Annotated in this window: 463 protein-coding genes, 6 tRNA genes, 3 rRNA genes, 1 other RNA gene and 2 pseudogenes; 261 read left to right on the forward strand and 214 right to left on the reverse strand. The window is 69.3% G+C overall.

Annotated features, from left to right (window positions below; genetic code table 11):
• Positions 1-231: 231 nt before the first annotated feature.
• Positions 232-465: a HalOD1 output domain-containing protein gene (locus G9C83_RS00005; protein ID WP_347877763.1), complete on the reverse strand. Its 234-nt coding sequence runs from the start codon at positions 463-465 to the stop codon at positions 232-234.
• Positions 466-584: 119 nt separating this feature from the next.
• On the opposite strand from G9C83_RS00005, the gene G9C83_RS00010 reads away from it, so the two are divergent.
• Positions 585-896: a hypothetical protein gene (locus G9C83_RS00010; protein WP_208288380.1), complete on the forward strand. Its 312-nt coding sequence runs from the start codon at positions 585-587 to the stop codon at positions 894-896.
• Positions 897-955: 59 nt separating this feature from the next.
• The gene (locus tag G9C83_RS00015) at positions 956-1228 is read left to right on the forward strand and encodes a hypothetical protein (protein ID WP_167244084.1); all 273 of its coding nucleotides are present in this window, start codon (positions 956-958) and stop codon (positions 1226-1228) included.
• Here the strand turns inward: G9C83_RS00015 and G9C83_RS00020 are convergent, their stop codons facing one another.
• A complete protein-coding gene (locus G9C83_RS00020; protein WP_167244085.1) occupies positions 1229-1519 on the reverse strand; it encodes a hypothetical protein in 291 nt (96 codons plus the stop codon). It lies immediately after the preceding gene.
• A gap of 77 nt (positions 1520-1596) precedes the next feature.
• Between G9C83_RS00020 and G9C83_RS00025 the strand changes: the two genes are divergently transcribed.
• The 5 genes from G9C83_RS00025 (at position 1597) to G9C83_RS00045 (ending at position 6198) form a co-directional block, all read left to right on the forward strand.
• The gene (locus G9C83_RS00025) at positions 1597-2010 is read left to right on the forward strand and encodes an EamA family transporter (RefSeq protein WP_167244086.1); all 414 of its coding nucleotides are present in this window, start codon (positions 1597-1599) and stop codon (positions 2008-2010) included.
• Between the two features lie 181 nt (positions 2011-2191).
• Positions 2192-3409: a 4Fe-4S ferredoxin N-terminal domain-containing protein gene (locus G9C83_RS00030; protein WP_167244087.1), complete on the forward strand. Its 1218-nt coding sequence runs from the start codon at positions 2192-2194 to the stop codon at positions 3407-3409.
• Between the two features lie 82 nt (positions 3410-3491).
• Positions 3492-4817 carry an NrfD/PsrC family molybdoenzyme membrane anchor subunit gene (gene nrfD / locus G9C83_RS00035; RefSeq protein ID WP_167244088.1) on the forward strand — a complete coding sequence of 442 codons (1326 nt, stop codon included), beginning with the start codon at positions 3492-3494 and terminating at the stop codon, positions 4815-4817.
• On the forward strand, positions 4817-5050 hold the full coding sequence (locus G9C83_RS00040) for a hypothetical protein (RefSeq protein ID WP_167244089.1): 234 nt from the start codon (positions 4817-4819) through the stop codon (positions 5048-5050). Before nrfD ends, G9C83_RS00040 begins: the two co-directional genes overlap by 1 nt.
• Before the next feature lie 53 nt (positions 5051-5103).
• On the forward strand, positions 5104-6198 hold the full coding sequence (locus tag G9C83_RS00045; RefSeq protein WP_167244090.1) for an Mrp/NBP35 family ATP-binding protein: 1095 nt from the start codon (positions 5104-5106) through the stop codon (positions 6196-6198).
• A gap of 5 nt (positions 6199-6203) precedes the next feature.
• Here the strand turns inward: G9C83_RS00045 and G9C83_RS00050 are convergent, their stop codons facing one another.
• Positions 6204-7832: an ATP-binding protein gene (locus G9C83_RS00050; RefSeq protein WP_167244091.1), complete on the reverse strand. Its 1629-nt coding sequence runs from the start codon at positions 7830-7832 to the stop codon at positions 6204-6206.
• A gap of 116 nt (positions 7833-7948) precedes the next feature.
• Between G9C83_RS00050 and G9C83_RS00055 the strand changes: the two genes are divergently transcribed.
• Genes G9C83_RS00055 through G9C83_RS00080 form a run of 6 tightly spaced genes read left to right on the forward strand, consistent with a single transcriptional unit; the run spans position 7949 to position 12700 of the window.
• Positions 7949-10042 (forward strand): minichromosome maintenance protein MCM, encoded by a 2094-nt coding sequence (locus tag G9C83_RS00055; protein WP_167244092.1) that lies wholly within the window; start codon positions 7949-7951, stop codon positions 10040-10042.
• Complete coding sequence (locus tag G9C83_RS00060; RefSeq protein WP_167244093.1) at positions 10043-10318, forward strand: hypothetical protein; 276 nt, start codon at positions 10043-10045, stop codon at positions 10316-10318.
• A gap of 48 nt (positions 10319-10366) precedes the next feature.
• A complete protein-coding gene (locus G9C83_RS00065) occupies positions 10367-10705 on the forward strand; it encodes a hypothetical protein (protein WP_167244094.1) in 339 nt (112 codons plus the stop codon).
• Positions 10702-11526 carry a hypothetical protein gene (locus tag G9C83_RS00070; RefSeq protein ID WP_167244095.1) on the forward strand — a complete coding sequence of 275 codons (825 nt, stop codon included), beginning with the start codon at positions 10702-10704 and terminating at the stop codon, positions 11524-11526. The genes G9C83_RS00065 and G9C83_RS00070 overlap by 4 nt, the downstream gene beginning before the upstream one ends.
• A gap of 26 nt (positions 11527-11552) precedes the next feature.
• On the forward strand, positions 11553-12050 hold the full coding sequence (locus G9C83_RS00075) for a hypothetical protein (protein WP_167244096.1): 498 nt from the start codon (positions 11553-11555) through the stop codon (positions 12048-12050).
• Complete coding sequence (locus G9C83_RS00080) at positions 12047-12700, forward strand: AAA family ATPase (protein ID WP_167244097.1); 654 nt, start codon at positions 12047-12049, stop codon at positions 12698-12700. The genes G9C83_RS00075 and G9C83_RS00080 overlap by 4 nt, the downstream gene beginning before the upstream one ends.
• 3 nt (positions 12701-12703) lie before the next feature.
• Here G9C83_RS00080 and G9C83_RS00085 read toward each other — a convergent pair whose 3' ends face one another.
• Positions 12704-13561 carry a transcription initiation factor IIB family protein gene (locus tag G9C83_RS00085; RefSeq protein ID WP_167244098.1) on the reverse strand — a complete coding sequence of 286 codons (858 nt, stop codon included), beginning with the start codon at positions 13559-13561 and terminating at the stop codon, positions 12704-12706.
• Positions 13562-13734: 173 nt separating this feature from the next.
• Here G9C83_RS00085 and G9C83_RS00090 point away from each other — a divergent pair, with 173 nt between their 5' ends.
• The gene (locus tag G9C83_RS00090) at positions 13735-14244 is read left to right on the forward strand and encodes a hypothetical protein (RefSeq protein ID WP_167244099.1); all 510 of its coding nucleotides are present in this window, start codon (positions 13735-13737) and stop codon (positions 14242-14244) included.
• Here G9C83_RS00090 and G9C83_RS00095 read toward each other — a convergent pair whose 3' ends face one another.
• From G9C83_RS00095 to G9C83_RS00105, 3 genes are read right to left on the reverse strand one after another with little or no spacing between them, the layout of a single operon-like run.
• The gene (locus tag G9C83_RS00095) at positions 14245-14988 is read right to left on the reverse strand and encodes a ParA family protein (RefSeq protein ID WP_167244100.1); all 744 of its coding nucleotides are present in this window, start codon (positions 14986-14988) and stop codon (positions 14245-14247) included.
• 52 nt (positions 14989-15040) lie between these two features.
• A complete protein-coding gene (locus tag G9C83_RS00100) occupies positions 15041-15472 on the reverse strand; it encodes an HIT family protein (RefSeq protein ID WP_167244101.1) in 432 nt (143 codons plus the stop codon).
• Positions 15473-15503: 31 nt separating this feature from the next.
• Positions 15504-15962 carry a hypothetical protein gene (locus G9C83_RS00105; RefSeq protein ID WP_167244102.1) on the reverse strand — a complete coding sequence of 153 codons (459 nt, stop codon included), beginning with the start codon at positions 15960-15962 and terminating at the stop codon, positions 15504-15506.
• A gap of 131 nt (positions 15963-16093) precedes the next feature.
• On the opposite strand from G9C83_RS00105, the gene G9C83_RS00110 reads away from it, so the two are divergent.
• Together G9C83_RS00110 and ileS are read left to right on the forward strand one after the other, a co-directional pair.
• On the forward strand, positions 16094-16324 hold the full coding sequence (locus G9C83_RS00110; protein WP_167244103.1) for a hypothetical protein: 231 nt from the start codon (positions 16094-16096) through the stop codon (positions 16322-16324).
• Positions 16325-16393: 69 nt separating this feature from the next.
• Entirely contained in the window at positions 16394-19630 is a 3237-nt protein-coding gene (ileS, locus tag G9C83_RS00115; protein WP_167244104.1) for an isoleucine--tRNA ligase, read from the forward strand.
• Positions 19631-19646: 16 nt separating this feature from the next.
• Here the strand turns inward: ileS and G9C83_RS00120 are convergent, their stop codons facing one another.
• From G9C83_RS00120 to G9C83_RS00135, 4 genes are all read right to left on the reverse strand, one after another.
• Entirely contained in the window at positions 19647-20219 is a 573-nt protein-coding gene (locus G9C83_RS00120; protein WP_167244105.1) for a hypothetical protein, read from the reverse strand.
• 71 nt (positions 20220-20290) lie between these two features.
• Entirely contained in the window at positions 20291-21985 is a 1695-nt protein-coding gene (locus G9C83_RS00125) for a b(o/a)3-type cytochrome-c oxidase subunit 1 (RefSeq protein WP_167244106.1), read from the reverse strand.
• Entirely contained in the window at positions 21982-22500 is a 519-nt protein-coding gene (locus G9C83_RS00130; RefSeq protein WP_167244107.1) for a cytochrome c oxidase subunit II, read from the reverse strand. Before G9C83_RS00130 ends, G9C83_RS00125 begins: the two co-directional genes overlap by 4 nt.
• Positions 22501-22504: 4 nt before the next feature.
• Positions 22505-23761 (reverse strand): halocyanin domain-containing protein, encoded by a 1257-nt coding sequence (locus tag G9C83_RS00135; protein ID WP_167244108.1) that lies wholly within the window; start codon positions 23759-23761, stop codon positions 22505-22507.
• A 216-nt stretch (positions 23762-23977) separates the two neighbouring features.
• Between G9C83_RS00135 and G9C83_RS00140 the strand changes: the two genes are divergently transcribed.
• The 4 genes from G9C83_RS00140 to G9C83_RS00155 are packed head-to-tail and all read left to right on the forward strand — an operon-like array spanning position 23978 to position 28066.
• Positions 23978-24163, forward strand: a complete 186-nt coding sequence (locus G9C83_RS00140; protein WP_167244109.1) for a hypothetical protein — start codon at positions 23978-23980, stop codon at positions 24161-24163.
• Between the two features lie 10 nt (positions 24164-24173).
• The gene (locus tag G9C83_RS00145) at positions 24174-24968 is read left to right on the forward strand and encodes a sulfite exporter TauE/SafE family protein (RefSeq protein ID WP_167244110.1); all 795 of its coding nucleotides are present in this window, start codon (positions 24174-24176) and stop codon (positions 24966-24968) included.
• Between the two features lie 3 nt (positions 24969-24971).
• The gene (locus G9C83_RS00150; protein ID WP_167244111.1) at positions 24972-27386 is read left to right on the forward strand and encodes a cation-translocating P-type ATPase; all 2415 of its coding nucleotides are present in this window, start codon (positions 24972-24974) and stop codon (positions 27384-27386) included.
• Positions 27383-28066, forward strand: a complete 684-nt coding sequence (locus G9C83_RS00155; protein ID WP_208288382.1) for a hypothetical protein — start codon at positions 27383-27385, stop codon at positions 28064-28066. The genes G9C83_RS00150 and G9C83_RS00155 overlap by 4 nt, the downstream gene beginning before the upstream one ends.
• 7 nt (positions 28067-28073) lie before the next feature.
• Here the strand turns inward: G9C83_RS00155 and G9C83_RS00160 are convergent, their stop codons facing one another.
• Complete coding sequence (locus G9C83_RS00160) at positions 28074-28916, reverse strand: ribose-phosphate diphosphokinase (protein WP_167244112.1); 843 nt, start codon at positions 28914-28916, stop codon at positions 28074-28076.
• A 25-nt stretch (positions 28917-28941) separates the two neighbouring features.
• Positions 28942-29775 (reverse strand): hypothetical protein, encoded by an 834-nt coding sequence (locus tag G9C83_RS00165; protein WP_167244113.1) that lies wholly within the window; start codon positions 29773-29775, stop codon positions 28942-28944.
• A 101-nt stretch (positions 29776-29876) separates the two neighbouring features.
• Between G9C83_RS00165 and glmM the strand changes: the two genes are divergently transcribed.
• Positions 29877-31241 (forward strand): phosphoglucosamine mutase, encoded by a 1365-nt coding sequence (glmM, locus tag G9C83_RS00170; RefSeq protein ID WP_167244114.1) that lies wholly within the window; start codon positions 29877-29879, stop codon positions 31239-31241.
• On the opposite strand, the gene G9C83_RS00175 is transcribed toward glmM, so the two are convergent.
• The 3 genes from G9C83_RS00175 to G9C83_RS00185 all read right to left on the reverse strand — a co-directional run bounded on the left by G9C83_RS00175 (position 31238) and on the right by G9C83_RS00185 (position 34209).
• Positions 31238-32371: a hypothetical protein gene (locus G9C83_RS00175; protein WP_167244115.1), complete on the reverse strand. Its 1134-nt coding sequence runs from the start codon at positions 32369-32371 to the stop codon at positions 31238-31240. The two genes, glmM and G9C83_RS00175, sit on opposite strands and share 4 nt — an antisense overlap.
• A gap of 499 nt (positions 32372-32870) precedes the next feature.
• Entirely contained in the window at positions 32871-33236 is a 366-nt protein-coding gene (gene hisI, locus G9C83_RS00180) for a phosphoribosyl-AMP cyclohydrolase (RefSeq protein ID WP_167244116.1), read from the reverse strand.
• A 31-nt stretch (positions 33237-33267) separates the two neighbouring features.
• Complete coding sequence (locus tag G9C83_RS00185; protein ID WP_167244117.1) at positions 33268-34209, reverse strand: A24 family peptidase C-terminal domain-containing protein; 942 nt, start codon at positions 34207-34209, stop codon at positions 33268-33270.
• Positions 34210-34434: 225 nt separating this feature from the next.
• Here G9C83_RS00185 and G9C83_RS00190 point away from each other — a divergent pair, with 225 nt between their 5' ends.
• The 3 genes from G9C83_RS00190 to G9C83_RS00200 all read left to right on the forward strand — a co-directional run bounded on the left by G9C83_RS00190 (position 34435) and on the right by G9C83_RS00200 (position 36738).
• Positions 34435-35052: a hypothetical protein gene (locus G9C83_RS00190; protein ID WP_167244118.1), complete on the forward strand. Its 618-nt coding sequence runs from the start codon at positions 34435-34437 to the stop codon at positions 35050-35052.
• Positions 35052-36200, forward strand: coding sequence for a tyrosine-type recombinase/integrase (locus G9C83_RS00195; protein WP_208288389.1), 1149 nt, complete (start codon positions 35052-35054; stop codon positions 36198-36200). The genes G9C83_RS00190 and G9C83_RS00195 overlap by 1 nt, the downstream gene beginning before the upstream one ends.
• A gap of 151 nt (positions 36201-36351) precedes the next feature.
• A complete protein-coding gene (locus G9C83_RS00200) occupies positions 36352-36738 on the forward strand; it encodes a hypothetical protein (protein WP_167244119.1) in 387 nt (128 codons plus the stop codon).
• A 185-nt stretch (positions 36739-36923) separates the two neighbouring features.
• Here the strand turns inward: G9C83_RS00200 and G9C83_RS00205 are convergent, their stop codons facing one another.
• A complete protein-coding gene (locus G9C83_RS00205) occupies positions 36924-37226 on the reverse strand; it encodes a winged helix-turn-helix domain-containing protein (protein WP_167244120.1) in 303 nt (100 codons plus the stop codon).
• A gap of 123 nt (positions 37227-37349) precedes the next feature.
• On the opposite strand from G9C83_RS00205, the gene G9C83_RS00210 reads away from it, so the two are divergent.
• Complete coding sequence (locus G9C83_RS00210; RefSeq protein ID WP_167244121.1) at positions 37350-38309, forward strand: site-specific DNA-methyltransferase; 960 nt, start codon at positions 37350-37352, stop codon at positions 38307-38309.
• A gap of 368 nt (positions 38310-38677) precedes the next feature.
• Here the strand turns inward: G9C83_RS00210 and G9C83_RS00215 are convergent, their stop codons facing one another.
• From G9C83_RS00215 to G9C83_RS00225, 3 genes are all read right to left on the reverse strand, one after another.
• A complete protein-coding gene (locus tag G9C83_RS00215) occupies positions 38678-39268 on the reverse strand; it encodes a hypothetical protein (RefSeq protein ID WP_167244122.1) in 591 nt (196 codons plus the stop codon).
• A 109-nt stretch (positions 39269-39377) separates the two neighbouring features.
• Positions 39378-40100: a hypothetical protein gene (locus G9C83_RS00220; RefSeq protein WP_167244123.1), complete on the reverse strand. Its 723-nt coding sequence runs from the start codon at positions 40098-40100 to the stop codon at positions 39378-39380.
• On the reverse strand, positions 40100-40840 hold the full coding sequence (locus tag G9C83_RS00225) for a hypothetical protein (protein ID WP_167244124.1): 741 nt from the start codon (positions 40838-40840) through the stop codon (positions 40100-40102). Before G9C83_RS00225 ends, G9C83_RS00220 begins: the two co-directional genes overlap by 1 nt.
• A 159-nt stretch (positions 40841-40999) precedes the next feature.
• Between G9C83_RS00225 and G9C83_RS00230 the strand changes: the two genes are divergently transcribed.
• The gene (locus G9C83_RS00230; protein WP_167244125.1) at positions 41000-42331 is read left to right on the forward strand and encodes a hypothetical protein; all 1332 of its coding nucleotides are present in this window, start codon (positions 41000-41002) and stop codon (positions 42329-42331) included.
• A 365-nt stretch (positions 42332-42696) separates the two neighbouring features.
• Here the strand turns inward: G9C83_RS00230 and G9C83_RS00235 are convergent, their stop codons facing one another.
• The 5 genes from G9C83_RS00235 to fer2 all read right to left on the reverse strand — a co-directional run bounded on the left by G9C83_RS00235 (position 42697) and on the right by fer2 (position 45539).
• Positions 42697-42897: a hypothetical protein gene (locus G9C83_RS00235; RefSeq protein WP_167244126.1), complete on the reverse strand. Its 201-nt coding sequence runs from the start codon at positions 42895-42897 to the stop codon at positions 42697-42699.
• Positions 42898-42918: 21 nt separating this feature from the next.
• On the reverse strand, positions 42919-43329 hold the full coding sequence (locus G9C83_RS00240) for a hypothetical protein (RefSeq protein ID WP_167244127.1): 411 nt from the start codon (positions 43327-43329) through the stop codon (positions 42919-42921).
• A gap of 432 nt (positions 43330-43761) precedes the next feature.
• Positions 43762-44109 (reverse strand): hypothetical protein, encoded by a 348-nt coding sequence (locus G9C83_RS00245; protein ID WP_167244128.1) that lies wholly within the window; start codon positions 44107-44109, stop codon positions 43762-43764.
• Positions 44110-44175: 66 nt separating this feature from the next.
• A complete protein-coding gene (locus G9C83_RS00250; protein ID WP_167244129.1) occupies positions 44176-44838 on the reverse strand; it encodes a bacterio-opsin activator domain-containing protein in 663 nt (220 codons plus the stop codon).
• Between the two features lie 311 nt (positions 44839-45149).
• The gene (gene fer2, locus G9C83_RS00255; protein ID WP_167244130.1) at positions 45150-45539 is read right to left on the reverse strand and encodes a ferredoxin Fer2; all 390 of its coding nucleotides are present in this window, start codon (positions 45537-45539) and stop codon (positions 45150-45152) included.
• A gap of 145 nt (positions 45540-45684) precedes the next feature.
• Between fer2 and hisA the strand changes: the two genes are divergently transcribed.
• The 3 genes from hisA (at position 45685) to G9C83_RS00270 (ending at position 48270) form a co-directional block, all read left to right on the forward strand.
• Positions 45685-46407, forward strand: a complete 723-nt coding sequence (gene hisA, locus G9C83_RS00260) for a 1-(5-phosphoribosyl)-5-[(5-phosphoribosylamino)methylideneamino]imidazole-4-carboxamide isomerase (RefSeq protein ID WP_167244131.1) — start codon at positions 45685-45687, stop codon at positions 46405-46407.
• A gap of 253 nt (positions 46408-46660) precedes the next feature.
• A complete protein-coding gene (gene hisB, locus G9C83_RS00265) occupies positions 46661-47248 on the forward strand; it encodes an imidazoleglycerol-phosphate dehydratase HisB (RefSeq protein ID WP_167244132.1) in 588 nt (195 codons plus the stop codon).
• Between the two features lie 119 nt (positions 47249-47367).
• Positions 47368-48270 (forward strand): DMT family transporter, encoded by a 903-nt coding sequence (locus G9C83_RS00270; RefSeq protein ID WP_167245655.1) that lies wholly within the window; start codon positions 47368-47370, stop codon positions 48268-48270.
• A gap of 3 nt (positions 48271-48273) precedes the next feature.
• Here G9C83_RS00270 and G9C83_RS00275 read toward each other — a convergent pair whose 3' ends face one another.
• Positions 48274-48825, reverse strand: coding sequence for a hypothetical protein (locus G9C83_RS00275; RefSeq protein ID WP_167244133.1), 552 nt, complete (start codon positions 48823-48825; stop codon positions 48274-48276).
• Positions 48826-48912: 87 nt separating this feature from the next.
• Between G9C83_RS00275 and G9C83_RS00280 the strand changes: the two genes are divergently transcribed.
• Positions 48913-49416, forward strand: coding sequence for an ACT domain-containing protein (locus G9C83_RS00280; RefSeq protein ID WP_167244134.1), 504 nt, complete (start codon positions 48913-48915; stop codon positions 49414-49416).
• Here G9C83_RS00280 and G9C83_RS00285 read toward each other — a convergent pair.
• Positions 49413-49703 (reverse strand): hypothetical protein, encoded by a 291-nt coding sequence (locus tag G9C83_RS00285; RefSeq protein WP_208288391.1) that lies wholly within the window; start codon positions 49701-49703, stop codon positions 49413-49415. The genes G9C83_RS00280 and G9C83_RS00285 overlap by 4 nt on opposite strands.
• A gap of 141 nt (positions 49704-49844) precedes the next feature.
• Between G9C83_RS00285 and G9C83_RS00290 the strand changes: the two genes are divergently transcribed.
• Both G9C83_RS00290 and G9C83_RS00295 read left to right on the forward strand, forming a co-directional pair.
• Positions 49845-50465 carry a YigZ family protein gene (locus G9C83_RS00290; protein ID WP_167244135.1) on the forward strand — a complete coding sequence of 207 codons (621 nt, stop codon included), beginning with the start codon at positions 49845-49847 and terminating at the stop codon, positions 50463-50465.
• A 48-nt stretch (positions 50466-50513) separates the two neighbouring features.
• Positions 50514-50723: a hypothetical protein gene (locus tag G9C83_RS00295; RefSeq protein ID WP_167244078.1), complete on the forward strand. Its 210-nt coding sequence runs from the start codon at positions 50514-50516 to the stop codon at positions 50721-50723.
• A 123-nt stretch (positions 50724-50846) separates the two neighbouring features.
• Here G9C83_RS00295 and G9C83_RS00300 read toward each other — a convergent pair whose 3' ends face one another.
• Both G9C83_RS00300 and upp read right to left on the reverse strand, forming a co-directional pair.
• Positions 50847-51080, reverse strand: a complete 234-nt coding sequence (locus G9C83_RS00300) for a hypothetical protein (RefSeq protein ID WP_167244136.1) — start codon at positions 51078-51080, stop codon at positions 50847-50849.
• A gap of 67 nt (positions 51081-51147) precedes the next feature.
• On the reverse strand, positions 51148-51828 hold the full coding sequence (gene upp, locus G9C83_RS00305) for a uracil phosphoribosyltransferase (RefSeq protein WP_167244137.1): 681 nt from the start codon (positions 51826-51828) through the stop codon (positions 51148-51150).
• A 109-nt stretch (positions 51829-51937) separates the two neighbouring features.
• Here upp and G9C83_RS00310 point away from each other — a divergent pair, with 109 nt between their 5' ends.
• From G9C83_RS00310 to G9C83_RS00320, 3 genes are all read left to right on the forward strand, one after another.
• A complete protein-coding gene (locus G9C83_RS00310; RefSeq protein ID WP_167244138.1) occupies positions 51938-52630 on the forward strand; it encodes a DUF5828 family protein in 693 nt (230 codons plus the stop codon).
• A gap of 50 nt (positions 52631-52680) precedes the next feature.
• Positions 52681-53862, forward strand: a complete 1182-nt coding sequence (locus G9C83_RS00315) for an inorganic phosphate transporter (protein WP_167244139.1) — start codon at positions 52681-52683, stop codon at positions 53860-53862.
• A 71-nt stretch (positions 53863-53933) separates the two neighbouring features.
• Positions 53934-54272: a DsrE family protein gene (locus G9C83_RS00320; protein WP_167244140.1), complete on the forward strand. Its 339-nt coding sequence runs from the start codon at positions 53934-53936 to the stop codon at positions 54270-54272.
• Between the two features lie 218 nt (positions 54273-54490).
• Here G9C83_RS00320 and G9C83_RS00325 read toward each other — a convergent pair whose 3' ends face one another.
• The gene (locus G9C83_RS00325; protein WP_167244141.1) at positions 54491-54994 is read right to left on the reverse strand and encodes a hypothetical protein; all 504 of its coding nucleotides are present in this window, start codon (positions 54992-54994) and stop codon (positions 54491-54493) included.
• 158 nt (positions 54995-55152) lie between these two features.
• Between G9C83_RS00325 and G9C83_RS00330 the strand changes: the two genes are divergently transcribed.
• On the forward strand, positions 55153-55422 hold the full coding sequence (locus G9C83_RS00330) for a hypothetical protein (protein WP_167244142.1): 270 nt from the start codon (positions 55153-55155) through the stop codon (positions 55420-55422).
• 99 nt (positions 55423-55521) lie between these two features.
• On the opposite strand, the gene G9C83_RS00335 is transcribed toward G9C83_RS00330, so the two are convergent.
• Positions 55522-56892, reverse strand: a complete 1371-nt coding sequence (locus tag G9C83_RS00335; protein ID WP_167244143.1) for a hemolysin family protein — start codon at positions 56890-56892, stop codon at positions 55522-55524.
• Positions 56893-56998: 106 nt separating this feature from the next.
• On the opposite strand from G9C83_RS00335, the gene G9C83_RS00340 reads away from it, so the two are divergent.
• From G9C83_RS00340 to G9C83_RS00350, 3 genes are read left to right on the forward strand one after another with little or no spacing between them, the layout of a single operon-like run.
• The gene (locus G9C83_RS00340; protein WP_167244144.1) at positions 56999-57289 is read left to right on the forward strand and encodes a glutathione S-transferase N-terminal domain-containing protein; all 291 of its coding nucleotides are present in this window, start codon (positions 56999-57001) and stop codon (positions 57287-57289) included.
• Positions 57289-57807, forward strand: a complete 519-nt coding sequence (locus G9C83_RS00345) for a redoxin domain-containing protein (protein ID WP_167244145.1) — start codon at positions 57289-57291, stop codon at positions 57805-57807. The genes G9C83_RS00340 and G9C83_RS00345 overlap by 1 nt, the downstream gene beginning before the upstream one ends.
• 32 nt (positions 57808-57839) lie before the next feature.
• Entirely contained in the window at positions 57840-58436 is a 597-nt protein-coding gene (locus G9C83_RS00350) for an L-threonylcarbamoyladenylate synthase (protein WP_167244146.1), read from the forward strand.
• A 4-nt stretch (positions 58437-58440) separates the two neighbouring features.
• Here G9C83_RS00350 and G9C83_RS00355 read toward each other — a convergent pair whose 3' ends face one another.
• From G9C83_RS00355 to G9C83_RS00370, 4 genes are read right to left on the reverse strand one after another with little or no spacing between them, the layout of a single operon-like run.
• Positions 58441-59115: a hypothetical protein gene (locus G9C83_RS00355; protein WP_167244147.1), complete on the reverse strand. Its 675-nt coding sequence runs from the start codon at positions 59113-59115 to the stop codon at positions 58441-58443.
• A 39-nt stretch (positions 59116-59154) separates the two neighbouring features.
• Complete coding sequence (locus G9C83_RS00360) at positions 59155-59787, reverse strand: hypothetical protein (protein ID WP_167244148.1); 633 nt, start codon at positions 59785-59787, stop codon at positions 59155-59157.
• Positions 59784-60425, reverse strand: coding sequence for a hypothetical protein (locus G9C83_RS00365; RefSeq protein ID WP_167244149.1), 642 nt, complete (start codon positions 60423-60425; stop codon positions 59784-59786). The genes G9C83_RS00360 and G9C83_RS00365 overlap by 4 nt, the downstream gene beginning before the upstream one ends.
• Before the next feature lie 48 nt (positions 60426-60473).
• On the reverse strand, positions 60474-61061 hold the full coding sequence (locus G9C83_RS00370; RefSeq protein WP_167244150.1) for a conditioned medium-induced protein 4: 588 nt from the start codon (positions 61059-61061) through the stop codon (positions 60474-60476).
• Positions 61062-61169: 108 nt separating this feature from the next.
• Here G9C83_RS00370 and G9C83_RS00375 point away from each other — a divergent pair, with 108 nt between their 5' ends.
• The 12 genes from G9C83_RS00375 to G9C83_RS00430 all read left to right on the forward strand — a co-directional run bounded on the left by G9C83_RS00375 (position 61170) and on the right by G9C83_RS00430 (position 73748).
• Entirely contained in the window at positions 61170-61751 is a 582-nt protein-coding gene (locus tag G9C83_RS00375; RefSeq protein ID WP_167244151.1) for a biotin transporter BioY, read from the forward strand.
• A complete protein-coding gene (locus G9C83_RS00380; RefSeq protein WP_167244152.1) occupies positions 61751-62449 on the forward strand; it encodes an ABC transporter ATP-binding protein in 699 nt (232 codons plus the stop codon). The genes G9C83_RS00375 and G9C83_RS00380 overlap by 1 nt, the downstream gene beginning before the upstream one ends.
• Entirely contained in the window at positions 62446-63153 is a 708-nt protein-coding gene (locus G9C83_RS00385) for a CbiQ family ECF transporter T component (RefSeq protein ID WP_167244153.1), read from the forward strand. Before G9C83_RS00380 ends, G9C83_RS00385 begins: the two co-directional genes overlap by 4 nt.
• A 66-nt stretch (positions 63154-63219) precedes the next feature.
• Positions 63220-65355, forward strand: coding sequence for a (Fe-S)-binding protein (locus tag G9C83_RS00390; protein ID WP_167244154.1), 2136 nt, complete (start codon positions 63220-63222; stop codon positions 65353-65355).
• 138 nt (positions 65356-65493) lie between these two features.
• Complete coding sequence (gene hemB, locus G9C83_RS00395; protein WP_167244155.1) at positions 65494-66474, forward strand: porphobilinogen synthase; 981 nt, start codon at positions 65494-65496, stop codon at positions 66472-66474.
• A 706-nt stretch (positions 66475-67180) separates the two neighbouring features.
• Positions 67181-68518, forward strand: a complete 1338-nt coding sequence (locus G9C83_RS00400) for a glutamate-1-semialdehyde 2,1-aminomutase (protein WP_167244156.1) — start codon at positions 67181-67183, stop codon at positions 68516-68518.
• A 31-nt stretch (positions 68519-68549) separates the two neighbouring features.
• Entirely contained in the window at positions 68550-69020 is a 471-nt protein-coding gene (locus tag G9C83_RS00405) for a hypothetical protein (RefSeq protein WP_167244157.1), read from the forward strand.
• A gap of 32 nt (positions 69021-69052) precedes the next feature.
• A complete protein-coding gene (locus G9C83_RS00410; RefSeq protein ID WP_167244158.1) occupies positions 69053-69547 on the forward strand; it encodes a hypothetical protein in 495 nt (164 codons plus the stop codon).
• A 133-nt stretch (positions 69548-69680) separates the two neighbouring features.
• A complete protein-coding gene (hemC, locus tag G9C83_RS00415) occupies positions 69681-70853 on the forward strand; it encodes a hydroxymethylbilane synthase (RefSeq protein WP_167244159.1) in 1173 nt (390 codons plus the stop codon).
• Positions 70850-71581, forward strand: coding sequence for a uroporphyrinogen-III C-methyltransferase (cobA, locus tag G9C83_RS00420; protein WP_167244160.1), 732 nt, complete (start codon positions 70850-70852; stop codon positions 71579-71581). The genes hemC and cobA overlap by 4 nt, the downstream gene beginning before the upstream one ends.
• A complete protein-coding gene (locus G9C83_RS00425) occupies positions 71578-72303 on the forward strand; it encodes a uroporphyrinogen-III synthase (RefSeq protein ID WP_167244161.1) in 726 nt (241 codons plus the stop codon). Before cobA ends, G9C83_RS00425 begins: the two co-directional genes overlap by 4 nt.
• Before the next feature lie 41 nt (positions 72304-72344).
• Positions 72345-73748, forward strand: a complete 1404-nt coding sequence (locus G9C83_RS00430) for a DHH family phosphoesterase (protein WP_167244162.1) — start codon at positions 72345-72347, stop codon at positions 73746-73748.
• On the opposite strand, the gene G9C83_RS00435 is transcribed toward G9C83_RS00430, so the two are convergent.
• Entirely contained in the window at positions 73743-74951 is a 1209-nt protein-coding gene (locus G9C83_RS00435) for a cation:proton antiporter (protein ID WP_167244163.1), read from the reverse strand. The two genes, G9C83_RS00430 and G9C83_RS00435, sit on opposite strands and share 6 nt — an antisense overlap.
• A 4-nt stretch (positions 74952-74955) precedes the next feature.
• The gene (locus G9C83_RS00440; RefSeq protein ID WP_167244164.1) at positions 74956-75456 is read right to left on the reverse strand and encodes a cation:proton antiporter regulatory subunit; all 501 of its coding nucleotides are present in this window, start codon (positions 75454-75456) and stop codon (positions 74956-74958) included.
• Positions 75457-76233: 777 nt separating this feature from the next.
• Between G9C83_RS00440 and G9C83_RS00445 the strand changes: the two genes are divergently transcribed.
• Both G9C83_RS00445 and G9C83_RS00450 read left to right on the forward strand, forming a co-directional pair.
• Positions 76234-76560: a DUF5783 family protein gene (locus G9C83_RS00445; protein ID WP_167244165.1), complete on the forward strand. Its 327-nt coding sequence runs from the start codon at positions 76234-76236 to the stop codon at positions 76558-76560.
• A 74-nt stretch (positions 76561-76634) separates the two neighbouring features.
• Positions 76635-76985, forward strand: a complete 351-nt coding sequence (locus G9C83_RS00450; protein WP_167244166.1) for a NifU family protein — start codon at positions 76635-76637, stop codon at positions 76983-76985.
• 58 nt (positions 76986-77043) lie between these two features.
• Here the strand turns inward: G9C83_RS00450 and G9C83_RS00455 are convergent, their stop codons facing one another.
• From G9C83_RS00455 to G9C83_RS00465, 3 genes are all read right to left on the reverse strand, one after another.
• Positions 77044-77337 (reverse strand): rubredoxin-like domain-containing protein, encoded by a 294-nt coding sequence (locus tag G9C83_RS00455; RefSeq protein ID WP_167244167.1) that lies wholly within the window; start codon positions 77335-77337, stop codon positions 77044-77046.
• Positions 77338-77445: 108 nt separating this feature from the next.
• Positions 77446-77892 (reverse strand): hypothetical protein, encoded by a 447-nt coding sequence (locus G9C83_RS00460; RefSeq protein WP_167244168.1) that lies wholly within the window; start codon positions 77890-77892, stop codon positions 77446-77448.
• Complete coding sequence (locus G9C83_RS00465; protein WP_243837898.1) at positions 77892-78539, reverse strand: hypothetical protein; 648 nt, start codon at positions 78537-78539, stop codon at positions 77892-77894. Before G9C83_RS00465 ends, G9C83_RS00460 begins: the two co-directional genes overlap by 1 nt.
• A gap of 380 nt (positions 78540-78919) precedes the next feature.
• On the opposite strand from G9C83_RS00465, the gene G9C83_RS00470 reads away from it, so the two are divergent.
• From G9C83_RS00470 to G9C83_RS00505, 8 genes are all read left to right on the forward strand, one after another.
• Positions 78920-79519 carry a hypothetical protein gene (locus G9C83_RS00470; protein ID WP_167244169.1) on the forward strand — a complete coding sequence of 200 codons (600 nt, stop codon included), beginning with the start codon at positions 78920-78922 and terminating at the stop codon, positions 79517-79519.
• A 79-nt stretch (positions 79520-79598) separates the two neighbouring features.
• Positions 79599-80132, forward strand: coding sequence for a hypothetical protein (locus G9C83_RS00475; RefSeq protein ID WP_167244170.1), 534 nt, complete (start codon positions 79599-79601; stop codon positions 80130-80132).
• A gap of 289 nt (positions 80133-80421) precedes the next feature.
• Positions 80422-80967: a hypothetical protein gene (locus G9C83_RS00480; protein WP_167244171.1), complete on the forward strand. Its 546-nt coding sequence runs from the start codon at positions 80422-80424 to the stop codon at positions 80965-80967.
• 3 nt (positions 80968-80970) lie between these two features.
• Positions 80971-81651 (forward strand): DUF1102 domain-containing protein, encoded by a 681-nt coding sequence (locus G9C83_RS00485; protein ID WP_167244172.1) that lies wholly within the window; start codon positions 80971-80973, stop codon positions 81649-81651.
• Between the two features lie 192 nt (positions 81652-81843).
• Entirely contained in the window at positions 81844-83286 is a 1443-nt protein-coding gene (locus tag G9C83_RS00490; RefSeq protein ID WP_167244173.1) for a DUF1102 domain-containing protein, read from the forward strand.
• A 61-nt stretch (positions 83287-83347) separates the two neighbouring features.
• A complete protein-coding gene (locus G9C83_RS00495; protein ID WP_167244174.1) occupies positions 83348-84196 on the forward strand; it encodes a hypothetical protein in 849 nt (282 codons plus the stop codon).
• Between the two features lie 51 nt (positions 84197-84247).
• Entirely contained in the window at positions 84248-85411 is a 1164-nt protein-coding gene (locus tag G9C83_RS00500) for a signal peptidase I (RefSeq protein WP_167244175.1), read from the forward strand.
• Between the two features lie 57 nt (positions 85412-85468).
• The gene (locus G9C83_RS00505; protein WP_167244176.1) at positions 85469-86707 is read left to right on the forward strand and encodes a DUF5305 domain-containing protein; all 1239 of its coding nucleotides are present in this window, start codon (positions 85469-85471) and stop codon (positions 86705-86707) included.
• 63 nt (positions 86708-86770) lie between these two features.
• On the opposite strand, the gene G9C83_RS00510 is transcribed toward G9C83_RS00505, so the two are convergent.
• From G9C83_RS00510 to G9C83_RS00520, 3 genes are all read right to left on the reverse strand, one after another.
• Positions 86771-90292, reverse strand: a complete 3522-nt coding sequence (locus G9C83_RS00510) for a DNA polymerase II large subunit (RefSeq protein ID WP_167244177.1) — start codon at positions 90290-90292, stop codon at positions 86771-86773.
• Positions 90292-90711, reverse strand: a complete 420-nt coding sequence (locus tag G9C83_RS00515) for a PPC domain-containing DNA-binding protein (protein WP_167244178.1) — start codon at positions 90709-90711, stop codon at positions 90292-90294. The genes G9C83_RS00510 and G9C83_RS00515 overlap by 1 nt, the downstream gene beginning before the upstream one ends.
• Before the next feature lie 85 nt (positions 90712-90796).
• Entirely contained in the window at positions 90797-90964 is a 168-nt protein-coding gene (locus G9C83_RS00520; protein ID WP_167244179.1) for a hypothetical protein, read from the reverse strand.
• Between the two features lie 180 nt (positions 90965-91144).
• Here G9C83_RS00520 and G9C83_RS00525 point away from each other — a divergent pair, with 180 nt between their 5' ends.
• The 11 genes from G9C83_RS00525 (at position 91145) to G9C83_RS00575 (ending at position 105222) form a co-directional block, all read left to right on the forward strand.
• Positions 91145-92989, forward strand: a complete 1845-nt coding sequence (locus tag G9C83_RS00525) for an ABC transporter substrate-binding protein (protein WP_167244180.1) — start codon at positions 91145-91147, stop codon at positions 92987-92989.
• A 157-nt stretch (positions 92990-93146) separates the two neighbouring features.
• Entirely contained in the window at positions 93147-94163 is a 1017-nt protein-coding gene (locus tag G9C83_RS00530) for an ABC transporter permease (protein ID WP_167244181.1), read from the forward strand.
• Between the two features lie 3 nt (positions 94164-94166).
• Positions 94167-95660 carry an ABC transporter permease subunit gene (locus G9C83_RS00535; RefSeq protein ID WP_167244182.1) on the forward strand — a complete coding sequence of 498 codons (1494 nt, stop codon included), beginning with the start codon at positions 94167-94169 and terminating at the stop codon, positions 95658-95660.
• Entirely contained in the window at positions 95660-96745 is a 1086-nt protein-coding gene (locus tag G9C83_RS00540; RefSeq protein WP_167244183.1) for an ABC transporter ATP-binding protein, read from the forward strand. The genes G9C83_RS00535 and G9C83_RS00540 overlap by 1 nt, the downstream gene beginning before the upstream one ends.
• On the forward strand, positions 96742-98088 hold the full coding sequence (locus G9C83_RS00545) for an oligopeptide/dipeptide ABC transporter ATP-binding protein (protein WP_167244184.1): 1347 nt from the start codon (positions 96742-96744) through the stop codon (positions 98086-98088). The genes G9C83_RS00540 and G9C83_RS00545 overlap by 4 nt, the downstream gene beginning before the upstream one ends.
• A 6-nt stretch (positions 98089-98094) precedes the next feature.
• Positions 98095-98532: a hypothetical protein gene (locus G9C83_RS00550; RefSeq protein ID WP_167244185.1), complete on the forward strand. Its 438-nt coding sequence runs from the start codon at positions 98095-98097 to the stop codon at positions 98530-98532.
• A 61-nt stretch (positions 98533-98593) separates the two neighbouring features.
• Positions 98594-99193: a hypothetical protein gene (locus G9C83_RS00555; RefSeq protein WP_208288395.1), complete on the forward strand. Its 600-nt coding sequence runs from the start codon at positions 98594-98596 to the stop codon at positions 99191-99193.
• An 85-nt stretch (positions 99194-99278) separates the two neighbouring features.
• Positions 99279-100136 (forward strand): CBS domain-containing protein, encoded by an 858-nt coding sequence (locus G9C83_RS00560; RefSeq protein ID WP_167244186.1) that lies wholly within the window; start codon positions 99279-99281, stop codon positions 100134-100136.
• A complete protein-coding gene (glyS, locus tag G9C83_RS00565) occupies positions 100129-101856 on the forward strand; it encodes a glycine--tRNA ligase (protein WP_167244187.1) in 1728 nt (575 codons plus the stop codon). The genes G9C83_RS00560 and glyS overlap by 8 nt, the downstream gene beginning before the upstream one ends.
• Positions 101857-101858: 2 nt before the next feature.
• Positions 101859-102422, forward strand: a complete 564-nt coding sequence (locus tag G9C83_RS00570; RefSeq protein WP_167244188.1) for a dolichol kinase — start codon at positions 101859-101861, stop codon at positions 102420-102422.
• Between the two features lie 373 nt (positions 102423-102795).
• Entirely contained in the window at positions 102796-105222 is a 2427-nt protein-coding gene (locus G9C83_RS00575; RefSeq protein ID WP_167244189.1) for a DEAD/DEAH box helicase, read from the forward strand.
• Positions 105223-105225: 3 nt separating this feature from the next.
• Here the strand turns inward: G9C83_RS00575 and G9C83_RS00580 are convergent, their stop codons facing one another.
• The 3 genes from G9C83_RS00580 to G9C83_RS00590 all read right to left on the reverse strand — a co-directional run bounded on the left by G9C83_RS00580 (position 105226) and on the right by G9C83_RS00590 (position 108322).
• The gene (locus G9C83_RS00580) at positions 105226-107193 is read right to left on the reverse strand and encodes a DUF460 domain-containing protein (RefSeq protein WP_167244190.1); all 1968 of its coding nucleotides are present in this window, start codon (positions 107191-107193) and stop codon (positions 105226-105228) included.
• Between the two features lie 70 nt (positions 107194-107263).
• Positions 107264-107977, reverse strand: coding sequence for a DUF2270 domain-containing protein (locus tag G9C83_RS00585; protein ID WP_167244191.1), 714 nt, complete (start codon positions 107975-107977; stop codon positions 107264-107266).
• A gap of 12 nt (positions 107978-107989) precedes the next feature.
• A complete protein-coding gene (locus G9C83_RS00590) occupies positions 107990-108322 on the reverse strand; it encodes a hypothetical protein (protein WP_167244192.1) in 333 nt (110 codons plus the stop codon).
• 151 nt (positions 108323-108473) lie between these two features.
• Here G9C83_RS00590 and G9C83_RS00595 point away from each other — a divergent pair, with 151 nt between their 5' ends.
• Complete coding sequence (locus tag G9C83_RS00595; RefSeq protein ID WP_167244193.1) at positions 108474-109193, forward strand: DICT sensory domain-containing protein; 720 nt, start codon at positions 108474-108476, stop codon at positions 109191-109193.
• On the opposite strand, the gene rnz is transcribed toward G9C83_RS00595, so the two are convergent.
• Complete coding sequence (rnz, locus tag G9C83_RS00600) at positions 109175-110107, reverse strand: ribonuclease Z (RefSeq protein ID WP_167244194.1); 933 nt, start codon at positions 110105-110107, stop codon at positions 109175-109177. The genes G9C83_RS00595 and rnz overlap by 19 nt on opposite strands.
• A gap of 258 nt (positions 110108-110365) precedes the next feature.
• Between rnz and G9C83_RS00605 the strand changes: the two genes are divergently transcribed.
• From G9C83_RS00605 to G9C83_RS00615, 3 genes are read left to right on the forward strand one after another with little or no spacing between them, the layout of a single operon-like run.
• Positions 110366-112369, forward strand: a complete 2004-nt coding sequence (locus G9C83_RS00605; RefSeq protein WP_167244195.1) for a hypothetical protein — start codon at positions 110366-110368, stop codon at positions 112367-112369.
• A gap of 56 nt (positions 112370-112425) precedes the next feature.
• A complete protein-coding gene (locus tag G9C83_RS00610) occupies positions 112426-113439 on the forward strand; it encodes an AAA family ATPase (protein ID WP_167244196.1) in 1014 nt (337 codons plus the stop codon).
• 37 nt (positions 113440-113476) lie between these two features.
• The gene (locus tag G9C83_RS00615) at positions 113477-113824 is read left to right on the forward strand and encodes a hypothetical protein (protein ID WP_167244197.1); all 348 of its coding nucleotides are present in this window, start codon (positions 113477-113479) and stop codon (positions 113822-113824) included.
• On the opposite strand, the gene G9C83_RS00620 is transcribed toward G9C83_RS00615, so the two are convergent.
• From G9C83_RS00620 to G9C83_RS00630, 3 genes are all read right to left on the reverse strand, one after another.
• Positions 113815-114426: a hypothetical protein gene (locus tag G9C83_RS00620; protein ID WP_167244198.1), complete on the reverse strand. Its 612-nt coding sequence runs from the start codon at positions 114424-114426 to the stop codon at positions 113815-113817. The two genes, G9C83_RS00615 and G9C83_RS00620, sit on opposite strands and share 10 nt — an antisense overlap.
• 117 nt (positions 114427-114543) lie before the next feature.
• On the reverse strand, positions 114544-114819 hold the full coding sequence (locus G9C83_RS00625; RefSeq protein WP_167244199.1) for a hypothetical protein: 276 nt from the start codon (positions 114817-114819) through the stop codon (positions 114544-114546).
• A 122-nt stretch (positions 114820-114941) separates the two neighbouring features.
• Positions 114942-115904: a TIGR01177 family methyltransferase gene (locus G9C83_RS00630; RefSeq protein ID WP_167244200.1), complete on the reverse strand. Its 963-nt coding sequence runs from the start codon at positions 115902-115904 to the stop codon at positions 114942-114944.
• A gap of 115 nt (positions 115905-116019) precedes the next feature.
• Between G9C83_RS00630 and G9C83_RS00635 the strand changes: the two genes are divergently transcribed.
• The 3 genes from G9C83_RS00635 to G9C83_RS00645 all read left to right on the forward strand — a co-directional run bounded on the left by G9C83_RS00635 (position 116020) and on the right by G9C83_RS00645 (position 117369).
• Positions 116020-116580 carry a TATA-box-binding protein gene (locus tag G9C83_RS00635; RefSeq protein WP_059057913.1) on the forward strand — a complete coding sequence of 187 codons (561 nt, stop codon included), beginning with the start codon at positions 116020-116022 and terminating at the stop codon, positions 116578-116580.
• Positions 116581-116583: 3 nt separating this feature from the next.
• Positions 116584-116952 (forward strand): hypothetical protein, encoded by a 369-nt coding sequence (locus G9C83_RS00640; protein ID WP_167244201.1) that lies wholly within the window; start codon positions 116584-116586, stop codon positions 116950-116952.
• Between the two features lie 63 nt (positions 116953-117015).
• Positions 117016-117369, forward strand: a complete 354-nt coding sequence (locus G9C83_RS00645) for a hypothetical protein (protein ID WP_167244202.1) — start codon at positions 117016-117018, stop codon at positions 117367-117369.
• On the opposite strand, the gene hisG is transcribed toward G9C83_RS00645, so the two are convergent.
• Positions 117370-118218 (reverse strand): ATP phosphoribosyltransferase, encoded by an 849-nt coding sequence (gene hisG, locus G9C83_RS00650; protein ID WP_167244203.1) that lies wholly within the window; start codon positions 118216-118218, stop codon positions 117370-117372.
• A gap of 423 nt (positions 118219-118641) precedes the next feature.
• Here hisG and G9C83_RS00655 point away from each other — a divergent pair, with 423 nt between their 5' ends.
• The 4 genes from G9C83_RS00655 to hjc all read left to right on the forward strand — a co-directional run bounded on the left by G9C83_RS00655 (position 118642) and on the right by hjc (position 123431).
• Entirely contained in the window at positions 118642-119931 is a 1290-nt protein-coding gene (locus G9C83_RS00655) for an amidohydrolase (RefSeq protein WP_167244204.1), read from the forward strand.
• Positions 119932-120056: 125 nt separating this feature from the next.
• On the forward strand, positions 120057-121085 hold the full coding sequence (locus G9C83_RS00660; protein ID WP_167244205.1) for a hypothetical protein: 1029 nt from the start codon (positions 120057-120059) through the stop codon (positions 121083-121085).
• Positions 121086-121376: 291 nt separating this feature from the next.
• On the forward strand, positions 121377-122660 hold the full coding sequence (locus G9C83_RS00665; RefSeq protein ID WP_167244206.1) for an adenosylhomocysteinase: 1284 nt from the start codon (positions 121377-121379) through the stop codon (positions 122658-122660).
• A 276-nt stretch (positions 122661-122936) separates the two neighbouring features.
• Positions 122937-123431: a Holliday junction resolvase Hjc gene (hjc, locus tag G9C83_RS00670; RefSeq protein WP_167244207.1), complete on the forward strand. Its 495-nt coding sequence runs from the start codon at positions 122937-122939 to the stop codon at positions 123429-123431.
• Here the strand turns inward: hjc and G9C83_RS00675 are convergent.
• On the reverse strand, positions 123428-124075 hold the full coding sequence (locus G9C83_RS00675; protein WP_167244208.1) for an SWIM zinc finger family protein: 648 nt from the start codon (positions 124073-124075) through the stop codon (positions 123428-123430). The two genes, hjc and G9C83_RS00675, sit on opposite strands and share 4 nt — an antisense overlap.
• Positions 124076-124252: 177 nt before the next feature.
• Between G9C83_RS00675 and G9C83_RS00680 the strand changes: the two genes are divergently transcribed.
• Complete coding sequence (locus G9C83_RS00680) at positions 124253-124456, forward strand: hypothetical protein (protein WP_167244209.1); 204 nt, start codon at positions 124253-124255, stop codon at positions 124454-124456.
• A gap of 46 nt (positions 124457-124502) precedes the next feature.
• Here the strand turns inward: G9C83_RS00680 and G9C83_RS00685 are convergent, their stop codons facing one another.
• Together G9C83_RS00685 and priL are read right to left on the reverse strand one after the other, a co-directional pair.
• Positions 124503-124661, reverse strand: a complete 159-nt coding sequence (locus G9C83_RS00685) for a hypothetical protein (RefSeq protein ID WP_167244210.1) — start codon at positions 124659-124661, stop codon at positions 124503-124505.
• 78 nt (positions 124662-124739) lie between these two features.
• Positions 124740-125828: a DNA primase regulatory subunit PriL gene (gene priL / locus G9C83_RS00690; RefSeq protein WP_167245658.1), complete on the reverse strand. Its 1089-nt coding sequence runs from the start codon at positions 125826-125828 to the stop codon at positions 124740-124742.
• Positions 125829-125920: 92 nt separating this feature from the next.
• Between priL and G9C83_RS00695 the strand changes: the two genes are divergently transcribed.
• Both G9C83_RS00695 and G9C83_RS00700 read left to right on the forward strand, forming a co-directional pair.
• Positions 125921-126571: a protein sorting system archaetidylserine decarboxylase gene (locus G9C83_RS00695; protein ID WP_167244211.1), complete on the forward strand. Its 651-nt coding sequence runs from the start codon at positions 125921-125923 to the stop codon at positions 126569-126571.
• Between the two features lie 27 nt (positions 126572-126598).
• Positions 126599-127273, forward strand: a complete 675-nt coding sequence (locus G9C83_RS00700; protein ID WP_167244212.1) for a metal-dependent phosphohydrolase — start codon at positions 126599-126601, stop codon at positions 127271-127273.
• A 440-nt stretch (positions 127274-127713) separates the two neighbouring features.
• Here the strand turns inward: G9C83_RS00700 and G9C83_RS00705 are convergent, their stop codons facing one another.
• Positions 127714-128457, reverse strand: a complete 744-nt coding sequence (locus G9C83_RS00705; RefSeq protein ID WP_167244213.1) for a DNA polymerase sliding clamp — start codon at positions 128455-128457, stop codon at positions 127714-127716.
• A gap of 277 nt (positions 128458-128734) precedes the next feature.
• On the opposite strand from G9C83_RS00705, the gene G9C83_RS00710 reads away from it, so the two are divergent.
• Positions 128735-130192, forward strand: coding sequence for a DUF4382 domain-containing protein (locus G9C83_RS00710; RefSeq protein ID WP_167244214.1), 1458 nt, complete (start codon positions 128735-128737; stop codon positions 130190-130192).
• A gap of 116 nt (positions 130193-130308) precedes the next feature.
• Positions 130309-131088, forward strand: a complete 780-nt coding sequence (locus G9C83_RS00715; protein WP_167244215.1) for a 23S rRNA (uridine(2552)-2'-O)-methyltransferase — start codon at positions 130309-130311, stop codon at positions 131086-131088.
• On the opposite strand, the gene G9C83_RS00720 is transcribed toward G9C83_RS00715, so the two are convergent.
• From G9C83_RS00720 to tatC, 3 genes are read right to left on the reverse strand one after another with little or no spacing between them, the layout of a single operon-like run.
• A complete protein-coding gene (locus G9C83_RS00720; RefSeq protein WP_167244216.1) occupies positions 131085-131774 on the reverse strand; it encodes a queuosine precursor transporter in 690 nt (229 codons plus the stop codon). The two genes, G9C83_RS00715 and G9C83_RS00720, sit on opposite strands and share 4 nt — an antisense overlap.
• The gene (locus G9C83_RS00725; RefSeq protein ID WP_167244217.1) at positions 131764-131943 is read right to left on the reverse strand and encodes a ribbon-helix-helix domain-containing protein; all 180 of its coding nucleotides are present in this window, start codon (positions 131941-131943) and stop codon (positions 131764-131766) included. The genes G9C83_RS00720 and G9C83_RS00725 overlap by 11 nt, the downstream gene beginning before the upstream one ends.
• A 25-nt stretch (positions 131944-131968) precedes the next feature.
• Positions 131969-134164 carry a Sec-independent protein translocase TatC gene (tatC, locus tag G9C83_RS00730; RefSeq protein WP_167244218.1) on the reverse strand — a complete coding sequence of 732 codons (2196 nt, stop codon included), beginning with the start codon at positions 134162-134164 and terminating at the stop codon, positions 131969-131971.
• Between the two features lie 92 nt (positions 134165-134256).
• On the opposite strand from tatC, the gene G9C83_RS15950 reads away from it, so the two are divergent.
• From G9C83_RS15950 to G9C83_RS00745, 3 genes are all read left to right on the forward strand, one after another.
• Positions 134257-135438 (forward strand): twin-arginine translocase subunit TatC, encoded by a 1182-nt coding sequence (locus tag G9C83_RS15950; RefSeq protein ID WP_167244219.1) that lies wholly within the window; start codon positions 134257-134259, stop codon positions 135436-135438.
• 295 nt (positions 135439-135733) lie between these two features.
• Positions 135734-137734 (forward strand): endonuclease MutS2, encoded by a 2001-nt coding sequence (locus G9C83_RS00740; RefSeq protein ID WP_167244220.1) that lies wholly within the window; start codon positions 135734-135736, stop codon positions 137732-137734.
• 85 nt (positions 137735-137819) lie between these two features.
• Positions 137820-138944, forward strand: a complete 1125-nt coding sequence (locus tag G9C83_RS00745) for an ORC1-type DNA replication protein (RefSeq protein ID WP_167244221.1) — start codon at positions 137820-137822, stop codon at positions 138942-138944.
• On the opposite strand, the gene G9C83_RS00750 is transcribed toward G9C83_RS00745, so the two are convergent.
• Entirely contained in the window at positions 138945-139469 is a 525-nt protein-coding gene (locus tag G9C83_RS00750) for a hypothetical protein (protein WP_167244222.1), read from the reverse strand. It abuts the gene before it with no gap.
• A 101-nt stretch (positions 139470-139570) separates the two neighbouring features.
• On the opposite strand from G9C83_RS00750, the gene rpiA reads away from it, so the two are divergent.
• Positions 139571-140245, forward strand: coding sequence for a ribose-5-phosphate isomerase RpiA (rpiA, locus tag G9C83_RS00755; protein ID WP_167244223.1), 675 nt, complete (start codon positions 139571-139573; stop codon positions 140243-140245).
• A 44-nt stretch (positions 140246-140289) separates the two neighbouring features.
• On the opposite strand, the gene G9C83_RS00760 is transcribed toward rpiA, so the two are convergent.
• On the reverse strand, positions 140290-140457 hold the full coding sequence (locus G9C83_RS00760) for a DUF1931 family protein (protein ID WP_058984427.1): 168 nt from the start codon (positions 140455-140457) through the stop codon (positions 140290-140292).
• Positions 140458-140704: 247 nt separating this feature from the next.
• On the opposite strand from G9C83_RS00760, the gene G9C83_RS00765 reads away from it, so the two are divergent.
• Complete coding sequence (locus tag G9C83_RS00765; RefSeq protein ID WP_167244224.1) at positions 140705-140854, forward strand: hypothetical protein; 150 nt, start codon at positions 140705-140707, stop codon at positions 140852-140854.
• A gap of 38 nt (positions 140855-140892) precedes the next feature.
• Complete coding sequence (locus G9C83_RS00770; RefSeq protein WP_167244225.1) at positions 140893-141153, forward strand: GIY-YIG nuclease family protein; 261 nt, start codon at positions 140893-140895, stop codon at positions 141151-141153.
• Here G9C83_RS00770 and G9C83_RS00775 read toward each other — a convergent pair whose 3' ends face one another.
• Positions 141154-141732, reverse strand: a complete 579-nt coding sequence (locus G9C83_RS00775) for an NAD(P)H-dependent oxidoreductase (RefSeq protein ID WP_167244226.1) — start codon at positions 141730-141732, stop codon at positions 141154-141156.
• Positions 141733-141863: 131 nt separating this feature from the next.
• Here G9C83_RS00775 and G9C83_RS00780 point away from each other — a divergent pair, with 131 nt between their 5' ends.
• Entirely contained in the window at positions 141864-143234 is a 1371-nt protein-coding gene (locus tag G9C83_RS00780) for a phosphoglucomutase/phosphomannomutase family protein (RefSeq protein ID WP_167244227.1), read from the forward strand.
• Here the strand turns inward: G9C83_RS00780 and G9C83_RS00785 are convergent.
• From G9C83_RS00785 to G9C83_RS00795, 3 genes are all read right to left on the reverse strand, one after another.
• Entirely contained in the window at positions 143226-143621 is a 396-nt protein-coding gene (locus G9C83_RS00785) for a GNAT family N-acetyltransferase (protein ID WP_347877764.1), read from the reverse strand. The two genes, G9C83_RS00780 and G9C83_RS00785, sit on opposite strands and share 9 nt — an antisense overlap.
• 1 nt (position 143622) lies before the next feature.
• Positions 143623-143820 carry a ubiquitin-like small modifier protein 2 gene (locus G9C83_RS00790; RefSeq protein WP_167244228.1) on the reverse strand — a complete coding sequence of 66 codons (198 nt, stop codon included), beginning with the start codon at positions 143818-143820 and terminating at the stop codon, positions 143623-143625.
• 68 nt (positions 143821-143888) lie between these two features.
• Positions 143889-144950 carry a polymer-forming cytoskeletal protein gene (locus G9C83_RS00795; protein WP_167244229.1) on the reverse strand — a complete coding sequence of 354 codons (1062 nt, stop codon included), beginning with the start codon at positions 144948-144950 and terminating at the stop codon, positions 143889-143891.
• 151 nt (positions 144951-145101) lie between these two features.
• Between G9C83_RS00795 and G9C83_RS00800 the strand changes: the two genes are divergently transcribed.
• Positions 145102-146073, forward strand: a complete 972-nt coding sequence (locus G9C83_RS00800; RefSeq protein ID WP_167244230.1) for a replication factor C small subunit — start codon at positions 145102-145104, stop codon at positions 146071-146073.
• A gap of 46 nt (positions 146074-146119) precedes the next feature.
• Positions 146120-146434 (forward strand): hypothetical protein, encoded by a 315-nt coding sequence (locus G9C83_RS00805; protein ID WP_167244231.1) that lies wholly within the window; start codon positions 146120-146122, stop codon positions 146432-146434.
• Here the strand turns inward: G9C83_RS00805 and G9C83_RS00810 are convergent.
• Together G9C83_RS00810 and G9C83_RS00815 are read right to left on the reverse strand one after the other, a co-directional pair.
• Positions 146431-146910 carry a TspO/MBR family protein gene (locus G9C83_RS00810; RefSeq protein ID WP_167244232.1) on the reverse strand — a complete coding sequence of 160 codons (480 nt, stop codon included), beginning with the start codon at positions 146908-146910 and terminating at the stop codon, positions 146431-146433. The two genes, G9C83_RS00805 and G9C83_RS00810, sit on opposite strands and share 4 nt — an antisense overlap.
• 54 nt (positions 146911-146964) lie before the next feature.
• On the reverse strand, positions 146965-148014 hold the full coding sequence (locus G9C83_RS00815; RefSeq protein ID WP_167244233.1) for a glutathione S-transferase family protein: 1050 nt from the start codon (positions 148012-148014) through the stop codon (positions 146965-146967).
• Between the two features lie 142 nt (positions 148015-148156).
• Between G9C83_RS00815 and alaS the strand changes: the two genes are divergently transcribed.
• A complete protein-coding gene (gene alaS / locus G9C83_RS00820) occupies positions 148157-150940 on the forward strand; it encodes an alanine--tRNA ligase (protein ID WP_167244234.1) in 2784 nt (927 codons plus the stop codon).
• Here the strand turns inward: alaS and G9C83_RS00825 are convergent, their stop codons facing one another.
• Complete coding sequence (locus G9C83_RS00825) at positions 150941-152122, reverse strand: HD domain-containing protein (RefSeq protein ID WP_167244235.1); 1182 nt, start codon at positions 152120-152122, stop codon at positions 150941-150943. It lies immediately after the preceding gene.
• 230 nt (positions 152123-152352) lie between these two features.
• On the opposite strand from G9C83_RS00825, the gene G9C83_RS00830 reads away from it, so the two are divergent.
• The gene (locus G9C83_RS00830) at positions 152353-153042 is read left to right on the forward strand and encodes a type 1 glutamine amidotransferase (RefSeq protein ID WP_167244236.1); all 690 of its coding nucleotides are present in this window, start codon (positions 152353-152355) and stop codon (positions 153040-153042) included.
• A 5-nt stretch (positions 153043-153047) separates the two neighbouring features.
• On the opposite strand, the gene G9C83_RS00835 is transcribed toward G9C83_RS00830, so the two are convergent.
• Both G9C83_RS00835 and G9C83_RS00840 read right to left on the reverse strand, forming a co-directional pair.
• Entirely contained in the window at positions 153048-153419 is a 372-nt protein-coding gene (locus G9C83_RS00835; protein WP_167244237.1) for a DUF393 domain-containing protein, read from the reverse strand.
• A gap of 43 nt (positions 153420-153462) precedes the next feature.
• Entirely contained in the window at positions 153463-153972 is a 510-nt protein-coding gene (locus G9C83_RS00840; RefSeq protein WP_167244238.1) for a cupin domain-containing protein, read from the reverse strand.
• 95 nt (positions 153973-154067) lie between these two features.
• Between G9C83_RS00840 and G9C83_RS00845 the strand changes: the two genes are divergently transcribed.
• Complete coding sequence (locus tag G9C83_RS00845; protein WP_167244239.1) at positions 154068-154385, forward strand: ferredoxin family protein; 318 nt, start codon at positions 154068-154070, stop codon at positions 154383-154385.
• A gap of 28 nt (positions 154386-154413) precedes the next feature.
• On the opposite strand, the gene G9C83_RS00850 is transcribed toward G9C83_RS00845, so the two are convergent.
• Both G9C83_RS00850 and G9C83_RS00855 read right to left on the reverse strand, forming a co-directional pair.
• On the reverse strand, positions 154414-154575 hold the full coding sequence (locus tag G9C83_RS00850; protein ID WP_167244240.1) for a DUF6757 family protein: 162 nt from the start codon (positions 154573-154575) through the stop codon (positions 154414-154416).
• Positions 154576-154636: 61 nt separating this feature from the next.
• Positions 154637-155437 carry a PHP domain-containing protein gene (locus tag G9C83_RS00855; RefSeq protein ID WP_167244241.1) on the reverse strand — a complete coding sequence of 267 codons (801 nt, stop codon included), beginning with the start codon at positions 155435-155437 and terminating at the stop codon, positions 154637-154639.
• A 136-nt stretch (positions 155438-155573) separates the two neighbouring features.
• Here G9C83_RS00855 and G9C83_RS00860 point away from each other — a divergent pair, with 136 nt between their 5' ends.
• Both G9C83_RS00860 and G9C83_RS00865 read left to right on the forward strand, forming a co-directional pair.
• Positions 155574-155858 carry a hypothetical protein gene (locus tag G9C83_RS00860; protein ID WP_167244242.1) on the forward strand — a complete coding sequence of 95 codons (285 nt, stop codon included), beginning with the start codon at positions 155574-155576 and terminating at the stop codon, positions 155856-155858.
• Positions 155859-155923: 65 nt separating this feature from the next.
• A complete protein-coding gene (locus G9C83_RS00865) occupies positions 155924-156097 on the forward strand; it encodes a DUF5786 family protein (RefSeq protein WP_243837899.1) in 174 nt (57 codons plus the stop codon).
• Here G9C83_RS00865 and G9C83_RS00870 read toward each other — a convergent pair.
• From G9C83_RS00870 to G9C83_RS00880, 3 genes are read right to left on the reverse strand one after another with little or no spacing between them, the layout of a single operon-like run.
• Entirely contained in the window at positions 156094-156804 is a 711-nt protein-coding gene (locus G9C83_RS00870) for a hypothetical protein (protein ID WP_167244243.1), read from the reverse strand. The genes G9C83_RS00865 and G9C83_RS00870 overlap by 4 nt on opposite strands.
• Positions 156797-157696: an NAD(P)H-binding protein gene (locus tag G9C83_RS00875; protein ID WP_167244244.1), complete on the reverse strand. Its 900-nt coding sequence runs from the start codon at positions 157694-157696 to the stop codon at positions 156797-156799. The genes G9C83_RS00870 and G9C83_RS00875 overlap by 8 nt, the downstream gene beginning before the upstream one ends.
• 25 nt (positions 157697-157721) lie before the next feature.
• Positions 157722-158645 (reverse strand): YkgJ family cysteine cluster protein, encoded by a 924-nt coding sequence (locus G9C83_RS00880; RefSeq protein WP_167244245.1) that lies wholly within the window; start codon positions 158643-158645, stop codon positions 157722-157724.
• A gap of 58 nt (positions 158646-158703) precedes the next feature.
• On the opposite strand from G9C83_RS00880, the gene G9C83_RS00885 reads away from it, so the two are divergent.
• Complete coding sequence (locus tag G9C83_RS00885) at positions 158704-158904, forward strand: hypothetical protein (RefSeq protein ID WP_167244246.1); 201 nt, start codon at positions 158704-158706, stop codon at positions 158902-158904.
• Here G9C83_RS00885 and G9C83_RS00890 read toward each other — a convergent pair.
• Both G9C83_RS00890 and G9C83_RS00895 read right to left on the reverse strand, forming a co-directional pair.
• Positions 158901-159125 (reverse strand): helix-turn-helix transcriptional regulator, encoded by a 225-nt coding sequence (locus tag G9C83_RS00890; RefSeq protein ID WP_167244247.1) that lies wholly within the window; start codon positions 159123-159125, stop codon positions 158901-158903. The two genes, G9C83_RS00885 and G9C83_RS00890, sit on opposite strands and share 4 nt — an antisense overlap.
• A gap of 5 nt (positions 159126-159130) precedes the next feature.
• A complete protein-coding gene (locus G9C83_RS00895) occupies positions 159131-159523 on the reverse strand; it encodes a DUF2178 domain-containing protein (protein WP_167244248.1) in 393 nt (130 codons plus the stop codon).
• Between the two features lie 214 nt (positions 159524-159737).
• Between G9C83_RS00895 and G9C83_RS00900 the strand changes: the two genes are divergently transcribed.
• On the forward strand, positions 159738-161564 hold the full coding sequence (locus G9C83_RS00900; protein WP_167244249.1) for an ATP-dependent DNA helicase: 1827 nt from the start codon (positions 159738-159740) through the stop codon (positions 161562-161564).
• 122 nt (positions 161565-161686) lie between these two features.
• On the opposite strand, the gene G9C83_RS00905 is transcribed toward G9C83_RS00900, so the two are convergent.
• Together G9C83_RS00905 and G9C83_RS00910 are read right to left on the reverse strand one after the other, a co-directional pair.
• The gene (locus G9C83_RS00905) at positions 161687-162730 is read right to left on the reverse strand and encodes a class I SAM-dependent methyltransferase family protein (protein WP_167244250.1); all 1044 of its coding nucleotides are present in this window, start codon (positions 162728-162730) and stop codon (positions 161687-161689) included.
• On the reverse strand, positions 162727-163824 hold the full coding sequence (locus G9C83_RS00910) for a 60S ribosomal export protein NMD3 (RefSeq protein ID WP_167244251.1): 1098 nt from the start codon (positions 163822-163824) through the stop codon (positions 162727-162729). Before G9C83_RS00910 ends, G9C83_RS00905 begins: the two co-directional genes overlap by 4 nt.
• A gap of 142 nt (positions 163825-163966) precedes the next feature.
• On the opposite strand from G9C83_RS00910, the gene radA reads away from it, so the two are divergent.
• Together radA and G9C83_RS00920 are read left to right on the forward strand one after the other, a co-directional pair.
• Positions 163967-164998 (forward strand): DNA repair and recombination protein RadA, encoded by a 1032-nt coding sequence (gene radA / locus G9C83_RS00915; RefSeq protein WP_167244252.1) that lies wholly within the window; start codon positions 163967-163969, stop codon positions 164996-164998.
• A 262-nt stretch (positions 164999-165260) separates the two neighbouring features.
• Positions 165261-165659 carry an Hsp20/alpha crystallin family protein gene (locus tag G9C83_RS00920; RefSeq protein WP_167244253.1) on the forward strand — a complete coding sequence of 133 codons (399 nt, stop codon included), beginning with the start codon at positions 165261-165263 and terminating at the stop codon, positions 165657-165659.
• A gap of 20 nt (positions 165660-165679) precedes the next feature.
• On the opposite strand, the gene G9C83_RS00925 is transcribed toward G9C83_RS00920, so the two are convergent.
• Both G9C83_RS00925 and leuS read right to left on the reverse strand, forming a co-directional pair.
• The gene (locus G9C83_RS00925; RefSeq protein ID WP_167244254.1) at positions 165680-166147 is read right to left on the reverse strand and encodes a hypothetical protein; all 468 of its coding nucleotides are present in this window, start codon (positions 166145-166147) and stop codon (positions 165680-165682) included.
• A 26-nt stretch (positions 166148-166173) separates the two neighbouring features.
• Positions 166174-168822: a leucine--tRNA ligase gene (gene leuS, locus G9C83_RS00930; protein WP_167244255.1), complete on the reverse strand. Its 2649-nt coding sequence runs from the start codon at positions 168820-168822 to the stop codon at positions 166174-166176.
• 179 nt (positions 168823-169001) lie between these two features.
• Between leuS and G9C83_RS00935 the strand changes: the two genes are divergently transcribed.
• Entirely contained in the window at positions 169002-169190 is a 189-nt protein-coding gene (locus G9C83_RS00935; RefSeq protein WP_167244256.1) for a hypothetical protein, read from the forward strand.
• An 81-nt stretch (positions 169191-169271) separates the two neighbouring features.
• Here the strand turns inward: G9C83_RS00935 and G9C83_RS00940 are convergent, their stop codons facing one another.
• The 6 genes from G9C83_RS00940 to eif1A all read right to left on the reverse strand — a co-directional run bounded on the left by G9C83_RS00940 (position 169272) and on the right by eif1A (position 175106).
• Complete coding sequence (locus G9C83_RS00940; RefSeq protein WP_167244257.1) at positions 169272-170258, reverse strand: ornithine cyclodeaminase family protein; 987 nt, start codon at positions 170256-170258, stop codon at positions 169272-169274.
• 276 nt (positions 170259-170534) lie between these two features.
• Positions 170535-172220 (reverse strand): thermosome subunit alpha, encoded by a 1686-nt coding sequence (thsA, locus tag G9C83_RS00945; protein ID WP_347877765.1) that lies wholly within the window; start codon positions 172218-172220, stop codon positions 170535-170537.
• A 201-nt stretch (positions 172221-172421) separates the two neighbouring features.
• The gene (locus tag G9C83_RS00950; protein ID WP_167244258.1) at positions 172422-172973 is read right to left on the reverse strand and encodes a KH domain-containing protein; all 552 of its coding nucleotides are present in this window, start codon (positions 172971-172973) and stop codon (positions 172422-172424) included.
• Positions 172974-173031: 58 nt separating this feature from the next.
• Positions 173032-173838, reverse strand: coding sequence for a winged helix-turn-helix domain-containing protein (locus G9C83_RS00955; RefSeq protein ID WP_167244259.1), 807 nt, complete (start codon positions 173836-173838; stop codon positions 173032-173034).
• A gap of 79 nt (positions 173839-173917) precedes the next feature.
• Positions 173918-174805, reverse strand: coding sequence for a serine/threonine-protein kinase Rio1 (rio1, locus tag G9C83_RS00960; protein ID WP_167244260.1), 888 nt, complete (start codon positions 174803-174805; stop codon positions 173918-173920).
• 13 nt (positions 174806-174818) lie between these two features.
• Complete coding sequence (gene eif1A / locus G9C83_RS00965) at positions 174819-175106, reverse strand: translation initiation factor eIF-1A (RefSeq protein WP_167244261.1); 288 nt, start codon at positions 175104-175106, stop codon at positions 174819-174821.
• Positions 175107-175219: 113 nt separating this feature from the next.
• On the opposite strand from eif1A, the gene G9C83_RS00970 reads away from it, so the two are divergent.
• Positions 175220-175396 carry a hypothetical protein gene (locus G9C83_RS00970; RefSeq protein ID WP_167244262.1) on the forward strand — a complete coding sequence of 59 codons (177 nt, stop codon included), beginning with the start codon at positions 175220-175222 and terminating at the stop codon, positions 175394-175396.
• Between the two features lie 348 nt (positions 175397-175744).
• Here G9C83_RS00970 and G9C83_RS00975 read toward each other — a convergent pair whose 3' ends face one another.
• The 3 genes from G9C83_RS00975 to G9C83_RS00985 form a co-directional block, all read right to left on the reverse strand.
• Positions 175745-176728, reverse strand: coding sequence for a tyrosine--tRNA ligase (locus tag G9C83_RS00975; RefSeq protein ID WP_167244263.1), 984 nt, complete (start codon positions 176726-176728; stop codon positions 175745-175747).
• A gap of 66 nt (positions 176729-176794) precedes the next feature.
• Positions 176795-177187 carry a universal stress protein gene (locus G9C83_RS00980; protein ID WP_167244264.1) on the reverse strand — a complete coding sequence of 131 codons (393 nt, stop codon included), beginning with the start codon at positions 177185-177187 and terminating at the stop codon, positions 176795-176797.
• A gap of 25 nt (positions 177188-177212) precedes the next feature.
• On the reverse strand, positions 177213-177866 hold the full coding sequence (locus G9C83_RS00985) for an Sjogren's syndrome/scleroderma autoantigen 1 family protein (RefSeq protein ID WP_167244265.1): 654 nt from the start codon (positions 177864-177866) through the stop codon (positions 177213-177215).
• Between the two features lie 160 nt (positions 177867-178026).
• Here G9C83_RS00985 and mdh point away from each other — a divergent pair, with 160 nt between their 5' ends.
• Complete coding sequence (mdh, locus tag G9C83_RS00990) at positions 178027-178941, forward strand: malate dehydrogenase (RefSeq protein ID WP_167244266.1); 915 nt, start codon at positions 178027-178029, stop codon at positions 178939-178941.
• A gap of 183 nt (positions 178942-179124) precedes the next feature.
• On the opposite strand, the gene G9C83_RS00995 is transcribed toward mdh, so the two are convergent.
• Positions 179125-179367: a ferredoxin gene (locus G9C83_RS00995; RefSeq protein ID WP_167244267.1), complete on the reverse strand. Its 243-nt coding sequence runs from the start codon at positions 179365-179367 to the stop codon at positions 179125-179127.
• 442 nt (positions 179368-179809) lie between these two features.
• On the opposite strand from G9C83_RS00995, the gene G9C83_RS01000 reads away from it, so the two are divergent.
• Both G9C83_RS01000 and cgi121 read left to right on the forward strand, forming a co-directional pair.
• Complete coding sequence (locus G9C83_RS01000) at positions 179810-182164, forward strand: ATP-dependent DNA helicase (protein ID WP_167244268.1); 2355 nt, start codon at positions 179810-179812, stop codon at positions 182162-182164.
• Positions 182161-182664, forward strand: coding sequence for a KEOPS complex subunit Cgi121 (gene cgi121, locus G9C83_RS01005; protein ID WP_167244269.1), 504 nt, complete (start codon positions 182161-182163; stop codon positions 182662-182664). The genes G9C83_RS01000 and cgi121 overlap by 4 nt, the downstream gene beginning before the upstream one ends.
• 221 nt (positions 182665-182885) lie before the next feature.
• Here cgi121 and G9C83_RS01010 read toward each other — a convergent pair whose 3' ends face one another.
• The gene (locus G9C83_RS01010; protein WP_167244270.1) at positions 182886-183023 is read right to left on the reverse strand and encodes a hypothetical protein; all 138 of its coding nucleotides are present in this window, start codon (positions 183021-183023) and stop codon (positions 182886-182888) included.
• Between the two features lie 69 nt (positions 183024-183092).
• A complete protein-coding gene (locus tag G9C83_RS01015; RefSeq protein WP_167244271.1) occupies positions 183093-183839 on the reverse strand; it encodes a Yip1 family protein in 747 nt (248 codons plus the stop codon).
• A 241-nt stretch (positions 183840-184080) separates the two neighbouring features.
• On the opposite strand from G9C83_RS01015, the gene G9C83_RS01020 reads away from it, so the two are divergent.
• Both G9C83_RS01020 and G9C83_RS01025 read left to right on the forward strand, forming a co-directional pair.
• Positions 184081-184506: a helix-turn-helix domain-containing protein gene (locus G9C83_RS01020; RefSeq protein WP_167244272.1), complete on the forward strand. Its 426-nt coding sequence runs from the start codon at positions 184081-184083 to the stop codon at positions 184504-184506.
• A 64-nt stretch (positions 184507-184570) separates the two neighbouring features.
• Complete coding sequence (locus G9C83_RS01025; RefSeq protein ID WP_167244273.1) at positions 184571-185371, forward strand: formate/nitrite transporter family protein; 801 nt, start codon at positions 184571-184573, stop codon at positions 185369-185371.
• A gap of 45 nt (positions 185372-185416) precedes the next feature.
• On the opposite strand, the gene G9C83_RS01030 is transcribed toward G9C83_RS01025, so the two are convergent.
• Positions 185417-185489: transfer RNA gene (locus G9C83_RS01030), tRNA-Gln, on the reverse strand.
• A gap of 142 nt (positions 185490-185631) precedes the next feature.
• Here G9C83_RS01030 and G9C83_RS01035 point away from each other — a divergent pair.
• Both G9C83_RS01035 and G9C83_RS01040 read left to right on the forward strand, forming a co-directional pair.
• Positions 185632-186216, forward strand: a complete 585-nt coding sequence (locus G9C83_RS01035) for an IMP cyclohydrolase (RefSeq protein WP_167244274.1) — start codon at positions 185632-185634, stop codon at positions 186214-186216.
• A gap of 25 nt (positions 186217-186241) precedes the next feature.
• Entirely contained in the window at positions 186242-186901 is a 660-nt protein-coding gene (locus G9C83_RS01040; RefSeq protein ID WP_167244275.1) for a YfcE family phosphodiesterase, read from the forward strand.
• A gap of 251 nt (positions 186902-187152) precedes the next feature.
• Here G9C83_RS01040 and G9C83_RS01045 read toward each other — a convergent pair whose 3' ends face one another.
• Positions 187153-188526, reverse strand: a complete 1374-nt coding sequence (locus tag G9C83_RS01045; protein ID WP_167244276.1) for a tryptophanase — start codon at positions 188524-188526, stop codon at positions 187153-187155.
• Between the two features lie 94 nt (positions 188527-188620).
• Positions 188621-189805, reverse strand: coding sequence for an aspartate kinase (locus G9C83_RS01050; protein ID WP_167244277.1), 1185 nt, complete (start codon positions 189803-189805; stop codon positions 188621-188623).
• A 168-nt stretch (positions 189806-189973) separates the two neighbouring features.
• Between G9C83_RS01050 and G9C83_RS01055 the strand changes: the two genes are divergently transcribed.
• Complete coding sequence (locus tag G9C83_RS01055) at positions 189974-190354, forward strand: hypothetical protein (protein WP_167244278.1); 381 nt, start codon at positions 189974-189976, stop codon at positions 190352-190354.
• Here G9C83_RS01055 and G9C83_RS01060 read toward each other — a convergent pair.
• The 5 genes from G9C83_RS01060 to G9C83_RS01080 form a co-directional block, all read right to left on the reverse strand.
• A complete protein-coding gene (locus G9C83_RS01060; RefSeq protein WP_167244279.1) occupies positions 190351-191196 on the reverse strand; it encodes an ABC transporter permease in 846 nt (281 codons plus the stop codon). The two genes, G9C83_RS01055 and G9C83_RS01060, sit on opposite strands and share 4 nt — an antisense overlap.
• Entirely contained in the window at positions 191193-192116 is a 924-nt protein-coding gene (locus G9C83_RS01065) for an ABC transporter ATP-binding protein (RefSeq protein ID WP_167244280.1), read from the reverse strand. The genes G9C83_RS01060 and G9C83_RS01065 overlap by 4 nt, the downstream gene beginning before the upstream one ends.
• A gap of 74 nt (positions 192117-192190) precedes the next feature.
• On the reverse strand, positions 192191-192973 hold the full coding sequence (locus G9C83_RS01070; protein WP_167244281.1) for an ABC transporter permease subunit: 783 nt from the start codon (positions 192971-192973) through the stop codon (positions 192191-192193).
• Positions 192974-193068: 95 nt separating this feature from the next.
• Complete coding sequence (locus tag G9C83_RS01075) at positions 193069-193323, reverse strand: hypothetical protein (RefSeq protein ID WP_167244282.1); 255 nt, start codon at positions 193321-193323, stop codon at positions 193069-193071.
• Positions 193324-193385: 62 nt separating this feature from the next.
• Positions 193386-194072, reverse strand: coding sequence for a hypothetical protein (locus tag G9C83_RS01080; RefSeq protein ID WP_167244283.1), 687 nt, complete (start codon positions 194070-194072; stop codon positions 193386-193388).
• Between the two features lie 108 nt (positions 194073-194180).
• Between G9C83_RS01080 and G9C83_RS01085 the strand changes: the two genes are divergently transcribed.
• The gene (locus G9C83_RS01085) at positions 194181-195923 is read left to right on the forward strand and encodes an excinuclease ABC subunit C (protein WP_167244284.1); all 1743 of its coding nucleotides are present in this window, start codon (positions 194181-194183) and stop codon (positions 195921-195923) included.
• Between the two features lie 57 nt (positions 195924-195980).
• Entirely contained in the window at positions 195981-196151 is a 171-nt protein-coding gene (locus G9C83_RS01090; protein ID WP_167244285.1) for a hypothetical protein, read from the forward strand.
• Here G9C83_RS01090 and G9C83_RS15955 read toward each other — a convergent pair.
• Positions 196152-196402: pseudogene (locus G9C83_RS15955) on the reverse strand (universal stress protein); the annotation flags it as partial.
• A 201-nt stretch (positions 196403-196603) separates the two neighbouring features.
• Between G9C83_RS15955 and G9C83_RS01100 the strand changes: the two are divergent.
• Positions 196604-198241, forward strand: a complete 1638-nt coding sequence (locus G9C83_RS01100; RefSeq protein ID WP_167244286.1) for a Na+/H+ antiporter NhaC family protein — start codon at positions 196604-196606, stop codon at positions 198239-198241.
• Between the two features lie 12 nt (positions 198242-198253).
• On the opposite strand, the gene uvrB is transcribed toward G9C83_RS01100, so the two are convergent.
• Positions 198254-200317, reverse strand: coding sequence for an excinuclease ABC subunit UvrB (gene uvrB / locus G9C83_RS01105; protein ID WP_167244287.1), 2064 nt, complete (start codon positions 200315-200317; stop codon positions 198254-198256).
• A gap of 225 nt (positions 200318-200542) precedes the next feature.
• On the opposite strand from uvrB, the gene G9C83_RS01110 reads away from it, so the two are divergent.
• On the forward strand, positions 200543-200815 hold the full coding sequence (locus G9C83_RS01110; RefSeq protein WP_167244288.1) for a hypothetical protein: 273 nt from the start codon (positions 200543-200545) through the stop codon (positions 200813-200815).
• A gap of 429 nt (positions 200816-201244) precedes the next feature.
• Here G9C83_RS01110 and sufU read toward each other — a convergent pair whose 3' ends face one another.
• The 4 genes from sufU to G9C83_RS01130 all read right to left on the reverse strand — a co-directional run bounded on the left by sufU (position 201245) and on the right by G9C83_RS01130 (position 204263).
• Entirely contained in the window at positions 201245-201670 is a 426-nt protein-coding gene (sufU, locus tag G9C83_RS01115; RefSeq protein WP_167244289.1) for a Fe-S cluster assembly sulfur transfer protein SufU, read from the reverse strand.
• 223 nt (positions 201671-201893) lie between these two features.
• Positions 201894-203138, reverse strand: coding sequence for a cysteine desulfurase (locus tag G9C83_RS01120; RefSeq protein WP_167244290.1), 1245 nt, complete (start codon positions 203136-203138; stop codon positions 201894-201896).
• A gap of 70 nt (positions 203139-203208) precedes the next feature.
• Positions 203209-203499, reverse strand: a complete 291-nt coding sequence (locus G9C83_RS01125; protein WP_167244291.1) for a DUF424 family protein — start codon at positions 203497-203499, stop codon at positions 203209-203211.
• Entirely contained in the window at positions 203499-204263 is a 765-nt protein-coding gene (locus G9C83_RS01130; RefSeq protein WP_167244292.1) for a tetratricopeptide repeat protein, read from the reverse strand. The genes G9C83_RS01125 and G9C83_RS01130 overlap by 1 nt, the downstream gene beginning before the upstream one ends.
• Positions 204264-204317: 54 nt before the next feature.
• On the opposite strand from G9C83_RS01130, the gene thpR reads away from it, so the two are divergent.
• From thpR to ftsY, 6 genes are all read left to right on the forward strand, one after another.
• Positions 204318-204887 carry an RNA 2',3'-cyclic phosphodiesterase gene (gene thpR, locus G9C83_RS01135; RefSeq protein ID WP_167244293.1) on the forward strand — a complete coding sequence of 190 codons (570 nt, stop codon included), beginning with the start codon at positions 204318-204320 and terminating at the stop codon, positions 204885-204887.
• 53 nt (positions 204888-204940) lie between these two features.
• Positions 204941-205093: a 50S ribosomal protein L39e gene (locus tag G9C83_RS01140; RefSeq protein WP_059057931.1), complete on the forward strand. Its 153-nt coding sequence runs from the start codon at positions 204941-204943 to the stop codon at positions 205091-205093.
• A complete protein-coding gene (locus G9C83_RS01145; RefSeq protein WP_167244294.1) occupies positions 205093-205371 on the forward strand; it encodes a 50S ribosomal protein L31e in 279 nt (92 codons plus the stop codon). The genes G9C83_RS01140 and G9C83_RS01145 overlap by 1 nt, the downstream gene beginning before the upstream one ends.
• Positions 205372-205375: 4 nt before the next feature.
• Positions 205376-206041 (forward strand): translation initiation factor IF-6, encoded by a 666-nt coding sequence (locus tag G9C83_RS01150; protein ID WP_167244295.1) that lies wholly within the window; start codon positions 205376-205378, stop codon positions 206039-206041.
• 129 nt (positions 206042-206170) lie between these two features.
• The gene (gene pfdA / locus G9C83_RS01155) at positions 206171-206638 is read left to right on the forward strand and encodes a prefoldin subunit alpha (protein WP_167244296.1); all 468 of its coding nucleotides are present in this window, start codon (positions 206171-206173) and stop codon (positions 206636-206638) included.
• A 4-nt stretch (positions 206639-206642) separates the two neighbouring features.
• Positions 206643-207884: a signal recognition particle-docking protein FtsY gene (gene ftsY / locus G9C83_RS01160; RefSeq protein ID WP_167244297.1), complete on the forward strand. Its 1242-nt coding sequence runs from the start codon at positions 206643-206645 to the stop codon at positions 207882-207884.
• A 36-nt stretch (positions 207885-207920) separates the two neighbouring features.
• Here the strand turns inward: ftsY and G9C83_RS01165 are convergent, their stop codons facing one another.
• Positions 207921-208352 (reverse strand): hypothetical protein, encoded by a 432-nt coding sequence (locus tag G9C83_RS01165; protein WP_167244298.1) that lies wholly within the window; start codon positions 208350-208352, stop codon positions 207921-207923.
• Between the two features lie 220 nt (positions 208353-208572).
• On the opposite strand from G9C83_RS01165, the gene G9C83_RS01170 reads away from it, so the two are divergent.
• Complete coding sequence (locus G9C83_RS01170) at positions 208573-209964, forward strand: signal recognition particle protein Srp54 (protein ID WP_167244299.1); 1392 nt, start codon at positions 208573-208575, stop codon at positions 209962-209964.
• A gap of 48 nt (positions 209965-210012) precedes the next feature.
• Entirely contained in the window at positions 210013-210951 is a 939-nt protein-coding gene (locus G9C83_RS01175; RefSeq protein WP_167244300.1) for a hypothetical protein, read from the forward strand.
• On the opposite strand, the gene G9C83_RS01180 is transcribed toward G9C83_RS01175, so the two are convergent.
• Positions 210943-211521 carry an NUDIX domain-containing protein gene (locus G9C83_RS01180; RefSeq protein ID WP_167244301.1) on the reverse strand — a complete coding sequence of 193 codons (579 nt, stop codon included), beginning with the start codon at positions 211519-211521 and terminating at the stop codon, positions 210943-210945. The genes G9C83_RS01175 and G9C83_RS01180 overlap by 9 nt on opposite strands.
• A 79-nt stretch (positions 211522-211600) precedes the next feature.
• Here G9C83_RS01180 and G9C83_RS01185 point away from each other — a divergent pair, with 79 nt between their 5' ends.
• Genes G9C83_RS01185 through G9C83_RS01195 form a run of 3 tightly spaced genes read left to right on the forward strand, consistent with a single transcriptional unit; the run spans position 211601 to position 213735 of the window.
• Positions 211601-212179, forward strand: a complete 579-nt coding sequence (locus G9C83_RS01185) for a magnesium transporter (RefSeq protein ID WP_167244302.1) — start codon at positions 211601-211603, stop codon at positions 212177-212179.
• Positions 212180-212737: a magnesium transporter gene (locus G9C83_RS01190; protein WP_167244303.1), complete on the forward strand. Its 558-nt coding sequence runs from the start codon at positions 212180-212182 to the stop codon at positions 212735-212737.
• Positions 212738-212781: 44 nt separating this feature from the next.
• Positions 212782-213735: a hypothetical protein gene (locus G9C83_RS01195; RefSeq protein ID WP_167244304.1), complete on the forward strand. Its 954-nt coding sequence runs from the start codon at positions 212782-212784 to the stop codon at positions 213733-213735.
• Here the strand turns inward: G9C83_RS01195 and G9C83_RS01200 are convergent, their stop codons facing one another.
• Both G9C83_RS01200 and G9C83_RS01205 read right to left on the reverse strand, forming a co-directional pair.
• Positions 213736-214167, reverse strand: coding sequence for an RNA-binding domain-containing protein (locus tag G9C83_RS01200; RefSeq protein ID WP_167244305.1), 432 nt, complete (start codon positions 214165-214167; stop codon positions 213736-213738). It lies immediately after the preceding gene.
• The gene (locus G9C83_RS01205) at positions 214164-214739 is read right to left on the reverse strand and encodes an AAA family ATPase (RefSeq protein WP_167244306.1); all 576 of its coding nucleotides are present in this window, start codon (positions 214737-214739) and stop codon (positions 214164-214166) included. Before G9C83_RS01205 ends, G9C83_RS01200 begins: the two co-directional genes overlap by 4 nt.
• Positions 214740-214837: 98 nt before the next feature.
• Here G9C83_RS01205 and G9C83_RS01210 point away from each other — a divergent pair.
• Positions 214838-214912 (forward strand) — tRNA-Arg (locus G9C83_RS01210).
• Between the two features lie 330 nt (positions 214913-215242).
• Here the strand turns inward: G9C83_RS01210 and G9C83_RS01215 are convergent.
• Entirely contained in the window at positions 215243-215392 is a 150-nt protein-coding gene (locus G9C83_RS01215; protein WP_157500748.1) for a hypothetical protein, read from the reverse strand.
• A 280-nt stretch (positions 215393-215672) separates the two neighbouring features.
• Positions 215673-216782, reverse strand: coding sequence for an aminopeptidase (locus G9C83_RS01220; protein WP_167244307.1), 1110 nt, complete (start codon positions 216780-216782; stop codon positions 215673-215675).
• A gap of 98 nt (positions 216783-216880) precedes the next feature.
• Between G9C83_RS01220 and G9C83_RS01225 the strand changes: the two genes are divergently transcribed.
• Positions 216881-217897 carry a low specificity L-threonine aldolase gene (locus tag G9C83_RS01225; RefSeq protein ID WP_167244308.1) on the forward strand — a complete coding sequence of 339 codons (1017 nt, stop codon included), beginning with the start codon at positions 216881-216883 and terminating at the stop codon, positions 217895-217897.
• Here G9C83_RS01225 and G9C83_RS01230 read toward each other — a convergent pair.
• Entirely contained in the window at positions 217894-218031 is a 138-nt protein-coding gene (locus tag G9C83_RS01230; RefSeq protein ID WP_167244309.1) for a hypothetical protein, read from the reverse strand. The two genes, G9C83_RS01225 and G9C83_RS01230, sit on opposite strands and share 4 nt — an antisense overlap.
• 143 nt (positions 218032-218174) lie before the next feature.
• Between G9C83_RS01230 and G9C83_RS01235 the strand changes: the two genes are divergently transcribed.
• Positions 218175-218807 carry a helix-turn-helix domain-containing protein gene (locus G9C83_RS01235; protein ID WP_167244310.1) on the forward strand — a complete coding sequence of 211 codons (633 nt, stop codon included), beginning with the start codon at positions 218175-218177 and terminating at the stop codon, positions 218805-218807.
• Between the two features lie 120 nt (positions 218808-218927).
• On the opposite strand, the gene G9C83_RS01240 is transcribed toward G9C83_RS01235, so the two are convergent.
• Positions 218928-219440 carry a metallophosphoesterase gene (locus G9C83_RS01240; protein WP_167244311.1) on the reverse strand — a complete coding sequence of 171 codons (513 nt, stop codon included), beginning with the start codon at positions 219438-219440 and terminating at the stop codon, positions 218928-218930.
• Positions 219441-219472: 32 nt separating this feature from the next.
• Positions 219473-219859, reverse strand: coding sequence for a hypothetical protein (locus tag G9C83_RS01245; RefSeq protein WP_167244312.1), 387 nt, complete (start codon positions 219857-219859; stop codon positions 219473-219475).
• Between the two features lie 57 nt (positions 219860-219916).
• Here G9C83_RS01245 and G9C83_RS01250 point away from each other — a divergent pair, with 57 nt between their 5' ends.
• Entirely contained in the window at positions 219917-220864 is a 948-nt protein-coding gene (locus G9C83_RS01250; RefSeq protein ID WP_167244313.1) for a cation diffusion facilitator family transporter, read from the forward strand.
• Positions 220865-220959: 95 nt separating this feature from the next.
• Positions 220960-221511: a DNA starvation/stationary phase protection protein DpsA gene (dpsA, locus tag G9C83_RS01255; RefSeq protein WP_167244314.1), complete on the forward strand. Its 552-nt coding sequence runs from the start codon at positions 220960-220962 to the stop codon at positions 221509-221511.
• Positions 221512-221547: 36 nt separating this feature from the next.
• Here the strand turns inward: dpsA and G9C83_RS01260 are convergent, their stop codons facing one another.
• Complete coding sequence (locus G9C83_RS01260; RefSeq protein WP_167244315.1) at positions 221548-221700, reverse strand: hypothetical protein; 153 nt, start codon at positions 221698-221700, stop codon at positions 221548-221550.
• A gap of 173 nt (positions 221701-221873) precedes the next feature.
• Between G9C83_RS01260 and G9C83_RS01265 the strand changes: the two genes are divergently transcribed.
• Complete coding sequence (locus tag G9C83_RS01265; RefSeq protein WP_167245661.1) at positions 221874-224054, forward strand: ATP-dependent DNA helicase; 2181 nt, start codon at positions 221874-221876, stop codon at positions 224052-224054.
• Between the two features lie 313 nt (positions 224055-224367).
• Here the strand turns inward: G9C83_RS01265 and G9C83_RS01270 are convergent, their stop codons facing one another.
• Both G9C83_RS01270 and G9C83_RS01275 read right to left on the reverse strand, forming a co-directional pair.
• Entirely contained in the window at positions 224368-224895 is a 528-nt protein-coding gene (locus G9C83_RS01270) for a 2'-5' RNA ligase family protein (protein ID WP_167244316.1), read from the reverse strand.
• 37 nt (positions 224896-224932) lie between these two features.
• Positions 224933-225127 carry a hypothetical protein gene (locus G9C83_RS01275; RefSeq protein WP_167244317.1) on the reverse strand — a complete coding sequence of 65 codons (195 nt, stop codon included), beginning with the start codon at positions 225125-225127 and terminating at the stop codon, positions 224933-224935.
• 293 nt (positions 225128-225420) lie between these two features.
• Here G9C83_RS01275 and G9C83_RS01280 point away from each other — a divergent pair, with 293 nt between their 5' ends.
• The 11 genes from G9C83_RS01280 to thrC all read left to right on the forward strand — a co-directional run bounded on the left by G9C83_RS01280 (position 225421) and on the right by thrC (position 236146).
• Entirely contained in the window at positions 225421-226653 is a 1233-nt protein-coding gene (locus G9C83_RS01280; protein ID WP_167244318.1) for an argininosuccinate synthase, read from the forward strand.
• Positions 226650-228152 (forward strand): argininosuccinate lyase, encoded by a 1503-nt coding sequence (gene argH / locus G9C83_RS01285; RefSeq protein WP_167244319.1) that lies wholly within the window; start codon positions 226650-226652, stop codon positions 228150-228152. The genes G9C83_RS01280 and argH overlap by 4 nt, the downstream gene beginning before the upstream one ends.
• A 227-nt stretch (positions 228153-228379) precedes the next feature.
• Positions 228380-228544 (forward strand): lysine biosynthesis protein LysW, encoded by a 165-nt coding sequence (gene lysW, locus G9C83_RS01290; protein WP_167244320.1) that lies wholly within the window; start codon positions 228380-228382, stop codon positions 228542-228544.
• A gap of 1 nt (position 228545) precedes the next feature.
• On the forward strand, positions 228546-229412 hold the full coding sequence (lysX, locus tag G9C83_RS01295; RefSeq protein ID WP_167244321.1) for a lysine biosynthesis protein LysX: 867 nt from the start codon (positions 228546-228548) through the stop codon (positions 229410-229412).
• Positions 229412-230479: an N-acetyl-gamma-glutamyl-phosphate reductase gene (argC, locus tag G9C83_RS01300; protein WP_167244322.1), complete on the forward strand. Its 1068-nt coding sequence runs from the start codon at positions 229412-229414 to the stop codon at positions 230477-230479. The genes lysX and argC overlap by 1 nt, the downstream gene beginning before the upstream one ends.
• Positions 230476-231312 (forward strand): acetylglutamate/acetylaminoadipate kinase, encoded by an 837-nt coding sequence (locus tag G9C83_RS01305; protein WP_167244323.1) that lies wholly within the window; start codon positions 230476-230478, stop codon positions 231310-231312. The genes argC and G9C83_RS01305 overlap by 4 nt, the downstream gene beginning before the upstream one ends.
• Positions 231309-232421 (forward strand): aspartate aminotransferase family protein, encoded by a 1113-nt coding sequence (locus G9C83_RS01310; RefSeq protein WP_167244324.1) that lies wholly within the window; start codon positions 231309-231311, stop codon positions 232419-232421. Before G9C83_RS01305 ends, G9C83_RS01310 begins: the two co-directional genes overlap by 4 nt.
• Entirely contained in the window at positions 232418-233428 is a 1011-nt protein-coding gene (locus G9C83_RS01315; RefSeq protein WP_167244325.1) for a [LysW]-lysine hydrolase, read from the forward strand. Before G9C83_RS01310 ends, G9C83_RS01315 begins: the two co-directional genes overlap by 4 nt.
• Positions 233416-234297, forward strand: coding sequence for an ornithine carbamoyltransferase (gene argF / locus G9C83_RS01320; protein WP_167244326.1), 882 nt, complete (start codon positions 233416-233418; stop codon positions 234295-234297). Before G9C83_RS01315 ends, argF begins: the two co-directional genes overlap by 13 nt.
• 46 nt (positions 234298-234343) lie before the next feature.
• Entirely contained in the window at positions 234344-234814 is a 471-nt protein-coding gene (locus G9C83_RS01325) for a hypothetical protein (RefSeq protein ID WP_167244327.1), read from the forward strand.
• An 84-nt stretch (positions 234815-234898) separates the two neighbouring features.
• Complete coding sequence (gene thrC, locus G9C83_RS01330; protein WP_167244328.1) at positions 234899-236146, forward strand: threonine synthase; 1248 nt, start codon at positions 234899-234901, stop codon at positions 236144-236146.
• A gap of 5 nt (positions 236147-236151) precedes the next feature.
• Here the strand turns inward: thrC and G9C83_RS01335 are convergent, their stop codons facing one another.
• Together G9C83_RS01335 and serA are read right to left on the reverse strand one after the other, a co-directional pair.
• Positions 236152-236595 carry an acyl-CoA thioesterase gene (locus G9C83_RS01335; protein WP_167244329.1) on the reverse strand — a complete coding sequence of 148 codons (444 nt, stop codon included), beginning with the start codon at positions 236593-236595 and terminating at the stop codon, positions 236152-236154.
• Positions 236596-236626: 31 nt separating this feature from the next.
• The gene (serA, locus tag G9C83_RS01340) at positions 236627-238210 is read right to left on the reverse strand and encodes a phosphoglycerate dehydrogenase (protein WP_167244330.1); all 1584 of its coding nucleotides are present in this window, start codon (positions 238208-238210) and stop codon (positions 236627-236629) included.
• 240 nt (positions 238211-238450) lie between these two features.
• Here serA and serB point away from each other — a divergent pair, with 240 nt between their 5' ends.
• Together serB and G9C83_RS01350 are read left to right on the forward strand one after the other, a co-directional pair.
• On the forward strand, positions 238451-239089 hold the full coding sequence (gene serB / locus G9C83_RS01345; RefSeq protein ID WP_167244331.1) for a phosphoserine phosphatase SerB: 639 nt from the start codon (positions 238451-238453) through the stop codon (positions 239087-239089).
• Positions 239090-239336: 247 nt separating this feature from the next.
• Positions 239337-239861, forward strand: coding sequence for a hypothetical protein (locus tag G9C83_RS01350; RefSeq protein WP_167244332.1), 525 nt, complete (start codon positions 239337-239339; stop codon positions 239859-239861).
• Here G9C83_RS01350 and G9C83_RS01355 read toward each other — a convergent pair.
• From G9C83_RS01355 to G9C83_RS01365, 3 genes are all read right to left on the reverse strand, one after another.
• A complete protein-coding gene (locus G9C83_RS01355) occupies positions 239858-241150 on the reverse strand; it encodes an O-acetylhomoserine aminocarboxypropyltransferase/cysteine synthase family protein (RefSeq protein ID WP_167244333.1) in 1293 nt (430 codons plus the stop codon). The two genes, G9C83_RS01350 and G9C83_RS01355, sit on opposite strands and share 4 nt — an antisense overlap.
• A gap of 103 nt (positions 241151-241253) precedes the next feature.
• Entirely contained in the window at positions 241254-242435 is a 1182-nt protein-coding gene (metX, locus tag G9C83_RS01360; protein ID WP_167244334.1) for a homoserine O-acetyltransferase, read from the reverse strand.
• Entirely contained in the window at positions 242435-243718 is a 1284-nt protein-coding gene (locus tag G9C83_RS01365) for an O-acetylhomoserine aminocarboxypropyltransferase/cysteine synthase family protein (RefSeq protein ID WP_167244335.1), read from the reverse strand. The genes metX and G9C83_RS01365 overlap by 1 nt, the downstream gene beginning before the upstream one ends.
• A gap of 144 nt (positions 243719-243862) precedes the next feature.
• Here G9C83_RS01365 and G9C83_RS01370 point away from each other — a divergent pair, with 144 nt between their 5' ends.
• A complete protein-coding gene (locus tag G9C83_RS01370) occupies positions 243863-245011 on the forward strand; it encodes an MFS transporter (RefSeq protein WP_167244336.1) in 1149 nt (382 codons plus the stop codon).
• Positions 245012-245057: 46 nt separating this feature from the next.
• Positions 245058-247193 carry an NAD-dependent DNA ligase LigA gene (ligA, locus tag G9C83_RS01375; protein WP_167244337.1) on the forward strand — a complete coding sequence of 712 codons (2136 nt, stop codon included), beginning with the start codon at positions 245058-245060 and terminating at the stop codon, positions 247191-247193.
• Between the two features lie 96 nt (positions 247194-247289).
• Here the strand turns inward: ligA and G9C83_RS01380 are convergent, their stop codons facing one another.
• Together G9C83_RS01380 and G9C83_RS01385 are read right to left on the reverse strand one after the other, a co-directional pair.
• Positions 247290-247484, reverse strand: coding sequence for a cold shock domain-containing protein (locus G9C83_RS01380; RefSeq protein ID WP_167244338.1), 195 nt, complete (start codon positions 247482-247484; stop codon positions 247290-247292).
• A gap of 279 nt (positions 247485-247763) precedes the next feature.
• Entirely contained in the window at positions 247764-249464 is a 1701-nt protein-coding gene (locus G9C83_RS01385; protein WP_167244339.1) for a DNA-directed DNA polymerase II small subunit, read from the reverse strand.
• A gap of 84 nt (positions 249465-249548) precedes the next feature.
• Here G9C83_RS01385 and G9C83_RS01390 point away from each other — a divergent pair, with 84 nt between their 5' ends.
• On the forward strand, positions 249549-250286 hold the full coding sequence (locus G9C83_RS01390) for a S26 family signal peptidase (protein WP_243837900.1): 738 nt from the start codon (positions 249549-249551) through the stop codon (positions 250284-250286).
• Between the two features lie 44 nt (positions 250287-250330).
• Here G9C83_RS01390 and G9C83_RS01395 read toward each other — a convergent pair whose 3' ends face one another.
• Both G9C83_RS01395 and G9C83_RS01400 read right to left on the reverse strand, forming a co-directional pair.
• Positions 250331-250606: a hypothetical protein gene (locus G9C83_RS01395; RefSeq protein ID WP_167244340.1), complete on the reverse strand. Its 276-nt coding sequence runs from the start codon at positions 250604-250606 to the stop codon at positions 250331-250333.
• Positions 250603-250977 (reverse strand): helix-turn-helix domain-containing protein, encoded by a 375-nt coding sequence (locus G9C83_RS01400; protein WP_167244341.1) that lies wholly within the window; start codon positions 250975-250977, stop codon positions 250603-250605. The genes G9C83_RS01395 and G9C83_RS01400 overlap by 4 nt, the downstream gene beginning before the upstream one ends.
• A 156-nt stretch (positions 250978-251133) precedes the next feature.
• Between G9C83_RS01400 and G9C83_RS01405 the strand changes: the two genes are divergently transcribed.
• Together G9C83_RS01405 and G9C83_RS01410 are read left to right on the forward strand one after the other, a co-directional pair.
• On the forward strand, positions 251134-251658 hold the full coding sequence (locus G9C83_RS01405; RefSeq protein WP_167244342.1) for a DoxX family protein: 525 nt from the start codon (positions 251134-251136) through the stop codon (positions 251656-251658).
• Positions 251659-251671: 13 nt separating this feature from the next.
• Positions 251672-251974, forward strand: a complete 303-nt coding sequence (locus tag G9C83_RS01410; protein ID WP_167244343.1) for a hypothetical protein — start codon at positions 251672-251674, stop codon at positions 251972-251974.
• 193 nt (positions 251975-252167) lie between these two features.
• Here G9C83_RS01410 and G9C83_RS01415 read toward each other — a convergent pair whose 3' ends face one another.
• Entirely contained in the window at positions 252168-253661 is a 1494-nt protein-coding gene (locus G9C83_RS01415) for an ORC1-type DNA replication protein (RefSeq protein ID WP_167244344.1), read from the reverse strand.
• A 1108-nt stretch (positions 253662-254769) separates the two neighbouring features.
• Here G9C83_RS01415 and G9C83_RS01420 point away from each other — a divergent pair.
• The 5 genes from G9C83_RS01420 (at position 254770) to G9C83_RS01440 (ending at position 259247) form a co-directional block, all read left to right on the forward strand.
• Positions 254770-255414: an Era-like GTP-binding protein gene (locus tag G9C83_RS01420; RefSeq protein WP_167244345.1), complete on the forward strand. Its 645-nt coding sequence runs from the start codon at positions 254770-254772 to the stop codon at positions 255412-255414.
• A 5-nt stretch (positions 255415-255419) separates the two neighbouring features.
• Entirely contained in the window at positions 255420-255812 is a 393-nt protein-coding gene (locus G9C83_RS01425) for a DUF2073 domain-containing protein (protein ID WP_167244346.1), read from the forward strand.
• Entirely contained in the window at positions 255812-256720 is a 909-nt protein-coding gene (locus G9C83_RS01430) for a Zn-ribbon containing protein (RefSeq protein ID WP_167244347.1), read from the forward strand. Before G9C83_RS01425 ends, G9C83_RS01430 begins: the two co-directional genes overlap by 1 nt.
• Before the next feature lie 112 nt (positions 256721-256832).
• Positions 256833-258302, forward strand: a complete 1470-nt coding sequence (locus G9C83_RS01435; protein WP_167244348.1) for an MATE family efflux transporter — start codon at positions 256833-256835, stop codon at positions 258300-258302.
• 150 nt (positions 258303-258452) lie between these two features.
• Positions 258453-259247 carry a hypothetical protein gene (locus tag G9C83_RS01440; protein ID WP_167244349.1) on the forward strand — a complete coding sequence of 265 codons (795 nt, stop codon included), beginning with the start codon at positions 258453-258455 and terminating at the stop codon, positions 259245-259247.
• A 6-nt stretch (positions 259248-259253) separates the two neighbouring features.
• Here the strand turns inward: G9C83_RS01440 and G9C83_RS01445 are convergent, their stop codons facing one another.
• Positions 259254-259832 (reverse strand): hypothetical protein, encoded by a 579-nt coding sequence (locus G9C83_RS01445; protein ID WP_167244350.1) that lies wholly within the window; start codon positions 259830-259832, stop codon positions 259254-259256.
• 68 nt (positions 259833-259900) lie between these two features.
• Positions 259901-260338: a DUF2391 family protein gene (locus tag G9C83_RS01450; protein WP_167244351.1), complete on the reverse strand. Its 438-nt coding sequence runs from the start codon at positions 260336-260338 to the stop codon at positions 259901-259903.
• A gap of 114 nt (positions 260339-260452) precedes the next feature.
• Between G9C83_RS01450 and G9C83_RS01455 the strand changes: the two genes are divergently transcribed.
• Positions 260453-261130 (forward strand): class I SAM-dependent methyltransferase, encoded by a 678-nt coding sequence (locus G9C83_RS01455; protein ID WP_167244352.1) that lies wholly within the window; start codon positions 260453-260455, stop codon positions 261128-261130.
• A 16-nt stretch (positions 261131-261146) separates the two neighbouring features.
• Here the strand turns inward: G9C83_RS01455 and G9C83_RS01460 are convergent, their stop codons facing one another.
• From G9C83_RS01460 to G9C83_RS01470, 3 genes are read right to left on the reverse strand one after another with little or no spacing between them, the layout of a single operon-like run.
• Positions 261147-262166: an ABC transporter ATP-binding protein gene (locus G9C83_RS01460; RefSeq protein ID WP_167244353.1), complete on the reverse strand. Its 1020-nt coding sequence runs from the start codon at positions 262164-262166 to the stop codon at positions 261147-261149.
• A complete protein-coding gene (locus G9C83_RS01465; protein WP_243837939.1) occupies positions 262163-263950 on the reverse strand; it encodes an iron ABC transporter permease in 1788 nt (595 codons plus the stop codon). Before G9C83_RS01465 ends, G9C83_RS01460 begins: the two co-directional genes overlap by 4 nt.
• Positions 263951-264009: 59 nt before the next feature.
• Positions 264010-265137: a thiamine ABC transporter substrate-binding protein gene (locus tag G9C83_RS01470; protein WP_167244354.1), complete on the reverse strand. Its 1128-nt coding sequence runs from the start codon at positions 265135-265137 to the stop codon at positions 264010-264012.
• Between the two features lie 98 nt (positions 265138-265235).
• Between G9C83_RS01470 and G9C83_RS01475 the strand changes: the two genes are divergently transcribed.
• Positions 265236-266252 (forward strand): AI-2E family transporter, encoded by a 1017-nt coding sequence (locus tag G9C83_RS01475; protein WP_167244355.1) that lies wholly within the window; start codon positions 265236-265238, stop codon positions 266250-266252.
• Here the strand turns inward: G9C83_RS01475 and G9C83_RS01480 are convergent, their stop codons facing one another.
• Positions 266253-267023 carry a sulfurtransferase gene (locus tag G9C83_RS01480; RefSeq protein WP_167244356.1) on the reverse strand — a complete coding sequence of 257 codons (771 nt, stop codon included), beginning with the start codon at positions 267021-267023 and terminating at the stop codon, positions 266253-266255.
• Positions 267024-267221: 198 nt separating this feature from the next.
• Between G9C83_RS01480 and G9C83_RS01485 the strand changes: the two genes are divergently transcribed.
• The gene (locus G9C83_RS01485) at positions 267222-268082 is read left to right on the forward strand and encodes a sulfurtransferase (protein ID WP_167244357.1); all 861 of its coding nucleotides are present in this window, start codon (positions 267222-267224) and stop codon (positions 268080-268082) included.
• A 209-nt stretch (positions 268083-268291) separates the two neighbouring features.
• The gene (locus tag G9C83_RS01490; RefSeq protein WP_167244358.1) at positions 268292-268921 is read left to right on the forward strand and encodes a rubrerythrin family protein; all 630 of its coding nucleotides are present in this window, start codon (positions 268292-268294) and stop codon (positions 268919-268921) included.
• A 51-nt stretch (positions 268922-268972) separates the two neighbouring features.
• On the opposite strand, the gene pheA is transcribed toward G9C83_RS01490, so the two are convergent.
• The 6 genes from pheA to lipA form a co-directional block, all read right to left on the reverse strand.
• A complete protein-coding gene (pheA, locus tag G9C83_RS01495; RefSeq protein WP_167244359.1) occupies positions 268973-269779 on the reverse strand; it encodes a prephenate dehydratase in 807 nt (268 codons plus the stop codon).
• 58 nt (positions 269780-269837) lie between these two features.
• On the reverse strand, positions 269838-271262 hold the full coding sequence (gene lpdA / locus G9C83_RS01500) for a dihydrolipoyl dehydrogenase (RefSeq protein WP_167244360.1): 1425 nt from the start codon (positions 271260-271262) through the stop codon (positions 269838-269840).
• Positions 271262-272743 carry a dihydrolipoamide acetyltransferase family protein gene (locus tag G9C83_RS01505; protein ID WP_167244361.1) on the reverse strand — a complete coding sequence of 494 codons (1482 nt, stop codon included), beginning with the start codon at positions 272741-272743 and terminating at the stop codon, positions 271262-271264. Before G9C83_RS01505 ends, lpdA begins: the two co-directional genes overlap by 1 nt.
• Before the next feature lies 1 nt (position 272744).
• A complete protein-coding gene (locus G9C83_RS01510) occupies positions 272745-273722 on the reverse strand; it encodes an alpha-ketoacid dehydrogenase subunit beta (RefSeq protein WP_167244362.1) in 978 nt (325 codons plus the stop codon).
• Position 273723: 1 nt separating this feature from the next.
• Positions 273724-274806 carry a pyruvate dehydrogenase (acetyl-transferring) E1 component subunit alpha gene (gene pdhA / locus G9C83_RS01515; protein ID WP_167245663.1) on the reverse strand — a complete coding sequence of 361 codons (1083 nt, stop codon included), beginning with the start codon at positions 274804-274806 and terminating at the stop codon, positions 273724-273726.
• A gap of 280 nt (positions 274807-275086) precedes the next feature.
• Positions 275087-276022, reverse strand: coding sequence for a lipoyl synthase (gene lipA, locus G9C83_RS01520; RefSeq protein ID WP_167244363.1), 936 nt, complete (start codon positions 276020-276022; stop codon positions 275087-275089).
• 125 nt (positions 276023-276147) lie between these two features.
• Between lipA and G9C83_RS01525 the strand changes: the two genes are divergently transcribed.
• Together G9C83_RS01525 and G9C83_RS01530 are read left to right on the forward strand one after the other, a co-directional pair.
• Positions 276148-277578 (forward strand): MATE family efflux transporter, encoded by a 1431-nt coding sequence (locus G9C83_RS01525; protein ID WP_167244364.1) that lies wholly within the window; start codon positions 276148-276150, stop codon positions 277576-277578.
• Positions 277579-277728: 150 nt separating this feature from the next.
• Positions 277729-280110: a DEAD/DEAH box helicase gene (locus tag G9C83_RS01530; RefSeq protein ID WP_167244365.1), complete on the forward strand. Its 2382-nt coding sequence runs from the start codon at positions 277729-277731 to the stop codon at positions 280108-280110.
• A 20-nt stretch (positions 280111-280130) separates the two neighbouring features.
• Here the strand turns inward: G9C83_RS01530 and G9C83_RS01535 are convergent, their stop codons facing one another.
• Positions 280131-281219 carry an AI-2E family transporter gene (locus G9C83_RS01535; RefSeq protein ID WP_167244366.1) on the reverse strand — a complete coding sequence of 363 codons (1089 nt, stop codon included), beginning with the start codon at positions 281217-281219 and terminating at the stop codon, positions 280131-280133.
• Positions 281220-281303: 84 nt separating this feature from the next.
• On the opposite strand from G9C83_RS01535, the gene G9C83_RS01540 reads away from it, so the two are divergent.
• The 5 genes and pseudogenes from G9C83_RS01540 to pheT all read left to right on the forward strand — a co-directional run bounded on the left by G9C83_RS01540 (position 281304) and on the right by pheT (position 288177).
• A complete protein-coding gene (locus G9C83_RS01540; protein ID WP_167244367.1) occupies positions 281304-282026 on the forward strand; it encodes an endonuclease NucS domain-containing protein in 723 nt (240 codons plus the stop codon).
• Positions 282027-282083: 57 nt separating this feature from the next.
• A complete protein-coding gene (gene endA, locus G9C83_RS01545; protein ID WP_167244368.1) occupies positions 282084-283115 on the forward strand; it encodes a tRNA-intron lyase in 1032 nt (343 codons plus the stop codon).
• Between the two features lie 44 nt (positions 283116-283159).
• Positions 283160-284671: pseudogene (locus G9C83_RS01550) on the forward strand (tryptophan--tRNA ligase); the annotation flags it as partial.
• A 234-nt stretch (positions 284672-284905) separates the two neighbouring features.
• Entirely contained in the window at positions 284906-286414 is a 1509-nt protein-coding gene (locus tag G9C83_RS01555; protein ID WP_167244370.1) for a phenylalanine--tRNA ligase subunit alpha, read from the forward strand.
• On the forward strand, positions 286414-288177 hold the full coding sequence (pheT, locus tag G9C83_RS01560; RefSeq protein WP_167244371.1) for a phenylalanine--tRNA ligase subunit beta: 1764 nt from the start codon (positions 286414-286416) through the stop codon (positions 288175-288177). Before G9C83_RS01555 ends, pheT begins: the two co-directional genes overlap by 1 nt.
• 18 nt (positions 288178-288195) lie before the next feature.
• Here pheT and G9C83_RS01565 read toward each other — a convergent pair whose 3' ends face one another.
• Both G9C83_RS01565 and G9C83_RS01570 read right to left on the reverse strand, forming a co-directional pair.
• On the reverse strand, positions 288196-289245 hold the full coding sequence (locus G9C83_RS01565; protein WP_167244372.1) for a quinone-dependent dihydroorotate dehydrogenase: 1050 nt from the start codon (positions 289243-289245) through the stop codon (positions 288196-288198).
• Between the two features lie 6 nt (positions 289246-289251).
• Positions 289252-289449, reverse strand: coding sequence for an AbrB/MazE/SpoVT family DNA-binding domain-containing protein (locus G9C83_RS01570; protein ID WP_058984575.1), 198 nt, complete (start codon positions 289447-289449; stop codon positions 289252-289254).
• A gap of 222 nt (positions 289450-289671) precedes the next feature.
• On the opposite strand from G9C83_RS01570, the gene G9C83_RS01575 reads away from it, so the two are divergent.
• The 8 genes from G9C83_RS01575 (at position 289672) to G9C83_RS01610 (ending at position 297469) form a co-directional block, all read left to right on the forward strand.
• Positions 289672-289983 carry a non-histone chromosomal MC1 family protein gene (locus G9C83_RS01575; protein WP_167244373.1) on the forward strand — a complete coding sequence of 104 codons (312 nt, stop codon included), beginning with the start codon at positions 289672-289674 and terminating at the stop codon, positions 289981-289983.
• 895 nt (positions 289984-290878) lie between these two features.
• A 16S ribosomal RNA gene (locus G9C83_RS01580) occupies positions 290879-292351 on the forward strand.
• Between the two features lie 108 nt (positions 292352-292459).
• Positions 292460-292531 (forward strand) — tRNA-Ala (locus G9C83_RS01585).
• Between the two features lie 369 nt (positions 292532-292900).
• Positions 292901-295821 (forward strand): 23S ribosomal RNA (locus G9C83_RS01590).
• A 128-nt stretch (positions 295822-295949) separates the two neighbouring features.
• Positions 295950-296071 (forward strand): 5S ribosomal RNA (gene rrf / locus G9C83_RS01595).
• The 16S, 23S and 5S rRNA genes sit together here with 2 tRNA genes alongside, the layout of an rRNA operon.
• Before the next feature lie 124 nt (positions 296072-296195).
• A tRNA-Cys gene (locus tag G9C83_RS01600) sits at positions 296196-296271 on the forward strand.
• Positions 296272-296402: 131 nt separating this feature from the next.
• A complete protein-coding gene (locus G9C83_RS01605; RefSeq protein ID WP_167244374.1) occupies positions 296403-297209 on the forward strand; it encodes a hypothetical protein in 807 nt (268 codons plus the stop codon).
• Between the two features lie 53 nt (positions 297210-297262).
• On the forward strand, positions 297263-297469 hold the full coding sequence (locus G9C83_RS01610; protein ID WP_167244375.1) for a hypothetical protein: 207 nt from the start codon (positions 297263-297265) through the stop codon (positions 297467-297469).
• Positions 297470-297534: 65 nt separating this feature from the next.
• On the opposite strand, the gene G9C83_RS01615 is transcribed toward G9C83_RS01610, so the two are convergent.
• A tRNA-Lys gene (locus G9C83_RS01615) sits at positions 297535-297608 on the reverse strand.
• A gap of 81 nt (positions 297609-297689) precedes the next feature.
• Here G9C83_RS01615 and G9C83_RS01620 point away from each other — a divergent pair.
• The gene (locus tag G9C83_RS01620; RefSeq protein WP_167244376.1) at positions 297690-298925 is read left to right on the forward strand and encodes a M20/M25/M40 family metallo-hydrolase; all 1236 of its coding nucleotides are present in this window, start codon (positions 297690-297692) and stop codon (positions 298923-298925) included.
• On the opposite strand, the gene G9C83_RS01625 is transcribed toward G9C83_RS01620, so the two are convergent.
• Together G9C83_RS01625 and G9C83_RS01630 are read right to left on the reverse strand one after the other, a co-directional pair.
• A complete protein-coding gene (locus G9C83_RS01625) occupies positions 298922-299578 on the reverse strand; it encodes a hypothetical protein (protein ID WP_167244377.1) in 657 nt (218 codons plus the stop codon). The two genes, G9C83_RS01620 and G9C83_RS01625, sit on opposite strands and share 4 nt — an antisense overlap.
• Positions 299579-299609: 31 nt before the next feature.
• Complete coding sequence (locus tag G9C83_RS01630) at positions 299610-299759, reverse strand: hypothetical protein (protein ID WP_167244378.1); 150 nt, start codon at positions 299757-299759, stop codon at positions 299610-299612.
• A gap of 237 nt (positions 299760-299996) precedes the next feature.
• On the opposite strand from G9C83_RS01630, the gene G9C83_RS01635 reads away from it, so the two are divergent.
• The 3 genes from G9C83_RS01635 (at position 299997) to G9C83_RS01645 (ending at position 302496) form a co-directional block, all read left to right on the forward strand.
• Positions 299997-300284, forward strand: coding sequence for a hypothetical protein (locus tag G9C83_RS01635; RefSeq protein WP_167244379.1), 288 nt, complete (start codon positions 299997-299999; stop codon positions 300282-300284).
• Positions 300285-300371: 87 nt separating this feature from the next.
• Positions 300372-302132, forward strand: a complete 1761-nt coding sequence (locus G9C83_RS01640; protein ID WP_167244380.1) for a ferredoxin--nitrite reductase — start codon at positions 300372-300374, stop codon at positions 302130-302132.
• 94 nt (positions 302133-302226) lie between these two features.
• Complete coding sequence (locus tag G9C83_RS01645) at positions 302227-302496, forward strand: DUF6360 family protein (protein WP_167244381.1); 270 nt, start codon at positions 302227-302229, stop codon at positions 302494-302496.
• On the opposite strand, the gene G9C83_RS01650 is transcribed toward G9C83_RS01645, so the two are convergent.
• Positions 302497-303792, reverse strand: coding sequence for an MBL fold metallo-hydrolase (locus G9C83_RS01650; RefSeq protein WP_167244382.1), 1296 nt, complete (start codon positions 303790-303792; stop codon positions 302497-302499).
• 216 nt (positions 303793-304008) lie between these two features.
• On the opposite strand from G9C83_RS01650, the gene G9C83_RS01655 reads away from it, so the two are divergent.
• From G9C83_RS01655 to G9C83_RS01680, 6 genes are all read left to right on the forward strand, one after another.
• Positions 304009-304506 (forward strand): plastocyanin/azurin family copper-binding protein, encoded by a 498-nt coding sequence (locus G9C83_RS01655; RefSeq protein WP_167244383.1) that lies wholly within the window; start codon positions 304009-304011, stop codon positions 304504-304506.
• Positions 304507-306498 carry a TAT-dependent nitrous-oxide reductase gene (nosZ, locus tag G9C83_RS01660; RefSeq protein WP_167244384.1) on the forward strand — a complete coding sequence of 664 codons (1992 nt, stop codon included), beginning with the start codon at positions 304507-304509 and terminating at the stop codon, positions 306496-306498. It abuts the gene before it with no gap.
• A 132-nt stretch (positions 306499-306630) separates the two neighbouring features.
• Complete coding sequence (locus G9C83_RS01665) at positions 306631-307341, forward strand: hypothetical protein (RefSeq protein ID WP_167244385.1); 711 nt, start codon at positions 306631-306633, stop codon at positions 307339-307341.
• A gap of 6 nt (positions 307342-307347) precedes the next feature.
• A complete protein-coding gene (gene nosD, locus G9C83_RS01670) occupies positions 307348-308739 on the forward strand; it encodes a nitrous oxide reductase family maturation protein NosD (RefSeq protein WP_167244386.1) in 1392 nt (463 codons plus the stop codon).
• Positions 308732-309694 carry an ABC transporter ATP-binding protein gene (locus tag G9C83_RS01675; RefSeq protein ID WP_167244387.1) on the forward strand — a complete coding sequence of 321 codons (963 nt, stop codon included), beginning with the start codon at positions 308732-308734 and terminating at the stop codon, positions 309692-309694. The genes nosD and G9C83_RS01675 overlap by 8 nt, the downstream gene beginning before the upstream one ends.
• A complete protein-coding gene (locus tag G9C83_RS01680; RefSeq protein ID WP_347877766.1) occupies positions 309691-310629 on the forward strand; it encodes an ABC transporter permease in 939 nt (312 codons plus the stop codon). Before G9C83_RS01675 ends, G9C83_RS01680 begins: the two co-directional genes overlap by 4 nt.
• Here the strand turns inward: G9C83_RS01680 and G9C83_RS01685 are convergent.
• Positions 310626-310907, reverse strand: coding sequence for a hypothetical protein (locus tag G9C83_RS01685; protein ID WP_167244388.1), 282 nt, complete (start codon positions 310905-310907; stop codon positions 310626-310628). The two genes, G9C83_RS01680 and G9C83_RS01685, sit on opposite strands and share 4 nt — an antisense overlap.
• Before the next feature lie 145 nt (positions 310908-311052).
• Here G9C83_RS01685 and G9C83_RS01690 point away from each other — a divergent pair, with 145 nt between their 5' ends.
• From G9C83_RS01690 to G9C83_RS01700, 3 genes are read left to right on the forward strand one after another with little or no spacing between them, the layout of a single operon-like run.
• A complete protein-coding gene (locus tag G9C83_RS01690) occupies positions 311053-311466 on the forward strand; it encodes a 30S ribosomal protein S6e (RefSeq protein WP_167244389.1) in 414 nt (137 codons plus the stop codon).
• 39 nt (positions 311467-311505) lie between these two features.
• Entirely contained in the window at positions 311506-311943 is a 438-nt protein-coding gene (locus tag G9C83_RS01695) for a DUF5807 family protein (protein ID WP_167244390.1), read from the forward strand.
• Between the two features lies 1 nt (position 311944).
• Entirely contained in the window at positions 311945-312853 is a 909-nt protein-coding gene (locus G9C83_RS01700; protein ID WP_167244391.1) for a carbohydrate kinase family protein, read from the forward strand.
• On the opposite strand, the gene G9C83_RS01705 is transcribed toward G9C83_RS01700, so the two are convergent.
• The 3 genes from G9C83_RS01705 to G9C83_RS01715 are packed head-to-tail and all read right to left on the reverse strand — an operon-like array spanning position 312854 to position 315222.
• Complete coding sequence (locus G9C83_RS01705) at positions 312854-313651, reverse strand: BtpA/SgcQ family protein (protein WP_167244392.1); 798 nt, start codon at positions 313649-313651, stop codon at positions 312854-312856. It abuts the gene before it with no gap.
• Positions 313648-314742: a recombinase RecJ gene (locus G9C83_RS01710; RefSeq protein ID WP_167244393.1), complete on the reverse strand. Its 1095-nt coding sequence runs from the start codon at positions 314740-314742 to the stop codon at positions 313648-313650. Before G9C83_RS01710 ends, G9C83_RS01705 begins: the two co-directional genes overlap by 4 nt.
• A 48-nt stretch (positions 314743-314790) precedes the next feature.
• On the reverse strand, positions 314791-315222 hold the full coding sequence (locus tag G9C83_RS01715) for a universal stress protein (RefSeq protein WP_167244394.1): 432 nt from the start codon (positions 315220-315222) through the stop codon (positions 314791-314793).
• 94 nt (positions 315223-315316) lie between these two features.
• Between G9C83_RS01715 and G9C83_RS01720 the strand changes: the two genes are divergently transcribed.
• Complete coding sequence (locus G9C83_RS01720) at positions 315317-315760, forward strand: universal stress protein (protein ID WP_167244395.1); 444 nt, start codon at positions 315317-315319, stop codon at positions 315758-315760.
• Here the strand turns inward: G9C83_RS01720 and G9C83_RS01725 are convergent.
• From G9C83_RS01725 to G9C83_RS01735, 3 genes are read right to left on the reverse strand one after another with little or no spacing between them, the layout of a single operon-like run.
• The gene (locus G9C83_RS01725) at positions 315757-316002 is read right to left on the reverse strand and encodes a hypothetical protein (protein WP_167244396.1); all 246 of its coding nucleotides are present in this window, start codon (positions 316000-316002) and stop codon (positions 315757-315759) included. The two genes, G9C83_RS01720 and G9C83_RS01725, sit on opposite strands and share 4 nt — an antisense overlap.
• A gap of 31 nt (positions 316003-316033) precedes the next feature.
• Complete coding sequence (locus G9C83_RS01730; RefSeq protein WP_167244397.1) at positions 316034-316582, reverse strand: GNAT family N-acetyltransferase; 549 nt, start codon at positions 316580-316582, stop codon at positions 316034-316036.
• A 1-nt stretch (position 316583) separates the two neighbouring features.
• Positions 316584-316952, reverse strand: a complete 369-nt coding sequence (locus tag G9C83_RS01735; protein WP_167244398.1) for a universal stress protein — start codon at positions 316950-316952, stop codon at positions 316584-316586.
• 207 nt (positions 316953-317159) lie between these two features.
• Here G9C83_RS01735 and G9C83_RS01740 point away from each other — a divergent pair, with 207 nt between their 5' ends.
• A complete protein-coding gene (locus G9C83_RS01740; RefSeq protein ID WP_167244399.1) occupies positions 317160-317783 on the forward strand; it encodes a DUF5806 family protein in 624 nt (207 codons plus the stop codon).
• Here the strand turns inward: G9C83_RS01740 and G9C83_RS01745 are convergent.
• A complete protein-coding gene (locus tag G9C83_RS01745) occupies positions 317780-318262 on the reverse strand; it encodes a hypothetical protein (protein WP_167244400.1) in 483 nt (160 codons plus the stop codon). The two genes, G9C83_RS01740 and G9C83_RS01745, sit on opposite strands and share 4 nt — an antisense overlap.
• A 131-nt stretch (positions 318263-318393) precedes the next feature.
• Here G9C83_RS01745 and G9C83_RS16110 point away from each other — a divergent pair, with 131 nt between their 5' ends.
• The 5 genes from G9C83_RS16110 (at position 318394) to G9C83_RS01770 (ending at position 325246) form a co-directional block, all read left to right on the forward strand.
• Positions 318394-321123 (forward strand): ABC transporter ATP-binding protein, encoded by a 2730-nt coding sequence (locus tag G9C83_RS16110; RefSeq protein WP_167244401.1) that lies wholly within the window; start codon positions 318394-318396, stop codon positions 321121-321123.
• A 139-nt stretch (positions 321124-321262) separates the two neighbouring features.
• The gene (locus G9C83_RS01755) at positions 321263-322903 is read left to right on the forward strand and encodes an ABC transporter substrate-binding protein (RefSeq protein ID WP_167244402.1); all 1641 of its coding nucleotides are present in this window, start codon (positions 321263-321265) and stop codon (positions 322901-322903) included.
• 60 nt (positions 322904-322963) lie between these two features.
• A complete protein-coding gene (locus G9C83_RS01760; protein WP_167244403.1) occupies positions 322964-323977 on the forward strand; it encodes an ABC transporter permease in 1014 nt (337 codons plus the stop codon).
• Positions 323974-324891: an ABC transporter permease gene (locus G9C83_RS01765; protein ID WP_167244404.1), complete on the forward strand. Its 918-nt coding sequence runs from the start codon at positions 323974-323976 to the stop codon at positions 324889-324891. The genes G9C83_RS01760 and G9C83_RS01765 overlap by 4 nt, the downstream gene beginning before the upstream one ends.
• Positions 324884-325246 carry a hypothetical protein gene (locus G9C83_RS01770; protein WP_208288397.1) on the forward strand — a complete coding sequence of 121 codons (363 nt, stop codon included), beginning with the start codon at positions 324884-324886 and terminating at the stop codon, positions 325244-325246. The genes G9C83_RS01765 and G9C83_RS01770 overlap by 8 nt, the downstream gene beginning before the upstream one ends.
• A gap of 15 nt (positions 325247-325261) precedes the next feature.
• Here G9C83_RS01770 and G9C83_RS01775 read toward each other — a convergent pair whose 3' ends face one another.
• Positions 325262-326524: a dihydroorotase gene (locus G9C83_RS01775; RefSeq protein ID WP_167244405.1), complete on the reverse strand. Its 1263-nt coding sequence runs from the start codon at positions 326522-326524 to the stop codon at positions 325262-325264.
• A 238-nt stretch (positions 326525-326762) separates the two neighbouring features.
• Positions 326763-327434, reverse strand: coding sequence for a lipoate--protein ligase family protein (locus G9C83_RS01780; protein WP_167244406.1), 672 nt, complete (start codon positions 327432-327434; stop codon positions 326763-326765).
• Positions 327435-327484: 50 nt separating this feature from the next.
• Between G9C83_RS01780 and G9C83_RS01785 the strand changes: the two genes are divergently transcribed.
• Positions 327485-328384: a hypothetical protein gene (locus tag G9C83_RS01785; protein WP_167244407.1), complete on the forward strand. Its 900-nt coding sequence runs from the start codon at positions 327485-327487 to the stop codon at positions 328382-328384.
• Positions 328385-328402: 18 nt separating this feature from the next.
• Here the strand turns inward: G9C83_RS01785 and G9C83_RS01790 are convergent, their stop codons facing one another.
• On the reverse strand, positions 328403-328975 hold the full coding sequence (locus tag G9C83_RS01790; RefSeq protein WP_167244408.1) for an isochorismatase family cysteine hydrolase: 573 nt from the start codon (positions 328973-328975) through the stop codon (positions 328403-328405).
• Positions 328976-329074: 99 nt separating this feature from the next.
• Between G9C83_RS01790 and G9C83_RS01795 the strand changes: the two genes are divergently transcribed.
• Positions 329075-330511: an Hvo_1808 family surface protein gene (locus G9C83_RS01795; RefSeq protein WP_167244409.1), complete on the forward strand. Its 1437-nt coding sequence runs from the start codon at positions 329075-329077 to the stop codon at positions 330509-330511.
• Positions 330512-330578: 67 nt separating this feature from the next.
• A complete protein-coding gene (locus G9C83_RS01800; protein ID WP_167244410.1) occupies positions 330579-331733 on the forward strand; it encodes a nicotinate phosphoribosyltransferase in 1155 nt (384 codons plus the stop codon).
• Positions 331734-331743: 10 nt separating this feature from the next.
• Here G9C83_RS01800 and G9C83_RS01805 read toward each other — a convergent pair whose 3' ends face one another.
• The gene (locus G9C83_RS01805) at positions 331744-332379 is read right to left on the reverse strand and encodes a TIGR00296 family protein (RefSeq protein WP_167244411.1); all 636 of its coding nucleotides are present in this window, start codon (positions 332377-332379) and stop codon (positions 331744-331746) included.
• A gap of 261 nt (positions 332380-332640) precedes the next feature.
• Between G9C83_RS01805 and rnpB the strand changes: the two genes are divergently transcribed.
• Positions 332641-333048, forward strand: an RNA gene (gene rnpB / locus G9C83_RS01810) — RNase P RNA component.
• A 219-nt stretch (positions 333049-333267) separates the two neighbouring features.
• On the opposite strand, the gene G9C83_RS01815 is transcribed toward rnpB, so the two are convergent.
• Positions 333268-334371, reverse strand: coding sequence for an aminopeptidase (locus G9C83_RS01815; protein WP_167244412.1), 1104 nt, complete (start codon positions 334369-334371; stop codon positions 333268-333270).
• 60 nt (positions 334372-334431) lie between these two features.
• Positions 334432-337071, reverse strand: coding sequence for a valine--tRNA ligase (locus tag G9C83_RS01820; RefSeq protein ID WP_167244413.1), 2640 nt, complete (start codon positions 337069-337071; stop codon positions 334432-334434).
• A gap of 262 nt (positions 337072-337333) precedes the next feature.
• Between G9C83_RS01820 and G9C83_RS01825 the strand changes: the two genes are divergently transcribed.
• The 3 genes from G9C83_RS01825 to G9C83_RS01835 all read left to right on the forward strand — a co-directional run bounded on the left by G9C83_RS01825 (position 337334) and on the right by G9C83_RS01835 (position 340576).
• Positions 337334-338488: an ABC transporter substrate-binding protein gene (locus G9C83_RS01825; protein WP_167244414.1), complete on the forward strand. Its 1155-nt coding sequence runs from the start codon at positions 337334-337336 to the stop codon at positions 338486-338488.
• A 110-nt stretch (positions 338489-338598) separates the two neighbouring features.
• Entirely contained in the window at positions 338599-339720 is a 1122-nt protein-coding gene (locus G9C83_RS01830; RefSeq protein WP_167244415.1) for an iron ABC transporter permease, read from the forward strand.
• A 1-nt stretch (position 339721) separates the two neighbouring features.
• Positions 339722-340576: an ABC transporter ATP-binding protein gene (locus G9C83_RS01835; protein ID WP_167244416.1), complete on the forward strand. Its 855-nt coding sequence runs from the start codon at positions 339722-339724 to the stop codon at positions 340574-340576.
• Here G9C83_RS01835 and G9C83_RS01840 read toward each other — a convergent pair.
• Positions 340567-340791, reverse strand: coding sequence for a hypothetical protein (locus tag G9C83_RS01840; protein ID WP_167244417.1), 225 nt, complete (start codon positions 340789-340791; stop codon positions 340567-340569). The genes G9C83_RS01835 and G9C83_RS01840 overlap by 10 nt on opposite strands.
• Before the next feature lie 92 nt (positions 340792-340883).
• Between G9C83_RS01840 and gnd the strand changes: the two genes are divergently transcribed.
• Positions 340884-341792: a phosphogluconate dehydrogenase (NAD(+)-dependent, decarboxylating) gene (gnd, locus tag G9C83_RS01845; RefSeq protein WP_167244418.1), complete on the forward strand. Its 909-nt coding sequence runs from the start codon at positions 340884-340886 to the stop codon at positions 341790-341792.
• A 156-nt stretch (positions 341793-341948) separates the two neighbouring features.
• On the opposite strand, the gene G9C83_RS01850 is transcribed toward gnd, so the two are convergent.
• The gene (locus G9C83_RS01850; protein WP_167244419.1) at positions 341949-342530 is read right to left on the reverse strand and encodes a DJ-1/PfpI family protein; all 582 of its coding nucleotides are present in this window, start codon (positions 342528-342530) and stop codon (positions 341949-341951) included.
• Positions 342531-342623: 93 nt separating this feature from the next.
• Between G9C83_RS01850 and G9C83_RS01855 the strand changes: the two genes are divergently transcribed.
• The 3 genes from G9C83_RS01855 to G9C83_RS01865 all read left to right on the forward strand — a co-directional run bounded on the left by G9C83_RS01855 (position 342624) and on the right by G9C83_RS01865 (position 344844).
• Complete coding sequence (locus G9C83_RS01855; protein WP_167244420.1) at positions 342624-343205, forward strand: 2Fe-2S iron-sulfur cluster-binding protein; 582 nt, start codon at positions 342624-342626, stop codon at positions 343203-343205.
• A gap of 163 nt (positions 343206-343368) precedes the next feature.
• The gene (locus G9C83_RS01860; protein ID WP_167245666.1) at positions 343369-344721 is read left to right on the forward strand and encodes an MATE family efflux transporter; all 1353 of its coding nucleotides are present in this window, start codon (positions 343369-343371) and stop codon (positions 344719-344721) included.
• A 50-nt stretch (positions 344722-344771) separates the two neighbouring features.
• A tRNA-Arg gene (locus tag G9C83_RS01865) sits at positions 344772-344844 on the forward strand.
• Between the two features lie 533 nt (positions 344845-345377).
• Here G9C83_RS01865 and G9C83_RS01870 read toward each other — a convergent pair.
• Positions 345378-346406 carry a sodium:calcium antiporter gene (locus G9C83_RS01870; RefSeq protein WP_167244421.1) on the reverse strand — a complete coding sequence of 343 codons (1029 nt, stop codon included), beginning with the start codon at positions 346404-346406 and terminating at the stop codon, positions 345378-345380.
• Positions 346407-346697: 291 nt separating this feature from the next.
• On the opposite strand from G9C83_RS01870, the gene G9C83_RS01875 reads away from it, so the two are divergent.
• Positions 346698-347402: an SDR family oxidoreductase gene (locus G9C83_RS01875; RefSeq protein WP_167244422.1), complete on the forward strand. Its 705-nt coding sequence runs from the start codon at positions 346698-346700 to the stop codon at positions 347400-347402.
• A gap of 6 nt (positions 347403-347408) precedes the next feature.
• Here G9C83_RS01875 and G9C83_RS01880 read toward each other — a convergent pair whose 3' ends face one another.
• Positions 347409-347711 carry a HalOD1 output domain-containing protein gene (locus G9C83_RS01880; protein WP_167244423.1) on the reverse strand — a complete coding sequence of 101 codons (303 nt, stop codon included), beginning with the start codon at positions 347709-347711 and terminating at the stop codon, positions 347409-347411.
• Positions 347712-347928: 217 nt separating this feature from the next.
• Here G9C83_RS01880 and G9C83_RS01885 point away from each other — a divergent pair, with 217 nt between their 5' ends.
• The 3 genes from G9C83_RS01885 (at position 347929) to G9C83_RS01895 (ending at position 349483) form a co-directional block, all read left to right on the forward strand.
• A complete protein-coding gene (locus G9C83_RS01885) occupies positions 347929-348282 on the forward strand; it encodes a helix-turn-helix transcriptional regulator (protein WP_167244424.1) in 354 nt (117 codons plus the stop codon).
• A 105-nt stretch (positions 348283-348387) separates the two neighbouring features.
• A complete protein-coding gene (locus G9C83_RS01890) occupies positions 348388-349053 on the forward strand; it encodes a helix-turn-helix domain-containing protein (protein WP_167244425.1) in 666 nt (221 codons plus the stop codon).
• Positions 349054-349123: 70 nt separating this feature from the next.
• Positions 349124-349483, forward strand: coding sequence for a hypothetical protein (locus tag G9C83_RS01895; RefSeq protein WP_167244426.1), 360 nt, complete (start codon positions 349124-349126; stop codon positions 349481-349483).
• A gap of 186 nt (positions 349484-349669) precedes the next feature.
• Here the strand turns inward: G9C83_RS01895 and G9C83_RS01900 are convergent, their stop codons facing one another.
• On the reverse strand, positions 349670-353479 hold the full coding sequence (locus G9C83_RS01900; RefSeq protein ID WP_167244427.1) for a PAS domain S-box protein: 3810 nt from the start codon (positions 353477-353479) through the stop codon (positions 349670-349672).
• A 229-nt stretch (positions 353480-353708) separates the two neighbouring features.
• On the opposite strand from G9C83_RS01900, the gene G9C83_RS01905 reads away from it, so the two are divergent.
• Both G9C83_RS01905 and G9C83_RS01910 read left to right on the forward strand, forming a co-directional pair.
• Positions 353709-354020: a hypothetical protein gene (locus G9C83_RS01905; RefSeq protein WP_167244428.1), complete on the forward strand. Its 312-nt coding sequence runs from the start codon at positions 353709-353711 to the stop codon at positions 354018-354020.
• Between the two features lie 149 nt (positions 354021-354169).
• Complete coding sequence (locus G9C83_RS01910) at positions 354170-354877, forward strand: bacterio-opsin activator domain-containing protein (RefSeq protein WP_167244429.1); 708 nt, start codon at positions 354170-354172, stop codon at positions 354875-354877.
• Between the two features lie 19 nt (positions 354878-354896).
• Here the strand turns inward: G9C83_RS01910 and G9C83_RS01915 are convergent, their stop codons facing one another.
• The 3 genes from G9C83_RS01915 to G9C83_RS01925 all read right to left on the reverse strand — a co-directional run bounded on the left by G9C83_RS01915 (position 354897) and on the right by G9C83_RS01925 (position 356442).
• A complete protein-coding gene (locus G9C83_RS01915; protein ID WP_208288399.1) occupies positions 354897-355205 on the reverse strand; it encodes a HalOD1 output domain-containing protein in 309 nt (102 codons plus the stop codon).
• An 84-nt stretch (positions 355206-355289) separates the two neighbouring features.
• Entirely contained in the window at positions 355290-355703 is a 414-nt protein-coding gene (locus tag G9C83_RS01920; protein WP_167244430.1) for a hypothetical protein, read from the reverse strand.
• 46 nt (positions 355704-355749) lie between these two features.
• Positions 355750-356442 carry a DUF502 domain-containing protein gene (locus G9C83_RS01925; RefSeq protein ID WP_167244431.1) on the reverse strand — a complete coding sequence of 231 codons (693 nt, stop codon included), beginning with the start codon at positions 356440-356442 and terminating at the stop codon, positions 355750-355752.
• A gap of 126 nt (positions 356443-356568) precedes the next feature.
• On the opposite strand from G9C83_RS01925, the gene G9C83_RS01930 reads away from it, so the two are divergent.
• Positions 356569-357108 carry a hypothetical protein gene (locus tag G9C83_RS01930; RefSeq protein WP_167244432.1) on the forward strand — a complete coding sequence of 180 codons (540 nt, stop codon included), beginning with the start codon at positions 356569-356571 and terminating at the stop codon, positions 357106-357108.
• Here G9C83_RS01930 and corA read toward each other — a convergent pair.
• Genes corA through G9C83_RS01945 form a run of 3 tightly spaced genes read right to left on the reverse strand, consistent with a single transcriptional unit; the run spans position 357105 to position 358754 of the window.
• Positions 357105-358073, reverse strand: coding sequence for a magnesium/cobalt transporter CorA (gene corA, locus G9C83_RS01935; protein ID WP_167244433.1), 969 nt, complete (start codon positions 358071-358073; stop codon positions 357105-357107). The genes G9C83_RS01930 and corA overlap by 4 nt on opposite strands.
• On the reverse strand, positions 358070-358231 hold the full coding sequence (locus G9C83_RS01940; protein WP_167244434.1) for a hypothetical protein: 162 nt from the start codon (positions 358229-358231) through the stop codon (positions 358070-358072). The genes corA and G9C83_RS01940 overlap by 4 nt, the downstream gene beginning before the upstream one ends.
• Positions 358232-358277: 46 nt before the next feature.
• The gene (locus G9C83_RS01945; protein WP_167244435.1) at positions 358278-358754 is read right to left on the reverse strand and encodes a deoxyuridine 5'-triphosphate nucleotidohydrolase; all 477 of its coding nucleotides are present in this window, start codon (positions 358752-358754) and stop codon (positions 358278-358280) included.
• A gap of 299 nt (positions 358755-359053) precedes the next feature.
• Here G9C83_RS01945 and G9C83_RS01950 point away from each other — a divergent pair, with 299 nt between their 5' ends.
• The 4 genes from G9C83_RS01950 (at position 359054) to G9C83_RS01965 (ending at position 362471) form a co-directional block, all read left to right on the forward strand.
• On the forward strand, positions 359054-361039 hold the full coding sequence (locus tag G9C83_RS01950; protein WP_167244436.1) for an aconitate hydratase: 1986 nt from the start codon (positions 359054-359056) through the stop codon (positions 361037-361039).
• Positions 361040-361136: 97 nt separating this feature from the next.
• Positions 361137-361640 (forward strand): ribosomal protein S18-alanine N-acetyltransferase, encoded by a 504-nt coding sequence (gene rimI / locus G9C83_RS01955; protein ID WP_167244437.1) that lies wholly within the window; start codon positions 361137-361139, stop codon positions 361638-361640.
• A 22-nt stretch (positions 361641-361662) separates the two neighbouring features.
• Positions 361663-362028: a DUF5810 domain-containing protein gene (locus G9C83_RS01960; protein ID WP_167244438.1), complete on the forward strand. Its 366-nt coding sequence runs from the start codon at positions 361663-361665 to the stop codon at positions 362026-362028.
• A 23-nt stretch (positions 362029-362051) separates the two neighbouring features.
• A complete protein-coding gene (locus tag G9C83_RS01965; protein WP_167244439.1) occupies positions 362052-362471 on the forward strand; it encodes a DUF5809 family protein in 420 nt (139 codons plus the stop codon).
• On the opposite strand, the gene G9C83_RS01970 is transcribed toward G9C83_RS01965, so the two are convergent.
• Positions 362472-362909: a metal-dependent transcriptional regulator gene (locus G9C83_RS01970; protein ID WP_167244440.1), complete on the reverse strand. Its 438-nt coding sequence runs from the start codon at positions 362907-362909 to the stop codon at positions 362472-362474.
• A 92-nt stretch (positions 362910-363001) separates the two neighbouring features.
• Between G9C83_RS01970 and G9C83_RS01975 the strand changes: the two genes are divergently transcribed.
• Both G9C83_RS01975 and G9C83_RS01980 read left to right on the forward strand, forming a co-directional pair.
• Positions 363002-363691, forward strand: coding sequence for an NUDIX hydrolase (locus G9C83_RS01975; RefSeq protein ID WP_167244441.1), 690 nt, complete (start codon positions 363002-363004; stop codon positions 363689-363691).
• Between the two features lie 61 nt (positions 363692-363752).
• Complete coding sequence (locus G9C83_RS01980; RefSeq protein ID WP_167244442.1) at positions 363753-364124, forward strand: rhodanese-like domain-containing protein; 372 nt, start codon at positions 363753-363755, stop codon at positions 364122-364124.
• A gap of 102 nt (positions 364125-364226) precedes the next feature.
• On the opposite strand, the gene yciH is transcribed toward G9C83_RS01980, so the two are convergent.
• The 5 genes from yciH to G9C83_RS02005 all read right to left on the reverse strand — a co-directional run bounded on the left by yciH (position 364227) and on the right by G9C83_RS02005 (position 369087).
• Positions 364227-364520: a stress response translation initiation inhibitor YciH gene (yciH, locus tag G9C83_RS01985; RefSeq protein ID WP_058980746.1), complete on the reverse strand. Its 294-nt coding sequence runs from the start codon at positions 364518-364520 to the stop codon at positions 364227-364229.
• Between the two features lie 34 nt (positions 364521-364554).
• Positions 364555-366765, reverse strand: coding sequence for a transglutaminase domain-containing protein (locus G9C83_RS01990; protein ID WP_167244443.1), 2211 nt, complete (start codon positions 366763-366765; stop codon positions 364555-364557).
• Positions 366762-367796 carry a DUF58 domain-containing protein gene (locus tag G9C83_RS01995; RefSeq protein WP_167244444.1) on the reverse strand — a complete coding sequence of 345 codons (1035 nt, stop codon included), beginning with the start codon at positions 367794-367796 and terminating at the stop codon, positions 366762-366764. The genes G9C83_RS01990 and G9C83_RS01995 overlap by 4 nt, the downstream gene beginning before the upstream one ends.
• Complete coding sequence (locus G9C83_RS02000; RefSeq protein ID WP_167244445.1) at positions 367796-368788, reverse strand: MoxR family ATPase; 993 nt, start codon at positions 368786-368788, stop codon at positions 367796-367798. The genes G9C83_RS01995 and G9C83_RS02000 overlap by 1 nt, the downstream gene beginning before the upstream one ends.
• 89 nt (positions 368789-368877) lie before the next feature.
• A complete protein-coding gene (locus tag G9C83_RS02005) occupies positions 368878-369087 on the reverse strand; it encodes a hypothetical protein (protein ID WP_243837902.1) in 210 nt (69 codons plus the stop codon).
• A gap of 72 nt (positions 369088-369159) precedes the next feature.
• On the opposite strand from G9C83_RS02005, the gene G9C83_RS02010 reads away from it, so the two are divergent.
• Positions 369160-369366, forward strand: a complete 207-nt coding sequence (locus tag G9C83_RS02010) for a hypothetical protein (RefSeq protein WP_167244447.1) — start codon at positions 369160-369162, stop codon at positions 369364-369366.
• Here G9C83_RS02010 and G9C83_RS02015 read toward each other — a convergent pair.
• The 3 genes from G9C83_RS02015 to G9C83_RS02025 are packed head-to-tail and all read right to left on the reverse strand — an operon-like array spanning position 369363 to position 371634.
• Positions 369363-370337, reverse strand: coding sequence for a 5,10-methylenetetrahydromethanopterin reductase (locus G9C83_RS02015; protein ID WP_167244448.1), 975 nt, complete (start codon positions 370335-370337; stop codon positions 369363-369365). The genes G9C83_RS02010 and G9C83_RS02015 overlap by 4 nt on opposite strands.
• Positions 370324-371085, reverse strand: coding sequence for a coenzyme F420-0:L-glutamate ligase (locus tag G9C83_RS02020; RefSeq protein WP_167244449.1), 762 nt, complete (start codon positions 371083-371085; stop codon positions 370324-370326). The genes G9C83_RS02015 and G9C83_RS02020 overlap by 14 nt, the downstream gene beginning before the upstream one ends.
• 48 nt (positions 371086-371133) lie before the next feature.
• Entirely contained in the window at positions 371134-371634 is a 501-nt protein-coding gene (locus tag G9C83_RS02025; RefSeq protein WP_167244450.1) for a YfcE family phosphodiesterase, read from the reverse strand.
• 61 nt (positions 371635-371695) lie between these two features.
• On the opposite strand from G9C83_RS02025, the gene G9C83_RS02030 reads away from it, so the two are divergent.
• The gene (locus G9C83_RS02030) at positions 371696-372925 is read left to right on the forward strand and encodes an initiation factor 2B (RefSeq protein ID WP_347877767.1); all 1230 of its coding nucleotides are present in this window, start codon (positions 371696-371698) and stop codon (positions 372923-372925) included.
• 430 nt (positions 372926-373355) lie between these two features.
• Here G9C83_RS02030 and engB read toward each other — a convergent pair whose 3' ends face one another.
• On the reverse strand, positions 373356-373973 hold the full coding sequence (gene engB, locus G9C83_RS02035) for a GTP-binding protein EngB (RefSeq protein ID WP_167244452.1): 618 nt from the start codon (positions 373971-373973) through the stop codon (positions 373356-373358).
• Between the two features lie 108 nt (positions 373974-374081).
• Here engB and G9C83_RS02040 point away from each other — a divergent pair, with 108 nt between their 5' ends.
• Positions 374082-374843: an SIMPL domain-containing protein gene (locus G9C83_RS02040; RefSeq protein ID WP_167244453.1), complete on the forward strand. Its 762-nt coding sequence runs from the start codon at positions 374082-374084 to the stop codon at positions 374841-374843.
• Positions 374844-374892: 49 nt separating this feature from the next.
• Positions 374893-376188, forward strand: a complete 1296-nt coding sequence (locus G9C83_RS02045; protein ID WP_167244454.1) for a TIGR00341 family protein — start codon at positions 374893-374895, stop codon at positions 376186-376188.
• Here the strand turns inward: G9C83_RS02045 and G9C83_RS02050 are convergent, their stop codons facing one another.
• Complete coding sequence (locus tag G9C83_RS02050) at positions 376189-377175, reverse strand: NOG1 family protein (protein WP_167244455.1); 987 nt, start codon at positions 377173-377175, stop codon at positions 376189-376191.
• A 138-nt stretch (positions 377176-377313) separates the two neighbouring features.
• Here G9C83_RS02050 and G9C83_RS02055 point away from each other — a divergent pair, with 138 nt between their 5' ends.
• Positions 377314-377670: a DUF5518 domain-containing protein gene (locus G9C83_RS02055; protein WP_167244456.1), complete on the forward strand. Its 357-nt coding sequence runs from the start codon at positions 377314-377316 to the stop codon at positions 377668-377670.
• Here the strand turns inward: G9C83_RS02055 and G9C83_RS02060 are convergent.
• The 5 genes from G9C83_RS02060 to G9C83_RS02080 all read right to left on the reverse strand — a co-directional run bounded on the left by G9C83_RS02060 (position 377667) and on the right by G9C83_RS02080 (position 380040).
• Positions 377667-378416 carry an alpha/beta hydrolase gene (locus G9C83_RS02060; protein WP_167244457.1) on the reverse strand — a complete coding sequence of 250 codons (750 nt, stop codon included), beginning with the start codon at positions 378414-378416 and terminating at the stop codon, positions 377667-377669. The genes G9C83_RS02055 and G9C83_RS02060 overlap by 4 nt on opposite strands.
• 67 nt (positions 378417-378483) lie before the next feature.
• Positions 378484-378768 (reverse strand): phosphoribosyl-ATP diphosphatase, encoded by a 285-nt coding sequence (gene hisE, locus G9C83_RS02065; RefSeq protein WP_167244458.1) that lies wholly within the window; start codon positions 378766-378768, stop codon positions 378484-378486.
• Positions 378765-379211: a bifunctional nuclease family protein gene (locus G9C83_RS02070; RefSeq protein ID WP_167244459.1), complete on the reverse strand. Its 447-nt coding sequence runs from the start codon at positions 379209-379211 to the stop codon at positions 378765-378767. Before G9C83_RS02070 ends, hisE begins: the two co-directional genes overlap by 4 nt.
• A gap of 22 nt (positions 379212-379233) precedes the next feature.
• A complete protein-coding gene (gene pdxT, locus G9C83_RS02075; protein ID WP_167244460.1) occupies positions 379234-379833 on the reverse strand; it encodes a pyridoxal 5'-phosphate synthase glutaminase subunit PdxT in 600 nt (199 codons plus the stop codon).
• Between the two features lie 45 nt (positions 379834-379878).
• Positions 379879-380040, reverse strand: coding sequence for a preprotein translocase subunit Sec61beta (locus G9C83_RS02080; RefSeq protein WP_167244461.1), 162 nt, complete (start codon positions 380038-380040; stop codon positions 379879-379881).
• Positions 380041-380217: 177 nt separating this feature from the next.
• Here G9C83_RS02080 and trxA point away from each other — a divergent pair, with 177 nt between their 5' ends.
• Both trxA and G9C83_RS02090 read left to right on the forward strand, forming a co-directional pair.
• The gene (gene trxA / locus G9C83_RS02085) at positions 380218-380487 is read left to right on the forward strand and encodes a thioredoxin (protein WP_167244462.1); all 270 of its coding nucleotides are present in this window, start codon (positions 380218-380220) and stop codon (positions 380485-380487) included.
• 95 nt (positions 380488-380582) lie between these two features.
• Positions 380583-382445: an SLC13 family permease gene (locus G9C83_RS02090; RefSeq protein ID WP_167244463.1), complete on the forward strand. Its 1863-nt coding sequence runs from the start codon at positions 380583-380585 to the stop codon at positions 382443-382445.
• Here the strand turns inward: G9C83_RS02090 and G9C83_RS02095 are convergent.
• Together G9C83_RS02095 and G9C83_RS02100 are read right to left on the reverse strand one after the other, a co-directional pair.
• A complete protein-coding gene (locus G9C83_RS02095; protein ID WP_167244464.1) occupies positions 382442-383623 on the reverse strand; it encodes an inorganic phosphate transporter in 1182 nt (393 codons plus the stop codon). The genes G9C83_RS02090 and G9C83_RS02095 overlap by 4 nt on opposite strands.
• A 33-nt stretch (positions 383624-383656) precedes the next feature.
• Positions 383657-384409, reverse strand: coding sequence for a hypothetical protein (locus G9C83_RS02100; RefSeq protein WP_167244465.1), 753 nt, complete (start codon positions 384407-384409; stop codon positions 383657-383659).
• 288 nt (positions 384410-384697) lie between these two features.
• Between G9C83_RS02100 and G9C83_RS02105 the strand changes: the two genes are divergently transcribed.
• Both G9C83_RS02105 and thiD read left to right on the forward strand, forming a co-directional pair.
• Entirely contained in the window at positions 384698-385627 is a 930-nt protein-coding gene (locus G9C83_RS02105) for a sulfide-dependent adenosine diphosphate thiazole synthase (protein ID WP_167244466.1), read from the forward strand.
• Positions 385627-387015, forward strand: a complete 1389-nt coding sequence (thiD, locus tag G9C83_RS02110; RefSeq protein WP_167244467.1) for a bifunctional hydroxymethylpyrimidine kinase/phosphomethylpyrimidine kinase — start codon at positions 385627-385629, stop codon at positions 387013-387015. The genes G9C83_RS02105 and thiD overlap by 1 nt, the downstream gene beginning before the upstream one ends.
• On the opposite strand, the gene npdG is transcribed toward thiD, so the two are convergent.
• The 3 genes from npdG to G9C83_RS02125 are packed head-to-tail and all read right to left on the reverse strand — an operon-like array spanning position 386986 to position 389007.
• Entirely contained in the window at positions 386986-387654 is a 669-nt protein-coding gene (npdG, locus tag G9C83_RS02115; protein WP_167244468.1) for an NADPH-dependent F420 reductase, read from the reverse strand. The two genes, thiD and npdG, sit on opposite strands and share 30 nt — an antisense overlap.
• Positions 387655-387694: 40 nt before the next feature.
• Positions 387695-388573, reverse strand: a complete 879-nt coding sequence (locus tag G9C83_RS02120; RefSeq protein ID WP_167244469.1) for a TIGR01548 family HAD-type hydrolase — start codon at positions 388571-388573, stop codon at positions 387695-387697.
• Between the two features lie 32 nt (positions 388574-388605).
• Positions 388606-389007 carry a UPF0146 family protein gene (locus G9C83_RS02125; protein WP_347877768.1) on the reverse strand — a complete coding sequence of 134 codons (402 nt, stop codon included), beginning with the start codon at positions 389005-389007 and terminating at the stop codon, positions 388606-388608.
• A gap of 40 nt (positions 389008-389047) precedes the next feature.
• Here G9C83_RS02125 and G9C83_RS02130 point away from each other — a divergent pair, with 40 nt between their 5' ends.
• Positions 389048-389569, forward strand: coding sequence for an archaemetzincin family Zn-dependent metalloprotease (locus G9C83_RS02130; RefSeq protein ID WP_167244470.1), 522 nt, complete (start codon positions 389048-389050; stop codon positions 389567-389569).
• Between the two features lie 250 nt (positions 389570-389819).
• Here the strand turns inward: G9C83_RS02130 and G9C83_RS02135 are convergent, their stop codons facing one another.
• From G9C83_RS02135 to G9C83_RS02145, 3 genes are all read right to left on the reverse strand, one after another.
• Entirely contained in the window at positions 389820-390749 is a 930-nt protein-coding gene (locus G9C83_RS02135; RefSeq protein WP_167244471.1) for a hypothetical protein, read from the reverse strand.
• Between the two features lie 191 nt (positions 390750-390940).
• Positions 390941-392776: a ribosome biogenesis/translation initiation ATPase RLI gene (locus G9C83_RS02140; protein ID WP_167244472.1), complete on the reverse strand. Its 1836-nt coding sequence runs from the start codon at positions 392774-392776 to the stop codon at positions 390941-390943.
• Between the two features lie 2 nt (positions 392777-392778).
• On the reverse strand, positions 392779-393078 hold the full coding sequence (locus G9C83_RS02145; protein ID WP_167244473.1) for a hypothetical protein: 300 nt from the start codon (positions 393076-393078) through the stop codon (positions 392779-392781).
• Between the two features lie 153 nt (positions 393079-393231).
• On the opposite strand from G9C83_RS02145, the gene G9C83_RS02150 reads away from it, so the two are divergent.
• The 6 genes from G9C83_RS02150 to G9C83_RS02175 all read left to right on the forward strand — a co-directional run bounded on the left by G9C83_RS02150 (position 393232) and on the right by G9C83_RS02175 (position 397985).
• Positions 393232-393423 (forward strand): hypothetical protein, encoded by a 192-nt coding sequence (locus G9C83_RS02150; protein ID WP_167244474.1) that lies wholly within the window; start codon positions 393232-393234, stop codon positions 393421-393423.
• 195 nt (positions 393424-393618) lie between these two features.
• On the forward strand, positions 393619-394644 hold the full coding sequence (locus G9C83_RS02155; protein ID WP_167244475.1) for a hypothetical protein: 1026 nt from the start codon (positions 393619-393621) through the stop codon (positions 394642-394644).
• Positions 394641-395732: a UDP-N-acetylglucosamine 2-epimerase (non-hydrolyzing) gene (gene wecB, locus G9C83_RS02160; protein WP_167244476.1), complete on the forward strand. Its 1092-nt coding sequence runs from the start codon at positions 394641-394643 to the stop codon at positions 395730-395732. The genes G9C83_RS02155 and wecB overlap by 4 nt, the downstream gene beginning before the upstream one ends.
• Complete coding sequence (locus G9C83_RS02165) at positions 395732-396658, forward strand: glycosyltransferase family 4 protein (RefSeq protein ID WP_167244477.1); 927 nt, start codon at positions 395732-395734, stop codon at positions 396656-396658. The genes wecB and G9C83_RS02165 overlap by 1 nt, the downstream gene beginning before the upstream one ends.
• Before the next feature lie 96 nt (positions 396659-396754).
• Complete coding sequence (locus G9C83_RS02170) at positions 396755-397603, forward strand: DUF4397 domain-containing protein (RefSeq protein WP_167244478.1); 849 nt, start codon at positions 396755-396757, stop codon at positions 397601-397603.
• 106 nt (positions 397604-397709) lie between these two features.
• Positions 397710-397985, forward strand: a complete 276-nt coding sequence (locus G9C83_RS02175; RefSeq protein WP_167244479.1) for a winged helix-turn-helix domain-containing protein — start codon at positions 397710-397712, stop codon at positions 397983-397985.
• Positions 397986-398018: 33 nt separating this feature from the next.
• On the opposite strand, the gene G9C83_RS02180 is transcribed toward G9C83_RS02175, so the two are convergent.
• Entirely contained in the window at positions 398019-399884 is a 1866-nt protein-coding gene (locus G9C83_RS02180; protein WP_167244480.1) for a PINc/VapC family ATPase, read from the reverse strand.
• A gap of 97 nt (positions 399885-399981) precedes the next feature.
• Here G9C83_RS02180 and G9C83_RS02185 point away from each other — a divergent pair, with 97 nt between their 5' ends.
• From G9C83_RS02185 to G9C83_RS02210, 6 genes are all read left to right on the forward strand, one after another.
• Positions 399982-401100: a M20/M25/M40 family metallo-hydrolase gene (locus G9C83_RS02185; protein WP_167244481.1), complete on the forward strand. Its 1119-nt coding sequence runs from the start codon at positions 399982-399984 to the stop codon at positions 401098-401100.
• A 105-nt stretch (positions 401101-401205) separates the two neighbouring features.
• Entirely contained in the window at positions 401206-402717 is a 1512-nt protein-coding gene (locus tag G9C83_RS02190; RefSeq protein ID WP_167244482.1) for a carboxypeptidase M32, read from the forward strand.
• Positions 402718-402792: 75 nt separating this feature from the next.
• Entirely contained in the window at positions 402793-403833 is a 1041-nt protein-coding gene (locus tag G9C83_RS02195) for a zinc-dependent alcohol dehydrogenase family protein (RefSeq protein ID WP_167244483.1), read from the forward strand.
• Positions 403834-403906: 73 nt separating this feature from the next.
• Positions 403907-404080, forward strand: a complete 174-nt coding sequence (locus G9C83_RS02200) for an HVO_0416 family zinc finger protein (RefSeq protein ID WP_167244484.1) — start codon at positions 403907-403909, stop codon at positions 404078-404080.
• Between the two features lie 398 nt (positions 404081-404478).
• Positions 404479-406308, forward strand: coding sequence for an ATP-dependent helicase (locus G9C83_RS02205; RefSeq protein WP_167244485.1), 1830 nt, complete (start codon positions 404479-404481; stop codon positions 406306-406308).
• Complete coding sequence (locus G9C83_RS02210; protein ID WP_167244486.1) at positions 406309-407334, forward strand: M24 family metallopeptidase; 1026 nt, start codon at positions 406309-406311, stop codon at positions 407332-407334.
• On the opposite strand, the gene G9C83_RS02215 is transcribed toward G9C83_RS02210, so the two are convergent.
• The gene (locus tag G9C83_RS02215) at positions 407328-407564 is read right to left on the reverse strand and encodes a hypothetical protein (RefSeq protein WP_167244487.1); all 237 of its coding nucleotides are present in this window, start codon (positions 407562-407564) and stop codon (positions 407328-407330) included. The two genes, G9C83_RS02210 and G9C83_RS02215, sit on opposite strands and share 7 nt — an antisense overlap.
• Positions 407565-407642: 78 nt before the next feature.
• Here G9C83_RS02215 and G9C83_RS02220 point away from each other — a divergent pair, with 78 nt between their 5' ends.
• On the forward strand, positions 407643-408233 hold the full coding sequence (locus G9C83_RS02220; protein WP_167244488.1) for a riboflavin synthase: 591 nt from the start codon (positions 407643-407645) through the stop codon (positions 408231-408233).
• Here G9C83_RS02220 and G9C83_RS02225 read toward each other — a convergent pair.
• A complete protein-coding gene (locus tag G9C83_RS02225; protein ID WP_167244489.1) occupies positions 408227-409315 on the reverse strand; it encodes a PrsW family intramembrane metalloprotease in 1089 nt (362 codons plus the stop codon). The two genes, G9C83_RS02220 and G9C83_RS02225, sit on opposite strands and share 7 nt — an antisense overlap.
• A gap of 115 nt (positions 409316-409430) precedes the next feature.
• On the opposite strand from G9C83_RS02225, the gene G9C83_RS02230 reads away from it, so the two are divergent.
• From G9C83_RS02230 to G9C83_RS02240, 3 genes are read left to right on the forward strand one after another with little or no spacing between them, the layout of a single operon-like run.
• Complete coding sequence (locus G9C83_RS02230) at positions 409431-409580, forward strand: hypothetical protein (protein WP_167244490.1); 150 nt, start codon at positions 409431-409433, stop codon at positions 409578-409580.
• 43 nt (positions 409581-409623) lie between these two features.
• The gene (locus tag G9C83_RS02235; RefSeq protein ID WP_167244491.1) at positions 409624-410016 is read left to right on the forward strand and encodes a hypothetical protein; all 393 of its coding nucleotides are present in this window, start codon (positions 409624-409626) and stop codon (positions 410014-410016) included.
• Entirely contained in the window at positions 410013-411437 is a 1425-nt protein-coding gene (locus G9C83_RS02240) for a DUF402 domain-containing protein (protein WP_167244492.1), read from the forward strand. The genes G9C83_RS02235 and G9C83_RS02240 overlap by 4 nt, the downstream gene beginning before the upstream one ends.
• Here the strand turns inward: G9C83_RS02240 and G9C83_RS02245 are convergent.
• From G9C83_RS02245 to G9C83_RS02265, 5 genes are all read right to left on the reverse strand, one after another.
• A complete protein-coding gene (locus tag G9C83_RS02245) occupies positions 411434-411805 on the reverse strand; it encodes a NifU family protein (RefSeq protein ID WP_167244493.1) in 372 nt (123 codons plus the stop codon). The two genes, G9C83_RS02240 and G9C83_RS02245, sit on opposite strands and share 4 nt — an antisense overlap.
• Before the next feature lie 91 nt (positions 411806-411896).
• Entirely contained in the window at positions 411897-413345 is a 1449-nt protein-coding gene (locus tag G9C83_RS02250) for a PGF-CTERM sorting domain-containing protein (RefSeq protein WP_167244494.1), read from the reverse strand.
• 269 nt (positions 413346-413614) lie between these two features.
• Positions 413615-414586: an ROK family protein gene (locus G9C83_RS02255; protein ID WP_167244495.1), complete on the reverse strand. Its 972-nt coding sequence runs from the start codon at positions 414584-414586 to the stop codon at positions 413615-413617.
• Positions 414587-414644: 58 nt separating this feature from the next.
• Complete coding sequence (locus G9C83_RS02260) at positions 414645-415259, reverse strand: AIM24 family protein (RefSeq protein ID WP_167244496.1); 615 nt, start codon at positions 415257-415259, stop codon at positions 414645-414647.
• A 2-nt stretch (positions 415260-415261) separates the two neighbouring features.
• Positions 415262-415714 (reverse strand): universal stress protein, encoded by a 453-nt coding sequence (locus G9C83_RS02265; protein ID WP_167244497.1) that lies wholly within the window; start codon positions 415712-415714, stop codon positions 415262-415264.
• A gap of 60 nt (positions 415715-415774) precedes the next feature.
• Between G9C83_RS02265 and G9C83_RS02270 the strand changes: the two genes are divergently transcribed.
• On the forward strand, positions 415775-416515 hold the full coding sequence (locus tag G9C83_RS02270; protein WP_167244498.1) for an SDR family NAD(P)-dependent oxidoreductase: 741 nt from the start codon (positions 415775-415777) through the stop codon (positions 416513-416515).
• Between the two features lie 347 nt (positions 416516-416862).
• On the opposite strand, the gene G9C83_RS02275 is transcribed toward G9C83_RS02270, so the two are convergent.
• Complete coding sequence (locus G9C83_RS02275; protein WP_167244499.1) at positions 416863-417048, reverse strand: hypothetical protein; 186 nt, start codon at positions 417046-417048, stop codon at positions 416863-416865.
• Positions 417049-417144: 96 nt separating this feature from the next.
• On the opposite strand from G9C83_RS02275, the gene G9C83_RS02280 reads away from it, so the two are divergent.
• On the forward strand, positions 417145-417615 hold the full coding sequence (locus G9C83_RS02280; protein ID WP_167244500.1) for a YbaK/EbsC family protein: 471 nt from the start codon (positions 417145-417147) through the stop codon (positions 417613-417615).
• Between the two features lie 49 nt (positions 417616-417664).
• Positions 417665-418609, forward strand: coding sequence for an alpha/beta hydrolase fold domain-containing protein (locus G9C83_RS02285; protein WP_167244501.1), 945 nt, complete (start codon positions 417665-417667; stop codon positions 418607-418609).
• Here the strand turns inward: G9C83_RS02285 and G9C83_RS02290 are convergent, their stop codons facing one another.
• Entirely contained in the window at positions 418610-419182 is a 573-nt protein-coding gene (locus G9C83_RS02290; protein ID WP_167244502.1) for a hypothetical protein, read from the reverse strand.
• A gap of 96 nt (positions 419183-419278) precedes the next feature.
• Here G9C83_RS02290 and uvrA point away from each other — a divergent pair, with 96 nt between their 5' ends.
• The 4 genes from uvrA (at position 419279) to G9C83_RS02310 (ending at position 425134) form a co-directional block, all read left to right on the forward strand.
• Positions 419279-422251: an excinuclease ABC subunit UvrA gene (uvrA, locus tag G9C83_RS02295; protein ID WP_167244503.1), complete on the forward strand. Its 2973-nt coding sequence runs from the start codon at positions 419279-419281 to the stop codon at positions 422249-422251.
• A gap of 315 nt (positions 422252-422566) precedes the next feature.
• Complete coding sequence (locus G9C83_RS02300; RefSeq protein WP_167244504.1) at positions 422567-423259, forward strand: HNH endonuclease; 693 nt, start codon at positions 422567-422569, stop codon at positions 423257-423259.
• Positions 423260-423352: 93 nt separating this feature from the next.
• Positions 423353-424015, forward strand: coding sequence for a lactate utilization protein (locus G9C83_RS02305; RefSeq protein ID WP_167244505.1), 663 nt, complete (start codon positions 423353-423355; stop codon positions 424013-424015).
• A gap of 39 nt (positions 424016-424054) precedes the next feature.
• Positions 424055-425134 carry a geranylgeranyl reductase family protein gene (locus G9C83_RS02310; RefSeq protein WP_167244506.1) on the forward strand — a complete coding sequence of 360 codons (1080 nt, stop codon included), beginning with the start codon at positions 424055-424057 and terminating at the stop codon, positions 425132-425134.
• Here the strand turns inward: G9C83_RS02310 and G9C83_RS02315 are convergent.
• Positions 425123-426217, reverse strand: a complete 1095-nt coding sequence (locus tag G9C83_RS02315; RefSeq protein WP_167244507.1) for an aminomethyltransferase family protein — start codon at positions 426215-426217, stop codon at positions 425123-425125. The genes G9C83_RS02310 and G9C83_RS02315 overlap by 12 nt on opposite strands.
• 40 nt (positions 426218-426257) lie before the next feature.
• Positions 426258-426551, reverse strand: coding sequence for a DUF6432 family protein (locus tag G9C83_RS02320; protein WP_167244508.1), 294 nt, complete (start codon positions 426549-426551; stop codon positions 426258-426260).
• 81 nt (positions 426552-426632) lie between these two features.
• Here G9C83_RS02320 and G9C83_RS02325 point away from each other — a divergent pair, with 81 nt between their 5' ends.
• Together G9C83_RS02325 and G9C83_RS02330 are read left to right on the forward strand one after the other, a co-directional pair.
• The gene (locus G9C83_RS02325; protein WP_167244509.1) at positions 426633-427547 is read left to right on the forward strand and encodes a hypothetical protein; all 915 of its coding nucleotides are present in this window, start codon (positions 426633-426635) and stop codon (positions 427545-427547) included.
• A gap of 37 nt (positions 427548-427584) precedes the next feature.
• Positions 427585-427980 carry a DUF5611 family protein gene (locus G9C83_RS02330; protein ID WP_167244510.1) on the forward strand — a complete coding sequence of 132 codons (396 nt, stop codon included), beginning with the start codon at positions 427585-427587 and terminating at the stop codon, positions 427978-427980.
• A gap of 34 nt (positions 427981-428014) precedes the next feature.
• Here the strand turns inward: G9C83_RS02330 and sepF are convergent, their stop codons facing one another.
• The 4 genes from sepF to G9C83_RS02350 are packed head-to-tail and all read right to left on the reverse strand — an operon-like array spanning position 428015 to position 430245.
• On the reverse strand, positions 428015-428371 hold the full coding sequence (sepF, locus tag G9C83_RS02335; RefSeq protein ID WP_167244511.1) for a cell division protein SepF: 357 nt from the start codon (positions 428369-428371) through the stop codon (positions 428015-428017).
• 50 nt (positions 428372-428421) lie between these two features.
• Positions 428422-428757, reverse strand: a complete 336-nt coding sequence (locus G9C83_RS02340; RefSeq protein WP_167244512.1) for a rhodanese-like domain-containing protein — start codon at positions 428755-428757, stop codon at positions 428422-428424.
• The gene (locus G9C83_RS02345) at positions 428754-429047 is read right to left on the reverse strand and encodes a sulfurtransferase TusA family protein (RefSeq protein WP_167244513.1); all 294 of its coding nucleotides are present in this window, start codon (positions 429045-429047) and stop codon (positions 428754-428756) included. The genes G9C83_RS02340 and G9C83_RS02345 overlap by 4 nt, the downstream gene beginning before the upstream one ends.
• A 34-nt stretch (positions 429048-429081) precedes the next feature.
• Positions 429082-430245 (reverse strand): YeeE/YedE family protein, encoded by a 1164-nt coding sequence (locus G9C83_RS02350; protein ID WP_243837952.1) that lies wholly within the window; start codon positions 430243-430245, stop codon positions 429082-429084.
• A gap of 245 nt (positions 430246-430490) precedes the next feature.
• Here G9C83_RS02350 and G9C83_RS02355 point away from each other — a divergent pair, with 245 nt between their 5' ends.
• On the forward strand, positions 430491-431180 hold the full coding sequence (locus G9C83_RS02355; RefSeq protein ID WP_167244515.1) for a DUF1028 domain-containing protein: 690 nt from the start codon (positions 430491-430493) through the stop codon (positions 431178-431180).
• Position 431181: 1 nt separating this feature from the next.
• Here G9C83_RS02355 and G9C83_RS02360 read toward each other — a convergent pair whose 3' ends face one another.
• A complete protein-coding gene (locus tag G9C83_RS02360; RefSeq protein ID WP_167244516.1) occupies positions 431182-431661 on the reverse strand; it encodes an RNA-binding protein in 480 nt (159 codons plus the stop codon).
• 98 nt (positions 431662-431759) lie between these two features.
• On the opposite strand from G9C83_RS02360, the gene G9C83_RS02365 reads away from it, so the two are divergent.
• Together G9C83_RS02365 and G9C83_RS02370 are read left to right on the forward strand one after the other, a co-directional pair.
• Positions 431760-432038 carry a hypothetical protein gene (locus G9C83_RS02365; protein ID WP_167244517.1) on the forward strand — a complete coding sequence of 93 codons (279 nt, stop codon included), beginning with the start codon at positions 431760-431762 and terminating at the stop codon, positions 432036-432038.
• A 45-nt stretch (positions 432039-432083) separates the two neighbouring features.
• Positions 432084-433367: a ribonuclease R family protein gene (locus tag G9C83_RS02370; protein WP_167244518.1), complete on the forward strand. Its 1284-nt coding sequence runs from the start codon at positions 432084-432086 to the stop codon at positions 433365-433367.
• A gap of 81 nt (positions 433368-433448) precedes the next feature.
• Here the strand turns inward: G9C83_RS02370 and G9C83_RS02375 are convergent, their stop codons facing one another.
• A complete protein-coding gene (locus G9C83_RS02375) occupies positions 433449-434477 on the reverse strand; it encodes a hypothetical protein (RefSeq protein WP_167244519.1) in 1029 nt (342 codons plus the stop codon).
• Positions 434478-434789: the final 312 nt, after the last annotated feature.

Here is a 434789-nt window from a genome sequence, read left to right on the forward strand (position 1 = left end):
CGCCAGCGCCGCCAGCACGTCGATTCTCTCGACCCATTCACCAATGATTCAGCGTAACTCAGAATCCGACAGTACAGCCGTCGAAACGCGCGCGAGCACCAGAGGATGCTATTCGGGCGGTCCCACTCCATTCAAGTCAGCAGCGTCGCGTGTCGCCGTTTGTCGGCGGTTTCGTAAAGACAAACAGCGCCGGGTCTCGCTGGATACGTTGGCGACGGCGTGGTCGAAGCGTCAGTCGGAGAACGCGAGTTCGCCGTCGTGAGCGACAGTGATCTCGTGGCCGGCGTACGTGAACGAGATCGCGCCGTTGTCCATCGTTTCGACGAGCGAATCGAGCACTTCGGGGTCGATTGTATCGTAGAGCGGTGGCAGGTCCACCGGGTCGCTGTCGGTCTGCGCTGCTACCGCGTCGAGAATCCGGTTCGAGGGCGTCCCGGCCGCACCGGACGAGAGTGAGACGTTCACACGCAACGGAAATCGCCCCGTTACTTAACGACTAGCCTATTTTTCTCACCCGGTTAATCAAAAACACGCGGTTCGTCAAAGTGTGCAGTGGTTAACCGTAGTGGCGGCGTAGAGACGGTGTGAACACTTCTGGCACGCAGTTGTCCGTAGACGACGTCCTCGCTGCTCTGAGCAACGTCCAGCGCCGCGAACTGCTGGACTCGCTGCTGGCCGATTCGCCGCCCGACGGCGCGACGAACGGTGTCGCCGTCGACGTCGACGTGTCGATGCACCACGTCCACCTGCCGAAGCTCGTCGACTACGGGCTCGTCGAGTGGGACGAGGAGACGGACCGGGTCACGCGAGGCGCGAACTTCGAGGACGCGGCGGAGATTCTGGAACTGCTCGACGAGAACGCCGACGTACCTCCGACGGTCGAAGCGACCCTCTGAGCGAGCGCGGCGGCCGCCCGGGGAGAACGACTTTACTCCCGTGCCGCCAACGCGTAGACATGAGCGACCTGTCCCCGACTGACGTGGCGCCCGCGTGGGTCTGGCTGGCGACGGCCGTCTGCGGCGTGCTCGCGGTGGCGGTGCACGTCGCGGGCGGCGCGGCCTACGAGACGCCCGTGGGCGTGCTGACCGGCGCGACGGTCGCGGGCGTTCTGTACCTGCTCTACCGCTGGGGCCAGCTTCGGGAGACGCCGACCAGCGAGAAGAGCGAGAAGGACAAGGAGATGGAAGCGGAGGCGGGCGGCTACGGCGGCAACGGCGGCGGGATGTAGCTACTCGACGCGGACGACGTCGTAGACGCCGACCATCTCCGTCTCCTCGACGCGCGCCGTGAGCTCGTCGCCCTCCTCTGGGGCGTCGTCGGCGACGAGCGTGACCGCCTCGATGGGCTTGCGCAGCAGGAACGACTTGATGCGCTCGGGCCACGACGGCGCGCCGCCCCTCCGGCAGACGAGCACGTACCGGGAGGCCGCGAGCTCGCGCAGCCCCGGCTGGAGTTCGTGGTCGTCTACTTCCTCCGGCGGGACGACGGCGAGCACCTGCGTGTGGAGCGTCTCGGGCACACCCGACGGGAGGTCCTCGACGGGAATGAGTCTTGCTCGAACGCGGCGCTTTTCCGGGCGACGCGAGACGCCCCGGTATGGTCGGTTCGTCGATCCTCGTCGCGGTCGCGGCGCTCGTGCTGTACGGCGCGTGGGCGGTCACGGCAGGGGTGGCGACGCGGAGCGTGACGCCGCTGAACGCCGTGTTCGTGTCGTACGTCGCGGGCATCGCGGTCGTCGGCGCGTACGTCCTGTTCACGCGCCGCCCGGTCACCGGCTCGCGCGTCGACCTCGCGTTCGCGGCCGTGTCCGGCGTCTGTCTGGCCGCGGGCACCGTCGGCTTCTACGCGGCGCTCGCACGCGGCAGCATGCCCGTCGTCTCCGCCATCGTGGCGCTGTACTTCGTGATCCCCGCGGTCGTCGGCGTGCTCTACTTCGACGCCGCGCTCTCGGCGACGAACGTCGCGGGGCTCGCGCTCGCCGTCGCGGCGGTCGTGCTCGTCGCGTCCTGACCGGGAGCCCTCTTATACGCGGGTGCGAACATCATCCGGGTAGCTCCCAGTTCCTGGAAACGTGTGAGACGGTTCTTGGAGAGGGCGTGTAGAGCCTCCGCTGACGGTCGAATCACGCGAGAGACGACGGCGGGCGGCGACGGCGGTGTGGGTCGCCGCCCGCACGGACGGAGGCTCACACATGCCAGACCCAGACGACAACCCCGTATCGTTCGACGACGACGAGCGAGAGCGCATGGAACGCCTGCTCGACGACACCGAGTACGACACGGAACTCGGCGTCGAGATGGCGAAAGACGCCCAGCGCGTCGCCGCGGGCGAACTGAGCGAGGCGGAGTTCTACCGCCAGTACCACGACGACGTTCTCGAGGAGTTCGGCGAGGACGACCGCGAGCTCACGGGCCTGCTCGACGACGCCGGCGGCGACGGCTTCGGCGACCGGCTCTCCGGGCTCGCCGACGACGAGGGACTCTCCCGGCGCGAGGTGCTGAAGAAGGGCGGCGCCGCGGCGGTCGCGCTCGGGCTGTTCGCGAGCGCGGACGCCGAGAACGCGGCCGCCGCCCAGGACGACGAGGGCGAGGGCACCCGCTACGGGATGACTATCAACCTCAACAACTGTGACGGCTGTCTCGCCTGCGTCGTCGCGTGCAACGAGGAGCACAACACCTCCGCGGGCGCGAACTGGATGTACGTGTTCACGTACGAGGACGAGGACCAGGACGACGAGAACTTCCTCGTGCGGCCGTGCCAACACTGCACGGACTCGCCGTGTACGAAGGTGTGTCCGGTCGGCGCGCGGCACACCCGCGAGCAGGACGGCCTCGTGCTCACGGACTACGACATCTGCATCGGCTGCCGGTACTGCGAGGTGTCGTGTCCGTACGGCGTGAACTACTTCCAGTGGGGCGAGCCCGACGTCCCGGAGAGCGAGATCGACGACGACCACCAGATAGACGAGCGCGGCCGCTGGGTCGGCTCCCGGCCGCCGCAGGGCGTGATGGGCAAGTGCACGTTCTGCGTCGACCGCCAGGACGGCCAGATGGGCGAGGAGAAGGTCGGCACCACCGCCTGCGAGGAGGCGTGCGCGATGGACGCCATCCACTTCGGGGACATGAACGACCCGGAGAGCGCGCCCAACCAACACCTCCGGGAGTACCGCGAGAGCCAGGAGAACGACCAGTCGTTCCCCAACCGCAAGGACCACACCGTCTCCACGTTCAAACTCATGGAGGAGCGCGGCACGGACCCGAACGTCCACTACATCGGGAACGAGCCGTCGCCGCACGCCGAACAGGTCGACGGCCCCGTGACGTACGAGGACGCCGGCATCGTCGACAACCGCAAGGAGGAGGTGCTCGACAACGGCGCGATGGCCAACACGGAGGGCGAAGAGGCATGACGAGCGCCGACCGCAGACGCCCCGACCGCGTCGAGCGCGACGACGAGCCGAGACGCGTCGCCGCGAACGGAGGTGAACGGCCGTGAGCGTCGACGTCACCGGCGTCGGTCGCGACACGCTCGTGCGGCCGATACAGACGTTCTCGAAGCAGTACGTCGCCGCCTTCCTGCTGGCGGTCGCGGGCGTCGGCGTCTGGCTGTTCTTCTACGTCCAGCAGCTCGAACACGGCCTCGTCGTCACTCACCTCGGCGACTGGGGGTCCGGCGGCGGCGTCCCGTGGGGGCTGTACATCGGCGCGTTCATCTGGTGGGTCGGCATCGCCCACGGCGGCATCATCCTCTCCGCCGCCGTCCGACTGCTCGGCATGGACGACTACCAGCCCGTCGCGCGGATGGCCGAACTGCTCACCATCGCCGCGCTCACCTGCGCCGGCCTCTACATCCTCATCCACGTCGGCCGGCCGGACCGCCTCGTCACGAGCGTGCTGCCCGCGTGGCCGACCCGCGTCCAGTGGTCGCCGCTCGTCTGGGACGTCACCGTCATCACCGCGTACTTCGTGCTGACGGCGACGTACCTGCTGTTGACGATTCGGTACGACGTCCACCGGCTGCGCGACCGCCTCCCCGACCGCTTCGAGCCGCTGTACAGGGCGCTGCTGGTCGGGTACAGCGGGAAGGAGGACGCGGTCGTCGAGCGCATGGTGTGGTGGCTCGCGTTCGCCATCATCATCATGGCGCCGCTGCTGCTCCACGGCGGCGTCATCCCGTGGCTGTTCGCCCTGCTGCCGTCGATGGCCGGCTGGGCGGGCGGCGTCCAGGGGCCGTCGTTCCTCTCCATCGCGCTGACCTCGGCGGTCAGCGGCATCATCATCATCGCCGCGGCGTTCCGGTACGCCTACGACTGGCAGGAGCTCATCCCGGAGCAGGTGTTCTACGGCCTCTCGAAGTGGCTGGGGTTCTTCGGACTGCTCTTCCTCTGGCTGCAGCTCCAGCAGGTCATCACGGGCATCTTCGCCGCGCCGACCACGCTCCAGCACGCCACCGAAGTCAAGATCGCGACGCCCGTCTACTGGGTCGCCATCGGGCTCGTCGTCGCCGCGGAGCTGTACATCTTCGCGTCCGCGCTGAAAGCGTCGCTGTTCTCGATTCCGCGCATCGTCACGGTCTCCGTGCTGGTGCTCGTCGGCACCCTCATCGAGAAGACGCTGTTCGTCGTCGAGGGGCTCCAGCACGCGCACTTCCAGCTGTACGACGCCGTCCCCGGCGTCTACGTCCCGTCGCCCGTGGAGCTGTCCTCGCTCGTGGGCGCGGTGAGTATCGTCGTGCTGTTCTTCCTCGCCGTCTCGAAGGTGATTCCGGTGGTGGAACTGCACGCCATCGAGGACGACCACGAGGAGGTGACCGAGTGATGCTGCCGCTGTCGTCGGCGCCGTACACGCTGCCGTTCGTCGGCCCGGGCACGTACCTCATCTTCGGCATCGTGCTCGCGCCCGTCTACGTGATGCTCGCCGCGTGGTACCTCGGCGAACCCAGCGACCGCCGCACCGCGCTGCTCGGCGTCACGTACCTCGCCGGCCTGACGACCGCGCTGTGGGGCGGCCTGTTCGTCGCCACGATGGTCATCAAGGTCGCGTTCTTCTAGGACCGCCAGCCACCCGCGCCGGGGGGTGCGGACCCCGGCACCACCCAACCACCATGACCACTGCACCCGAACTCCGAGCACGACTCGCCGACGTGGAGGACCCGCTGAACGACGACGACATCGTCTCGATGGGGCTCGTCAACGACGTCACCGTCAACGAGGACACCGCCCGCGTCTCGCTGGCGTTCAACGCGCCGTACTCGCCCGCCGAAATCGACATCGGCAACGACATCCGCGAGGTCGTCGAGGACGCCGACCTCGAACCCGACCTGCGCGCGAACGTCGGCGACGAGCACGGCTTCGACGACGAGGTTCTGCCCGGCGTGAAGAACGTCGTCGCGGTCGCGTCCGGGAAGGGCGGCGTCGGGAAGACGACGGTCGCCGCGAACCTCGCGGCCGGCCTGAACGACCGCGGCGCGCGCGTCGGCATCCTCGACGCGGACGTCCACGGGCCGAACGTCCCCCGCATCCTCCCGACCGAGAACGAGCCCGGCGTCACGCCGAACGAAGACATCGTGCCGCCGCGCTCCGACGGCGTGATGGTGATGAGCACCGACCACCTGATGCCCGACGGCGACGAACCCGCAGTGATGCGCGGGCCGATGGTGAACAACGTGATGATGAAGTTCATCAACGAGGTCCAGTGGGGACGGCTGGACTACCTCGTCGTCGACCTCCCGCCGGGGACGGGCGACGCGTCGCTGAACCTCCTGCAGACGCTGCCCGTCGCGGGCGTCGTGGTCGTCACGACCCCGCAGGAGATGGCGGTCGCGGACGCCCGGAAGGGCCTGAAGCTGTTCGCCGAGCACGACGCGCCCGTCCTCGGCGTCGTCGAGAACATGTCCGCGTACCACTGCCCGAACTGCGACGACGTCCACGACGTGTTCGGTAGCGGCGGGGCACAGGAGATTCACGAGGACTACGACGTGCCCGTGCTCGCCGAGCTCCCCGTCCACCCGGACTTCGGGGAGACCGGCGGCCCGACGATTCGCGAGGTGGACAGCGCCGTCCGGGACGACCTCTTCGAGTTCGTGGACGCGACCGCCGACCGCGTCGGCGAAATCAACCGCCGGAAGGTCGCCGAGCACGTCGAAGAACGCGGCGACGACGTGCCCGAGGAAGCAGACGCGCCCGCCGGCTCGCCGTAGACCGGTCAGTCCGCGGACTCGACGCCCCGGACTTCGAAGCGCGCGCCGGAACCGCTGTTCGCCGCGGCGGTGACCGAGACGTCCCAGCCGTGCGCGGACGCGATGGTGTCGACGATGGAGAGCCCGAGTCCGGTGCCGTCGCTGGTCGTGTACCCCATCTCGAAGACGCCGTCGCGGTGCTCGGCGGGGATGCCGGGGCCGTCGTCCTCCACGTAGAACCCCGACCCGTCGTCGAGGACGCCGACCTGCACGGTGACCGTCGGGCCGCCGTGCTCGACGCTGTTGCGGTAGAGGTTCTCCAGCAACTGGACGACCCGGTCGGCGTCCGCGTCGAACGCGAGGTCGGCGTCGACGACGAGCGTCGCGCGCTCGGCGGCGACGGACGCCCACGCCGTCTCGGCTAGCGACGCCAGCGACGCCCGCGAGCGCTCGCCGATGTCCTCGCCCTCGCGAGCGAGCATCAGCACGCCCTCGATGATCTGCTCCATGCGGTCGAGCGCGCGCGCCGCCGCGTCGAGGTGTTCGCTGGCGTGGCGCTCGCGCTCCAGGTCCACGCGGCCCGCGGCGACGTTCAGGGGATTACGGAGGTCGTGACTGACGACGCTCGCGAACTGCCCGAGGCGCTCGTTCTGCCGTTGAATCTGGCGGCGCGCGTCCTCCTCGCTGGTGACGTCGTTCACCACGACCATCTCCCCGACGCGCGTCCCGCCGAACGTGAACGGCGTCGCGGACACCTGGTAGTACCGCGTCTCGCCGCCGCGGGCGAGTTCGAGGACGTCCTGCTCGCCGCCGAGCCGCGCGGCGACCGCGGGCACCACCGCCGAGAGCGGCTGGCCGGTCGCACCGTCGAGGTCGGGGAACAGCGCTACCGCGCGCTCGTTGGCGTCCCTGACGTCGCCCTCGTCGGTGAGGAAGACCACCGCGTCCTCGACGTCGCCGGCGAGCTGGACGGCCTGGAAGCGGTCGAGGAAGACGAACAGCACGCCCAGCGCGAACGCCGCGACGCCCAGCGACTCGTAGCTGAGTTCGGGGAGCACCGACGTCGACGCGCCGATTACGTCGGCGGCGACCGGGAGACCCGTGACGGCGACGAGCGCGAGCAGCGGGCGCGTGTCGTAGCCCGTCTGCCCGAGCAGCTCGAACAGCATGAAGTAGCCGACGGCGGCGAGCGCGTACGCGGTCCCCATCACCACCCAGTGGACGGCGTAGTGGTCCACGGCGAGGTGCGGGAACGGCGCCGACACCCGCTCGACGCCGAAGTAGAAGCCGTGGACGGGGTTCGTGAGCTTCACGGCGACGACCGCGAGGAAGACGCCGAGCGCGACCCGTCTAACCGTCGGGTCGCGGTGGACCGCCCGCCCCGTGTACGCCGAACAGAAGTACAGCCACGCGCCCACGGTCGCGATGCCGCAGACGAGTCCCACAGTGTACACCGCGACCTTGAGGTCGGTCCCGGGCGCGACGAGGAAGCCCGCCTGCGCGGCCGCCCAGCCGCCGCTGGTCACGAGTAGTGCGGCGAGCCCGCGGCGCGTGTCCGGGTCGTCGACGCGACCGACGTGCGCGAGGCCAGCGAGGCACGCCAGCGACGACGCGGCGAACACCGCGACGTAGCCGGCGAAGAGCAGTCCGGTCATGACGCAGTCTCTGCCTCGACCCGGGTGCCGACGCCGGATAGCCCTTCGGGGTGGACTACTTCCACCCCGGTTTGCGAACCTTCTTAGGCGAGCGCGCGCTACCTACCGTGGACAGAATGGCCCAGGCCGCAAACCAGGAGCTCGTCGACAGGTTCGAGGAGTTCTACCGCCGGTACTACAGCGACGACGTCGCGGAACTCGCGCGCAAGTACCCGCGCGAGACGAAGTCCCTCCACCTCGACTGGCGGGACCTCTACCAGATGGACCCCGACCTGGCCGACGACTTCATCAACCACCCCGACGACCTCCGGGAGGCCGCCGAGGAAGCGCTGCGGCTCTACGACCTCCCCGTCGACGTGAGCCTCGGGCAGGCCCACGTGCGCGTCCACGGCCTCGACGAGCACACCGAGATTCGCGACATCCGCGCCGAACACCTCAACACGCTCGTCAGCGTGCAGGGGATGGTGCGGAAGGCGACCGACGTCCGCCCGAAGATCGAGCGCGCCGTCTTCGTCTGCCAGCGCTGCGGCGCCGAGACCGAAGTCCCGCAGGGCGACGCGGGCTTCCAGGAGCCCTACCAGTGCGAGAGCTGCGAGCGACAGGGGCCGTTCAAGCTCGACCCCGAGCGCTCGGAGTTCGTCGACTCCCAGAAGCTCCGCATCCAGGAGTCCCCCGAGGGGCTCGCGGGCGGCGAGACCCCGCAGAGCATCGACGTCCACGTCTCCGACGACATCACGGGCGAGGTCACGCCCGGCGACCACGTCACCGTCTCCGGCGTGCTGCGCCTCGACCAGAGCGAGGGCAGCAACGAGTCCCCGGTCTTCGACCTCTACATGGAGGGTTCGGCGGTCGTCATCGAGGACGAGGAGTTCGAGGAGATGAACATCACCGAGGAGGACAAACAGCAGATCGTCGAAATCTCGAACCGCGAGAACATCTACGAGCAGATGGTCGACTCGATGGCGCCCTCTATCTACGGCCACCGGCAGGCCAAGCTCGCGATGATTCTCCAGCTGTTCTCCGGCGTCACAAAACACCTCCCGGACGAGTCCCGTATTCGGGGCGACCTCCACATGCTACTCATCGGGGACCCCGGGACGGGGAAGTCGGCCCTCATATCATATGTTCAAAATATCGCGCCGCGCTCCGTCTACACCTCCGGCAAAGGCTCCAGCTCGGCAGGTCTGACGGCGGCCGCGGTCCGGGACGACTTCGGGGACGGCCAGCAGTGGACGCTGGAAGCCGGCGCGCTCGTGCTCGCCGACCAGGGCGTCGCGGCGGTCGACGAGCTCGACAAGATGGCGGCCGACGACCGCTCCGCGATGCACGAAGCACTAGAGCAGCAGAAGATATCCATTTCGAAGGCGGGAATCAACGCCACGCTGAAAGCGCGGTGTTCGCTTCTGGGCGCGGCGAACCCGAAGTACGGCCGCTTCGACCAGTACGAGCCCATCGGCGAGCAGATCGACCTCGAACCCGCGCTCATCTCGCGATTCGACCTCATCTTCACGGTGACCGACGAGCCCGACCCCGAGGAGGACGCCCAGCTCGCCCAGCACATCCTCCAGACGAACTACGCGGGCGAGCTCAACACCCAGCAGGAGCAGCTCGCGAACTCGAATCACACCGAGGAAGAGGTCGACGCCGAGACGGGGACGGTCGCGCCCGCCATCGAGGCGTCGCTGCTGCGGAAGTACATCGCGTACTCGCGGCGGAACTGCTACCCGACGATGACCGACGAGGCCCGGGACGCCATCGAGGAGTTCTACGTCGACCTGCGCGCGGAGGGGCAGGGCGAGGACTCCCCCGTTCCCGTGACCGCGCGCCAGCTCGAAGCGCTCGTGCGGCTCGCGGAGGCGTCCGCGCGCGTCCGACTCTCGGACACCGTCGAGCAGGAGGACGCCGAGCGCGTCATCGAGATCGTGCGCTCGTGTCTGCAGGACATCGGCGTCGACCCCGAGACCGGCGAGTACGACGCGGACGTCGTCGAGACCGGGCGCTCGAAGACCCAGCGCGACCGCGTGAAGAACGTGAAGGCCATCATCAAGGAGATCGAGGACGAGTTCGACGAGGGCGCGCCCGTCGACGAGGTGCTCGACCGCGCCGAGGAGGTCGGAATGGACGCCTCGAAGGCCGAGCACGAGATCGAGAAGCTCAAAGAGAAGGGCGAGCTCTACCAGCCGAACAAGGACCACCTGCGGGCGATATAGATGGACCGGATTTCGGCGCTGCGGAACGTCGAGGACGCGCTCGCGGACTTCGAGGCTGGCGACGCCTCCCTGGGTGACGTCGAGGACCGCGTGCTCGGCGTGCTGCGGACGTACGCGACGGAGTTCGACGAGGGCGACGTCTCGGCGTACCGGGCGACCGGCGACCCCCGCGTGGAGGGGACCGTCGTCGTCGCGGAATCCGAAGAAGAAGCGCGCGAGCGTGTCGCTGCACGGGTCGACGAAGTCCCCGAATTCCGCGTCGAGCCCGTGGGTTGATTCCACGTATTCGAAAGTAATTTTAACTCCCGCTGGGAGTGTCGGGTCGTGCTGCTGGTGGCGACGTACTCGCGGGCTGCCCGGCAGAGCCTCCGGAACGTCTGCTCGACGCACGAGGACTGCGTCGTGCGGCGGTTCGGCCGCGCGGCGCTGCTCGCGGAGACCGAGCTCGCGGCGTTCCACGCGCTCCGCCTGCGCGAGAAACACGGCGGCGACGTGCAGGTCGAGCGCACCGAGGCCCTGAACGAGTTCAGCGACGTCCCCGAGTCGGTCCGGGGCGCCGCTGCCGCCTACGAGTCCCGGGACGCCGCGAGTACGCCGTACGCGAAGTTCGCGGCGGGGACCGACCACCCGGACCCCGAGTCGATGGCCGACGAGGAGCTATGAGAATCCGGCTCGCGGGCGTCGAACGCCGCGGTCGCGCCGTCGACCTGCGCGACGTGGACGTGAGCGCCCAGACCGTTCTCGAGGCCGTTCGCGACCCGGAGGACGACAGAATCGCGTGCGCGAGTCCGCAGCCAGTCCACGAACGCGTCGGCTTCCTGCACCGAAGAACGTCGATTTCGACGGCGGCCGCGGTCGCGGCCGCCGCGCGCTCCCGCGGCGCGACGACCGAGTACGACGGCGAACTCCGCGCCATCGAAGGAGAACTCGCGAGCGTCGAGGCGCCGAGCGTGGAGCTCGCGGCGGCCCGCGAGCGCGTCGCGGAGACGGCTGGAGACGTGGACCGCCTCCGGGAGCGCGTCGCGCGGGCGAGCGGCCGCGTCGAGGCCAGACGCGAAGCGGGCGAGGACGCGAGCGGCGCGGAAGCCGAACTGCAGGAGGCGACCCGGGAGCTCGCCGAGCGCGAGACCGACCACCACGCCGCGAAGGAGGACCTAGCGGCGGCCCGGGAGCAGGCGCGAGAGGCTCGCGACGCACGCGAGCGCCGCCTAGAGCTGACGGACCGCCGCGACAACCTCCGGCGGGCTGCGCGGCGGGCGCTCGCGAGTGGGTACTCCGAATCGTTCCGGCGGGCACTCGAAGCGCTCCCCGTGCCGGGCGAGCCGGCCCCGCCAAGAGAGTTCGCGGGACCGGACTGGGCGGCCGGGATGGGGGCCGCGCGGCTCGCTCGACCGGGCGCACCACTCGTCGTCGGCTGCGGGTTCGGGAACGCCTCGCGGGCCGCGGCGGCGCTCGACGCGCCCGTCGCGCTGGTGGAAGTTTAAGCCGGAGAGCGCGGCCACTCCGGGCCATGGAGTTGGAGACAGCGACCCACCGGCGGCGCGGCGTGACGCTCGTCGCCGCCCGCGCGACCAACGACGACGACCACGCGCAGCGCGTCCGCGTCGCGAGCCGCTGCGACGGCCCCGTGTGGCCGCCCCGCGACGAGGGGATACCCGTGCCGGGCTGGGACGACGGCGGCTGGGAGGGCGTCGTCGAGGCGGGTGCAACGCGGCCGCTGGGGTTCGCGACACCCGCCGAACCCGCGAGTCCGCCCGTCGAGTTCGCGTGGAGCGAACGCGCCGCCGAGACGGAGCCGACGGCGGCAGAGACGCTCTCAGACCTCGGCGACCCGCGGCCGCCCGCGGACGCAATCGAGCCGCCCGAGACGGCGCTCCCGGCCGGCGTCCGCGAGTGGCTGGACGGCGTCGCCGAGCGCTCGAATCAGGGAGCGGCGACGGACGCCGACCGCGACCGGGTGGCGGCGCTGGCGGCGCGCGCGAGCCGGCTCCGGGAGGCGTTCCGGTGATTCTCGCGGTCTGCGGCGGGAAGGGCGGCGTCGGAAAGACGACGACCGCGCTCAATCTCGCCGCCGAGCTCGACGCGGTGCTCGTGGACGCGGACCTCGGGATGGCGGACGTGCCGGCGGGCCGCGGCCCCGACCTCCACGACGTGCTCGCGGGGCGCGCGGACGCCGTCGAGGCGGTCCGCGAGACCGGTGCGATCGCGGTGCTGCCCTGTGGTCGGACGCTCGCCGGCGCCCGGGAGAGCGACCCGATGCGGCTCCTGGACGCGCTGCATGCCGTCGCGGACGCGTACGGCGACGTGGTCGTGGACTGTCCCGCGGGTCTGCGCGCGGACGTCGGTCTGCCGCTGCTGGTCGCGGACGCGAGCGTGCTGGTGACGACGCCGGACCGCGCGGCGCTGGCGGACGCGCTTCGCGCGCGGTCGCTGGCCGTCGAACTGGACGCCGGGCTGGCAGCCGCCGCGTACAATCGCGCGGACAGCGCGGGCGACGAGGTGGCGAACGCGCTCGGCGCGCCGGTGGTCGCGATTCCGGCGGCGGACGCCGTGACGGCGGCGGTGGAAGCCGGGCAGCCGGTCGCGGCTGTCGCTGGAGAGTCGGCGGCTGCGGCGCGGTTCGAGAATCTCGCACAACGAGTTCGTGAGACGCGGTAACGGTCAGTCCTGGAGGTCGACGTACGTCGAGCGCAGCGTCACCGGCGTCACGTCCGCGACGTCGGCGGCGTCGGCCTGCGTGAGCGGGACGTTCCGGTCGCAGGCCGCGGTGTAGAGGCAGGCGGCGGCGACCCCGCTGGGGTTGCGTCCGGAGACGAGGTTCCGGGACTCGGCCTCTTCGACGTACTCGCGGGCGGCGCGCTCGACGCCCTGGGGGAGGTCGAGTTCAGTGGCGTACCGCGGGAGGTAGTCGCGGGGATCGATTGGACCCGTGGGCAGGCCGAGTTCGCGGTTCATGGCGTCGTACGCGGCGGAGAGCTCGCCCTCGTCCGCGCGGGCGACGTCCTCGACCTCGCCGAGCGTCCGCGAGAGCGCGTTCGTCCGACAGACCGCGTAGACGGCGGCGGCCGCGAACCCTTCGATGGAGCGACCGCGGAGCAGGCCCTCGTTCTGTGCGGAGTCGAACAGCGCACACGCCTGGTCGCGGACGCTGCGCGGCAGGTCGAGCTTGCCGACGAGCCGGCGGATCTCCGTGAAGCCGTACACCTGGTTGCGGTCGGCCTTCGACGGGATGGACGCGCGCTTGTGCTGGCGGCGCATCCGCTTGAGACGGCGGCGCTTGCGCCCCTTCACGCGCGTCGAGCGGCCGATCTCCGTGGAGAGTCCGCGGTCGTGTCTGGCGCGCGTGAGCGGCGCGCCCGTCCGCTCGGGGTTGCTGTCGTCCTCGGAGAAGCTGCGCCACTCGGGGCCGCGGTCGATGCGGTCCTCGTCGACGACGAGCCCGCACTCCACGCAGACGCGTTCGGTCGCACGCTGCCGGACGGCACCCGAGCACTCGGGACAGGTCACTGACTGACTCATCACACCTGAACGTAGGTCCGGAAGCAGTATTTAAACGCAGGTCGAGACCGCCGATTCCGGGCGTTCCAGGCGCCGAGAGCGTATCGGTAACCGGTACGCTCCTGTAGCGGGCGGTGTATATCTCGCTTGTCGACACTCGAAATTTTAAGTGGTGTCGCGCGGAACTGGCTCGCATGGGACTGGCGGACATCGCGGAAGGGGTCGAGGTGACGACGCGCCAGCGCGAGCGCGGCGTCGCGAGCGTCGACCGGACCGCGGCGTCGCTGGCGGCGGGGCTCGCCGGCGTGGAGGACGACCTCCCGGTGTCCGCGGACGCGGCCGCGACGATGGCCGAGGCGTACGCGGGCGGCGCGAGCGTCGGCGACGCCGCCGACGAGGCCGGCGTGGCGCCGACCACCGCGGCGAAGACGCTCCACCGGCTCGGCTTCGAGGGGCTGTCGCCGTTCTCGCCGCTCCAGCGCGAGATACTCGACGACTGGCTGGCCGCAGAGTGCTCTCGCGCGGACGCCCTCGAACTCACGGGCGCCGGCGAGCGGGCGTTCGCGCTCGCGGCGTACGTCGCGACCCACGAGCCGGTCGAGGCGGCCGAAGCGGCCGTCGAGAGCGCGCTGTCGAACGCCGGGGACGCGATGGTCGAGAAGCGCGACGCGCTCGAAGCGACGCTCCCGGACCTCGACGCGTAGTCAGGAGAGCTTCTGGCGGGCGGCGTCGAGCAGCGATTCTTCGTCGGCGTCGACGCTCAGGGACGTCTCGAACAGCGACGCCGCGAGCGCCGCGATTCGCGCGGTGAACGCGCCGTCGCCGGCGAGCGCGGCCGGCTCCTCGGGGATACCGCGCTCGGCGTGTTCGGGGACGGCGTGGTCGGCGTCCGGCGGTGCGTCCTCGGCCCGGTTCGCGATAGCGAGGTCGAAGTCCGCCCCGAGATCTGCGAGGCGCCCGCGGGCGCGCTGGAGGCTGTCGATGCCTCGACTCCCGGGCGGGAGGACGGCGGCGACCCGGTCAGCGCTCGTGACCGCGGCGACGGCCTGGTTCGCGGCGACCGGCGGCGTATCTACCAGCACGTAGTCGTGGACGTCCGAGAGGTCCGCGAGCCGGTCGTCGAGACGCTCAGCGGCGGTCCGGGTCTTCGCTTCGGCGATGCGAGCGAACGGCGCGAACGCGGGGTACGCGGCGACGTCGCCCGGCGCGTCGGGAGCGAGGACGTGGCGTGCCGCCGCCGGGTCGGCGTCCGGGTCCGCGAGCAGCGAGGTGGCGTCGGCGTCGATGCGGCCGTCGACGTACTGTGCGAGGCCCTGCGTGGCGAACGCGGCGTCGAGGACGCCGACGCTGGCGCCGTCGCGAGCGAGCACGGCGGCGGTCTCGACGGCGATTCGGGTGGTGCCGGCGCCGCCGGCGACGCCGACGAGCGCGGCAGTTCGTGGCTGCATGCCAGTAGTTTTCCCTCCTACTGGTACTAAAATTCGTGTATTCTCCGGCGATTTATTCTCCGGCAGCCGCGGAGATGTCGTCGGCGATGTCGTCGAGTTCGTCGTCCGCGAGGTCCGGGCGCTCGCCGGCGATGGCGTGAATCGGGCGGCCGCCGTCGCCGTCGAAGCGCGGGATGATGTGTCCGTGGACGTGCGGCACCTCCTGTCCGGCCGCCTCGCCGTTGTTGAACGCGACGTTGCTGGCGTCCGCGTCCACGACGTCCTCCACGATGGGCGTGAGGGAGTGCAGCGCCGCGAACACCATCTCGCCGCTCTCCGGGGGCACGTCGTCGAGGGTCTCGTGGTGGTCCTTCGGGATGACGAGCGTGTGCCCGGGCGCGAGCGGGTTCGCGTCGAGGAACGCGAGCACGTCGGCGTCCTCGTAGACGACGCGGGCGGGAATCTCTCCGTCGACGATCTGGCAGAAGATGCAGTCTTCGGACATGTGCGGCCAAACGACCGCCTCGATTAAAAGCCTAGCCGCGTCGGCCGCCGACGCTGTCGCGGAACTGCCCGCGGTCGACGACGCGGAGCGTGAGGTCGGCGGTGGCGACGGCGGCGCCGTCTTCGCGCTCGGCCCGGCAGGCGAACGAGAGGTCGGGGCGGTCGACGCCCACGAGCGTCGCGGACACGTCGACGGACGCGCCGACGCCGACGGGCGCGAGGTGGGAGACCGAGGCGCCGCGGTCGACGACGCCCGTGCCGTCGGGGAGGCGACCGCGCAGCGTCTCCCGGACGAGCGTCTCGAACTGCGCGAGCAGGTGCGGCGTGCCGAGGACGCGGACCGCCTCCTCGGGGCTGGCGTCGATGGCAGCGGGGTCGCCGGGCGGGTCGTCGTGCGCGCCGAACGCGACGGTGGCGTGGTCGTCGTCGAGCGTGAACGCGGCCTCGCCGCGGACGTCGGCGTCCGCGAGCTCGTCGAAGGCGTCGGACATGCGTGACGCCACGACGCAGTTCGTGTTAGTCTTGGCGGCGTGCGGCGTCGAGAGAGCTGTCGATTGCTCCGCTCGACAGTCGTTCCGTGGAGAACAGAAAGGCTATGAGCGGGGGCTGGCTACGCTGGAGCATGCTCAGCAACTTCGCGGAACTGTTCGACGTCGCCGTGACCCTCGCGTACGCCGTGCTCGGCGCGGGGCTGGTGGGGACCGGCGTGCTCGTCGAACTGCGCAGCGTCGCCAGCCTCGGCGGCGGCGACCTCGTGCTCGGCGTGTGGCTCGCGGCCATGGGCGTGGTCGCCATCGCCGCCGGCACGATGCTGTTCACGGACAAGGTCCGGGCGCGCATCGGCGACGCCTAAACCGGCAGACGCGGCGACGGCGACTGTACAACCGATTACCCTTTTAGGTGCGAGCGAGACGGGTACGCCATGAGCCGATTCGCCGACGTCCCCGACCAGTACGACCCCGACGACGTGGAGGACCGGGTGTTCGACTACTGGGAGGCCGTCGACGCCTACGAGCAGACCAAACAGCACCGGGCCGACGGCGAGGACTTCTTCTTCGTGGACGGGCCGCCGTACACGTCCGGGGCCGCGCACATGGGGACGACGTGGAACAAGACCCTCAAAGACGCCTACATCCGCTACCACCGGATGCAGGGCTACGACGTCACGGACCGCCCGGGCTACGACATGCACGGGCTCCCCATCGAGACGAAAGTCGAGGAGGAGCTCGGCTTCGAGTCGAAGAAGGACATCGAGGAGTACGGCGAGCAGAACTTCATCGACGCCTGCAAGGAGTTCGCCGACCGCAACCTCGAGGGTCTGCAGTCGGACTTCCAGAGCTTCGGCGTCTGGATGGACTGGGAGAACCCGTACAAGACCGTCGACCCGTCGTACATGGAGTCGGCGTGGTGGGCGTTCGACCGCGTCCACGAGCGCGGACTCGTCGAGCGCGGGAAGCGCTCCATCAGCCAGTGCCCCCGTTGTGAGACCGCGATCGCGAACAACGAAGTCGAGTACGAGGACGTCACCGACCCCTCCATCTACGTGGCGTTCGACCTCGACGACCGCGAGGGGTCGCTGGTCGTGTGGACGACGACGCCGTGGACGATTCCCGCCAACGAGTACGTCGCCGTCGACGAAGAGATGACCTACCAGAAGGTGCGCGCGACCAGAGACGGCGAGGAGGACGTCCTCTACGTCGCCGAGGAGTGCGTCGAGGGCGTGCTGACGGCGGGCCGCTACGAGGACTACGAAATCGAGGAGACGCTCCCCGGCAGCCGGATGCTCGGCTGGTCGTACACGCCGCCGCTCGCCGACGAGGTGCCCGCGAACCCCGTGGACGCCGACGGCACCCACGAGGTCTACCACGGCGACTGGGTGGAGGGCGACCGCACGGGCCTCGTCCACTCCGCGCCCGGGCACGGCGAGGAGGACTTCGAGCGCGGCGAGGAACTCGGCCTGCCGGTGTTCTGTCCGGTCGGCGAGGACGGCGTCTACACCGAGGAAGGCGGCAAGTACGAGGGCGAGTTCGTCCGCGACGCCAACGAGGCCATCATCGACGACCTCTCCGGGAAGGGTGCGCTGCTCGCCGAGGAGGAGGTCACGCACTCCTACGGACACTGCTGGCGCTGCGACACGGGCATCATCCAGATCGTCACCGACCAGTGGTTCATCACCATCACCGACGTCAAAGACGAGCTCCTGGAGAACATGGAGGATTCGGAGTGGTACCCGCAGTGGGCCCGCGACAACCGCTTCCGGGACTTCGTGGAGGACGCGCCGGACTGGAACGTCAGCCGGCAGCGCTACTGGGGCATTCCGGTGCCCATCTGGACGCCCGATAGCGAGGCCACTGCCTCGAACGGGAGCGGCGAAGCCGCGGACGGCTGGAGCGGGGACATGGACGACGTGCTCGTCGTCGGCACCCGCGAGGAGCTCGCGGAGCTCGCCGACCAGGACGTCGACCCCGAGACCGTCGACCTCCACAAGGACACCGTCGACGACCTCACCATCACGCGGGACGGCACGACGTACACGCGCGTCCCGGACGTCTTCGACGTCTGGCTGGACTCCTCGGTGGCGTCGTGGGGCACCCTCGACTACCCCGAGAAGCAGGACGACTTCGAGGAGCTGTGGCCCGCCGACCTCATCATGGAGGCCCACGACCAGACTCGCGGCTGGTTCTGGTCCCAGCTCGGGATGGCGACCGCGGCGATGGGCGAGGTGCCCTACGAGCAGGTGCTCATGCACGGGTACGCGAACATGCCCGACGGCCGCGGGATGTCGAAGTCGAAGGGCATCACCATCGAGCCGAACGAGGTCATCGAGGAGTACGGCGCGGACCCGATGCGGCTGTTCCTGCTGTCGGTGAGCCCGCAGGGCCAGGACATGCGCTTCTCGTGGGACGAGACCGAGAACATGCAGCGGGACCTCAACATCCTCTGGAACGTGTTCCGCTTCCCGCGGCCGTACATGGAGATGGACGGCTTCGACGCCAACGTCCCCGAGGCGTTCGGCGGCGACGGGTCGGGCGTCGCCGTCGAGGACGTCTCGCTCGAAACGGTCGACCAGTGGCTGCTGTCGACGCTCCAGCGCGTCAAGGCCGACGCCACGAGCCACTGGGAGGAGTTCGAGCAGCACAAGGCACTCGAGGAGATCCTGGAGTTCGTCACGGGCGACCTCTCGCGGTACTACGTGCAGGTCGTCCGCGAGCGCATGTGGGAGGAGGGCGACTCCGAGTCGAAGACCGCAGCGTACGCCACGCTCCAGAAGGCGCTGCTGGAGGTGACCGCGATGCTGGCGCCGTACGCGCCGCTCGTCACCGACGAGCTCTACCAGCACCTCACTGACGGCGGCGCCTACGACACCGTCCACATGTGCGACTGGCCGGAGGTCGAGGAGCGCTACCGCCAGCCCGCGCTCGAAGACGACGTCGCGACGCTCCGCGACATCGAGGAGGCCGGCAGCCACGCCCGCCAGCAGGCCGGCCGGAAGCTCCGCTGGCCCGTGACGCGTGTCGTCGTGGACGCCGACGACGACCGCGTCGCGAGCGCGGTCCGCGAGCACGCCGAACTGCTGTGCGACCGCCTGAACGCGCGCCGCGTCGAGGTCGTCGACGAGGGCGAGGACTGGGACGAGCTCGCGTTCAGCGCGCGCGCCGACATGAGCGTCCTCGGCCCCGCGTTCGGCGACGACGCCGGCGAGGTCATGCAGGCGCTCAACGACGCCCACGTCGAGGTCCGCGGACCCGACGCGCTCGCCGAGCAGGCCAGTGAGGCGCTCGGCCGCGACGTCGAACTCACGCCGGAGATGGTGGAGTTCGTCGAGGAGGCTCCCGAACACGTCGCCGGCGCGGACTTCGAGGACGGTACTGTGTACGTCGACACCGAACTCGACGAGGATGTCGAGAGCGAGGGGTACGCCCGCGAGGTCATCCGCCGCGTCCAGGAGATGCGCAAGGACCTCGACCTCGCGATGGACGCCGAGATCCGGCTCGACGTCGCCGTCTTCGACGACCGCGTCGGCCGCCTCGTCGCCGAGCACGAGGACCTCATCGCCGAGGAGACCCGCGCCCGCGAGCTCGGCGAAGTCGAGGACGGCTACCGCGAGGAGTGGGACGTCGAAGGCACGAAGCTCGCGCTCGAAATCGAGGAGCTGTAGGCACGAACGGTCCCGCTCAGCCGCGGACCGGGACGTGTCCGAGCCGGACGTCGCGTTCCGTTCGCTCGTCGCCGCCCTCGGCGTGTGTGATGCCGACGACTGTGACGCTCTGGGGGTTCTCCGCTGCCGGGAGCGACCATGCGCTCGTGAACGTCCGGGTGTCGCCGGGCTCGACCCGGCCGGAGGACGCGCCGCCGCCGACGCGCGTCCCGTCGCTCGTCGTGACCGTCCCGAGTTCGAGCGTGTACGGCGCGTCCCCCGTGTTCTCGACGCGGACGGTCGCCTCGAAGTGCCACGCGTCGTCGCCGACCCGCACCTGAGCGTCTTCGAGCGTGTCCGCGGGCTCGGTCTCGGGCAGCAGCTCGTCGCCGATGCCCGTCCCCTGCTGGGTCGTCCGGCGTTCGGTCGTCGGCGCACCGCCGTCACCGCCAAGCCGGGACGCGACCATCCGGAGCAGCGTCGACGCTTCGACGGCGACCGGCACGCCGATGCCGAGCCCGACCAGGACGCGAATCAGCCACCGGCGGCTCACGAGTCCCGCCTCCTCGGGCTCGTCGCCTCCCGGCTCCGGGGCGCTCTCGTCGCTCATCGTCGGTGGCGCCGCGTCACGGGTGTTCTCGTCGAATCATGGGTTGTCAGTGGGGAGTGTCGGTGGAGCGGCTACACGGGGAACGGCGGCGTGCCGGGCTGGAGCACGCCGTCCGCGACCATGCTCCACAGCGGCAGCCCGTACGCGAGCACGACGAGGACGACGGCGATGCCGGTCCACAGCCAGAGGTTGTCGAGCACGCGCGGGCTGTTCGACGCGCCGGACAGCGGCTCGGGGATGTGGCCGTTCACGGAGAGGCGAGCGACCCCCGGCCGCGACAGCCACGTCCCGAGCATCACCACGAGGAACATCGCGAGCGCGGCGACCAGCAGCGTCGCGCCGACCGCGATCTGGACCCGGATCTCGCCGATGCTGCCGAACACGGGGTCGAACGCGGCGGCGCCCGCGTCACCGACCGGTTCGGCGGTCCGCCGCGGGAGCCCCGCGAGCCCGCCGCGGTGCATCGCGTTCGACATCAGCGTCATGCCGACGAACCAGACGTACGGCTGGACGCTCGCGAGCGTGCGGTGCCGGAGGCGCTTGCCCGTGAGCTGGGGGACCAGCCAGTAGCTGACCGCCATCGCGGTGAGCGCGAACGCGGTGCCGACGGTGAGGTGGAAGTGCCCGGGCACCCAGATGGTGTTGTGGATGAGGTAGTTGATGTTCATCCCGGCGTTGATCATCCCGGAGAACCCGCCGGCGGCGAACATCAGGCCGGCGAGCGCCGTCCCCGAGAACGCGGGGTTGTCCCAGGGGAGCGCGCGCAGCCACCCGAGGTAGCCGTCGCCGCCGCGCTGGCGAGCGCCGTGTTCGAGCGACGCGACGACGGTGAACGCCGTCAGTAGCGACGGCAACAGCAGCATCATCGTGTTCGTCATCGCGATGAACTTGAAGCCGTCCGCGATGCCGGGGTCGACGTACTGGTGGTGGAAGCCGACCGGCGTGGACAGCAACACGAACAGCACGAAGACGACGCGCGCGAGCGGGTCGCTGAACAGCCGGCCGCCCGCGAACTTCGGGAGCAGCGTGTACCACGCGAGGTAGCCCGGCAGCAGCCAGAAGTAGACGACCGGGTGGCCGAAGTACCAGAACAGCGACCGCGTCAGCAGCGGGTCGACCTGCCCGATCCAGCCCAGCGACCACGGGATCAGGAACACCACGACCTCGACGGCGACGCCGACCGAGGAGAGGTACCACATGATGAACGTGGTCAACACCATGAACGTCTGGAGCGGGATGCGCGCGTCGGGGTTGTCAGCGCGCCAGTCGCGGTACGTCAGGAAGTACACCGCGCCGACGACCCACGACCCGACGACGAGCAGCGCGGCGCCGACGTAGAACGCGGGGTGGGCTTTCAGCGGCGCGTAGAACGTGTACAGGACGTCCGCGGACTCGAAGGGGAGGCCGGGCGCGAACCCGTTGAGGATGGCGACGGTCGCCAGCGCGGTGCCGACGAACATCGACAGGAAGCCGGCCCAGGCGAGGCGGTCGCTGTACAGCGAGCGTTCGAGGCTGTTCGTGGTCGCCCAGAGGAACAGCCCGCAGATGAAGAACGTCGTGAACACGAGCGCGAGCAGGACGCCGTGGCCGGTGAGGACGGTGTAGTACTCGGTCGCCTGGATGGGGAGCAGCGAGCGCAGGGTGTCGGTGCGGTACAGCGCCTGCACCAGCCCCAGGAGGCCGCCGAGCGCGAGCGCGACGAACGCGACGCCGAAGTGCCAGCGGACGAGCTTCGCGGCGTTCGGGTACTCGTCGACGTACGTCACGCCTCACTCACCTCCTCGGCGTCGAAGTCCTCCTGTGGGACGACTTCGATGGTGCCGGTCATGTCGTGGTGGGCGGCGCCGCAGTACTCGTGGCACGCGACGTGGTACGTCCGCGCGTCGCCGAACTCGACGGTCAGTTGCGCGACCTGCCCGGGGATGACCATCGTGTTGAGGTTCGTCCCGACGACGTTGAAGCCGTGAGTCACGTCGCCGCTCGCCACGTGGAAGGTGACTTCCGCGCCCTCGGGCACCCGGATGGGGGTGCCGCTGCCGGGCGAGAACTGGAACTGCCGCGCGACGACGTAGACGTCGTACTCGCCGTCGCCCGTCCGGTAGACGCCGGGGTCGCGGAAGTCCGGGGAGTCCGTGGGGCTCGACGCGTCGACCGTGCCGCCGCCGTCGTCGACCATCGCGACGCCAGCGCCGACGGCGCCGTAGACGATGGTTCCGACGAACGCGACGATTAGTGCGAGCGACGCGACCAGCCAGGCTCTCTCGAATCTGTGTATCTCCATGCTATCACCCGATCACCGTCAGTTCGTTCCCGAGGAACTCGACGAAGTACATGAACACCCACATGGCGACGAGTATCAGGAAGTAGACGGCGACGAGCGCCGCCGTCCCCCGTGGGTCGTACTCGTCGTGGCCGATCTCCTCGACCGGCTCCTCGATCGCCGCTTCCGGCGTTCCCGTGGGTTCTCCGTCCCCGTCGTCGTAGGCCGGGGTCGTGGGCTGGTCGCGCCGGTAGACGCCGGCGAGCACCGGCAGGAGCATCGCCAGCGTCACCGTCCCCGCGAACGCCAGCCCGAACAGCGGGTTGAACGGCGCCGTGGTCCCGCCGGCCGGCGCTTCGTCGCCGCCGGCTCCCGACGGCGCGGGGCCGACGACGATGGCGCCCTTCATCCCCACGCTCAGGTGGGGCTCACAGTAGTACAGGTAGACGCCCGGGGTCTCGAACGTGTGCGTGAACGAGAACCCCTCGTCCTCGATGGGCTCGTGACCGCCCCAGGACGCATCCTCGGGCTGGGACTCGACGAGCACGTTGTGCGTGTTCGACGTCCACTCGAAGACCACCGTCGTTCCCGGGGAAACGCGGAGTGCGGGCGGCTCGAACGCGAACGTCCCGCCGTTCCCGTTCGCCCCGACCGTCACCGTCACTTCCTCCTCGCCGGTGCGGTCTGCGGTCTCGCCGTCGTAGTTGTCGACCGCCCCGCCGGACGCCGCGTCCGTGAACCAGTCGCCGTACTCCGCGGGCACAGCGTCCGCCTGCTGGCCGCCGCCGTCCTCGGAGACGACGATAGCGCCCTTCATCCCCACGCTCAGGTGGGGTTCACAGTAGTACAGGTACGTGCCGTTGGTCTCGAACGTGTGCGTGAACGAGAACCCCTCGTCCTCGATGGGCTCATGACCGCCCCACGACGCGTCCTCGGGCTGGGACTCGACGAGCACGTTGTGCGTGTTCGACGTCCACTCGAAGACCACCGTCGTCCCGGGAGAAATCCGGAGTGCGGGCGGCTCGAACGCGAACGTCCCGCCGTTCCCGTTCGCCCCGACCGTCACCGTCACTTCCTCCTCGCCCGTCCGGTCGACGACCGTGCCGTCGTAGTTGTCGACCGCCCCGCCGGCCGCCTCGTCCGTGAACCAGCCGTCGAAGTCGGGCTGTGCCGCGGCCGACCCCGTGGCCGCGCTCCCGACCGCCGCGGCGGCCGCGGTGCCGGCGACCGTTCGGAGCACGCCACGCCGCGAGTACGACTGTTCGGCCACGTCCCCGGTCATCCGTTATCCCTCTCCGAGCGAAGCGCGGCGAACCGCCGGCCGACGCCGTCCCGCGGGGCGAGACGACGGCCGCGGTCGCCGGTCGGTGTCCGGTCTGTCCTGACCATACGCTGTCACAAACGGTCGTTGCTGTGAATCGTCTTAAAAAAGCCCGGTCGTTCCCGGGTCCTTGGAACGGGTACAAGTACTTAGGCTCGGTCTGCAAAACACGTGCGCATGAGCGTCCAACTACGGCGCCTCGCAGCAGGGATCCTGCTGCTCGCACTCGTTCCGGTCGCGCTGTACGCCGTCGGGCAGTCCACGCTCGCGGTCATCTCGCTCGTGAACGTCGTGCTCGTCGCCGGATGCCTCTACTACATGTTCGGCCCCAGCGAGAGCGAGCGAACGCACGTCGCGGGGTAGCGCCGGCTCGATGACGGGGACACCGACAGCCGCGGCCGCCGCAGGGGGCGTGACGCCCGACGCCGGCCTCGTCGCCTTCTTCGTCGTCGGGCTGTTCGGCGGCGCGCACTGCCTCGGGATGTGCGGCCCGCTCGTGACGATGTACGGCGATCGGGTCGGCGGCGACGCCCGCGGCCCGACGACGCACGAGCTCCGCCAGCACGCGCTGTTCAACGCCGGCCGCACCGCGAGCTACGCGACAGTCGGCGCCGCGATTGGCGCCGCCGGGAGCCTCCTCGTCGACGCCGGCGGCCTGCTGGCAGCCGGCGGCGTCGTCCGCGGCGTCGTCGGCGTCGGCGCCGGCGTCGTCATCCTCGCCGCGGGCGCCCGCTACGCGACCGGGGGCGGAGTGCGCGCCTCCGGCGCGTCGATTCCCCTGGTCGGCCGCGCGTTCGCGGCGGTGACCGACCGGCTGCACGCCCGCGTCGACGACTGGGCGACCGGCCCCGGCATCGCGGCGCTCGGCGCGATACACGGTCTCCTGCCGTGTCCGCTGCTCTACCCTGCGTTCCTGTACGCGTTCGCGACCGGGTCGCCGGTCCGGGGCGGCCTCGCGCTCGCCGCGCTCGGCCTCGGGACGTTCCCGTCGCTGCTCGCGTACGGCACCGCCCTCGGGGCCGTCGACGCCGGCCTGCGCCGGCGGCTCCACCGCGGCCTCGGCGTCGCGTTCCTCGTCGCCGGTACCGTCCCGCTCGCGCAGGGGCTCCGGGCGCTCGGCTACGACGTCCCGCACGTCCCCCTCCCCATGCCGCCGCTTCCCGCCTGAACCATGTCGTGTACGCTCTGCGGGCTACCGACGCCCGACCGACCCGTGACCGCGGCCGACGTCGACGGCGAGTACTGCTGTCGCGGCTGTCTGGAGGTCGCGCGCAGCACCGACGCGCCGGCGGACGCTGACGCCGAGGCCGCCGCGGACGCCCTCGACCGCGGCGCCGATCCCGACGACGCGGACGGCGAGACGGCGTTCCTCTCCGTGTCGGGGATGCACTGCGCGACCTGCGAGGCGTTCGTGGAGTCGCGAGCGACGAGCCACGACGGCGTGCTCGCGGCGTCCGCGAGCTACCCGACGGAGTCGGTCAAGCTCACCTACGACCCGTCGGTCGTCGACCGCGACGGCCTCACGGACACCGTCGACGGCCTCGGCTACAGCGCGGGCGAGCGCGAGGTCGGCGAGCGCGACGACGACGTCGCCGTCGGCCGGCTGCTCGTCGGCGGGTTCTTCGGGATGATGACGATGCTGTGGTACGTGCTCTTCCTCTACCCGGTCTACCTCGGCGTCTCCCCCGAGAACCTCCTCGTCGACCTCTCCGGGAGCGCGGGCGCGTACCTGTTCGGGAACGTCTGGCTGATGGCGACCGTCGTCCTCGGGTACACCGGCTACCCGCTGTTCCGCGGCGCGTTCGTGAGCGTGCGCGCCGGCCGCCCGAACATGGACCTGCTCGTCGGCGTCGCCGCGGCGGCCGCGTACGCGTACAGCACGGTCGTGGTCCTCGGCGGCGGCACGGACGTCTACTACGACGTCGCGGTCGTCATCGTGCTCGCGGTCACCGTCGGCGACTACTACGAGGACCGCGTGAAGCGCGGCGCGACCACGCGGCTCGCCGACCTCACCGCCGACCGCGTCGACGACGCCGTCCGCCGCACCGCGGACGGCACCGAGACGGTCTCCGTGGACGACCTCGACGCCGGCGACGAGGTCGTCGTCGCGTCCGGGGACCGCGTGCCCGTCGACGGCGTCGTCGCCGAGGGGACGGCGGTCGTCGACGAGTCCCTCGTCACGGGCGAGTCCCGGCCGGTGCGGCGCTCGGCGGGCGACGACGCGGTCGGCGGTTCCGTGCTCCGAGAGGGGCGGCTGGTCGTGCGCGTCGGCGAGGACGCCGCGAGCACGCTCGACCGCGTCGTGCGAGCGCTCTGGGACGTGCAGAGCACGCGCCCGGGCGCCCAGCGGCTGGCCGACCGGGTCGCCGCGGTGTTCGTCCCGCTCGTGGTCGTGCTCGCGTCCGCCGCGACGGCCTGGCACCTGTTCGCGGGCGCGGCCCCGGACGCCGCGCTGCTGGTCGGGCTGTCCGTGCTGGTGGTGTCGTGTCCGTGCGCGCTCGGGCTCGCGACCCCGCTCGCGGTCGCCCGCGGCGTCCGAGAGGCCCTCGACGACGGCGTGGTCGTGACCGACGCGTCGGCGTTCGAAGCCGCGCCGGACGCCGACGTCGTCGCGTTCGACAAGACCGGGACGCTCACCACCGGCGAGATGCGCGTCCGCGACTGGCGCGGCGACGACCGCGTCCCGCCGCTGGCGGCGGCCGTCGAGCAGTACGCCGACCACCCCGTCGCCGCCGCGATCGCCGACGACGCGGACGCGGCCGACGTCGACGTCGTCGAGTTCGAGCGCGTCCCCGGGGACGGCGTGACCGCGCGCGTCGCCGACGGCGACCGCGAGCGGACAGTCCTCGCGGGCCGCGCGGCGCTGTTCGACGCGCGCGACTGGACGGTCCCCGAAGAGTTCGCGGCGCGCGCCGAAGCCGCCCGGGAAGCCGGCGACGTGCCCGTTCTCGTCGGCTGGGACGGCCGCGCGGAGGGCGTCGTCGTCGCGGGCGACGAACCCAGGGCGGAGTGGCGCGACGTCGTGACCGCGCTGTCGGAAGACCGGCGCGTCGTCGTCCTCACGGGCGACGACCGCGCCGCGGCCGCGACGTTCCGCGACCATCCCGGCGTCGACGAGGTGTTCGCGGGCGTCCCGCCGGAGGGGAAGACGGAGGTGGTGCGCCGGCTCGCGCGCGACGAGACGGTGGCGATGGTCGGCGACGGCGTCAACGACGCGCCCGCGCTCGCCGCCGCCGACCTCGGCGTCGCGCTCGACCACACCGCGCTCGCCGCCGACGCCGCCGACGCCGTCGTGACGACCGACGACCTCGGCGCGGTGCCGCGCGCGTTCGACCTCCTGCGGGCGACAAACGGCCGCATCACGCAGAACCTCGGGTGGGCGTTCCTCTACAACGCGGTCGCCGTCCCGCTGGCGGTCGCGGGCGTGCTCAACCCCCTGTTCGCGGCGGCCGCGATGGCGACCAGCAGCCTGCTCGTCGTCGGGAACTCCACTCGCTCGCTGCTCGGCGACGACCGCGACGGGGACGCGGACGCACGCGACGCCGGGCGCGTCGAGGTCCACTCCGGGGAGGTGGTCGACGCGTGACCGCGTCCACCGCACTCGCCGGCGCGTGGCGGCGCGTCCGGCCGCGTCCGGAGACGGCGGCCGTCTTCGTCGGCCTCTGCGTCCTGGAGGGCGCCGCGCTGGCCGCGTACCTCGCGACGACGCCCGTCGGCGTGACCGCGCCGCGGTACCTCCTCTACCCGTTCGCGTGGGTGAACGTCGCGGTGCTGGCGGTCTGGCGGACCGAGCTCGCACCGGGTGAGCGGCGTCGGCGCCTGCTCGCGGCGGCCGCGGGCGTCGCGTACTTCCTCGTACTCGCGTGGGTCGGCGGCGTCGTCGCGCCGTCCCACTCCGCCGGCGGCGTCACCGTCTACTGGCAGCTGCCGCCGGGGTGGGGACCGCTGGTCGTCGCCGACCTCGGTCCGCTGCGGGTCGCGCCGACGCCGTACCTAGTCGGTGGGTACGTCGCGCTCGCGTACCTCGTCGCCGCCACGGTCGTGGACGCCACCGCGAGCCCGGCGGGCGCGCTCGCCGGCGCGCTCTCCTGCGTGAGCTGTGCGCTCCCCGTCGTCGCCGCGGTCGCCTCCAGCGTCACCGGCGGCGCCGTCGCAGTGGGCGGGGCGTCGGCGTGGTCGTACGACCTCTCGACGGCCGCGTTCCTGCTCGCCGTCGGGCTGCTCGTCTGGCGGCCGGACGCCGCGGCGCTCGCGCGGCTGCGGTGAGGAACTCTCAGTCCAGCGCGTCCGCGATCGCGGGCGCGGCGCTCACCGTCGAGACCGCTCGCTCGATGGTGTCGGTGCCGTAGACCGCTTCGACGCCGGCGTTCGCGAGCTTGAGGCGGGCGTTCCCGGCGAGCAGCGGGTGGACGCACGCGACGTAGACGCGGGCGGGGTCGTCGAGCTCGCCGACCGCCTGGCTCATCGTTGAGCCGGTGGCGATGATGTCGTCGACGACGACGACGTCGCGGCCGGCGACGTCGACGTCGCTGGGCGTGACGGTGACCTCGCTGCCGGAGTGGCGGTATTTCTCGAAGTGGTCGGTCTCGCCGGCGCCGTAGCCGTCGCGGACGGACTCTGCGAGTGCGGTGGCGCCGGCGTCGGGCGCGAGGAAGACCGGGTCGGTGAGGTCCGCGGGCAGCGGGTCAGCGAGCCGCGGCGCGGCGTCGACGCCGACGGCGGGCACGTCGAAGAAGTCGAGAACCTTCTGCTCGTGCGGGCAGACCGTGACGACGCGGTCGGCGCCCGTGGAGACGGCGCGGGCGACGGCGCGCGCGGAGACGGGTTCGCCGGGCTCGAACGCCTCGTCCTGCCGGGCGTACCCCATGTAGGGAATCACGGTGACGACCTCACTGGCGCCGGCCTCGCGGGCGGCGTCCTGTAGCTGCAGGAGCTCCACGTGGGCGTCGCTGGAGACGGTGGAGGCGACGACGATTGCGCGGCCGTCGACCGGCGGCACGCGCGCGAGCTGCTCGCCGTCGGGGAACGACTCGTACTCGACGCGACCGAGGTCGTCGCCGAGCGCCGCCGCGAGCTCGGCGGCGAGCTGCTGGGTCGCGGACCCGCTCAGTATCATACCAGACGCGTGGTCAGCCGGCGGCTTACGCGTTTCCTTCGGCGACGACGGCGAGCGCGGCGGCGTCCCGCAGCCCGAGGCTGCGGTGTCGGAACCCGTCGCCGACGTCGGCGGCGAGCGCGCCGCCCGCGGTGAGCACGACGACGCCGTCCGTGGTGTACGCGACGTCCGTGACCGAGTCGTCGACCGGGAGGTCGCGGGGCCGCCACGCGTCGGCGTCCTCGCGCGCCGCGTGCTCGAAGAGGTCGTCCGCGGTCGCGGCGTGCGCACGCCCGAGGCCGTCCGCGCTCGCCGTCACGGGGTCGCTGACGGCCACCTCGAAGGCGCCGTCCGCGGTGTGCATCCAGCCCGCGCCGAGCTGGTAGAGGCCGTCGGGCGTTGCGGCGAGCGGGACGCCGGCGGCTGCGACGTCCCGGGCGTCGTCCAATCCGACTGCGGAGAGGTCGTCGTCGGTGACGCGGTGGACGCCGTCGTCGGCGGCGACGAGGTCCGCGTCGAGCGCGCGCACCTCGCCGTCGAGACTACCGATGTCCGCCCACTCCCCGTTGTAGCGCGCGAGGTGGCCGTCCTCGCTCGCCGCGAGCACGTCGCCCGCGTAGTCCGTGACCGCGACCGCCGGCCCGAACCCGGTCTCCTCGAAGCCGTCGCCGCTCTCGACGAGCACGTCCTCGGTGGTCGCGGCCGCGACGCCGCGCTCGGTCGCGGCGACGTCCCGCGCGGTGCAGCGCTCGACGAGACTGAACTCGCCGATCTTGTCCTGCGAGACGCGGGCGACCGCGACGCCGAGGTCGGCGGCGACGTACGCGTCGACGGTCTCGGACTGGTCGGTGTAGACGCGCTTCTCGCGGATGGTCGGCATACCTGAACGCGTCTCGCGGGGCAGCGTTAGCGTTGCGGTTGCGCCGCACACTGCTCGCCCGGTTCGGAAGCGATTAGGCGCGCGCGTCCCGAGGAACGCGCATGAAAGTGTTCGGGTCGAGCGGCACCCGGGGCGTGGCGAACGAGGAGCTCACCCCGGAGTTCGTGCAGGGCGTCGCGAAGGCCGCGGGGTCGGTGTGGCGGGCCGACCGTGTGGCCGTCGCTCGCGACACGCGGACGACCGGACGGATGCTCGTGAACGCCGCCACTAGTGGCCTCCAGAGCGTCGGCACGGACGTCGACCGGCTCGGCGTGGTGCCGACACCGGGGGTGCAGGCGTACGCCGAGCGCGAGGGCGTGCCCGCCGTGATGATCACGGCGAGCCACAACCCCGCGGAGTACAACGGCGTGAAGCTCGTCGGTCCGGACGGCGTCGAACTCCCGGTCGACGAACTGGAGCACGTCGAGCGGAAGTTCCTCACCGAGCAGTACGAGGCCGTCGACTGGGGCGCGGTCGGCGCGGACGTCGACGTCGAGCGCGCGCGCCGCGAGTACGTCGAAGAGCTCCTCGACGCGGTCGACCGCGACGCCATCGCGGACGCGGACCTCACGGTCGCGCTCGACCCCGGCCACGGCGCGGGCGCGCTCACCAGCCCCGAGTTCTACCGCCGGCTCGGCTGCGAGGTCGTCACCGTGAACAGCCAGCCCGACGGCTCGTTCCCCGGCCGCGACCCCGAGCCCGTCGAGGAGAACCTCGCCGACCTCGGGCGGCTCGTGCGCGCCGCGGACGCGGACGTCGGCATCGCCCACGACGGCGACGCCGACCGCGCCATCTTCTTCGACGAACGCGGCGAGTACGTCGAAGGCGACGCCACGCTCGCGGCGCTCGCGGAGGCCGAACTCGACGAGGACGACACCACGGTCTCCGCGGTGAACGTCAGCCAGCGCCTCGTGGACGTCTGCGAGCGCACGGGCGCGACGCTCGAACTGACGCCCATCGGGAGCACGCACATCATGACCCGCATCCGCCAGCTCGAATCCGAGGGCGAGACGGTCCCGGTCGCCGGCGAGGGCAACGGCGGCGTCATCTTCCCGGGCTACCGGACGACCCGCGACGGCGCGTACACTGGCGCGCGCTTCCTCGAACTCGCCGCCGAGCAGCCCGTCAGCGAGGTCGTCGAGCCGTACGGCGACTACCACAACGTCCGCGTGAACGTCCGCTACGAGAACGACGCCGAGCGCGAGGCGCTGCTCGGCGCTGCCGAGGAGCGCGCGCTCGACGCGGACGCCAACCGCACCACCATCGACGGCTATCGCCTGGACTTCGGCGACGCGTGGGTGCTCGCGCGGCCCTCCGGCACGGAGCCGGTCGTCCGCATCTACGCCGAGTCCACCGACGCCGAGCGCGCGGAGTCCCTCGCCGACGAGTTCGCCGCCGCGCTCCGCGCCGCCAAGGCCGGCGTCTAGAGGTCCCGGAGCGCGTCTCTGAGCTCCCGTTCTGCGTCCCGCGCGGCTGCGAGGTCTTCCTCGACGCCGGACTCGATTCGCTCGCGCTCCTCGTCCGTGAGCTCGTGCTCGGCGACGCCGGCGGTCCGCAGCCGCTCGTAGTCGTCGTCCCGCACGCGCCCCCGGACGGTGTGCAGCGCCGCGAGCACGTCCTCGTCCGCGAATCTGTCGACTACGGAGACGAGTTCGTCAAGCCGGTAGCGGAGTTCCTCGGCGGGCGCGGGCGGCCACCCGACCGTCAGCGGCTCGGCGTCGAGGCGTTCGAGGTACGTGCGGTTGCCGCCGACCGCGCGCTTCAGCGCGCGCGGCGCCGCGACGTAGTGGTCGAGCTTCGACGGCGAGTACTCCGCGTACTCCAGGAGCTGGGCGAGGGATTCGGTGCCGGCCTCGCGGTCCTCGACGAACGCCGCGAGGTCCGCCGGCACCGGGTCGAATCCCACCAGCGGGTACGACTGCGCGGTCTCCACGAACCCGAGAAGTTCGCGGGCGGGCGCGGCCTCCCGGAACTCCCGGAACGCCGCCCGAACGCCCTCGTCGTAGCGCTCGATCGGGTCCCGGAGCGTCCCCACGGGCGCGTCGAGGTCCGCGTCCCCCAGCCGCTGGAGGCGTTCGAGGGCCTCGACCTCCGCGGCGTACTCGTCGGCGCGCTCCTCCGCTCGCGCGCGCGCCTTCCGGTACTCGTCTTCGGCGTCCGCGAGCGCGTCCAGCCGACCGACGAGGTCGCGGGCGTCCGAGAGCCGATCGCGGGCCTCCGCGAAGTCGCTCTCCGAGAGCCGCTTCTTCTTGAACAGGTCCAGCAGCGACTCGAACGTCTCCCGCTCCGGGAGGTCGTCGTCCAAATCCTCCACGAACGCCACGAGGTCGTCCTGGAAGTCGATGTACGACTTGAAGTCTCCCGTACCGGTCGCGTCCGCCTCGTACTGGTCGAACAGCCGTTCGAGGCCGCCCAGCGCCTCCCGGAGGTCGCGGAGCCGGGACTCGCCGATTTCGTCGACGGCCTCGCGGGCGTCGTCGCGAGCGTCGCGGGCTGTCTCGAGCTCGGCGACGAGGCCGGAGGGGTCCGAGCCGCGGGCGGCCTGCGCGTCGGGCATTACGTCGAACGTGGACGCTCGCGCTGATAGGCTTTCTGTGCGAGTGAGCGAAATCCGAGAGTGACTGACGTAACGATGCTTCCTCGAAAGCCCCGAGGCTGTAGACTCGGTGCGCTCGCTGTCGCCGAAAGAGCGCACAGCGCTCTTTCGGGAGCAGGCGAACGCTTTGCGTTCGCCGCCCTCGCGAATCTTCGATTCGCTCAGTGACGAGAGAGCTTAGCTCTCTCGAACCACGCGCTTCCCTCGCTACGCTCGGTCCAGTGCTTGCGTCGCACGCCTTCGTCTACAGCCTCGCCCCTTTCAGTCCTCCCCGCTACCGGTTGACCAGCCGACAGTGGGTGGGGCTGAAAGGGGCGGCAGGCTACGGGAAGCACGACGAAGCAAGCACCGCAGGCCGAAGGCCGAGGAGCACAGCGAGTCGCGCGACCGTAGCCTGCCGGGGCTTTTCGAGGTCGAGAAAACTATCTCCGTGAGAACAAGCCCACCCGAAAAACCAGAATCAGTACACGTCGTCGGGGTCGAAGGCCTTCTCGCCGTGGACCTCGCCGTCGAGGGTGCGGTGGAAGCAGGAGTGGTAGCCGGTGTGGCAGGCACCGCCCGATTGGCGGACGCGGTACAGCAGCGCGTCGCCGTCGCAGTCGACGCGCACGTCCTCGATCTCCTGGGTGTGGCCGCTGGTGGCGCCCTTCTCCCAGAGTTCGTCGCGGGACCGGGAGTAGTAGTGCGCGCGCCCCGTCTCGGCGGTCTGCTCGACGGCCTCGCGGTTCGCGTACGCGAGCATCACGACCTCCTCGGTCTCGACGTCCTGCGCGACGACGGGGACGAGGCCGTCGTCGCCGAAGTCGAGGTCGACTGCGATGTCCATACCGGGGCGAGGGCGGCCGGCCGGTTAGCGGTTACGTCCCCGCCACGAGGCCGAGGGCGTCCATCGTCCAGAAGAGCACGTCGCCGGCGGTGAGCGCGAGCAGCAGACCGACGAACAGCGGGACGATGAACGGCACGCCGGGAGTGACCCAGACGTCTTCGCTGTCGACGACGACGTCGAGGCCCTCGCGGAGGTCCGCGGGCGTGGTGCCGTACGCGGAGCCCTCGATGTCGTCGAGGAACGCCGCGGCGCCCCACGGGTCGCCGCTGCCGTCCGTGACCACCGCGCCGTCGGTCGGGTCCGCGGGGTCGTCCGGGAGCGTGGCGGGGTCGCGGAGCCCGGGGTTCTCGCGGAGGTCGTCGAGCGTGAGGCCGCGCCACCGGAGGTACATCCGGAGCGCGTCCAGGTCGAGGCCGTCGCGGGTGAACCCGGACTCGGTCTCGAGGAGGCTGCCGTGGGTGTCCGTGAGTTCGAGGACGGGGACGCGGCGACCGACGAACATCACGACCGAGAACTCTCCGCCGAGGGCGTTCCGGACGCCGAGCGCGAGCGGGTACGCCAGCCCGAGCAGGACGGTGTTCGTGAGAATCGTCAGCGAGAACACGCCGAGGTACGTCTCCACCGCGGGCAGCGAGTACCCGAGCAGCTCGTACGTCGGGTACGTCGGGTAGACCACCGCGAGCGTCATGAACGCGCGGGCGTCCGCACCGCCGAACCCGCCGACGTACCAGAACGCGTACGCCAGCGGCACGACGAACAGCAGGCTGAACGCGACGCGAATCGCGAACGGCCGGAACGCGTTCGGCGTGCCGAGCGCCAGCAGCCCCTCCCAGAGGACGAGTACGCCGCCGAGCAGGACGAGCGGCCCCCAGAGGTCGTTCGGGACGCGGCGCGTCCGCACGTCCCGGAGCGCCGCCCACCCGAGCGCCGGCACGACCAGCAACCGCAGGAGGTCGGGTATCGAGGCGTCCACTACCCGGTGTCGGGCACGCCGCCGGCTTAGGTGTTGTCCTTGGCGTCAGCACGGCGGCAGGGCTACGCCAGCGGCGAGAGAGATACCGCCGTCCTCGGTGGACGGCTGCTCGCAAAAAATCGGGGTCGCCAGCGGCCGCGTCCGGTTTAGATGACGCGGTTCTCCCTGTTGTTGTGAAGCGAGGGTTTAACACAAAACGCCGCGTGTGGTGGAGTATCGCTCAAAATGGCTAACCGAACAGAAACAATTGGGGTCCGCGTAACAGAGGCGGAGAAGCAGAAATTTGAGCAGTATGCCGAAGAGCACAACGAGTTTGATAGTGCCTCGCGGATGCTTCGCGTCCTCGCGCACCGGCACATCAATGGCGAGGGAGACGGCGTGGAGGCTAGTATAGAGACGGATGAGTTGGTAGACGCGATGGACGTTGCACTCAGCGGTGTTCACGAGCGGCTCGACCGGATGGAAAATCACGTGGTCGCGATTGACTCCGCGACAGATACCGATGACGACGTAGACAAGCTGGCAAGAGAGATTTACGCAGCGCTTCCCGTTTACAATGACACTGACGACCTTCCCGGGATGGAAGAGGTAGCCCGCGCACTCACGAGTGAACAGCAAAGCGACCACAGCCAGACCCAACTCATTTCCTCGCCGTCCGTGTGGGCGAACTACTTCGGGGCGGACGAAGCACAAGTGCGGAAGGCGTGTATGCGGATGCTAGACTACTTCCCCGACGTAGAGTACGTCACATCGTCAATGGGTGGCTACGACATTGAGGTAGCCGGCGAACCTGTGGACATCCGCGTCAGCGAGCGCCGGTACTTCAAGACGGAGGACGACTGATGGCGCGACGGTATCGTGCCCTAGAGGACTGCCGCACCGAGATACGCGACTACGCCGACGACCTAGACGCCGGCACGGATGACGACTCCGACCATAAGCGCGACACGTCATCTACTGGGAGATACGAACAGGACATCAGGTGGTTTGACGAGTGGTTAGATAACCCCGTCTCGAAGCCGAATCTCGGCAAGCATACCCCTGGGGATGAGGCTGGAGAGGAAGAGCAGACGCGACCCGCCATCGAGTCTCCGCTTGACCTCACGATTGCTGATGCGAATCGGCTCGGACGCGCAATTTCCCACGAGTTCAACGGAACTACACCCAGATACCGCTGGGACCGGATTCACGCGATGTATGAGTACTTCGTCACGATGACGCTCATCGACTCGAATCCAATGGAGAAGTGGGACGGCAAGAAGGAGGAGAAGTGGGGGATGACGAAGGGTACGGCCCAGTCCGACAAGCTCGGTGAGGACGAATCCTACGCTGTTTCCCAGGACGACGTACGCCTGATGGAGGAAAACGTCGGCCGGCATCGGGTTCGTGACCAGTGCATCATCCGGATGATGTGGCAAACAGGAATTCGTCGAGGCGAGCAATCGGGGCTGCTCACCACGGACATTGACCGAGACGGTCGCGTCATCCACATCCGGGCGGAGAACGCTAAAAATGGGGAGGAGCGGTACGTAGGCTACCAGAAGTCGCTCGATGGACTCCTCGATTTATGGCTTGATGGTGGACACCGAGACGAGATGCTAGGTATCGTTGACGACGAGGCTGCTCCACACGATTACGTGTTCGTTGGCGAGCGTGGTGCGCAGCTATCAGGGTCGCGAATTAACGACATTGTCATCGAAGCTGCCGACCGCGCGGGCATTAACCGGAAGATGTACGGAGACGCCAACGCCCCGATTGACCCCGAGACTAAGAAGCCGAAGCCGAATCGGTGGAAGATTACGGCACACAACGTGCGTCACGGCTACGGTTCGTATATGATAAACGAGGCACCAGGGGCAGATGGTCAAGCACGGCTTTGGGAGGTCTCCCAACAAATGGGCCACTCCTCTGTTCAAATCACAGAGGACATCTACGTTGAGAACGACCCGAAGGCAGGCCTAGATTACGCCCTCGAAGCCGGTCCTGAATAGGGTCAACACAGGGGGCGATTGCTCCAGTTGTGATACCCCCTGCGGCGGCCATCTATGTCGAGATTTTGAAGATGTCGAGTCAGACAGAATACATTTACTTGGTGATATAGCGCCTTCGTTAGCGTGAATGATAGGGTGGATTCTCAGCGGTGTGACCGAGGCAGCAGTCATCGCAGGATGGGCGGTCGCGGGGGCAATCGGTGTTGCGTTTTTGGGGTATATGACGCCCAAAATCGTGCTTTACGGTGGCATTGCCGCTACGCTAGTATACGTGATGTCGCCATTCGTTCCGGGTGCTGACCAAGCGCTTGTAAACACCCATTTTCTGCCGGCCATCGAACGGATTCTCGTCGGCTATCCCTGGATGATGATGCAAGCGTTCGTCGATTCTACAACGTACGCGCATTTGTGGCAGAACATTGTCGGAGGCCTCACTGTTGCCGTACTGAGCATCGTCTATTTGCCCGGATACCTGTACGGCCTGTATTACGGGTCGGTCACGTATCCTGAATTGATTCTGTTCGCAGCCATCATCTGAGCGGCGGATAACCAAATTTGAGCGACTGAAGGTAGGGTAAATCCAGTAACGAGAAGCTGCAATGCTGACTTGACCACCAGATATGACCACGCCGGTAGTTAGTTCTCCCTATGGGTGCGGGAAAACGGTCATAGCACATGCTCGCGGGCTGTAATCCTGTTACTGCCTTGCCTTGGTGAATCGCTTCATCGCCGTCCATACTGATTTGAGTCGTCCAACATCCCATTCTCGTCCATGAATTGGAGAACTTCCTTGCCGTGGTCGCTCACAGCGTACAACCGCCCACGTTTCGTGTCCTCATCTACAACTAACTCAACGAGGTCTCGCTCGCGAAGTGCGTTCAGCGCCTCCGAAATACGCGAGTATTCTTGGCCGGTATCCTCACGAATTTGTGAGGGGATAGCCGCTCCTTCTGCGAGTCGTTGAAGCACCATTGTCCGGTTCGGCGAGCGCACGACGAACGATGCGCTCTCCTCGACTTGGCCCATTCTACCACCGGCTTACCAACGGCACTGCATGTCGTTACCTACATTCTACCTCAAACTACTTACACCCCCGTTTCGTAGCGTGGGAGCAGAGAGATTAAGCCAATGAGTACGAACAACCGTGCAATGGGTTACGACCTCTATCAGGGGAACTCCTTTCAGGTCCTAGAGGAGGAGTTTGAGGAGAACTCAATTCACGCAGTGGTTACCGACCCTCCGTATGGCGTCGTTGAATTCCAAACTGCGAACGTGGAAAAGATGCGAGAGGGGTCGGGCGGTGTCTGGAGAATCCCGCCAGAACTCGACGGCAATAAACGGAAGCCTCTGCCTCGTTTCACCACCCTCTCCGAAAGCGACAAAGAGGACCTCCGAAACTTCTTCCGCCAGTTCGGGGAGTCGGTTGAACGCGTGCTTCGTCCTGGAGGGCACGTGTTCGTTGCGTGCACTCAGTTGCTGATGCACGAGGTTTCCCAACAACTGGATGAAGCCGGTCTTGAGCGACGGGATGTTCTTGTTCGCGAAACGAAGACGCTCCGGGGAGGCGACCGGCCTAAGGGCGCACACGAACGATACGACATGGTATCATCGATGCCGCGCGTGTACTGGGAGCCGTGGCTGCTGTATCGGAAACCACTGGAAGGGCGTTTACAGGACAACCTAGATAATTGGCAGACAGGGGGCCTCCGCCGAGAGTCGGACGAACGGCCGTTCACCGACTTGCTCGGGAACGGGAAGACTCCGAAGGAGGAGACTCAAATCGTCAAGAACTCCCACCCCGGCGGCGAAGAGGAGGCAGAAGCTCATCCGAACCTGAAGCCTCAGAAGTTGATGCGTGAACTCTGCCACGCCGCACTCCCACTTCGCGAAGGGACCATCCTCGACCCCTTCATGGGCTCCGGTTCGACCATCGCGGCTGCCCACGCCCTCGGCTACGATGCGGTAGGCATCGAACTCGACGAGACATTCTTTGAGATGGCGCAGAATGCCATCCCAAAACTTGCAGAAGTCCCGACAGAAATCGAGAAGCGAGACGATGTGGAGGAACATCGCACACAGTCGCGGTCTCTCAGCGACTTCGGAAAATAATAGCCTGGTTAGGTATCTGGAATTCCCCTTTCGAAGGAGAGGAAGGGCAGGTGGCGATATGTTTATTGGCCCGTCCTAATGAGTCCAAACAACGAGTTGAGACACTGGAATGGGCATCCGACAATGGACAGCTGACGCCATTGAGGAGGGTGGGAGTGGAAGGTGGTTTCTTGGACTATTAACGAAGGGGGTCGCAGAACTCAGTGCTGCGCTCGTTCTGAGTTGGCTTCTTGTGCAGGTAGTGATGTGGCTATTTCCGATTAGTGCTGTTCGCGATTTGCTTGGTCCAAATACTCATAACGGGCTTTGGTTGTTCTTCTTCATAGGTATCGCAAAAATCTTCACCGTATGCACTTTCACGGCACCAGTCAATGGCTCAGAATAAATGACCGTGCGTCCCTTGCCGCGTTTTGAGGGATAGATGTATTTGTTCGATAGATAGGCGCGACGAGATAGAGAACTGCCATTGCGAGGATTGCTCCCGTTGAAGCGATGTTCCAACCAAAGCGGTCTCCAACCCAGATGTCAATAGACGGGTAAAAAATGGCCGTGCCAACCCCGATTAGGCCCACACTCGTCCAACTTACGAGAAGGGAGGCGATGGTCCCAGTGACGAGAACCAGGACACTGAGCGCCGAAACAAGAACGAGCAAGTAGCTCATAAAGTAGAGGAGCATCTCACGACGGGTAGCGCTCTCAATGCTCTCCATCAAGGAAACGAGGAGTTCAGTATCATCTTCGTCTAAATCGAGGTTGAGGAAAGGGAGGAAAACACCGACAATGGCGAGCCAGCCAAAGCTGACTGCAAGGTCACCGAGCCGGGGAAGGACGATAAGAGCGGGGGAGCTCGCAACAGCGACAAGGGAACCGATGACAAGGCTACTGGCGATAAAGCGCCCCAGTAGCGTTTTTGCCCACTCGGCAACACTACCCAGTGGTTCCTGGTTCACCGTGCTCATTGGATAGTTGGTGGTTCCGTCTCCGAATAGTTAATTCGTTGGGTGGCCGACTTTCCGCCTACAAATTGATTAGCAGACCATAGCTACTGTAAAGCAACCTGAGGCCCCATCAGATTGCCATCTCAGGCTCTTCCGAGACGTACTCAGGGTTAGACTCCGCGAACACCGGGTCAAAAGAGGCCTGTATCCGTCGATACCGCTCAACATGTTCGTTCTGGCAGATGGATTCCGGGTTCTGGTACAAGGGGTTTGAACGGAGAGCATCCTTCAAGTCGTCCGCCGCCCGCCACGTAGTGTTCGACCCTTGTCCTCGGTCCTCAAACTCCCAGTTGTACTTCCCGCCATCAGCCACCAGAATTTGCGTGAACTCAAACGGTTCCTCATCCTCCGGTATCTCGCCCTGTGCGTTCACGCGATACTGAAGGAACAGGATATTCGTGGGGGACTCGTTATGGCTAGTGAAGAAGCTCCGGTAGTGCGCTGCCTTCTGTTCAATGCCGTCTACGATGGATTTGTCCCGGTTCTCCGCAGCTGCCCGGAATCCACTGTGGATGATGTCAGGGCGACGGTCGTCATGCGGATTGTGTTCGAGTGTTTCCATCTGCTCGATAAGTGCGTTGTTGAATTGGTGGCCGACGTAATCCCCCACGGCGTTCATCGCACGGAACTCGTCATAGAACCGCGTGCCGAACTCCTCAATATGGAACTCATTTACCTGATGGTAGCGGTCGTAGACCGCCTTAATCGCTTGCCGAATGTGGTCTATCTCCAGCCCCAGCGGAAGCCACGCATTCTCGTTTAGGTACCGCTCGCGGAACTGCGGCTTCTCCATCAATCATCACCCAACGTCTTCTGCTCGGTCACAAGCTCCGGGTTCTTCTCGGCGTACGTCGGGTCAAAGCTTGCGTGCCGCTGTTTGTATTCGACAAGTTCCTCACCCCGGCCAGTGATGGCATCCGGGTCCTCGTAGATGGGGTTGCTTCGGAGTTTGTACATCCCCGACGCGATGATAGACGAGGTTATCGTCCGCCGGGAGTCTTCGCTCCGGCCTGAGTGCGACCAGTCGTCCTCGTTGAGGCTGGCGGCGAGAACCTGCACAAGACGAATTGGCTCCATATCATCTAGGTCAGCTTCGGGGTCACCGCGCGTGTACCGGAACACGACAAACCACGCTTCCTCATTGTTGTGGGCCTGCCACCCACCGCTTGACTTGCTACACTTCGTTTCAATGCCCTCATCGCCGTGGTGGATTTCGAAATCCTGCGCGGCGTACTCCTCATTGTCAACTGGCAGGATGTCTGGGAAGCCATCCTGCTTCTGGTTCGCGATGAGTGCATCGCTGGCCTGCGCGAGTTCCTCAGTTGCGACGTTCCCAATGAAGTCTGAGAGTGCGTTGTTCGCGCGCAGAACGGTCTCAATGCGCCCGTGGTCCTCTCGCATCAGGAACCGATTCAGGTCGTCATAGAAATCGTAGAATTCCTTGATTGCTGTTCGGACCTCCTCGGGCTGTACTCCGTAGGGGAGGTTCGCGTTCGGATTGAACCAATCCTCGTTAAATCCAGGTGTCTGCACAGGTCAGTACGAAAGACCATTGATGTAAGTGCAGTAATACAGGATAGATTCATTTTAACTCGGAATAATACGATTTACTTACACCCGGCGACTGTTCTTGACAGTCATGACTAGGGATTTGGCAGAACACTCATATGTTAATTCCTCTATATGGCATATATGACGAATCTAGAGCCTTGGCGGATTTTCGACGACGAGCAGGAGGTGACATCCAAGTCTTGGTATCTGCCTAAAGACACCATCAAATCCCTGCGGTCCTACGTCATCGGACGATACGGTACTACACAGCACATCGGGACAGTCTGCACTCGGGCGATGACCAGTTGGATGGCGGACGACCCCGACGACCCGGCGCACCGAACGTGGGAGCGCTTGAAGACCGACTACGACTGGGAGGACGCCGACGAAAACGTATCCGCGTGGAACTACCGCCAGTACGTCGACTACACGACCCTGTCGAAGAATGAAAAGCGCGCTCTGGGGTTCAGTGCGCCAAAAACAGTGATAGAGGAATTCACAGACGACCTGAACAAGAACGAGTATGGAGTGACACTAGCGAATGCTGTCGAGGCTGAAATTCGCAAGCACACACAAATCCGCCGGATGCACGACATCATCGACGCGGGCGATGTCGACCGTAGCTACGACGAAACCGATGCCCGCGTGGATAAAGTCGAGGTGACTGAAGATGGCGACCTCGCAGACTGGTCCACCATCACGATGACCGATTCAGACATAGAAATCTCGCAAACGGAAATCATCCAGTTCGTGAGCGAGACCGAGGAGGTGGACTGGGAGACTCGACGCGGGCTCCTCGCTGCACTTGTCCGAACGCACGGGGAAATCACGAGAGAAAGCCTATACCGCAATGACGAGGCCCTGTTTGGCATCGAGAAGACCCGGCGAAAGAGGAAGGACAAGGATGCCATCATTGAACACGCTGAAACGGCTGCTGGGCCATTAGCCATCGCTCCCGCTAAAATCGTAGCGGACGAAATGGGCGAACACAACCTGCCTCAAGCTTCCGGGCTGACGAATCGGAACCAGCCGCTGAATTTCGAGGATGATGAGCTAGATGACCTCAAATTGTTACTGTACCACCAAGGGAAGCACAGTCAGGCAGAGATGTGGGCGAGGATGGTAGCGAAGGTCACTAGCATTGGCCACGACCTCGCGTCAGTGGACTGGACGCACAGCGATTCGGTGACGGCCATCTATCGTGGAAAGCACCTGTTGGACGCCATCAACCGATACCTGCCCCTCGTGACAATCACAGCGGATACAGTCGAGGACGCGGACGTGGAGTCCGAACATCACGTGTCTAAACTAAACCGTATCCGTACAGTACTGGAAACCACTCGAGACGACATCAGTAGCCCTGGCGGCCAAGACATAGAGGATGCATATGAACGGGCCGTGGAGCAAGGAAAGACGCCGCAATCAATCGAATTTCGACGCGGTGAGGAGACTCCTTCGACGCTCGAGTTCTGATTCTCTAAAGGGGGTGGGGTGGGTTGCTTGCAGCCCGGCTATGGTACAGGCAGGGAGTTCTGGTGTGAATCTAAGACGATGAAATCGGGAAGAGGAGCCAAAATTAGCGATTGGGGTGGAATTAGAGGGGGTGTTGTGGGGGCGGTGTGGTTATTAGTAGTAGTAGTAGTAGTAACAATAGTTGTATAGTTGTTGTTGTGTTATGTAGTGTAGTGAGGAGGCTGTAGCCGGTGTCTAAGAGCAGCCAACACAGCTACAACAACACAATACCGCCGAAATTAGCCACTTCAGTACTCCTTAGCATCCGAGTAGAGGATGTCGAGAACAATTCTCGGCCGGGAAGCAACCCATCCCACCCTTGATGGTCACTCCTCGCCGTCGCCATCCTTGTCGGCGGCGTTCTGCCGAGCCTGTACTTCATCGAGATAGTAACGGTCGTCGATGCGAATAAGCCATCCTCGGTCACACAGAGCGTTCGCGACTGGGACAGGGACATCGTCGGCGTGAACAAATCCTTGTTCTTTGATGGCGGTCAATACGTCGTTCCAGCGGTCATTGGATACCATATCAGGTAGACTAGGGTTGATTCAAGCGTCCGAATCAAGGAGCATTTCAACCAGCTTCTGCTGGCGGTGCACGATGTTAGCATTCGCTTCTTCAAGCTCCGTGACACGCGCGTACAAGTCGTTGAGCGCGGTTCGCATCGCCCAAATGGGGTCGTGATTCTCAAGTTCGACGCTGGTCTCTATGCCGATTTCCTTGCCTGCTTCAGTCAGGGAGAGAACCTTGGGATTGGGGCGTTTGTCACCGACCCGGTGTGCACGGCCGACGACCTCAACGTACTCCGGAGAGAGCGTTCGGAGGGCGTTGTTGATAGTCTTATTCGAAAATCCAGTGGCACGTGAAAGGTGGTCGATGCGGACGCCTGCCTTCTCGTCATCTTGGGCAGCGCTCAGTCGCTCGATGCCCGCGAGGATTCGCCGGTGTTTGTCGTACATATTTGTCAATAGTCATATTCTTAGTGCAAAGGTGCGGTGGTGGTAAGATGTGGACGATACGTGTACCAACGTCTCCACTCAGAGACGGCTGTACATACCTAAATAGACACTGACGACCCCTTCCAGACGCCCTTCCCGTGAAAAGACGATGACTATGGAGGAAACCCACCAGTAGGTGATGATACAGGTTCTTTACTGAAATTTGAGAATAAAACTGCCGCTCAGTACAGCGAAGCTACGTATCGTTCTGGTAGTAGACGAGGAACCGATTCTCGCAGTCCGTACAGATTGCCCATACTGTCCCGTCACCGGCTTCGTCACCATCGACAATCGTTGTTCCCTTCGGGACGGTTGCGAATGTATTATCGTTGCATGACGGACACGCGACCCGCTTTGCTGTTGGTTCGTCGTCCCGCCTCTCGCTTTTGTCCTTCATTTGGACGGGGTTACGGCGGGCAACCCCTGGTCGCCCTCGAACAATTCCTGCGGACAGTCCGCCAGCTTCACCGCCCGCTGTGCCGCGTCGTACTCGACGAGGTCTGCCTCCGCCAGCATCGGGAGGTGGACGTGATGCAGCGCCACCTGCACGCGCTTGATTCCCTCGGCAGAGTCAGCCTGTGACGAGTCAGCCTCCCAGTCAACGATGTCCTCCGCCAGGTCGGCCAGTGCCAGCGGCGTCTCCGTCTCGTTCAATCGGTGCAGTACGTACCGGCGCCGTGACCGAGCGAGGCACCTGGCGACCGTCGTACTGACTTCCGTGTTCTCCAGAGTGTTGGACATATCATAGTGGAGGAGCCATATTCGGAAACACCACGAGGTTGTCTTCACCACTCGTTGATAAGGGCGCTACTCGTCGTCTGGATGGCTGACGGTCAGGGCGCTCGTGATGAGGCCCTTGTGTCCGTGATGTAACCGCTTCGAGAGGGCTTGCTGGGAGATGTCTAGTTCTCCCGCCAGGTCGGCCATCGTCGTCTCTTGAGGAACATCGTAGTAGCCGTGTTCGAGCGCCGTGACCAGCGTCTCGCGTTGCTTGGGCGTCAGGCCGTACTGGGCGCTCGCCATCGGTTGCTCCTGTTGGTATATCCGGTTGAGGTCGAACGAGATGTCGTTTTCAGCGCAGTACTCTTGGAACTGCGAGGCCTTTTCGTGGTCGTCGAAGCGCATCTGGAGTTCCCACTGCTCGTCCCGCCCGGTCGCTTCGAGGATGGTCGCGCCGATGTCGGTGTAGGCGTAGACGATTGACTCGACGTTCTGCGTCCACTCGGCGCGGTAGAGAATGCCATCTTCGACCTCGTCGACGAGCGTGGTGTTGGTGACCGATTCGTCGGCTTCGAACGCGGCCTCGAAGTCCGATTGGTCGCCGCCGCTGACCCAGAAGTACGGCATGATGCGGTCGCCCATCGTGGCGACGACGCGTTCGATTTCGACGACCATCTCCGGGGCGGCGGTCAGCGAATGATGCAACCCGAAGTCGTCGGCGGGAACCGTGAATTCAGCGATAACACTCATGTGGTTCGTTGTGTCTCCGCTGAGATAAGCCCGGGGCTGAATGAGAAGAAATTAGTCGTCGCCGGGCGGTTAGGTAGGCTCGCGCACCCACTTACCGATTCAGGAGTCAATTTTCATGTGTCCTTCTGAATAAAGAGATAGTGCTATCAACTCTAGCCTCGATAGGTACGGGCCATTAGTTCTACAAACGAGTTGAGATAAGGGACGATATTCGCCCATTTGCGGAAGCTGAACGTATTGAGCATCCGGTTTTGCGCCTACAACAGCGGTGAAAAATGGCGCCGTGTTAAACGTGTGTTAAACGTTGTTGGTTAGATGACGCGGTTCTGGAGGTAGTCGAGGTGCTTGGCGTTGTAGACGATCTTGACCTCGTCGGCCGCCGGGGAGCCGATGCAGGTCAGGCGGACGTTCTTCTCTTCGACTTCCTCGTCGGAGAGAATCTGCTGCATGTCCATGTCGATGTCGCCTTTCTTCACGATGGACGCGCAGTTCGCACACGCACCGGCGCGGCACGAGAACGGCCAGTCGTAGCCCTGCGCCTCGGCGGCTTCGAGGATGTACTCGCCTTCGGCTACCTCGAGGGTGCCGTAGTCCTCGTCGTCGAGACCGGCGTCGGCCGCCTTCTCGAAGAGGTCGTCGTCGTCCATGTCCCAGCCCTGGTCGTCCAGCGTCTCGTAATTGAGGTATTCAACCGTCGGCATCGTCCGAGTGATTCGCGGTCCGCAGTCATAGTAGTTATTGTTCGGTTCGCGCGCTGGGAACGGACGTGGCGAGCGTCTCGGACGCGATTTTCGCTGATTCGCCAGCGACGGGATGCTTTTAGGGGTCCCGGCCTGACACAACGGCATGGCGTTCGAGTCCTTCGAGGTCGTTCCGGCGGTCGACATGCAGGACGGCGAGGTCGTCCAGCTCGTGCAGGGCGAGCGCGGCACCGAGAAGCGCTACGGCGACCCCGTGGCGGCCGCCGAGCGCTGGGCGTCGGCTGGCGCGGACACACTCCACCTGATCGACCTCGACGGCGCGTTCGAGGGCGAGCGCGGGAACGCGGACGCCGTCGAGCGCATCCTCGACGCGACGAGCGTGGACGTGCAGGTCGGCGGCGGCATCCGCAGCGTCGCCGACGCCACCGGGCTCCTGGAGCGCGGCGTCGACCGCGTCATCCTCGGGACGGCGGCCGTCGAGAACCCGGAAATCGTCGGCGAGATCAGCGCGGAGTACCCGGGCAGCGTGATGGTGAGCCTCGACGCGAAGGGCGGCGAGGTCGTCGTCGAGGGCTGGACGGAGGGCACGGGCCTCGACCCCGCGGAGGCCGCCCAGCGCTACGAGGACCTCGGCGCGGGCTCGATTCTGTTCACGAACGTCGACGTCGAAGGCCAGCAGGAGGGCGTCGAGACAGCGCCCGTCCGCCGGCTCGCCGACAGCGCCGACATCCCGGTCGTCGCGAGCGGCGGCGTCGCCGACATCGACGACGTGCTCGCCCTCCGCGACGCGGGCGCCGCGGCCGTCGTCGTCGGTACCGCCCTCTACGAGGGGTCGTTTACGCTCGAAGAAGCGAAGGAAGCGCTGTAGTAGCTCTTCTGCGACCACCGCGCTACAGCCGACCCGGTACCCGGTAGCGGGTGGGACTGAAAGGGGCCGACCGCTGGCGGTCACTCGCGACGCAAGCACTGCAGCGAACGAAGTGAGCGAAGCGCGCAGCGAGCGAGCGGCCGCCAGCGGGAGGGGGCTTTCGAGGAAACGTCGTCACAAGCGAGAGCACGAGCGAGTTACAGTCTGACTAGCAGGCGGAACGGCCTTGTAGGCGGGCGACCACACCCCGAGTATGACCGACCGGACGGCCGCCGTGAGCCGGGAGACGGCGGAGACGGACATCGACGTGACGCTGGACGTGGACGGGGACGGCGACAGCACAGTGGACACGGGCGTGGGGTTCTTCGACCACATGCTGGCGTCGTTCGCGAAGCACGGGCTGTTCGATTTGACGGTGCGCTGTGACGGCGACCTGCACATCGACGACCACCACACGGTCGAGGACGTCGCGATCGCGCTCGGCGAGGCGTTCGACGAGGCGCTCGGCGAGAAGCGCGGCATCGAGCGGTTCGCGGACCGCCGCGTGCCCCTCGACGAGGCCGTAGCGAGCGTGGTGGTGGACGTCTCGGGACGGCCCGTCTACGAGTTCGAGGGAGAATTCAGTCAGGGCTCAGTGGGCGAGTTCACGAGCGTGATGGCGGCGCACTTCTTCCGGTCGCTGGCGACGAACGCGGGGCTGACGCTGCACTGCGAGGTCGAGGGGGAGAACGCCCACCACGAGGTAGAGGCGCTGTTCAAGGGCGTCGCGCGGGCGCTCGACGACGCGACGCGAATCGACGAGCGGCGCTCCGGGACGCCGTCGACGAAGGGCGAACTGTAGTCAGGCCGGATTCTGCGCCGTCGCTGGAAGGTTGTCGAGGCCCCGGCATTTAGGCCCGCCCGGCACGAACGCCGCGTGTGAACCACTGGGTGGCATCGCTGGAGGAGCGCGTCGACCCGATGGTCGCGGTCGCAGTCGCCATCGCCGCGGTCAGCACGAGCGCGATTCTCGTGCGGTGGAGCGCGGCGCCGAGCGTCGTGAAGGCGTTCTACCGCGTGCTCTTCATGACGGCCGCCGTCGCGCCGTTCGCGCTCCGTGACGCCGCCGACCTGCGCGCCGTCTCCCGGCGCGACCTCGGGTTCGCCGTGGTGTCGGGGCTGGCGCTGGCCGTCCACTTCGCGAGCTTCTTCGAGAGCCTGGAGTGGACGACGGTCGCGGCGTCGGTGACGCTCATCACCACCCAGCCGGTGTTCGTCGGCGTCGGCGCGGCGTTCCTCCTGAGCGAGCGGCTCACGCCCCGCATCGTCGCGGGGATGGCGCTCGCGCTCGCCGGCGCGTTCGCGATGTCGGTCGGCCCGCTCGTCGTCGACCCGCTGCTCGGCGGCGGCGACGTCGCCAGCGCGCTCGCCGCCGCGTTCGCGGACAGCACCACCCAGCTCTACGGGAACGCGCTCGCGCTCACGGGCGCCGTCGTCGGCGCCGTCTACACGCTCGCGGGGCGCTCGCTCCGCCAGCGGCTCTCCCTGTTCGCGTACACGTTCGTCGTCTACGCCGTCTGTACGGCCGCGCTCGGCGTCTTCGCCGTCGGCAGCGGCGCCGCGCTGCTCGGCTACCCGGGCGCGGAGTGGGCGCTCTTTCTGGCGATGGCGCTGCTGCCGGGAATGTTCGGCCACACCGTCATCAACTGGGCGCTGAAGTACGTCGAGTCCAGCGTCGTGAGCGTCGCGCTGCTCGGCGAGCCCGTCGGCAGCTCCATCCTCGCGCTCGCGCTGCTCGGCGAAGTCCCGGAGGTCGTGACGGTGCTCGGCGGCGTCGTCGTACTCACCGGGATTTTCGTCACGCAGCGCGGGAGAGCGACGTGAGAATTACGCCGTTCGAAGGCCGTCGGTGGTCTCCTCGACGTCGCCGTTCCCGACGGCGGCGTCGACGGCGTCCTCGAACTCGCGGCCGCCGAGGTCGTAGGCGTTCGTCGCGAGCGCGCGCAGGTCCTCGCGAGGCATCGCGCCGTCGCGGTTCTGGAGCAGGCGGATCACCTGCGCGTAGCCGTCCGGCCGGCGCTCTGGCTCGGCGCTGGCGTCGTTCCCGTTCGCTACGTCCGCTTCCTCCGGCTCGCCAGCGTCGATGACCACGCCGTCCGCGTCGTCGGCGGGCGCTGCGGGCTCCTCGGGAGAATCAGCGTCCGGCGTCGGCTCGGGGTCGCTGGCCGCCGCTCCGTCGCGCTCCGGGCTGTCGTCGCTCGCCCCGACGGTCGTCTCGCCGGCGGCGTCGAGCAGCGGGTCGACGACCGACTGGAGGGTGGTCCGGCAGTCCGCGCAGAGCGCGAGGCGTCGGGACTCGCCCGCGACCGCGGCCGGCACGACCTCGTAGACGCCGTCGGCGGCGTCGCCGCAGAAGTCACACGCGTCGAGTTGGCGCATGTGTCTCCGGTGGTGGGCGGCGGACAAAAGTCTCCGGTCCCGGTCCGGACCCACACCGTTTTGGCACCGCGCGGCCTGCGTCGTCGTATGTTCGCGGAAATCATGGGGAAGTTCGCGGGTAGCCCCGGCCAGCAGGACGTCATCCGGCTGCTGCTCGAACGCGGGTTCTCCGTGAACGACGACGGCCGCGTGGTCTCCGGCGACATCGAGATCCCGTACACGCAGGTCGCCGACGCCGCGGGCGTCGACCGCCGCGTCGTCGACTCGACGACGCAGGCCATCCTCGCGGACGACGAGCTCCGGCGCATCTTCCAGAACATCAGCCAGATTCCGAGCCTGATGGACCTCGCGCCCGTCCTCGACCTGACTGTCGTCACCGTCGAGGTCCAGGACGCCGACGAGCCCGGTATCGTCGCGGCCGTCACGGGAATGCTCGCCGACCACGGCATCAGCATCCGCCAGACCATCAGCGAGGACCCCGAGTTCACGGACGAGCCGCGGCTCTACCTCGTCATCGACGGCGACCTCCCCGGGGAACTGTTGACCGAACTGATGAACAAGCCGTTCGTGCGGTCGGTCGAGCTCTCCTAGCGGTCGCCGACGACGCTCGCGACGACGAACAGGTAGCCGACGGTGGTGAGCGCGTAGTTCACCGTCAGGAGGACGATGGCGTTCTCGAAGTCCTGCGCGAACGCGGAGACGGTGGTGGCGATCGCGGCGGCGACGATGATGGAGAAGCCGACCGAGAGCAACAGCATCTCGCGGCGCTCCGTCTGGAGGTAGGCGTTCGCCGCGAACGCCACCATCGCCAGCCCGGAGAGCGAGAGCGCGATGCTGAAGAAGACGTATATCAGTTCCAGCGTCGTCAGCGCGGCCATCTAGGTAGGCGTTGCGCGACCGAACGCATAATCCTTTGGGAGTGGCCGGCCGCGTCGTGGTTCGAGCGTCCGACGAACGGCAGCCACAGCGACGGGCGGGCAACCGCAAACGGGAACTCGCTCGCTCACCGAGTGGCGTTCGTGACCGAGGCGTACCTGACCGTCGCGGGCCGCGGCGAAGCCGACTTCGAGGTGCAGGGCTCGGAGTTCGTCGGGTACGTCGCGCCCGCCGCGACCGTCGCGGACGCGGAGGCGTTCGTGGAGTCCGTCGAACGCGAGCACGACGACGCGACGCACAACGTGCCCGCGTACCGGGTGCGCGTGGAATCGGGCGGGCCCGGGGAGGGGTACATGCTCCGCGAGTACCAGTCCGACGACGGCGAGCCCACGGGGTCGGCGGGCAAGCCCGCGCTGAACGTCCTCCAGCAGCGCGACGTCGAGAACGCGGTGGTCGTGGTGACGCGGTACTACGGCGGCACGAACCTCGGCGTCGGCGGACTCGCGCGGGCGTACTCGCGAGCAGCGAAGGACGCCATCGACGCCGCGGGCGTCGTCGAACAGCGGCCCCGGGAGCGCTTCTCGATTACGGTGGAGTACGACGACTCCGGTACCGTGCGGGGGATTCTGGAGAGCGCGGACTGCGAGTTCGACGCCGACTACGGCGAAGACGTCTCGTTCGACGTGACCGTCGCCGTCGAGGACGCCGGCGACCTGCGCGAGCGCGTGCAGAGCGCGACCAGCGGCCGGGCGGACGTCGAGTGAGGGTCTGCGAGGCAAACGCCTATGCGCGCGCCGGGAGACGGTGCGTGCGTGAATCGCGTCGAGGCCAGCGACTACGTCGAGTTCTCGCGGCTCTCGCACCCGGCGGTGTCGCCGGGCGGGGACCGCATCGAGCGCATCGCCCGGTGGTTCGACGGCTACTCCGACCACCACGACGCCGAGCGCGCGCTCGACAGGCCGCGGAACGACGGGCTCGGCGCTGGCGACGGGAGCGACGAAACGGACAACGAGCGCGAGTAGTCGAGAGGACTCCGGACGGCTACGGAGCCGTCCACGGGTCGGCTTCGGGAGCGACCAGGGAGCGAGGAGACCGCACGACTGCGGGCCGGTCGGGAGGTGAAACGGAGGGGTCGCGGGCGGGTGTCAGTCGACGATGATGTCGGTGTCGCTGTCGGCGTCGTCGATGACGGTCTCCCCGGGGGAGTCGTCCTCGGGCCGCATCTCCTCGTCGTAGCGGTCGATCCAGTTCGCGAAACACTCCGGGCAGAGCCGCTGGCTGTCGATCTGCGAGCGGTCGACCGTCACGCGGACGGTCCGCGAGAGCGGGTCCGCGACCGCGTCCCCGCACCAGTCACACGGCTCCGTGTCCTCGCTCATGGCCACGACCAGAACGGGCGGCGTCTTATACGTTCGGCACGCGAGCGGCGCGGCCAGCGTGGCCGCGTCAGGTCGTGCGGAACGCGCGGTCGCCGGCGTCCCCCAGACCGGGGACGATGAAGCCGTCGTCGTCGAGGTGGTCGTCGATGGCGACCGTCAGCAGGTCGGCATCCGGGAACTGCTCGCCGACGCGGAGCAGGCCGTCGGGCGCGCTCACCGCGGACAGCACGAACAGGTCCTCGATGTCGTCGGGCGCCTCGTCGGTGACGTGGTCCAGTACCGTACACATCGTCGACCCCGTCGCGAGCATCGGGTCCGCGACGATGACGGTGTCCTCGGGCGTGATCTCCGGGAGCTTCACGTAGTCGATGGTGATCGGGAACTCGCCGTCGTCGTTCATCCCGGCGTCCTCGTCGCGGCCGGCGCTGATGACGCCCTGTTTCGCGCGCGGGAACGCCTTCAGCAGGCCCTCGACGAACGGCGTCGCCGCGCGCAGCACGTTGATGATGACGACGTCGTCGAGGCCCTTCACGCGCTCGCCGGTGGTCTCCGTGAGCGGCGTCTCGATGGCGACGAACTCCGTCTCCATCGCGCCGTCGATGATCTCGTACCCGCAGATGCGGCCGAGCTTCACGAGGCCCTTGCGGAACTCCACTTGCTCGGTCTCGACGTCCCGGAGCCGCGAGAGGGTGTCTTTCGCCAGCGCGTGCGTGAGCACGTTCGCGTCGCCGCGGTCCTCGATTGGCATACGTAACGCCCGGCCCCGAATGAGCTTAAAACCCGCTATCGCGCGCCGTGCGGCGAGTGCAGACGACGCGACAAGATGTTTATTGGCGCGTGACGTAGGGCGGGCAACGATGGAGGAGAGCGTCGCCGGGTTCAAGGAACGCGGCACGTGGGGCGACATAGTCGAGCACGGCGAGCGAGTGACACAGGCGCTGCGCGAGGCCGACGCCCACGACGAGTATCCGGACGCCTTCGAAGAGTGGAACGAGTGGCGGCCGAAGTCCCACGAGCGCATCGAGGAGGAGGTCAGCGAGAAGACCGCCGAGCAGGCCAGCGTCGGCGAGGGCGAAGGCGAGAAGGAGGGCCAGTCGCCCGACGAAGACCTCCAGACCGCGGGCGAACGCCTCACCGAGTCCTACGAGGAACTCGAAGACGGCGAGGCCGACACGGCCGTCGAGAAGTGGCAGGACACCCTCGGGCACGTCAAGCGCGCGGCGGATACGGCCGGCCGGCAGGCCATCCGGAAGGTCGAGAACGTCGTCTACCAGCGCGTGATGACCCAGGTCGCGCCGTACTACTTCGACAACGAGCTCGTGAGCGCGAACATCCAGCGCGTGCGCAGCCAGGAGGAGTTCGTCTTCGAGGTGAACGTCAACGACGACGACGTCAAGGACGGCATCCGCGAGCACCTCGAATCGTTCGAGGACATCGACCGCTGGCACGTCGACACCGAACGCGAGACCGAGACCGCGGAAGCCGTCGAGGGCGTCGAACCGCCGGAGCAGAACGGCGACGACGCGGACACCAGGTCGACGAGGAACTGAGACGCCGAGGTCGGTAGCCTCTTGTTCGGTCCGCACGGAACACTCGCGTAATGGCAGGAGCAGGAGCCGGACTCGCGGTGCTCGTCGTCGCGGCGGTAGCGAGCCTCTTCATGGCGTGGGCCATCGGCGCCGGCTCCTCGGGGTCGACGCCGTTCGCGCCCGCGGTCGGCGCGAACGCCATCACCGTGATGCGCGCGGGGTTCGTCGTCGGCATCCTCGGGTTCGCGGGCGCCGTCTTCCAGGGCGCGAACGTCTCCGAGGCGGTCGGCAGCGAGCTGCTCGTCGGCGCGACGCTGTCGCCGCTGGCCGCCACGACCGCACTCATCATCGCCGCGACGCTGGTCGCCGTCGGCGTGTTCACGGGCTACCCGATAGCGACCGCGTTCACCGTCACCGGAGCCGTCGTCGGCGCGGGGCTGGCGATGGGCGCGGGGCCGGCGTGGGCGAAGTACCAGCAGGTCGCGACGCTGTGGGTGCTCGTGCCGTTCGTCGGCGGCGGCATCGCGTACGCGACCGCGCGCGGCCTCCGCGGCCTCGACCGCGACCTGCTCACGGTGCCCGTACTCGGCGCCGTCGTCGGCGTCATCCTCGCGAACGTCCAGTTCGTCTTCCTCGGGCCGCCCGGACAGAGCCAGTCGCTGGCGCGCGCGGCCGCCGTCGCCGCCGGCCAGTACGAGGCCGGCGTCCACGTCGCGGTCACGCTGCTGGCCGGCTTGGTCGTCGCGGGCGCGCTCTACCAGGACCTCAAGGGCGACCCGGAGCGCGGCCAGCGGCACTTCCTGCTCGCGCTCGGCGGCCTCGTCGCGTTCTCCGCGGGCGGCAGCCAGGTCGGCCTCGCGGTCGGCCCGCTGCTCCCGCTGGTCGGCGGGGACGTCCCCCTGACGTACGTGCTCGTCGGCGGCGGCATCGGGCTACTCGTCGGGTCGTGGACCGGCGCCCCGCGGATGATCAAGGCCATCAGTCAGGACTACTCCTCGCTCGGGCCGCGGCGTTCCATCGCCGCGCTCATCCCGAGTTTCGCCATCGCGCAGACCGCCGTCTTCTTCGGCATCCCCGTCTCGTTCAACGAGATCATCGTCAGCGCCATCGTCGGCTCCGGGTACGCCGCGTCGACGGGCGGCGGCGTCAGCAAGCGCAAGATGCTGTTCACGGTGCTGGCGTGGGTGGCGTCGCTCGCGCTCGCGCTCGGCGTCGGCTACGGCGGCTTCCTCGCGGTCGACGCGGTGCTGTAGCGAGCGCGGGGACGTACATCGCTCGTGTGCAAGCAGTTCGACTTACCGACAGGAGCGCGTCTCTCGGGTGTATGCGAACAGTCATCCACCTGATTTCCGGCGACGAGACCGAACAGGAGACGGCGCTGGCCATCGCGGAGAACCTCCTCGCCGACGAGAGCGGCAGCATCGACGGCGTGGCGGTCGTCGCGCAGTCCGAGGGCATCGAGGCGCTCACCGCGGGCGGCGACCACGAGGAGCAAGTCCGGTCCCTGCTGGACGACGACGTCTCGTTCAGCGGCTGCAGCAACACGCTCGACGCGATGGGGCTCGACGAAGCCGACCTCGTCGACGGCGTCGAGACCGTCCCGGAGGGCGCCGTCGAGGTGACGCGGCTGCAGGACGAGGGGTACGCGTACCTCCGGCCGTAGAAGTTAGCAGTAGTCGCCAGTACGGTTTCTTTATTCAACGTGAGAGCTGAAACATCCGGTCGGTACAGGCACCCCGCTAATCGCTCAGCACACCGGCGGGTTCTGCGCTAGTACCGGTGAGAAGGTAAATCGGGATGAGATACGTGAGGGGCCGCGTCGCCCCCGTCACGCCTGCGAAACGCGACGGATGGCGGTGGAATCGTCGGGAACGGGTCGTGCTACTCGATGCTTCGAAGGTGGGTAGCGATACTGTCGTAGTCTCCGGCGACGCCCTGTTCAGTGAATCGGTAGGTCTCTTCTGCGGTCTCGATGTTCAGGACTTCCACGGTGCCGTGTTCTGTACGGGAGAACACGATAGTTCCCACGCCGGCGAGGACACCGGAGAGAACACCACCACCGCTCACCGCGTTGAACCCGGGTTCGAGTCCAGTTGAGGAACCGAAATGGAGCGGTGCACGACCGGCCATCGGGCTGACCCCGGACCACCCGGTGAAGTAGACGTAGACCCCGAGAGCGGTCATAAATATCGAGGTGAGCGCCAGGACGTAGGTTATCACGGCGAACCCGGTGAGTGTGTTCCGGGACACGTTCGTGATGTCCTCGTGCGGGATGGTTAGTCGTTCAGAGCCGTCGTAGATGACTGCATCGGCCGTAACGGATAGTTTGCCACCGTCTTCATCGATAATGTGTTCACCGAGTTGTGCAGTAGTTTCGAGTTCCATGAATCTACCCGAGAGTGAACCCACTTGTGTTTACGAGTATTACGCGCGTGAGGAGGTTAACAGTAGTTGAAAGTACGGTTTCTCTATTCAGCGCGAGAGCCGAAACAGCCGGTCAGTAGAGGGGAATATCTTATCGGCGCTGGAGTTCACGGTAGTGTATGGGACTGAAGTCCGCCATTGGGAACCTCGCCGGATGGGGGCTGCTCGCGGGAGCGGTATTTGCGACAGGCGTCGTCGTCGTCGCCGTCGTAGAGAGCCTCTTGTGGGGACTCACCAGTGGACGGTTTCTCAGAATCTGGTTCTCGGCCGGGTTCGCCCTCACCGCTGGGTTCGTCGGGTACGTGGTCCGAAAACGTGTCGCTGGAAACGTGCTTCCACTGGATTACGATATCTCAGTCGCGTTCCGTGGTGGGCAAGGAGGGCTGTGACGTACTCGTACGTTCGCGCACCTACTTACCGATTCAGTCGCTTGAGCTTCAGTAATCCATCTGAATACAGAACTCGCGCTAGTAACTACTGGTAGAGAGCTACGCTTCGGGCTGGTCGTCCGCGAGGGACTCGTGGTCGGCGTCCTCGGCGGCTTCCTCCTCGGGCAGCCGACGGACGCGGGCCTTCATGATTCGCGTGTTCTCGACGCGCTCGGCCGTGAGCTCGACGTTCTCGAAGCGGAACGTCTCGTCCTCCTCGACCAGCCGGCCGGCGCGGTTGAAGATGAACCCCGCGATGGTCTCGAACTCCTCGCCCTCCGGCAGGTCGATGCCGAGAGCGTCGTTGACTTCCTCGATGTTCACCTCGCCCCGCACCCGGACGGTGTCGTCGTCCACGAAGTTGATGGGGAGCTCCTCTTCGCCCTCCAGGATTTCGCCGACGATCTCCTCCGTGATGTCCTCGGCTGTGAGCAGGCCCTCCGTGGTGCCGAACTCGTCGATGACGACGACGAGCTGGACGCGCTCGTCCTGCATCTCGCGGAGCAGGTCGTCGACGTTCTTCGACTCGGGGACGTGCAGCGTCGGCTCGATGAGGTCCCGGAGGTCGAGGTCCTCGCTCTCCCCGTAGAGGTACTCGCGGACGAGGTCTTCGAGGCTGACGACGCCGATGACGTTGTCGAGTTCGCCCTCGTAGACCGGGATGCGCTCGTGGCCGCCCTGCGTACACGTCTGGATGGCCTCCTCGATGGTGGCCTCCGTGGAGACGGCGTTCATGTCCAGCCGCGGCGTCATCACCTCCTTCGCGATGGTGTTGTTGAACCGGAAGATGCGCTGGAGCATCTCCCGTTCGTCCTCCTCGATGACGCCCTCGCGCTCCCCGGTCTTGATCATGTCCTGGATCTCGGAGCGCGTGACGTAGCTCGTCTCGATGGCGGCGCGACCGCCGGTCACCTGGTTCACCCACCGCGTCAGGTGGTCGAAGAGGACGACCAGCGGGTACAGCAGCCGCTCGGACCACTTCAGGGGGCTGGCGATGGTGAGCGCCCACGACTCCGTGTTCTCGACGGCGTAGGACTTCGGCGCGCTCTCCCCGAACAGCAGGACGAGCGCGGTGACGCCGAACGTCGCCGCGACCACCGCCTGCCCGTCGGAGAGGTAGTAGCCGAGCAGGCCGGTGGCGATGGAGGACATCGCGATGTTCACGAGGTTGTTCCCGACGAGAATCGTGATGAGCAGCCGGTGGGGGTCGGACTTGAGCTCCTCGACGAGCGCGCCGCCCGGGCGCCCCTCCTCTTTCAGCGCCTCGACGCGGTGCTGAGCGAGCGAGAACATCGCCAGCTCCGAGGAGGAGAAGAACGCCGACAGCCCCATCAGGACGACCATCGCGACGACGCCGACGCCGACGATGACGTCCTGCGTGAGCTCGACACCGAACAGCAGTACCGCCGGTGAGAGCGAGAGAGTGCCCATTCCAGTGTGCGAGGTTTTCGGCCCGCGGGTTAATAGTTTATTCACTGTACGCGCGGAGACCGCCGCGGGCGAAGCGTTTACCCGGGTTTCGGGCGAACAGACGCACATGAGCGCGCGAAACGCACCGCCGCGACCCGAGCACAGCGACGCCCACGTCACGCTCTACCGGCTGCAGGCGTGCCCGTTCTGCGAGCGCGTCGTCCGCAAGCTGGACGAACTCGACGTCGACTACCACTCGCGGTTCATCGAGCCGATGCACGCCGAGCGCAACGCCGTCAAGCGCGTCGTCGGCGCGCGCACGGTGCCCGCCATCGTCGACGACGAGACCGGCGTGGCGATGGCCGAGAGCGCGAACATCGTGGAGTACCTCGAAGCCACCTACGGGGGTGGGAACTGATGGACCTCGACTTCGAGGTTGTCGACCTCCCCGACGCTGACCACGTCGAAGCGGGCGAGGAAGCGCCGGCGTTCACGCGCCCGCTCGTGAACGCCGAGTACTGGGAGGACGTCGCGCTGTCGGACCTCCTCGACGACGGGCCCGTCCTGCTGGTGTTCACGCCGATGGACGGCGCGTTCCCGTCGACGTACATCTGGAACGAACTCCGCGACCGCGGCGTCGAGGAGTACGGCGTCCAGGTCGCGGGCGTCTCCGTCTCGTCGCCGTACGAGCACAAGACCACTATCGAGGAGCGCGGCATCGAGGAGTTCGCGGGGCTGTTCAGCGACCCGCAGAACGGCGTCGCCGAGCAGTACGGCGTCAGCCACGACCTCGACGGGATGGCGGGCGTCAGCGAGGCCCGGCCCGCGGTGTTCCTCGTCGCCGCGGACGGTACCGTCGAGTACGCGTGGGCGGCCGACGAGTGGCCGAGCTTCCCCGAGTACGACGACGTCGAAGCCGCGCTCGCCGAACTGTAACGCTTTTTCGCGCGGCGGCCGACCGTCCGCGCATGGTTACCGACGCCGACCTCGACGAGGCCGCCGCGGCGCTCCGCGACGGCGGGCTCGTCGTCTTCCCGACGGAGACCGTGTACGGGCTCGCCGCGGACGCCCTCGACCCCGACGCGGTCGAGGCGGTCTTCGAGGCGAAGGGGAGGGACCGCGACAAGCCGCTGTCGTTCGCGTTCCCCGACCACGAGGCCGCACTCGACCACGTCGACGTGGGTGAGACCGAGCGCGCGTTCATGGCCGAGTTCCTGCCCGGTCCCGTCACCGTCGTCGTCGAGAAGCGCGACAGCGTCCCGGACGTGCTCACGGGCGGCCGCGACCGCGTCGGCGTCCGCGTCCCCGACCACGACGTCGCGCTCGCGCTCCTCGACCGGGTGGCGCCGCTCACGGCGACGAGCGCGAACCTCTCCGGCGAACCGAGCGTCACGAACCCCGCCGACCTCGACCCCGAGTTCCGGGAGCGCGTCGACGCCGTCCTGGACGACGGCGAGACCGCGGGCGGGACGGGGAGCACGGTCGTCGACGTCGCGCGCGACGAGATTCTCCGCGAAGGCGCGGCCGGCGACGCCGTCCGCGAGTGGCTCGCCGAGCACGCCTGAGTTCTCAGTCGTCGCCGAGCGACAGCAGCGAGCCGAGCGTGCGCGTCTTCGTCCCGCAGCGGTCGCTGTACTCACAGGCGCCGCACTTCGCGTCGTCGTGGAGCCGCGGCGGCGGGCCGTCCAGCGATTGGGCCGCTCGAAGCGCGCGCCGGTAGGCGGCCTTCCGGCGGGTCGTCAGCGGCACTTTGCGGACGACGCCGTGGCGGGCGTACTCGACGTACGCGCGCTCGACGGGCTGATTCTCCCGCCACGCGAGCGCCTTCGCGGCGGCGACCGCGCGCACGGACTGGGGCGCCCACACCCCGGCTTCGGGTGGGCTCCCCGGCGTCACCACGGACGCCGCCAGCGGCCCCGTGTGGACTTTCCCCACGCGCCCGTGTGCGTCCTTCCCGCGGACGAACGCGGCGGTCTCCGAGGGGTCCGCGACCCCGGGGTGGCGGTCGAGGCTGACGCGCAGGTTCGACCGGAACTCGGGGGGTTCGACCGCGAGGTCGTACGTCGCCAGCGCGGCGTCCGAGGCGACCGCGAGCGCGTCGTACTGGCCCGCGAGCTCGCGCGCGGTCTCGTGCTCTGGCGGCGGCTCGCGGTCCTCCCGGCGGGTGTAGTAGAGCTGGCGCGGACAGTACGCGGCGCGAGCGAGGTCGCTGAACGAGACAGAACCAGTGCGGTCGTCGGGCACGTCACGGGGTGGCCGCGTTCCCGTACTTGAACGTTCGCGCTACTTGGTGCGGGAGAGCCACCACGTCTCGACGGTCTCGGCGACGCCGACGAGGTGGACCTGCCCGAACACGCCGACGATGAGCGCGCCCAGCGAGTTGTACATCAGGTCCTTGACGGTGTCGTCGAGGCCGTGCTGGGCGAGCGGCATCTCCATCCCGGTCGCCTGCGAGAGGACGTCGAGGCCGAACTCGAACAGCTCCCAGACGACGCCGAACGACAGCACCACGACGAAGAGGTAGACGAACGCGACCTCGCTCGGGATGGTGATGTCGTCGTGGTGGATGTCGACGGCGCGCGCGAACGTGTAGCCGACGCCCGCGACCAGCGACGCGGACAGCGAGTGCGTGACGTGGTCCCACCACGGAAGGTGGACGTACAGCCCCGAGGAGCCGAGGACGTGGAGGAAGACGGCGGCAGTGATCCAGAGCGCGAGCCACGGGTCCAGCGGCAGGTCGTAGCGCCGCTCTAAGAGCGCGGGGACGAACGTGATGACGAGCGTGATCGAGCCGTTCACGACGGCCTTCGAGTTCCCCTCCAGGAACCCGAAGACGACGAGTCCGGCGAGCACGAACTGCATCGCGCGCGTGATGGCGCGCTGGGTCGCGGGGGCGGGCCGCGGGAGCAGCGTCATATCGGCACCACCCGCGAGAGCGCGCGGCGCAGCCAGCGGTCGCGGCGCCGGAAGTACGCGTCGAACAGCACGCCCGCGGCGAACCCGGCGAGGGTCACCCAGACGAACTCCGTCATCAGCGCCTCGTTCGTGGAGAGGTACGACGTGCCGAAGAACTCGTCGAGGTTCCAGCGCACGACCGCCCACGCGGCGCTAGAGGCGAGCGTCGCCATCACGACGAGCACGACCGCGAACCAGTGCGTGACTTTCATCGCGGTGAACAGGTGGAGTTCGACGACGACGATGAGCGCGAGCGCGGCGAGCGCGAAGTACGTCGCGAACGCGCCGACGGTGCCGCCGAGCAGCCCGCGGACGAGAATCGGCAGCAAGGCGAGCACGAGCAGTTCCCACGGGAGCATCACGCTCCACTCGCGGAACGCGACCGGCGGCACGAGCACGATGACGCCGACGGCGGCGACGAACACCATCCACTGGTGGTCGAAGTCGACGACGCTGTCGGCGAACACGAGCGCGAGCACGCCGACGAGCAGCCACGCGAGCACGGCGTTCGTCCAGCTGTCCCGGAACAGCCGTTCGAAGACGCCCTCGGCGTACTCTGTGCTCGTCGGCCTGTCGGACTGGGAGCCGCCGTCGCTCATTCGTTCGTTCGGAGTGGCGTAGCCGACATAAAACCGCCGGCACCAGCGTCAGATGTCGATGTCGGTCTCCTGGCCTTCTGTGGCGCCGTCGAGGCCGTCCTCGTGGACGGAGCTGGTGAGGCGCTCGGAGAGTTCGCGGTCCTGGAGGGCGTTCTCGAACTCGGCGCGGTAGCGGTCGTTGACCCGCCGGAGCTCGGCCTGGGTCTCGACGACGCGCTGGGCGCGGCGGACGGCGTCCTCGTCGGCGTCGAGTTCGTCGGCGAGCGCGTCGGCGTCCGCGTCGCTCTCGCGGACTTGGTCGAGGTCGACGGGGACGTCGGTGTCGTCCTCGCGGAGCAGGTGGAGGTCGAAGCGGGCCTCCGTGACGGTCGCGGCGTCGGCCCCGAGCTCGTCCGCGATTTCGGCGTCGCTGTCCTCGCCGTAGAACCGCTCGACGAGTTCGGTGAGCTCGTCGACGGACAGCGACGTCTCGAAGTCGAGGTTCTTCCGCATCGCCGCGACCGTCTCCCGGAGCCGGGCTTCGACGTCGGCCTCGGACGCGAGCGAGCCGTGCGTGTCCTCCTGGGACTCGGTGACGGTGTCGTCGTCGGCGACGTCGACGAAGATGTCCCGGAGCTCCTCGGTCTTCTCGTCCATTGGAATAGTAGCACACTAACGGAGCCGGCGACCATATGTCTGTTGACTTACCACGTAACGTGCCCGTAAACCGTTCGTTTGAAGCAGGTTGACGAGAGTCGTCGGAGCGTGAGCGTCGAAACCGACTCCGTCGACCTCGTCGGCGAGCACGTCGCCGAGAACGTCGCCCGCGCGGCCGTCTTCGCGGCGCTCGCGGGCGCGTTCGCGTACGTATCGTTCCCGAACCCCGTCTCACCGGTGCCGGTGACGCTGCAGGTGCTCGGCGTGTTCCTCGCGGGCATCTACCTCGGCCCCGTCTGGGGCGGCGCCTCCCTCTCGCTGTACGTCGCCGCGGGCGCCGTCGGCGCGCCCGTCTTCGCCGGCGGGAGCGCGGGCCTCGGCGCGCTGCTCGGCCCCTACGGCGGCTACCTCTGGGCGTACCCCGTCGCCGCCGCCCTGACCGGCCTTCTCGCGCACGGCACCGACGGCATCGACGCGCCCCGCGACGTCTCGGTCCCGCGGCTCGTCGCTGCGATGCTCGCGGGCACCGTCGTCGTCTACGCGGGCGGCACGCTCGGCTACGCCGTCGTCCAGAACGTCGGGCTCTACCGCGCGTTCGTCGTCGCGGCGGTCGCGTTCGTTCCCGCGGAGGCGTTCAAGATCGCGGCGGCGGTCGGCATCACGCGCACCGAGGACCTCGGCGCGGCCTGATGCTCGCCGTCGACGACCTCACGCACCGCTACGGCGACACCGCCGCGCTCGACGGCGTCAGCCTCCGCGTCGCGGACGGCGAGTGCGTCGTGCTCGCGGGCGCGAACGGCTCCGGGAAGACCACGCTCGTCCGCCACCTCAACGGCCTGCTCGAACCCGACAGCGGCGGGGTGCGCGTGAACGGCACGCCCGTCCACGACGACCTCGTCGCGGCGCGCGCGAGCGTCGGGATGGTCTTCCAGGACCCCCGCGACGGCTTCGTCGGCGCGACCGTCGGCGCGGACGTCGCGTTCGGCCCGGAGAACCTCGGGCTGCCGCGCGCGGAAATCGACGAGCGCGTCGCGGAAGCCCTCGACGCCGTCGAGCTCGCGGGCCGCCGCGACGAGCGCATCGACGAGCTCTCCGGCGGCGAGCAGGCGCGGGTCGCCATCGCGGGCGCGCTCGCGATGGCTCCCGACCACCTCGTGCTCGACGAGCCGTTCGCGGGGCTGGACTGGCCCGCCCGCGAGTCCGTCCTCGACCGCTTACGCGCGCTCCACGACGCCGGGACGAGCCTCGTCGTCGTCACCCACGACCTCCGCGACGTCTGGACGTTCGCGGACCGCGTCGTCGCGCTCGCCGACGGCGAAATCGCGGTCGACGGCCCGCCGGAGGAGGTCCGCGAGCGCCTCGCCGACCTCGGGGTGCGGCCGCCGTGACGCTCGCGTACCGGCCCGGCGACGGCGTCCTGCACGGCCTCGACCCGCGCGCGAAGCTCGCGCTGCAGGCCGCGTTCGCGGCGGTCGCGTTCGCACACACCACGCCACTCGGCCTCGCGCTCCTGACCCCGGTCGCCATCGTCGCGCCGTACCTCGCCGACGCCTCGCCGCTGGCCGCGCTCCGGGAGTTCCGGGTCGCGCTCCCGTTCCTCGTCGCCGGGCCCGTCGTCGCCGCCGTCGCGCCCGGCTCGCCGTGGATCCGCCCGGAAGCCGCCGTTTCGGCGGCGCTGGCGTCCTACCGCGTCGTGCTCGTGTTGCTCGTCGCGGCCGCGTACGTCTACAGCACGCCCACGCGGGACTCGCGGGCCGCGGTGCGGTGGCTGCTGCCCGGGCGCCTCGGCGCGGTGGCGGGCGTCGGCGTCGCGCTCGTCGTCCGGTTTCTGCCGGTGCTGCAGTCAGACCTCGCGGGCCGCCGGGACGCCGTGAACGCGCGCCTCGGGAGCGAGCGCCCGCTCCGCGAGCGGATGCGACTCGTCGCCATCGGCGGCCTCGCTCGCGCGCTCGACCGCGCGAGCCGGCTCTCCGTCGCACTCCGCGCACGGTGTTTCTCCTGGAATCCCACGCCCCCGCCGCTGGCTTACGGCCGACGGGACTGGCTGGCGACGGGCGTGGCAGTGGCGCTCGCCGGGGTCGCGCTCGTCTGAAGAAACCGTTAGCGAGTGGTTTTCCGGGTGCCAACCTTTAAGCGGGTCGTCGCCCGCGTTTCTGGTATGTCTTCGTTCGTGCTGGCGCAAGCAGGGGTCGAGACGCGACCCACGTTCTGGCGCATCGGACACGTCGGCGAGGCGCTGTTCTACTACCTCGCCGCCGTCGCCGTCGCCATCTTCCTGTACGGCGTCTACCACCGGTTCGCGACGTACGCCCGCGGCGCTGACGACCCGATAGACCGGCTCACCGACCTGCCGTCCCGCGTGCTCTCGGCCGCGAAGATCGCGGCCTCGAACGAGAAGCAGTACGACCGCGACCTCTACGCGGGGCTGATGCACACGTTCATCATGTGGGGGTTCCTGACGCTGCTCATCGCGACGACCATCCTCGGCATCGACATGGACCTCTGGACGCTCGTGCTCGGCCAGCCCTCCTTCTTCGTCGGCGACTTCTACCTCGCGTACTCGTTCGTCGCCGACGCCATGGGGCTGCTGTTCGTGGTCGGCGTCGGCATGGCGCTGTACCGCCGCTACTGGGTGCGCCACGACCGCCTCTGGGGGAAACACACCAGCGCCGAGGACGACCTCTTCGTCTGGACGCTGTTCCTGCTCGGCGTCGGCGGCTACGTCACCGAGGGCGTCCGCATCCTCGGCACGAGCGCCACCCGCGACGTCTCCTTCGAGACCGTGTCGTTCGTCGGCTGGTTCGTCAAGGACGTCCTCCAGATGGCGGGCGTCACCGCCGACGCCGCGGCCGCGGCGTACCCCGCGGTGTGGTGGAGTCACGCGCTGCTCGCGCTCGCGTTCGTCGCCGCCGTCCCGTACGCGAAGCCGTTCCACATGCTCTCCAGTTACGCGAACCTCGTCACCCGCGACGAGGACGCCGGCCGCCGGCTCCCCCGGGTGCCCGAGGACGCCAGCCCCGAGGAGATCGGCCCCTCCGAGATCGAGGACTTCTCGTGGAAGCAGCTGCTCGACCACGACGCCTGCACGAAGTGCGGGCGCTGCTCGTCGGTCTGCCCCGCGAAGGCCTCCGGCCGGCCGCTCGACCCCCGGGACGTCATCCTCGACCTGAAGAACTACCGCGAGGGCCTGGAAGCCGGCGAGCGCGAGGAAGTCGACATCGTCGCGGACGGCGGCACCTCCGTCATCGACGCCGAGACGATGGAGTCCTGCATGAGCTGTATGGCGTGCATGGACGCCTGCCCGGTCGACATCGAGCACGTCACGCAGTTCACGGAGATGAACCGCCGGCTCACCGAGTCCGGCCAGATGAACAAGAACGTCGAGGAGGCCGTGATGAACGTCTTCCAGAAGGGCAACACGTTCGGCGACCCCGACCGCAAGCGCCCCGACTGGACCGAGGAGCTGGACTTCGAGGTGCCGGACGCCCGCGAGCAGTCCGTCGAGTACCTCTGGTACGTCGGCGACTACCCGAGCTACGACGACCGCAACAAGCACGTCGCGCGCTCGCTCGCCAAGGTCTTCGAGGAGGCCGGCGTGGACTACGGCATCCTCTACGAGGACGAGCAGAACGACGGCAACGACATCCGCCGCGTCGGCGAGGAGGGGCTCTTCGAGATGGTCGCCGAGGAGAACATCGAGGCATTCGAGGACTGCGACTACGAGAAGATCGTCTGCACGGACCCGCACTCGTACAACACGTTCAGCAACGAGTACGAGCAGTTCGGCTTCGAGGACGGCGACTCGGTCTACCACTACACGCAGGTCGTCGAGAACCTCGTGAACGCGGGCGCGCTCGGCCTCTCCGGTACCGAACTCGACGACACCGTGACGTACCACGACCCCTGCCACCTCGGCCGGTACAACGGCGAGTTCGAGGCGCCCCGCGAGGTCGTGCGCGCCACGGGCGTCACGCTCGACGAGATGCCACGCAACCGCTCGGACTCGTTCTGCTGCGGGGGCGGCGGCGGCGGCCTCTGGATGGACTTCGACGAGGAGCCCAAGCCCAGCGAGGAGCGCATCCGGGAAGCGCTAGAAGACACGGACGCGGGCCCGGACGTCGACCGCTTCGTCGTCGCGTGCCCGATGTGCATGACGATGTACGAGGACGGCCGGAAGACCGGCGGCTACGAGGACGACATCGAGATCACGGACGTCACCGAACTGCTCGTCGAAGCCATCGACGCGAAACACGAGGGGAACAGGGCGGGCGCGACCTCGGCGGCCGCGGACTAGTTCGGTTCACCACTCGGTGAGCGCTCGCGCACCGACGGCGTAGAGCGCCCACTCCACCCGGGCCGAGGCGCGAGCACGCCGCCGAGGACGGGCGCCGCTTCCGCGAACCCTTTTGGCGCGCGGCCCCGAGATTCGTCCATGGACTTGACGGACCGACCGCGGCGGCTGCGGCGAGACGGCGTGCGCGGGCTAGTCTCGGAGACGAGCCTGGCGCCGACGGACTTCGTCGCTCCCGTGTTCGTGGACGCGACGACCGACGAGCGCGTGCCCATCGAGTCGATGCCGGGCCGCGAGCGCGTGCCGGTCGACGAGGCAGTCGCACGCGTCGAGGAGGTGCTCGCGACGGGCGTGGAGGCGGTCATCGTGTTCGGCATCCCGGAGTCGAAGGACGAGCACGGGACGCGCGCGTACGCCGAGAACGGCGTCGTGCAGGAGGCCGTGCGGCGCATCACGAGCGAGACGGACGCGTACGTCATCACGGACGTCTGCCTCTGCGAGTACACGAGCCACGGCCACTGCGGGGTGCTCGAAGCCGACGCCGACGACGACCCCGACCTCACGGTGGAGAACGACGAGACGCTCGACTTGCTCGCGAAGACGGCGGTCTCGCACGCGGAGGCGGGCGCGGAGATGATCGCGCCGTCGTCGATGACCGACGGGATGGTCGCGGCCATCCGTGAGGCGCTGGACGGCGCGGGCTTCGAGGACGTGCCGGTCATGAGCTACGCGGCGAAGTACGAGTCGGCGTTCTACGGGCCGTTCCGGGACGCCGCGGACGGCGCGCCCGCGTTCGGGGACCGCCGGCACTACCAGATGGACCCCGCGAACCGCCGCGAGGCCGCGCGGGAGGTCGCTCTCGACGTCGAGCAGGGCGCGGACGTGCTGATGGTCAAGCCCGCGCTCCCGTACCTCGACGTCGTCTCCGACGTCCGCGAGCAGTTCGACCGGCCGGTCGCGGCGTACAACGTCTCCGGCGAGTACGCGATGCTGCACGCGGCCGGCGAGAACGGCTGGCTGGACGTCGAGGAGGCCGCCCGGGAGTCCCTGCTGTCCATCAAGCGCGCGGGCGCGGACCTCATCATCACGTACTTTGCAGAGGACGTCGCCGAGTCGCTGTAGATAGTCGAACGTCTCCGCCGCGCGCACACTGCGCGCCCGTTCGACCGACCGTGTCCGGCAATTCTCGCGTGAACGCGCGTCCACTCTCGACGGTCGAACGTCCAAGAGAGTGGACGGTTTACGTCCTTATATCGACTAAATCCACTTGTAATCCGGACGGACATCCACGACTCGCCCCAGAAATAGTGCTTTGTCAAGCAAACCTTTACGTATCATCCGGTCGTGGCAATGAACTGTAGATGCGCGAAACGAACGCCGCGGTTTCGAACCAGGTAGTGGACGTGCGTTCATCCACATCACCTGTGTCGACCGCTCCGGACGCGGGAGCCCCTCGCGGTAACTCGGACTGCGTGCTCGTAGCCTGTGCTCGGCGGCTCCCCCCGGCAGACGTACCCCTACCCGACGGCGAGACCGGCGGCATCCGTTCGCGCATGCTCACGGAGGTGATCCACTAAGTGCGACGAACGACACTCTGTCAGTGACCACAGCGGACTGTGCTCACCGTGTGTACGCCGGCCCCATCGCTGTCGGACTGTGCTCAATCGGCCGGCACCTTTCGTCCACCCTTCGGCGGTTCTCCGATCGCTCAACTCCGTAGCGCCGCGTGACGCGGCCGCAGAGTGACTCGGCACCGTCGAAGTCCGGCCTCGACGACGCGAACGCGTAACCCACCAGCTATTTTCACGGACCCCTCCAAAGAGCGAGTATGAACCGCGAGACGTCACGCGACCTCTACGACCGCTCGCTCGACGTGCTCGTCGGCGGCGTGAACTCCTCGGTGCGGGCCGCCCCGCAGCCGTACCCGACGTTCGTCTCCAAAGGCGACGGCGGCCACGTCGTCGACGCCGACGGGAACCGGTACGTCGACTGGGTAATGGGCCTCGGCCCGCTGCTGCTCGGCCACGACCTCCCCGAGCCCGTCCAGGCGGCGATCCAGCAGCGCGCCAGCGAGGGCCCGATGTACGGGATGCCGACCGAACTCGAAGTCGAGCACGCGGAGTTCGTCGCGCGCCACGTCCCGAGCGTCGAGATGCTGCGGTTCGTCAACTCCGGCACCGAGGCGACCACGTCGGCGGTCCGGCTCGCTCGCGGGTACACCGGCCGCGACAAGATCGTCGTGATGCAGTCCGGCTACCACGGCGCCCAGGAGTCCACGCTCGTCGAGGGCGACAGCGAGGAGCGCGGGCCGTCCAGCGCGGGCATCCCCGCGGAGTTCGCCGAGCACACGCTCCCGGTGCCGTTCAACGACGCGGACGCCGCCACCGAAGTCTTCGAGGAACACGGCGACGACATCGCCGCCGTGCTCGTCGAGCCGATGCTCGCGAACAAGGGTATCGTCGCGCCCGTCGACGGCTTCCACGAGACGCTCCGAGACCTCACTCGCGAGCACGACTCCCTGCTCATCTGGGACGAAGTCATCACCGGCTTCCGCGTCGGCGGGCTCGGCTGCGCGCAGTCGAAGTACGGCATCACTCCCGACGTCACGACGTTCGGGAAGATCGTCGGCGGCGGCTTCCCCGTCGGCGCCATCGGCGGCCGCACGGACATCATGGAGGAGTTCACGCCCGTCGGCGACGTCTTCCAGGCCGGGACGTTCTCCGGCCACCCCGTGACGATGGCCGCGGGCCTGGAGACCCTGCAGTACGCTGCCGAAAACGACGTCTACGAGCACGTCAACTCCCTCGGCCGGACGCTCCGCGAGGGGCTCAGCGACATCGTCGCCGAACAGGCGCCCCAGTACACCGTCGCCGGCACGGACAGCCTGTTCAAGGTGCTGTTCACGCGCGGCGGCGACGCCCAGTCCGGCGCGTGCGCGGACGGCTGCGAGCAGGACCCGAACTGCGACCGCTTCGACGCCTGCCCGAAGACCGGCGCCGACGTCGGCCGCGGCGCCGTCGACCGCTGGAACCGCGTGTTCCGCCCGCAGATGCTCGACGACGGCGTCCTGCTGTCCCAGAACCAGTACGAGTCCCAGTTCGTCTCCTACGCCCACACCGAGGAGGACGTCGAGCGCACCCTCGAAGCCTACAGCGACGCCCTCTAGATTTTTGGCGACCGCCCGCTAACGCTCGCGTATGGCAGAGTCGCCCTCCACGGACGCCGACTCGCGGACGGACGCCCGCGACGCGCAGGACACGTCCGACTCCAGCTGGTGGTACTGGGTCGCGGCCATCCCCATCTACTACGTCGTCGGCACCGCGCTCGGGTTCGTCGTCGGCGTCGCCTCGTTCGCGTTCGCGCTCACCGGAATGGGCACAATGGACCCCGGCCCCGGGATGGGGATACCGATTGGCTGGGGACTCGGCTTCGCCAGCGTGTTCGTCGTCGTCGCGGTGCTCGCCGCCGCCGGCATCCTGCTGTCGCTGCTGTTCCCGCTGGCAATCTACCTCGACGCCGACGCCGTCGCCGCCACAGGTGGGGAGTGGGAGCCCGACGCCGTGCTGTACGGCCTCATCGGGCTCGTCGGCGTCTTCGCGCAGCCGGTCCAGGTCCCGGTCGGCGTCTACTACCTCTACCGCCGCCATCAGGCGACGGGCGTCCCGTGACGTACAAGCGACGCCGGCCCCAACCACGAGCCATGAGTGAACTCCGCGTGGACTCGCGGTGGTGGTACTGGGTCGCCGCCGTCCCGGTCGTCACCGCGTTCTGGCTGGTGTGCTCGCTGTGGGTCGCCGCCGTCGTCGTCCTCGTCCCCGAAGCGGTCGTCTCCGACGCCGCAGCCGTCGTCTCGATTCCCGCCGTCGCGCTGGGCGTCCCCGCGCTCGTCGCGTTCCTCTTCCTCCCGCTGGCGCTCTGGATGGACGGGCGCGCCGTCAGCGCCGCCGGCGGCGACTGGCCCGACAGCGGCCCGAACGACGCCGGAATCGCGCTGCTCGCGGACCTACTCGTTCTCGCCGGCGCCGCCCTCTTCTTCCAGGGAGCGGCCGCCGCCGCGGTCGGCGTCCTCGGCGGCGCCGCTCTCGGCACCTGGGTCGCCGTCCGCTACCTCCGCCAGCGCAGCGACCACGTCGCGATGCCCGGGTCGCTGTGGGAGTGGCGCGAGGAACTGCGCGCGGACGAACCGGTGCGGTAAGCGAGGACGCTTTTTCTGGCGGGCACGCGGCTCGCGGCTCGCGGCTCACTTCGTTCGCCGCTCGCTCTTGCGTGGCGCTCCGCGGGAGCGCCACAACGCAGGGGGTTTCAACCCAGCGCGCCGAGAGAGACACATGACCGACGCGATACGCCTCGCCACCCGCGGCTCGGACCTCGCGCTCCGACAGGCGGGCGAGGTCAAGTCGACGCTCGAAGACCACCGCCACGACGTCGAAGTCGTGGAAGTCGAGACGACCGGCGACCGCGTGACGGACGCGCTCATCCAGGACCTCGGGAAGACGGGCGCGTTCGTGCGCACGCTCGACGAGCGCGTGCTCGACGGGGACGTGGACGCGGCCGTTCACTCGATGAAGGACGTCCCGACCGACGTACCGGACGACCTCGTGGTGGCGGCGGTGCCGCACCGCTCGACGCCCGCGGACGCGCTCGTGACGCCGAACGGCACGAGCCTCGAGAACCTCCCGGCGGGCAGCGTCGTGGGGACCGCGAGCCTGCGGCGCGGCGCGCAGGTGCGAGCGCACCGCCCCGACCTCGAAGTCGAGCCGATCCGCGGGAACGTAGACACGCGCGTCGAGAAGCTGCTCGCGCCCGAACTCCAGGACGAACACGAGCGCCGCACGGAGGCCGAGAAGGAGCGCATGGAGCAAGACGCCCGCCAGCAGGAGCGCGGCGATTACGAACCCGGTGAGGCCGTCGAGGAGGGCGTCGAGAACCTCGAGGACGACGGCGAGAGCGAACAAGACAACCGCCAGAACGCGGAGTTCGACCAGACCGTCGAGGAGTGGTTCGAGTCGCTGTCGGCGCTCGAACAGTCCGCGCTCGAACGCGAGGTCGAGACGGAGTACGACGCGGTCGTGCTCGCGCAGGTCGGCCTCGAACGCACCGGGCTCACCCACCACGTCCACGACGAGAAGCTGTCGACGGGCGCGCACGTGCCGGCGCCCGGCCAGGGCGCGCTCGCGGTGACCGCACGGAAGGGCAGCGACGTCGCGGACGCGCTCCGGGACGCTCTCGACCACGTGCGCTCGCGGGTGGAGACGACGACCGAGCGCGTCGTCCTCGAAGAGGTCGGCGGCGGCTGCATCGCGCCCATCGGCGTGTACGCGCTCGTGCAGGGGGACACCGTGCGGACGGATGTCCAGGTGTTCAGCCGAGACGGCACCGAGCAGGTCGGCGAGACCCGCGAACTCGACGTGGAGAACTACGCGAAGGAGGCCCGGGAGTTCGCCGCCGACCTCCGCGAGCGCGGCGCGACCGACCTCATCGAAGAGGCCAAGCGGGAATGACCGGGACCGTCTACCTCGTCGGGAGCGGCCCGGGCGACCCCGAGCTGTTGACCGTGAAGGCCGCGCGCTTGCTCGAGGACGCGGACGTAGTGCTCCACGACAAGCTCCCCGGCCCGGAGATTCTCTCCGAGATTCCCGACGAGAAGCGCGAGGACGTCGGGAAGCGCGCGGGCGGCGAGCGCACGCCCCAGTCGGAAATCAACGAGCGCATGGTCGAACTCGCCCGGGAAGGGAACGACGTCGTCCGGCTGAAGGGCGGCGACCCGTTCGTGTTCGGGCGCGGCGGCGAGGAGATGGTCTACCTCGCCGACCACGACGTGCCGTTCGAGGTCGTGCCCGGCATCTCGTCGGCGGTCGCCGCGCCCGCGGCCGCGGACATCCCGGTGACGCACCGCGACCACGCGTCGTCGGTGTCGTTCGTCACGGGCCACGAGGACCCGACGAAAGACGAGTCCGCCGTCGACTGGCAGGCGCTCGCGGACACCGGCGGCACCATCGTCGTGCTGATGGGCGTCGGCAGGCTCCCCGACTACACGCGGGCGCTCCGCGACGCCGGGATGGACCCGGAGACGCCGGTCGCCCTGATAGAGAAGGGGACGCGGCCCAGCCAGCAGGTCGCCACGGGCACCCTCGATACCATCGTCGAGGCCCGCGACGAGGTCGGCATCGAGCCGCCCGCCGTCACCGTCATCGGCGGCGTCGCGGGCGTCCGGGAGGAGACGCGATGACCGGGCCGAACGTCGCGGTGTTCCGGCCGGACGACGACCGGCTCGCGGACGCGACCGAGCTGCTCGAATCGCTGGACGCCGACCCTGTCACGGACCCGATGCTCGCCGTGGAGCCGACCGGCGAGGTCCCGCGAGACGGCGCCGACTACGTGGTTCTCACGAGCAAGACCGGCGTCGAACTCGCCGCCGACGGCGGCTGGAAGCCCGGCGACGCGACGCTCTGCGCGATCGGCGAGGCGACCGCCGACGCCTGCCGGGACGCGAGCTGGACGGTCGACCTCGTGCCCGCGGAGTACACGAGCAGCGGGCTCGTCGCCGCACTCGACGGCGAGATCGACGGCGCTCGCGTCGAGGTCGCGCGCTCGGATCACGGCTCCGCGGTGCTCACGGACGGTCTGAACGACGCCGGCGCGTACGTCCACGAGACGGTTCTCTACGAACTCGTCGTGCCCGCCGCGGCCGGCGACTCGGTCGAACTCGCCGCGGACGGCGACCTCGACGCCGCGCTGTTCTCGTCGTCGCTGACCGTCGAGCACTGGCTCGACGAGGCCGAAGCCCGCGGCGTCCGGGAGGCCGCTCTCGCCGGCCTGAACGACGCCGTCGTCGGCTGCATCGGGCCGCCGACGCGCGAGACTGCCGAATCTCGGGGTGTGGACGTGGACGTCGTCCCCGCGGACGCGGACTTCGAGCAGCTGGCGCGCGCGGTCCGCGACGAGCTCTGAGGACCGGCAGTTTATACCCGAAGGAGCGCTACCCTCTCCCGATGGACGCTCCGGTCCCGGAACTCCAGTCGCGGGCGGCAGCGTGCGCTGACGCACTCGAAGACGCCGACTCCGTCCTCCTCGCGTCGCACATCGACGCCGACGGCCTGACGAGCGCGGGCATCGCCGCCACCGCGCTCGAACGCGCCGGCATCCCCCACGACGTCGTCTTCTCGAAGCAGCTCGACGACGAGGAGATCGCGGGCATCGCGGCCCGCGACCACGACACGGTGCTGTTCACGGACTTCGGGAGCGGACAGCTGGACGCGATCACGGACCACGAGCGCGCTGGCGAGTTCACGCCCGTAATCGCCGACCACCACCAGCCCGCCGACGCGGACACCCAGTTCCACCTGAATCCGCTGCTCGAGGGCGTAGACGGTGGAAAGGAGCTCTCTGGCGCGGGCGCGGCGTACGTGCTCGCGCGAGCCCTGCTCGGCGAGGACGCGACGGACCTCGCGGCGCTCGCGGTCGTCGGCGCGGTCGGTGACCGCCAGACCGTCGACGGCGAGCTCGTCGGCGCGAACACGCAGATTGCCGCAGAAGGCGTCGACGCGGGCGTGCTCGACACGGCGAAGGACCTCACGCTGTACGGCACGCAGACCCGGCCGCTCCCGAAGCTCCTGGAGTACGCCAGCGAGGTGTACGTTCCCGGCATCACGAACGACGAGAACGGCGCCGTGCGCTTCCTCGACGGCCTCGACCTGGAACTCCACGACGGCGGCGACTGGCGGACGTGGGCGGACCTCTCCCACGACGAGCGCCAGACCGTCGTGAGCGCGCTGCTGAAGCGCGCGGTCCGCCACGGCGTCTCCAGCGAGGACGTGACGAAGCTCGTCGGGAAGACGTACACGCTCACGGCCGAAGAGCCCGGGACCGAGCTGCGGGACGCAAGCGAGTTCTCCACGCTGCTGAACGCGACGGCGCGCTACGAGCGCGCGGACGTCGGGCTCGCGGTCTGTCTCGGGGAGCGTGGCGAGCCACTGGAGGCGGCCCGTGGCCTCCTGCGCGAGCACCGCCGGAACCTCTCGGAGGGGCTGTCGTGGGTGAAACGCGAGGGCGTCACCGTCGAGGACGACCTCCAGTGGTTCCACGCCGAGGACCGCATCCGTGAGACCATCGTCGGCATCGTCGCGGGGATGGCGCTGGGCAGCGACGCCACGGAGAGCGACCGCCCGATCGTCGGGTTCGGGTACAAGAACGACGAGGAGACGAAGGTCTCGGCGCGCGGCACGTCCCGGCTCGTGGACCGGGGCCTCGACCTCTCCGAGGTGATGAGCGAGGCCTCGCAGGCGGTCGGCGGCGACGGCGGCGGGCACACGGTCGCCGCGGGCGCAACCGTCCCGCGCGGCCGCGAGCAGGAGTTCCTCGAAGCAGTGAGCGACGTGCTCGCCGACCAGCTATAGCGACTGTCGCTCGCCGACCCACGCGTCGAAAGCGGCCGAGAGCGCCGCGCCGTACTGGACCGCCAGCGACCCGACGAAGCTCATCGCGATGACGTAGCCGACCGCGAACGCCGGCACGACAGTTCGAATCGCCTCGTTCGCGCTCGTCGCGGCGAGCGTCGCGATGATGAGCGAGAATTCGCCGCGCGCCACCAGCCCGAGCCCGACGCGGGCCGAACGTCGGTCGTCCAGCCCGTAGACGCGGCCGCTGGCGTACCCGCTCGCGAGCTTCGCGGCGGTCGTCGCGAGCACGGCGACCGCGAGCAGCAGCCAGACGTCCGCGACCACGAGGAGATTCGTGCCGAGGCCGACCGAGAAGAAGAACACCGCCGCGAACACGTCCCGGAGCGGCACGACGAGGCTCTCGATGCGGTGGACGAGGTCGGTGCCGCTGAACGCGGTGCCGACGAAGAACGCCGCGACCGCCTCGCTCGCGCCGACCGACAGCGCCACGCCGCCGACGAGGACGGTGACGCCGACCACGCGAAGCACGAACAGCTCGTCCGCGCTGACGCCGAACGCCCGGTCGACGTACTGAGTGCCGTAGTGGGCGGCGCCCGCCAGCGCCGTGAGGAAGACGAACGACTGGACGACGGTCGCGAGCGCGCTCTCGACGTCTCCGCCGCCGCCGACGATGGCCGCGGCGACGGCGAGGTAGACAGCGATGACGAGGTCCTCGACGACGAGCGTCCCGAGAATCACCTCGCTCTCGGGGTTCGCGAGCCAGCCCGCGTCCGTCAGCGCCTTCGTGACGATGGCGCTCGAGGAGATGTAGACGACGCCCGCGACGAGGAAGACGCCGACCGGTCCGAACCCGAACGCCAGTCCGAGCGCGACGCCGACGGCGGCGTTCACCAGGAGGTCGATGCCGCCGACCGCCGAGAGCCGCCGGCGGTTCCGCACGAGCGTCCCGACGTCGAACTCCAGCCCGAGGAAGAACAACAGGAGGACGATACCGACCTCGGCGAGGGTCTCGACAACCGCGCTCTCGGAGACCAGCTGGAGGGAGACTGTCGCGACGCTCGTCGGCGCGTACGGGCCGACGAGGACGCCGGCGGCGATATACGCGGGGATGACCGGCTGGTCGAACCGGCGTGCCACGGCGCCGAAGACGGCGAGCACGGTGAGCGCGATGCCGAACTCGAGTAAGAGTTCCTCGGCCATCGCGTCAGTCGGACTCCTCGACCGTCCCCGTCTCCAAGAGTTCGTCTAGCGCGTCCTGCTCGGCCCGCGACCCGATGGAGACGAGGATGTCCCCGGCTTCGAGCGTGGTTTCGGCGCCCGGGTTCCCGAACGTCTCGTCGCCGCGCTGGATGGCCGCGACGGTCACGCCGGCCAGCTTGCCGAGGTGCGCCTCGCCCATCGTCTCGCCCGCGACCGGCGAGCCCTCCGGGACTTCCGTCCACTCGATGACGGCGCCGCCCAGCGGCACGCCGATGTCCTCGAGGTCCAGCGGCTGGAAGTCCGTTCCCTCCAGCGAGGTCGCGACCTGCCGGGCCTCCTCGGCGCCGAACTCGAAGAGCTTCTCGGCGTCCGCGTCCGGGCTGCTCCGCCGGAACAGCTCGCGCTTCCCGTCGTGGTGGACGATGACGACGGCTCGCTCCCCGCCGCCCGTCTCGACCTCGTACCGCTTCCCGACCCCGGGAACGTCCGCCTCGTAGATGACCATGCGTGGAATGGCGCGCGACGAACGCATAAATCTCGGGTGGGAGCCAGCGGCGGGCAGGGAAACGAGGCGGCCTGCCCGATATTCAATATCGTAGTATGTAGTTTATCGACTCCCGGGGTAGGAGTGGGTACGACACGAGAGCCGGAGAAAGAACGCCTCGCGGCTGGACGCGCAGGATTCGAGTAGCGAGAGGCGGAGGTCTGGGCTTAGAGAGCGTAACGTGCTGCGGGCAAGGGTGCTGTCTAGTCAGTCGAATCTGCCGGCGTGTTCCACGCGAGTCAGTAAACGAAACAGCGGTGTACTGATACCACGGCAGAACCCGAGTGCGTTCGAGTGGAAACGGCGCCGGGGAAGATTGTGAGACCGGCGCGGAACGCACCCGAAGAGCACTCGATTCTGTCCGGAATGCGTAATCTGCAAGCCACCCGTCCTGCGTGATGAAGAGAGCACGAAATCCGGTTCGCTGTAGTACCGGCGATCCCCCTGATCGGCGGTCGCCGCCGCTGGGATAGACTGATGACTCGTCGCGTTCGTGCGCGTGCGAGTGAAAGGCGGACGGCGAGAGTTCGACTGCGAGCACTCGCGCTGGCTCGACAGCCCACGGCTTCCTGAAATCGTCCGCTGTGTACCCCCGAATCGGGAGCGGTGTCCCTAGCAGTAGAGAATAAATTGTATCTTGCGATATAGAATTATCCGAGTGGCGGCCAGATACAGACACGGTGCGATAGCTCGCGCTTACCGACGGGCACTTCAATCAGTCCCGGCAACGTGGAGGCAATGAGCGACCTGACGCCCGAGGAGTTCGAGGAGCAGAAGTACGTCGACTACTTCCCGAAGCTCCAGACCGCGTACAAGAGCGCCTTCGAGACGATGAACGAGGCGTTCGACTCGGAGCTCGTCCACGGCATCGATCAGACGATTCTCGCCGAGAGCGAACCCCACTACGAGGGCGACGGCGAGTTCACCGTCGAACTCCCCGACGACCCCCTGGACAAGCTGGAGGGCGTCGTCACGTCCGACGAGAAGGCCCAGCACGTCCTCGACCGCTACCTCGAAGAACTCCGCGCGGAGCTGCGCTCGCAGTTCGGCGTCGACGACGAGTAATCCCAGGCGGCCGCCGGGGGACGCGAACATCTTGCACCACAGGAGCTAAGCCACGCGAGCACTAATCGGAGTCCATGAGCACCGAGAGTCAGAGCGGCGACGACCTGGAGGAGCGCGTCAACAACTTCCTCCGTCGGAACTTCCCCCAGATTCAGATGCACGGCGGCACCGCAGCCATCCAGAACATCGACCGCGAGGAGGGTGTCGTCGACCTCCAGCTCGGCGGCGCGTGTTCGGGCTGTGGCATCTCCCCGATGACGATTCAGGCCATCAAGTCCCGGATGACCAAGGAGATCCCCGAGATCGACACCGTCCACGCCGACACCGGCATGGGCGGCGACACGGGAATGAGCCCGTCGTTCCCCGGCGAGGACGCCGACGGCGAGGACGCCGAGGACGACGAAGGCCCGCAGGCGCCGTTCTAAGCGGCTTCGCTCTCCCAGTTTTTCCCGGCGACTAGCGATAGCTCTCGCGGGGGCGCGCTCAGTCCTCTATCCAGTAGTAGATGGCTTCCTTCTCGGCGCCGCAGCTCGGGCACTCCTCGGGGAACGACTCCCGGAGTTCGCCCATCTCGCCACACTCCGAGCACCGCCACATCAGTTCGCCCTCGCCGAATTCGTGGCCGGCGCGCTCGTGTTCGACGGACAGCGACTCGATGCCCTCCGCGGTGGTGACGTAGAAGCCGCTGTCGTCGAACCCGCGGACGGTACCGAGCCGTTCGCCGTCCTCGCCGTACACGACCGTCCCGAGACTGACGCTAGGTGTGTCCTGGCTCATGGAAGAAGGTTCGACGCGAATCGTGATAAAATCGATTGCCGAACGCGGTAGGACCCATAGCCACGCACTCACGCTATTCGACGAGGAGTCGAGTCGACGGCCGGGTTGTCACGATGCACCCTGGCCGTAGTTGCAGTTTTTCCGATGTGACGCATCGACTTTCGCAGTGATGGTCGCATCGAAGCCGTCGCCGGTAACGTCGACGGTTACCGCGCTCGTATTGACGTACAACCGGTACGTCTCCCACTCGCCGGTCGCTATCGACGTTTTCGAGGACGGGAGGTCACCGGTGCTCCCGCCACGAGTTGCGATTTCCTCGACGGTCACCTCGGTCGAGTGCCGGTTCATCACCGATACGTACACCTTCGGCTCTCCGGTTCCGTTCGCGTTCGTCGGCGCACACGCAGCGACCCCGACGTACGCGTCTTCGTTGTCCACGACGTTCACGGAGACGCCGCGCTCGGCGCTGACGCTCGTGAACCCGAGCGTGCCGGTGGCGAGCATGCCCACCGCGGCGAGAGCGAGCACGATGCTGACGGCACGTGACGCGTTCATCAGCCCTTGAGCTCCGGCGGTTCGTCAGTCTCCCCGATGCGTTGCCCGCGCGCGAAGTACGTGTGCGCGACCGCCGACACCGCGAACATCGCGGTGACGGCGACTCCCCACGCGACGTCCGATAGAACAGCGAACGGCCACGCGCCGACCCACACTCCAGCCATCAGCGACACCGCGACCCCGGACAGCCCGAGGTAGTAGACGCTCCACGGGATCTCGCGGCCCTGCACGATGTCCATGTACACTTCGACGTCGTCCAGCGACGGCGTCGGCTCGACGGTGCCGCGGTTCTTGTCGAAGTCGACGACGCCGGCCTCGTCCATCATCGGCAGGTGGGACTGCTGGAGCGCGGTGTACACGCGCTTGCGCTCCTCGTAGGACACCTGCTCGACGTCGACGCCGTACTCCCAGGCGGCGACCTGCTCGGCGACGTCTCCGAGGTCCATGGCGCCGTCCTCGCTCTTGAGCGCGTGGGCGGCGTACCGCCGCCGCCTGTTCGAGAGCACGTCGAACAGCTCGTCCTCGGTCGGCGCGTCGGTCGACTGGTCCGCCGCGGTCTGACTCTCCCCTGATAGTCCGTCCCCCGATTTCCCCTGGCTCGTGTCGGCGGGATCCCCCTTCCCCCGGTGTTGTGATACGGATGACACGACTGAGTTTTGCTACACTCTCGTCCCCCATAAGTGTTAGCTATAGTTACAGTAACGTGAATTTACCGTACGTTCCGAGAGGCGCGTTATACGGCCGTATAACCGCCTGAATCCGCCATCCCAATCCCACCAGGAGGTTAAATACACATTTACGTAGGTGTCTTTTCGTGCGGTCAGGCGCCCCCTGAGCACGCTTCAGGACGAGGTTGTCACTTACACGAACCTCTCAAGCGGGGGCATCTCCTCGTGTGGCGCGTGACAGACCCGTACTGAACTCGCTCAGTCGTGTCAATACTACTTACCAATGGGGTGATGGGTGAAGTGAGCGCTCTCGTGAACTGCGGTGTTCGCGGGAGTGCACCAACGAGGTAACTCGAACAATGCAACGTCGCAAGTTCATCGCTGGTCTGGGATCGCTCGCTGCCGCCGGGGCAGCTGGAATTGGTACGGGCGCGTTCACGAGTGTGAGCGCGGATCGTGGTGTTACTGTTAACGTCGCCAGTGACGCTAATGCTTTCCTGGCGCTCGAAGCGGAGGACACAGAAAATGGTGACGCATATGTCACCAGTAATGGGACGTCCGGTACCGTCTCCCTTAGCTTCGATGAAAACGCCAGTACCGAGGGTGGTGAAGGACTGAACCAGAATGCAGACACGATCATCCGTGACCTCCTTCAGGTGACGAATAATGGGACGCAAGACGTCATCGTCGGTGTGACCGGACTGCCGGAGAGCATGAGTATCTACACGGACGATGGCGAAGTTGCGGCAAACGGCAACAGTACGTCGCTGAACCAAGACAATTACGACCCGTCCAGCGGGAATCTCGCGCTCGTCGGGTCTGGTGTGACGATGGATAACGTCGGTGTCACCTTCCGTGACCCGGCAAGCGACCTCGATCTTGACGACGCGAGCATCACGTTCAACGCGATCGCCGTTGACGAACTCGCCAATCCCCAAGACGTCCGCGGCAAGTACTAACGCGTAACGACCAGTAGTTCGGCTCTCACCTGGATTCCAACTGGGTGAGCCACAACCAATTATGAAACGACGCAAATTCATGGCCGGGCTGGGGACGACCGTCGCTACCGGAGCTACTATTCTGGGTAGCGGGGCGTTCACTAACGTGACCGCGGAACGCAATGTGTCTGTCAACGTCGCGCAAGACGACTTGGCATTCCTCCGACTCGACCCCTTGGTTGACAAGGGTCTCGATAATGACGATGATGGAGACCTCGAGATCACCGAGCGGTCGAGTGATCCCGGCCAAATGGTGAAGTTCGAACTTCCCGGCGGGGGAGACGGCGAGAACGCTGCAGCTGAAGGACTTGGTTCCGACTCAGTGTACGAGTTCCACGATCTCCTCGGAGTCCGGAACTGGGGGACTCAGCCCGTCCAAGTTCACAGCACGTACGATGGGACTAATCTCGCCGACATCGCCCTAGTGAGCGACGATGGAGTCCTTCGCGACGATCCGCCTGTCGTTGGGACGGGGGACATCCTTGAGGTAGGCCTCTACGTCGACACTCATGGATCAACCACCGGCGAGTTCGACGAGACGCTGACCATCGTCGCCGACCAGCCTGACGAATAGTCGGGCACCCCTAAATTTGGTATTTTCGTACGAGAGTGCCCGTTAGATTCCCTGAGATACATCTAAGAAGAGTTCTGTCTCGGTTTAGGACGGCGTTGACGCTCATCTGGTTTAGTTCGATGCGTGTTAACTGGTATCAATGACTGCCAGAGGTGTATGCCAGATGAGCAAGTGAATTCTGAATTCACGCTGCCGTATCAATACTACTTACATAGGGGATGACTGGTTGAGTGGATGCTTCCGGGCGGTGTGGTACCGCGTGGGAGCGCGCGAACGAGGTAGTTCAACCATGCAACGTCGCAAATTCGTCGCAGGACTCGGATCGCTCGCTGCCGCCGGGGCAGTCGGAATCGGCACGGGTGCGTTTACGAGCGTGACTGCCGACCGCTCCGTCTCGGTCGAGGTAGCCGACGACAGTAGCGCGTTCCTCACGCTGAAACAACACGTCGGACAGTCGACACCGAACGATGTGTTCTCCTCGCACGAGGACGGCGAGCTTGTTCTGGACTTCGACGAAACTGCGATTGGCGGCCAGGGCGTCAACCGTGACGCGGTCACGGCGTTCGACAACGTCTTCAAACTCGAGAATCACGGTACGCAGCCGGTGAACGTCTGGTTCGAGCACGACCTTCCTGGTGTGACGTTCTACCGCTTCGACCCGAACTCGAACAGCTTCGACGGCCCCGAGAACGCGAAGATCGGGCTCCACGTAGGTGCTCACATGGGTATCGGCGTCGAGATTGACACGACCGTCGGCGACTGGGACAGCGTGGATCAGCTCTCGGGGACTGTGACGATTCACGCGAGCGCCGAGGACCCGACTGGAGGGACCTAACTCATGCAGCGCCGCAAATTCGTCGCCGGCATCGGCTCGCTCGCTGCTGCGGGAGCGGCTGGCATCGGCACGGGCGCGTTCACCAGCGTCGAGGCTGACCGGGACTTCACGGTGGACGTCGCAGACGACGCGAACGCGTTCCTCCGGATGGTCGCCGTCCCCGGGAGCGGGAACAGCGACTACGTCAAGGTCAGGGACGGCCAGCTGTCGGGCGACCTCTCCGGGGGGAACGACAGTCTCCTCGGTGACGGTGTGAATTCCGGTGCCGTCACGACCGTCGACGACCTGTTCCGCATCGAGAACCACGGAACTCAGCCCGTGTACGTCTGGATTCTGGAGGACGGCGGCCGGAACGGGAGCAAGAACCATGCGTTCTACGTTGGGTCCTGGAGCGACGACGCGACGGCGATCAGCCTCGCGGACTTCAACGGCGACCTCGACGCTCTGAAAGGGGACGGCCGTCAGCGCCAGCCCCAGTACGATGCTGGGGTCGACACCGCTGCTGTCAAACTGGGCGTCGGCGACTACGTCGACGTCGGCCTCGTCGTCGATACGCCGCAGGGAAGCTCCGGGAGTCGAGTACTCAAGGACGGACAGGGGCCAGTAATCCACGCGACCGCCGAGCACTCGTCGCTCGCCGACGTCCTCACGCCAGTACACACTCCGAATGGCCCGCCACCGTGAAATTGACTCCGGCTCCTGGTTTCGCGAGACGGAGGCGATATCCCTGAGGTGGTACGTGTGACGTGGTACAGCGTCGTGGCAGGGGTCGCTTGAGACCGTTCAAACGTGCCAATACTACGACCCGGTAGTGGTAACGAGCGATAACCGAATGGCGCGTGGAACGAGCATCAGGCCACGGGAGCTGATTGAGTCGTGATAGAACGCCGACGCACCGTCGCACTCGCTGCCGCGCTCGCGCTCGCGGGAACCCTCGCGTTCCCGTCGGGAGCCGCGCCGCTGTTCTCCGGGCCGACCGACGACCTCGGCAACGACGTGGAGCTCGCGCCGAGCAGCGACTACGCCTACCTCCAAGAGGGCGAGCTCGTCGTCGACCTGTCGGCGGCGAACCCCGACGCGGAGGGCGTGAACGACGACGCCGTGACGGGCGTCGAGGACGTGTTCCGGGTGCGGTACAACGGCTCGCAGTACGCACACGTCTGGTTCACGCACGAGTCCGACGCGGTGACGTTCTACGCGAATGGCCAGCCCGTGCAGTCCGAGGCGGCGAACGTGACGCTCGCGCCGAACGCGACCGTCTCGGTGGGAGTTCGTGTGGACACGACCGGTGAGACTGCCGACGGCCTCCTCAACGAGATTACCGTGCACGCGCGGGCGGCCGACCCCGAGGACGTCGCCAGCAGTGAGGATGGGGACGCAGCCGCACTCTCGTCCGGCGGATCGACAGTACAGACGCGGGCGCCGACCGCGACCTCGCGGCGGTTCGTCGCGCTCGGCGTGAGCGCGGGGGAGGCGACCGCCTTCGACGCGTCCAGCCTCGCCATCGACGGCACGGACGGCGAGCTCACGCTCGACGAGGTCGACGTCGCGAGCACGGGCGGGTCGCTGTCGCTGGGCGTCGACGCGAACGGGACCGAGGACTCGCGGTCGCGAGTCGCCGAGCGGGGCGCGGAGCCGCTCGGCGCGGTCGCCGTGACGGATCGGCTGAAGAGCGCCGGACGCGCGACGCTACGGTTCAGCGTCCCCGTGGGATACTTCGAGGAGCGGGACGTCGCGCCGGAGAATCTCGCGGTCTACCGTGACGACGGCGGCGACGTCTCGAAGCTCCCCGTGGAGATGACCGGTGAGCGCGGCGGGCGCGTGCGCTTCGAGGCGGAGACGCCCGGATTCTCGACGTTCGTATTGGCTGCCGACCGGGCGCGTCTCCGAGTCACAGACGCGACGCTCGAGCGCGCGAGCGCTGCACCCGGGGAGGACGTCGTAGTGACGGCGAACGTCTCGAACGCTGGCAGCATCACCGGTGAGCGGACCGTCGCAGTGTCCGTCGACGGGAGCGTCGTCGCGGAGCGGACGGTCGAGGTGGAAGCCGGCGAAACCGCGACCGTGACGGCGTCGGTCGCGCACAACGAGACCGGCGAGTACGCCGTCGCCGTAGACGGTGTCGACGCCGGGACGCTCGTCGTGCAATCCAGTAATTCGAGCGGCGCGACGGCAGACCAACCGCCGGCCGGGGAGCCCGCCGACGAGCCAGTCAGGGAGCCGGCGGGGTTCGGGCTGACTGACCTGCTCGGGCTGGGAGCACTGCTCGTCGTCGTCGCGGCGTCGCTCGTGCTCGCGCGGCGGACGCCGTGGCGATGACCGCCACAGTAGCGCCGGTGCGGCAGCCGGCCGTTCGCCGGCTGCGCGAACAGGTCGACGTATGAGCCGGGGAGATTGCCCGCAGTCGTTCCGGGAGGGGCTCCGTGACGGCGTCCACCTGCGGGACTGCCTCGCGCTCGCAGTCGTTCCCGCGGTCGTCCTCGGTGTCTTCGCACTGCCTACCGCGACGCGCGAGTCGCTGGTGTTCGCGTACCGCGACCCGACGCTGGTGACCGCGTACGCGGCCCACTTCGTCCACTTCGAGCTCGAACACCTCGCGGCGAACCTCCTCGGGTACGCGCTACTCGCGGGGTTCGGATACGTGCTCGCGGCGCTGGCGGGCTGCCGGCGGCTGTTCGGCGCCGCGGCTGCGACGTACGTGCTCGCGTTCCCCCTCGTGCTGTCGGGACTGAATCTCGCGGTTCCCAGGGACGCCGTCGGGTACGGGCTCTCGGGCGTGAACATGGCGTTCGCGGGCTTACTCGGGCTGGTACTGGTAGCGTACGTCGGTCGCCGAATCGACGAGCGGATCCGGGTACGATACGCGCCCGGGTTGTTCTTCGCGGCGGTCGCGGTGGTCTCGCTGGTCGCACTTCCCAGCCGGCAGGTGTCGCTCGTGCTCGCAGCGGCGAGCACGGCTGTCGTGGTTGGGTACGCGTTCTCCGTGCGCAGCGCGCGGCTGGCGTCACCCGACCCGGACTTGTGGGAGGGCACACAGGCCGACTGGGTCGACACCGGCGTGCTCGGCACCGTGGCGTTCCTCGGCTACCCGTTTGTCGGCTTTCCAGCGCCCACGCCCGCCGACGGCAGCGTGGTGAACGTCTACGTGCACTTGCTGGGGTTCTGTCTCGGGTTCATCGTCCCGTACGTCGCGCTCGCGGTGGGCGCGTTCGACGCGGCGACGAGTTAGTGGAACGAGCGTCCGAGGATTTTTGACGTATTGACACGTCGGGGCGAGTGAATGTCTGTCCGCCGCGCACTCACGCTCGGCGCCGAAGCGTTCGTCGTCCTCGTCGTCGTCGCCCTGCTCGTCGGCCAGGTGCTCGGGACACCCGTCCTGTTGGGCTACGTCGAGACCGGGAGCATGGAACCGACGATGGAGCCCGGGGACGGCTTCGTCGCGATCCCGACGGCCATCGACGGCGACGTCGAGGAGGGCGACGTCATCGTCTTCCGCGCGGAGGAACTCCAAGGCGGCGGGCTGACCACGCACCGCGTCGTCGGCGAGACCGAACGCGGGTACATCACGAGGGGTGACGCGAACCCCTTCACCGACCAAGATGGCGGCGAACCACCCGTGAAGGACGCCCAGGTCGTCGCGAAAGCGCTCCAGGTCGGCGGCTCGGTCGTCGTCGTGCCGAACCTCGGCACGCTCGTCACCGGCCTCCAGAGCGCGTTCGCCGACGTCCAACGCCAGCTTGCGGCGACGACCGGGACGCGGGCCCTGCTGGGCACGCAAGGCATCGCGTACCTCCTCTTGGGGCTGTCGGCGCTGCTGTACGTCTTCGACCTGTTCTTCGCCAGCGACGGCCGCGACCGGAACCGCGACCGGGACCGCGACCGCGACCAGGGCGTCTCGCCGGGCGTCGTCGTCGCCGCGCTCGCCGCGGTGCTCGTGATCGCGGCGACCGCCGCCATGGTGGTGCCCGCGGGCACGCAGGAGTTCGGCGTGGTGAGCGCGGAGTTCGCGTCCGAGAACCCCACAGTCATCGAGCGCGGAGAGTCGGCGACGCTACCGTACACCGTGCCGAACGCCGGGCTCGTCCCGGTCGTCGCGTACGTTCAGCCGGCCAGCGACGGCGTGTCCGTGACGCCCGAGCGCGTCCACGTCGCCGGGCGCGGCGAAGCGACCGTCGACGTCACGCTGTCCGCGCCCGACGAGACCGGCTACTACCGGCGGTTCGTCACCGAAAACCGCTACCTCGCCGTGCTCCCGACCTCGGTCGTTGGCTCGCTGCACGGGGTCCATCCGTGGCTACCGATTCTCGTCATCGACGCCGCGCTCGCGGGCGGGATGGCGGCACTCGGGCTAGTCGTGCTCGGTGGACGCCGGGTGCGCGTGCGCAAGCGCGAGTCGCGCCACGACCGGTCGCTGTGGCGGCGCGCGCTCCGATACTTGCGGTGACGGGGATACGGTTGGTTCACCGACAGTTCTATACAACCGCGTTACACAGGGGGAGCCATGGGGGAGGGCACACGCTGGCTCAGGGCGCGAGCGATCGTATCGTCGTGGCTCCCCGTGCTGGTCGCAGCACTAGCAGTGCTCGCGGTCGCGGGCGGGTGGGCGATGTACACGGCCCACGCCGTTCCCGGAACCACCCAGGAGCAATCCGAACGGGTGCACTGGACGGTCTCAGGGGAGTTCCAGCACGGCGCCGACGTCACCCGCGAGAACCCGGTTTTCGACGTCGGGACGACGCTCGCGAACCGCTCGACGTACTTCACGGGCGCATCGCCGGAGCTCGACGGTCGGTACGTCGCGACGTACTCCGGCGTCGGCGCTCCCGCCGCGTCCATCGCTCTCAACGCCACGCTCGTCGTGCGCGCGGTCGGCGAAAACACCGTCTACTGGACCGACCGCACGCCGCTGGACGAGACGAGCGCCGACGCCGTGCAGTCCGGCGAATCAGCCAGCGTCGCCTTCTCGCTGAACGCCACGCGAATCGCGCAGCGGCAGTCCGAGATTCAGGACTCACTGGGGCAGACTCCCGGCGACGTTGAGGCGTTCGTCGCGGTCGATACGGCCGTCGATGGCACCGCCGACGGACAGCCTGCATCGCTGTCGCTCACGCACCGCCTCCCGGTCTCGGTCGACGGTGACACGTACACTGTCGGGCCCGCGGAGACCGGTAGCGAGCCCATGACGACGACCGAGACCGTGACTGTCACCAACGACTACGGGCCGCTGTGGACGATTGGCGGCCCGCTCCTCTTCCTCGGTGGCGTCGGCGGCCTCGCGGTACTCGGCGCCGGGCGGTCCCGGGACGCGTTCGCGCTGTCCCCCGAGGAGCGAGATCTGTTGGCGTTCCGCGACGACCGCGCGGAGTTCGACGAGTGGGTCGTCCGCGCCCGCCTCCCAGAAGCGGTCCGCGACCGCCCGCACGCAACTGCCGAATCCCTCTCGGACGTCGTGGACTTCGCCATCGACTCGGACACCGCGGTCGTCGAAGACTCCGAATCGGGGACGTTCTACGTCGTCGCCGACCAACTGCTGGTCGTGTACGAACCGCCCGTGCTGGCTCGCGGGCACGAGACGAGCGGCGGCGTCGCCGGGCTCGGACTCCTCGAGAGTACCGACGAACAGACTGACCTCGTCGAAACCAGCCAGGACGCCGACGGTTCGGTGGCCGAGAGCGAGGAGACTACCGATAACTCCGACGACGACGCCGACCGCGAGGAGTCACCACGACCACAGGACTAGTGGCTCGCGTTAGTGCGGACAGCGAGCCCAGCTGCGGACGTTCCGTCAGCGAGCCCGCCGCGGTTACATGAAGTCCGCGATGCCCGACTGTTTGTTTTTGTCGTTTTCGAAAATCGACTCGAGGCTGTTCTGGAGGACTTCCAGCCGCTGTTTCGTGTACTCGCGGCAGTCGTACTCCTCGGCGACCGTGATGGCGGTGTCCATGTACTTGTTCACGGAGCCCTCGTGGACGGTGAGGTTCACGCGCCCGCCGCACTCCCGGCAGTCCCCGGTGAGCGGCATCCGGCGGTACTTCTCCCCGCAGTCCAGGCAGCGCGTCTCCTGGCGGCTGAACGCGCGGAGGTTCCCGATGAGGTCGGGGAGGAAGTGGTACTCGATGACGCGCTCGGCGACGTCCGTCTCGTCAACCGACCGGAGCTTCCGCGCGAGCTCCAGCTGGGCGTCCATCTTCTCCATCATCGATCCGAGCGTCTTGTACGCCGACAGGCTCGGCCCGAGGTGGATGTCGGAGGTGTCGTGCGTGTGCTCGAAGCCCGCGTACTCGGTGTCGGTTCCGAGGCTCTCCTCGGCGATCTCCACGAGGTCCTCGACCTCGCCCGGGTCGGCCATCTCCCGGGTCGCCTCGTAGAACTCCCGCGGGTACCGGCTGACGACGTCCATGTTGTGCGCCTCGTCGTCGATCTCGCTCGGGTCGATGCGCGAGGACATCACCAGCGGCGCGTCCATCCGGCCGCCGCGCTGGTCCGGCAGATACGACTTCGAGAAGTTGATAAGTCCGTCCATCAGGAGCATCACGCAATCCTCGTCACCGTCGCAATTGCGTCTTTTCGCGGCGTGAAAGTACGGATGCGCGTAGCCGACCGAAGCCGACGTGAATCCGATAACTCTGCCGACGACGGCGGCGGAGGTGTGGGGCGCCATCCCGAAGACGAGCTCGCCGACGAGGTCGTCGCGTTCGTCCAGCTCGTAGAAGGCGTCGAGGCCGTAGTACTGCGTGAGGAGGTCGTCGACGAAGTCCGCGGTCTGGAGCATGTGCTCGGCGGCGCCGTCAGAGAGCACGACGTCCTGCACGCGGAGTTCGACGAGCTGGTCGTCGTGTTCGAGGGGGTCGCCGTGGATGTCCTCCTCGTAGCCGAGTTCGCGGAAGTGGTCGACGGTGACGTCGAGTTCGCTGGGTTTGACCGACGTGACCGGGAGGTCGGTCATGTCGTAGCGGACGGTGCCGTCCTTGAACGTGGAGACGTCGTGTTTCGCGCGGAGCACGCCCTTCTCCATCGGCTCGGGGACTTTCTCCGCGGAGGAGAGCCCCTTGACGCCCTTGAGCTGGTCGAAGGCGTTCTCGCGCTCGCCGACCGCCTGGAGGGCGTCCCGGTACTCGGCGCCGACGTCGACGGTCTGGACGGAGACGTTGTCGAGTTCGCGCTCGCAGCGCGGGCACTCGACGCGGCCGGACTCGTCGGGTTCGGCGCTGATTCCGCAGTCGGGGCACTCGTAGTGGGGGTCGGTCCACTCGCCGCAGTCCTCGCAGCGCGGCTCGAACGTGTGGTCGCCGCAAGACGGGCACTCGCGGACGCCCAACTGGACGTCGAGTTCGCCGGGCGTGTCGCTCATGTCCGGGGCGTAGCGGGCGGCCTCGCTGACGTCGCGCTGGCTGCCGCCGGCCTCACCGATGGGGAAGAGGGTGTGAACGGCGGGCGAGAGGTCGCGGGACTCGGACTTCTCCGGGCGGCCCATACGGTTCCCGATGCGCGTGGGCGCGCGCTCGCGGACCTCGAACGGCGCGACCTCGTTGACGGCGGCGAGCGCGTTCGGCCACTCGCGGGCGTCCGCGGAGAGGTCGTCCCACTCCCGCGCGAGGTCCTCCGTAATACCCAGAGAGCGCGCGAACGGCAGCCAGTCCGGAAGCCGAATCACGTCGTCGTCCTGGCGGTGCTCGACGAGCAGCGCTTCCAGTGGCTCGCGGATCGCGTCCTCGTTGGGGACGACGAGGTCGCCGTCCTCGGTGCGGGCGTCCGCGACGGCGTCGGCGAGCGCCTCGAAGTCCGCGACCTCGATGTCGTGCCAGAGGTAGGTGTACGCCGGGTGCAGGGGTGCATCGTACTCTACCGCCCACTCCAGCGCTTGGTCGGCGTCGGGGGCTTCGAGGTCGACGTACGGCGAATCTTCGAGGGCTTGAATGTCAGCACCGGCGGCCTCGAAGTCCTGAATCCACCACTCGGGCGCGTAGGAGGCGGGCGCGAGGTCGTGGTTGTTCTCGACGAACTCCCCGTAGTTCACGAGGTACTCGCCGACGTCCAGGATCTCCACGACGCCGTTCCGGACTTCGAGCGCTTCCTCCGGGTCGTCGATGCGGCGGACGTCGCCGTTCGCGAGTTTGACTGTGGGCCCCTCGATGGAGTCGACGGGCACGATGCCCGCCGCCTTCCCGGGGCGCTCGGTCTTGATCTGGGTGCCGGTCGCGAGGAAGTCGTCCACGAGGTGCATCGTCGCCGGGTGGATGCCAGCAGTAGCGAACCCGTGGTTCCGCGAGCGGCCGTAGCGCAGGCGGAACCCGCCCTCGTTGGAGGGGTGGCCGAAGACCGGGCGGCCCGCGATGAGGTCCCGCAGGAACTTGTTCGACGGGTCGACGCGGGACGGTCCGTCGGGCTCCTCGCCGCCGTCGTCGGCGTCGCTTTCGGCGTCCGCACCGCTCGCGGCTTCGCCGCTCGCGTCCTCCGAGGCCTCCCCCTGGTCGGCCTCGCTCTCCCCGATGGTACCGTCGATGAGGTCCTGCAGCCACGGCCACTCGACCTCCTCGAGGTTCCGGGTGTACCGCTGAATCTTGGGGGCTTTCAGCGCGATTCCCTCTGCGAGCACGAGACACATTCCGCCGCGCGCGGAGTTCGTCGCGATGCGTTCGAGGTCGCGGAAGCCGTCGACCTCCTCGTCGCCGGTCGCCTCCCCGTCGAGCATGACGGGGCAGTGCTCGGTGATGAACTTCGTCTCCTTGTCCTTCGGCGAGTACTGGAGGCCGGTCTCGGAGTCGTACAGGTCGACCTCCTCGGCGTAGCGCTCGATCTCGTCGTCCCGTGGCTTGAAGCGGTCGATGTCGAGGAGCGCGCGGGCGTAGTCGGCGACCAGCACGGACAGCGCCTGCGCGGTACCGCCGGCAGAGCGAATGGGGCCGGCGTAGTAGACCGCGACGTACTCGGTGCCGTCGTCGTTCTCGTTGACCTCGACGCGGTCGATGCCCTCGATGGGCGCCGCGACCACGCCCTCCGTGAGCAGCGCGACCGCAGTGCGGACCGCGCCCTCGACCTTGCCGGCGTTCGTCTCGTAGTCGCCGACGCGGCCGTCGACGAAGTCCTCGACGAGTTCGAGCGCGGCCTCCTCGCGGCTCATCTCGCCCTCGAGGTCGCGGACACGCTCGGCGACCCCGTCGATGCCGAGGATGTTCTCGACGCGGTCGGCCATGTCCTTGGCGACCGGAATCTCGACCTCGGGCTCGGGGTCCTCCCCGCGCTGCTTGGCCGCCTCGGCGACGTCGAACGCCTCGTCGAGGCCGGCCTCCAGGGACGCGAAGTAGTCCTCGTCTTCGGGCCGCATTACAGCCAGAGGTCGAGGTCTGTGGCGTCGTCGTGCTCGCGGACGAGTTCGGTGTCGAGCTCGCGGACGTACAGCTCGCCCGCGAACACGGTCGCGCGGTCGAGGTGGCCGGCCAGCGCCTGTCCGGACCGTCGGGATAGTGACACGTGCGTGTGCGCGAACGGTTCACCGTCGAGTTCGGAGATGTTCCCGACGCAGGAGGCGACCTCCAGGGGCTCCTCGAAGCGCGCGGGCTTGTACTCGAAGTCGTCCTGGTCGTAGTACCAGAGCTCGGCGTCCTGGACCGCGCCCATGCCGACGAACCAGGCGGCGTTGATGAGTTCGTTTTCGGCCAGCGACTCGATCTCCTCGCGCCAGTCGGCGCCGTGGTCGAGGCGCACGACGTACTCGCGGCCGCCGGTGACTTCGCGGACGTTCATGGCAGCCCCAACGTGGGGGGCGAGCAAAAGTCCTGCCGTCTCGGTGGTTCGCTACCGCGGGAGAACGAGCGCCGTCGGAGCCGGCCTACCGCCAGGCCGACAGTGGCGTGGCGTGGTCCGCTGTCATCGACATCCAGGCCTCGTCGCAGGAGATGTCCGCGATGACGAGTCGGGACTCGGGGCCCTCGTCGTCGAGGGAGGCCATCACGTCGGTGTCGGACGCGGTCACCGGCTGCGCGGCGTCAGTCGTCATGACGTGTGATACAATGTGACAACCGGTACTTAAGCCCGTCGGACTGACAGAAACCCCCGGAGACAGAACTCCAGTAATGGAGTCGTTCCCGAGTAAACGCGCGTTCCATGCCGAGAGTTTATTAGTGTCGAGTCATTGAAGCGGTAATTTTATCAAGGTCGGTTAGTAATCGGGGTTTGGATGACAGACACTGACAACCTCTCCCGTCGGCGGTTCCTGCAGGGAACCGGCGCCGCAGCGACAGCGGCCGCCCTGGCTGGCTGTGCAGGTGGCGACGGCGACTCCAGCGAGACGACTTCCGGTACGGACGAGAACGGTGGCAGTCAGAACGACGAGGACCGCTATCGCGGTCGACAGATCGGGACGGCCGACTCGCTGGACCCGGTGTACGCGACGGACACGACGTCCGGGACGCACATCCAGGAGATCTTCGACGGCCTGACCAACTACGTCAACGGCACGGTCAACGTCGAGACCCTCCTCGCCGAGGACTACACGGTCTCCGAAGACGGCACCACGATCACCTTCCAGCTGAAGGAGGGCGCGACGTACAACAACGGCGACGAGGTCACCGCCAGCGACGTCGTCTACGCGTGGGAGCGGCTGGCAGCCTCCGACAACTCCAACCGCGTCGGCTTCCTCCTCGACACGCTCGGCGTCGAGCACGAGACCGAGACCGACGACGAGGGCAACGAGCAGTACGTCCCCGAGAGCAAGGCCGTCGAGGCGACCGGCGAGTACGAGGTCGAAATCACCCTCCAAGAGCCGTTCTACGCGGCCCTCGAACTCATCGCGTACACGGCGTTCGTCCCGATTCCCGAGGGGCTCCTCGGCGACATCGACGGGTACGAGGGCGAGATGGACTACGACACGTTCGCCGCCGAGGAACCGGTCGGTGCGGGCCCGTACGTCCTCACCGAGTGGAGCGAGGCGACCCGCATCAGCCTCGACGCCCGCGACGACTACCACGGCGAGGAGATCCTCAACGAGGGCCTCGACTACTCCGTGTTCACGGAGTCCAACGCCGCGTACACGTACGCGACGTCGAACGTCAACGCCGACAGCCCGTACATCCCGTCCGCGCGGTTCGACCCCGAACTGCGTAACTTCGAGGGCACCGACGACCGGGGCCGCCAGTACGGCACCTACGGGCCGTTCGAGCCGAACGGCATGACGGCCCAGTACTACGAGGTCGCCTCCCTGTCGACGTTCTACTACGGGTTCGACACCCAGAACGTCCCCAAGCCGGTCCGTCAGGCCGTCGCGTACGCGATGAACCAGGAGACCATCAACAACGACATCATCTCCACGCCGACCCAGGAGGGCTACCACTTCACCCCGCCGGCCCTGTTCCCCGGCGGCGCGGAGAACTACAACAGCCGCGCGGAGGAGTACCCGTACGGCGTCGGCGAAGCCCGCATCGACCAGGCCCGCCAGGTCATGGAGGACGCCGGCTACGGCCCGAACAACCAGTACGAGCTCGGATTCGACATGTCGTCCGGGACCGCGTCGGCGTGGGGCGAGGACGCGTTCAACCTGCTGCGCGACAAGCTCCAGCAGGCCCACATCGAGATGGAGCTCCGTACCGCCGACGGGAGCACGTTCATCAACCGGGGCCGCAACGGCAAGTTCGGCCTCTACTTCCTCGGCTGGATCGCCGACTACCCGGGCGCCGACAACTTCCTCACGCTCCTCAACCCGCCGAACACGTTCTTCCAGGAAGGCGGTGCCTCGTACTTCCGCTGGTCCGAGGAGACCGGCGACCACGCGAGCGACGCCGAGGCGGCGTGGGAGACCGTCCAGAACAACCTCGGTCTCGGTGAGGACGCCGCGGAAGCCCGCGAAGAGGCTTACGTCCAGATCGAGCAGGCGAACTGGGACGACGCCGTGCTCCTGCCGGTGATGCACAACATCGAGCAGAGCTACAGCTACGAGTGGCTCGACACGCCGCGCTTCGGCGCGATGGGGCCGTCCCGGAAGAAGAGCCACCGCACGGAGATCGGCGATCGCGGCGAGTACCAGTAACGCCCCGGCACCTCTCGCCCTCCGCTTTCGGCTACGCGCGCGTTTTCGTACTGCAGAGAGCGTAGCTCGGGCACACAGAGTATCAAAACGCAAGACCTAAACACGCAAATTCGTATAGAAAAATGCGAACGAGTCACACAACTCGTCGATTACGCCCATGAGCCGGTGGACATACTTCGCGAAACGCCTGGTGCTCGCTATCCCCGTCATACTCTTCGGGACGTCGCTGACGTTCTTCATCATCTACGCGGGGCCGGTCGACCCCGCGACCGCGATTCTCGGACAGAAGGCGACACCGGAGCGCATCCGGCAGGTACACGAACAGCTCGGTCTCAACCAACCGCTGTGGGAGCAGTACGCCGAATTCCTCGTCGACATGTTCACGTTCAACCTGGGCAACTCCTGGGTCGTCCAGCCGAACACGCCCGCCTACGAGGTCATCATGAACTTCGCGCCCCGCACAATCCTGATGGGCGCGTGGGCCGTGCTGCTGCCGCTGTTCATCGGTATCCCGCTGGGGTTCTACGCCGGCCTCAATCCGAACACGCTCGGCGACTACTCGGCCTCGTTCGGCGGTATCGTCTGGCGTGCGATGCCGAACTTCTGGCTGGCGGTGATGTTGATGATGGTGCTCTCCCAGTCCGAGAAGTTCCTCTTCGGATTCAACTGGGAGAACTTCGTCGTCTCCACGAACGTCGCCGGCTCACCCAGAATGTCCAACCTCTGGAACTTCGAGAACTTCCTGCGGGCGTCGAAGCTCGTGCTGCCGGCCTCGCTCGTCCTCGGGTCGGCGTCGATGGGCAACGAGATGCGCATCGGCCGGACCGCGTTCCTCGAAGTGAAGAACTCCAACTACGTCGAGATGGCGCGAGCGAAGGGACTGCCCGGCCGCACCATCGTCTGGAAGCACATCTTCCGGAACGCGCTCATCCCCCTGATTCCCGTCATCACCGCGGAAGCCGGCGTCCTCGTCGGCGGCTCCGTGCTCGTGGAGACGGTGTTCGGCATCAACGGCATCGGGTGGCTGTTCTACACCGCGGTCATGAGCGGCGACCTGCCGCTGTCGGGCGCGTTGATGTTCCTGTTCATCCTGTTGCTCGTAGGCCTGAACATCCTCCAGGACTTCCTGTACACGGTCGTCGACCCCCGTGTCGGGTTCGAGAGCGAGGGCTAACACATGCAAGGCGAAACCGAACGAGAGACCGACGTCGACTCCACGCTCGCACAGCGAATCAAACAGAAACCCTCGCCCGCCGTCCGCTGGGGCGTCGTGATGGCCGCCCTCCTCCTCGTCGAACTCGGCGCGCTCGCGGGCGCGGTGATGTCGGTTCCGTGGGACGTCCCGGTCAACGCCGTCGCGAACACCGTCCCGGTACTCGGCGACATCTTCGCGTCGGTCGCGTCCGTGTTCGCGGCCGCCGGCGACGCCGTCGCGAACCTGCCGACGCTGCTCAGCCGCGAGCTGATCCCGAACCAGGGGTACTTCCACCCCGAGAACGGCTGGCAGAACACGTTCCTCGGGCTGGAGCCGAAGCACGCGTGGCTGCTCCGCGTCGTGCTCGTCTACGCGTACGCGGCGCTGTTCCTCTACTGGGTGTGGCGGGGCTACCTGGTCTTCCGGCGCCACTACCGGTACGCCGACTGGACGCCCGCCGACGACATCATCGACCGATTCCGCGGGCACACGTGGGGCCAGTTCGGCCTCGTGCTCGTCGTGTTCTTCCTCGTGCTGGCGGTGTTCGCGCCGACGGTCAGCCCCGTCACGCAGGAGGAGAACATCATGCAGCCGTACGGCCACAACGTCACGTACTACGACGCCGACGCCGGCGGAGTGACGACGATAACCGCGGGCGCGGCGAACCTGGACTCCCGGTCCACGGGCCAGCAGAGCAACGTCGCGCCGTGGACGTACGACAGCTTCGACAGGTTCCACCCGGCGGGGACGTTACCGTCCGGGAAGGACCTGTTCGCGTTCATGGCGTACGGCGCGCGCATCTCGCTGTTCATCGGCATCGTCGCGTCCGGCATCGCGGGCGGCATCGCGCTCGCGCTCGCGCTGCTGACGTCGTACTACAAGGGGCTCGCGGACATGACCGCGGTCGTGATGAGCGACGCGTTCTCCGCGATGCCGCGGCTGCTCGTGCTCATCATGCTCCTCTTCGTCCTCCAGGACCACTGGATAATGGAGGTGTACAGCGGGGCGTTCCTGTTGGCCCTCCTCTTCGGCATCTGGGGGTGGATGGGACTGTGGCGCTCGGTCCGCGGCCCGTCGCTGCAGATCGTGGAGAACGAGTGGATCAAGGCCGCGGAGGGCTTCGGCGAGAAGCCGCGGCGCATCGTCACCAAGCACGTCGCGCCGTACGTGTTCAGCTACCTGCTCATCTACCTCTCGATGTCCCTGGGCGGGTACATCATCAGCGCGGCGGGACTGGCGTTCCTCGGGCTGGGCGTGACCTCGCCGACGCCGGAGTGGGGACGCGCCATCTCCATCGGGCAGAACCTCATCAGCACGCAGTCCTGGCACATCTCCGTGCTGCCGGGCGTCGCCATCACGCTGCTCGTGCTCGGGTTCAACGCGTTCGGCGACGGCGTCCGTGACGCGCTCGACCCGCAGTCGGGCGGCGACGGCGACGCGTCCGGCGAGGCCGCGGCCGCAGGGGGTGGTGCGTGATGAGCGCCCCGCAGTACGCCGACGGCGACCGGACCGACCAGGAGCCGCTGCTGCAGGTCGAGAACCTGCAGACGGCGTTCTTCACGGACAAGGAGACGATCCGCGCCGTCGACGGCGTGAGTTTCGACATCAGCCGCGGCGAGTCCGTCGGCGTCGTCGGCGAGTCCGGCTCCGGGAAGTCCGTGACCGCCCGCTCCATCATGGGGCTGGTCGACAGCCCCGGCCGCATCGTCGGCGGCTCCATCGAGTACAAGGGCGAGGAGCTGACGGACAACACGGAAACGGAGTGGCAGAACATCCGCGGCGGCGAGATCGCGATGGTGTTCCAGGACCCGCTGACGTCGCTGAACCCCGTCTACACCGTCGGCAACCAGATCAAGGAGTCGCTGCGCCTCCACCAGGGGCTGCGCGGCCGGGAGGCCACGGAGGAGGCGATCAACCTCCTCGAAGACGTCGGCATCCCCGACGCGCCGCGCCGCGTGAACGAGTACCCCCACGAGTTCTCCGGGGGGATGCGCCAGCGCGCAGTCATCGCGGTGGCGCTGGCCTGCGACCCGGACCTGCTCATCTGCGACGAGCCGACGACCGCCCTGGACGTGACGATTCAGGCCCAGATTCTGGACCTGCTGGAGAACCTGAAAGTCGAGCACGACCTCGGCATCATGTTCATCACGCACGACCTCGGCGTCATCGCCGAGATCACCGACCGCGTGAACGTGATGTACGCGGGCGAGATGGTCGAGTCCGCGCCCGTCGACGAGCTGTTCGACAACCCCAAGCACCCGTACACGGAGGGGATGCTGGAGAGCATCCCGGGCCGCAACGAGCGCGGCGAGCCGCTGCGCACCATCGAGGGCGAGGTGCCGACGCCGAACGAGCCGGCGACGTACTGCCGGTTCGCGCCGCGGTGTCCGAAGGCGTTCGACGACTGCGAGCAGGTCCACCCCGTGCAGGTGGACGTCGCCGACGGCGACGAAGCGCACCGCGCGGCGTGCCTGCTCTACCCGGAGGACGTCTCGCAGAACGAGGCGGTCCAGATACACGAGTCGCGCGACGACCGCACGGAGACGGAGGTGGACAGATGACGTCACTCTACCAGCAGGAACGGGAGGCAGCGATGGGCGCGGAGACCGGCGAGACGCTCGTCGAGGTCCGCGACCTGAAGACGTACTACGGCGGCCAGGGGCTGTTCGCCGGGAAGCCGGTGAAGGCCGTCGACGGCGTGAGCTTCGAGATCGAGCGCGGGGAGACCCTCGGGCTGGTCGGGGAGTCCGGCTGCGGGAAGTCGACGCTGGGTCGGACGCTGATGCAACTGGAGACCGCGACCAGCGGCGAGGTCCGCTACGACGGCACGGACGTCACGACGCTGTCCGGGTCGGACCTCAAGGAGTGGCGCCAGAACGTCCAGATGGTGTTCCAGGACCCCGACTCCAGCCTGAACGACCGGATGACCGTCGGGGAGATCGTCATGGAGCCGCTGAACGTCCACAACTGGAAGACCCCGCAGGACCGGCGGCGCCGCGTCCGCGAGCTGCTGGAGACCGTGGGGCTCAGCGAGGAGCACTACTTCCGGTACCCGTTCCAGTTCTCCGGCGGGCAGCGCCAGCGCATCGGCATCGCCCGCGCGCTCGCGCTCGAACCGGACTTCCTCGTGCTCGACGAGCCGGTGAGCGCACTGGACGTCTCCGTGCAGGCGAAGATCCTGAACCTCCTGAACGACCTCCAGGAGGAGTTCGGGCTGACGTACCTCATCATCGCCCACGACCTCTCCGTCGTCGAGCACGTCTGCGACCGGGTGGCGGTGATGTACCTCGGGAACATCATGGAGCTCGGGCCGGCCGAGAACCTCTTCGAGGACCCCGCGAACCCGTACACGAACGCGCTGCTGTCCGCGATTCCGGAGGCCGACCCGTCCGTCGAGAAGGACCGCATGACGCTGCGCGGGACGCCACCGAGCCCGCGGGACCCGCCCACGGGCTGCGTGTTCAGCACGCGCTGCCCGACGAAGATCCGCCCCGAGGCCTACGAGGACCTCGACGACGACGTCTGGGAGGCCGTGGAGGTGTTCCGGGAAGTCGTCCGCGAGCGCGCGGGCGTAACGAAGTCCACGACCGACCGCGTGAAGGAGCTCGTGGGCCTGGGCAGCGACGGCCCCGACATCGAGGAGGCAGCCGACGACGTGTTCGACGACCTCGACGTGCCCAGCGACGTGAGCCAGCACGTCGACACCGCCGTCGAGTACGTGAACCACGACGACCCGCAGAGCGCCCGCGAGCACCTCCGCGAGGCGTTCGGGAGCGTCTGCGAGCGCGAGGTCCCGGAGAACCACGTGGTCGACGACTCGGGGCGGTTCAGCCACTGCCACCGCCACCGCGAGGACTACGAGGACACCGGGGAGTTCCTCGAATCGCGCGGGTACAACCGGTAGTCACCGATGTCCGAGTCTCCGTCCGGCGTCACCGGCGGGCCGCCCGACCACGTCGGCCAGCTGCTGGACGCGGTGTCGTACGCGGTGTGGCTGACCGTGCTGTTCTCCGCGCTGTCGGCCGTGCTCGCTGTGCTGGCGGGCTGGCGGCCGGCACCGGGCGTGAAGTACGGGCTGTTCGTGTTCGGGTGGCTGGCGTTCGGCTTCGGGACGTTCAAGCTGCTGCCGTCGCGGCCGTGGAAGGACGACGAGGGGAGCGTCGACGCCCTCGGTGCGGACGCCGACCAGACGAAGTTCCAGGCGCTCGTCCAGCGGCTGCCGCCGGCGCGGTTCCGACCCGTCCCCGTCGCGGACCGCCTGCCGACCGGCGCCCGCGTGTTCGTCGGATCGCTGGCGATGCTCGGAACGTCTATCGTCCTCGAGCAAGTCTTCGGAATCGGGCCGTAGCGCGCCTGAAACGCCGCCTCTCCGCGGAACTTTCTTACGTGTGAGCGCACAACCCGCAGCCATGCCCGAGAAGCCCCGCAACGACAGCGGCCTCCCCGACGAACAGGAACAACAGGAGGAGCGACAGCGGCGAGTGGAGCGCGTCTCGCAGAACGCCGACGAGTACAAGCAGTCCTGGAAGGCGACCATCGAGGACATGCACGCGCTCGCCGAGCAGCGCGAGGACGAGGGGTGGGACGTGCTCGAACTGATCGCCGGGGACACCGCGCCGATGGGACGGGGCACGGGCGAGGACGAGGGCGAGTTCGGCCTCTCGTACGTCGTCGGCGCCGACGACGCGGAGGCATTTCGGGAAGTGTTCGAGGCCGGGGAGTTCCCGGTCTACGACGTCTACCGGCAGACCCAGATGGGGCACGTGTTCGTCGTGACCGAGCTCCGGGACCCGGACATCGAGCAGGTCGTGTTCATCGCCGGCGCGTACGTCCAGCGCGACGAGAAGATGTGCGCGTACACCGCCCGCGAGGAGGGCGAGATGTACACGCACGTCCGCAAGCTCGACGGGACGAAGCTGGGCGTGTTCCGCCACGAGGGCTACGAGAAGTTCTTCCCGCACGCCGACCGGATGCCCGACCTCGACGAGGGCTGGGTCAGCGACGCGTAGGACGCGAGGACGGCCGGAGTCGGCGGCGAGACGCGCTGAACGGGTGTCGTAGCCTACAAATGGGTGGGGACAGTACGACGGCTACATGAACGTCGCTGACGCGATGACCCCCCGGGACGACGTGGTTACCGTCGAGCTTCCGGGGACGCGGGACGACATCCTCGAGTACATCCAGGAGCGGAAGTTCTCCTCCGTACCCGTAGTGAAGCCGAGCGAGGGCGGCGAGCAGTACCGGGGGCTGGTCTCCCGGGACGACCTCATCGAGCGCCCCGAGGAGGACCAGCTCGCGATGCTGATGCGGGACGTGCCGACGACGACAACCGACGCGACCATCAAGGAAGTCGCGGCGCTGATGCGGCGCGAGGGAGCGCGCCGCGTGCCGGTCGTCGAGGACGGCCGCCTCGAGGGCATCATCACCGTCACCGACGTGGTGCGGGCCATCGCGGACGGCGAGGAGGACGGCGACACGCCGGCCGGCGAGCTCGCGCGCGAGGACGTGAACACGACGTACGTGGAGACGCCGCTGACGGTCGCGGAGCGCGAAATCTCGTACGCGAACGTGCCGTACACCATCGTCCTCGGCGACGAGGCGGAGATGGCGGGCGTGCTCACGGAGGTCGACATCATCGACGTCGCCCGCGTCGTGGAGGGCGAGGACGACACCGGCGACTCCATCGCGGACGACGACGACGACTGGAAGTGGGAGTCCATCAAGGCGGTCGGCGCGCGCTACCTGCCGACGCGGAACGTCGAGATTCCCGCGGCGCCGACCCGCGAGTTCATGACCGGGGACGTGGTGACGGTGACGAAGCGCCGGACCGCCCGCGAGGTCGCCCAGACGATGCTGACGAACGACATCGAACAGGTGCCGCTGGTCTCGGGAGACAGCCTCGCCGGCGTCGTGCGGGACGTCGACCTGCTGCGAGGGTTGGCCGATGAGTGACCTCGACGAGCTCGCGCGCCGCCGCGGGTTCTTCTTCCAGGCGAACGAAGCCTACGGCGGTGTCTCCGGGTTCTACACGTACGGTCCGGAGGGCGCGGCGCTCAAGCGCAACGTCGAGGAGACGTGGCGGGACCGCTTCGTGACCCGCGAGGGGAACATGGAGATCGACGCGCCGACCGTCACTCCGGAGCCGGTGTTCGTGGCGTCGGGCCACCTCGACGGCTTCGACGACATGCTCGTGGAGTGCGCGGAGTGCGGGGAGAGCCACCGCGCGGACCACGTCGTCGAGGACAACACGGACATCGAGGACGCCGAGACGTACCCGACCGAGAAGGTCGAGGACATCATCGCCGAGCACGACCTCGTGTGCCCGACCTGTGGCGCGCCGCTGGCCGGCCAGTCGGTCGTGGAGTTCAACCTGATGTTCGACACGACCATCGGCCCGGGCGAGGGCCAGCCGGGCTACCTGCGCCCGGAGACCGCCCAGGGGATGTTCACGGAGTTCCCGCGGCTGAAGGAGTACGCGCGCAACCAGCTGCCGTTCGGCGCGGCCCAGATCGGCGCGGGCTACCGGAACGAGATCAGCCCGCGGAACGCGCTCGTGCGCGCCCGGGAGTTCACGATGGCGGAACTGGAGTTCTTCGTCGACCCCGAGGGCGAGGGGCCGGACCTCGACCGCGTGGCGGACGTCGAACTGCCGCTGTACCCGGCCAACGCCCAGCAGGCCGACGGCGAGGAGTACCTCCACCTGACGCCCCAGGAAGCCTTAGAGGAGGGCGTCGTGGGCGGCGAGTGGGTGGCGTACTTCCTCGCGCGCTCGAAGCAGTGGTTCGAGCGCGTCGGCGTGGACATGGAGCGCTTCCGGTTCCGCCAGCACCTCCCCGGCGAGCTCGCTCACTACGCCGCCGACTGCTGGGACGCGGAGGGTGAGGTCGACGGCGACTGGATCGAACTGGAGGGCGTCGCCTCTCGTACCGACTACGACCTCTCGAAGCACAGCGAGCACGCCGACGACTCCTTCACCGTCTTCCAGCAGTTCGACGAGCCGAAGACGGTCGAGCGCGCGACCGTCGACCCCGACATGTCCTACCTCGGGCCGGAGTTCGGCGGCGACGCCGCGGCCGTCGCGGACGCCCTCGAAGCGCTCGCGGAGCGCGACCGGTCGGCGTTCGACGGCGAGGAAGTGACCGTCGAGGTGGACGGCGAGGAGCACACGGTTCCCACCGAGAAGACCGGGTTCAGCGTCGAGGAAGTCACCGAGTCCGGCCGACACATCGTCCCGCACGTCGTCGAACCGGCGTTCGGCGTCGGGCGCGCCGTCTACACGGTGCTCGCGCACAACTACGACGAGGACGAGGTCGAGGGCGAGACCCGGGACGTGCTCCGCCTGCCGGCGGAAGTGGCGCCGACGACGGTCGGCGTGTTCCCGCTGATGGACAAGGACGGCCTCGGCGAGACCGCTCGCGACCTCGCGGCGGACCTCCGCGAGGCCGGTCTCTCGGTGACGTACGACGACTCCGGGAACATCGGCCGCCGGTACCGCCGGCAGGACGAGGTCGGGACGCCGTACTGCGTGACCGTCGACTACGACACCTTCGAGGACGACACGGTGACGCTGCGGGACCGCGACACGACCGACCAGGTGCGCGTCGCCGTCGACGACCTCGTGGACGTGCTGCCCGCGCTCCGGGACGGCGACATCGCGTTCGAGGAGCTGTAACGGTGAGCGAGCTCGGCCGCCGGCTGGTGCACGCGAGCGGCACGCTCCTCCCGGGAGCGTTCCTCGCGGGCGTACTGAGTTGGCCGGCGGTCCAGTGGCTACTGGTCGTCGGGTCAGCAGGCGCCGCGGTCCTCGAAGTGCTGCGCCTGTCGGGGTACGTCTCGTGGCGCATCTTCGACCGCCTCACCCGCGAGTACGAGCAGGACAACGTCGCGGGGTACGCGCTGTACATGTTCTCGTGGACGGCGACCGCGTGGCTGTTCGACCCGCCGATCGCGGTGCCCGCCATGCTGATGCTCGCGCTCGCGGATCCCGCCAGCGGCCTGCTCTCGCGGGACGCCGGCCTCGAGATGAAAGAGGGGTGGGTGCTGCTCGCGACGTTCGGCATCTGCATGGCCATCGCCACGCTGCTCGACGTGCCGGTCGTCCCCGCGATCGCCGGCGCGCTCGTCGCGACGCTCGCTGACGGCACGACGCCCGTGATTCGCGGCTACGTCATCGACGATAACGCCACGATTCCCCTCGGTGCTGCCGTGGCGATGTGGGCCGTCTGGCTCGTCGTTTGAGTCCGGGTCCGTTTCCACTGCACACTTCGTCGTTCACGAATCCAGAAAGCCCCGAGGCTGTAGACTCGGGGGCTCGTTGCGCTCCTCGGTCGCTTCGCTCCCTACGGTGCTTACGTCGCCTGCCTTCGTCTACAGCCTCGCCCCTTTCAGTCCGCCCACGGCGGCTAACCAACCGGTAGCGGGAGGGATTGAAAGGGGCGGCGGGCTCGCTAGCCGAGGCGACGCAAGCACGCGACCGCAGGGAGCGCGCGCACCGAGCCGCAGGCAGCGAGCCCGCCGGGGCTTTCGAGGTGTCGAAAACCACCACGTCTCTGTCCCAGTACGACTACTTTCACCGCGGTACGCGAACCCTTAACCACGTGAGCGACGTACGATGGCGCGAATGCCGGAGTCCGCGCACGTGGAGCACCCGATGCTGGCCGAGGGCGCCATCGAGGCGCGCCAGTACCAGCTGAAACTCGCTGCGGCCGCCCGCGAGGACCACACGCTCGTCTGCCTCCCCACCGGCCTGGGGAAGACGGCGGTAAGCCTGCTGGTGACCGCGTACCGCCTGGCCGACGACGCGGGCGGGAAGTCCCTCCTGCTGGCGCCGACGAAGCCGCTTGTCGAACAGCACGCCGCGTTCTACCGGGAGGCGCTCACCGTCCCGGACGACGAGGTGGTCGTGTTCACGGGGGAGACGCGGCCCGACGACCGCGCCGAGATGTGGACGGACGCCCGGGTCGTGGTGGCGACGCCGCAGGTCGTGGAGAACGACCTCGTGGGCGGCCGCGTGTCGCTGCGGGACGTCGTGCACTGCACGTTCGACGAGTGCCACCGCGCGACGGGAGACTACGCGTACACGTACATCGCGGAGCGCTACCACAGCGACGCCGCGGACCCGCTGGTGACCGCGATGTCCGCCTCGCCCGGCGGCAACGAGGAGGACATCCGCACGGTCTGCGAGAACCTCGGCGTGTCGAACGTCGAGGTGATGACCGAGGACGACGCGGACGTCGACGACCACACGTACGAGACTGACGTGCAGTGGGAGCGCATCGAACTCCCGGACGAAGTGCTGGCGGTCCGGGACGCGCTCAACGACGTCATTAAAGACCGGCTGGAGAAGCTCCGCGAGCTCGGCGTGACGCGGGCGTCGAGCCCGGACGTTTCCCAGAAGGACCTGAACAAGATTCGCGCGAAGCTCCAGGAGCTCATCGACAACGACCAGAGCGAGGGCTACCAGGGGATGAGCGTCCACGCGGAGGTGATGAAGCTCCGGCGCGCTGTCGAACTCGTGGAGACCCAGAGCGTGGAGTCGGTCCGGCGGTACTTCGAGCGGCAGCGAAACGCCGCGAACTCCTCGGGGGCGTCGAAGGCCAGCCAGCGGCTCGTCTCCGAACCCAAGGTGAAAGAGGCGATGCGGCGGGCCGACGACTTCGACGGCCTCCACCCGAAGTTCCGGCGCGCCAGAATGCTGCTCGCCGAAACCCTCGGCATCGAAGAAGGCGAGCGCGTCATCGTGTTCACCGAGTCCAGAGACACCGCCGAGGCGCTCACGGAGTTCCTCGGCCAGCACTTCGACACGCGGCGGTTCGTCGGGCAGGGCGACGCGGACGGCAGCGACGGGATGACCCAGACGGAGCAACGGGAGACCTTAGACGAGTTCCGGGCGGGGGAGTTCGACGTGCTCGTCTCCACGAGCGTCGCCGAAGAGGGACTGGACGTCCCCGAGGTCGACCTCGTGCTGTTCTTCGAGCCGGTGCCGACGGCGATTCGCTCCGTCCAGCGGAAGGGCCGGACGGGCCGCCAGACGGAGGGGAAGGTCGTCGTGCTGATGGCCGAGGACACCCGCGACGAGGCGTACTTCTGGATCTCGCGGCGCCGCGAACAGGAGATGGAAGACGAGCTCCGCGAGCTGAAGGACCTCGCGGACGACATCGAGGGCGACCTGAGCGAGGACCAGCGCGCGCTCGACGAGTACGGCGGCGCCGACGCCGCGAGCGAAACCCGCGACTCCCAGCCCGCCGAGGCGGACGGGGGCGGCGGCGAGACGCAAGCCGGGCTCACCGACTTCGACGCGCCGGACCCCGAGGACGTCGAGGGTAGCAGCGACGACGAGGACGCGGTGGCGGCGCGCGCGGACAGCGGCGACGGCGAAACCATCGAGGTCGTCGTCGACCAGCGCGAACTCGACTCGAACATCGCGCGCGAGCTCTCGAAGCGCGACGAGGTCGAGACGCGCCTGGAGACGCTCTCCGTGGGCGACTACGTGCTCTCGGACCGCGTCGCCATCGAGCGGAAGACCCACGGCGACTTCCTGGACACGCTGCTGGGCGGCGACCGCTCCATCTTCGAGCAGGCCAAAGACCTCACGCGGCACTACACGCGGCCCGTGCTCGTCCTGGAGGGCGACGGCGACCTCTACGCGGAGCGCAACGTCCACCCGAACGCGATTCGCGCGGCGCTGGCGTCGCTGGCCGTCGACTGGGGCATCAGCGTGGTGCACACGCGCGGCGAGGACGACACCGCGGAGATGGTCGAGACCATCGCCGAACGCGAGCAGACGGACAACGACCGCGAGGTGAGCGCGCACGGCGAGAAGGCCGCGAAGACCCTCGGCGAGCAACAGGAGTACGTCGTCTCCTCGATCGCGGACGTCGGCCCGGTGACCGCGCGGTCGCTGCTCGAGGAGTTCGGCACCGTCGAGGCCGTGATGACCGCCCGCGAGGACGACCTCACGGAGGCGGACGGCGTCGGCCAGGTGACGGCCGAGCGCATCCGCGAGGTCGTCGGCAGCGACTACCGGCCGGACGCGTAGCCGTCAGCCGCGGTCGGCGCGGTGCTCGCTGATGATGGAGTCGACCATGCTCTCCTTGCGCTCGCGCTCGCGCTCGGCCTTCCGGTCGTGCCAGTCCGCAATCACGGCCTCGACGTCGCTCTCGGTGGCGACGGCGAGCTCGTCGACCTCGCGGATGGTGACGTCGTCGGCGGGCCCGACGGGGATCTCGTGCTCGAACAGCACCTCGTCGGCGGCGTCCGACAGCCCGCCCGAGCGCAGCACGACCCGGGGCTCGAGCTCCGAGAGCAGCTCCGCGGTCGAGCGCCCCGCGCCGGAGGCGTCCCGGAGGTAGACGACGTCGCCCGCGGCGATGCCGTACTCCTCGTCGGCGGCCTCGATGGCGCCGACGGTGAACTGGTCGACGGGCTTCACCGCGACGAGGTCGCCGTCCGCGTCGACGTCGCCGAGGTTCGAGTGGTCGAGCTTCCAGAGGTCCTTGAGCCGTTCGAGCTTCCCCTCCAGTTCGTCGGCGCGTTCGCGTTCCGCCTCCAGTTCGGTTTCGAGGCGGTCGTTCTCCCACTGGAGCTGCGTGAGCTCGCGGCGCTCGCGGGCCTCCTGGCGCTCCTCGCGGCGGGCCTCCGAGAGCTCCTCCTCGTACTCCTCGAGTTGCTCGTCTTTCTCGTCGAGTTCGGCTTCGAGGTCGTCGACGTGGTCCTGGAGGCGCGCGACCTGCGCTTCGAGGTCCCGAATCCGGCGCTCCTCGTCGGTGAGCTCGCGGGGTTCGTGCTCGACGGACTCCTCTTCGGGCTCGTCGGTCTCCGTGAGGTCGTCGACGACCGCCGCGAGCGGCTCGCCGTCGCCGACCACGCGCGAGACGACTTCGCCGCGGTCGAGTTCGCGGGGCGTCTCCTCGGTGGCGCGCCGGATCTGGTCGGCGTGGTCGTCCCGCGCGAACAGCGCCGCGGCCATCGCGTCGCGCTGGTGGTCGTCGTCGTAGCCCTCCTCGCGCGTGCGGTGTTGCTTCTCGTCGATTGGGAGGTCCGAGTCGGGCGTCCAGCCGGCGGCGTCGAAGCTCGCGCGGATCTTCTCGACGGTCGCCGGCATCGGCGTCACGTCCGCCGCCACCACGACGGGCCGGCCGCGCTCGATGATCCACTCGATGACTTCGGCGGTGTCGGCGGTGCGCGTGCTCGTGACGTCGAGCAGCCGGCCGTCGAGCGCGACGAGCGCGACCGCGGTGGTCGTCCCGGGGTCGACGCCGACGAACACGCGGTCGCGGCGCCGCGCCAGCGGCTTGAACTCGATGCCGTCCCGGCGCACCGGCTCGACCTCGACGCGCGTGTCCCCCGAGCGACGACTGCTCACGGGGATGTCCTCGGGGCGGGCCTGCACCGTGAACACGGCGTTGGCGTACCCGCCGTACTTCTCGGTGACCTCGCGCTCGTAGTCGAGGCCGGCGTCGTCGAGGTCGGACTCGACCTCGCGGGCGACCCGCTTCACGGAGCCGTGGATGCGCCGCGTGAAGCGGTCCTCGCTCCACCCGCCACCGCCGCCCGTCGAGCGCCCGCGGGATACCTTCACGGTGGTCTCGTCGGTGAACGCCGACACCTCGTAGCCGACGTTGCGCGCGGCGAGCCGGGCGGACGCCTCGGCCTCCTGCATCGCGGGCTTGCCGTACGGGACGCCGTGGCGTTTCGCGACCCGGGAGAGGGGCTCCGGGCGCTCGTCGCCGGTGACCTGCACGAGCTTCGTCTCCTCGGGGAGCCCGCGGAGGAAGTGCACGAGCTGGTCCTTGTCGGCGGCCAGCTCGTACATGTTGTCGGTCGCGAGAATCGCGGGCGCCTCGTCGTCGAGGCGCCGCAGGAGCTTCCGGCGGCTCACCACGTCGCGTTCGACGACCTCGCCGTCGAAGACGACCAGCGCGTACGAGGGGGCGTCCCCGCGCACGTCGCCGCTCTGGACGTCGACGCCGAACACGCGGGCGTCGAGCGCGCTCGTCCGGGTACTCACGTTCACGGACGTAGGGCGTGACGGCTAATAAGTGCACGGCGGGAGCGGAGTCGGCGCCCGGCCCGGCCGATCACTCCGACTCCTTCCAGTCGCTGGCGTCGCCCTCGCGGAACTCGCCTTTGGCGTGGCGCTCCCGCGGCCAGAACGCGACGACCACCAGCGCGACGTAGAACACGCCGACGACGGCGACGACCGCGACCCCGGGGATGCGTGCGATTGCGGCGGTCGACAGCCAGTCCTCGCGGGGGGCGAACACGGTGATTCGGAACACCCACGCGGCGAGCAGGACGGAGAACAGCGCGAGGTAGACGCGCTGGAGGCGGTTCGCGAGCGCCTCGCCGAGGGAGACTTTGACCGTCGGCCGGCGGTAGTCGTCGCTCAGCTGTACGCGCCAGTCCTCGCTCTCGACGCCCCGTGTGGGGTCGAGGGCGTTCGCGAACAGGTTCTCCTGGAGCAGGCGCACCCGCGAGCGGAACACGTCGTAGTCGCGGTAGCGCCGCGCCTCCACGCCGAGGAAGACGGCGACGACGACGACGCCGACCAGCAGCACGTAGTGGGGGTTGTCGGGGCTGGAGAACGCCCACGTCAGAATCGCCGCCATCAGCGTCACCGCCCACGTCGTGGTCTGGTCGAGGCGCTGGCGCCACGTCCCCACGCGGTCGACTTCCCCGCGGTAGGCGTGGGCCATCACGGACCCCAGTTCCCCGCCGTCGTCGCCGACGTCGCGGCCCACCTCGCGCTGGTCGGCGGTCGTCGGGTCGAAGTCGTCGCTGCTCGAATCCATGGGGCGCGGTCGTCAGCGGCGGAGCAGACCGAGAATCCGCGAGCGGGCGTCGTCCGCGGATTCGTAGGTCCGGTCCTCGGACTCGTCGAGGACGTCTTCGAGCGATTCGGACCCGTCGCGGGTCTCGACCTCGTAGTCGCCGTACGTCTCCACGAGCTCCTCGGTGTCCGCGGGGTAGTCGTGGGACTCGAGGGCGTCGTCGAGCTCGCCGAGGTGGTCGTCGGGCTCCTCGTGGACCGGTTCCGGCTCGTCCGCGCGGGTCTGAGCCTCCTCCTGCATGCGCTTCCGCTGTCGCTTCTCCTCGTTGTCGGCCTGCTCCTCGCGGCCCTGTTTGTCGTCTGCCATCTAGTCGAATACGACGCTGGTCCGGATAACTCGACGGCCGGTACTCGCAAGCACCACGCTCCACGAGCGACAAAATAGGTAAGTGTCGGTCGTCCTAACAGACTCGCGGCAGCGGCACACGCGACAGTTCTCCGCCGCTGGACTCACCAAGATGCCACTCGCCGACGTACTCGACGCGGCCCGAGCGCGACAGAAGACCCTCGTCGTCCACGGCGCGAGCGCCGACGACTTCGCGGCGTACTTCGAGAGCCGGAACGTGGACGTCGTCGAGGGCGAACCATACGACGAGTCGGCGCCGTTCGCCACGGTGCGGGAGGACGACCAGTTCCGCGCCGCGGTCTCGCTGACGGACCTGCGGGCGTACTTCGAGCCGCCGGTCGAGGAGCCCGACGACTACCCCGCGGCGACCCACGCGCTGCACGAACTGCTCGACGACTCCGTGTTCCGGTCGCTCTCGCACCGGCAGCTGCTCGCGACCGCGCGGGAGATCGAGGACCGCGCGTGGCGCACCGGGACGGGGACGCTGCACGCGGGCTTCCAGACGCGGGCGGCGTTCGAGCGGGAGCTCCCCCACTACCGGCGGCTCGTCGAGGAGACGGCCCTCGACGTGCACGCGTACTTCGTGCCGTCACCCGGCGGGGTGTCGCTCGCCGACGAGCCGGTCACGGTCCACGAGACGCCGCATCCGGACGTGGGGAAGTTCTGGTTCGTGGTGTTCGACGGCGGTCGCACCGACCAGCAGTGCGCGCTCGTCGCCGAGCAACACGAGAGCGACGCGTTCCGCGGCGTCTGGACGTACGACAGCGACCTGGTGGCGATCGCGCTGGACGCCGTCTCCGAGGTGGCGGCGCGTCAGTCGGCGTCGGGGTAAGGGACGTCGTAGGTGAGGCCGTCGTGGGCGACGAACACCTCGCCGTCGAAGTCGACGGCCTCGGCGTCCTCGCGCAGCTCGCGGGCGTCGCCGGCGTACCGCGAGGAGACGTGCGTGAGCGCGAGCGCTCTGGCGTCGGCACGAGCGGCGATTTCGGCGGCCTGCCCGGCCGTCGAGTGGCCGGTCTCGGCGGCGCGGTCGGCGGCGTCGTCGGCGAACGTCGCGTCGTGGACGAGGAGGTCGGCGCCCTCCGCGGCGGCGGCGACGGCGTCGTGGGGGCTGGTGTCGCCGGTGTAGACGAACTTGCGGCCGGGCCGGGGGTCGCCGACGACCTGTTCGGGGCGGACGACGGTGCCGTCGTCGAGTTCGACGGGCTGGCCGTCGTGGAGCTGCGAGAACTTCGGGCCGACGGGGACGCCGAGCTCCTCGGCGCGCTCGCGGTCGAAGCGGCCCTTCCGGTCGTCCTCGACGAGCGCGTACCCCACGGAGGTCGTCCGGTGAGCGGTGTCGAACGCGCGGACCTCGTACTCGGGGCGGTCGAGGACCGTCTCGCCGGCGGACACCTCGCTGACGCGGACGGGGAAGCCGACGTCGCCGCCGACGGCGAACACGAGCGCCTCGATTCGGTCGCCGAGGCCCCGCGGGACGTGAATCGTGAGGGGGTCGGCGCGGTCGTTGAAGTCCCACGTCTGGACGAGGCCGGGGAGCCCGAAGACGTGGTCGCCGTGGGCGTGCGTGACGAACACGTCGGAGACGTCGAACCCCGTGCCGTACTGCATCATCTGGCGCTGGGTGGCCTCGCCGGCGTCGAAGAGGAAGGCGTCGCCCTCCCGCCGCACGAACACCGAACTGGGGTTCCGTTCGGTGGTCGGGACGGCCCCACTCGTCCCGAGAAACGTCACCTGCAGAGTCATACCACGACGTGGGGGTGGCGCGCGCAAAACCCCACCGAAAGGCGAACGCCTCCGAGAGAGCTACGCGTCGCCGGCCGACACGGCCGGTAAGCCGATCTTGTCGAGAGTACGTCGGCCCTGTTATCAGGTAGCAGTTACTTTCAAAAAGTAACTTCGTCTTTCTGGCAGTAGAAGCCCTATAAGATGTGAAATCGTCGTGAACTATCGTCTCTGTTTATGGATACTTCTGCCGTTTGCGACAGACGGGTAACACCACATATGCACGGAAAAGAACTCGCAGTGCTCGCTGTCGTCGGCACGCTCGTCCTCTGGGGCGGCGCCGCGACAGCAGTGCAGGCACCAGCGAATCAGGCGACAGCGGACGCGACAGACGGAGTGACAGCGCTACAGGAGGGCGACGCGGACGTATCCTTCTCGGACCAGACGGCCGACGATAACACGGTGACCGTCGACAGCGTCACTGTCCCCGAGGGCGGCTACGTGACCATCCACGACAGCAGCCTCCTGGACGGTGACGCCATCGGCAGTGTCGTCGGCACCTCCGAGTACCTCGAACCGGGCACGCACGAGAACGTCACCGTGACCCTCGACGAGGCGGACGACACCGCGATGAACGGTACGCAGGACCTCATCGCGATGCCGCACATGGAGACGACCGACGACGAGAGCTACGACTTCGTCTCCTCCGAGGGCGAGGACGACGGCCCGTACACGACTGACGGCGAGGCTGTCGTCGACGACGCCGAAGTGACCTTCGAGACGGACGGCGCTGACCAGATGGCCGACAACGAGACGGCCGACAACGAGACGGCCGACACGGACGGCGCTCAGGTCGGCGACGAGGACGCGGACGCGAACGAGACCGCAGCAGAGGACGACGCGATGAACGAGACCGCCGAGATGAGCGAGAGCGGTCTCGCCATCTCGGACGTCGAAGCGCCCGCGTACATCCCGTCGAACGAGTCGTTCGAAGTGAGCGCGAACATCACGAACACCGGCGACGAGGAACACTCTGAGGAGATCGCGTACCGCCTCGAAGGCGGTGGTGTCGACGTCGTGGTGCACCAGAACGTCACGCTCGACGCGGGAGAGACCGAGAACATCACCCTCGAAGTGGACGAGAACCTCTCCGAGGACGACTACATCCACGGCATCACGACGTACAACTCCAGCGAGTTCAACGAGCTCACCGTCACTGACGACGCGCTCGTGAACTTCGAGGACCAGGAGGCCGACGGGAACAACGTCACCGTCGAGTATGCCTACGTCCCCGAGGGCGGCTACGTGACCGTCCACGACAGCAGCCTCCAGGACGGTGAGGTCGTCGGCAGCGTCGTCGGCGTCTCCGAGTACCTGGAGCCCGGCTGGCACAACGACGTCAACGTGACGCTGTACGAGGGCGTCGAGGGCGCGGAGTTCGACGACGAGGAACTCTCCGGCAACGAGACGCTCATCGCGATGCCGCACATGGAGACGACCGACGACGAGACGTACGACTTCGTCGCCTCCGAAGGTGAGGACGACGGCGCGTACGTGACTGACGGCGTGCCGGTCACGGACGCCGCGAACGTCACCGGCGCCGCGGACGAGGAGGCCGCGCCGGTCGACGAGGAGGAGAACGAGACGACCGAGGCGCCGACCGACGACGAGACGGCTGAGGACGACGAGGCCGACGTCGGTCCGACGCCGATCACTGACGGCGAGGACAACGAGACCGACGACGAGACGACCGGCGAGCCCGCCGCGCCGGCCAACGAGACTGACGAGAACGAGACCGACGACGGCATGGCCGACAACGCCACCGACGGCGAGCCTGCCGCGCCCGGTAACGACACGGGAGCGGACAACGCCACTGACGGCGAACCCGCCGCACCAGCTGACGACGACGCCACTGACGGCGAGACCGACGACAGCGACGACGGCGGCGGAGTTGCCCCCGGCCTGATCGGTTCACCCAGCGACGACGGTGAGGCCGGCGCCGGTAACGAGACCGGCAGTGACGACACGACTGAGGACAACGCCACTGACACTGGCGCTGAAGACAACACGACCGACACTGGCACGGAAGACAACACGACCGACACCGGTACCGAGGATAACACCACGGACACCGGTACCGAGGACAACGCTACCGACGACGGAACGACCGACGACGGGATGACGACGACCGCCGGCGGCGAGATGACGACGGAAGCCGACGGCAACGAGACGACCGGCAACGAGACGACCGGCAACGAGACCACCACGGAAGCGGGCGCGTAAGCCGATAGCGCCCCGGACCGACTCTTTCTTTGTGCCGCGCCGGCTACCGCCGGGTAATGGACGAGCCGCTGTGGATAGACGAGCACGCGCCGTCGCTGGCCGACCTGCCGCAGGCGGAGCTGCGTGACCGCCTCCGCGACGCCACCGACGAGCCCGTGAACCTCGTCGTCTACGGGCCCGAGGGCGCGGGGAAGACGGCGGCGGTGCGCGCGCTCGCCGAGCACGCTCACGAGGACCCCGACAACGACCTCGTTGAGCTGAACGTGCGGGACTTCTTCGGGATGACGAAGAAGGAGGTCAGCGAGGACCCGCGGTTCTCGCAGTTCATCTCCTCGAAGCGCCGCCGGAACTCCTCGAAGGCGGACCTCATCAACCACGTGCTCAAGGAGTCCGCGAGCTACCCGCCGGTCTCCGGCGACTACAACACGATCCTGCTGGACAACGCCGAGGCCATCCGGGAGGACTTCCAGCAGGCGCTGCGGCGCGTGATGGAGCGCCACCACGAGGCGACGCAGTTCATTATCGCGACGCGGCAGCCGTCGAAGCTGATTCCGCCGATTCGCTCGCGCTGCTTCCCGGTGTCCGTGCGCTCGCCGACGCCCGACGAGATCACCGACGTGCTCCGGGACATCGTCGAAGCGGAGGGCGTGAAGTACGACGGGGACGGCGTCGAGTTCGTCGCGGGGTACGCCGACGGCGACCTCCGGAAGGCGGTGCTGGGCGCGCAGACGACCGCCGAGCAGGAGGGCGAAGTGACGATGAACGCGGCCTACGAGACGCTCCAGGAGGTCGGCGCCGACGACGAGATCGAGTCGATGCTCGACGACGCCGAAGCGGGCGAGTTCACGGACGCGCGCTCGACGCTCGACGACCTGCTCGTCGACGAGGGGATGAGCGGCGAAGAGGTCCTCGAGGAGGTTCTTCGCGTGGGGCGCTCGCGGTACGACGGCGACGAGCTCGCGGAGCTCCACCGGCTCGCTGGCGACGTGGAGTTCGACCTGAACGCGGGGAACAGCGACCGCATCCAGGTCGGGCGGCTGCTCGCGGAGCTCGGCCGGGACGCCCAGTAAGGGTGGGACTTTTCTACGGCGGCCACGGAGGACGAGTGTGTCTCTCGCCGACCAGTTCGAGCACGCGGGCATCGTCGTCGGCGCCGTGCTGTTGGTGGCGCTGCCGCTGTCGCTGGCCGTGGATGCGCTCTTCGGCCCGGAGCCGCCGTGGTGGCGGCTGCTGGTCGTGCTCGGTCCGGGGTTCGTCGTCGGGTGGGCGGCGGCCGCCGACGACCTCCCGGTGGCGTACGGGAGCGTCTGGTTCGTCTGCTTCGCCGGCTACGTGCTCTCCGTGGCGACCGTCAGGCTGTTCGGGCTGATGCCGGTCAGCGACCACACGGTGAGCGTGCTCGTAGTGCTCGCGGCGTCGTTCGCGGTCGCGGTCGCCGCCGACCTCTACCGGTAGCGGGGCAGCGCGTAGACGAGCGCTGGCAAGCCCAGCGGGAGCGCGAGCACGCCGAACGCGGCGGCGAGGCGGCGGCCGTGCTCCCCGTTCGAGCGCGTGGCGAGGAACGCCACGACGCCGAGCGCGGCGACGGCGTACGCGAGGTTGCTCCACGCTGGAACGTACGACGAACAGTACCCCCAGCAGACGAGTGTGTACGACGGGGCGTTCCACGTCGGCGGGTGGAGCTTCGGCCAGAAGAACCGACAGTAAGTGGTGAGTGCGACCATCAGGCAGGCAGGGAGGGCGACCAGCCACGCGTTCGGGCCGAGGGGAGTGCGGGATGCGTAGCGGCGGTACACCGCGAGCAGGGCGAACGGGAGCGCGAACACCCACGTCCAGATGGCGACCGTGTACGTCACCGGCCAGTGCTCGATGCGGGGCTGGGTGACCGGGAGACGCAGCGACGCGGGCAGCGTCGCCCACGGGAACGACGGGTCGGGGACGGGGTTCGTGAGGAACGCGACGAGCCCGAGGAGTGTGCCGACCGCGAGTGCGGTGACGCCGAGGTCGGCGGCGGCGTCGAGGCGGGCGGGCAGTGAGTCTGTAGCACGCTCGACCATACGTCTCCCGTACGCGACGGGGGTTGATTGCAGTTGCCGCTTGGAATCCGAACTCCCGGTCGGCGCTGGCCCGAGGTTTCCGGTGCTCGAACGCCCCTCGAAACCGTGAGTCGAAAGTTAGGCTGGGGGTCCGCGAGCGTTCCGGGCGGCGATGGCGCCGAGGAACGCCAGCGAGGCGAGCGCGCGCTGCGGGCTGATCTGCAGCGCGAGCGGCGGGACGACGCCCGCGAGGCGGGACTGCTCGGCGACGGAGTCTCCGCTCGCCGCGGAGCCGTCGCCCGCGATACCGGATTGAACGCCGGCACCGACCAGCAGACAGACGGCGACGACCGCGACGCAGAGACGCGCAGCGACTTCGGCGTTGATACAGTAACGGAGCGGATACGCGGCCAAAAGTGTTATCCGTGGCTCTTCGTCCCAAGGTATACCAGCGAACGCCAGAGGGGTCGAACTTCGGCGCGTCAGTCTCTCACTAGCGGGAGCGTTCGTTCAGGCCCACCGACACGCCCGTCGTGTCAGTCGAGAACGAGGACGTACCGCGTGAGCGAGCGGTGGACGCGGCGCTCGAAGCGCTCGGCGACGGTCCAGCCGGCGGCGTCGGCCTCGTCGCGCCAGTCGCGGTCCGCGACGAGCACGCAGCGGTCGCCGACGCGGCGGGCTTCCGCGAGCGCGTCGCCGACGAGGTCGACGAGCTCGTGGGTCTCGATTTTCGACTGGCGGCCGTACGGCGCGTCGAAGACGACAGCGTCCACAGCGCCGTCGCGGAGCGGGAGGCGGGCGGCGTCGGCGCGCGCGAGGTCGAACTCGGGGACGTACGCGGCGAGGTTCTGGCGGGCGCCCTCGACCATCTTGCGCTGGGCGTCGGTGCCGAGCGGGCGCGCGCCGAGCAGCCCGGCTTCGATGAGGACGCCGCCGGTGCCGCACATCGGGTCGAGAACGGCGTCCCCGGGCCGGACGCGGGCGAGGTTGCAGAGCGCGCGAGCCAGAAGGGGGTCCATGCTGCCCGGCTGGAAGAACGGGCGGTCCGTGGGCTTGCGGTCGCCGTAGTCGCGGACGGACTCGACGGCGAGCCACGCGAGGAAGCAGCGGTCACGGGAGAAGAGTGCGCGCAGTTCGTGGTCGGGACCCTCCAGGTCCACCTCGAATCCTTCGTCGACGAGGACGCCGCCGAGTTCGCGCTCGGCCCGCTGAGTGTCGACGTTCGCCGCGCTCCGGACGTCGCGGGCGCGGACGGCGACCGTTCCCTCGCGGGAGACGGCTGCCTCGCGGAGCGCGTCGACGGCGGAATCGACGGATGCCGTGGTTTCGGCGACGAGTTCGCCGGCGCGGTGGGCGTAGGCGAGCCCGGTGAAGCGCTCGCGGTCGACGGTCTCGGCGAGCGCGACGCCGGGAGCGACCACGTCGACGTCGCGGGCGGCGGCACGCGCTTCGGCGGCCGCGAACGCGTCGGCCTCCCCGGCGAGTTCGAGGACGTACACGCCCCGAGGTGGACGCCCGCGGGCAATCAGCCTGCCGGCATCGCGGGGTACTTGAGGCGTTACTGCCCGGACTACCAACCTTTATAAACCTTAAATACGTCGTTTAAGGCGAACGATGACTGACCCAAAGGAAACCATCAACATTGAAAACGTGGTCGCCTCGACCGGCATCGGTCAGGAACTCGACCTGCAGAGCGTCGCGATGGACCTGGAGGGGGCCGACTACGACCCCGAGCAGTTCCCCGGCCTCGTCTACCGCACCCAGGACCCGAAGAGCGCCGCGCTCATCTTCCGCTCCGGCAAGATCGTCTGCACCGGCGCGAAGTCCACCGACGACGTCCACGAGAGCCTGCGCATCGTCTTCGACAAGCTCCGCGAGCTCTCCATCGAAGTCGAGGACGAGCCCGAGATCGTCGTCCAGAACATCGTCACGTCGGCGGACCTCGGACGGCAGCTCAACCTGAACGCCATCGCCATCGGCCTCGGCCTCGAGAACATCGAGTACGAGCCCGAGCAGTTCCCCGGTCTCGTCTACCGCCTCGACGAGCCCGAGGTCGTCGCGCTGCTGTTCGGCTCCGGGAAGCTCGTCATCACCGGCGGGAAGAAGCCCGAGGACGCCGAACACGCCGTCGACAAGATCGTCTCCCGGCTCGAAGAGCTCGGCCTCCTCGAATAGGCGGTGTCCGTCGCAGCCGTCCAGCCCGCGCCCGGGACGCTCGGCCAGTACGTCGGCACGCTCGTCGGCGGCTGGCTGCTGTTCGCGTTCACCGCGCACGTCGCCGCGACGTACGTACTCGGTGACGTCCCGCTGAAGCGCGCCGCGGTCGTCGGCATCGCGCCCGCCGTCGTCACCGTCGCGCTCGTCCGGTACAACCCGGCCGTCATCGTCGCGGTCAGCCTCGCCGCCGACCTCGCGGCCGTCCACGCCGTCTACCGCGTGAAGTACCGGACCGCCGCGCTCGTCGTCGTGATGCACTACGTCGTGACCCTGGCGCTCGTGTTGCTCGCCGCGAACCTGCTCGCGCTGCTCGGCACCGCGCCCGGGTAGCAGAGTTGCACGCGCGGAGAACGCCCGCCCTCGTTTTAGGCCCCGTTTCGCGTACACGTTCGCATGAACGACTACGAGCGGCGCGCGCTCCACGCGAGCGTGCTCGCGGTCGCCGCCGCCGCGCTCGCGTACGCCGCGTCCTACGTCCACGAGCCCGGCCCGGACGTCGCCGCCGTCCTCGGCATCGGTGCGGTCCTCCTCGTCGCGTACCGCATCCTCGTCGAGCCCGAGACGGGCACCAGCGCGTGGACGTCACCCACGGGCGCGGCCGCCCTCGCACTCGTCGCTAGTTCCGCCCAGGAGCTCCGCCTCGCGGCGCTCGCGCTCGCGGGACTCAGCGTGCTCGGGTTCGTGCTCTACCCCGTGACCGCGTCCGCCGCGGAACTGCTCGGCGAACCCGGCGACCTCCTGCGGTAGCTACTCGACGAGGCGCTCGATCTCGGTCACCAGAATCCCCGACGCGCCCTCGCTCTTGAGGTCGTTGACCGCCTCGAAGACGTCCCGCTCCTCCACGACGGCGTGCACCGCGACCATCCCGGGCTCGTCGACGTCCAGCACCGTCGGCCCGCCGAGCCCCGGAATCACGTCCTCGATGGCGTCGAGGTTGTCCTCGGGCGCGTTCAGCATCAGATAGCGCTTCCCGTCCGCCGACAGCACCGACTGCAGCGCCGTCGAGACCTGCTCGACCTTCTGGTCGTCGGTGACGTCCTCGCGAGCGAACAGCCGCACCGAGCTCTGGAGCACCTCGTCGACGATTTTCAGGCGGTTCACTCGTAGTGTGGTCCCCGTCGACGTGATGTCCACGATGGCGTCCGCCATCTCCACGTGCGGCGTGAGCTCCGTCGCCCCCGTCACCTCCACGATGTCCGGGTCGACGTCCTTCCCGTCGAAGTACGCGCGCGTGATCGTCGGGAACTCGGTCGCGACGGTCTTCCCCGCCAGATCGGCCGCTTCGTCGATGTCGCCGTCCTCCGGCGCGGCGAGGACGAGTCGGCACTTCCCGTAGTCGAGGTCCAAGAGGTCCTCGACGTTGTCCGCGCCGGACTCCCGGACCTGGTCGAGGCCCGTGATGCCGAGGTCCGCCGCGCCGTCAGCCACGTACTCCGGGATGTCCGCCGCCCGCGCGTACAGGACCGTAATCTCGGGGTCGACGGTGTCCGCGTACAGCTGCCGGTCCGCCCCGTTCTCCACGCCGATTCCAGCCCTGTCCAGGAGGTCCAGCGTCGGGTCGTGCAGGCGCCCCTTGTTGGGCACGGCAATGCGCATACATCCGGTATAGACGTGGCAGGGGGAACTAGGTTTTCCTTGTGACGGACCTTTTTCCGCCTCGGGTGTCCTCGCTCCCGTTGGTCGCTGCGGGCACCCCTCGGCGCAAAACGCTACGCTAAAAAGACCCGCCTCCGCGGGGCTTCGCCCCGCTCCGGCGGTGAACCGCTCGCTTCGCTCACGGATGCTCGCAACCCAAGGACGGGGTTGGAATGGGCCAGCCGCTCGCGTAGTCGTCTCGCGATGCAAGCACCGCAGGCCGGAGGCCGAGGAGCGCAGCAAGCGAGCGACCGCGAGCGGCCGGGGGCTTCCGAGAAGGAGTCAACGGAGTTGTCGCCCGCAGTAGAACCCACAGAGACGAGTCCAGCAAGTCACGAACGCGAAACCCACAGACACACAAGCGAGTCAGTCGAAGCCCAGGCCATGACTACACTGCGAATCGCAGGCGGCCGGGTGCTCCACCCGGACATGAGCGTGTCGGAGGGCGACGTGCTCGTCGACCGAGACGAGGGCGAGATTCTCGACGTCGGAGACGTCGAGGCGGGCGACGAGCGGTTGGACGCCGAGGGAGGCCTCGTGATGCCGGGGCTGGTGAACGCGCACTGTCACGCGGCGATGACGCTGCTGCGGGGGTACGCCGACGACAAGCCGCTGGACGCGTGGCTGCAGGAGGACATCTGGCCGGCGGAGGGCGAACTGACCGAAGAGGACGTGCGGGCGGGCGCGGACCTCGCGCTCGTGGAGATGATTCGCGCGGGGACGACGGCGTTCGCGGACATGTACTTCCACGTGCCCGAAATCGCCGACGCCGTCGAGGAGGCGGGCGTGCGGGCGCGGCTCGGGCACGGCGTCGTCACCGTCGGGAAGGACGAGGGCGAGGCGTACCGGGACAACGAGGAGAGCGTCGAGGTGGCGCGCGAACTCGACGGCGCCGCGGGCGGACGAATCAAGACCGCGTACATGCCGCACAGCCTGACGACCGTGGGCGAGGAGTACCTCCGGGAGTTCGTGGCGGAGGCCCGCGAGCACGGCGTGCCGCTGCACTTCCACGCGAACGAGACGACCGACGAGGTCGACCCGATCGTCGACGAGCGGGGCGAGCGCCCGATCGAGTACGCGGACGACCTCGGGATGGTTACGGGCGAGGACTTCCTCGCGCACGGCGTGCACACGGACGCGGCCGAGCACGAGGTGCTCGCGGAGCGCGGCGCGAGCGTCGTGCACTGCCCGGCGTCGAACATGAAGCTCGCGTCCGGGATGGCGCCCGTGCAGGCGATGCGCGAGGCGGGCGTGAACGTCGCGCTCGGGACGGACGGCGCGGCGTCGAACAACGACCTCGACCTCTTCGACGAGCTGCGGGACGCGGCGATGCTCGGGAAACTCGCGGCGGCGGACGCCGCGGCGGTGCCCGCCGAAGCCGCCGTCGAAATGGCGACCGCCGGCGGCGCGGACGCGCTCGGGTTCGACGGCGGACGCATCGAGGCGGGCGCCAACGCCGACATCGCGGTCGTGGACTTCTCGGCGCCGCACCTCGCGCCCGTCCACGACTACGTCTCCCACCTCGCGTACGCCGCGACGGGCGGCGACGTCCGGCACACGGTCTGCGACGGCGAGGTGTTGATGCGGGACCGGGAGCTCCAGACGCTCGACGAGGCGGCGGTCTGCGAGCGCGCCGAGTCCCGGGCTGCGGCGCTCGCCGAGCGCGCCGAGTGAGCCTCGCCAACGAATCACAGTAAGGCGGGCTTACCGACAGTCGAGCGCGTACAACGTCGGAAACGGATAGGAAACTGACGTTTGGCAGTGGCATTTATCCGTACATCGCTTGAAAAGGGGGACGCATGCGGCACCAGAGGCACACACTACTGGTCGCCGCGCTCGTCGTTGCAGTCATCGCAGCGGTTCCGGGTGGAGCGGTGGCTGCCGACGGCCTGAGCGTGAGCGGCGACCAAGCGGAGGATGGCACCGTCACGGTGACGGTGACCGAGAACGACACCGCGGTGGCGAACGCGTCCGTCACCGTCGAAGCACTGAACAACTCCTCGTACGTCGACGAGGGCGACTACTCGACCGGCGAGAACGGCACGGTCGAACTGGCGGCGCCCGAGGAGAACGTCTCCGTGGCGGTGACGGCGGAAGCCAACAACACCACGGCCGAGACGACCCTCGACCTCGTCGCGCCGACCGACGACGCCGCGGAGCTGTCCGTCGGCGTCTCACAGGCCGACGACGGCTCCGCGACGGTCAGCGTGACGAACGCGACCGGCGCGGGCGTCGCGAACGCGTCGGTCGGCGTGACCGAAGCGGACAACGTGACGTACGCCGGCGCGGGCGACTACACGACCGACGACAGCGGGACGGTCGGCCTGCCCGCGCCCGAGGAGAACGTCACCGTCGACGTGGTCGCGGAAGCGAACAACCTGACCGCGGAGACGACGGCGACGCTCACCGTGAGCAACGGCTCCGAGGCGCCCGAGACGTTCGGCCAGCGCGTCGCCTCGTTCGTCGAGCAGCTGAAGACGAACGGCAACATGAGCGGGCAGGCGGTCTCGGCGTTCGTCGTGGACAACAACCCGGGCGCGGACAACCGCCCGGACCACGTCGACCCCGGCCCGAAAGACGATGACGACGAGGGCGAGAAGGGCGCCAACGGCAACGGCCACGGCGCTGACGGCAACAACGGGAACGGCAACGGCGCCGGCGCTAACGGGAACGGCAACGGAGATGGTGCCGGGAACGGAAACAGCGGCGGTAACGGTAACAGCGGGAACGACGCCGGGTCGAACGGCGGCGGTCCCGGAAACGGTAACGGGAACAACGGCAACGGGAACGGCGGACCGGGGAACGGCAACCCCGGGAACGGTAACTGACGGCTCGAACCCTCCAGAATCGAATAAGTCAGTTCCCGGCCAGCGAGTTTTTTTGCGTGCCGCCCGAGGCACCTAGTGCAGGCCGGACGGGCCTGCGAGCACCCACTGTCGACGGCGTCAGCGCCTCGCCGGCGCCCACCGGACACACGTCTGAGGCACCCTCGGGCGCCGGCGACTCCCGCCGGGCGCGACGGACCCCACCATCACCATCGGACACCTGCGCCGCCGTCGCGCCCGCTCCCCTTCCGCGGCTTCGGTAGGGTTTTGAATCCAGTCGCCCTCGCAGTCCGTATGACCACCGCGTCGCCGATCAGCGAGCGACTCGACGACCTCGAGTCGGCTCGCGACTCCGGCCGGAAGAAGATCGATTGGGCGTTCGAACACATGCCGATTCTCTCCTCGCTGCGCGCGGACTTTCAGGAGAACGAGCCGCTCGCGGGGGAGACCGTCGGGATGGCGCTGCACGTCGAGGCGAAGACCGCGGCGCTCGTCGAGACGATGGCCGACGCCGGCGCCGAGGTCGCCATCACGGGCTGCAACCCGCTGTCGACCCACGACGACGTCTCCGCGGCGCTCGACGACCACGACTCGATCACGAGCTACGCCGAGCACGGCGTCGACGACACCGAGTACTACGAGGCCATCGACGCCGTCCTCGACCACGAGCCCACCGTGACGGTCGACGACGGCGGCGACCTCGTGTTCCGCGTCCACGAGGAACACCCCGAGCTCATCGACACCATCGTCGGCGGCACCGAGGAGACTACGACGGGCGTCCACCGCCTCCGCGCGATGGACGACGACGGCGCACTGGAGTACCCCGTCATCGCGGTCAACGACACGCCGATGAAGCGGCTGTTCGACAACGTCCACGGCACCGGCGAGTCCTCGCTGGCGTCCATCGCGATGACCACGAACCTCTCGTGGGCGAGCAAGGACGTCGTCGTCGCGGGCTACGGCCAGTGCGGCCGCGGCGTCGCGAAGAAGGCCAGCGGCCAGAACGCGGACGTCATCGTCACCGAGGTCGACCCGCGGCGCGCGCTCGAAGCCCACATGGAGGGCTACGACGTGATGTCGATGAGCGAGGCCGCCGAGGTCGGCGACGTCTTCCTCACCACCACGGGCAACCGCGACGTCATCGTCGAGGAGCACTTCGAGAAGATGCAGGACGGCGCCGTGCTCGCGAACGCCGGCCACTTCGACATCGAGATCGACCTCGAAGCGCTCCGCGAGCTCGCGGACAGCGAACAGGAAGTCCGGGACGGCGTCCGGGAGTACGAACTCCCCTCCGGGAAGCGCATCAACGTGCTCGCCGAGGGCCGCCTCGTCAACCTCGCGACCCCGGTCAGCCTCGGCCACCCGGTCGAGGTCATGGACCAGTCGTTCGGCGTGCAGGCCGTCTCCATCCGCGAACTCGTCCAGAACGCCGACGACTACGACGCCGGCGTCCACGAGGTACCGGACCACCTCGACCGCAAGCTCGCGGAGATCAAACTCGACGCCGAGGGCATCGAACTCGACACCCTCAGCGAAGAACAGGAGGAGTACATGTCCTCCTGGCAGCACGGCACGTAAGTACCTTTTACGCTGCGCGAGCGGCCTGCGGCCGCTCGCTCGGTAAAAGCTACGCTAAAAGCACTCCTCCTTCACTCCGCTTCGCTCCGTTCAGTCGTCGGCCTCGCGGCAAAGCCGCGAGTGAACCGCTTCGCTCGGGTTCTTCGAACCGCTCACTCGCGGATGCTCGCTGCCGGCTGTGACTATCCACCAGAATCGAGAGTCAGCCACGTGGCGTAACCCTCCTATCCCCCGACCGCGTAGCCGTGTGTATGACAGCGGCCACGGGTGCGGAGCATGTCTAACTCGAACGCGAAGGGCAACAGGCGCGAGCGGGAGCTCGTGAACGCGTTCGACGAGCGCGGGTTCGCGGTGATGCGCGCGCCCGCCAGCGGCGCGGCGACCGAGCGCGAGCTCCCGGACGTGCTCGCGGGCGACGGCGACGTCTTCTACGCCGTCGAGGCGAAGTCCAGCGCCGGCGACCCAATCTACCTCACGGGCGAGGAGGTCGAGGCGCTCGTCTACTTCAGCCAGAGCTTCGGCGCGAAACCCAAAATCGGCGTGCGCTTCGACCGCGAGGACTGGTACTTCTTCCACCCCGCGGACGTCTACCAGACCGACGGCGGGAACTACCGCGTGAAGAAGGAGACCGCCATCGAGGACGGCGAGACGTTCGACGACCTGCAGGGCGACGGCGAGCGCGACGCCGAGGGCAGCGACGTCGAGGACGTCCTGCACGCCGTCGAGCAGGGCGTGCTCACGCCCGAAGAAGCGGCGTCGATGCTCGACTAACGGGAGCGTTCGAGGCGGCCGCGCGGGAACGCGTACCGGCGGAGGTCACGCGGCGAGATGTCGTCGGGGGAGACGCCGCGGTCGAGCGGGTAGAGCACGTCGACGACGCGGTCGTCGCGGTCGTAGTCGCGGTTCGAGTAGTGGTCGGCGACCGACCAGCCGCGGCCCGCGATGCGGACGTCGCTCGCGCGGTCGTCGGTCGACTCCACGACGACGACGAGCTTCCCGGTCTCGCGGTCGACGACGGTCTCGCCAGTCTCGAGCGTGCAGTCCTCGCAGTAGACGGGGTCGACGGTGTCGGCGTCGCCGGGCTGCGTCCGGCTGCCAGAGGCGCGTTGCGCCTCCCGGTCGACGAACAGGTCGTCGCCGCAGGCCGCGCAGGCGGCGTCGCGCTCGCCGGGTGCGGGGACCTCGCCGAGGGTGATTTCGATGGCGACCCGGCGCAGGTGCTTGCAGCGCGTGTGCCGGTACTGGTGGTCGGGGCACGAACACTCGCCGTCGTCGAGGTCGACGTCGTAGACGCTGCCGGACGGCGACTCCACCTCGTAGGTGCCGTCGCCGCGGGCGCGCACCACCATCTCCTCGTGGCGGGCGCGGCGGCTCCGCTCGTCCGGCGGCTGGCGGCGCTTCGTGGAGGGACTCATACTGCAGTGTTGGCGCCGCAGACGCCTAAACCCCGCAAAAACGCGGTGGCTTTACGGCTTCGCGACCGCCTAGTTCGGACGCGGAGCGCCGCTGCAGGGCGCACAGAGACCGCGGTGACTCCCGCCGTCCGCGGCGGCTTCGAAGCGCTTTTGCCGGGGCCGACGAAAGCCCGGGGTATGTCTGAAGGGCCCGACGCCCGCGTCGAAGCGGGTATCGCCATCCTGTCTACTCTCGTCTTCATCGCCATCCTCGTGGCCGCCGGCACGACGAGCGAGGGGTTCGGGGAGACGGGCGCCTACGGCGTCATCACCGCGGTCGTCGTCTTCATTCTCGTGATGGCGGGCGTCGGCTACTGGCTGTCCGGCAAGCAGGGCGAGTGACGCCAGCCCGCGGCGGGTTCCTCGCTCACCGATACTGAACGACCGGTCACTCGCTACGTCTGGAGACGCGGGCCGCGTGTCCCGTCTTCGCTCCGTGTTCTCGGACGACGTCGGCGGGCGACTCGTCGTCTCCCTCGCGCACCGTCCTGGAGAACGGGCACTGCGGACACTCCACTACAATCGGGGTCGATTCCTCGGTAGTCACGTCAGCGTGTTGCGGCCGAATACGCATAAGAACTCAGGAGAGTCCGAGTCGAGAGTTCCACCCACCGACGCCCCGCAGTCAGGCTTCCGCGTCCGCCTCGCGGTCCTCGTCCTCGCGCTCGCGCCAGTCGTCCAGGTCGTCGTCCTCCTCGTCGTCGAGTTTCGCCTCGTAGTACGACAGCGGGTGGTTGATGGCGTCGCAGAGGTCGTCGGGGTTCACGCAGTCCCCGTAGGCTTTCATCGTCGCACACGACGGCGCCGTGTACTCCGTGGGGCTGGACTCCCCGCGGATGTGGTCGGTCTGGTACCGGGTCATCTCCTCGCCGAACCCCGGGTTCACCTTGTAGATGTCGACGATCTCGTCGGTCGTCAGCCCGATGTTCGCGAGGAACGTGGTGATGGCGAAGCGGCTGTGGTGCGGGAGGTGTTCGCCGCGCTGCACCTGGTCGAGGAGGTGTTTCATGCACGGCGGGAACAGCTCCGGGACGACGGTGTCGATCTCCCGCGTCAGGTCCATCTCGGAGAGCACGTCCCGGACCGCCGCCACGGGGCCTTCGAGGGCGTCGGCGACCGCCTCGGGGACGTTCAGCGGGAGGCCCTCCGCGACCCGCTCGCGGACCGCCTCGCGCAGGAGCGTGTCGAGTTCGGCCTCGCTGACGGGGACGCGGCCGTCGTCGAGCGCGCGGTTGACCAGCCGCCACTTCTCCGGGCGCAGCGACGACGACAGCAGCAGGTACGTCGCGACGTTCACGTCGTAGCCGTCCGTCGTCGCGTGGACGTTGCTCGCGAGGTCGAATTCCCGCAGGAGGTCCTCCCGGGAGAGGCTGCCGTCGTCGCCGACGCTCTTGAACTCCGAGTCGTCGGTCTCGTCGGCCGTGAATCGCTCGTAGGCGGCCTCGGCCTCGGCCTCCGCGTACTTCCGGACGAGGACGTGCTCGTCGACGACGGAGACGAGCACGCGCGCCACGGGGTACGAGAGCAGTTCCACGCGGTCCGAGCGCGCGCGTTCGCCGACCTCGCCGCTGGTGAGCGCGCCGGCGACGCGCTCGCGGGCGCGCTCGACGACCGCGTCGTCCTCGGCGACGACGGCCCCGAGGTCGACGCCCGCCTCCTCGACTGCCTGCCGGGATTCGCCGAGGAACGGGTAGCGAGCGTGACGCGCGTTCATCGCCTCCATGCTTGCGAGCGGACGCCGATAAACACCCCGGTCGGGAGCGCCCGGACCGAAGGGCTATCGGTCCGGCCGTCCACAGTGGGTGTATGTTCGCGCGTGGCCCCTGGAAGTGGATGTACGCGCTCCCGTCGGCCGTCGTCGGCGCGGCGCTGCTGGCGCTGTCGTCGCTGTGGGGCGTCGTCGCGCTCGCGCTCTCGGGATTCGTCGCGTGGTTCCACCGCGACCCCGACCGGTCGCCGGAGGGCGCTGGCGCCGTCTCGCCCGCCGACGGCAAAGTGTCCGTGATTCGCGAGACCGAGGACGGCCGCCTCCGCGTGGGCGTGTTCATGAACGTCCACGACGTGCACGTGAACCGCGCGCCGCTCGCCGGCACCGTCGACGCGGTCGACCACCGACCCGGGGGCAACCGGCCAGCCTTCGACAAGGAGTCCGAGCACAACGAGCGCGTCCGCGTCACGTTCGAGGAGCACGAGGTCGTGCTCATCGCGGGCGCGTTCGCCCGCCGCATCCACCCCTACGTGGAGGCGGGCGACGACGTCGCGCGCGCCGACCGCATCGGCCACATCTCCTTCGGTAGCCGCGCGGACGTCGTCCTCCCCGAGGCGTACGACCGCGCGGACCTCGAAGTGGAGAAGGGCGAGAAGGTCACCGCGGGCGAGACGGTGCTCGCGAGCCGCGACGAGAGCGACGCGTGGCCGACGGCGAGCGCGGTGCGGCCGGCCGAGACCGACAACTGACTTCTCCCCGCGGGAGCAAGGCGCCGTATGACCGACAGCGACGACGCGCTGTTCGACCGAGTGGCCGCCGAGATGGCCGCTCACCTCGACGGAGACGCCTCTGGCCACGACGTCCACCACGCGTGGCGTGTACACCGTCTCGGCGTCCGCATCGCCGACGAAGAGGGCGCCGACCCGCGCGTGGTCGGCGTCGTCGCGCTCGTCCACGACCTCCACCGCGTGCGCGGCGACGGCTTCACGCACCCCGAGGAGACGATTCCGGAGGTGCGCGAGATTCTCGCGGACGCCGCGGTCCCCGACGGGCTCCGCGACCCGGTGTGTCACTGCGTCGCCGTCCACGAGGAGTACGGCTTCGAGGACGACCCGACGGCAGCCGAGACGGTCGAAGCCGAGGTCCTGCAGGACGCGGACAACCTCGACGCGATCGGCGCGGTCGGCGTCGCTCGCGCGTTCCAGTTCGGCGGCGCGCACGGCAACCTCCTCTGGGACCCGGAGCGGCCGCTTCCCGACGCCGACGACGCCTACGAGAAAGACGACCACGAGGACGAGCAGGCGAGCACGTACCACCACATCCACGCGAAACTGCTGCGCCTCCACGAGAACATGAACACGGAGACCGGGAGCGACATCGCGGCGGAACGCCACGCGTTCTTAGAGGAGTTCGCGGAGCGCTTCGAGGCGGAGTGGTACGGAGAGCGGTAGTCCGGTCGCTCGTCGAACCGACGAAGGGCGAACAGGCGGCAGCGTTGCGGCTACGCCGTCCTCAGAAACGCTCCGCGTTTCTGATGGGCTACAGGAGAGTTCCGCTCTCCTGAACGCAACGTCATTCGGCGGTCGGCGTAGCCGACCGCCCAGCTCGCGTTCGCAGGCCGGCACGCCGCACCACAGCCTCGACCAGACCTGCGCGGTCGACTACGTCACGCCACGGGGTGGTCTCGTTCTCCTACTTGAACCTACGCAGCCGGTAGAAACAAGCATCCGCGAGCGAGTGGCTCGGAGGGCCCGAGGCGAGCGGTTCACTCGCGGCTTCGCCGCGAGGCCGACGACTGAGGGACGCGAAGCGGACCGAAGGAGGAGTGCTTTTAGCGTAGCTTTTGCCGAGTGAGGCGCGCTTCGCGCGCCTCACGCAGCGCAAAAGGTACTTAGTCGGACTGAATCCGCGGCGCGAGCATGTAGGTGACCCGTCCCTGCGCTTCGGCGATGTCGAAGTGAATCTTGACGGGGTACTCGTCGCCGAGTTCGAGTTCGACCTCGGCGTCTTTCGGGATGGCCTTGTTCATGTCCTTGAGGTAGTCGAGACTGAACAGGCTGTGGGCGTCGCCCGCCTCTAAGTCGATGAGGTCGTCGCGGGTGAGTTCGAGGTGGACGTCGTCGGTGTCGCCTTCCGCGTCGACGTAGAACAGTTCGTCTGCGGCGTCGACGCCGAGCGCGATGTGGTCGGAGACCATGTCGGCGGCGCGGACGGAGCGGTCGATGTCGGCGCCCTCGATGACGACGTTCGCGGAGAGGTCGAGGTCGGGGATGTCGGGCTCCTGGCGGATGGAGTCGGGGTCGATGAGCGCGAGCGTGTACTCGAGGCCGTCGATCTGGATGTGGAGCTTGCGGGTCTCCTCGTCGAGTTCGAGCTGGACGAGCTGGTCGGAGTCGGCCATCCCGGCGATGTCTTCGAGCCGGGAGAGGTTGACGCCGATGATGCCGCCGTCGGCTTCGTAGGATTCGAACGCTGCGGCCCCGAGGTCGAGGTTGACCATGCCGACGTTCGCGGGGTCGACAGCGCGGATGGAGAGGCCGTCTTCGTCGAGGTGGATCTTGCATTCGTCCACCAGCACGCTCACGGAGTCGAGCGTTTCCCGGAGCGTGTCGGCGCTCACAATCGCCTTGAACATATGGGATTCGCTACGCAATCAGGGACTAAAAAGCCCCACGTTCCGCGTGCGCGCGTAAATCGGGAGACGGCGTCCGGGCGCCGGGAGCGGGCGGCCGCCGGCGGGGATATAGGTGCGCGCGGCGTGTCGCGGTCACGGGACGACGCTCGTCGGGTTCGACGAGCGCCTCGGCGGCACGCGAGACGGACAACCCGAGTTAATCCGGCTTAATCCGGCGCGTGACCGCCTTTACGGCTTGACCCCTTTAGGTGGGTGGGACTCCTGGGGTCGGACGCACATGAGACGCACCGCAGCCAGTCTAGTCGTGGCAGCGCTCGTGATGCTCGCCGGGTGTGCCGGCGGCATCGCGGGCCCGAACGGGGCACAGACGGACGACAGCGAGAACAGCGGCACCGTGTCGTTCTACGTGAGCGACGAGGAGAACGCGATTAGCCAGTTCGAACACCTGAACGTCACGGTGACGAAGGTCGGGTTCGCGCAGAGCGCCGACGCTGCCGTGAACGCGTCCGGCGAGTGGGAGGCCGAGTCCGAGAGCGAGAACGGCCTCGAGCTCGCCGTCGACGGGAACGTCACGGCCGGCGAGAACGCCACCGTGACGCTCACACACGACGGCGAGGCCGTCGCGAACGGCACCGTCGTGGTCTCGGCGGGCGACACGGAGACGACGGTGACGACGGACGCCGACGGCACTGCGACCGTGCAGGTGCCTGACGACGCCGAGGAGTTCACGCTCGAATCCGAGACCGACTCGGACAGCGAGTACGGAGAGAGCGAAGCCGAACTGGAGTTCGAGTACGAGAGCGAATCGGACGACGAGTCCGAGACCGAGTGGGTCGAACACGACGTCGACAACCGGACCGTCGACCTGACGGAGCTCCAGGGCGCGAACGCGACCCAGCTCGGGAACATGAGCGTCCCCGCGGGCGAGTACGAGAAGGTGTTCGTGCACGTCGGCGAGGTCGAGGGGACGCTGCACTCCGGCGAGAAGGTGAACGTGAAGCTGCCGAGCCAGAAGCTCCACCTCAACGAGGACTTCACGGTCGACCAGAGCGGTAACGTCGACTTCGTCTTCGACATCACGGTGTTCGAAGCCGGCAACAGCGGGAAGTACATCCTGAAGCCGGTCGCCAGCGAGTCCGGGACCGACGTCCCCATCGAGCGCGTGGACGTCGAGTCCGACGGCGACGGCCTGGAAGCCAACTTCGTCGGGAACGTGACCGCCGGCGAGAACGCCACGGTGCGTGTCACGCAGGACGGCGAAGCCGTCGAGAACGCGACGGTCACCGTCAACGAGGACGTCGAAGTGACGACCGACGCGAACGGCACCGCGACCGTCGAGGTGCCCGACGACGCCGAGGAGTTCGAACTGAAGGCACAGACCGAGGAAGGGAGCGCGTACGGCGAGGGCGAAGCCGAACTCGAAGTCGAGTTCGAGGAGTCCGAAGACAGCGACGACAGCGACAGCGAGTCCGAGGCTAGCGCCGAACTCGGCGCGACCGTCGACGGCAGCCTCGCGCCCGGCGAGAACGCCACCGTCGTCGTGACCGACGGCGAGGGCGAAGTCGTCGAGGACGCCACGGTCGCCGTGGACGGCGAGGTCGTCGGCGAGACGAACGAGGACGGCGAACTGACGTTCGCAGTGCCCGAGGACGTGAGCCTCGACACCGAGGTGACGGTGACGTCGGACGGCGAGACGATTACGCTGGACTCGACGACGGTCGCGACGGCGAACTGAACCGACGGGGGCCGCTGACTGCGGGCGACTCTTCTCTGCGATTTTCGCGGCGCTGCGGCGTAGCACCCACAACGACGCGGTTTTCAGTCCGGGCGCCGTAGGTTCCGTAACTAATCATGGGGAACGGCAAGGACCACTACTACAACAAGTCCAAACAGGAGGGCTACCGGACGCGGGCGGCGTACAAGCTACAGCAGATCGACGACGAGTTCGACGTGCTGTTCGGCGGCGCGACGGTCGTCGACCTCGGCGCGGCGCCGGGCGGCTGGCTGCAGGTCGCCGCCGAGGAGGCCGGCGCGCGCGGGAAGGTCGTCGGCGTGGACTTCCAGCGCATCGACCCGCTCGACGACCCCGACGCGGGCGTCGAGACCATCAAGGGCGACATGACCGAGACGGACACCCGCGAGGACATCAAACGCGCGGCCGCGCCGGGCGGCGTCGACGTCGTGATTTCGGACATGGCGCCGAACATGACCGGCGAGTACAACCTCGACCACGCGCGCTCCGTGCACCTCGCGCGGATGGCGCTGGAGACCGCCAAAGAAGTGCTGCGGGACGGCGGGCACTTCGTCGTGAAGGTCTTCGACGGCCAGGACTTCGAGGACTACCTCGCGGACGTCGAGGAGGAGTTCGCGTTCACGCGGACGTACACGCCCGACGCCTCCCGGGATTCGTCCTCGGAGCTGTACGTGGTCGCGAAGAACCGCGTGAACGCGCCCGTCGAGGAAGGCGACACGCTCGAAGTGGAGGTCGTCAACGAGGGCGACGAGGGCGACGGCGTCGCGAAGGTCGAGGGGTACACGCTGTTCGTCGCGGACGCCGACGAGGGCGAGACCGTCGAGGTCGAGGTGACGGACGTGAAGCCGAACTTCGGGTTCGCCGAGCGCCGCGACTAGGCGGGCCGGGCGAGCAGGCTGCGGACGCCGTAGACGAACGGCGTGTCCGCGATTGCGATGGCGAGCTTGAGGACGTACTGGCCGACGATGAGCGAGAGAATCTGGTTCTGTCCGTAGACCGGTCCGACCCCGAGCACCTGCGGCGCCACCCAGAACGCGACGGTGACGAAGATGACGGTGTCGATGGCCTGGCTGGTGGCCGTGGAGCCGACGTTGCGCAGCCAGAGGTGCGCGCCGTCGGTGCGCTCGCGGATGGCGTGGAACGCGAGCACGTCCCAGTTCTGGCTGACGAGGTACGCCAGCAGACTCCCCGCGACGATGTTCGCGCTCGACCAGAGGACGCGCGCGAACTCCGTCTCGCCGACCCCGGAGAACGGCGCGGTGGGGGCTTCGATGGTGGTGTAGACGAGCGCGAGCATCACGAGCGTCATCGCGAACCCGACGTTCACGAGCACCTGCGCGGCGCGCTTGCCGTACAGCTCCGAGTAGCAGTCCGAGGCGAAGAACGTCAGCGCGTACGCCAGCGCCGCGCCCGGCATCACGAGCGCCGACCCCGTGAACGGCAGCTCGAACGGGATCTGGAAGATGAGCAGCTTCGACGCCGTGAGCTGGGCGGTCACGAGCGCGGTGACGAACAGCCCGACGATCGCGACCTGGCCGGCGACGAGCCGGTCCTCACTCCGCATCGTCGTCGAGCCTCCCGTGGCGGTCGTCGATGTCGTCGAGCAGGTCGAGGGTCTTCCGGATGGACGCGCGCACGGCGTCGCTGCGGTTCACGAACTTGCCGTCGTCGCCGACGTGCTCGTCGAGGTCTCTGAGGAGCTCCTCGGGAATCTCGACGCTTATCTTGGGCATACGCCGAGAATACCGGAGGATTATCTTAAGCCGTTCGAGTCGACTTCGCGGAGCCGCCGCGGCGCCCGCCGAGCGTGATGACGGTGAGGATGGCGAGCCCGACGAAGTACATCACGACGATGGGGATGGCGATGACCAGCATCGTGTAGAGGCTGTCCGGGGTGACGAGCGCGCCGAACGCGAACGACGAGATGACGGGGACGCGCCAGCGCCGCCGCATCGTCTCGTAGGAGACGAGCCCGCCGAGGTGGAACAGCACCATCGTCACGGGGACGTCGATGAGCAGCCCGATGCCCGCGGTCAGCAGGAACACCATCCACGCGAACGTGCTGACGGTGAAGCTGATGATCATCCCGGACTCCAGGGCGTCGTAGACGAGGAACGAGATGACCTCCGGGGCGACGTAGTTGTACCCGAGGTAGCTGCCGAGGAACAGCCCGCCGACGAGGCCGCCCCCCCACACGAGGATGGTGCGGCGGTCACCGGTCACCCAGCCGCGGTCCTGGAGCGCCGGCCAGACGTAGTAGATGACGATGGGGAGCGTCCCGATGATAGCCAGCACGACGGAGATCTTCACCTGGAAGACGAGCGCCTCGACGGGGTGGAGCGTGATTGGCCACTCGCCGCCGGTCGCCAGCGGCTGGATGTCCTGGGGAATGCGTGCGACGAAGTTGTCCCGGAGCTGGCCGAACCCGCCGTAGTACAGCCACCCGAAGATGCTCACCATCAGCAGCATGAACGTCCCGACGATGCGGAACGCCCGCGAGCGCAGCGTGTCGAGTACGAACCGGATGTCGTAGTAGTAGCCGCCGATGTCGTCCTCGGTGGTCTCCTCCTCGGTGAACGCGTCCATCATCCCCGCGGCCGTGCTCTGGACGGTGTCCGTCGGGTCGTCCTCGCTCTCGGCGTCACCCTCCTCGTCGGCCTGCGCTTCGAGTTGCGCCTGCACCTCGTCGTACCGGTCGAGGACGGCCTGGGCCTTCTCGTCGTCGCCGTCTTCGAGCGCGCGGTTCGCCGTCGCGAGCGCCTCGTCTTCGCTCAGGGACGCGAACGCCTCCGCGGGCGCCGCCCGCACGCCGTCCGCGTCGAGGGCGTCGAGGTCGATGTCCGCGGGGTCCTGCGAGTAGGCGACGCGCTCGGCCGCGACCTGCTTGGCGGCGCGCTCGACGGCCACGTAGCCGTAGTACAGCAGCGCGAACGCGAGCGCGACGACGGCGAAGACGGCGCCGAGCAGCAGGTAGCCGGTCGCCGCGTCGACGCCGAGCGCGGCGCCGACCGTGGGCACGCGGACGGACGACCCGATGAGCGCGAGGGCGCTGTTGAACCGCTCGATACCGCCGTACTGGCCGAACGCGTAGCCCGCCGCGAACCCGAGCACGCCGACGCCGAGCACGCGGTTCCAGTACTCGCGGAGCACGCCGCGGACGTCGACGTGCTCGCGGCCGCGCTTCATCGTCACGACGACCTTCGCGCAGTACAGCGAGAGACCGTACAGGAGAATGAGCGGGGACGCCCACAGGATCTGGGTGAACGGGTCCGGCGGCGAGAAGAACGCGCCGAACGCGAAGATGCCGACGACCGCGTACTTCCACTTGTCGCGGAACGTCTCGTAGGGGACGATGCCGGAGTACGAGAGCGCGGACACCGCGAGCGGGAGCTGGGCCGCGAGCGCGAACGACAGCGCGAGGAAGAGGATGAACTCCGTCCACTTCACGATGGAGTACTTCGGCGCGAGCCCCGCGCCGACGGCGTTGCCCGCGAGGAAGTCGAACATCAGCGGGAAGAACAGGAAGTACGCGTACGCCACGCCGGCCGCCGCCAGCACGATGCAGACGAGGACGACGAGCGCGACGTTGAGCCGGGAGACCTCGACGTCCGGGATGATCTCGCGCTCGACGAGCGGCTGCCGGGCGTGGTAGAGGAGGACGGGGATGGCGAGCGCGACGCCCGCGAACAGGCCGATCTTCACCTGCATCAGGATGACGTCGAACGGCGTCTGCGCGATGACGTCCGCCGACTCCACGAGGAGGTCCTCCTCGAACTCCGGCCAGACGTACAGCCGCATCGTCATGATGCCGGCGAGCAGCCCCACGACGAACGCGATGAAGACGTGCTGGAGCTGGGACTGGGCGGTCCGGAGCATCACACCGAGCGTCTGTCGGCCGGACTCGATGCTGCGGGCCGTACTGGGGTCTATCGGGCCCGAACCGGTGCTACTCATTGCGTCCGGCTAACCCGTTCGCAATTATCAATCTTCCCGTCCACGCCCAAAAGAAAGCCTATAACGCCCCCGTCGCCAAAGCACGGACACGAATGGCCGAGGAACCGGACGGCAGGCGCGACCGCGACCTCGACTGGGAGGGTGTCGTGTCCGCCGTCCGCCGCGTCGACGACGAGGACGACGGCGGGGACGACCTCACGCCAGTAGTCCGTCGTGTCGACGCCCAGGCCGACGCAGGCGACGACTGGAGCGACCTGACGCCGGCAGTCGAACAGGTCGCCGACCAGCGGTGGCCCGACCTCACGCCCGCCGTCGAGCGCGTCGAGGACGACGACGGCGACGAGTGGGACTGGGACACCGACGCCGTCGCGGCCGCCGGCGACAGCGCCGACCCCGCGTCCGGCGGCGAACCGCAGCTCCTCGCCGACGACGAACACCAGGCCGACGAGCCAGAGCGCGGCCCCGACGACGACGCGCTCGACCCGCGGGAGAACTCCGTCATCGACGCCGACGAGACGCCGTCGTCGCCCGACGACGGCCTCGGCATGGACGCCCCGGAGTCCGACGTCGAACAGCCGCTGGCCGTCCACGTCGAGGAGATGGTCAAGCGGCTCGCCATCGTCATCGCCATCGCCGGGCTCGTCAGCGTCGCCGTCTTCCCGCTCACCGAGGAGCTCATCACCACCATCTGGAACTACGTCCTCCCCGGCGGCGAGGCCGTCGACCCCCGCGTCTACCAGCCGCTCGAACTCGTCATCACCCAGCTGAAGGTCGCCAGCCTCGCCGGCCTCGTCATCGCGCTCCCCGTCTTCGTCTACGAGTCCTACGCGTTCATGCGCCCCGGGCTCTACCGGAACGAGCGCCGCTACTACCTCGCCGCCGTCCCCACCAGCCTCGTCCTCGCCGTGCTCGGCGTCCTCTTCGCGTACCTCCTCGTCCTCCCGTACACGATGGACTACTTCCAGGGGTACACCGAGCCCACCGCGGACGTCGCGTTCGCGCTCGGCTCCACGTTCAACCTCATCCTCATGGTGATGGGGTACCTCGCGGTGGTCTTCCAGATTCCCCTGTTCATCATGCTCGCCATCATGCTCGGCGTCACCACCCGCCAGTGGCTCGAAGACCGCCGCCTGCTGTTCTGGGCGGCGTTCGCCGGCATCTCGTTCACGTTCGGCGCCATCGACCCCACGGGCGTCGTCCCCATCATCGTCGCCATCACCATGATCGCGCTCTTCGAGGGGACGCTCGCGCTGCTGCGGTGGACTGGGAACTAGAACGCACTTTTTGCGCTGCGTGGGGCGCCTGCGGCGCCCCACTCGGCAAAAACTTGCGGAAAAAGCACTCCTCGCTCCAGCGCGCCTTCGGCGCTTAGTCGCTCGTCGGCCTGCGCTCACTCGCTTCGCTCGTTCGCGCAGTGAACCGCTCGCGCCTCGCGGCTCACGGGTCGCTTCGCTCCCCGTTCGCACAAACCGAGGCGCGTAGCGCCTCGCGGCGCTCGCGGATGCTACTCCCGCAGCGGCGACCGGGGTTCGCGTAAGACCTTTGGCACGGGCCACGTAAGCCCGGGCGATGGAGTTAGAGGCGATTCCGGGCGTGGGCGCGAAGACCGCGGAGTCGCTGCGGGCGCTCGACGACCCCGAGGACGCACTACAGCGGGGGGACGTGTCGGCGGTCGCTCGCGCGCCGGGGGTGACGGACGGCCGGGCCGCGCGCATCGTCCGCGGGGCGATTCGCGCGCGCCACGACGACCCGGGCGGGTTTCTGGCGACGGACCGCGCGAGCGAGGTGTACGAGCGCGTGCTCGCGCTGCTGCAGGAGCGCGCGGTCACCGACTACGCGAGCCAGCGCCTGCGGACGTTCTACCCGAGCGCGACCGAATCCCGCATCGCGGAGGTCAACGAGTTCGCGGAGGACGCGATGGCCCGGGACCCCGACCCGGAGGTCCTGAACGCGCTGGCAGGCGTCGAGCCGCTGTCGCGGCCGGACGGGCTGGCGGTCCGGGACCGCTGTCTCGCGACGACGGACGCGGAGACGTACAGCGCCGCGCAGGACGCGTTCCCCGAGCTCTCGGTGGAAGTCGTGGAGGACACGCGGGGGCTGGCGGACCTCGCGCGGGGCTACTCGACGGTCGTCGCGCTCGACGAGGCGTTCGCGGGCGTCGAGGTCGACGGCGACGTGCGCGTCGAACCGGACGCCCTGGAACGCCCGGAGGAGGTCGTCCCGGAGCGCGTGCTCTCCTTTTTCGCGACGAACCGGGACCCGATACGCGCGGCGGTCGCGGTCCACGAGGTCGCGGGGCTCGAAACCGACGTCGACCTCGAAGCGCTGGATTCGGCGCTCGCGCAGCTCGACTCGGAGGGAGCAGTCGCGGGCGACGAGGAGCTCGACCGGCTCTCGACGGCGGTCGACGACCTCGACGCGGCGGTGTCGACGGCGGAGTCCGTGGCGAACGATCGGCTCCGGGAGGCCATCCAGGAGCAGGACGTCACCATCGAGGGCGCGGACCTCCTGAGCCTCGTGGAGCGCGGCGCGGGCGTGGACAGCCTGCTGTCGCGGGAGCTCGCCGACGAGTACGCCGAAGCTGTGGACGCCGCCCGCGACCACCTCGTGGACGCCCTCGGGCTGCGGGAGGGTGAGGCGAGCATCGCGCGGCAGGCGTTCGACGACTCGCCGACGTTCCCCGTCGACCACGACCCGGAGGCGGTCTCGCGGCTGCGCGAGGAGCTCACCGCGGCCCGCGACCGCCGGAGCGCGGAGCGCAAGCGCGAGCTCGCGGCGACGCTCGCGGACCTCCGGGAGCCCACGCGGGGGCTCGTCGAGCGCGCGCTCGAACTCGACGTGGAGCTGGCGGTCGCGCGGTTCGCCGACGACTTCGACTGCGTGCTCGCCGATCGCGGCGGCCGCGGGTTCGACATCGAGGGCGGGCGCTCCCCGATTCTGGACGTCGGCTTCGAGGCGGTCGAGCCCGTGGACTACGGCGTCGACGGCGTGGCGCTGCTCTCCGGCGTGAACTCCGGCGGGAAGACGAGCACGCTCGATTTGGTGGCTGTCGTGGTCGTGCTCGCGCACATGGGCCTGCCCGTTCCGGCGGAGTCCGCCAGAGTGCCCGAAGTGGAGGAACTGCACTACTACGCGAAGTCCCAGGGGACGCTGGACGCTGGCGCGTTCGAGGCGACGCTGCGGGACTTCGCGGGCCTGACCGAGGGCGCGGCGCGCAAGCTCGTCCTCGTGGACGAACTGGAGTCCATCACGGAGCCGGGGGCGTCCGCGAAGATCGTCGCGGGCATCCTCGAAGAGCTCCACGAGGCGGGGGCGTCCGGGGTGTTCGTCTCCCACCTCGCGGGCGAGATACGCGACCAGTGCGGGTTCGACGTTACCGTCGACGGAATCCGCGCGCGCGGGCTGGAGGACGGCGAGCTGGTCGTCGAGCGCTCCCCGGTGAAAGACCACCTGGCGCGCTCGACCCCGGAGCTCATCGTGGAGAAGCTCGCCACCGAGGGCGGAGAATCGGAGGGCGAGGCGGGCGCGTCCGCGGGGTCGTTCTACGACCGGCTGCTCGGGAAGTTCTGAGGAATCCGGGGCGCTGGCGCCTCGACGCCGCGAATCCGCGGACTGTGGCGAAGGGTTAAGTGGTTGCCCGAGCGTGGTGAAAGTGATGAGCGACGACCCCGAGGAGGGGATGCTGGGCTGGGACGAGTCCGTCTTCCGGGACGAGCACGTCTTCGAGATCGACTACGTCCCGGAGGCGTTCGAACACCGGGAGTCCCAGCTCCAGACGCTGCAGTACGCGCTCCGGCCGGCCGTCCGCGGGAATCGGCCGCTGAACGTGATGGTTCGGGGGCCGCCGGGCACGGGGAAGACGACGGCCGTCCAGAAGCTGTTCGGCGAGCTCGGCGGCCAGCCCGGGGTCCGCACGGTGCGCGTGAACTGCCAGGTCGACTCCACGCGGTACGCGGTCTTCTCGCGGGTCTTCGAGGAGATATTCGACTACGAGCCGCCCTCCTCGGGCATCTCGTTCAAGAAGCTGTTCGGGCAGGTCGCCGAGCGCATCGCCGACGAGGAGGAGGTGCTGGTGGTCGCGCTCGACGACGTGAACTACCTCTTCTACGAGGACGAGGCCTCCGACACGCTGTACTCGCTGCTGCGCGCCCACGAGACGCACTCGGGCGCGAAGGTCGGCGTCATCGTGGTGTCCTCGGACCTCGAACTGGACGTCATCGAGAACCTCGACGGCCGCGTGCAGTCGGTGTTCCGGCCGGAGGAGGCGTACTTCCCGTCGTACGACCGGGGCGAGATCACGGACATCCTGCGGAACCGCGTGGAGGTCGGGTTCCGGGAGGACGCGGTGCCGACGACGGTGCTGGACCGCGTCGCTGAGCTCACGGACGAGGCCGGCGACCTCCGCGTGGGCATCGACCTGCTGCGCCGCGCGGGCCTACACGCCGAGTCCCGCGCGAGCACCACCGTCGAACTGGAGGACGTCGAGGCGGTCTCCGAGGAGGCCAAGCACATCCACCTCTCGCGGAGCCTGCGCGCGCTCTCGGACACGGAGCGGGCGCTCGTGGAGACGGTCGCGGACTGCGACGGCGAGCAGGCCGGCGACGTCTACGACGCGTTCAACGACCGCACCGGCCTCGGGTACACGCGGTACACGGAGATCGTGAACAAGCTCGACAAGCTCGGGCTCATCGACGCGGAGTACGAGCAACTCGACGGCCGCGGCCGGTCGCGGACGCTCCGCCTCACGCACGACCCCGAGGCCGTCAAAGAACAGCTCTAGCTACGTTTCTACGGAGAGCACGCCGTCGAACAGCCCGGCGAGCCGTTCGAGCGCGGCGTCGTCGTGGGCGGCGGGGTCGGCGTGGCAGTGGACGGTGCCACCGGCGGCGCGCACGCGCCCGCAGAGCACCTGCAGGAAGCGGTACGCGCGCTCGGGCTCGGCGAACTGGAGGAGCGTCGTCAGCGAGTCCAGGCAGACGGCGGGCTCGGCGTCGCCGGGGAGGTCGCCGAGGTACTCGGAGACGGCGATACCGATGCCGGTGAGGTCGCCGGGGTCGGCGACGGCACGGACGCTGCCCGGGTGCGAGTCGGTGGTGACGAAGCCCGTCGGCGGGAGCGGGCCGTCGCGGGCGGCCTGCCAGTTCCGTGGCGTGCGACGCAGCGAGACGACGAGCGCGGCGTCTGCGGCGGCGAGGCGGTCGGCGCAGACGCGCGCGTCCTCGGTGGATACGCCGGGTGCGAGCACGAGCGCGGCGGCGCCGTCGGGGTCGCCACGGGCGTCGACGGCGCGGCTGGCGTCGGACATACGCGAGCCGTACAGCGACGCCGGCTATAGTTACGAGCCGGATAACTGCCCGCGAGCGGGCTACAAGTGGGTTTTTGGGCGGCCGGGGTGACGCTGTAGGCATGAAGAACACGGGCGGCGGCGACGCGGCGAAGCGGCGCGCGGGCGAGGCGGCGGCCGACGACGTCGAGGAAGGGATGGTCGTCGGGCTCGGCACCGGGAGCACGGCGGCGCACGCGATTCGCGCCGTCGGCGAGCGCAGCCTCGACGTCGAGGGCGTGCCGACGTCGTTCCAGTCGCGGCAGCTCGCCATCGAGGCGGGGATTCCGCTGACGACGCTGGAGGAGGCGTCCGTGGACCTCGCCATCGACGGCGCCGACCAGGTGGCGGGCGGCGACCTCGTGAAAGGCGGCGGCGCGGCCCACGCCCGCGAGAAGTACGTGGACGCGAGCGCGGACCGCTTCGTGGTGGTCGCGGACCCCAGCAAGGAGGTCGAGGCGCTGGACTACCCGGTTCCAGTCGAAGTGCTGCCGGACGCGCGGCCGGTGGTCGCCGAGCGCGTGCGCGGGCTCGGCGGGAAGCCCGAACTCCGTGCGGCCGAACGGAAGGATGGCCCCGTGGTGACGGACAACGGCAACCTCGTGCTGGACTGCGAGTTCGGCTCGATGCAGGACCCCGAGGCGCTAGCGGCGTCGCTGTCGGCGCTGCCGGGCGTCGTCGAGCACGGGCTGTTCGTCGGGCTGGCGGACGCGGTCTACGTCGGCACCGACGGCGGCGTGCGGGTCACGGACGCGTAGCTACGGGGCGTCGCGTCGCAAAAAACTGGAGGGATCGAACCTAGTTACAGGTCGCGCGGCTGGACGGTCTTCCGACCGTTGGACTCGGCGCGAGCCGCCGCGTCTTCGAGGAGTTCCGAGACTTCCTCGTCGAGCGCCTCGTAGAAGTCGGAGGCAACGTTCTTGTCGTCGAGTTCTTCCTTCACAGCGGCCTTGACGATGAGGTCTGCCATACGGCCTGGTTTTTTCCGCGCCACCTTATAAGGCTTCCCATAATACGCCGCCGTTGCGGCCACTGACGGCTTCGTACGGTCGAAATCCGGATGAATCCTGTCGGGACGAGGCAACGATATCGGTCGCGTCCGCAGTGAGCGAACTATGATTCGAGTTCGGCCAAATTTTGTTCGAAATTGGGAAAACCCATTTATTCGTGTGCGGTGTACTCACACACGCTGGCCACCCGCGCCGGCGAACACGTCCATGCCCCGTTGTAACCACTGCGACACCCACGTCTCCGAGAACTTCGCGCGCGTGTTCGCGGACGAGGACGGTCGCCTCCACGCGTGCCCGAACTGTGCGGCGAACGTCGGCATCGCCGAGGTGTCGAAGGACCGCGCCCGTCGGGCCTGACCGAAACGCAGTCCACCCCGCGTCCCGTCGTCCCGGGCGTGCACTACGTCTACGTGCTGGAGTGCAGCGACGGCTCCTACTACACTGGCTACACCACGGACGTCGAGCGCCGCGTCGCGGAACACGACGCCGGCGACGGCGCGAAGTATACGCGCGGCCGCACCCCGGTGACGCTCCAGTACGTCGAGTCCTACGAGTCGAAGTCCGCCGCGATGAGCCGCGAGTACGAACTCAAGCAGCTCTCCCGCCCGCAGAAGGAAGCGCTCGTCGCCGAGCAGGACGACCCGTGGCCGCGGTAGTCAGTCGTCCGCGCTCGGGGACGCCGCCTCGTCGGCGAGGTCGCGCCGCCGCGCCGCCTCGACGACCGCTTCGGCGACGCCGTTCACGCGCTCGGCGAGCGATCGGTCGGTGAGCGCGCCGTCCTCGAAGTACCGGGAGGCGTTCCGGATGCCGACCTGCTCGGGGACGACCTCGGCGTGGACGCCGCGCATCGTGATGCGCAGGTGGTCGAGTGGCGACCCGATGGTGCCGCCGCCGGCGACGACGACGAGGCCGACGACGGTGTCCTCGTACTCGTCGTAGCCGCAGTAGTCGTGGAAGTTGTGGAGCGTCGAGGAGAACGTGCTGTGGTAGTTCGGGGAGCCGACGACGACGCCGTCCGCGGCCCGTACTCGGGCGAGCAACTCCTCGGCGTCGCCGGAGTCCGCGTCGTCGCGGTCGGGGTGGTACAGCGGGAGGTCGACGCTCCCGAGGTCGACGTGGTCGGTGTCGGCGCCGGCGCGTTCGGCGGCGGCGAGCGCGTGCTCGATGGCCTGCCGGGTGTAGCTGCCGTCGCGGCGGCTGCCCGTAACGCCGACGACGAGAGGCGGGGAACCCATACCGCGAGTTCGGGACGAACGGGTAAATTCGGCGTGGTCGCACACGCAACCACCGCCGGCAGTTCGAGTAGTGCGAGCGACGGGTTTCGCCGACCACAGGGGTTTTGATGCGACGCAGCGACCGTGTACGCATGGACGCCATCTCCTTCGGGACGGACGGCTGGCGCGCGACCCTGGACGTGTTCACGAGCGAGCGCGTCCGCGCGGTCGCGCAGGCCACCGCGGACTACCTCGACAGCGAGGGCCACGTGGGAGAGACGGTCGCGGTCGGCTACGACGCCCGCGAGACCTCGTCGGGGTTCGCCGAGGACATCGCGGACGTGCTCGCGGCGAACGGCTTCGACGTCCTGCTGCCCGAGCGGGACCGCCCGACGCCGCTGGTCGCGCACGCCATCGTCGAGCGCGACCTCGCGGGCGCGCTCGTGGTGACGGCCTCGCACAACCCCCCGGAGTACAACGGCGTGAAGTTCATCCCGGAGGACGGCGCGCCCGCGCTCCCCGAGGTGACGGAGACAATCGAGGCGAACCTCCGCGAGCCCGTGGAGGGCGACGAGCGCGGCGAAATCAGCGAGGTGGACTTCGTGACACCGCACGCCGAGCACTGCCGCGACCTGATAGACGCCGACCTCTCTGGGCTGACCGTGGTGTACGACGCGATGCACGGCAGCGGCCGCGGCGTCACGGACGAACTCCTCGAAGCCGCGGGCGCCGAGGTGATTCGCGAGCGCTGCGAGCGCGACGCGGACTTCGGCGGCACGCCCCCCGAGCCCGACGAGGCGAACCTCCAGGGGCTGGCGCTCGCCGTCGACGAGCACGACGCGGACTTCGGCGTCGCGAACGACGGTGACGCCGACCGCGTCGCCGTCGTCACCCCCGAGCGGGGCGTTCTCGACGGCAACCGGTTCTACGCGCTCGCGTACGACTACCTGCTGGAGGACGACTCCGGGCCCGCGGTTCGCACGGTGTCGACGACGTTCCTCGTGGACCGCCTCGCGGACGCCCACGGCTGCGAGGTCGTCGAGACCCCGGTCGGCTTCAAGTGGGTCGCGGCGGCGATGGGCGAACACGACGCGCTCTTCGCCGGCGAGGAGTCCGGCGGGTACACGATGCGTGGACACGTCCGCGAGAAGGACGGCGTGCTGATGGCGCTGCTGGCGGCCGCCGCGGCCAGCGAGCGCCCCATCGACGAGCGCCTCGACGCCATCACGGCGGAGTTCGGCGACATCCACCAGGACAAGGTGAGCGTCGACTGCCCGGACGACCGCAAGCCCGCGGTCCTCGACGAGCTCGAATCCCGGCTCCCCGCGGAAGTCGCCGGGGTGAGCGTCGAGCGCGTCAACGACGCGGACGGCTTCAAAATCCTCCTGGCGGACGGCTCGTGGCTGCTCGTCCGCCCCTCGGGCACGGAGCCGAAGATGCGGGTGTACGCTGAAGCCGACGGCCCCGACCGCGTCGAAGAACTGCTGTCGGCGGGCCGCGACCTCGTCGAGCCCCTAGTCTAAGACGCCGCGGTAGCGCTCCCCTCGCTTCTCGCAGTCGAAGCCCAGCGACTCGTAGAACGGCTTCACGTCCGGGTCGAAGTCCGCGGTGAGCGGCGTCCACTGCTCCGCGGCGAACTCCACGAGCGCGCTGCCGACGCCGTTCGCGCGGCGGCGCCGCCGCACCGCGATTGCCTCGACGTGCGCTCCGTCGTCACGGCGGACGGCGACGAGCGCGCCGACGATGCGGTTGTCGTGGTCGGCGACGACGGCGGTGCCGGCGTCGATGCGGCGCTCGGCGGTCTCGGCGCTCAGTTCCAGGTTCGCGCCGTCGAGGACGCGCATCACGCCGAGGTGGTCGCGGGGGGACGCCCGCCGGACGAGCACGTCCCCGGGACCCTCGACCGGCACGCTACCCACCCCGAATGAGCCGCAGCACCCGCACGTGCTCGGCGTCGACCGGCTGGTCCTCCGGGACGGGCGCGCCGTCGACCATCACGGAGACCTCGTGCGGGCTCAGGTCGACTTCCGCGAGGAGGTCGGCGTACGTCTCGTCGGTCACGTCGAACTCGTGGGTGTCCTCGCCGACAACCTCGACGGTCACGCGCATACTCGAGACAAGCGCGCGAGCCGCCTTAGGCGCCGCGATTGGAGTGATCGAGCGGCAGCCGTCGGCGGTCAGGCGGCAGGCGCGGCGTCACTGCGGCGGCGACGCTGGAAGTGTCGGTAGGCCGCGATGGCGACGCCGCCGATGCCGAACAGGAGGACGACGAGCTCCACGAGCTCGCCGAGCACGGGAATGTAGCCGAGGAGGTGGACGACGAGCACGCCGACGAACAGCGCGACCCAGCGGTTCGCGCGGTCGGCGAGCGAGAGCAGCCACGCGCCGACGGCGTACGACCCCCAGACGAACCCGAGCAACAACAGGAGGACGTAGAGGAAGATGCCGAAGAGCGCGACGGGGATGCCGACGATGGTGAACACGAGGAGGACGAGGACGAACGGCGTCCCGACGAGCGTGAGGAAGCCGGCGCCGAGCGCGTGCAGCGGCGAGTTCGCGGTGGCGTCGGCGACGGTCGCGGACACGCCGGGGAGCGCGACGAGCAGGAGCGCGCCGACGAACAGCGTGAGCGCGAGGAGGTACAGCGTCAGCAGCCAGTTCGCGATGCTGGGCAGCGGGGAGACGTGCATCGAGCCGAGGTCCGGGTCGTGGCGGATTTCGCCGTCGACGGTGGCGCCCTCGGCCTGCGTGAACTCGCCGTCGTAGACGAAGTCCCCGCCGACCGACGCGGTCGGCGTCAGCGAGACGCTGCCCGCGCCGACCCGGACCGTGCCGTCGACGGTGCCGGCGAGCGTGAACGACCCGGCGCCGGCGCGGACGTCCCCGGTGACCGTGCCGGACTCGGTAACGACGATACTGCCCCCGGCGACGTCGACGTCCTCCTCGACCGTGCCGGCGATGCGTATGGACCCGGCGGCACCGCCGACGTCGCCGGTGACGGTACCCGATTCAGTGATTTCGACGGAGCCGGCGAACGCTTCGAGGTCGCCTTCGACGGTCCCGCGGACGACGACCGTGCCGCCGGTCGCCTGCAGGCCGTTCGTGACGGTTTCGCCTTCCTCGACGACGATGGTGCCGCCGGCGCGTTCGTCGGCGGCGGCGACGCCAGCGAACGTAGAGACGGCGAGGGCGACGACGAGGACGGCCGCGAGCGCGCGGCGGAGGGCGGGCGAGCGCATGCGAGAGATGACAGCGGACGCGAACTTAAATCTGCGTGTCAGGCGGTGGGCGCGGCGAACGGCGGGCCGGAGCCGGGAGAGCGAGCGGAGTGGCCGAGCGGTCGGACGCGGTCTCGCGGAGTTTAAGGCCGGGTAGCCTCTGGGTCGACGCATGGCAGACGCCGCGGGCGGCCGGCAGGAAATCTGGGTGGAGAAGTACCGACCGCAGAGCCTCGAGGACATCGTCGGGCACCCCTCCATCACGGACCGACTGGAGAGCTACGTCGCCCGCGACGACCTCCCGCACCTCCTGTTCGCGGGGCCCGCGGGCACCGGGAAGACGACCGCCAGCATCGCCATCGCGAAGGAGATCTACGGCGACGACTGGCAGGACAACTTCCTCGAACTGAACGCCAGCGACGAGCGCGGCATCGACGTCGTCCGCGACCGCATCAAGGACTTCGCGCGCACCTCCTTCGGCGGCTACGACCACCGCATCATCTTCCTCGACGAGGCCGACGCGCTCACCGACGACGCACAATCAGCGCTCCGCCGCACGATGGAGCAGTTCTCGGACAACACCCGCTTCATCCTCTCGTGTAACTACTCCTCGAAGATCATCGACCCGATCCAGTCGCGGTGTGCGGTGTTCCGGTTCTCGCCCATCGACGACGACGCGGTCGCCGCCCACCTCCGCGATATCGCGGGCCGCGAGGACCTCGAATACACGGAGGACGGCATCGACGCGCTCGTGTACGCCGCGGACGGCGACATGCGCCGCGCCATCAACGCCCTGCAGGCGGCCTCCGCGACGGGCGACGTCGTCGACGAGGAGACCGTCTTCGCCATCACGGCGACCGCCCGCCCCGAGGAGATCGAGGACATGGTGACGGAGGCCATCGCGGGCGACTTCACGGCCGCGCGCTCGACGCTCGACGACCTCATCTCGAAGCGCGGGCTCGCCGGCGGCGACATCATCGACCAAGTACATCGCTCCATCTGGGAGTTCGACGTCGAGGAGGCGGCCGCCGTCCGGCTGCTCGACCGCCTCGGCGAGGCCGACTACCGCATCGCGGAGGGCGCCAACGAGCGCGTCCAGCTCGAAGCGCTGCTCGCGTCGGTGGCGCTGAACGCGCGGGAGTAGTCGACGCGAAGGCGGGGTTCTTCCCGCTGTGCCCGCACGAGCGAGTATGGCAGACCTCACCGAGTACCAGGAGAAGGTCATCGAGGCCATCTCGACGTTCGACGACGTGCCGATGGCGCTTTTGTACTACGCGCCGAACGGCCCGGAGATGTTCCTCCAGAACGACTACCGGGACCGCGACGACGTCTCCCCGCACGTCGGCCTGCTGGCGGCGTACACCATCCAGGTCGCCCGGGACAGCGGCCACGACACCAGCGAGATTCTGCGCGCGGCCGACGACAAGATCCACGAGTGGGCCGAGGAGGGCGTCGCCATCACCGCCGAGGAGCGCGGCGGCCCGGACTTCGACGCAGAGGACTAGTTCAGCGCCCAGTACGCGTAGTTCAGGTACGACGCGAACGCCACCCACGCGAGGTACGGGACGAGCAGCGCGCCGGCTGCGGGCCGCACGCGCCAGAACGCCGCGAGCGTGGCGGCGATGAGCGCGAGCAGCGCGGCGATGACGGCGAGCCCGCCCGCGATGTTCTGGTCGCCGAAGAAGACGAGCGTCCACGCGACGTTGAGCACGTACTGCGCGAGGAACAGCCCGAACGCCAGTTTCCGCCGGCGGCCGCGGCCGTCGCGGAGCACGAGGTAGACGGCGACGCCGAGCAGCGTGAACAGCGCCGTCCACACCGGCCCGAACACCCAGCTCGGCGGCGCGAACGCCGGCTGGACGAGCGTGTCGTACCACGTGCCGCTGCCGGTGGCGGTGACGAGCGCGGGGGAGGCGCCGACGGCGTTACAGACGACGACGGCGAGCGCGACGCCCGGGAGGTCGTCCCGCGAGAGGTCCATACGGGCCGTTCGGCGGCCAGCGACTAAACTGCTCGCAGCAGCAGTCGAGCGGCGCTACTCCCGGAGCGCTTCGGGCGGGCCGCCCGGGAGTTCGTCCCGGTCGTGGGGCGCGAAGAAGTCGGGGCCGGGGCCGACGGGCACGAGCCGCTTGGGGTTGAGGTGGTCGTGGCTGCGGTAGTAGTGCTGCTTGACGTGGTCCATGTTGAGGGTGTCCTCGACGACCGACGACTCACGGGTCGCTTCGCTCCCCGTTCGTTCGTTCGGCGCCCCCTCACTTGGTCCGGCGGCGCCCAGCTGGCAGAGTTCGCGGAGGTACGGCCAGAGGTTGTCGTAGTCGACGATGCGCTTGCGGTTGCACTTGAAGTGCGTGTGGTAGACCTCGTCGAAGCGGTACAGCGTGGTGAACATCGCGACGTCAGCCTCCGTGAGCACGTCGCCCGCGAGGTAGCGCTGGTCGGCGAGCACGTCGTCGTAGTGGTCGAGCGCCTCGAAGAGGTCGGAGACGGCGTCGTCGTAGGCTTCCTGGGTGTCCGCGAAGCCGGCGCGGTAGACGCCGTTGTTGATGGGGTCGTAGATGTCGTCGACGAGTCGGTCGACGTCTTCTTGGTAGCCCTCGGGGTAGAGGTCGACGTCGCGCTCGGCGTAGTCGTCGAACGCCACGTCGAGCATCCGCATGATCTCCTCGCTCTCGTTGTTGACGATCGTGTCGGCCTCCGTGTCGTACAGCACCGGTACCGTGACGCGGCCCGTGTACTCGGGGTCCGCTTGGGCGTACACCTCGCGGAGGTAGTCGGAGCCGAAGAGGTGGTCGGGGGTGGCGCCGGGCTTGTCAGCGTCGAACTCCCAGCCCTGGTCGTAGCGCACGGGGTCGACGACGCTCACGGAGACGGCGTCGTCGAGTCCCTTGAGCTTGCGCGTGACGAGCGTGCGGTGCGCCCACGGGCACGCGTAGGAGACGTAGAGGTGGTAGCGCCCGGATTCGGCGGGGAAGTCCTCGCCGACCCAGTCGCGGAACGACGTCTCCTCGCGCTCGAACTCGCCGCCCTCGCCGTGGTCTATCATCTCCGCCTCGGTTCGCCACTCGCCGTCGACCATGCGTCCCATACCCGGGGAGAGGCACGCCGGCCGTTTAGCCGTTGAGGGCGCGGCCCGACTCGCCGGGTGCGCGGGCCCCGAATCCCCCGAATCCGGGCTCGCGAGTTCGCCCCGGAACTGTTTTACTCGTCGGTCGGCCACAATACTGGTAATGAGCGACCTCGAGTCGGCGTACCGCCTCGACTACTTCGAGGACGAAGGCTTCCACCGACGGGAGTGTACCGAGTGCGGCGCGCACTTCTGGACGCGCGATCCCGACCGCGAAACGTGCGGCGAACCGCCCTGCGAGGACTACCAGTTCATCGACGACCCCGGATTCGACGAGGAGTACACGCTCGAGGAGATGCGCGAGCGCTTCCTCTCCTTCTTCGAGGACCACGGTCACGAGCGCATCGACCCGTACCCGGTCGCGGCGAACCGGTGGCGCGACGACGTGCTGCTGACGCAGGCCTCGATTTACGACTTCCAGCCGCTGGTGACCTCCGGCCAGACGCCGCCGCCCGCGAACCCCCTCACGGTCAGCCAGCCCTGCATCCGGATGCAGGACATCGACAACGTCGGGAAGACGGGCCGGCACACGATGGCGTTCGAGATGATGGCCCACCACGCGTTCAACACGCGGGAGGACGCCGAAGAGGAGTACGCCTACGAGGGCGAGGTGTACTGGAAGGACGAGACCGTCGAGTACTGCGACGAGTTCTTCGCGGACATGGGCGTCGACCCCGAGGCCATCACGTACATCGAGGACCCGTGGGTCGGCGGCGGCAACGCCGGGCCCGCCTTCGAAGTCATCTACAAGGGCGCGGAGCTGGCGACGCTGGTCTTCATGTCGATGGAGCAGGACCCCGACGGCGAGTACGAGATGAAGGACGGCAACCGCTACAGCCCGATGGACACGTACATCGTGGACACCGGCTACGGGCTGGAGCGCTGGACGTGGGTCAGTCAGGGGACGCCCACGGTCTACGAGGCCATCTACCCGGAGACCATCGAGTTCCTGAAAGCGCAGGCGGGCATCGAGCACACCGAGGAAGAAGAGGAGCTCATCCACCGCTCGGCGAAGCTCGCGGGCAACCTCGACATCGACGAGGCCGAGGACATCGAGGCCGCCCGGGACAACATCGCCGACCAGCTCGGCGTCGAGACCGAGCGCCTGCTGGAGCTCGTGCGCCCGCTAGAGGACATCTACGCCATCGCCGATCACTCCCGCGTGCTCGCGTACATGTTCGGCGACGGCATCGTGCCGTCGAACGTCGGCACGGGCTACCTCGCTCGCATGGTGCTGCGCCGCACCAAGCGCCTCGTCGACAACGTCGGCGCGGACGTGCCGCTGGACGAGCTCGTGGACATGCAGGCCGAGCGCCTCGGCTACGAGAACCGCGACACCATCCGGAACATCGTCCGCAGCGAGGTCGAGAAGTACGCTGAGACGCTCGAGCGCGGCGGCCGGCGGGTGCGCCAGCTCGCCGAGGAGTACGCCGAACGCGGCGACCCCATCCCGGCCTCCGAGCTCATCGAGCTGTACGACTCCCACGGCATCCAGCCGGACATGGTCGAGGACATCGCGAGCGAGGTCGGCGCGACCGTGGACGCGCCCGACGACTTCTACTCGCTGGTCGCCGAGCGCCACGACACGGGCGGCGCGCTCGCGGAGGCCGAGCAGACGGACGACCGGCTGGACGACCTCCCGGAGACGGAGCCGCTGTACTACGACGACCCGTACCGCTCGGAGTTCGAGGCGGTCGTGCTCGACGTCTTCGAGCGCGAGGACGACGGCGAGACGGTGTACGACGTGGTGCTCGACCAGACGATGTTCTACCCGGAGGGCGGCGGTCAGCCCGCCGACCACGGGACGCTCGCGACGGACGACCAGTCGGTCGACGTGGTCGACGTCCAGAAGCGCGACGACGTGGTGCTCCACCGCACCACCGACGACCCCGGGAAGGGCGAGTTCGTGCGCGGCCAGATCGACATGGAGCGCCGCCAGCGCCTGATGGCCCACCACACGGCGACGCACGTCGTGATTCACGCGGCGCGACAGGTGCTCGGCGAGCACGTCCGGCAGGCCGGCGCCCAGAAGGGCACGGACAGCTCCCGCATCGACGTGCGCCACTACGAGCGCATCGACCGGGAGACCGAGAAGCAGATCGAGCGCGTCGCCAACGAGGTCGTGCGGGAGAACACGAGCGTCCAGCGCGAGTGGCCCCACCGCCACGAGGCCGAGGAGAAGTTCGGCTTCGACCTCTACCAGGGCGGGATTCCGGCGGGCGAGAACATCCGCCTGATCCACGTCGGCGACGACGTGCAGGCCTGCGGCGGGACGCACGTCAATCGCACGGGCGAAATCGGCTCCATCAAGATTCTGAACACCGAGCGCGTGCAGGACGGCGTCGAACGCATCACCTTCGCCGCCGGTCCCGCCGCAATCGAGCACACGCAAGAAATCGAGGACGACCTGCTGGCGGCCGCGGAGACGTTCGACGTGGCGCCCGACGAGGTGCCGGAGACGGCCGAGCGCTTCTTCACGGAGTGGAAGGAGCGCGGGAAGACCATCGAAGACCTCAAAGAGCAGGTCGCGGAGGCCCGCGCGTCCGGCGGCGGCGACGGCGAAGAGGTCGAGGTCGGCGACGTCACGGCGGTCGTCCAGCGACTCGACGGCGACATGGACGAGCTGCAGGCGACCGCGAACGCGCTCGTCGACTCCGGGAAGATCGCGGTCGTCGGCTCCGGACAGGACGGCGCGCAGTTCGTCGTCGCGGTGCCCGACGGCGCCCCCGTGAACGCGGGCGAGGTCGTCGCCGAGCTCGCGGGCGTGGTCGGCGGCGGCGGCGGCGGCCCGCCGGACTTCGCGCAGGGCGGCGGCCCCGACACCGAGAGCCTCGACGACGCGCTGGAGCGCGCGCCCGAGATTCTGCGGGAAGTCGCGAGCGCGTAACTACTCGCTGGTGTCGCCGACGCCTTCGAGGCCGAGCACGCGCTCGGCGGCGGCGGCGACCTCCGGGACGTGTTCGTCGGGCGCGTAGACGCCGAAGCGCCACTGCACGCGCTGGGACTCCTGTAACCCCTGCACGAGCGGGGACTGCTCGCTGAGCGTGCGGGCGTCCCCGTTGACTTCGACGCGCACGGAGGACTCGGGCATCGACGGCTGGCCGGGGTTGTCGACGACGACGTCGCGCTCGGGGACGCCGGCGGTGTCCGCGATCTTGCGCTCGAACCCGCGGGTGGCGTCGTAGTCGGCGGCCACGATGTCGTCGGGGACATCGCCGCGTTCGGCCCAGACGGCGCGCTTGTAGAGGTCGCGCTCGGTGACGCGGCGGGCGGCGTCGGCGGTGGCGTCGTGTTCGCGGAGCGCGCCGAGCAGTTCGGCGTCGGTCATGCGAGCGAACGTCTCGGGGTCGACGGCGGCGGTGTCGAGGAGGCGCTCGCCGGCGCGGTCGAGCATCGCGCCCGCGATGCGGGCGACGTGGTGGCGGTAGACGGTCGCGTTCATGAGCGCGCGCCCGACGAGCAGCGACTCGGCGGTGGGGACGTTGCCCTCGGCGAGCACGAGGTCGTCGCCGCGGAACGCGAGCGCGCGCAGCAGGCGGCCGTAGTCGATGGTGCCGTAGGGGACGCCGGTGTGGTGGGCGTCCCGCACGAGGTAGTCCATGCGGTCGACGTCCAGCTCCCCGGCGACGAGCTGGCCGAGCTTGCCGTCACCGCGGACGGTAGCGGCGACCCGGTCGGGGTCGAGGCCGTGATCGCGGAGCACGGCTCCGATTTCGCCGTCCGCGACGAGGTGGCCGACCTCGTCGTGGTGGCGGCCGAGGTGGCGCTGGATGATGCCCTCGGTCTGGTGGCCGTACGGGCCGTGGCCGACGTCGTGGAGGAGTGCGGCGGCGCGGACGGTGTCGGCGCGCGCGCCGGTGACGCCGAGGTGGTCGAGCGCGCGGTCGGCGAGGTGGTAGACGCCCAGCGAGTGCTCGAAGCGCGTGTGGTTCGCGGAGGGGTAGACGAGCCGGATGGTAGAGAGCTGTTTGATGTGGCGGAGCCGCTGGACGGCCGGCGCGTCCAGCAGCGCCTCGGCGACCCCCGCGACCTCGATGTAGTCGTGGACGCTGTCCTTGATGGCGCGCATCCCTACCCCGAGGAGGGGGCGACCGCACCAAAGGTGGTTCGGAGACGCCGCGAACGTTTGCAGGCATCCGTGGAGTTATGGCGTTCCGTGCGAATTATTAGCACGCAGCGAGGAGCACAGACCCACCACCGACGGGAGAGGCGGAGACGGCTGTCATCCCCGTCTCCGACGTCGCGACACGACGTGCTGCGGGCGAAACGCCTTTTGACTCCGACCGACTTGACGGGTGCATGAGCCGGCCACGCGTCGCGTTGCTGAACGCGGCCCACGACCCCGCCGACACGACGCGGAACTTCCGCCGGGAGCTCGACGCGGAGCTCGTGGAGTTCCACGTCACGGACAGCGACCTCCCCGCCGACCACGACTTCGAGGGCGTGGTCGTGACGGGGTCGCGGTCGTCGGTGTACTGGGACGAGGACTGGATCGACCCGCTGGTGGCGTACGTCGCGGGCTGCCACGAGGCGGGCGTCCCCGTCCTCGGCGTCTGTTTCGGCCACCAGGTCGTCGCAGCGGCGCTCGGCGGCGACGTCGACAGCATGGGCGAGTACGAGATCGGCTACCGGGACGTCGAGCAGGTCGCCGACGACCCGCTGTTCGACGGCGTCGACGAGACGTTCACGGCGTTCACCACGCACTCGGACGCGGTGACGGAGCTGCCGCGGGGCGCGGAGCTGCTCGCGGAGAACGACTACGGCGTCCACGCGTTCCGCGTCGGGCAGTCCGTCGGCGTCCAGTTCCACCCCGAGTACGACCCCGAGACCGCCGAGTCCGTCACGAAGCGGAAGAACGACCTCGCGCCCGACCGCAAGGAAGCGGTGCTGGAGGGCATCACGCCGGAGAACTACTCGGCGGCCTGTGAGGCCAAGCAGCTGTTCGAGAACTTCACGCAGTCGCTCGTCGAGCCGAAGGCCGCGGACTGAGCCTGTTACTGGCGCGCCGGCGGGTCGTCGCGGACGATTTTCCCGAGGAGAACGCGGTTGTCCGCGCCCCAGCGGTAGAGCCGCTCGCGGAGCGGCGCGTACCCCGGTACCTCGCGCAGCGCCGCGAACACGGGCGCGAGTTCGGGGAAGTCGCGGGCGAGCGCGCGCTCGATAGCGGCGCCGCCGGAGTAGACGGCGTCGTCCGTGAGGAGGTGCGCGGAGCGCTCGTAGTCGTCGGGGAGGCGGGCGAGCTGGTCGGGCGAGAGGTCGGTGAAGCCGACGATGTCGATGTCGCCGTGGCGCTCGGCGAAGTGCGCACACCACGTGCAGAACCCGCAGTCGTCGTCGAAGACGAGCCGCGGCGGATGCTCGGTCATGCCGTTGGGTACGGGTGGGGGTGTGAGAAAAGCGTCGGCCGCGTCAGTCGAAGCGCCCGGTGACCGAGCCGCAGGACTCACAGATGGTACGGATCTCCGAGCGGTCGTCTGCGAGCTCGATGGCCTGCGTGGTCGTCTCACCGCACTCGCCGCACTCCCGGAGGATTTCGGTGTCGCCGGCGTCCTGGGGGGCGCCGATTGCGAGCGCGCGGACGCGGTCGCTGCCGCGGTTGACGCCGCGCTGGAACTCGCCGGGACCGAAGCGCGCGAGTTCGCCCGCGGAGACCTCGGTCTCGTCGGTGCTGGCGGCGTCGCCGTCCGCGTCCGCGGACTGCTGGACGTCCAGCGTCTCGAAGGTGACCGTCCCCTCGACCACGTAGAAGAACTCCTCCTGGCTCTGGTGGGCGTGGACGCCGTACGCGAAGCTGTCGCCCTCGTCGAGCTCGTAGTAGTTGAGCGCGGCGTTCGCGGCGCCGAGCGCGTCCGTCAGCGGGACGTTCCTGTCTGCGGGCCCCATCCGTGAGTCGAAGTCGTCGAGCGCAACCGTTCGCATGCGGGAAGCGACGGCGCGAGTTCTGATAAGCCTGACCCGTCGGCGCGAACGCGCGAGCCGCGGGGTTGATACTGTCGGGCGCCCGACTCGGAGGTATGGCAATCGACCCGCAGTTCGACGAGAACCGCGAACAGGTGGACACGCACAAGGGCCACGACGTCTGGGGGCCGGTCGAGGAGCCCGAGAAGCTCGGCATCCACGGCACTCACGTCGCCGTCGACTTCGACATCTGTCTCGCGGACGGCGCGTGCCTGGAGGACTGCCCGGTGGACGTCTTCGAGTGGGTGGACACGCCCGGCCACCCGGAGTCCGAGCGGAAGGCCGACCCCGCCAACGAGACCCAGTGCATCGACTGCATGCTCTGCGTGGACGTCTGTCCCGTGGACGCGATAGACGTGGACGCGAGCCGGTAGGAGGAGGGCTAGTTCTCGGCGCGGGTCGCTACGACCGTTCGATCTCGAGCTGCTCTCGGAGCTGCTGGAGGGCGTCGCTGTCGGAGAGTTCGTCGAGCCGCTCCTGGAAGTGCTCCTCGCAGACACCGACCTTCAGGCCGCCCTTCTCGACGGTGAGGTCGGCGTCCCGGTCGCAGTAGTGACACTGCATGGGTCCCAGTTGGACCCACAAGTACCTGAACCTCACGGCACCGGCACGCGCCAGTGGCCCCTTACAGGCGCTCGCGGAATGGCTCGTAGGCGGCCTCGTCGAGACCGGCTTTCCCGAGTTCTCGGCCGTGGGCGTCGCTACCGCCCGCGGGCAGGAGGTCGTACGCCTCGATTGCGTCCTCGACGAGTTCCCGGCCGCCGTCGGCGGAGCCCTCGCCGACGGGGCGGTCGTAGGGGTAGTCGAGCTCGACGGCGTCGAGGGCGCCACAGCGCGCGAGCGCCGCCTCCGGATCGGGGTAGCGCAGCGGGTGGGCGAGCCCGACCACGCCGCAGGCGTCGGCGAGCAGCTCGGCGCCGGCCTCGAAGTCGGGGACGTCGCGGGCGACGAAGCACGGGCCGCCGTTGCCGATGAGGTCCACGAAGACGGCCCCGGGGTCGTCGTAGCCGGTGTCGGGGTGGGCGACGACGCTGCGGGCGACGTGCGGGCGGCCGAGGCCTTCGCGGGGTTCGACGTCGAGCGTGACGCCGAGCGCGTCCTCGACGTTCTCGATGATGGCGCGGCCGCGGGCGACGCGGTCGCGCTGGATGCGCTCGGTCTCGGCGACGAGGTCGTCCGTGGGGGTGACGCCGTAGCCGAGCAGGTCGAGGCGCTGGTCGCCGGCGTCGACGCGGAGTTCGATGCCGGCGACGACCTCGACGCCGTCGCGCTCGGTGACGGGGGCGTCGAGGTCGGGGTGGAGGCGGTCGTGGTCGGTGACGGCGACGACTTCGACGTCGGCCTCGCGGGCGGCCGCGGGGACCTCGTCGAGCGTGAGCGTGCCGTCGGAGCGCTGAGTGTGGACGTGGAGGTCCGCGTACACCATACGGGAAGGCGTCGGCGCCGCCACCTAAACCGCCCGGTGTGTGTCGCTGTGTGATGGAAGCGTCCCTAGAGACATTAAATTCTTCACTATCGTTCATGCGAAACACTCTTGTATATCGTGAAAGTTCGTGAGGGTGATGACACTCCGCGAGACCGCAACGCTGCTCGAAACCCAGGACTACCCGCTGACCGCCGACGAGCTCGCCGACGCCGTCGGGGACCACGACCTCGCCTACCCGGACGGCGAGGAGCCGCTCGAAGCGGTCATCCGGCGCTGCGGCGAACAGCGCTTCGAGGACGCCCAGGACGCGACGTTCGCGGTGTACAGCGCCCTCGACGCCGATGCGGTCGGCCGTGTCGGGTACAGCGACCGTGACCCGACGCCGATGGGCGTCGACGGCCCCCCGCAGGTCTCGTTCTGAGCGCGTGGGGTGTGAGCGTCCGTTACATTCATGGTGGCAAATCCCGTACCGTGCGTATTGTTGCCATGTCAATGGGTGCCTATGACGACGACGAGCACGAACGCCGCGAGGCGAAGACGAACAACGTCGAGGTGTCCGACGACGACACTCGGACGACGTACGAAGGGTCCGTCGAGTTCGACTCCGGCGACTCCGCCGAGGACCTCATCGACCAGTTCCAGCAGCTGCAGTCGAACTAGGACCTCTGTTCTACCGCGAGCAGCGCGGCGGTCGTCACCGTGACGACTGCCGCGACGTGCCCCCCGACGGCGACGGCGAGCGGCGGGTGCGTCCAGACGAACGGGAGCAACGCGGTCTGCAGGGCGCCGAACGCCAGCGTCCGGTAGCCGACCGAGCGCGCCGCGTCGGCGGTGTCGGCGTCGAACTCGTGGGTGAGCGACAGCCAGAGCCCGACGACCGACGCCCACCACCCCGTCCCGATGCGGTAGCAGACGTCCCAGAGCACGAGCAGCGCGAACGCCGCGGGCAGCAGCGGCGGCGAGTCGCCGAGCAGCCCGGCGAACAGCGTCGCGCCGTCCCGCGGGTCGTAGACGAAGAGGTACGTCAGCAGCACGACGTACGCGACGACGCCGAGCACCACTTCGAGGCTGGACGCGAACAGCAGGCGCCGGTAGCGGACCGGGAGCCTCGACCGGCGCGCGCGCTTTCCGATGGCGAGCATGAACGCGCTACCGCCGGCCGCGACGACGACGGCCACCGTCCCCGGCAGCACCGCCTCCGGCAGGTCGTAAGCGAGCGCGAGCGCGAGCAGAACCGCCTCGAAGCCGGCGAACTGCACGAGGACCGCGGTCCGCTCGGCGACGTCGACGCCGGGGATCGCGCCGACGATGCTCTCGTACACCCACGCCTCGCCGTAGACCGTCCCGTCGGGGCCGGCCTCACCCATCGGTCGCCTCCCCGCCGCGGAGCGCGCGCCGTGCGGCGTCAGCGAACGGGGTCAGCTCCACGGGCACCACGTCCCGAATGCGGTCGTCCGTGACGACGACGGGGTTCTTCAGGCCGTGAATCAGCGGGTGGACGACCGACCGCGGCACGTCGGTGACGAGGTCCACCCAGTACGTCGACAGCCGCGGCGACAGCACGGGCACCGGGACGACGAAGAGGCGCTCGCCCGCGAGTACGGCGGTGCGTTCGAGCATCGCCTGGTAGGACAGCACCTCCGGGCCGCCGACCTCGTACGTCTCGCCCGCGGTCTCCGGGTGGTCGAGGACGCCGACGAGGTACGCGACGACGTCCGAGACGGCGATGGGCTGACAGGGCGTCCGCACCCACCTCGGCGCGACCATCACGGGGAGTTTGGCGACGAGCTGGTGGACCACCTCGAAGCTCGCGCTCCCCGCGCCGACGATGACGGCCGCGCGCAGCGTCGTGAGGTCGAAGTCGCCGTCGGCGAGGACGGCCTCGACTTCGCGGCGCGAGGCGAGGTGCGGGGAGAGGTCGTCGCCGGTCTCTCCGAGGCCGCCGAGGTAGATCACCCGGGAGACGCCCGCGGCGTCGGCGGCCGCGACGAAGTTCCGTGCGGCGCGGCGGTCGCGCTCGGCGAAGTCGCCGCCCGACCCCATCGAGTGGACGAGGTAGTACGCCGCGTCGACGCCGTCGAAGGCGACGGACAGCGAGTCCGCGTCGAGCAGGTCGCCCGCGACGACCTCGACGCCGTCGGGCTGGTCGTACCGCTTCGGATCGCGGACGAGCGCCTGGACGTCGTGGCCGGCGTCGACGAGCGCCGGGACGAGGTTGCCGCCGACGAAGCCGGAAGCGCCGGTGACGAGTACGCGCATAGCCGCCACGTGGGCGCCCGGCGGCTTAACTGTCGAGGGCGCCCCAGCCCGGTGTCGGGGGCGCACCCCGCGCTTCTTCGACCGCCCCGCCCAGTCCGGGGTCGGGGTCGTCGGACCCGGCGCGCTCGGCCCACTCGCGGGCAGCGGCGCCGACCCACGAGTCCGCGTCCAGGGCGGTCTCGTAGGCCTGCTCCCGCTTGTTCGGTTCGACCGCGGTGGTGCCGGGTGCGCTCGCCGCGGTGACCGCGACGAAGCGCGCGCGGTCCTCCGCCGTGAGGGCGCCCTCGGCGAGGCGTTCGAGGACGCCGGTGGACGCGACGCGTCCACCGTGCTCCCGGTCGCTTCCGCTCCCGGGAGTGCCGTCCGCGAGGTCGTCCGGGTCGGGGTACGCGAACACCTTCTCGCCGACCGCCTGCGGGCCGAACAGCAGCGACGACTGCTCGTCGGGAGGTTCGCCGTCGAGCAGGCGGTCGCCGCCGACGTCGCGCTCGACGCGTTCGCACTCCGTGTCCACGTCGAGCGCGAGGTTGTGGCCGGGGTACTCCGCGCACTCCTCGGGGTAGACGTCGCTGTCGTGGACGCGACACTGGAGCGTCTCGGGGTCGAGGAACGCACAGGTCGGCAGCCACGACGCGTCGGCGTCGAACGGCGCGACGGGCTTCGGGAGCTTCCGGATGCCGACGAAGAACGCGGGCTTCCCGGCGATGGCGGCGACCTCGTGGCCGTCGATTTCGACGCTCGGGCCGTCGCTCGCTTCCCACAGACGAGGCGTGAGCGCGTCGGCGAGCCCCGCGTCGAGAAAGCCACGTACGTCCTCGCGGGTCAGTGGCACGAGGTTGTACGTGTCGTCGAGCGGGCGCTGGGGGCCGCGGCGCTCGTGTTCGGGGACGTCCGCGAGCGGGCGCCAGTCCACGCAGCAGCCAGCGCAGTTCTCGCAGTCGACCTCCATACCCGGAAGTGGGGCGCGCGAGCCGAAAGCGTTTGCCCGCGCGCACCCAAGCAGGGGTATGAGCGAGCGCTGTGAGGGCTGCGGGGACGCCGTCCGGGTCGCGGGCGGCATCGGCGACATCTGGACGATGGACCCCGCGGGGACGGGCGGGATGACCCTGGAGTTCGCCGACGACTCGGAGTTCTTCCTCTGTTTCGACTGCATCGACGGCCTCCCGGACGAGCCGCGGGCCGCGGACGTCGCGGCGCTCGGCGACTAGTCGAGGTCGCCGACGGTCGCGTCGAGGTCGACGTCCGGGCTGAACAGCTCCTCGACGGGCACCTCGAAGAACACCGCGAGCTTGAACACGAGCTCGACGGAGGGGTCGTAGCGGTCGCCCTCGACGGCGTTGATGGTCTGACGGGTGACTTCGACGCGCTCGGCGAGCTCGCGCTGGCTGAGGCCGTGACGCTCGCGGTGGTCGCGCAGCGAGTTCTCCACCGCGGTCACCTCCGCCGCCGGACCGCGAACAGCAGGCCCGCGTACGTGAGGTACAGCACGGCGACCGAGAGCGCGACCGCGCTGGTGGCGGGCCCCCACTCGAAGCGGCCGAGCCCCCACGCGACGGTGAGCGCGGGAAACACGACGGCGGACGCCCACCCGAAGACGGTCAGCGTGAGCTGGGCGGCCTCCTCCGCGATGGCCTCGTCGCGCTCGTCGAAGACGGTCGTCTCCGCGCGGGACTGGACGGCGACCACGCCGACCATGGCGACGGCGTAGATGCCGACCCCGACGAGCGGACGGTCTGCGGCGGTGAGAACGCCGAGCGCGAGGCCGGCGACGACGGCCAACCCGGTGACGGTCCTGCGGACGCTCCGCGCGTCGGCGAGAGCGTTCACGACGCGCTCACCTCGGTGGGCGCGTCGGTTCCCGCGGGCGGTGCGTGCGTGGAGTGCGTGCCAGTCATCTGAATCACCGGTCGAACGCTCGATGGAAAGAGCGTTTTACAGTAAAACGTACTTTACACCGTAAAATAAGTTTTACGCCGGTGCCCGCGGTGTCGACTGACCGCGAGCGGTGGCGTTAACCCCCCGGCGCGTCTGCCTCCGGACAGTGAATCCCGAGCGCATCGTCGCGGAGTTCCCCGCCCCCGAGTTCCGGGGCGCCCAGGAGCAGGCGCTGCGGGACGTCCGCGAGGCGTTCGAGGCGGGCAACGACGTGGTGCTCGTACGCGCGCCCACCGGCAGCGGGAAGAGCCTCATCGCGCGCGCCATCATGGGCTGCGCGCGCCGCGTCGCGGACGCCGACCCCGTGGACGCGACGGGCGCGTACTACACGACGCCGCAGGTCTCCCAGCTCGACGACGTCGCCGAGGACGACCTGCTCGACGACCTGAAGCTCATCCGCGGGAAGTCCAACTACACGTGCATCCTCCCCGGCGAGGAGGACACCCCGGTCGACCGCGCGCCCTGCGCCCGCGAGCGCGGCTACGACTGCGCGGTCAAGCACCGCTGCCCGTACTTCTCGGACCGCGCCATCGCCTCCTCGCGGGAGTTCGCCGCGATGACGCTGGCGTACTTCATGCGAACTGCGGGGTCGGAGGTCTTCCGCAAGCGCGACGTCTGCGTCGTCGACGAAGCCCACGGGCTCGCGGAGTGGGCGGAGATGTACGCCACCATCGACCTGAACGAGCACACTGTCCCCGTCTGGGAGGACGTCCGCGTGCCCGACGTGGACGGCGACCCCGACGGCGCGGTGAACTTCGCCGAACACCTCACGCGGGTCTGCGAGAGCCGCAAGGACGAACTCCTCGGACAGGACGAGCTCACGCCCGAAGAAGCCGGGGAGCGCGACCGCCTCCAGGAGCTCATCTCCGAGCTGAACTGGTTCGTCGAGGACTACGAGGACCCCGAGTCCGCGACCACGTGGGTCGTGGACGCCGACGAGCAGTCGGTGACGGTGAAGCCGATGGACCCCGAGCGCTACCTCAAGCACACCGTCTGGGACCGCGCGAACAAGCACGCGCTCCTCTCCGCGACGATCCTGAACAAGGAGGCGTTCTGCCGGAGCGTCGGCCTCGACCCGTCGAACGTCGCGCTCGTCGACGTCGAGCACACGTTTCCACTGGAGAACCGTCCGCTGTACGACGTCACGCAGGGGAAGATGACCTACGAGGAACGCGACCGGACGCTCCCGAAGGTCGCGGAGACCGTCGTGCGCGTGATGGCCCACCACCCCGACGAGAAGGGCATCGTCCACGCTCACTCCTACGACATCGCGGAGAAGCTCGCGGGCCACCTCGACGAGTTCGGGGTCGGCGACCGCGTGCGCACGCACGACTCCGACACGCGGGACGCCGAACTGGAGCGCTGGAAGGAAAGCGACGACCCCGAGGTGTTCGTCGCCGTGAAGATGGAGGAAGCGCTCGATCTGGCCTACGACCTCGGCCGCTGGCAGGTGCTCTGCAAGGCGCCGTTCCTGAACACGAACGACTCCCGGGTGGCCGCGCGCCTCGCTGACGGCCAGTGGGCGTGGTACTACCGCACTGCGCTCCGCACCGTGATTCAGGGCTGCGGGCGCGTCGTCCGCGCGCCCGACGACCACGGGGCCACGTACGTCGCTGACTCGAGCATCCTCGACCTCTTCGACCGCGCGCGCACCGACATGCCGCCGTGGTTCCGCGACCAGGTCGACGCGATGACCGTTCCCGACCTGCCGGAGCCCGACGCGGCCGGCGCGCTCGCCGATCTCTCGGGCGAAATCGACCAGGTCGAACCGACGTACACGAGCAGCACGTCGAGCAACGCGTCGAGTAGCGGGTCGACCGCGAGCACGGACACGAGCGAAGGAGGCAACGGGAGCAGCGGACGCGGCGGTCGGGACGACGGCCGCAGTTCCGGCTCGGGGAGCCCACTCGCGGACGTCTGGGACGCCGAGTAGCTAGAAGAACGAGAGGCCGTAGACGAGCGACGACCCCAGCATCAGGACGACGAGGAAGACTGCGAGCAGCTGCTCTCGTGTCATACCCGAGCCGTGGGGTTCGCCCGGCAAAGCCGTACTGGTTACGCAACCCGGGCGTCCAGCACGACGTGCTCGACACCCGCGCTGTGGGACTTCACCCGCCGCCGGTTCTCGACTTCGACCGGGCGGCCCGCGCGCTCGCAGCCAGCGCGGAGCCGCGACTCGGGGCGCTCCCAGAGTTCGGCCTCGGGGACGGCGCTGTGGACGTGCAAGACACCGCCGGGGACGAGGTTGTCGAGCGCGGCGTCGAGGTAGCCCGGGCCGCCCGCCGTCGTCTCGACGTCGTCGACGGGGCCGCCGCCGAGGGCGTCGTAGTAGCCCATGACGACGCGGTCGGCCTCGCTGTCGACGTCCCGGCAGTCCCCGAGCACGCAGTCAAGATTCCGGCTAACGCCGTTCAGTTGGGCGTTCTCGGCGAGGTAGCGGAACGACTCGGGGTTCTTCTCGACGGCGGTGACGCGGGCGCCCGCCCGGGCCATCGGGAGCGCGAAGTAGCCGATGCCGGCGAACATGTCGAGGACGCGCTCGCCCTCGCTCGCGACGTCGCCCATGCGGGCGCGCTCGGCCTTGTTCCCCGGCGCGAACATCACGCGCGAGAGGTCGAGGGCGTACTTCGTGCCGTGCTCGGTGTGGACGGTCTCGGTGTCGCCCTCGCCGGCGACAACGGAGACGTCGGGCTCCCGATGCTCTCCGTCGATGCCGCCGCGCGCGAGCACGGTGTCGGCCTCGCTGTGGAGGTCGAGCAGGGCCTCGCCGACCTCCGCGGGCCGCGGGCAGTCGGTGAAGTCCGCGAGAATTACGGTACCGACGACCGCCCACGACGAGGGCGCGCGGTCGCGCTCGGCCTCGGTCCACCCGCGCTCGCGGAGCAAGTCGTCGAGACCGGGCGCGCGCAGCTCGGGGTCGTCCTGCTCGATCACGCGCTCGAATTCCGTCTCGCGGGGGCGCTCCGTGACCGGGAGTTCGACGCTGTCGGCGTCGTGCTCCCGGACCTTCCGGGCGTCGTCGTAGACGCCCTCGGCTTCGAGGCCGGCGATGCGGGTTTCCGAGTCGGGCTTCGGGACGACGACGGCGAGGGCCGTCACGCCTCGGGGAGGACGTGGAGGCCGGCGCGGGACTTCAGCGCGGGGACGGTGGCGGCGTCGTCGTCGACGTAGTCCGGCCGCGGCACGGTCTTCGACTCGTACGTCTCCGGATCGAGAATCTGGACGGCGTTGTCGTCCTCGACGGTGACGACCGTGGCGTCCGTGGCGTCCTCGGTCGTCCCGAGTTTGCGCGCGTCGGGCGCGTCGCCCTCCTCGTAGCTCGCCTCGTAGGGCTCGCCCGTGGTGACGCGAACGCCCTTGAGGTTGCCGTGGACCGAGCGCACGAGTACCGGGCCGCCGTCGTCGTCCGCGAGGTCGATGACGTCCCCGGGCTTGAACTCGGGGAGGCGGACGGCGTACGTCACGCGGTACACCTCGTTGCCGTCCTCGTCCTCCGTGACGAGCTTCTCGTGGTCCTCGAAGCTCCCACCGAACTCCTCGATGAGCTTGCGCGCGAGCTTCAGCCCGATCTTGTTCGTCGAGAGCTTGAGGTCGACGCCGGACTCGGCCTCCGAGACGTCCGTGACGAACGCGTTCCGGTCGCCCGTGTCCTCCATCTCCGCGACGATCTGGTGGGCGAGCTCGGTGGCGCGCTCGGTCTCCTCGCTGGTCGGGTCCCGGCCGACCGCCCGCACCTGCACGATGGACGCGAACGAGTCGCCCGCGATGCGGCCGCAGCGCTTGCACGTCTGGCGGCTCACCTTCACCGGGACGACGACCTCCTCGGTCTGGACTTCGTCGCGCACGACCCCCGAGAACAGGCAGTGCATCCGAATCGTGTTCTGGTCGACCTGCTCGGGGCGGACCTCCCAGTCGACGTCCTCGGCCTCCACGTGGACCGCCAGCGCCTCGCTGACCTCCTCGATGGCGACGTCGGTGTAGTCGTCGGCGTCGACGTCCACCCAGCGGTTCCCGCGGTGGACCGCGCCGCAGCGCGCGCACACCATCACTTCGATGCGCTCGGGCGCGTCCACGAACTCGAAGTCCTCGAAGTAGCAGGCGTCACACAGCGAGCGCTCGCGGCGGGTGACCCCTTCCGTGTCGCTGTCGATGGGGTCGCCACAGCGGGGGCAGAACGTGCCTGCGTCAGTCATACCCCGGCGTAGGCCGCGCCGCCTGTTAAGTTGCCCGTCACGGGACGAGCGAAGCGATATCGGCCGTCGCCGTCGGCCACTTCCACTTTCACTACGGTGTATACGAGGGTTTATGGGGTGGAGGGACCAAGCGAGGAAGTACATGCCCGAAGCAGACCTCGAGGAACTCCCCGGCGTCGGCCCCGCGACCGCGGAGAAACTCCGAGAGAACGGATTCGAGTCGTTCCAGAGCATCGCCGTCGCGTCCGCCGGCGAGCTCTCCAACACCGCGGACATCGGCGACAGCACCGCCGCAGACGTCATCCAGGGCGCCCGCGAGGCCGCCGACGTCGGCGGCTTCGAGACCGGCGCCACCGTCCTCGAACGCCGCGAACAGATCGGGAAGCTCACGTGGAACATCCCAGACATCGACGACATGCTCGGCGGCGGCGTCGAGACCCAGTCCATCACGGAAGTGTACGGCGAGTTCGGCGCCGGCAAGTCCCAGGTCACCCACCAGCTCTCCGTGAACGTCCAGCTCCCCCAGGAGCAGGGCGGGCTGCGCGGCCGCGCCATCTTCATCGACTCCGAGGACACCTTCCGCCCCGAGCGCATCGACGACATGGTCCGCGGGCTCACCGACGAACAGCTCCAGGCCGCCATGGACGACCGCGACATCGAGGGCACCCCCGACGACGAGGACGCCATGGAGGAACTCGTCGAGGACTTCCTCGACAAGATCCACGTCGCGAAGGGGTTCAACTCCAACCACCAGATGCTCCTCGCCGAGAAGGCCCAGGAGATCGCCTCCGAGTACGAGGACGACGAGTACCCCGTCCGCCTGCTCTGCGTCGACTCCCTCACCGCGCACTTCCGCGCCGAGTACGTCGGCCGCGGCGAACTCGCCGACCGCCAGCAGAAACTCAACAAACACCTCCACGACCTCGACAAGGTCGGCAACCTCTACAACGCCGCCGTCGTCGTCACTAACCAGGTCCAGTCCAACCCGGACTCGTTCTTCGGCGACCCCACCAAGCCCATCGGTGGCAACATCCTCGGCCACAAGTCGACGTTCCGGATGTACCTCAAGAAGTCCAAGAACGACAAGCGCATCGTCAAGCTCGTCGACGCGCCCAACCTCGCCGACGGCGAAGCCGTCATGCGCGTCCAGGACGCCGGCCTGAAGCCGGAATAAGACGCACTTTTTGCGCTGTCGTTCGAGAGAGCGAAGCTCTCTCGTGATGACGAGAGACGCCCCCGACGTCTCTCGAACCACGAGAGGCGCGCTCCGCGCGCCTCACTCGGCAAAACTTGGGGGAAAGCGCTCACTCGCTACGCTCGGTCGCGCAGTGAACCGCTCGGCTCGCGGATGCTCGCCCGTGTTCTCTCGTTCTGTATCGGTTCCCGGTCGCTATCCGGCCGGTAGCTTTTCCGGGGTTCGCGGCGAACAGTCGAATATGTCACGAGGCAGTCCCTTCGACGAACTGGAACGGTTGCTCGACAAGATGAACGACGCTCGCGAGCGCGCGGGCGGCGGGCTCGCCGTGGACGTCAGGGACGACGACGAGCAGTTCGTGGTGGTTACGGACCTCCCGGGCTTCGAGAAGGACGACATCGACGTGGAGGTCCGCGACCGGACGCTGCGAATCGACGCGCGCCACGACGAGGAGTTCGGGGTCGACGAGAGCGACTACGTCCGCCAGGAGCGCAGCAAGCGCTCGCTCTCGCGGAGCGTCTCCCTGCCCGAGGACGTCGACGACGACGGCGCGGCCGCGTCCTTCGAGAACGGCGTGCTCACCGTCGAGCTGCCGAAGCTGCACACGAGCGAGGAGTCCACGAGCGTCGACATCGAGTGACCCGGCCGCGGCGCTGATTCTCAGATACGCTCGTCGACGCGGTCGGCGGCGTTTGCGACGGCGTCCTGCCAGCCCTCCGGCGGGTCGTCGCCGCGGACCGGCGGCGAGAGCGACAGGTCGACGGCGCGGTAGTCGAAGCCGGCGAGCGAATCAGTAGCGAGTCCGCCGACGAACTCCGCGTTCTCGCGCTTCGAGGACGCGGCGCCGTCCGCGAGCGCGTAGTAGCCGCTGAACAGTTGCACGAGCACGACGGGGGCGTCGAAAGCGTCCTCGGCGGCGTGGCGCGCGAGCTTCACGGGGTTGTTCGCAGGGTCGGCGCGCCGCATCTCCACCTCGACGAGCACCAGCGGCGCGTCGCCGGCCGGGACGCCCGCGACGTCGACGGCCGTGCGCCCGACGTACCACTCGGTCGTCCACTCGCGATGGGGGCGGCGAGCGGCGAGCGCGTCCCGGAGGTGCGCGTGTACGTCGTCGGCGAACTCGCCCACGAGCTGGGCGAGCCCCGGGACTCACTTCAACCTTCGTGGACGTGAATCGCGGGCCGACCGGGCTCGGCCTTGCTCGCGAGGTCGTCGTCGGCCTCGTCCGCGGCGAGCACGCGAACGGGCGCGTCGAACTCCGACTCGACGAGCCACGCCGCCCGCTCCAGGGTCGCGCGCTCGCGCTCCGGGGGGAGCGCGTCCGGGAGCGCGGGCGCCTGCGCGGCGAGGTCCTTCGCGTAGTCGGCGGCGTCCTCGCCGCGCTGCCGGAGGTCCTCGTCGCCCATCACCGTGCCGACGACGTCGCCGTCGGCGTCGCGGGCGATCTCGAGCGCGTCGTACATCCACTCGGGCGCGGTGACCACGTCGACGCCGGTCGGCTCCTCGATGCCGGCGGTGTCGACGATGTCGCGGACGTCCTCGCGGGTGCGCTCGACCAGCCGGGACGTGCGGTCGTGGTCGCTGACGTCGCGGTCGGGCGTCGGCCACTCGGCCTCCGTGACGAAGCCGTCGCCGTCCAGCGCCGCCCAGGACTCCTCGCACGCGTGGGGCGCGATGGGCGCGAGCAGTTTCACGGCGACCTCGACGCCGCGCGCGACGACACCGGGGTCGGCGTCCTCGCGGCCGCGGTACCGCACCAGCAGCGACACCATCTCGTCGACGGCCTGGACCGCGCGGTTGAACTCCATCGCCTCGTAGTGCTCGGTGGCCGCATCGACGGTGGCGGCGACCTCGCGGGCGACGTACTCGGCGGCCGGGTCGGCGTCGTCGACCGCCGCGTCGGGGTCGACGCCGCGGGCCAGTCTGAGCAGGCGCTCCAGGAACGCGTTGCTGGAGCGGACGCCCTCCTGGCTCCACGGGAAGTCCTTGTCGGGGCGGGCGGCCCGCAGCACGAACAGGCGCGCGGTGTCGGCGCCGTACTCCTCGACGATGCGCTCCGGGGAGACGCCGTTGCCCTTCGACTTGGACATCTTCGTGCCGTCCTCGCCGAGCACCATCCCCTGCGTGGTGAGCGACTCGAACGGCTCGCGGTGGTCGAGTAGGTCGAGGTCCGCCAGCACCTTCGTGAAGAAGCGCGAGTACAGCAGGTGCATCACGGCGTGCTCGACGCCGCCGACGTACTCGTCGACGGGCATCCAGTCGTTCGCGCGCTCGACGTCGAACGGCGCGTCGTCGAGGTCGGGCGACGTGAAGCGCAGGAAGTACCACGAGGAGTCGACGAACGTGTCCATCGTGTCGGTCTCGCGGACCGCGGGACCGCCGCACTCGGGGCACTCCGTGTGCTTCCACTCCTCGGCGGCGTCCAGCGGATTGCCGGTGGTGTGGACGAACTCCGGTAGCTCCACGGGGAGGTCCTCGTCGGGCACCGACACCGGGCCGCAGTCCTCGCAGTGCACGACCGGAATGGGCGTCCCCCAGTAGCGCTGCCGGGAGATGCCCCAGTCGCGGAGCTGGTACTGGACGGCGGACTCCGCGCCGTCGATGTCCTCGGTGAGCCGCTCGCGGCCCTCTTCGCTCGTCAGGCCGTCGTAGTCGCCGGAGTTCACGAGGACGCCGTCCTCCGTGTACGGCTCCTCCTGAACGTCGACTTCGTCGTCGCCCTCCGGGGCGACGACCTGCTCGATGGGGAGGTCGTGGCTCTGCGCGAACGCGTGGTCGCGCTCGTCGTGGCCGGGGACCGCCATCAGCGCGCCGGTGCCGACGTCCGAGAGCACGAAGTCCGCGACGAACACCGGAATCTCCTCGCCGGTCGCGGGGTTCGTCGCCGTGATGTCCGTCTCGACGCCCTGGGGCTCGTCGCCGTCCGGGTCCGCGACGTGCTCGACGAAGTGCGCGACGTCGTCGTCGCGCTCGGCCGCGGCCTCCGCCAGCGGGTGGTCGGGCGCCAGCGCGAAGAACGTCGCGCCGTGGATGGTGTCCAGCCGGGTCGTGAACGCGACGACGTCCTCGTCGCCGTCCGGCGCGTGCAGCGTGAACGGCACCTCCGCGCCGTCCGTTCGGCCGATCCAGTTGCGCTGCATGTCCCGGACGTTCGTCGGCCAGCCGTCCAGGTCGTCGATGCTGTCCAGCAGCTCGTCGGCGTACGCCGTCGTCTCGAAGAACCACTGGTCGAGGTCGCGCTCGGTGACGGGCGTGTCACACCGCCAGCACAGCTCCTCCTCGCCCTCGACCTGCTCGTCGGCGAGCACCGTCTCGCAGGACGGACACCAGTTCACCGCGGCGGTCTGTTGCTCCACGAGACCGGCGTCCCGGAACTCGTTGAACAGCCACTGGTTCCACCGGTAGTAGTCGGGGTCGCAGGTGGTGACCTCGCGCTCCCAGTCGTAGCCGAAGCCCAGCGCCTCGAACTGGTCGCGCATCTGCTCGATGCAGCGCTCGGTCCACTCCCGGGGGTTGGTGTCGCGCTCCTCGGCGGCGTTCTCCGCGGGCAGCCCGAACGAGTCCCACCCCATCGGGTGGAGCACTTCGTCGCCGTCCATCCGGCGGTACCGCGCGAGCGCGTCCGTGATCGCGTAGTTCCGGACGTGGCCCATGTGGAGCTGGCCGGACGTGTACGGGAACATCGCCAGCACGTACTCCGGGTCGTCGGCGTCGTCGGGCACCCGGAACACGTCGGCGTCGTCCCACTCGCGCTGCCAACGTCGCTCTATCTCGCCGTGGTCGTAGCCGTCGTTTCCTCCCATGCGTGTCTCTTACAGGGACGTAGAGAGTCGAACGGCAAATGCCTTTCAATACGCCAGTTCCGCTGTCGGACAGCCCGCCCCGGCGCGACCCCCGCGGTCCCGTTCCGGCCGGTATCCGAACCGCATCCGGCTTCTAGTTGGCCTAGTGATTTTTTCGGGCGTGCGACCAATAGACGACTATGAGCGAAACCGAGAGCGAGCCGCCACGAAGCGTCTACCGACGCAAGGAGGCGGGCTCGAACGCCTCCATGAGCCTCGTCGGCTACGTGATGATGGGCGGCATGCTCATCCTGATTCTGCCCGTGCTCCCCTTCCTCGTCGTCATCTGGGCGCTCGGGAAAATCACCGACTCTACTAGCTCCGAGTAGCGGTGTAGCCGACGGAAAGCATCCGCGAGCGAGCGGCCGAAGGCCGCGAGCGCAGCAAAAAGTGCGTAATAAAGTGCGTGCTTAGACCCCGAGCAGGTCGAACGCGTAGCCGTTGTCGTGTTCGTCGGCGTGTTCGTAGGCGACGTGGGCGGCAGCGACGTCCTGGATGGCGAGCCCGGTGGAGTCGAAGACGGTGACGCCGTCGTCGGGGGTGCGCCCGTCCTTGCGGCCGGTGACGAGTTCGCCGACCTGGCCGTAGATGTCGTCGTCGTCGAGGACGCCCGCGTTGTAGGGGACGTTGATTTCGCCGGAGTGCGTGGTCTGGGCGTGGTCGTCGATGACGAGCTTGCAGTCGAGGAGGAGCTGGTCGGCGAGCTCGTGTTTGCCTTCGGCGTCGGCGCCCATGGCGTTGACGTGGGTGTGGTCGGCGACGTCCTCGCGGGAGACGATAGGGTCCTCGACGGGCGTGACCGTCGAGAGGACGTCGCAGTGGCCGGCGTCGCTGATGGAGCCCTCGCGGACGTCGAAGCGGTCCTCGAAGTGCTCGACGAACGCGCGGACGGCGTCCTCGGAGACGTCGCTGACGACGACTTCCTCGATGTCGCGAACGGTCGAGATGGCCTCTAACTGGGTGTACGACTGGACGCCGGCGCCGATAACGCCGAAACTACTGGCGTCTTCGATCGCGAGGTAGTCGGTGGCGACGGCGGCAGCGGCGCCCGTGCGCTGCATCGTGAGCTCGGTGCCGTCCATGATGGCGAGGGGGTAGGCGTTCTCGGGGTCGGAGTACACCATCGTCCCCATCACGGTCGGGAGGTCGTAGCGGTCGGGGTTGTCGGGGTGGACGTTCACCCACTTGATGCCGGCGGCGTCCCACTCGCCCGCGTCCAGATAGGCGGGCATCGAGCGGAAGTCCCCGTTGTACTGCGGAAGGTCGATGTACGACTTCGACGGCATCTGGGCGTCGCCGTTCTCGTAGGCGGCGAAGGCGTCCTCGACGGCGGGAATCAGGTCCGCCATCTGGACGTTCTCGGCGACGTCGTCCTTGTTGAGCAGCAGCGTCTCCATGACGCAAAAATTGCGGGGCCGGCACTTAGAACCTCCTTTGTCTCGCCAGCAGGCGCTAATCGCGCAGCGTCGAAAGAACGTCGCGAGTCGGTGAGCGGGCGGTACGAGGCGGGTCAGCAGGGGGCTAGCATTCGGCGGCCTTCGGCCGCCGATTCGCCGAGCGCGGAGTGCTCGGGCGCCGAGGACCCCCGAAGGGGGTCCGACGGCGCTTTTTAGCGTAGCTTTTTCCAGCGAACGAGGGCGCGATAGCGCCCGAGTGAGTGCAGGAAAAAGGTACTACATCATGCCGCCCATGCCGCCGCCCATGCCGCCCATGCCGCCGGCGCCGCCGGGGCCGCCGGCCGGCGGGCCCTCGTCGCCGCCGTCGTCGTCGCCGACCTGGCCGCCTGCGAGGTCGCCCGCGGCGATGACGTCGTCGATGCGGAGGATCATCGTCGCCGCTTCGGTGGCGGACTCGATGGCCTGGGTCTTCACGCGGAGCGGCTCGACGACGCCTTCGGCGTTCATGTCGATGACTTCGCCGGTGTAGGCGTCGAGCCCGGCGCCGGCTTCACCGGCGTCGTGCTGGCTGCGGAGGTCCACGAGGGAGTCGATGGGGTCGTGGCCCGCGTTCTCCGCGAGGGTGCGCGGGATGACTTCGAGCGCGTCGGCGAACGACTCGACGGCGAGCTGCTCGCGGCCGCCGACGGAGTCGGCGAACTGGCGCAGCTCCATGGCGAGCTCGGTCTCGGGGGCACCGCCGCCGGGCAGCACCTTGCCGTCCTCGAGGGTGACGCGGACGACGCCGAGGGCGTCGTCGATGGCGCGCTCGACCTCGTCGACGACGTGCTCGGTGCCGCCGCGGAGGATGAGCGTGACGGACTTGGCCTCTTCGACGTCCTCGACGAAGATGCGTTCGTCGCCGCCGATGTCCTTCTGGGCGACGCTACCGGCTTCGCCGAGGTCGCCGGCTTCGATGTCGTTGACGTTGGAGACGGGCGTCGCACCCGTGGAACGGGAGAGACGGGTGAAGTCGTCGGACTTCACGCGGCGGACGGCGAGGATGCCCTCCTGCGCGAGGTAGTGCTGGGCCATGTCGTCGATGCCGCCGTCGACGAAGACGACGTTCGCGCCGGCGTCGGCGAGCGAGTCGGCCATCTCCTCGAGCTGTTCCTCTTCCTGGTCGAGGAACTGCTGGAGCTGGTCGGGGTCGGTGACGTTGACCTCGGTGTCGATCTCGGTCTCCTTGACCTCGAGGCCGTCGTCGACGAGCGCGATCTTGGCGTCCTCGACGGCGTAGGGCATGTTCTCGTTGACGCGCTCCTTGTCGACGATGACGCCCTCGACGAGCTCGGAGTTCTCGATGGCGCCGCCGGTGACCTTCTCGACCTTGACGTTGTCCGTGTCGACGCTGTCGCCGTCGGCGACGGACTGGACGGCGCGCACGACGAGGCTGGAGAGGACGTCCTTGGCGTTCTCCGCGCCCTTGCCGGTCATGGAGGTCGCGGCGAGCTTCTCGAGCTCCTCCGTGTCGTCGGGGGAGATGTCGACGGCCTTGTCCTCGAGGAGTTCGCGAGCCTGCTCGGCGGCCTGTCGGTAGCCCTGCGCGAGCGTGGTCGCGTGGATGTCCTGGTCGAGGAGGGTCTCGGCCTCGGAGAGGAGTTCACCGGCGACGACGACGGCGGACGTGGTGCCGTCGCCGACCTCGGTCTCCTGGGTCTCGGCGACCTCGACGATCATGTTGGCCGCCGGGTGCTCGATGTCCATCTCCTTGAGGATGGTGACGCCGTCGTTCGTGACGACGACGTTGCCCGTGGAGTCCACGAGCATCTTGTCCATGCCCTTCGGACCGAGTGTGGTCCGGGCCGCCTCGGAGACGGCTTTCCCGGCGGTGATGTTCATCGACTGTGCGTCCTCTCCGGAGGTGCGCTGGCTGTCCTCGGAGAGTACAATAAGTGGCTGATTGCCCATCTGCTGCGCCATAGTCACTCATTGATTGAATGCGATTCTATTTAAATCTTGTGTGCGACGGAGTAACGTGCCTTGGGAGACGGTCTCAGACGCCGGTACGCGCCAAATGAGAAACTTCCGGGCCGGGTATTTATGCCTGAGACCCGGCGAGCGGCGCCAGCCGACCGGTGCGCCGCTGCGAGCGCGAAGAGAGCGCGGAGAAGAGAGGGTCGATCAGCCCGTGAACTCGTGGTACTCCATGCCCTGCTGCTTGAGCTCCTCGGCGCGCTTGCGCTCGAGGAACGAGTAGACGGAGCCGTGGGGGGCGCCGTCGAGCAGCATCTCGGCGGCCGAGCGGGCGACGTCGACCTCGTTCGGCTGACCGATGACGCCGAACGTCGACCCGTAGATGACGACGTTCGCGCCGGTGAGCTCCTCCATCAGCTCGCGCGTGCGGCCGTTCTCGCCGATGAGCCGGCCCTTCTTGCGGCGGAGGTCGTTGTCGTTGCGGGCGGCACGCTCGATGTCGACGGTCTCGAACATCCGCATCTCGTCGTCCAGGAGGCTGAGCGCGGCGTCCGGGTCGAACCCGCGGCCGATCGCGCGGACGATCTCGGGCGCCTGCATCCCCCGAATCGGGTCGCCGGTGCGTTCGATGGCGACCGACCCGTCCTCGGAGTCGACGTCGAGCCGGACCTCGGCGGCCTGCTCGATGCGGCGCAGCGTCTCACCCCCCTCGCCGATGAGCGCGCCGATGCGGTCCTGCGGAATCTTCACGTGTTTCATGATACACCAGAATACTCGACGCCCGCGTAAAAGCCTTCTCTCCCGCCGTGGGACCGCTTCACGCCCGTTCCGCCCCGCTGACGGACAGCGACTCGTCGACGGTGAGGGCCAGTTCGTCGCCGTCGACGGCGACAGTCACGCGGGCCTCGTCGCCGTCCCACTCGGGTTGGGCGACCCAGTCCAGCTTCCAGACCGGGACCTCGCGGACGTCCCGGCCGTGCTCGCGGTAGAACGCGACGACGGCCGGGTGTTCGAGCGCGACCATCGACGCCGTGCCCTGGAACTCGCCGCCGCAGCGCCCGCACTCGAAGATCGCCTGCGGGCCGTAGTCGCTGACCGCCAGCCGTCCCGTCGTCGGCCCGCTGCACTCCGGACAGAACCCCGCGGTGCACTGGCGAATCTGGGTGCGGAGGTAGGCGTCGATGGCGGTCGCGAGGTCGTCCTCGCGGCCGTCGACGAACGCCGGCGGCACGCCGCCCATCACGACGTTCATGCCGCAGTCCGTGCACTCCACGTGCCCGTGTTCGTCCTCGTAGCGGGCTTCCAGGTCGCCGCCGCAGTCGAAACACGAGCCGTCGACGGGCGACGGTCCGACGGACGCGTCCTCCGTGTAGACGCCCGAGTACAGCGCGCTGACGAGCTGCTGGCCGGCGTACCGGAGCTCGTAGCCGTCGTCGGTCTGCTCGACGAACCGGCCGCGGAGCTTCCCGAGGTGGTAGTTGAACCGCCCGGAGTCCCGGACGTCGACGCGCTCGCGGAGCTCCGAGAACGCCAGCGCGCCCTCGGCGTCCCAGAGCTCGCGGAGGATGCGGACGCGGAGCTCGTCCGCGACCGCGCCGAACGCGGCCTCTGCGTCGCCGCTCATGTGGCTACGACGACACCGGACCGGCTTCAGCGTTGCCCCGGTGTGTGAGGGCTGCACTCACGCTCCCGACCGCAGTCGGTCACTCGTCGTCGGGCCGCTCGGTCTCCTCCTCGGAGCGCGGCGTCGCGTTCTCGACGACGTAGTCGTACAGCGACTCGGGGTCGACGTCCGCGCCCTGCCGCGCGAAGAAGTTCGCGACGTTCCGGCAGTCCCGCTGCAGGAACTGGTCGTGGTTGTTGTGGTGGATGGTGACCGCCTGCCCCACGTCGATGACGACGAGCTCGTTGTCGTACACCACGAGGTTGTACTCCGAGAGGTCGCCGTGGACCAGTCCCGCGTCGTACAGCCGCCGGATGTACTCCCGCACCACCTCGAACGCCGTCTCCGGGTTGTCCACGTTCACGTCGTTCAGCGTCGGCGCCGGGTCGCCCTCCTCGCCGATGAGCTCCATCACCAACACGTTCCGCTGGACCGCAATGGGCGTCGGCACCCTGACGCCCGCCTCCCGGGCGCGCTGGAGGTTCGAGAACTCCTTGCGCGTCCACGACAGCACCACCGCCTTCTTGTCGCCGCGGATCCCCTCGAAGCGCGGGTCGCCCTCCAGATAGGAGCGCATCTGCTGGAAGTTCGACGCGTTGATGCGGTAGACTTTGACGGCGACGTCGCCGCCGTCGTGGTCCAGGGCCTCGTAGACGTTCGCCTCCTTCCCCGTCGAAATCGGGCCACCGAACGCACCCACGTAGCCGTCCTCGACGAGCTTGTAGATCGCCGCGTACGTCGCGTCGTCGAACGCGCCGTCGTCGAGCTTGAACCGCTCGTTGTCCTTCAGGCGCTTGCGGAACTCCGCGAACTCCCGGTCCTGCCGGCGCGCGATGCGGTCGGCCTCCGTGTCCGAGACGTCGATCTCCTCGAACTCGTCGCCTGGCGCCTCCCCCGTGTCCTCGGCGAGACCGAACTCGTCGGTCACCGCCGGCCCACCGTCATTGGATGTGGCCTTCCTCCCGCAGCTGGTCGGCCTCCGATTTCTCGTAGCGCCACACCACGTCCGCCTTCTCGTCCTGCCAGTCCCACGGCTCCACCAGCACCACGTCGCCCTCCCGAATCCAGATGCGCTTCTGCATCCGCCCGGGGATGCGGGCGGTCCGCTCCTCCCCGTCCGCGCACCGAACCTGCACCCGGTTCGCGCCGAGCATGTCAGTGACTTCAGCGAACACCTCGTCGTCCTCGGGCATCCGAAGGTTCTTGCGTCCACCTTCGTCGTCGCTCATGGCCGCGAGTAGGCAACCGAGCGGTTTAAACCCTCACACTCCGGGGTGCACGGAACGCCCTCACGGCGTCCCGGACCAGTACGCTTACCCCAGTGGTGGCGCTCCACCCGCACATGCTCGACAAACTCGGTCCCACCGGACTGCTCGGCGTCCTGCTGCTGGTCGCCGGCATCGCCGTCGTCGCCTGGAACGCCCCGATCGTCGCCGCCGGCCTCGTCCTCGTCCTCCTCGGCCTCGGCCTCGTCGTCCGCAGCGCCGCCAAATCCGTCATGGGGATGTTCGGCTTCTGAGGGCGCTTTTGCGCTGCGGGGCGCCTTCGGCGCCCCTCGGCAAAACCGACACCAAAAGCACTCCTCGCTCACTTCGCTACGCTCCGTTCGCTCGTCAGCCCGAGCGCTCACTGCTCACGGCTCGCTTCGCTCGCCGCTCGCACGTTCCGAGGCGCGTAGCGCCTCGCACCGTTCGCGCTCGGTGAACCGCTTCGTCCTCGTGAGCGAAGCCAACGAGGGACAAGCAGACCGGAGGTCTGCTCAGTCTCGGGTCCTCCGGACCGCTCGCTCGCGGATGCTCCTGTGCGGCTGTTAGTCTACGAATAGCGCGATGTCCGCGGCTACCGCGGTTTAGAAGTGGAGTGGCGATTACTCGCCGCGAAGCTCGCGCAGGCGCTCCCGGCCCGGCGCGATGAGTTCGTCGAGGTAGTCCGCGAGCGCGCCCTTCGCGTCCGCGGGGTGGAGCTCGCCGGATTCGAGGTCGGCGGCGAGGGCCTCGTAGTCGTCGTATTCGAGGTTCCCGCCGTACTCGTCGGGGCGCTCGACGACGACTGCCTCGAAGCGCGGGAAGACGTGGTACTGGAACAGCTCCAGCACGGGGTTGACGAGGTCGCCCTCGGGGTCGCGGGTCGGCGGGCAGAACGCCGAGTTCACCTTCTCCGCGAGGTCCTCGGTGGAGTCCTCCATGGAGATGGTGACGCCCTCGCTGGAGGACATCTTCCCCTCACCCGTGCCGAGGTCGCCGACGATGGGCGTGTGGATGGCGGGGCGCTTCTCGTAGCCCAGACTCGGCAGTTCCTCGCGGGCGAGCATGTGGACCTTCCGCTGGTCCATCCCGCCGATGGCGACGTCGACGTCGAGGTACTCGATGTCCAGCGCCTGCATCAGCGGGTAGACGACGTGGCTGACCTTCGCGGTCTCCCCGCTCTGAATCTCGGCCATCGCGCGCTGCGCGCGCTTCAGCGACGTCGAGAGTTCGAGCTCGTGGAGGTCCAGTTCGTAGTCGTCGTCGAGCTGGTAGTCGCTGCCGAGCACGAACTCCGTCTGCTCGTCGTCGAGCCCGTACGCGAGGAACTGCTCTTTCATCTGGTCGGCGGTCGCCCGAATCTCCTCGAAGGAGCCCTTCCCGTTGAGGTACGCGTGGACGTCCGCCAGGAGGACGACGACGTCGAGGCCGGCGTCCTGCAGGTCGATGAGCTTGTTCGCGGTGAGCAGGTGGCCGAGGTGGAGCACGCCGGAGGGCTCGTAGCCGACGTACGCTCGCTTCCCGTCGGGGTCGTCGGCGAGCGCTTCGAGTTCCTCCTCGGTCACGACTTCCGCCGCGTTCCGCGTGAGGAGTTCGTAGGTGTCCATACGACAGCGGAGTCAGCGCTCGGGGTTAAGCGGTTTGGAAGTGTGCGAACCGTTGAGCCGTCGGCGTCAGGGGATGACGGTGACGGGGACGCGCTCGGCGTGCAGGACTTTCTCCGCGGCGCTCCCGAGGAGCGCGCGTTCGAGCGTCCCGGCGCCGTGGTGGCCCATGACGACGTGGTCGTAGCCGCGGGCTTCGACGAGGTCGAGGATGTCGCCGCCGACGCCGTCGCTCAGCCGGAACTCCACCTCGACGTCCGTGTTGACCTCGGGTTCGGTGTCGACGCCCTGCGCGTCGAGGACGCGCTCGGCGCGGTCGACGACGGCGTCCGTACTCTCGGACTCGGACTCCGCGAAGTGGACGACGTCGAGACTGCCGTCGTAGCGGCCCGCCATCTCCGCGCCGAACCCGAGCGCGCGGAAGCTGCAGTCCGAGCCGTCGACGGGAACGAGAATCTCCATACGAGGGTACTGTGAGGCCTCCGGGTTACGCGTTGCGGCGGAGCGCGTCGAGCGCCTCGGCGGCCTCCCGGGCGGCTTCGAGGAACTCGCGGGCACGCCGCGGGTCGTCGGTGCCGGCGGCGCGGCGCGCGAGCGCGGCGATCGAGGATTCGAGCGCGGCCGCACCCTCCCCGGACGGCGCGCCGCCCGACTGGCCCGACTGCCGCGGCTGATTCTGCGACGGGGGTGGAGATGCCGACTCGCGGCCTCCGGCTGCGCCAGCCGCGTCACCGGCCTGCTGTGCGGTCTCCTGGGGCTGCTGGGAGGTCTCGCGGACCTGCCGGGACGCCTCCGAGGCCTCCCGCACCTGCTGGTCGTTCGCTCGCGCGTCCGCGGACGGCTCCGGCTCGGGCTGCTGGCCGTCGGCCTGCTGCTGGCTCGTGTCCTGCTGTCCGGCCGTCTGCCCCTGTCCAGCAGCCTGTCCCTGCTCGGCGGCCTGCTGGCAGTTCGGGCAGAACGACTGCCCCTCGTACCGGAAGATGGGGTTGCCGCAGCGGTCGCAGTGCTGGTTCGTCATCGTCGCGCCCTGCAGGAGGAGTTCGCTCATGCGCTCGGTCTCCCCGCGGTCGTCGTCCTCGTACTTCTCGCGGAGTTCCTCGCGGACGGCCTCCTCGTCGAAGCCGTCGTCCGTGTCGCTCATGGGCGTACGCAGGGCGGCAGGCCTCGAAAAGCCTGCGGAGCGTCGGCGGCGCGCTCCGGGGGGTTCACCGACCCGTCGCCCGCGCTCCGAGACCGACGGTTTCGGGCGCTGGCAGCCACCGAAGCGCTTAACGAGTCGCCGCCGGTTGGTCTTACGTGACATGTCGAAAGTCAGCATCGTGGGGGCCGCCGGCACCGTCGGCGCCGCCGCAGGCTACAACCTCGCGCTCCGCGACGTCGTCGACGAGCTCGTGTTCGTGGACATTCCGGACAAGGAAGACGAGACCGTCGGGCAGGCCGCGGACGCGAACCACGGCGTCGCCTACGACGCCAACACGGAGGTCTACCAGGGATCTTACGAGGACACCGCGGGCTCGGACGTCGTCGTCATCACCGCGGGGATTCCCCGCCAGCCCGGCCAGACGCGCATCGACCTCGCGGGCGACAACGCGCCCATCATGGAGGACATCGGCTCCTCGCTCGCCGAGCACAACGACGACTTCGTGACGGTGACGACGTCGAATCCCGTCGACCTGCTGAACCGCCACCTCTACGAGGCGGGCGACCGGGACCGCCACAAAGTCGTCGGGTTCGGCGGCCGCCTCGACAGCGCGCGCTTCCGGTACGTGCTCAGCCAGCGCTTCGACGCGCCCGTCCAGAACGTCGAAGCCACCATCCTCGGCGAGCACGGGGACGCGCAGGTGCCCGTGTTCTCGAAAGTGCGCGTGAACGGCGCCGACCCCGAGTTCTCGGACGGCGAGCGCGAGGAGATCCTCGAGGAGCTCCAGCAGTCCGCGATGGACGTCATCGAGCGCAAGGGCGCGACCCAGTGGGGACCCGCGACGGGCGTCGCGCACATGGTCGAAGCCATCCTCCGCGACACGGGCGAGGTGCTCCCCGGCTCCATCGTCCTCGACGGCGAGTTCGGGCTCGACGACGTCGGCCTCGGCGTCCCCGTGAAACTCGGCTCCGACGGCGTCGAGGAGGTCGTGGAGTGGGACCTCACGGAGTACGAGCGCGACCAACTCGGCGAGGCCGCCGAGAAGCTCTCCGAACAGTACGAGAAAATCGCGTAATTCTGCGGGCGCTCAGGCCGGCGCGACTTCCTTCGCGACGTCGTCCGGTTCGTCGCTGTCCTCGGATTCGCGTTCGGCTTCCCCTTCGAGCTCCCGAATCGGCACCTCCTCCCAGTGGTGGCACATAACAGACGAGAGTATGCTATACGTTAGCATAAACCTTGCGCGGGGGAGAACGCCGCCTCAGACGAGTTGTTCGCCGTCGTCGTCGTAGACCTCGATAGCGTCGACCGGACACGCCCGCGCCGCGAACTTCGCGTCGAGCTCCGCGTCTTCGGGCACCTCGCGGACGAACAGGTCCTCCTCGGTCTCCTCGCTGTCCTGGAGAATGGCTTTGCCCGCGTCCGTGTCCTCCTCGAAGGCGTCCCACTCCGCGACACACTGGAACATCCCGATGCAGACGTCCCGGTCGAACTCGATTCGCATACTGTCACGTGGTGGCGCCCCGCGTATATCGTTGCCGGGCTAGGTAGAGTGGCAGCGCGTATCGAGAGTGCGACGGACATCGTTTCAAACACCTCGAAAGCCCCGGACCGGTCGGCTGCTCCGGGACTCGCTGCGCGCTCCCTACGGTCGCGTGCTTACTTCGTCCGGGAGCAGCCGACCGGCCCGCCCCTTTCAGTCCGTCCATGACCGGTTGGACAGCCGGTAGCGGGGTGGACTGAAAGGGGCGAGGCTGTGGACGAAGGAAGGCGACGTAAGCACCGCAGGCCGAAGGCCAAGGAGCGCAACGAACCTCCCGAGTCCACAGCCTCGGGGGTTTCTACGCGTTCGCAGAACAGTTCTCGGCGGCGGCCACACCAGCGAACGAAAACCACGTTCGGACGGTGCGACAGTTTAAACCCCGGGACGCGCCTATCCCGGTGCAATGAGAGTCGCGGACGTGCCCGGACTCCCCGACGGGGTCGCCGACCACCTCGAATCGGGGGGTATCGAGGAGTTGTACCCGCCGCAGGCCGAAGCCGTCGAGGCGGGCGTCGCGGAGGGCGAGAGCCTCGTCGCGAGCGTGCCGACCGCCAGCGGGAAGACGCTGATCGCGGAGCTGGCGATGCTGTCGGCGGTCGAGCGTGGCGGGAAAGCACTCTATATCGTGCCGCTGCGCGCCCTCGCCGGGGAGAAGGCCACCGAGTTCGAGGAGTTCGAACAGTTCGGGCTGTCCGTGGGCGTCTCCACGGGGAACTACGAGGACGACGGCTCGCGGCTGTCGGACAACGACGTCATCGTCGCCACTTCCGAGAAAGTCGACTCGCTCGTGCGCAACGGCGCGGGCTGGATCGACGACCTCTCCTGCGTGGTCGCGGACGAGGTCCACCTCGTGGACGACGACCACCGGGGACCTACGCTCGAAGTGACGCTGGCGAAGCTCCGCCAGCGCGTGCAGGACTTGCAGGTCGTGGCGCTGTCCGCGACGGTCGGAAACGCCGACGAGATAGCCGAGTGGCTGGACGCCGAACTCGTGGACTCGACGTGGCGGCCCATCGACCTGCGGACGGGTGTCCACTACGGACAGGCGGTCCACTACGACGACGGCACGCAGGAGGAGCTCGCGACCGGCGGCAGCGACAGCCAGACCGCCGCCATCGTGGACGACACGCTCGCTGACGGCGGGTCGACGCTCGTGTTCGTGAATTCGCGGCGGAACGCGGAGGCCGCGGCGCGACGGCTCGCCGACGTGACCAAGCAGGGCATCAGCGGCGAGGACCGCGAGCGCCTCCGGGAGGTCGCGGACGACATTCGGGGCGTCAGCGACACGGAGACCAGCGACGACCTCGCGGACGCCGTCGAGAAGGGCGCGGCGTTCCACCACGCCGGCCTGGCGCGCGAGCACCGCGAACTCGTCGAGGAGGCGTTCCGCGACCGCGCCATCAAAGTCGTGTCCGCGACACCCACCCTCGCGGCGGGCGTGAACACGCCGAGCCGCCGGGTCGTGGTGCGGGACTGGCAGCGCTACGACGGCACCGCGGGCGGAATGCAGCCGCTGTCCGTGCTGGAAGTCCACCAGATGTTCGGGCGCGCGGGCCGCCCCGGCCGCGACCCGTACGGCGAGGCGGTGCTGCTCGCGAGCGGCCACGACGAACTGGAGGAGCTGTTCGACCGCTACATCTACGCGGAGCCCGAACCGGTGCGCTCGAAGCTCGCGGCCGAGCCGGCGCTCCGGACGCACGTGCTCGCGGCGGTCGCGACGGGCTTCACGACCTCCGAGGACGCGCTCCACGAGTTCCTCGGGGAGACGCTGTACGCCACGCAGACCGACGACCCGACCCGGCTGGAGAGCGTGGCGCGGGACGTGCTCGCGTACCTCGACCGCAACGGGTTCGTGGAGCGCGAGGACGGCGTGCTGCGCGCGACCAGCACCGGCCACCTCGTGAGCCGGCTGTACGTCGACCCGATGAGCGCGGCGACGCTCGTCGACGGCTTACGGGCGGCGGGGGACAGCACGGCCGCGAACGGCGGTGGCCGGCCCGCCAGCGGAGACCCCGCTGACGCGGGCTTCCAGACGGCGAGCGAGATGCAGGACGACGCGGCCGAGACGGGCGACGGCGAGGCCGCGAGTCCGACGCCGTTCGGGCTCTACCACCTCGTGAGCCGGACGCCGGACATGTACGAGCTCTACCTGCGCTCGGGCGACCGCGAGCAGTACACGGAGCTCGCATACGAGCGCGAGGACGAGCTACTCGGGCGCGCGCCCCGCGAGGAGGAAGCCGGCTTCGAGGACTGGCTGTCCGCGCTGAAGACCGCGAAGCTCCTCGAAGACTGGGCGTCCGAACTGGACGAGGACCGCATCGCGGAGCGCTACGACGTCGGGCCGGGCGACATCCGCGGGAAAGTCGAGACGGCGGAGTGGCTGCTGCACGCTGCCGAGCGGCTCGCGGGCGAGCTCGACGACGTGGAGTGCGCGGCCGCGGTCCGGGAGGCGCGCAAGCGCGTGGAGTACGGCGTGCGCGAGGAACTGCTGGACCTCGCGGGCGTGCGGAACGTCGGCCGGAAGCGCGCGCGACGCCTCTACAACGCGGGCATCGAGTCCCGCGCGGACCTCCGGAACGCCGAGAAGAGCGTCGTACTCGGCGCGGTCCGTGGCCGCGAGCGGACGGCCGAGCGCATCCTGGAGAACGTCGGCCACCCGGACCCGGAGATGGACGCCGTGGACGCGGACGCGGAGACGGTGGCGGCGGCCGAGGAGCGCGACCGCGACGGGCAGGCGAATCTGGGGGACTTCTCGTGAGACTCGTCGCGGGGACGGCCGACGTATCCGACGTCGACGAGTTCGTCGCGGCGCTCCCGGGCGACTCGGAGACGGCCGTGCAGGCGTTCGACGCGGACTACGTCACGGGCCGCGGCCACCTCGCGGCGGCGGTCGAGCACGCCGACCGGGCGTTCGAGCGCGGGGAGAACGTCGCCAGCGACCGCGCGGTCGAAATCCTGCTGTACGCCGCGGGCCGCCGCCAGATTCGCGAGGCGCTCGAAATGGGCGTCGCGGCGGGCGAGCAGGACGTGGTAGTGGTCGTGGCGGGCGGCGACGAGGCGGACGCGGCGGCTGCCGTCGCGGCGTTCCTCGACGACGGACGCGTACTGGACGGCGAGCCGCTGCCGGGCGCCGTCTCCGGCGACCGGGAGACGATTCGGGCGTTCTTCGACGTGAGCGAGGGGGAACTCGACGCGGCAGCGGACGACCTCCCGGGCGTCGTCCGGGAGCGCGTGGCGCTGCTGGACGTCGAGAAGTAGGGTAGCCGACCTCGAAGCGCGCGAGTCACCGCGACGAAAGGTTGTGGCGTGATATCACACCCCGTTCCAGTCGAAACGAAGGGGTTGTGGGCGGACGCCGTCGGTGGATTTTCCCCACTAGAAGGTGGTGGGAGAGGATTCGAGCGTCGGAGGTGTCAGTCGGTTTTCCAGTCGAAACGCCGCCCGCGAAGAGCGGACGGGCGTCTGACGCCGGGCGTATGTCACTGCCTGAGGTCCCGGCGTTCGTAGTGCTCGTCGCAGCTCCGGCAGTAGTAGCGGCCGTCGCGCTGCCGGCGCAGTCGCGTGTGGCCGCGCGGACACTTCACGCGCCAGCCCGCGTCGGAAGGGTGGTGGTCCATGCGGCGCCATCGTCTGACGCGCGTCGCACACAAGAACGGAATCCTGCCGCGCGGTGAAACTGAAAGTGGTTACGCCAGCGAGACGAGGAACAGCAGGACCGCGACGGCGACGGAAGCCGCCGCCGCACCGCCCAACGAGGTGTCGTGGCTCTCGCGGAGGCCGTGCGTCCAGATGTACGCCTGCCACCCGGCGGCGAGGAGCGCGCCGCCCGCGCCGACTGCGGTGCCCGTGGTGTCCGAGAGCCGCCGGAGCTGGTCGGCGAGCACCTCGGGGTCGCTCGCGAAGTCGACGCCGGACAGCAGGAAGACGAGCCCGACCACCCCGAGGACGGTCTGGACGAGCTGCACGGGCATCGCCCAGCCCGTGACCGACAGCGTCGCCCCGAACGGGCCGCTGTTGCCGGTGAACGCGCTCACCGCGTGGAGCGCGACGGCGACCAGTAGCCAGCCGACGAGCGTCCCGAAGAAGACGACGGGGACGCGCCGGACGACGGCGTCCTCGAGTGCGGCGCCGACCGACCGCTGCTCGGTCTGGGGTTCGTCGATAGTACACTGCTCGGGGACCGGACCGTCCATCTCCTCGAAGCTCCGGCAGGAGGAGTCGGGCCACGGCTCCATCGTCGTGACCGTGTAGGTGGCGTCTATCTGGGAGGCCATGTACGTCCCGACGGCGGCGAACGCGACGGCCGTTAGCGCCGCGACGGCGACGACGACGAGCGCGGCGCTACCGAGCGAGTCCCCCGGCGGGTGCGACTGGAAGAACGACCGCGGGCGGAACAGGAGCGTCCGCAGGTCGTGGAGGGCGTTGCGGAGCATGCGGGTGGCGAGATTCGCCCAGCAGTCGCTTCAACGTGTCGACGCCTCACAGCGCGTGCGAGGCTGCGCTCGCCCCCGGAAGCCCTCCTCGCAGAGTTCGCCGCCGCGCCACGTCCGCGGTCGGCACGCGACTGTGACGTCCCTCGGCGCTACGTCCAGGGGGTGCTGGCGGAGCCGGCGCTGATACCGTCGTACGGCGCCGAAAAACGTTTTTACGCGTCAGCGGCGTACCGTAGTCCAGATGCCAGATTCGATGCGCGACTACCTCCAGCGGGACATGGAGTGCGAGGGGCTGCTGGAGTGCTTCCACGGCCTCCGCGACCTCGACCGGCGCGTGTTCGCGCGGCTCGTCGACGGCGGCGAGCCGATGACCGTCGACGAGCTCAGCGAGCGCATCGACCGCGAGCGCTCGACCGCGTACCGCTCGGTCCAGCGCCTCATCGACGCCGACCTCGTCGAGAAGCGCCAGGTGAACTACGACCACGGCGGCTACTACCACGTCTACGAGCCCGCCGCCCCCGACGAGATCGCCGACGAGATGCAGCGCATGCTCAACGACTGGTACGCGAAGATGGGACAGCTCATCGGCGAGTTCCGCGAGGAGTACGGTCCAGGGGAGGACGGCGAGAATCAGCGCGGGGCTCCCGCGCCGCCTGCCGACCAGTAGCGCTCCCACCGGGGGAAACTTTCGAGGCCGTTCGGAGAGAGAGTACAGGTAGAGGCGTCCCCCAGTGTCCGACTCTGAATCAGACTCGACGGAACAGAAGCCGTCTCGGAGCGTCCTCGACTCGCTCATCGAGAGCGGGCTCCACGAGATGAACCGCGAGCGCAGCGGCCTGCTGCTCTCGGGGCTCTCCGCGGGCCTCGACATCGGCTTCGGCCCGCTGCTGATGGCGGTGGTGTTGACGCTCTCCGAGGGCGGGTTCGGCGACCTCGTGACGGAGCTGCTGCTCGCGAGCGTCTACTCCATCGGTTTCATGCTCGTGATTCTCGGGCGCTCGGAGCTGTTCACGGAACACACCACGCTCGCGGTGATACCGGTGCTCGACGGGCAGGCGTCCCTCCGACAGTTAGGCCGGCTCTGGGGGCTGGTGTACGTCGGGAACATCGTCGGGGGCGCCGCGTTCACGCTGCTCGCGGTCCTCCTGATGCCCGGCCTCGGCGTCGTCGACACGGTCGCCTTCGAGACTATCGCGCTCAAGCTCGTCACCCACGACCTCCAGTGGCTGGTCGTCGCGGGCGTGTTCGCGGGCTGGCTGATGGGCCTGCTCGCGTGGCTGATCGCCGCCGCCCAGGAGACCATCAGCCGGCTCGTCATCATCTGGGTCGTCACCGCCACCATCGGGATTCTGCACCTCCCGCACTCCATCGCCGGCAACGTCGAAGTGCTGTTCGGCCTGCTGATGTCGCCCGCCGTCACACTGGCGGACTACCTCGCGTTCCTCTCGCTCGCGACCATCGGAAATGCGCTCGGCGGCGGCGTCTTCGTCGCCCTCCTGAAGTACGGGCACGTCGTCCGCGGCGGGAGCTGAGAACGGGAGAGCAGTGGGTCGCTCTTCGAAGTGAATCAGTAGAAGTAGTCCATCCTGGATTCGAACCAGGGTCGAAGCCCCCAGAAGGCTTCAGGATTGGCCACTACCCCAATGGACTGCTCGCATCCGGGACAAAGCGATTGTCGTTTATCAGTGTTGCGAACCCCGGCGACGAGAGCGCTGTCCGGCGCTCGGCCCCCGCACGCCGCGAACGTGGACAGTTCGACGCCTATTTGCCGCCCGAGAATGCACGTTCTCGTATGTACGTCGGACGGTTCGTCGTCGTCGGTCCGGACGTGGCAGCGTACCGAGTGTCCTCGCGGTCGTTCCCGAACCGCCGGGTGGTCGAGCGCGAGGACGCGCTGACCGTCGCGCCCACGCCGGACGCGCCGGAGACGGACAACCCCTACGTGTCGTACAACTGCTACCGGACGGTGGCGGGCCACGCGGTCGTCGGGAACGGCAGCCACGTCGACCCGATTACGGAGAAACTCGGCCTCGGCTACCCGGCGCGGGACGCGCTCGCGGAGTCGCTGCTCGCGCTCGACTACGAGAAAGACGACTACGACACGCCACGCATCGCGGGCGTGTTGACACCCGACGGTGAGGCGTACGTCGGTACCGTGCGGAAGGACGCGCTGCTCGTGGAGGCAGTCGAGGAGCCGACGCTCGTCGCGACCTACGAGAAAGACGCTCCGGAGCCGATCGGCTTCGAGGCCGAGTCCGCGAGCGAGGCCGCCGAGGAGGCGTACAGCGCGGCGTTCGAGCACGCGGTCTGCGCGGTCGGCGTCGTGCGGGACGGCGACGGCTACGCGACGGCAGTCGAGAACGGGCCGGAGAACTAAGGGCGAGCGCGACCCACGGGAGGGCATGAAGGTCGCCGTCCTCTCCGACATCCACTCGAACCTCGTGGCGCTGGAGACGGTGCTCGACGATATGCCGGACGTGGATGCGCTCGTCTGCGCGGGCGACGTGGTCGGGTACAACGCGTGGCCCGCGGAGTGCGTGGACGCGGTGCGCGAGCGCGACGTGCCCACGGTGATGGGGAACCACGACCGGATGGTGGCGACCGACGGGAACTTCGGCGCGAACGGGATGGCGCAGGCGGGCGTCAGGCACGCCAAGCGAGAGCTGAACGACGTCCAGCTCGAGTGGGTGAAGCGGCTCCCCCGCGAGCGCACGCTGTTCGACGGCCGCGTGAAGGTCGTCCACGACCACCCGGAGGTGCAGGACCGGTACACGTACCCGGACGCGTTCGGCCCCCACTTGCTCGGCGACGAGGACGCCCTGATTCTCGGGCACACGCACGTCCAGCACCACGAGGTCTACGACGACGGCGTCGTGTTGAACCCGGGGAGCGTCGGCCAGCCGCGTGACCGCGACCCGCGCGCGGCGTACGCGGTGCTGGACGTCGAAGAGCTGACCGTCGAGGAGCGCCGCGTCGAGTACGACATCGAGCGGGTCGCCGAGGCCGTGCGGGAGGCGGGGCTGCCGGACAACACCGCCTCGCGGCTCGCAGACGGCCGGTGAACGTCACCGTAGAACTGTCCGAGGACGGAGAACGCCCAGACGAGGACGTGCGCGCCGACGACGGGAGCGAGCGTTCGGCGGCGGAGGTAGACGGCCGTGAACACCGCCGGGACTGCGGTGAGCCGGGAGCCCGAGTGCTGGCGGTCCGCGCCCATTGTCGCCACAATGTCGACACGACCGCATATAAGTCGCGTCGCGGTTGCTCCGCCTGCAAATCGGCGGTGCGCCGGAAGCCGGAGCGGGACGAGTCGCTACTGCGGAGACGTCGGCTCGCGGGCCGGGTCGACCGGCCGGAGCTCCGCGGAGAAGTGCCGGAGTTCGGGCATCGGCGGCTCGGAGACGACCTCGTACCCGGTGACCGCTTCGCCCTTCTCGCAGACCGCGGCGGCGGTGTCGGCGACGTGTTCGAGGTGGTCGGGCCCGTACGTGCGTCGCGGGACGGCGAGCCGCACGAGGTCGTCGCGCTCGGTCTCGGGGAACGCGAACCGCCCGAGTTCGACGGCGCGAACGCCGCCCTCGCGGTAGAGCTCGCAGACGAACGCCTGGCCGGGGAACGCCTCGCGTGGGAGGTGCGGGAGCGCCTCGTTGGCGTTCACGTAGACCGCGTGGCCGCCGGCGGGCTGATAGACGGGGATGCCGCGGTCGGCGAGCGCCTCGCAGAGCGCTTCCACTTGCGCGACGCGCTCCGCGACGTACGGGGGTTCGACGGCCTCACGGAGTCCGACGGCGAACGCCGCGAGGTCCCGTCCCGACATGCCGCCGTACGTGGAGAACCCCTCGTAGAGGATGCCGCGCTGGCGGCACTGCTGGTAGAGTTCTCCATCGTCCCGGAGCCCGACGAACCCGCCGACGTTCACGAGGCCGTCCTTCTTCCCGCTCATCACGCAGGCGTCGGCGTACGAGAGCTGCTCGCGGGCGACGGCAGCGACGGACTCGTCGGCGAACTCGGGCTCGCGGCGCTGCACGAAGTGGGCGTTCTCCGCGAACCGGCAGGCGTCGACGACGAACGTGGCGTCGATCTCCTGGGCGAACGCCGCGACCTCGCGCGTGTTCTGCACGCTGACGGGCTGGCCGGCCATCGAGTTGTTCGTGATCGTGAGCACGACCACGGGGACGTTCTCGGCGCCGACGTCGTCGACGACGCGGCGCGCGGTCTCGACGTCGAAGTTCCCCTTGAACGGGTGGTCGCTGTCGCCGTCGCGAGCCTCCGGGACCGGGCAGTCCACGGGGTCGCCGCCGTTCGCCGCGACGTGAGCACGCGTCGTGTCGAAGTGCGCGTTGTTCAGGACGACGTCGCCGTCGTCGACGAGCGCGCCGTAGAGCACGTTCTCCGCGCCGCGGCCCTGGTGGGCGGGGACGATCCGCTCGAACCCCATGACGTCGCGGACGGCGGCCTCGAGTTCGCGGAAGCTATCGCTGCCGGCGTACGCCTCGTCGCCAGTGAACATCGCCGCCCACTGCTCGTTGCTCATCGTGCCGGTGCCGGAGTCCGTCAGGAGGTCGACGAACACGTCCGCGCTGTCGAGGGCGAAGACGTTGAAGCCGGCGTCGCGCAGCGCGGCCTCGCGGTCCTCGCGGTCGAGCAGTCGGATCGGTTCGACCATCGTCGTCTTGTACGAGCGCACACCGCAGTAGTGGGCGCGCGCCGTGAAGAATCCCGCCGGAGAAGACGTGTACGGCCGTGTACAGGCGTGTACGGTAGCGGCCGGTCTCGTGCGGTCAGGAGCTGAAGTGCTCCTGGACGATCTCGAGGGTGTCCTCTCGGTCCTCCCAGTCGACGAAGACGGCCACGGAGGTGGCGCTGGAGATGATGTCGATGACGTTGATGCCGGCGTCCGCGATGGGGTCGACGATGCGCCGGAGCACCCCGGGCTGGTTCGGGAGTTCCCCGCCGAGCACGCGGATGACGGCGACGTCCTCGCGGACGGTGACCGAGGAGAGCTCGCCGACCTCGATGACTTCGCTGTGGAGGACGTTCTCGGCGCGCTCGGCGACGTCCTGGTCGACGTAGAACGTCATCGAGTCCATCCCCGAGGCGACCGCGTCGACGTTGATGTCGCTGTCGTACAGTGCAGTCGACAGCGTCGACATGATGCCGGGGCGGTTGCGGATGGCGCGCCCGGCGACCGTGAGACACGACAGCGGCGTGTCCCGCATGTCGATCATGTTCTCGAACTGACCCTCGATCTTCGTGCCGCCGGACAGCAGGTCGCCGTGCTGGTAGTGGATGACGCGGACGTCGAGTTCGTCGTCCTTGAAGGATAGCGCGGACGGCGCGACCACTTCCGCGCCGCGGAAGGATAGGTTCCGGAGTTCGTCGACGGTGATCTCGCCGACGTTGCGCGCGCCCTCGACGACGTGCGGGTCGCCGGTCATGACGCCCTCGACGTCGGTGACGATGACGACCTCGTCGGCGTCCGCGTACCGGCCGAGCATCACGGCCGTGGTGTCGGAGCCGCCGCGGCCGAGCGTCGTCACGTTCCCGTCGAGGTCCTCCGCGAGGAAGCCCGTGATGACGGGGACGACGTCGTCGAGGTCCGCCGCGAGCGCCTCCACGCGCCGCTGGGTCTCCTCGGCGTCGACCTCGCCGCGGTCGTTCGCGACGACGGGCCAGTCTGGGTGGCCGGGTTCGAGGAAGACGGCGTTCACGCCGCGGGCGGCCAGCGCCGCCTTCAGCATCCGCACGGAGGTGCGTTCGCCCATCGAGACGATCTCCGCGCGGTCGGCCTCCTCGGCGTCGAACGTGATGTCGTCGAGTAGTTCGTCGGTCGTGTTCCCCATCGCGGACGCCACTACCGCGATTTCGTGGCCGGCGGCGACAGCGTCGGCGATGGAGTCGGCGGCCCGCTCGATGCGGTCGCCGCTGCCGAGGCTGGTGCCGCCGAACTTCGCGACTACGCGCATCGCGTCCCACCGGTCGTCGGAGCCGTGCTCATTGCCGGGTCGTAGGGACGGGGGTGGTGTTAACTGCTTCCATGCGCGAAACGGTTGCCGACCCCGACGACGGGAGTCGCGCGCCCCGTTGACCGGGCGGCCGCGGGATTAAGGTTGGTCCCCCGCGTACGCGGCGGCATGCACGTACGGGACGCGACGGCGGACGACGCGGCCGCCCTCGACCGCGTAGCCGACGACGACCTCGACGCGGCGCGCCTCGTCAGAGACCGCACGGTCCGTGTCGCGGACGACGGCGACGGCGACCTGGTCGGGTTCGTCGCGTTCGACACGTGGCGGGGCGCCGTCCACGTCACGCGGCTGGACGGCGATCCGGACGTCGTCGAGCGGCTGCTGGACGCGCCGCGGGAGTTCGCCGCCCACGAGGACCTCGCCGTGGAGGTCGTACTCGTCGAAGGCGATTCGCTCGCGGACGTCCTGCTCGACGTCGGGTTCGAGGACGCGGGGCCGGGGCCGCGGTTCGACGGGGAGAAGACGAGGCGGTTCCGCTGCGAGCCCTAGAGGTCCGCGCGCTCGAAGACGGCGTAGCCGAGTACGGGAACGACGACGAGCCACAGCAGCATCGTCGCGAGCGCCGCCCACTCGGTGAGGAAGACGGGCGGGTTCTGCGGGAACAGCGCCGCGACGAGCGTGGAGTTCCCGGGGAGGAACTGCAGGACGGCACTGGTGAACGCCTCCGATGGCGGGATGCGGGTCAACAGGATGTACCACTCGGGCGGCTGTCCGGCCATTCTGGGGCCGAACGAGCCGTTCAGCACGTAGTAGACGCCCGCGGGGACGAGCTGCCACGCGAGCTCGAAGACGACGAAGAACCCGGCAGCGATGATGGTGGCGCGGCCGGTGCTCTTCGTGGTGGCGGAGAGGCCGACGCCGATGGCGGTGTACAGCACGCCGAGCAGCACGGTAAGCGCGGAGAAGCCGACGTACGCGCCGAAGTCGAAGGTGTCGTACAGCACGAACGTGACGACTGCGGCGACGACGAGGCCGACGACGATGGAGACGGTCATCACCGCGCTGCGGCCGACGACCTTCCCGACGACGGCGTCCCGGCGGGAGTGGGGAAGCGACAGCAGGAACTTCGCGCTGCCGGACTCGACTTCGCCGGCGATGGCCTTGTGTGACATCACGAGCGCGGTCAGCGGGATGAGCCACGTGACCGGGGTGAGCAGCAAGAAGATGAGGCCGAGCGCCTCCAGCTCCCCGCCCTGCCCGCCGCTCTGGAGGAGCGTGTAGACGTAGGCCGCGCCCGCCATGAACAGCACGAACAGCGCGGTGAGCGCCCACAGCGCCTTCGAGCGCGCGGCGTCCTGGAAGTCCTTCTTCGCGATGGCCGCCCAGCTCATGCCGACACCCCCTCGTCGCGGTCGTCGGTGTACGCGGCGAACACGTCGTCCAGCGACGCCTCGCGGGTGGAGAAGTCGACGACTTCGCCGCCGGCGCCCTCGGCGGCGTCGAGGATGTCGGTCTTCGCGGCGCTGTCCGCGCTCACGGTGAGCGTGTCGCCGTCCGTGGTGACGCCCGTGACGCCGGGAACGTCCTCGACGGCGTCGACGATTGCGGGCGTGAGCTCCGCGACGGTGACCGACAGCGACGACCCGGTGCCGGCTGCGTCACGCAGCCCGCGGATGGTGTCCTGGGCGACGAGCTCGCCGGCCTGGAGGATGCCGACGCGGTCGCAGACCGCCTCGACCTGTTCGAGGATGTGACTGGAGAAGAACACCGTGGCGCCGCGGGCGGCCTCCTCCTTGATGATTTCGCGCATCTCGCGGGCGCCGTTCGGGTCCAGCCCCGTCGAGGGCTCGTCGAGGATGAGGAGGTCGGGGTCGCCGACGAGCGCGATGGCCAGCGCGAGCCGCTGCTGCATCCCCTTCGAGAACCCGCCGGCCTTCCGGTCGGCGGCGTCCGGGATGCCGACGCGCTCCAGGAGTTCGTCGACGTCGTCGTCGGCGTTCTTCGACTCGATGGCGAACTCGAGGTGCTGGCGGGCGGTGAGGCGCTCGTAGACGTTGAACCCCTCGGGGAGGACGCCGATGCGCCGGCGGATGGCCAGGGACTCGTCGTGGGCGTCGTGGCCGAGCACCGTCGCGGTGCCGGAGGTCGGTCGGACGAAGTCCAGGATGATGTCGATGGTCGTCGACTTCCCGGCGCCGTTCGGCCCGAGGAAGCCGTATATCTCGCCGTCCTGGACCCGCAGGTCGAGGTCTCGGAGGGCGGTGACGTCACCGTACCGCTTGGTGACGCCGGAGAGTTCGATTGCTGCCATGGCGGGGAGGTGTCCCCGCGGTCGTAAATCCATTGTGGTGGTTCGCAGCGCGAGCGAGCGCGCGAGCAGTCGCCTCAGAGTTCGACGCGGCCGAATCGCCGCTCGGCGAGCGCGAAACCGCCGACCGTCCACGCGAGCAGGACGGCGGCGCCGATGCCGTCGGGGACGGAGCCGGCCGTCGCGACGCCGTCGACGCCGACGACGGTGAGCGTGTTCGCGTACGCGTACAGCGGGCTAGCGACGACCAGCGCGTCCGTGAGACCGCTGCTCACCCGGACGCCGAAGGTGCCGCCGAGGACGACGCGGCCGAGGCTCAGCGCGATCGGCCAGAACAGCGCGAGCGCGAAGAAGCCGTACGTGGTCGCGGCGGAGAGCGTCGTCGACGTCGACCCTGCGGTGAGCGCGAGCGTCGCGGCGACGAACGCGACTGCGAGGAGCGCGGCGAGCGCGACGACAGCGAGCACGCGGACGGGCGACAGCGCCGCGCCGCGGGCTGCGTAGACAACGCTCGCGGTGACGACGGCGGCGACGACGGCGACGACCGTAATCGCGAGTCGGGCGGCGCCGGCGCCCGCGAGGAACGTCGAGCGGTCGTGCGGGAGCGCGAGCGTGAGGCGGACGCGGCCGGTGTCGACGGCGCTCGGGACCGCTTCGTGGGTGAGCGTGCCGGCGGCCAGCGGGACGGCGAACATGAACAACAGCGCGAGCACTGCGGGCAGCGGCGTCGCGATGGCGCCGTTCGTGGCGCCGTACGCGGCGGCGGCGGCGACGAACGCGAAGAGGCCGCCGAACACGAGCAGTGAGTTGTCCGCGCGGAGCGTTCGGAGGTCGCGGCGCGCGACGACGGGCCACGTCACGGCGCCGCCACCACCGGGTAGAGGGCTGACTGCATAGGCGAGCGATGACGGCGGGGGGCAAGTGTCTTGCTTCCGACTGCAGCCGCTGTGAACGCCTACACGCGGTCGTCGGGGTCGTGGGAGTCCCGCATCCGACTGGCCTCCTGCCCGTAGCGCTCGCGGTCCTCGCTGTCCTCGACGGGTTCGAGGTCGTCGACGTCGGCGTCGACGGCGGCGGTCGGGTCGCCGGCGTTCAGCGAGCGCTGCTTGCGGAGCACGCGCTCGCCGTCGGGCGTCGCGTACACGAGGTTGAGCAGGCCCTTGTCGGTGTACTCGCGGAAGACCAGCCAGACGCGCTCGGTTTCGGGCATGCGAGTTGGTTCGACGGCCCGTGATTCAAGTGTGGCGGTTCGACGCCCCGCCAGCCGGGTGGTCACCCCGCGATGAGGCCGGCGACGAGTCCGCCGACCGCGGCGAGCACCACGTCGACGACGAGGTAGACGAGCATCGCGAGGAGGACGAGGACGGCGACGGAGCCGTAGCCGGCGGCGAGCGTGCCGGCGACCGCCGCCAGCCAGACGACGTAGCCGGGCGCGCCGAACACCACGCCGGCGAGCGCGCCGTCGAGGGTCGCACTGCGGTCGGAGAGGGAGCCGGCGGCGCCGCCGCCGAGCACCTGGACGAACGGCACGAACACCAGCGCGGTCGCGAGCAGGCCGCCGAGCAGCGGCGCGTGCCAGCGTGGAGCCTGGCGTCCCTCGGCGAGGCGGTCGCGGACGCCGTTGCGGTACCGCCGGAACCAGATGCAGGCGGCGACCGTGAGGAGGCCGGCGACGACCAGGCCGCCGGCGGACCAGGTGGCGACCGTGTAGACGGCGTCGGCGAGCTCGGGCTCCGTCAGCGGGAACTCCGCCGCGTCCGGGCCCGTGAGGAACTCGGCGGCGAACTCCTCGGCGAGCGCGCGGTCGAAGTCGTTCACGAGAGTGACGCCGAGCCAGGCGGCGAGGACGCCGCCGATAGCGAGCAGGCCGACGATCAGCCAGTCCAGCCAGGTGTCGTAGAACAGCGACAGGCTCTCCGGGCCCGCGTGGTCGTCGGGCGCGTCTGCAGTGGCAGCCATACGAGTGAGGGTCTCTCGACGGGCGGGTAAGGCTACCGACCGTTCGCAGGCGCCGAGAGGCCGCCGGGACCGCGTGGTTGAAAGCCGCGAAACACCTACCCGTGGCCGATGGACGCCGACGAGGTCAGGGAGCGCGCGAACGACCTGCCGACGGAGCCCGGCGTCTACCAGTTCCTCGAACGGAGCGGCGAGGCCGACACCGTCCTCTACGTCGGGAAGGCCGTCGACGTGCGGGACCGCGTGCGCTCCTATGCTGACCCCCGGAGCAGGCGCATCGCGCGGATGGTCGAGCGCGCGGACGCTGTCGACTTCGCGGTGACGGACACGGAGACGCAGGCGCTGTTGCTGGAGGCGAACCTCGTGAAGCGCCACCAGCCGCGGTACAACGTCCGCCTCAAGGACGACAAGTCCTACCCGCTGGTGCAGTTCACCGACCACGTCGTCCCCCGCATCGAGGTGACCCGCGACCCCGAAGAGGGCGCGGCGGCGTACGGTCCGTACACGGACAAGGGCGAGGTCGAGACGGTGGTGAAGGCGATTCGCGAGGTGTACGGCGTTCGGGGGTGTTCGGACCACAAGTACAGCGGCCGCGACCGCCCGTGCCTGGACTACGAGATGGGGCTGTGTACGGCGCCGTGCACGGGCGAAATCAGCGAGTCGGACTACGCCGCGGACGTGGAGTCCGCGCGCCGGTTCTTCGAGGGGGAGACGGGCGCGCTCGCGGATCCCATCGAGCGCGAGATGGAGCGCGCCGCACAGGAGCAGAACTTCGAGCGCGCGGCGAACCTCCGGGACCGCCTCGATGCAGTCGAGGCGTTCCACGGCGGCGCGGGCGCGGCGGTCGCGAACAGCGACGACGCCGCGACGACGGACGTACTCGGCGTAGCTGTCGAGGGCGAGGACGCGACGGTCGCGCGGCTACACGCCGAGCGCGGCCAGCTCGTCGAGCGCGACCAGCACCACCTAGATGCGCCGGACGGTGAGAATCCGGCCGACGTACTGGCGGCGTTCCTCGTGCAGTTCTACGCGGAGCGGGACCTCCCGGACCGCCTGCTGTTGCCCGAGCACCACGGCGACGACGACGTGGCGGCGTGGCTCGATGAGGCGGGCGTCGAGGTCCGCGTGCCGGGCGCGGGCCGGGACGCGACGCTCGTCGACCTGGCGCTGAAGAACGCCCACCGGCGGTCGGGCGACCGCGACGAGCTGGGCGCGCTCGCGGACGCCCTCGGCATCGACCGCCCGACCCGCATCGAGGGGTTCGACGTGAGCCACGCGCAGGGGAAGTCCGCGGTCGGCAGCGACGTCTGTTTCGTCGACGGGAGCGCGGAGAAGGCCGACTACCGCCGGAAGAAGCTCGACGACGAGAACGACGACTACGCGAACATGTACCGGCTGGTGCGGTGGCGCGCGGACCGCGCGGTCGAGGGTCGCGACGACCGCCCGGAACCCGACCTCCTGCTCATCGACGGCGGCGAAGGGCAGCTAGACGCCGCCCGCGACGCCCTCGCGGACGCGGGCTGGGACGTGCCCGCGGTCGCGCTCGCGAAGGACGCGGAACTCGTGATAACCGAGCGGCGGACGTACGACTGGCCGGGCGACGCACCGCAGCTCCACGTCCTCCAGCGCGTGCGCGACGAGGCCCACCGGTTCGCGGTCGCGTACCACCAGACGCTCCGGGACGACGTCGGGACCGCCCTCGACAACGTCGACGGGGTCGGCCCCGAACTCCGCAAGCGCCTGCTGCGGCGGTTCGGCAGCGTCGAGGGCGTCCGCGAGGCCTCCGCCGACGACCTCCGCGACGTCGACGGCGTGGGCGAGGCGACCGCGGAGACCATCGCGAGCCGGCTGTAACTAACCTTCGAGAACGTCCATGACATTCATTGGCAGGGGGAAGTATGTCCGCCCGTAATGAGCTACGACAACGGGCGTCGAGGGCGCATCGACGACGAGACCGGCCGCGCCAGCGACGAGACACCGCCGGCAGGGCCGCTCCGCACCGTCGTCGCGCGTCTCCGGCGCCACGTACGAGAGTGGCCGAGCCGGTACGTCGACCAGCAGGCAGAACTGTACGAGCGGTAGCTACGACTCGACTCGGACTGTCATCACCGGCACCGGCGACGTGCGCACGACTTTCTCCGTGACGCTCCCGACGAGGTAGTGGTCGAGGCCCGTACGACCGTGGGCCCCATCACGACGGCGTCGATCCCCTCGTTCTCGACGTAAGCGACGATGGCCTCGTGGGGGACGCCCTCGACGACGGCGCGCTCGACGGCCGCGTCGTCCGGGAGGGAAGCGACGGTTTCGTCGGCGTCGCGCTCCGCGCGCTCGCGCTAAATTCCGCAGCGAGCGGCTGCCAGGCGCGCGTTTGTGGAGGTATCACAGGGTCTGTGTGAGCCGCTCGCCAGCGGGCCACCCCGGCTCCGACCGCCGGAAAGAAAGGGAGCCGACGACTAGCGGGCTAGCGGCCGAGATGCCGGAGCGGTCGTTCTACCTCGTAAACGCCAAATACCATGGCAATTAATGGCACGGACATGGCAACGTCGTTCGGCGCAATATCGCTCGTACCACCGCTGCTCGCGATCGCTCTGGCAATCATCACGAGGCGCGCGATGCTGTCGCTGTTCCTCGGCGTCTGGGTCGGCGGCGCCATCGTCGCCGCCGACACCGCCGACAGCGCGCTCGAACTGGTCGCAGTGCCGTTCTCTGGCGTCATCGAGGCGTTCGACTGGGTCATCAGTGCGGTCGGCGAGAGCACGTTCAACGCGAAAATCATCATCTTCACGTTCCTGCTCGGCGCGGGCATCGCGTTGCTGTGGCGGCTCGGCGGCTCGCTCGCCGTCGCGCAGTTCGCGCGCTCGAAAGTCGACTCCCACCGGCGCGTCGGCATCGTCACGTGGCTGTTCGGGATGGTGTGGTTCTTCGACGACTACGCCAACACCGCCATCGTCGGGTCGGCGATGAAGGACATGGCCGACAACATGCAGATGTCCCGGGAGAAGCTGGCGTACATCCTCGACTCGACGGCCGCGCCCGTCGCGACGTTCGGCATCTCCTCGTGGGTGGCGTTCCAGATCGGGCTCGTCCAGACCGCCTACGAGAACCTCGGCATCCAGGGGGAGACGCCGTCGGCGACGCTGACCTTCCTCTGGTCGATTCCGTTCAACGTCTACTGCCTGTTCGCCATCCTCATGGTCGGCATCGTCGTCGTCACCCAGCGGGACTTCGGCGAGATGCTCGACGCCGAGACGCGGTCCCAGCGGACGGGCAACGTCACGCGCGAGAACGCCAACCCCCTCCAGAGCATGAAAGAAGACCTCGGCGACCCCGTCACGGACGACCCCCGGCTGCGGACGTTCGTCCTCCCGGTGCTCGTCCTCGTCACCGTCGTCATCGGCGGCGCGGCCTGGAGCGGCTACGCGCCCGGCCGTGACGTCCTCGGCGTCGTCGAGAACGCCGACTTCACCGCCGCGCTCGTCTGGGGGTCGTTCAGCATGGTGGCGACCGCGCTCACCCTCGGCGTCTACGACGGCCACATCGACGTCGCGGAGGGCATGGAGACCGTCCTCGACGGGTTCGGCATCATGCTCCACGCGGTCAGCATCCTCGTGCTCGCGTGGTCGATCGGCTCCGTCGCGTCCGCGCTCGGCACCGGCACCTACGTCACCAACGTCGCCGAGGGCTTCGTCTCGCCGACGCTGCTACCCGTCGTCATCCTGTTCACGGCGGCGGTCATCTCGTTCTCCATCGGCACCTCCTGGGGGACGATGTCGCTGGTGACGCCCGTCGCCGTGCCGCTGGCGTGGTCCGTCGGCAGCCAGGACCCCCAGATGGTTGCGGTCGCGGTCGGCGCGGTGTTCAGCGGCTCCATCTTCGGCGACCACTGCTCGCCCATCTCCGACACGACCATCCTCTCGTCGACGTTCGCCGGCTCCGACCACATCGACCACGTCCGCACGCAGATGTACTACGCGGTCACCGTCATCGTGGTCGCGACGCTGGCGTACCTCGTCTACGGCATCACCGGCCTCGGCCCGGTCGTCTTCCTGCCGCTCGGCGCGGCCGTGCTCTTCGGCGTCGTCTACGTGCTCTCCGAGTTCGACGCGAACCGCAAGGACGTCCACGCCAAGCCGTTCGAGCGCGCGGGCGCCGGCACGAGCGACGACGACTGACCCGCTCGGCGCTCAGAACTCGGGGTCGATTTCGGGCGCGACGCCGTCGTCTCCTTCCTCGCCGGCGAGGTCGTACTCCTCGCGGAGCTCCCGGATGCGGTCGCGGATGTCCGCCGCGAGCTCGAACTCCAGGTTGTTCGCGGCCGCGTCCATCCGTTCTTCTAGCTCCTCGACGAGGACGGCGGCCTCCTGCTCGTCGCTCGGCCCGTCGCCCGCGACGTCGGACGTGTCGGTCTCCGCGCCGGGGAGGTTCATCTCGCTGACGTCCTTGTCGATGGTCGTCGGCGTCGTGCCGTGTTCCTCGTTGTACTCGCGCTGGATGCGGCGGCGGCGCTGGGTCTCCTCGATTGCGTCCCGCATCGCGTCCGTGCGCTCGTCGGCGTACAGCACGACCTCGCCGTTGACGTTGCGGGCGGCCCGGCCCATCGTCTGGACGAGGCTGGTCTCCGAGCGCAGGAACCCCTCCTGGTCGGCGTCCAGAATCGCGACCAGCGAGACCTCGGGGATGTCCAGGCCCTCCCGGAGGAGGTTGATGCCGACGAGCACGTCGAACTCGCCGAGGCGCAGTCCCCGCACGAGTTCGTGGCGTTCGAGCGTGTCCGTCTCGTCGTGCATGTACTCGACGGCGACCCCGGCTTCTTCGAGGTACTCCGTGAGGTCCTCGGCCATGCGCTTGGTGAGCGTCGTGACGAGCACGCGCTCGTCGTTCTCGACGCGGCCGTCGATGCGGTCCATCAGGTCCTCGACCTGCCCCGTCGCGTCCGCCACGGAGATCTCGGGGTCGACGAGGTGGGTCGGGCGGACGATCTGCTCGACGACCTGCGCGGAGTGCTCGCGCTCGTAGTCCCCCGGGGTCGCGGAGACGTACAGCGTGCGGTCGGTCTTCTCCTCGAACTCCTCGAACGTCAGCGGGCGGTTGTCGTACGCCGTCGGGAGCCGGAAGCCGTTCTCCACGAGGCTGTCTTTCCGGGACTTGTCGCCCGCGTACTGGCCCTTGATCTGGGGGACGGTGCGGTGGGACTCGTCGATGACGGTGAGGAAGTCGTCCGGGAAGTAGTCCAGCAGCGTGTAGGGCGCGTCTCCGGGTTCGCGGTCCGAGAGGTAGACGGAGTAGTTCTCGATGCCGGAACAGTAGCCCGCCTCGGCCATCATCTCGAGGTCGAACGTGGTGCGTTCCTCGATGCGCTGGGCGGCGACCATGTCGCCGTCGCGCTCGAAGTGCCGGACGCGCTCGTGCATGTCGTCGCGGATCCGCTCGATGGCCTGTTCCATCTCGCTCTCGGGCACCGAGTAGTGCTCCGCCGGGTGGAACAGGACAGCGGGCTCCTCGCTCTCGACGGTGCCCTCCAGCGGGTCGAGTTTCGCCATCCGGTCGACCTCGTCGCCCCAGAACTCCACGCGCACGGGGTAGCGGCCGTACATCGGGAACACCTCGACGGTGTCCCCCCTGACGCGGAACGTGCCCTGCGTGAAGTCGACGTCGTTGCGCTCGTAGTTGAGGTCTACGAGCCGCCCCAGGAGCTCGTCGCGCTCGATCTCCTGGCCGACTTCGAGGCGGAGGCTCATGTCCTCGTAGTTCCGCGGGTCACCGAGCCCGTAGATGGCGGAGACGGAGGCGACGACGATGACGTCGTCCCGCGTCAAAAGCGAGCGCGTCGCGGAGTGGCGCAGGCGGTCGATCTCGTCGTTGATGGAGGCGTCCTTCTCGATGTACTTGTCCGTCTGCTCGACGTACGCCTCGGGCTGGTAGTAGTCGTAGTAGGAGACGAAGTACTCGACGGCGTTGTCCGGGAAGAGGTTCCGGAGCTCCTCGTAGAGCTGGGCCGCGAGCGTCTTGTTGTGCGCGATGACGAGCGTCGGCTGCTGGAGCTCCTCGACCACCCACGAGACGGTGTTCGTCTTCCCGGAGCCAGTCACCCCGAGCAGCGTCTGCTTCTCCGCGCCGCTCTCGTACCCCTCCGCCAGCTCCTCGATGGCGTCGGGCTGGTCGCCCGCAGGGTCGAACGGCGCGTCGACGCGGAACGGCTTCTCGGCCTCGGGTCGGTCCGGCTGGAGTGGACCGCTGGCGTCGCTCATTGTCTGGTTTTAGGTGCGAGGACACTTCAGGGGAGCGGCAGCGTAGCGGGCCGTCGGCGCACCACGTGCTGGCGAACGCGGAGCGCAGCGACGCGCTCCGAGACGTGCGCGAGCGCGTGACAGCGTGGCGGATGCGCTCGACCACGTGGTGAGCGTGCAGGACGCGGTCGGCGAGGGGTCGCGGTAGCGCCCACCTATTTCCCGGGCGCGCCCCTCACTCCGAGTATGGTACGCGAAGACCTGCGTTCAGCGAGCGACCACCTTCGAGCAGCAGCGGTCGCCGCCGCGGACAGCGAGCACGAGGAACGGCTCTACGACCAGTCCGACACGCTGGCGGAACTCGCGACGGCCGACAACGGCCCCGACCACGGGCGGCTCGCGCGTATCCAGCAGAAACTCGCCGGCATCGCCAGCGAGGCGAACGACGACGCGGCCGCGAACATCCAGGACGCCAAGGACAGCATCCGAGACTACCGGGAGACCGTCGAGGGCGTCTAGCGAGCACTTTTTGCGCTACGGGGCGCCTGCGGCGCCCCTTGTCTGCTCACGGGCGCTTCGCGCCCGTTCGCACGGCCAGCGAGACCTCCGGTCTCGCTCGGGCAAAAACTCGCGGGAAAAGCACTCCTCGTCGTTCGAAAGACGGCTCCGTCGTCTTTCGTGATGCCGAAAGGCGCTTCGCGCCTTTCGAACCACTCCCGACGGTCGCTCGTCGGCCCGCGCTCGCTCGTTACGCGCGTTCGCGCAGTGAATCGCTTCGTCCTCGTGAGCGAAGCGAACGAGGGACAGACAGACCGGGGGTGTGCTCAGTCTCGGATCCTTCGGACCACTCGCTCGCGGATGCTTGCGGCGGGGAATCGGGTAGCAGAAACGGGGCCGCTGTCGCTTTTCGCGAAACAGCGTCGAAGGTCGGTAGCAGAGGGAGCGCGGTTACTCGTCGTCCTCGGTGGACGTCTGGTCCACGTCGGCTTCGCCCTCGTAGATTTTCGCGCCGTCCTGGACGACCTTCTCGGAGAGCACCGCGCACTTCACGCGCATCGGCGTCACTTCCACGCCGAGCATGTCGAGGACGTCGTCGGTGTCCATCTCCTCCACCTCGTCGAGAGTCATCCCCGGGAGTTCCTGCGTGAGCATGCTCGCGGAGGCCTGACTGATGGCGCAGCCGTCACCGCGGAACGCCACGCGCTCGATAGTCTCCCCGTCGTCTTCGAGCTTCACGTCGAACTCCAGCTCGTCCCCGCAGGAGGGGTTGTACCCCTCGTGAGAGAACGTCGCCTCGCCGAGTTCGCCGTGGTTCCGGGGGTTGCGATAGTGGTCGAGAATCTGCTGCCGGTACATGTCCGAGCCCATGCTCATATTGGGCGTTCGTAGGGTAGAACGCCGTAAAAACGTTCCGCGGAACGACACGCTAACTCTCGAAAGTAGCATTCGCGCGGCGAAGCCGCGCGATTCACCGAGCGCGAACGCAGTGAGCGCTCGGGCGCCGAGGACCCCCGGAGCGGGGTCCGACGGCGCTTTTTCCGCGAGTTTTTGCCAGCGAGCGGCGCGTAGCGCCGCGAGCGCAGCAAAAAGTGCGTGGCTAGGCGAAGATTTCCCGAGCGGCGTCGAGGGAGTCGACGAGCGCGTCGACTTCCGCTTTGGTGTTGTAGAGGTAGAAGGACGCGCGGACGGACGCCGCGACGTCGAGTTTCTGGTGGAGCGGCTGGGTGCAGTGGTCGCCGGCGCGGATGGCGATGCCGTAATCGTTGATGATGGACGCGAGGTCGTGGGCGTGGATGCCGTCGACGTTGAACGCGACGACGGCGCCGCGGTCGTCGCCGGGCGGGCCGTAGATCTCGACGTCGTCGAACTCGTCGAGGCGCTCGTAGGCGTACTCGGTGATTCGCTCCTCGTGGGCCTGGATGGCTTCCATGCCGACGTCGTCGAGGTAGTCGGCGGCCTCCGCGAGCGCGATGCCCTGCGCGATGAGCGGCGTGCCCGCCTCGTACTTCCACGGGAGGTCGTTCCACGTCGTCTCCTCGAAAGAGACGCGCCGGATCATGTCGCCGCCGTAGAGGAACGGCTCCATGTCCTCGAGAATCTCCTGTTTGCCGTAGAGGCCGCCGATTCCCGTGGGGCCGGCCATCTTGTGCCCGGAGAAGACGTAGAAGTCGACGTCGAGTTCCTTCACGTCGACCGGGCGGTTCGGGACGGCCTGCGCGCCGTCGCCGAGAATGAGCGCGTCCTGCTCGTGGGCGAGGTCCGCGAGTTCGCGCATCGGGTTGACGGTGCCGAGGACGTTCGACGCGTGCACCACGGAGACCATCTCGACGTCGTCGTCGATGAGCTCGGCGGCGTGGTCCATGTCGAGGCGGCCGTCCTCGTCGACGCGGATGTAACGCACCTCGGCGCCGACCTTCTCCGCGATCTGCTGCCACGTGACGAACGACGAGTGGTGCTCCATCTCCGAGAGCACGACCGCGTCGCCCTCCGAGAGCTCGTTGAGCCCCCACGAGTACGCCACGAGGTTGATGGACTCCGTGGTGTTCTTCGTGAAGATCATCTCCTCGCGGCCGTCCGCCCCCACGAACTCCGCGAGGCGGTCGTGGGCCTCCTCGTACGCGATGGAGGCCTCCTGGCTGAGCTGGTGGATGCCGCGGTGGACGTTCGCGTTGTAGCCGCGGTAGTAGTCCGAGAAGACGTCGACGACCCGGTCGGGGGTCTGCGTGGTCGCCGCGTTGTCGAGGTAGACCAGCGACTGGCCGTCGCCGACCTCCCGTTCGAGAATCGGGAAGTCCGCCCGGATGGCGTCGACGTCCAGCGAGTCCTGTTCGGTGGCTTCCATTGCCCGCTCGTAGGGTTCGCGGGCACTACTGTTCTTCGGTGCCGGGAGAACTGCCGGAAGCGCGGACGCGCTACAGCCGCAGGAACTGCGCGTGGACGGTGCCGTCGAGGTCGAGGACGTTCGCCGCCTCGACGTGGCCTTCCTCGATCGCGAGGTCGACGACGTCGGCGCCGACGAGGTTCCCGATGTCGGCGCGAGCGAGCGACTCGCGGACCGCCTCGGCGGACGCCTCCTCGCCGCCGTAGAACTCCTCGGAGACGGTGAACTCCGTCTCGCCGTTCGCGAACGTCTCCCCGAGCACGTCGGGGTCGCAGGCGGTCACCAGCAGGCCGCGCTCGGTCTGTCGCTCGCTGACGATCATCACTCGCGTTCGACGAGGTCCTGCTCCTGGGCCTCGCGGATCTCCTCGGCCTGCTCGGCGACGGCCTGGGCCTCCTCGTCGCGGCCGAGCGCCTCCAGCGCGCGCTGTTTCTCCTCGTAGACGTCGGCCTGCTGGAAGCCCAGCCGGATGGCGTTGTCCAGCGCGTCGAGGGCCTGCTCGTGGCGCTCGCGCTCGTTTTCGATGAACCCGAGGTTGTACCACGCCTGGGGCAGGCGGTCGTTCGACCGGACGGCCTTCTCGGCGTGGTAGTAGGCCTCCTCGTCCTCGCCGAACTCCCACAGCGAGTACGCGAGGTTGGTGTGCGCCTCGGCCTCGAAGTCGCCGTCCTCCGCGACGAAGATGGCCTCGCGGTGGGCGCCGACGGCCTCGTCCCACTCCTCCATCTGGCCGTGCGCGATGCCCTTGTTCACCCACGCCTCCTGTTCGAGGTCCTCGTCGTCGGTGAAGCGGGCGGCGCGCTCGAACGCGTCGGCGGCCTGCTCGTGGCGGTTGATGCCGAGGTAGCTGAGGCCGACGTCGACGAGTTCGTCGGCGTCGACGTCCTCGTTCTGGACGACGCGCTCGTCCAGCGAGTCGCTGACGACGCGGCTGTCGACGGGGTCGACGCTCGACGGGTCGTCGACGGAGAGCTCCGGCGGGTCGAGGTCGAACGCCTCGTAGGGCTCGTCGAAGCCCTCCCCCTCGGAGAACTGGTGGTCCGCGACCGGGTCCTCGGGCGGCTCGGGCTCCTCTCGGTCAGTCATACCGTCGCCTAGCGCGGCCGAGAGGTTAAGGGCAACGCACCGAGAACGCCCGCTATGCGGCTGTTCGTCAGCGTCGACCTCCCGGATCGCCTCGCCGACGATGTCGCGGACGTGCAGGCGGAGTTCGCGGACGCCGACGGCCTCGACTTCGTGGACCCCGAGCAGGCCCACCTCACGCTGAAGTTCCTCGGCGACGTCCCGGAATCCCGCGAGGGCGAGCTAATCGACGCCCTCGAGTCGGCCGTCGCGGCCAGCGGTGTGGCGCCGTTCGACGCCGAGCTCCGCGGCCTCGGCGTGTTCCCGAGCCTCGACTACATCTCCGTGCTGTGGCTCGGCGTCGAGGAGGGCGGCGACGAGCTCGCGCGCCTGCACGAGGCAATCGAGGAGCAGTTCGTCGAGGAGCACGGTTTCGACCCGGAGGACCACGAGTTCACGCCGCACGTCACGCTCGCGCGGATGAAGCACGCCGGCGGCAAGGAACTCGTTCAAGATCTCGTGCGTGAACGCGACCCCGAGGTCGGAACGATGCGCGTCTCCGAAGTGCGGCTCACGGAGAGCACGCTCACCCCGGAGGGCCCCGAGTACGAGACCGTCCGCGCCGTGGACCTGGCGAGGCGGGCCTGAGCCCGCCGCAGAAGAACAAGGTTTTAACGCCGGCGGTGGTAGCGGCGAACACTATGGGCAAGAAATCGAAGGCGCAGAAGAAGCGACTGGCGAAGCTCGAACGCCAGAACAGCCGCGTGCCCGCGTGGGTCATGATGAAGACGAACCGGGACGTCCAGCGCAACCCGAAGCGCCGCAACTGGCGGCGTAACGACACCGACGAATAATGTCCGCCAGCGACTTCGAGGAGCGCATCGTCACCGTGCCGCTCCGCGACGTGACGAAGGTGCCGAACCACGAACAGGCCGGACAGGCGATGACCATCATCCGCGAACACCTCGCGAAGCACTTCGCGGTCGAGGAGGACGAGGTCCGCCTCGACCCCTCCATCAACGAGGCCATCTGGTCGGAAGGCCAGAAGAACCCGCCGCGGAAGGTCCGCGTGCACGCCGCGCGCTTCGTCGAGGACGGCGAGACGGTCGTCGAAGCCGAGTACGAAGAGTAAGAACTTGTTACGCGCTGCCTTCCTCGGCTCTCCGTACGTCGGCGTCTTCGCTCGCGCGACGAGCGACTGCGTCGTCGTCCGCCCGGACCTCTCCGAGGAGCAGACCGACGCCGTCGCCGAGGAGCTCGGCGTCCCCGCGGTACCGACGACCGTCGGCGGGTCGTCGACGGTCGGCTCGCTGGTCGCCGGGAACTCGAACGGCCTGCTCGTCAGCGGGCGCATCCGGCAGCGCGAGCGCGACCGCATCGAGGACGCTGTCGACGTCTCCGTCGGCGAGCTCCCCGGCCGCGTGAACGCCGCGGGGAACGTCGTCGTCGCGAACGACAACGGCGCGTACGTCCACTCGGAGCTCTCCCGGGAGGCCGTCCAGGCCGTCGAGGACGCGCTCGACGTGCCCGTGACTCGCGGCCGGCTCGCCGGCGTGAACACGGTCGGCACCGCCGCGGTCGCGACGAACGACGGCGTGCTCTGCCACCCCAAGTCCACGGACGGCGAGCTCGACGATATCGAGGACGCGCTGGACGTGCGCGCGGACGTCGGCACCGTGAACTACGGCGCTCCTCTCGTGGGCTCCGGGCTCGTCGCCAACGACGACGGCTACGTCGTCGGCGAGGACACCACCGGCCCCGAGCTCGGGCGCATCGACGACGCGCTCGGCTACATCGACTGACGGCTGTTTTCTCACTGCGCCTCTCGCTTCGATTCGACGAGGGCTGATACCCCCGGGGACGGCGGTTTTACCGCCCCGCCGAGTTCCCGAGTAGGAAGATACTTCCCCGTCGCTCCCGGAATTTTGGGTATGAGTCTTGGAGGCGGCGGCGGTCAACAGCAGCTTCAGCAGCTTTCACAGGAAATTCAGGCCCTCGAAGAGGAGAAAGAGGAACTCGAGGAGGAAGTCGAGGACCTCGAGGCCGAGAAGGTCGAGATCGACGAGGCCCAGGAGGCCCTCGACGTGCTCGAAACCGGCTCGACCGTGCAGGTCCCGCTCGGCGGCGACACGTACGTCCGCGCCGAGGTCGAGGACATCGACGAGGTCGTCGTCAGCCTCGGCGGCGGCTACGCGGCCGAGCAGGACGCCGACGACGCGGCGGACGTGCTCGACGAGAAGCGCGAGGCGGTCGACGAGCGCATCGAGGACGTCCGCTCGGAGATCGCGGAGGTCGAAGAGGAGCAGGAGGCCCTCGAACAGCAGGCACAGCAGGCCCAGCAGCAGATGATGCAGCAGCAGATGCAGGCCCAGCAGCAACAGCAGCAGGACGGCGAGTAAGGGCATGTTCGACGGGCTGAAGGACAAGCTCTCGAACTTCCGCGAGGACGCCGAGGAGGTCGCCGAGGAAAACGCCGAGGAGCTCGACGACCCGGAGGCGGAAGCGGTCGAGGGCGACGAGGCGGCGGCAGCGGAGTCCGAAGAAGCGGGAGCAGCCGACGCAGCAGCGGTCGAAGCGGAGCCGGACGAGGCGGCCGAAGCGGCAGCGGAGCCCGCGGAGGCCGAGGCTCCGGAACCGGATTCTCTCGACGAGGAAGACGCCGGAGCGGAGGCTGAAGTCGAGCCGGCCGAGGAGTCCGAGGCCGAAGCCGAGGACGAATCCGGCGAGGAAGCGGAGGACGACAGCTCTGGCGGCGGGTTCGTGAGCAAGGCGACGTCGTTCGCTCGCGGGCGCGTCGTCATCGAGGAGGAGGACCTCGAGGAGCCGTTGCGCGAGCTGGAGTTCGCGCTGCTGGAGAGCGACGTGGAGATGAGCGTCGCCGAGGAGATTCTCGACCAGATTCGGTCGGACCTCGTCGGCGAGGAGCGGAAGTTCACCGAGAGCACCGGCGCGCTCGTCGAGGACGCGCTCCGGGACGCGCTGCTGTCGGTCATCGACGTGAACGGCTTCGACTTCGAGGAGGCCATCGCGGCGGCCGAGAAGCCGGTGACGGTCGTGTTCACGGGCGTCAACGGCGTCGGGAAGACGACAACCATCGCGAAGCTCTCGAAGCGCCTCGAGGACCAAGGGTACTCGGTCGTGCTGGCGAACGGCGACACGTACCGCGCCGGCGCGAACGAGCAGCTCCAGGAGCACGCCGACAACCTCGGCGTGAAGCTCATCAGCCACGAGCAGGGCGGCGACCCGACCGCGGTGGTGTACGACGCCGTCGAGTACGCGGAGGCCAACGACATTGATGTCGTGCTCGGCGACACCGCCGGCCGGCTGCACACCTCCGACGACCTGATGTCGCAACTGGAGAAGCTCGACCGCGTCGTCGACCCGGACTACACGGTGTTCGTCGACGAGGCGGTCGCGGGCCAGGACGCAGTCAACCGCGCCAGCGAGTTCGACAGCGCGGCCGCCATCGACGGCACGATTCTGACGATGGCGGACGCCGACAGCCAGGGCGGCGCCGCCATCTCCGTCGCCCGCGTCACCGGGAAGCCGATCCTGTTCCTCGGCACCGGCCAGGGGTACGACGACCTCCGGAAGTTCGACCCGGAGGCGCTCGTCGACGACCTGCTCGAAGAGGACGAAGAGTAGCCTCTCGATTCTACGGTTTTCCCGTTTACCGACCGCTCAGACTGGCGTGTCGGGTTCGGTCGTCTCCGCGTCGACGAGTACGAAGTCGAGTCGCCGGTCGTCGCGGTCGTACGCGCGCACGTCCTCGACGTTCCACGGCGGCACCGCAACGAGCACGGTCGCGTGGAGGTCGTCGGTGACGGAGACCGTCGGGTCGCCGTCCGGATGCGAGACGAACCGGCCGGCGGTCTGGCCGGTCGGCGTCGCGAGGTCCACGCCGAAGACGCCCGCCAGCGAGCTGCCGGCGTCCGGGAAGTAGAAGTCCGAGAGCACCGGCGTCTCCGCGTCCAGCCCCGTCAGCGGGCCGTCCGTCGGCCGCAGGTCGCCAGCGCGCGTCGCGGCGAGCCGCACCGAGAGTTCGCCCGGGTCGGCGTCCGCCGCGAGCTCACAGAGCACTGAGACGAGCGCTCTCGTAGCGTACGTAGGCACGAGCGGACGTACGGCGTCACCCGGGTTGAACGTATCGACTGTCGTGAACGAAGGCGCTGCTCACGGTTCGCTGCGCTCGCCGCTCGCGTTAACGTGGCGCGTCGGCGACGCGACTCACGGCTCGCTACGCTCGCCGTTCGTCATAACGTGGCCTCCCTCCGGTCGGCCACGCTCCGCAGAAAAAGGCTCTTACGCCCCCACCGCCTATCAGTTGGTAATAATGGTACTCGACGACCTCGGGAGTTCCCTGCGGGGGACCCTCGACAAGCTCCGCGGGAAGTCCCGCATCTCCGAGGAGGACGTCGACGAAATCGTCAAGGAGATTCAGCGGTCGCTGCTCCAGGCGGACGTCGACGTGAGCCTCGTGATGGAGCTATCGGACTCCATCGAAGAGCGCGCCCTGGAGGAGGAGCCGCCGGGCGGGACGTCCGCCCGCGACCACGTCCTCCGCATCGTCTACGAGGAGCTCGTCGACCTGGTCGGCGACTCCACGGAGATCCCCCTGGAGAACCAGACCATCCTGCTGGCGGGCCTGCAGGGCTCCGGGAAGACGACGACCGCCGCGAAGATGGCGTGGTGGTTCTCGAAGAAGGGGCTCCGGCCCGCGGTCATCCAGACGGACACGTTCCGGCCCGGCGCGTACGACCAAGCCGAGCAGATGACCGAGCGCGCGGAGGTCGCGTTCTACGGCGACCCCGACGAGGACGACCCCGTGAAGATCGCCCGCGACGGCCTCGAAGCCACCGAGGACGCCGACGTCCACATCGTGGACACGGCGGGCCGCCACGCGCTCGAAGACGACCTCATCAGCGAGATCGAGGACATCGAGTCCGCGGTCGAGCCCGACCGCAGCCTGCTCGTGCTCGACGCCGCCATCGGCCAGGGCGCGAAAGACCAGGCCCGCGAGTTCGACGACTCCATCGGCATCGACGGCGTCGCCATCACGAAGCTCGACGGGACGGCGAAGGGTGGCGGTGCGCTGACGGCCGTCGACGAGACGGGCTCGACCATCGCGTTCCTCGGGACCGGGGAGACGGTCCAGGACATCGAGCGCTTCGAGCCGGACAGCTTCATCTCGCGGCTGCTCGGGATGGGCGACCTCAAGCAGCTCACCGAGCGCGTCGAGCGCGCGATGGAGGAGACCGGGCTCGAGGAGGACGACGACTGGGACCCCGAGGACATGATGAAGGGGGAGTTCACCCTGAAGGACATGCGCAAGCAGATGGAGGCCATGGACAACATGGGTCCCCTCGACCAGGTGATGGACATGATTCCGGGGATGGGCGGCGGCATGATGGACCAGCTCCCGGACGACGCGATGGACGTCACCCAGGAGCGCATGCGGAACTTCGAGGTCATCATGGACTCGATGACCGAGGAGGAACTGGAGAACCCCCGCTCCATCGGCGCCTCGCAGGTCCGGCGCATCGCGAAGGGCTCCGGGAAGAGCGAGGACACCATCCGGGAGTTGCTCGACCAGCACAAGATGATGTCCCAGACGATGAAGCAGTTCCAGGGGATGGGCGACGGGGACATGCAGCGCATGATGAAGCAGATGCAGCAGGGCGGCGGCGGTGGCGGCGGAGGCGGCGGCTTCGGCGGGATGTTCTGACCGGGCCGACCAGTACTGTTTTGACGCTGGCCGCGGACGTCGGCGTGAATGACCGCCATAGGGCCGGCAGCGCGGCGCGCTCGGGTGCGGCGAGTGACGCGCGTGCCGGCCGACGAGGTGCCGGACGCGTACCCGCTGGACGCGGCTGCGAGCCATGCGCTCGAACTCGTCGTCGAACGCGAGCGCGGCGACGGCGAGCCGCGGACCGACGGCGCGGGCGAGCCGGTCCGCGTCTACGAGGCGTGGCCGAGCGGCGGCCACGCGGGCAGCCGGTTGGCGCGGCTCCTGGACGCCGTCGGCGAGCCCTCGGGGAACCCGGGCGCGCTCGACGGCGAGCGCGTCGTCCTCGAACCGGTCGAGGGCGCCCATCGCGTGGACGTGGACGCGACGCGCGCGCTCCACCAGCGGGCCGCGCCGGCGAGCGTGGACACGCACTCGCTGGCGGAAGTAGCGATCGCCGCGGGCGCGCTCGCGGGCCTGCTCGCGTTCTCACTCGTGGGAGTGTCGGGGCGTGCGGCCGTCGCACTCGCGGCGCTCGCGGCGGTCGTGCTGCCGCTCTCGCTGGGCTACGACGCGTGGCGGACCCGGGACGCGACGTGGACGCCGCGCCCGCTCCCGTGGGCCACCGCCGGCGTCGTCCCCGCCCTGAACGTGGCCGTCGCAGCCGCGTACCTCGTCCGGAAGTCGGTCGCCATCGACGACCCCGAGGTCGCCGAGGACGTCTGGCGGGACCTGCTCGCGGGCGCGGTCGTCGCGTTCGCGGCGGGGCTCGTGCTCGCGGCGTTCGACCCGACGTTCCCCGTCGGTGCGACCGTTTTCGCTCACGCGTGGGCGCTCGCCCCCGTCGCCGTCTACCTCGACGGCCGGTCGTCGCGCCACGGCGACAGCCCGCCGAACCGCGCGCCGTGGGTCGCGGCCGCGGCCGTCCTCGGCGGCGCCGGCGGGCTCGTCTACCTCCTGCGGACGGACGGCATCGAGCTACAGTAACGGGAGAATCCGCTCGCGGTCGCGGAAGTTCTCGGGAAGGCCCGCGGCGTCGAACCACCGCACGTCCTCGATTTCGGGCTCTCCGGAGGAGACGCGGACGAGCGGCGCCGCACGGCGGCCGCCGACGCGCCGGCCCGTGAACACGACCAGCGGGACGTGGACGCGCTCGGGCCCGCCGTAGTCGACGGCGAAGTCCCGCGCGTACAGCACGCCCGTCACTTCCGCCTCGATGTTCGTCTCCTCGCGGGTCTCCCGGACGGCCGTCTCCGCGAGCGACTCGCCGGGGTCCTGCGCGCCGCCGGGGTTCGTCCAGCCGTCCCGGTAGCCCTGCCGGACGCCGAGCACGCGGCCGTCCTCGACGACCACGAGCCCGCCGACGCCCGGCAGCCGGTCGAGTTGCTCGTCGACGGATGACGGGAACGGGTCCTCGGTGGCGTGTGGCGGCGGGTCGACGGGCTGCGGGTCGAGCATCGGGGCGTCTCCGTCGGCGTGCTCGGCGACCGCTTCCTCGCGGAGCCGTCCGGTGCGCTCGCGGAGCCACTCGGCGACCGCCTCGGGGTCCTCGGTCACGGCCGGGAGTTCGCGCGCGTTCCGCAAAAAGCCACGCCCGCCGGCGGGTTTTTTCCCACGCGACTGCGTGCAGTCCGGCATGACCATCCGCGCGGTCGCCGGGGACGCCTACCGGGAGGCGTTCGGCATCCTCGTCCTGTCGGCCGCCGCGAGCGTCTTCTCCGGGGTCGTGCTCGGCGGGATGGAGCGCGAGCTCACCGTCGTCCCCGGCCTGCTCACCATCGTCCCCGCGCTGCTGGCGACCCGCGGGAGCGTCTACGGCTCGCTCGGCGCGCGGCTCGCGACCGGGCTCCACCAGGGGCTCGTCGACCCCGAGCTCGGCGTGCCGAGCCGACGCGTGCGCTCGGCGGTCGTCGCGGCGATGCTGAACGGCGTCGTCATCTCCGCTATCGCCGCCGTCGCCGGCTACGGCATCCGGTACGCGCTCGACCTCGCGGTCGCGCCGCTGGCCGCGCTCGTCGTCGTCGCGCTCGTCGCGGGCGTGCTCTCCGGCGCGGGGCTGACGCTCGTCGTCATCGTCACGGTGTTCGTCGGCTACCGCCGCGGCCTCAACCCGGACGCGCTCGCCGGCCCCGTCGTCACCACGACCGGCGACGTCATCGGCATCGCGACGATGCTCGCCGGCGCGCGCCTCGCTATCGCCGCCGGGGTGGTGTGAGTGCCCGAGGAGTGGTCCGTCCGCGGCATCGTCGCGGCGACGTTCCCGCTGCTCGTCGCGCTCACTGTCGCCGAACTCTGGGGCGGCCTCGTCCTCGACGGCGGCCGCGCGGTGCTCACCCGGTACCCGACGCTGCTGACGCTCGTTCCCGGCATCATCGCCGTCGCCGGCAACCTCGGGAGCGTGCTCGCCAGCCGGCTCTCCACGGCGTTCCACCTCGGCACGCTCGCCTTCGACCCGGAGAACGACGCGCTCGCGGGCAACGCCGCCGCGACGCTCGCGCTCGCCGCGACGCTGTTCCCCGCGGTCGGCGCGGCCGCGTGGGTCGCGCGGTACGCGCTCGGCGACGTCTCGCTCGCGCTCGCGACCGTCGTCTTCATCGCGGCCGCCTCCGGTCTGTTGCTCGCCGTCGTCGCCGTCGCCGTCGCGACCACCGCGACGTACGCCGCGTTCCAGCTCCAACTCGACCCCGACGACGTCGTCGTCCCCGTCGTCACCACGACCTGCGACGTGCTCGGCGTCGTCGTCTTCCTGCTGATCGTCGGCGCCACCGTCTGACCGAGACCGACACCGGTAATCCGCCCGCGTCCGAAGGGGCGGGCGTGCAACTCGCGGCGCTGCTCGCGGACGTGCTCCCCCGCGTAGCGGCGGTGTCGGTCGCCATCGCCGTGGGGCTGACGCTCGCGAACCTCGCGGTCGCGTTCGGCGCAGTGCGGTACGTCGCGCGCTTCGCGAAACCGCTCACCGGGCCCGCGAACCTCCCGGACGAGGTCGGCACCGCCATCCTCGCGACCACCGCGTCCCCGACCGCCGGCTACGGGATGCTCAAGGAGTACCGGGACGCCGGCGTGCTCGACGACCGCGCGACGCTCGTCGCCGTCACTATCAACACGTTCTTCGGGTTCGTCCAGCACATCTTCACGTTCTACGCGCCCGTCCTCGTCCCGATTCTCGGGCTGAAAGTCGGGCTCACGTACGTCGGCGCGCGGGCGGGCGTCAGCCTCGCCATCACGCTCGCCGGCGTGCTCGCGGGCGCGCTCCTGCTCACGGAGCGCAACGTCGCGCCTGCCACCGACGCGGACGTCGACCTCCCCGGCGACGACGACCAGACCCGCGGCGAGGCGATTCGGGACGCGCTCGCGAAGACGAAGGACAAACTGTTCGGCATCGTGCCGCGGCTCGCCGTCGTCTACACCGCGGTCGTCTACCTCACGACCGCCTACGACGTCACCGAGTACACGTCGGCCGCGGCGCCGCTCACCGAGCTAATCGGGCTCCCCTCGGCGAGCGTGCCAGCCATCGCGACGTTCGCCGTCGACACCACCACCGGTGCCATCTTCATCGCGCCCCAGATTCCCGGGACGTTCACCGTCCGCGAGGCCGTCGCGACGATGCTCGTCGGCGGCATCGTCTCGTTCGCCGTCTCCACGTTCAAGCGGTCGATTCCCTTCCAGTACGGCATCTGGGGCGCGCGCTTCGGGTCGAAGGTCATCGCCGTCAACGTCGCCGCGAAAGTCGTCTTCATCGCGGTCGCGATCGCCGTCCTGCTCGCGTAGCTACTCGTCGGCTTCGACGGGCTCGCCGCCCTCCGTCTTGGGCGCGAGATACGAGATGAAGGATTCGACGTCCGGCTCCCGGACCGTCACCTCGACGTGGAGGTCGCCGAGTTCGTCCGGGCTCCCCACGGAGAAGTTCACCTTCCCGACGTACGCCGCCTGCTTCTTCAGGTCGAAGCTGAACCCCTCCTCGGTGCTGTTCCGGAGGAACTCCTTGCGCGCGGTGTCGAGGATGCGCTGCTCGAACAGCTGTTCGCGGAACTGCTCGACGTCGTGCGTCTCCCCGACCACTCGGTCCCCGTGTGTCTCGACGTCGGCAGAGGGGAACAGCTCGGTAATCGTCTCGGCGACGCGGTCGGTGACCTCCGTCGGCTCGACGGGCGCGGAGAGTTGTACGTCCACGCTGTAGAGGACGCTCTGCTCGTCGCTCACGACTCCTCCACCCCCGCTTGCGCCGGCTCGTCGTCCGCCTCGGTGAGCAGGTCCTCCACGCGCTCGTGGAACTCCTCGAGCGTGCCGGTGTTCTCGATGCGGACATCGGCGGCCTCGACGGCCTCGTCCATCCCGAACCCGCGCTCGCGCTCCTCGCGTTCCGCGAGCGACTCGCCGTCGGCGTCCCCGGGCCGGTCCCGGCTCTCGATGCGCTCGCGGCGCGTCTCGTACGGCGCGTACACCTCCACGAGCGTGAACGCGTCGCCGAACGCCGCCCGGAACTGCTCGACCTCCACGCCGGAGCGGATGCCGTCGACGAGCACCACGTCGCTGTCCTCCAGGTGGTCGCGGATAATCGGCAGCGAACGCTCCGCGATGGCGCCCGGGCCGTTCTCCTCGCGGAGCTTCTGCGCGATGCGCCCGTGGTGTTCCGCCGGGTCGAGGCCGCGGTCCCGGCACTTCTGCCGGATGACGTCCCCCATGATGACCACGGGAACGCCGAGGTCCTCCGCGACCGTGGCAGCCTCGCTCTTCCCGCTGCCCGGCATCCCCACGGTACCGATGACTCTCATTGCCGGGCCGTAGACGCCGCCCGTACCTGTGTGCTTCGACTCTTCGCGAGCACCGAACCCGTCGGTTTTTACTCGCAGTGCCACTACGTCCGGAGTGAGGGCACGTAGCTCAGTTCGGACAGAGCGTTCGGCTTCTAACCGAAATGCCGGGGGTTCGAATCCCCTCGTGCCCGTGCAGGGAGGAGCGAAGCGACGACCGAACCCGCACAGGGGTTCGAACCCTGGAAGTCGCAACCGCGAGCGGTCCGTCTTCCACCGGTTCGAATCCCCTCGTGCCCGTGTACCTTTTTACTGCGGGGGGTGCGCCGCAGGCGCACCCCCGCTTGCAAAAAGCTACGCTAAAAACTCCCCACTCGCTCACTGCGTTCGCTCGTGGTGAAACGCGCGACGGAGCCGCGCGTATGCTCGTCAGCCAGAATTCTCTCCCGAGAAGTACGAACGACTAGCGGTCACTGACGCCAGCGTCGTGGTCGTGCCCGCGGGTCACGCCGAACGGCCGGGAGTCACATCAGCTGAGCGACTTCCTCGAAGTCCGCGCGGCAGAACGGGCAGCGGTAGCTCGTCTCGAATCCCGTGGTCTGGGCGACTGTTCGCGTTTCGAGTTCGTGCATCGCGATGTCGCGACCACAGTCGGGGCAGTCGAGCTTTGGCACGAGTCACGCTTACACACCGCACTGACTTAAAACGACGGTTGGTAAATGATAGCATTCCAGTACGGGAGACGGCCGCTTCGCCCCGAAAGCGCCAGTTCCGTCCGCCGCACTCGAACGGAAAACCAAACAAACGTCTTGTGGCAGCGCTCGTCCCGGCGCGCTCACTCGGTTCATCCGAAAAATCTACGCTAAGATCACAATCAATCGCCACAGTTCGGTCCCCACGCTCACCCCCTTCGCCGTTCGTCGTTGCCGAGCGCCTCACTCGTTCCGACACTCGCTACTCTTCGAAGCCGTCTTCGAACCGGAAGGTTCCGTTCCGCTGGACGATTTCGCCGTCGACCTCGATGTACGAGTCCTCGCTCATGTCGACGATCATGTCGACGTGCTTCGCGGAGTCGTTCTGCTCGACGTCCTCGCCGACCGTGTCCGGGTACGCGCGGCCGAGCGCCATGTGGACGGTGTCGCCCATCTTCTCGTCGAACAGCATGTTGTACGTGAACCGGTCGATGTCGCGGTTCATCCCGATACCCAGTTCGCCGAGCCGTCGCGCGCCGTCGTCCGTGTTCAGGATGCCCTCCAGAACGTCCTCGTTCTGGTCGGCAGCGAAGTCCACGACCTCGCCGTCCTCGAACTGCAGCCACGCGCCCTGAATCTCGCGGGCCTGGTGGTAGACCGGCTTGTCGAAGAGGACTTCGCCCTCCACGCTGTCCGGAACGGGCGCGGTGAACACCTCGCCCGCGGGGAGGTTGTTCGTCCCGCAGTCGTTCAGTGTCGTCATCTCCGCCACGCTCATCGTGACGTCCGTCGTGTCCCCGGAGACGATGCGGACCTCGTCGGCGGGGTCGAGGATCTCGACCATCTGCTCCTGGTGGGCCTCGACCTCGTCCCAGTCTTTGAGCATCGCGTCGTAGACGAAATCCTCGTAGGCCGCCGTGGACATCTCCGCGAGCTGGGCGTCCGCGGGCGCCGGGTAGTGCGTGAGACACCACTTCGTGTCGAGGCGGGCGTTCAGCACGTCGCGGTAAGCAGCGGCGAACGCGGAGCCGACCTCCGTGCTGACGTCGCTCTGCTCGCTGACGTTCTCGTGGGGGCGGCCGACGACGGCGGCGTCCGTGTGCTCGAACAGCTTCAGGAGGTGCTCGGGCTCGGAGATGTCGTCGGCGTCGACCTCGCGGAGGTACGCGCGCGCGGCGCGGTCCGTGCCGATGCCGCGGTCCCCGCGGGAGAGCATCACGGGGTTGGCGCCCACCTTCCCGATCTCCTCGTAGAGCGCGACGGCGAGGTCCTCCGCGACCGGCGGCAGGCTCACCACGACGTTCTCGTCGGGCTGCAGGTCGATAGCGCGGTCGACGATGATTTCGGCGTGGCGGTGAATGCGGGAGTCCATACCGAACGTTTGGCGCGAACGCGTGGAAGGACTTTTCGAATCGAAAACTTGGGTCGCTAGACAACTCACTTTTGCCGCTGGGCGGCCGAGCAGTCACCGTGAAAGACCTGCGCAGCGACACGGTGACGAGACCGAGCGAGGAGATGCGGGCGGCCGCGGCGGACGCCGAGGTCGGCGACGACGTCTACGGCGAGGACCCCACAGTGAACGAACTGGAGCGCCGCGCCGCCGACGCGGTCGGCAAGGAGGCCGCGATGTACGTGCCGACGGGAACGATGGGCAACCAGATCGCCGCACGGGTCCACACCGACCGCGGGCAGGAGGCGCTCGTCGAGCGCGAGAGCCACGTCTACAAGTACGAGCTCGGCGGGTTCGCTCAGCACTCCCAGCTCCAGGTACGGACGTACGACGGCGGTGCGAACGGCGCGCCGACCCCCGAGCAGGTACGGGACGGGTTCGTCGCGGAGGACCTCCACCGCGCGGGCACGGGACTGCTCTGCCTGGAGAACACGCACAACGTCAAGGGCGGCATCCCGGTGCCGGCCGACGACGTCGCGGCCGCGGTTGAGGCCGCCCGCGACCTCGGGGTCCCCGTCCACGTCGACGGGGCGCGCGTGTTCAACGCGGCGACCGCGCTCGACGTCGACGCCGCAGAGTTGCTCGCGCCCGTCGACTCCGCGATGTTCTGCCTCTCGAAGGGGCTGGGCGCACCCGTCGGGTCGATGCTCGCGGGCAGCGAGGAGTTCGTCGAAGAGGCGCGCCGCGTCCGCAAGCTCATGGGCGGCGGGATGCGGCAGGCGGGTATCATCGCGGCGCCCGGGTTGGAGGCGCTGGAGAGCCGCGACCGCCTGCACGTCGACCACGAGCGCGCGAAGCGGCTGGCGGCTGGATTAGACGACCTACCCGGGCTCTCGGTGCCGGAGCCGGAGACGAACATCGTGCTCGTGGACACGACTGAGTCGGGCCTGACGGCGGAAGCGCTGCTGGAGCGCTGCGAGGACGAGGGCGTCCGCGGGTCGGCGTTCGGCGAGTACACCGTGCGCTTGTGTACACACCTCGACGTGGACGACGCAGACGTCACCGAGGCAGTCGAGGCCGTCGGGCGCGCGCTCTAGCCGTTGCCGCCCTTCCCGCTCTGGAATCCCTCCTTGAAGCCCGCGAGCGTCCGGCGGACGAACATGAACAGGAAGAACACGAACAACAGGAAGGCGGCGGCGAGGACGTAGAACGCGGGGCCGAGTTCCACCATACCACGGGGTTCGGGCCGCGGGCATTAGTCGTTTCCCCCGCGAGCGTGGGCCGGAGGGAGAGCGGGGCGAACGACCGAGACCACGGACACGGCGAGCGCCGGAGTCAGGAAAACTGATTGCACTCCAACGTGAATCGGGGAGCATGTCCGGCCTGCTGCCCTCCCGCTCGGAGGCCGAGGCGCCCGACGGCGAGCCCCGCGTCGTCGGCGTCGCCTCCGAGGACGCCGACCGCCTGCTGTCGGCGCTGTCCTCGGGGACCGCCCGGGACCTGTACGCCGCCATCCACGACACCCCGGCGACGCCGTCCGAGCTCGCCGAGGAGTGCGACACTTCCCTGCAGAACGCCCAGTACCACCTGGAGAAGCTGGAGGACGCCGAGCTCATCGACGAGTGCGACACGCGCTACTCCGCGAAGGGGCGCGAGATGAGCGTGTACGCGCCCTCGGACGCGCCCGTGGTGCTGTTCGCGGGCGACGAGGAGGAGAGCAAGTCGGTGCGCTCGGCGCTCGCGAACCTGCTCGGCGCAGTGGGCGTGCTCGGCGTCGCGAGCCTGCTCGTCCAGCGGTTCGTCGGCACCGGCCTGCAGGCGCCGGGGGCAGAGACGGGGAGCAGCGGCGTGGAGACGACCAGCGAGCTCTCGGGGCTGGTCGCGGAGAGCGAGCAGGCGACGGGGTCGGCCGTCGACGCCGCCGCGTCGCTGCCCGCGGGCGTGCTGTTCTTCCTCGGCGGCCTGCTCGCGCTCGCGCTCGTCGCCGGCGCGTGGTACGCCCGGTAGTGGCTAAAATCGCGGTTTGAGTCTGCGTCGGCTACTTGATACCTCCCGTGGTAGAAGGTGGTACAGGCTCCCCTCGGCCTGGTAACGGCGGGCGCGCCCCCTCGCCCGTCCCCGCTGATTCTACCGGCCCTCCACCCGGAACTCCCGCAGCACGTCCCCGCTGCGGTCTCGAATCTCGCCGCGAACGCCGCCGTCCTCGGGGTGGAGTTCGGCGTGCGCCGCGGGGTTGCCCCGCGGGTCGGCGTGGCTGCCCGGATTCAGCAGCGTGACGTCCTCCGTCTCGGTCACGGACGGCTGGTGGGTGTGCCCGGAGACGACGAGGTCGGCGCCGCGCTCCCGGCCGAAGAACGCCAGCCCCGTCGTCCCGCCGCGCTGGCGGTGCGTCACCGCGACTGTCAAGCCCGCCGCGTCGAGCGTGCGGGCCTCGGGGAGGCGGTCGGAGACGGCTGGCTCGTCGGCGTTCCCGTGGACCGCGAACAGCTGCTCGCTCGCGTCGTAGAACGCCTCTAGCGCTGACTCGGTCGTGAAGTCGCCGGCGTGCACGACGGTGTCGGCCTCGCGGACGGCGTCCAGCGCGCGCCCCCGCAAGTCGTGGCCGTCCGTGCTGTGGGTGTCGGACAGAACGGCGATCATGGCCGGGCGTACCGGCCGCGCGGCCGTGACTGTTACGAGACGGCTCGGGCGACGAGGTAGAGTGCGAGCGCGGCCGCGGTCGCGAGCGCGAGCGCCTGCACCGGGAGCACGATGGCGCGCTTGCGGTCGGCGCGCTGGCCGGCTTCGGGCGCAGTGTGGCGGTTCCCGCCGTCGTCGCTGACGTCGTAGACGCCCGCCATCGCGAAGCCGACGCAGAAGCCCGCGCGGGCCTGCAGCACGCCGAGGAAGCCGACGAACAGCGGCGCGACGGTCGCGAGCAGCCACACCGGGGGTGTCTGGAGGGTGGCGACCGCCGCGACGAGGAGCGCGGTGGCGGCGAACCCGATGACGCCGGTGAGGTAGCGTCTGCGTCGCTCCGCGTGACCGATGTTGCACGCGCCGGGTTGGTACTCTGGCACATCCGCGTCTTGGGTCCGGGCCAATACCTATGTGTCGGCGGACTGAATCACGACGAAATGGCCGGAAGCAAGTCGGTTGTGCTCGCTGCGCTGTTCGCGAACGGCGCGATTGCCGTGCTGAAGTTCCTCGCGTTTCTCGTCACCGGGAGCCCGGCGATGCTCTCGGAGGTGTACCACTCCATCTCGGACACCGGCAACCAGGTGTTCCTGCTCATCGGCATCCGGTACGGCGCGCGGGACGCGACGCGCTCGCACCCGTTCGGGTACGGGAAGGCGCAGTTCTTCTACTCCTTCCTCGTGAGCGTGATGCTGTTCGGCATCGCGGGCTGGGAGTCCGCCTCACACGGCTACGAGGCGCTCACCGGCCACGGGCGCGTGCTCGGCCGCCAGGCGAACCTGCTCGGCTACGAGTTCCCGGGCGTGTGGGCGAGCTACGCGGTGCTGCTCGGCGGCATCGGCTTCGAGACGTACGCGTTCGTGAAGGCCTACCAGGAGATGCAGCGACAGATTTCTCGCCACGGCTGGAGCGGGCTCCGTGAGGCGTTCCGCCGCACCAGCGACACGACGACGCTGACCGCGCTCACGGAGGACACGGTGGCGCTGCTCGGCCTCGGGCTGGCGCTGGTGGGCATCTTCCTCACCGAGCAGACCGGGAACCACGTCTACGACGCGGGAGCGGCGCTGCTCATCGGTATCCTGCTGATGGCGTTCGCGGTGGCGCTGGCGTGGGAGAACAAGCGCCTGCTGCTCGGGGAGAGCCTGCCGAAGGCCGACGAGAACGAGCTCGAGCGCATCATCGAGGACCACGCGGACGTCGACGAGATCGTGGGGTTCCGGACGGTGTACTTCGGGCCGAACGACGTGCTGCTGACCGCTGACGTGGCGTTCGTCGAGGGGCTCGCAACCACCGAGATCGAGGCCGCGATCCGGGACGTCGAGACCGCCTTGGAGGAGGCGAATCCGGCGCTGTCGAAGGTGTACGTCGAGCCCGCGAACGGCGACTGAGAAACGACAATCGGTAACTCTGCTTTCGCATCTACAAAATATATTTTCTGACCTGGTAAACCTTTAAGTGGGTGGGCGGTGTACGTAGAAATACAATGAGCACTCAGAAGCACGTGCTACAGCACGCCGGCGACGTGGAAGGCTCCGACGGACTCCGCATCGGCGAGGAGAAGGCCGAACAGATCATCGACGCGCTGAACACCGACCTGGCGGCGACGTACGTCCTCTACCACCAGATCAAGAAGCACCACTGGAACGTCGAGGGCGCGGAGTTCCGCGACCTCCACCTCTTCCTCGACGAGGCCGCCGAGCACGCCGAGGACTTCGCGGACATCCTCGCGGAGCGCGTGCAGGCCCTCGGCGGCGTCCCGCACGCCAGCCCCGTCACGCTCCAGGAGGCGTCGCCGGTGGAGCCCGAGGACGAGGACGTCTACGACATCCGGACGTCCCTCGAACACGACCTCGAGATGTACGGCGACATCATCGAGACGCTGCGCGAGCACGTCGAACTCGCGGGGAACCTCGGCGACCACGCGACCGCCGAAATCCTCCGCGAGAACCTCGTGCAGGTCGAGGAAGACGCTCACCACGTCGAGCACTACCTCGAGGACGACACGCTGGTCACGCCGGACGCGATCGAGAAGTAGCGCTCCGGTAGCTGCCGTCTCAGTTCTTGCTGCGAGTCAGCGTTCGACGTCGACGGTGTAGTCCGTGGAGAGCCAGCCGTCGGGGTTGTCCGATTCGGTGAACACCGTGCGGTTTGGCGAGGACTGGAACGCCGCGACGCCCTCGCCGACGGTCGATGCGTCGTCCTCGCGGTCCTGCGAGACTGCCATTACTACCCCGTAGGGACCCACCCACGAATATACGTTTTGGTGTGCCTAAACCGTGCGGGGCCGGGCGGCGGAGCCCCGCTACCGCCGCGACCACTTCCGCTGGGAGCCGGACGTTTATACGCCGTCGCGCCGAAAGCCGCCCCAACGTGGCCGCGAGCAACTCCCCGGAGTACATGCAGTTCTTCCCGAAGCCGTCGCCGTACGACAACCAGCGGGAGGCGATGGACGGCATCCGCGACGCCCTCGACGGCGGCCGGGACGTCCTCTTCGAGGGCGCCTGCGGCACCGGGAAGACCCTCGCCGCGCTCGCGCCGGCGCTCTCGCACGCCCGCGAGACGAACAAGACGGTCGTCATCACGACGAACGTCCACCAGCAGATGCGCCAGTTCGTCCGCGAGGCCCGCGAGATTCACGACGCCGCCCCGCTGCGCGCGGTCGTCTTCAAGGGGAAGGGGTCGATGTGCCACATCGACGTCGACTACGAGGAGTGCCAGGTGCTCCGCGACAACACCCACGAGGTCGTGGACGCCGAGCGCGACAAGCGCCAGCTCGAGGAGCGCCAGCAGGCCTTGCTGGAGGAGAGCCAGGACGGCGACAGCGAGGCCGCGGAAGCCCGCGAAGCGGTCTTGGAGGAGCTCGACTCCGTCGAAGACGAACTCGAGGACCTCCGGGAGGGCAACGTCTGCGAGCGCTACTACGAGAACCTCGTCGGGGACAACGACGAGTTCTACGAGTGGCTCTACGACGGCGTCCGCACCCCCGAGGACATCTACGACTACGCCGAAGAGCAGGGGCTCTGCGGGTACGAGCTCCTGAAGGACGGCATCGAGGGCGTCGACCTCGCGGTCTGCAACTACCACCACCTGCTCGACCCCGGGATCCGAGCGCAGTTCTTCCGCTGGCTGGGCCGCGACCCCGAGGACGTGGTGGTGGTGTTCGACGAGGCGCACAACGTCGAGGACGCCGCGCGCGACCACGCCGCGGAGACGCTCACGGAGAACAGCCTCGACAGCGCGCTCTCCGAGCTGGAGGAAGTCACCGACGACCGCGGTGCCGCCGCCGAGCGCGTGCTGTCGGCGTTCCGGGACGCGCTCGTGGAGACGTACGAAGACGCGTTCGGCCCGGGCGGCGACCAGTCGCTCGCGCGCTCGGAAGTCGACGGGAACTGGACGGACGTCCCCGTCGCGAACGAGGACCGCCGCGATGACCTGACGCTGGCGTTCCTCCAGCAGTACACGGGTCCCGGCATCAAGGAAGACGTCGACGACGCGCTCGCGCTCGGCGAGTACCTCGACGACGAGTACGACGAGGCCTACCGGAACGGCGAGACGACCACCCGCCGGGAGTGTTTCGTGCTGCAGGCGGCCGAATTCGTGGAGACGTACGTCGAGGACGGCGGCGAGCTCGGCCAGTACCCGACTGCGGCGGTACGCCGCGACGAGGGCACCGACGACGTCTACGGCCGCGCGGAGCTGTACACGTGCATCCCGCGGGACGTCACGACGGACCTCTTCGACGCGGTGCACGCGAGCGTCCTGATGAGCGCGACGCTCCGGCCGTTCGACGTCACCGCCGACGTGCTCGGGCTCGACGACCCCGAGACGATGGCGTTCGGCCTCCAGTTCCCCGAGGAGCGCCGCCGGACGTTCGCGGTGGACACGGAGCCGCTGTTCTCCTCGAACCGCGACGACCCCGACACCCAGCGCGAGGTCGCGGGCGCGCTCCGCGACGCCGTCGAGTTCACGCCCGGGAACTGCCTGTTCTTCTTCCCGAGCTACGCGGAAGCCGAACGCTACCACGATTTACTGGGAGACGTGAGCGCCGCGCGCTACCTCGACGAACCCGGCACGAGCGCCGAGGAGCTCCGCCAGACGTTCACCGACGACCGCAACGGCGTCCTGTTCACGTCGCTGTGGGGGACGCTCGCGGAGGGCGTGAGCTTCGACGGCGACGACGCCCGCACCGTCGCGGTCGTCGGCGTCCCCTACCCCCACCTCGACGCGCGCGCCGAAGCCGTCCAGGACGCCTACGGCCGCGTGTTCGGCGACCGCGAGGACCGCCGCAACGAGGACGCCGGCTGGCGGTACGCCGTCGAGATTCCCACCGTTCGGAAGACCCGGCAGGCGATGGGCCGCGTGATTCGCTCCCCCGACGACTTCGGCGTGCGCATGCTCGTCGACCGCCGGTACACCAAGGAGAGCCGCACCGCGATGCGGAAGTACAGCGTGAACCCGACGTTCCCGCCGGAGGAGCGCCGCGAACTCGTCGACATCGACCCCGAGAAGCTCCGCGTGTCGATGCTGAACTTCTACACCGACCTCGACGCCTACGACGGCCAGCCACCTCGCCCATAGCCTCCGTAGCGGGAGATAGCGCCCTCAGCAAGTCCAACAACACCTCGAAAGCCCCCGCGCCGTCGACTCCCGGGACTCGCTGCGCGCGCTCGCTGCTCACGGGTCGCTTCGCTCCCCGTTCGCGCAAACCGAGGCACTTCGCGCCTCGCTCCGCTCGCGTGCTTGCGTCGTCCGGGTTCGCCGACGGCACGGCCCCTTTCAGTCCCACCCGTAGCGGTTTGTCAGCCGGTAGCGGGCGGACCGAAAGGGGCACAGCCTCGGGGATCTCGAGGCGTCGAACTCGGGGACGGAACCGACAGCAGAATCGGCTGACTCAAGCGGGAAGGGAGAGCGTGTCGACGCGTTCGCCGTACTCGGCGTCGTAGAGGTAGAGTTCGTCGATGGTCCACGTGACGGGGCCGACGTCGCGGCCGACGACGTTCTCGACGGCGCGGCGGCCGCGGAAGCCGTCGGCGTCCCGCGCGAGCGTGACGTGGGGGTCGTAGTCGTCGCCGCCCTCCATGACGGGGACGGGGTCGAACACCTGACAGAGGCGCTGGTGGATGCCGTGGAGGCCGGGGCTCTCGACGGCGAGATAGACGACCGGGCTGGAGCCGTTCGGCGGGTTCTCGAAGGACTGGACTTCGGAGACGCGCGCCTCGACGACGGGCGCGCCGTCGAGGGCGTCTTTCGCGGTCTGCCACGCGGTGCGGAGCTGTTTGCGGTCGTCGGCGGGGACGCGCTTGACGAGCAGCGTCTGCTCGTGGCGCTCGCGGATGCGGTCGAACCCCGTCAGCGCCGGGCGGAGGTCGGCGGCGACCTCGTTGAGTTCGGCCGGCACCGGAGCGTTCACGCTGTACACGCGCCCTAGTCGGGAGTCGAGCGGGAAAGCGCTGACGTTAGATCTTGTCGAGCAGCCACAGCACGACCAACACGACGATGACGGCGCCGATGAGCGGTGGCGCGAGCCCGAGGAGGCCGCCGAGCACGCCGATGACGGCCTCCAGGATTTCGAGGGCGATCCAGACGACGACGAGCACGAGCACGATCTTGAGCAGGTCCTCGACGTCGAGGCTACCGCGCGGGGAGGTCATGTGCGGTGGTTAGCAAACCACCGGGAAAAGCGTTCAGGCTCGCGTGTGGTGTGGTAGCGTGGATTCAGGAACGCTTATGCCGCCGGAGCCAATTCTGGGAAGTAATGACGCAGCCGCCGGTTCACGCCCGCCGCTCGCCCTCGGTGAGCCGCGGGGCCGCCGGCTGTCCGGCGTCCTCCCGTCGCGTGCCGCGACGACCGGGGTCCTTCTGACCCCACTACAGCTACATCCCTCGTTCTCGGTCTCGTATCGACGCTCGAACGTCGCGGCACACACTACACACGGAACACACAATGACGGAAGGAACGGTCGCGCTCGCCTTCTCGGGCGGGCTCGACACGACGGTCTGCGTACCGCTGCTGAAAGAGGAGTACGGCTACGACGACGTCATCGGCGTCACGGTCGACGTCGGTCAGCCCGACGCCGAGTTCGCGGAGGCCCGCGAGACGGCCGACGCGCTCGGCGTCGAGCACTACGTCGTGGACGCGAAGGCGGAGTTCGCCGACCTCTGCTTCGACGCGGTGCAGGCGAACGCCACCTACCAGGGCTACCCGCTGGGCACCGCGCTCGCGCGCCCGGTCATCGCAGAGGCGATTCTCGGAGTCGCCGAAGAGCACGACTGCGCGGCGCTCGCGCACGGCTGCACCGGGAAGGGCAACGACCAGCTGCGTTTCGAGGCCGTCTGGCGCGCCAGCGACCTCGAGGTCATCGCGCCGGTCCGCGAACTCGGCCTCACGCGCGAGTGGGAGATCGACTACGCCGCCGAGAAGGGGCTGCCGGTGGAGGCGGGCAACGACGGCGAGTGGAGCATCGACACGAACCTCTGGAGCCGCTCGGTCGAGGGCGGCCAGCTCGAGGACCCCGGCTACGAGCCGCCGGCGGACATCTACGACTGGACGGACGCTCCGGGCGACGAGACGGAGACCATCGACATCTCCTTCGAGAGCGGCGTCCCGGTCGCGGTGAACGGGAACGAGATGGAGCCGGTGCCGCTCATCGAGTACCTGAACGACCTCGCCGGGAGCTACGGCGTCGGCCGCACGGACATGATGGAGGACCGCATGCTCGGCCTGAAGGTCCGCGAGAACTACGAGCACCCGGCGGCGACGACGCTGCTGACCGCTCACGAGGCGCTCGAACAGCTCGTGTTCACGAAGGACGAGCGCGAGTTCAGCCAGCAGATCAGCCAGCAGTGGTCCGAGAAGGCCTACGAGGGCCTCGTCGACCACCCGCTGATGGACGCGCTGAACGGCTTCCTCGCGGAGACCCAGCAGAAGGTCACCGGCACGGTCACCGTGAAGTTCGAGGGCGGGCAGGCCCGCCCGGTCGCCCGCGACAGCGAGTACGCGGTGTACTCCGCTGACGCCGCGAGCTTCGACACGGAGACGGTCAACGGCATCGAGCAGGGCGACGCGACGGGCGTGGCGAAGTACCACGGCTTCCAGTCGCGTCTCGCGAACGCGAGCAAGCCCGAAATCGCGCCGGACGGCGGCGCCGCGGGGTCGACGGACGGGGACGAGGAATGAGCGGGGAGGGCGACGGCACGGTGGTGCGCCGCGACCGCTTCAGCGGCGGCCCCGCGCGGTCGTTCCTCTCCTCGATGGACGCCGACGACCGCATCTTCGCGGCGGACCTCGCGGTCGACCGCGCGCACGTCGTGATGCTCGCCGAGCAGGGCATCGTCGACGACGGCGAGGCGGCGGCGATTCTGGGCGCGCTCGACGACGTCGAGGACGCCGGCTTCGACGCATTGCCGGACGGCGAGGACGTCCACGAGGCCATCGAGACGGCGGTCGTCGAGCGCGTCGGCCCGGTCGGCGGGAAGATGCACACGGCGCGCTCGCGCAACGACGAGGTCGCGACCTGCATCCGCTGTCGCCTGCGCGAGGACCTGCTGGAAGCGCTCGACGCGGTGCTCGCGCTCCGCGGCGCACTCGCGGACGTCGCCGACGCGGAGGCAGAGACGGTGATGCCGGGGTACACGCACCTCCAGCCCGCCCAACCGACGACGGTCGCGCACTGGGCGCTCTCCTACGAGGGGACGCTCGCCCGCGACACCGGCCGGCTGCTGGACGCGTTCGACCGCGCGAACCAGTCACCGCTGGGCGGCGCGGCGTTCGCGGGTACCACGTTCGACGTGGACCGCGAGCGCACCGCCGACCTCCTGGGCTTCGACGGCGTCGTGACGAACGCCACGGACGCGGCCGCGAGCCGCGACTTCCTGCTGGAGGCGGTGGCGGCGCTGTCCTCGGTCGCGGTGACGTGCTCGGGGCTCGCGGAGGACGTCGTGCTGTTCGCGAACCGCGGGTTCGTGGAGCTGAGCGACGACTACTCGTCGACGTCCTCGATCATGCCACAGAAGAAGAACCCGGACACGCTGGAGCTGGTTCGCGCGACCGCGGGCGACGCGGTGGGCGCGTACACGAGCCTCGCGACGACGCTGAAGGGGCTGCCGCGGGCGTACAACCGCGACCTGCAGCGCGCGACGCCGCACGCGTGGGGCGCCGCCGACGACATGACCGACGCGGTCGAGGTGGCCGCGGGCGCCGTCGCGACCGCGGAGTGGCCCGCCGAAGAACTGGAAGCCGCGGCCGGCGAGGGGTTCTCGACGGCGACCGGCGTCGCGGACGCGCTCGCGGCGGCGGGGATGCCGTTCCGTACGGCACACGAGATAGTCGCGCTCGCTTCAGAGCAGAGCGAGACGCAACGCGCCTCGGAACACGCGAGCGGCGATAGCCGCGAGCAGGGCGCGGACCTCGACGCGGTGGACGCGGCGGCCCGCGAGGTGACCGGGAAGCCGCTGTCGGAGCTCGCCGACGCGGAGGTCGTGGCGGCGGCACTGGACCCCGCGACGAACGTCGCGCAGCGCGACTCGACGGGCGGCCCCGCGCCCGCGGCGGTGCGGGAAGCGCTCGCGGACGTGCGCGAGGAGATCACACTGGACGAGGAGACGGTCGAGAACCGCGAGTCGGCGCTGTCGGCGGCCGCCGACGACCTGGCCGCGGAGGTGGCGACGTATGAGTGACGCGGTGGCCGCGAGCAGCGAGCGCCACGCCGCGCCCGCAGCGGCCGCGCCGCGACGACCGCGACCGCCCCGACAGGGGCGAATAAACACTTCACTTACTATGGGTTCGGTTACGGTTGTTCTCCTCTCCTCGGCGTTTTCGCGCCGTTAGTCGTTTCTTCAGTTCGTTTTATTTGTTTGACAGGTTCGGTTAGCTTAAGTGTGTGTAGTGAGAAGGGGGAGTTGCTATGAGCACGTGTCCCGAGTGCGGGTCGGAGCTGACCCTGCACGACGACCTGGAGGTCGGCGAGATCGTCGACTGTGGTACCTGCGGAACCGAGCTGGAAGTCATCGAAACCGACCCCGCGGTCCTCGACAAAGCCCCAGAGCTCTCCGAGGACTGGGGGGAGTAAGTTGCGCGTCGGCATCCTGTACTCCCGGATTCGGAAGGACGAGAAGCTGCTGCTCGCCGAGCTCCGCGAGCGCGGCCACGACGTCGAGAAGATCGACGTGCGCAAGCACGGCTTCGGCCTCGACGGCACCGACGCCGCTATCGAGGACTGCGACATCGTGGTCGACCGCTGCCTGGCGACCAGTCGCAGCAAGTACACCACGGAGTTCTGCGAGCACTACGGCGTCCCCGTCGTGAACAGCCCCGACACCGCGGCCGTCTGCGCGGACAAAGTGCGGACGAGTCTCGCGCTCTCGGAGGCGGGGCTCCCCACGCCCGACACCACGGTCGCGTACACCACCGAGAGCGCGCTCGACGTCGTCGAGGAGTACGGCTACCCGTGCGTGCTGAAGCCCGTCGTGGGCTCGTGGGGCCGCCTGATGGCGAAACTCGACTCGCGGAACGCCGCCGAGGCCGTCCTCGAACACAAGGCGACCCTCGGCCACTACGAGCACAAGGTGTTCTACGTCCAGGACTTCGTGGCGAAGCCGGGACGGGACATCCGCGTGGTCGCGCTCGACGGCGAGCCCGTCGCCGCGATGACGCGCTCGGGCGACCACTGGCTGACGAACGCCGCGAAGGGCGCCGAGACCGAGTCCTTCGAGGTGACCGACGAGGTCGCGGAACTCGTCGAGAAAGCCAGCGACGCGGTCGGCGGCGGCCTGCTCGGCGTCGACCTGATGGAGACCGGGGACGGCTACACCGTCCACGAGGTCAACCACACGGTCGAGTTCAAGGCGCTGAACGACGCCAGCGACGTCGACGTGCCCGCCGCGGTCGTCGACTGGCTGGAGGCGAAAGCCGAGGCCGGCGTGGAGGTGGCGCCGTAATGGCCGTCGCGGAAGCCGACGACGGCGACGAGGCGAACGCCACCGCGACAGTCGTGGGCGCGAGCGGGTTCGCGGGCGGCGAGCTCCTGCGCCTGCTCGCCGGCCACCCCGAGTTCGCGGTGGCGCAGGCGACCAGCCGCGAGTACGCGAACAAGACCGTCGGCAGCGTCCACCCGAACCTCCGCGGGCTCGATTTGCGCTTCACGGAGCCGTCGGACCTCGACTCCGTGGACGTCCTGTTCGCGGCGGCGCCCCACGGCGTCTCCATGGAGCACGTCGACGAGTGGCGCGAGGTGGCGGACACCGTCATCGACCTGAGCGCGGACTTCCGCCTCGACACCGAGGCGCAGTACGACGACTGGTACGACGGCCACAGCGCGCCCGAACACCTCGACGACGCGGTGTACGCGCTCCCGGAGCTCTCCCGCGACGACCTCTACGGCGCGGACCTGATCGCGAGCGGCGGCTGCAACGCCACCGCGACGATACTCGGCCTGCTCCCGCTCGCGGAGGCCGGCGTCCTCGACGGCGCGGACGTCGTCGTGGACGTGAAAGTCGGCTCCTCGGAGGGCGGCGCGGGCGGCGGCCCGGCGTCCTCGCACCCCGAGCGCTCGGGCGTCGTGCGCCCGTACGCGCCGACCGGCCACCGCCACGAGGCCGAAATCGAGCAGTTCCTCGGGCTCTCCGTCTCGTTCACCGCGCACGCCGTGGACATGGTCCGCGGCGCGAGCGCGACCTGCCACGTGTTCCCCGACGGCCCCGTCTCGAAGGGCGACCTCTGGGGCGCGTACCGCGAGACGTACGACGACGAGCCGTTCGTGGAGACGGTCGCGGGCGGCAGCGGCGTCTACCGCTACCCCGAGCCGAAGGCCGTCGCCGGCACGAACAAGGCCGAGGTCGGCTTCGAGCTCGACCCGGGGAACGAGCGCGTCGTGACGTTCTCGGCCATCGACAACGTGATGAAGGGCTCCGCGGGGCAGGCCGTGCACGCGGCGAACGTCGCGCTCGGCTTCGAGGAGACCGCGGGCCTCGACCAGCTCGGGTTACACCCGGTGGGAAGCCCATGACTGTAGTCGTCAAGATCGGCGGCGCGCGCGCCGTCGACCCGGAGGGCGCGGTGACGGACGTCGCGCACCTCGCGGTCAACGACGAGGACGTCGTGGTCGTCCACGGCGGGTCGACGGCGGTCGACGACGCGCTCGAACAGATGGGGAAGGAGCCGGAGTACGTGGAGACGCCGTCGGGCGTCACCGGCCGGTTCACGGACGCGGAGACGATGGACGTCTTCGAGATGGCGATGGGGAAGGTGAACACCGACCTCGTCGCGGCGTTCGAGAACGCGGGCGTGCCGGCGGTCGGCCTGAACGGCGTCGACGGGAAGCTCCTGTCGGGCCCGCGGAAGTCCGCGGTGCGCGTCGTCGAGGACGGCAAGAAGAAGATTCGCCGCGGCGAGCACTCCGGCACCATCGAGGAGGTCAACACCGACCTGCTGGAGACCCAGCTGGACGCGGGCTACGTGCCCGTGGTGTCGGTGCCGATGTTCGCGGCGGAGAGCGGCGACGCCGAGGAGTGGACGCCCGTGAACGCGGACGCGGACCGCGCGGCGGCGGCCGTCGCGGGCGCGCTCGACGCCACGCTCGTCGTGCTGACGGACGTCGAGGGCGTCTACGCGGACCCCGACGACCCGGACTCGCTCATCGACGAGGTGGTGACCCCCGCGGACCTCGACGGCGCGAAGGACGCCGCGGAGGGGTTCATGACGAAGAAGGTGATGGCGGCGACCGAAGCCCTCGAAGACGGCGCCGAAGAGGTCGTGGTGGCGGACGCGAACCGCCGCGACCCCATCGTCGCCGCGCTGGAGGGCGGGGGCACGCACTTCCGCCCGGAGGCGCTCTCATGAGCGGGTTCGTCTTCGGCGAGAAGCCCATCCAGATCGAGTCCGGCGAGGGGCCGTACGTCTACGACGACGGCGGGAACGAGTACCTCGACGTGGGCGCGTCGTACGCGTGCGCACCGGTCGGCCACTGCCACCCCGACGTGGTCGAGGCCGTCGAATCCCAGGCCAGCGACCTGCTGTTCGTGCAGGGCTCGTACCCGACCGAGACGCGGACCGCGCTGTACGACCGCCTCGGCGAGTTGGCGCCCGGCGCGATGGACAACGTCTGGCTCTGTAACTCGGGGACGGAGGCCAACGAGGCGGCGCTGAAGTTCGCGCGCCACGCGACCGGCCGCGAGAAGGTGGTCGCCGCCAAGCGCGCGTTCCACGGCCGCACGCTCGGGTCGCTGGCGGCGACGTGGAAGCAGAAGTACCGCGAGGGGTTCGCGGTCCCCGACAACGTCGAGTTCGTCGACTACGGGGACAGCGAGGCGCTCGCCGACGCCGTCGACGAGGAGACGGCCGCGGTCCTGCTGGAACCGGTGCAGGGCGAGGGCGGCGTCCACCCCGCGCCAGAGGGCTACCTGCAGGCCGCCCGGGACGCCTGCGACGACGCGGGCGCGGCGCTGGTCTTCGACGAGATTCAGACCGGGCTCGGACGCACGGGCACGCTGTGGGCGTGCGAGCAGGCGGGCGTCGTGCCGGACGCGCTCACCGTCGCGAAGGGGCTGGGCAGCGGCCTCCCCGTCGGCGCGACGCTGGTCGCGGACTGGCTCGCCGAGGACAGCGGCGACCACGGCTCGACGTTCTCCGGCGGGCCCGTGCCCTGTGCCGCGGCGCTCGCGACACTCGACGTGCTGGAGGACGACGACCTCGCGGCGAACGCGGCGAGCGTCGGCGGCTACCTCCAGGAACAGCTCGCGGAGCTCCCCGTTCGGGACGTCCGCGGCGAGGGGCTCATGATCGGCGTCGAGGTGAAACGGGGGGCGAACCGGGCGCTGAAGTCGCTGGCGCTGAACCACGGGATTCTCGCGCTCCCCGCCGGGCGGACCGTAGTGCGGCTCTTACCGCCGCTAACCGTCACCGAGTCACACGCCGACCGCGTGGTCGACGCGCTCGCCGAGGAGCTATGACGCCACGGGAGCTCCTCGAAGCGCTCGTCTCGACCCCCTCCGTTTCGGGTGCGGAATCCGAGGCCGCGGCCGTGCTCGTGGACTACTTCGAGGCCCACGGGCGCGAGGCGCGGATTGACGACGCCGGCAACGTCCGCGCGCCCGGCGACGACAGCGTGCTCCTCACGAGCCACGTCGACACTGTCCCCGGACACGTCGGCGTGCGCGTCGAGGACGGCGAACTCTGGGGACGCGGCAGCGTCGACGCGACCGGGCCGCTGGCCGCGATGGCCGCGGCGAGCGTCGAGACCGGCGCGTCGTTCGCGGGCGTCGTCGAGGAGGAGACGACCTCGGCGGGCGCGCGCCACCTCGTCGAGGATCGCGCGGAGCCCGACGCCGTCGTGAACGGCGAGCCCTCTGGCTGGGACGCGCTCACGCTGGGCTACCGCGGGCTGGCGTCCGCGACCTACGAGGTCGCCACCGAGAGCGGGCACTCCTCGCGCCCGGAGCCGAACGCCGTCCAGCTCGCGACCGCGTGGACCGAGCGCGTGCAGGCGGCGTTCCCCGACGACGAGACCGTCTTCGAGTCGGTGACCGTCAAGCCCGTCTCCTTCGACGGCGGGCTCGCCGAGGACGGCCAGGCGGTCGAGGCGACCGTCGACGTGCAGTTCCGCCTGCCGCCGGGCACCACCGCTGAAGACGTCCGCGAGACGGTCGCGGACTGCACGACCGAAGGGTCGGTCACGTGGACGGAGTCGATTCCGCCCGTGATGTCGAGTCCCCGTACCTCCGTCGCGGGCGCGCTCCGCGCGGGCATCCGCGAGGCGGGCGGCGACCCGACGCACCTCCGGAAGACCGGCACGAGCGACGCGAACATCTACGCCGGCGCGTGGGACTGCCCGGTGGCCACGTACGGCCCCGGGGACTCCGCGTTCGACCACGCGCCCGACGAACGCATCGACCTCGCCGCGTTCGACCGCGGCGTCGACGTACTCACCACCGCAGCAGACAGGCTATGCACTTCCTGACAATCGACGACCTCACGACGGAGCAGTTGGCCGGCGTCGTTGACGACGCGGCCGCGTTGAAGCGCGCGCAAGCCGACGGCATGCCCCACGAGGCCCTCCCCGGGCGCTCGCTGGCGATGCTGTTCGAGAAGCCCTCGACGCGAACCCGGGTGAGCTTCGAGGTGGGGATGACCCAGCTCGGCGGCCACGGGGTCTTCCTCGGTGACGACGACATCCAGCTCGGCCGCGGGGAGCCCGTCGCGGACACCGCTCGCGCGCTCGGCCGGTACGTCGACGCGGTGATGGCGCGGGTCTTCGACCACGGCGACCTCGAAGAGATCGCCGCGCACGCCGACACTCCGGTCGTGAACGGCCTCACTGACGACGCCCACCCGTGTCAGGCGCTCGCGGACCTCCTGACGCTCCGCGAGGTCGTCGGGGACTCGGGGACGGTGGCGTGGGTCGGCGACGGCAACAACGTCGCGGCGTCGTTCACGGTCGGCGCCGCGATGATGGGCTACGACGTCAACGTCGCCACGCCCGCCGGGTACGCGCTCGACGACTCCGTGATCGCGCGCACCGAGGAGCACGGCGACGTGACCGTAACCACGGACCCGGAGGCCGCCGTCGAGGACGCCGAGGTCGTCTACACGGACGTCTGGGTGAGCATGGGTCAGGAGGACGAGCGCGAGCAGCGCCTCGACGCCTTCGAGGGGTTCCAGGTGGACGAGGGCCTGCTCGGGGACGCCGCCTTCATGCACTGCCTGCCCGCGAACCGCGGCGAGGAGGTCACGGCGGACGTCATCGACGGCGAGCAGTCCGTGGTCTGGCAGCAGGCCGAGAACCGCCTGCACGCCCAGAAGGCGCTGCTCGTCGAGCTCGTGGACTGAGCCCGTCGCGACCGGGCTTTATTGTCGCTGCCGTGCAACGTCCGGTATGACCCTCGACGTCTCCATCCCCGACTCGCCGGACCTCTCGAACCGCGGCGCACCCGAGGAGTTCGAGTGGACCGAGGACACGGGCGGCGCGGAGGACTTCCGCCGCGAGGACATCGAAGCCCTCCTCGAGGAGGGCGCGTGGGCGGAGGGGTTCAACGAGTGGGCGGAGTACACGAGCATGAGCGAACAGCAGGTCCGGGCCGTCGACGACCTCGGCCTGTTCCAGGACTTCGACTTCTACTGGGACCCCACGCAGGACCGCCTGCGCGCGGACCCCCCGGAGCTACCCGAGGACTGGCGCGATCGGGACGCCACGGCGTCCTGGAACTCCAGTACGGTCGCCGCCGTCGAGTCCGAGCTACAGGACCTCGGCGACGTCGTCTACGAGGCCCTCGAGGACTACCTCGAGGACGACGACGTCTCCGAGCACTACTGGAGCGACCGGGACTACGGCGACCGCGGGGAGTGACCGAGACGAGCGTCCGAGCGCGACGCCGAGGCAAGTTCGGTAGAGACCACCCGCTTCTTGTACCGCGAGCCCCGAGTTCGAGGCATGACTGACCTCTCACTTGGCGGCCCGACGCCGGACGTCGCCGACGACGGCGTCTGGCTGGCGTGCGTCGAGTGCGGCGCGACCCTCGCGCCGTTCGACGACGTGGTGTACGAGTGCCCCGACTGCGGCGGCCTGCTGGAAGCCCGCTACGCCGAGTACCCGACGTTCGACGACTTCTCCGGGGCCGGCGTCTGGCGGTACGCCGCCGGCCTGCCGTTCGAGGAGGGCGTCACGATTCGAGAAGGGAACACACCGCTGTACGACGTGCCCGAAATCGAGGCCGAAGCGGGGGTCGCGGACCTCCGCGTGAAACACGAGGGCGCGAACCCGACGGGCAGCTTCAAGGACCGCGGGATGACCGTCGGCGTCAAAGTCGCCGACCGGCTCGGCGTCGACCGGCTGGCGTGCGCCTCGACGGGGAACACGTCCGCGGCGCTGGCGGCGTACGGCGCTCGCGCGAACACGCCCGTGCTCGTGCTCCTCCCGGCCGGGAAGGTCGCCGCCGGGAAGGTCGCACAGGCGGCGCTGCACGGCGCGCGCATCTGCGAGGTGGACGGCAACTTCGACGACTGCCTCGACGTCGTCGCGGAGCTCGCGGACCGCGGGGAGGCGTACCTCCTGAACAGCCTGAACCCGTTCCGCCTGGAGGGCCAGAAGACCATCGGCCTCGAAATCTTAGAGCAGTCCCGGGACGCCCACGGCCACCTCCCGGACCGCATCGTGCTCCCGGTCGGGAACGCGGGGAACACGGCGGCGCTGTACAAGTGCTTCCGCGAGCTCGTCGCGGCGGGCGAGCTCGACGAGTCCGAGATGCCGAAGCTCACGGGCGTGCAGGCCGAGGGCGCCGCGCCGATGGTCGAGGCCGTCGAGCAGGGCCGGGACTACGTCGAGCGCTGGGACGACGTCGAGACCCGGGCGACCGCCATCCGTATCGGGAACCCCGTGAACGCGCCGAAGGCGCTGCCCGGCATCTACGACACGGACGGGACGGCGGTCGCCGTCTCCGACGAGAAGATCACCGAGGCCCAGCGGATGCTCGCGGAGGACGGCGTCGGCGTCGAGCCGGCGTCCGCGGCGAGCGTCGCGGGCCTCCTGAAGCTCCGCGAGGCGGGCGAAATCGACGCCGACGAGCGCGTCGTCTGCCTCACCACCGGCCACCTCCTGAAGGACCCCGAGGCGGCCGCTGCGGCCGGCGGCGATCCGACGCCCGTGCCCGCGGACGCCGACGGCGTACTGGACGCGCTGTAACCGCCTCAGTCGCCGCCCTCGCTGGCGAGCGCCTCCTGCCTGAGCCGCTGGTCGCGCTCGGTCTCGACGTCGAGGTCGGGGACCGTCGTGGGCTGCATCTCCTCGTCGACGGCGACGAACACGAAGTGCGAGCTCGTCGTCTGCTCGACGTCGCTGCTCCGCGGGTCCTCGCGGTACGCGCGCAGCCGGACGCGCACGCTGCTCGTGCCGGCGGCGTACGCGTACGAGTCGATGACGCAGATGTCGCCCTGCGGAATCGGGCGTTCGAAGTCGAGGCCGCTGATGCGCGCGGTGACACAGGTCGTCCCCGCGAGCCGCATCGCTGACATCGCGCCGACCTCGTCCATCCACTTCACGACGTTGCCGCCGTGGGCGGACCCGTAGTTGTTCGTGTCGTCGGGCTGGACGCGCACGCGGTTCTCGATGTACGTGTCGGAGACGCTGGGCACACCGGGAGAACGGCCGCCGGCCGGAAAAGCGCTAGTCGCCGTTGAGCTCGATAGCCTGGACGTCGATGATGCGGTCGTCGGAGAGCAGCTCCTCGACGACGTCCTTGGAGACGGTGGAGTCGAGGTTGTAGACGGTGAGCGCCTCGCCGCCGATGGTCTCGCGGGCGTTGAACATCCCCGCGATGTTGACGTCGGCGTCCCCGAGCACGGTGCCGATGAAGCCGATGACGCCGGGTTCGTCCTCGTTGCGCGCGGCGAGCATGTGGCCGTGCGGGACGGCGTCGACGCGGTAGCCGTCGATCTTCACGAGCCGCGGGTCGTCGCCCGCGAACAGCGTCCCGGAGACGGTGAGCTCGTCGTCGCGCCCGCCGACGGTGACGGAGACGAGGCTCTGGAAGTCCTCGCTCTGGCGGGATTTGGACTCCGTGACGTCGATGCCGCGCTCCTCGGCGACCCGGGGGGCGTTGACGGCGTTGACCTGCCACTCCAGGGGCTCGAAGACGCCCTTCTGGGCGCTCGCCGTGACGAGGTCGAGGTCCTCCTCGGCGATGTCGCCCTCGTAGCTGACTTCGACGCGCTCGATGCGACCGTCGAACAGCTGCGCGGCGACCTTCCCCGCGGTCTCGGCGAGCCCGATGTACGGCTCGATGCGGCCGAACGCGCTCTCGTCGACGCTCGGCGCGTTCAGCGCGTTCAGCACGGGCTCGTCGTCGAACGCCGCGACGACCTGGTCGGCGGTGGACGTGGCGACGTGCTCCTGGGCGGCCTGCGTGGACGCGCCGAGGTGCGGCGTGACCGTGATGTCCTCGACGTCCAGCAGCGGCGAGTCCTCGGGCAGCGGCTCCTCCGCGAACACGTCGAGGGCGGCGCCCGCGAGCACGTCGTCTTCGACGGCTTCGACGAGTGCGTCCTCGTCGACGACGCCGCCGCGCGCGACGTTCACGACGTAGCCGCCCTCGAGCTGCGCGAACTCCTCCTCGCCGAGCAGCCCCTCGGTCTCGTCGGTGAGCGGGACGTGGACGGTGACGAAGTCCGCGCGCTCGATGCACTCCTCGAACTCCACGAGGTCGGCGCCGAGCTGTTCGGCGCGCTCCTCGCCGATGTAGGGGTCGTAGGCGACGAGGTCCATGCCGAGGCCGCCGAGGCGCTTGGCGACCTCCTGGCCGACGCGGCCGAGGCCGACGACGCCGAGGGTCTTCCCGTTGAGTTCGGTGCCGAGGTAGTCGCCTTTCGCCCACTCGCCGTCCTTGAGGCGGGCGTGGGCCTGCGGGATGGAGCGCGCGGCGGCGAACGACATCGCGACGCTGTGCTCGGCGGCCGCGCGGACGTTCCCCTCGGGGGCGTTCGCGACGATGACGCCGTGGTCGGTGGCGGCGTCGATGTCGATGTTGTCGACGCCGATGCCCGCGCGCCCGACGATGACGAGCTCGGGCGCGGCGTCGAACACTTCCTCGGTGACTTCCGTGCCGGAACGGACGATGAGGCCGTGGGCGTCGCTGACGGCGTCGAGGAGCGCGTCGCCCTCCACGTCGTAGGCGGTCTCGACGTCGTGGCCCGCGTCGCGGAGCCGGTCGAGGCCGGCGTCCGCGATGGGGTCCGTGACGAGTACCTTCATGAGAAGTCGGTTGGTTCACTCGCGGATAAGCGTTTCCGCACGCACACGAATTGTCAGTGTGGTACACCGCACCAGAATATCCACGAACGCGTAATTTTCAGCGGTCGGTTCGGGGCGTCTACCCACGCCCGCGTCCGAATCCGGCGGTACTTGCCGGCCCCGGGTGGTCGAATCGAGCAGTCTCGCCAACGTCTGCCCGAGCAGCGACGCTTTTCCCTGCCCGCCGTCTACGCCGCGGTGATGACGCTCGTCGCGTTCGACTTCGACGGCACGCTCGCGGACTCGGAGATGATGGACCGCCTCGCCGCCCGGCACGGCGTCGGCGACGAGGTCGCGGACATCACCGAGCGCGCGATGCGCGGTGAACTGTCCTACGCCGAGAGCCTCCGGGAGCGCGCCAGTCTCGTCACCGGGCTCGCGTCCGAAGACGCCGCAGACGTCTACGACGGCGTCCGCCTGCGCGACGGCGCGGGCGACCTCCTGCGGAAGCTCGCGGACGACGGCGTGCGCGTCGTCGTGCTCACGGGCGGGTTCGGGCGCGGCGTCGAGGCAGCCCTCGACGCCGCGGACGTGACCGTCGACCGCGTCGTCTCGAACCGCCTGCCGGAGGCCGACGGCGAGCTCACGGGCGACGTGGACGGCCCGCTCATCGAGGGGACGAAAGACGACGCGCTCGTCGACGTCTGCAAGGACTACGGCGTCGACGTCGGCGAGTCGATCGCGGTCGGAGACGGGGCCAACGACGCGCCGATGCTCGCCGAGGCCGGTCTCGGCGTCGGCTTCCAGCCCAAGCCCGGCGTCGAGGAGCACTGCGACACGGTCGTGGAGTCGATGAGCGAACTGGAGGCGCTGCTGCGCGAGCGCTCGGTCCTCGAATAAGGGTGTAGCCCGCGGTGCGCGGGCGGGGTTCCGTGTTCCAGCGTGTGACGAGAAATCCCGCGGGGGTGGAGCCGCGGGGATTCCCGGGTCGGGCGGCCAGGGCACACTGAGCGGTACCGACCCGGGCGGCTACCGCTACACCCCTCGAACCCTTGCTTAATTGGTCGTTAACGTCGGTTTCCTCACGTGAATCGGGGCGTCGCAGCCAGCGGAAGGTTGATTGCGCGAACCTGCAAACGGGGGCGTAGTGGCCGACGACCCAGACCTCCTCGAAGCGGACATCCACGACGTCCTGCGGAACGACCGCCGTCGGATGGTCCTCGAACTGCTCGGCGAGGCCGACGAGCCGGTGACCGCGCGGGAGCTCTCGGAGGCCATCGCCGCCCGCGAGACCGGCGAGGACCCGCCGCCGCGGGACGTCAGGCAGAGCGTCTACATCTCCCTCCAGCAGACCCACCTGCCGAAGCTCTCGAAGCTCGGCATCGTCGCCTACGACGAGCAGACGAAGGACGTCCGGCCCGCGGAGAACGCCCCCGAAGTCGGCGTCTACATGGAAGTCGTCCCGAAGTACGGGCTCTCGTACGCCGAGTACACCGCGGGCCTCGCGGTCCTCGGCGCGCTCCTCGTCGTCGCGGCGGAAGCCGGTGTGCCGCTGTTGAGCGCGGTTGACGCGAGCTGGTGGGCCGTCGCCGTGTTCGCCGTGCTCGTCGTCTCGGCGGCCTACCACACGTACGGCCGCCGGAGCTCGCTCGTCCACCGGCTGCGGGACTAGTTCGACGCTTCCTCGATCGCGGCTTCGAGGTCCGCGACCACGTCCGCGGGGTCCTCGATGCCGACGCTCAGCCGCACGAGGTCGTCGCGGACGCCCGCGGCCTCTTTCTCCTCGTCGGTGAGCTGCTGGTGGGTGGTGCTCGCGGGGTGGATGACGAGCGTCTTCGCGTCCCCGACGTTCGCCAGCAGGCTCGCGAGGTCGGTGTTCTCGGTGGTCTCTTTGGCGGCCTCGTAGCCGCCCTCGAGGCCGAACGTGATCATGCCGCCGTAGCCGCCGTCGAGGTACTCAGTCGCGTTGTCGTGGGTCGGGTGGTCGTCCAGACCCGGATACGTGACCCACGCGACGTCCTCGTGGTCGACGAGGTACTCGGCGACCTTCTGGGCGTTCTCGCAGTGTTTCTCCATGCGCAGCGGCAGCGACTCCAGCTTCTCGAGGGTCTGCCACGCGTCGAACGGCGACTGCTGGTTCCCGAGGTCGCGCAGGCCGCGCGCGATGGCGGCGTACGTGAACGCCGCGTCGCCGAACGCCTCCGAGAAGTTCACGCCGTGGTACGCGGGGTTGTCCTGACCGATCTCGGGGTACTTCTCCGCGTGTTCGGCCCAGTCGAAGTTCCCGCCGTCGACGAGCGCGCCGCCGACCGTGGTGCCGGCGCCGTGAATCCACTTCGTGGTGGAGTGCCAGACGATGTCCGCGCCGTGCTCGATGGGGTTGCAGAGGTACGGCGTCGCGAACGTGTTGTCGACGATGAGCGGGACGCCCGCCTCGTCCGTGATTTCGCCGAGGCGCTCGAAGTCCGGCGTCGTGAGGCTGGGGTTGCCGATGGTCTCGACGAGTACGTACGCGGTGTCCTCGTCGATGGCCTCCTCGTAGGCGTCGTAGTCGAGCGCGTCGACGAACTTCGTGGAGATGCCGCGGCGCTCGACGCTGTGCGTGAGGTACGTGTACGTGCCGCCGTAGAGGTCGCTGGACGCGACGACGTTGTCGCCGGCGCTCGCGAGCACGAACGTCGCGAGGTCGAGGCTCGCCATCCCGGAGGCCGTCGCGACCGCGCCGACACCGCCTTCGAGCGCGGCGAGGCGCTCCTGGAGCGTCTCCACCGTGGGGTTCATCAGCCGCGAGTAGATGTAGCCCGGCTTCTCCAGGGCGAACTGCGCGGCGGCGTCGTCGCTGTCCTCGAAGACGTACGACGTGGTCTGGTAGATGGGCGGGGCGCGCGCCCCCGTCTCGCCGACTTCCTGTCCCGCGTGGACGCTGTTCGTGTCGAAACCGTAGTCGTCTCCGTCTGCCATGGGCGTACACTCTCCCCCCGAGTGGTTAAGACGAGGGGGCGTCTGCAGGTACTGCCGACGGCGGTGACGCACTCGCGAGGCGGAGTCCCGCAGTAGGACCGCGCTACCCGGAGAAGAGGCTGTTGTGGACGGGGGCGTACAGCGTCCGGCGGTCGTCGTCGTGGTCGACGGTGTCGGTGACGGCGCGGCCGGCGACGCCGTTCGCCAGGAAGTCGCGGACCGGCGGGCCGACGGACTCGGGTTCGACGAGGAACGCGTCGTGGCCGTGGTCGGACTCGACGACGTGGTGGGAGACGGGGACGTCCTGCGAGCGGAACGCCTCGGCGACCGTCTCGCTCTGCTCGACGGTGAAGTGCCAGTCGCCCGTGAACGACAGCAACAGCGCCTCGCCGGCGAACGCGCCGATCGCGCCGGCGTCGGAGTCGTAGCCCTCCGAGAGGTCGTAGTCGTCCATCGCCCGGGTGAGGTAGAGGTAGCTGTTCGCGTCGAAGCGGTCGGTGAACTTCCCGGCCTGGTAGTCGAGGTACGACTCGACGTCCCGGTACGGGAAGAACGCGCCCGCCTCGTCCACGGGGAACGCCTCTGTGCCGGCGTCCCGACCCGCGGTGCGGCGGCCGAACTTCTGCTCCATGGAGGGCTTCGAGAGGTACATCAGGTGACCGAGCTGTCGGGCGATCGAGAGCCCCTGCTCGGGGAACTCGCCGCCGTAGTAGTCGCCGTTGTTCCAGTTCGGGTCGCCGCGGATGGCGCGCCGCGCGACCGCGTTCAGGCCCAGACACTGCGCGTCGAGGCGGGGCGCGGCGGCGATGGCGGCGACGCGGCGGGCGTCGTCGGGGTACTGGCGCGCCCAGTCGAGGGCGTTCATGCCGCCCACACTGCCGCCGAGGACAGCGTGGAGGCGGCCGACGCCGAGGTCGTCGAGGAGGCGGCGCTGGCTGCGCGTCCAGTCGCCGACCGTCACGGGCGGGAAGTCGGTGCCCCACGGCTCGCCGTCCGGGCCCTCGCTGGCGGGGCCGTCCGTGCCGTAACACGACCCGGGGACGTTCGCGCAGACGACGTAGTACTCGTTCGTGTCGATGGCCTTCCCGGGGCCGACGACGTCGTGCCACCAGCCGCGTCCCTGGCCGTCGCCGCGGCCGCGGACGTGCTGGCTCCCGGTGAGCGCGTGACAGACCAGGACGGCGTTGTCGCCCGTGAACTCGCCGTACGTCTCGTACGCGACAGTGAAGTCTTCGATGGTCTGCCCGCTCTCGAACTCGAACTCGTCGAACGTGGTCTCGGGCATCAGTGCGCCTCCCCGAGCGCGCGCTCGAAGTCCGCGAGCACGTCCTCGGTGTCCTCGATGCCGACGGAGACGCGAATCATGTCGGGGCGGACGCCGGCCGCGCGCTGCTCGTCCTCGGAGAGCTGGGCGTGCGTGGTGCTCGCGGGGTGGATGACGAGCGTCTTCGCGTCCCCGACGTTCGCCGCGAACGACGCGAGCTCGACGCCCTCGCAGACGGCCTTCGCGGCGTCGAAACCGCCCTCGGGGCCGAACGTGAGCATCCCGCCGTACCCGTCATTCAGATATTCGCTCGCAGCATCGTGCGTGGGGTGGTCGTCGTGCCCGGGGTAGGAGACCCACGCGACGTCCGGGTGGTCCGCGAGGAAGTCGGCGAGCGCGGCGGCGTTCTCGCAGTGGCGGTCCATCCGCAACGGGAGGGTCTCGACGCCCTGCATCGTCTGCCACGCGTCGAAGGGGCCCTGCCCGGTGCCGGTGGCGCGGACGGCGCGCTGGCGGACGGCCGCGGCGAGCGCGCGGTCGCCGAAGCGCTCCGTGAAGTCGAAGCCGTACGCGGGGTTCTCGCCCGACAGCTCGGGGAAGTCGGCGTCCGCGTGGTCCCACGGGAACGTCCCGCCGTCCACGACGACGCCGCCCAGCGTGGTGCCGGCGCCGTGGAGCCACTTCGTGGTGGACTCCCAGACGACGTCCGCGCCGTGCTCGATGGGCCGGCAGAGGTGCGGGGTGGCGAATGTGTTGTCCACGACGAGCGGGACGGCGTGGTCGTGGGCGACGTCCGCGATGGCTTCGAAGTCGGGCGTGACGAGCGACGGGTTCGCGATGGTCTCGACGTGGACGAACGCGGTGTCCTCGTCGATTGCGTCCTCGACCGCTGCGGGGTCGAGGGCGTCGACGGTCCGGGTGTCGACGCCGCGCTTGCCCGCGATGTGCGAGAAGTACGTGCCGGTGCCGCCGTACATGTCCTCGCTGGCGACGACGTTCCGGCCGGCTTCCGCGAGGACGGTGGTGATGCCGTCGATGGCGCCCATGCCGGCGTTCGTGGCGACGGCGCCGACGCCGCCCTCGAGGCTGGCGAGGCGGTCCTCCAGCGTCGAGACGGTGGGGTTGGAGATGCGCGAGTAGACGTCGGCCTCCGACTCCAGGGCGTACCTGTCGGCCGCGTCGTCGGCGTCGGGGAAGACGTACGACGTGGTCTGGTAGATGGGCGGGGCGCGCGCCCCTGTCTCGTCGGGGTCCTGTCCCGCGTGGACGCTGCGGGTGTGGCGCCCGCCGCTCGCGTCGGTCATGTATCGAAGTAATATAGCTCGAATAGAATATGCGTGCCAGTTACGGCAACGCTTGCCCCTGCCGGTCGCATCGGCGGACGGCGCGACTCCGGCGACCGCGTCGCGTTCCGGCGCGTTCATGACGGGCCGCCGTCAACGCCCGGTATGGTCCGACGCGAACGCGCGGCGCTCGCGAGCGTCGTGTTCGCGGTGCTGTTCGCGCAAGTCCTCCTCTACCCCGGCGTCGAGACGCTCGCCGAGACGTTCGGCGCCGCCGACCCCGCGACAGGTAGCCGGTGGTTCCTCGCCGCCGAGTTCGCCGCGTTCGTCGCGTTCGCCGGCGTCTGGGGCGTCGCCAGCGACCGCGCCGGCCGCCGCGTCCCGTTCATCGCCGCGGGCGCGTTCGGCGGCAGCCTCGGGTACGCCGCGCTCGTCGTCCTCGACGTCGAGTTCGGCGTCGCGCTCGCGCTCCGCGTCCTCCAGGGCGCCGCCACCATCGGCGCGTTCTCCCTCTCGATGACGATGCTGATGGACCTCTCGCCCGACCACGGCAAGGACATGGGCGCCGCCGGCATCGCCATCGGGTCCGGCACCGCGCTCGGCGCGCCCGTCGGCGGCCGGCTCACCGAACTCGACCCCATGCTCCCGCTCGTCGCCGGCGGCGTCGCGCTCGCCGTCGCCGGCGTCGCCGCGCTCTTCGTCCCCGACCGCGCCCCCGGCGGCCACGGCGACTCTCTCCGGGAGGGGCTGCGCGTGCTCTCCGAGCGCCCCGAACTCGGCGTCCCGTTCGCGTTCGGGTTCATCGACCGCTTCACCGCCGGCTTCTTCGCGCTCGTCGGCACGCTGTACTTCGGGAACGTCTTCGGCCTCGACCCCGGCGCGGTCGGCCTCACGCTCGCGCTGTTCTTCGCGCCGTTCGCGCTCCTCCAGTACCCCTTCGGCCGGCTCTCCGACCGCGTCGGCCGCACGGTCCCCATCGCCGCCGGCTCCGCGACCTACGGCCTCGTCGTCGTCGGCATCGGCCTCGCGCCCCACGTCCGCCTCGCGCAGGGCGGCATGGTCCTCGTCGGCGTCCTCGGCGCGCTCATGTCCCCCGCGACGATGGCGCTCGTCACCGACCTCGCGGGCGACGACGAGCGCGGCGTCAGCATGGCCGGCTTCAACGCCGCCGGCTCGCTGGGCTTTCTGACCGGGATTGTGGGCGGCGGCTGGGTCGCCGAGCAGTACGACTTCACCACCGCGTTCGTGCTCGCGGGCGGTGCCGAACTCGCGCTCGCGGCGCTCGCGCTCCCCGCGCTCCTCCGGCTCGACTAGACCTGCCCCCCAACCGCTTACCACCCGGGGACGCGTACGCCGCCACATGGCAGACGCGGACGCCCTCGACGACGCGCCCGACGACAATCCCTACGTGTGCGACCCGGACGTGGACTTCGCACCCGTAGCGGACCTCGACGCCGAGTACGCGGAGCGACAGGCGAGGCTGCTCCGGGAGGCCGTCCGCTACCACGACTACCGGTACTACGTCGAGAACGACCCCGTGGTCTCGGACTACGCCTACGACCGGCTGTTCGAGCGCCTCCAAGAACTGGAGGGGGAGTTCGGCCTCCAGACCGAGGACAGCCCGACGCGGCGCGTCGGCGGCGAGCCGCTCAAAGAGCTCGGCACCGTCGAGCACGTCGCGCCGATGCTGTCCATCGACTCAAGCGGCGACGAGGCCGACGTCCGGGAGTTCGCAGAGCGCGTCCAGCGCGAGGTCGGGGCGACGCAGTTCGTCTGCGAGCCGAAGTTCGACGGGCTCTCCGTGGAAGTGGTCTACGAGGACGGCCGGTACGTGCGCGCGGCGACCCGCGGCGACGGCGAGACCGGCGAGGACGTCACGGAGAACGTCCGCACCATCGAGAGCGTCCCGCAGCGCCTGCGCGGCGACCCGCCCGAATTCCTGGTCGTCCGCGGCGAGGTGTACATCCCCCGCGAGGCGTTCCAGGCGTACAACGCCGAGCGCGTCGAGCGCGGCGACGAGCCGTTCGCGAACCCGCGGAACGCCGCCGCCGGCACGCTGCGCCAACTCGACCCGAGAATCACCGCAGAGCGCCCGCTTGACTGCTTCTTCTACGAGGTGCTGGCCGCGGGTGAGTCCGAGGAGGCCGTGGACGCGGACGCCTCCCGCGGCGGCCTCGACGCCGGCATCGAGACCCACTGGGCGGAACACGAGACGCTCCCCGAGTGGGGGCTGAAGGTCAACGAGCGCAGCGAGCGCGTCGAGAGCATCGAGGACGCAATCGCGTACCGGCACGCGCTCGGCGAGGACCGCGAGGAACTAGACTACGAGATCGACGGCGTCGTCCTGAAAGTCGACGACCGGCGGGCGTGCGCGGAACTCGGCGTCACGGCCAGACACTACCGCTGGGCGTTCGCGTACAAGTTCCCGCCGCGCGCGGAGGTCACACGGGTCACGGACGTCGTCGTGCAGGTCGGGCGGACCGGCCGGCTCACACCGGTCGCGCTGCTCGAACCCGTCGAGGTCGGCGGCGTCACGGTGTCGCGCGCGAGCCTCCACAATCAGGAGGAGATAGCCGCGAAGGGCGTCGGCGTCGGCGACGAGGTGCGCGTCCAGCGCGCCGGCGACGTCATCCCGTACGTCGAGGAGGTCGTCGAATCGCACTCCGAGGGCCACTTCGAGATGCCCGAGGAGTGCCCGCGCTGCGGGAGCGACGTGGAGTACGACGGCCCCATCGCGTTCTGCACGGGCGGGCTGGCGTGTCCCGCCCAGTTGGTGCGCGCGGTCGGCTACTTCGCGGACGTGCTCGACGTCGAGGGCATCGGCGAGGAGGCCGCCCGGCAGCTCGTGACGGAGGGACTCGTCGAGAACGACGTCGCGGACCTCTACGACCTCTCGGTCGACGAACTCGCGGAACTGGAGGGGTGGGGCGAGCGCAGCGCCGAGAACGTCCGCGCGGAACTGGCGGACGCCCGCCACCCGCCGCTGGGCGAGTTCCTCGCGGCCATCGGCATCCCCGAGGTCGGACCGACGGTGGCGCGCGACCTCGCCGCGGAGTTCGGGGCGCTGGACGCACTGCTGAACGCCGACGAGACCGACCTGCAGGAAGTGTCGGGCGTCGGTGAGGTCGTCGCCGAGCACGTCCGGGAGTTCCTCGGTAACGAGCGCAACCGCCGCGTCATCGAACGCCTGCGCGACGAGGACCGCCTCGGCGAGCCGCAGTCCCCCGAGGACGTCGGCGGCGACGAGCTCGCGGACCTCACGGTGGTGTTCACGGGCAGCGTCGAAGGGTGGACGCGCGGCGACCTCCAGGATCTCGTGGAGCGCCACGGCGCCGACGCCACCTCTTCGGTCTCCGGGAACACCGACTACCTCGTCGTCGGCGAGAACCCGGGTACGAGCAAGCGCGGCGACGCCGACGAGCACGACGTGCCGGAGCTCTCGCCCGGGGAGTTCTTCGAGCTGCTGGACGAGCGCGGGGTCGACGCCGAACAGTAGCGCCGTCGCTGTCGCGTAAAATACAGCCGCTCCGCGGGCGCGTCGCTACGCGCGAGGAAAACGGGAAAATACCGCCGTTAGTTCAGAGATCCGGAGTTACGCGCGAATAACGTTCTTCGCGCGGGGACCCTTGGGAGCCTGTTCGATGTCGAATTCGAGTTCGGTCCCCTCGGTGAGGTCCTCGCCGCCCACGTCTTCCATGTGGAAGAACACGTCGTCGTCCTCGTCCTCAGTCGCGATGAAACCGTAGCCGCCAGTCTGGTTGAAGAAGTCAACCTTGCCTTCTGCCATTACAACCATAGAGAGGGGCGGCACACGTATAACCATTCCGAGAGGAGCGCTAACACGGTTTCGGCCGGCCGAGCGTCCGAAATCCGCCCGCTATAGGGAAGTAGACGGCGACAAGCATCCGCGGTCCGAGCGTTCGCAAGAGCGAAGCTCTTGCGCAGCCCCTCAGAACGCGGAGCGTTCTGAGGACGGTCCGAAGGTCCCGCTGACCGTGCGAACGGCGCTATGCGCCGTGAGCAGACGGGGCGCGCCGAAGGCGCGCCCCCGCAGCGTAAAAAGTGCTTACGCGAATTTGCGGACCGTCACGTCGAGCGTGTCGAGGTCGAGAATCGGAGCGGTGGCGACGTCGGGGTCGATGTTGACGGATTTCTGGAATTCGGTCTGGTGCTGCCAGCAGCCCGAGTTCACGAGGCGGACGTTGTGGTAGCCGCCGACGCCGAGTTTGTGGACGTGGCCGGTGTGGAAGACGTCGGGGGCGTCGTCGACGACGAGGTAGTCCTCTTTCTCGGGGGCGAGGCGGGTGCGGCCGCCGAACTGCGGGGCGACGTGGCGTTTCTTGAGGAGTTGCTCCATCGCCTTGTGGGGGGCGTCGTAGGAGACGGCTTCGTCGGGGTTCTCGGCGATGATTTCGTCGATCGAGACGCCGTGGTACATGAGGATGTCGACGCCTTCGAGGGTGACCGTGGAGGGGTTGCCCGTGAAGCGGGCGTCGTGGGCGCTCATGATCGACCGGAGCTCCTCGTCGAAGGCGGGCTGGGGTTCGGCGAGGCGGACGGCGTCGTGGTTCCCGGGGATCATCACGATGTCGAGGTCGCCGGGGATGTCCTTGAGGTGCTCCGCGAACGTCTCGTACTGCTCGTAGATGTCGACGATGTCGAGTTCCTCGTCCTGGTCGGGGTAGACGCCGACGCCTTCGACCATGTCGCCCGCGACGAGGAGGTACTCGACGGCTTCGGCTTCCTCGGTGTGGAGCCAGTCGGCGAACGCGTCCCAGGCGTCGGCGGCGAACTCCTGGCTGCCGACGTGGACGTCGGAGACGAGCGCGGCCTGCACGTGGCGGTCCGCGGTGGACGGCCGGTGCGTGCGCGGGATGTCCGGGAAGTGGAGGTCGTCCGCGAACAGGATGCCGCCGTCGTCGGAGATGGTCCCCTCGACGGCGATGACCTCGTCCGTGAGCAGTTCGTCGACGTGGGCGGCGATCTCGCGGTCTTTCATCACGAGCGTCGGGAAGACGCCGTTCGTGTCCTCGACCTCGACGAGCCAGTGGCCGCTGGCGGTCGACCGGATGTCGTTGACCATGCCGACGACCGCGGCCTCGCTGCCGCCGGGCATCGAGTCGAGGGCGTCCGTCGGCCGGTGGTTGACGCGCCCGCGGAGCTTCTTCGAGAGGCGGTCGTAGCGGTCGCGGAACGTCGCGACGAAGTCCGCGTACTCCCCCGTTCCGGTGGACTCGCCGGTGACGTCGCCCTCGATTTCGACGCTCCGCTGGTCCGTGTCGCGGTCGGCGCTTCGGCTCCCGTTGGCGTCGCTGTCCGAAGCGGTCGAGCCGGTATCTTCGCCAGCCGTCTCTACCCCCTTCGTTTCGACTGGAGACGTCGTTCGTTTCGTCTGTATCTCATCGTCTCCGCCTCCAGACGAAGAGGGGGTCTGTCCGGGGTCCGGCGGGGTCGATTCCGTGGACGTCGGTGGGTCCGGTTCGGCCGTCTTCGCGGCTGCCGCAGTCCCGCCGTCGGTCGCGTCCTCGCTCGGTGCGTCGGCGGGCGTACCGTTCTCGGTCGGCGGTTCGTCGTCGCTATCGTCGAGGACGCCGCGGACGTGCTCGGTGGTCAGCGTCAGGGCGTCGTCGGGCGCGGTGTCGACCGCGCGCTCGACCGCCGCGGTCGGGTCGGGAGCGCCCGCGAGCAGCGTCACGGCCTCGCGCTCCGCGTTGTACCCCCGGCTGGTGAGCTCGCGGACGACCCGGACCGGGGGTTCTCGTGGCACACCACGTCCGCACGCCGAGCGCGAGCAAAAACGTGGCGGTCCGGAGGGGAAAGTTGAAACGCGGGAGCGTCGAAGTCCGAGTAGATGACCAACGGCGACGACGTGCCCGACCCGCGGGGCGGCCCGCGGGACGCGGTCGTCTGGTTCCTCCGCACCGACAACGGCGCCGTGCTGTTCGTCCGCGAGGCCGGCAGCAGCGCGCTCACCGTCGCCATGGTCGGCCTGCTGCTGTTCGCGGTCAGCGGCGTCTGGCCGCCGCTGGTCGCCGTCGAGAGCGGCAGCATGCAGCCGAACATGGAGCGCGGCGACCTCGTCTTCGTCATGGAAGAGCAGCGGTTCGCCCCCGAGTACGCGACCGGGGACACCGGCGTCGTCACGCGAGAAGTGGCCGCCGAGCACGACTACCGGCAGTTCGGCGGGACCGGGGACGTCGTCGTCTACCAGCCGTACGGCAGCGCCGCCCAGACGCCCGTGATACACCGCGTGCACTTCTGGGTCGAGGACGGCGAGAACTGGTACTCGAAGGCCGACCCCGAGTACGTCGACGCCGACGGCTGCGAGGAGCTCCGGAACTGCCCCGCTCCCCACGCCGGCTTCATCACGAAGGGCGACAACGCCGTCACGAACGACTACTACGACCAGACGCGAGGCATCTCCAGTCCCGTCAAGCCAGCGTGGGTGAAGGGGACCGCGGAGTACCGCATCCCGTACCTCGGCTGGGTGCGGCTGACGTTCGCCGGCACGGCGACGCCTGTCTCCGCTGTCGAGGGGTCGAGTGCGTCGACGAACGGGACGAGCGCCGCGCTGTCACCGGTCACGTAGCCGAGTTCTCAGGGTTTCTCTCGCGTGCGCGCCCGGATGTGGCATCAGTCCACGTACAGCGAGTAGACGATGACCGCGAAGCCGACGGCCGTCAGCGCGCTCTCGGTCAGCACCGCGAGCGTCTGGTCGACCGCCAGCAGCTGATCGGCGATGCCCGCGAGCAGCGCGCCGAACGTCACGAACCCGAAGCCGATGGCCAGCGACCGGAGCGCCGGCGACCCGGTGCGCTGCCAGGCCTTCCCGGCGAAGTACGTGACCGCGCCGCCGAGCAGCAGGGTGACTGTCTTCAACGCGACGACGACTACCGTGATGTCTATCATGTTTCCTTGCTCACCTCCGCCCAGAGCGTCTCGAGGCGCTCGTCAGTCGACTCTGCCGGCCGCGTGACGCCGACGTCGAGCTTTCGCTCCTCGTCCAGTTGGATGACGACCTCCTCGAAGACGAGGTCGTACTCCGTCGTGTGGTGGCCGTCCGGCTGGAGGACCGCCCGCTCCTCCAGGAGGGCGGCGTCCGTGAGGAGTTCGAGCTTCCGGTAGGTCGTGGACAGCGGGATGTCGCACTCGTCGGAGAGGTCCTTCGCGGTCTTCGAGTCGTCGAGCGCCTCGATGATGCGTCTGCATCCCTCGTCGTCCAGGGCGTCGAGGACGGCCTGGAGTTCGGGCGCGTCGTCTGTCCCGAGCGGAGCACGCATCACACCACTCTCGGAGGTACGGAGAGTTAACTGGTGGTCTCGTTTTCAGTTCCCGGGAACGTCGTTCTCAGAATCTGGGAACGTATTCCACGCGGCTGGAATCGCGGGGCGGGTTATAGTCGTCGAGCGGCTACCTCCACACGTGAGGTGATGGGAATGTCATACGACGCGGCAACCCCCTTGAGGAACGAAGTCAGCTTCGAACTCTCGGGGCCGTGGGCGGCGTACTGGGTCGCGATGCTCCGCGTAATCACGGGGTGGTGGTTCTTCCACTCCGGGCTCGGGAAGCTGCTGGACAGCGGGCTGAGTTACTCGTACGGGGCGGTGTACCTGCAGGGGATGGACGGCACGGTGCTCGGCCCGGTGGCGACGTGGATGGGGTCGACGTTCCCGACGCTCATCGGGGCGCTGGTTCCCCTCGGCGAGACGGCCATCGGCCTCGGGCTCATGTTCGGCGTGCTCGTCAGGCTCGCGTCGTTCTTCGGCGTGTTCTTCATGAGCCTGTTCTGGGTCGGGAACGCCGGATTCGGCCACGGGCTCGTCAACAGCGACCTGATGGGGCTGCTGCTGTTCGTGACGATGATCGTGTTGGCCGCGGGTCGCTACTACGGCCTCGACGCCATCATCGAGCGCACCGAATTCGTCCAGAACCGACCGCGGCTCAAGTACCTACTCGGCTAGGAGGTGACAGAACATGCAATCCAACGACGTCGACCTCGTGGACAGACTGGCGATGGCGCTCAGCGCCGCGTTACTGCTGGGCGGTATCGTCGTGGCCGGACTGATAGAGACGCTCACTGGCGTCCCGCGCGGTGCGGCGCCCGTGACGAACGACGCGGGCGAGGTGATCGCGACGCCGACGATCGACCCGAACGTCCGGGTCGCGCTCGTCGTCGGCGCCATCCTCGTGCTGCTCGCGTACGCGCTCTACCGCGTCGCCGTCCCGCACGTCGGCGCGACGGGCACCGGCGAAGCGACGACTGAAGCGCGCGCGTAACCACCGACCACTCGTTCGGCGGTCGCGACCCGTTTCAGCGGGCACGGTCCGACTGAATCGCGCAGTGAACGAGAAGTCACCTTTTGTACGGGAGTGTTTCGAGTGGACGGGTAGCTGTACGCTGTAGGCGTCTGTCGACGAGAAACGAAGGGGGTCGATGGAGCGAGTGCGAGTCGCCGCGGAGTGACGGCGCTCAGTTGTCGAAGCGCGCCTGCACGAACGGCGTGACGTTCTCGATGTCGCTGAGCCGGGAGTCGGCTTCGAGGACGGCCTCGGTCTCCTCGACGGGGACGGACAGCGAGATCTCCTTCGTGCGGCCGTACCGGCCCTTCGAGACGACGACCGCGTTCACGATGCCGAGCATGTCGAGCTCGCTGATGAGGTCAGTGACCCGGCGCTGCGTGAGGACGTCGGCGTCGAGCTCGTCGCAGAGCGTCTTGTAGATGTTGTACACCTCGCCTGTGTTCACGTTGTGGACGCCGTTGTCCTCCAGCAGGAGGATGGCGTACAGCACGAGCTTGCTCTGCGTCGGGAGCGTGCGCACGACCTCGACGACGCGGTCGAGTTCGATTTTGTCCTGCGCGCGCCGGACGTGCTCCTCGGTCACGCCGTCGGACTGGTCGCGCTCCGCGAGCTCCCCGGCAGTCCGCAGCAGGTCGAGCGCGCGGCGCGCGTCCCCGTGCTCCTGGGCGGCGAACGCCGCGCACAGCGGGATGACGTCCTCGGAGAGCGCGTTCTGTTTGAACGCGACGTCCGAGCGGTGCTGGAGGATGTCTCGGAGCTGGTTGGCGTCGTACGGCGGGAAGACGATCTCCTCCTCGCCGAGACTGGACTTGACGCGCGGGTCGAGGAAGTCGGTGAACTTCAGGTCGTTGCTGATGCCGATGATGGACACCCGGGAGTTCTCCAGCTCGGAGTTCATCCGGGAGAGGTTGTAGAGGGTGTCGTCGCCGGACTTCTCGACGAGCTTGTCAATCTCGTCGAGCATGATGACCGCGACGCGCTCGACGTAGTCGACGGCCTCGAAGAAGCGCGCGTACACGCGGTCGGTCGGCCACCCCGTCATCGGGACGTCCTCCATCTCGGATTTCTCCTGGAGGAGCTCCTCGATGTAGTCGTCGACGGCCTCCGGGGAGTCGAAGTCGAGGTGGTCGTCGTTCTCGTCGTCGGCTTCGAGGACGCTCGGGTCGTCCTCGGCGGCCTCGCGGAGGTCCTGGAGTTCTTCGACGCGGCTGTCGACGAAGGTGCGGTTCTGCTCGATGAACGTGTTCGCGAGCTGCGCGAGCACCCGGTACTGGGTGTCCGTGACCTCGCAGTTGATGTACTCGACCTCGCAGGGGACGCTGTACTTCTGGGAGGTCTTCTCGAGCTCCTGGCTGACGAACTTCGCGCTCGCGGTCTTCCCGGTCCCGGTCTTCCCGTAGATGAGGATGTTCGACGGCGTCTCGCCGCGGAGCGCCGCCACGAGAATCGTCGCCATGTTGTTGATCTGGTCTTTCCGGTGCGGGAGTTCGTGGGGTGTGTACGACGGCCGCAGCACCTCCTTGTTCTCGAAGATGGGTTCGCCGCTGAGCAGGTCGTCGAAGAGGCCCTCGTCGCCCTCGTCGTCCTCGAGGACGTCGTCGAGGTCCACCTCGAAGTCCCGGTCGGCGGTGCGCCGGCCGTCCGTCGTCGGTTCGTCTGTCATGGTTTGCGGTCCCCTTCGTTTCGAGTGGAGAGCGCCGCGCGGAGAGAGAGAGCCACAGACCGGCGCGAACGGGGCGTTCGAGGCGGTTCAGTGACCGGGCGCTCCAGTTGATGCAGATGAACCAATGGAAACGAGAGTGACTAATAAGTTTCGATGGGGGAGGAGCATCGGCGAACTACCGTCGCGGTTGCTTCCCTATTGACCTCATTCGTGTACGTCGGAAATCCATCGATCTGTCTCCTCGATCCAACTAGAGTGAGAGTGACCTAGAGTAGAGTTTGTTTGCGCACGCGAGGGTTTCGACTGGAAGCTCGGGACCGTTTCTCGAGGTGTTGTTTGCGAGAGAACCGCGAGAAGATAGGAGTGAGGTGTCTGATAGGAGGAGGTGGCTCGCGCCGATGTGGAGCTGATGAGACAGTACTTCGAGAGAGACGTCGAGTTCGGATTCGACCCGGAGGGCTGGAGGCGGGCCCAGGTGCGGTTGAAGAGACGGGGTTCGAACGCGTCGAGATCGAGGAGCGGGTGAATCGAGAGGTAGGTGACGAGGAGAGCCGGCGGGACTGCCGCGAGGTCGAGAGTTCCATCGGAAACAGGGGGGTCGGGATGGCGGACGGGGTGGCGCCCCCCACCCCTTCGTTTCGGGTGGAACGAGAAAACGGAGGAATGGGCCAGAAATCGCACTAGGAATGGGAAAGGACTAAGTCACATAGCCAGAAACAGTAACCGCAATACGAGACGAACCGTATTTTGTGTAGCTGTTCTGGTCTAGCTCTAGTTGCTTCCTCTCCTCGACCTCCGGTCTGACCGCCCCGCGTGCACACTCTCGTCCGTCTCCACTCGAAACGAAGGGGTGGGGGCCGCCTGTGCGTCTCGCTACCGCTCCTCATTGATGTTCACTTCTCGCTCTCGCTCTCTCTTCGCTCCTCCTCTATCTCCACTCGTTCGCGAGCTCGAACAGTATCGTAGGCAGTCCCTACTCGGCCGCTCTCTCCTGTCGGCGTCCCGACTCGTCTGACACAGGTTTAAGTCCGTTCGTCGGCTCTACCCTATCAACCGTCCGTATCCTGCGTCAAGCATACAAGGCGCGGGGTGCGTATGGAGGTCAAGGATGGGACTGTTCGCAGAACTCAGAGACAGCATATCCCGGGTCACGGCGAGCATGTTCGCCGACGACTCGGAGCCGAAACGAATCGGGATTTACGGACCGCCTAACGCGGGGAAGACGACCCTCGCGAATCGCATCGCCCGGGACTGGACCGGGGACGCAGTCGGGCCGGAGAGCCACATCCCGCACGAGACGCGACGCGCACGCCGGAAGGAGAACGTCGAGATCAAGCGCAACGGGAAGACCGTCAACATCGACATCGTCGACACGCCCGGCGTGACGACGAAGGTCGACTACTCGGAGTTCCTCGAGCACGACATGGAGAAAGACGAGGCCGTGCGTCGCTCCCGCGAGGCCACCGAGGGCGTCGCGGAGGCGATGCACTGGCTTCGCGAGGACGTCGACGGCGTCATCTACGTCCTCGACTCCACCGAGGACCCGTTCACCCAGGTGAACACGATGCTCATCGGCATCATCGAGAGCCGGGACCTGCCGGTGCTCATCCTCGCGAACAAGACCGACCTCGAGGACTCGAACATCCAGCGCGTGTCGAACGCGTTCCCCCAGCACGAGACGATTCCGCTCTCGGCGCTGGAGGGCGAGAACATGGACGAGGTCTACGAGAAGATCGCGGAGTACTTCGGGTGACCACGATGTCCGAGACCACAATCGAGGACGGTGGGGGCGACGGCGTCCAGATCGACCTCATCAGCGCGGAGCGGATGTCCGGCAAGACGTCCATGGAGAAGATCCGGATGATTCTGGACGGCGTCCGGGACGGCAAGATCGTCGTCCTGGAGTCCGGCCTCACCCCGGACGAGGAGTCGAAGCTCATCGAGGTGACGATGAGCGAGATCAACCCGGACGGCTTCTCCGGCATCGAGATCGAGAGCTTCCCGCAGTCCGAGACCAGCGACACCGGCCTGCTCGGCCGTCTCATGGGCAAGCAGTCGACGTCGAAGCTCACGGTCGTCGGACCGGCGAACCAGATCCAGTCGCTGCACAAGGACGAGACGCTCATCAGCGCGCTCGTGTCCCGAAAGTAATGCCCCACCAGTGTACGAACTGCGGGCACGTCTTCGAGGACGGCTCCAAGGAGATGCTCTCGGGGTGCCCGGACTGCGGCGGGAACAAGTTCCAGTACCACCCCGGTGAGGTCGCCGAGGAGGAGCCCCCGGACGCCGAGTCGCCGGAGCCGCCCGAGGCCGAGGGCGGGTCGGTCGCGGGCGCGGTCGGCCGCGCCGCGAACAAGGTCCGGGACGCGGTGACCAGCGACCCCGACCCCGCAGCGCGTACGACTGGCGACGACGCGGACGCCTCCAGTAGTGCTGATGCGGTCGGGAGTTCGGCCGCGGACGCGTCCGAAACTGCCGACGCTGCCGACACCGCGAGCAGTCCCACTGCAGACGCGATCCCCGAGGCTTCGAGTGGAGCCAGCACCGGCGACGCGGGGACCGACGACGAGGTCGACCCGGCTGCACCGGAAACGGAGGCCCGGGAGTCGGTTTCGGAAGCCGACGCGTCGGCTTCCGACACGTCTTCTCCGGACCCAGCCGCTTCCGACGCGTCCGCGTCGAGCGCACCGGAAACGGGGGGCGAGCCCGAGGGTTCGGACCCCAACGACGCGGGCATCGACGCGACCGCGGAGGTCAGCGACGAGGACGCCGCGCAGGCGGACGCCCGCAGCTCCGTCGTCGACAAGGATTCGCTGCCGGACGCGCCCTCCGAGGGCCGCGTCGTCAAGGAGCCCGACGACTCGGAGGACCGCCCCGACCTCGACGACCTCCGCCAGGAGCTCAACGACCAGTTCGAGTCCATCCGCATCGTCGCGCCCGGCCAGTACGAGCTCAACCTCATGGAGCTGTACGACCGTCAGGAGTACATCATCGCGCTCCAGGAGGACGGCCAGTACGTCATCGAGGTGCCGGACGCCTGGGAGACCGACGAAGCGTAACGCTCCGTCTCGGGCGCCTCGCGAACAGTCCCTTCTTTCGCGCGCCCGCGAACCCGCGCTCGCTTGCCGCGTGCCGAAGGTGTTTTCCCCGCCAGCGAGTCCCCTCGACTAGATGACGCTCCGTCGCCGCCTGGAGGCCGCGGTCGCGGCGTTCCCCGCGCTGCTGGCGCGGCTCGGGCTCGTCGACCGGCGGAAGGGCGAGGAGGCGTTCGACCTCGCGCTGCCCGCGATGGTGACCGGCGGCCTGCGGACGGTGCTGCGCACGACGGACTTCCTGATGGTGAGCATCGCCGCGGGCGAGGTCGCGGTCGCCGCCCTCGAGTTCGGCTTCCAGTACTACTTCATCCCGTTCGGGCTCGCGCTCGCGCTCACGAGCGGCACCATCAGCGTGGTGTCCCGGCTGAAGGGGGCCGAGGAGGACGCGGAGGCGGACTTCGCCATCAAGCAGTCGCTGTGGATCTCGCTGCTGCTCGCGGTTCCGATCACGGTCGGGACGTGGCAGTACGCGGACGTGCTGGTCGGGTGGCTCGCGAGCGACCCGGAGGCGGCGGCACTGGGCGCGGACTACCTCCGCGTAGTGATGCTCTCGGTCGTCTTCCGGTTCTGGAGCATGATCGCGGCGCGGGCGCTCGCGGGCGCCGGCGACACTCGAACCCCGATGTACGTGCGGCTCGTGACGCTGCCGACCAACATCGCGCTGAACGCCCTGCTCATCTTCGGGCTGTTCGGGTTCCCGGAGCTCAGCGTCGTCGGCGCGGCGTGGGGGACTGCCATCGCGAACACGCTCGCGGGCGCGGTGTTCTTCGCCATCCTGCTGTCGGGGCGGTGGAGCGTCACGCTGCGCGTGCGCGGCAAGCAGTGGGACTGGGGGGTCGCCCGCGAGATCGTCCGCGTCGCGCTCCCGCTGGCTGGGACGCGGCTGTCGCGGACGTTCGGCCGGTTCCCGTTCCTGTTCGTGCTCGGCGTGCTCGGGACGCCGGTGGTCGCGGCGTACGCCATCGGGCGGCGCGTGATGTTGCTCGCGCTGATGCCCGCGTGGGGGTACTCCACGGCGTCGAGCACGCTCGTCGGCCAGCGCCTCGGAGCGGGCGACCCCGACGAGGCCGCCGACTACGGCTGGCAGACGCTGCGCATCGCGCTCGTCACCCAGTTGCTCATCGGCGCGGGGCTGTTCGCCGCGGCGCGACCGGTCGCGCTCGCGTTCGGCGCGTCGAACATCGACCTCACCGTGACGTTCATCCGCGTCTTCGGGCTGAGCGTCGCCGGCTTCTCCGTGTCGCGGACGCTGCGGGGCGGCCTGCGCGGCGCCGGCGACACCCGCTGGCCGTTCTACGGCGCCATCTCGGGGACGTACCTCGTACGCCTGCCGCTGGCGTTCGCCGCGCTCCCGGCCGGCTTCGCCGTCGGGCCGTTCGCGCTCGGCCCCGTCGCGATTCCCGCCGTCTCGCCGGGGCTCGGCCTCGGGCTGACCGCCATCTTCGCGGCCATCCTCGGGGACATGTACGTGCGCGCGGCCGTCAACCTCGTCCGCTTCAAGTCCGGCGCGTGGCGGGCGTACGGCGCGAAGACGCCGACGGACTGACGGCACCGCCCCCGCCGCCGACTGCGAACCTCCCGAATTTAAGTCGCCGCGGCCGAATCCCCCGGTATGAGCACGGCAACGAAGTACGTCGTCGGCACGGTGGCGTTCGCGGCTATCCTGGCGCTGATCATCGTCGTCAACGTCGCGTAGATGTTCTCGGAGCGCGACCTATCGGGCGGCCTCGCGGCGGTCCGAGAGGCGTACGCGCCGGAGGCCATCGTTCTCGACTGCGACAGGGACTTCCAGACGCTGCCTGCCGAGCACCGCGACGACCTCGCGCTGTTCACCGAGTCGCTGTCGCCCAGCGAGTACGACGCGGAGTGGCTCCCCGAGGACGCCCCGGAGATTCTCTCTCGCCTCGCGTCGACCGACTTCGTCGTCGGGTCGCCGGGCGACGGCGCGGTCGCGTGGACCACGCAGACCGACCCGCCGGTCGTCTTCGTGAAGGCCCGCATCGAGGGGACGCCGGACGCGTTCGCCGACTTCCTCGTCGCGGAGGCGCTCGTGGAGGCCGGCCTTGACCTCCCCGAGCAGTTCCTCGGGTTCTTCGGCGAGCAGTACCGCGCGTTCGACGCCGCCGTCGACGCCGACCCGACGTCGGTCTACCAGCTCGCGTCGGCGTGCTGCGACGCCTACCGCGGCCTCCACACGCGCGAGGAGTTCGAAGCCTGGGACGAGGACCACCCCGGCCTCTACGACGCGTGGGTCGACGCCGGCGAACGCGTGACCGGCCGCCTCGACGGCCTCCCGCGGGAGATCGCTCGCGGCGAGACGTCGTTCTCGGACGCCGCGGAGCTCGCCTGTAGCGCCGTCAAACACGACGTCGACCTGCCCGCGCCGTTCGCGGCGCTGGACACGCTCGCGTACCGCCGGCACGGCGCGAGCTACGCGGTGAAGTGGGCGGAGAAGGTGTTCGACGCTGATGCTGCGGATTCGACGGAGTGACCCCCGTCAGTAGTCGGCGGTGACGTCGCCGTCCTCGTCGAGTTCGACGACGACGTCGCTCTCCGCGCGGAACGAGTCGATGACGTCGTCGTCGTGGACCTCGCGGGAGACGTGGACGAGCGCGACGGCGTCGTGTTCGGCGAGGAGGTCACCGAGTCGGGCGAGCGCGTCGAGCGCGCGCTCCTCGCCGGCGTAGTACGCGAGCTCGGTGAGCGAATCGAAGCTCACGCGGCGCTTCCCGGGGTTGTCGGTGAGGAACTGGTCGACGGCCGCGAGGATGCCGTCGACGTCGTCGGGCGCGGAGACGTAGTGGATGTGGCTGGCGCCCCGGCGGGAGTAGCCGCGGTCGACGGACAGCGTGTCCAGAATCTCGGCGCTGTCCTCGTCGACGTCGTAGTACTCGAGCTTCTGGGTGACCTCGCGGGCGGTCGTCCGCGTGGAGACGACGAGGAAGTTGTCCGTGTCCGTCTTCAGGAAGTCGGTGTCCATGCGGTCGGTCTCGCCGGTACTCGGGTGGAGCAACAGCACGACGGTGCCACCCGGGACGGAGTCGGGCGCCCCGTCGATGGCGAGGTCGTAGTCCATACCCGAGGAAAGCGCCCACGCGGTCTTAACCTTCCGGGTTGGGGCGGAAGCGGCGTAAGCGCTCCCTACTAGAAGACGCTGTCCGCGGTGGCGGCGCCGACGACGCTGAAGATGGCGCCGACTGCGACGGCCTTCGCGGTGAGCGCCGCGACGGCCAGCGTCGCCGTCGGGAGTCCCAGCTGGGCGGAGAACGTCGACGGCGCGGTGAACGCGAGCGCGAGCACGAGCACGGAGCCGTACGCGACCCCCATCAGGGAGACGAACCGCACCGGGATTCCGGCGACTTCGGCCTCCCGGTCGGGGTCGCGGCCCTGGTCGGCCTCGTAGAGCGCGCCGTAGCCGATGGCGAACACGATGACGACCGTGGTGAGGACGTGGAACCACTGCATGCGGCTGGCGAGCAGCCACACCTCCTCGGTGACGACGAACGGCCCCGCGAGCAGGAACCCGCCGACCACCTGCTGGGCAGTGTCCGCGACGCGGTACCGTTTGCTTCGCCCGACCATACCCGAGCGTCGTGGACGCGCGGGAAAACGTCTCCGGGTTCCCCCGGCGACCCCCTCGTTTCCCGTCGAGCGCGCATCCGCTGGGGTTTTGGCCGGCGCTCGCGTGGGTCCGGTATGAGCGTACGCGAGGAGTTCGACGAGTGGGCGGACTCGGGCCGCGACAAGGGGATGGAGGACCGCCACTGGCACACCGCCAAGCACGTGCTCGCGCGGATGCCCGTCGAGGCCGACGACTACGTCCTCGATTTGGGGACGGGTAGCGGGTACGCGCTGCGCGCACTCCGCGAGCGCGGCGTCGCGCGCGGCTACGGCCTCGACGGCGCGCCCGAGATGGCGCGCAACGCCCGGTCGTACACCGAGGACGACCGCGTCGGCTACGTCGTCGGGGACTTCGGTAGCCTGCCGTTCGCCGACGACAGCGTCGACCACGTCTTCAGCATGGAGGCGTTCTACTACGCCAGCGACCCCCACGAGACCCTCGCAGAGATTCGGCGCGTCCTGAAGCCCGGCGGGACGTTCTACTGCGCGGTGAACTACTACGACGAGAACGTCCACAGCCACGACTGGCAGGAGAACATCGACGTGGAGATGACGCTCTGGAACCGGTCCGAGTACCGCGAGGCGTTCCGCGAGGCGGGCCTGCACGTCGCCGAGCAGGACAGCGTCGCGGACCGCGAGGTTGAGATTCCCGACGCGAGCGAGTTCCCGCACGAGGGCTTCCAGACTCGCGAGGACATGGTCGAGCGCTACCGCACGTTCGGGACGCTGCTGACCGTCGGCGTCGCTCCCTGAGCGGCAGCAGCAGTCCTCACAGCAGCGTCGCGTCCTCCGGTTGGAACCCGAGCACCGCGTCCCCGGCTGGCGGCGCCTCTCGCGTCTTCACGAGCACGTCGCGGCCGTCCCAGTCGCAGTGCGCGCGGTAGGCGTCCCCGAGAAACTCCACGTTCTCGACGCGCACCGGGAACCGGTTCTCCTCGCAGTCGAAAGCGAGGGATTCGGGGCGAACACACACCGTCGTTCGACCGTCGACGCGCTCTCCGACGTCGAACTCTGTCTCGCCGACACGAACCGAACACCCCTTCGTTTCGACTGGAGGCTCGCCGTCGAAGACGTTGTTGTCGCCGACGAACTCCGCGACGAACCGCGACGCCGGCTCCCTGTACACTTCTTCCGGCGTGCCGACCTGCTCGACGCGCCCGGAGTTCAGCACTGCGACGCGGTCCGAGATGGCGAGCGCCTCGCTCTGGTCGTGCGTGACGTAGACGGTGGTGATGTCCAACTCGGACTGAATCTCCTTGACCTGCACGCGCAGGCGCTCGCGCAGCCGCGCGTCGAGCGCGCTCATCGGCTCGTCCAGCAGGAGCACGCTCGGCCCCGGTGCGAGCGCGCGGGCGAGCGCCACCCGCTGCTGCTGGCCGCCGGAGAGCTCGCCGGGCTCGCGGTCCTCGAACCCCGCGAGGTCCACGAGCGCCAGCAGCTCCGCGACGCGCTCTTCGGTGGTCTGGCCCTCGGGCGGGTCGCGGAAGCGGAGCCCGTACGCGACGTTCTCCGCGACGCTCATGTGCGGGAACAGCGCGTAGCTCTGGAAGACGACGCCGACGTCGCGGTCCTCCGGTGGGACGCCCGCCACGGAGTTCCCGCCGAAGCGCACGTCCCCCGCGTCGGGCTGCTCGAAGCCCGCGATGAGCCGCAGCGTCGTCGTCTTCCCGCACCCGGAGGGGCCGACGAGCGTGAAGAACTCGCCGTCCGCGACGTTCAGGGAGACGCCGTCGACCGCGGTCGTCGCGCCGAACTCGCGGGTCACGCCGTCCAGCTGGATGCTCGTCACGGTCGGTACCTCCCGCCGACGCGGTCGATGACCACGAAGCTGGCGGCAGTGACAACCAACAGGACGGTGCCCATCGCGGCCGCCGGGCCGACGCTCGGGCCGGCCGCGCGGTCCACGAGGTAGCGTTTCAGCGCCACGGGCATCGTGTAGGCGTTCTCCTCGGCGAGCAGCACGGTGGCGTCGAACTCGCCGATGCTGAGCGCGAACGCGAACGCCGCGCCGGCGAGCACGCCCGGCCACACGAGCGGCAGTTCGACGTCCCAGAGCGCGCGCGCCCGACTCGCGCCCAGCGCTCGCGCGGACTCGACGAGCCGGTCGTCGACGGCGGACAGCATCGGTGCGACGTTCCGCACGACGAAGGGGTAGCCCGCGACGGCGTGGGCGGCGACGACGACCGCGGACCCGACGACGCTCACGCGGTAGCCGAACAGCTCCACGCCGAACACCAGCGACTGCAGCATCCCGAGCCCGACGACGACGCCGGAGACGGCGATGGGCGCCATCAGGACGGCGTCCGCGACCTTCCGGCCGCGGCCGCCGCGCGCGGAGAACGCCGCGACGACGACGCCCATCGGGAGCGCGAGCGCGAGCGCGCCCACGCCGAACAGCAGCGAGTTCCGCACCGCGACCGAGGGCTGCGTGCGGCTGCCGCCCTGCCGTTCGAGGAGGAACCGCCACCACTCCAGGGTCGGGTCGCTGAGTCCGCCGACGCTCGCGAGCACCATCGACGCGAGCGGCGCGAGGAACACGAGCACCACGACGACGCCGTAGACGCCGATGCTCGCGCGCACGACCGCGCTCCGGAGGTCGCCGGCGAGCGAGAACAACCGTTTCCGCGGGAGCGGGTTGGCGGTGCCGCCGGCCGCGCGTCGCGCCTCGTAGCGCAGGTAGACGTACGTCAGCCCGAGCGAGACGACAGTTTCGAGCGTGGCGAGCGCGGCCGCGGTCTCGAAGTCGAGCTGCTGGACGCGCGCGTACAGCCACACCTCCACGGTCGCGAGCTGGAGGCCGCCGAGGCCGAGCACGATGGGGAACGTCATGAACGTGAACACGAACGTCAGCACCGCGCTCGCCGCGAGTGCGGGAAGCAGCTGTGGGGCGACGACGTCCCGGAATGCTCGCAGCGGGCTCGCACCGAGCGACCGCGCGGTCTCGACGGCGCTGGCGTCGACGTTCTCCCACGCCGACGTGACCATTCGCGTGACCAGCGGCGCGTTGTAGAACGCGTGCGCGAGCACCACGACTTCGAGCGTGTACAGCAGGTCCACGCGCTCGACGCCGAACGCCGTCAGCACGCCGTTGAGCGTGCCGTTCGTGCCGAACGTCGCGACGAACCCGGCGACGACCATGATGGAGGGGAGCACGAACGGCAGGATGGTCAACGACTTCAGCGTGCGCCGACCGGGGAACTCGAAGCGCGCGAGCACGTACGCGCCCGGCAGCCCGAGCGCCACGCTCGCGAGCGTCGAGAGCGCGGCCTGCCACGCCGTGAACCCGAACAGCCCCTTCCGGACCTCGGGGTAGCGCACCCACACGTCCGGGAGCAGTCCCGTCCACGCCGCCCGGACGCGCACGCTCGCCAGCCACGCGAGTACGTCGCCCGGCACTCGCGCGGGGTGCGTGAACAGGCCGTTCGCAGCACCCATGTAGAACTCGCTCTGGAGGACGCGCCGAATCGGCGCCGCGGCGTCCGCGAACGCGGAGACGAACACCGTCCACACCGGGTAGTAGAAGACGACGGCGAGCACGGCCAGCGTCGCCGCGCCGACGACCGGGAGGACCAGCCGGTCCGCGTCCGTGGCGAGCCTGTCGGCCGCCTCGGACAGTCCGTCCGTCACCCGCGTCAGTTGCTCGCGACCAGCTGGGCCCACGACTCGATCCACCCGTCGAGGTTGCCTGCGAGCTCCTCGTAGGTAAACGTGACCGGCTCCGGCGGCTCGTGGGCGTACTGGTCGTACTCCTCGGGCAGCGACGCGGTGGTGGTCGCGGGGAACTGGACGTTGTTCACGGCGACGTTCGACTGGGCCTCGTCGGTGAGCGCGAAGTCCACGAACTCGGCGGCCGTCTCCGGCTGGTCGGTGTCGGCGAACCGCCCCACGGTCTCGGGGTTGGCGTACCCCTGGTCGTTGAGGAAGCTCACCTGGTGGTGGGGGAGCTCGTCCTCGGCGTTGTAGTACACCTGGTCCGTGGAGTAAGAGACGACCATCGGCCGCTCGCCCTCGAGGAACGCGTTGTACGAGGGCTGCCAGTCGTCGAGCACGCGCACGTCGTTGGCGAGCAGCCCCTCCCAGTAGTCGAGGTACTCCTCAGAACCTTTCTCGTGGATCGTCCAGAGGAGGAACGCCAGCCCGGGGTCGCTGGACTGGGCGTTCTGCGCGAGCAGCGTCCCCTCGTAGGCGGGTTCGAGGAGCGCGTCGAACGTCTCCGGGTTGTCGATTTCCGTGCCGTCGTAGACGGGGGCGATGTAGCCCGTGTCGTAGGCGACGACGCGGTTCTCCGGGTCGATCTCGAGGCTCTCCTTGATGTCGCCGTCGTTGTCGAGGTCGCCGCGGAGGTCGTCGAACAGCGCGGTGTCGGGGAGCGCCTGGTCGACGCGCACGAGGTCGGGCGTGTTCAGGCCCACGAAGAGGTCGGCGTCGATGCCCGCGTCCTGCCGTTTCCGCTGGATGTACTCGTTGATGCCGTTGCTCGGCGCGACGTACTCGATCTCGGTGTCGTGGTCGGCTTCCCAGTTGTCCTTCAGCCAGCGGCCCGCGGTCCCCTCGTCCCCGAAGAACGAGTCGTAGGTCGCGACCGTCAGCGGACCCGTCGACTCGCTGGTGGTCGAGTCGGCGGTGTCGCCGACCGTCGTGCCGCTGCTCTCGGTCGTTTTCGTCCCCTCACTCTCGCCTTCCTCGACCTGCAGGCAGCCCGCGGTCAGGACGCCAGCCACGCCCGCGCCCGCCGTCCCGAGGTAGTCGCGCCGTTTCATTACTTGGTTGTTTCTCGGTGTGGTAGAAAAGGCCGTCGCTTCTGCCACCCCTCGAACCGCGAGCGAACGCTTTTCACGGTGCCGTCGGTACCCCCGGTGTGCCTCACTCGCGGACCACCGTCCTCGCCGCGCTGTTCGCTGCCCTGCTCGTCGTCGCCGCGCTACTGCTCGGCGCCGTCTTCGGGACGGTGTTCTTCGCCGTGACCGTCGCGTACCTGCTCGTGCCGCTGCACCGCCGCGTCGAGCGCGTCGGCCTGCCGCCGTGGTGGGCGAGCGCCGCCACCGCCACCCTCGCGTCGCTGGCGGTGTTCGTCCCGCTCGCGGCCGGCCTCTCCGTGCTCACCGACCGCGCCAGCGGCCTCGCCGACGTGCTCGCGGGCATCCCCGAGACCGTGACGCTGGCGTTCTACGGCTACACGTACCCCGTCGAAGTCGGCACCGTCACGGACGCCGCGCTCGCTCTGGTGCGGGACGTCGCGGTCGACACCGCGGTCGCGCTCCCCGAACTCGCGCTGAAGCTCACGCTGTTCGGGATGCTCCTGTTCGGGCTGCTGCTCGCCCACGAGGACGCCGAGCGAGCGCTCCTCGCGACGATTCCCGCCTCCTATCACGACGTCGCGCACGCGCTGGCGGCCCGGGCCGGCGCGACGCTGTACGCCATCTACGTGCTGCAGGCGGTGACCGCGCTCGCGACCACCGTCATCGCCTTGCCCGTGTTCCTCGTGCTCGGCGTCCCCTACCCCGCCACGCTCGCCGCGCTCGCGGGCATCCTCCAGTTCGTCCCCATCGTCGGGCCGTCGCTGGTCGTCGGCGCCGTCGCCGTCTACTGGGCGAGCATCGGGGACGTCACCGGCGCGATTCTCGTGGTGGTCGTCGCCGGCGTGCTGGTCGCGTGGCTACCGGACGTGCTCGTCCGCCCGCGGCTCTCCCGGCGGACCGCCGACCTCCCCGGGAGTCTCTACTTCGTCGGGTTCACCGGCGGTCTGCTCACGGTCGGTCCCATCGGCATCATCGCGGGGCCGCTCATCGTCGCGCTCGTCGTGGAGGCGGCGAGCCTGCTGGCCGACGAGCACCGCGGCGACCAGACGTCGCTGCTGCCCGAGGACTGGTCGTGACTACGCCAGCGGGTGGCCCCGCTCCGTCCAGTCGGTGAGACTCCCCTCGTAGAACGCGACGTCCGGGAAGCCGAGCCACCGCAGCACGACGAACGTGTGGCTGATGCGCCGGGCCGTGTTGCAGTAAAGCACTACTCGCTCGTCGGGCGTGACGCCGCGGTCGGCGAGCAGTTCCTCGACGTCCTCGCGGGGCTTCAGCCCGCGGGTCTCGTCGTCGACGACCTCCTTCCAGTCGAGGTTCACCGCGCACGGGATGTGCCCCTCCTCGAACTCCCGCGGCTCGCGGGTGTCCACGACGACGGCGTCGGGGTCGTCGCGCGCCGCGAGCACGTCGTCGGCGTCCACGAACACGTCCTCCCGCGGCTCGCCGGGCTCGTAGTCGGTCGGCGTCACGTCGGGCGCTTCGCCGGTGGTTTCGTGCTCGCGCAGCCACGCGCTGTAGTCGCCGTCCAGCAGCCGCAGGTCGTCGTGGCCGTAGTACAGCGCGGTGACGAGGAAGCGCGCCGCGAACACACCGTGCGTGTCGTCGTACGCGACGACGGTGTCGCCGCGCTCGACGCCCGCCTCGCCCAGCAACTCCGCCCACTCGTCCGGTTCGGGCATCATCCCCTCCGGGCCGCCTTCCGACCGGAACTCGTCGAAGGGCACGTTCACCGCGCCCGGGAGGTGCCCGATGCCGTCGTACTCCCACGCGTCGCGGACGTCCACGAGGGCGACGTCGTCGAGATGTTCGGCGAGCCAGTCCGCGGACGCGACCCATTCCTCGCTCATGGTCGCGTCGAGGGCTTCGCCCGCCTTAGCCTCCCGGACGTCGCCGTCGCTCCGAGACACCGGCAATTCGTGCCCGTAATCTGCGCGACCGGTGGTTCGCCCGCGCCGGTCGCGGCGAGGTTCGCCGGTACGCTCGACGGGCGGGGGAACCTGCCGGCGTGGCCGGTAGTTATGGGGACGTGTACGCTAACGTAGAGTATGGCAGAATACGCCAAAGACGTACTCGTCACCGCGGACTGGGTCGAGGAGCGCCTCGACCAGTTCGAGAGTGACGACCCCGAGCACCGACTCGTCGAAGTAGACGTCGACACGGAGGCGTACGACGACGAACACGCCCCCGGCGCCATCGGCTTCAACTGGGAGACCCAGCTCCAGGACCAGACCCAGCGGGACATCCTCGAGAAGGACGACTTCGAGGCCCTCCTCGGCAGCCACGGCATCACCGAGGACTCCACGGTCGTCCTCTACGGCGACAACTCCAACTGGTTCGCCGCCTACGCCTACTGGCAGTTCAAGTACTACGGCCACGACGACGTCAAGCTCCTCGACGGCGGCCGCGACTACTGGCTCGAGAACGACTACCCGACCACCGACGAGGTGCCCGAGTTCTCCGAGCAGACCTACGACGCCAGCGGCCCGCGCGAGTCCATCCGCGCGTACCGCGACGACGTCGAGAAGGCCATCGACCGCGGCGTCCCGCTCGTCGACGTGCGCAGTCCCGAGGAGTACAGCGGCGACGTCCTCGCCCCGCCGGGACTCCAGGAGACCGCCCAGCGCGGCGGCCACATCCCCGGCGCGAAGAACATCTCGTGGGCGGCGGTCACGAACGACGACGGGACGTTCAAGACCCAGGGCGAACTCGAAGAGCTCTACGCCGAGGAAGGCATCGACGGCGACAGCACCACGGTCGCGTACTGCCGCATCGGCGAGCGCTCGTCGGTCGCGTGGTTCGCGCTCCACGAACTGCTCGGGTACGACGACACCGTCAACTACGACGGGTCGTGGACCGAGTGGGGCAACCTCGTCGACGCTCCCATCGAGACGGGCAGCGGCGAGTAACTCGACGTTCCAATCTTTTTCGCGTACTCCCGCCGCACAGCTGCTGCTCTCTCCCTCGAACGGCCACAAGCGGTTTCATGCACCCCTGCGTGCGTCCGCTCGGGCGTCGCCCCCGTGTTTCCCCCTCGGCGGGCTGTGGCGCTCCACGCCCCACTCTTTCGTTCGCCGCGACGACAGCATACAAGCCCCGTCAGCGCCTACGCCGTCGTATGACACCCAGCGAGTTCCTTGACGCGGTCCGCGACGACAACGAGACCGCGCTCTCCCGGCTCGGCTCCTCGAAGTCCCTGTACGCCGCCACCGGCGGCGAGATGGAAGCCGGCGCCGTCCTCGAAGCCGCCGCGGACGCCGAACACGTCGCCGCGCAGACGTTCCACGCGTGGGCCGACGGCGAGTCCGACGACGCCGCACGGGACGCCTTCGAGACCACCGCTGCCGAGGAGGACGACCACACGGACGCCGTCCTCGCCGAACTCGACGACTACCAGCCCACCGACGACGCCACCGGCATGCAGGCGTCGCTCCGCGGCCTCGACGACACGGTCGAACGCGCCGGCGCGCTCCTCGGCCGCGTCCTCGCCACAGAGAAGTCCAAAGAACAGCTCACCGGCTTCTTCGTCGGGCAAGCCGACCCCCAGACCGCCAGCGTCTTCCGCGGCCTCAAAGACGACCTCGACGACCAGCGCGACCGCGCGCTCGACCTCCTCGATACTGTCTGTGAGACCGACGACGACTGGGAGACCGCGAAGGACGCCGCCGACGCCGCCATCCAGGCCGCCTACGACGAGTACACCGAACAGCTCGAATCCATGGGCGTCAACCCGAAGCCTGTCTGCTGAATCCACGTGTTGCGCTGCGCGCTCTTTCGGGGACAGCGCAAAACGTGCGTTCTAGACGACGTGCTCGACGTCGTAGGAGCCGAGGCGGCGCACCCAGCCGTTCTCGGCGATGGATTCGATCTCGTTGAGGGCGGCCTGGGTGCGGTCCTCGTAGAGGCCGGCGTCGACGTCGATGTGGAAGAGGTAGTCGCCGAGGCGTTCGCCGGAGGGGCGGGATTCGACGCGGGAGAGGTTGATGTCGCGGTCGGCGAACGGCTCGAGCAGTTCGAGGAGCAGGCCCGGGTAGTTCGCGTTGGGGTAGACGACGAACGAGGACTTGCCGCCGGCGTCGGAGCGCTCGCCCGGGGGTGCGACGACGAAGAAGCGCGTGGAGTTGCTGGTGCGGTCCTGGATGTCGCTGGCGACGACCCGGAGGTCGCCGTCGGCGTTGTCGGGGTGGGCGATGCCGGCGACGGTGGGGTCGTCGCGCGCGATTTCGACGCTGCGAGCGGTGGAGGCGACGGGTTCGCGGGCGGCGTCCGGGTAGTTCTCGTCGAGGTAGGTGCGGCACTGCGCGAGCGCCTGCGAGTGGCTGGCGACGGTGTCGAAGTTCTCGCTCTGCGCGATGAGCGCGTGCCGGACGGGCGTGACGATTTCGCGGACGACCGCGAGGTCGACCTCCGAGAGGGCGTCCAGGGTCTCGGTGACGGAGCCCTCGATGCTGTTCTCGATGGGGACGACGCCGCGGTCGGCGTCGCCGTTCGCGACGGCGTCGGCGATGGCGCGGACGGACTCCACGAAGTCGATGCCGTCGTCGGTGACGGCGCTCGCTGCGCGGTGGGAGTACGTGCCGGTCGGGCCGAGCGTGACCGTTTGCATGCGCACCCGTACGCAGCGGAGCCGGGAAAAGAGCGTCGGGCCGACAGAAATTGCGAGGTTACCGGTTCAGGGTGTGGATGGCGTGGCCGAGCGCGTGCTCGCAGGCCTCCATCGTGGCTTCCGCGAGCGTCGGGTGGGTGTGGATGGTGGAGGCGACGTCTTCGAGCGTCGCGCCCATCTCGATTGCGAGGCCTAACTCTGCGACGAGCTCGCTGGCTTCCGGCCCCACGATTTGCGCGCCGAGCAGGAAGCCCGATTCCTCGTCGGCGACGACGCGGACGAACCCCTCGCTGTCGCCCGTGGTGAGCGCGCGGCCGCTCGCGCTGAACGGGAACTTCCCGACCGCGGGCTCGAAGCCCTCCTCGCGGGCTTCGTCCTCGGTGAGGCCGACGGTCGCGATCTCGGGGTCCGTGAACACCGCGGCGGGCACGGCCTGGTAGTCGAGGGCGGCGGGCTCGCCGGCCGCGACTTCGGCGGCGACCTGCCCTTCCTTGCTGGCCTTGTGCGCGAGCATCGGGCCGGGCGCGACGTCCCCGATGGCGAAGACGTTCTCGACGTCCGTGCGCGCCTGGCGGTCGGTCTCCAGGCGGCCGTCCTCGTTCGGTTCGAGGTCGATAGCGTCGAGGTTCAGCGTGTCGGTCACGGGCTCGCGGCCGACCGCGACGAGCACCTGCTCGGTCTCGAACGATTCCGTGTTGCCGTCTCCGTCCTCGGCGGTGACGACGATGCCGTCGTCGGTCTCCTCCCAGGAGTCCGCGGCGAGGCCGTACTCGACCTCGATGCCGAGCGCCTCGGCGCGCGACTCGACCGGGCGCGTGAGGTCCTCGGGGTAGCCGGCGAGCATCTCGTCGAGCATCTCCACGACGGTGACGTCGACGCCGAGCTTCGCCAGCACGGTCGAGATCTCCATGCCGATGTAGCCCGCGCCGACGACGACCATCGACTCCGGCACGTCGTCCATCGCGAGCGCCTGCCGCGAGCTCAGCACGTGCTCGCCGTCGAACTCGAACCCGGGAATCTCGATGGGGCGCGAGCCCGTCGCGACGATGCAGTGCTCGAACTCGATGGACTCGGAGCCCTGGCCCTCGCCGCCGTGGACGACGCGCAGGCGGTCGCCGCCCGCGAACTCCGCGCGGCCCTCCATGAGGTTGACGCCGTTGGCCTTGCAGAGCTTCTCGACGCCGCCCGTGAGCTGGTCGACGACGCCGTCCTTCCACTCGACCATCTCGCCGACGTCGACCTCGGGGTCGGCGTACACGCCCATCTCCTCGGCGTTCGCCGCGCCGTGGGCGACGTCCGTCGCCGTGATCATCGCCTTCGAGGGGATGCAGCCGTAGTTCAGGCACGTCCCGCCGTACGCGTCCATCTCGACGAGCGTCGTGTCGAGGCCGATCTGTGCGGCGCGGATCGCCGCGACGTAGCCGCCCGGCCCGCCGCCGACGACCGCCACGTCCGTTCCAGTGGATACGTCTCCGACAACCATTATTCTAGGAGGAGGAGTTCGGGGTCAGTCAGCCGCTCCATCACGTAGTTCGTGAACCGCCCGACCTCCGCGCCGTCGATGACGCGGTGGTCGATGGACACCGACAGCGGCAGCGTCTGCGCCGCCCGGACCTCGCCATCCTCGGCGACCGGCCGCTCGTCGATGGCGCCCAGCCCGAGAATCGCGGTCTCGGGGTAATTGATGATGGGCGTCGCGTACTCGCCGCCGACCGCACCGAAGTTCGTGATGGTGAACGTCCCGCCCTGCATCTCCTCGCGGGAGATCGAGCGGTCGCGGGCCTTCGCCGCGAGCTCGTTCACTTCCTCGGCGAGCTCCACGATGGACTTCTGGTCGGCGTGCTTGACGACGGGGACCATCAGGCCGTGGTCGGTCGCCACCGCGATGCCGATGTTGTAGTCCTGCTTGAGCGCGATCTCACCCGCTTCCTCGCGGAGTTCGGAGTTCAGAACCGGGTACTCCTCGAGGCCGGCGACGACCGCCTTGATGACGAACGGCAGGTACGTGAGCTTCACGTCCTGCTCGGCGGCGCGCTCCTTGAGCTTCGCGCGCGTCTCCACGAGGTCGTCGATGACCGCGGTGTCGTGGTGCGTGACGTGGGGCGCGGTGTACTTCGACTCGGCCATCTGCTCGCCGATGGTGCGGCGGACGCCCCGGTACGGCTGCGTCGTCTCTCCGCCCTCGACGAACTCGCGCTGGGGCGCGCCCGCCTCGGGGGCGCCCTGCGCGGCGACGCCGCCCTCGGCGTACTCCTGTACTGCCTCGGCGGTGACGAACGCCTCGCCGTCGCGTTCCTCGACCGCCGGCACGTCGTCGATGTCGACGCCGAGTTCCTTCGCGAGTCCGCGCGTCGCGGGCGCCGCGAGCGTCTTCTCGCGGCCCGCCGGCTCCTGCCCGCCCGCGCCGCCGGTGTGCTCGGCGGCCTGCTCGCCGGCCGGCTCCGCGACCTCCCGGTCTTCCTCCGGGGGCTCGTCCTGCGGTTCTGTCGTGTCGCCCTCGGCCGCGGCGCGCACGTCGCCCTCGGTCACGCGGCCCGACGGGCCCGTCCCCTCCACGGAATCGAGGTCCACGTCGAGCTCGCGCGCGAGCCGGCGCACGCTCGGCGGCGCGAACGTCCGCGTCGACGCCTTCTCCGTCGCGGACTTCGACGCCGACTCGGTCGCCGGCTCGGCCGTCTCCTCGGCTGCTTCCGCCTCTTCGTCCGATTCCTCCTCGGGCGCTTCGCCCTCCACGTCGAAGGTCACGATGACGTCGCCGACCGGGACGACGTCGCCCGCGTCGAAGTGCAGCGTCCGCACCGTGCCGTTCACCGGGGAGGGGACCTCCACGACCGCCTTGTCGGTCTCCACCTCGGCGACCGGCTGGTCTTCGGCGACGGTGTCGCCCTCCGACACCAGCCAGTCGACAATTTCGCCCTCCGCTACGCCCTCGCCGACGTCTGGAAGCTTGAACTCTCGTGCCATCTCAGAACTCCACGGCCTCCCGGATGCCGTCCTCGATGCGTTCGGGCTCCGGCAGGTAGTAGTCTTCGAGCGCTGCGAGCGGGAACGGAACGTCGAAGCCCGTCACGCGCTCGATCGGTGCCTCCTGGTGTAACAGTGCTTCTTCCTGGAGCGTCGCCGTAATCTCGGCGCCGACGCCCGCCGTCCGCGGCGCCTCGTGGACGATGGCCGCCCGCCCCGTCTTCTCGAAGGACGCCACGATGGTGTCCTCGTCGAGCGGGCTCAGGCTCCGGAGGTCGACGACCTCCACGTCCACGTCGCCGTCCATGTTCTCGGCGGCTTCGAGCGTCGGGCGGGTCATCGCGCCCCACGTGAACACCGAGAGGTCGCTGCCCTCGCGGCGCACCGCGGCCTCGCCGAGTTCGACCTCGTAGGGGCCGTCGGGAACCTCCTCGCGGAACGCGCGGTAGATCTTCTTCGGCTCCAGGAAGATGACCGGGTCCGGGTCCCGTATCGACGCGATGAGCATCCCCTTCGCGTCGTACGGCGTGCTCGGCATCGCCACCTTCAGACCCGCCTCGTGGACGTAGAACGCCTCCTTGGACTCCGAGTGGTGTTCGGGCGCGCGGATGCCGCCGCCCATCGGCGCGCGCAGCACCATCGGGCACGTGTACCGGCCGCGAGAGCGCGTCCGCAGCCGCGCCATGTGGCTCACGATCTGGTCGAACGCCGGGTACATGAACCCCGAGAACTGGATCTCGGGCACCGGCTTGAGGCCGTACGCGGCCATCCCGATGGCGGTGCCGACGATGCCGGCCTCCGCCAGCGGCGTGTCGATGACGCGGTCCTCGCCGAACTCGTCGTAGAGCCCCTCGGTCGCGCGGAACACCCCGCCGTTCTTCCCGACGTCCTCGCCCATCACGAGCACGTCGTCGTCTTCGGCCATCTCGTCGCGGAGGCCGTCCCGTACCGCCTGCACTAGCGTCAAGTTCTCGCTCATGTTAGTCCTCCAGTAGCGCTTCGTCGCCGTGGTCGGCCCGGATTCGCTGGAACCACTCCAGTTGCTCTTCGAGCCGCTGGGGCATCTCTGCGTACGCGTTCTCGAACATCTCCACGGGGTCCGGGCGCGGCGTCTCCTCGGCGGCCGCGATGGCGTCCGCCACGCGGTCCTCGACGTCCTCCTCGATCGCCGTCACGTCCTCGTCGTCGAGCCGGTCGGTCCGCTGCAGGAACGTCTCGAGGCGCGGAATCGGGTCCTTGGCCTTCCACTTCTCGACCTCCGCGTCCTCGCGGTAGACGGACGGGTCGTCGGCGGTCGTGTGCGCTCCGAACCGGTACTGCACGGCCTCGACCATCGTCGGGCGCAGTTCGCCGTCGTCGGGGTCCTTGGCCTTCGCGACGGCCTCTTCGGTCACCTTGTAGACGGCCAGCGGGTCCATCCCGTCGACCTGCACGCCCTCGAAGCCGTACGCCTCGGCCTTCTGTGCGAGCGTCTCCGCGGCCGTCTGGCGCTCCCGGGGCACGCTGATGGCCCACTGGTTGTTGTTGCAGAAGAACACGTTCGGCGTGTCGAAGACGCCCGCGAAGTTCAGGCCCTCGTGGAAGTCGCCCTCGCTGGTCGCGCCGTCCCCGAAGTAACAGAGGAACGCTCTGTCCGCTTCGTCCTTGAGTTTCGACGCCCACGCCAGCCCGGTGGCGTGGGGAATCTGGGACGCGATGGGCACCGCCACCGTGAACAGGTTCACGTCCTCCGGAACGCGCGCGCCGTTCTCGTCGCCCATCCAGAGCCGCAGCGTCTCCTTCAGCGGGAGGCCGTGGACGAGCGACGCGGCGTGCTCGCGGTAGCTCGGCACCATCCAGTCGTCGTCGCCGAGCGCCATCGCGGAGCCGACCTGTGCGCCCTCCTGCCCGGACAGCGGCGGGTACGTGCCGATGCGACCCTGGCGCTGGAGGCTGACGGCGCGCTCGTCGAAGCGCCGCGCGAGCTTCATCTGTCGGTACATCTCGACGAGCTCCTCGTCGTCGAGGTCCGGCACCTCGGCGTCGCCGACGAGCTCGCCGTCCTCGTCGAGCACCCGAACCATGTCGTCGGGGTCTCGGTGCACGGTCGCAGTCACGGGTATCCCCGTCCTGACATGTGCGGAGAATCAATCCGTGCGACCATATGGTTTTCGTAACGGTCTTTCTACAGGGTCGTCGCGGCCGGGATTTTCACTACTTCTGTCCACTACTGGACGAGCTGATTCACTGAACGTTCGATACTACTGCCCGGAACTGGGTGGACAGCCACCTCCAGAGAAGTGTTGCCGGTTTTAGCGGGCGCGTGCAGCCGTGTGGTGTCCGAATCGCCGACCGCGCGCTCACTCAGTTAGATGCGGCCCTGCGAGCCGCATCTCGCGCCTCTTCGATGCTCTTCCCCTCCCGCAGCACGGCGTCGACGAACAGTTCGCCGGCCTTGTACGACGACCGGACCATCGGGCCGGACGCGCAGTAGAGGAAGTCGAACTCCTCCTCGGCGACGCGGCGCCACGTCTCGAACTTCTGCGGGTGGACGTAGTCCGCGACGTCGAGGTGGCTTCGGGACGGCTGGAGGTACTGCCCGAGTGTCACCACGTCCACGCCGACCTCGCGGAGGTCGCCCAGCGTCTGGTAGACTTCGTGGTCGTACTCGCCGACGCCCAGCATGACGCTCGTCTTCGTGTAGATGTCGGACTCGCGGTCCACTTGGTCGAGCACGCTCAGTGACTGTTCGTAGCCCGCGCGGCGGTCCCGCACCGGGAACTGCCGGCGTTCGACAGTCTCGACGTTGTGTGCGATGACGTCCGGCCCCGCATCGATGATCTTCCGGACGAGCTCCGGTTCACCCTGGAAGTCCGGAATCAGCACTTCCACCAGAATCGACGGGTCGCGGTCCTTGATCTCCCGAATCGTCTGCGCGAAGTGGCCGGCGCCCTGGTCGTCGAGGTCGTCGCGGTCGACCGAGGTCAGGACGACGTAGTCCAGCCCGATTTCCGCGACCGACTCCGCGACGTTCGCGGGCTCGTCGGGATCTAAGGGCTCCATCCCACCGGTCTGGACGTCGCAGAAGTTACAGCCCCGCGAGCACCGGTCGCCCATCAGCATGAACGTCGCGGTGCCCGGGCCGTCCCGGCCGCTCCAGCACTCCCCCATGTTCGGACAGGACGCCTCCTCGCAGACCGTGTGGAGGTCGTGCTCCCGGAGCGTCTCCTTGATGTCCGTGAAGCGCTCGCCGGACGGCGGCCGCATCTTCAGCCAGTCCGGTTTCCGCCGACTACTCATGACACTGCCTTCGGGGGCGACCGCCAAAACTGTGGGGTTCGCCGTCCCCGGATCGCTCCGTGCGACCGCACCCCACACGTTAAAGAGACGCCGTGCGGACGTTCAAACTACACAAAAGAAGAAAAATGTTTGACGTGTCTCGCGAGGAGATAACTGGTGGCTCCCTGTCGCGCGCGCTCCTCTACGTGGCGGCCCCGCTCGTCGTCCAGCAGTACGTCGTCGTCCTCCAGCAGGTCGTCGACGCGTTCTGGCTCGGCCGCGTCAGCGAGGAAGCCGTCGCCGCCGTCGGGCTCGCCGCGCCCGTACTCGGTCTGCTCGCGCTCGGCACGGACATCGCGCTCACCGGCAGCCAGGTGCTCGTCGCCCAGCACGCCGGCGCCGAGGAAGACGCGGCCGCCCGCAACGCCGCCTTCCACGCCGTCCTCGTCGGCCTCGTCCTCAACCTCGCAGCGCTCGCGGTCGCGTACGTCTTCGCGGCGGACTTCCTCGCGCTGCTGAACCCCGGCGAGACGGTCGTCGAACTCGGCGCGCTCTACCTCGTGGTCGTCCTCGGTGGCATGGTGTTCGGCGGGATGAGCGACGCCATCGAGGGCGCGTTCGTCGGCTGGGGGGACTCCCGGGCGGCGCTCGTCGTCAACGTCGCCGTCGTCGCCGTCAACGTCGCCCTCGACCCGTTCCTCGTCGTCGGCTGGGGCGTCCCGGGATTCGACGGCTACGGCGTCCTCGGCGCCGCGCTCGGCACCGCCGCCGGCTACGTCGTCGGGTTCCTGCTGGCGGTGGCGCTCGCCAACACCGCGTTCACGCGATTCTCGTACACGCGCGAGGCCGTCACGCTCCGGCTGGACACGCTGCGGGACGTCCTCGAAATCGGCGCGCCGAAGGCCGGCCAGGAGGGCGGCCGGCAGACCGCCCGCCTCCTCATGGTCGCTATCGTCTCCGGCGTCGGCGGGAGCGCGGGCCTCGCCGCGTACACCGTCGGGATGCGCGTCTCGACGCTCGCGTTCGTCCCCGCCGCGGCCGTCGGGAACGCCGTCGCCAGCGTCGTCGGCCAGAACGTCGGCGCCGAGAACCCGGCGCGAGCGACCCGCGCGACGTGGCTCGCCGCGGGCGTCACGACGGCCGGCCTCGCGGTCGTCGGCGTCGTCCAGCTCCTCGTTCCCGGCCTCATCACGGACGTGTTCGCGCCAAGCCTCGACGGCGACGCGCTCACGTACACGGTCGCGTACCTCCAGATTCTCGCCGTCGGCTACTGGGCGTTCGGCGTCATCTACCCCGTCCAGGCCGGGTTCGACGGCGCCGGGCGGACGCAGGTGTCGATGGTCGCGACGACGCTCCAGTACTGGGTCGTCCGGCTCCCCGTCGCGGCCGTCGGCGCCTACGCCGTCGTGCTCGCCGTGCCCGTCTACGCGGCGTTCTGGGCGATCACGCTGTCGAACGTCGCCGCTGCCGTCGGCGTCGCCGCCTACTTCTACTACTCGACGGACCGCGGGCTGCTCGACCGCGCCGCGGCGAGCACGGGTGCCGACGGCGACGCGGACGCCGGCGCAGCGGACTGAGTACGGCCGCATCTCTCTCGGCATGCGCTCGCGGGTCGCTGCGCTCCTCGTTCGCATTACCGTGGTTCTCAGTCGCTCACTCCGTTCGCTCCTTCCGAACCACGCCCCTAAGGAAACGCCTATCCGCGGCCCGCTCCTCCCCAACTGGTGATGGAAGTCGCCGAAGTCGTCCCCGAGTTCGCGGACGCGTTCCCCTTCGACGAGTTCAACGAGATGCAGCGCGAGGCGGTGCCGGCGCTCGTGAACTCCGACGCCAACGTCGTCGCGTCCGCGCCGACGGGAAGCGGGAAGACCGCGCTCGCGGAGCTGGCCATCTGCCAGACGCTCGACGCCGGCGGCACCGCGGTGTTCGTCGCGCCGCTGCGCGCGCTCACCAACGAGAAGGAGGCCGAGTGGGAGCGCTTCGAGGAGCTCGGCTACTCGGTGTACGTGGTCACGGGCGAGCGCGACCTCAACCCCCGGCGCGCGGAGCGAGCGGACGTGCTCGTGATGACGCCCGAGAAGGCCGACTCCGCCACCCGGAAACACGACTCGCCGCGGTACTCGTTCGTCACGGACGTCGACTGCGTGGTCATCGACGAGGTCCACCTGCTCGACTCCGAGAAGCGCGGCAGCGTCCTCGAAGTCGTGGTGTCGCGCTGGCGGCGGCTCTGCGACCCGCGCGTGGTCGCGCTGTCGGCGACGATGCCGAACATCGACGACGTCGCTGCGTGGCTGGACGCCACGCCCGAGACGACGTTCGAGTTCGGCGACGACTACCGGCCCGTGGACCTCCACGCGGGCGTGCGGACGTACACGCACGGCGACAACCCGTTCGCGGACAAGTACCGCCGGCTGTTCACCGCGCTCGACCTCGCGGAGCCACACCTCCGAGAGGACGGGCAGGCGCTCGTGTTCGTCTCCAGTCGACAGGACACCGTGCAGGCCGCGAAGAAGACCCGCGACGAGATCGGCGAGCGCGACATCCCCGTGGGCTCGCGGGGCGACTACGAGTTCCACACGGAGACCGAGGAACTGGACAACGCGACCCTCCGGAAGTCCGTGCTGGACGGCGTCGCGTTCCACCACGCCGGGCTCTCCACGAACGACAAGAACCTCGTCGAGGAGTGGTTCCGCGAGGGCAAGATTCGCGTGCTGTTCTCGACGTCGACGCTCGCGTGGGGCGTCAACCTCCCCGCGCGCTGCGTCGTCATCCGGGACACGAAACTCCACGACCCCCTCGAAGGCGAGGTCGACATGAGCCCGCTGGACGTCCTCCAGATGCTCGGGCGCGCGGGCCGCCCCGGCTACGACGACGTCGGCTACGGCTGGGTGGTCTGCGACGAGTCGGACGCCGACATGTACCGCGACCTCCTCCGGGAGGGCAAGGAAATCGAGTCCCGGCTGGCAGGGATTTCCGACTCACAGTCGGAGGCTCGCCGGACGCAGTCCGGCGGTGATCTCGCCGAGCACCTGAACGCGGAAATCGCGATGGGCACCATCCGGGGGCTGGGCGACGTGATGGACTGGCTGGAGACGACCTTCTACTACCAGCGCGCCCAATCCGAGCCCGACGCCTACGACTTCCCGGGGCTCCGCGACCGCGTCCGGGACACCCTCGACGACCTCGTCGAGGAGGGGTTCGTGGAGACCGACGACGACCTCGGGCTCTCCGCGACCCGATTGGGCGTGCTCGCGTCGACGTACTACCTCCGGCTGGACACCGCCAGCGAGTTCCGCGACGTCGCGGACGGCGACGGGGACGCCGACAGCGTGCTCCGCGCGGTCGCGAGCGCCGGCGAGTTCGACAGCGTGAGCGCGCGCAAGTCCGAGCGCGACGCCGTCGACCGCATCGTCGGCAGCGCGGCCGACGACCTCGACTCCGGCCCGCGGAAGGTGCTCGCCATCCTGCGCGCGAGCATGGACGGCTCCGTCCCGCGGGAACTGCGCTCGGACGCGTGGGTCATCAAGCAGAACGCACTCCGCTTGCTCGCCGCGCTCGCGGCGTTCTTCGAGCGCTACGACGACCCCGCGGGCGCGAACGTCGCGGCCCGACTGGAGGCCCGCATCGACACCGGCGTCCCCGAGGACGCGGTCGGCCTGACCGCCCTCGATGGCGTCGCCGCCGGTCGCGCGCACAAGCTCGCGGACGAGGGCATCGAGACGCCCGCGGACGTCCGCGAGGCTGGTACCGACGGCCTCGAAGCCGCGGGGCTCGGTCCCGGGGTCGCCGAGAGCGTCTCCGAGCAGGCCGCCGACATGCCCGACGTCACGATCGACTGCAGCGACCTCCCCGACAGCATCGCCGTCGGCGACAACCAGATGTGCGAGGTCGTCGTCCGCAACAGCGGCGGCGGCGCGGCCGCGGGCGTCGCGGTCACCGTCAACGATGTCGAGATGACCGAGACCACCGGCTACCTCGACGACGAACTCACTGTGCCCGTGGGCGTGTTCGGCGCGGACGCGGACGCTCTCGAATTCGAGATCACCGTCTCCTTCTCCGATCTCCCGCTGCTCCCGGTCACCGAGACGAAGACCGTCCGCGTGGCGTAGACGGGCGTCCGACCGCGCTCTCACCGGCGCGACCGGAACTCCTTCGCGACGTCGGGGAACACCTCGCGGCCGACGACGACGATGGTGATGAGGAGGATCGGCCCGAAGAAGACGCCCCACCAGCCGAAGGCGATGGAGCCGATGACGTACGCGAGCATCACCAGCCCCATGTTCAGGTCGCCCGCGGAGAAGTACGACCGCAGGAAGATGTCGGGGATGATGTCGACGAGCACCTGCGTGAGCACGAGGAAGACGATGGGGAACCAGAGTGGCCCGCCGGCGACGAACGAGACGGCGAAGAGGTACGCCGCCAGCGGGTAGTAGATGACCTTGATGCCGATACCGGGGACGATAGTGCCGACGCCGGTGAGGAGTCCGAACAGGAACGGGTACGGGACCGAGATGCCCGGAGGCGAGATGAAGTCCATGCCGTTGTAGACGACGAGCGCGATCGTGCCGAGCGCCACGATGCTGATGAAGTTCCCGACGAAGAGCGTCTCGAGGTGGTCGTCGATGCTCTCGAGGACGGTCACTATGCGGGCGTCTCCGCCGACGCTGTCCCGGAACCAGCCGGCCAGCTTGTAGTCGTCGCGCAGCAGGTAGAAGAGGAACACGAGCATCAGGAACACCCGGACGCCGATGAAGAAGAGGAGGCCGGCAGCGGTCGTGGCTCGCCCGAGCGCTCCCGACAACAGGGTCCGGAGCTGCTGGTCGAACGCCTCGCGAGGGTTCTGTCGGAGCTGCTCGACGACCCGGCCGGGCCCCATCTGCGAGAGGTCGACGTACGGTCGCAGGATGGGCTGGTACTGCTGCAGTTGCGTGTGCGTGAGGACGTCGGTGAGCTCCTTGATTGCAGTCCACGCCGCGTAGCCGACGATGAGGAACACCGGCACCAGTATCAGCAGTATCGTGGCCGTCACCGCGAGGTCGGGGTGCTCGGTCCGGTCCTCCAGCCGCGCGTAGATTTGCCGCATCGCGTAGTACACCCAGACGGCGAAGACGAGCGACCCGAACACCGGCTCTACCACGGTGACGAGGAAGTAGAGGAGCGCGAGAATGACGACGACCCAGCCGACTGTCCGCCACACTCCCTCTCGCGGCAGGTTCATGTCGGCAATTGAACGCGTGCCCGAAAAAGCGACGGGCCGGCCCGTGCCAAGAGTTGAAACCGGAGGACGCGACCAACCCGAGCCATGCAGGACGCGATTCGCGTGCTCGCCGGCGAGTGTGCCGTCCGCTACGAGAGCGACGGTCGAACCGAACGCGACCTCCGCGGGGACGTCGTCGTCATCGTGAAGCCCGACGACACTGTGCTCGTCCACGACGCGGACGGCTACCAGCCCGCGGCGTGGCTCACGCGTCCGGGCGTCGTCCGGTACACGCGGGACGCCCGCGGCTTCCGCATCGACGCGGCCGACGGCGACGAACGCCTCGTCGTCGAGAGCGCGACCGAACACGGCGACGCCCACTACCCCGCGTCGCCCGCCGGGCCGCCCGTGGGAACCTGCGAGTGCGACGGCACGCTCGTCCGGGACGGCGGCCGCGTCGTCTGCGTGGACTGCCGCACGAGCTACGCCATCCCGCGGGACGCGGCCGTCGTCGACGAGCCGTGTCCGGACTGCGCGCTCCCCCAGTTGCGGGTCGAGCGCGGCGACACCGTGACGGCGTGTCTGGACCGCGACTGCGCGCCCATCGCCGAGGCCGTCGCCGAGCGCTTCGACGGCGAGTGGGCGTGTCGCTGCGGCGCGCCCCTCGAAATCGAGTCCGACCGCGGCCTCCACGCCACCTGCCCGGACTGCGGCGCCAGCCACCGGCTCCCCCACGGGCGCGTCGACGGCACCTGCGAGTGTGGGCTCCCCGTCTTCGAGACCCGGAGCGGCCGGCGGTGTCTCGACGGCGACTGCGAGCGGACGTAGCCGCGGTCCGGCGGCGCGACCGCAACAGTTGAACGTAGGGCGCGCCACCCTCCCGGTATGGACGGCGAACTTCGCGGCGACGAGGTCCGCGTCGGCGGGGACGCCCGCCAGCGGTTCCACGACGCTCGCGGCTACGGCCACCCGCTCGACGGCAACGCCATCGCGCTGTCGCTCGTGGAGGCCGCCCACCTCCTGTTCCGCGGCGACCTCGACGCGATCGACGGCGCGGGGTTCCGGGAGTTCCTCGGCGCCCGAGACGCCGGCTTCGCGGCGCGCTTCCTGGTGTACGCGGACCTCCGGGACCGCGGGTTCTACCTCGCGCCCGACCGCCGGCCGTGGTGGGACGACCCCGGCGGCGGCGACTTCGTCGTGTTCCCGCGCGGGAAGGGACCCGGCGACGGCGCCGTGAAACACCGGGTGCGGGTCGCCGACGAGCGAACCACGATTCCAGAGGCGGAACTCGCGGACGTGGTGGTCGCGGTCGTCGACGAGGAGAGCGAGATCACGTACCTCGACGTCGAGTCGTTCGCGCCCGACGGCGACACCGCCTTCGACGCACCCAGCGGCGTCGAAGGCGTGCTGCTCGACGACCGCGTGCTGGTCTGGGACCCGCCAGAGCCCCTCCACGAACAGGGGTTCTACGGGCAGCCGCTGGGCGGTCGCGCCGCCGAGTACGACGCGCTCCAGCTCTCCCTGCTGGAGGCCGCGTACCTCGCCGCGCAGGGCGTCCTCGACCTCGGGGACGCCGACGTCGAGGCCGTCGTCGAGCGCGGGCGCGGCGGCGAGGGCGACCACTTCGACCGCCGGCTCCGGGTGTACCGCGCGCTCCGGAACCGCGCGATGGTGCCCAAGACCGGGTTCAAGTTCGGCGCGGACTTCCGCGTGTACGGCGACGTCGAGTCCGTCGACGACCTCGGGCACTCCGAGCTGCTCGTGCGGGTGTTGCCCGCGGGCCACGAGTTCGCGCCGCGGGACCTCTCGCTGGACGTGCGGCTCGCCCACGGTGTCCGGAAGCGAATGGTTTTTGCGCTGGACGACCCCAGTGCGGACACGATTCGCTGGCTCTCCGTGAGCAGGCTCACTCCCTAACTATGACCGACACAGACGACGACACGGACGCCGAGGACGCGCCGGGCGCGGACAGCGTCGCGCTCGACCCGTGGGGCTCCTCGACGGTCTCGGACTACCGCAAGCTCTTCGAGGAGTTCGGCATCGAGTCCTTCGAGGACGTCATCGACGAGGTGCCCGACCCGCACTACCTGATGCGCCGGGCCATCATCTTCGGGCACCGCGACTACCGCCGCGTCGCGGACGCGATGCGCAACGACGAGCCGTTCGCCGCGCTGTCGGGGTTCATGCCGACCGGCGACCCCCACATCGGCCACAAGATGGTGTTCGACGAGATCATCTGGCACCAGCAGCAGGGCGCCGACGCGTACGCGCTCATCGCGGACCTCGAAGCCCACGCCGCCCGCGGGCTCTCCTGGGAGGAGATCGACGAGCACGCCCGGGACTACCTCCTCTCGCTGCTCGCGCTCGGCTTCGACGCCGACGACGGCACGCTCTACCGCCAGTCCGCGAACCGCGAGCTCCAGGACCTCGCCTTCGAGCTCGGCGCGGAGGCGAACTTCTCGGAGTTCGAAGCCATCTACGGGTTCGACGGCGAGACCGACGTCTCTCACATGCAGAGCGTCGTCACCCAGATGGCGGACATCCTCTACCCGCAGCTCGAAGCATCGAAGCCCACCGTGATTCCGGTCGGCCCGGACCAGGACCCCCACATGCGGCTCGCCCGCGACCTCGCCGAGCGCACGCGCTACTTCAAGGTCACCGAGGCGTACGCCAGCGTCGCGTTCGACGACGACGAGCGCCCGCTCGTCTCCGCCGCCTACGAGGCCCGCGAGCAGTACGCCGAGGACGCGAGCCAGCCGCGCTGCGCGGAGGCCGCCGACTGGCTCCGCGACGACCCCGCGCTCGTGGCCGAGTTCGACGGCGAGGTCGTCTCGTCGGTCGTGGAGAAACTCGACAACGCCGGGATGGAGCCGCTTCGTCCCCGGATTCGGTTCTTCGACAGGCAGGCCACGGAGGACGCCTTCGAGGCGCTCATCGACGAACTCGCCGGCGAGAAGCGCGTCTTCGAGGGCCACGTCGACGCCTTCGACATCGAGCGGGAGACCGCCGAAGACCTCGCGCTCGCCGTCGAAGTCGACCACGGCGGCTACGGCTTCGTGCCTCCATCTTCGATCTACCACCGCTTCATGACGGGGCTCACGGGCGGGAAGATGTCTTCCTCGATTCCCGCGAGCCACATCAGCCTGCTCGACGACCCCGAGGACGGCTACGACAAGGTCAAGGCCGCGACCACGGGCGGCCGCGAGACCGCCGAGAAGCAGCGCGAACTCGGCGGCGAGCCCGACCAGTGTCCCGTCTACGAGCTGTACGCGTACCTCCTCGCGGCTGACGACGACGAGTTCGCCGAGCGCGTCTACGAGGAGTGCGCGGGCGGCGAGCGCCTCTGCGGCGGCTGCAAGGAGCAGGCCGCCGAGCTCATGGCGGAGTTCCTCGAAGACCACCAGGAGAAACGCGAGGAAGCGAAGGAAGTCCTCGAGGACCTCGACGTCGAACTCGACTCCGCGCGAGCGTGAGCGCCCGCTGACGGAATCCTTTTCACCGGCCGTGCCATGCTCCCGCACATGGCGTCCGAACCCCACGCCGGTCGCAGCGCACGCCGAGTAGCCGCAGCTCCGGGGTTCGGCTTCTTCTTCGCCTGAACGGGGCGGGTGGACGCCGCAGTCCGGCGGGAGCCGGGAAGCGGCCGAAACCGCCCGTTCGGGCGCAGAGCGGAACGGATAACTGACTGCCACACACCCCTACGCACAATGAAACTGCCACCACAGCAGGTCGCGGTGCTCGAAGCGTCGAGCGCCGACGAACCGAGACGCATCGCCGACCTCGCGGCCGAAATCGAGCGGCCGCCGGAGACGGTCACGGGCGCGGCGTTCGAACTCGAAGACGCCGGGCTCGTGGACGTCGTCGAAGAAGTCGAGGAGGAGGCCGAACTGACTGAGGAAGGCCGCGAGTACGCCGAGGACGCGCTCCCCGAGGTACGGCTCTACGAGGCCGCCCTCGACGCTGGCGCCGACGACGACCCTGTGTCGATGGGCGAGGTCATCGGCGCGTCCGGACTGGAAGGCCCGCAGGTCGACATCGCGCTGTCGAACTACGCCCGGAAGGGCTACGGCAGCATCGACAGCGGCGACGTCTCTGCGAATCCCGACGCCGACCCCAGCGAGGACACAGAGGCCGCCGCACTCGAAACGCTGGCCGCGGGCGGCACCGTCGAGGACGAGGACGCACTCGACCAGCTCGCGCGCCGCGACCTCGTCGCCGTCCGCGAGCGCACCGTCCGGTCCGTACTGCTGACCGAGGCGGGTGTCACCGAGCTCATGGCGGGCGTCGAGGCCACCGAACAGGTCGGCCAGCTCACCCCGGACATGCTCGCGTCCGGCGAGTGGCGCGACGCCGAGTTCGCCGACTACAACGTCGAGGCCGACGCCGGCGAGTTCACGCCCGGGAAGACCCACGTGCTCCGGCAGGCCGCCGAGCGCGTCAAGGAGGTGCTCGTCGGGATGGGCTTCCAGGAGATGGAGGGCCCGCACGTCGACGCGGACTTCTACATCAACGACTGTCTGTTCATGCCCCAGGACCACCCCGCGCGCAACCACTGGGACCGGTTCGCCCTGGAGCAGCCCGAGAGAATCGACGAGCTCCCCGCGGACCTCGTCGAGCGCGTCGAGCGCGCGCACCGCGAGGGCGTCGGCCCGGACGGCGACGGCTACCACTCGCCGTGGGACGAGGACTTCGCGCGTGCGCTCGCGCTCCGCGGGCACACGACGAGTCTCACCGCCCGCTACCTCTCCGGCGTCGCTGGCGAGGACGTGGAGGCACCCGCCCGGTACTTCAGCGTCGAGAAGGCCTACCGCAACGACACCCTCGACGCCACGCACCTCCTGGAGTTCTTCCAGATCGAGGGCTGGGTGATGGCCGAGGACCTCTCCGTGCGGGACCTCATGGGGACGTTCCGGGAGTTCTACAGCCAGTTCGGCATCACGGACCTGGAGTTCAAACCCACGTACAACCCCTACACGGAGCCGAGCTTCGAACTGTTCGGCCGCCACCCCGAGACCGGCGAGCTCATCGAGATCGGGAACTCCGGCATCTTCCGGCCGGAGATGCTCGAACCGCTCGGCGTCGACGCCGACGTGATGGCGTGGGGGCTCGCCCTCGAACGGCTACTAATGTTGGTCACCGGCTTCGAGGACATCCGCGACGTCCACGGGACGCTGTGTGACCTAGACTTCCTGCGGGACGCGGAGGTGGTGTACTGATGCCCGTCGTCGACATCGACCCCGACGAGCTCCGTACGCTCACGGGGCACAGCGAGAAGAGCGACGACGAGCTCAAGGACGACCTCTTCGGGCTCGGCATCGAGTTCGAGGGCGAGACCGAGGACGGCGAGTTCAAACTCGAGTTCGAGGCCGACCGCCTCGACCGCCTCTCCGTGGAGGGCATCGCGCGCTCGCTGCGCTACCACTACGGCGACACCCGCGGCGTCTACGTCCCCGACACGAACGCCGCCGAATGGACCATCAACGTCGAGGACGTGCCCGACGACCGGCCGTACGTCACGGGCGCCGTGATTCGCGGCGTCGACCTCGACGAGGACGCCCTCGACTCGCTCATCCAGCTCCAGGAGAAGCTCCACGCGACGATGGGCCGCAAGCGCGCGAAGGGCGCCATCGGCATCCACGACCTCGCGATGCTGAAAGGGCAGGTGGCGCGCGGCGCCACCGACCGCGCGAGCGGTGAAACCGCGAGCGAATCCGTCAACGGCGAGGACGGCAACGCCGATCGCTCCATCACGTACACGGGGATCGAGCCGGACGGCGACACGTTCGTCCCGCTAGACGACGACGCCGAACGCACGCCCGGCGAAGTGCTCTCCGAACACCCGACCGGCGAGCAGTACGCCGACCTGCTCGATGAGTACGAGCGCTACCCCGCGATCTACGACGACATCGGGCTGTTCAGCTTCCCGCCGGTCATCAACGGCCGCCGCACCGAAGTGTCGACGGACTCCCGGGAGCTGTTCGTCGAGCTCACCGGCACCGACCAGTGGACCATCGACCGGATGTGCGCCATCATCTGTTACGCGCTCGACGCGCGCGGCGCCACCGTCGAGGACGTCAACGTCGCGTACGACGACGCCGAGCTCGTGCGCCCGGACTTCGAGGTGCAGACCAAGCGCGTCGCCCACGACCGCGTCGAGACGCTGCTCGGCATCGACCTCGAACCCGACGACGTCGTCGACCTCGCCGAGCGCGCGGGGCTCGACGCGGAGCCCGAGGGCGGCGACCACTTCACCTACGAGGTGGAGGTTCCGCCGTATCGCGTGGACGTCCTCCACCCCGTGGACGTCGTCGACGACATCGGGCGCGCGTACGGGTTCAACGAACTCGTGCCGCGGTACCCCGACGTCAGCACGGTCGGCGGACGGACGGAGACCTCGCGGCTGGAGGCCGCTGCCCGGGAGACGCTCGTCGGCCTCGGCTTCGAGGACCTCCTGAACTTCAACATGACCAGCGAGGCCGACAACTTCGACCGGATGCGCATCTCGCCCGCGGACGACGCCGTTGGGGCTGCCGACCCCGCGACCATCTCGGAGCCGTACAGCGAGGACTTCACCATCCTCCGCACGTGGGCGCTGCCGTCGCTCGTCTCCGTCCTGGAGAACAACACCCATCGGTCGTACCCGCAGGACCTCGCGGAGATCGGGTTCGCCGCCCACGTCGACGGCTCCACGGAGACCGGCGTGGCAGAGCGCCGCACCGTCGCCGCCGTGCTCGCGCGCCACGACGCCTCCTACGAGGACGCGAAGGCGCGCCTCGCAGCGCTCTGTGAGGAGTTCCACGTCGACCTCGAGACGCCCGCCACCGAGCACCCGTCGTTCATCGACGGCCGCGCCGCCAGCGTCGTCATCGATGGCGAAGCAGTGGGCGTCATCGGCGAGCTCCACCCCGCGGTCATCGTCGACCACGACGTCGAAGTGCCCGTCGCCGGCTTCGAGTTCGAACTCGACGCGCTCCGGTAGAACAGTCGCCTCCGCTTCTCAGCGGTCCGCACCGACCGCGTCCTCGACGGACGCGAAGCCGTCGCGGTCCAGCAGGTCGAGTAAGCCCTCGTTGATGTCCCGGGCGATGCCCGGCCCGCGGTAGACGAGGCCCGTGTACAGTTGCACGACGGACGCGCCCGCGCGAATCTTCTCGTAGGCGTCCTCCGCGGTGAAGACGCCGCCGACGCCGACCACCGGGAGGTCCGTGCGCTCGGCGACGAAGCGCACCTGGTCGGTCGCGCGCTCCCGAATCGGCCGCCCGGAGAGCCCACCCTTCTCGGCGGCGTTCGCACTCTTGAGGGAGTCCGGGCGGTCGGTCGTCGTGTTCGTCGCCACGACGCCGTCCAGCCCGAGCTCGTTCGCGAGGTCCACCGCGTCGACTACGGCGTCCCGGTGGAGGTCCGGAGAGAGCTTCACGAGCAGGGGCGCCGCGCCCGCGTCCTGAAGCGCGTCCAGAATCGCCGCGAGCTGCTCGCGGTTCTGGAGCTCGCGCAGCCCCGGCGTGTTCGGGCTGGAGACGTTCACCACGAAGTAGTCGCCGTGCTCGGCGACGCGCTCGTACGTGTAGCGGTAGTCCGCTGGCGCGTCCTCCAGCGGCGTCGACTTCGACTTCCCGACGTTCACGCCCACGGGCACGTCCGGGAGTTGCTGGGTGGCGAGGCGCTCGCCCACCACGTCCGCGCCCGCGTTGTTGAACCCCATCCGGTTCACGAGCGCCTCGTCCTCTCGGAGGCGGAACATGCGCGGCCTCGGGTTCCCGGGCTGGCCTTCTGCGGTCACCGCGCCGACCTCGACGTGGCCGAAGCCAAGCGCGGCCAGCGCCCGCGGTAGCTCCGCGTTCTTGTCGAAGCCCGCGGCCACCCCGACCGGGTTCGGGAACGACTGGCCGAACGCGTCGACGGCCAGCCGCTCGTCGTCTACGGTGTAGTGATTCGCGTACGCGCGGTCGAGGCGCGCACGCTGGGCGAACTTGAGTAGTCCCGTGATTGCCTCGTGAGCAGTTTCCGGGGGCAGCCGGAACAACAGTGGTTTGACCAGCCCGTACATCCCGGGTCAGAAGTCGTGCTCGACGTCGTCCTGGTCGGCCCGCTGGATGATGATCTTGTCCTCGCGCACCCGCACGAAGACTTCGTCGCCGATGTCGAGGCCGGCGACGGACAGTTCGTCCTCGTGGAGGTTGACGTGGGCGTTGTGGTACTCGCCGTCGTCGCCTTTCGCGCCACTCGGGCTGAGCGTCTTCTTGCGAACCATCGCGAAGTGTCTACTTTCCCTTCGCCGCACACCGTACTTAAGTTCTTCCGACGGTCGGAGCGGGGCGCCGTCGGCTCCCAGCGGGGCGGTTATCCGCCACGCTAGTGCGGTAGCCGGGTCGCCGCTTTCCCCGAACCTTCCGTGGATACGGATAAAACTACCGGCAAAATCGGCGGTATATTTATCACACGCCCTTGTGTTGCCATATCATGGAGCAAAACCATGGTACGTGAGGACGGCAAGCGCAACTTCGCGCTCCGAGAATCCGACGGCGACGAGAGTAGTGTCTTCAGCGGCAACACCCCACGGCAGGCGGCCCTCAAGGCGGCCCGCCGGCTCGACGACGTAGGCGACAGCGAATCGGACGCGAATCGCCACGACCTCGAGCTCCGCGAGAAAGGGACCGACAAGGTCCACATCTACGAGGCGTGGGCCTGGGAGGAGGAAGCCCCTGGAGACAAACCCGACTGGATGCCCGGCGAGATCACGAAGGCGAACGTCTCGAAAGAGGGCATCGAGCACATCGAAGACTGACGCCGTTCGACACCCCCACTTTTGTTCGGTCCGCGACGCGTAACTGCTTAGTCGCCGCCACGGCTATTCGGAGTCGCGTGGGCACCACTCGGCCCGACCGCACGCACTCGCGCGGGACGACAGGTCGACCTCCACCCACGCGGTATTTTCGCGCGTCGTCCTCGGTACGTCGTCACGCGGTTTTCTGGTATGCGGTGGCGTGTCGAAGCGCCTCCGCTTCGATGGGGTTTTACGTAACCCGGAACTCGGATAGGATGCGAACGACGTGAGGTGGCTCGGTGACCCCGACGCCACTGATTGACGCCTCGACGCCCTCGCGTCGAACCCTTCGCCTTCGGCGAGTCTGGTTCGACGCCCTTAAGTGATACCGGGCCGTTCGGAATAATGCGAACGACGATGAGGCCACTCGGGTTTCCCGGGTGGCTGATGCGTGCTTCCGACGCCCGTCTGGGCTTCGATCTCACTCTCACGAGTGAGGTTCGATGCCCTTAAGTAATAACGGGCGATACGAGATGATGCGAACGACAATGAGGTCGTCCGGGTCTATCCGGTCGACTGACGCATGATCTCGGCGCCCGTCTGGGCTTCGATCTCACTCTCACGAGTGAGGTTCGATGCCCTTAAGTAATAACGGGGCGTCGGTGGTAATGCGAACGTCGTCTTGGGCCGAGCGAAGTCCGATGGGTTTATAGCCCGCCGCGGACTACGTTCAGGTCCGAAGGAATGAGGATTCCACCCCTGCGGTCCGCCGTACAAGATGGAATCTGATGTTAGCCTTGATGGTTTGGTGACATCCAACTGGCCACGGCGCTTTGTCGTGGCTATGAGGAACACTTTGTGTTCCCGCCAAACCAGGACTTTTAGTTCTGGTCGCTGGGGTTTAACCCCAGCAAACATTCCGGTTGATCCTGCCGGAGGCCATTGCTATCGGAGTCCGATTTAGCCATGCTAGTTGTGCGGGTTTAGACCCGCAGCGGAAAGCTCAGTAACACGTGGCCAAACTACCCTGTGGATGGGAACAATCTCGGGAAACTGAGGCTAATTCCCAATAACGCTCCACTCCTTGAATGGACGGAGCTGGAAACGCTACGGCGCCACAGGATGTGGCTGCGGCCGATTAGGTAGACGGTGGGGTAACGGCCCACCGTGCCAGTAATCGGTACGGGTTGTGAGAGCAAGAGCCCGGAGACGGAATCTGAGACAAGATTCCGGGCCCTACGGGGCGCAGCAGGCGCGAAACCTTTACACTGTACGCAAGTGCGATAAGGGGACTCCGAGTGTGAAGGCATAGAGCCTTCACTTTTGTACACCGTAAGGTGGTGTACGAATAAGGGCTGGGCAAGACCGGTGCCAGCCGCCGCGGTAATACCGGCAGCCCGAGTGATGGCCGATATTATTGGGCCTAAAGCGTCCGTAGCTGGCCGGACAAGTCCGTTGGGAAATCTGTTCGCTTAACGAGCAGGCGTCCAGCGGAAACTGTTCGGCTTGGGACCGGAAGACCTGAGGGGTACGTCCGGGGTAGGAGTGAAATCCTGTAATCCTGGACGGACCACCGGTGGCGAAAGCGCCTCAGGAGGACGGATCCGACAGTGAGGGACGAAAGCTAGGGTCTCGAACCGGATTAGATACCCGGGTAGTCCTAGCTGTAAACGATGCCCGCTAGGTGTGGCGCAGGCTACGAGCCTGCGCTGTGCCGTAGGGAAGCCGAGAAGCGGGCCGCCTGGGAAGTACGTCTGCAAGGATGAAACTTAAAGGAATTGGCGGGGGAGCACTACAACCGGAGGAGCCTGCGGTTTAATTGGACTCAACGCCGGACATCTCACCAGCTCCGACAGTAGTAATGACGGTCAGGTTGATGACTTTACCCGACGCTACTGAGAGGAGGTGCATGGCCGCCGTCAGCTCGTACCGTGAGGCGTCCTGTTAAGTCAGGCAACGAGCGAGACCCGCACTCCTAATTGCCAGCAGTACCCTTTGGGTAGCTGGGTACATTAGGTGGACTGCCGCTGCCAAAGCGGAGGAAGGAACGGGCAACGGTAGGTCAGTATGCCCCGAATGAGCTGGGCAACACGCGGGCTACAATGGTCGAGACAATGGGATGCAACTCCGAGAGGAGGCGCTAATCTCCTAAACTCGATCGTAGTTCGGATTGAGGGCTGAAACTCGCCCTCATGAAGCTGGATTCGGTAGTAATCGCGTGTCAGAAGCGCGCGGTGAATACGTCCCTGCTCCTTGCACACACCGCCCGTCAAAGCACCCGAGTGGGGTTCGGATGAGGCCGGCATACGCCGGTCGAATCTGGGCTCCGCAAGGGGGCTTAAGTCGTAACAAGGTAGCCGTAGGGGAATCTGCGGCTGGATCACCTCCTAACGATCGGGACCAGGGCGTTGCCCTGGCCCACCTTTCGACGACGCCGTGACCAGTTGGACACCTACAAACCATCAAGGCTAACGTAACCCCTCCCGATTCGGGAGGTGGGCCCATAGCTCAGTGGTAGAGTGCCTCCTTTGCAAGGAGGATGCCCTGGGTTCGAATCCCAGTGGGTCCATCCCGTTCGGGACTCATCTCAAACCGTGTCCCTTAAGTGGGAGACGGCGGTACGATGAATCCCGACGAAGACTGATGCACCACCCCGCGAAAGTGCGGGTGGGAAGGGTCTATGTACGCTCCTCGTTCACCACGAGGACGTGCGATGACGGCCGTGTGTAAGTGCAATCCAGGCGCTCACTGGACTCGACCACCGTGGTCGAGTACCGACTGTTGGTCACATCCGTGACTCAACAGCGCTCAACCATTACGTGTTGAGCATCCGTTGGCTGCTCTGCAGTCAACATTCATCGTCGTTGGCTTCACCGCCAACAATCCTCGACCACTTCGTGTGGTTGAGTACCATCGTCAGCTGCTCTGCAGCTGACAACCAACGTGGCTACTGTGCCACCTGGTGGATAGCTCGGCTCGGATGCCGACGAAGGACGTGCCAAGCTGCGATAAGCCTGAGGGAGCCGCACGGAGGCGAAGAACTCAGGATCTCCTAATGGGAATCCCCACCGCAATTGCTTCGCGCAATGGGGAACGGCCGGAATTGAAACATCTCAGTACGGCCAGGAAGAGAAACCGAATGGGACGCCGTTAGTAATGGCGAATGAACGCGGCCCAGTCCAAACCGAAGCCTTCTGGGCAATGTGGTGTTCGGACTGGCATGCATCGACAGAACGTTCTCGCGAAGTCTCCTGAAACGGAGCGCGATACAGGGTGACAGCCCCGTATCGAGAACAAGTACGTCGTGAGCCAGCTCCAGAGTAGCGGGGGTCGGAAATCCCTCGTGAAGATGGCAGGCATCGACTGCCAAGACTAAGTACTCTCCGAGACCGATAGTGAACAAGTAGTGTGAACGAACGCTGAAAAGCACCCCACAAAGGGGGGTGAAATAGGGCTTGAAATCAGGTGGCGATGGAGCGACGGGGCATAAAAGGCCTCACTGGGAACGAGTCAGGCGCGAGCCTGTAGTAGGACCTGTGAGGAGCCGATGTTCCGTCGTACGTTTTGAAAAACGAGCCAGGGAGTGTGTCTGTTTGACGAGTCTAACCGGAGTATCCGGGGAGGCGTAGGGAAACCGATATGGCCGCAGTGCTTTGCACCAGGGCCACCGTGTTCAAGCGCGGGGAGTCAAACGGACACGACCCGAAACCAGATGATCTACGCGTGGGCAAGATGAAGCATGGCGAAAGCCATGTGGAGGTCTGTTAGGGTTGGTGTCTTTCAATACCCTCCCGTGACCTACGTGTAGGGGTGAAAGGCCCATCGAATCTGGCAACAGCTGGTTCCAACCGAAACATGTCGAAGCATGACCTCTGCTGAGGTAGTTCGTGGGGTAGAGCTACCGATTGGAGGGTCCAACTCCGAGAGGAGTTGGCCCTCCTGTCGAACTCCGAACCTACGAACGCCGCTGACGCAGGGAATCCGGTGTGCGGGGTAAGCCTGTGCACCGTGAGGGAGACAACCCAGAGTTAGGTTAAGGTCCCAAAGTGTGAGCTAAGTGCGATTGAAGGTGGTCCCGAGCCCTAGACAGCCGGGAGGTGAGCTTAGAAGCAGCTACCCTCCAAGAAAAGCGTAACAGCTTACCGGCCGAGGTTCGGGGCGCCCAAAATGATCGGGGCTCAAGTTCACCACCGAGACCTAACGGCACGCGTGACAGCGTGATCCAGTAGGTTGGCACTCTGTTCGGGCGGAAGCTCGGGTGAGAACTCGAGTGGACCGAATGGGGAAGAAAATCCTGGCCATAGTAGCAGCGTTAGTCGGGTTAGAACCCCGACGACCGAGAAGAGCAAGGGTTCCTCGGCAATGCTTATCAGCCGAGGGTTAGCCGGTCCTAAGTCCCGTCGTAATTCGAGCGGGTCAAAAGGGAAACGGGTTAATATTCCCGTGCCATCGTGCAGTGAAAGTCGACGCCTCGGAGCAGCTCGAGCCGGGTTTTCGCCCGGTCGAACCGTCCAAGTCCGTGGAAGCCGTAATGGCAGGAAGCGGACGAACGGCGGGATAGGGAAACTCGAGTCAATCTGGGGCCCGTGAAAAGACGAGCACGATGTCCGTACCAAGATCCGACACAGGTGCTCTGGCAGCGAAAGCCTAGGTCTGTCGGGAACAACCGACGTTAGGGAATTCGGCAAGTTAGTCCCGTAAGTTCGCGATAAGGGATGCCTGCCCAGCAATTGGGCAGGTCGCAGTGTCTTGGAGGCTCCGACTGTCTAATAACAACATAGGTGACCGCAAATCCGAAAGGACGCGTACGGTCACTGAATCCTGCCCAGTGCGGGTATCTGAACACCCAGTACAATGGGGCGAAGGACCCGTTAACGGCGGGGGTAACTATGACCCTCTTAAGGTAGCGTAGTACCTTGCCGCTTCAGTAGCGGCTTGCATGAATGGATCAACGAGAGCCTCACTGTCCCAACGTTGGGCCCGGTGAACTGTACGTTCCAGTGCGGAGTCTGGAGACCCCCAAGGGGAAGCGAAGACCCTATAGAGCTTTACTGCAGGCTGTCGCTGGGACACGGTCGCTGATGTGCAGGGTAGGTAGGAGACGTTACACAGGTACATGCGCTAGCATGCCACCGAGTCAGCCATGAAACACTACCCGTCAGTGACTGTGACCCTCACTCCGGGAGGAGGACACCGGTAGCCGGGCAGTTTGACTGGGGCGGTACGCGCTCGAAAAGATATCGAGCGCGCCCTAAGGCTACCTCATCCGGGTCGGAGACCCGGAGAAGAGCGCAAGAGCAAAAGGTAGTCTGACAGTGTCCTACACAACGAGGGACGCTGAGGCGAAAGCCTGGTCTAGCGAACCAATGAGCCTGCTTGATGCGGGCCATTGCTGACAGAAAAGCTACCTTAGGGATAACAGAGTCGTCACTCGCAAGAGCACATATCGACCGAGTGGCTTGCTACCTCGATGTCGGTTCCCTCCATCCTGCCCGTGCAGAAGCGGGCAAGGGTGAGGTTGTTCGCCTATTAAAGGAGGTCGTGAGCTGGGTTTAGACCGTCGTGAGACAGGTCGGCTGCTATCTATTGGGGGTGTTAAGGTGATTGACAGGAACGTTCATATAGTACGAGAGGAACTATGAACGGGTGCCACTGGTGTATCGGTTGTCCGAGAGGGCAAGTGCCGAGCAGCTACGCACCACGGGGTAAGAGCTGAATGCATCTAAGCTCGAAACCCACCTGGAAAAGAATCACCGTCGAGGTCTCTCGTAGAAGACGAGTTCGATAGACTCGGGGTGTACGCGTCAAGGCAACGAGACGTTCAGCCCGCGAGCACTAACCGACCGAATGCCACACACTCATGCACTCACCACACTACGTGGTCGAGTCCAGGCGTTAACTGGATTGCACTTACACACGGACGTTCGCCGATACTGGCGTCCCGGACTTCTGTCCGGGGACAACGGTTCGATTCCGTTGGTCGGTATTAAGGCGGCCATAGCGGCGGGGGAACTCCCGTACCCATCCCGAACACGGAAGATAAGCCCGCCTGCGTTCCGGTCAGTACTGGAGTGCGCGAGCCTCTGGGAAATCCGGTTCGCCGCCTGCTATTCATACTTCATCAAGCCTCGAACAGCTGTGACGCTGTTCGGGGCTTTCTGCATTTGTAGCGCGAAGTGGCGACACTCCGTACCGCTACGTTTAAGCGAGCGAGCGCAGTACCACCAGACGGTGCCAAGGTGGCAGAGTTCGGCCTAACGCAGCGGCCTGCAGAGCCGCCCATCGCCGGTTCAAATCCGGCCCTTGGCTTTCATTCTCGGAGTTCGTTCTCCTTGTAGCCGATCGTACCGCACGCCCTCGTCGACGGGAGTCTACATGCGCGCCGTCAAGTACGGGTCTGGAAAGTAACGATTATACGCCGGCCTCTCCACGCATCGAGTATGCAACGAGGTGCTGCGGCGGTGTCCGTCGCAATCTTCCTTCTGTTGGCGGCCGGTGCGTACTCGTTCATCGGTGTCGCCCAGCAGCCGGAGGTAGCCCTGGAGAACCCGGATCACACGGTCGTGGCGGGTGACCAGCCGACGATCGAAGGAACGACGTACAACTTCACGGAGGTCGGTGACGGCTCCGCGACCGCGCAGTGGACGAACGAGTCCGCGCGGTACACGGCGGAGTGGGCGCCCGAGGACACGGTCGTCTACGAGGGCGACAACTACACGGTCGCGGTCCCGAACCAGTCTGATCCGACGGAGTTCGAGCTCCGCGAGGTCCAGACTGTCGACCGGCCGACCGTCGAGCAGAACGGTACGACGTACGTCATCGTCGAGGAGGATGGCGAGCGCCGCCTCGTCGAACGTAGCGAGTACGTCGGCGAGCCGACGGTGCACTCGTTCTCGGAGGGCGACCAGATAGCGCTCCCGGACAACGACAACGAGACGACCGTGGCGTCGGTCACCAACGAGACGGTGACGATCGAGTGGTTCGCGCCGCGGACGAACGAGGTCAGCTTCGAGGAGGGCGCGAACGCGACGCTCGGTGAGAGCGGTACGCCGTACCTCGCGCACTTCGAACAGCAGACTGGCGGGACGGTCCTCCAGTTGACGACCGACTACGCGGACTACAACTCCGACGTGGCGGCCCAGCAGGAGTTCCACGAGCGCACGAACGGCCTCTGGGGTATCGTCATCCTGAGCGGGCTGGCGGCCGCGCTGTTGATCATGCTGGCGTTCCTGCCGTCGCGGTACTGACGCCGCTGGGTCGTTCCGTCACCGTTAACGTGTTCCGCGGCGAGGCGTCGTGCATGCAACATCCGTTCGCGGACACGCTCGACGTCTACGGCGTTCTCGTCGGCGCGTTCGTCGCGCTCGTCGGTATCGGGTCGCTCGTCGGGATGCCGTGGCAGCACGCGAACAGCGCCGGCGTCACCGTCCTCCAGGTTGTCGGTTCGCTCGCCGCCGTCGCGCTCGGCGTCGCGCTCGTCTGGCTCGCACACACGCAGACGCGGTAGCGTTCTCTCAGTTCTCGACGCTGGCGAGTGGCAACGCTGCGCGGTAGCGGTCTTCGCAGCAGAAGCGGGCCGAGAGGGATTTGAACCCTCGACCGTCTGGTTAAAAGCCAGACGCTCTGCCGAACTGAGCTATCGGCCCTCGATTCCAACTCGGGCAGCGCGAGGTTAAACGTTTACCATCCAGCGAAACGCTTACGCGGGCGTCGGGGAACCGGAGCGTATGGACGGAGTGCGCGAGTTCGCGTCGGCGCTCGTCGCGTTCGAGTCGACGGACGCGGCGGAGGCGCCGGTGTCGGCGTGGTTCGCGGCGCGACTGGCCGAACTCGGCTTCGAGAGGTACGAGTGGGAGGTGGACGCGGAACTGCTCGCGGGGCACCGGTCGTTCCCGGACGACCCGCGCGAGATTCGAGCCGCCGACCGGCGCAGCGTCGGCGGCGTCCTGGAGCTCGGCGACCCGGACGCCGGCCCGACGATCGTACTGAACGGCCACGTGGACGTCGTGCCCGCGGACGAGGGCGTGTGGTCGTCGCCGCCGTTCGAGGCGCGGTGGAACGGCGACGAGCTGACTGCGCGCGGCGCGGCGGACATGAAGGCCGGGCTGGCGGCGTGCGTGTACGCCGCGCTCGAACTCGCGGACCGAGACGACGTCGACGGCCGCGTGGTTGTCGAGGGCGTAGTCGGCGAGGAGGCCGGCGGCGTCGGCGCGGCGACGGCGGCGCTGGACAACCCGTACCCGTTCGAGCGCGACGCGGCGATCATCGCGGAGCCGACGTCGCTGACGCCCGTCGTCGCCTCGGAGGGGAGCCTGATGAAGCGACTCGAACTGACCGGCCGGTCCGCGCACGCGGCGACGCCGTGGGCGGGGGAGTCCGTCCTCGACCACTTCGACGCGATCCGGGAGGCGTTCGAAGCCCTCGCTGCCGAGCGCGAGGAGCACGTCACGCACCCGCTGTACGAGGAGTTCCCGACGAAGTGGCCGGTGGTCTGCGGGACCGTCGAGGCGGGCGAGTGGGCGTCGACGGTACCGGCGTCGCTGACCGGGGAGTGGCGCATCGGCGTCGCGCCGGGGGAGACCGTCGCCGAGGTCGAGGCGGCGTTCGAGGAGCGCCTCGCCGGTGTCGTCGCGGACAGCGAGTGGCTCGCCGAGCACCCGCCGGCGTTCGAGCGGTTCACCGTCCAGTTCGAGGCCTCCGAGATCGACCCGGCCGAGCCGGTCGTGCAGGCGGTCCAGTCGGCGATGGAGGCGCACGGTCTCGACGAGACGGAGCCCAGGGGGGTGACGTACGGCGCGGACGCCCGCCACTACATCGAGGCGGGCATTCCGACCGTGATGTTCGGGCCGGGGGACATCGAGCAGGCGCACTTCCCGGACGAGACCATCGACTTCGAGGAGGTAGACACGGCGGTGGACGTGCTCGCGGACGCGGCCGCTGGCTTCCTCACCGAGGAGAACTAGAGGTACTCGCGGAGCGCGTCGGCGACGACGTCGTCGGGGTCGCGGTCCGAAACTGTGGCCTGCCGTCGGAGGTCCCTGTAGACGGGCGCTGGGAGCGTGACCGTCAGCGCTCCCGGCGTGACGCCGAGCTCTTCGAGGACGTCGTCGAGGTCGTCGCCGTCGTTGACGGCGCTGGCGGCGCGGCGGACGTCACGGACGGTGAGCTCGTTGTCGACGACCGCCCACGCGAGGAGGTAGCGGTCGTCGCCGCCGACGCGCGCGATGTGTTTCGCGGCGGTCGGCGGGATGTGGCCGGCGGCGACGTGCTCGCGGACGGCCCGCGGGAGGTCGTGGACGCGCGCCCACTTCCGGATGAAGGAGACGCCGACGTCGCCGTCCGCGCGCTCGGCGGCGGCCTTGTAGGAGTTCTCGGCGCGGACGAGCGCGGCGCAGGCGGCGGCGCCCCGGAGCATGTAGAGGTGGCTGTCGCCGAGCTCGTTGCGCGCGAACGCGCCGACGGTCTCGGCGGCTTCGGCGACGCTCTCGGGGTCGTCGGGGTCGAACGAGACGGCTTCGCGGGCGTGCTCGCCGGTGACTCGCTCGTCGCCGCGGACGACCGGCTCGCCGACGGGCGACTCGCGGTCCGTCGGCGGAATCGGTTCCTCGTCAGTCATACGTCCAGTAGCGGCCTGGGGCGTAAAACACCTATTCCTCGTCGTCGTGGTTCTCGCGGCGCTCGGAGAGGTGCTCCCAGATCTCCGTGCAGCCGGCGCCGGGTTCCACGTCGGCGAGGTGGTCGTCGTCGCGGTCCTGTGTCTCCGCGCGGTCGGCGTCGCGTTCGGCGTGCTGGTTCACTCGCCGTCCACCTCCTCGTCGAACAGTTCGGGTGCGGCGTCGACGGACGCGTGCTGGCGCTTGCCGCGCACTCGGGTAGGCATGTTTCCCGGTATGGCGCGGGAACGGTTAACTGCCGCTTCGGGCGCAATGCCCGCCAGCACTGGCCGATACCGGCGGGCCTTGACGGTACTTCCGACGACTGGCAGGCGTTGCCCGCGCCGACGGGTGGACGGGTGCGGGTCGCGGAGTAGTGGTATGGCGACGCGACTGCGGCTGCTCGACGACGCCGCGTGGGTGAGCGTGAACGACGAGCGCGCGGCGGGCACCAGCGAGGTGTGGCCGGTCGCGGAGGGCTTCTGTTCGTGCGCGCTCGCGTGGCTCGTGGTCGAAGCGTTCGTGGACGTGGGCGCGGACGGCCGACGGGTGGAGGCCCGCGCGCACGGCCACTGCCTGAACTGCGGGGAGTCCGGAACGACGCCGTGGCTGCCCGTGGGGAAGGTCACGGACGAGGGCTTCGAGCCGGTCGAAGGTGTTCGGCGATAGCGGTAAGTGTATCCGGTACCGGTCGGCCGCGGGGAACCTTGACACCAAGCGCGCCTTGGTAAGGGAGAGCCCCCAGTATGTGTGTATATGCCCACGGACGTCGAGCGCTGGAAGGACGAGGTCTACGGTAACGAGATCCGGGAGCATCTCTTCCGGTTCGCGGAGGAGGGGTGGGACGCCATCCCCGAGGAGGAGCACGACGAGTGGTTCGAGCGCTTCAAGTGGTGGGGGCTGTACCACCAGCGGAAGGGCCAGGAGAGCTACTTCATGATGCGCATCGGGACGCCGAACGGCGTCCTCGAGCCCGGCCAGCTGGAGACGGTCGCGGAGATCGCCGACGAGTACGCCCGCGGCCCGGTCGACAACCCGGAGTTCGGCGCGGCGTACTGCGACTGGACGACCCGCCAGTCCATCCAGCTCCACTGGATCAAACTGGAGGACGTGCCGGACATCTTCGAGAAGCTCGAGGCGAACGGCCTCTCCACCCAGCAGGCCTGCGGTGACTCCTGGCGGAACATCGTCGGCTGTCCGGTCGCCGGGAAGGACACCCACGAGCACATCGACGCGTGGCCGGTCGCGGAGGAGCTCCACGAGACGTTCAAGGGTGACGACGACTACGCGAACCTCCCGCGGAAGTGGAAGGTCTCGGTGACGGGCTGCGACCAGGGCTGCGGGCAGGGTGACATCAACGACCTCGCGTTCGAGCCCGCCGAGAAGCACGGCGAGCTCGGGTTCAACGTCCGCATCGGCGGCGGGCTCTCCCGCAAGGAGCCGCGGCTCGCCCGCGACGTCGACATCTGGGTGCCCGAGGAGAAGGCCACGGACATCGCGGCCGCCGCGACGGAGCTGTTCAACGACCACGGCGACCGCGAGGACCGCTACAACGCGCGCATCAAGTTCCTCGTCGACGAGTGGGGCGCCGAGAAGGTCCGGCGCGTCCTCCAGGAGGACTACACCGACTGGGACCTCGAAACCGCGGGCGACGACCTCCGCGACCAGTACACGTACAACGCGGGCGGCCACGAGCACGGCGACCACGTCGGCGTCCACGAGCAGCCCGACGGCAACTACTACGTCGGCCTGAACGTGCTCGTCGGGCGGATGGGCGTCGACGCTACCTACGAGCTCGCGGAGCTCGCCGACGAGTACGGCAGCGGCGAGGTCCGCCTGACCCAGCGCCAGAACGTCATCGTGACGGACATCCCCGAGGAGGATCTCGACGACTTCCTCGCCGAGGACCTGCTGGAGGACTACTCGCCGGAACCCCACCCGTTCATGCGGGGCTCGATCGCGTGCACTGGCACCGAGTTCTGCTCGCTGTCCATCGTGGAGACGAAGAACCGCCAGGTGCGGTACGCGCGCTGGCTGAAGGAGAACGTCGACGTTCCCGAGGGCGTGACGGACTTCCACATCCACCTCTCGGGCTGCACGGCGTCGTGCGCGCAGCCCCAGATCGCGGACGTCAGCCTCCGCGGGATGAAGACTCGCAAGGACGGTGAACCCGTGGAAGCTCTCGACGTCGGGCTCGGCGGCGGGCTCGGCGAGAACCCCCACTTCGCGGAGTGGGTGGAGATGCGCGTCCCCGCCGACGAGGTACCGGGGTACATCCAGAACCTCCTGGCGACCTACGAGGACCGGCGCCAGGACGGGGAGACGTTCCGGGAGTTCATCCAGCGCCAGGACGAGGACGCGCTCCAGGAGCTCGCGGACCCCGAGGAGACCGACTACGAGGACCCGTACATGCACAACACGAAGATGACGTGGTACCCGTACGCGGACGACGACGACATGGGCGCCAGCCCCGCGCCGACCGACGGCGAGGGCGAACCCATCTCCGCGGACGACTGACGGCGCACGCTGCCGCGCTCTCCTCTCTCCCCGTTCTCCGCGTCTCCGTTGTCGCTGTCGTAACACCCACGGGGTTGTCCCGCGTTCGTCCCGCATGGCCGACCGCATCATCAAGGTCAACGCGTACACGACGTTCACGCTCCTCGACGGCGAGGCGGAGGGTCACGGCTGGACGGAGGACGCCCTCGCCGTGCTCAACGTCACCGCCGACGACGGCGACGTGCTCGTCGAACTCGAACTCGACAACACGGACACCGAGCGCGTGCCGGCTCACGCCGAGCGCGCGACGCTCTCCCCGGACGAGGCCCGCGAGCTCGCGGGCGAACTCGAAGCCTACGCCGAGCGCGCCGAGAGCGACGAGTAGCTACACCGAAACTGTCGCGTTCCGCTCGGGCGCGCTGGCGTCGTAGCCGTCCGCGCGCAGTTCGTCGGCGAACCACTCGCAGCGGTCGCCGTGGTTGACGAGCACCTCGGCGCCGCGGTAGTCGTCGAGGAACTCCCGTAGTCCTTCGCGGTCGGCGTGCGCGGAGAAGTCGTAGCTGTGGACGCGCGCGGCGACGCGGAGGTGGCGGCCGTCGATTTCGGCGCTGCCCGTATCGAGGAGGTCGCGGCCCGGCGTGCCTTCGACCTGATACCCCGTGAGCGCGAGCTCGTGCTGGGGGTTGCCCGCGATTTCGGGGACGTACGTCATCGCTGGGCCGCCCGAGAGCATCCCGGCAGTTGTGACGATGGCCGTCGGTTTCTCCGCGATTCGTTTCCGCTGACCGTTCCGCGTCGAGGCGTCGAGGAAGCGCGCGTGCCCGCAGGCCGCGCGGAACGCCTCGGGGTCGCGGAGGAACTCGCTGGTCTGCTTGAATCGCTCGGTGACGGCGACGCCCATCCCGTCCACGTAACACGGGATGTCGTGGGCGGCGCACACCATGAACAGTTCCTGTGTGCGACCGATAGCGAACGCCGGAACGACGGCCGTCCCGCCGCCGCGAACCGTCTCCGCGACCGACGACGCGAACGCGTCCTCGATGCTCGCGCGGTCGTCCCGGGTCACGTCCGCGTACGTCGATTCGGTGACGACCACGTCGGCGTCGGGCCGGGCGGTCGTGCCGGCGAGCAGTCGCTGGTCCTCCGTGTTGAAGTCCGCCGTGTACAGCAGTCGGGTGTCTCCGTCGTCATCGGACTCGGTCCGATTGCTCGCGGGACTTCGTCCCGCGCTGTCCACCAGGACGTGTGCGCTCCCGGGGATGTGGCCCGCGTCGTACAGCGTCACCTCGTAGCCGGCGGCCTCGAAGGTCTCCCCGTAGCCGTGCGTCTCGGAGACCTCGCCGAGCGCGGCGACTTCCGCGCGCGTGAACGGGCAGTCGTGGCGGCCGCCGCGCTCGCCGCCGCCCTGTAGCTTGAGCGTGTCCTCCGCGAGCAGGCGCGTGAGGTCTCGGGTGGGCGGCGTCCAGTGAATCGGCGGGCGCCGCCCGCCGGCGACGAGCCCGGGGACGGCGCCCGCGTGGTCGAGGTGGCCGTGGCTGACGACGACCGCGTCCGGGTCGACGTCCGCGGGGTAGCTCGGCGGCGTCCCGGGCTTCATGCCGTAGTCGAGCAGCAGCGAGTCGTCGACGAGCACCGCGCTCCGGCCGACCTCGCGGGCGCCGCCGAGGAACCGCAGGTCCATACTCGCGGTAGCGCGCGGCGGCGCTTGGCTCCGTCGGTCCGGGTTCCCCGCGAGGGACTCGAACCTCGAGCCGCGGCGGTGTGCGGTGCGCTACCGTGGGAAGCGGCGGTTCGCCCCTCCTTCCCCGGGCGAACACGTTCGGCTGCGTTCCCGAGTTCTTGAACTGTGGTTTCCGGTTTACGTGTGTGTGACTCTGACCGACGACGTGAGGCAAGCATGGACGAGCACTACACGCGAAGACGGTTCCTCGCAAGCACTGGCGTCGTCGGCGTCGCAGCGCTCGCCGGCTGTTCCGGCGGCGATGGCGACTCCGGCGGCGACGAGACGACTGCCGAGCCGACCGAGACCGAGAGCGGCGGCGGCTCCGGCGAGGAGTGGGTGCAGACGAGCGAAGTCGCGATGAACGACCAGCTCGCCTACGACCCCGTGCGCATCGAGGTCGAGGCGGGCACCACGGTGACCTGGGAGACGACCGGTGCGGTCGGCCACACGGTCACCGCCTACGAGGACGCCATCCCGGACGGCGCGGAGTACTTCGCGTCCGGCGGCTTCGACGCCGAGCAGGCCGCCATCGACGGCTACAACAGCGGCCAGGAGGGCAACGTCCCGGAGGGCGAGACCTACGAGCACACGTTCGAGACGACCGGCGAGTACGAGTACTACTGCATCCCGCACGAGGCCAGCGGGATGGTCGGCTACGTCCGAGTGGTCTGAATGTCCGAACACACAGCCGACGACGGCGACGACGCCCTCGACCCCGAGGCGGTCGTCGAGCGACACGAACAGCAACTCGACGACCTGCTCGCGGAGGTCGACGAACCGACGCCCGACGACGACTCGACGACGCTGGAGCTCGCCGGCCTGGAGCTCAACCGCCGCGACTTCGTGAAGGCGGGCATCGCGACCGGCGCGATGGCGGGGCTGGCTGGCTGTTCGGGCAACATCGGCGGCGGCAGTTCGAACACCACGACCAGTTCGGGCGGGTCGACGCCCGACCACAAGGTCGCGCCCGGCGAGCACGACGAGTACTACGGGTTCTGGTCGGGCGGTCAGTCCGGCGAGATCCGCATCGTCGGCATCCCGTCGATGCGGGAGCTGATGCGCATCCCCGTGTTCAACACGGAGGCCGGCCGCGGCTACGGCTACGACGACCAGACCGCGGAGATGCTCGAAGGCGCCGGCGACTACACGTGGGGTGACAACCACCACCCCGTGCTGTCGGAGACGGACGGCGACTACGACGGCGAGTACCTCTGGGTGAACGACAAGGCCAACGGCCGCATCGCCCGCGTGAACCTGAAGTACTTCGAGACGGACGCGATCACGGACGTCCCGAACATGCAGGCCATCCACGGGTGTTCCGTGCAGAGCCCGGACACGGAGTACATCTTCGGGAACGGCGAGTTCCGCACGCCGCTGCCGAACGACGGCCGCGACCTCGACAACCCCGACGAGTACGTGTCGCTGTTCTCCGCCATCGACCCCGAATCGATGGAGACCCAGTGGCAGGTCAAAGTCGACGGCAACCTCGACATCGTCGACACCGACAAGGACGGCCGCTGGGCCATCTCGTCGGCGTACAACGACGAGGGCGGCGTCACGGTCACGGAGATGACCCGCGACGACCGCGACTACGTGAAGGCGTTCGACGTGCCCGCCATCGAGGAGGCCGTCGAGGCCGGCGAGTACGAGGAGGTCAACGGCGTGCCCGTCGTCGACGGCACGCAGGACAGCTCGCTGAACCAGGGCGGCGACCCCATCGTGCGGTACATCCCGACGCCGAAGAGCCCGCACTGCGTGGAGGTCGGGCCGAACGGCGACTACGCGTTCGTCGCGGGGAAGCTCTCGCCGACGGTCACCATCCTCGACATCGACGCGCTCGATTCGTCCAGCGACCCCGACGACGTCGTCGCCGGCCGGCCGAACGTCGGCCTCGGCCCGCTGCACACGACTTTCGACGGGAACGGCCACGCGTACACGTCGCTGTTCATCGACTCCCAGGCCGTGAAGTGGGACATCGAGGCGGCCGTCGAGGCCGAGGAGGGCTCCTCGGACCCCGTCATCGAGAAACAGGACGTCCACTACAACCCCGGCCACATCCAGGCCGTCGAGGCGATGACGACGGACCCGGACGGCGAGTGGCTGGTGAGCCTGAACAAGCTCTCGAAGGACCGCTTCCTGCCGGTCGGCCCCATCCACCCGGACAACGACCAGCTCATCCACATCGGGCAGGGCGAGAAGGAGATGGAGCTGGTCGCCGACCACCCCGCCTATCCGGAACCCCACGACTGCGTGTTCGCGCACAAGGACAAGCTCGACCCCGCGGAGACGTGGGACAAGGCCGACTACGAGGGCGAGAAGCCGTTCGTCACGAAGGCCGACTCCGGCGTCGAGCGCACGGGCGAGAACTCCGTGCACGTGAAGACGTCCTCGATGCGCTCGGAGTACGGCCTCAAGGACTTCACCGTCAAGGAGGGCGACGAGGTGACGCTCACGGTGACGAACATCGAGGGCGTCCGCGACGTCATCCACGGCGTCGCCGTCCCCGAGCACGACGTCCACCTCGCCATCGCGCCCCAGGACACCCGGCAGGCGACGTTCACGGCAGAGGAGCCGGGCGTCTACTGGATCTACTGTACGTACTTCTGCAGCGCGCTCCACCTGGAGATGCGCTCGCGGATGCTCGTCGAACCGCGCGACGACTGACTCCCTCGCCGTCTGTCGTCCACTCGGCGACCATCGGCGGCCTCCCGGGGTCGCCGGCACGCGCGGCGTGTCGGCGCGGCCCGCGGGGGTCGCAACCGGTGGTTCGTCCCCCGAACCCCGGCAGGTGACACTATGGACTACGAGATACCAGACGCCTCGGCGTTCCGCGAGCTCCGGCGCGCGCTCCCCCTCCTAGCCGCGGGCCTGTTCGTCGCGGCGCTGTTCTTCCCGATGTGGCGCATCTCCGTGGACGCGGTGCAGTACCCGTCGACGACGCTGCACCTCGAACTGTACGCTTACCCCCGCATCGCGGGCGACTACGTGGAGATGGCGAACCTCAACAAGTACATCGGGTTCTACTACCCGGACCCCGTGTACTGGCAGCCGAACTACGAGCCCCACCCGTACGCCATCGACGTGCCGGAGTGGTCGTTCGGCCCGCTGGCGTTCGTCGCGGTGTCGGCGGCCACGCTGTTCGTCTCGCTGGCGCCGGACGCGCGCCGCCTCAAACGCGGGCTGACCGCCCAGCTCGTCGGCACGGTCGTCGTGTTCGGCGTGATGCTGGCGGACATCCAGTACCGGCTCTACCAGGCCGGCCACACCCTCGACCCGGACGCGCCCGTGATGGGCGTCGAGGGGTTCACGCCGCCGCTGTGGGGGCAGTACCAGGTCGCGAACATCACCAGCCACAGCCGCTTCGGGCTCGGCGCGTACATGGCGATGGTCGCGGTCGGGCTGCTCGTCGTCGCGTTCTACTTCCGGGACAGCGACGCGACGTTCGGCGACCTCGCGGCGCGCGTGACGGGCCGCGGCGCGCCCGAGGACGCGGAGGCAGGGAGGTGACCGCGCGTGCGTGACCGACGCATCGAGCGCGGGTTCGCGGTCGCCGCCGTCGCCCTCCTCGTGGTGAGCGTCGGCGCCGTCGTCGCCGCCCCCAGCGACGACGCCGCGGGCGAACCCGACGTGGCGTTCGACGCGTCCGTCCCTGCCGAGTACGACTTCGAGACGGACGCCGTCGGCGCGCGGGGCGACGGCCACGCCGCAATCGACGGCGAGCGCTACGACTCCCTCGCGGCCGCCGTCGACGCCGCCGAACCCGGTGACACCGTCGACGTCCGCGGCCACGTCCCCGGCCCCGTCAGTGTCGAGACGCCGAACGTCACCATCGCCGGCGAGTCGCCCTCGCAGTCGGTCATCTCGGGCGAGGCCGAGGGCGACGTCGTCACCGTGAACGCCAGCGGCGTGACCGTCCGTGACGTCTGGGTGCGCAACGCCGGCTACAGCACGGCGGACAACGACGCCGCCGTCTGGGTGGACGCCCCGGACGCCACGCTCGCGGACGCGCGCGTGACGAACACCACGTTCGGCGTCTGGGTGAACGGCGTGCCCGACGCCCGCGTCGCGAACACCACCATCGTCGGGCGCACGAGCGTCGAGCGCGCCTCCGACCGCGGGAACGGCATCCAGCTGTGGCGCGCCGACGACGCCGAACTCGCGGACAACCGCATCACGGACGTCCGCGACGGCCTCTACTTCTCCTGGAGCTCTGGCGTCCTCGCGTCGAACAACACGATGTGGGACCTCCGGTACGGCGTCCACTACATGTACTCGGACCGGAACCGGCTCGCGAACAACACCGCCTTCGACAACGACGTCGGGTACGCGCTGATGGTCTCCGACGACCTCGAAATCGTCGACAACGTCGCCGCCAACAACACCGGGACCAGCGGCCACGGCGCGCTCGTGAAGGAGGTCGACCACACCACCATCGCGGGCAACGACTTCGTCGGCAACGACAACGGCATCTTCGTCTACAACTCCCTCGACGACGAGTTCCGGGACAACCTCGTGCTCGCCAACGACGTCGGCGTCCACCTCACCGCCGGCAGCGTCGACATGGACGCCTCCGGGAACTCCTTCGTCGACAACGCGGACGGGATGTACGCCGTGGTCGGCGAGCAGGTCACCTGGAACGGCAGCGAGCGCGGCAACTACTGGGACGACGCCCGTCCCGTCGACGTCGACCACGACGGCGTCAGCGAGGTCCGCTTCCGGCCCGACGGCGCCGTCGAGAACCTCGCGCGCGAGCACCCCGAGACGAAGGTGTTCGCGTCCAGCCCCGCGTTCGACGCGGTGCGGCTGGCGGACCGCTCGGTGCCGCTCGTGGCGGCGCCGGGCGTCGTCGACCACCACCCGCTCTCGACCCCCGCCCACGACGACTGGAGGCGATACTATGAGTGACCCAGCAATCGACGTCCGCGACGTACGCAAGTCCTACGGCACAGTCACCGCGCTCGACGGCGCCAGTTTCTCCGTCGACCGCGGGGAGACGCTCGGCCTCGTCGGCCGCAACGGCGCCGGCAAGACCACGCTGTTCAAGCTACTCGTCGGCCACGAGACGCCCGACACCGGCAGCGTCACGGTTGCCGGTCTGCCGCCGTCGGCGGGCACCGCGCTCCGCGAGCGCGTCGGCTACCTCCCCGAGCACGCGGGCTTCCCGCCGTCGCTGACCGGTCGCGAGGTCCTCTCGTTCCACGCTCGCGTCCGCGGCATCCCCGCGGACACGCGGGACCGCCGCGTCGAGCGCGTGCTCCGGACGGTCGGCCTCGGGGACGCCGCGGACCGCCGCGTCGGCGGCTACTCGAACGGGATGAACCGCCGGCTCGGGCTCGCCACCGCGCTCGTCGGCGACCCGGCCGTGCTCCTGCTGGACGAGCCGACCGCCGGCCTCGACCCCGCGGGCGTCGCGGACTTCCACGCCATCGTGGACGCGCTCGCCACCGAGACGGACGTGACGGTGCTCGTCACCTCCCACGTCCTCCCGGAGATCGAGCGGCTCTGCGACAGGGCCGCGGTCCTCGAGGACGGCGACATCTCCGTCTCGGGCGGCGTCGACGACCTCCGGCGCGCGACCGCGGACACCGTCTCCGTGGACGCCACCGTCGCGAGCGACCCCGCCGCGGCCGCTGCCGCCCTGCGCGAGCACGCCGCTGTCAGGGGTGTGGCCGTCGACGGCGCCCGGCTCCACCTCGACTGCGAGCGCGACGGCGTCTTCGACGCGCTCGACGCGCTCCGTGAGACCGTCGACGTGGCGTCCGTGGAAGTCACGGAGCCCGGCCTCGACGCGGTGTTCCGCGAGGAGGTCGCCGCGGGCGGCGACGTCGCGCTGAACGGAGACGGGGGTGAGCGGGCGTGACGACCGACAGCACCGGAACCGACGACCGCCCCGCGACGGACGGCGGCGCGGCCGCAGTCGTCGACGAGTCGCCGGAGTTCGCGGCCGACGGCGCCGCGGCGACCGACGTCGTGAGCGGCCGCGGCTTCCGGGACGCCGTCCGCGGCACCGTCGAGGTCGCGGCCCGCGAGTACCGCCTCGCCGTGCGGCGGCGCTGGGCGGTCGGCGCCGCCGTCGTGTTCGCGCTGTTCTCCCTCGCGCTGGTCGTGCTCGGCGGCTCCGGGATCGGCCCGACGCGGGTCGGCGCGGTGCTCGCGAGCTTCGCGCAGGTCGGCGTCTACGTCGTCCCGCTGGTCGCGCTCGCGGCGGGCTACGACGCCATCGTCGGCGCCGACGAGTCCGGCAGCCTCGAGATGCTGCTCGCGCTCCCGCTGTCGAACGCCTCCGTGGTCGTCGGGAAGTACGCGGGCCGCGCGGTCGCCGTCGGCGGCGGGATGCTCGTCGGGTTCGCGGCCGGCGGCGCGCTGCTCGTCCGGTACGCCGGCGCGGGCGTCGTCGGCGGGTACGCGTGGGTCGTCCTGGTCGCGGTCGCCGCCGCGCTCGCGTTCCTCGCGCTCGGCGTGCTCGCGTCCGCGCTCGCCAGCGAGAAGACGCGGGCGCTCGGCGGCGCGCTCGCGGCGTGGGTGTGGTTCGTGCTCGTCCACGACCTCGTCGCGCTCGGCGCCGTCGCCACCTTCGACCTCCCGCAGTGGGCGATCTCGGTGGCGGTGCTCGCGAACCCCGCGGACCTCTTCCGCGTGCTCGTGCTCCGCACCGTCTCCACGACCGCGGGCGGCATCGCGGGGGTCCTCACCGGCACCGGACTCAGCCAACCCGTGCTGCTGGCGGCGCTCGCGGCGTGGATCGTCGTCCCCGTCGCGGGCGCCGTCGTCGCGCTCGGCCGGCGCTCCGTCTAGGAGTCCTCGCGCTGCCACGCGGTCACGCGGAACCGCCGGTAGCCGCCGTGGGCGGCCTCCAGTGCGCCCATCCACCAGTTCCAGCGCTCGGCGGGCGACCCGCCGGGCGCGTCCGCTAGCTGGTTCACGACGGCGTCCGGGGTGAGTTCGAAGCCGAGGTCGTCGTCTGTCGCGCGGGCGTCCGCGAGGTCGCCGGCCATCCGTGCGACCACGCGGCGCTCGGCGGGCGTCCCGCCGAACTCGGCTTCGAGGCGGTCGGTGAGGAGTTCGCGGTCCATGCAGTCACAGTCCGGTTAGACGGATGCCACCTTCAACGCTCGGGTGGCCGCAACCGTCGAGCCCCCGATTCGCGGCCGAGGGCGGGCCTGAAGCCGGGGGAGCGGCTTCGACGGGTTTTTGAACTGCGCCCGACTCGTTTCACGCATGGCCACGTTCCAAGTTGTCGTCTCCGACCCCGAGTCGGGGCGAAGCTACCAGCACGAGGTCGACGGACAGGACGCGAACCGCTTCCTCGGCCTCGAGATCGGCGACGAGGTCGACGGCGGCGCCGTCGGCCTCGACGGCTACACGGTCGAGATCACCGGCGGCAGCGACTCCGCCGGCCGCCCGCTCCGCAGCGACGTCAACGGCGCCGAGCTCCAGGACGTCCTGCTCACCGGCGGCCCCGGCTTCAACCCCGAGAACGACGGCGAGCGCAAGCGCGTCACCGTCCGCGGGAAGGAGGTCTCCGAGGCCGTCGCCCAGCTCAACGTCTCCATCGCGGAGCGCGGCGAGGAGTCCGTCGAGGACCTCTACGGCGAGGGCGAGGAGGAAGACGCCGACGCCGCCGAAGCGTAAGTAGTCAGTCTTTTTCGCGTTCGACGCCTACTCGTCGTCGTGAGCGACTACGACGCGTATCTCGCCGGCGACCGGCCCGACGACGTCGCACTCTACCTCTCCGAGTCGTACGTCTCCGACATCGACACGCTCGCGGACCGCGAGGACGCCGAGCGCGTCGACGACGGGGTCGTCCTCGTCGTCGAGGGCGAGCGCGGCCGCAGCGTCTTCCGGAAGATAACGGGCATGGGCGCGATGGACTTCGGGTCCGCCGCGATGGACAACCCCGGGCACGTGGACGCGGACCTCGCGGGCGGCGACTGCCCGCACGCCGCCGACGGCCCCGGCGACCACCACCCCGAGTTCGCGTTCTCGTTCGCGGAAGCCCAGAACGACGAGGTCGGCGGACTGTACGCGGAGGGCGACGTCATCCACGCGTACGTCTACTGTTCCTGCGGGGAGTCGTACTCCGACAAGTGGCTGGCCGGCGAGCGCTGAGATGGCCGGCGTCGTCGCGGTCGGGAGCGCGGTGCTCGACCGCGTGTACGCGCTGTCGAACCTCCCGGAGCGCGACGGCGGCGCGTTCGTCCGCGACGACGAGGAGCGAGCGGGCGGCGTCGCCGCGAACGTCGCGTGCGCGCTCGCCGCGCTCGACCACGACACCGGCGTCGTCTCTCGAATCGGTCGCGACGACGCCGGCGACCGCGTGCTCGCGTCCCTCGACGAGTGGGGCGTCGACGCGTCGGGCGTGCGTCGCGGCGACGACGCCACGTCGTACTGCCTGATTCTCCGCGGGCCGGACGGCGACCGCATGATCGTCGCGGGCGGCGACAGCGTCCCCGGCCTCCGCCTCACGGACGGCGACCGCGACCGTCTCCGCGACGCGGACTGCGTGTTCACCAGCGCGTACGCCCCGGACGAGGTCGTCCGCGACCTCGTCGCGATGCGCGAGCACGGCGAACTTTCTGCGCTGGCGTTCGACCTCGCGGGCCCGCTGTCCGAGCTCGACGGCCGCGGCGCCACGCCCGAAGCCATCGACGAGGTCGCCGCGACGGCGGACCTCTTCGTCACGAACGAGGTCGCGGCCCGCTCGTACCTCGGCAGCGAACCGGAAACCGCCGCCCGTGAACTCCAGAGCGCCGGCGCCGCCCGCGTCGCGGTCACGGTCGGCGTCGACGGCGCCTTCCTCGCGGACGGGAGCGGCGTCGAGCGCGTTCCTGCCGTGGACGCCGCCGTCGTGGACACGACCGGCGCGGGCGACGCGTTCACCGCCGCGCTCGCCCACGCGTGGCTGCTCGGGGACGCCGACAAGACGCGAGCGGGCCGCGTGGCTGCCGCCGCTGCCGCGCAGAACTGCACGGGTAAGGGCGCGCGCGGCGCGCTCGCCACGCGCGAGGACCTAGAATAGCTACGCTTTCGCGTCGACGAGCGCCCGCACCCGGGACTCGTCGACGGGCGCGGTCGTCTCGCCGTCCTCCTTGAGCGCGGTGCCGACGATGGCGCCGTCAGCCACGTCCAGCGTCTCCACGACCGTCTCCCGGGTGACGCCGCTGCCGACGAACACCGGCGCGTCGGCGTCGTGTTCGTCCCGGGCCGCGGCCACGTCGGCGACGTGGTCGAGGCTGGCCTCCTCGCCAGTGCCGGGGCCGCTGGCGACGAGGCCGTCCGCGAGGCCGCGTCCGAGCAGTTCGTCCACTTCCTCCTCCAGCGGCCGCTCCGCGATGGCCGCGGAGTGTTTCACGTTCACGTCCGCGAGAATCGAGACGTCCGCGTCGAGTCGGTCCAGCAGGCGGACGGTTTCGGCTGCGTCCCCCTCGACGACGCCCTGGTCGGTGAGGCGCGCGCTCGTGTGGACGTTCACGCGCACGAACGCCGCGCCCGCCGCCGCGGCGACCGACACCGCGGCTTCGGCGTCGTTCCGCAGGACGTTCACGCCCAGCGGCAGGTCCGTCTCGCGGCGCAGGTCGCGGGCGAGCGCAGCCATCGACGCCACAACGTGTTTGGGCACGTCGTCGGCGTAGAACGGCGCGTCGCCGAAGTTCTCCACGAGAATCGCGTCCACGCCGCCGGCTTCGAGGCGGCGCGCGTCCCGGAGCGCGTGCTCGCGGATGCTGGCTCGGTCGCCGTCGAAGCCCGGTGCGCCCGGTAGCGCGTCGAGATGGACCATCCCGACGACCGGGCGCTCGCTCGCGAACGCCAGGCTCATTCCTCGTCGGCGTCGTCGCTCTCGTCTTCCGGTTCGAGGTTCCGGAAGGCGTCGAGGATGACCTGCTTGGCGGTCGCGCCCTGGGACGTCCAGTGGTTCGCGTAGTCCAGCATGTCCTCGTAGATGTCGGGCTTGCAGCCCGCCGCCTTCGGGTGGCCGCCGCCGTTGACCTGGCGGGCGACCTCGTGGGCGCGCTCGAAGCCCTCGGTGCCGCGGATGCTCGCGCTCCCGGACGGCTTCACGACGACCGCGGCGTCCGCGCCCTGCTCGCGCAGCGCCTCCGCGACCTCGTTCTGCGAGCAGCGGCCGTACGTCACGCCGACGGTCCAGCCGTTGACCTCGCGGATCGACGCGCGGTCGACCGCGCGGTCGATGAGGTCGTGTTTCTCGACGCGGCGCTCTTCGAGGAACTCCATGACGTCCTCGGGGAGGTCGGCGCCGTGCTCCTGAATCGTCTCCATGTACTCGTCGGTGTCCACCCAGTAGGAGTAGTCAGCGAGGTCGTCGCTGCGCGGGTCCTCCTTCAGCCAGAGGTCGTGGTCGCGGGTGACCGCCGCGAGCTCTTTGAGGTACCGCGGCAGGTCCTCGTCGATGGAGCGCACCGCCACGTCGGCCGTGCACTCCTCCTCGGAGTCACCGATAACGAGGTCGACGCCCGCCTCGCGGACGGCCTCGGCCACCTCGTCGGTCCACTGGTGGTGGTCGAACCAGCGCACCTCGCCGGCGTGCTCGACGAGGTACGCGAGCTCGTCCTCGACGTACCGGAACTCGTCCGGGCAGAGGTCGCAGACGAACACCGTCGCGCCGTCCGCGCCGAACTCTGCCGCGCGCCGCAGGCCGTCCTCCAGCTCGTGCGGGCCGGCGGGCACGAGCGCCGCGTCGCCGTACACCTCGCGGACGATGGCCGCGCACGCCATCCCGTCGGCGTCCGGGTCCGCGACGACGAGGACCTCGGCGCCCTCGGCCTCCTCGCGAATCTCTCGGTCCTTGCGCTCCTCGTGGATGCTGTCCGGGACGAAAAAGCCCTTCCCGGGGAGGAGGGACTTCCGCTCCAGCGGCATGTCCTCGTCCTCGATGACCCAGTCTTCCATACCGGACGGAGGCGCGGCCGAGCAAAGAACCCCGCGGTTCGGGGGTGGCTACTCCTCGTCGGCGAGCTGGCGCACCGTCAGCACCGGCACCGGGCACGTGCGCACGACGCGCTCGGCGACGCTGCCGATGAGGAAGCGGTTCTCGCCGTGGCGGCCTCGCGTCCCCGTCGCCACGACGTCAGCGTCCACGTCGCGGGCGTACTGGCTGATCTCCGCGGCCGGTCGTCCCTCCCGGACCGCCGTCGTCACGTCCGCGTCGGCGCTGCTCGCGATGCGCTCGACTGCCTCCTCGCCGCGCTCCTCTAGGGCGTCGTGCATCTCCTCGCGGACCTCGTCGGGCGCGCTCTCGACGTCGCTCTCCTCCAGGACGTACAGCGCGTGGACGGCCGCGTCGAAGCGCGCCGCGAGGTCGAGAGCGACCTCCACGGCGCGGCTCACGCTCTCGGAGCCGTCGGTCGCGATGACCACCGTCTCTATCATACTCGACGCTCCGCGCCCGCGCCCCTTAAAGCCACGCGCGAGTAGGCCCCGCGTACGCGGAGCGTTTTAGTAGCCCGCCCGCGCAGACCCAGCCATGACCCTCGAAGTGGACACCGTGCTCGTGCCCGTGGACGGGACCGACGCCTCGGTCACGGCCGCCGAGTACGCGTTCGCGGTCGCCGACCGCTACGACGCCGACGCGCACGCGCTGTACGTCCTCGGCGAGACGGTCAGCCGCGGCATCCACGCCGGCGAAGTCGACGAACCCGAGCTCGCCGACGAGACCCGGACGTTCCTCGCGGACCTCGCGGACAGCGCGCCCGAGAGCGTCCACGTCGACACCTCGATCGCGTACGGGTTCTCCACGACGCGGAAGCTCCAGCACCCCGGCAGCGTCATCCTCGACTGCGCCGAGGACGTCGACGCCGACTTCCTCACCATCCCCCGCGAGGGCCTGCGGGACGGCACCGGCGACGTCCTCGAGAAGGCCGCCGAGTACGTCCTCCTGTACGCCAGCCAGCCGGTCCTTTCGGTCTAACTCTCGGGACCGTCGGCCTCCTCGACTCTCGTCTTCACCAGTTCGTCTACCTGCGTGAACAGCGAGTGCACGAGCAGCCACGTCGCGCCGAGCGCGACTACACCGGCCAATAGCATGCCGACGCTGCCCGTCGGGAGGAGGATCGCCTGCACGACGACCAGCCCGACCCACGCGAGCACAACGTGGACCGTGAACCGGTTCGCCCGCGAGATGTGTTCGTCGGACCACTCGGTGTCTGCCATCGTCGGCACGTCCAGCGCCGGCGGCTTATAACTAGTTCAGCCGTATCGCCATCTCCATCTCGAAGCTCTCCGCGGCCGCCGTCTCGAAGCCGACCTTCTCGTAGAGCGCGACCGCCGGCCGGTTCCACCGCTCGACGGTCAGCCAGACGTACTCCGCGCCCTCCTCCTGCCCGTGCCCGAGCAGCGCCTCGATGAGCTTCGTGCCGATGCCCGCGCCCTGGTAGTCCTGGTGGACGAAGATGGCGAGCTCGTACGTCGAGTCGTCGTCCGGCACCAGCGTCGCGTGGCCCGCGACCTCGTCGCCGTGCCACGCCAGCACGTCGTGGCCGTCCTGCTCGAAGAGCGTCGCGAGCCAGTCCCGGACGCGTTCCTCGCCGACGGGCGGCACGCCCTGCGCGCGGTCCGCCGGGTCGAACTCCGTGTACATCTCCACGACCGCCTCGAAGGCGTCGTCGCCCGGGCCGTGCTCGCCGGTCCACGCCCGCACCTCGATGGTGCGGCCGTCGGCGTCCTCGAACGCCCGCGGCGGCCGCGGGAACTCCGCGGCGACCTCCTCCGGGTAGACGCGTTCGTCGACCATGCTAACGCACCAACTTCACCGAGACGCGGGCGTTCAACAGCACGAACTCCGAGATGTCCCCGAGTCGAATCTTCCCCATCGGGCTGCGCTGGCCGCCCCCGAGCACGATCTGGTCGAACTCCTCGCGCTCGGCGAGCTCCACGAGGCTGCTCCCGGGGTCTCCCGAGAGCCGCCGCACGTCGTCCTCTAACCCCGCCTCCTCCAGCGCCTCGCTGGCCCTCTCGACGAGCTCGTCCGGCGACGGGTCGCTCTCCGGGTTTTCCACCACGGCGACAGTCACCTCGTCGCCCGTCTCCACCGCCCGCTCGACGGTCTCGTGGAGCGCGTCCAGGGAGTCGTCCGCACCGCCGATGCCCAACAGCACTTTCATAGTCGGACTGTCAGCGCGGCCAATGAAAAGGATTCGGCTGGGAGACCGTGACCGGAGGGACCTGTCTCCGAATACGCGAGCGGGGACTTCTCGCTGCACCGCGCCGCTCGCGGGTCGCTGCGTTCCCCGTTCGCCGTTCGGGGACTTCTCGCGACGCTCGAAGTCCCCGGCGACACGCTTTTGCGCTCAACCCGGCAACGCTCCCTCATGCCCGAACGCGCTTCTCCCGCAGACTGGGACCTCACGCCGGCCGTCGAGCCGGCGGAGGGCCCGTCCGACGACACCGACGACGTGCCCGAGGACGTCCGCGAGTACCGGCGGTTCTCGAAGATGGACGGTGCGCAGTACGACCGCGTTAACGAGTTCCTCCGGGACCGGACCTACATCACGGCCCGCGAGTGGGCGATAGCGCGGCTCTGCGCGGACTTCCGCACGGAAACCGGCGTGGAGATGACGAAGATCGGGGAGAACCTCCCGGAGCTCGTGCCGTTCATGACGGACACGTACAGCCCGCAGGCGGTCAACCAGGCGCGGTCGGCGTTCGAGGACAAGGTCCGGATGGCGGGCGCGACGTTCCTCTACGGCGCGATGTCCGGCTTCTTCACGGCGGACGAGCTCGACGACCTGATGTACGAGGTGACGGAGGTCGCGAAGTTCCTGCTGGAGGTCGAGGGCGTCGACCTCGCCGTCGAGGAGGAGCTGGAGGCCGAGGAGCGCATCTCCTCGGTGATGCGGGACGTGCGGTCGGCCAGCGACGAACTGCGCCACGACGGCACGGAGTGCCCGAACTGCGGGCACACCATCGACGCCGACGCGACCGCCGACGACTAGCTCGTCCGTCCCTCGGGGAGGAACGGCTCGACGTTCTCGTGGACGAACTCCACGTAGTCGTCGTTCAGCCGGCGGCAGAACAGCCGGAGTTCGCCGTTCGCGCGAATCGTTTCGAGCTTCTCCTGTGAGCCCGCCGGGTCGTAGTACGCGGGAACGAACACCGCGGTTTCGCTGTCGGGGTCCTTCTCCACGACGAGCAGGTAGCGCATGCCGCTCTCCGCGCGGAACACGTCCACGTCCGAGAAGGCGACGTCCTCGGCGAGCGCTTCGAGGTCCTCGTACTCGTCGCCGGGCAGGAGGACGTCGAGGCCGGTCCGGAACTCGGAGTCGACGAGCACCGAGTCGCCGGGGTGGAGTTCGAGCGTGGTCCAGCCGCGGTCGCGGTACTCCTCGGCGACGGCTGCCATGTCCTCGACGACGGCCTGCCAGCCGTCGGCCGCCTGGACGTTCGAGGGCGCGTCGGCGGGGTTGTCGGTCATGTGTTGACGGCGGGTGGCTCCCCGGATAAGCGTTACCCAACGCCGGGCGCGCGCCGGGTTTCCGCGGGGAGCGCCGGGCGCAGTGTCGGAGTCCCGCAAGCTATTTCTTGAGCGCCCCGTGATTTCCTCCAGTGACTGACCTCCTGTCGCTCTCCGGCCTGCGGACGCAGTTCAAGACGAAGCGCGGCGCGGTGAAGGCCGTCGACGGCGTCGACCTCACCATCGAGGAAGGGGAGACCGTCGGCCTCGTCGGGGAGTCGGGGTCCGGGAAGAGCGTGACGGCGCTGTCCGCGATGGACCTCGTGGACGAACCCGGCGAGATCGTCGACGGGCGCGTGACGTTCCGGGCTCCCGACCTGGCCGCGGAGTTCGCCGCGGACTACGACGGCGCCGTCGTGCCCTACCCGTTCGACCTCGTGGACGCCGCCTACGAGGTCGCCGCCGACCTCCGCGCGGGCGACGGCGTCGAGACGGTCCCCACCGAACTACGCGGGATGGCCGACGACCTCGCTGGTCTGGACGACCCCGCGGACCTCGCGAGCGACTTCCGTGACGCCGCAGACCGGCTCGCCGACGGCGCGACCGAGTCCGTCGTCGCCGACACGCTCGAAGACGCGGTCGCGGACGCCGACGACGGCTTCGTCTACGTGGACGACGACGCCCGCGACCAACTGCTGGGTGGTGCGTCAGCCGCCGACGTGACCGTGACCGACGGCGTCGTCGACCTCACGGACGCCCCCGAGGAGGCGATGCGGAAGGTGCGCGGCGGCGAGATGGGGATGATCTTCCAGGACCCGATGACGTCGCTGAACCCCGCGGTGACCGTCGGCGAGCAGGTCGCCGAGTCGCTGCGCCTCCACCGCTACGGCGACCGCAAGCGGGACACGTGGGTGAACGCGATCCGGGAGATCCTCCCGAAGATCGGCGGCCGCGAGCACGACGAGGAGGTCATCGAGGACGTCGTCGAAATCCTCACCGAGGTCGGCATCCCGGAGGCGACGACGCGCTTAGAGGAGTACCCCCACGAGTTCTCCGGGGGGATGCGCCAGCGCGTGCTCATCGCCATCGCGCTCGCGTGTCGCCCCCAGCTGCTCGTCGCGGACGAGCCGACGACGGCGCTGGACGTGACGATTCAGGCCCAGATCCTGGACCTCATCGACGACCTCCAGGACGAGTTCGGGATGTCCGTCCTGATGATCACCCACGACCTCGGCGTGGTCGCGGAGACCTGCGACCGCGTCGCGGTGATGTACGCGGGCGAGATCGTCGAGGAGGGGCCCGTCGAAGAGATCTTCCACAACCCCAGCCACCCGTACACGTACACGCTGCTGGAGTCGATTCCGACCGAGGACAAGGACCGCCTGACGCCCATCGAGGGCAACGTCCCCGACCTCATCGACATGCCCGACGGCTGCCACTTCGCGGACCGCTGTCCGTGGGCCCAGCCCGAGTGCCGGGAGGGCGAGATTCCGTTCCTCCAGCACGGCCCCGAGGACGTCGACCACCGGTCGAAGTGCATCCTCCCCGAGTTCGACAAGAACGAGTACGGCACCGAGGGCGTTCCGTCGCAGTCGACGAACGCCACCGGAGAGCCGATTCTCAGCCTCGACGGCATGCGGAAGTACTACGAGCAGGAAGACGGCCTCTTCGACCGCCTGCTCCCGGGCGAGGAGCCCAGCGTGAAGGCCGTCGACGGTATCGACCTCGACGTCCACGAGGGCGAGACGCTCGGGCTGGTCGGTGAGTCCGGCTGCGGGAAGTCGACGGCGGGCCGCGCGCTGCTGCACCTCGACCCGCCGACCGACGGCAGGGTCGTGTTCGCGGGCGAGGACCTCGGCGACCTCTCGAAGTCCGAGCTCCGGGAGAAGCGCAAGGACATGCAGATGGTGTTCCAGGACCCGATGTCGAGCCTGGACCCGCGGATGACGGTCGGGCAGACCATCATGGAGCCGCTGAAGATCCACGACCTCGCGAAGGGCCGCCGCCGCGAGCGCGTCCTCGAACTCCTTGAGGAGGTCGGCCTCGACGAGAGCCAGTACGGCCGCTACCCCCACGAGATGTCCGGCGGGCAGCGCCAGCGCGTCGGCATCGCTCGCGCGCTCGCGGTCGACCCCGACTTCATCGTCGCCGACGAGCCGGTCTCCGCGCTGGACGTCTCCGTGCAGGCCCAGATTATCAACCTCATGGAGGACCTCCAGGACGAGTACGGGCTCACGTACCTGTTCATCGCCCACGACCTCTCCGTCGTCCGGCACATCTCCGACCGGGTGGCGGTGATGTACCTCGGGCGAATCGCGGAGGTCGCCGAGACCGAGGCGCTGTTCGAGGACCCCAAGCACCCGTACACGAACGCGTTGCTGTCGGCGATTCCGGAGCCGGACCCGCTGGCGGACACGAGCGACCGCACCATCCTCAAGGGGGACGTGCCGTCCCCCATCAATCCGCCGTCGGGCTGTCGGTTCCGGACGCGGTGTCCGTCCGTGATTCCGCCCGAGGACCTCGACATCGAACAGGACCGCTACCGCGAGGTGATGTTCTACCGGCAGCGCGTCGAGGCCCGCGACATCGACCTGGCGGCCGCCCGCGAACAGGCCACCGACGACGCGTCCGCGGACCACGCGGTCGCGGACGGCGGCAGCGACCTCCACGCCGTCCTCCGCGACGAGTTCTTCGACGGCCCGCTGTCCGGGCGGTCCCGGGACGCCGTCGAGGAGTCCTTCGACCACCTCGCGGCCGACGACTGGGCGGCCGCCGAGGCCGTCCTCGCGGACACCTTCGAGAGCGTCTGCGAGCGCGAGGACCCCGAACTCGGCGACGACGCGCACCCGGCAGCCTGCCACCTCTTCTCGGATTCCAGGTAGGTCTTCCCCGGCGCCGTCCCCGGATCACTGGTAACTTTTGCCATAACCGAAGCGCCCCGACGACCCGTCCCCTGCGGCGTGTGGCGATTGTCGTCGACTATTCGATAACCTTATTTACGTCGCTCGCGCGGGTGTGGTTATGGCAGATAATGACAGCCAGCTCTCACGGCGCAGCTTCCTGAAGGCTGCCGGCACCGCGACCGTCGCCGCCACGGCGACGAGCTCGGTCGCCGGCTGTCTCGGCGGCGGCGGCGACAGTGGCGCCACGCTCCGCTACGGCCGCGGTTCCCACTCCTCGACCCTCGACCCGCAGAACACCACCAGCGGCGAGGTCGCGAAGGTCACCAACCAGGCCTACGAGGGCCTCGTCGGGTTCCAGCCCGGCGAAGCCGCGCTCACCGAAGCGCTCGCGACCGACTGGACGATGGACGGCGCGAACGTCACCCTCCAGCTCCGCGAGGACGTCTCCTTCCACGACGGCTCCGAGTTCACGGCCGACGACTTCATCGCGACCTACCGCCGGTTCGTCGACGAGGACTACGAGTACTACTTCGAGGACGCGTCCGCGTACGGCCCGTTCACGCTCGGCAACTGGATCGACAGCGTCGAGAAGGACGGCGACTACACGCTGAACATCACGCTCACGCAGACGTACGCGCCGTTCCTGCGTAACCTCGCGATGTTCGCCGCGGTCGTCATCTCCCAGGACGCCATCGAGGGCGACGTCGACCTCGACGGGGAGATGGTCGGCACCGGCCCGTTCGAGCTCTCCGAGCTCGACGACTCGAACAACCGCATCCAGCTCACCGCGTTCGACGACTACTGGGGCGACAGCCCGAACGTCGGCGAAGTGCTGTTCCTCACGCGCGGCCAGAACTCCACGCGCGCACAGGCGCTCGTCGAAGAGGAGATGGAGATCATCGACGGCCTCGACCCCGACACCATCCAGACCGTCGAGGACTCCGACACCGCGTCCGCGGAGACCGTCCAGGGCATCAACATCGGCTACATGGCGTTCAACATGTCCCGGGTGGAGGCGTTCCGCGACCGCCGCGTCCGGCGCGCGATCAGCTACGCCATCGACACCCAGTCCATCGTCGAGAACATCTACTCGGGCATCGCGACGCAGGCCGACCAGCCGATTCCGCCCGCGCTGTTCGGCCACAACGACGACCTCGAACCGTACCCCCACGACCCCGAGCAGGCGCAGTCGCTGCTCGAGGAAGCCGGCTACGGTGACGGGTTCGAGTTCGAACTGACGACGTTCCAGAACCCGCGCGGCTACAACCCCGCGCCGCTCCCGACCGCCGAGACCATCCGGTCGAACCTCGACGAGGTCGGCATCGACGTCACCATCGACGACCGCCAGTTCTCGGACTACCTCACGTACACCGCCGAGGGCCGCCACGACGCGGCGATGTCCGGCTGGTACACCGACAACGCCGACCCGGACAACTTCTGTTACGTGCTCCTCCACCCGCAGACGGAGGCTCCCCAGGACCAGGACTGGGTCTCGTGGGACACCGAGGGGTACAACACGTCGAACCTGACCGGGTGGGCGAACACGGACTACATGAACCGCGTCGAGGAAGCCCAGCAGACGTCCGAGCAGAGCGCTCGCGCCGAACTGTACAACCAGGCCGTCCAGATCGCTCACGACGAGGCGCCGTGGGTGTACGTCGACTACGCTGACGAGGTCCGCGGGGTCAGCAACCGCGTCAGCAACTACACCATCTCCGCCATCGGCGGCCCGCACCTCGACCTCGTCGAACTCGAATAACCGAGAGGCCCCGTCGCCACGACGGGACCTTTTTACTGCTCCCACACTCCCCTTCGCGTAATGGTCTCAAAGCGGTTCATCGCGAAACGGCTGTTGCTCCTCGTGCCCGTGCTGTTCGGGGTAGCGACCGTCGTGTTCGCGATCCTCCACCTCTCTCCGGGCGACCCGGCCGTCGCCATCGCCGGACAGCGCGCCAGCCAGGCGTTCGTCGAGCAGGTCCGGACGGACCTCGGGCTGAACGACCCGCTCTGGCAGCAGTACGTCCGCTTCCTCGGCGACGTGGCGACGTTCGACTTCGGACAGTCCTACCAGATCCAGCGCGGCACGCCCGTCAGCCAGATTCTCGCTGACAGGCTCCCGATCACCATCGAGCTCGCTGTCCTCGGCCAGCTCGCCGGCCTGCTGTTCGGGCTGCCGCTGGGCATCCTGAGCGCGGTCAAGCAGGACACGTGGACCGACCACCTCACGCGCATCGGCGCGCTCACCGGCATCAGCATCCCCATCTACTGGAGCGGGCCGCTGCTCATCCTGCTGTTCGCGCAGTTCCTCGGCGTCCTCCCGACGAGCGGCCGCATCGGCTCCGCGCACTTCATCGACAACGTCACCGGGCTCATCCTCGTCGACACCCTCCTGGCGGGCGACCTCCCGGCGTTCCGGTCGGCGGCCCGCCACCTCCTGTTGCCCATCGTCGTGCTGGGCATCTACCAGATGGCGCTCATCTCGCGGATGATGCGCTCGTCGATGATCGAGGTCATCCGCCAGGACTACATGCGGACCGCCCGCGCGAAAGGCCAGGGCGAGAAGATCACGACGATGAAACACGGCCTCCGGAACGCGTTCATCCCCGTCATCACCATCATCGGCATCCAGTTCGGGGCGCTGCTCGGAGGCGCCGTCCTCACCGAGACGGTCTTCGAGATTAACGGCATCGGCACGCTGCTCGTCAGCGCCATCAACCAGAGTGACTACCCGGTCGTGCAGGCCACCGTGCTCGTGTTCGCGGTGATGTACACGCTGGTGAACCTCGCCGTCGACGTGACGTACTCCGTCCTCGACCCCCGCATCGAACAATGAGCACCGAAACCGAGACTTCGACCGTCGACCGTGGCATCGTCGAGCGGCTCCGCGCGAGCCCGTTCCTCTCCCAACTACTGTCGAACCGCCTCGCCGTCCTCGGGCTGACGCTCATCGGCGGCGTCGCCCTCCTCGCCGTCTACGCGCGGCTCGCGTACGACCTGGGCGCCATCACGGCGACGAGCTTCGGCACGAACCCGACGGAGGCGGCGCCGAGCGCACAGTACTGGTTCGGTACCGACGGGCAGGCCCGCGACATCTTCCCGCGCGTGCTGTACGGCGCGTGGTACGCCATGCTGTACGGCACCGTCACGGTCGTCGCCTCGACCGTGCTGGGCGTCGGCCTCGGCATCATCGCGGCGTACTACGGCGACCTCACGGACAACGTCATCATGCGCACGATGGACGTGCTGCTGTCGTTCCCGTCGCTCCTGCTCGCGCTCGCGCTCGTCACCATCTTCCCGGACGAACTCGGGCTGTGGCGCGCGGTCGCGGCGCTGACGCTCGTGTACACGCCGCGGTTCGCGCGCGTCGTCCGCGGCGCCGCGCTGAAAGTCCTCGAGGACGAGTACATCGACGCGACGCGCGCGCTCGGCGCGACCGACCCGCGGCTGCTCGTGCGCCACGTGCTCCCGAACTGCCTGGCGCCCATCACCGTCCAGTCGACGCTGAACTTCGGGCTCGCCATCATCGACATCGCGGCGCTGTCGTTCCTCGGGTTCGGCGCCAGCCCCGGCGAGCCGACGTGGGGGATGATGCTGTCGAACGGCGTCGAGTACGGGCTGTTCTCGGGCGCGTGGTGGTGGTCGTTCTTCCCCGGCCTGCTCCTCGCGCTGACCGTCCTCGGGTTCAACCTCCTCGGGGACGGCATGCGGGACGCCCTCGACCCGCGGATGCGGGAAGCCGTTGACTGATTCTCCCTACGACGAGTCGGCGAGCCTGCGCGACCTCGCCGTTCGCGCGGGACGCTGGACGCTCCGCGGCGCCGCAATCGGCGTCGCCGTCTCGCTGGCGCTGCTCGTAGTCACGTCCCCGAAGGGCGCGACCGACACGTCGTTCGCGCTCGGCGCGCTCGTCCTCGGGTTCGGCGTGTTCGCGTGGGCGACCGCCATCGGCCTGGGGGAGACGCTCGATGGGGTGCGGAACCGCCTCGACGTCAGCTCCGCGTGGACGGAAGCCGGCGCTCGCGAGGCGTTCTTCGTGCTGTCGTGGCTGGGCGCGGGGTGGGCGTTCGCCGCCGCGCTCACGTCGATCGCGCTCGGCGTCTAAGTCGACCGTCTCGCGCTACGCGCGGACGTTCTCGCCGTCGTGGTCGGTGAACTCTTCGCCGTCCCAGACGACGCTCCCCCGAACCAGCGTCAGCTCGGGGAAGACACCCTCGAACCCCTCGAACGGCGTCCACCCGCACTTCGAGTGGAGGTCGCCACCGCGAATCTCCCGGGATGCGTCCGGGTCGACGAGCACGAGGTCAGCGTCCCGCCCGGCCTCGATGCGACCCTTCTCGGGCAGGTCGAAGATTTCGGCGGGGTTCGCGGCGGTGACGTCCCGCACGCGCTCGTAGCTCAGCCGCCCCTCACTGGCGGCCTGGAGCAGCAGCGGGAGCGCAGTCTCGACGCCCGGCACGCCCGAGGGCGCGTCCCAGATGCTCGCGTCCTTCTCCTCTCGCGTGTGCGGCGCGTGGTCGGTCGCGACGACGTCCACCTCGCCGTCCGCGAGCCGCTCGAACAGCGCCTCGCGGCGCGCCTCACTGCGCAGCGGCGGATTCATCCGGCCGAACGTGCCCAGCTCGTCGAGGTCCTCCCGGGAGAGAAAGAGGTGGTGGGGCGTCACCTCGCAGGTCGCGCCGCCCGCACGCGCCGCGTCCACGCCCTCGGGCGTCGACGTGTGCGCGACGTGAATCGTCGCGCCGACGTTCCCGCCGACGCCGACTGCGCGCTCGACGGCCGCCTCCTCGGCTTCGGCGGTGCGGTACGCGCTCCAGGCGTCCGCGTCGTCGCGCTCCTTCGCCTCCTCAGAGAACAACTCCGCGTCCTCGGCGTGCACCGTGACCACGACGTCCTCCTCGGCCGCGCGGCGGCACGCGTCAGCGAACAACTCGGCGTCGATGCCCATGTCGCCCGTCGAGTCCGCGAGGAACACCTCTCCGAGCGCGAACAGCGGCCGGTCGAACAGCGTTTCGGGGTTCCAGTCCGCGGTGACGCCGCCGTTGACGCCCCAGTCCACGAGCGACTCGGCGGCGAGCTCCGCCTTCTCGTCGAACGCCGCGCCCGTCACCGTCGCCGGGTCCGTGTTCGGCTGGTCGACGACGGTGGTGACGCCGCCCGCCGCCGCGCTCCGCGACCCCGACGCCCACGTCTCCTTGTGGCCGTACCCCGGCTGCCGGAAGTGCACGTGCGCGTCTATCATCCCCGGCAGCAGGCGCTTGTCTGTGGCGTCGACGAGGGTCTCCCCGTCGAGGTCCTCGCCCACCGCGTCGATATGGCCGTCCTCGATTCGGACGTCCCGCTCTCGCCCGTCCGCCAGCGTCGCGTTCCGGAGTACTCGCATACGGGCAGTCCGGCCGGCCGGCGCGTAAGTCCTCCGGAGACGTTCGTGTCTCTCTGTGTACCTTCTCCTCGTCGCTTTTGTTCGAAAGCCCTCGGCGCGCTCGCGGTCGCTCGCCAGCATATCGCCGCCTGCTGGTCGGCGATAGCGGCTGGCGAGACGACCACGCGAACGCGAGCGCGCCTCGCCCTTTCAATCCGCCAGGGGCCGGCTGTGTAATCGCCGGAAGCGTGTCGGGAAGTCAGGACAGTCGTTCCACGTCGGCGTCCGCGTCGCCGACGAGCGCGCTTTCCAATTCGTCTCGAATCCTGTCGGCGTCGCCGCCGGCGGCCGCGACGCTCCCCACCGATTTCGGGTCGAACGGCACCCCGAGTTTCGGGTAGACGTCCGCGAGCACGTCCGCGATCTCGTCGCGGTCGTCGACGACGAGTACCCCCGACGTGAGCGCGGCGTCCTTCGTCACGCGCTGGGCGATGCCCGCGAGCTTCCCGTCCGCGGAGACTGAGTGCTCTCCCGGGCAGAACGAGTCCGGGGGTTCGCCCTCGTGGGCGTCCACGCCGACCGCCGCGAGCGCGTCGACGACATCCGCGACCATCGCGTCGTAGCGCTCTTGCAGGCCCGAGCGAACGCTCTCGACCGGCGTGATTCTGGCGAACGCGAGCGTCGTCCCCGTGTACGCGACCGCGCGGCCGCCGACGCTGCGCTCGACGGGCGGGAAACCGTGTTCGCGGGCGGCCTCCCTGGCGGCCTCGTAGTCGTCGCCGTGGGCGTCCCGGCGCCCGAACGCGAGCTGGCGGCCCGGCGCCCACACGCGGACCGCCGGCTCGCCGGTCTCCCCGACCGAATCGAGGCGGTCGCGGGTCGCCGCGCGGTCGGCCTCCGGATCCTCTGCTCGCCCGCGGAGCACGCGCATACCGGCCCTTCGACCGACGGGAGTAAATCCTCTCGGTCCGACGCTCGCGCATGGTCACGCTGGACGGCGACGTGCTCGCGCGCTACCCGCGCGCGTCGCTGTACAACTCGCCGTACCCCGCCCACGACGCCGGCTGCGCGGTCGACCTGTATCCCGACAGCGCGGCCGAACGAAGTGAGGCCGCGGGCCGAGCGAGCGGTGAAACCGCGAGCAGCGCGGCCGGCGGACGCGCCGGCCGCGCTCGTCGCGCCCCCAGCCCGGTCGCGGGCGAGGTCGTGGAGACGCGGACCGTCCGCTGTCCGTCGAAGCCGTACGCCGCCGACCACGACCACCTCGTCGTCGTCGATACGGGCGAGTACCTCGCGCGCATCCTCCACGTCGAACCGGCCGTCGAACCCGGCGACACCGTCGACCTCGGGGGCGACCTCGGGCGGATGGTGCGCTCGGGCTTCTTCGCGCCGTGGGTCGCCAACCACGTCCACCTCGGGTTCCGCGAGCGCGACGGCGACGCCGTGCGCGCGTCCGGGTCGCTGCCGCTCGACATCGACGCGCCGATCGAACCGGTCTCGTGGGACGGCACGGGCGAGGTCGTCGAGACCGGGGAGACGTACGCGCTCCTCGACGCGCCCGAGCACCCCACACCCGGCGACGGGCTCGCGGGCGTCGCCACCGACGGCGGCGGCGTCCTCGACGGCGGCTTCCCGCACTACGAGGGCGGCGGCGTCCTCGGGCGGGCCAGCTCGGACGAAGCAGTCTCGTTGCTCGGGCGGGAGGTCGGCGCCACGACCGACGGCCGCACCGTCGCGTGGCGGGACGTGACGGTCACGGTCGACGGCGGGCCGATTCACGGGCTCTCGCTGTGGCTCGGCAGCGACCGCCTCGGCGTCAAGCTCGTCGCGCCCGACCGCGAGTTCGCCGTCGGCGACCGGGTCGCGGTCGCCGTCGAGTAGCTGTCTCGGTGCTCCGCGTTACGCGAACGCCACGCCCTCGCGCCCGACGAGTTCGCCGAACAGCCAGTCGGCGTGGTCGAGGGCGTACTCGCGGTGCGCTTCTTCGATGTAGCCGACGGCGTCCTCGACGAGCACCGGCCGGTAGTCCCGGAGGCCCGCGCTCCCCGCGGTGTGGAGCACGCAGACGTTCGCGAGCGTCCCGCAGAGCAGCAGGTCGTCGACGCCGTGCGCGTCGAGGTGGGCTTCGAGGCCGGTCTGGTAGAACGCGTCGTACGTGTGCTTCTCGACGACGTAGTCGTCCCCGCGGACGTCGAGGTCGTCGTGGAGGTCGGCGTCCCACGTCCCCTCGACGACGTGTTCGCCCCAGCGCTCGAACTCGTCGTAGTAGTGGGTGTCCTCGAACTGCTCGGGCGGGTGGATGTCGCGCGTGTAGACGACGCTCGCGCCCGCGTCTCGCGCTCGTTCCACGAGGTCCGTCACGGGGTCGAGGGCGTCCTCGCTTGCGGGCGCGTACAGGCTCCCCTCCGGGTGGCAGAACCCGTTCTGCATGTCCACGACGACGACGGCGGTGCTGTCGGGGTCGAACTCCATGTGCGGCTGCTCGACGGCGACGCACTAAGCCGTTTGGCCGTTCGCGGGCGGCGTGAACGTAGGACAGGGTTTTAGCCCGTCGCGCCCGAACCACGGGCAATGACACGTCGTGTTCTCGCGGTCGCGTTCGTCGCGCTGGTCGTCCTCGCGGGCTGCCAGTCGCCGGTCTCCAGCGGCGGCGACCCCGTGGAGACCACCACGAACGCGACCGGCGGCGAGTTCGACCACGCCGACCCCGACAGCGACGTCCTCGGGTGGGAGGGCGGCTACTGGCACAACGAGTCCCTCCCGGTGACCGTCGACGACGGGCTCAACGAGAGCGAACGCGAGATGGTAATCAACCGCTCGATGGCCCGCGTCGAGTACCTCCGCGGCATCGAGTTCGAGGAGCCGGTCTCCGTGGACGTCATCTCGCGGTCGACGTACCGCGAGGAGTTCGCGGGCACCGGGAACGCCACGGACGCGATGCAGACGTTCGACAACGTGAAGTTCGAGGCGATGTTCCTCATCGGCGAGCGAAACGACTCGCTGGCGGTCCAGGATGAGAACCGCGGGTCGAACGTCCTCGGGTTCTACACGCCCCGCGACGACCGCATCGTCGTCATCTCCGAGTCCGAGACGCCGACCATCGACGAGAACACGCTCGCCCACGAGCTGATGCACGCCCTCCAGTTCCGGAACTTCGAGGCGAACTTCTCCTCGCCCACCCGGGACAAGAGCAACGCCCACAACGGCCTCATCGAGGGTGAGGCGAGCTTCCTCGACAGCCGGTTCAGCGAGCGCTGCGGCGTCGAGTGGGAGTGCGCGTCGCCCGAGGCGGCCGCCGGCGGGGGCGGTGGCGGGAGCGACATCCACCTCGGCGTCTACATGCTGAAGTTCTTCCCGTACAGCGCGGGGTCGGCGTTCGCCGAACACCTCCACGAGGACGGCGGCTGGGACGCCGTCGCGGACGTCTACAGCGACCCGCCGGCGTCCTCCGAGCAGGTCTCCCAGCCGGAGAAGTACGGTAGCGACCAGCCAACCGCCGTCACGCTCCCCGACAGGTCCGGCGGCGACTGGGACCGCGTCACGCCCGAGGGCCGCGCGCCCTACGGCGAGGTCGGCGTCGCCGGGCTCACCGCGATGTTCGGCTACCCCGCCTACGAGCAGGCGTACAAGCCCCAGGAGTTCGTCATCGACCCGCTGAACCGCGACGACCAGGGCAACATCGACAGCGACTCGCCGTTCGACTACGCGACTACGCCGGTCGCGGGCTGGGACGGCGAGCAGCTCTGGGTGTACGAGAACGGCGACGAGACCGCGTACACGTGGCGGCTCGCGTTCGACTCCAGCGGCGACGCCCGCGAGTTCGCGCGGACGTACCGCAGTCTCCTCCAGTACTGGGGCGCCGAGCAGACCGACGCCGACGGCGTCTGGCGCATCCCCGAGGACGAGAGCGAGTTCGCGGACGCGTTCCGCGTCACGCGCTCCGGCGACACCGTCACCATCGTGAACGCGCCGACGACCGACGAGCTCGGCGACGTCCACTCGCGGTAGGGAGGCGAGCCTTTTTCGACCGGGCGAATCTACGCCGAGTCATGCAGGCTACTCGCCGGGTGGTCGCGTGAGCTTCGACGTCATCCCGCCCGAGGACATCGAGAGCGGGCGCGCGACCGACGCGTACTTCGAGCGCACCGAGACGACGCTGGAGTTCGCGGACAAGAACCCCCACGTCGTCGCGGAAGTGACCGCCGACCAGTTCCCGACCGGCGGCTTCGAGCTGCTCGTCGGCCTGAAGGACGCCGCCCACCTCCTCGAAGGCCTCCCGATCGACGCCGACGCGCTCCCCGAGGGGACGCTGTTCGACGGCGGCCCCGTCCTCCGCATCGAGGGCGACTACCTGGACTTCGCGCGCTACGAGACCTCGCTTTTGGGGTTCCTCTCGCACGCCTCCGGGGTCGCGACGGGCGCGCTCGAAGTCCGGCGGGCCGCCCCCGAATCCCAGGTGCTGAGTTTCGGCGCGCGCCACGTCCACCCATCCATCGCGGCGATGGTCGAGCGCTCCGCGCTCGTCGGCGGCCTCGACGGCTTCTCGCACGTCGCGGCCGGCGACGTCATCGGGCGCGAGGCTGGCGGCACGATGCCCCACGCCCTGCTCATCTGCTTCGGGCGCGGGAACCAGGAGGCGGCGTGGCGGGCGTTCGACGACGCCGTCGCCGAGGACGTGCCGCGGGTCGCGCTCTGTGACACGTACAGCGACGAGAAAGACGAGGTGTTGCGCGCGGTCGACGAACTCGGCGACGACCTCGACAGCGTCCGCCTCGACACCACGGGGTCGCGACGCGGGGACTTCCGGCACATCGTCCGCGAGATCCGGTGGGAGCTCGACGCCCGCGGCCGCGGTGACGTCGACGTCTTCCTCAGCGGCGGTCTCGGTCCGGGAGACCTCCGGGAGCTCCGGGACGTCGCGGACGGCTTCGGCGTCGGCAGCCACGTCTCGAACGCCGACCCCGTCGACTTCGCGCTCGACATCGTGGAAGTCGAGGGCGAGCCCGCGGCCAAGCGCGGGAAGCTCTCCGGGAAGAAGGACGTCTACCGCACGCGCGACGGCGGCCACCACGTCGGCCTCGCGGCCCGCCCCGGCCCGACGGACGGCACGTCGCTGCTGAAGCCCCTGATTCGGGACGGCGAGCTCGTCCGGACCTTCAGCATCGAGGACGCCGCCGACCGCGCGCTCGACGACGCCGAACGTGTCGGCTTCGGCGATAGCGCGGAGTAAGGGTCGCGTTCTACGCGGTGAGCTCTTCGACGGGTTCCTCGGCGTCCTCGCCCGTTTCCCGGAACACCTGCCCCTCGAAGAGGGTGACCATCACGTCGTCGTCCTCCCACGCGCCGTTCGGGAGGCCGGCCTTCCGGCAGGTGCGGTCGAGGTACTCGAAGACGCTCCAGTCGTTCTCCACGGGCAGTGTCGGATACATCCAGCCGTGCTTGCCGTCGCCGTCGATGGCGACGCCGTGGACGCCGAGCTCGATGTCGTCGACGGGGTTGTCCGTGAGAACGAGGTTCGAGACCGTGCAGACGGAGACGCGGAGGTTCGGGAGCTCCGCGGGCTCGACCTCCGAGCCACAGGACGCGTCCGAGGCGGCCTTGATGGACGCCTCGACGATCGCGTGTCCGAGCTGCTGGTCGCGGTTGCCGAGGTCGCGGGCGGACTCCTGTGCGCCCGCGCAGCCTCGCAGCCGGCCGCGGCCGTGCGTCGACTCGAGGCGCACGAACGCGCTGGTTCGGTTGTAGAACGCGTCCCGCATGCTCCCGGGCTGCTCGCGCTGGCCGTTGCGAACGAACGCCTCGACGGATTCTCGTGCTAGTTCGACCGTCCGGGCGCCGTCCTCGAAGGAGAGTACTACTGACTGGGCCTCGGCCATACGGGTATCTATATGGCAAGGATTAACTTGAACCCTTCCCCTCAGGGGCGGGAGTTACGACGGAGTTACCCTCGGGGCGTGCGAGCGCGGGAACCGCCGGACGTAAGGACTGCTTACCGAATCTCGCCAGTGAATTCGCCCGCTTCCAGCATTGTTCCCCCGACCAAACGATCGAACGCTTGTGTAACGTCGACGCGGCCGCGTTCGACACCCCGCTACCCAACCGAACCCCTTAACGCCGCGGCACCCCTAGGACGGGTGAGCAGAGGGAGCCTGGCTCCCGTGCCGAGAGGCATGAGGAAAGTCCCCCCACCCGTTCGGGCGGGCGGCCGGATGCAAATCCGGGACGGGAGACCGTCGGCACTGGAACAGAGACGACACGTCCCTCCTCGACCCATGAGGCGTGCGACCCGACCCGCGAGGGGAGGAAGCTAACCCGCCGAGGGAAGCGCGGCTTCGCCGCGTTACGGGCTCGCGGCTGACGCCGCTCGCTCGTTCGGAGACCCCGCGCTCCGCGCGGCGTCTCCCGGGGAGGGGACCGATGGAACGGCTAATCCCCGCCGGTGCAAGTCCGCGCGCGCAAGGTAGCCCGAGCACTCCCGAGAGGGGCCGCGCGGACGCTCAGCCGAATGCCAGGCCGAACAGAAGGGGGCTTACTCCCCTCCAGCTCGTACCTTTACGACCGCGAGCCGCTGGCTCGCGGTCGCAAATCTACGCTAAAGACAGCGACCGCTACCGGCTGCGGGGACATCACGACACAGAAGTCTAAACACCGCCAGTAAGCACGTCCTACTAACGGTTCACGGTCTGAAAACGAGTGAAACGACTGCGAAATCGGCATTCCCGATACGGCCAGTCGCGTCGACGGTGCGCGCCCAGCCAGTTCCGCTACTCCTCGAAGCCGTCTTCCCACCGGAACGTCCCGTTGCGCTGGACGACCTCGCCGTCGACTTCCATGAACGAGTCCTCGCTGACGTCCGTGATCATGTCCACGTGGACGGCGGACTCGTTGGCCTCGTCCTCGTGGCCCTCCGGGTAGTTCGAGTCGTACGCGCGACCGAGCGCCATGTGGACGGTGTCGCCCATCTTCTCGTCGAAGAGGATGGAGTCCGTGAACCGGTCGATACCGCGGTTCATCCCGATACCGAGTTCGCCGAGGCGGCGGGCGCCCTCGTCGGTGTCCAGAATCTCGCCGACGACCTGCTCGTTCTGGCCGGCGCTGTAGTCGACCGCCTCGCCGTCCTCGAACGTGAGGTGGACGTCCTGGACGCGCTCGCCGCGAATCGTCATCGGGACGTCGAAGAACACCTCGCCCTCGGTGGCGTGGGGCGCGGTGAACACCTCGCCGGACGGGAGGTTGTGGGAGTCGTACGCGACCGACGCCGCGGAGTTCACGGCGGTCCGGTTCTCGATGCTCATCGTGAGGTCGGTGTCCTCCTTGACCAGGTGGACCTCGCTGCCGTCGTCGAGAATCGCTTTCACGTTCGCCATCTGGTCGGCGAGCGCTTCCCAGTCGCGGAGGATGGCGTCGTACGCGAACTCGCGGTACTCCTCGAAGGACATGTTCGCCTGCTGGGCGAGCGACCGGGTCGGGTGGACCGTCGACACCCAGTCCGTGCTCAGGCGCGCTTCCCGGATGCCGTTCCGGGCCTTCGTCTTCGCGCTGCGGGTCTCCGCGGGAACGTCTGACCCCTCGCTGGTGTTGCGGCTACCGCCGACGGAGAGCACGACGTCGGCGTTCTCGTACAGGCCGAGCTCGTACGCTGGGTTCTCCTCGAAGTCGCTCTCGTGGGCGAGCGCGTACGCGCGGTCGACCTCGTTCGAGTCGTAGACGGTGACGAGGTTCGCGCCGCGCTCGCCGACCGCCTCGGCGACCGCGACCGCGAGCTCGTGGGCGTCCGGCCCGACGCGGAGCACGACGTCGTCGCCCTCGTCGACGCGCGCGCTCCAGTCCACCAGCACTTCGGCGTGGTCCTCGATGCGGGGGTCCATACGTCAGTTGGCGGTCCGCGCGCGAAAAAGCAGCCGGGTTCCGGTCGGTGCCGTGGGGGACTACTCGTAGACGAGGACGGTGCCGAAGGAGGTCTCGACGACCGCGACCTCCTCGCCGGACTCCGCGCGGTACTCCTCTTCGACGGTCAGCCAGTCGGCGTCGAGGTCGTACGATTCGCCGTCGGCTTCGACGGTGACGGTGTCCCCGGAGTGAATCTGGGCCTGAATCTCCGCGGGGTCGGCCTCGTCGACGGCCCCCAGCACGGCGCCCGCCTCGCTGCGGAACTCGGGGCCGACTTCGGACTCGTCGGCGTCGACCTCGACGGGGACGAGCTCGATGTCCGGACGACCGTCGACGAGCTTGATGGGGGCGTTGACGGTCTCGCTGAGGTCGTACGTGTCGAGAGCGGCGTCCTCGCCGGCGTCGAAGTAGAGCTCGACGCGGTCGAGGGACTCGTTCAGCGGGATGTGGTTCTCGGACTTCCACGCGCGGACCTCGCTTGCGGTCTCGGCGATGTACTCGCCGGCGACCTCGGCGTCCTCGTCGAGCATGTCGACGTCGGGCCACGTCGCGTTGTGGACGCTGCCCTCCGTGCCGGGGAGGTGGTGCCAGATCTCCTCGGTGACGTGCGGGCTGAACGGCGACAGCATCCGCACGACCGCCGTGACCGCGGTGTAGAGGGTCTTCTCGGCGGCGGCGCGCTCGCCCGGCCGGCCGTTGTACAGCCGTCCCTTCACGAGCTCGACGTAGTCGTCGGCGAGGTCCTCCCACGCGAACTCCCGGAGGCGGCGCAGCGCCGCGTCGAACCGGTAGTTCTCCATCTCGGCCTCGACCTCGTCGGCGACCCGCGTGAGCTCGGAGAGGATCCAGCGGTCGGCGTCCCGATACGCGGGGTCCTGGACGTCCGGGGTGTCCTCGTCGAAGTGCCCGTCCGCGAACTTCACGATGTTCCAGAGCTTCGTGAGGAAGCGGGAGGCGGACTTGACCTCCTTCCACTGGAACTGGACGTCGCTGCCGGGCTGGCCGCCGAGCGCGAGCGCCTGCCGGACGGCGTCCGCGGAGTACTCCGAGATGGCCTCGTCGGGCGTGACGAAGTTCCCGCGGGACTTGGACATCTTGTTGCCGTCGTCGCCGAACACCATGCCGTTGACGAGGATGTCCTCCCACGGCGCCTCGTCGGTGAGCGCGCCCGTCCGCAGGAGCGTGTAGAACGCCCACGTGCGGATGATGTCGTGGCCCTGCGGCCGCAGCGCGACCGGCTCGAACTCGTCGAGGTCGATGTCCTCGGGCCACCCGGAGATGTGCAGGGGCGTGATCGAGGAGTCCATCCACGTGTCCATGACGTCGGTCTCGCCGCGCCAGTCCTCGCTACCGCACTCGGGGCAGGCGCCGACCGCCGGGTCTTCGTCGTTGGGGTCGACGGGCGTCTCGGCGCGCTCGGCGATGTGCCAGTGGCCGCAGTCGGCACACTCCCAGGCGGGGATCGGCGTCGCGAAGACGCGCTGGCGGGAGATGACCCAGTCCCACTCCATGCCCTCCGCCCAGTCGACGAGGCGGTCGTGCATGTGCTCGGGGATCCACTCGACCTCGTCGGCCTTCTCCAGGATGAGGTCCTGGTCGACCTCGACGAACCACTGCTCCTTCGAGAGGATCTCGATGGGGGTGTCACAGCGCCAGCACGCGCCGACGCTCTGCTCGGTCGGCTCGCTGTCGTTGAGGTAGCCCTCGTCGTCGAGGGCGTCCGCGATTTCGCCCTTCGCCTCGTCGATGGACAGCCCCGCGAACTCGCCGGCTCCCTCGGAGAGGTGGCCGTCCTCCGTGAACACCGACCGGAGGTCGAGGTCGTACTCGGCCCACCAGTCGACGTCCTGCTTGTCGCCGAACGTACAGATCATGACGGCGCCGGTCCCGAACTCGGGGTCGACGTCGTCGTCGGCGAGCAGTTCGACCTCCTGGCCGAACAGCGGGACTTCGAACGTGTCGCCGACGCGGCCCTCGAAGCGCTCGTCCTCGGGGTCGACGGCCATCCCGACACAGGCCGCGAGCAGCTCCGGGCGCGTGGTCGCGATTTCGATGTCGTCGTTGCCGACGCCCTCGAAGGTGACGTAGTACAGCGTGCCCTCGCGGTCGACGTTCTCGACCTCGGCGTCCGCGATGGCGGTCTCGCAGCGCGGACACCAGTTGACGGGGTGCTCGTCGCGGTAGACCATGTCGTCGTCGGCCATCTCGACGAACGACGACTGGGTGTCGCCCCAGTACTCGGGGTCCATCGTCTGGTACTCCGCGGACCAGTCCTGGGAGTAGCCGAGCTCCCGCATCGTCCGTTTCATCTCGTCGATGCGGGCCTCCGTGTGCTCGACGCACATCTCCCGGAACTCCTCGCGGGAGACGTCCGTGCGATGGATGTCGTGGTTCTCCTCGACTTTGACCTCGGTGGGGAGGCCGTGGCAGTCCCAGCCCTGCGGGAAGAGGACGGCGTCACCTTGTAGCCGGTGGAAGCGCGCGGTGAAGTCGATGTACGACCAGCCGAGCGCGTGGCCGAGGTGGAGGTTGCCGGTGGGGTACGGCGGCGGCGTGTCGATGACGTACTGGGTGTCCGAGTCGCTGGGGTCGAACTCGTAGACGTCGGAGTCCTTCCAGGCGTCCTGCCACTCGGATTCGATGCGTTCGGGGTCGTAGCTGTCCGGGATGTTCGTCATGGCTGTGTGGGTCGTCGGCCGCGGTCGAATCGCCGTACGTGCGAGTCGCGTCGCCGAGTGCGAGAACAGATTTTACACACGTACTACCGCGAGCTCGACGCGCATACGTCAGCGGAACGGAGGCGCGGCAATAAAGGTTCCCGTCCACCGTCGCGGGGTCCCGTCCCGCGGCGTCGCCGGCGCGACCGGGCGTCGGCCGCCCGGTCTTTAGGGCCGCCGAAAAAACGACGGGCTTTTATTCTTTAGGCGAACCTAAACGAGTATGCGACGACGCACGTTCATCAAGGCGGGCGGTGCGGCGACGCTCGCGGGCTTGCTCGCCGGCTGCGCCAGCCCCAACGAGGGCAGCAGCGACCCCACGCAGGAACCGGCCGACACCACCGAAGGGACCACCGTCGAGTCCGGCGACGAGGAGACGACGGCCGACAGCTCGTACTCCGTCTCCATGACGCCCGTCGGCGAGGTCACGTTCGACGGCGTCCCCGAGAAGACCGCCGTCTACATGCCCGGGTACGCCGACATGCTCGTCGCGCTCGGCCACGGCGACGCGGTCGCATCCGTCGGCCAGAAATCCCGGTTCCACACCGGCCCCTACGACGAACTCGACGGCGTCAGCATCGACAAGTCGAACCTGGTCGACCTCGTGAACTCCGGCGTCACCCGGGAGACGTTCCTGAACATCGACGCCGACTTCCACCTCGTCGACCCCAACTGGCTCACCAACGTCTTCGAGATCTCCACCGAGGACATCGAGTTCCTCGAGGAGCGCGTCGGCCCGTTCTTCGGCAACACCATCTTCCGCCGCACCGACGCCTGGCACGACTACGAGTACTACACGCTGTACGGCGCCTTCGAGAAGGTCGCGCAGGTGTTCCAGGAGACTGAACGATACGAGGCGTTCGCGTCCTTCCACGACGACTACATCGACCGCGTCTCCCAGGACGTCCCCAGCGAGGGGCCCCGCGGCGCGCTCGTCTGGGGCGGCGAAGACAACCCCACGTCGTTCTCCCCGTACCACCTCAGCGGCGAGGGCGCGAACAAGAAGTCCTTCCACGACCTGAACGTCCGAGACGCCATCGCGAACTCCGACGTCGAGGCGCTCTCCGAGAGCCAGCGCTCGAAGATCGACTACGAGACGCTGCTGGAACTCGACCCCGAGGTGCTGTTCGTGCGCGGCCACGAGGCCAAGAGCCGCGAGGAGTTCCGGAACACCGTCGTCTCGTTCATGCAGGACCACGACACCGCAAGCCGCATCACCGCTGTCGAAAACGGCGACGTCTACCGCGGCGGCCCCATCTTCCTGGGTCCCATCCAGCACCTGTTCCTGACCGAGCGGTTCGCCACCAGCCTCTACCCCGAGACGTTCTCCGGCGAGCTGTTCGACCGCGACGAGCTCGCCGATATCGTCACGTCGTAGACGGAACGCTTTTCAGCTATTAGGGCGGCCTAAACAACAAGCGAAGCCCGACGGCGCGACCCCCGGACCGCGGTGCGCCGGCCCGCAGCGCCGCCGGGCGACCCACACAGATGTCACGACAGTTCCGCGTTCGGGACCTCCTCCTCCCGAAAATCGACGCGACGCTCGCCGCCATCGCCGCGGCCAGCACCGCCGCCGTCCTCGTCGGCGCGCTCGTCCAGATCCGGTACGGCGCCTACCAGATGCCGTTCGAGACGGTCTGGCGGGCGCTGTTCGACCGCGTGCTCTGGACGAACCCGAAGCTCCTCGCCACCGTCGTCCTCGGCGACGAGACCGCGCGCACGCTCGGCGTGTACGCCGACCTCTCCGCGCTCTCCGACGCCACCGCCGTGGTGTGGACGATCCGCCTGCCGCGGGTCGCCGTCGCCGCCTTCGTCGGCGCGAACCTCGCCATCGCGGGCGCCATCTTCCAGGCCATCACGCGCAACGAACTCGCCAGCCCCTACATCCTCGGCGTCTCCTCCGGCGCCGGGTTCGCCGTCGTCGTCACCATCGTGTTCTCCCTGGGCACGTACCTCCTGCCGCTCGCCGCGGCGATCGGCGGCACCGGCGCGTTCCTGCTCGTGTACGCCGTCGCGTGGCGCAACGGCACTACGCCGGTCCGCCTCGTGCTCGCGGGCGTCGTCGTCGGCACCATCTTCAACAGCCTCCAGACGGGCGTATTCTACTTCATCGACAGCAACGGCTCGATGCGCACCGCCGTCTCCTGGCTCGCCGGCTCCCTCACGGGCGTCGGCTGGTCGGAGTTCCGCCTCGTGCTCGTCCCCACGCTGTTCGTCGTGCCGGCCGTGATGGTCGCCGCGCGCCAACTGGACGTCCTCCTGCTCGGCGAGCGCCGCGCCCGCGCGCTCGGCATGCGCGTCGAGACGATGCGCTTCATGCTGTCGGCGCTGGCCATCCTCGCCACCGCCGCCGCGGTCTCCGTCGGCGGCCTCGTCGGCTTCGTCGGCCTCGTGGTCCCCCACGCCGTCCGCACGTTCGTCGGCAGCGACTACCGGCGGCTGCTCGTGGGCTGCCTGTTCGCCGGTCCCGCGCTCGTGGTCGTGGCGGACGTTGTCGCGCGCCTCGGCCTCGGCGGCGCACAGGTCCCGGTCGGAGTCGTCACCGGCCTCGTCGGCGGGCCGTACTTCCTGCTGTTGCTCCGCCGCACCGAATCGTTCAACGAGTTCTAACATGTCCAAGATCCCACTCCTCAGCACCGACGACGGCGAGTTCACACCCGAAGACCCGATCGACGACGCGGCGCTGTTCGCCACCGAGCTCGAACTGGGGTACGGCGAGCACACGGTCGTGGACTGCGAGGACCTCGTCGTCCCCGAGGGCGAAGTCACCGCGCTGGTCGGCCCGAACGGCTCCGGGAAGTCCACGCTCCTCAAGGGCCTCTCCGCGGAGCTGTCGCCGGACGCCGGCACCGTCCTGCTGCGCGGCCGCCGCGTCCAGGAGCGCTCCCCGAAGGAGCTCGCGACGGAGCTGGGCCTGCTCGACCAGGAGAACGACGCGCCCGGCGGCCTCACCGTCGAGGACCTCGTGACGCACGGCCGCTACCCCCACCGCGGCTTCCTCGACCCCCTGCACGAGGACGACCACGACGCCATCGACCGCGCCGTCGAGCTCGCGGGCGTCGAACACCTCCGCGACACGCCGCTGTCGGAGCTCTCCGGCGGCCAGAAGCAGCTGGCGTTCGTCGCGATGGCGCTCGCCCAGGAGACCGACGTCCTCCTGCTGGACGAGCCGACGACGTACCTCGACCTCCACCACCAGCTGCGGGTGATGGAGACGGTGCGCTCGCTCAACCGAGAGAAGGACGTCACCGTCTGCGTCGTCCTCCACGACCTCCAGCAGGCCGCGCGGTTCGCGGACTACCTCGTCGCGCTCGACGACGGCGCGGTCTACGACTGGGGGCCGCCCGCGGAAGTCGTCACCGAACAGCTCCTCGCGGACGTCTTCGACGTCGACGCCGCCGTCGACTTCCAGCCCGGCGACGACGAACCGCGCATCGTACCGCGGCGCGCGCTCGATCAGGACTGAATCTGTTCGCGCAGCTGTTCGACTTGCCGCTGTAGCTCCGCCCGGGACGGCGGTGTCTCGCCGACGGTCGCACCGACGGCGACCAGTACCGGCACCGCCAGCGCGAGCGCGCCGCCGAGCACGACCAGCCACGCCGGCACCGCGACGTCCAGCGCCAACAGGAGGACCGCGTCGTTCACCAGGACAACCGCGAGGACCACCGGGAGCGTGCGCATACGCCCGCGTTCCGCGCTCACCCCCTGAAGCCTTGTGGTCGCCTGCGGGACCGTACCGCAACCACTACTTGCCGCGCCCGGAAGGTCACGGTATGGAACTCGGCGTTATCGGTCTCGGCCGCATGGGACGCATCGTCGTCGACCGGTGTCTGGACGCCGGCCACGACGTGGTCGCCTTCGACATCGACGCGGACGCCCGCGAGGACGCCGCCGACGCCGGCGCCACGCCCGCCGACTCGATTCCCGACCTCGCGGACGCGCTCGGCGACGAGAAGCGCGTCTGGCTGATGGTGCCGGCGGGCGACCCCGTCGACGCCGCGCTCGACGAACTCGCGCCACACTTAGAGGCCGACGACGTGGTCGTGGACGGCGGGAACAGCCACTTCGAGGACTCGACGCGACGCGCCGACGCCCACGAGTTCGCGTACCTCGACTGCGGCACCTCGGGCGGTCCCGCGGGCGCGGAACTCGGCTTCTCGCTGATGGTCGGCGGCCCCGAGTGGGCGTACGAGGAACTCGTGCCGGTGTTCGACGCCGTCGCCACTGGCCCGGACGGTCACGACCGGATGGGACCGGCGGGCTCCGGCCACTACGTGAAGATGGTCCACAACGGCGTCGAGTACGCGCTCATGCAGGCGTACGGCGAAGGGTTCGAGCTCCTCCACGAGGGCCGCTACGACCTCGACCTCGAAGCCGTCGCGAACACGTGGAACAACGGCGCAGTCATCCGGTCGTGGCTGCTCGAACTCTGCGAGGAGGCCTTCCGCGAGGAGGGCAACGACCTCGGCGACGTCGCGGACCACGTCGCCGGCGGCTCCACGGGCACGTGGACGGTCCAGGAGAGCCTCGAACAGGCGGTCCCGCTCCCGCTCATCTACCAGGCGCTCGCCGAGCGCTTCGACTCCCGCGCCAGCGGCGACGGCGAGGGGCGGTTCGCGCGGCGGCTCGCGAACCGGCTGCGGTACGGGTTCGGGCGGCACGAGGTTGCTCGGAAGGAGTAGCGCGGTTCGGAGGGAGCGAGCGCAGCGAGCGACTGAGAACCGCGGGGATGCGAGCGGGGAGCGCAGCGACCCGCGAGCAGAGTATAGCGGGGGACTGAGAGCAACTACTAGCCGAACGGGAAGCGGAGTGACCCGCGAGCGGCGAGTGGCCTGCGGTCAGTAGCCGGTCTCGTACTCGATTTCTTCGGCCACCTTCTCGGCGACGTCGGCGCCGCACTCGCGTTCGACGACGTGGAGCGCGAGGTCGATGCCCGAGGTGACGCCGCCGGCGGTGAGCACGTCGCCGTCGTCGACGAACCGGTCGTCGCGGACGTCCGCGCCGTACGCTCGGAGGTCGTCTTTCGCGGACTCGTGGGTGGCCGCGGGGCGTCCGTCCAGCAGGCCGCCCTCCGCGGCGATGAGCGCACCCGTGCACACCGTGGCGATGGTCGCGCCGCCGTCGTACAGCGTGGCGAGGCGCTCGGGGAGGGCGCCGTCCTGGACTTCCGCCCACGCGCCGTTCTCGCTGCGGTCGTTCCACCCGCCGCCCGGGACGACCACGAGGTCGGGCGTGCCGATGAGCACGTCGTCGGGCTCGACGCGGAGGCCGTGGCTCGCGGTCACGCGCTCGCTCGGCACGAGCGTCCGCAGGGTCGCGTCCACGTCCGCGCCGAACTCCGCGGCCGTCTGGAACACCTCGTAGGGCGCGACGGCGTCGAGCTCGTCGAACCCCTCGTACAGCAGTATCGCGACGTCCATACCGGGGGTTCGCGGGCTCTCCTCAAAACTCGCCCGGAGCGGGGCCGGTAGGCAATCACAATACTGTTAAGCACCGTCTCCGTACCGCCGGACATGGTGAACACACTGGGGCTGCTGCTCGGCCTCGGGATGGCGCTCACGCTCGTCGGGCTCCACTTCCTGAAGGGCACCGCGAATCCCGCCCCCGAGGACATCGCCAGCGAGGTCCTCGAACAGCGCGCCTCGACGGTTCCGGACACGGACTTCCCGGAGCCGTACAACCGCTCCATCGGCGGAGGCGGCGGCGCCGGCGCGGTCGCGGGCGGCGGCGCGGAGGGCGAGCTCGAAGAAGAGAGCGAGGAAGACGAGGGCTTCGACCCCGAATCCATCCCGGACGACGAGGTCGAGTACTACGAGATCGAGTTCGTCAAGCAGGGCGAGACCATCGAGGTCGCGAACAACGAGAACCTCCTCGAGGCGGGCGAGGACGAGGGCTGGGACCTCCCGTACGCCTGTCGCCAGGGCCAGTGTCTCTCCTGCGGTGGTCGCGTCGCGGACGGCAGCGACTCCGCCGAGTTCGTCCGGCACTCGAACAACGAGACGCTCAGCGACGACGAGATGGAGAAGGGGTACATGCTGACGTGTACCGCGCACCCGACCTCGTCGTTCTCGCTGGAGACCGACGAGACGCCGTAGCCGACCACTCGCTTCTCCCGCGTTCGCCGCAGTACCCGGCAAGCCGCGCGGTTTGCCGGCTCTCCCCGAGCCGGAGTTTTCAAACCGGCCGGCTCCGTGAGCACGAGTAGTGCCCGACACCCGCTCGACGAGCAGCATCACCGAGGGCGACCTCGTCGGCCCGATGATCCGGCTGGCGTGGCCGATGGTCGTCATCCAGCTCCTCCAGGTGGCGTACAACCTCGCGGACACGTTCTGGCTCGGCCGGCTGTCCGGGAACGCCGTCGCCGCCATCAGCCTCGCGTTCCCGCTCGTGTTCTTCCTCATCTCCGTCGGCGGCGGGTTCACGACCGCCGGCTCGATTCTCGTCGCGCAGTACACGGGCGCGGACAGCGAGACCTCCGCGGGGAAGGTCGCCGCGCAGACGATGGGGTTCGTCGTCTCCATCGCCACTGTCCTCGGCGTCGTCGGCCACTTCCTCACGCGGGACATGCTCGCGCTGCTGCCCGCGGACGCCGAGACTGCGGCGGTCGTCGTCCCGATGGCCGCCGACTACATGGAGGTGTTCTTCCTCGGGATGCCCGCGCTGTTCGGGTTCTTCGTGTTCTCCTCGCTGATGCGCGGCTACGGCAACACCCGGACGCCGATGCTCGTGATGTTCGTCAGCGTCGCCATCAACGTCGCCCTCGACCCGTTCCTCATCTTCGGGTGGTGGGTGTTCCCCGAGCTCGGCATCGCGGGCGCCGCCGTCGCCACCATCTTCGCTCGCCTCGTCGCCGCCGCGATGGGCGCGTACGTCCTCTTCTTCACGTCCGCCGGCCCGAGCGTCTCGCTCGCCCAGTTCGTCCCCGACCTCTCGATGGTCTCGAAGATCGTCCGCGTCGGCACGCCCAGCGCCGCCGAACAGTCCACGGTCGCGCTCGCGATGATCACGCTCACGGGGATGGTGGCGTCGTTCGCGCCCGCGGTCGTCGGCGCGTACGGCCTCGGCAACCGCCTCATCTCGCTGGTGTTCCTGCCCGCGATGGGCCTCGGCCGCGCCACCAACACGATGGTCGGCCAGAACCTCGGCGCCCAGCAGGTCGAGCGCGCCGAACAGGCCGTCCGGCTCGCCGCGAAGTCCGCCGCCGGCGTCCTCCTCGTCATCGCGGTCGTCGCCGCCGTCTTCCCGCGGCCCATCGTCGCCGTCTTCCTCAGCCCGGGCACCGAAAACGCCGCCGCGATCGTCGACTACGGCTCCACGTACGTCCGCATCCGCTCCGTCGAGTTCGTGTTCATCGGCGTGCTCCAGGTGCTGCTCGGCGCGTTCCGCGGCGCCGGCAACACCAAGACCGCGATGGCCATCTCGATGGTGACGCTGTGGCTCGGCCGCGTCCCCACCGTCTACTTCTTCGCGTTCGTCCTCGGCTGGGGCGCTACCGGCATCTGGGTCGGCATGGCGTTCGGCAACATCACCGGCGCCATCGTCGCCGCCGCGTGGTTCACGCGCGGCACGTGGAAACGCTCGCTCGTCGACTCGGACGCCGAGGCCGCCTGACCGCCGCGACTCACAACCGTTATACCGTCCCCGCCGCTATCTCACGCCGAGGGCGCGTAGCTCAGCGGACAGAGCACTTGGTTCCGGACCAAGATGTCAGGGGTTCAAATCCCTTCGCGCCCGCTTTTCAGGGACCCGCACCGGACAGCGACGCACCTGTCGCTGTCCGTGCGGTGATGGCGTAAACGGGCGAGGATTTGAACCCTGGAAGTCGCAACCGCGAGCGCAGCGAGCGGTCCGTCTTCCTCCGGTTCAAATCCCTTCGCGCCCGTGTACTTTTTTACTTCGTCGGGTTTCCTCGGTCGCTGCGCTCCCTGCGGGAACCACTCCTCGCAAAAATCTACGCTAAAAACGTCCTCGCACTCGCTTCGCTCGTGCGAATGCTAACCCCAGAGTCGAGACCACGAGGGAGCGAGCTCGGCTGCGGTATTCGGGTCCCGTCACAGGCTATTACTGGTCGCCGTCGCCTCGTAGCCGGTTTCTGAACCGAAAACAGACAGAATTCTGGTGGGCGCGTCGCTGAAGAGGCCGTCCGCTCTGTCCCAGTTCCCCGTCATTACGGCCGGCGGCGGCGAGTAGCGGTTCGGAGACACGTGACCGGAGGTCGCCCCCGTTCGCAGTCGTCTCGGCCTGCTGCGTCGCGGTAGACGCCGCCCTCACGTGAATATGAGCACGACCCCGGACAGATAGATGAGGAAGATCAGATAGCTCTCCGTTCCGACGTCCGTCCCCAGGTCCTCGGTCTCCCGCCGGATCAACATGATCATCAGAACGCTGCTCATGAGGATGGCTATCCCGGTCAGAAACGGCACTGCGGGACTCACGTCCCTGTAGATCGGGGCTGCCGAGTAGGCGAGGTCGCCGAGCGCGATCATGAGCGTGTCGAACACGTTTCCCCCGATGATGTCCCCGATCGCTAGCGATACCGCGCCCCGCTTGACGGCGGAAACGGCCGTGACCAGTTCGGGGATCGAGGAGGCGATGGCCATCCCCGTCATCCCCACGAGCATCGGCGAAGTCCCGGTCTCTACGACCAGCCGCTGTCCACTGTACGAGATCAACCACCCCGCCCCGCCCATGAGCCCGGCGACCAGGAGATACTCTCCGGGAAGGCCGAGTGACAGGACCGAGCCGCGACGGGTACGCTCTGACTCGGGCCGAGTGTCCTGCTGAGTGGCCTGTCCAGCTAACCGGCGGGCGTACCACTTCGGTTCGACTTCGGACGTCTGAATCATCCGAAACCCGAGGACCACGGCGACGACGAGAGCGTACGACGCCGGGTGGAGACCGAAGAGGGTGAACGCGTCGGGGACCAGCATGGCCAGTAACGCGAGTGTCAACAGGACCAGCAGGATCGCCAGTTGCATGAGACTCGCGGACGCCGTCACCTCTTCGCTGAGCGGTCCGCGTCGCATCACGACGTCCGCAACGGCGATGAACACGGTCTGCGCTGCGATTCCGCCGACCGCATTGCTCACCGACAACGTCGCTTGGCCACCGAGAGCGGTGTCGAACGAAATGATGAGGCCGGGCAACGAGGTACTCGCTCCCAGGAGGATCATCCCTCCGAGCGACTGTCCGATGCCGAGGGCTCCGGCGAGGTCCTCCGCGAGGCGGCTGAGTCGGGGACCGGTAACTACGATGACCGTGGCCCCCAGCACGAAGAGCGCGATCTCCGCCCACATGGCCCGTCTCTACGCATTCGGAAAGTGAAGACAAAAATCCTCGCGTGCCTGACTGAATAGCGACGGCGCGGGAGGGGACACCGGGGAGTGTCTACTGCGACGAGACCGTCAGGTGGACCACCGGACCTCGTATTCGAGCATCCGTCGTCAGTCACGGTTCGTCGCGATCCCGGCGGGTTTCTGGGTTTCGTCACCGGCCGGTCGCGATGCGAGAATCCGCGGTGTCCCAGCGCCACGGCCTCCAGCGGTAGCCGGGCGCGTTTTTATGAATCCGGCCGTGGTACCGGTCGCATGGCCGACACGAAGGTGGCGATAGTGATGGCGGCGGGGAGCGGCATCGGGGAGGCGTGCGCGCGGCGACTACATGACGAGGGATACACGCCGGTGTTGCTGTCGCGGTCTGGGAGCGCCGTCGAGGTGGCCGACGAACTCGGGGGCGACGGCTTCGAGGGCTCCGTGACGGACCCCGACGACCTGGCGGCGCTCGTGGAGACGACGTACGAGCGCTACGGCCGCATCGACGCCGTCGTGAACAACACGGGCCACCCGGCGTCCGGCGACCTCCTCGACATCTCGGATGAGGAGTGGCACGAGGGCCTGGACCTCGTGCTGTTGAACGTCGTGCGGATGGCCCGCCTCGTCACGCCCCTCATGGTCGAGCAGGGCAGCGGCGCCATCGTGAATATCTCCACGTTCTCGGCGTTCGAGCCCTCGGCCGCGTTCCCCGTGTCGTCGGTGCTCCGCGCCGGCCTCGGGAGCTTCACGAAGCTCTACGCCGACGAGCACGCGGCCGAGGGCGTCCGGATGAACTCGGTGCAGCCCGGGTTCGTCGACAGCTACGACGTCGACGAGGAGACGCGAGCCCGCATCCCGATGGGCCGGCCGGCGCGCACCGACGAGATCGCGGACGCGGTCGCGTACCTCCTCTCGCCCGCCGCGAGCTACGTCACCGGCCAGAACATCCGCGTCGACGGCGGGCTCACGGCGTCCGTGTAGTCCGGGCTACGCCCCGTCCGCCGCGGCGTCGTCCTCGCCGTCGCGCTCGGTCACGCCCTCTCCGCGTTTTGCGGTGACGGTGACCGTGTCGCCGTCGACGCGGACGTGGTAGCCGCCGGCTGTGAACTCGACGGCGACGGCCGCGCCGTCCGTGACGAGCGCGTTCAGCGCTTCCGGGTCGACGTGCTCGCTCAGTGGCGGATCCAGCACGCCCGCGACGTCCCGTGGCTCCCCGTACTCGAAGACGGCGATGGATTCGGTGACGGCGACGCTCGCGGTGACGGCGGACCAGTCGTACTGCTGTCGCACTCCCTGGAACCCCACATCCATGGCGATCCCTAGTGAATTATGATTCACTTCGCGGAAAAAAGCCACTGGCCGAATCGGACGGTCGGTCGTGAGTCGGAGTCCGCGGCCGCCCGTTTCGAGGAGTGGGACTCCGATGCGGTCGACGCATCGGCCACAAATATTTTATACCACATTAATGTGTTGACGAAATGACGGGATAAGCTGAAACCGTGTAACTATGTCCGCGAACTCAAACACGTGCGAAAATTCGGGGGAGGAGCGGTCGCTGAACGCCGTCTTCTCGGCCCTGAGCCACCCGGTTCGCCGCCACGTCCTCGCGACGATTCACGACCCTCCAACCCAGGCGAGTGGTGAGTTCCGACCGGAGGACTTCGTTCGGCGCGACGGCCCGCGCGAGCGACCCGTGCTCGAACTGTACCACAACCACCTGCCGCGGCTCGACTCGGCGGGGTTCGTCGACTGGGACGACGAGACGAACACCGTCACGCGCGGCCCCCGCTACGCGGAGATCGAGTCCGTCCTCTCCGTGCTCCAGGCCAACAGCGACGCGCTCCCCGGCGACTGGCCGTAGCCGGGACGGGGCTCCCGCTCCGACCGGGCTTCGCCCCGCTCACGATTCTCCGGCGACCGGCCCGGCCGCCCGTCGAGCTTTCGGGATGCGACCCCTTCTAGGCGTATGAGTATCGTCACCGAATTCACCATCCCGGCGTCGTCGTTCGCGCTCGGGCGGACGTTCGAGGCCGTCCCGGACGTGACCGTCGAGGTCGAGCGGCTGGCGACCCACAGCCGCGAGTGGGTGATGCCGTTCGTCTGGGTGACCGGCGACGACCTCGACGCCGCGGAGGCGGCGCTCCGCGCGGACCCGACCGTCGAGAGCCTGCAGCGCCTGGACGCCCGCGACGGCGTCGCGGAGTTCGGCGTCGAGTGGAGCGAGGACGTCCAGGCGCTGGTCGATCAGATCGTCGACCAGCACGGCATCGTCCAGGAGGCGGAGGCCGCCGACGGGACGTGGTTCCTGGAACTCCGGTTCACCGACCAGGAGGCGGTCGGGGAGTTCCGCGCGTACTTCCACGACCGCGACTACGGCTTCGAACTGCAGCGCCTCTACGAGGGGCTGCCGCCGAAGGAGCGCGAGTACGACCTGACCGCCGAACAGTACGAGGTGCTCGTCGCGGCCCTCGAAGCCGGCTACTTCGACGTGCCCCGCGAGGCGGCGGGAAGCGACCTCGCCGCGGAACTGGATATCTCGACGAACGCCGTCTCTCAACGGCTGCGCCGGGCGACCCGGAACCTCACGCGGAACACGCTCGCGGTCTCGACGGACTCGGAGCACGAGGAGTGACGCCGCCCCCACGTAAGGACCCTCGAAATCAAAGCACGGGGTGTTTGCTCGTCACTCGCCTCGGGGACGTATGAGCAATCAGGAGGGGGACGCGACGGAACGCACTGACTCGCTCCCCCGCGACGACGTCTACGCCCTCCTCGCGAGCGAGCGGCGGCGGTACGTGCTCTCGGTGCTCCGCGAGCACGAGTCGCTGTCGCTGCCGGACCTCGCCGACGAGGTCGCGCTCCGCGAACACGACGCCCCGCTCCCCCAGGTTCCCGAGGACGCGGTCTTGCAGGTCTACCTCTCGCTGTGGCACGTTCACGTCCCCAAACTCACTGACGCCGACGTCGTCGCCTACGACCAGGACCGGGACATCGTCACCCTCGCCGAACACGCTCAGGCCGTCGAACAGTTCGCGCTCGCGGACGCCGACCAGTCGACGTAGCGTCCGTCCGGCTACTGCGTGCTGCGGCGGCCCGAGACGGACGCGACCTCGAGTTCGTCCCACGTCCGCTCGAACGCGGCGAGGCTGACGACTCCCTCACCGCCGTCCCCCTGCCGGCCTGTGGGGTCGGCGGCGTCGTACGTCGGCTCGTGACGGATGCGGTTAGCGTCGGCGGCCCCTGCGGGGTCAGGCCGGCGAGGCGAACACCGCGTCGAAGATCTTCCGCTCGGCCTTCCGGAGGTGCTGGTGGAACGTCGGTGGCGCGACGCCGATCGACTCCGCGACCTCCTCGCCGGTCGCCTCCCGCGGCCACTCGAAGAAGCCCGCGTGGTGGGCGACTTCGAGGGCGGTGCGCTGGCGGTCGGTGAGCTCCGAGAGCGCGCGCTGGGCGCGCTCGGAGCCGCCCCGCTCGCGGCTCATCTGCCGGCGCCGGAGCATCTCGGCGTCGGGGTAGGCGTCCTCGACGGCGTCGATGACCCGGCGGACGTCGGCGGTCGGCGCCAGGTGAATCGTCAGCCGCAGGTCGGCGTCCTCGATGACCGCGTTGTCGATGTAGCCGCCCAAGGACGCCACCACTGAGAGCACCGGCGGGTCGGTCGTCCGGAGCTCGAAGGTCGCCGGGTCCTCGTCGTCCGTCTCGACGGCGACGTCATCCCAGTACGGGACCGCGTCGACGAGCGCGTGAAGTGTGTCTACGGCGTCCGGGGTGGCCGTTCCGTAGACGAGGAACTCCCCGCCGCCGACGGCGACGGTGTCGTCGAGGGTGATCGTTCCGTTCGAGCTCTCGGAGGCGCCGAACGCCGCGAACACGTCCTCGATCTGGAAGTCGAGTTCGACGAGCTCGTCGCTCATCAGCGCGCGCTTGCGCTCGGTCGCCGCGATGCTGTGCCCGACGATCTCGCCGAGCTGCGTGATCACGTCCAGCTCGGCCCCCGTGAACGCGTCGGGGCGCGCGGCGTAGACGTTCAACACGCCGTACGTCGTCCCCTCGTGGACGACGGGAATCGCGGCCGACGACCGGAAGTCGTACTCCTCGACGGCCGACTCCCAGGGGCCGTGGCGGCCTTCCGTGCGGACGTCGTTCGTGACGTCGACCTCGCCGGTGCGGAGCGCGCGGCCGGTGGGGCCCTCGCTGCGTTCGTCGGCTGGGTCCACCGAGATGGTGACGTCGTCGAGGTAATCCTCCACGCCGGCCTCCGCCCGGAGGTTCACGGTCTGCGTGTTGGTGTCGACGTCGCCGATCCACGCGAACTGGTAGGAGTCGGTGGCGGCGAGGCGCTCGCAGACGGTTTCCTCGATCTCCTCGCGCGTGGACTGTTCGATGACCGCGCCCGTGATGTCCCGAACGACCTCGTTGAGGCTGTTCAACGCCGCCAGCTGCTCGCGCTGGTGGACCAGCTCCTGCTCGTAGTCGTGCTGTTCGATCGCGGCCGCGAGGACGTTCGCGATAGCCTGGACGAACGTCGCGTCGTGGTCGGCGAACTCCCCCCGGTCCGTGTCGTGGGTGCCCAGAATTCCCCAGGGGTCGTCCGTGGGTCCGATGATAGTGCTGATGCCGCTCTCGACGTCGTGGTTCCCCAGCAGGTCGGGACCGCTGAACCGCGGCTCCGTGTCGAGGTCCTCGACGATGACTGGCTCCTCGGTCTCCAGCGTGTACGCGGCCTGCGAGTCGGCTTCGACCGCCGACACGGTCGCTTCCCCGACGATGTCGTCCTGCCAGCCGACGCCCTGCCGGAGCAGTAGCTCTTCGCTGGCTTCGTCGAGGTCCATCACCTTGCAGTAGTCCGTGTCCAGCGTCTCGGTGACGAGCTCGGCGGCTTCCGCGAACAGGTCGTCCAGTTCCACGCCGCCGAGCGCCTTCCGCCCGATTTCGGCCACCGCCTCCTGCTGGCGCACCCGATTCTCGAGCTCGCGCTCGTTCTCCACGCGCTCGGTGACGTCCTGGGACATCCCCATCGCCGCGAACACGTCGCCGTTCTCGTCGCGGACCGGAACGAAGTGGAACTGGTAGACGCGGTCGCCGACGGAGTCCGCGAACTCCGAGGGCTCGCCGTCCAGCGCCGCCTCGTACCCCGGCACGACCACGTCGGCGAGCTCCTCGGACAGCACGTCCGGGAGGTAGCCGCCCTCGAAGTCCTCTCGGGTCTTGTCGGTGTGCCCCTCGGGCGTCCCGCCGAACGTGGTGTAGTGGAGGTCCCGATCGACGAGCGCGACTGCACCGTTCGGGAAGTGCTCGGCGACCGTCTCGAAGCGCTGCTCGCGCCGGCGGAGCTCCCGTTCGCGTTCCTTTCGCTCCGTGACGTCCCGGATGATGCCCGTGAAGTAGCGCTCGCCGGCGTGCTCGTACTCGCTGAACGAGACCGACAGCGGGACCTCGTCGCCGTCGGCGGTGACGCCGGGCAGCTCCACGTGGTCCCAGTCGAGCCTGCGCTCGCCGGTCTCCATGTACCGCGTGATGCCCTCGCGGTGGGCGTCCGCGAGCCGGTCGGGCATGAGCGTCGTGAGCGGCTCGCCGACCAGGTCCTCGGGCTCGTAGCCGAACACGTCCTCCACCGCCGGGTTCACGCTCCGGATGCAGTCGTCCTCGCCGATGGTGACGACGGCGTCCGAGGCCGTCTCGGTGACCGTCCGGTACTGTTCGAGCGTGCGCTCGCGCTCCTTCCGGTCGGTGATGTCCCGGACGTACACCGACAGGCCGGTCTCCGAGGGGTACTCCCTGATCTCCACCCACCTGCCGAGTATCTCCGAGTAGAACTCGAACTCCACGGACTCCTGGCTCGCGAGCGCGCGCTCGGTCAGCTCCCGCGGCTCGCCCTCGGCGACCTCCGGGAGTGCGTCCCAGACCCGTGACTGGAGGAGCTCCCCGACGGGCCGCCCGACCAGCTCGGCGGCGCGGTCGTTGACGTACGTGACGCGCCACTCCTCGTCGAGCGCGAAGAACGCCTCGTCGATGCGCGTGAACACGTCGTCCAGCTCGTGCCGGAGGTCGTCGCGCTGGCGTTCGAGACGCTGCTCGCGGGCCTTCCGCTCGCTGACGTCCCGACCGATGCCCGTGAAGCCGATGACGTCGTCGCTCTCGTCGACGATCGGGCCGCCCCTGAACTCGTAGGGAATCTCTTCGCCGTCCTTGGTCACCAGCGGTAACTCTACCGTCACCCGCTCGCGGTCCTCGACGACCGTCTGGATGTCCTCGGCGGTCTCCTCGCGCGCGCGCTCGGCGACGAAGTCGCTGGCCTCCATCGACGCTAGCTCCTCGTCGGTGTAGCCGGTGACCTCCCTGAAGCGGTCGTTCCACCGCAGCAACGTCGCGTCCGTGTCGAAGGCGTACATCACGTCGAGCTGGGTGTCCAGGAGGCTCTCGACGAACGCTTGCTCCTCTTCGAGCTCTCGTTCGTACTCGCGGCGGTCGGTCATGTCGCGGGTGACCTTCGCGAACCCGACGAGGTCGCCGTCGTCGTCGCGGATGGCGGTGATGGTGACGTTCGCCCAGAACGTCGAGCCGTCAGCGCGGACGCGCCAGCCCTCGTCCTGTACCGACCCCTCCTCGGCGGCCCGCTCCAGATTCCGCTCGGGGACGTCCTGCTCGCGGTCCTCGTCCGTGTAGAACGCCGAGAAGTGCTCGCCGACGATTTCGTCCTCGCCGTAGCCCTTGATGCGCTCGGCGCCGGGGTTCCACGTCTGGACGTACCCCTCGTCGTCGAGCATGAAGATGGCGTACTCCTCGGTCGCGTCCACCAGCGACCGGAACCGTTGTTCCCACTGTTCGTCCTCGGGCGCGCCCGCTCCGGCGATGGTCCGCCACCAGACACGGGCGTTCGCGCCGACTTTCTTCGTCTCCAGGCGGTCGGCCTCGACCAGTCGTTCGAGGCGGGCGTACGTCGTCCGCCGCCCGAGGCCGAGGTGCTCGGCGACCTCCGGGGTCGTCCGCGGCTCCGCTGACCCCTCGAAGACCGTCAGCGTCTCCCGGAGACTCTCCGTCAACGGTCGCTGTTCCATACTCCCGGTTCGCGCTCGCGCCTTCTCAACGTTCCGTCGATGGAAACGAACGCGCGGTCTACTCGCGTCGTAACGGCGTCTGCAACGTGTAACAACCTCGTCGCCACTCCTCGTCACGTTGCCCGCACCGGCTCGAAACGCTCGGCCAAACGACCCTCATCAGTTCTAGGACGGTCTTAGGGTGACGTGGTGCGTTCCAGGAAGTACAGCAGTGCCCGACCAACTAACCATGTCTCAGACAACCCCCACCGTCACGGCGACGAGCCCGAGCACCGACGACCTGACCGACACCGAACGCCACCGCCTCCTCCAGTCCGAGCGCCGCCGCGTCGCCGTCGACGTCCTCGCCGAACGGTCGGCGCCCGTCGAGCTGTCGGCGCTGGCGACCGCGATTGCCGCCCGCGAGGACGGCCGCGACCCCGGCGACGAGGCGGCCGTCGAGCGCATCGAACTCACCCTCCACCACTCTCACCTCCCGAAGCTGGCCTCGTTCGACGTGGTCGACTACGACCCCGACACGGGTCTCGTCACGCGGCACTAGCCGCTGCGGTCCGGCGCGCTCGCGCGAGCCCCGTTGTGCGCTGCCCCGCCGCGGACGCCACCCCGTTCGACCCCACGCTGTCGGCGCGCGTCGGCCATCACTGCCAGTAGATTCATCAGCCAACGCCGAATACTGGGAGACGATACCACATGACAGAAAGCCGGTCAATCGAGCGGGCGGACGCCATCTGCGAGGTCGAATTCGCCCTCCAGGACCCGGCGTACCCGTTCGTGGAACTCAGCGAGTCGGGCGACTGCACGCTCGAACTCGCGGAGATGGTTCCTCGCTCGGGCGGCCAGTACGCGGAGTTCTTCAACGTCACGGGCGCGGAACCGGAACACGTCGCCGAAGTGATGGCGGACACCGACGCCGTCGACGTGACCCTCCTCGCGGAGTACGAGCACAGCCGGCTGTTCGAGTTCGTCGTCTCCGGCGGCTGTCCGGCCCGCCGGCTCGCGGAGCTCGGCGCGCTCCCGAGCACGGTGCGCGGCGACGACGGCGACGGCCGCATCGTCGCAGCGATCCCCGAATCCCGCGACGCGGCCGACGTCGTCGGCACGTTCCTCGACGAGCACCCCGACGCCGAGCTCGTCTCCAAGCGCGAGACGGACGCCGTCCAGCCGCTCGCCTCGCGCTCGGCGGTCTACCAGATGCTGCAGTCGCTGCTGACCGACAGGCAGCGCGAGGTCCTCGAAACCGCCTTCGAGGTCGGGTACTACGACTGGCCGCGCGAGGCGACCGGCGAGGACGTCGCGGCGGAACTCGGCATCAGCTCGGCGACGTTCGCCGAGCACATCCGGGCCGCCGAACACAACCTCCTCACGGTGTTCGTCGGCGGCCGCGGATTCGACTTCTAGAGCGCCGCCCGGGGGGCGACTACGAGCCGTCTACGGGGGAGACGACCGTGCGGCCGTCCGCGTGGACCGTCACGTCGCAGCCGTTGAAGCGGAAGGAGACGCGGCCGGACGGCCCGGCGCGGCCGCCGGACGGCTCGAACACGGTGTCGAGGGCCTCGGTGTCGACGACGTCGTAGAGCGGTTGCATGCTGAGTGGGTCGTCGCCCGTCGCCTCCGCGACGGCTTCGACGACCGTTCGGACGGCCGACTCGTCCGGGTCTCGGGTCGCAGTTACAGTGTTCCCGTCGGCGCCCGTCTCGTTCATCGAGCGGTTGTTGTACCCTGGCATGAAATCACGTGCGACCGCACGTACCAGTACCGTATCCCGGACGAGGGTTAGTTCACGTCCCTACCGTACGAGGTCCGACCCGACTCAGGCCGCCTCGTCGTGGACCGCCTCGATCGCGGTCACCACCGGCTCGACGGGGTCCTCGTGGTCGAGCGCGACGAAGACGCCCTCGTCGCCGAAGTAGACGCGGACGAGCGTGAACACGTCGAGGCTGGTCGCGTGGTAGCGGACGTCGCTGGCGAGCGGGAACAGCCCGTCCGTGAAGAAGTCGGTCTCGGTGAAGTCGATGTGGACGTAGGAGTGGATCTCCTCGAAGTGTTCGAGCATGTGCGCCTCGTCGTCGTAGAACGAGCGCGTGACGTCGTCGACGTAGACGGGCCTGAACTCCTCGTCGGTGAACTCGACGAACGACCGCAGGGTACCGTCGACGGCGTCCTCGGCGGCGGCTCGCATGGCTTCGACGTCCAGCGACGTGAGTCCCGAATTCGAGACCGACATGTTCCGACTTCGACTTGACTACTACTGTGGCATTAGCGTTGCGCCGCTACGTACCGTCCTCGCTGCCGTAGTCGGCGCCGACAGGCGGCAGCCCGCTGTCGTCGAATTCGAGGACCGCGTCGCCGTTGCCGGAGCCGTCCGCCATCCCCGTGGTCATCAGGATGCGGATGGCCGCGCGCACGCTCAGGTCCGCGTCGTAGACGCGGCTCTCCGGCACGAGCAACAGCGCGCCCTGCGTGGGGTTCGGGCTGCCGGGGACGAACACGTTGTGCGCGGGCTCGCCCGCGACGTCCTCGACGTCGCTCGGGCTGTTCCCGGTCTTCAGGCCGAGCCGGTAGAGCCCGTCGCGCTCGTACTCGACGTACACCGCGGACTCGAAGTCCGAGCTCCGCGAGGAGACGGAGTTCGCCATCTGCTTGATGCTCCCGTAGATGGTGCGGAACACGGGAACGAAGTTGACGAGCCGGCCGGTCCGGCCGAAGACGTGCTGGCCGAGCGGGCGCTTCGCGAACGCGCCCAGTAGGGTGACCGAGACCAGCAACACCACGGCGGCGACGAGCTGCGCGAGCAGTTCGTTGTTCGCGGTGTACGTCGCGAGCCGCGTGCTCTCGACGATGGGCTGTAGCTGGCCGGCCAGCAGGTCGGAGACGAAGCGGAGGATGACGAGCGTCGCGAGCAGCGGCGCGACGAGTACCACGCCCGCCAGAAAGCTGCTCTTCAGTGACTCCTTGAGCCGCATACAGCGAAGGGGTACGCGGCGGAGAAAAGTGTGGTGGTGGTCGGGGGCGTTCGCTGCAGAGCTGTCACTCGCGAGAACACACGTCAACGTTTATGTTGGTGGAATAAGATGACAGAACGAGTACTAATGCGAAGGGAGGGGGGACACGGCGACACGGACCACGTTCTCGTCACCGGAACAGCCGTCACGCCCGCAGACGCGGCCGTCGAACCGGCGTCGAACGTGCTCGGAGTCGCCTACGACACCACAGCCGAAGCGTGGCTGGCGGGCGTCCAGCCCGGACCGGACCGCGTCGCCGTCGTGAGTGTCGGGGAGCACTCGCGGACGGCCGCCGAGGCGGCCAGCCCGAACGCCGACCCGGACGCCGTGGCGACGATGGCGGGTGCGGTGGAGACGGTCCCGGACGTCGGCGACGCCGCCGCCGTCGGCACACTCGTCAACAACTACCTGTCCGTGTGGGACGGCGAAACGACGGTGTACGTCGACGACGTCTCGCCGTTACTCGAGTGTGTGTCCGCGGAGGCGGCGTTCCGGTTCCTACACGCGCTGCAGTCGTGTGCGGCCGCCAACGACGCCCGGCTCGTCGCCGGCCTCGACACCGCTGGCCACCCGCCGCACGTCGCGGCGACGTTCGGCGAGCTGTTCGGAGACGTCCGCGAGGTCTAGAGCCAGTCCTCGCGGCGGAAGTACGCCACAAGTATCAGCGCCATCGCGCCCATTCCAATCATTACTGCGGGGTAGCTGTACGGCCACGCGAGCTCGGGCATGTACTCGAAGTTCATGCCGTAGACGCCCGCGACGAACGTCAGCGGGAGGATGATGGTGGCCACGACGGTGAGCTTCTTCATCGCGTCGTTGGTCGACATCGACAGCGCGTTCAGGTAGATGTCCCGGGCGCCGCCCGTCAGGTCGCGGTACGTCTCCACGAGGTCGACGAGCTGGACGAGGTGGTCGTAGACGTCGCGGTAGTACTTCTCGGCGTCCGCGCCGATCTGCTCGGGGTCGCCGCGCGCGAGCACGCCGACGGCCTCCCGGGTCGGCCACAGCAGCCGCCGCACGGACAGCAGGTCGCGGCGGAGGTCGTTGATGCGTTCGAGGACGTCGTCGCCGGCGGCGTCGACGACCTCGTCCTCGACGGCCTCGATGTCGTCCTCGATGTCGTCCAGAATCGCGAAGTAGTCGTCGACGATGCCGTCCAGACACCGGTACGCGGTGAAGGCCGGGCCGCGCGAGGCGAGCCGCGGCTCCTCGCGGTGGACGCGCTCCCAGACGGCGTCGAGGGCGTCGACGCGCTCGGGCTCGACGGTCACGAGCCAGTCGTCGCCGACGAACAGTCCCGCCTGCTCGACGCGGAGTTCGTCGGCGAACGCGACGTCGCCGCGGCGCAGCGTCGCCGCCTTCACGAGTACGAACGTGTGCCCGTCGAACTCCTCGACCTTCGGGCGGACGCCCCCGAGCACGTCCTCGACTTCGAGCGGGTGGATGTCGTAGGCGTCCGCGACGTCGTCTAACTCCTCGGCCGTCGGGTCGGTGACGCGCACCCACGTCGTGCCGTCGGCGTCCCGCGCCGCGGCGGCGTCGGTCCACTCCGCGTACCCGTCGGCCGCGTACACCACGCAGTCGACGGTCACGCCGCGGCACCCCCGGTCGTGATGCTCAACAGCGTGATGCCGACGATGAGCGCGGTGATGCTGAACGCGCGTCCCGGGTACGGGGCGGCGACGCCGGCGACGTAGCCCGCGAGCCCGGCGGCGCTGACCCCGACGGCGACCGCTCGCAGCCAGTGCATGCCCGAGTGCTCGCGGGCGGACACCAAAAGTGGGGGCCCCGTGGGGCTACTCGACGCGCTCGCCCTGGTAGCTGCCGTCGTAGGTGTCGGCGTGCTCGGCCTCGGCGAACACGAGCTGGGCGACGCGCGCGCCGCGTTCGAGTTCGACGTCGTGGTGGACCTGCAGTAGTCCCTCGCCCTTCCCCGTGTAGCCGGCGTCCCAGACGGCGGTGTTGAGCATGCAGGAGTTGCGCATCAGCGACGACCGCGGGTAGAGGAAGCCGACGTGGTCCTCGGGGATGGAGATGGTCTCGGCGTACTGGAGGATGTAGCCGCCAGCCGGCAGGGAGAACGTCTCCGCGTCGTCGCGGGCGTCGGGCTGGACCGGCTGGCGGTCGCCGATGGTCTTGCCCTCCCGCCCGATGCGTCCGCGCTCGCGCTGTTCGAGGACGGCCTCGACGGTGAGGTCGACGCCGTTCGGCTGGACCTGCTCCTCGGCGACCGGTTCGACGTGTTCGGCGACGAACGCCCCGCTCTGGTACATCGCGTGGGGCGTCGCGCTCGCCCGGTAACGGTCTGTCGGTTCCGCGCTCGCGGGCCCGTTCCGCCGCCGGACACGCCCGCGGACTCGCACGCGCTAGTCGACTCCTACTCCGGGAGCGGCGGCGACACGCTCGCGACCACCGGGTACGAGTGACGGACCCGTCCCTCGGCCCCCGCGACACCCCGACATTGCGTCCCGTTCACACGACCCAAATTAGGTATTAGGCCGCGTATTAGGAGAATTGGGCATTCCTGAAACACGCGGGATTTATAATCGTCGAAGGTGCATCTTCGGACGCTATGGGACAGACGATTACGGAAAAAATCCTCGACGACCACCTCGTCGAGGGCGAACTCGAGCCCGGTGAGGAAATCGGGATCGAGATCGACCAGACGCTCTCCCAGGACACCACTGGGACGATGGTCTGGCTGCAGTTCGAGGCCCTCGAGATGGACGAAGTCCAGACCGAGCTCGCGGCCCAGTACTGCGACCACCAGACCTATCAGTTCGACTTCAAGAACACGGACGACCACCGCTTCCTGCGCTCTGCGGCCGGCACGTACGGCGCGTACTTCTCCCGGCCCGGGAACGGCATCTGCCACAACGTCCACAAGGAGAACTTCGCCGCACCCGGCAAGACGCTCCTCGGCTCCGACAGCCACACGCCGACCCCCGGCGGGCTCGGCCAGCTGGCCATCGGCGCGGGCGGCATCGACATCGCCGTGGCGATGGGCGGCGGCGCCTACCACGTCGAGATGCCGGAAGTCGTCAACGTCCGCCTCGAAGGCGAGCTCCCCGAGTGGGCGACCGCCAAGGACGTCATCCTCGAGCTCCTCCGTCGCCTCTCCGTGAAGGGCGGCGTCGGCAAGGTGCTCGAATACACGGGTCCGGGCGTGGAGACGCTCTCGGTCCCCGAGCGCACCACCATCACGAACATGGGCACCGAACTGGGCGCCACCTCCTCCATCTTCCCGACCGACGAGAAGACCGAGGAGTGGCTCGCCCAGTTCGACCGCGAGGACGAGTTCGTCGAGCTCGAACCCGACGAGGACGCCGAGTACGCCGACGAGATCGTCGTCGACCTCTCGGACCTCGAACCGCTCATCTCGAAGCCGTCGATGCCCGACGAGGTCGTGCCCGTCCGCGAGGTCGCGGGCGAGCAGGTCGAACAGGTCATCGTCGGTTCCTGTACGAACGGCGGCTACGAGGACATCCTCCCGGCCGCGAAGATGCTCGAGGGTCGGCAGATCAACGCCGGCACCGAGATGATCGTCGCGCCCGGCTCCAAGCAGGCCTCCGAGATGCTCGCCCGCGAGGGCTGGACCGCCGAGATGATGGCGGCCGGCGTCAACTTCTCCGAGTCCACCTGCGGCGCCTGCATCGGCATCGGCCACGTTCCGGCCAGCGATTCCGTCTCGCTGCGGACGTTCAACCGGAACTTCGAGGGCCGCTCCGGCATCGAGGACGACTCCGTCTACCTCTGCTCGCCGGAAGTCGCGGCGGCGGCCGCCCTCACGGGCGAAATCATCGACCCGCGCGACCTCGCCGACGAACTCGGCGACCTCGAGGCGCCCGGCTTCGAGCTCGCGGACAAGTACTCCGCGGGCTACGGCGCCGACGACCCGGACATCATCACGCCCGACGAGGCCATCGACGACGAGCTCATCAAGGGCCCGAACATCTCGAGCGTGCCGGTCAAGGAACCCATCGACGAGACCATCTCCGGCGAGACGCTCCTGAAGATGGGCGACAACATCACGACCGACCACATCATCCCGGCGACCTCCGACATCCTGAAGTTCCGCTCGAACATCGAGCGGCTCTCGGAGTTCACCCTCTCGCGCATCGACGACACGTTCGCCGAGCGCGCGAAGGCGTCCGATCACGGCGTGCTCGTCGCCGGCGAGAACTACGGCCAGGGGTCGTCCCGCGAACACGCGGCGATGTGCCCGATGTTCCTCGGCGTCGAGGCGGTGCTCGCTCAGAGCTTCGCCCGCATCCACAAGGCCAACCTGTTCAACTTCGGCCTGATTCCGCTCACCATCGACGAGGACACCTACGAGCGCATCGAGCAGGGCGACGACGTCGAAATCGTCGACGACGCCCGCGCGGGCGTCGAGTCCGGCCAGGAGGAGTTCACCATCCGCGTGAACGACGACTGGGAGGCGACCGCCTACCTCGACGCGTCCGAGCGCGAGCGCCGCACGCTCGCGGCCGGCGGGAAGCTCTCGCTCACGAAGCAGCGCCACGGCGACAGCGGCGCCACGAGCTCCGCCGACGACTAACTCTCCACCTTCTCTCCGTTCTTTCAGCGCCTCGACAGCGACGGCGCTGTGCTCCGGGGCCGCAGGCCCTTTATCCCCGTTTCTCGTAGGCGGTGACGTGACCGTTCCCGCGCCGCCGTCGGCCGACACCGCCATCCGGCAGGCGACCCGCGCGGACCTGCTGGACGTGTTCGGCATCGAGAAGGAGGTGTTCGACCACCCGTGGCCGTACTCGGCGTTCGAACAGCAGGTCGGGTCGCCGACGTTCCTCGTCAGCGAGACCGGCGGCCCCGTCGCGGCGGACGGCGAAATCACGGGGTACGTGGTCGCGGACACGATCCCGAACCACCCGCGGCCGCTCGGCCACGTCAAGGACATCGCGGTCCGGCCGGACAGCCGCGGCGAGGGCATCGGGTCGGCGCTGCTGGCGGCGGCGCTGGCGGCGCTGTCCCGGGAGGGCGCGCGCAGCGTGAAACTCGAAGTCCGGCGGAGCAACGACACCGCGATGGGGCTCTACGAGGAGTTCGGCTTCGAGTACCTGCGCACGCTCCCCCAGTACTACACGGACGGCGAGGACGCGTACGTGCTGGTCGCGAACCTCGAGGACCGTGACGCGTTTTAGGCGGTAGCTCCATTATCCGGGCATGGGCTACGAGTGTCCGGTCTGCGGCGTCGAGGAGGCGGACGGCGAGCACCTCGCGAACCACCTCGCGTTCACGGCGCTGGTGCGGGGCGGCGACCACGAGTCGTGGCTGGACGAGACGGTGCCGGACTGGGAGGACCGCGACCCCGAGTCGCTGGCGCCCGACGTCACCCCGCACGCGACCGAGACGGAGACGGAGACCGTGACCGAGGAGCACGGCCACGAGATGCCCGCCGTCGAGCGCACGGGGAACGCCGACCTCTCCGGGGAGGCCGCCGCGATTCTCGACGAGGCCCAGGAGCTCACCGAGCAGCTCCGGGAGTCCTCGCTCGCGAACCCCGACGAGGACGACTCCGAAACCGAGTAAGGCGTTGACGACCACTCGCCGCTATGACCGAGACGCGTGGCGTGCTCGCGCCCGGGACCGAAGCCGAGGTCCGCGAGCGCTTCGAGGAGGTCGGGCCGGCCGCACAGACCGTCACTCGCGAGGTCGCTCGCGCGATGGAGTTCTCCGAGGAAGAGTACGACGAGCGCGTCACCGGCGGCGTCGTGGGCGCCGCCCGCGAGGCCATGTTCGCTTCGCTCCTGCAGGTGGCAGTCGGCGACTACGATGAGTTCGAGGCCGCGAAGGCCGACTACCCGGACGCCGAGGTCCACGAGAACGGGAGTCCGGAGGTCGACCGCGCGGCGTGGCACTACGTGCCGTTCGCGGACGCGCTCGTCGCGACGACGTTCCAGAACGAGCCGGCGGCCGCGGTCGCGACGCTGCGACGCATCGCGTTCAGCGAGTTCTACGAGCCCGTGCTCTGACTACTGGGAGAGCTGGTAGTCCGGGCAGCACTCCGCGAAGTCCGCGTGGGGCGCCGAACACTGGCCCGTGCACGGGTGGTCGATGTGGCGCTTGAGCGCGAGCGCCGCGTCCTCGGAGAGCGCCTCGCCGATGGACTCCGCGTCGGCGTCCGCCACGCCGAGATCGTCGCTCGCGAAGTTCTCGACGAGACAGCGCTTCCACATCAGCTCGCGCGTGACGGCCTCGCCGTCGTCGGTGAGCGTGGCGCCCTGGTAGCGCTCGTAGTCGACGAGCCCGCGCTCCGCGAAGTCCGCGAGGCGCTCGGTGACCGTCGCGGGGTCGACGTCGAGGCGGTCGGCGACCTCGCCGGTCTTCGCGGGCCGCTCCTCTCGGGCGGACACCAGCAGGATGGCGCTGAGGTAGCGGCCGGCCGTCTTCGAGAGTTCTCCCCCGCTCATTACGTGCATTCGTCCGCCCTTCCGAGGGATAAGGCTGTTCCCGGCACTCGCAGTCCCCGGGAGGCTTTGTGCGGGGGCGCGTACGGCCGCCCATGAGCGACCACGACTGGCCAGTCGTCGCGTCCGAGACGGAGTACGAGACCGGCTGGTACGCGGGCGGCTACGACCGCGTCGAGCAGCCCGACGGCTCGCGGAAGGACTACTACTGGGCGGAGCTCCCGCCCGCGGTCGTCGTCGTCGCCGTCGACGACGGGGACGTGCTGTTCGTCGACCAGTACCGGCCGACGATTCGCGAGCAGTGCATGGAACTCGTGGCGGGAATCGTGGAGCGCGAGGCCGACCAGCGGGAGGCCTCGGAACGGCGAGCGGGGAGCGCGTGCTCGACCGAAGGGAAAGCACGGAACGGCGAACGGCGAGCACCGCGATCCGTGAGCGACGCGACCCCCGAGCAGGACGAATCCACGGCCGACGTCGCCCCCACTCCGGACCGCGAGTCCTACGTGTCGGCGGGCCGCCGCGAACTCCGCGAGGAGACGGGCTACGAGGCCGACGACGTCCACTTCGTGGAGTCGTTCTGGACGGCGACCGGGGTGTTGCGCCACCAGCGCGGCATCGTCTTCGCGGAGGGGCTGACGGAGGTGGGGCGGGACCTCGACGACAACGAGTTCCTCTCCGTCGAGCGCGTGCCGGTCGAGGACGCGCTGTCGGTCGCGCGCTCGCCGCCCGCGAACGACGCCACCATCGAGGGACTACTGCTCGCGCAGGCCGACGGCTACCTCTGAGCGCCGGAGACGGGTTGTCCCGACCGCAAACCGTAACTCCGCGCGGACCCAGTCTCGGCACATGGACGGCGAGATCTCCGTTGACGAACTCGAAGCACTCCTCGCGGCGGGCGAGGACGTCCGCGTCGTCGACATCCGCCAGCCGGCGGCGTTCGACCGCGGACACATTCCGGGCAGCGAGAACATCCCGTTCTCCGAGCTCCCGCAGTCCGTCGACCGCCTCGACGGCGCCGAGCGCGTCGTCACCGTCTGCCCGCACGGGCAGGCGAGCGTGCAGGCCGCTCGGCTCGTGCAGTCCTACGAGGGCCTCGCCGAGGACGCCCGCGTCGAGAGCCTCGCGGAGGGCATCACCGGCTGGGAGGGCGAAATCGAGGCCAGCGAGCGCGACGACGAGGGTCCGGACACGGAGTCGGCGACCGACGCCCCGTTCTGACGCAGGCGCGTTCTGCGGCCGCACGCAGTCCGCACGGCAGCGCTGGCTATCCGGACGGCTGGAGCGTTAGTAACAGCGTGGGGGACGCGGTCGACGCGCGGGTTAGGCGACGTTGAAGCCCTTGTCGCGGAGGAAGTCCTCCACGCGCCCCGAGTGGTTGCCCTGGAGTTCGATTTCGCCGTCCTCGACCGTGCCGCCGCACGCGAACTTCGACTTGAGGTCCGACGACAGGCTGTCCAGGTCGACGTCGTTCGGGTCGAATCCTTCGATGACGGTAACCTCCTTCCCGTAGCGGCGCTCGTCGATGCGGATTTCGATTTGCTGGGACTCTTTGGCGACGTCCTCGCAGACGCAGAGTTCCTCGGGCAACCCGCACGTCGAGCAGACTTCCGACATTACAGGTGTGCGTACGAAATCCGCCTATTAAACACTATCGCCGGGGACCGGGCAGGCGGCTGTATTCGCCTGCCAGCGACCGCGCGAGCCGCTTCGCCTCGGCGGCGTCGTCGGCGTCGGCGCGGCCCGCGTACCGCGCCCGCTCCCGGAGGGCCGCCACCCGCCGCGCGCGGTCGTCGGCGCGCACGTCCGCGAGGAACTCCCGGACCGTCTCTCCGTTCGCCCGCTCGCGGTACTGGCGTTCGAGGACGTACTCCACGCGCTCGAACGCGCCCTCGATCTCTCGGTCGGGCCCGCCCCGGGGCAGCCACCGCAGCCACACCGCCCGGTACGCCCGGCCGCCCAGCCCCGTGTACCGCGCGCCGGCGAGCGCGCCGACGGCGAGCACCGCCCAGACGGCGAGCGTCGACAGCGGCGGGAGCGACGACCCGCTGCTCCCGTCGTCACCGCTCGCACCCGGAGCGCCCGGAGCACCTGGCACGGCCGGCGCGGTCACGTTCACGGCGTCCGCTCCGTCGAAGCGGTCGGCACCGTAGGCGTCTCGGTCGGCCGGCACCGGTTGTCCGTCCGTGCTCGGCCCCGCGTCGCCGGGCGCGGTCGACGTGGTCGTCCCGTTCGGCGGCGTCCACGACACGGACTCGCTGCCCGCGGCGTCGACGTCCTCGACGCCGCTCTCGCGGGCCTCCGAGACGCGATCCGCTTCCGCCGACTCGCGGTTGTCGCTCGGCGTCGGGTCGAACTGCACCCACCCCTGGTTCGGGACGTACACCTCCACCCACGCGTGGGAGTCAAGTCCCCGCACCACCCACTCGTCGTCGGCGACCTGCTGGCCGGGCGTGTAGCCCGTGACGAAGCGCGCGGGCACGCCCTGCGAGCGCAGCATCACGACCATCGCGCTCGCGTAGTACGTGCAGTAGCCGGGCGCGTCCCCGAGCACGAACTCCGTGACGAGGTCGCCGTCGGGCCGCGGCGCGTCCAGCGAGTACTCCTTGTTCGCCTCCAGCCAGCGCTCGACGGCCGTCGCCCGCTCGTAGTTCGAGTCCGTCCCCTCCGTCAGCGAGCCCGCGAGCTCGACCACGCGGTCGTCCGTGCTGTCCGGTAGCTGGAGGTACGTCGCCGCGATGCGGTCGGGGACCGCCCCGGTCTCGCCCGCGAGGGCCGCGTCGTCGTCGACCGGCCGCTGGCTCTCGACGGTGTAGCTGTCGCCCTCCCGCAGCGTCGGGCCGTCCATCAGCAGGCCGGCGTCGGTCACCTCGGCGTCGACGCCGCTGACGGACTGCGGGACGGCCGCCGACGGCAGCACGTCGAGCGTGCGCTGGGCCGTGATCCGCTGGCGCACCCGGTCGCCGGTCGCGGGCACGCCCTCGGTGTCCTCGACGTCCGCAGTCCGGACCCAGCCGTCGCCCGTGTAGCGGTCGTAGACGCCCGTCCGGTAGTACGTCTCCTGCTCGGACTCCACGACGAACTGGACCTGCGGGTCGAGTTCGAGGCTGCCGCCGACGCCGACGTAGCCGTCCTCGCTCAGCAGGCTGGTTGCCGCCGGGTTCGTCGACGACTCGGGCACGAGCGGCGACTGCCCCCCCGGCACCGCGGTCACCGTCGCGGACCCGACGACCATCACCGCGAGCACGACCGCCACCGCGTGGGTCTGTCGTGCGCTCGCGGCGTGCGCGGCGAGCGTCGCGAATCCGACGGCGCCGGCCGCGCCGAGCACGCCGACGAGCGTCGTGGTCGTCGTGCTGTCTCCGGTCAGCACGAGGAACCCCAGCGTCGCCGAGGCGACCCCGGCCGCCCGGGCGTACTGCCCGCGGAACGCGAGGTACGCCGCGAGGAACGTCGGCGCGGGCGCGACCGCGGTCGACCACGCGCCCGCCGCGGGCATCCGCAGCACGGAGTAGCCGGTCAGCAGCGCGAGCGTGTCGCGGGCGACGCGGGACGGCGACATCGCGTCGAAGTACGTCGGCGGCACCGCCAGCAGGTAGAACCCGAGGCCGACCCCGAGCAGTAGCGCCGCCAGCCCGAAGGCGTACCGCCACGGGAGCGCCCGCAGCACGCCCGCGAGCACGACCGCGCCGAGCACCGCGCCGGCGAACAGCCGCGCGTCGCCGACGACTGTGACGACGTCGTACAGCACCGAGAGGTACGCCGCCACGACCACCGCGACGCAGGCGGCCGCCGCGGCGTCCCACAGCGAGACGCTCCGCCCGCTGCGACCGACGACGTCTCGGACGCTCGCGGTGCTCACGCCGCCACCTCCCCGCTGTCCGCGGGACGACGCTCGCCCGCTCGCTCCGCGCCGGCGTCCCGGCCGGCGAACTCGCCGTAGCGGTGGTCGGTGCCGCCGACAGTCACGGTGACGTGCTCGCCGCTCTCCGGCGCGTGCACCACGATGTCGGCGTCGTCCCGGCGGTGCTGGGGGAGCCGTTCGCGGTCGAACGTCCCGAGCGCGGCGAGCAGCCGGCGCCGGTGCGGGTCGCCGTGGGCGGGCTCGATGCTCCCGGACGCCGACACTACGCCCACCGCGACTCCGGCGTCGAGCAGGTGGACGGCGACGCTCGCGGCGGCCTCCGCGACCGAGTCGGCGCGCGGCCCGACCGCCTCCGCCGCGATCGTCACGCGGTCGGCGGCGCCCTCGCCCGCGTACTCGGTGACGGCGAGCCTGTCGGGGTGTTTCGCGGAGGCCTTCCAGTTGATGTCCCGCAGCGGGTCGCCGCGCTCGTACTCGCGGACGCCCGCGAACCGCTCGCGGTCGTCAGTCACGCCCACGTATCCGGTGAGTAGCGCCGCGGTGTCCCGGAGCTCGTGGACGCGCGGGAACACCGTCACTCGCTCCTGGGACCCCGCGACGAAGCCGACCTGCCAGAGGCCGAACGGGTCGGTCGCGCGCACCGAACACGGTCCGAACGAGTGGACGCCGCGCTCGGCGAGCCCCACGTCGTACGTCAGCGTGCGGCCGTCCGTCTCGGTGCGGCGCTCGCTGTCGCCGCGCAGCCCGTCGTCGAGCCGGTCGCGAACCGTCGCCGGGTACGGCCGGGACGCGTCGACGACCAGTTCGACGGTGCGGCGGTCGCCCTGGTGGGCCTCGTACGGTGCGTTCCGCCGGACGGTCGGCTCCGGGGCGAAGTGGACGAACACCCGGGTCGCACCGAGCAGCGCGGCCGCAGGGACGACGACCGCGTTCAGGCTGCGGCCGCCGAACGCGTACCCGAGCGCGAACCCGAGGACGGCGACCGTGAGCACCGCCTTTCCCCGGCGCGTGAGCGACGTCGACGGCATCACTCGGGGTCGACGCTGTCGAGCGCTCGCTGGACGACCGACCGCGCGGGCTCCCCGCCGAGCGTCCCGCCAGCGTCCGCGCGGACGCGGTGAGCGAGCACCGACTCGGCCTCCGTCTGCACGTCGTCGGGCACCACGTAGTCGCGGCCGTCGAGGACCGCCCGCCCCTGCGCCGCCCGCAACAGCGAAATCGAGCCGCGGGGGCTGACGCCGAGCGCGGCGTGGTCGCGGGTGTACCGCGCCAGCGCCGTGACGTACTCCTTGACCGGCCGGGCGACCGCCACCTCGCCGGTCGCGGTGCGCGCGCGGCGCAGATCCTCGACGGACGCCACCGCCTCGATGTCGTCGATGGGGTGGCCGCCGACCGCGCGGTCGAGCACGTCGATCTCCTGCTCGCGGCCCGGGTAGCCGAGGTGGAGCTTCTTCATGAAGCGGTCGAGCTCCGCCACCGGGAGCTCGTACGCGCGGTCGCGCTCGACGGCGTTCTGGGTCGCGACCACCACGAACGGGTCCGGGAGCTCGCGCGTCTCGCCGTCCGCGGTCACTTGGGTCTCCTCCATCGCCTCCAGCAGCGACGACTGGGTCTTCGGGGGCGCGCGGTTGATCTCGTCGGCGAGCAGTACGTTCGCGAACACGGGCCCGGGCTGGAACTCGAACTCCCGGGTCTTCTCGTTGAACACGTTCACGCCCGTGACGTCCGTCGGCAGCAGGTCGGGTGTGAACTGCACGCGCCGGAAGTCGCCGTCGAACGAGCGCGCCACCGACCGCGCGAGCATCGTCTTCCCGACGCCGGGGACGTCCTCTAAGAGAATGTGGCCGCCGCCGAGGACGGCGGTCAGGACGTGCTCGACGGCGTTACGCTGGTCGACGATGACTGTCTCGATGTTCTCGACGACGCGGCCCGCGAGGTCGCTCGCGTCCGCGACCGACATCGCCCCCGATGCGTCGCCTCGCGAGTCGGCGATAGCTCCTGTGTCGTGTGCGTCAGTCATGGTTCATGGTAACGGGCCACAACCGCCGGTCGTAGACCAGTAGGGCAGCAGCCACCGTATGTCTACTGGTCAACACGCCCCGCTACCGGTTACGACCACTGCTTGCAGGCACCACACACTCGTTTTCCGTCGTCCAGCCAGCGGCGGGTCGCGGGCTCGCCGCAGGCCTCGCAGGTCCCGTCGGCGCCCCACGAGCTCGTCACCGCCGCGGGCTCGACGGCCGGTGCGTCGTCCTCCGAATCGTCGCGCTCGGTCCCGGAATCCCCGGCGAACGCGTCGAGCGTGGCGTCGTCGGACACGACCGGCCGTTCGGCCGCCACCGCCATAACCGTCCCGGAGCATCTAAGGCGTCGGCCTGCGGACGTGCGGACATGGTCTGGTTCATCGACAACGCCGTCTCGCTCGTGGAGAACATCGCGACGGCCGCCAGCACGGACCCGCTCTCGGCCGCACTCGTCGCCGTGGGCGGCCTGATTGTCGCGCTCAGCGCCGGCGGGTTCGGCGCGCTCACGTTCGGCGCAGTCGTCGAATCGCTCGTCCCCGACACCTCGACGTCGCGCCAGCGCCGCCAGCGCTAGACGCCCGCGGCGTCGAACGCGTCCGCGAGCAGCCCTACCGCTTCTTCTCTGTCCGGCCCGAGCGGCGACGCCGCGACCACGCTGTCGACGTGCTCGTCGAGCGCCGCCAGCCGCTCGGCGACGTCGCCAGGGTCGCCCGCGATGCAGAACGCCTCCAGCATCCGCTCGGTCACCTGTCCGAACGCTTTCGAGAACTCGCCCGCCTCGATGGCGTCCCCGATGTCGCTCGCACGCTCCGCGTCGATGCCGTGGCGCTCCAGCACGGGCGGCGCTGCCCCCGACGCGATGAACGCCACCGGCGGCCGCGCCGCCTCCACGGCCGCGTCCGCGTCCTCCGCGATCGACACCGACGCGAACGCCGCCACGTCCGGGTCTCCGGAGACCACGCGGTCGTCCTCGCCCTCCGCGACGCGGTCGGCCGCCCACGACACGTCCCGCTCGTGGCTCGCGTTCACCAGCACGCCGTCCGCGTGCTTGCCCGCCATCCGGAGCATGTGCGGGCCCTGCGCGCCCACGTACACCGGAACTTCGCCGACCTCGTAGTTCAACCCGGCGTCCCGCGCGACGAACGTCCCGTCGTGGTCGACGCGCTCGCCCGCCCACAGGTCCTGTGCGACCTTCATCGCCTCCAGTACCCGCCGGAGCGGCCGGTCGCGCTCCACACCGAGGTTCCGCAGCGTCGACGCGTCGCCGGCGCCCAGTCCGAGGACCGCGCGCCCGTCGCTCACCTCGTCGAGGGTCGCGACCTGCGACGCGAGCTTCACGGGATGGGTGTCGTAGGGGTTCGCGACGCCTGGTCCCAGCCGGACTTCCTCCGTTGCTGCCGCCGCTCTGTCGAGCGCGACGACCGGGTCGCGGTTGTTGTAGTGACACGACGCGAACACCGTGTCGAAGCCCGCGCCCTCCGCACGCGACGCGAGGTCGGCGACCTCCCCGACGGGAATCTCGGGCGTCAGCTCAACTCCGCGCATACTCCCACCCCCGGAGCGCCTGCCGCACGAAGTCCCCGTCGACCTCGCGGTACAGCTGTTCGCTGCCGTCGTGGTCGCCGAACTCGAACTCCCGCACGACGACCACGGGCGTGCCGCCGTCGCCCTCCCCCGAGACGAGGTTCGCCGCCGCCGCGAGCTCGTCCACCACGCTCTCGACGGTCACTTCGAGTTCGTGGCCGTCGCGGTCCGTCTCCCCGCGCCAGTCCCGGGACGCCGGCATCCCCGCCCAGCCGAGCGCGACGCCGCGCTGCCCGTGCCGGAACGGCCGCCCGGACGTGTCGGTCACCACGACCGCGACGTCCGAATCCAGCCCCTCGCGGATGCGCTCGGCGCTCTCCGTCGGCCGCTCGGGCAGCAACAGGAGGTCCGTACCGCCCGTGTTCGACCGGTCGATGCCGGCGTTCACGCCGACGTGGCCGAACGGGGTCTCCGTCAGCAGGAACGGGGCCTCCATCAACAGGTCGACGGACTCCTCCAGGACGGCCTGCGCGAACCGCGGGTCCTTCTGTTCGCCCGTAATCCCGCTCAGCTCGTCGGCGATCTCGCGGGCGCGCGGCCCCGCCGGGTAGTCCGACAGCGACGCCGTCCGCCCCTCGGCCTTCGAGACCACCGTGCTCGCGACACAGACCACGTCGCCGTCCTCCAGGTCGGCGCGCTCCGCGACGAGGGCCGCGAGGCTGTCGCCCGCGCGGACCTCCGGGAGCTCCGGCACCGCGAACGCGTGCATACCCCGCGCTTCGGCGGCCCCGATAAAAGCCCCGGCGGTACCGGACCCTCACTCCCGCAGGACGGAGACGGCCACGTCGCCGCCGTCGACGTCGACGGCCAGCATCGTCGCCTCCGCCGCGGGATCCGCACCCGTCGCACTCCCCGGGTTCAGGTGGCGAACGCCGTCGACGACGTGGTCCGTGAGCTCGTGGGTGTGCCCCGAGACGACGATCGCGTCCTCACTCTCGCGCTCCTCGCGGACGGTCTGCAGGACGCGGTCCTGGTAGCCGTCCAGCGGCCCGCTGCCGTGTACGACCACGAACTCCCGGTCGTCGACCCACAGGGTCTCCACCGCGGGCAGCCCCAGCGAGACGGGGTCCATGTTCCCGCGGACCGCCACGAGGTCGCCGCCTGCGAGGTCCTCGACGGCCTCGTAGGTGGCCTCGCTGTCGAAGTCGCCGGCGTGGACGACCTCGTCTGCGTCTTCGACCTCCTGCTCGACGAACCCGGGAATCTCGGATTCGCGGGACGGCACGTGCGTGTCGCTGAGAACCGCGAGGCGGCGCATGTCCGGTCTTCGGCAGCCACCCGGAAATACGTTGAAGCCGCTGGCGCCACCACTGGCGACTGTGCCAACGCACGTCGTCACGGTCTTCCTCCGGAACGGGACGGACGTACTGCTGTTGCGCCGCAGCGACGACGTCGGCTCGTACCCCGGGCAGTGGGGCGCGGTCGCCGGCCACGCAGAGGGCGACCCGGACACGCAAGCCCGCGTCGAAATCACCGAGGAGACGGGGCTCGACGACGCTGCTTCGCTCGTCCGCCGCGGCGACTCGTTCGAAGTACGCGACCCCGAGCACGGCACGTGGGTCGTCCACCCGTACCTCTTCGACTGCGCGACCCGGGAGGTCGACCCGAACTGGGAGACGGCGACCTACGAGTGGGTGCCCGCGACCGGAATCCGGGAGCGCGAGACCGTCCCCGAGCTCTGGGCGTCCTACGACGCCGTGCGGCCGCGCGTCGAGACGGTCGCCGGCGACGACGAACACGGCTCGGCGTACCTCTCGCTTCGCGCGCTCGACGTACTCCGCGACGAGGCCGCACTCGCCACCGACGACGGCGGCTGGCCGGCGGTCGCCGACACCGCCCGCCGGCTCCGAGAAGCGAAGGCCGGGATGGCGGTCGTCCGGAATCGCGTGAACCGCGTGATGGCGACTGCCGGCCGCACGGCCGACAGCGTCGAAGCGATAGCCCGCGAGGTCGCCGACGAGGCCGTCGATGCGGACGCCCGCGCAGCGAGCGAGGCGGCAGCCGAACTCGACGGCCTCGGCGCGGACGCGGTGTTCACGCTCTCGTGCTCCGGGACCGTCGCGGCTGCGCTCCGCGACGCGGACCCGGAGCGAGTGCTCGTCGCCGAATCCCGTCCGGGCGCCGAGGGCGTCGGCGTCGCCGAAGCTTTCGCCGAGGATTTCGACGTGACGCTCACGACCGACGCCAACGTTCCCGCAGTCGTCGCAGAGGCCGACGCGGTGCTCGTCGGCGCCGACGCCGTCTTCCCGGACGGCCGTGTCGTCAACAAGGTCGGCACGCGCGCCGCCGCGCTCGCCGCACGCGACGCCGACGTTCCCATTTTCGTCGTCTGTGCCTCGGACAAGATCACTCCGGAGCCGCTGCCAGTCGAAGACGGGAATCCGGAGTCGCTCTACGACGGCGACGCACCGCTCGACGTCCGCAATCCCGTCTTCGAGGTCGTCCCCGGGCGTCTCGTCGACGGCGTCGTCACCGAACACGGGCGACTCGACTCCGGGGACGTAGCGCGGGCCGCAGAGGAGCACCGTAGCTGGGCGGACTGGGAGTGAAAGGCTCTTCTCCCGGGAGTCCCTACCACGCTCTCGGGCGACGGTGACGAGGAGTTACCCCCTCCGAGCCCCTTGTGACGAGGACTTTCTCCCGAGTCGCCCGCCTCGACGCGAGCCAGCGACAGCTATGGCTTGCAGGCGGCGTGCGCGTCCGCGAGCCGGTCCGCCGCCGTTCCGCGTCCGCCGGCCCGCGGCGACTGTCAGGTCACGCGCTCGGTTGGTCTCGTTTTCCCACTTGAACCTGCGCAGCCGACGAGCTAGCATTCGCGGCGCGAGTGGTCCAACGGACCCGAGCGCCGGGATTCTCTGCGCGAGCGAACAGAGTGAGCGAGCGCAGGCCGAGGAGCGACCACCGGGAGCGACGCTGGCTTTTGGCCGAGCTTTTGCCGAGCGAGCGGCTTCCGGCCGCTCGCGCAGCGCAAAAGGTCGCTTAGAAGAACTTCTTGAGGTCGTCGCGTTTTGCGGCTTCGAGGTGGGTTCGGACGGCGTCGTCGAAGGGGTCAGTGCGACCGTGTTTGGCGGCGATGGGGGCGATGGTGTCCTGCCACTGCTTCCAGGGCGGGTGGAGGCCGAGGCGGTCGGCGATGTCGTCGAGGCGTTCGTCGCGGTCGTCGACTTTGTCCATCTTGTTGACAGCGACGACGGGCGTGATGCCGAGGTCTTCGAGGAGGTAGAACAGTTCGACGACGTGGGGGATCTCCTCGTCGCCGGAGTGGCGGTCGATGATGTCGACGGCGGCTTTGCCGTCGAGGACGAGCACGCCGACCATGATGTCGTCGGCGTTGTCCTCGAGGTAGCGGACGACGTCGGTCTTGATGCGTTCGCGGACGTCGTCGTCGACGCCGGACATGAAGCCGAAGCCGGGGAGGTCGGTGACGACGAAGTCGTCGCTGGCCCAGTCGAAGTGATTCGGCTTGCGGGTGACGCCGGGCTTCTGGCCGGTCGCGACGCTGTGGCCGGTGATCTCACGCATGAGCGTGGATTTGCCGACGTTCGACCGCCCGACGAGGACGATCTCGTCGCTGCGGTCCGGGCGGGTGTCGAACATACCGCTCGTAGCCGGCGGGCGGGGTTAAGTGCGGCGTCCGGGGGCGCTCAAACGCGGGTTTGACTCTGAGCGAGGTTGAAGGTGGGCGGCGTCGTAGTCGTGTGTGTGATGCGACAGCAAACACTCGTGCTCGCGGTCCTCGGTACCGCCCTCCTGGTGACCGCTGGCGTCGCCGGCGCCTTGACCTTCGGTAGCGGGCCGGCGACGGCGGGTCAGGCAGCGCCGTCCGACCAGTCGATCACCGTCTCTGCGGACGGCGAGGTGGAGGCCGAGCCCGACCAGGCGCTCGTACGCGTCGCGGTGACGGCTACTGGAAACGACTCGACCGCGGTCCGGAGCGAGATCGCCGAGCGCTCCGCGGCGATGCAGTCGGCGCTCGAGGAGTACGGCATCTCGGAGGAGAACGTCCGCACCGTGCACTTCACCATCCGACAGGAGCGCGAGCGGACGCCCGAAGGCGGCGTGGAGCGCGGCCAGTACGTCGGCACGCACGCGTTCGAGATTACGGTCGAGGACACTGACGCAGCCGGCGAGGTCGTGGACGTGGCCGTGGACAACGGCGCGGACCGCGTCGACGGCGTCTCGTTCACGCTCTCCGACGAGAAGCGCGAGTCCCTCTACCAGGACGCGCTGACGGCGGCGATGGGGAACGCGGAGACGCGCGCGGAGACGCTCGCCGACGCCGGCGACCTGTCGGTGACCGCCACGCACAGCATCGTCTCGGCGGACACGAACTACCGTCCGTACCACGTGGAGTCGGCGTCCTTCGCGGCTGATTCGGGCAGCGCGGGCGGTGGCACGTCGGTCCAGTCCGGCCCGGTCACCGTCACCGCTGACGTCCGCGTGACGTACAACGCGACGGTCGCCTGACTCGGCCCGCGCCTGAACGCTTTTCTTTCGTCCCCGTCAACGCGGAGTCGTGCGACTCGTACAGGCGACGGTCCCGACGGGGAAACGTGAGGCCGTGCTCGCGGCGCTCGACGACGAGGGGATCGACTACGTGGTCAGCGACGAGACCAGCGGCGGCGACTACAACGCCGTCGTCCACTTCCCGATACCGACGGAGGGCGTCGAGGACGCCCTGGAGGCGCTCCGGTCGGCGGGGCTCTCCGAGAACGCCTACACGGTGGTGTTGAACGCGGAGACGGTCGTCTCACGGCACTTCGACGATCTCGAAGAGCGCTACGCCGAAGACGAGGACAACGGCGACACCATCGCGCGCGAGGAACTGGTCGCACGTGCCAGGGACCTCGCGCCCTCCATCCGGACGTACGTCGTGCTGACGCTCGTGAGCACGATTATCGCGACCGCGGGTCTGCTACTGGACTCGCCGGCGACGGTGGTCGGGTCGATGGTCATCGCGCCACTGCTGGGGCCGGCGATGTCCGCGAGCGTGGGCACCGTCGTCGACGACGAGGACCTGTTCCGGCGGGGCGTCTACCTCCAGCTGGTCGGCGTCGCGCTCTCCGTGCTGGGCGCGGCGGCGTTCGCGTTCTTCGTGAAGTCCACGAACGTCGTGCCGCCGGGACTGGACGTGCTGTCGCTGTCGGAGGTCAGCGAGCGCCTGCGGCCGGACTTCCTCTCGCTGGTGGTCGCGCTCGGCGCGGGCGTCGCGGGCGCGTTCAGCCTGATGACGGGGGTGTCGTCGGCGCTCGTCGGCGTCGCCATCGCCGTCGCGTTGATTCCGCCGGCGGCCGCCGTCGGTATCGGAGTCGCGTGGGGCGTCCCGACGCTCGCCGTCGGGTCCAGTGTGCTCGTCATGGTGAACGTCCTCTCCATCAACCTCGCCGCGCTCGTCGTGCTGTGGTACACCGGCTACCGCCCGCAGCGGTTCTTCGAGGTGGGGCAGGCGCGCTCCGCGCTCGTGAAGCGTGGCGCCACGCTCGCCGTCGCTATCGTCGTGCTGTCGGCGTTCCTCGGCGGCGTCACGTACACGTCGTTCCAGTCCGCGAGCACCGAGCAGGCGGTCAACGACGCCGCGACGGACGTCCTCGAAGGGGCCGCGTACCCGGAGGCGACGCTGCTCGAGACGAGCTACGAGTACGAGCAGGGTCTGATCGAGCGCGAACCCCAGCGCGTCGTCGTCACCGTCGGCGTGCCGCCCGGCACCGAGTACCCGGCGCTCTACAGTGCGCTTGCCGAACGAATCAACGCCACCACGAGTACGGACCTCGAACTGGAGCTCCGGTACGTCTACCGCGAGACTCCGGACTGACTACTCCTCGTGGGGGAGTTTGGGCTCGTAGCCGACCGCTTCGACCGCGGCGTCCAGCGTCTCCTGGACGCCCTCGCCGTTCTCGACGCTCATGTAGCAGTCCGCTTCGACGGCCTCCGAGAGGTCGGCCTTGTTGCAGACCGTGACCAGCGGCACGTCGTCGAACTGGGCGGCGACCTCCGCGCGGAGCGCGCGCTGGTCGTCGAGCTCGTAGCCGCAGGTCTCGCTGGCGTCGAGGAAGAACAGGATGACGTCGCCGGCGTGCGCGAGCGCCGAGACCGCCTGGTTCTCGATCTCGTTGCGCTCGTCGGCCGGCCGGTCGAGCAGCCCGGGCGTGTCGACGATCTGCCAGCGCACGCGCTCGACGTCGAGGTGGCCGACCTCGATGCCCTTCGTCGTGAACGGGTACTCGGCGGTCTCGATGTTCGCCGTCGAGACCTCGTTGGCGAACGACGACTTCCCGACGTTCGGGTAGCCCGCGACGACGATGGTCGGGTCGTCGGGGTCGATCTCGGGGAGACCCTTCAGCGCGTCGCGGGCGCGGCCGACGGCGTCGAGGTCGTCCTCGATCTGGTCCATCACGGAGCCCATGCGCGCGAACCCCTGCTTGCGCACCTTCCGCATCGAGTCCGTGTCGCCGCGCGGGAGCTTCCCGATGTACTCGCGGCCGAGGTCGTGGGTCTTGTTCGCAGCCCACGAGATCTCGGAGAGGTGCTGGCGGAGCGCGTCCACGCCGCGGTCGTCGTCGAACTCCCGGCGCAGCACGGCGTCCGCGAGCTCGTAGTAGAACGGGTCGACGGTGTCGAAGTCCGGCCACGCCGTCACGACGTTGCGGAGGTTGTCCCCGAGGATGTTCGAGGACGTCTGGAGCATCGACTCCTGGGCTTCGTAGCCGCCCTTCGCCCGTCCCGCCCGCGCCGCCCGCGAGAACGCCTTGTCGAGGAGCTCCTCCGACGTCGGTGTCGTCGGGAGGTTCTCGAAAATCATACCGTCGAGTAGGGCCGCGGGACGTAAAAGCGCACGTATACGTCGCCACGGCGTCGCCAGCCGTCGGAGCGCCGCTCCGGCGCGAACGCGCCGGTGGCCGCCCCCGGACTTTTCGGCGTGGCCGCCGTCTCTCCACGTATGGTAGATTGGCGTGCTGTCCTCACTGGGTTCGTCGTGGAGGTCGTACTCGGCATGTTCGCGTTCGCGCTGCCGGGCGTGGGCCACGCCGCCGCCGGCCTCGTCGGCGGGTTCGTCGCCGGCTGGATGGCCGACGACGGCGTCTGGGGCGGCGCCGTCCACGGCTTCCTCGCGGGCGCCCTGGGCGGCCTGCTCGTCGCCGCCGTCGTCCTCGTGCTGGGGCTCGTGCTCTCCGCGACCGGCCTGCTGCCGGCGGGCCTGCTCGGGCTCGGTATCGGCGCGTTCGCGCTCGTGGTGTTCGGCCTGCTCGCCCTCGACAGCGCCATCGCGGGCGCCGTCGGCGGCTTCCTCGCCTAGTCCCGGACGAACGCGCGCACGGCGTCGGCGACCTGCTCGGGCGCGGTGTTGTTCCCGAGGTGGCCGGTGTCCGCCAGCTCCACGCGCTCGGTGTCCGCCAGCCGCTCCGCCAGCGCGCGAATCGACTTCTTCAGGTGCTCGGGGCCGTCCTCGCCGACGAGCAGCAGCGTGGGCGCGCCCGTCTCCGGGTCGCCGAGCTCGTACGTCTCCACGACCTCGATTTCGCGGGCGACGGTCTCGGCGATGCCCGCGGCGCGCTCGACCACCGGCCCGCCGACGAGGTGGCCGGCGCCGACCGCCTCGAAGAACTCCTCGACGCCGCCCACCTTGTCGCCGTCCGCCAGGTGGGCGCGGATGCGCTCGGCGAGCGTGCCGCCGTGCGGCTCGCCGAGCAGGACGGACGGCTCGTACAGAATCAGTCGATCGACGTCCATCCCGTCGGCGGCTTCCAGCGCGGTCAGACCGCCGAAGGAGTGCCCGAAGACGACGGGGTCGTCGTCGAGGTCTGCGACGACCGCCTGCAGGTCCTCGACTTCCCGCTCGAAGTCGTAGTCGTCGCTGTCGCCGCTGTCACCGCGGCCGCGCCTGTCGTAGGTGACGACCGTGAAGTCTTCGGCGAGGTGCGGGACGAGGCGGCTGAAACTCTCCTTTCGGCCGGCGGTGCCGTGGACGAGCACGAGCGGTCGGCCGTCGCCGCGCGTCTCGTACCCGATTTCGGTGCCGTCGGCGGAGACCACGGGGTGCACGCTCCGTACTTCGACGCCGGGGTACTTCAGCGGCGCGTCACCGGTCGTCGCTACCGGCAGTCGCCGATTACCGGCGGTCTTCGAGCTCGTCCAGCAGGTCCTCGACGGCCATGTCGTGCTGGGCGAGCACGACCAGCATGTGGTAGACGATGTCCGCGCCCTCGTGGGCGAGTTCGTCCTCGTCGCCGTCCTTCGCGGCGAGCAGGAACTCCGTGGCCTCCTCGCCGAGCTTCTCCAGGGCTGCGTTCTCGCCCTTCTCGTGGGTGAACAGCTCCGCGGTGTACGATCCCTCGGGGAGCTGTTCCTTGCGGTCCTCGATGACGTCGAAGAGCTCACGGAGCACGTCGCTCACGCCGCCATCACCTCGCGGATGTCCTCCAGCTCCTCGAACTCCGCGGGGTCGCGGCGGCCGTCCTCGAACACCGCCTCGTCGACCTCGATGGGGGCGTCCGTGCGCGCCGCGAGCGCCAGCGAGTCGCTCGGCCGCGCGTCCACGACCTCGCCGCCGCGGGGCGTCTGCACGTGGAGGTCGGCGTAGTACGTGCCGTCCTCGACCCGCGAGACCTCGACGCGCTCGATGCGGCCGCCCAGTTCCTCAACGAGGTCGAGCGTGAGGTCGTGGGTCAGCGGCCGCCCGATGTCCGCGGCGTCCAGCCCGCGCACGATGCTGGTGGCCTCGTCGAAGCCGACGAAGATGGGGAGCACGTCGCCCGCGTCGTCGACGCCGACGAGCACGACCGGTAGCGGGCCGTCCGGCGTCCCCGCGACGCGGACGCCGTCGATGTGTGCGTTCATGTCCGTATTTTCGGGAGGACGCTCAAAAGCTTGCCTCCTCGTTCAGGAAGAAGGCTAGGTCGTGCATCCGGGAGTCGCTGGTGAGCTCCGGGTGGAACGACGTCCCGACGACCGGGCCGTCCCGGATCGCGACGGGGTTGCCGTCCCAGTCCGCGAGCACGTCCACGCCGTCGCCGACGTCCGCGACCATCGGCGCGCGGATGAACACCGCGGGGAACGGCTCGTCGAGTCCGTCCACTTCGAGGGGCGCCTCGAAGGAGTCCTTCTGGCGGCCGAACGCGTTCCGGTCGACGGTCGCGTCCACGAGGTCGAGCGTCTCCACGCGGTCGTCGTTGGCGTCCGTCGCGGCGACGATGAGGCCCGCACAGGTCGCGAGCATCGGCTTCCCGGCGTCGACGTGCGCTCCGATCTCCTCGTCGATGCCCTCGCGGGCGAGCAGCCGCGAGATGGCCGTCGACTCCCCGCCCGGCAGCAAGAGGAGGTCGCAGTCGGGAACGAGCCCCGAGCGCCGAATCTCCGTGACTTCGGCGTCCAGGCCGTGTTCGTCGGCGGCGCGACGGATGGCGTCCGCGTGCTCGGAGACGTCCCCCTGCACGGCGACGACGCCGGCGCTGACAGTCATGGCGTCGCGTACGTGGTCGCCCGGAAAAAGCCTCTCGGGGTCGGTCTACGCGAAGAACTGGAGGAGCAACACCGCGAGCCCGAAGAACGCACCCGTCGCCACCACGGAGCGCGGGTCGATCTGGATGGCGTTCGGGTCCTCGGAGTCGAAGTAGCGGACGAGGCCCGCACTGGACATCAGCCCGCCGGAGTTCTCACCACTGCTCATACCCGCGTCTCGGGACCGTACCCGCCTAAACCTTTCGTGTCCCTCCCGCACTGCAGTGTCCGAACGGCGTCCGCTCGCGCCGAACGCGGGCGTTCGCGCCGCTCGGAGTCGTGAAGCGGCGAGGGTGGTGGGGTGAGAAACCCTTATGCGGGCCGCGAGGCAAGGGCAAACAGACCGATGACTGTCACAATCAAGGACTTCTACGCCGACTGGTGTGGTCCCTGCAAGACGCAGGACCCCATCCTCGAGGAGCTCGAGGAGGACTACGGCGACAGCGTCACCTTCGAGAAGATCGACGTCGACGAGAACGAGGACGTCGCCAACGAGTACCAGGTCCGCTCGATCCCGACCGTCGTCGTGGAGGACGACGACGGCGTCGTCGAGCGCTTCGTCGGCGTCACGCAGCGCGACCAGCTCGAGGACGCCCTCGAGAAGGCCGGCGCGTAACGTCGACGCCGCGCGGTAGCGGTCCCATCCTTCAGTTTCTCGCCGGACGCTGAGCGACCGTTAGGCTGTTGTAACCGCCCTTCCACAGACACCCCATGTTGTCGGTGTCGCCGCTCGCCACCGCCGGGGGCCTCCCCCCGGTGACGTTCGAGATGGCCGTCGTCTTCGTGCTCGTCGCCGTCACGCTCGTGCTGTTCGTGACGGAGGCGCTGCCGCTGGACGTCACCGCGATTCTCGTGATGGTGACGCTGATGGTCCTCCAGCCGTGGACGGGCATCTCCGTCGAGCAGGGCCTCTCGGGGTTCTCGAACCCCGCGACTATCACGGTGCTGGCGATGCTCATCCTCAGCAACGGCATCTCCCGGTCGGGCGTCGTCCAGATCATCGGCCGGTGGATGTCCGCGTTCGCGGGCACGAACAAGCACCGCCAGCTCGCGTCCACAATTCTCGCGACCGGGCCCGCGTCGGGGTTCATCAACAACACGCCCGTGGTCGCCATCCTCGTGCCGGTCATCAGCGACCTCGCGCACAAGGGCGGGACCTCTCCCTCCAAACTGCTGATGCCGCTGTCGTTCGCGTCGATGCTCGGCGGCATGCTGACGCTCATCGGGACGTCGACGAACATCCTCGCGAGCCAGACCGCCGAGCGCATCGGCACCGACCGCGGCATCGACGCCCTGCACGCGTTCTCGATGTTCGAGTTCACGCACCTCGGCGTCATCGTGCTCGTCGTCGGCGCCGCGTACCTGATGACCGTCGGCTACTGGCTGCTGCCCGAGCGCGTGCCCCCGGAGGACGACTACCTCGCGGAGTACGAGATGCAGGACTACCTCAGCGAGGTAGTCGTACAGCCGTCCTCGCCGCTCGTCGGGAAGACCGTCTCGGAGGCCATCGACGTCGACCGCTTCGACGCCGACGTCGTCCAGCTCGTGCGCGGCGGCGAACGGTTCATCGAGCCCATCGGCCAGAAGGTCATCCGGGCGGGGGACGTGCTCGCGATTCGCACCGACCGCGAGACGCTGGCCGCCATCGCGGAAGTCGACGACCTCGCGCTGACGGGCGCGCCCGAGACCGACCCCGAGCTGGAGCCGACCACCGAGGACGAGCAGACGCTCGTCGAGCTCGTCATCCAGTCGGGGTCGTCGCTGATCGGGGAGACGCTGAAGTCGTCGTCGTTCCGCGGGCGCTACGACGCGAACGTGCTGGCGTACCGGTCCCGGGGGGAGACCGTCCGCGAGCGCATGGACGAGCGCCGGCTCCGGGTCGGCGACACGCTGCTGATTCAGGCGCCCAAGGACAGCATCGACCGGCTCTCCCAGAACCCGGACTTCATCCTCGGCCACGAGCCCGAGCAGCCCGACTACCGCACGGAGAAGATCCCGTACGCCGTCGCGACCATCCTCGGCGTCGTCGGCGCCGCCACCCTGCTCCCGGTTCACATCGTGACGTCGGCGCTCGCGGGCGTCGTCGTGATGGTGACGACGGGCGTGCTGCGGCCCGCGGAGCTGTACGAGTCCGTCGACTGGAACGTCATCTTCCTGCTCGCGGGCGTGATTCCGCTCGGCATCGCCTTAGAGCAGACGGGCGGCGCGGAGCTGCTCGGCGCGCTCGTCGCCGCGACCGGCCAGTACCTCCCCGCGGTCGGCGTGCTGTGGGTGTTCTACGTCGCGACCAGCCTCATCACGGGCGTCATCTCGAACAACGCCAGCGTCGTGTTGATGATTCCGGTGGCCGTCGAAGCCGCCCTCGACGTGGGTGCGAACCCGTTCGCGTTCGTGCTCGCGGTGACGTTCGCGGCGTCGACGGCGTTCATGACGCCGGTCGGCTACCAGACCAACCTCTTCGTGTACGGGCCGGGCGGCTACAAGTTCGGGGACTACGTCCGGGTCGGGATGCCGCTCCAGTTGTTGCTGTCGGTCGTCACGGTCGCGGGAATCGCGGTCTTCTGGCCGGTCTAGAACCCGAAGATCGGGACGAACCGGAACGTGAGGTAGGCGCCGACGGTCGCCAGCATCGGCACGACGTTCTGCATCACGACGACGCGCGCGGTCGTCCCGGGGTCGAAGAGGTCCGCCGCGCTCGGGATGTCGTCGGGCTCCTCCTCGCCGATTCCCGGCACCTCGTCGCCGCCCGCCTCGTCGGCGGCCAGCCCGCCGACCGACACGGGGACTTCGCTCTCGCCGCGGACCGCGTCGGGCACCGACACCGGCCGCGTCGCGCGCCCCCAGCCGAGGCCGACGATGGACATGGTGGCGATGACGACGAAGCTCGCGGGGATGCCGATGGCCGACAGGAAGATGACCAGCGTCGCGCTCACGACCGCGACGACGATGGCCGCGGTGAGCGGGAGCTCCGTGATGTCGCTGCCCATCGTCTCCAGTGTGCGCCGCGCGATGGTGAACGCGCCGACGCCGACGGCGGCACACGCCAGCACGATGGCGGGGTTCATCGCGAGCGCGCCGCTGCCCACGAGCGGCGCGATGGCGTTCGCGACGTTGCTCGTCCCGGAGCTGAACGCCATCAGGCAGCCGATGACGATGACCGTCGTCACGCCGAACAGCTCCCGGCGGGTCGTGGTCTCGGCGGGCCGCGGAACCGGAACCGCGCCGGAGCGGTCGACGGTCAGGAGGTCGCCGTCGGTGCGCTCCATCGCGATGATCCGGTGGAGCCGCGCGTAGAAGTACCGGCCGATGACCAGCGACACCCAGAACCCGATGACGGGCGCGACCAGCCACCACGTCGCGATCTCGCCGAGCACCGCCCAGTCGAGGGCGTTGCGCGCGACGCCGAGGCCCGCGATGGCGCCGACGGCGGTCATCGACGTCGACGCGGGGACGCCGAACATGTTGCCGACGAACAGCGCGAGCCCGATGAAGAAGAGGACGCCGATGCTCGCCTGCAGCGTGAAGATGTCCGGGTTCGTGACGAGCTCGCGGCCGAGCGTGTCCACGACCCGGCGGCCGAGCGTCCACCCGCCCACGAAGAAGAACACCGTCATCAGCAGCGCCGCCGCGGGCTTCGAGATGGCGTCCGCGCCCACGGCCGGCCCGAACGCCGGCCCCGTCGTCGACCCGCCGACGTTGAACCCGACGAACGCCGCGACCACGAGGCCGACGAGCAGCAGCGCGCTAATCACGCGACCACCCCGCCGCGGACGTTCGAGCGACGGTCACTTCGGCTCATCCTCCGCTGGCTCCGTGTCGTCCCGGTCCGCTTTCCCGTCCGCTTCGCCCTCGTCGCCCGCGCCGTCGCTCGCCGTCTTCTCGTCGCCGTACCGCTGCTCGACGTCCTCGACCTTCTCCTCGACGGTCTCGTCGCTGCCCTCGCGCTCGGCGGCGGTCGCCTCCTCGACCGTCCGTTCGACGGTCTCCTCGACGGTCTTCTCGACCTCCCCGACTTTCTCCTCGACAGTCTCGCCGACCGTCTCTTCGACGCTCTGCTCGACGGTCTCCTCCACCGTCTCCTCGACGGTCTTCTCGACGGTTTCGCCGACCTTCTCCTCGACGGTTTCGCCCACTGTTTCTTCGACGCTCTGTTCGACGGTCTCCTCGACGGTCTTCTCCACCGTCTCACCGACGGTCTCCTCGACGCTGGCCTCGACGGTCTGGTCGACGGTTTCGCCGACCTTCTTCTCGACAGTCTCGCCGACGGTTTCCTCGACGCTCTGTTCGACGGTCTCCTCGACGGTCTTCTCCACCGTCTTGCCGACCTGCTCGTCGACGGTCTCGCTGACCGCCTTGGTCATCCAGTCGGGGTCGAAGCGCGCCATCTTCCACGCGATGTGGATGACGTACGACGCCAGCACCCCGAACCCGAACGCCAGCCCGGTGCGCGTGCCGACGACGGAGAACAGCACCACGGAGACGAAGATGAGCACGCCGTAGGCCAGGTCCGTGAGGCTGTCGACGCGGTTCGGGTTCACTCGCCGGTCACCCCCGCAGCCGGCCGGTCTTGGGGGCCGGCCGCCCCTCCTGTGGTCGTCGAGCGCGCTCCGCGAGACCGCGCGCGGCTCGGTACGAACGAGCCACGTCGGGCGAGAAACATGATGTCCCCACCGAGGAGTCGCACGGAGAAAGGGATTCCGATGCGAGCGGTCGTGGGTGGGCACGAGACGGCGCGTAGCGGCCGTGTAGTCATCCGGCGCTCGTCCGTGGCGTGACCGATCCTCTTCACCCGAACGGATAAGTACTCGGTGGTATAACTTAGGAATATGCCGTTCGACTCGTTCGCCGACGCCGACGAAGCACAGGTCACGCGCGCAATCGCCCGCCAGTGGAGCGAGGAGTTCATCGACGACACCGAGACCGACGTCATCATCGTGGGCGGTGGCCCCTCCGGACTGATGGCCGCCATGGAGCTCGCCGAGCGTGACGTCGACGTCACCGTCGTCGAGAAGAACAACTACCTCGGCGGCGGGTTCTGGCTCGGCGGCTTCCTGATGAACAAGCTCACCGTCCGCGCGCCCGCCGACGACGTCCTCGACGACCTCGGCGTCCCCTACGAGTACGACGACGAGACCGAGGGACTCGCGGTCGCGGACGGCCCGCACGCCTGCTCGGCGCTCATCGAGGCCGCCTGCGACGCCGGCGCGCGCATCCAGAACATGACCGAGTTCACCGACGTCGTCGTGCGCGACGACCACGAGGTCGCGGGCATCGTGATGAACTGGACGCCCGTCCACGCGCTCCCCCGCGAGCTCACGTGCGTCGACCCCATCGCCGTCGAGTCCGACGTGGTCGTCGACGCCACTGGCCACGACGCGGTGGTCGTCTCCAAGCTCCAGGAGCGCGGCGTCGTCGACGCCGAGGGCATCGAACACGCCGCCGAGCACAACACCGGGATGGACCAAACAGCCGAGGGCGAGTACGGCGCGCCCGGCCACGACTCCCCCGGCCACGACTCCATGTGGGTCGCGGACAGCGAGGACAAGGTCGTCGAGCACACCGGGAAAGTCCACGACGGCCTGGTCACGGCGGGCCTGTCCACGGCGACCGTCCACGGCCTCACGCGCATGGGGCCGACGTTCGGCGCGATGCTGCTCTCCGGGAAGGCCGCCGCGAACGCCGTCCTCGACGAACTCGGCTCGGACGAGCCCGCGGTCGAACTGCCGTCGCGGGCCGCGCCCGCGGCCGACGACTGATGCGCCCTGTCGCGCTCACCGTCGCCGGGTCGGACAGCGGCGGCGGCGCCGGCGCGCAGGCCGACCTGAAGACGTTCGAGGCCTGCGGCGCGTTCGGCACCTCGGCGCTCACCGCCGTCACCGCCCAGAACACCACGGGCGTCAGCCACAGCGCCGTCCTCGACCCCGAGGCGGTCCGCGCGCAGGTCGAGGCCGTCGTCGCGGACTTCGACGTCGCCGCCGCGAAGACCGGGATGCTCGGCGACGCCGACGTCGTCGAGGCGGTCGCCGACGCAATCGCGGACGCCGACTTCCCGGTGGTCGTCGACCCCGTCGTCGTCGCACAGTCTGGGGACCGCCTGCTCACCGAGCGCGGGGTCGAAGCCGTCCGCGACCAACTGCTCCCGGAAGCGACGCTCGCCACGCCGAACGTTCCCGAGGCCGAACTGCTCGCGCGCGTCGAAATCGAGGACGAGGCCGACCTGCGCGACGCCGCAGCGGCAGTCTGCGACCTCGGCCCCGACGCCGTCCTCCTGACCGGCGGCCACCTCGACGGCGACCCCGTGGACGTCTACGCCGGCGAGACGACCCGGGCGTTCTCCCGCGAGCGCGTCGACACCGACGACACGCACGGCTCGGGCTGCACGCTCTCCGCGGCGATTGCGGCCCGCCTCGCCGCCGGCGACGCCCTCGAAGCGGCCGTCGAGCGCGGCGTCGACGCCACCGCGAGCGCCATCGCGTCGCCCCTCTCGCTCGGCGCCGGCAGCGGCCCCGTCGACCACGCCGCAATCGCGGACGCGCCCCTGCTCGCCGACGGCGCCCGCGCCGAACCCTCTGGTCCCGCGGGCGGCGAGTACGACGGCGTCCGCGAGGCCATCGACGCGGTCGACGACGTCGTCGCCGCGCTCGAACGCGAGTGGCCGCCCGAACTCGTCCCCGAAGTCGGGACGAACGTCGTCGTCGCCCCCGCTGACGCCTCCGGCCCTGAGGACGTGGTCGCCGTCGACGGTCGCCTGCACGCCACGAAACGCGGCGTCCGGGCGACCGGCGGCGTCGCGCCCGGCGCGTCGAGTCACGTCGCGCGCTTCCTGCTCGGCGTGCGCGAGCACGACTCGCGGATTTCCGCGGCCGCGAACGTCCGCTGGAGCGAGGCCCGCGAGGCCGCACTGGCCGAGCGCTGGGACGTCGAACGCACGGACCGCACCGAGGAACCCGCGGACGCCGCCGGTACGATGGACTGGGCCGCCCGCGAAGCGATGACCGGCCGCGAGCGCGCGCCCGACGCGGTCGTCGACCGCGGCGCGGTCGGCAAGGAAGCGATGATTCGCGTCGTCGCCGCGGACGCCCCCGCGCTCCTGGAGAACCTCAGGACCGTCCCGTCACTCGAACGTGACGCCGACGTCGTGTAGGCCCTCGTTGTGGAGCGCGAGGTCCACGAGCAGCGGCGTCAGCGACTCCACCTCCGCGGCGTTCGCCAGCGGGCCGGCGTCCAGCGCGCGGATGCCGTCGATGCCCTCCGCGAGCGAGACGACGTTCTGCTTGGCGTCCCCGTCGTCGCCCACGACCAGCGTGTCGAGGTCGAGGTCCACGTCGAGGTTCGCCAGCCGGTCGGCCGCGAGGTTCTGGAACGCCCCGACGACGGACACCCCGTCCGGCGCCTTCTCGGCGACGAGCTCGGTGACGCTGCCCGCGCTCGGCGGGTTGTAGTCGAAGCCGCCCTCCCGCTTCTTCATCCCGACCGCCGGCGACACGAGGAGGGCGTCCTCGTCGAGGCGGTCTGCCACCTCCTCTACGAGGTCGGCGACGTGGTACGGCGGCACCGCCAGCACCACGACGTCCGCGCGGTCGGCCGCCATCTCGTTGGCGAACCCCGTGAGCTTCCGGTCGACGCCGCGGCTGTCCAGTTCCGTCTCGTACTCCTCGGCCTTCGAGCGGGCCCTCTCGGGGTCTCGCGAGCCGACGACGACGTCGTGCTCGGTGTGGTACGCCCACCGCAGCGCCAGTCCGCCGCCGATGTCGCCGGTCCCGCCGAGTAACGCGATTCGCATACCCGCAGTGTCTCCCGGCGTCCGGTTAAGAATTGCGCGCTTACTCGCGTCGCTCGACGGCCGCGGGCAGGTCGTTCACGGAGCCGAGCACGCCGTCCGCGCCCGCGTCCTCGTACTTCCGGCGGCCCTCCGGCCCCGTCAGCCCGCCGGTGAGCACGCCGAACCCGTAGTACGACCGCTCCGGGTCGGCCTCCCGAGCGTTCACCGCGGTCTCGATGTCGTCGAGCGTGTCCCCGACGAACGCCACCGACTCGGCGCCCGTGCGCTCCGCGAGCGCCACCAGCGCGCGCGGGTGGGGTTTGCCCTCCTCCCAGTCGTCCATCGTGAACCGGCGCTCCGCGGGAACCTCCAGGCCCACGCGGTCAAGCGCGATTTCGGCCTCCGCTTCGGGTCGACCCGTCAGCACGCAGACCGGGAACTCGCTCGTGAGCGCGTCGACGGTCTCGGGCGTCACGATGACCGGCTCGTCGTTGATGTACCCCGCTTCGCCGGCGAGGTCGGGTTCTTCGCCCTCCAGTTCCTCGTAGCGCTCCGCGCCGAGGTACAGCTGCTGGAACACCTCGCGCAGCCGGTCGGGGTCCCACTCCGCCCGCACGCGCTCGACGGCCTCCGGGTCGAGGCCCGCCTCCACGGTCTCCTCCGCGCCCGCGAGCCCGCCGCCGCGTTCGGCTATCTCGTCGGTGAACGCCGCGACGTCGCCGTCGTACCCCTCGCGGCGCGCGAGCACGAACAGCGCCGCGGCGTCCGTCACCTTCCAGTCGTTGTTGAACCCGCCGGCGTCCTTGAACTGCTGGACGGCGGCCTTCTCGATGGTCTCCCCGTAGACGCGCTCGACGGCGTCCACGATGGCGCGCCGGTAGGAGTCCGCCACGTCCACGAGCACGCCGTCGACGTCGAGCACGACCGCGTCAACTTCCATACCGCTCCCGAAGCGGGCCGCCGAAAAGACAGTTACGCGTCCGCCCGGCCGCGCTCCCGAGCGACGAACAGCGTCCCCGACGCCACCGTCCGCCGCTCGACGGGGACCGCCGCCGGGTCGCCGCCCAGCGTCGTGAACAGGCACGCCGCGCCCGCCTCCGCCGCCACGTCCACGAGCGCTCGCTGGAGCTCCGGCGGGCAGTTCAGTGCGTACACCGCCTCGGCGTCCGCGTACACCGATGGCTCCGGGTCGGTCACGTCGTCTCGCACGAACGCCACGCCCTCTAGCACCTCGCGTTCTCGGATGTCTGTCGCCGTCACGCGCTTCCCGCGAGCCGCCAGTTCTGCTGCAACGTCCGTTCGGTTGCCCACGCCGACCTCCACCAGTGTGTCGAACGCCGCCAGCACGTCCGCGATTTTGGGAGGAGTTCCCACGCCGGGATGTTTATGCCTCACGGCGTTTAACGTCATCCCAATGCGGGTCGACATCGTGCCCGTCGGCGACGTTCCTGCGAACGTCAAACGCGAGGCCTCCGCCAGCCTCCGGAGCATCTACGACTGCGACGTCGTCGTCGCACCCGAACAGCCCGTCCCACAGGACGCCTACGACGACGCCCGGAGCCAGTACCGCGCCGCCGAATTCATCGACGTCGCCACGCGCGTCGGCAGCGGTGACAAAACCATCGCGCTCACTCCCGAAGACCTCTTCTACCGCCGCAGGAACTACGTCTTCGGGCTCGCCTACCTCGACGGCCGCGGCTGCGTCGTCTCCACGTACCGCCTCCAGACCTCCAGCGACGGCGGCTTCTCCGAGCGACCGGCCAGCGACGTCTTCGCCGACCGCGTCCGCAAAGAAGTCGTCCACGAACTCGGCCACACCCTCGGCCTCGAACACTGCGACAACAACCGCTGCGCCATGAACTTCTCCCCCACCGTCCGGGAAGTCGACCGCAAAGAACAGCACCTCTGCGGCAGCTGTCAGCGCACGGTCTTCTGAGGGCGCTTTTGCGCTGCGCGGCGGCCTACGGCCGCCGCTCGGCAAAACCGACACCAAAAGCACTCCTCCTTCACTTTGCGCCTTCGGCGCTCCGTTCAGTCGTCGGCCCGAGCGCTCACTGCTCACGGCTCGCTTCGCTCGCCGCTCGCACGTTCCGAGGCGCGTAGCGCCTCGCACCGTTCGCGCTCGGTGAACCGCTCGCCCGTCGGCTGTTTCGTTTGGAACGCGAAGAAGGAGCGACCGTCCTGCCTCAGGGGAGCAGCGAGGTCAGCACGCTCAGGTCGAACAGCTGGCCGTTGCCGTTCCCCGGACTGTCGGGCCGTCCGGGGCCGTCGCTCGTCTCGTTGTCGGCGCTGGCGTTCGCGCCCGGTCCGTCACCGGACGCGTCAGACGAGTTTCCCAGGTCGTCACCCGGCCGCGGGGCGTCGGTCTCGTTGCCGTTGGTCGCGTTCTCGACGCCACCGGGGCTGTCCGGGGCGCCCGGACCGCCCGTCTCGTTGTCGTTACCGGACGCGGGCGTGTCCGTCGGCGGCCCCATCGTGCTGTTCCCGCCGAACGGCGGGCCGGCAGTCCCGTTCCCCGCCGGACCCGCGATGCTCCGGGCGATGGCCGCCACCTCGGGGCCCGAGAGGTTGCCCGCGGACGTCCGCAGCCGATCGAGGTCGGTCGCGTTCACGCCGCGCTCCGCGAGGTCCTCGTCCGGGATTCCCCGAGCGGTCTCGGCGGTCTCGTTGGTCAGCCCCTGCAGCGTCGAAATCCGGGCCGCCAGCCCCGCCATCTCCGCGCGGTATCGCGACTCGGAGATGGTACCGTTCTCGCGGGCCGTCTCGAGCTCCTGCTTGCGGTCCCGGAGCTCCGCGAGCCGCTGGTCGAGGTTCTCGACCTGGCCGGCGACCACGGACGCCTTCGAGGCGTTCGAGTTCGCCGCCGCGACCTGCAGGCCGAACGCGCGGCGCTCGACCTCGCCCTCGACTTCCGCGGCCTGGACGTCGGCGACGCCGGCGAGCTGCGCGCCGGGCGCCGTCTCCGTCTCGTTGTCGGTCTCGTTCGTCGTGCCGTCCTCCTGCACTACGGTCGACGACTCGGTCGCCGCCGGAGCGTCGCCCACGCCGGCGACTGCCAGCGGCGCGCCGGCGCCGACGACGAGCAGTGCAGTTACGAGCAGTACGGTCGCTCTCATGCTATCCGGCCGTATGGCGTCCCCCGGCTTATACCCGCGGGACCGTGCGGGCGACTTACGGACAGTTAACGCCGATTAATCCGGGTTAAGCGTCTCTCCGCGAGGAAAAGTCAGGTCGTGTGGTAGTACTCGCCGTCGCGGGGCGGGCGCAAAAACCTCCTCCAAAAAGCCCCGAACGGCGCGTCGGCGGGCTACTCTGTGGTGTAGTAGTATTCGCCGTCGCGCTTCTGTTGTTTGTCGAGCTGGCTGCCGGGCTTGTTGATGCGCGGGCGACCGAGGTTCTCGTCGCGGCGGAACGTGACGTCGAGGTTCGCGAGGAACTCGTTCATCCCCGAGCGCATCGGCTGCGGCGTCGACGCGCGGCCGTGCTCGGCGGGCTCGCCGTCGAACACCATCAGCCGGTCGCTCACGAGGTCGATCATGTAGATGTCGTGGTCGATGACCATCACGGTGGTCTCGCGGTTCTCCGCGTACCGCCGGATGGCCCGCGTCGCGAGCACGCGCTGCTCGACGTCGAGGTGCGCGCTCGGCTCGTCCAGCAGGTAGAGGTCGGCGTCCTTCGAGAGGGTCGCGGCGATGGCGACGCGCTGGCGCTCGCCGCCCGAGAGGTCCGTGAGGTTCTGTTCGAGGATGGGGTCGAGCTGGAGCGGATCGCCGATTTCGGTCTTCCAGTAGCTGGAGCCGAAGTCGTCCGTGATCGAGGAGAGGAACGCGTCCACGCGGATGTGCTGGTCGGCCTCGACGTACTGGGGCTTGTACGCGATGTCCAGCCCGACGTCGAGGTCGGCACCCGCCTCGCCGCCGACCGACGTCGGGTCGAGGTCGCCCGCCAGCAGCTGGGCGAACGTGGACTTCCCGATACCGTTCGGGCCGACCACGCCGAGCACCTCGTTGCGGTTGATGTCGCCGCCGTCGACGGTGAGCGTGAACTCGCCCTCGCCGTAGGACTTCGTGAGGTCGGGGTAGGAGACCAGCGTCTCCGCTTTCGAGGTCTCCCGCGGCGCGTGCTCCTCGAAGGTGATGGCCTCCGGCCGGATGCGCATGTTCTCGTTGTCGAGGTACCCCTTCAGGTACTCGTTGATGCCGTTGCGCACCGACTTGGGCGGCGTGACGACGCCGTACACGGAGGGCTCACCGTACGCGACGTGGATGGAGTCCGCGAGCAGGTCCAGCACCGCGAGGTCGTGCTCGACGACGAGGACGGCCTTGTCCTCCTCCTCGGCGAGCTCGCGGACGATGCGCGCCGCGGTGACGCGCTGGCCGATGTCGAGGTACGGCGTGAGCTCGTCCACGAAGTAGAAGTCCGCGTCGCGGGCGAGCGTCGCCGCGAGCGCGACCCGCTGGAGCTCGCCGCCGGACAGCGAGTCGATGGACTGGTCGATGACCGGGCGGATCGATAGCCGGTCGACGAGGTCGTCGAGGACGTCGCGCTCGTCCGTGCGTTCGAGCAGCTCGCGGGTGGTGCCGTCGAACTGGTCGGGGATCTGGTCGACGTACTGGGGCTTCCGGGCGACGCTGACGTCGCCGGCGCGCACCGATTCGAGGTAGTCCTGGAGTTCGGTGCCGCGGTACTCGTCGACGACCTCGTCCCACGACGGCTCGTCCTCGTGGCGGCCGAGGTTCGGCGTGATTTCGCCGGCGAGAATCTTCACCGCAGTGGACTTCCCGATGCCGTTCGGGCCGAGCAGCCCCGTCACCTTCCCGGACTCCGGGACCGGCAGACCGTACAGCGAGAACGCGTTCTCGCCGTACCGGTGGGTGGGCTCGTCGTCGAGCTCCTGCGGGAGGTTGATGATCTCGATGGCGTCGAACGGGCACTTCTCGACGCAGATGCCGCAGGTCTCGCCCAGACAGATCTCCTCGCTGATGCGGACCTGGTCGGGGTCGCCGTCCTCGGCGTCCTCGCCGCGCAGCGTGATGCACTCCTTGCCCGTGCGGTTCGGCGGGCAGTAGTTCGAGCACTCGTAGTTGCAGCGGTCGGGCTGGCACCTGTCGAGGTCGACGACCGCGATGCTGTCGTCGGCCATCGTTAGAACGTGATGCCTTCGGAGAGCAGTACAGCCCACGTGATGAACCAGAGGGCGAACGACATGAAGCCGACGTAGAGGTGGTCTTTCGCGGAGAACTCGGCGATGTCGACGCCGGCCACGCGCATCAGCCCGAGCTCGACGGCGACCACCGCAAGCAACACGAGCAGCCCCGTGCGGCTGGTCGCGTCGCTGACGACCGCCTCCGAGGCGAACGCCGCGGCGACGCCGCCCAGAGTGGCGATTGTGGTCACCTTCAGGCTGCGTCGGTGGGCAGCCGTCGGGTCCGCAGTCTCTGTCATACACGCTTCTCCGTGTGCCGCGCTCAAAAGGCGTTCGCTTGCCGGAAGCCGCGGTTTCGCCCGTGGGACTCCGTCGGTCGGCCCGCGACCCGTCATAACGCCCCTGGGTGCGCAAGGCGCCGACGTTTCCCCGTTTGGCCGCTATCGCACGGTATGGCGACACTTGGCAAGTCAGCGAGCAGAGCGAGCACCGTCTCGACGATCATCGACGCCGCGATGTCGTTCCGCCGCGGGAAGCGCAAGCGCGGCCTGCTGCTGCTCGGCGCGGCCGCGCTCTCCCGACGCATCCCCGGTCTCGGCACGCTCGCGTCGATTCTGGTCCGCGTGAGCCGCCGCTTCCGGTAACGACCGGAAGCGTCCACACGTCCCTGCAACCCTCCGGCACGCGACCCTTCTCCCGACCCCGGCCGGTGAGCGACGGTACCGACAGAACCGCCGCTCAGGGCCGTTAGGAACTGGCTACTAAACCGCCGGTGTGCGCACGGTGAGGGTAATGCCAGCCGGAGGCGAAGAATCGATGGCCGAACCGGAGGGGGAGCCGTGAAGGTCCTGTTCGACGTCACGCACCCGTCGCTGGTCCACCTCTTCGAAGCGCCGATGCGCGCGCTCGCCGACCGCGGGCACCGAATCGCGGTGGCGGCCCGCGAGAAGGACGTCACCACCGACCTGCTGGACGCCGCCGGCGTCCCGTACGCGGTGGCGTCGCGGGCGGGCGCCGGCCCGCTCTCCCGGCTCGCGGAGCTCGCCGAGCGCGAACTCGGCCTGCTGCGGGTCGCCCGGCGGTTCGGCCCGGACGTCGTCGTCAGCCAGGTCGACCCCGCGGCCGTCCACGCCGCGCGGCTCGTCGGCGCGCGCTCGGTCGTCTTCGACGACAGCGAGCCCGCGCGCCTCGCCGCCAGCGTCACCCACCCGCTCGCGGACGTAGTCTGTACGCCCGCGGGCTTCCGCCGCGACGTCCCGAACCAGCGCCGCTACGACGGTTTCCACGAGCTCGCGTACCTCCACCCGGAGCGGTTCACGCCGGACGCGGACGCGCTCCGCGAGGCGGGCGTCGACCCCGAGGAGTCGTACGCAGTCGTGCGCTTCGTCTCGTGGGACGCCCACCACGACGTCGGCCGCGAGGGGTTCTCGGCCGCCGGCAAGCGGCGCCTCGTGGACGAACTCGACGAGCACGCGACCGTCTACGTCTCCTGCGAGGGCGCTCCGCCCGATCTGGACGCGGAGCCGCTACCGGTGCCGCCCGAGCGCGTCCACGACCTGCTCGCGTTCGCGGACGTGTACGCCGGCGACTCCCAGACGATGGCGACGGAGGCCGCCGTTCTCGGGACGCCGGCCGTCCGGTCGAACTCGTTCGCGGGCGACGGCGACATGAGCAACTTCGCCGAACTGGAGGGCGAGTACGGCCTCCTGTCGTCGTTCGCGGACGAGGACGCCGCCATCGACCGCGCCGTCGAGTACGCTCGAGAGCCGCCCCGCGAGACGATGGCACAGCGGCGCGAGCGCCTCCTCGAAGACAAAGTCGACGTGGCGGCGTTCGTCGTCGACGTCGTGGAGGGTGCGGCGTGAACGTCTGGTCCGTCGTCGGCGTCCGCCCGGAGTTCGTGATGGCGACGCCGGTGTCCCGCGAACTCGCCGCGGCCGGCCACGCGACGACGCTCGTCCACACCGGCCAGCACCACGACGACGCGCTCTCGACGGTGTTCTTCGAGGAACTCGCGCTCCCGACGCCCGACCACTACCTCGGCATCGGGTCGGCGTCCCGCGGCGAGCAGGTCGCGCGCGCCGTCGAGCGCCTCACGCCGATTCTCGCGGACGCCGAACCCGACGCCGTGCTCGTCTACGGGGACACCACGTCGACGCTCGCGGGCGCGTTCGCCGCCGTCACCACGAACACGCCGCTCGTGCACGTCGAGGCGGGCCTGCGCAGCGGCGACTGGCGGATGTCCGAGGAGCGAACGCGCGTGCTCGTCGACCACCTCGCGGACCTCCGGTTCGCGCCCACGCGGGACGCCGCGGACACGCTCGCCGAGGAGGGCGTGACGCGCGGTGTTCACCGCGCGGGTGACGTCCGAGGTGACGCCGTTGCGATGGCCCGCGACCTCGCGCCGACCGACGTCCCCGACGTCCCCGAGGAGTACGTGCTCGCGACCGTCCACCGCGCCAGAACCACGGACGACGAGCCGACGCTGCGGGGCGTGCTCGCCGGGCTCGCCGACGCCCGTCCGCCCGTCGTCCTGCCGATACACCCGCGGACCGCCGACCGCCTGCGGGCGTTCGGGCGCTACGACTGGGCGGCCGAGCGCGTGACGCTCGTCGAACCCACCGGCTACGCCGCGTTCCTCGCGCTGCTCGAGGACGCCGCCGCGGTCGCCACCGACTCCGGCGGCATCCAGCGCGAGGCCGCCTACCTCGGGACGCCGTGCGTGACGCTGCGCGAGACGACGGAGTGGGCGGGCACGGTCCGCAGCGGGGACAACGTGCTCGCCGGCACCGACCCGGAAGCGGTTACGGCGGCCGTCGACGCGGCGGCCGCCGAGCGCGCCCGCGACGCCGACCCGCCGACGGGCGCCGCCGTCGACATCGTCGCGACGCTGGAGCGGTGGGTGAGCGACGCGCCGAGCGCGGACGCACACGCGGCTGGAGGTGTCCGGTGATGCGCGTGCTCAACCTCGTGCCGAGCGAGGACGCCTCCGCGTACCGGGGACAGGTGCGCGCGCTCCGCGACCGCGGCGTCGACTGCGCGACGCTCGCCGTCCCTGGCGCCCACGTTCCGGGCGAGTGTTCGCGGTCCGCGCTGGACTACCTCGTCCACTTCGGGCAGACGCTGCGCGCGGCCAGAACCGACTTCGACGTCGTGCACGCGAACCAGGGCGTCGTCGCGCCGACCGCGCTCGCGGCCGTCGGCCTCCCCACCGTCGTCTCGCTGTGGGGGACGGACCTCTACGGGCCGCTCGGGCCGGTGAGCCGGCGGTGTGCGCGGCTCGCCGACGCGACCGTCGTGATGTCCGAGGCGATGGCCGACGCGCTCGACGCGGACTGCCGAGTCGTCCCGCACGGCGTCGACACCGAGAAGTTCCGGCCGGAGCCCCGGACCGACGCCCGCGAGAAACTGGGCTGGGGCGACGGCCGCCGCGTGCTGTTCCCGTACTCGCCGACGCGCGAGGAGAAGAACTACCCGCGGGCCGAGCGCGTCGTCGACGCCGCCCGCGACCGCCTCGACGCCGAGGTCGAACTGCACACCGTCACGGGCGCCCCGCACGACGAGATGCCGACGTACATGAACGCCGCCGACGCGCTCCTCCTGACGTCCGACCACGAGGGGTCGCCGAACGCCGTGAAGGAAGCGCTCGCGTGCGACCTCCCCGTCGTCGCGACGGACGTCGGCGACGTGTCCGAGCGCCTCGACGGCGTCAGCCCGTCCGCCGTCGCCGCGACCGACGACGGCCTCGCCGACGCGCTCGCCGACGTCCTCGCGAGCGGCGAGCGCTCGAACGGCCGCCAGCACGTCGAGACACTCGACCGCGACTGGACCGCCCGCGAACTCGAAGCGGTCTACCGGACTGCGCTCGGGAACGCGTAGCCGCTGTACCCCCTACCTCGTCCTTACTCGCGGGGCGTGCTCGGACCGCCGCGTAAGGTCTGCATACCAAAGCACGCGACGCCCCTCGCGGGAGTCATGGACACGCCCATCGACCGGCGGCGCTTCGTCCGCCTCGCGGGCGCCGGGTTCGCCGTCGCGCTCGCGGGCTGTACGGGCGGCGACGGGGACGCGGTGACGACGCAGCCGACCCAGACGACCACCGAGCTCGCCGCGACCACGGAGGAGCCGACGCAGGCCGCCGAGGAGGCGACCGAGGAAACCACCGGGGAAGCCACCGAAGACGGCGAGGAGTCGACCACGGAGGGCGGCCAGGGGTACGTCCGAGCGGCGCACGCGTCCCCGGACGCGCCCGCCGTCGACGTCTACGTGAACGACGCGCTCGCGTTCGAGGAGGCGTCGTACACGTCCGTGACGCCGTACGCCCAGCTGCCGCCCGACGACTACGACGTCCGCGTCACGGCTGCGGGCGACGAGAGCACCGTCGTCTTCGAGGACGCCGTCGCCGTCGAGTCCGGCTACCAGACGGCGATGGCGTACGGCGAGGCCGCCGACCCGGGAGGAGAGACGGGGCTCACGGTGAGCGTCTTCGCCGACGACGCCGAGCAGCCCGGCGGCGACGAGGCGCTCGTGCGCGTGTTCAACGGGGCGCCGGACGCGTCGACGCTGACTGCGGCCGTCGAGGACGGGGGGAACGCGCTCGTCGACGGCGCGGCGTTCGGCGCGCCGACCGACTACGTCGCCGTCTCGCCGGGGTCGTACGCCCTGAACGTGCGGTCGGGATCCGGGGACACTGCCGGGCCGTTCGACGTGACCTTCGAGGGCGGGGACGCGTACTCCGTGCTCGCGCTCGGGTACGTGGACGCGTCCGGCGACCAGTCCGAACTCGAACTCGTGACAGTCGCGGACGGCGGTGGTTCGGCGTGAGCAGCGGTCCTGTGGCCCCGGAAGACGGGCGGAAGCGGACGGAGCGGTCGCATCGTGCGAGAGGCCCCCGCAGTTTTAAGCGCGTGGAGTGTTTCGAAACGTAACGATGGCTGAAGACGACAGTGTGCTGGAGGACCTCCCGCCGAGCGCCAAGCTCGTCTACAAGGTACTCGAGTACGACGGCCCCCTCACGCAGAAGCGAATCGTCGAGGAAACCATGCTCTCCGCCCGCACCGTCCGGTACGCGCTCGAACGCCTGGAGGACCGCGGCGTCGTCGACGAGGACATCTACTTCGCCGACGCCCGCCAGAGCCTCTACCAGCTGACCGCCGACGGCGACAGCGAGGACGCCCCCGCGGACGCCGACGCGGAAGCAGCCTGAACCCTCTCCGCTGGACTCTCGCGCGCCCCGTAGCTACTGGTTCGGGACGACCGAGATCATCCGCTCGTGGTCGATGGCGCGCTCCAGTTCCTCCGCGATGGCCGAGCCCCGAGAGACTTGGATGTCGCCGCCGCGGCCGACCGTCGCCGTGAACAGGTACTCGCCGTCGGCCTGCACTTCGACGGTCTCGCCCGCGTTCTCGCCGTCCAGCGGCAGGATGATGTGCCGGGACGTGACCTCGGGCGTGACGATGCGCCCCGCCGGCTCGTCGTTCGCGCTCCCGCCGGTGCTGTTCCCGCCCGCGGGCTGGGTGGTGCGCTCGTCGAGCGTGCGCACGTCGATGCTGATGCCGAGGCGCTCCTCGATGTCCGAGATGCGGCCGCCGCCCTTCCCGATGACGTGGCTGATGTCGTCCTCGGAGACGTACACCACGGCCTCGTTCCCGCTGCGGATGTCCACTTCGACGGGACCGCGGGTGGCCGCCTGAATCTCGCGCTCGACCTCCTGTTTCGCGAGCTTGTCGACGCCCGACTCGGGGTTCTCCTCGGCGTCGTCGAGGGGCACCGTGACGACCTGGCGGTTGAACGTGTAGATCTCGTAGGCGGGCGTCCCCGTCGCGAAGTCCCGCACCTGAATCACGGGGCGGGCGAGGTCCTCCTCCATCAGGCCCTCCGGAACCTTCACCTCGGTCGTCACGTCGTAGACGGTCTCCACGTCGCCCTCCTCGATGTAGACGACCGTGTCCACGATCTGGGGAATCATCCCGAGTTCGACGCGCCCGACGAGCCGCTGGAGCGCGTCGATGGGTCGGGTGGCGTGGACGACGCCGACCATCCCGACGCCCGCCAGCCGCATGTCCGCGAACACCTCGAAGTCGTCGGTCTTCCGGACCTCGTCGTAGATGGTGTAGTCCGGCCGCACCATCAAAAGGGAGTCCGCGGTCTTCGACATCTCGCCGCCGAGCTCCGTGTACTGCGTGACCTCGTCGCCGACCTGGAGGTCCCGGGGCTTCTCCATCGTCTTCACGACGTTCCCGCTGTCCGCGAGGAACTCCGCGACGGCCTGCGCGAACGTCGACTTCCCGGCGCCCGGCGCGCCCGCGATGAGCACGCCGCGGTCGCGCTCCAGCAGCCGGTCGCGGAGCTCGTCGGCGTGCTCGTAGTCGTCCATCGTCGTCTTCACGATTGGGCGGACCGCCGTGATCTCCGCGCTCTCGGAGAACGGAGGCGTCGAGACGGCGATTCGCATGTCCCGTACCTGCGCGATGGTCATCCCCTCCTCGGAGAGCTCCACGAACGCGTCGTCGCTGCGCTTCGCGGTCGTGATGACCTCGTTGGCGTACTCCTCGATGGTGTCGGCGTCGAGTGGCTCGTCGTCGCCCGCGGGCTGGTACTGGATGTCACCGACCTCGCCGCGCTTGACCATCGGCACCAGCCCCTCTTTGAGGTGGACGCTCATCGTGAGGTCGTCGAAGTACTGCTCCAGCCCGAGCTCGCCGAGCTCGCGTTCGAGCGGCTCGAGGTACTCCACGTCGATGCCCTTCCCCTCCGCGACCTCGGCCTGCACGATGTCGCTCGTGAGGAAGCGGGCGTCGTGTTCCATCGCGATGTCCCGGATGATGGCGTCGATGGCGCCCGCGGACGCCCGCTGGATGTCCTCCTCGCCGGCGCGCTCGCCGACGTACTCGACGCTGATCGTTCCCTCGTCGGCGAGTTCGACGAGCCGCTGGAGCTCCTCCAGGGCGTCCCAGCCGGTCTGCCGGCCGCTGTTCGCCTGCGCTTCGACCTCGCCGACGACCGCCTCGGGGACGTAGACGGTGTCGCCCTCGTACTCGCCGTCCTCGATGCGCTTCGAGAGACGGCCGTCGACGACGACGCTCGTGTCCGGCACGATATTCATGTCACAGCGTAGTCGCGGCGTACGGATAAGGGTATTTCAATCCGGCCGACCCGTGGCGGCGAAGCCGACTAACCGCTCGGGCGCGTCCGACCGCGTGATGGGCGAACTTCGCGACCTCACGGAACGCCTCGTCTCGATTCCGAGCCACGACGACGAGACCGCGGCCGGGGACGCAATCGCGTCTTGGCTCCGCGAGGAGACCGACGCCGACGTGACCCGGGACGACGCCGGGAACGTCCTCGCGTGGCGGAACCGGGACGCCGACGGCGATAGCCTCGCGTTCGTCGGCCACCACGACGTCGTGCCGCCGGACGAGCGCCAGACAGAAGGCGGAGGCGGTGAAACCGCCGCTGGCGACTACGTCGTCTACGAGGCTGACGGCCGGCTGTACGGCCGCGGCACGGCGGACATGAAGGGCGCGGACGCCGCGATGCTGCTGGCGTTCCGGGACGCAGACACCGACGGGCCGCTGGCGTTCGCGTCGTTCGTCGGCGAGGAGACCGGTGGCGAGGGCGCGCGCTCCGCCATCGACGACGGCTTCGCGCCCGACTACGCAATCGTCGGCGAGGGGTCGACGGGGTACTCCGACCCGGGCGTCCTCGACGTCGCCGTCGCGCACAAGGGTCGGCGCGCGAGCACGGTCACGGCGGCTGGGGAGGCGGCGCACGCCAGCGAGGTCGAGTCGGGGGAGAACGCGGTCTACCGGGCGTGCGACGCGGTGGACGTGATTCGCGGCCTCGACGCGCCGGACGCGGACGTGCTCGGCCAGCACCTCTCGGGGAGCGTCGCGGTCACTGAAATCGAGGGCGGGACGGCGTGGAACGTGATTCCGGAGTCCTGCTCGGTCACCGTCGACGAGCGCACCGTCCCGGGCGCTCGCGCCGACCTCGAACGCGTCGAGGGCGTCGCGGGCGTCTCGTGGACCGTCGACCAGGACCTCCCGCCGATGGCCTGCGACGACGCCGGGTTCGCCGACGCCGTGCTGGACGCCGCGCGAGTCGAGCAGGACGGCGCCGGCGAGCACGTCGCCAAGCCTCACGCCACGGACGCGGGCTGGCTCTCGGCCGCCGGGACGACGTGTCTGGTCTGCGGGCCGGCCGAACGCGGGGAGGCCCACACCGCCGACGAGAGCGTGTCGCTGGCCGTGCTCGAACGCTGTCGGCGGGTGTACACGGACGTCGCGGGAGCGTGGTCGACCGCAGGGAGACCACGTTAGAGCGAGCGGCGACCAGCGGGAGCCGCGAGCCGCGTGGCCGACCTGAGGGAGGCCGCGCAGTTCCGGGAGGGCAATCCTGATACGCCGCGCCGCGTACGCCTAGGTATGTCGACGCCGGCCACTGCAGAGGCCCCCGACGCCTACGAGGCGCTCCTCGACCACTACGAACAGATCTCGAACGTCAACGCCGCGAACAGCCTGCTCTCCTGGGACCAGGAAGTGATGATGCCGGAGGGCGGCACGCCCGCCCGCTCGCAGCAGAAGTCCGCGCTCTCCTCGCTGTCCCACGACCTGCTCACGGAGGAGCAGGTCGGCGAGTGGCTGGACGAACTCGAGGACGCGGACTTAGACGACGAGCAGGCCGCGGTCGTCCGCGAGATCCGACGCCAGTACGAGCGCGCCGACCGCGTGCCGAGCGACCTCGTCGCCGAGATCTCGGAGAAGACCAGCGAGGCGCTCCCGAAGTGGAAGGAAGCCAAGGAGGAGGACGACTTCTCGATCTTCGCGCCGATTCTGGAGGAGCTCGTCGAGCTCAAGAGGGAGTACGCCGAGCACATCGACCCCGACAAGGACGCCTACGAGGTGCTGTTCGCGGACTACGAGCCGTACCTCGACCTCGACACCGCCGAGCGAGTGCTCGAACGCCTCCGCGAGGAGCTCGTGCCGCTCATCGAGGACGTCCGCGAGAGCGACGTGGAGCTCGCGGACCCCTTCACCGGCGAGTTCGACGTGGACACCCAGGAGGAACTGGCGCGTGACGTCCTGGACACGCTCGGGTACGACTTCGAGCACGGCCGGATCGACACCGCGCCGCACCCGTTCTCCACCGGGAACCAGTTCGACGCCCGCGTCACCACGCGGTTCGACGCCGAGGACCCCCTCGGCGCGCTCACTTCGACCATCCACGAGTTCGGGCACGCCCGGTACACGCTCGGGCTGCCCCGCGAGCAGTACGGCAGCCCGCTCGGGGAGTCACGCGACCTCACCGTCCACGAGTCCCAGAGCCGGCTCTGGGAGAATCACGTCGGGCGCTCGCGGGTGTTCTGGGAGAAGTTCCTGCCCGCGATGAAAGAGCGCTTCCCGCAGCTCGAGGACACCACCCCGGAGGCGGCCTACGAGGCCGCCAACGAGGTGTACGAGGACAACCTCGTCCGGGTCGAAGCGGACGAGCTCACCTACCACATGCACATCATCGTGCGCTTCGAGATCGAGCGCGAGCTCATCGAGGGCGACCTCGACGTCGAGGACGTGCCCGAGCGCTGGAACGACAAGTACGAGGAGTACCTCGGCGTGCGCCCGGAGACGGACGCGGAGGGCTGCCTGCAGGACATCCACTGGAGTCACGGCTCGTTCGGCTACTTCCCGACGTACTCGCTGGGGAGCGTGCTCGCCGCCCAGATCTACGACGCCCTCGAGGACGACGTCGGCGACGTCGACGAGAAGGTCCGGAGCGGCAACTTCGACGTCATCGCGGACTGGCTCGAAGAGCACGTCCACCGGCACGGCGCCCGGTACACGACGCCCGAGCTCGTCGAGGAGGCCACCGGCGAGGCGTACAACGCCGACCACTTCGTCGACTACGTCACCGAGAAGTACACCGACCTCTACGACCTGTAGCGCGCGACACTCTCGTTTTCCGGCGACGCCGTCGCAGTCTGGTGGCTTTTTCCGCGCTCCGGACGCAGTACGGGTATGCGCGCAGCCATCTACCGGGGCCCCGGCGACATCGCCGTCGAGGACGTCCCGAAACCGGAAGTCGAGGAGCCGACGGACGCCGTCGTCCGCGTCACGCACACAGCGGTCTGCGGGTCGGACCTCTGGTTCTACCGCGGGGACAGCGACCGCGAGGAGGGCGCTCGCGTCGGCCACGAGCCGATGGGTATCGTCGAGGAAGTCGGCGAGGACGTGCGTTCGGTCCGGCCGGGCGACCGCGTGTTCGCGCCGTTCTCGATCAGCTGCGGGCACTGCGAGTTCTGCCGGAAGGGCCTGCACACGTCCTGCGTGAACGGCGACTCGTGGGGCGGCGAGAACGGCGGCGCACAGGGCGAGTACGTGCGGACGCCCCACGCCGACGGCACGCTCGTCCGGGTGCCGGACCGGTACGCCGACGACGAGGACGCACTGGAGTCGCTGCTGCCGTTGACCGACGTGATGGGCACGGGCCACCACGCCGCGGTCAGTGCGGGGGTCGGCGAGGGCGACACCGTCATCGTCGTCGGGGACGGCGCGGTCGGCCTCTGCGGCGTGCTCGCCGCGCGCCGCCTCGGCGCGGAGCGAATCGTCGCGATGGGCCACCACGACGAGCGCCTCGAACTCGCCGAGGAGTTCGGCGCGACAGACACGATTGCCGCGCGCGGTGACGAGGCCATCGAGCGCGCCAAGGAGCTCACGCGCGGCGGCGCGAACCACGTCATGGAGTGCGTGGGCGCGGCGTCCGCGATGGACACCGCCATCGCCGTGGCGCGGCCGGGCGGGACGGTCGGCTACGTCGGCGTGCCGTACGGCGTGACGGAGGAGGGACTGGACGTGTTCACGATGTTCGGGAACAACGTCGCGCTGAACGGCGGCGTCGCGCCGGTCCGTGCGTACGCGGAGGAGCTGATGGCCGACGTCCTGCAGGGGACGCTCGACCCGTCCCCGATTTTCACGGAGACCGTCGGGCTCGACGACGTCGCCGAGGGCTACCGCGCGATGGACGAGCGCGACGCGGTGAAGGTGCTCGTGAAGCCGTAAATCGGACGAACGTCCACCGAACCTGTCCGCTCGACAGCTTCAAGTAGTGGTGTGACATACCGTACCACGTATCATGTCGAGCGCATCGACTCCGGACGACGACACGCTTCTGGACGAGTTCCTCGAAGACCGCGGCCACGACACGCAGACGTGGGACGAGAGCTATAACAAGAAGCAGTGTCCGGAGTGCGGCGGTCTCCACGGAGCGAACGCGCGAGCCTGCTCCGTCTGCGGCTGGTCGCCGTAGCGACGCGTCGCCCTCGGTCGCGGTAGCCACTTCTCCTCGCGTTTCTTCCCGTCCCAGCAGTCGCCGTCGCCCCACCCGGGGTTCTCCGCGCTCGTTCACCTCAACGGCTAGTACACTTCAACGGCCAGCACACATAAGACGAATCCCGAGAAACGCCGGGTGAAGCCATGCCGGAGTGCCAGAACTGCGGGTCGTTCGTGACCGACGCGTACGCGAGAGTGTTCACGCCGAACGAGCAGGGCGCCCCACGCGTGTGTCCGAACTGCGAGGACAAGATTCGCGACGGCGCCGATGTCCGGGAGGCACGGTCTACTCGTCGGACGTAGCCGCCTCGTACCTGTCCGACTGGCGGAGAATTTTCAAGCGGTTTATACCGTTTCGGTTCCTCTAGTTGTCTAATGACGGACTCGGAGCCGGAAGTCACGCGGCTGTTCGGTGGTCCGGGGAGCGGGAAGACGACCGCGCTCCTCGACCACGTCGAGGAAATTCTTGAGGACGACGACGTAGACGTACGCGACATCCTCGTCGTCTCGTACACGCGTGCCGCAGCGGCCGAGGTCCGCGAACGGCTCGCCGAGCGACTCGACGTCAACCCGCGCTCGCTGCGCGGGAACGTCGCGACGATGCACGCGAAAGCCTACGAGCTGCTCGGGCTGTCGCGGGGCGACGTCGTCGGCGAGGACGACAAGGAAGCGTTCTGCGAGGAGTACGGCATCCCGTTCGAGGACGAGTACTCTTCGGGGTCGCGGCGCACCGCGCGCTCGACGACGCTCGGGAACAAGGTCATCGCGACCTCCCAGTGGCTCCAGCGCACCAGCCGCGACGTCGCGGACTGGTACGACGTGCCGTTCCGCTGGAACGAGGAGGAAGTCCGCCTGCCGCCCGAAATCGACGACAACGCCCAGGTCGGCAACAAGTACACGCCGACGTGGCCGTCCAGCGACGAGCGCTACGACATCCCCGAGGCGATTCGGGCGTGGCGCGCGTACAAGGGCGAGAACGAGCTCGTCGGCTTCGCGGACATGCTCGAACGCGTCGAGCAGCGCTCGCTGCTCCCCGACGTCGACTACCTCGTCATCGACGAGTTCCAGGACATCACCAGCCTCCAGTACGACGTCTACGAGGAGTGGCGGCCGCACATGGAGCGCGTGCTCATCGCGGGCGACGACGACCAGGTCGTCTACGCGTGGCAGGGCGCCGACCCCGAACTCCTCCTGAACACGAAGGTCACCGACGACGTCGTGCTCCCGAACTCCTACCGGCTCCCCTCGCAGGTGCTGAAGGTCGTCCAGCAGGAGATCAGCCACATCGAGACGCGCCAGGAGAAGGACCTCGAACCCCGCAAGGAGGGCGGCAGCGTCGAGGCCATCGACAGCCCGTCGATGCTCGACCTCGTGCGGAACGTCCGACGCACCGTCGAGTCCACCGAGGACGACACGGTGATGATCCTGTTCCGGGCGCGCTACCAGCTGTTCGACTTCGTCGACGAGTTCATCGGCGAGGGCATCCCGTTCAAGGCGCTGACCGACCAGCGGCTGTGGACGGACCGCCTCCAGCAGTACATCTCCGCCGTCGAAGCGCTCGAGAACGACGACCCCATCGACGGCCTGCAGGCCCGCCGCCTGATGGACATGCTCCAGGACTCGGCGTTCGGCACCCGCGAGCGCAACGACCTCCGGGAGGCCATCGACGAGGCGCAGGGCGAGGACACCGACCTCACCGAACTCACGTTCACCGCGGAGTTCATCCGCGACTACGTGCCATTCGTGCCGGGGCCATCGGCGGCCGCGGACATGCTCCGGAAGGTCACGCGCTACCAGCGCCGCAGCATCGACGCGTACTTCCAGGGCGACTACCGCGGCATGGACCCCGACCGCGTGCGCGTCGGCACCATCCACTCCGCGAAGGGCCGCGAGGCCGACCACGTGTTCGTCTCGACGGACCTCACGGAGAAGGTCGTCGAACAGATGGCGGCGACCGCGGACCCCGAGGACGTCCCGGACGACATCGAGTTCACGTCGAAGACGAGCCCCGTCCCGATTCTGACGGACAACGAGCGCCGCGTGTTCTACGTCGGGATGAGCCGGGCGCGCGAGCGGCTGGTGCTCCTCCAGAACCTCATCAACGGCGCGCCGACGCTCCCCATCGACGTGCTGCTGTACGGCGAGCAGACCGGGCAGACCCTCGAGGACGCCCTCGAGGCGGACACGCCCGTCCAGCTTCCGTGAATGCGGTCCGCGGTCTTCGACGGCGCGCTCGCCGACGCGGGCGCTGACGCCTTCGTTTTCGTCGGCCCGCCCGGCGACCCGCTCGTCCGCTACCTGAGCGGCGCCGCCGTCCCGTGCCGCGCGGCCGTCGTCTACGCGGGCCGCGTCGCCGTCGTCCCCGAGCGCCCGCTCCCCGACGACGTCGCCGTCCGCGAGGACGTCACTGTTCTCGACCCGGTAGCGACGCCCGCGCGGAAGCTCCCGGGCCTCGTCGCGGACAGCGTGCTCGCGCCGCGCACGCTCCCGCACGACGCCGCGCTCTACCTCGAAGAGGCGGGCGTCGACGTGTCCTCGACGGACGCCCACTTGCGGGCACGCGAGACGAAGACCGACGCCGAACTGGACGCGCTGCGGGACGCACAAGCGGCTGCCGAGGCGGGGATGGCCGCTGCCGCCGCGCTGCTCGCGGACGCCGGTGGCGACCCGCTGGCGGACGACGACGGCGACGTGACCGCCGAGCGCGTCCGCCGCACCGCGAACGCGGCGGTGGCGCGGGCCGGCGCCGACCCCGAGACGGTCGTTGCCGCGGAGGGACCAATCGCTGCCAGCGACGCCGTCCCGATTCGCGTTACGCCCGGTGTCGACGGCTACCGCGGCTGGCTCGCGCGCACGTTCGTCGCGGACAGCGACGGCGGCTGGGAGCGCCGCGCCACGCTCGCCGGCGAGTACGCCGTCGACGCCGGCATCGACATCGTGGACGTCGGCGAGACGGCTGTCGACGCCGCGGCCGAGGAAGTGACCGCGGAGCTCGGCTCGTACGGCTTCCCGCCGACCGCGGGCACGGGCACCGTCCACGGCGTCGGCCTCGAACGGCGCGAGCTCCCGGCTGGCGACGACGCAGTCGAACCCGGAGCGGCGCTGGCGGTGCGCGCGGAACTGGACGCCGACCAGACCGTGTGGGTCGCGGACCTCGCGGTCGCCACCGGTGACGGCGTCGAGCGCGTCGGCGACTTCCCGCGGTCGGTCGTCCCGAAGCCCGACTACTGATTGTCGTCGTCGGGCTCTTCGACGACGGTCTCCGTGGCCTTCTGCGCGGCGAGCACGGGAACGTCCGTGGGCAGCGTGACGTACTGTTCGAACGCGACGATGCCCGCGGCGAACCCGAGGAACACCCAGCCGGTGGGGTCGCCCGCGAGCAGGGTTTCGACGCCGAAGAGGGCGGCCGGCGCTGCGAACGCCACTGCCACGGCGAGCGTGACGGCGTCGAGGAGCTTCACACGGGGACGTGGGCGCTCGCGGCCCTTAAGCCCGTCCGAAACCACAGCGTTTTCGTTACGAGTCACGAATCTGGGGGCGTGTTCACCGGCATCATCGAGGAGACGGGCACCGTCGAGGACGTCGTCGACGAACCCGACGGCCGCCGCATCCGCGTCGCCACGGACGACTTGACCGGGTTCTCGCACGGCGAGAGCATCAGCGTCGGCGGCGTCTGCCTCACCGTCGAAGAGTACGGGACGGACTGGTTCACGGCGTTCACCGCGACCGAGACGCTCGACGCGACGACGCTCGACGCCGTGCGCGAGGGCGACGAAGTCAACCTCGAGCGCGCGCTCCCCGCCGACGGCCGCCTCGACGGCCACATCGTGCAGGGCCACGTCGACACCACAACCGAAGTCGTCGCCGTCGAGCAGGTCGGCGAGGACTGGACGTACACGTTCGCGCTCCCCGACGGCCACGAGCAGTACGTCGCCCAGAAGGGGTCGATTACGCTCGACGGCATCAGCCTCACCGTCGCGGACGTCGACGACACGGAAGGGACGTTCTCGGTGGCCGTCGTGCCGACGACGTACGACCTCACGACGCTCTCCGAGCGCGCGCCCGGAGACAGCGTGAACGTGGAAGTGGACGTCGTCGCGAAGTACGTCGAGCGCCTCGACGCCTACTGACGGTCGCGCTCGTTCTCGCTCGAATCCGTCCCGCGGAGGTCGCCGGGTTCGTCGGCGTCGCCCTCGCGCTGGTCGTCCTCGAAGGTCTCGGCACCGGTCTGCTCGTAGGCCGCGCGGTACCGCTTGAGCTTCCGGTAGAGCACGTAGAACAGCGCGCCGTCGTAGACGACGACGAACCCGATGAACACGAAGCCGGGTGGGAGCCCGATGGCGCCGGTCAGGACGCCGAGGTTCGTCACGACCGTGTTGTACGTCGCGTGGATGACTGACGCGATGACCAGCCCCTTCACGACGATGGGGCCGCGGTTCTCGGGGTTGAACTTCGCGAGCCCGAGGTAGTAGCCCGCGAACGCCGAGTAGATGACGTGCCCGGGGCCCGCGAGCGTGCGCACCGCGGCGGTCTCGAGGCCGACGCTGACGGCCGCGGGGCCGCCCGTCGCCTCGAGGGCCGCCACCACCTCGCGGCCGATGTAGATGGCGTTCTCGATGGTGGCGAACCCGAGGCCGGCGACCGCGCCGTACACCGCGCCGTCGACGACCGCGTCGAAGCGGTCGCTCCGGTAGGCGTACAGCCGGATCGCGAGCCACTTCACGGTCTCCTCGACCGGTCCGACGACGAGGAAGAAGTACAGCGCGGGCACCACGACGGCTATCGCGACCGACGACTGCTCGGTGACCGACCCGAGGAACAGTCCGGAGAAGATGCTGTTGAGGATGGCCGCGAACCCCGCGAACAGGAACCCGAACGCGAACGTCACGACGAGCAGTTCGAGGGGTTCGCGTTTCGTGGCGTCTGCCTTCCAGACGAACGCCGCCAGCCCGAGCGCGGGCACGACCGACAGCAGGACGTAGACGGCGACGACCGGCCGGTCGAAGAACACCAGCCCGAGCGCCGCGGCGAACTGCGCGGCGACGATGAGCACCGCGAGCACCACGACGACCGCCCGCCCGGTGGTCGCCAGCCCGCCGTACAACCACGTCGAGAAGCGGTCGAGCGCGGTCCGCGGCTCCCACGTCGCCACGTCGTAGAGGTCCTGGTCGTCCCCGCTCGCGCGCTCGACTGGGTCCCGTTCGGCCGACATGTTCGCCTAGTTCATTCGCCCCCTCCTTCAGTGTGTTCGCGCTACCGACGGTCCTTGCATGATAATCACACCCTAAAGGAGCAGGCTTATCGGTATCTCCCGGCTCCCGTCGGGTATGCCACACAGTCCCAGCCGCGGTCTGCTGTACACCGCACCGCCGACACCCGAGTCGAACCGACGCGAGGACGCCGAGGACGAGTCCGCGAGTGCCGACGCGGACGCACCGGAGGCGACCGACGCCGCACCGGCCGCGGCCGACGACTGACCGAGGCGGCAACGCTGAAAACCCCGCCGGCCGAAGGGAGACCATGCTCTTCGACCAGCGGACCCGGACTGAACTCCGGGACGCCGGCCTCTCGCAGGACGACATCGCCGAAATCGAGCAGAACGTCGTCGAACAGTCACGCGAGGACGCCGAGCGCGTCCAGTCGTTCTTCGACGGTCGCGACGTCGTCTACTCGGACATGGAGCTCACGCACGGCCGCGACGACTACCCCGAACACGACTTGGAGTACGTCGACCTGTTCACGCACAGCGAGGACATCCGCGGGTTCGTGCGCTTCGACACGTGGGGCGCGTACGTCGAGGGCGCCCGCGTCCTCGAAGAACTGGACGGCGAGCCCGCGGTCGTGGAGCTGACCCTCGGGCCGACCGTCGACGACCGGGTGCGGTTCGCGGGCGAACGGAGCCGCCTCGAATGACCCGCGTCCGCGTCCGCGGCATCTACAGCACCGCGCTCACCCGCCGGCTGCTGGACGCGAGCTTCGACGTGGTGGACGCCTCGCCGCCGATCCGCGAGCGCTTCGACGCCGACTTCGCGACCGGCGAGTACGACGCCGACGTCTGGATGACGCCCGACCGCCAGGGCGTCGGCGTCTCCGGCCGGGAGGACGCCGTCGACGAGGTGCTGGACGTACTCGAGGGGATCGGCGTAGACACGTTCGTCTGGCGGGACCGCGCGGCCCGCGGCGCCGTCTTCAACGCCGTCGTCGAGCGCACCGTCCGCGGCGGCGCGGTGGTCGCGCTGTCGAGCGACCACGAGGGCTACCTGCCGTTCGACGCCACGGACGAGCACGTCGAGGAGGGCGACCACCTCCGCGTGCAGGTCCGCGAGCCGAACCCGTGGTGGGCCGACGACCGCCCCGTCGTCGACACCCAGCTACGGGCCGTCGGCGGGCTCGCGAGCCTCGAACGCGGCGTGGACGCGCTCGTCGCGGGGACGCCGAACGGCTCCCGGGACCACGAGCTCGCGCGCACCACCGAACTGCTGTCTCCGGACGTCCCGGACCGCTGGGGCGTCCGCTGGCACTACGCCGCCGACGGCGCGAGCATGGACGCGCTCGGGGACGCGCTCGACGAACTGGTGTCGCTCGCGGAGCGCCTGCGGGAGGCCACCGCGGACGCGCCCGCACCCGAGGACAGCGCGCCCCACCGCGTCACGGCGCCCGAGCGCACCGTCTGGGCGTGGTTCGGCCGCGAGTCCCGGTTCGCGCTCGACGCCGCGCGCCGCGAGGTCACGGAGACGATGGACGGCCACCACCGCATCAAGGCGGGCAGCGAGGCCGCCAGCGGCGCCGTCGACTTCGCGGAGGCGCTCGGCGCGAGCACCGACGGCTTCCCGTTCGGCGCGGTCACCGACCAGTTCGGGCCGACCGCGGGCGACCTGGTCGCCATCCAGCACGGCAAGCCCGACGGCCGCGTCATCACGCTCGGCCGCGGCGACGTCACCGACCGCGACCGGGAGGCCGGCCGGGTGACCGTCCGCCGCGAGATGACTGCCGGCGGCGTCTACGACGAACTCGGCGTCGATCGCGAGGCCGGCGACGTCGCCACCACGCGGTTCACCGAGGGGAACTGGTGGTACCCGACCGTCTACGAGAGCGAGGACGGCGAAGTGAAGGGCACGTACCTGAACGTCTCCACGCCCGTCGAGGTGTTCCCGGACGCGGTGCGGTACGTCGACCTCCACGTCGACGTCGTGAAACACGCCGACGGCCGCGTCGAGGTCGTCGACGAGGACGAACTCCGGGCGACCGTCGATGCCGGCCACGTCAGCGAGGAACTGGCCGAGCAGGCGCTGTCGGTCGCCGAGCGCGTGCGCGCCGCGGTCAGCGACGACTAGAAGTGCGAGTCGGAGTTCGGGCTGCCCTCGCCGCGGCCGCCGCGGCCGCCCTCGTTGCGGTCGACGCCCATGTAGCTCTCCGGCTGGTCGCCGCCCCAGCCGCCGCCGTCGCCGTCCGTGAACCGGACGACCACGTCCTCGACCTCGTCGAACTCCGCCGCGAGGTCCACTTTGATGCGCTGGGCGGTCCGCGGGCTGATGCCACACCCCGAGCACGCGCCGCCGAGCTCGACGACGACCTCCCCGTCGGCGGGGTCGGCCTTCCGGACGGCGCTCGTGCCGCCGTGGCTCCTGATGATCGGCATCTGGCCGACGAGCCACGTCTCGACGCGCTCGTGGAGGCTCCCCGCGCCAGCAGTCTCGCTCATAGTCGAGCCTTCGGGCTGGACGAGTGATGTACTTTCGGTTGAAAACGCTAGGTATCGTTCGTGTCCGACCCACCGTTTCGCGTGGAACGCGCTACGCGTCGTTCCGCCGCCACGCCGCCAGCGCCGCCGCGGAGACGCCCGCGAGCGCGGCGAGCGCGCCGAACCCGGGGACGCCGCTCCCGGACTCTCCGCTCTCGGTCGTCGTCGGCGCGCTCGTCGCGGTCGTCGCCGCCGTGGTCTGCGCCGTCTCGGTCGCGTCCGGTGCCGTCGTCGTCGCGACCGTCGTCGTCTCCAGGTTCGGCGGGTCGGGCTGCTCGCCCGCCGCGTTCGGGAACGTGTAGACGCCCGCGTCGTACGTCTGGCCGCCCATGTTCCCCGCGACGAACGCGTCCTCCGTGGCGTACCGCGCCGTCCAGAACCGCGCCTCCTCCGGCTGGCGCCACCACGCCAGCTCCTCGGGGTTCGCGGGGTCGCTCACGTCGTGAACCTTCACGCCGCCCTGGTACCACGACGTGTACAGCCGGCCGTTCCGGAACTCGAAGTTGTGGCTCGTCGTCCACGTCCCGTCTCGGGTGCCGTCCGGCGTCGGCGGCGGCGCGATGAACGACAGCTTCTCCGGGTTCTGCGGGTCGCTGACGTCCCAGAGGTCGATGCCGCCCTGCTCGGGGTCCGCGTTGCTCGTGTCCACGTCCCACGCCTCCGCGCCGGACGCGAGCACGGACGCGTCCTCGTTCACGGCGACGTAGTGGGAGTTCCCCGGAACCGCCAGCCCCTCCGCGCCCGCCTCGCCCGAATCGAGTTCCAGCAGGTCCTCGACGCTGTAGTGCCCGAAGTGGTTGACGTACTCGGGGTTCTGCGGGTCGCTGACGTCCGCCAGCCACGTGCCCGCGTCCCAGTACGCGACGTAGAGCACGTCCTCGTGCACGTAGACGTCGTGGGCCGTCCGCACGTACGGGTAGACGTCCCGCCACCGGTCGTCGTGGTCGACGTTCGACCACCGGCTGAGCTCTTCCGCCGAACCCCCGGAGACGTCCACGAGAACCACGGGATTCCGCGCGCCGTCGTTCGCCGTGAGGTACGCCACGCCGTCCTCCAGGTAGGCGTTGTGAATCGGGTACGCCGTCTCGTAGAACCGCGTCTGCTCGGGGTTCGCGGGGTCGCTGACGTCGAAGACGACGACGCCCTGGACCGCCTCGGTCCGCGTGGGGTTCGCCGGCCCGACCGCGATCAGGGTGTCCCCGTCGAGTTTCACGTCGAAGACTTGCTGCATCGGCCCGCCCTCGCGGTCGTCCAGCAGCGGCGCCACGCGCGCCAACAGCTCCGGGTTCGCCGGGTCCGCGATGTCCACCGTCGCCACGCCGTCGGTCGTCGCCACGAACGCGGTCTCCCCCGCGTCGTCGGTGACCACTTCTTTGGTCCCCGACAGCTCCAGCACGCCCAGCGGCTCGAACGACGACTGGCTGGACGCGCTGACGGTCGTACTCGCGAGCGGGAGGGCTGCCGCAGCGGCCGCGGAGCGCAGGACGTCTCGTCGTCGCATACCCCCACTGCGTCGGTGGGTTGGAAAAGTCCTGCGGGCGTTCGCTCCGGCGTATCTCTCGGTGCCGTCTTTATCAGTGATGTCGACGCTTCCTCGAAAGCCCCGGCGGGCTCGCGGTCGCTCGCAGGCATATCGCCTCCCGCCGGTCGGCGATAGCGGCCTGCGAGACGACCAGGCAAGCGCGAGCCCGCCGCCCCTTTCATTCCCACCCAGTACCGGCTGCTCGGGGTGCTGATTCCCACAGAAGGTGCAATCGGGAGAGACCGTCGCTAACTCGGCGAGCGGTCGCCGGTGCCGCCGGTGATGGCGGACGCGACGGCGCCGTGGAGGACGACGTCGTCGCCGAGCGACGTGAGCCGCACCTCGGGGACGTTGTTGAACACGCTCTCGTCGAGGTACTCGCGGATCGGGTCGAGGACGAGGTCGGGGTTGTTGAGCGCGACGGCGCCGCCGAAAGACACCACGAGCGGCGCGTACGACTGCACGAGGTTCGTGACGCCCATCGCGTTCCAGAAGCCGACCTGGTCGACGACGTGCGCGGCGAACTCGTCGTCGTCGGCGTGCTCGTAGACGTGCTTCGCGGAGAACTCGGGGTCGTCCAGCGGGAGCGCGGTGTCGAGGTCGCCGTCCTCCTCCGCGAGCATGCGGGCGTACTCGGGGATGTTGTTCCCCGAGCAGTACGCCTCCCAGTGGCCGTCGCGGCCGCAGCCGCAGGTCCGGCGGCCCTGCGGGTCGACGAGCATGTGGCCGAGTTCGCCGGCGTTACCGTCCCAGCCCTCGAGGACGTTGCCGTCGACGGCGACGCCAGCCCCGATGCCCGAGGAGATGGTGACGTACGCCATGTCGTCGGGGTTGCGGTCGGCGTGGAAGCGCTCGCCGATGACGCCCGCGACCGTGTCGTTGTGGAGGTGGACGCGCTCGGAGTCCACGAGCTTCGAGATGGGGCCGACGAGCGGCACGGTGTCGACGGAGTCCGGGAGGTTCGCGGGGCCGTCGATGGAACCCTCCGCGAGGTCCAACGGGCCGATGCTGCCGACGCCCGCGGCCTCGACCTCGCTGGGGTCGACGTCCGCGTCCTCGCAGGCCGCGCGCACCGCGTCGAGGACCGCCTCCGTGACGTGGATCCCCGTCGGTCCGCGCGGCGTCGCGCGCTTGTCGGTGGCGAGAATGCTCCCGTCGCCGTCCGCGACCGCGGCGCGGACGTTCGTCGCGCCGAGGTCGACGCCGACGTAGTACGGCATCTACAGTGAGTGGGACTGCGCTCGCACTTAACTACACAGCTTTTCACTCGGTCCCGTGTTAGTTCGTCGCGCTCGACCGCGGCCGGGTCGCCGTCCAGACTGACGCCGGGCCGCGGACTCGGCACGCCGGCGCGGCGTCCTCGACGGCGCCGACGCGCTCGACGGTGACGTGGGCGTCGGCGTCGAACGCGACGACGTTGGCGGCCGCGACCACGCGCTCCTCGCCGTCCGGCACGGCCACGCGCTCGACGCGCCCGCGGCCCGCGAGGTAGACGGTGCCGTCGCCCGCGACGGTCGTGAGGAACAGGCCGCTGCCGCGCGCCGGCGCGTCCCCGACGCGGTCGGCGCCCACGCGCACGTCACCGGTCGCCGCGAGGAACGCGTTCCGCGTCGACGCGATTCCGCCCTCCGGGACCGCTGCGGCGACGACGCCCCCGTGGTGGTCGGGCGCGAATCGCGCGGTCGTGGCGGCGTCCGCAGTCACGCGCACGGGCGTACGCTGTCGCTCCCGCGCGGCGTTCGCGACCGACCGCAGCACGCCCTCGCGAGCGCGCTGCACGCGGAGCTGTCCGGCGTAGTCGACGAGCGCGCCCGACGCCGCGAGCAGCGACTCGCCCGCGTCGAGCTCCACGACGAGCAGCCCGCCCGCGCCGTCCTCGACGCTCGCGTCCATCCTCAGTGGTCCTTGCGCACGAACGTCACCGGGCACGGCGCCGACAGCAGCACCGTCTGCGCGGTGCTGCCGAAGACGGCTTTGCCGGTCGGCGAGCGCTTCCGGCCGCCGACGACCGCGAGGTCCGCGTCCACTTCGTCCGCGAGGTCGACGATGCTGTCGCCGTGCTCGCCGACGCGCCCCTTCACGTCGTAGTCGATGTCCGCGTCCGCGAGGCGGTCGCGGAGGTCGCGGATGGTCGCGTGCCGGCGCGCCACCTCGTCGGAGGTCACGTCTGCGCCCTCCGTGAGCCCGATGCCGGCCCGGATGTCGTCGTACTCCTCCTGCGTGAAGACGTGCGCGAGCGTCACCGTCGCGCCGGCCGGTCCGGCGATGTCCGTGGTCGTTCGCGCCAGCGGCTCGATTCGCTCGTCGTCGGTCGGCCCGACCGCTAACAGCACGTTCTCGATAGCCATGCCTGTCGCGTCACCGGGGAAGCCCATAAGAATATCCCGTGCCGGACGGGAGTGTGAGGTATGCTCTCGCCCGACCTCGGCGACCGCACCGCGCTCGTCACCGGCGGCAGCCGCGGCCTCGGTCGCGCGCTCTGCCTGTCGCTGGCCGAGTGCGGCGCCAGCGTCGCCGTCCACTACCACTCCAGCGAGGACGCCGCCCGCGAGACCGCCGCCGACGCCGTCGACGCGGGCGCGCCGGACGCCGCAACCGTGCAGGGCGACGTCACCGACCCCGGGGGCGTGGACGACATCTTCGCCGCCGCCGAGGCCGAACTCGGCACTGTGGACGTGCTCGTGAACAACGTCGGGGACTTCGCACCCGGCCACTGGGAGGACCTCGACTTCGAGACGTGGAACCGCGTCTTCGACACGAACCTCACCGGGACGTACCTCTGCTCGAAGCGCGCGCTCGACGGGATGCGCGACCAGCAGTGGGGCCGCATCGTCAACGTCGGGTACGCGTCCTCCGAGAAGGGCCTGGTCTCCCCGAAGAACTTCCCGTACTTCGCCGCCAAGCAGGGCGTGCTGATGTTCACGCGGATGCTCGCCGCCGACACCCAGGACGACGGCATCACGGTCAACGCCGTCTCCCCGTACGTCGTCGAAACCTCGGACGAGTTCCCCGAGGACGCCCCGCGCGGCCGCTGGGCCTCGACCGACGACGTCGCGCAGGCGGTCCGGTTCTTCTGCGACGAAGCATCGGAGTACATCTCCGGGGAGAACGTGGAAGTGGACGGCGGGTGGCTGCCGGAAGACGTGTAGCGGTTTTTTGGTGCAGATTTTGCGGCGCGAGCCGCGTAACGGCGAGCGCCGCAAAAAGGTGCGTGTAGGACGTGGAAGTGGACGGTGGGTGGCTGCCGGAAGACGTGTAGCATCCGCGAGCGCAGCGAGCGGTTCACTGCCGGAGCGGGGCTCCGCCCCGCGGAGGCAGGTCTTTTTAGCGTAGATTTTTGCGCCGAGTGGTGCCCGAAGCGACCAGCGGGAGCGAGGACACCCGAGGCGCAAAAAGGTACGTGTGCGGCGGGTGGCTGCCGGAAGACGTGTAGCGTGGGGAGCCACGCGCCCCGGAATGCGCGAACGACCGTCCCGTGATCGCTTCGAGCGCCCCTTCAGTCGCCGCTCCACGGCCCGACGCCGAAGACGTTCCCGAGCACCCAGCCGGCGAGGAACGGCACGACGACGGCGAGACAGCCGAGCCCGACCCAGCGCGCGGGCGGCGGCTGCAGCGCGAGGTAGACGAGGTACGCGGTCCCCACGACGGGGAGCAGCCGGGCGAGCACCGAGTCCGATGCCATGGCGTCGGGTACCGCGCTCGCACGGAAGAACCCACCTGTGTCGCCGCGTTGCGTCGAACGGTACACCTTTGCTCCCGCACTCAGTCACGCCGGGACATGCACGAGCGAGCCGCGGAGTTCGTCGAGCGGGCGCGCGAGGAGTACGGCGTCGACGTGAACGTCCACGAGTTCGACGAGGGGACGAAGACCGCGGCGGACGCGGCCGACGCGGTCGGCTGCGACGTCGCGCAGATCGCGTCCAGCATCGTCGTGGTCGCGGACGACGAGCCGGTGGTCGTGGTGACCAGCGGCGCGAACCGCGTGGACCTCGAGAAGGTCGCGGTCTACCGGGACGCCAGCGACGCCCGGATGGCGGAGGCCGACGAGGTGAAGGAGGCGACCGGCTGGAGCATCGGGGGCGTGCCGCCCATCTGCCACGCGACGGCCGTTCCCGTCCTGCTGGACGACACGCTCCTCGACCACGACGAGGTGTGGGCGGCGGCAGGCACGCCGACCGCGGTCTGGCCCATCGAGCCCGAGCGCCTCCGCGACCTCGCTGACGCGGACGCCGTCGACGTCGCGGAGTGAGCGCTGCCGGCAGCCCGACTTTTTTGCTGGCATCACTCGACTGTCACGTATGGACGACGACCTCCACCCGCAGGCCGCGGCGGCGCTCGAACGCCGCGAGAAGCTCCCGCTGTCGTCGCTGCGCCGCGTCGGCGTGCGGCCGCTACGCTTGCTGATGCGGGCGTCGAGCTGGTGGCAGAACCGCGACCCGCCGGCGGTCGGGCGCGTCGTCGACCGCTCGATTCCCGGGCCGGACGGCGACCTCCGCGTCCGGCTCTACCGGCCAGAGGGCGACGGTCCGTTCCCGACGGTCGTCTTCTACCACGGGGGCGGGTTCGTGCTCGGGAGTATCGAGTCCCACGACCTGTTCTGCCGGCACCTCACCCGCGAGAGCGGCTGCGTCGTGGTGTCCGTCGACTACCGGCTGGCTCCCGAGCACCCGTTCCCGGCCGCCGTCGAGGACGCGTCTGCCGCGCTCGAATGGGCGGCCGACAACCCGGACGCGCTCGCCGGCACGGGCGACCTCGCGGTCGTCGGGGACTCCGCGGGCGGGACGCTCGCGGCCGTCGCGGCGCTGATGGCCGCCGAGCGAGACGGCCCCGACGTCGACTACCAGTACCTGCTGTACCCGGGCGTCGGCGTCGAGGAAGACCAGGCGTCCGTCCGCGAGCACGCCGGGAAGGTGCTCGCCGAGGACGACCTCCAGTGGTTCCGTGAGTGCTACTACGGCTCCGAGATTCACGAGCGCAACCCCTACGCGGACCCGACGAACGCCTGCGACCTCTCGGGAGTCGCGCCCGCGACCGTGCTCACCGCGGGGTTCGACCCGCTCCGCGACGGCGGCCGGCGGTACGCCGACCAGCTCGCCGCCGACGGCGTTCCCACGCGCCACGTCGAGTACGAGGACGTGATTCACGGCTTCGCGACGATGCTGTCCGCGCCGGACCTCGACCGCGCGCACGAGGCGGTCGCGGACGTCGCTGACGACCTCCGGGCGGCGTTCGGCGACGCGTAGCTACTCGTTCTCGAGCGCGTCGAGGATACAGGCCGCGGCGACGACTGCTTCTCTGGGCACGTCGCTGGCGTCGTCGATGGTGACGGTGTAGGCGTCCCGCAGCGAGAACTTCCCGCGCACGTCCCCGACGTGGTCCCCGTCCGCGTCGAGTATCTCGTAGCGGTTCGGAATCAGGTTCGCGATGCCGACGACGTGCCGGAGCACCGAGAGCAGCCTGCTCTTCGAGCGAATCGTCGCCAGCGCCTCGCCCGTCTCGGGGTCGCGAACCGTCCAGTTCTCCACGAACAGCGAGAGGTCCTCGTCGAGCACGACGATTTCCTCGCCCGTGCCGGCGTCCGTGATGGTGTAATTGCCTGCGATGTCAGTGATGCCACCGGCCTTCACGGTGAACGCGTCCGCGCCGTCGCCCGTGACGAACGGGAACTCCTCTTTCAGGCGGAACAGCTTCTGCTTGCCGCGCAGGACCACGTCGCCCGCGCTGTCGCGGACGGCGTACTTGTTCCGAATCAGGGACTGCCGGACCTCGTAGCGGTCGTCGTCGAGGTCCACCGTGGAGATGTCGTAGGAGGGCATCTGTCTGCTAACGGGTGCGTCGCGCGCGGACAAAAGGGTTCGTACGGTCGCCGAGACCGACAGACCTTCACTGGCTCGTGCGGTAATAAACGCCTAATGAGCGATGACTACATCGAGGTCCGCGGGGCCGAGGAGAACAACCTCGACGACCTCGACGTGAAGATTCCACGAGAGTCACTGAACGTGGTGACCGGCCTCTCCGGGTCGGGGAAGTCGTCGCTGGCCTTCCAGACGATCTACGCCGAGGGCCAGCGCCGGTACATCGAGAGCCTGTCGGCGTACGCCCGGAACTTCCTCGGGCAGATGGACAAGCCCCAGGTCGAGTCCGTGGAGGGCCTCTCGCCCGCCATCAGCATCGACCAGAAGAACGCCGCGAACAACCCCCGGTCGACCGTGGGGACGGTCACGGAACTCCACGACTACCTCCGCTTGCTGTACGCCCGCGTCGGCGTCCCGCACTGTCCGGAGTGCGGCCGCGAGGTCGGCGAGCAGTCCGCCCAGCAGATGGTCCGCCGCATCCTCGAACTCCCCGAGGGAACGAAGGCGAAGATCGCGGCGCCGGTCGTCCGCGACCAGAAGGGGGCCTTCGAGGACCGCTTCGACGACCTCGTCAGCGAGGGCTACTCCCGCGTGGAGGTCGACGGCGAGGCGTACGACCTCGCGTACGACCGCCCCGAGTTAGACGAGAACTACGACCACACTGTCGACGTCGTGGTCGACCGCGTAGTCGTCAGCGAGGACAACCGCTCCCGAATCACCGACAGCGTCGAGACCGCCCTGGAGGAGGCCGACGGCGTCCTGAAGGTCGTCGTTCCCGACGCCGCCGACGACCTCGAACTCGGCGGTGCCACGGCGCGCTCGACGGGCGACCTCGCCGACGAGGACGACGAGGACCGCCTCGTCGTGGAGTTCAGCGAGGACCTCGCCTGTACGCACTGCGGCATCGACATCAGCGAGATCGAGACGCGCTCGTTCTCCTTCAACAGCCCGCACGGCGCGTGCCCGGAGTGTGAGGGCATCGGGAACACGAAGGAGGTCAGCGAGGACCTCGTCGTCGTCGACGAGAGCAAGCCGGTCAAGCACGTCTTCGAGGCGTGGAGCTACAACCGCTCGTACTACCAGACGCGGCTGGACGCGGTGGCCGAGCACTTCGGCATCGGACTCGACACGCCGTTCGAGGACCTCGACGAGGACGTCCAGCAGGCGTTCCTCTACGGCACCGACGAGGACGTCGTCTTCAAGCGCAACACGAAGAACGGCGTGCGCCGCAAGGAGAAGCCCTTCGAGGGCGTCATCCCGAACCTCGAACGCCGCTACGTCGAGACCGACTCCGACAGCACCCGCGACCACATCGAGGAGTACATGTCCGTCACGACGTGCCCCGCGTGTGACGGCACGCGCCTCAAGCCCGAGTCCCGCGCGGTGCTCGTCGACGGTACGCCCATCACCGAAGTCAACCGCATGAGCATCGGGGACGCGCTCGAACACTTCGAGGGGATGGAGGAGCGCTTCGACGCCCGCGACCGCAAAATCGCCGAGGAGATTCTCAAGGAGATTCGCGCACGCCTCGGCTTCATGACGGAGGTCGGCCTCGAGTACCTCACGCTCGACCGCGAAGCGTCCACGCTCTCGGGCGGCGAGAGCCAGCGCATCCGCCTCGCCACCCAGATCGGCTCCGGGCTCGTGGGCGTGCTGTACGTCCTCGACGAGCCCTCCATCGGCCTCCACCAGCGCGACAACGACCGCCTCCTGAACACGCTCGAAGAGCTCCGGGACCTCGGGAACACGCTCGTCGTCGTCGAGCACGACGAGGAGACGATGCGGCGCGCGGACAACGTCGTGGACATGGGGCCAGGGCCGGGCCGCCACGGCGGCGACGTCGTCGCGAACGGCGACGTCGAGGACCTCATGGCCGCCGAGGAGTCCATCACCGGCGACTACCTCGCGGGCCGCGAGCAGATTCCCGTCCCCGAGGAGCGCCGCGACTGGGAGGACACCATCACCATCGAGGGCGCCCGCCAGCACAACCTCCGCGACCTCGACGTCGACCTCCCGGTCGGCGCGTTCACCGCCATCACGGGCGTCTCGGGCTCCGGGAAGTCCACGCTGATGCACGACATCCTCTACAAGGGCCTCGCCCGCGAGATGAACGACAACACCAGCGTCGACCCCGGCGACCACGACGCCATCGAGGGCCTCGACAACATCGAGACGGTGCGGCTCATCGACCAGTCCCCCATCGGCCGCACACCCCGCTCGAACCCCGCGACGTACACCGGCGTCTTCGACTACATCCGCGAGAAGTTCGCCGAGACCAAGCTCGCGAAACAGCGCGGCTACGAGAAGGGGCGCTTCTCGTTCAACGTCAAGGGCGGGCGCTGCGAGGCCTGCGGCGGGCAGGGCACGCAGAAGATCGAGATGAACTTCCTCTCGGACGTCCACGTCCCCTGCGAGGAGTGCGGCGGCGACCGCTACAACGACGAGACCCTCGACGTCACGTTCAAGGACGCGACCATCGCTGACGTCCTCGACATGAGCGTCGAGGAGGCCTACGAGTTCTTCGAGGCGGACAGCCGCCTCGGCCGCCGCCTCAAGCTCCTGATGGACGTCGGCCTCGACTACATGAAGCTCGGCCAGCCGTCCACGACCCTCTCCGGCGGCGAAGCGCAGCGCGTCAAGCTCGCCGAGGAGCTCGGGAAGAAGGACTCCGGCGACACCCTCTACCTGCTCGACGAGCCCACGACGGGCCTCCACAGCGCCGACGAGCGAAAGCTCATCGAGGTGCTCCAGCGGCTCACCGACCGCGGCAACACCGTCGTCGTCATCGAGCACGAACTCGACCTCGTGAAGAACGCCGACCACGTCGTCGACCTCGGCCCCGAGGGCGGCGAGCACGGCGGCGACCTCGTCGCCAGCGGCACTCCCGAGGAGGTCGCGCACGACGACGACAGCCACACCGGCCGCTACCTCCGCGACAAGCTCCCGCGCGTCGACCTGGAGGGGCCGCGCAGCGACCGCGAGAAGCCCGCGGCCGACGAACAGGCCGCTCCCACCGCAGACGACGACTGAGCAGGCACTTTTTGCGCTGCGTGGGGCGCCCCACTCGGCAAAAACTTGCGGAAAAGCGCCGTCACTCCCACCTCCGGCAGAGCACGGCTCTGCCGTGCTCCCGCTCGCTTCGCTCGCGGGAACTCCGGTGGGGTTCGGCGCCCGAGCGCTCACTTCGCTCACGGCTCGCTCTGCTCGCCGTTCGTCTTCGAGGCGCGTAGCGCCTCGCACCGCTCGCGCTCGGTGAACCGCGGCCCTCGGGCCGCGGATGCTCGCGCCACGCCGCCGGCGGGCTGTCGCCGAACACTTTAGATCGGGCGATCCGAAGCGAGCTCCATGTCACGATGGCGCCGCGTCGTCCGACGGGAGCTCGCCCGGTACCGCGACGACACCGGGTGGCGGGTCGTCGAGTTACAGGAGCTGTACGACCAGCTGGGGCCGGTGCTCCGCGAGGAGTTCCCCGACAACCACAACCGGGAAGCGAAGCTCCGGCAGATTCTCCAGCAGCTCGCCGAGCGCGGCGAGATCGCGTTCGTGGACGGCGACGGCACCTACCGGATTCGCGAACTGGGTGAGACGGCAGCGCCGCTCGAGAACGAGGAGACGGGCGGGGACGGCTGGGAGTACGAGGCCAGCGAGTACGAGACAGCAGTGGGGTCGCGCTCGCTGCCGACGGCGTTCCGCGAGGCCGTCCTCTCGCGGTACGACACCGAGTGTCCGATCTCCGGCGTCGACCACCCGCGACTGCTCGACGTCGCACACGTGCTGTCGTGGAGCGACCACGAGTCGCTGCGCACGGACCCGGGCAACGTCGTCGCGCTCGACACGACCCACCACGCGGCCTTCGACGCGGAACTGTACACGCTCGACGCCGACTTCCGCCTGCACGTCTCGCCGGCGTTCGAGACGGACAGCGACCACCTGGAGCGAACGCTCCTCGCTCGGGACGGCGAACGCGTCGACGTCGGCCCCGACCTGCTCGACCCGGCGTACCTCGAACGACGGAACCGGTCGCTGGAGTGGTGGTGACTCTCCGCGAACCCAGTGACACGCGGGTAACTCGTTCGGGCGCGACTCGCCGGTGGGCGCAGGCTCTTTTCCCGGTAGCGACTGTACTCCCGTGTGAGCGACCAGACGAAAGCGGACTACGTAGACGACGTGGAAGTGGACGACGACTGGGACAGCCACCCGAGCGACGACGAGCTCGCGGAAGCCGTCGAGAACCTCGAAGCGAGCGGCTTCGAGGTGGAGGTCGTCGAGGACGCCGAGGCCGCCCTCGATGCGCTCGTCGACGAGATTCCGGCGGGCGCGTCCGTGATGAACGGCCACTCCACGACCCTCGAAGAGGTCGGGTTCGACGAGTTCCTGCACGGGGACGACCACGACTGGGAGAACCTCGCGGCCGAGGTCTGGAGCATCGACGACGACGAGGAGCGCGACGCCGCTCGCCGTGACGCCCAGGCGGCGGACTACTTCCTCGGCAGCGTGAACGGCATCGCTCGCGAGGACGGCGCGCTCGTCGCCGCGGACCTCTCCGGGAGCCGCGTCGGCGCGTACCCGTTCGCCGCCAAGAACCTCCTGCTCGTCGCGGGCGTGAACAAGGTCGTCGAGGACGTCGAGGCCGCCCGCGAGCGCCTCCACGAGTACGCCTACGCGTTCGAGAACGAGCGCGCACAGGAGGCCTACGGCGTCGAGAGCTACCCCTCCAAGGAGCTCGTCTACCGCCAGGAGGGCACCGAGGGTCGCACGACCGTCGTGCTCGTCGAGGAGACGCTCGGCTACTGAGGGGAAGGCTCTTTCTTCCGGCCGTCGTACGTAGCGTCGATGTACGACTTCGCGGTCGTCGGCGTCGGACCCGCGGGTGCGCGGTTCGCGCGCCGCGCGGCCGAACGCGGCTACGACGTGGTCGCCTTCGAGCAGGGTGAACTCGGGAAGCCGCTGGCGTGCTCGGGGCACGTCAGCCTCGACGTCTGGGAGTACGTCCCGGAGGACGCCCGCGAGGAACTGTTCCAGAACGCCATCCACGGCGCGCGCTTCCACCTCGGCGGCGCGGACTCCGAAGCCCACCCGTTCTACAAGGACGAGCCGATTTCGAACGCGGTCGACCGCGTGCAACTGGACAAGGTGCTCGCGGACGCGGCGCGGGACGCCGGCGCGGACGTCCGCGAACGGCACACCGTGACGGCGGTCTCCGAGTTCAACGACCGCGTCGAGCTCACTGTGCGCGGGCCCGAGGAGACGTTCGACGTGACCGCGAAGATGGTCGCGGGCAGCGACGGCCCGCGATCGCGCGTCCGGGACGCCCTCGGCCTCCCCGACCCGGACGAGTTCCTGCACGGCGCGCTCGCGTTCGACCCCGAACCCGACCACGAGCGCTTCGTGGACGTCCACCTCACCGTCCCGGAGTTCTTCGCGTGGCGCATCCCCCGCGGCGAGGGCGGCGTCGAGTACGGGCTCGCGGCCGCGCCCGGCGAGGACGTACCGGCGCTGTTCGACGCGCTCGTCGAGGACTACGGCGTCGAAATCGAGCACCGCTGCTCGGGCGTCATCCCCATCGGACCGCCGGACACCGTCACGAGCACGCGCGGGTTCCTGCTCGGGGACGCGGCCGGCCAGACGAAGCCGTTCACGGGCGGCGGCATCCTCTACGGGATGACGGCCGCGGACTGCGCCGCGCGCGAAATCGACCCCGACCGGCCGCCCACGCTCACCAGCTACGAGGACGCGTGGCGGGACGAACTCGGCCGCGACATCCAACTGGGCCACCTCGTCCGCCGCGGGTACTCCGCGCCCCAGCCGGTGCAGCGCGCGGGAATGCGGCTGTTCGAGGGCGAAATCGGCGTCCACATGGACCAGCCGACGAGCCTCTTCTCGGCGGAACAGCTCCGGGCGTTACTCCGCTGAACCGTCGTAGGCCGGGATGCGCGCCGACTGGCCGGTGCAGTCCACGAACGGCAGGTCCGAGACCTCCGCAGACACGTCGCCGTCCTCCGTCTCGACAGTCAGGCTGCCGTCGCTGACGCCGTAGTCGACTTCCGCGAACGCGACTGGCCCCTCGCGCAGCGGGCTGACGGCCGCGCGCGTAATCTCGCCGACGTCGTCGCCGTCCCGAGTGACTGCCGCGCCCGCCTCGGGGAGTTCCTCCGAGACGAGCCCGACCAGTCGGCTGCTCGGCTGTCCCCTGTTCTGCACCTTCGAGACGACCTCCTGCCCGACGAAACAGCCCTTCTCGTAGTCGACGGCGTTGCCGAGGCCGAGGACGTTCGGGATCCGCCCCTCCAGTTCGGTGGCGAACAGCGGCGTCCCCGCCTCCAGCGTGAGCGTCTCCCACGTCCGCCGACCGAACGGCGTGGCGTTCAGCCCGCGCACGACGAGCGTCTCGAAGACGGGGCCGGCGTCGGCGGCCGCGCAGACGACGATGTAGCCCTCCTCGCCCGCGAGGTCGTCGTCGCGGATGACCGTCACGCCCTCCTCCATCGACCCGCGAACGAAGCGCAGCGGCTCTTCGGGCGGGCTGGCGCCGCCGAGCACGCTCGCGATCTTCTCCGTGGCCTTCGGCCCGTGCGCGCCGAACACGCCGAAACGGTCGGTCGCGTGCTCGACGTCGACGTCCTGGACGAACGTCCGCTCGCTCCACTCCTCGGCGACTGCTTCGCCCTCGCCCGCCGGGAAGAACACGAGCAGGCTGTCGCCGGTCGCGAACACGTAGCAGTCCGCGCGAATCCGGCCCTGCGGGTCCAGCAGGAGCGCGTAGACGCCTTCGCCGTCCTCCGTGGGGACGCGGTTCGTGACGGTGTCGTCGACGAACTCGTGACGGTCTTCGCCCTCGACGACGACCACGTCGAAGGCGTGCTCGGTGATGCCGACGACGTTGCGCACCGCGCGGTGCGTGCGCTCGGGGCGGCCGTACTCCTCCGGGAGCGCGCGCCCCGCGACCTCGCGGAACGACGCGCCGTGGTCCTCGTGGCGTTCCCTGACGACTGTCATTGGCTGAGAGTCGGTGCTCGTGCGGGTAAACCCACTGGGTTTACAGCCCGATTCGCCGGCGGATCTCGTCGAGGATCGACGGCTCCTCGGGCTCGTCCTCGTCCGGGAACACGCGGTCGTCGGCCCTGAAGACGGTGCGGCCGTCGTTCTCCTCGGCGTCGATGAGGTCGTCGGCTTTCAGGGACCCGAGCGCGTCCTCCAGGGCGTCGATGTCGGCGTCGACGTGCGAACGCAGCTCGAACAGCGTCATCCCCTCGCTCGGCCGGTCGACGAGGGCGTCGAGCACCGCTACCTCCGTCTCCCCGCGGTCGCGGTACTCGGGTTTGACGTGCATACGTCGGCGGACGGCAGCCGGCGCCTTAGCAGTATCCCCGAGCGGTAGCCTTTTGCCGCTGGCTCGGATACTGCCTCCCTAATGGGTCTCAGGTGCTCCCTGCTCGGACACGACTACGGCGAGGCGTTCGTCGAGCGGGACCGCGAGGAGCGCGGTGAGGAAGTGGTCGTGACCGAGCGCGAGCTCAAGGAGTGCGCGCGCTGCGGCTCCGAGAAGGTCACTACGGAGAACACGGAAGTCCGGTCGCTCCAGCCGGAACACCACGAGGACGCCGACGGGTCCTCGGACGCCACCGACGCGACGACCACGGTCGACTCGGGAAGCGAGCCCGCGACGGCCGCCAACGCGGACGCCTCCACGACTGACTCGTCGGGCGGCGCGTTCACGTCGGCGACGGACGCCATCGAGCAGGCCGAGACCGGGATGGACACCGACGACTCGCTGGGCGGCGAGCCCGACGCCGACGACGCGGTCATCCTCGAGGACGACGCCGCCGACGAACCGGGCAGCGACCAGTGGGACGAGCCCGAGGAGCCGGAGGCCGAGCCGGAGCCGGAGCCCGTCGAGGACGACGCGGAAGTCGTCGACGCCGGCTCCGAACCCGAGCCCGAACCGGAACCGACGCAGTCCGGGCCGGCGGGCCAGCAGTCCGCGTCCGCGGAGACGGCGGACGCCGACCGCGCCCGCGGCGAGTGGCCGGAGGCGGACGGCGAGGACGAGGGCTTCGACGCGACCGCGGACGCCGACGCGGAGTTCGCGGCCGCCGAGGAAGCGGACTCGACGTTCGAGTTCGCCGGCGAGGGCGACGAGGCCGTGGAGGCCGACACCGGCTTCACGAGCGCCGGCCCGCTCGACAACGACGAGTCGACCGACGAACTCGACTTCGCGCTGTACTGCCCCGAGTGCGGCTTCGAGCAGTACGCCGCGGGCTCCAGCCTGCGGGCGGGCGACATCTGCCCGGAGTGCCGGCGCGGCTACCTGGCCGAAGACCGGTGACGAAGCCGTTAAACCCCTCGCTGTCTTTCTCGCGTCCATGAAGGAGTACAAGATGCGACGCGGCGAGTACCTCGAGGAGCGGATGCCGGACCTCGAGGCGGAGATCGAGGACTACTTCGGAGAGGTCTCTGGCACCGAGGAGTACAAGGGCAGCGACCTCTACGTCGTCGCCGACCCCGACAACCCGGTCTTCGAGCGCATCACGGCCGGTGCCGTCGAGTACTCCGGGAAGAAGGACAAGCTCGCGGTCGACTTCGAGGAGCGCCCCGCCGAGGAAGTCATCGCGGACGGCGACGCCGAGGCCGCGGCCGACGCCGTCGACGCGAAAAACGACTTCCTCCTCGAAGCGACCGGCCGGGACGCGAAGTCCCGCCGCGACTCGATGAAGCGCGCCGTCGAGGACGACCCGGACGCGCCCGACGACGTCGCGTAAAACGACCGCGTTTCTTCCGGGAAGCGACGACCGACTAGTGGCGGTTGAGTTTCGAGCGGCTGATGGCGATGCCGTTCGGCACGACGATGAGCTGGTCGTCGCCCTTCTGGACGATGTCGCCGCCGACCTCCTGGGCGACCTGTCGGAGCTCGTCGACGACGTGCTCGACCGTGCGGTCCTCCGTGCGGAGCCGCGTGATGTCCGCGATGACCATGTCGCCGTCGTAGACGGCGTCCTTGATGGCGATGACGTCCTCCTGGCCGTCGATTTCGGCGATGTAGACGGTGACGCTCGCCTCGCTACCCTCGGTGTCGAAGTCGTCGATGTCCAGTTCGACGTAATCCTCGGTGGAACCCCCGGCTCCGCCGAGAATCTTGTCCATGAAGCCCATGGGCGTGAGAGGGGGTCGCCGCGTGCATAGTTCTTGCGTCAGACGCGCAGCTAGTCGGCGGTCGCGAACGGCTCGACCTCTTCGGCCCACGCCTCGTAGCCGCCGTCCATGCTCGCGACCGCGTCGGCGTTCCCGTACTCCTCGACGAGCCGCGCCGCCTGCACGGACGTCTCGCCGACGTAACAGTAGACGACGACCTCGTCGTCCCAGTCGCGCTCGGCGACCACGTCCTCCAGTTCCTCGACGGGGAGGTGTTCGGCGCCCGGCAGGTGGCCGTCCTCGTAGGCGTCGCCCTCGCGGATGTCCACGAGGTCGAAGTCGTCGTCGCCGGACTCGAGGCGCTCGCGGACCGCCTCGGGGGCGACGGTGTCGACGTCCCGGCTCATTGCTTCTCGAGGTAGATGCGGTAGACGCCGTCGCCGCTGCGCCAGACGCGGGCGTCGGCGTCGTCGCCGACGGCCCGCGGGACGTTCTCCGTGCACGGGACGTGGTCGGTCTCCTGGACGAGGAGGTCGCCCGCGGACAGCGACTGGAGGCCCTTCTTCGCCTCGACCTGCGGGTACGGGCAGACCTCGCCCATCATGTCCTGCACTTCGTCGGCTTCCTCGAGCAGGGACTCGGCTCTCTCGTCGGACAGTTCCGCTGGTGCGTCGGTGACGTCGTCGATGGATGGCATTGGTGTTGTAGTGGTGGTGTGGTTGGCGGGCGGTTCAGATGGCGCAGCCGACGTCTCGGTAGATCCAATGAGTCATCACGTAGACGCCGAGCACGATGCCGACGGCCGCGACGAAGGAGTGCACCGAGAGCTCGGCGATGCCGGAGTAGATGTTCCCGATGTTGCAGCCGGGGGCGAGCCGGGAGCCCGCGCCCATCAGGAAGCCGCCGACGACCGCGTTCGGGAGGCGGCGGCGCTTCGGCACGCGGACCGAGAAGTCACCGCTCCACGCGGCCGCGAGCCCGGCGCCGACGATGACGAACCCGATCATCACCATGTCGGTGGTGACGCCGACGCCGGCGCCGCGGAAGAGGACGGCCCCCCAGTACTCGAAGCTCCCGGCGTCGACGCCGACCTGCGAGAGCAGGTAGCCCGTCCAGCGGGCTTCCGGCCCGGTGACGCCGACGATGGACACCTGCGTGAACCAGAGGACGGCGACGGCGGTGATGCCGAGCGCGGCGGTCCGCGGGTCCCACGGCCGCTTGCTGGACGCGAGCGGCGTGCGCCACGCGTCGGCGAGACCGCGGAAGTACTGACTAGTGCCGCGGGCGAACTGGCGGGCGCCGACGACCGGCGCGAGCAGCACCGACGGCTGGACGGACGCGACGGTCGCGCGCTCCTCGGGGTCGCCCTTCTTCGCCGCGCTGCGGCCGACGAGCGTGGCGTACACGACGGTGACGCCGGCGGCGACGAGCAGCGCGAGCAGCCCCGCGGGAATCGGCGAGACGGCGAACAGGCTGACGCCCTCGCCGAACTGCAGCGGCCCGAAGTACGTGCTCTGCAGCGTCGGGAACGCGACGGTGAACGCCGCGTAGCCGACGCCCATGAACGCGAGCGTCAGCCAGAACTGGAGGTAGCCCTCGCCGGCGCGGTACAGCGTGCCGCTCGCGCAGCCGCCGGCGTACGTCATGCCGATGCCGAACACGAACCCGCCGACGAGGCCGGTGAGCCCCCACGCGGGCGTCCAGAACCCCTGGTAGTAGCCCAGTTGGTACGCGATGCCCCAGAACACCATCGTGAGGAGTGTCGCCGCGAGCACTCCCTTCGTCACCCGGGAGTCCTTGTACGCGAAGAAGTCCCGGAAGGCGTTCACGAAGCAGAACCGGCCCTTCTGGAGGAAGACGCCGAGGCCGATTCCGACGACCGCTGCCACGAGCAGACTGTTCACGGTGTCTCACGTACACGCGTTCGCCTCAGTTAACCCGCTCCGAAGAGGGGAGGACTGCCCGAGCACTGGACGCGAGGAAACACCGAAGAGAACCACTGAAACGCGACTCAGTCGGCGATTCCCGGATCATTCCGGCTGTCGCGGCGACTCGGATATCGGCAAGACCTGCGTCGTCGGTGCGACCGCGGGAGTTCCGGAGGGTGGGACTTACCTCGGCACGGCCACTCCTCGCGGACGTGACCTTCAGCATCTGCGTCCGCGAACCGTACGAGGACGGCGACCAGCAGTACCGCTTCGGCATCGCCGTCACCACGCGGCTGCCCGGCGTGGGCGTGCCGTGTCCCCACGTCAACGAGCACGGCGCCGTCGCCACACAGAGCGTCACGAACGAGCGCCTCGGCTCGAAGGGCGTCGAGTACCTCGCCGACGGCCTCGCCGTCGAGGACGCCCTACAGGGCCTGCTGAACGCCGACGACGGCAGCCCCACGCGACAGCTCCACGGCGTCTCCCGGAAGGGGGAGTTCGCGTTCTCCGGCGACGAGTGCAACGGTTGGTTCGGGCACACGAGCGGCGAGAACTACACCGTCGCGGGGAACCTGCTCGCGGGGGAGGCGGTCGTCGAGCGCACCGCCGAGAAGTACGAGGCCCTCGCGTTCGGCGACGAACCGCTCGCGAAGCGCCTCGTGGACGCGCTCGGCGCGGGGCAGGCCGCGGGCGGCGACAAGCGCGAGGAGCTCACCGTCCAGAGCGCCGCCGTCAGCGTCGTCGACACGGGCGTCGACGACCAGCCGTACTACGCCGACCTGCGCGTGGACGCCACCGAGGACCCCATCGTCGACCTGCGGGAGACCTACCGGCTCGCCAAGCAGGGGTACGAGGACGCGCTCGAACGCTACGAGAGCGACGACGGAGAAGAAGAAGCGTAACTCAGACGGTGAACTCGTAGAGCTCGTCGCCGACGTGGTGGAGGTTCTCGACGACCTTCCCGGAGTCCCCGACCATGTCGTCGCCGCTCGTGAGCGCGCGGCCGACCGCCAGCGCCTTCCCGTGGGTCTCCTCCTCGACGACGACGAGGTCGCCGGCCTCGATGCCGTCCTCGGCCTCCGTGATGCCCGGACGCATGATGTCCGCGCCGTCGCTGACGAACGAGATGGCGCCCGCGTCCACGGTGACGACGCCCGTCGCGGGGTCGAACTCGTTGGCGCCCTGGACGGTGACGAACGGCTCGCCCTCGGGGTACCAGACGAGCGGGTCGCCGTCGACGAGCACGACGTCGAACTCCTCGTCCGCGATCTCCACGAGCTCGAAGGAGTCGGCGTCCAGTTCGACGCTGAGCCCCTCGCGGAGCGCGTCGGCGATCTCCCGCACGGCGTCGCTCCGCAAGTGGTGACGAGAGGACACTTCCATACCCTCAGCTTCGGGCGGCTCCACGCTTAAAACCGCCGCTCCGTCCGCGTTGCGCTCGCCGGGAAATCGCTAAGTGCGCGGCGACCCAACACCGACACATGTGGGGGTCCGGGGACGACACAGTCTCCTGTATCGCCTGCGGGGCGTCCGTGCCGCGCGAGGACGCCCGCGAGTACGACAAGCACGGCGACCGCTGGGACCGCGACGGCAAGCGCTTCGAGTACCTCTGCAAGCCGTGCTTCCGGGACCTCGCGAAGCAGCCCCGCCGCGGCCTCGAAGCCAGCCTCGAAGCCGCGGGCGCGGGCCGCGTCGACGACGCCGAGTTCGTCGAGCGATTCCTCGACGGCGGCCACGAAGAGCGCCACGAGCGCGAGTAGCGCTGCGTCGACACGACTAACTGCGGACGCCGGCTACACGGTGGTATGTCAAACGACGCGGAGGCGGCGCAGGGGTCCATCGAGGACCAGGGCCCGGTCGAAATCTCCCCGGAGCTCGCCCGCCAGATCGAGAACAAGCGCGACGACCTCCTGGAGAAGTTCGAGCTCCACGACGAGTTCGCGCCCGAGGTCGTCGAGGAGGCGGAAGAGCGCGTCCAGGACGTCGAACAGGAGATTCAGGACGAACTGGACGAGCGCGCGGACATGCGGCCGCTGCCGACGTGGACGACCGACCCCGTCGACGCCCAGGACTTCGACGACGCCATCAGCGTCCTCGAGCGCGACGAGGAGTACGTCGTCTGGGTGCACATCGCGGACGTCACCCACTACGTCCACCCCGGCTCGGAGATGTGGGACGCCGCGATGGACCGCGGGAACACCATCTACCTCCCCGGGTACACGATCCACATGCTCCCGCCCGTGCTCGCGGAGACGGTCTGCTCGCTGGTCCCCGAGGAGGACCGCCTCGCGCACACCGTCGAGATGCACCTCGACAAGGACGACCTCTCCTACCGCAACATCGAGATCTACAAGTCCGTCATCCACAGCGACGAGCGCCTCACGTACAAGGAGACCGAGGCGCGCCTCGAGGACGAGGACGCGCCGCTGCACGACGAGATTTCGCTCGTCTTCGAGCTCGCCGACCAGATGCACGAGCAGCGCAAGGAGGAGGGCAGCCTCGTGCTGAACCCGCGGCGGGACCGCGCGCACACCATCATCGAGGAGTGCATGCTGAAGGCGAACAAGGCGGTCACCCACGAGCTCATGTGGAACCGCGGCGTCGAGGCGATGTACCGCGTCCACCCGCAGCCGTCGCCCGACGAGTGGGACGACGCGCTCCGCGAGATTCAGGAGCTCGACGGCGTCTCCATTCCCGGCGACTCCTGGGACGATCCCCGGAAGGCGGTCAACGCCACCTTAGAGCAGGCCCCGGAGCGCCAGCTCGGGAAGATCCAGTGGGCGGTGATGAAGGTGATGCCGCGCGCCCGCTACATGAACGACCCGTTCGGCGGCCACCACGCGCTCAACTTCGAGATCTACGGCCACTTCACCAGCCCCATCCGCCGGATGAGCGACCTCGTCAACCACTGGATCGTCTACCAGAACGACGTCCCCGAGAACCTCGTGGAGCTCTGCGACCACGCCAGCGACCAGCAGAAGGCCGGCGAGTCCGCCGAGCGCGAGTACCGCGACTTCCTCGAAGAGATCGGCCTCGACCCCGACGCGGTCAACAACCGCGGCATCGAGATCGTCGAACCGGACGAGTAGTCCGGTTCGACTGCACGTCAATCTCCGATTGACGGCGTTGTCGACGAGGACGAAGAAGCCGCCTAACTCTCTTCTCTCCGCTCACCACGTCTCCGCGCGCGGATGGTCGCTCGTCCGGAACGGCGCCGGGACGCCGTTCGTCCACAGCGTCCGCCCGAGCCAGTAGCCGAGGTGCCAGCCCGCGCGGTCGTGGCCGTCCGCGGCGACGACGACGCGGCCGTCCGTGAAGTACTCGGGCGCGCCGTCGTCGTCGACGTCCGGACCGTCCCAGTCCGCGCACGACGTCGCCGCGCCGTAGACGTCGCAGTCTACGGACTCCCGCAACGACACCACGACGTCGGCGTCTGCAGCGTCCTCGACCACCTCGACCGTGGGCGGGTTGGCGACGGTGTCGTTCGCGCCGCGCTCGTAGTACGCGGCGGCCGCCTTGACCTGCTCACGCGCGGCCGCCGCCCCGTCCTCGGCGTCGACAGCGACCCGCAGCGTGGTCGACGCCCACGGGTACGTGCGGTCGGCTCCGTCCGCCACGTCGTCGGGCGCACGCGCCGAGAAGTTCTGTGCCATCACGTTCTGCGGCCCCTCGCCGTGCCGGAACCCGAGCACGTGTCCGAACTCGTGTTTGAGAATCCGCTTCGTCGTCCCCGGCGCGTGCCCCGCGCGCACCTGCACGGTGACGCTGTCGGTCACCGTCGCGTTCGTCGGCACGACCGGCGCGCAGCCGAGCGCGACGTCGTTCTCGTGGACGCGGCACCGCTCAACGGCCGCCACCACCTCCACGCGCACGTCCGCGTCACTGGCGTTCTCGACGACCTCGAACTCCGGTCGGTAGCGGCCCCCCGGGTAGACCGCGTGCTCCCAGAACGTCAGGGTCTCCCGGAGCTCCGGTCGCACGTCCAGCTCCCAGCCGACCCGGTCGTCGACCGCGACCGTAACCGGGCCCGGCCCCCACGGGCTCGTCTCCCGGTCGACGGACCGGTCCGGCACCTCGAACGGCGCCTCCGTGGTTGTCTCCGTGGGCTCGATCGGGTCGGTCCGCACCGGCTGCACAGTGAGACACCCGGCGCTCACGACGAGCGCGAGCACCGCCAGCGCCACCACGCCGCGCGCCATCGTCTCGGACCTGTCGCGTGGCCCGCATTAACGTACCGCTCGCCCACGGGCTGACGCAGCGAATCTAGGACTGGTCCGCAGCCCGATCTCCACCCACCGCTCGCCGGTGGCGTGCTGAGCGAAGTGCGCTCGCTAGGACCGAGTGAAACCGCGGGTTTCGCGAGGGTCGCCAGACTCGCGACGCGAGTCTGGCGGGATTCGAACCCGGAGGAAGACGATCGCTCACTGCGTTCGCGCTGCGTCTTCCAGGGCTGCAAATCCCGACTCGTCCACTACACTGCTTCGACGCGAAGCGACAGAGCCGTCGCTTCG

Origin of the sequence: Halobacterium sp. R2-5, assembly GCF_011734195.1 — an archaeon.
Lineage (GTDB): Archaea > Halobacteriota > Halobacteria > Halobacteriales > Halobacteriaceae > Halobacterium.

Excerpts from the sequence above, each read along its gene's own strand:
- G9C83_RS01260 (WP_167244315.1), bottom strand. The coding sequence starts at position 221,700 with ATGGCAGTCTCGCAGGACCGCGAGGACGACGCATCGACCGTCGGCGAG.
- G9C83_RS02325 (WP_167244509.1), top strand. The coding sequence starts at position 426,633 with ATGGGTCTCAGGTGCTCCCTGCTCGGACACGACTACGGCGAGGCGTTC.
- G9C83_RS01235 (WP_167244310.1), top strand. The coding sequence starts at position 218,175 with ATGTCCGGCCTGCTGCCCTCCCGCTCGGAGGCCGAGGCGCCCGACGGC.
- G9C83_RS02020 (WP_167244449.1), bottom strand. The coding sequence starts at position 371,085 with ATGCACGCGTTCGCGGTGCCGGAGCTCCCGGAGGTCCGCGCGGGCGAC.
- G9C83_RS01735 (WP_167244398.1), bottom strand. The coding sequence starts at position 316,952 with ATGAAAGTGCTGTTGGGCATCGGCGGTGCGGACGACTCCCTGGACGCG.
- G9C83_RS00880 (WP_167244245.1), bottom strand. The coding sequence starts at position 158,645 with ATGGAGGTCGACTGCGAGAACTGCGCTGGCTGCTGCGTGGACTGGCGC.
- thpR (WP_167244293.1), top strand. The coding sequence starts at position 204,318 with ATGCGGCTGTTCGTCAGCGTCGACCTCCCGGATCGCCTCGCCGACGAT.
- G9C83_RS01405 (WP_167244342.1), top strand. The coding sequence starts at position 251,134 with ATGTCATACGACGCGGCAACCCCCTTGAGGAACGAAGTCAGCTTCGAA.
- G9C83_RS02280 (WP_167244500.1), top strand. The coding sequence starts at position 417,145 with ATGCACGAGCGAGCCGCGGAGTTCGTCGAGCGGGCGCGCGAGGAGTAC.
- G9C83_RS00750 (WP_167244222.1), bottom strand. The coding sequence starts at position 139,469 with ATGTCCGACGCCAGCCGCGCCGTCGACGCCCGTGGCGACCCCGACGGC.
- G9C83_RS00190 (WP_167244118.1), top strand. The coding sequence starts at position 34,435 with ATGGCTAACCGAACAGAAACAATTGGGGTCCGCGTAACAGAGGCGGAG.
- G9C83_RS00150 (WP_167244111.1), top strand. The coding sequence starts at position 24,972 with ATGTCGTGTACGCTCTGCGGGCTACCGACGCCCGACCGACCCGTGACC.
- hjc (WP_167244207.1), top strand. The coding sequence starts at position 122,937 with ATGTCTAACTCGAACGCGAAGGGCAACAGGCGCGAGCGGGAGCTCGTG.
- G9C83_RS00845 (WP_167244239.1), top strand. The coding sequence starts at position 154,068 with ATGGCAATCGACCCGCAGTTCGACGAGAACCGCGAACAGGTGGACACG.
- G9C83_RS00795 (WP_167244229.1), bottom strand. The coding sequence starts at position 144,950 with ATGCGCTCGCCCGCCCTCCGCCGCGCGCTCGCGGCCGTCCTCGTCGTC.
- upp (WP_167244137.1), bottom strand. The coding sequence starts at position 51,828 with ATGCCAATCGAGGACCGCGGCGACGCGAACGTGCTCACGCACGCGCTG.
- G9C83_RS00780 (WP_167244227.1), top strand. The coding sequence starts at position 141,864 with ATGGACGCCATCTCCTTCGGGACGGACGGCTGGCGCGCGACCCTGGAC.
- G9C83_RS02015 (WP_167244448.1), bottom strand. The coding sequence starts at position 370,337 with ATGCGCGGAGTTGAGCTGACGCCCGAGATTCCCGTCGGGGAGGTCGCC.
- G9C83_RS01240 (WP_167244311.1), bottom strand. The coding sequence starts at position 219,440 with ATGATCGCCGTTCTGTCCGACACCCACAGCACGGACGGCCACGACTTG.
- G9C83_RS01755 (WP_167244402.1), top strand. The coding sequence starts at position 321,263 with ATGGCAGATAATGACAGCCAGCTCTCACGGCGCAGCTTCCTGAAGGCT.
- G9C83_RS00595 (WP_167244193.1), top strand. The coding sequence starts at position 108,474 with ATGCCACTCGCCGACGTACTCGACGCGGCCCGAGCGCGACAGAAGACC.
- G9C83_RS00445 (WP_167244165.1), top strand. The coding sequence starts at position 76,234 with ATGAGCGACCTGACGCCCGAGGAGTTCGAGGAGCAGAAGTACGTCGAC.
- G9C83_RS01555 (WP_167244370.1), top strand. The coding sequence starts at position 284,906 with ATGAAACTGCCACCACAGCAGGTCGCGGTGCTCGAAGCGTCGAGCGCC.
- G9C83_RS00815 (WP_167244233.1), bottom strand. The coding sequence starts at position 148,014 with ATGGGACGCATGGTCGACGGCGAGTGGCGAACCGAGGCGGAGATGATA.
- G9C83_RS01370 (WP_167244336.1), top strand. The coding sequence starts at position 243,863 with ATGGTCCGACGCGAACGCGCGGCGCTCGCGAGCGTCGTGTTCGCGGTG.
- G9C83_RS02225 (WP_167244489.1), bottom strand. The coding sequence starts at position 409,315 with ATGTCGGCCGAACGGGACCCAGTCGAGCGCGCGAGCGGGGACGACCAG.
- G9C83_RS00740 (WP_167244220.1), top strand. The coding sequence starts at position 135,734 with ATGGAGTTAGAGGCGATTCCGGGCGTGGGCGCGAAGACCGCGGAGTCG.
- glyS (WP_167244187.1), top strand. The coding sequence starts at position 100,129 with ATGAGTGACCTCGACGAGCTCGCGCGCCGCCGCGGGTTCTTCTTCCAG.
- G9C83_RS02360 (WP_167244516.1), bottom strand. The coding sequence starts at position 431,661 with ATGGAAGTGTCCTCTCGTCACCACTTGCGGAGCGACGCCGTGCGGGAG.
- G9C83_RS00495 (WP_167244174.1), top strand. The coding sequence starts at position 83,348 with ATGAGCCGGGGAGATTGCCCGCAGTCGTTCCGGGAGGGGCTCCGTGAC.
- G9C83_RS00105 (WP_167244102.1), bottom strand. The coding sequence starts at position 15,962 with ATGTCCGACGCCTTCGACGAGCTCGCGGACGCCGACGTCCGCGGCGAG.
- uvrB (WP_167244287.1), bottom strand. The coding sequence starts at position 200,317 with ATGAGCGACGCCAGCGGTCCACTCCAGCCGGACCGACCCGAGGCCGAG.
- dpsA (WP_167244314.1), top strand. The coding sequence starts at position 220,960 with ATGAGCACTCAGAAGCACGTGCTACAGCACGCCGGCGACGTGGAAGGC.
- G9C83_RS02135 (WP_167244471.1), bottom strand. The coding sequence starts at position 390,749 with ATGAGAGCGACCGTACTGCTCGTAACTGCACTGCTCGTCGTCGGCGCC.
- G9C83_RS01840 (WP_167244417.1), bottom strand. The coding sequence starts at position 340,791 with ATGCGCACGCTCCCGGTGGTCCTCGCGGTTGTCCTGGTGAACGACGCG.
- G9C83_RS00370 (WP_167244150.1), bottom strand. The coding sequence starts at position 61,061 with ATGGACGAGAAGACCGAGGAGCTCCGGGACATCTTCGTCGACGTCGCC.
- G9C83_RS01125 (WP_167244291.1), bottom strand. The coding sequence starts at position 203,499 with ATGATCGTCAGCGAGCGACAGACCGAGCGCGGCCTGCTGGTGACCGCC.
- G9C83_RS01905 (WP_167244428.1), top strand. The coding sequence starts at position 353,709 with ATGTCTCAGACAACCCCCACCGTCACGGCGACGAGCCCGAGCACCGAC.
- pfdA (WP_167244296.1), top strand. The coding sequence starts at position 206,171 with ATGAGTCTTGGAGGCGGCGGCGGTCAACAGCAGCTTCAGCAGCTTTCA.
- G9C83_RS01230 (WP_167244309.1), bottom strand. The coding sequence starts at position 218,031 with ATGGTGGAACTCGGCCCCGCGTTCTACGTCCTCGCCGCCGCCTTCCTG.
- G9C83_RS01665 (WP_167244385.1), top strand. The coding sequence starts at position 306,631 with ATGGACTACGAGATACCAGACGCCTCGGCGTTCCGCGAGCTCCGGCGC.
- G9C83_RS02230 (WP_167244490.1), top strand. The coding sequence starts at position 409,431 with ATGCCACACAGTCCCAGCCGCGGTCTGCTGTACACCGCACCGCCGACA.
- thiD (WP_167244467.1), top strand. The coding sequence starts at position 385,627 with ATGCGCCCTGTCGCGCTCACCGTCGCCGGGTCGGACAGCGGCGGCGGC.
- G9C83_RS01780 (WP_167244406.1), bottom strand. The coding sequence starts at position 327,434 with ATGCGCGTGCTCCGCGGGCGAGCAGAGGATCCGGAGGCCGACCGCGCG.
- rnz (WP_167244194.1), bottom strand. The coding sequence starts at position 110,107 with ATGACTCTGCAGGTGACGTTTCTCGGGACGAGTGGGGCCGTCCCGACC.
- G9C83_RS00040 (WP_167244089.1), top strand. The coding sequence starts at position 4,817 with ATGCTGCCGCTGTCGTCGGCGCCGTACACGCTGCCGTTCGTCGGCCCG.
- G9C83_RS01675 (WP_167244387.1), top strand. The coding sequence starts at position 308,732 with ATGAGTGACCCAGCAATCGACGTCCGCGACGTACGCAAGTCCTACGGC.
- G9C83_RS01440 (WP_167244349.1), top strand. The coding sequence starts at position 258,453 with ATGTTCTCGGAGCGCGACCTATCGGGCGGCCTCGCGGCGGTCCGAGAG.
- G9C83_RS01390 (WP_243837900.1), top strand. The coding sequence starts at position 249,549 with ATGACCAACGGCGACGACGTGCCCGACCCGCGGGGCGGCCCGCGGGAC.
- G9C83_RS00165 (WP_167244113.1), bottom strand. The coding sequence starts at position 29,775 with ATGCCGACCATCCGCGAGAAGCGCGTCTACACCGACCAGTCCGAGACC.
- G9C83_RS02150 (WP_167244474.1), top strand. The coding sequence starts at position 393,232 with ATGGCGACACTTGGCAAGTCAGCGAGCAGAGCGAGCACCGTCTCGACG.
- G9C83_RS01110 (WP_167244288.1), top strand. The coding sequence starts at position 200,543 with ATGGTACGCGAAGACCTGCGTTCAGCGAGCGACCACCTTCGAGCAGCA.
- ligA (WP_167244337.1), top strand. The coding sequence starts at position 245,058 with ATGGCAGACGCGGACGCCCTCGACGACGCGCCCGACGACAATCCCTAC.
- G9C83_RS01415 (WP_167244344.1), bottom strand. The coding sequence starts at position 253,661 with ATGACAGACGAACCGACGACGGACGGCCGGCGCACCGCCGACCGGGAC.
- G9C83_RS00070 (WP_167244095.1), top strand. The coding sequence starts at position 10,702 with ATGAGAATCCGGCTCGCGGGCGTCGAACGCCGCGGTCGCGCCGTCGAC.
- G9C83_RS01020 (WP_167244272.1), top strand. The coding sequence starts at position 184,081 with ATGCCAGATTCGATGCGCGACTACCTCCAGCGGGACATGGAGTGCGAG.
- G9C83_RS00935 (WP_167244256.1), top strand. The coding sequence starts at position 169,002 with ATGAGCGAAACCGAGAGCGAGCCGCCACGAAGCGTCTACCGACGCAAG.
- G9C83_RS00955 (WP_167244259.1), bottom strand. The coding sequence starts at position 173,838 with ATGAGCGGCGACGCAGAGGCCGCGTTCGGCGCGGTCGCGGACGAGCTC.
- G9C83_RS01605 (WP_167244374.1), top strand. The coding sequence starts at position 296,403 with ATGCAACGAGGTGCTGCGGCGGTGTCCGTCGCAATCTTCCTTCTGTTG.
- G9C83_RS00830 (WP_167244236.1), top strand. The coding sequence starts at position 152,353 with ATGAGCCGGCCACGCGTCGCGTTGCTGAACGCGGCCCACGACCCCGCC.
- G9C83_RS00835 (WP_167244237.1), bottom strand. The coding sequence starts at position 153,419 with ATGACCGAGCATCCGCCGCGGCTCGTCTTCGACGACGACTGCGGGTTC.
- G9C83_RS00875 (WP_167244244.1), bottom strand. The coding sequence starts at position 157,696 with ATGCGCGTACTCGTCACCGGCGCTTCCGGCTTCGTCGGCGGCAACCTC.
- G9C83_RS01395 (WP_167244340.1), bottom strand. The coding sequence starts at position 250,606 with ATGATAGACATCACGGTAGTCGTCGTCGCGTTGAAGACAGTCACCCTG.
- G9C83_RS00285 (WP_208288391.1), bottom strand. The coding sequence starts at position 49,703 with ATGGCCGCGCTGACGACGCTGGAACTGATATACGTCTTCTTCAGCATC.
- G9C83_RS01870 (WP_167244421.1), bottom strand. The coding sequence starts at position 346,406 with ATGTGGGCGGAGATCGCGCTCTTCGTGCTGGGGGCCACGGTCATCGTA.
- G9C83_RS02250 (WP_167244494.1), bottom strand. The coding sequence starts at position 413,345 with ATGCGACGACGAGACGTCCTGCGCTCCGCGGCCGCTGCGGCAGCCCTC.
- serB (WP_167244331.1), top strand. The coding sequence starts at position 238,451 with ATGACGCTCGTCGCGTTCGACTTCGACGGCACGCTCGCGGACTCGGAG.
- G9C83_RS00635 (WP_059057913.1), top strand. The coding sequence starts at position 116,020 with ATGACTGACCCAAAGGAAACCATCAACATTGAAAACGTGGTCGCCTCG.
- G9C83_RS01700 (WP_167244391.1), top strand. The coding sequence starts at position 311,945 with ATGGCCGGCGTCGTCGCGGTCGGGAGCGCGGTGCTCGACCGCGTGTAC.
- G9C83_RS00590 (WP_167244192.1), bottom strand. The coding sequence starts at position 108,322 with ATGGCAGACGACAAACAGGGCCGCGAGGAGCAGGCCGACAACGAGGAG.
- G9C83_RS02240 (WP_167244492.1), top strand. The coding sequence starts at position 410,013 with ATGACCCGCGTCCGCGTCCGCGGCATCTACAGCACCGCGCTCACCCGC.
- G9C83_RS01425 (WP_167244346.1), top strand. The coding sequence starts at position 255,420 with ATGTCCGAGACCACAATCGAGGACGGTGGGGGCGACGGCGTCCAGATC.
- G9C83_RS00060 (WP_167244093.1), top strand. The coding sequence starts at position 10,043 with ATGGACCGGATTTCGGCGCTGCGGAACGTCGAGGACGCGCTCGCGGAC.
- G9C83_RS00425 (WP_167244161.1), top strand. The coding sequence starts at position 71,578 with ATGACCGGGCCGAACGTCGCGGTGTTCCGGCCGGACGACGACCGGCTC.
- G9C83_RS02270 (WP_167244498.1), top strand. The coding sequence starts at position 415,775 with ATGCTCTCGCCCGACCTCGGCGACCGCACCGCGCTCGTCACCGGCGGC.
- nosZ (WP_167244384.1), top strand. The coding sequence starts at position 304,507 with ATGTCCGAACACACAGCCGACGACGGCGACGACGCCCTCGACCCCGAG.
- G9C83_RS01400 (WP_167244341.1), bottom strand. The coding sequence starts at position 250,977 with ATGCGTGCTCCGCTCGGGACAGACGACGCGCCCGAACTCCAGGCCGTC.
- G9C83_RS00435 (WP_167244163.1), bottom strand. The coding sequence starts at position 74,951 with ATGGCCGAGGAACTCTTACTCGAGTTCGGCATCGCGCTCACCGTGCTC.
- G9C83_RS00195 (WP_208288389.1), top strand. The coding sequence starts at position 35,052 with ATGGCGCGACGGTATCGTGCCCTAGAGGACTGCCGCACCGAGATACGC.
- G9C83_RS00515 (WP_167244178.1), bottom strand. The coding sequence starts at position 90,711 with ATGAACGTCCGCGAAGTCACCGGCGGCCGCGAGTACGTCGTGCGCCTC.
- hemC (WP_167244159.1), top strand. The coding sequence starts at position 69,681 with ATGACCGACGCGATACGCCTCGCCACCCGCGGCTCGGACCTCGCGCTC.
- G9C83_RS01645 (WP_167244381.1), top strand. The coding sequence starts at position 302,227 with ATGGCCGACCGCATCATCAAGGTCAACGCGTACACGACGTTCACGCTC.
- G9C83_RS00765 (WP_167244224.1), top strand. The coding sequence starts at position 140,705 with ATGCCCCGTTGTAACCACTGCGACACCCACGTCTCCGAGAACTTCGCG.
- G9C83_RS00585 (WP_167244191.1), bottom strand. The coding sequence starts at position 107,977 with ATGGATTCGAGCAGCGACGACTTCGACCCGACGACCGCCGACCAGCGC.
- G9C83_RS01170 (WP_167244299.1), top strand. The coding sequence starts at position 208,573 with ATGGTACTCGACGACCTCGGGAGTTCCCTGCGGGGGACCCTCGACAAG.
- G9C83_RS00840 (WP_167244238.1), bottom strand. The coding sequence starts at position 153,972 with ATGCGAACGGTTGCGCTCGACGACTTCGACTCACGGATGGGGCCCGCA.
- G9C83_RS00455 (WP_167244167.1), bottom strand. The coding sequence starts at position 77,337 with ATGAGCCAGGACACACCTAGCGTCAGTCTCGGGACGGTCGTGTACGGC.
- G9C83_RS01815 (WP_167244412.1), bottom strand. The coding sequence starts at position 334,371 with ATGGACCCCCGCATCGAGGACCACGCCGAAGTGCTGGTGGACTGGAGC.
- thsA (WP_347877765.1), bottom strand. The coding sequence starts at position 172,220 with ATGGCGCAGCAGATGGGCAATCAGCCACTTATTGTACTCTCCGAGGAC.
- G9C83_RS02375 (WP_167244519.1), bottom strand. The coding sequence starts at position 434,477 with ATGGCGCGCGGCGTGGTGGCGCTGGCGGTGCTCGCGCTCGTCGTGAGC.
- G9C83_RS00245 (WP_167244128.1), bottom strand. The coding sequence starts at position 44,109 with ATGTCCAACACTCTGGAGAACACGGAAGTCAGTACGACGGTCGCCAGG.
- G9C83_RS00725 (WP_167244217.1), bottom strand. The coding sequence starts at position 131,943 with ATGCCCAAGATAAGCGTCGAGATTCCCGAGGAGCTCCTCAGAGACCTC.
- G9C83_RS02055 (WP_167244456.1), top strand. The coding sequence starts at position 377,314 with ATGGTAGATTGGCGTGCTGTCCTCACTGGGTTCGTCGTGGAGGTCGTA.
- G9C83_RS01895 (WP_167244426.1), top strand. The coding sequence starts at position 349,124 with ATGAGCAATCAGGAGGGGGACGCGACGGAACGCACTGACTCGCTCCCC.
- G9C83_RS02175 (WP_167244479.1), top strand. The coding sequence starts at position 397,710 with ATGGCTGAAGACGACAGTGTGCTGGAGGACCTCCCGCCGAGCGCCAAG.
- G9C83_RS01220 (WP_167244307.1), bottom strand. The coding sequence starts at position 216,782 with ATGGACTCCCGCATTCACCGCCACGCCGAAATCATCGTCGACCGCGCT.
- G9C83_RS00045 (WP_167244090.1), top strand. The coding sequence starts at position 5,104 with ATGACCACTGCACCCGAACTCCGAGCACGACTCGCCGACGTGGAGGAC.
- G9C83_RS00920 (WP_167244253.1), top strand. The coding sequence starts at position 165,261 with ATGTCACGAGGCAGTCCCTTCGACGAACTGGAACGGTTGCTCGACAAG.
- G9C83_RS00460 (WP_167244168.1), bottom strand. The coding sequence starts at position 77,892 with ATGAACGCGTCACGTGCCGTCAGCATCGTGCTCGCTCTCGCCGCGGTG.
- G9C83_RS01480 (WP_167244356.1), bottom strand. The coding sequence starts at position 267,023 with ATGAGCGAGGAATGGGTCGCGTCCGCGGACTGGCTCGCCGAACATCTC.
- G9C83_RS01610 (WP_167244375.1), top strand. The coding sequence starts at position 297,263 with ATGCAACATCCGTTCGCGGACACGCTCGACGTCTACGGCGTTCTCGTC.
- G9C83_RS00430 (WP_167244162.1), top strand. The coding sequence starts at position 72,345 with ATGGACGCTCCGGTCCCGGAACTCCAGTCGCGGGCGGCAGCGTGCGCT.
- G9C83_RS00250 (WP_167244129.1), bottom strand. The coding sequence starts at position 44,838 with ATGAGTGTTATCGCTGAATTCACGGTTCCCGCCGACGACTTCGGGTTG.
- pdhA (WP_167245663.1), bottom strand. The coding sequence starts at position 274,806 with ATGGTTCGGGTGCTCGACGAGGACGGCGAGCTCGTCGGCGACGCCGAG.
- G9C83_RS00345 (WP_167244145.1), top strand. The coding sequence starts at position 57,289 with ATGGACCTCGACTTCGAGGTTGTCGACCTCCCCGACGCTGACCACGTC.
- G9C83_RS00270 (WP_167245655.1), top strand. The coding sequence starts at position 47,368 with ATGGTCGCGGTCGCAGTCGCCATCGCCGCGGTCAGCACGAGCGCGATT.
- G9C83_RS02340 (WP_167244512.1), bottom strand. The coding sequence starts at position 428,757 with ATGAGCCGGGACGTCGACACCGTCGCCCCCGAGGCGGTCCGCGAGCGC.
- G9C83_RS00885 (WP_167244246.1), top strand. The coding sequence starts at position 158,704 with ATGAGCGAGCGCTGTGAGGGCTGCGGGGACGCCGTCCGGGTCGCGGGC.
- G9C83_RS00665 (WP_167244206.1), top strand. The coding sequence starts at position 121,377 with ATGACCACCGCGTCGCCGATCAGCGAGCGACTCGACGACCTCGAGTCG.
- G9C83_RS00810 (WP_167244232.1), bottom strand. The coding sequence starts at position 146,910 with ATGGACCTCTCGCGGGACGACCTCCCGGGCGTCGCGCTCGCCGTCGTC.
- G9C83_RS00530 (WP_167244181.1), top strand. The coding sequence starts at position 93,147 with ATGAGCCGGTGGACATACTTCGCGAAACGCCTGGTGCTCGCTATCCCC.
- metX (WP_167244334.1), bottom strand. The coding sequence starts at position 242,435 with ATGCCCGAGACCACGTTCGACGAGTTCGAGTTCGAGAGCGGGCAGACC.
- G9C83_RS01310 (WP_167244324.1), top strand. The coding sequence starts at position 231,309 with ATGAGCGGGTTCGTCTTCGGCGAGAAGCCCATCCAGATCGAGTCCGGC.
- G9C83_RS00110 (WP_167244103.1), top strand. The coding sequence starts at position 16,094 with ATGCTCAGCAACTTCGCGGAACTGTTCGACGTCGCCGTGACCCTCGCG.
- G9C83_RS01635 (WP_167244379.1), top strand. The coding sequence starts at position 299,997 with ATGGCGACGCGACTGCGGCTGCTCGACGACGCCGCGTGGGTGAGCGTG.
- G9C83_RS02170 (WP_167244478.1), top strand. The coding sequence starts at position 396,755 with ATGGACACGCCCATCGACCGGCGGCGCTTCGTCCGCCTCGCGGGCGCC.
- G9C83_RS01530 (WP_167244365.1), top strand. The coding sequence starts at position 277,729 with ATGGAAGTCGCCGAAGTCGTCCCCGAGTTCGCGGACGCGTTCCCCTTC.
- G9C83_RS01950 (WP_167244436.1), top strand. The coding sequence starts at position 359,054 with ATGGGACAGACGATTACGGAAAAAATCCTCGACGACCACCTCGTCGAG.
- G9C83_RS01065 (WP_167244280.1), bottom strand. The coding sequence starts at position 192,116 with ATGGCAGCAATCGAACTCTCCGGCGTCACCAAGCGGTACGGTGACGTC.
- G9C83_RS00210 (WP_167244121.1), top strand. The coding sequence starts at position 37,350 with ATGGGTTACGACCTCTATCAGGGGAACTCCTTTCAGGTCCTAGAGGAG.
- G9C83_RS02120 (WP_167244469.1), bottom strand. The coding sequence starts at position 388,573 with ATGGAAGTTGACGCGGTCGTGCTCGACGTCGACGGCGTGCTCGTGGAC.
- G9C83_RS00280 (WP_167244134.1), top strand. The coding sequence starts at position 48,913 with ATGTTCGCGGAAATCATGGGGAAGTTCGCGGGTAGCCCCGGCCAGCAG.
- G9C83_RS02190 (WP_167244482.1), top strand. The coding sequence starts at position 401,206 with ATGTCGACGCCGGCCACTGCAGAGGCCCCCGACGCCTACGAGGCGCTC.
- G9C83_RS01315 (WP_167244325.1), top strand. The coding sequence starts at position 232,418 with ATGACGCCACGGGAGCTCCTCGAAGCGCTCGTCTCGACCCCCTCCGTT.
- G9C83_RS01130 (WP_167244292.1), bottom strand. The coding sequence starts at position 204,263 with ATGACTGACCGAGAGGAGCCCGAGCCGCCCGAGGACCCGGTCGCGGAC.
- G9C83_RS02090 (WP_167244463.1), top strand. The coding sequence starts at position 380,583 with ATGTTGTCGGTGTCGCCGCTCGCCACCGCCGGGGGCCTCCCCCCGGTG.
- G9C83_RS02000 (WP_167244445.1), bottom strand. The coding sequence starts at position 368,788 with ATGACTGACGCACACGACACAGGAGCTATCGCCGACTCGCGAGGCGAC.
- G9C83_RS01055 (WP_167244278.1), top strand. The coding sequence starts at position 189,974 with ATGCACGTACGGGACGCGACGGCGGACGACGCGGCCGCCCTCGACCGC.
- G9C83_RS01975 (WP_167244441.1), top strand. The coding sequence starts at position 363,002 with ATGAGCGACCACGACTGGCCAGTCGTCGCGTCCGAGACGGAGTACGAG.
- lysW (WP_167244320.1), top strand. The coding sequence starts at position 228,380 with ATGAGCACGTGTCCCGAGTGCGGGTCGGAGCTGACCCTGCACGACGAC.
- mdh (WP_167244266.1), top strand. The coding sequence starts at position 178,027 with ATGTCGAAAGTCAGCATCGTGGGGGCCGCCGGCACCGTCGGCGCCGCC.
- G9C83_RS00855 (WP_167244241.1), bottom strand. The coding sequence starts at position 155,437 with ATGGTGTACGCGGACCTCCACGTCCACACTCAGCGCTCCGACGGCACG.
- G9C83_RS00555 (WP_208288395.1), top strand. The coding sequence starts at position 98,594 with ATGCCCGAGAAGCCCCGCAACGACAGCGGCCTCCCCGACGAACAGGAA.
- G9C83_RS01435 (WP_167244348.1), top strand. The coding sequence starts at position 256,833 with ATGACGCTCCGTCGCCGCCTGGAGGCCGCGGTCGCGGCGTTCCCCGCG.
- gnd (WP_167244418.1), top strand. The coding sequence starts at position 340,884 with ATGGAACTCGGCGTTATCGGTCTCGGCCGCATGGGACGCATCGTCGTC.
- G9C83_RS00095 (WP_167244100.1), bottom strand. The coding sequence starts at position 14,988 with ATGCAGCCACGAACTGCCGCGCTCGTCGGCGTCGCCGGCGGCGCCGGC.
- npdG (WP_167244468.1), bottom strand. The coding sequence starts at position 387,654 with ATGCGAATCGCGTTACTCGGCGGGACCGGCGACATCGGCGGCGGACTG.
- G9C83_RS02255 (WP_167244495.1), bottom strand. The coding sequence starts at position 414,586 with ATGCCGTACTACGTCGGCGTCGACCTCGGCGCGACGAACGTCCGCGCC.
- G9C83_RS01920 (WP_167244430.1), bottom strand. The coding sequence starts at position 355,703 with ATGTCGGTCTCGAATTCGGGACTCACGTCGCTGGACGTCGAAGCCATG.
- G9C83_RS01085 (WP_167244284.1), top strand. The coding sequence starts at position 194,181 with ATGGACGCCGACGAGGTCAGGGAGCGCGCGAACGACCTGCCGACGGAG.
- G9C83_RS02300 (WP_167244504.1), top strand. The coding sequence starts at position 422,567 with ATGTCACGATGGCGCCGCGTCGTCCGACGGGAGCTCGCCCGGTACCGC.
- G9C83_RS01570 (WP_058984575.1), bottom strand. The coding sequence starts at position 289,449 with ATGGTTCGCAAGAAGACGCTCAGCCCGAGTGGCGCGAAAGGCGACGAC.
- G9C83_RS00805 (WP_167244231.1), top strand. The coding sequence starts at position 146,120 with ATGGCAGACCTCACCGAGTACCAGGAGAAGGTCATCGAGGCCATCTCG.
- G9C83_RS01505 (WP_167244361.1), bottom strand. The coding sequence starts at position 272,743 with ATGGCACGAGAGTTCAAGCTTCCAGACGTCGGCGAGGGCGTAGCGGAG.
- G9C83_RS00220 (WP_167244123.1), bottom strand. The coding sequence starts at position 40,100 with ATGGAGAAGCCGCAGTTCCGCGAGCGGTACCTAAACGAGAATGCGTGG.
- G9C83_RS00910 (WP_167244251.1), bottom strand. The coding sequence starts at position 163,824 with ATGACTGACGCAGGCACGTTCTGCCCCCGCTGTGGCGACCCCATCGAC.
- G9C83_RS00230 (WP_167244125.1), top strand. The coding sequence starts at position 41,000 with ATGACGAATCTAGAGCCTTGGCGGATTTTCGACGACGAGCAGGAGGTG.
- G9C83_RS00310 (WP_167244138.1), top strand. The coding sequence starts at position 51,938 with ATGGAGGAGAGCGTCGCCGGGTTCAAGGAACGCGGCACGTGGGGCGAC.
- G9C83_RS02185 (WP_167244481.1), top strand. The coding sequence starts at position 399,982 with ATGGGCGAACTTCGCGACCTCACGGAACGCCTCGTCTCGATTCCGAGC.
- hisA (WP_167244131.1), top strand. The coding sequence starts at position 45,685 with ATGGCGTTCGAGTCCTTCGAGGTCGTTCCGGCGGTCGACATGCAGGAC.
- G9C83_RS00520 (WP_167244179.1), bottom strand. The coding sequence starts at position 90,964 with ATGACGACTGACGCCGCGCAGCCGGTGACCGCGTCCGACACCGACGTG.
- G9C83_RS02210 (WP_167244486.1), top strand. The coding sequence starts at position 406,309 with ATGCGGTCCGCGGTCTTCGACGGCGCGCTCGCCGACGCGGGCGCTGAC.
- G9C83_RS15950 (WP_167244219.1), top strand. The coding sequence starts at position 134,257 with ATGGCCGAGGAACCGGACGGCAGGCGCGACCGCGACCTCGACTGGGAG.
- tatC (WP_167244218.1), bottom strand. The coding sequence starts at position 134,164 with ATGAGTAGCACCGGTTCGGGCCCGATAGACCCCAGTACGGCCCGCAGC.
- lipA (WP_167244363.1), bottom strand. The coding sequence starts at position 276,022 with ATGAGTAGTCGGCGGAAACCGGACTGGCTGAAGATGCGGCCGCCGTCC.
- G9C83_RS01100 (WP_167244286.1), top strand. The coding sequence starts at position 196,604 with ATGGCAACGTCGTTCGGCGCAATATCGCTCGTACCACCGCTGCTCGCG.
- G9C83_RS01430 (WP_167244347.1), top strand. The coding sequence starts at position 255,812 with ATGCCCCACCAGTGTACGAACTGCGGGCACGTCTTCGAGGACGGCTCC.
- G9C83_RS02205 (WP_167244485.1), top strand. The coding sequence starts at position 404,479 with ATGACGGACTCGGAGCCGGAAGTCACGCGGCTGTTCGGTGGTCCGGGG.
- hisB (WP_167244132.1), top strand. The coding sequence starts at position 46,661 with ATGACCGACCGGACGGCCGCCGTGAGCCGGGAGACGGCGGAGACGGAC.
- G9C83_RS00995 (WP_167244267.1), bottom strand. The coding sequence starts at position 179,367 with ATGCGAATCGAGTTCGACCGGGACGTCTGCATCGGGATGTTCCAGTGT.
- G9C83_RS00970 (WP_167244262.1), top strand. The coding sequence starts at position 175,220 with ATGCTCGACAAACTCGGTCCCACCGGACTGCTCGGCGTCCTGCTGCTG.
- G9C83_RS02050 (WP_167244455.1), bottom strand. The coding sequence starts at position 377,175 with ATGATTTTCGAGAACCTCCCGACGACACCGACGTCGGAGGAGCTCCTC.
- G9C83_RS02105 (WP_167244466.1), top strand. The coding sequence starts at position 384,698 with ATGCCGTTCGACTCGTTCGCCGACGCCGACGAAGCACAGGTCACGCGC.
- G9C83_RS02165 (WP_167244477.1), top strand. The coding sequence starts at position 395,732 with ATGCGCGTGCTCAACCTCGTGCCGAGCGAGGACGCCTCCGCGTACCGG.
- G9C83_RS01275 (WP_167244317.1), bottom strand. The coding sequence starts at position 225,127 with ATGACCTCCCCGCGCGGTAGCCTCGACGTCGAGGACCTGCTCAAGATC.
- G9C83_RS01805 (WP_167244411.1), bottom strand. The coding sequence starts at position 332,379 with ATGGCCGAGGCCCAGTCAGTAGTACTCTCCTTCGAGGACGGCGCCCGG.
- G9C83_RS00405 (WP_167244157.1), top strand. The coding sequence starts at position 68,550 with ATGGCAGAGTCGCCCTCCACGGACGCCGACTCGCGGACGGACGCCCGC.
- G9C83_RS01015 (WP_167244271.1), bottom strand. The coding sequence starts at position 183,839 with ATGCTCCGCAACGCCCTCCACGACCTGCGGACGCTCCTGTTCCGCCCG.
- G9C83_RS01945 (WP_167244435.1), bottom strand. The coding sequence starts at position 358,754 with ATGTACCAGAGCGGGGCGTTCGTCGCCGAACACGTCGAACCGGTCGCC.
- engB (WP_167244452.1), bottom strand. The coding sequence starts at position 373,973 with ATGTTCGACACCCGCCCGGACCGCAGCGACGAGATCGTCCTCGTCGGG.
- G9C83_RS02195 (WP_167244483.1), top strand. The coding sequence starts at position 402,793 with ATGCGCGCAGCCATCTACCGGGGCCCCGGCGACATCGCCGTCGAGGAC.
- cobA (WP_167244160.1), top strand. The coding sequence starts at position 70,850 with ATGACCGGGACCGTCTACCTCGTCGGGAGCGGCCCGGGCGACCCCGAG.
- G9C83_RS00030 (WP_167244087.1), top strand. The coding sequence starts at position 2,192 with ATGCCAGACCCAGACGACAACCCCGTATCGTTCGACGACGACGAGCGA.
- G9C83_RS00215 (WP_167244122.1), bottom strand. The coding sequence starts at position 39,268 with ATGAGCACGGTGAACCAGGAACCACTGGGTAGTGTTGCCGAGTGGGCA.
- G9C83_RS00975 (WP_167244263.1), bottom strand. The coding sequence starts at position 176,728 with ATGGACACCTACGAACTCCTCACGCGGAACGCGGCGGAAGTCGTGACC.
- G9C83_RS02290 (WP_167244502.1), bottom strand. The coding sequence starts at position 419,182 with ATGCCCTCCTACGACATCTCCACGGTGGACCTCGACGACGACCGCTAC.
- hemB (WP_167244155.1), top strand. The coding sequence starts at position 65,494 with ATGGACTTGACGGACCGACCGCGGCGGCTGCGGCGAGACGGCGTGCGC.
- G9C83_RS02285 (WP_167244501.1), top strand. The coding sequence starts at position 417,665 with ATGGACGACGACCTCCACCCGCAGGCCGCGGCGGCGCTCGAACGCCGC.
- G9C83_RS02180 (WP_167244480.1), bottom strand. The coding sequence starts at position 399,884 with ATGAATATCGTGCCGGACACGAGCGTCGTCGTCGACGGCCGTCTCTCG.
- G9C83_RS01775 (WP_167244405.1), bottom strand. The coding sequence starts at position 326,524 with ATGCGAGTACTCCGGAACGCGACGCTGGCGGACGGGCGAGAGCGGGAC.
- G9C83_RS01250 (WP_167244313.1), top strand. The coding sequence starts at position 219,917 with ATGGCCGGAAGCAAGTCGGTTGTGCTCGCTGCGCTGTTCGCGAACGGC.
- G9C83_RS00525 (WP_167244180.1), top strand. The coding sequence starts at position 91,145 with ATGACAGACACTGACAACCTCTCCCGTCGGCGGTTCCTGCAGGGAACC.
- G9C83_RS02080 (WP_167244461.1), bottom strand. The coding sequence starts at position 380,040 with ATGAGCAGTGGTGAGAACTCCGGCGGGCTGATGTCCAGTGCGGGCCTC.
- G9C83_RS00720 (WP_167244216.1), bottom strand. The coding sequence starts at position 131,774 with ATGCGGAGTGAGGACCGGCTCGTCGCCGGCCAGGTCGCGATCGTCGGG.
- eif1A (WP_167244261.1), bottom strand. The coding sequence starts at position 175,106 with ATGAGCGACGACGAAGGTGGACGCAAGAACCTTCGGATGCCCGAGGAC.
- G9C83_RS01910 (WP_167244429.1), top strand. The coding sequence starts at position 354,170 with ATGACAGAAAGCCGGTCAATCGAGCGGGCGGACGCCATCTGCGAGGTC.
- G9C83_RS00505 (WP_167244176.1), top strand. The coding sequence starts at position 85,469 with ATGGGGGAGGGCACACGCTGGCTCAGGGCGCGAGCGATCGTATCGTCG.
- G9C83_RS00365 (WP_167244149.1), bottom strand. The coding sequence starts at position 60,425 with ATGAGCGACGGCGGCTCCCAGTCCGACAGGCCGACGAGCACAGAGTAC.
- G9C83_RS01325 (WP_167244327.1), top strand. The coding sequence starts at position 234,344 with ATGACCCTCGACGTCTCCATCCCCGACTCGCCGGACCTCTCGAACCGC.
- G9C83_RS01960 (WP_167244438.1), top strand. The coding sequence starts at position 361,663 with ATGGGCTACGAGTGTCCGGTCTGCGGCGTCGAGGAGGCGGACGGCGAG.
- G9C83_RS00865 (WP_243837899.1), top strand. The coding sequence starts at position 155,924 with ATGTCAATGGGTGCCTATGACGACGACGAGCACGAACGCCGCGAGGCG.
- pdxT (WP_167244460.1), bottom strand. The coding sequence starts at position 379,833 with ATGACTGTCAGCGCCGGCGTCGTCGCCGTGCAGGGGGACGTCTCCGAG.
- G9C83_RS00980 (WP_167244264.1), bottom strand. The coding sequence starts at position 177,187 with ATGGAGATTCTCGTTCCCGTCGACGGCTCGGACTGCAGCTTCCGCGCG.
- G9C83_RS00610 (WP_167244196.1), top strand. The coding sequence starts at position 112,426 with ATGGACGAGCCGCTGTGGATAGACGAGCACGCGCCGTCGCTGGCCGAC.
- G9C83_RS00560 (WP_167244186.1), top strand. The coding sequence starts at position 99,279 with ATGAACGTCGCTGACGCGATGACCCCCCGGGACGACGTGGTTACCGTC.
- G9C83_RS00655 (WP_167244204.1), top strand. The coding sequence starts at position 118,642 with ATGACTACACTGCGAATCGCAGGCGGCCGGGTGCTCCACCCGGACATG.
- G9C83_RS00535 (WP_167244182.1), top strand. The coding sequence starts at position 94,167 with ATGCAAGGCGAAACCGAACGAGAGACCGACGTCGACTCCACGCTCGCA.
- G9C83_RS02265 (WP_167244497.1), bottom strand. The coding sequence starts at position 415,714 with ATGGCTATCGAGAACGTGCTGTTAGCGGTCGGGCCGACCGACGACGAG.
- argC (WP_167244322.1), top strand. The coding sequence starts at position 229,412 with ATGGCCGTCGCGGAAGCCGACGACGGCGACGAGGCGAACGCCACCGCG.
- G9C83_RS01380 (WP_167244338.1), bottom strand. The coding sequence starts at position 247,484 with ATGGCAGAAGGCAAGGTTGACTTCTTCAACCAGACTGGCGGCTACGGT.
- G9C83_RS00550 (WP_167244185.1), top strand. The coding sequence starts at position 98,095 with ATGTCCGAGTCTCCGTCCGGCGTCACCGGCGGGCCGCCCGACCACGTC.
- G9C83_RS00545 (WP_167244184.1), top strand. The coding sequence starts at position 96,742 with ATGACGTCACTCTACCAGCAGGAACGGGAGGCAGCGATGGGCGCGGAG.
- G9C83_RS00715 (WP_167244215.1), top strand. The coding sequence starts at position 130,309 with ATGGGGAACGGCAAGGACCACTACTACAACAAGTCCAAACAGGAGGGC.
- alaS (WP_167244234.1), top strand. The coding sequence starts at position 148,157 with ATGAGCGACCTCGAGTCGGCGTACCGCCTCGACTACTTCGAGGACGAA.
- G9C83_RS00025 (WP_167244086.1), top strand. The coding sequence starts at position 1,597 with ATGGTCGGTTCGTCGATCCTCGTCGCGGTCGCGGCGCTCGTGCTGTAC.
- G9C83_RS00360 (WP_167244148.1), bottom strand. The coding sequence starts at position 59,787 with ATGACGCTGCTCCCGCGGCCCGCCCCCGCGACCCAGCGCGCCATCACG.
- G9C83_RS00235 (WP_167244126.1), bottom strand. The coding sequence starts at position 42,897 with ATGGTATCCAATGACCGCTGGAACGACGTATTGACCGCCATCAAAGAA.
- G9C83_RS01795 (WP_167244409.1), top strand. The coding sequence starts at position 329,075 with ATGACACGTCGTGTTCTCGCGGTCGCGTTCGTCGCGCTGGTCGTCCTC.
- G9C83_RS02315 (WP_167244507.1), bottom strand. The coding sequence starts at position 426,217 with ATGACAGTCGTCAGGGAACGCCACGAGGACCACGGCGCGTCGTTCCGC.
- G9C83_RS00315 (WP_167244139.1), top strand. The coding sequence starts at position 52,681 with ATGGCAGGAGCAGGAGCCGGACTCGCGGTGCTCGTCGTCGCGGCGGTA.
- G9C83_RS02260 (WP_167244496.1), bottom strand. The coding sequence starts at position 415,259 with ATGGACGCGAGCGTCGAGGACGGCGCGGGCGGGCTGCTCGTCGTGGAG.
- uvrA (WP_167244503.1), top strand. The coding sequence starts at position 419,279 with ATGAGCGATGACTACATCGAGGTCCGCGGGGCCGAGGAGAACAACCTC.
- G9C83_RS00090 (WP_167244099.1), top strand. The coding sequence starts at position 13,735 with ATGGGACTGGCGGACATCGCGGAAGGGGTCGAGGTGACGACGCGCCAG.
- G9C83_RS01010 (WP_167244270.1), bottom strand. The coding sequence starts at position 183,023 with ATGGACCACCACCCTTCCGACGCGGGCTGGCGCGTGAAGTGTCCGCGC.
- G9C83_RS01885 (WP_167244424.1), top strand. The coding sequence starts at position 347,929 with ATGTCCGCGAACTCAAACACGTGCGAAAATTCGGGGGAGGAGCGGTCG.
- G9C83_RS00050 (WP_167244091.1), bottom strand. The coding sequence starts at position 7,832 with ATGACCGGACTGCTCTTCGCCGGCTACGTCGCGGTGTTCGCCGCGTCG.
- G9C83_RS00100 (WP_167244101.1), bottom strand. The coding sequence starts at position 15,472 with ATGTCCGAAGACTGCATCTTCTGCCAGATCGTCGACGGAGAGATTCCC.
- G9C83_RS02275 (WP_167244499.1), bottom strand. The coding sequence starts at position 417,048 with ATGGCATCGGACTCGGTGCTCGCCCGGCTGCTCCCCGTCGTGGGGACC.
- G9C83_RS01000 (WP_167244268.1), top strand. The coding sequence starts at position 179,810 with ATGAGAGTCGCGGACGTGCCCGGACTCCCCGACGGGGTCGCCGACCAC.
- G9C83_RS01760 (WP_167244403.1), top strand. The coding sequence starts at position 322,964 with ATGGTCTCAAAGCGGTTCATCGCGAAACGGCTGTTGCTCCTCGTGCCC.
- G9C83_RS00695 (WP_167244211.1), top strand. The coding sequence starts at position 125,921 with ATGTTCGCGCGTGGCCCCTGGAAGTGGATGTACGCGCTCCCGTCGGCC.
- yciH (WP_058980746.1), bottom strand. The coding sequence starts at position 364,520 with ATGTCGGAAGTCTGCTCGACGTGCGGGTTGCCCGAGGAACTCTGCGTC.
- G9C83_RS00700 (WP_167244212.1), top strand. The coding sequence starts at position 126,599 with ATGACCGACAGCGACGACGCGCTGTTCGACCGAGTGGCCGCCGAGATG.
- G9C83_RS00160 (WP_167244112.1), bottom strand. The coding sequence starts at position 28,916 with ATGATACTGAGCGGGTCCGCGACCCAGCAGCTCGCCGCCGAGCTCGCG.
- hisG (WP_167244203.1), bottom strand. The coding sequence starts at position 118,218 with ATGCGCATTGCCGTGCCCAACAAGGGGCGCCTGCACGACCCGACGCTG.
- G9C83_RS00075 (WP_167244096.1), top strand. The coding sequence starts at position 11,553 with ATGGAGTTGGAGACAGCGACCCACCGGCGGCGCGGCGTGACGCTCGTC.
- G9C83_RS01655 (WP_167244383.1), top strand. The coding sequence starts at position 304,009 with ATGGACGAGCACTACACGCGAAGACGGTTCCTCGCAAGCACTGGCGTC.
- serA (WP_167244330.1), bottom strand. The coding sequence starts at position 238,210 with ATGAAGGTACTCGTCACGGACCCCATCGCGGACGCCGGCCTCGACCGG.
- G9C83_RS00400 (WP_167244156.1), top strand. The coding sequence starts at position 67,181 with ATGAACCGCGAGACGTCACGCGACCTCTACGACCGCTCGCTCGACGTG.
- G9C83_RS01940 (WP_167244434.1), bottom strand. The coding sequence starts at position 358,231 with ATGCACTGGCTGCGAGCGGTCGCCGTCGGGGTCAGCGCCGCCGGGCTC.
- G9C83_RS02145 (WP_167244473.1), bottom strand. The coding sequence starts at position 393,078 with ATGACAGAGACTGCGGACCCGACGGCTGCCCACCGACGCAGCCTGAAG.
- G9C83_RS02140 (WP_167244472.1), bottom strand. The coding sequence starts at position 392,776 with ATGGCCGACGACAGCATCGCGGTCGTCGACCTCGACAGGTGCCAGCCC.
- G9C83_RS01705 (WP_167244392.1), bottom strand. The coding sequence starts at position 313,651 with ATGAGCCTGGCGTTCGCGAGCGAGCGCCCGGTCGTCGGGATGGTCCAT.
- G9C83_RS00390 (WP_167244154.1), top strand. The coding sequence starts at position 63,220 with ATGTCTTCGTTCGTGCTGGCGCAAGCAGGGGTCGAGACGCGACCCACG.
- G9C83_RS01445 (WP_167244350.1), bottom strand. The coding sequence starts at position 259,832 with ATGGACTACGACCTCGCCATCGACGGGGCGCCCGACTCCGTCCCGGGT.
- G9C83_RS01765 (WP_167244404.1), top strand. The coding sequence starts at position 323,974 with ATGAGCACCGAAACCGAGACTTCGACCGTCGACCGTGGCATCGTCGAG.
- radA (WP_167244252.1), top strand. The coding sequence starts at position 163,967 with ATGCCCGAAGCAGACCTCGAGGAACTCCCCGGCGTCGGCCCCGCGACC.
- G9C83_RS01970 (WP_167244440.1), bottom strand. The coding sequence starts at position 362,909 with ATGAGCGGGGGAGAACTCTCGAAGACGGCCGGCCGCTACCTCAGCGCC.
- G9C83_RS00320 (WP_167244140.1), top strand. The coding sequence starts at position 53,934 with ATGCGAACAGTCATCCACCTGATTTCCGGCGACGAGACCGAACAGGAG.
- G9C83_RS01835 (WP_167244416.1), top strand. The coding sequence starts at position 339,722 with ATGTCCAAGATCCCACTCCTCAGCACCGACGACGGCGAGTTCACACCC.
- G9C83_RS02235 (WP_167244491.1), top strand. The coding sequence starts at position 409,624 with ATGCTCTTCGACCAGCGGACCCGGACTGAACTCCGGGACGCCGGCCTC.
- G9C83_RS00870 (WP_167244243.1), bottom strand. The coding sequence starts at position 156,804 with ATGGGTGAGGCCGGCCCCGACGGGACGGTCTACGGCGAGGCGTGGGTG.
- G9C83_RS00330 (WP_167244142.1), top strand. The coding sequence starts at position 55,153 with ATGGGACTGAAGTCCGCCATTGGGAACCTCGCCGGATGGGGGCTGCTC.
- G9C83_RS00175 (WP_167244115.1), bottom strand. The coding sequence starts at position 32,371 with ATGCCCGACGCGCAGGCCGCCCGCGGCTCGGACCCCTCCGGCCTCGTC.
- G9C83_RS00660 (WP_167244205.1), top strand. The coding sequence starts at position 120,057 with ATGCGGCACCAGAGGCACACACTACTGGTCGCCGCGCTCGTCGTTGCA.
- pheA (WP_167244359.1), bottom strand. The coding sequence starts at position 269,779 with ATGCAAACGGTCACGCTCGGCCCGACCGGCACGTACTCCCACCGCGCA.
- G9C83_RS00120 (WP_167244105.1), bottom strand. The coding sequence starts at position 20,219 with ATGAGCGACGAGAGCGCCCCGGAGCCGGGAGGCGACGAGCCCGAGGAG.
- G9C83_RS01825 (WP_167244414.1), top strand. The coding sequence starts at position 337,334 with ATGCGACGACGCACGTTCATCAAGGCGGGCGGTGCGGCGACGCTCGCG.
- thrC (WP_167244328.1), top strand. The coding sequence starts at position 234,899 with ATGACTGACCTCTCACTTGGCGGCCCGACGCCGGACGTCGCCGACGAC.
- G9C83_RS01830 (WP_167244415.1), top strand. The coding sequence starts at position 338,599 with ATGTCACGACAGTTCCGCGTTCGGGACCTCCTCCTCCCGAAAATCGAC.
- G9C83_RS01455 (WP_167244352.1), top strand. The coding sequence starts at position 260,453 with ATGAGCGTACGCGAGGAGTTCGACGAGTGGGCGGACTCGGGCCGCGAC.
- G9C83_RS01710 (WP_167244393.1), bottom strand. The coding sequence starts at position 314,742 with ATGGAAGACTGGGTCATCGAGGACGAGGACATGCCGCTGGAGCGGAAG.
- G9C83_RS00055 (WP_167244092.1), top strand. The coding sequence starts at position 7,949 with ATGGCCCAGGCCGCAAACCAGGAGCTCGTCGACAGGTTCGAGGAGTTC.
- pheT (WP_167244371.1), top strand. The coding sequence starts at position 286,414 with ATGCCCGTCGTCGACATCGACCCCGACGAGCTCCGTACGCTCACGGGG.
- G9C83_RS00440 (WP_167244164.1), bottom strand. The coding sequence starts at position 75,456 with ATGGTCATCTACGAGGCGGACGTTCCCGGGGTCGGGAAGCGGTACGAG.
- G9C83_RS01930 (WP_167244432.1), top strand. The coding sequence starts at position 356,569 with ATGCGAAGGGAGGGGGGACACGGCGACACGGACCACGTTCTCGTCACC.
- G9C83_RS01145 (WP_167244294.1), top strand. The coding sequence starts at position 205,093 with ATGTCCGCCAGCGACTTCGAGGAGCGCATCGTCACCGTGCCGCTCCGC.
- G9C83_RS00745 (WP_167244221.1), top strand. The coding sequence starts at position 137,820 with ATGAGCGACGACCCCGAGGAGGGGATGCTGGGCTGGGACGAGTCCGTC.
- G9C83_RS01565 (WP_167244372.1), bottom strand. The coding sequence starts at position 289,245 with ATGTACGGGCTGGTCAAACCACTGTTGTTCCGGCTGCCCCCGGAAACT.
- G9C83_RS01575 (WP_167244373.1), top strand. The coding sequence starts at position 289,672 with ATGGTACGTGAGGACGGCAAGCGCAACTTCGCGCTCCGAGAATCCGAC.
- G9C83_RS00130 (WP_167244107.1), bottom strand. The coding sequence starts at position 22,500 with ATGGAGATACACAGATTCGAGAGAGCCTGGCTGGTCGCGTCGCTCGCA.
- G9C83_RS00710 (WP_167244214.1), top strand. The coding sequence starts at position 128,735 with ATGAGACGCACCGCAGCCAGTCTAGTCGTGGCAGCGCTCGTGATGCTC.
- G9C83_RS00620 (WP_167244198.1), bottom strand. The coding sequence starts at position 114,426 with ATGGTCGAGCGTGCTACAGACTCACTGCCCGCCCGCCTCGACGCCGCC.
- G9C83_RS00470 (WP_167244169.1), top strand. The coding sequence starts at position 78,920 with ATGCAACGTCGCAAGTTCATCGCTGGTCTGGGATCGCTCGCTGCCGCC.
- G9C83_RS00825 (WP_167244235.1), bottom strand. The coding sequence starts at position 152,122 with ATGCGCGCCATCAAGGACAGCGTCCACGACTACATCGAGGTCGCGGGG.
- G9C83_RS01060 (WP_167244279.1), bottom strand. The coding sequence starts at position 191,196 with ATGAGCTGGGCGGCCATCGCGAAGAAGGACTTCCAGGACGCCGCGCGC.
- G9C83_RS01490 (WP_167244358.1), top strand. The coding sequence starts at position 268,292 with ATGACACCCAGCGAGTTCCTTGACGCGGTCCGCGACGACAACGAGACC.
- G9C83_RS02320 (WP_167244508.1), bottom strand. The coding sequence starts at position 426,551 with ATGCACGTCAAACCCGAGTACCGCGACCGCGGGGAGACGGAGGTAGCG.
- G9C83_RS01540 (WP_167244367.1), top strand. The coding sequence starts at position 281,304 with ATGCAGGACGCGATTCGCGTGCTCGCCGGCGAGTGTGCCGTCCGCTAC.
- ileS (WP_167244104.1), top strand. The coding sequence starts at position 16,394 with ATGAGCCGATTCGCCGACGTCCCCGACCAGTACGACCCCGACGACGTG.
- G9C83_RS00950 (WP_167244258.1), bottom strand. The coding sequence starts at position 172,973 with ATGAAACACGTGAAGATTCCGCAGGACCGCATCGGCGCGCTCATCGGC.
- G9C83_RS01510 (WP_167244362.1), bottom strand. The coding sequence starts at position 273,722 with ATGAGCGAGAACTTGACGCTAGTGCAGGCGGTACGGGACGGCCTCCGC.
- G9C83_RS00350 (WP_167244146.1), top strand. The coding sequence starts at position 57,840 with ATGGTTACCGACGCCGACCTCGACGAGGCCGCCGCGGCGCTCCGCGAC.
- G9C83_RS00675 (WP_167244208.1), bottom strand. The coding sequence starts at position 124,075 with ATGAGTCCCTCCACGAAGCGCCGCCAGCCGCCGGACGAGCGGAGCCGC.
- G9C83_RS01080 (WP_167244283.1), bottom strand. The coding sequence starts at position 194,072 with ATGGCTGCCACTGCAGACGCGCCCGACGACCACGCGGGCCCGGAGAGC.
- G9C83_RS00475 (WP_167244170.1), top strand. The coding sequence starts at position 79,599 with ATGGCCGGGCTGGGGACGACCGTCGCTACCGGAGCTACTATTCTGGGT.
- leuS (WP_167244255.1), bottom strand. The coding sequence starts at position 168,822 with ATGGGAGGAAACGACGGCTACGACCACGGCGAGATAGAGCGACGTTGG.
- fer2 (WP_167244130.1), bottom strand. The coding sequence starts at position 45,539 with ATGCCGACGGTTGAATACCTCAATTACGAGACGCTGGACGACCAGGGC.
- G9C83_RS02070 (WP_167244459.1), bottom strand. The coding sequence starts at position 379,211 with ATGAACGCACACATCGACGGCGTCCGCGTCGCGGGGACGCCGGACGGC.
- G9C83_RS00790 (WP_167244228.1), bottom strand. The coding sequence starts at position 143,820 with ATGCGCGTGACCGTCGAGGTTGTCGGCGAGGACACCCACGAGTTCGAC.
- ftsY (WP_167244297.1), top strand. The coding sequence starts at position 206,643 with ATGTTCGACGGGCTGAAGGACAAGCTCTCGAACTTCCGCGAGGACGCC.
- G9C83_RS00085 (WP_167244098.1), bottom strand. The coding sequence starts at position 13,561 with ATGAGTCAGTCAGTGACCTGTCCCGAGTGCTCGGGTGCCGTCCGGCAG.
- G9C83_RS01305 (WP_167244323.1), top strand. The coding sequence starts at position 230,476 with ATGACTGTAGTCGTCAAGATCGGCGGCGCGCGCGCCGTCGACCCGGAG.
- G9C83_RS00705 (WP_167244213.1), bottom strand. The coding sequence starts at position 128,457 with ATGTTCAAGGCGATTGTGAGCGCCGACACGCTCCGGGAAACGCTCGAC.
- G9C83_RS01900 (WP_167244427.1), bottom strand. The coding sequence starts at position 353,479 with ATGGAACAGCGACCGTTGACGGAGAGTCTCCGGGAGACGCTGACGGTC.
- G9C83_RS01995 (WP_167244444.1), bottom strand. The coding sequence starts at position 367,796 with ATGCCGTCGACGTCGCTCACGCGCCGGGGAAAGGCGGTGCTCACGGTC.
- hisI (WP_167244116.1), bottom strand. The coding sequence starts at position 33,236 with ATGGACATCGCAGTCGACCTCGACTTCGGCGACGACGGCCTCGTCCCC.
- G9C83_RS00850 (WP_167244240.1), bottom strand. The coding sequence starts at position 154,575 with ATGCAGTGTCACTACTGCGACCGGGACGCCGACCTCACCGTCGAGAAG.
- G9C83_RS01075 (WP_167244282.1), bottom strand. The coding sequence starts at position 193,323 with ATGCCCGAAACCGAGCGCGTCTGGCTGGTCTTCCGCGAGTACACCGAC.
- G9C83_RS01790 (WP_167244408.1), bottom strand. The coding sequence starts at position 328,975 with ATGGAGTTCGACCCCGACAGCACCGCCGTCGTCGTCGTGGACATGCAG.
- G9C83_RS00275 (WP_167244133.1), bottom strand. The coding sequence starts at position 48,825 with ATGCGCCAACTCGACGCGTGTGACTTCTGCGGCGACGCCGCCGACGGC.
- G9C83_RS00205 (WP_167244120.1), bottom strand. The coding sequence starts at position 37,226 with ATGGGCCAAGTCGAGGAGAGCGCATCGTTCGTCGTGCGCTCGCCGAAC.
- G9C83_RS00240 (WP_167244127.1), bottom strand. The coding sequence starts at position 43,329 with ATGTACGACAAACACCGGCGAATCCTCGCGGGCATCGAGCGACTGAGC.
- G9C83_RS01720 (WP_167244395.1), top strand. The coding sequence starts at position 315,317 with ATGACCCTCGAAGTGGACACCGTGCTCGTGCCCGTGGACGGGACCGAC.
- G9C83_RS01740 (WP_167244399.1), top strand. The coding sequence starts at position 317,160 with ATGCCCGAACGCGCTTCTCCCGCAGACTGGGACCTCACGCCGGCCGTC.
- G9C83_RS00605 (WP_167244195.1), top strand. The coding sequence starts at position 110,366 with ATGCACGGAAAAGAACTCGCAGTGCTCGCTGTCGTCGGCACGCTCGTC.
- lpdA (WP_167244360.1), bottom strand. The coding sequence starts at position 271,262 with ATGGTTGTCGGAGACGTATCCACTGGAACGGACGTGGCGGTCGTCGGC.
- G9C83_RS01450 (WP_167244351.1), bottom strand. The coding sequence starts at position 260,338 with ATGGTCGGGCGAAGCAAACGGTACCGCGTCGCGGACACTGCCCAGCAG.
- G9C83_RS01690 (WP_167244389.1), top strand. The coding sequence starts at position 311,053 with ATGGCCACGTTCCAAGTTGTCGTCTCCGACCCCGAGTCGGGGCGAAGC.
- G9C83_RS01485 (WP_167244357.1), top strand. The coding sequence starts at position 267,222 with ATGGCAGAATACGCCAAAGACGTACTCGTCACCGCGGACTGGGTCGAG.
- G9C83_RS02365 (WP_167244517.1), top strand. The coding sequence starts at position 431,760 with ATGTGGGGGTCCGGGGACGACACAGTCTCCTGTATCGCCTGCGGGGCG.
- G9C83_RS01850 (WP_167244419.1), bottom strand. The coding sequence starts at position 342,530 with ATGGACGTCGCGATACTGCTGTACGAGGGGTTCGACGAGCTCGACGCC.
- G9C83_RS00645 (WP_167244202.1), top strand. The coding sequence starts at position 117,016 with ATGAACGACTACGAGCGGCGCGCGCTCCACGCGAGCGTGCTCGCGGTC.
- G9C83_RS00015 (WP_167244084.1), top strand. The coding sequence starts at position 956 with ATGAGCGACCTGTCCCCGACTGACGTGGCGCCCGCGTGGGTCTGGCTG.
- G9C83_RS02200 (WP_167244484.1), top strand. The coding sequence starts at position 403,907 with ATGTCGAGCGCATCGACTCCGGACGACGACACGCTTCTGGACGAGTTC.
- G9C83_RS02370 (WP_167244518.1), top strand. The coding sequence starts at position 432,084 with ATGTCAAACGACGCGGAGGCGGCGCAGGGGTCCATCGAGGACCAGGGC.
- G9C83_RS00325 (WP_167244141.1), bottom strand. The coding sequence starts at position 54,994 with ATGGAACTCGAAACTACTGCACAACTCGGTGAACACATTATCGATGAA.
- G9C83_RS01915 (WP_208288399.1), bottom strand. The coding sequence starts at position 355,205 with ATGCCAGGGTACAACAACCGCTCGATGAACGAGACGGGCGCCGACGGG.
- G9C83_RS00860 (WP_167244242.1), top strand. The coding sequence starts at position 155,574 with ATGACACTCCGCGAGACCGCAACGCTGCTCGAAACCCAGGACTACCCG.
- G9C83_RS00135 (WP_167244108.1), bottom strand. The coding sequence starts at position 23,761 with ATGACCGGGGACGTGGCCGAACAGTCGTACTCGCGGCGTGGCGTGCTC.
- G9C83_RS01040 (WP_167244275.1), top strand. The coding sequence starts at position 186,242 with ATGAAGGTCGCCGTCCTCTCCGACATCCACTCGAACCTCGTGGCGCTG.
- G9C83_RS02025 (WP_167244450.1), bottom strand. The coding sequence starts at position 371,634 with ATGCGCCGCCTCGCGGTTCTCAGCGACACGCACGTGCCGTCCCGCGAA.
- G9C83_RS01640 (WP_167244380.1), top strand. The coding sequence starts at position 300,372 with ATGCCCACGGACGTCGAGCGCTGGAAGGACGAGGTCTACGGTAACGAG.
- G9C83_RS01525 (WP_167244364.1), top strand. The coding sequence starts at position 276,148 with ATGTTTGACGTGTCTCGCGAGGAGATAACTGGTGGCTCCCTGTCGCGC.
- G9C83_RS00575 (WP_167244189.1), top strand. The coding sequence starts at position 102,796 with ATGGCGCGAATGCCGGAGTCCGCGCACGTGGAGCACCCGATGCTGGCC.
- G9C83_RS01355 (WP_167244333.1), bottom strand. The coding sequence starts at position 241,150 with ATGGCAGACGGAGACGACTACGGTTTCGACACGAACAGCGTCCACGCG.
- G9C83_RS00940 (WP_167244257.1), bottom strand. The coding sequence starts at position 170,258 with ATGGAGACGCTGCTGCTCAACAAGGACGACGTCGCCGAGAACGTCCAG.
- G9C83_RS00510 (WP_167244177.1), bottom strand. The coding sequence starts at position 90,292 with ATGCGGCCCGAAGACGAGGACTACTTCGCGTCCCTGGAGGCCGGCCTC.
- G9C83_RS01140 (WP_059057931.1), top strand. The coding sequence starts at position 204,941 with ATGGGCAAGAAATCGAAGGCGCAGAAGAAGCGACTGGCGAAGCTCGAA.
- G9C83_RS02245 (WP_167244493.1), bottom strand. The coding sequence starts at position 411,805 with ATGAGCGAGACTGCTGGCGCGGGGAGCCTCCACGAGCGCGTCGAGACG.
- G9C83_RS01725 (WP_167244396.1), bottom strand. The coding sequence starts at position 316,002 with ATGGCAGACACCGAGTGGTCCGACGAACACATCTCGCGGGCGAACCGG.
- G9C83_RS01650 (WP_167244382.1), bottom strand. The coding sequence starts at position 303,792 with ATGGACCTGCGGTTCCTCGGCGGCGCCCGCGAGGTCGGCCGGAGCGCG.
- G9C83_RS01625 (WP_167244377.1), bottom strand. The coding sequence starts at position 299,578 with ATGACTGACGAGGAACCGATTCCGCCGACGGACCGCGAGTCGCCCGTC.
- G9C83_RS01420 (WP_167244345.1), top strand. The coding sequence starts at position 254,770 with ATGGGACTGTTCGCAGAACTCAGAGACAGCATATCCCGGGTCACGGCG.
- G9C83_RS02330 (WP_167244510.1), top strand. The coding sequence starts at position 427,585 with ATGAAGGAGTACAAGATGCGACGCGGCGAGTACCTCGAGGAGCGGATG.
- G9C83_RS00300 (WP_167244136.1), bottom strand. The coding sequence starts at position 51,080 with ATGAGCGAGGACACGGAGCCGTGTGACTGGTGCGGGGACGCGGTCGCG.
- sufU (WP_167244289.1), bottom strand. The coding sequence starts at position 201,670 with ATGAGCATGGGCTCGGACATGTACCGGCAGCAGATTCTCGACCACTAT.
- G9C83_RS00775 (WP_167244226.1), bottom strand. The coding sequence starts at position 141,732 with ATGGGTTCCCCGCCTCTCGTCGTCGGCGTTACGGGCAGCCGCCGCGAC.
- G9C83_RS01980 (WP_167244442.1), top strand. The coding sequence starts at position 363,753 with ATGGACGGCGAGATCTCCGTTGACGAACTCGAAGCACTCCTCGCGGCG.
- G9C83_RS01365 (WP_167244335.1), bottom strand. The coding sequence starts at position 243,718 with ATGACCGACGCGAGCGGCGGGCGCCACACCCGCAGCGTCCACGCGGGA.
- G9C83_RS00410 (WP_167244158.1), top strand. The coding sequence starts at position 69,053 with ATGAGTGAACTCCGCGTGGACTCGCGGTGGTGGTACTGGGTCGCCGCC.
- G9C83_RS01280 (WP_167244318.1), top strand. The coding sequence starts at position 225,421 with ATGACGGAAGGAACGGTCGCGCTCGCCTTCTCGGGCGGGCTCGACACG.
- G9C83_RS01175 (WP_167244300.1), top strand. The coding sequence starts at position 210,013 with ATGACCGCCATAGGGCCGGCAGCGCGGCGCGCTCGGGTGCGGCGAGTG.
- rpiA (WP_167244223.1), top strand. The coding sequence starts at position 139,571 with ATGAAGAACACGGGCGGCGGCGACGCGGCGAAGCGGCGCGCGGGCGAG.
- G9C83_RS01745 (WP_167244400.1), bottom strand. The coding sequence starts at position 318,262 with ATGACCGACAACCCCGCCGACGCGCCCTCGAACGTCCAGGCGGCCGAC.
- G9C83_RS02345 (WP_167244513.1), bottom strand. The coding sequence starts at position 429,047 with ATGCCATCCATCGACGACGTCACCGACGCACCAGCGGAACTGTCCGAC.
- G9C83_RS01875 (WP_167244422.1), top strand. The coding sequence starts at position 346,698 with ATGGCCGACACGAAGGTGGCGATAGTGATGGCGGCGGGGAGCGGCATC.
- sepF (WP_167244511.1), bottom strand. The coding sequence starts at position 428,371 with ATGGGCTTCATGGACAAGATTCTCGGCGGAGCCGGGGGTTCCACCGAG.
- G9C83_RS01050 (WP_167244277.1), bottom strand. The coding sequence starts at position 189,805 with ATGCGCGTAGTCGCGAAGTTCGGCGGCACCAGCCTCGGCAGCGGCGAC.
- G9C83_RS00985 (WP_167244265.1), bottom strand. The coding sequence starts at position 177,866 with ATGAGCGACACGGACGACGGCTTCGACGAGGAGGCCGTCCGCGAGGAA.
- G9C83_RS00760 (WP_058984427.1), bottom strand. The coding sequence starts at position 140,457 with ATGGCAGACCTCATCGTCAAGGCCGCTGTGAAGGAAGAACTCGACGAC.
- G9C83_RS01120 (WP_167244290.1), bottom strand. The coding sequence starts at position 203,138 with ATGGAAGCCACCGAACAGGACTCGCTGGACGTCGACGCCATCCGGGCG.
- G9C83_RS00450 (WP_167244166.1), top strand. The coding sequence starts at position 76,635 with ATGAGCACCGAGAGTCAGAGCGGCGACGACCTGGAGGAGCGCGTCAAC.
- G9C83_RS00680 (WP_167244209.1), top strand. The coding sequence starts at position 124,253 with ATGTCTGAAGGGCCCGACGCCCGCGTCGAAGCGGGTATCGCCATCCTG.
- argF (WP_167244326.1), top strand. The coding sequence starts at position 233,416 with ATGCACTTCCTGACAATCGACGACCTCACGACGGAGCAGTTGGCCGGC.
- G9C83_RS02010 (WP_167244447.1), top strand. The coding sequence starts at position 369,160 with ATGGTCTGGTTCATCGACAACGCCGTCTCGCTCGTGGAGAACATCGCG.
- G9C83_RS02130 (WP_167244470.1), top strand. The coding sequence starts at position 389,048 with ATGCGGGTCGACATCGTGCCCGTCGGCGACGTTCCTGCGAACGTCAAA.
- G9C83_RS01785 (WP_167244407.1), top strand. The coding sequence starts at position 327,485 with ATGGTCACGCTGGACGGCGACGTGCTCGCGCGCTACCCGCGCGCGTCG.
- G9C83_RS00145 (WP_167244110.1), top strand. The coding sequence starts at position 24,174 with ATGACGGGGACACCGACAGCCGCGGCCGCCGCAGGGGGCGTGACGCCC.
- G9C83_RS00140 (WP_167244109.1), top strand. The coding sequence starts at position 23,978 with ATGAGCGTCCAACTACGGCGCCTCGCAGCAGGGATCCTGCTGCTCGCA.
- G9C83_RS01685 (WP_167244388.1), bottom strand. The coding sequence starts at position 310,907 with ATGGACCGCGAACTCCTCACCGACCGCCTCGAAGCCGAGTTCGGCGGG.
- G9C83_RS02310 (WP_167244506.1), top strand. The coding sequence starts at position 424,055 with ATGTACGACTTCGCGGTCGTCGGCGTCGGACCCGCGGGTGCGCGGTTC.
- argH (WP_167244319.1), top strand. The coding sequence starts at position 226,650 with ATGAGCGGGGAGGGCGACGGCACGGTGGTGCGCCGCGACCGCTTCAGC.
- trxA (WP_167244462.1), top strand. The coding sequence starts at position 380,218 with ATGACTGTCACAATCAAGGACTTCTACGCCGACTGGTGTGGTCCCTGC.
- G9C83_RS02040 (WP_167244453.1), top strand. The coding sequence starts at position 374,082 with ATGCGACAGCAAACACTCGTGCTCGCGGTCCTCGGTACCGCCCTCCTG.
- G9C83_RS01860 (WP_167245666.1), top strand. The coding sequence starts at position 343,369 with ATGATCCGGCTGGCGTGGCCGATGGTCGTCATCCAGCTCCTCCAGGTG.
- G9C83_RS01965 (WP_167244439.1), top strand. The coding sequence starts at position 362,052 with ATGACCGAGACGCGTGGCGTGCTCGCGCCCGGGACCGAAGCCGAGGTC.
- G9C83_RS00540 (WP_167244183.1), top strand. The coding sequence starts at position 95,660 with ATGAGCGCCCCGCAGTACGCCGACGGCGACCGGACCGACCAGGAGCCG.
- G9C83_RS00500 (WP_167244175.1), top strand. The coding sequence starts at position 84,248 with ATGTCTGTCCGCCGCGCACTCACGCTCGGCGCCGAAGCGTTCGTCGTC.
- G9C83_RS01205 (WP_167244306.1), bottom strand. The coding sequence starts at position 214,739 with ATGAGAGTCATCGGTACCGTGGGGATGCCGGGCAGCGGGAAGAGCGAG.
- G9C83_RS01410 (WP_167244343.1), top strand. The coding sequence starts at position 251,672 with ATGCAATCCAACGACGTCGACCTCGTGGACAGACTGGCGATGGCGCTC.
- G9C83_RS01820 (WP_167244413.1), bottom strand. The coding sequence starts at position 337,071 with ATGACGAACATCCCGGACAGCTACGACCCCGAACGCATCGAATCCGAG.
- G9C83_RS00335 (WP_167244143.1), bottom strand. The coding sequence starts at position 56,892 with ATGGGCACTCTCTCGCTCTCACCGGCGGTACTGCTGTTCGGTGTCGAG.
- G9C83_RS01620 (WP_167244376.1), top strand. The coding sequence starts at position 297,690 with ATGGACGGAGTGCGCGAGTTCGCGTCGGCGCTCGTCGCGTTCGAGTCG.
- G9C83_RS00340 (WP_167244144.1), top strand. The coding sequence starts at position 56,999 with ATGAGCGCGCGAAACGCACCGCCGCGACCCGAGCACAGCGACGCCCAC.
- G9C83_RS01535 (WP_167244366.1), bottom strand. The coding sequence starts at position 281,219 with ATGAACCTGCCGCGAGAGGGAGTGTGGCGGACAGTCGGCTGGGTCGTC.
- glmM (WP_167244114.1), top strand. The coding sequence starts at position 29,877 with ATGAAAGTGTTCGGGTCGAGCGGCACCCGGGGCGTGGCGAACGAGGAG.
- G9C83_RS01090 (WP_167244285.1), top strand. The coding sequence starts at position 195,981 with ATGAGCTACGACAACGGGCGTCGAGGGCGCATCGACGACGAGACCGGC.
- priL (WP_167245658.1), bottom strand. The coding sequence starts at position 125,828 with ATGAACGCGCGTCACGCTCGCTACCCGTTCCTCGGCGAATCCCGGCAG.
- G9C83_RS01470 (WP_167244354.1), bottom strand. The coding sequence starts at position 265,137 with ATGAAACGGCGCGACTACCTCGGGACGGCGGGCGCGGGCGTGGCTGGC.
- G9C83_RS00800 (WP_167244230.1), top strand. The coding sequence starts at position 145,102 with ATGGCAGACGCCGCGGGCGGCCGGCAGGAAATCTGGGTGGAGAAGTAC.
- endA (WP_167244368.1), top strand. The coding sequence starts at position 282,084 with ATGGACGGCGAACTTCGCGGCGACGAGGTCCGCGTCGGCGGGGACGCC.
- G9C83_RS01185 (WP_167244302.1), top strand. The coding sequence starts at position 211,601 with ATGACCATCCGCGCGGTCGCCGGGGACGCCTACCGGGAGGCGTTCGGC.
- G9C83_RS01730 (WP_167244397.1), bottom strand. The coding sequence starts at position 316,582 with ATGGTCGACGAACGCGTCTACCCGGAGGAGGTCGCCGCGGAGTTCCCG.
- G9C83_RS00485 (WP_167244172.1), top strand. The coding sequence starts at position 80,971 with ATGCAGCGCCGCAAATTCGTCGCCGGCATCGGCTCGCTCGCTGCTGCG.
- G9C83_RS01715 (WP_167244394.1), bottom strand. The coding sequence starts at position 315,222 with ATGATAGAGACGGTGGTCATCGCGACCGACGGCTCCGAGAGCGTGAGC.
- G9C83_RS00480 (WP_167244171.1), top strand. The coding sequence starts at position 80,422 with ATGCAACGTCGCAAATTCGTCGCAGGACTCGGATCGCTCGCTGCCGCC.
- G9C83_RS00380 (WP_167244152.1), top strand. The coding sequence starts at position 61,751 with ATGCTCGCCGTCGACGACCTCACGCACCGCTACGGCGACACCGCCGCG.
- G9C83_RS01265 (WP_167245661.1), top strand. The coding sequence starts at position 221,874 with ATGCAGTTCTTCCCGAAGCCGTCGCCGTACGACAACCAGCGGGAGGCG.
- G9C83_RS01855 (WP_167244420.1), top strand. The coding sequence starts at position 342,624 with ATGGTGAACACACTGGGGCTGCTGCTCGGCCTCGGGATGGCGCTCACG.
- G9C83_RS01925 (WP_167244431.1), bottom strand. The coding sequence starts at position 356,442 with ATGCGGCTCAAGGAGTCACTGAAGAGCAGCTTTCTGGCGGGCGTGGTA.
- G9C83_RS01035 (WP_167244274.1), top strand. The coding sequence starts at position 185,632 with ATGTACGTCGGACGGTTCGTCGTCGTCGGTCCGGACGTGGCAGCGTAC.
- G9C83_RS01890 (WP_167244425.1), top strand. The coding sequence starts at position 348,388 with ATGAGTATCGTCACCGAATTCACCATCCCGGCGTCGTCGTTCGCGCTC.